Genomic DNA, 452483 nt, shown 5'->3' with positions numbered 1-452483 from the left:
TTGGCGGCGATCGCCAAACCGAGGGATGTCAGCTTGCCGTCGTCGTCGGCCGAAAGCGCGACGATGCCCTCACCCTTGCCGTCCCTGTCGGCAGTGTACGAACCAACCCACATCAGTGCCTCGTGGACGGCCACGGTCAGTGCCCCTGGACGTCTGAGTCGACGCCGGCGTCCGGTCCGGCGTCGAGGGTTTGCAGCCTGGTGAGGTCGTCGTGGTCCAGTTCGAAGTCGAAAATGTCCAGGTTTTCCCTCATCCGTTGCGGATTGGCGGTCTTGGGGATGGCCACCAACCCCTGCTGAACGTGCCAGCGCAGCACCACCTGGCCCGGCGTTTTCCCATACTTCTTGCCGATATCTGCCAACACTGGAGCGTTCAAGAGGTCGCTGCTGGCACCCAGCGGGCTGTAAGACTCGGTAATGATGCCGTTCCGTTCGTTGAAGGCCCGGGCAGCAGGCCGCGGAATGGACGGGCTGACCTGGATCTGGTTGACCGCCGGAACAACGTCAGTCTGCCGGAACAGTTGATCGAGGTGGGCAGGCTTGAAGTTGGACACGCCAATCGACCGCACTTTCCCAGAGGCCTGAAGTTCCTCGAAGGTTTTCCACGTGTCCACGAAATCGCCGCGGCGGGGAAGTGGCCAGTGGATCAGGAGGAGGTCAACGTAATCCAGGCCCAGGCGCTCCAACGAGCCGTCCAGTCCGGCAGCGGCCTTACCGGAACCTTGGAATTCGCCGTCGAGTTTGGTGGTGATGAAGAGCTCCTCGCGATTCACCCCGCACGCCCGGATGCCGTTGCCCACGCCCTTCTCATTGCCGTACTTCACAGCAGTATCAACGTGCCGGTAGCCATGCGACACCGCCTCCACCACAGCATCGGCAACCTGGGCGTCATTCAGCGGCCACGTGCCGAGTCCCAGTTGAGGGATCTTGTGGCCGTCGTTGAGTTCGATGAGCGGGGCAAGTGTCATGGGGCATGATCTCCTTTTGAGTCTGTTGCTGTTCTACGCTGGCCGCTTGCTGCTTGGCAACAGCTACCGGCGCGACCATTCATAGAGCCGATCACTCAACTCCATAAAATCCTCGCTCACTGTCTGCAGCTCGGGATGGGTGTCATGCCATTCGACGATCTCCCTGGCACCGTCCGCGAACGGAATCGTGGCCCGGTAGTCAGGGACCAAGGCTTTGATTTTGGAGTTGTCGAACACCACGGAGTGCGAGCGGTCACCCAACAAGTTCGGGCCGAGCTCATGGCTGTGGGCTGCGATGGTGTCCGAAGAAGCGTGGAACAGCTCGGGTTCTTCCACTCCGGCCGCCCGCGCAAAGAGGCGGTAAATCTGGTTCCACGGCAGGAACTCATCAGACGTAATGGTGTAGCTCTCGCCCACAGCCTGCGGCCGCCCCAGAAGACCAACAAAAGCCTTGGCGAAATCCCGGCTATGAGTCAGCGTCCAGAGCGATGTCCCGTCACCGTGCACCATGATCGGCATCCCGGCCCGCATGCGATGGATGTCAGTCCATCCGCCCACCATGGCGATCTTGGTCCGGTCATAAGTGTGGGAAGGCCGCACCACGGTAAGAGGGAAGTCCTGCTCACGGTAGGCCTCGTACAGCAGCTCCTCGCAGGCAATCTTGTCCCGCGAGTACTGCCAGAACGGGTTCTTCAAGGGCGTCGACTCCCTGATGGGAAGCAACGTGGGCGGCTTCTGGTACGCCGAAGCGGAACTGATGAAGACGTACTGTCCGGTCCGCCCACGGAACAATTCCAAGCCGGCCCGCGCCTGGTCCGGGGTGAAGGAAATAAAGTCCGCAACGGCGTCGAACGCCCTTCCCCGAAGTACCTCCCGCACGGCGGCGGCGTCCCGGACATCCGCGTGAAGCACTTCCGCCCCCTCGGGGACCGGCCGCCCGGCTGACCGTCCCCTGTTGAGGATGGTCAGCCGGTGGCCCAGTGCGACGGCACGTTCAGCCGCCGCCGCACTGATGACCCCGGTCCCGCCGACGAACAGGATGTTCCGTGGCGAGACGGTGTCCGCCGCCGTTCCCAGACTGGCGGGGAGGAGGCTGCTCACCAGGCGTAGTCTTCGGGTGCGGGTTTGTGGCCCGGGAAGATGTCGTCGAGGCGCTTGAGGGCGTCCTCGTTCAGGGAAACGTCCAGTGCACGGATGGCTGCGTCCAGTTGTTCCTGGGTACGCGGCCCAACAATCGGGGCCGTCACCGCAGGCTGGTGGAGAAGCCAAGCCAACGCAACATCCCCGGGAGCATGCCCCAGTTCGTCCGCGAAATCCTCGTACTGGCGGATCTGCTCCTCGTGCTTCTTGAGGGTCTCCAATGCCCGCCCCTCGGTGCGGCGGACACCCTGCTCTTCCTTCTTCAATACGCCACCCAGCAGCCCGCCCTGCAGCGGCGACCACGGGATCAAGCCAAGGCCGTACTGCTGCGCAGCCGGGATGACCTCGAGCTCAACTTCGCGCCGGAACAGGTTGTAGATGGACTGCTCACTGACCAGCCCGGTGTAGTTCCGCCTGCGGGCGGCTTCCTGCGCCTGGGCGATGTGCCAGCCGGCAAAGTTGCTGCTGCCCGAGTAGAGGATCTTGCCCTGCTGGACGCCCACCTCGATTGCCTGCCAGATCTCGTCCCACGGCGTATCGCGATCAATGTGGTGGAACTGGTAGACATCGATGTAGTCCGTCTGCAGCCGCTTGAGGCTCGCATCGAGTGCACGGCGGATATTGAGCGCCGACAACTTGGACTCGTTGGGGCGGTCCGTCATGGTGCCGTACAACTTGGTGGCAAGGACAGTGCGCTCGCGGCGCTCGCCGCCCTTGGCGAACCAGCGACCGATGATTTCCTCGGTCCAGCCGCGGTGGCCGGTGCCGCCATAGACGTTGGCGGTGTCGAAGAAGTTGATGCCGGAGTCCAATGCGGAGTCCATGATCGAGTGGGCTGTTGCCTCGTCCGTCTGCGGACCGAAGTTCATGGTGCCCAGGCAGAGACGTGAAACTTTCAGGCCGGAACGGCCAAGGTGGGTGTACTGCATGTTTGTCCTTTGTTTAGAGCTGACTTAGAGCTGTGTGAAAGCTGCGACGGCGGGATCGGAGCCGATGCGGGCTCCCGCCTCGAGTGCCGTAATGGCTGCCAGTTCGGATTCGGTGAGCGTGAGATCGGCGGCACCGAAGTTCTCCCGCATCCTCTTGGAGTCAGCGGACTTGGGGATCACGATGGTCCCCTGCGCGAGGTGCCAGGCCAGGATCACCTGTGCAGGAGTAGTGCTGTGGGCTGCGGCCACGAGGGCCACCTGCTCGGCGTTCAGGTCCTTCCCCTGCCCCAACGGGCTGTACGCCTCCACGGCAATGCCGAGGTCGCGGCACTTGGTGGCCAGCTCGCCTTGTTGGTACGTGGGGTGGACTTCGATCTGGTTGACCGCCGGAACCACCTCCGCCTCTTTGAGCAGTGTGTCCACGTGCTCGGAGAGGAAGTTGGAAATGCCGATGGCCCGGATCTGCTTGTCCTGGTACAGCTTCTCCATCTCTTTCCACGCCTGCGTGTAGAGGCCCTGCGAAGGAACGGGCCAGTGAATCAGGTATAGATCGATGACTTCCAGGCCCAAGGCATCCCGGCTTCGTTGGAAGGCGTCATACGCCTCGCCCTGCTCGCCGTTGCGAAGCTTGGTGGTGATGAAAAGTTCTTCCCTCGGAATGCCCGAAGCCGCGACGGCAGCGCCGACCCCTGCCTCATTGCGGTACGCAGCCGCGGTGTCGATGTGGCGATAGCCGGCTTCCAAGGCGTCTTCCACTACCTTCTGCGTTTCCTCAGCAGGTACTTGGAAGACACCGAAACCGAGCTGGGGGATAGTGACGCCGTTATTCAATGTCAGCTCTGGCATGACGGTCTCCTTCGACGGGATGGTGATGGCGATGACTCCAGAAAGCGTTTTCGGAGGCTCTGTACTGAGCCTATGCAGTTTTGGCCCCAGAGTCAGCAACCCAGCCTGATCCTGTTTTTCCTAGGTCTGGTAGTCCTACCCAGAATGGTGGTCTTTCACACGCTACGAACGGCAGAATGGACGGATGGGTCAAAGCGCCGAGTTCGGTAAGTTCCTCAAAGTCATGCGTGCCCGTCTCTCACCCGAGGACGCCGGGTGGCAGGAATCCAGCGGTGCCCGCAGGGTGCCCGGACTCCGCCGCGAGGAAGTTGCCCGGCTCTCCGGAGTGAGTACCGACTACTACACGCGCCTTGAACAAGGCCGCAACATCCACCCGTCCAAAGCGGTCCTCGACTCGGTGGCCCGGGCGCTTCGCCTGGACGCGGGGGAGCATGCGCACATGATGGACCTGCTGGAGCACTGCGCCAGTTCCGCGGGTAATCCCGGCCCCGCGCAAAAAGTGAGGCCCGGGCTCCGGCAGCTGCTGGACGCCGTCGGTGATGTTCCGGCCATGGTGCTGGGCAGGCGGGCGGACGTCCTGGCCGGAAACCAGATGGCTCACCTGCTTTTCACCGACTTCCCGTCACTCCCGGCCGCGGAGCGGAACCTGACCCGTTGGATCATCCTGGATCCCTCGGCGGGGCAGCTGTTCAGGGACTGGAAAACCGTGGCCGCTGAAGCTGTGGGTGCTCTGCGAATGGACGTCGGCCGGCACCCCAACGATCCCCGGACCAACCAACTCGTGGGCGAACTTGCCGTGCACAGCGAGCATTTTCGGCAATGGTGGGCCGGGCACAGGGTGGCGTCGCGATCCGCAGGCACCGTGCGGTTGCACCACCCGATCGTTGGTGACCTCGAACTGAACTTTGAGACGCTGAGTCTCCCGGACGACCCCGACCAGATGCTGAGGGTCTATTCCGCGAAGCCCGGCTCGCCGTCGTCGGACGCTTTGACGCTGCTCAGCTTGGGTGACGTGGGCACCAAAGCAAAGGACCGCGAACCCGCCCGCAGAGATGGCAGTTAATGACAATCCGGAGCTCCGGAACTGTCATTAACTGCCATTTCGCGGAGAGGTCATCAGCGCTCCAGACGGAAACCAAGCTTGATGGTGACCTGCCAGTCGGCCACTGCGCCGTCCTCGAGGTGCCCGCGGATCTCCTTGACCTCAAACCAGTCCAGGTTCCGCAGTGTCTGGGAGGCTGTTGCGATGCCGTTCTTGATCGCGTCGTCAACGCCTTCGGTGGAAGTTCCTACAATTTCGGAAACGCTATATGTGTGGCCAGCCATGGTGCTCCTCATCAACGTCTTACGAATCTTTGGAAATTTCGGGCCCGCCAGGCAGGCCGTTCATGCAGACTAGCCCACGGATCTCCGTGCGGCCAGAGGTGTTGCAGCCTTAGCTTTCGCGCCAGTCGTTGCTGGTGATGTGCGAACCTGCCTGCGGCCCCATTTGCAGCATTCCGCCGTCCACAGGCCATGACGCGCCGTTGACGTAGCTGGATTCCGGTGATGCCAGGAAGGCTATGACGGCGGCGATTTCCCGGGCATCTCCGGGACGTCCCAGCGGCACTCCGGGCCGTTCCTTCTGCTTGGGATCCTCGTCTTCCTGGCCCGTCATGGGAGTCGCGATCTCACCCGGCGCCACGTTGTTGGCGGTGATGCCGTGCTCAGCGAGTTCCAGGGCCATGGTCTTGATGAGGCCGCCCAAGCCATGCTTGGAAGCGTCGTATGCCGAGGCTCCTACCCTCGGCTGGAACTCATGGACACTGGTGACGGCGATGATGCGCCCACCCCGGCCGGCTTTCACCATGCGCTTGGCCGCTGTCTGCATCGCCACGAAAGCGCCGTTGAGGTTGGTGTCCAAAGTGGACATCCACGTGTCGTAGTCCAGCTCAAGGAACTTGGTGCCATCGCCGGTTCCGGAGTTGTTGACGAAGACGTCCACGCCGCCAAGTTCCTCAGCGAGCTTGTCAATGGCCGCAGCCGTCCCACGGGCATCAGTGGTGTCCAATGGGTGGACCACGGCCTTCCGGCCCAGGCCGCGGACTTCCTCCGCGGTTTCCTCAGCTCCCTGCTGATCGGAATGCCAGGTGATTCCCACGTTCATGCCTGCCTTGGCCAAGGCCACCGCAGTGGCGCGCCCGATGCCTGAATCTGATCCCGTGACAATGGCGGTCTCCGGGGAAAATGGTGCGTCGCTCATGGTCCTGCCTTTCGGTCGAGTGGTCGTTCCGATGATTAATCCCTACCCCCGAGACCCCGGCTGTAAACACTCCCGGCATGAACGGTCATCCCGGGGGATCATGATGGAGTGTAGATTTCTTGCAGCACCACCCAGCGAATCCCCACAACCAGGAGTACTCATGTCAGAAGTTATTGTCGTCGGCGTTGACAACAGCGAGACGGCCAAGCGCGCAGCAGTGGCAGCAGCGAAGCTCGCCACCGCGCTCGGTGCTGAACTGCACGTCATCAGCGGCTTCTCAGATGACCGCATTGAAGAATTTGGCAGCGGCAGCGACCGCATCACCGTCTCGTCGGCAGACTCTGCGGAGTACGTTGCCCGCAAGGTTTCCGAAGAGCTGGACGTTCCCGCCGGCAACATCAAGTACTTCGCTGCCCGTGGCACTCCCGCCAACGCCCTGATCAACTACGCCGAGACCAATAACGCCTCGCTGATCGTTGTGGGAAACAAGCGCATGAAGGGCCTGGGCCGTGTCCTGGGCAGCATCGCCAACAGCGTGGCGCACGGTGCACCCTGCGATGTGTACATCGTCAACACGGACGTGGAGGCGTAACCAAGCCAAGCAGGGGACAGCGCCTGTTGAAATTACTGCTCATTGGAGCAGGTGCTGTCCCCGAGCTGGCTTACCCGGTTGTGCCGTTGAGAACAGTCACGTTGGAGCGGGTCACGCCCCTCCCGGTGATGAGCAGGACATGGCCGGACTGCGGGATATCGGAAGTGATGGTGAGGTCCCGCAGCGCCGAACCGTCCGCCGCCACCAGTAGCGTGACGCCTTCGCTGTTGGACAGGATCACGTCCTCTGCATTTCCTGTTGCCCCGGCCAAGGTGATGTTCCGACGATCACCCCATATAACCGCTGGCTCGTGATAAATGCCGGGGTGCACCAGCACGGTGACAGCAGCGGGATTATTCGCAGGCACAGCGCCAATGGCCGCGCGGATGCTGGCGAAATCACCGGTTCCGTCGAGTGCCACCGTGATGACCTTCCGGAGCGCAGGCTCGGTCCCGCCCAAAGGCCCGCCGAAAGCACGCACCAGTGAGGGGAGCGCCTTGGTGGGGGTCAGGCTGTAGGAGTACGGCGGATTGAAGGCCCCACCCCGTTCCTGGCCAACATTGCCGGTGCACTCGTCAAAGACGTTGTTTCGGGCTGCCAGCGCACCGCCCGGCCCTTGGTGGTGAAGGGGGTTCCGGACGTCGCGGAAGTAGTTTCCTTCCACGAGCAGCAGCGAGGCATTCCGCCCCAGCATCCCATAGCTGGAGATGTTCTCCAGATAGTTGTTGTAGACGTGGGATGCCGCGGTGTTGTCCAGGCTTGCGTTGCGCTGGTGCGTGTTCCGAATCCAGTTGTGATGCAGTGTCAGCCGGGTGACCACGTTCTGGGTCCAGCCCTCGCCAAGGGCTTTGTTGTGGTCCGAAAAGACGTTCCACGACAAAGTGACGTTGTCGCAGTCCTTTCGGATGTCCACCAGTCCGTCGCCCAACCGGGTGAAATGCATGTGGTCCACCCAAATGTGCGTGCTGGTGTCCACCTGGATGCCATCCCTGTCGTTGTCGGGCCGTTTCCCCGCAAAGTCGCCGGGAATGTAAGAGTCCCGGACAGTGAAGTTGCGAAACACGACGTTGGAGACATTGACGAGCTTGAAGCCGGCATTGACCACCGCGGCTCCTTCGCCTGCACCAAGGAAGGATTTGTTTGAGGTCACGGTCAGTTTTTCGTACTGCGTGAACAGCAATTCGCCGTGGAGGATCACCACCAGCGGTTCGGCGCTTTTGGCGAATTGGCGCAGATCCTCCGGGGTGTTCGCATGGACCAGTCTGCCGCCGGCCCCACCTGTGGTGCCTGCGCGGCCGTGCGCTGAAACGCCGGCGAAGCCTGTGGGTGCCACCGACCAAGCACCGCCGTGTCCGCCGTTTATGGGCAGCCCGGCTTCATTGAATCCGTTGGATTTGACGCCGGTCGGCGCCGCTGCGGAGGCTGCCGGGCCGAACAAGCCCGTGGACACCAAGGTGCCTGCTGCGAGTCCAGCGGAAAGAAGGGTCCGGCGCCGGATATTCAGGCCCTGTGCGTCCGCCATCTTAAGCACCTGCTGCCGGAGTCCAGTCACCGAGGAACGTGTCCTTAGTGAATTTCAGGGCCTCTTCCGGAGTGAGTTGGGGGTGGAACTCGTTGATGTATGCGCCGGGCCCGGTGTTGTTGAACTCAGCGAAGCGCCCTTCAGTCCAAGCATGACCACTCATGTCTGACCAGCCCTGCTCAGCGATGTGACTGCCCAGATTCGAGTCCCGGATGACGGCCATGGGGTGCGCGTTGGGGTCGCTGCTGGCAAACCAAGGGCGTCCCAAACTGACGGTCCCGGGTGCAGCGTCAGAGGTCAGGGTGCTGTCCACGATCAGGAAGCCGTAAGGGTTGGAGTCCTTGGTGCTGGGTGCCACGATGTAGCCATTGTTCGTATCGCTGCCGCGGTCCAGCGAATGGATGGTGCAGCCGTCAAACACCGCTGTGCCGCGGCCGTAGAGGAAGTCCACGTCACCTTCGATGTAGCAGTTTTTCAGATAGGTGCGGGCGGTAGCGTCACGGCCGGTGGTGTCTGCGAGGTAGGTGTCCTGGTTGCCGAGGAACCTGGTGTTGTCGAAGGTGATTTTGTCTGCCACCGTCCGCACCGCGAGGGCCTGGCTACCTCCGTGAACGGCCTCGTCATAAGCGTTTTCCACTGTGAGGTTCCGGACCGTGGTGTTTTCCGCCAGGACGTTGAGCGTGGCACTGCCCGCAGCGCCCCAGGTTCCGCCGAAGAACTTCGCGCCGTTTGCAGGGGTGTCGTAGGAAATGACGACGTCGGCCGGGTTGGCTGTTGCTCCCTGCAACGTCACGTTGGGCCGGTCGGCCCAGACATTCACCGCTTCCCGGTAGAAGCCGGGCTTGATGGTGATGGTCCGGGGTTGTGTGTTGCCCACAGGAATCGAGCCGATGGCCGCCTGTACGCTGCCGAAATCGCCGGTGCCGTCCAGCGCGACCGTGACCTCCGCCGTCGTGCTTGGTGCTTTGTTTTCGCGAGGTCCGGCACTGCCGGTGACCAGTTCGGGAACCCTCGCAGAGTCGTCCTTGGCGTATGAATAGAACTGTGTGGGGTCGAAGGCGCTGCCGACGTTGTCCTTGCGGCCGCGGGTGGACTCGAAAATGTTGTCACGGTTGACGATTTCCGTGGCAGGGTCCTTTGCCACCACGGGATCGGCAACCGCGGTGAAGTAGTTGCCCTCCAGGACCACCTTGGCGGCGTTGCGGCCCATCATTCCGTACTGTCCGATGTCCTGCAGGTAGTTGTTGTAGACGTGCGCAGCCGCTGTGTTGTCCAGGCTGAAGTTCCGCTGGACAGTGTTGCGGATCCAGTTGTGATGGATGGTCATTTTGGTGACTGCGTTGCCGGTCCAGCCAACGCCCAAGGCTTTGTTGTTGTCCGCGAACACGTTCCACGAGTAGGTCAGGTAGTCCGAGTCCTTGCGGGTATCGATCATGCCGTCGCCCATGCGCTCGAACTTCATGTGGTCCACCCAGACATGGTGCGAGGTATCCAGTTGGATCCCGTCACGGTCGTTGTCCGGGCGCTTGCCGTCCCAGTCGCCGGGAATGTAGGAATCACGGACTGTGAAGTTCCGGAAGATCACGTTGGACACGTTGATGAGTTTGAAGCCGGCATTGATCAGCTCCACGCCCGCGCCCGTACCGATGAAGCTCTTGTTCGAGGCGACCGGAATCTTGACGTAGTCCTGGGCTGTGATGCTGCCCTTGAGGAAGATCACCAGCGGCTCCTCGGCCGCGGCATGGGTTTTGAGTTCCTCCAGCGAGGACACGCTCACGTGCCTCCCCGCCTGGCCTCCGGTGGTGCCGTCCAGGCCGTTGCCGGGAAGGGACGCGAAACCGTCGGGACGTTGCTTCCACAGGGCCGCCGGTGCCGCCGGTGATTCTGTGCCGCTGTGGATGGGCTCCGCCCTGGCAGGCACAGCGGTAAGGCTTCCAAGAATGACGACGGCGGTGGCCGCGCCGAGTAGGCGTCGCAGGCGCATGCAAAACTCCTTTGTCTTGTCTGGATTGGTGTTGCAGGGAGTGGAGGTGGCTATTTGAGTCCGGTGGTGGCAATTCCGTTGATCAGGTACTTCTGCCCAGCAATGAAGAAGCCGATGATGGGGGCGATGGACACCACTGACATGGCGAACATGGGGCCCCACATGCTTTGTCCTTCCGAGTCCATGAAGGCGCGAAGGGCCAAGGGAACGGTGTAGAGGTCCTGGTTCTGGATGTAGAGCAGCGGACCAAAGAACTCGTTCCATGTGGAGATGAACGTGAAAATAGCCGTGGTGGCCATGGCCGGCACGCAGAGGGGCAGAATGACCCGGATGAAAGTCCGGAACGGGCCGCAGCCGTCAATCTGGGCGGCGTCGTCCAACTCCTTGGGCAGCGACTTCATGAATTGCACCATCAGGAAGATAAAGAAGGCATTGGTGGCCATGAAGTTGGGGACGATCAGCGGCAGGTAGGTGTCCAGCCAGCCGAGCTGGGAGAAGATGATGTACTGCGGAACCAAGAGAACGTGACCCGGCAGCATGAGTGTTCCCAGCATGAGGGCGAAGAACAGCTTCCGCCCGGTGAATTCCATCCGCGCGAAGGCGTACGCGGCCAGGGCGCAGGAGAAGATGTTGCCGATGATGGAGAAAATCACAACGATCATGGAGTTGATCAGGTAAACGTGGAACGGCTGGTCCAGCGCGGTCCAGCCCTGGGCGTAGTTGGAGAAGTCCCAGTTTTCGGGCCAGAGACCCAGCTGCCTAAAAATATCGTTGCTGGGCTTCATCGAGCTGGAGATCAGCCACATCAACGGGTAGAGCATCACCAGCCCCACCAGGCAGAGAATCAGATGCCGTGAGAAGCGGGAAACCGGGGTTCCCGTCAGGGCGTCTTCGGGTTGATCCTGCTTGGCCAGCTTGCGCTTGAGAGGTAAATCAAGGAGTGCCATGGGGTTGCCTTAATTGTCGTAGAAGACCCAGAACTTGGATGCGATGAAATTGATGGCCGTGAAAATCGCGATGATCATCAACAGCAGCCAGGCCATGGCCGAGGCATACCCCATCTCGAACTCGGTGAAGCCCTTCTGGTACAGGTACAGGTTGTAAAACAGCGTGGAATCCGCCGGGCCCCCGGTACCTCCGCTCATCACATAGCCCTGGGTGAACGTCTGAAACGAGCCGATGAGCTGCATGATGAGGTTGAAGAAAATAATGGGGCTGATGAGGGGCAGCGTGATGCTGCGGAACTGCCGCCACTTGGATGCCCCGTCAATCGAGGCAGCTTCGTAGTACATCCCGGGGACCTGCCGTAGCCCGGCAAGGAAGATCACCATGGGGGAGCCGAACGTCCAGACGTTCAGCACAATGAGGGTGCTGAGGGAGAACTGGGGGTCAGTGACCCACGCGGGGCCATGGATTCCGAAGATGCCCAGGAACCCGTTGACGATTCCGTCGTTGCCGAAGATGTAACGCCACAGCATCACGATTGCCACGCTGCCACCCAGAAGGGAGGGCAGGTAGTAAACAGAGCGGTAGATCGACAGGCCCTGAAGTCCCCGGTTTAGCACCAGCGCAACCAGCAGGGCAACAGCCAGGGAGATAGGCACCGACACGAAGGTGTAAATGAAGGTGACCTTCAGCGACTGAATGAGCCGTGGGTCCTCGAACATGGCCTGGAAGTTGGCCAGCCCCACAAAGTTGGGCTCAGTGAAGAGGTTGTAGTCCGTAAAAGCCAGGTACAGCGAGGCAAAGAACGGAATGACGGTGAACAACATCCCCAGGAACCACGGGAGAAGGAAAAGATATCCAGAGCGCTGCTTCCTGCGCCGGGACGGGCGGAGACGCGGTGTGCCGCCTGCCGCGGCTGGCGCCGGAGCTCCCGGCGGCTGCTTGGTCAGAACTGTCATAGCGGCAAGACCCCCTCGGAAGTAGCTGCAGGCTTACTTGTTGATTGCTGCATTGCTCTTCTCCATGAAGGTCTTAGCCGCATCCGCGGGGCTGATCCGGCCGAACTCCACTTCAGTGGTGAGCTGCTTGAGGGTATCGGCTACAACACTGGCGCCTTTCGGATATACGTAGGCGGGCGGCAAGTCCTCTTCCTGGATGGCGGCCATCAGGTCCACGAACGTCTTGTCATCCGCGCTCAGCTTGGGGGTGATGGAATCGGCCACCTCCGGGTTGATGGGGACACCGCGCTGGGTGAGGACCTCGGCGGCACCTTCAGCGTCGTTCGTCAGGAAGTCCACCAGTTTGGCTGCTTCCTTGGGATGCTTGGACTTGGCAGCGATGGACCACAGCATGGTGGGGTCGGCGGAGTAGCCACGGCGCTCGCCGCTGGTTTCGCCTGGAATGCGCAGCAGGACAACCTCACCCTCTACGGCCTCGTTGTAACCACGGAAGTTGTTGATGGGGATGATCTGCGAAGCGACCGTGCCCTTCGCGAGGTAGGACTGCGCCGGCGAGCCGCCAATTTGCTCGAAGAATCCTGCGGGCGGATAGCCGCCGGCTTTGCGGAGGTCCACGCTGTACTGGAACCAGTCCTCGATGGTCTTTTCGCTGACGCCGAGCTTGTTGTCCTTGGTGTAGAAATCCTCACCGCGTTGGCGCGCGAGCATGATGGGTCCTGTTTCCGTGGCGACGTCGTAGCCAGCTCCGTAGACTTTCCCGCCGGTTTTCTGCGTGACTTCGGTGGCGAACTTGGCGTAGTCCTCCCAGCTCCAGGTCTTGTCATCCGGGATGGTGACGCCGGCCTGGTCCGTGATGGTCTTGTTGACCACCATGCCGATGGTGGTCACGCCGGTAGCGAGGCCGTAGAGCTTGCCGTCAACCTCGCCACGGCTGAGGGTGGTTTCCGGAACCTTGTCCAAGTTCAGCTCCGGGAATGATTTGAGGTCCGCGAGGGTGCCACGCTGTGCGTACTCCAGGAGGCTGCGGTTGGCCATGGCCAGGACGTCCGGCGGGTTGCCGCCGGCAAAGCGGGTAGCGAGCTTATCGGCGTAGGGTGCGCTGTCCTGGTACTCGGTTTTGACGGTGATGCCCGGGTTCTTCTTCTCAAAGATCCGCAGGGCAGCTTCGGTCATCTTGGCCCGGTTGGCGTCGCCCCAGAAGACGAAGTTCAGTTCCACGTTGCCGCCGCTGCCGCTGCCGGAGGACGTCGCGCCCCCTCCACAGGCGCTGATCGTCAGTCCTGCCGCCACCATCGCGGCTCCCAGGACAAGCCTGCGCGAGATGGGAGTGTTTGCTGTCTTCTTCATTGAATGACGCCTTTCTGGTGCCCGATCTAGGGACGTAAATACAGGGTTTCCGAGCATTCCCGGCAGAAACTTTCTTAGGGTGTACGGATTTTTTAGCGATGCGAGGGTCCTCATTGAGACCAAAACGAGGAGCAGAAATACTGAGTAAACGATTTCTAGCAACAATTCACTGTGACTGTCAACACATCATCGCTGTTATGCAGAAACTTTTAAAAGAAACTTTCGTGCAGAGTTGCCGAGTTCTTTCTGTTCTGTTTATGCTGAACCCACGCAACCGCGCTGCCATCACCAGCGCACTCACCGCAAGGAGGTCCAATGGGCAGTTTCCAGCTCCACGGCGCAACCGTGGCGCGGGTGAACAACGGCGTTGACCTGGCAACGGTGCTGGCTCCCAGGCCCTACCTGCACCCCCTCCGCACTTTGGCCGGCGCGCCCCTCACGGAAGCCGGTCCAGACGACCATCCGCACCACCTGGGCCTCTCGCTCGCGTTCTCGGACGTGAACGGAAGCAACTTCTGGGGCGGATCCACCTACACGGGGCACGGCCCTGCCCTTCTGGCCAATCACGGTCGTCAAGTGCCCTCTGGCTGGAGTTACCAACCCGGAAAGGCCGGCGGGACTGTCACGTGGATGGACATGAAGGGGCAGGAACTAGCCACGGAACAGCGGAACTACACCTGCCAGGACCACCCGGACCCCAACTCCTGGAGCCTTCTGTTTGACTCCTTGATCCAGCCAGCAGGTGACGTGGAGCAACTGTGGGTGTCGTCGTCGGCGGTTAAGGGACGCGAAGGCGCCGGTTACGGCGGAATCTTCTGGCGCTTCCCCACGGGGGACGGCCCGGCGGGCGTGCTGTGTTCGCAGGGCACCGGAACGGAAACGGCCCATGGCTCGCTCTCCCCGTGGCTCGTGGTGAAAACCCGGCAGCACGGCCGCGACGTTAGCGTCGTCCTCGCACAAAACCCCGCCGAACTCCGTCCTTGGTTTGTCCGCACAGAAGGATACGTCGGTGCCGGACCCGCGGTTGCGTGGAGCGAGGCTGCCCGGGTGGACCGGAACAGGCCACTCCAACTCAGCCTCCACGCCATCATCCACGACGGCCACATATCCAGCAGCCACCACGTGGAAGAACTCCTTCTCCAGCACTTCAGCAGCAGCTCTCCGGACAGGACACCATGACAAATATGGGAAATCGACACCGCATCCCCGTCTACAACAACCCCATCCTCAACGGCGACTGGCCGGACCCGGATGCAGTCCAGGTTGAGGGCACCTATTACCTCATCGCCTCCAGCTTCAACCGGGTGCCCGGGCTGCCGGTGCTTCGCTCCAAGAACCTGGTGGATTGGGAGCACGCCGGCCACGCACTCTCGGAACTGCCTCAAACGAACCACTATTCGCTGGTGAGGCACGGAAGTGGCGTGTGGGCTCCGGCGCTGCGTCACCACGATGGCAAGTTCTGGATCTTCTATCCGGATCCGGACCACGGCATTTTCGTGCTCAGCGCAGAGAAGACTGAAGGACCGTGGAGCGCACCCCATCTCCTCTATCCCGGACGTGGACTCATCGACCCCTGCCCCCTGTGGGATGACGACGGCACCGCATACTTGGTCCACGGTTGGGCCAAGAGCCGCATCGGCGTCAAGAACCGGCTCACCGTACATCGGATGAGCCCGGACGCCTCCCGGCTTCTGGATCACGGCACCCACGTCATCAACGGCGAGGAGCTTCCTGGGTTCACCACCCTGGAGGGCCCCAAGTTCTATAAGCGCGACGGCTGGTACTGGATCTTTGCTCCGGCAGGCGGTGTTGCCACCGGATGGCAGTCGGTCTTCCGCTCGCGCTCGCCTTTTGGGCCTTACGAGGAACGGCGCGTCCTGGAGCAGGGCGATTCGCCGGTGAACGGCCCGCATCAAGGCGCCTGGGTGACCACTCCCGAGGGCGAAGACTGGTTCCTGCATTTCCAGGACCGGGGGGCGTACGGCCGGGTTGTTCATCTCCAGCCGATGGGTTGGGGCGAAGACGGCTGGCCGTGGATGGGCAAAACAGCGGACGACGGCGGACCGGGAACCCCGGTTTTGAGCCACCCCTACCCGGTGGGTACTTCACCTGAGGACGTTGCCCCGCCGTCCAGCGACAACTTCACGTCCCCTGCCCTGGGCCCGCAGTGGCATTGGCAGGCCAACCCCCGGGACGAATGGCTTTCCACCTGTGGAGGAGGGCACCTGATTCTGCGTCCGCAGGCAAACGATCCCATCAACCTCCGGGAACTTCCCAACGTCCTGGCCCAAATCCTCCCCGGCGAGCCGTCCACCTTCACCACCACCCTGGAACTGGACGATGTGCCTGTGGGTACCCGGGCCGGCGTCGTGGTTTTGGGCCAGCGGTACGCCTGGCTGGGCCTGGTACGCACCGAAAACGGCTACGTCCTGGGTAGCGGCACCGGTAGCGAAGGTCCGTACGAGCAGCAGATGGGACGCGCTGTGGCACTTCCCGGCCCCAGCATTGAGCTCCAGATCCGCGCGGATGAGACCCCAAGGGCCACGTTTGCCTGGCGTGTTGGCCCCACGGATCCGTGGCAGATTCCCATCTGGGATTTCGACGTCGTGGAGGGGCGGTGGATCGGCGCTGAACTGGGGATTTTCGCTGCATCACCCCTGGGATCGCGTGAACACGGCAGTGTTAGGGTTGGACCCGTGCGGGTGGATACTGCGCCGGTCCGCCGGGCAACCACCCAGCGCATTGCCGCTCCCGTATCCCCATGAGTTCAAGGACCGCCCCGTTGACCACTCCGCGCCCCAAGATCGCAGATGTGGCCGCAGCTGCGGGCGTTTCCGTGCCTACCGTTTCCAAGGTGCTGAATGGGCGTTCGCATGTTTCGGAGTCAACACGCGCCCGCGTCCAGCAGGCCTTGGAGGAGCTCGACTACACCAAGCGAAACTCGCCCAGCGAACCTGGGCTGCTTCAACTGGTAGTGAACAACTTTGATTCTCCGTGGGTCCTGGAAACCATGGAAGGCGTGGAAGCTGCGGCCACACGCCTTGGCTACACCGTGGCCTACACGCGAGCCGTGAATGCCACCGCGGAGAACTGGCAGAAACTGCGGGAGCCCTCCGGCAACCGCCTCGACGGTGTGATGTTGTTGGCTCCGCGGCAGGGCTCACCGTTGGTGGAGCTGGCGCGGACGCTGAACATTCCCGCCGTCGCCATCGACCCCGAAGGCTCCCAGGGCCTGCAGATACCCAGCGTCAGCCCGGCGTCGTTCTCGGGAGCACTGCGTGCGGTGTCCCATCTCCTGGAACTGGGCCATGAGCGCATTGGCATCATTACCGGCCGCGTCCACAGCCCGGGTCACGGACGCGCCCGTTACGCCGCCTACGTGGCTGCCCTTCACGAAGCCGGGTTGCCGGTACTTCCCGAGTTCGTGCGCGACGGCGATTTCAGTATCGAGTCCGGGCTTCGCCTGGGCGGGGAGCTCCTGGACCTGCCGGAGCGGCCCACAGCGATTTTCACGGGCAGCGACCTGCAGGCCCTCGGCGTGATGAACGCCGCCGGGCAGCGGTCCCTGAAAATCCCCGGCGACCTCAGCATTGTGGGCTTCGACGACATCGCCCAGGCAGCCCTCACGTCACCGCCGCTCACCACGGTCCGCCAGCCGCTCGCGCAGTTGGCGTCGATGGCCGTGGGAATGCTCACGGAGCAAATCGAACAGCAGGGACTCGCTACTTCAGCAGCCCTGGAAGTCGCCACGGAGCTGGTGGTGCGGGGAAGCACGGCCCCACCCAAGTAGCGCCGTGCTCCCCTCTTGATGGCCAGAAACTTAGTGGCCTGGAACTTAGTGGCCTTGGAACGCTTCGGCCAGCCACCACGAGCCGCCGTCGGAGGCGATCTTCGCGTCGATGACCAGCGGACGGGTTTGGGTACCGGCTTCGTAGGCCGCGATCCAGGGTCGTACGGCGTCCAAATCCGACACGGACCGGACGGTCACTCCTTCAGCGCCGAACCCGCGGGCGATCGCGGCGATGTCCGTCTCCGGGAAGACCACGCTGGCGAGCTCGGCTTCTGTGTGTTCGGAGGCGAAGTGGTGCACCTCTGCTCCGTAGGCTGCGTCGTTGTAGACGATGCACACCAGCGGCAACTTCAGGCGGACGGCGGTCTCCATTTCGCTGATCCCCATGAGGAATCCACCGTCGCCCGCGCCCAGCACCGGCAGCCGGTGTGATTGGGCAAGTGCGGCGCCGATGGCTGTGTACAGTCCGAGCCCGATGGCTTGGAAGGCTTGGGTGAAGCAGAATCCGTACTCGTCCGGCACGGCAAGGTATTGGCTGGGGTAGCCCATGAAGTTGCCCGAATCGACGGCCACGATCCTTTCGGCCGGGAGCAGGGTGTCGAGTTCGCGGGTGAGGACGCGTGGGTCGATGGCTGTGGCGGTGGATAGGTCTTCGGTTTCGACGTCCCGCCACCGCGAACCCTGTTTGATGGCCAGGGCGTTGGTCTCAGTGCGGTACTTTTCTGCCGGTTCGGGCTGGACGCCGGCCAGCGCGGCCAGCACATCGGCCGCGGTCAGCGCTGAGTCTCCCAGCACTCCCAGTGAGATGGGCCGGTTAGCGCCTAGGGCAGAGTCTTCGACGTCGATCTGCACCACTGTGGTCCCGGCGGAAATCAGCCGTCCGTGCCGCATGGTCCACATGTTCAGCGCGCAACCCCACCCCACGATCAGGTCGGCACCGCTGATGAACTCGGCGGTGGCAGGCGAGGAGAATCCGCCGGAGATACCCAGGTTGTGGGAATCGCCGTTGAATAGCCCGCTCGCCACCGCGGACGTTGCCACCAGCGCGCCAGCATGCCGGGCCAGCGCCAGGATTTCGTCCCGGGCACCCCGCCCGCCGCGTCCGGCAACGAACACCGGCCGTTCAGCTTTCGCTATCAGTGCGGCCAGTTGCTCCACGGCGCCAGTGTCCGGGCGTACCTTCAACGGTTGAGGCACGACGACGGCACTCACCTCGTCCGCGGCGGCTCCGCTTTGAACGTCCAGCGGCAAGCTAAGGACCACGGTGCGGCGTTCATTCACCGCGGTCCGGAAGGCCCTGACAGTGTCCGCGACGGCTGTTGCGGGGGAATGGATGCGTTCGGCCACGGCTCCTACGCTGCGGGCCAGGGCGTCTTGGTCGATCTTGAAGTTGGACCGGATGGCCGCGGCCTGGGTGTCGGCGGTCAGCACGATCATCGGCGTCCGGCTCTTCGCTGCCTCACCGATGCCGGTGATGGCGTTGCTCAGCCCGCAGCCTTGATGCGTGGTGACCACCCCGACTTTCCCGGACATCCGGGAGTACGCGTCGGCCATGGTCGCCGCACCGCCCTCATGCCGGGTGGCCGTGAACGGGATGCCCTCGGCCATGAGAGTGCCGGTGACATCGAAGTTGCCGCTGCCCACCACCCCAAAAACGTGCCCGACGCCGAGCTTCGCCAGCGTCCTGCCCACCAACGTGGAGACCCGCACTTGCCCGCTCATGCCTTCTCCACCGCACCCTTTTCCACCAGCGCGTACACGCGGCTCGGGCTGCCCGTCCCGCCGACGATCGGCAACGGAGCAACCACCAACGTCGCACCGGTGACGGGGAGTCGGTCCACGTTCCGGAGCGACGTCACCCCGTACTTGTCCGCGCCGAGCAGGAACGAGTGGACGGGGAACATGGGGTCCAGGCCGCCGGCCTGACCGGCGTCGATGCCCACGGTTTCCACACCGAAGCCACTGATCGAGGCGTTTCCGGCGAGCCACTTGGCACCTGCCGCGGAGACCCCGGGAGTGTGGGGTCCGGCGTCGTCAGCGTTGACGAAAGCCGCAGCGTCAGCGCCTCGGGCCGCCCAACCAGTCCGGAAGATCACCCAGCAGTTCTCCGGGAACGCGCCGTGCTCTTGCTGCCACTGCTCAAAGTGTTCCGGTTCCAGCAGGAAATCCGGGTCCTCCGCCGCCTCGAGCGACTTGTCGATGACCACAACCGGGCCCACCAGTCGGTGTGGTTCGATCTGGTCCACGGATTTGCCGTCCTTGCCCGTGATCCAGTGGACAGGTGCGTCCAGGTGCGTCCCGGCGTGTTCGCCCACGGTGACGTCATTCCACGCCCAGGCGGGACCGGCGTCGTCGAAATTGCTCACCGGCGAGACGGACAAACCCACCGTGTTCGCGAACGGCTGCGGCAGGTTCAGGATGGGGGTCTCGGAACTGAGCGGCGTGGTGAGGTCGATGATCTCCACCGAACCGCTCGAGAGGGCTGCAGTGAGCCCGGCCAGAACAGACATTGTTCTCCTATCGCTTGCTTGGTTTCAGTGCTGATTGAATACGGGAAAATCGTGAGAGTTTCGCGGTCAATTTCTGCGCAACCAGATGTCCGGAACCGCCGGAAAGCCCCGGACCGGGATGGGTTGACGCGCCGATGTGCCAGAGACCTTCGACGGCGGTTTGGTGTCCTGCCGCTGCGGGGAAGGGCCGCCACAGCAGGTTTTGGAAGAGCTCCGCGGAACCGCCGTAGGGATCGCCGTTGACGGCATTGGGGTTGGCCGAGGACAAGTCCGTCGGCGCCAGAATGTCCGAAGCAAGAACAGTTGCGCGCGTGCCCGGAGCGAACTGTTCAATCCGTGCCAGGACCCGTTCCAGATAGCCGTGCTTCAGCTCGTCAGTCCAGCCGCCGGCAACGTCCAGTTGGCCGGCTGCGTCACCTACGGGCGTGAACGGGACTTCCTGGAGCTGCAACCACAACGTGGCTTTGCCCTCCGGAGCCCGCGACGGGTCGAGGACGCACTGTTGGCCCACAACCACGGTAGGTTCGTTGGGCAGCAGACCCGCTTCAGCCTGGGCGCAGGCAATCCCGGTGCTGTCCGAGCCGTTGCTGATGTGAACCAGCGGGACGGTGTTGAGCCTGGGATCGAGCCATTCCACAGGCTTGTCCAAAGCAAGGTGGATCTGCATGGCACCGCGGCCGTTCTGGTAGCGTTCGGCGGCCTGGGCCGTGCCAGCGGGTGGTTGCCGGAGGAGCCGGGTGTAGAGGGCCTGGGGCGAAACGTTGGCGAGCACCGTGCCGGCTGAAACCACGCCTTGCGATGTGCGGACGCCGGTGGCGGAGCGGCCCTTACCGGAAGCATCGGGGCCCACCAGGATCTCGTCGGCCTCCGCACCCAGCATGATCCGGACGCCGTTGTCCCTGAGCAAGGACTCGAAGGCAGCCACAAACTGCGAGGCGCCGCCCTTCACAACAGGAAGCCCGAAGCCGTGCATGCTCATGGCCATGACTGCGAGCATGACGCCGCCGGTGGCTTGGTCCGGGCCGAGCCCTGCGTGCAGAAGCCAGGGCGACCACAGCTGGTCCGCTTCCCAGCCGTCAAAACGGCTGCGGACATAGTTCCGTCCGCTCATCACGGAATCCCGGACAAAGGCCTCCGTCCCGGAGAAACGCCCGCGTCGCACGGCTCCGAAGGCAATCTTCGCCACCTCCCCAAACGACCGAAGCTCCGCCCCGAAAGCCCCGAACACGGTTCCGGCGTTGCGGCCCAGATCATCGAGCATGGCCAGATACGCGGCCCCGTCGCGTGGCTCCTTGAAAGCCGCGGCTGTTTCGGCCGGGTCCCTGTGTGCGATGATCACGCGGTGGGCTCCAGTGACAGGATCCGCAGCGACGCCGGCCGTTACAGGACCGGAGGTGTTGCAGTACTCCAAGCCCCTGGCGTGGAGTTCCTTGCCCAGCGCTCCGTAAGCACCGCCGGACACAAACAAAGGGTGCCAGGAGGAGAAGGTGTCGTGGATGAAACCCGGGAGGGTACGCTCCGCGGAGTGGATGAACCCACCCAACCGATCCGAGCGCTCAATGATGCACACGCGCTTCCCTGCCAAGGCCAGCTCGGCTGCCGCGACCAGCGAATTGATGCCTGATCCTATGATCGCGACGTCAAGGGGATGGTCCATATCCGTTCCTTTCAAAAGGCGTGACTAGAAATCCGGATGGCTGGCAGTGGCGTGGTACTTTCCACCGTGGAACACCAGGGGAGCGCCGTCCTGGTGGTTGTAGCTTTCCACCTCACCCACGTAGATGACATGGTCCCCGGCATCATGTCGCGCAACGGTGCGGCACTGGAATGTTGCAACGGCACCCTCCAGCAGCGGAACACCGGCGATTCCGTCAGCTGTTTCCACGCCGGCGAACTTGTCCGTGGCGGGCGTGGCGAACTGGCGGGACAGGACGTGCTGGTCACTGGCCAGGATGTTGATGGCAAAATGCGTTGCGTCCTCGAAATCGCCCAGGCTGGGGGCACGTTTGCTGGGGCACCAGAGCACCAGCGGCGGATCCATGGACACTGACGTGAAGGAATTCGCGGTCATGCCCACTTTTCGGCCGTCCGCAGACACAGTGGTAACCACCGTGACGCCCGTGGCGAACTGACCCAACGCACCTCTGAAATCCCTCACATCGAAGGCAGCAGCATCGTCCTCTTTCCGGGCCTGCATGAAGTCAGCGGCCGCGGTGGGATCGAACCACCAGGGGTATGACGTCCGAGGATCATCGAAGCCGCTGACGATGCTTGCCGCCAGTGCCGGATGGTCAGCGGCTTCACGGAGGAGCGTCTTCTGGTGATCACGCCGCGGCTTCAGGAGATCGTTGGTCCACTCCACCGCCCATTGCCCCCAGCCGCGCCAAAATTCGTCGAAGGTGCGCTCCATCCAGGCACGGTCAAAAGGCTGCTGGCCTCGGCGAATGATCGAATCAAGGTAGTATTTCGCGGCCAGAGTGGCGTTGTTGGAACCCTGCCCGGTGAGCGGATCGTTCAGGACAACGGCGTCACCCAGCCCGAACACCAGCTTCCCGTTGCCGAGTTCCCCGACGGCGAACCTCACCGTGGGCGTGATGCGCCCCAGGAGCGTCGCGCCACTATCAGTCAGCTCAGCGGTGGCAAAGTTCTCTGCCTCGTGCGGGAAATGGTCTCGCAGGATTTCCAGCGAACGCTCGAGCTGCTCTTCGGGGGTTCCGACGTCGTTCCAGCGGTCCATGGGGCCGCCCACCACGCCCTCGAACACCATCATGCGGCAGGGGCCCGATGCGGTCAGGCCCGGGAACGTGAAGAACTCGCCGACGCCGGGGGCCATGGACATGCGGATGGCGTCGCCCGCGCCGCCGGTACCGGCGGCGGAAGCACCGTCGTCGGACGTGACGTAGTTCAGGGCCAGTACCCGCTGCGGCCGGTCGAAGGGCGACTTGGCCTTGTCCCGCGGGAAGATCTGGCCGATCTCGCCCTTGCCGGTGCTCACAATGACCAGCTCGTAGTCATGGGCGAGTTCTTCGAGCATGCGCGGTGTGACCTTCTCAATGCGGAAGTCACCACCGGCTGCAACAAATGTTTCGATCCAGAGGGCACTTTTGATGCGCTGGTCAATGGACCGGGCGGGACCGTCCAGTGGTGCTTCCCATTCGATGGGTTCATCACTATCCACACGTAGCCGGATGGAGGTGATGCCAGGGACGGCTCCGGATTCGTAGAATTCGGTGAGCGCTGTCCCCATGTGGGCTTCGGCGTCCAGGGCGGTGGAGAACATGCACTGGCTGGACATGACCTTGCCGGTGCGGATCTGGGCAGCGGAACGGTCGGATAGGAGCGTCACCGCGTAGCCGTCACGTTGCAGGCCCAATGCCAGCTGGGCCCCGGATTCGCCGGCCCCCACGATTGCTATCTTTCGCATGGTTGAGTCCTTATTAGCAGGGTCGTGCTACGAAACTTTGGCCGCAGACAAATCCGCGAGGTAGCTCGCGGCTTTATCCGGGTACATGAACCAGTCCTGGAATTCCGGTGGGTGGTTGAAGCCGTTGGCGAAGCGATGCGCGATAGCCGGCTCGCTGTTCGCAGCCCCCAAGAGCTCGAGGACATGGGGCGGAGGCGGAGCCAAGAGGGCATTCGTCCAGTGTGCAACGTGCTGCGCGTAATCCCAATAGCGCTCAAAAGTGGCCTGCATGAAGTTTGCATCGTAGGCGCCACCGCCGTACCGGGTGATGCTGTCCAAGTACGACGCCGCGCATTTGCTCGCGTTGTTGGAACCCTGCCCCGTGATCGGATCGTTCAAAACCACGACGTCGGCCAGGCCAAGTACCTGCCGGCCGCTCGGCAAGGTGGCAATCGGGTGGCGGACGGTGGGCGCAAACCTGCCCTGGAGGACGCCGTTGGGATCGGTGAGTTCTACATCAGTGGCGCGCTCGGCTTCCCACGGCAGGAAGGTCTTAAGGATGTTTTTGGAGTTTTCCAAATGTTCCTCGGGCGAGAGTCCCTTCCACGAGTCCATGGGCCCGCCCGGAACCCCTTCGAAGACCATGATTTCGCAGGGGCCGGTGGTGGTGAGCGCCGGGAAAACGAAGTACTCGCCAACGCCGGGGATCAGGTTGAATGAGACCGCCGAGTAGTCCTCGCGCGGCTTCAAGCCCTTCACGTAGGTTAAGGCCAGGGCACGCTGCGGTGCATCGTAGGTGCTGCGTTCCGCGTCACGGGTGAACAGTTGCGCGATCTCGCCCTTGCCGGCGGCCACAATCACCAGGTCCGAGTTCTGCGTGTACTTCTCCAGCTCGGCAACGCCGGCGTCTTCGAAGACGAGCTCTCCGCCGCGTGCTGTGAACTCCTCCATGAACCGCGGGAACTTCACGCGCTGGTCGATCGACTTGGCGTGGTTATCCAGGCGTGAGGCCCAGCTGATCGCCTTCTCGCCCGGCAGTTCGGGGTGGGGGATGGTGAACGAGATGCCGTCCACGGTGGGAGCATCGGGCCAGAAGTCCAGGCCGAGCGCCCGTTCGTGCTCCAAGGCGTTGTGGAAGATGCACTGGCTGGAGGCAACCTTGCCTTCATGTATCTCTTCGGGTGTGCGGTTGGAAATGGTTGTCACTTGGAATCCGGCATCCAGCAGTCCGATGCCGAGCTGCAGCCCGGACTGGCCGGCACCGACGATGGTGATGTGGCGTTGCGTCATGGCGTTGCCTTTCTCTGTGGTGGAAGGTGTTGTGAAGCCTGGCGTTAGTTTGATGCGAGCAGGGGAATGGTCTCTTCGGCGCGTTCCGGGCCCAAGGCGGAATAGCCGCCGTCGACGGCCCAATCTGCGCCGGTCACAAAACTTGCTTGGTCGCTGGCGAGGAACGCGACGACGTCACCCACCTCGTGGGGGCGGCCGACCCGCTTGAGTGCGTGGAAGGGGGCCGCCACCGAGTCTGTTTTTTCGAGATTCCCGTTGCTGAGTGAGTCCATGATGTTGCTCCAGACCCAGCCTGGGCTGACGGAATTCACGCGGATGCCGTCTTCTGCGAAGTCCACGGCCATGCTCCGGGTGACTTGCACCAGCGCGGCTTTGCTGGCCGGGTATAACCAGCGGCCGGTTTGGGCTACTGAGCTGGAGATCGAGGTGAAGTTGATGACGGCACCGTGCCCGGAGGCCTTGAGGTGGGGGCGGGCTGCGTTGCTGGCCACCACTGCGCTGACGAGGTTGACGTTGAGTGCCTCGAGCCAGTCGGCGCGGCCGGACGCTGCGCCGTCGTCCTTGTAGGTACAGGCGAGGTTTACCAGTATGTCGAGCCCGCCGTAGAGGGCCACGGTTTCTTCCACGAGTTCGCTGACTGCGGCGTCGTCGGTGATGTCCGTGTGGGAATAGTGGATCCCTTCCCCGAGAGCTTTGGTGAGGGTGTCGCCGTCGGGAGCTATATCCGCAACCACCACCGTGGCTCCGGCGTCGCGCAATGAGGTCACCACTCCTTGCCCCACCTTGGTTGCCCCACCGGTGACGATTGCTGTCCTGCCGTCGAGTCCTGACATGGCCTAAACCTTTCCCGTTCTTGTGATGTTGAAGAAATGTGACGTCCGTCATGGTCGATCCATAAGCGACTTTAGGTAGTCGTTGTTGGCTGGACTATCCACTTAGCGCGGAAGTCATCCGAATTACGCAGGGTCTTCCTCTTCTTCATGCCAACCAACCCACGCTGCGGAAGTGAGGTGGGTTTCCCTGGCCTGAAGCTCCGCCGCCCAGAGTTCGAAGTGGCGTTGATCCCACTCGTCCCTGCGGTCGCGTACCACTTTGATGTTCTTCACTGGTCCTCACCTCGCTTTGGCTGTTGGTATCGCTTTGTGAGCTGCGTCATACTTGTCCTAAAAGCGACTCTAGACAGGCGCTGCACTCCGGAATATCCACTTGGCGCGGGGATCATCCGAAAGGCGAAAAGCTCCAGAAAACCGTGTGACGTGCAATTACCCGTGAAGTAGGTGGCGGATGGTCAGGATTCTTGCCCGTGATGTTCTCCGGGGGCAGCCAACAATGGCCACAACTGACGTGGACGAGGCGCATGCCAAGATTGCGGAGTTGTTCTGCAGTCATGAGCTCGCCCCGCGGACGCGCGCGTCCTTGATGGACATGAAGCTGCGCTCATTGCATCGTGGCGATGTTGGAATCGAGTTCCTGGACTACGGAGCCGACGTTCGGATTGAACCCGAGGGCCTCCAGGATTTCCATCTGGTGCAGATCCCTTTGGCCGGTCACGCTTCCATGCAGGTAGGTGCCAGGACTGTGGAATCCAATCCCCGCATGGCTACGGTTCCGCCTATCGACCGCCCATTTTCCATGAGCTGGGACGGCGGAAGTCCGCACCTCATTGTCTACGTGCGTCGTTCAGCGGTTGAGCGGGTGGCCGGTCAGCTTTATGGCAATGACGCTGTGGATCTGGGCTATGGCATGGACCTTTCAGGTGCCGCCGGCCGCGCGTTCTTGAGGGCCGTCGTCGAGCTTCATGACGACATGATCAGCCGGCCCCAGTTCGCAGCTCCCGCTTTTGTGCAGGGGTTGTTGGCGGACAGCATGGTGTCCCGACTGCTGATGGCGATGGAGCCGCCCGCCGGGGAAGCACGAAACGCGGAAGCGGAGGGTCGGCTGGTCCGCGAGTGCAGGGAGCTGCTGGAGCGGCACGCCTTTGAAGAACTCACGGTGCCGGACATCGCGGAGTGCTTGGGTGTTTCAGTCCGTACCCTGCAAACTGCCCTGCGGGCCGAGACCGGCGCGACGCCGTCGGAGTTGCTGCGCAGTATCCGGCTGGACCGTGCCCGGGAGATGCTTCTAGAGGCGAACCCCCGCGAGCAGAGCGTCACGGCGGTGGCTGAGCAATGCGGCTTCACACACCAAGGGCGCTTCTCTGCGCTCTACGTGAAGGCCTTCGGCGAGCTGCCCAGCGAGAGCCTGCGCCGCTAGGTAGGAGGCGGAGACTATTCTGAATCGCGCAGAATGCGGGGCAGGAATCCCAATTGATCCAATTCCCGAACCAGAAGTGGCGTTAGTTCACTCGGGGCCAGCCGAAGCCGGTAGGATCTCTTCCCCTTGGCGACCGGTTCAATGACGCCGCGGTCCAGGAGCCTTCGAATGTCTTGACTTCGTGTCGCAGCTGAACCTGTGAATGCTGAACTAAGGTCTGCGGCCTTCACGTCAACTTTGCGCGAACCCGTTCAGGGTCGATGATGGCTTTCGCCAGTGGAGAGCTAAAGGGGAATTCGGGAAAATCGAGTGGGTTCACGGGGAGAATTTTCCAGAGAGGTTTCCAACATTTAAGAGCATGGCCCGAATATTCCCCAGAAATCAGTGATTTTGCTAGACCCGGCCCCTGCAGGATTTAAATTATCCGGGTCCAACAATTAAGGCGCCTGTGCCAGCTACGCCTCCAGCACGTACGTCTTCAGGTCGTCCAGGGTCTGCTGCATGTGCGCATCCATGGCGAGCCGTGCCTCGTTGGGATTGCGGGATTCCAAGGCGGCCGCGATCTTCCTGTGGTGCCCGATTGCGTGTTCCTGGATTTCAGGAAACGCTGAGGTTTCGGCCCGTCGGGCTTCGAGGACGCGATGCAGCGGTTCGAAGAGCACGGCAACAAAGACGTTGCCGGAGGCGTGAAGAATGACGTCATGAAAGGCAAGGTCTGCTTCCACGAAAGCGGGGAGATCGTTGATTTCGTGGGCGGCCTGCATCTTTTCCACGTGCTCTTTGAGGGCCGTGAGCTCGTCGTCGGAGATGCGTTCGGCAGCCAGTTCGCAGGCGCCCGTTTCCAGCATCCGGCGGAGTTCGATCAGCTGGATCGCTGCGGCTGCATCCTTGGTTCCTTCGGACGCGGCACGCAGCACGGCTTCCAGTGATGCCCACTGATTCAGCGGGTTAACAAACGTTCCACGGCCGCGTTCAACGCTGAGGATCCGCTGCGCTTCAAGGGTTTTCATGGCTTCACGCACGGTCATGCGGCTCACCTCGTGTTTGGCGCTGAGCTCCAGCTCGCCCGGGACCACTGTTCCGGGCGGAAACTCGCCCGCGATGATCCTGTCCAGCAGCTCATCAGCCACCACGCCCACCAGTGACTTGCGTGCCATGTATCCCCGTTTCTGTACTTCAGACCGCCCGGCGCCCCGCGGATTTCCCCCGGGACGGGTGGTTGTCAGACATCTTACGCTGGCGGTGGCCGGCTTGTTTCCCAAAACCCGGTTAGCGCCGCGGCGCATTTTTCGGGCTGCTCCCAGTGGACGTTGTGGCCTGCGCCGGGGATGGCTCTCAGCTGGCGCTGCTGGCTTTCGGCTACGAACACGCGCATTTGCTCAATGGGTCGCACCCGGTCGCCGGTTCCGGCAATCACCAGCAGTGGCGCGTGGACGCGCCCGGGCACTGAAGGTTCGACGCCGGTCATGGCCGCCAGGGCGCTAGCGGACAGAACCGGGAAGGGGACATCGAACCCTGTGCTCAGCCGCTCCATGTCTGCTGCGGAAAGCTCCCCGTACCAGGCGTTCATGAGCTTCGTTTTAGTCGCGGAATCGAAGAATCCTTGGTCCAGTTGCGACGTCAGCACTTTCTTGAATCCTTGATTTTGGGGCACCGGCGCCATGCCTACCAAGGTTATGGTGGCCACCACGTCGGGACGGGCGGCAGCGAGTGTCAGCGACACGCTTCCACCCATGGAGTGCCCCACCACGTGCACCGGACCCCCGGCGCGGGCATCAAGGACTGCGGCTACCGAGGCCGCTGCCGAGTCCAAAGTCCATTCGAAATCCGGCGGCAAATCATCGCCAGTGTGGTAGCCGGGGAGGTCCAGAATCCAAACCGTCCGTCCGGCGTCGAGCAACTTATTCGCGAGCGGTTCCCAGTACACCGAACCGGACGCCCAGCCGTGAATCAGCACTGCCGGGGTGGGCTCACCTGCGGAAACGGCGGGCGTGCGAACGTCCACGAACGGGAGCGGAATCCCTGCGTCAGCCATGCGCCCAGCCTAGTGATTCTCGAGACCTTGCGCGCTGAAGAGCCGTGTGTCACACTAATTCAAATGTTAGATGTCTGACATCTTACATTCACCAAACCGCAACAGAGATTTCCCACGATGGAGTGCACAGTGACCCTTGAAGCCGACGTTCTGGCCGCTTTCCCGGCGGAAGTCCAGATTCCTGCTCAGTTGGTTGCCGACGCCGTTGCGGCGTCCTCGGCAACGTCTCCCCGCGTCCTGGTTGTCCTCGACGACGACCCCACGGGAACGCAGTCCGTTGCGGACCTCGCCGTGCTTACCCGTTGGGATGTCGCAGACTTCACCTGGGCCTTCACCCACATCCGCGAAAACCAGACCAAGCCGGCCGTCTACGTCCTCACCAACACCCGCAGCCTGGACCCGGCAGAAGCTGCGGCCCGGAACGAAGAAGTCGTCCGCAACGCACTGGCTGCAGCTGCCGGCAACAGTGGTGGTCCTCGGCTGCGCCTCGGTTTCGTGAGCCGCAGCGACTCCACCCTCCGCGGCCACTACCCCTTGGAGCCGGACGTCATTGCAGCCACCGTGGCTGCCGAGACCGGCGAAGCCACCGACGGCGTGGTGATCGTCCCTGCATTCCCCGACGCCGGTCGCGTCACCATCGGCGGCGTGCACTACATGCGCGGCGACGCCGGCTCGCTCACCCCCGTGGCCGAGACGGAATTCGCCAAGGATGCAAGCTTCGGCTTCATCAACTCCGAGATGGCCAAGTATGTGGAGGAAAAATCGCAGGGCCGGTTCCCAGCCGGCGACGTGATCGTCCTGGACCTCAACATCATCCGCGCCGGCGCCTCCGCGCAGGACCCCGCTATTTCCGCCAAGGCAATCGCTGATGCCCTGGAATCCGCCAGCAATTCCACGCCGATCGTGGCCGACATCGTCACCGAGAACGATTTCCGCGCTCTGGCCCTGGGCCTCGAAGAAGCCGAGCGCCGCGGTAAGAAGCTCCTCTACCGTGTGGGCCCGCCGTTCGTTCGAGGTCGCATCGGACAAGAAATCCGTACCGCGTTGACCTCAACAGAGGCCTACGCGGGCAACACTCCTTCCACAGCCGGCGGCCTGATCGTGGTCGGCTCGCACGTCGGCGTCACAACACGCCAACTCAATGACCTCACCGCAGAGCACAGCTCGGCCCACATCATCGAGATCGACGTCGAGAAGCTGCTCGACGCGGAAGCCGACGCTTACATCGCAACCGTTGTGTCCGACGTCGTCGACGCACTTCGCAAGGGCGATGTCATCGTCCACACCAGCCGCCTGCTCATCAAGACCGACGACGCCGCAGCGAGCCTTAAGATCGCCCGCACCGTCTCCGCCGCCGTCGTGTCCGTTGTGAACCGGACGCTGAAGACCTTCCCGCCGCGGTTCGTCATCGCCAAGGGCGGCATCACGTCCTCGGACGTCGCCGCGCACGGCCTGGAAATTCGCCACGCCATTGTCCGCGGCCCCATGCTCCCGGGCATCGTCTCGCTGTGGGAACCGGTGGACGGCCCCGCGAAGGGCATCCCGTACATCGTCTTCGCCGGCAACGTGGGCGACGACCAGTCCCTGACCCAGGTCACCCGCAAGCTCAGCGCAACTTTCTAAGCGCCTCTTTCTCATAGCCAAAAATTCAATGGAGAACACCATGACCAGCAGCGACTACACCATCACCGTTCTGGGCCTCGGCGCCATGGGCCTGCCCATGGCCACCCGCCTCGCGTCCGAGCTGACCGTCCACGGCTTCGATATCGCCGAGCCCCGCCTTGAGCTCGCCGCCGCGGCGGGCATCAAGACTTTCGCCTCGGCCCGCGAAGCTTCCCAGGACGCTGACGCACTCCTTCTTGCTGTCCGCAACGGCGAGCAGCTCAACGATGTCCTTTTCGGCGAGAACGGCGTCGCGGCGGTACTGAAGCCGGGCGCCGTCGTCATCCTGGGCAGCACCGTGGGCACCGAAGCCATCCCGTCCACGGTTGCCAAGCTGGCCGAATACGGCGTTTCGCTGGTGGATGCCCCGCTGTCCGGCGGTCCGAAGCGCGCTGGTGAAGGCGACCTGCTGATTGTGGTCGGTGCCGAGCCGGAGGCGCTGGAGAAGGCCCGCCCCGCACTTGAGCTGCTGGCGTCCACCCTGAGCATCGTTGGGGACAAGCCCGGCGACGGCCAAGCGCTCAAGACCGTCAACCAGCTCCTGTGCGGTGTGCACATCGCCGCCGCGGCTGAGGCCATGGCGCTCGCCGATGCCCTCGGGCTCGATCAGGCGAAGACCCTCGCCGCCCTCGAAGCCGGTGCTGCTGGTTCCTTCATGCTGTCCAACCGTGGCCCCCGCATCCTCGAGGCCTACTCCGAAGACGGCGCAGAGGTCCTCAGCCGCTTGGACATCTTCGTGAAGGACATGGGCATCGTGGGTAAGGCAACCAGGGCCGCCGGCCTCGCCGCACCCGTTGCTGCCGCCGCTGAACAGCTCTACCTTCTCGGCCAGGCCCAGGGCCTCGCCGCCGCCGACGATTCTGCCGTCATTAAGGTTGTTGCGCCCTCCAAGCGCACCGCCTAACCACTCCCAACCCTAGCCACTCCCAACAAAGAACCCGCGACGACGGCGGTCCCCCCTTCGCCGTCGTCGCACCTCCCGCCGGTCTTCTTTAGACTGGTATGTCAAAGGAGACACCCCCCCAATGAATCCCCTCATCAACTCGTTGATGGTTCAGGCGGCAGATGCCCCCGCCATCAAGCCCGCAGTGGAGCTGGGAACCCCCCTCCTGCTGACCATCGCCGCAGCGGGCATCGCCCTGCTGCTGGTGCTGATCATCCGCTTCAAGATTCAGGCCTTTGTTGCCCTGTTGGCTGTCAGCATCCTGGTGGCCGTAGCCGCGCAGATTCCGCTCAAGGACATCTTCACAGTGGTGACCACAGGCGTTGGCAGCACCATGGGCAAGGTCGCGTTGCTGATTGCCCTCGGTGCCATCCTTGGGCGCATGATCGAGGTTTCCGGCGGCGTGCAGTCGCTGGCTACCCACTTCACTGAAAAGCTCGGCGCCAAGCGCGTTGCCATTGCGCTGACTGCCGTCGGTTTCCTCGTGGCGATCCCCGTGTTCTTCGAAGTGGGCGTCATCGTCCTGGTCCCGATCGTCTACGCTTTCGCCAAGATCGCCAACGTTCACCCCATCAAGTTCGGCCTGCCCATGGCCGGCATCATGCTGTCCATTCACGTGGCTGTCCCGCCGCACCCGGGCATCGTGGCAGGCGCCGGCGTCTTCGGCGCCGACATCGGACTCATCACCCTGATCTCACTCATCATCTGTATCCCCCTTGGATTCCTGTCCTACTGGGTTGCCAGCATCATGAACCGCAAGGACTACGAGCTTCTCCCCGGCGTGAAGCAGCAGGTTGACGAATTCGGTTCCGACTCCCTGGTTCACGTGGGCCACGACGGCCCCGGCGCCCGCGCCATCGCCCCTCCGCGTCCCGGCCTGATCATGTTCCTGATCGCCGCTCCGATCGTCCAGATCCTCCTCGGCACCGTTGGAACACTGACCCTCGCCAAGGACAACTACTGGTACGGCGTGGCCGCGTTCATCGGCAACCCTTTCTTCGCACTCCTGGTTGCCGTGGCCCTCTCCTTCTTCCTGCTGGCGGTCCGCCGCAACTGGTCGCTTAAGGAAACCGGCGAAATCTTCGAAGGCGCACTGCCTCCCATTGCCTCCATCCTTATGGTGGTTGCAGCTGGTGGGGTGTTCGGTGAAGTCCTCCGCGCATCCGGCATCGGCGCAGCACTGTCCCACACTTTGGACAGCCTCGGCCTGCCGGTGATCGTGCTCGGCTTCATCATCTCCCTGGCTCTGCGCGCAGCCCAGGGCTCCGCAACCGTTGCCATCGTGACCACGACGGGCCTGCTCACCTCGGCCGTCATGGAAGGTGGCTACACGCCGGCCCAGATCGCCGTGATCGTCATTGCCATCGGCTTCGGTTCGCTAGGCCTGTCCCACGTTACGGATGCCGGCTTCTGGACCGTGATCCGTTACTACGGCCTCACGGTTTCCGACGGCCTCAAGACCTGGACTGTCCTGACGACCATCCTGGGCTTGGCCGGCTTCGCACTGACGTACGTCGCCTGGATCCTGGTGGGAGGCCTGGGCCACTAATGCGCACCAAACTCGACCACCTGGTCGACTCTGCCCTGGCCTCCGGCTCGGCCGTTCCCGCCTTCACTTGCTACGACTTCACCACAGCCCTGGCTGTTGTGGGCGCAGCGGAAGAATCCGGGCTTGGCGTGATCATGCTCGTCGCTCCGAAAACCGCGTCCACGCCCAACGGACTGCGCCTCATCGGAGCCCTGCGTGGCCTGGCCGACACCGCGAGCGTCCCGGTTTCCGTCCAGTTGGACCACGCTTCCGATCTGCGGGTCATCCGTGACTCCGTGGCCGCCGGGGCGGATGCGGTCCTGGCCGATGGCTCGTCCTTGCCTTACGAGGACAACATCGCCTTGGTCCGCGAAGTCCGTGCCGCGCTGGACGCCCAAGGTGCGTCCGACGTCGTGCTTGAAGCGGAGCTTGGCGGTCTTGCGGGCGACGAGGACAAGGCGTTTGGTGCCGAAGATTCAGAGCACGACGCCGGCACTTCAGGTGCAGGGCTCACCAACCCCGCGCAGGTGGCTGACTTCGTGGAGCGAACGGGTGCGCAGCTGCTGGCCGTCGCGGTGGGCAACGTGCACGGCAAGTACAAGGGCGAGCCGAACATCCGCTGGGACGTACTGCAGGAAGTGGCTGCAAAGACCGGCGTGCCGTTGGTACTTCACGGCGCTTCCGGAATCCCTGCGGACGAGCTTGCCAAGGCGCCGTCCATGCAGGTTGGCAAGGTGAACTTCAACACGGAGCTGCGCACGGGAATCCTGGCCACACTGGAGACTGAAACTGCCGCCCACCGGGCAGACGGCGAGAACCTCCAAGGGCTGCTGGCTCGTTGGAACGGCTCCGCTGCGACCTTTGCGGGTGCCACGCTGGAGTTGCTCAGCGCCTGACGCGCAGCGCGGTACCCAAGTGCAGCAACACAGGGAGGCTAGGATCAAATCATGATTCTGGCCTCCCTGATTTTCGCGACGATTGCCGCCCTGCTCCACGTCTACATCTTCACCATGGAGTCCATCACCTGGACCAAACCGGCCACATGGAAACGCTTCAGCCTCACCTCGCAGGCCGACGCTGAAACCACCAAACCGCTCGCCTACAACCAGGGTTTCTACAACCTGTTCCTGGCCATCGGCGCACTGATCGGCATCATCGCTGTCTGGGCCGGGGCGCCACAGGTGGGCTGGACCCTCGTCTTCAGCAGTTGTGGTTCCATGCTCCTGGCCGCCTTGGTCCTTGCTGCCAGCGGTAAGAAGTACCTCCGCGCGGCAACCCTCCAAGGCACAACGCCGTTGCTCGCCGTCGTGCTTGGAGTGCTGGCAGTGACGCTGGGCTAGTGCTCCGGAGGACCTGCCTGGGCTGCGGCTTCATCCATCCAGAGGACTTCCCAGTGGTGGCCATCCAAGTCACGGAACGCGCGGCTGTACATGAAGCCAAGATCCTGGGCGTCGTAGGTTTCTGAACCGCCGGCTTCGAGCGCCTTTGCAGCCAGGGCATCCACGTCTTCACGGCTGTCGGCGGAAAGTGCCACAATAGCGGCCGTCGAGTTCTGCGTGTCCGCGATGGGCTGCTTGGTGAACTCGCTGAACTTGGCGTGGGTCAGGAGCATTGCATAGATAGTGTCGCTGAAGACCACGCATGCGGCAGTCTCGTCGGTGAAGTTCGGGTTGATGGTGTAGCCAAGGGCCGTGTAGAAGGCCTTGGATGCCTCGAGGTCGCTGACGGGGAGGTTCACGAAAATCGACGTAGTCATGCGTCTGATCCTGCCGGTGTTTCGACGCCTCGTCCAGAGGTAATTTCACGCCTGTGTATAAGTAGCCAGCGGAACTCCTTGCCAGCAAAGGGCAGGGATGGCGCCGCCGCCTTGGACCCGGCGCAGAGAGACCGCTCCGTGGACCCGCCGCAGAGAGCCTGCTTGCTAAGGAAGGCACCCACTTAGAATGGCCCACCTGCTGGCCCAGCCCCTCGCCCGGGCGGAGAATGGAGTCAGCACGCAGGGGCGTGCCATGTAGGGAGAGCCATGGAGATGGACGAGCATCAGCCCGCCAGCCCGGCAGCGGTTGTGCATAGGGATCCGGCGATCGATCTTGTCCGTTTCATCTGCCTGCTCCTGGTTGTCGCTGCGCACTGCATGATGGTCAGCCCTGTTCTGCAGAAGGACGGGACTGTGGTGACCGTGAACGTCCTCATGGAGCAAAGCTGGTTTACCCCTGTGGCGTGGGGGCTCATGATTGTGCCGCTGTTCTTCGTCCTGGGCGGTGTAACAGGGCTGCAATCGTGGCGGCGTCTGAGGGCCCACGGCGGCACCGGGTTCGACTTCGCCCAGTTGCGACTCCTCCGACTGGTCCGCCCGGCCATGGCCGTTTTGGCTGTCATGTGGGGAGGGCTGTGGGTTGCGCTGCTGCTTGGCGTCCACCCGGCGGTCATCCAGTTAATGACCGCCGGCGCCGCGATGCCCCTGTGGTTCTTGGCGGCCTACCTCACCGCCCAACTCAGCATCCCGGTGATGGCCCGGCTTCACGAGCGTGCGCCATTTCTGACGTTCGCTGCGCTGGTGGCGCTGATCATCACTGTCGATTCCCTTCGCGGCGCCATTCCCGTCCTGGCCTTCGCCAACATGGTCTTCGTGTGGTGCGCCGTCCAGCAATTGGGATTCCTCATGGCGGACGGCTTCTTCGAGAAACGCAGCCGCGGCTGGCTCATCGGTGCCGTTGTTTCCAGCAACCTTCTGCTGGGCCTCGTGACCGGTGTGGCCGTGTACCCGGGGAACATGGTGGTGAACTTGAACCCGCCCAATTTCTGCCTGCTTCTCTTGGGCATTTCCCAGACGGCCACGCTCCAACTCCTGCAAGGTGGCATACGGCGGATCGCTGACGTCCGATGGATCCAGGGGGGCATGGCCGTAGCGGGACGGCGATCCATGACCGTGTACCTGTGGCACCTTCCGCTCCTGGTGGGCATGTCCGGGTTGCTGCTGCTGACTGATGTGCCCAAGCCGTTGGCAGGGACTCCGGAGTGGTGGTGGGCGCGGATCCCTGTCTTCTTCGCGGTGGTCACCCTGATGGTCCCGGTGGTGTGGATTTTTGGTCGCCTGGAGAACCGTCCGACGGCGGCAAGCCACGCACGGGGCCCCACGCGCACCGCTGTGGTGACCGCCGCCGTCGTGGTTTTGATCCCGGTGGCGGACGCTGCGTTCAACGGATTGACGCTTGCCCTGTTGGGTGGGGGAGCGGCGTGCTTTGCCCTTTCGGTCCTCTTGCTGGGCAGGGTTCCGACGCCGCTGCTGCCGCCTCCGGTGCGCGAAGGTGCGGAATCGCCCGAACGTCGACGGCCCACGTTGCCAGAGCCGGATTTACGTGCCAATCTCGAAACATGACCGAGTACAAGGATTCACTGGCAGAGTCGTTCAAAGCTGGCGTCACCACGGTGCGCAACGACAAATTCCACCGCTATGAGCTGCACGTGGACGGAGAGCTGGCCGTGATTTCACAGTTCCTGGACAAGCCCGGTCATATCGATTTCATTCACACTGAAACGAAGCCCCAGTTCAATGGCCAAGGCTTGGCGAAAGTCCTGGCGCACTTTGCGCTGGATGACGTGGTGGCCTCCGGCAAACGCATCATCCCGCATTGCCCGTACATCGCCGCTTACCTGAAGAAGCACGAGGGCTACGAACAGGACGTCGACTGGCCCGCGGAAATGCCGGTGGGTGAACCGGACAACGAGTAAAGGGCTACACGAGCACTGACGCGTTGCTTCTCTTTGGGCTGCGTCGGGGCTGGCCGGCTCTGGTTGTCTTGAAAGGCCAGTCACGCCGCGTTCCGCTGAGGGAGACGATTGCGTCGTGCTCATCCGTAATCATCCCGCGGCGGCACGTTGCGCGGACCTGCATTGCGCTGACGAGGCTCCCGCCGTGGAGGTGATCGGAGTCCGTCACCAAGTAGGTGAAGCTCCGCATCACGGATTGGCCTGGGGCCAGCAGTCTTATCCGCAGGTCCCGCTCCACAGGTTCTGAGGTGTACTGGAGCATTTCCATGCCCTCGTTGGTGAAGGAACGAGGTACGAGATTAATATCACGCACGTGGCTCGTGGAGTCATTGATGATCCATGCGGTGAAGATGACCGTATCGCCCGGGATGGCCAATGGCCTGTCGGCTCCGTAGACGAGAGAGATGTGGCCCGCATTCTTTTTTCGCGCCAAAAGTACCGAGCGCCGTAAGGGCAATCCCCGAACGATCGCGCACGGGACCCTTGGCGTGTGGTTGTGGGTGGCACGCATCAATTTCCTAAAGGGGCGGCTGCGCCGGATACCCATGAGTCCTCATTTCGGGCCGGGGATGGACGGTTGTGCATGTCAAGTGCCGCTCGGAGCGAATTCGTGTCGCGGAAATCGGAGTTATCTACAGGGCCGGGCAACGCGATTCAAGTCATAGGGCAAGAGGTGCCACACTCTTGTTTATGGATCAACTAACCGCGGCAGCGGCCAGTGGAGAGTCTCCTGCCAGCACAATGGCTGCCCGCAGCGATTCCCAGATCATTGAGTTGGTGCGCGAAGGTGCCACCGATGCCTTCGATGTGCTCTACCAACGGCACTTCAAAGTCGCCCATTTTGTCGCCCGCGCGCAGAGCGATAATCCCAGTGACGCCGACGACGTCGTGGCCGAGTCTTTCGCTTCCATCTTCCAGCAGTTGACGGAAGGCAAGGGACCAAAGGAGTTCTTCCGCTCCTATCTCCTGACCGTGGTGCGCCGCACCGCCCACGACCGGAACCGCAAGGCCCGCCGCATGCCAACTGCTGCCGACGACGCCATTCTGGATTCCGCTGTCCTGGACAGCGACCCCGTGCTCGACGACCTTGAGTCGAGCATTATGGCCAGGGCGTTCAAGTCGTTGCCCGAACGCTGGCAGGCCGTGCTCTGGCACCTGGACATCGAAGGCCTGAAACCGGCAGCGGCGGCACCACTCGTGGGCCTCACTCCCAACGGTGTCTCGTCGTTGGCCCTCCGGGCGAGGGAAGGACTGCGTCAGGCCTATCTTCAACAGCACATCAGCCAGACGGTGGGCGACTGTAACGAGTACGCCAGCCAGTTGGGAAAGTACGCGCGAAACGCGCTGAAGCGTACGTCCGAGGAGAAAGTCCGCAGTCACCTGGATGGCTGTGCCCGGTGCACGGCTCTGCTGATGGAACTCAATGACGTCCAGGGCGGCATGAGGGCCATCCTGTTCCCCTTGCTTACGGGCATCGCCTTTACCCCGGGGGCATTTGCCGCACTCGGATCGGCGGCCACGGCCGGAGGGCTGCAGGCGGCTGCCGGAAGCACAGCAGTGTCCGGCCAGGCTGGCGCGGTCGCGGCGCGCACCGCCAGCCAAATGTGGAAGTTGACGGCGGCCATTGTGGTGGGCGTACTGGCTCTGGCTGGAGTGCTGGTGTGGTTCCTTCAGCCCAGCGCAGATACTGAATCCGCTGTTGCCTCCGACGCCGCATCACCGGCATCACCGGCCGCCCAGGAAACGTCGTCGCCGAGTGCAACGCCAAGCTCCACGCCAGAGCCCAATCCAGAGCCCGCTGCCACATCGACGCCGGAACCAACCGCCGTCGTCATTCCGCCGACCCCTCTGCCGCAGCGGAGCGCCGCGGTGGTGGATTCAGGTGCGGTATTCTCGACGCCGGCGCCCGCCTCTGTAGCGCTGGCGGCGCCCGCCGCCCAAACGGTTGATGGGACGTTCTCAGCCATCCCGGGCTCCGACAAGACGGAGCGGGACCTGCACGTAGGGTTCTCGCTGCAGGGCGAAGGAGCGCCGAGCACGGGTGAGGCCGTCTTCACGCTCCCGGACCAGGCAACCTTCGTGGCGGGTAGGACCGTGGCCCCGGCTGGTTGGACGTGCGGAAACGCCGCTTCAAATATTCGGCAGATCCGCTGCACTACCGACTCCATGGACAGGGAAAACCTTGCCTTTACGCTGGGCGTTGCGCTCCCGCCAGCCGCGGAAACGGGAACGGTCAACTATCGGTTTGGCGGGAATGGCATCGTCTCCAAGACGTTCGCCAACTCCTTCCGGTAGTCCCTCGCACCGTCCCTGAACCTGCAGTTCAGGGTCTTGGAAAAATCGTCTCAACATTTTTCCAATTTTTCGCGTCACGATTCGCGGACTTCTCCCACTACGCCTTCGGGTCCCCGTTTATCGGCGCCCTCGTTGAAGCCACCCCAAGCTTCAACGACAGAAAAGGTCGGTTGCGAGAGAGCCCATGATGTACAGAGGTCCACAGAAGCTGCTGGCGGCCATCGTCGCCACGGCGATCACGTTTCTGGGGGTGGGAAGCGCCTTGGCACCGCCGGCCCTGGCCACTCTGCCAGGCTCGCCCGGCGTTGCCCAGCCAGGTACTCCTGTCTACACGGAGACCTTCGCGAATCAGAATGCCACCGCCAGCGCCCTCAGCATCCTGAGCTACATGGGTGGAACCGCAGCTGCGAACCAAACGTATACAGCTGATACGCCCTACACACCGGCCGGCGGACAATGCGACGGCTGGATACTGAACTCCTTCACCCCGTTGGCGACCTCCGATGCGGGTTGCCTCAGGAACCAGCCCGGCGGCTGGGAACAGATCCAGCAGATGTCGGTTGCCCTCGGATTGGCGCAGGGACAAACAGCAGCGCAAGCTGCCAGCAACCAGGCGTTGTCTGAATACACCAACAGTGCATCAGGAAATATCGCCGCTGGCGTCCAATTCCGCACCGAAGCAAACACCATCCCGGCAATCGCCGGCCACTACTATGCGGTGTCAGGTTACTTCGCCCAGGTGAACTGCCACGCTGCACACGCGAGCCAGACCTTCAGCCTGCTCATTAATGGGACACGCCAAGTGCTCAGCGCCGGCCTCGATCCCTGTGGCAGCAGCACCCAGCCAAGCGTCCAGGTCACCAAGCTCCAATCCGCTGCCTACCAGATTCCCGTGGGCACAAACCCTTCACTCGGCTTGGAGCTGAGGAATGAAACAGCCACGGGAATCGGCAACGACGTCGCCTTCGACCTTCCGCAGATTGTGGATGTGACGCCCCAGCTGGATAAATCCTTCACCCCGGCGCTCATCGCACCTGGCGGCACATCCAAGGTCACGCTGACGATCACCAACACCGACGACCTCAAGGCGAAGAACGACTGGTCCATCACGGACACACTTCCTGCTGGACTGACCGTTGCCGGTACTCCCAACATGGGTGGCACCTGCGTGCAGGCCGCGGGAACCAACCCCTTGGAGAAATGGGCCGTTGCCGGCAGCAACACCGTCTCAGTCATTGGCGGTGACCTCGCCCAAGGAATGACGGCGTGCACCATTACGGTAGACGTCACAGCTGCTGCGGAGGGTACGTACGTTAGCGGACCCGCCAACATCGTGACCAACCTGAACCCGCCTGCAAACGCCACGCTCAGCGTTCGGTCTCCGCGGCTGGCATTAAGCAAAGCCCTTAGCGCTCCCCGGCTGTCTGATTCCCATCAGTTCACCACCCACATCCGCACGGGCTCGGCCACTGGACCGGTTGTCAGCTCTACTGCCAACGCGACCACTGCTGGTGCGGGCTCCACGATTGAGCCAAACACGGGTGTCACCGGTGAGTATGTAGCCAATGCCGGAACCCCGTATTATCTGACCGAGTCCGGTACCAACCTGTCCGGCTACAGCAATGCCATAACCTGTGTGGACGCCAATGGTCTTCAGTCCGGCCTGCCTTCCGGGGCGCCTTTCGCTGGCTCCCTGGAAATTGTGCCCCGTGCCGGCGCCGATATCAGCTGTGTGCTGACCAGCACGGCACATCCCGTGCCGACCATGGAGTGCAGCGTGTCCGCTGACGCCTCTGACATTCAGCAATCGCCGGTTGTGGGTGACCGTATCACCTACACTTTCGCTTCGAAGAACACCGGCAACGTGCCGCTGACCAATGTCTCCATCACGGATCCGCTGGCTGGCCTGTCCGCCCTGAGCTACACCTGGCCGGGCATCCCGGGTGAGTTGCTCCCTGGCCAAACCGTGACGGCTACGGCAACCTACGGGATCACGCAGGAAGATATCGACGCCGGTCATCTCGCCAACTCGGCCACGACCACGGGTACCCCGCCCGCAGGTCCGCCGCTAGCGACTCCTCCCGGAACAACGGACACACCTTTGACCCAGGCCGCAGCGATGGAGTTCAGCAAGTCCGCCGACGCCAGCGCCGTTCTCCATCCGTCTGTTGCGGGCGACGTGATGACATACACGTTCACTGCGAAGAACACCGGCAACGTCACGCTGACGGATGTCTCCATCGAGGATCCGCTGGCCGGTTTGTCCGCGTTGAGCTACAGCTGGCCCGGCGCCCCAGGAACCCTTCTGCCCGGTGAAACCGTGACAGGCAAAGCAACATACGGGATCTCCCAGGCTGACATCGACTCCGGGCACGTGGTCAACAGCGCAACTACAAGGGGCACTCCTCCCTCCGGCACCCCGATGACGCCTCCTCCCGGAGAAACGGACACCCAGTTGACGCCGGGCGCCGGCATGCGGTTCACCAAGACGGCGGATGCATCTGCAGTGGGTGACCCCGCCAAGGTGGGCGATCCAATCACCTACATGTTCACGGTGAAGAACACAGAAAATGCGCCGTTGACCCACGTGGTGGTCAACGATCTGATGCCGGGCCTGTCGGCCTTGGTTTACACCTGGCCCGGTGACGCAGGAATTCTGCTTCCCGGTGAGGAAGTGACTGCCAGAGCAACGTACGCGGTCACGCAGGCGGACATCGACGCCGGGCACGTGGTCAACACGGCCACCGCAACGGGTACGCCTCCCACTGGACCGGTGGTCGCTACGCCACCAGCGAGTGTTGTGGTGACCTTCCCGCCAGTTGGGCCCAACCAGTCTGATGCGCCGCGGGACGGGGCCAGTCGGCCCGACGGACCGCGGGACGGTCCCGGCCAGTCTGATGGACCGCGGGAAGGTGACGGATCGCCCCTTGGTCCCAGTCAGTCTGAAGGACCGTTGGCCTCCACAGGCGTTGTCCATAACGTGCTGCCGATCAGCCTCATCGTGGTTGGCGCGGGCCTGGTCCTGTTCCTCTTCGGATACCGTCGCAGTCGTCACTGAGATCTGGTGCTGGGGCGTGGGTGCCCTGGAAAGCGTGCTCTGCTAACTGGCCGGCCGCTTTCTTTGCCACTGCACGGCGTGCCAGAAGAGTAGGGCGGCCGTTAGTAGCAGGCCGCCCAGGAGTACGTACGGGGTGTAGGACATCAGCATGAAGCTGAGCTGCGCCGATGTGTTGAACTGTGTTGGTCCGGCCATCGCAGCTGCTGCTTCGGTCAAGGCCCAGAACCCGAAGCCCAACAGTCCCGCATCCAGCACCCACAGCACAATGATGAAGGGGTTGGGCGAAGCGCGTTTCTGCGCGGGGTCCGCGAGTTCGGGCACATGGGGGCTGACCGCAGGTAACGCGTTGCCGTCCTCGTCGATTTCCCGGAAACCGATGTGCTCGTGAACGTGGTCCTTCATGGCCCCCCAACCTCTGACAGCTGATAGTCCTAGCACTCTACTCCCTGTTCCGAGCAAGCCGCAGGTAGCAGCCGATGGCCCTTATGAACAATCACTTGGCCGAAAAAGCGCCATATTTTGCACCCAACACGGTCTGAATGAAAGTCAATGACGCACCAACCACAGCTACTTACGCGAGAAAACGCCTTCTGAGCGAAATAGGTCACAAAAGTTTGACGGAAAGGCTTACCTAAGTAAGGCTTACCTTGCTAATAAGCGCCCCCAACGCAATGGAAGGAAGCTGACGTGACGTCACCTAGTGTCGAAGAGCGGATCGCTCAGGAGCAGGACTTCGGCTCCAAAGTGGAACTGGCCCTCGCTGCCACAAACCAGCTGTTCAACGCACGAAATTCGCCCAGCTACGTCGCGCAGGTTCTTCAGGGAGTCAACGCTGTCTCCACCAAAGTCCAGCGGACCGCCCAGCCGTTCACCGGCGTCGGGCATGCTGAACTGAAGGCGAAGGTTGGCGCCGTCGATCTTGAACGTCCGCTGCCGGACACGGCTGCAGCACTGGAAGAGCTGGACGAGCTCTACCTCAAGGACGCCATCTACTTCCACGATTCCCGCTACGCCGCCCACCTCAACTGCCCGGTTGTCATACCGGCGCTGGTGGGTGAAGCAGTGCTCTCGGCCGTGAACTCCTCCATGGACACGTGGGATCAGAGCGCCGGTGCCACCATGATCGAACGCCGCCTCATCGATTGGACCGCCGAGCGCATCGGGTTCGACGCCGACGCCGACGGTGTTTTCACCTCGGGCGGCAGCCAGTCCAACTTCCAGGCGCTGCTGATTGCCCGCAACCACGCGGTCGCCAAACTGCGGGCGACGAATGGGGACGCTCGCCTGCCGCACCTCCTGGACCGGCTCCGGATTTTCACGTCCGCGGACAGCCACTTCAGCATCCAGAAGTCCGCGTCCATGTTGGGCCTCGGCTTCGACGCCGTGATTGCCGTGCCTACGACGGAAGACCACCGCATGGACCCCGCAGCGCTCGCGGCTGCTTTGGCAGAAGCGCACGACGCCGGGCTGGTGCCCATGGCGGTTGTGGCCACCGCCGGAACCACGGACTTCGGTTCGGTTGACCCGCTCTCCGAACTGGCCGCGCTGGTCCGTGCCTACGATTCCTGGCTGCACGTGGACGGCGCGTACGGTGGAGGACTCATCGTTTCCGGCAGGCACCGGCACCTCCTCAGCGGGATCCACCTTGCGGACTCCGTTACCGTCGACTTCCACAAGACCTTCTTCCAGCCCGTCAGTTCCAGCGCGGTCCTGGTCCGCAACGGCTCCATGATGGGCCATGTCACGTACTACGCGGACTACCTGAACCCGGAGAGCGCTGCGAAGGCCGAAATCCCCAATCAGGTGGACAAGAGCATTCAGACCACCCGCCGCTTCGATGCCCTGAAGCTGTGGCTGACCCTTCGCATCATGGGGGCCGACGCCATCGGCGCCCTCTTCGACGAAGCGATCGACCTCGCCGCCCGGGTGGGAACCTTGCTGGCTGAGGATGCCGAGTTCGAGCTCGCTGCCGCACCGCAGCTGAGCACCTTGGTGTTCCGCTATCGCCCGATGGTTGACGGCGCAGCCCTTGATGAAGACGCTGCGGACGTTCTCAACCCTGCCATCCGCGCCGCGATCTTCGCCTCGGGTGAAGCTGTTGTTGCCGGCACCAAGGTAGCTGGCCGCCACTACCTCAAATTCACCCTCCTCAACGCCGAGGCGAGCCTGAGGGACATCCAGGAAATCATCGAACTTATCCGCCGGACGGGCGACAGCCTGCTGGCGAACACCACGGAGGCTGCAGCATGAGCACCCAAGACAACGGCAAGATCTACGACGTCGCAGGCATCGGCGTCGGGCCTTTCAACCTGGGACTGGCCGCGCTAAGCGAGCCTGTGGAGAACCTCGACTGTGTGTTCCTGGACCGTCGCGAGTCCTTCGACTGGCACCCCGGCATGATGCTGGAACCGGCGCATTTGCAGGTCCCGTTCATGGCGGACCTCGTGACGCTCGCCGACCCGACGTCGCCGTTCTCGTTCCTGAACTTCCTGAAGCAGACGGGCCGCCTGTACCGCTTCTATATCCGCGAGAACTTTTACCCGCTCCGCGCCGAGTACAACCAGTACTGCCAGTGGGTGGCCGGCCAGCTTGAGTCCGTTCGTTTTAGCACGGATGTGCTGGATGTGACGTACGACGACGGCGTGTACCGGCTTTCTGTGCAGGGGCCGGACGGCGCTGAGGTACTTCTTGCCCGCAAGCTGGTCCTGGGCACCGGTACGTCCCCGTACATTCCGGACTCCTGTGCAGGGATAGTGGACGCCGGCGGACTTGTCCTCCACAACGCCGACTACCTGTCGAGGAAGAGCGAGCTGCAGTCCAAGCGCAGCATCACCATCGTGGGCAGCGGCCAAAGCGCAGCGGAGCTTTACTACGAACTCCTTCAGGAAATTGACGTCTACGGTTACCAGCTCAACTGGGTGACCCGTTCCGGCCGTTTCTTCCCGCTGGAGTACACCAAGCTCACCCTCGAAATGACCTCGCCGGAGTACGTTGACTACTTCCACTCGCTCCCGGGCGAGCAACGCGATTCCCTGATCAAGAGCCAGAAGAACCTGTACAAGGGCATCAACTCGGACCTGATCGACGATATCTATGATCTTCTCTACACCAAGAGCCTCTCCGGCATGGTGGACACGCAGCTGCACACGCACTCGTCGCTCACCGCCGCGGAGTGGGACCCCGCCACGGGCACCCACACACTCCAGTTGCACCACGAGGAACACGGGCAGGGCTACAGCCTGGAGTCCGAGGCCGTGGTCCTGGCCACCGGCTACAGCTACAAGGAGCCCGCCTTCCTGGCAGGCATCCACGATCGGATCCGCCGCGACTCCAAGGGCCGCTTCGACGTCGAGCGCAACTATGGAACCGGCGTTGAACCCGGCGAGATTTTCGTCCAGAACGCGGAGCTCCACACCCACGGCTTCGTCACCCCGGACCTCGGTATGTCCGCCTACCGCAACTCCTGCATCCTGCGCGAAATCACCGGCCGCGAGGTTTACCCGATCGAGCGCAGAATCGCGTTCCAGCAGTTCGGCGCACCCGCACCCGTTTCCGCAGAGCTTCCGGCTGCGGTGGGGGCAACCGCATGAGCTTCACGTTCCGACCAGTCGAGCCCGTAGCGGACGCACCTGTCCTCCACAGCTGGGTGAGCCAGGAGTATGCGCGATTCTGGGGCATGGTTTCGGCCACCGAGCAGGACGTTGTGGAGGAATACTCCAAGATTGCCGAATCGGGCCATCACCAGGCGTTCTTAGGCCTCGACGACGGCGTCCCCGCCTTCCTCATGGAGCGCTACCGCCCGGAGTCATCGCCGTTGGCGGACGTTTATGAGGTCCAGCCCGGCGACATCGGCATGCACCTCTTGGTGTCCCCGCCCGCCGGTGCTCCCCAGCCTGGCTTCACCACCTCGGTCATGCAGTCCGTCATGGCGGAACTGTTCGTTGACCCCGCAACCCGGCGCATCGTCGTCGAGCCTGACGCCCGCAACCACAAGATTCATGTCCTGAACGAGAAAGTGGGCTTCCGGCCCCACGGCGTGGTGACCCTTCCCGCCGTCGACCCCGCCGAAGACCATAAGCAAGGACTGCTGAGCTTCTGCACCCGCGAGGATTTTCTCGCTACCCTGACCCCGATTCTGGCCGCGCCTGCCGCGGCGACCAGAGGAGAATCCCTGTGACCACCACTGCCCACAACGCCACCACCACTGCCGTTGATACCGTGTCGCACCTGACCCCTGGGCGCTGGGCCGCTGCCAACCGGCACCTGGTCCGCAAGGCAATCGCCGAGTTCGCGCACGAGCGCATCCTGGTCCCGGAGCTGATCCGGGAAGAGGGCGCCGGCGTCGGCCTCTATAAGGTGGTGAGCGATGACGCCGCTACGGAATACCGCTTCCGCGCCAGGCCGCTGCAATTGGAGCACTGGTCAGTAACCGCCGAATCCATCGTTCGGTTGCGGGACGGCCAAGAGCTTCCAGTGGATGCCTTGGACTTCATTGCCGAATTCCACGAGGCACTGGCCATCCGCCAGGAAATGCTGCCCGTGTACCTGGAGGAAATCAGCAGCACGCTGGCCAGCCACGCCTACAAGCAGGGCAAGCCCTTCACCTCGGCGCAGTTGGCTGCGGGCATCACCGGTGGTGCTGACCGGGCTGCGGACTTCCAAGCAATTGAGCACAGCATGACCGAGGGGCACCCGTGCTTCGTGGCCAACAATGGCCGGCTTGGATTCGGGATTGCCGACTACCACGCGTTCGCTCCGGAGACCGGTGCCACCGTGAAGCTGCAGTGGATTGCGGTGCACCGCAGCAAGGCTGTGTTCACATCGAGTGCCGGGTTGGATTACCGGACGCACTTCGAAGCTGAGCTCGGCCCGGCCACTCTTGCGTGGTTCAACGCGGAACTGTCCGCATCCGGGCTGGATCCCGAGGACTATCTCCTGATGCCGGTCCACCCGTGGCAGTGGGACAACAAGCTCACGGTGACGTTCGCGGCAGAAATCGCCCAGCGCCACATCGTGAACCTTGGCACCGGTGAAGATTCGTACCAGGCGCAGCAGTCCATCCGTACGTTCTTCAACACCGATTTCCCGGAGAAGGCCTACGTTAAGACGGCCATGTCCGTGCTGAACATGGGCTTCATGCGCGGCCTGTCTCCGCAGTACATGAAGGCAACGCCGGCCATCAATGACTGGCTGCAGGAACTGATCGGCAATGACCAGGAGCTCCAGAACCGGGGCTTGGCCATGATCCGTGAAACCGCGGCCATCGGCTACCACAACCACTACTACGAGGCTGCTTCGGCCAAGGGTTCGCCCTACCGCAAGATGCTCTCGGCCCTATGGAGGGAAAGTCCGCTCCCGTTGCTCAAGGACGGGCAGCAGCTGGCAACGATGGCGTCTTTGTTGCACGTGGATTCATCCGGAAACTCCGTGGTTTCTGCCCTGATTTCCCGGTCCGGCCTGGCGCCCACCGAGTGGCTTCGCCGCTACTTCGAGGCCTACCTTGTGCCGCTGGTCCACTGCCTCTTCGAGTACGAGCTCGCCTTCATGCCCCACGGTGAGAACGTCATCCTGATCCTCGAAGACGGCGTGCCCGTCCGGGCGATCATGAAGGACATCGCCGAGGAAATCGTGGTCATGGGGGATCGGCTGGAACTTCCGGAGGAAGTCTCCCGCGTCAAGGCCGAGATCCCTGCCGAGGAAATGGTCCTGGCCATCTTCACGGACGTGTTCGACTGCATCTTCCGTTTCCTCGGGGCAATCCTTGTGGAGGACGGGACGCTGCGTGAAGACGAGTTCTGGGGAACTGCCGCGGCTGTGCTCCGCGAATACCAGCAGCGGCACCCGGAGCTTGCAGACCAGTTCGCCATGCACGATCTCTTTGCCCCGGACTTCGAGCTCTCCTGCCTCAACCGCCTGCAACTGAGGAACAACCAACAGATGTTGGACATCTCGGATCCCTCCGGTGGGCTCCAAATGGCAGGCCGCCTGGCCAACCCTTTGGCCAAGTTCGCCTAAGTTCCTGCGGTGAGGGGTTGGCTTTCGGCACTTTCGAGCGTTGAAAGGGGCGAAAGCTAACCCCTCGGCGCGTCAACAAGCGCCACAATCTCAGTTTCATACGCCTGCGAGGACGCCATCGATCCCCGGAACCAGCACACTGCGTGGACGGACGGGTCGCCTGGGACCACCATGGGCCGGAGGTTGTCCACGGTGGATCCCTCTGTGATGGCTTCCCACGTCCAGCTCGCGCCGGCATCGGATGTCACTCCGCGGTAGATCTCGTAGTGTTCTGTAGCTTTGCCCGTCCTCGGATCCACAGGTGCAGAGATATAGACCCGGTCCAGATCATTCGGGTCCACAGCACCCAGCCCGGTGTAGTCCTGCTCGTGCGGCAGCAAACCGGGACCGGCGACGGCGAGTGGATGCAGCTTCCAGCGCACCCCGTCAAAGCGGGCGTACAGCAGGCGGTGATCGTCGACGTCGAGCATTTGCTCCCGCTGCAGCGGACCGTTCACGTCGTTGGCCCGGCACGTGACGATCGCCGCGAGTTCCGTGCCCCGCCGGCGAAGGTCAGTAGTCCAACCATGGGTGAGGACATCGCCGTCGAGCGTTGATCCTGCCTCGAAAACGGTGGTCAGGGCCGCCTGGTTGATCCCGGCTGAGCCGATGACGGGCTTGCTGACCACCTTGCCCTCGGCGTCGTGGAGTCCATCGCCCTGGATGTAGCCGTGGTAGATGCTGTTGTTGAAGTCGCGGGGGTGGTGGTCCGTGGTGATCAGGTCGATCCGGTCCGTGCCGTTGCTGACATATCGGGTGTAACCGTTGACGTAGCCGATTTTGGGGCGGGTGAAGAGCTTGCCGCCGTAGCTCCAGGTGCTGCCGTCGTCCTCGGAAATCATCAGTGTGGGGTCGTCGTTGATGGCGCGGACAAAATTGTAGACCCGGCCTTCGGCGCTTAAAGCGTGGAGGTTGGAGTAGGTGGCACCGCGGCCGTCGGCGAGTTCCGTCCAGTCGAACTGCTGCTCGGGCTCCCACTCGGACGCGTCGTGCGGCTTGGTGGACACGCGCCAGCGGGAATAGTTGTCCGTCTTGTGCTTGGCATACATGGCCACGTAACGACCGTCGGGCCGGATGAAGAGAGCCGGGGCGTTGTGGTCATCGGCCTCCAACCTTTCATGGAGTACGTAAACGCGGCTTTGGCCCGTAGCAAGGTTCACCACGGCAACTTCGATGTTGCCGCCACGCTCCGCACCACCCTGTCCTTCCGGGGCAGCAACCGAGCCCACCAGCAACGTGTTAGCGGCGGGGTCGATCAGTGCGCGCTCGTCCTGGAACCAGCACCACGCCCCGTTGTTGTTGAGGACAAGTGGACCTTGCAGGAAAGAGTTGACCATGGGAATCCTTTGCGGCTTTGCATCGTTTCAATTCCAGTGTGGGTACTAGTCTAGGCGCATGACGACTCGAGCCAATGAACTCACCGCCCTGGTTACCGGGGCCACCGCCGGGCTCGGTGCGGAATTCGCCCGCCAACTCGCCGAAGCCGGACACCACCTGGTCCTGGTAGCCCGCGACGAACAGCGCCTGAAAGAAACGGCCGAAGAGCTTGAACGCGACTTCAGTATCTCGGCGGAGGTTCTTTCCGCGGACCTGACCACCGACGTCGGCGTTTCAGCCGTCGCAGACCGTTTGCGGGACGCAACACGGCCCGTGGATGTCCTGGTTAACAATGCCGGCATCGGGCTGTTGAAGTCGTTCGAAAGGAATGAGCTGGACGAGGAACGCCGCCACTTGAGGCTCCACGTCCAGACACCCATGGAGCTGAGCCACGCGGCGCTGGAAGTCATGCTGGCCCGGGGGAAGGGGCGGATCATCAACGTTGCCAGCGTGGCAGCGTTCGCCAACAGGGGCACTTACTCCGCAGCGAAAGCCTGGCAAGTGACGTTCAGCCGGTGGGCCAACATCACCTACGCAAAATCCGGCGTGCAGGTCACTGCGGTGTGCCCCGGGTTCACCCACACCGAATTCCACGATCGCATGGGCATGGACAAATCCGTTGCTCCCCGGTTCTTGTGGCTCACCGCCGAGCGTGTGGTGCGCGAGGGGCTGGAGGACAACGCCCAGGGCAAGGGTGTTTCCATACCGACGCGCCGTTACAAGGTGGTCAGCTTCTTCGCCCGGATCCTGCCGGCCAAGCTCACCTCCGGCCCGCCTCGCCGGCCGCTGGAACCCTAGGCAGGAAGCTGGGACGAGGGACTTGACCACGCCCCACAGGGACCATCGGGTTACTATGACACTTCATTCGAGCCTGAGGGGGCAGTGCTATGAAGAACAAATCCTTGGCATTAGTGGGGGCCATAGTTCTCAGCGGATTACTGCTGAGCGGTTGCTCCGGTGCCGGCTCCACCGGATTCCAGGCTTTGGAACGGGAAGCAACGGCGGCGGACAATCCGCCGGAGGACCTAGATCTCGGCGAGATCCACATGGAAAAGATTCTTCTGGTTGCAGAGGCAAACGGGAAGAAATATTACCTGGGACAAGGCAAGCAAGCCCGCCCATCCTGCCTGATCGTAGAATCCGTGGACCCATACTTTTGGCACAGCGGCTGCACCGACTCCATCCAGGGCGAGATGCTGAGAATCAGTGGCCCGGACCAGAAATCCGCTGTTCTGGTTTCCGATGACTACGACACCAAGCAGCTGGAATCGAGCGGCCTGACGAAAATCCACCCGAACATCCTGGTAGTTACAAACTGACCCGGCTCCGCGGCGCCCGCACCAGCACAGCAACCGCGATGCCAACTACGGCTCCTACGAATGTCTCGATGGCACGTTCCATGACCAGCACACCCGGATCCATGGGTGCGGCCAACTGTGCGATCAGCAGGACCACCGGCGTGAAGAACACCATGGCCCACCCGTAATGCCGTGCCATGAACAGCTCTGTGGGGAACTGGCACAGAACCACCAGCACAGCGAGTACCACCGCGGTTTGACCGGGGAAATACTGCAGCGGCGATAGCGGACCGGGGAAAAGCACGACGGCGACAATCGCCAACCCGAGGAATGTTCCCACAATGCGGTGGATACCTCGGTGGACGCGGCTTGGGAGGTCGGCGCCGGCTAGCGGCACAGCCGCGGCGGCCATGGCCCAATGCGGGTGGCCGCTCCCGCTGAGGACACCGATAGTCCCCGCGGCACTTACCGCCAAGGAATAGCGCGCAGCGTGGACCAGCGCGGCTTGACGCAGCGGGCCGCGGAGGACGGGAACGTCGCGGGCAGCACCGGCCTCCCACGTACGTCGCCGGAGCCAACCGGTAAAACCGACCACAATGGAAAAGGCGGCGGACGCTGCCCCGATGAGTACCGCCGTCGTGAACGGAACATTGGTGGGCGCGGATGCACAGGCGCCCAACGCGAGGATGCCGAAGAACGGGCCGATCGGTTTGAGGCGCACGGCGTCGGCATACAGCGACCCGAACCCGGCAAACAGGGTGGCCACCAGCACCAACCACCAGGAGTGGATGTGGTTCACGGAAAGGAACACGCCGATGGTCAGCCCGCCCACCAGGAACAGGGCAGCCTGGACTTGGTGTTTGAGCCGCAGCTGATGCGTTTCGTTGCGCCCGTACATCCCGGTCAGCGCACCGAAAACGGCGTACATCATGAGGTCCGGACGGCCAATGAGAAGGAGGAACAGTCCGGGAACTGCGACGCTCAGGGCCACCCGCACCGCCGAGAGGCGATCGTTGTTGGCAGGGCCCAGCCGGTGGAGTTCGCGGGCGTGGACCATCAATCCGGGCACAGGGGAACACCACCAATCAGTTAAGGCTTGTCTTTGAAAATTAGCAGTGTCGCCGTCCAAGCCGCCATAAGCCCGGTCACAACCCGTAGTGGGCTTCGGCGCGCGTACGGGTAAAGGTCTGGGAAGATCGAGGTATGCCCGTCGCTTTCGTCTGCCGCACCCGCTCCACCATGTCGCCGCAGGAGCTGTTCGACCTTTCCCGCAACATCGATGCCCACGTGGGGTCCATGACCCAGAGCCGTGAGAAGGCGGTGGGCGGCGTTACCACCGGGCTGATCTCGGAGGGCGAGACTGTCACCTGGCAGGCGTGGCACTTGGGAGTCCGCTTCCGCATGACCAGCCGCATCACGCGGATGGAGGCACCGTCGTCGTTCTCTGATGAACAGGTGAAGGGCCCTTTCAAGTACCTCCGGCACACGCACGAGTTCCGGCCGGACGGCAGCGGGACCCTCATGGTGGATACCGTGGAATTCGCGGCGCCGTTCGGTCCTTTGGGACGGCTGGTGGAGAAGCTGATCCTGGCCCGGTATTTGCAAAACCTGATCGAGAAGCGCAACGGGTTTCTGGTTGCCCAAACCCCGCAAGCCCTAACCCCACAAGCCCAAACCCCGCAAGCCCAGGACCCGCGGCAATGATCAGGCTCGCGCATGCGGACGACCTGCTGATATTGCAGGAGATCGAGCGTGCCGCGGGCCAGGCTTTCCGGGCCTTGGGAATGGACTCCATCGCCGACGACGAGCCCCTCTCCATCGATGAGCTGAACAGTTATGCCACAGCCGGGCGTGCCTGGGTGTCCGTGGACGGGCTCGACTACCCGGTGGCGTATCTCTTGGCGGACATCGTGGACGGGGCCGGTCACGTCGAACAAGTGAGCGTCCACCCCGATCAAGCGCATCAGGGCCTGGGCCGCGAACTGCTGCATGCCGCGCGCGTCTGGACGCGAGGCCACGGAATGCAAAGGCAAACCCTGAGCACGTTCCGGGACGTGCCGTGGAACGCCCCGTACTATCGTCGCCTTGGTTTTGACGTGCTCGACGCCGGCAGCTGGGGTCCGCAGCTGGCCCACCTGATGGAGCACGAGGCTGAGTTGGGCCTGACCCGTTGGCCGCGCGTTGCCATGTGGCGTCCTGCGGTCCCACCGAAGTAACTACTCCGCTACCAGCTCAACCTCGTAGCTGTCCGTGTTGAGCAGGTACGCGGCGTAGTGGTCCGGGCCGCCGGCGTGCGGATACTTGGACTCGAACATCTCGTACCAGCCTGCGTCCGCGCCGAGCGCCCGGATCCTGTCCACGTTCTCCCGGGTGCCAGCATGGAAGGCCACGTGGTTCACCCCCGGATCAGTGCGCCTGTGGCTTGTACCGGTGATGGCATCAGTCTGCTCCACCACCACGTACGTGCCATCGAGCTTCCAACTGCACCCCGTGGGCCACTCCTGGAAGGGCTCATAGCCGAGCTCGCCCAACAGCCACCCCCACTCTTCCCTGGCCCGTTCAAGGAACGGCACCCAGATCTCAAGATGGTGGATCGACCCCACCGGAACCTCACGCATGCGCCGATTCTACGAGGTCCGCGCCCGTTCCACATCGGCCGCGCTCGCCGAGTCGCCCGCTGCGCGGAGCCCTGCGATGACACCGTCAACATCAGCCGGAGTGCGGTTCTGGCTGAGTTTCGTCTTGGCTTCTACCCTGCTGATCAAAAGTTCGACGCCGACAATCGCCCGCAGTTGGCCGGCAATGAACCGCTCGGGTGCTTCGTCTACGGACCATGGTTGGGGCATGCCGGCCTCGTGCTGGTCAGACAGGCGCCGCACGTGCCTGCCCAACCACTGCGCGTCGTCGTGAATGACGAGTTCACCGTAGACGTGGGCGGTGGAGTAGTTCCAGGTGGGGACAACCCTGCCGTGTTGGGCTTTGGAGGCGTACCAGGACGGGGAAATGTAAGCATCCGAGCCCTGCACGATCATCAAGGCCTCTCCGGTAGCCGGCATGGACCACTGCGTGTTGTTGCGGGCCATGTGCGCGTGCAAGGCGCCGTGCTCGCCGACGGTGGGCTCGTAAACGAACGGCAGCAGGGTGGCGAGCAAGCCGTCCTCCGTCATGGTCACCAGGTTGGCTGCCCCGGAGTCATGGAGCAGCGAGGCCACGGCCTCCTCGGAAGCGGCAAAGTGAGCTGGCGTGTACATGGGGTTCCTACTTCCTGAGCCTGACGCGGACAGCTGCACCAGCACAGACGATCACTGCGAGGCCGCCCACAATGGTGGTCCAGGTCATCGACTCGCCTAACAAGAGTCCTGCCCAAGCGATGGTCATGACGGGCTGGACGAGTTGGATCTGGCTGACCTGCGCCATGGGTCCGATGGCCAGGCCTCGGTACCAAGCGAAGAAGCCGAGGAACATGCTCACCACCCCAAGGTAGGCGAAGGACAACCACTGGATTGGGGTGGCAGAAGGAGCGCCGGAACCCAGCGAGACCACCGTCAGCAGGATCATCACGGGTGCCGCCACTACCAAGGCCCAGGAGATGGTCTGCCATGCGCCGAGTTCCCTGGCCAGCAATCCGCCTTCCGCATAGCCAATTGCGGCGGCAACCACGGCACCAAGCAGCAGCAGGTCCGCCCAGTGGAGGGAACCAAATCCACCGGACTGAACCAAGGCGAATACCACCGCGGCAATCACTCCCACCGCGGTCAGGACCCAGAACAACGGGCGAGGACGTTCGCGTCCCCTGATCACCGCTACGGTGGCCGTGGCTGCGGGCAGTAGCGCGATCACCACGGCTCCATGGCTGGCGGACGTGCTGGTGAGGGCGAAGGTAGTGAGCAACGGGAATCCGGCCACGATCCCTCCGGCCACCACAGCCAGCCGCAACCATTGGATGCCCTGTGGAAAACGTTGCCGGGTCAGGCCCAAGGCAAGCGCTGCAAGGATGGCGGCAACCACGGCACGGCCCGCTCCGATAAATAGGGGAGACATGCCCTCCACAGCCACCCGGGTGAGCGGCACCGTGAAGGAGAAAGCAACGACGCCGAGGAGGCCCCACCAGATTCCGGTCGATGTCCGGGTGGATACCACTGGTCGAGAAAGTGTAGTAGCGCTACTATTAGGACTCATGAATCACGATAGCAGTTCTCGGATCGTCTCGCGAGTAAAAGAATGGATCGCAGGGGCGGCGCCGGGAGCCAAACTGCCATCCACGCGACAACTCGTTGCCGAATATCAAGCAAGCCCCGTCACAGTGCAGAAAGCCCTGAGGACACTCACGGCCCAGGGCCTCATCGAGAGCCGTCCCGGCGTGGGAACCTTCGTGCGGGCATACCGCACGGCCAGGCCCTCGGACTACGGCTGGCAAACAGCGGCGTTGCGGGCGGCCCAAACCGCGCGGCCCCTGAACTCTGCCGCCATGCGCAGTGCCACCAACGACGTCATCGCGTTCCACTCGGGGTATCCGGACCGCGAACTCCTCCCTGAAAGACTCGTCCGCGCCGCCCTCACGCGGGCCGCAAGGGGAGACGCCGCCCTGTCCCGGCCGCCCGCGCAGGGGCTTCCCGAACTTCAGACCTGGTTCGCGCATGAACTGAGTACCTCAACGCCGGTTGGCGTCACGCCGCCCCAGCCAAGCGACGTCGTCGTTCTTCCAGGCAGCCAGAGCGGACTCAGCTCGATTTTCCGCGGTCTGGTGGGGCACGGCCAGCCGCTGCTGGTGGAGTCGCCCAGTTACTGGGGCGCGCTGCTGGCAGCGGGCCAGGCCGGGGTAAATGTCATTCCTGTCCCCAGCGGCCCGGAGGGGCCTGACCCGGACGAGCTGGAGAGGGCTTTTGAGGAATCCGGAGCGCGGTTGTTTTACGCGCAACCCAATTTCGCCAATCCCACAGGTGCGCAATGGTCCGCGGAGCGTGGCGAGGAGGTCCTGAGGATCGTCCAGCGGCACGGAGCTTTCCTTGTGGAGGACGACTGGGCACACGATTTCGGCATCACCGCGCCATCAGTGCCACTCGCCGCCAAGGACGACTCCGGCCACGTGGTGTACATCCGATCGCTGACCAAGAGCGTTTCGCCATCCATCCGCATCGCAGCCATCATCGCGCGGGGTCCTGCACGCGAACGCATCATGGGCGCGCAAGCCGCCGAGTCAATGTATGTCAGCGGCTTGCTTCAGGCGGCAGCGCTCGACGTCGTCACGCAGCCCGGGTGGCAGACGCACCTTCGCGGCCTCAGCCACCAACTGCAGTCGCGGCGCGACCTCCTGGTCACCAGCCTCCGCGAACATGTTCCGCAGGCCCACCTCAGCCACCTGCCCAAGGGTGGCTTGAACCTGTGGTTGCGGATGCCGGACGGGTTCGACGTCGATCAGCTCACCAAAGATTGCGAGGCTGCCGGGGTGCTCATTGCCGCCGGAACGGAGTGGTTCCCCGCTGAGCCGGAAGGGCCGTACATCCGCCTCAACTACACCGGACCCAATCCGGGCGCCTTCCCGGAAGGTGCGCGGATCATTGGCGAGGCAGTCCAATCGCAGTTGGGCGCTTAACAAGCCGTAGCCACCAACACCAAGGAGAGCGCCTTGGGGTTGGTGGCTACGGTGGGCGGCAAACTGCCGCGAACTAACTGAATCGCTTGTATTAAGCGTCGCTGTGCAGAAGTTGCAGGCAGTGAGTTCCTAAGCGGGGGTCAAGTCCTTGTCGCTCTTGCCAAACACGGCATCATCGATCGGCCGGCCGTCGAACGGCATTTCGTCCAGGTTGATGAGCGGGTTGGTGTCCTGCGTTGCCACGAGCTCGCGTGCCTCTGCCTGGGTGTCCACACTGGGCATGGAGCCGGGCAGGGGACGCTGGGCGGATTCACGCAGGAAGTAGATGGCCACCGCACCCACGATTGACGTTGCCATCAGGTAGTACGCCGGCATCATGTCGTCGCCGGTGCCTTCGATAAGGCCTTGCACGATGAACGGCGTGGTTCCACCGAAGATCGCTACGGAGAAGTTGTACGCGATGCCCATTCCGCCGTAGCGGCTGGATGTCGGGAACAGGGCCGGCAGGGCCGAAGCCAGGTTGGCGATGTAGAACGTCACCGGGAAGGCAATCAATGCGAGACCGGCAAGTGTGGACCAGATGTCGCCAATGCCGATCAGCAGGAAGGCTGGTATAGCGAAGACGATGGTGCTGCCTGCGCCGATCCACAGCACGGGACGCCGGCCGATACGGTCGGAGAGCTTACCGGTCAGCGGGATACAAACGGCCATGATCACCAGGACCGGGATGGTCAGCAAGGTGCCGTGGACGGGGTCGTAACCCTTGGAATCCGTAAGGTATGTGGGCATGTACGACGTCAGGGCGTAACCAACGGTGTTGGCTGCGGCTGCGAGGATCATGGCCAGCACGATTTGGCGCCAGTAGGCCTTGATGATGCCAATGGGGCCCTTGGCTACCGCAGCATCCTGCGATGCTGCGTCCTTGGCAGAAGCTTCCTGGGCGTCCAGGGTTGCCTGGAACTGGGGGGATTCCTCAATCTTGCTACGGAAATACACGGCGATGAGGCCCAGCGGACCAGCGATCAGGAACGGAATCCTCCAACCCCATTCCTCCATGGCCGTCTGTCCGAGCGTCAGCTGCAGGACCGAAACCAGGGCGGCGCCGAGGGCGAAGCCGATGTAGCTGCCCATATCAAGGAAGCTGGCGAAGTAGCCGCGGCGCTTGTCCGGGGCGTACTCGCTGACGAAGGTTGTGGCACCGGCGTACTCGCCACCGGTGGAGAAGCCCTGGATGAGCTTCAGGATCACCAGCAACGCGGCGGCCCAGATGCCGATCTGCGCGTAGCCGGGAAGGAGGCCGACGGCGAACGTACTTGCCGCCATGAGCATCAGTGTTGCTGCGAGCACCTTTTGGCGGCCCACCTTGTCGCCCAGCCAACCGAATACGACGCCGCCGAGGGGGCGCGCGATGAAGGTTGCGGCGAAGGTGCCCAGCAGGAAGAGTGTCTGTACTGATGGGTCTGCTTCGGGCAGGAAGACAGGACCCATGGTGGTGATGAGGTAGCCGAACACGCCGACGTCGTACCATTCCATGGTGTTGCCGACGATCGTGCCGCCGAGTGCTTTGCGCAGCATCGGCTTGTTCACCACGTTGACGTCGGACTCTTTCAGCCGGCGCTTCGGGCGAAGCTTCGTTTTCTTGGTTGCGTTCTTTACTGCATGTGCTGCGTTCGTGGCGGCCGGGGTGGGGCCTGCCAATACCTGGTTCCCGGTGGCGTTCCTTGCGCCATCCGGAGAGACGGTGTTGCTTTGGTCTGTGGGCATTTGGGCTTCTCCTAGGGAGGTCATTTGCTTGCGACTTCTGCTGCCCCGCTCTGGGCAGGGTTTCAATTTTACGCGTTTTGGGCTGAAATCCCGAGTTGAGATCCGATTTTTGGGCCATATGAGGGTGCAAATTGCCTAGCTGTGTTGCATCTCATTACCCGCTCTTGCCCCGTAAACATGCGGATCCGGACCCGTTTTTGCCCTCCGGAGCACGTTGTTACCAAATTGTTTAGCTGAGCCAACTTAACGTGCCGGATTCGGGCCCAAAAGCTGATGATTTGAGGGGGCTACCGTGATGATCCGATCACCACGGTTGCCTCCAATTCCTCGTCCGAGGCCACCTCCGCGATGAACCCCGCCTCGCCTAGAATCCGAGCGGTCTCCAGCGCCTGTTGTCCCGAGGTTTCCATCACCACGGACCCTCCCGGCCCAAGCCACTGAGCCGCCCCCAGCGCTATCCGACGCTGCACATCCAAACCGTCAGCGCCGCCGTCGAGCGCCACCCGCGGCTCATGGAGCCGCGCCTCCGGCGGCATCATCCCGATTGACTCTGTGGGCACGTACGGCGCGTTCGCCAACAGGATGTCCACCTTCCCGCGCAGTTCCCGGGGGAGGGCTCCGTAGAGATCGCCGTGGTGCACAGAGCCGCCTCGGGGCTCAACGTTGCGGCGCGCGCACTGGACCGCGGCGGGGTCGATGTCCGCCGCGTGCAGCTCGCAGCTCCCCAGGAGATCGTTGAGAGCTGCACCTATAGCGCCGGAACCGCAGCAAAGGTCCACGACGACGGCACGGCGCCTGGCTGTTAGCGGCTTGGCGATCATCGCCGCTTCCCGCACCAGGAACTCCGTGCGACGCCGCGGCACGAACACGCCAGGTCCTACGGACATGCGCTTCCCGCAGAAATCCGCCCACCCGACGATGTGTTCCAAGGGCTGTCCGCTGAGACGTTGGTCCACCATGCGGTTGAGCTGCTCCGGATGGTGGGCGGCGTCGATGAGGAGTTGGGCTTCGTCCTCCGCGAAAACGCAGCCGGCAGCGCGCAATGTGGTGGCGATGGATGCTCTCCGGGTCACGTTTGCCATGCTAGCCGAGGATGAATCCTTGTGCGGTTGGAAGAAGCTGCAGGTGAGGGGTTCACAAATCTGCCGGGTCTTGGTTAGGGTATGAGGCATGGGAACACTGATTTTTGAGTAGACCGGCCTCCGGCCCCTCGCGGCACAGCCGAGTTTCACCTGACAAAAATCCACGCCTGTTGAGGCCCTGCCTCCATGCCGTTCCCGTTCTCGACGCCTTTTTCCCGAACCGCAACGACATGGGATACGTGTCTCTTCAGGACTCACACTTTTAGGAGTCCACGTATGACTGCCAACCCTTCCGAAAACAAGAAGACCCCGGCTTCCGGTGGTATCAAGTCCAAACTGACCGACGCCCAGAAGGCAATGCTGGCCAGCAAATCCGGGGGCGGTGCACCGGCCGGCTGGCAAAGCACCGGCAAGGGGCACAAGCCCACCTCCGCCAGCGGCAAGCAGGCTAAGACCGAGAAGAAGGTCCGCTGGTAAACCTGCGGACAGGCACATGGAAATACAGGCACACTGGAAAGGAAGAACCATGACTGCGAATCACGATTCTGAGCGCATCAATCCTGAGGTAGCGAGCCACTTGGTGGAGTCCATGGACATGGCCCCGATGCCCGAGCCCACAACCATTGCCGTGGCACTGGGCGCTGACCAGAGCAAACAATGGCCTGACGGTAACGGCAAACGACGCCACCCGAAGGAACGCGACCAAGCCCATGGCCGTATGGGCCAAGGCGCAGCCGTGACGGCGGTCCACAGGACCAGCCGCCCGCAGATGCCGCACTCCTCCTAACAGCAACTCCCTACGAACCAGCCCAGCTTCGGGACAAGCCAGCCCTTACTGCACCGTCAGGACGGGCCTCTGGTTTCCAAAGTTGGGCTGGTTCCAAAGTTGGGCTGGTTCATGAGCCGGCCAGCGTTACCTCGCCAGCGGACTTGTCCGGACGCCACCCACGCCACACCGGATGCCTCAGCTTTCCAGGGCCCGTCCATTCCCCAAATGTCACTTCCGCCACGAGCTCAGGACTCACCCATGTAGCGCCCGCAGCGTCTTCCCGGGGAATGTCCGCGAACGGCGACTCAACAATAGCCAGGGGCTCCAGTTTCTCCATGATGTCCCTGAGCTGCCAGTCCTTGAAACCGCTGCCCACCCGGCCCACGTAATGTAGCTTGTCGCCGTCCGGGATGCCCAGCAGCAATGCGCCGAAGGTCCCGGCCCGTGCACCGGCACCGGGCCGCCAACCGCCCACCACCACTTCCTGGCTCTGCTCCAGTTTGAGCTTGATCCAGGACCTGCTGCGGCGGCCAATCACGTAACGGCTGTCGGCTTTCTTAGCCATGACTCCTTCCAAGCCAAGCTCGGCGGCACTCGTCATAAGGTCCTCAACGTCGTGGTCCAGCACCGCGGAAAGGTGAAGGGGACAGCCGCCCCGCAAGCGATCCGCAAATCCGGAAAGCCTCTCCCTGCGCTCGTGGAAAGGCAGCCCGCTAAGGTCCGTGCCGTCGTCGTACAGAAGATCGAACAGCATGAGCTGCACCGGAACCGTTGCCCGGGCACGTTCGATGTCCGCAGCTTTGACCAAGTTCATCCTCAGCTGCAGCCGGCCGAAATCAGGCCGCGATCCTTTGCCGAGCGCCACAATTTCGCCATCAGCCACGAAATCGCCGTCGGGCCAGCATGCGCGGTCCGTCAGTTCGGGATAGGCGGCGGTGAGATCGTTTCCGTTGCGGCTCATGAGTCGGATCCTGCCCTCGGTGCCGGTGATGATTGCGCGGATTCCGTCCCACTTCAGTTCATACAGCCAATCGTCGCCGCGGAGATCGGCGGTGGTCCCGGAAGTGGCCAGCATGGGGGTGTAGTTCGGCATGGGCCGGGGAGCAGGGGCCTGAGTCGGAGCGGACTTGGGTGCCGCGGCTTTGGCCGCAGATTGGGCGCCCCGACGCCCTCCCGGCTGCTCCTTCATGAGATGGATCAGCCAGTTCTGACCCGTATTGATGAGCGCGAACCGTTTGGTGCCACCAAGGCCACCACCCGGCTCGCCTGTGAGCGTCGCGATCACTTCCTTGCCGTCGCGCCACTTCTCGCAGGTGTACTCGCCGCGGTCCCAAATGGTCATGGTCCCGGCCCCGTACTCACCCTTGGGAATGACGCCCGCGAAGTTCGCGTATTCCATGGGGTGGTCCTCGGTATGAACGGCAAGGTTGTTGCGGTCGGGGCTTTCCGGGATGCCACGCGGCAGTGCCCAGGAAGCCAGGACGCCATGGTGCTCCAGGCGCAGGTCCAAGTGGTAGCGGCGGGCGTGGTGCTCCTGGATGACGAAAATGCCGCCGGGCGGTGGAGGATCGCCCGGCTTCGGCTGATCGGAGGCGGAGCCCGCCGATTGCGGGGAGGCAGAAACAGCCGACGACGACGGAAACGGCTCCGGGGTTTTGCCCGGATCGCGCATCCCGACGTACTTGGCGAGACGGTTCTCTACTGTCACCACACGCTCGCGGGAACGGCCGGTGCCTGAACTGCTTCCGGCAGTACCGTCGTCGTCATTCTCATCCTCGCCGTGAGGCGGCAGGTGGCGTTCGGAGATCGGCGCGAAGTGGTCTTTGCCTGTCTTCACGCGCTTCATCACGGCCACATAGTCGAGGTGTTCCAGCGAAGGAGAGGAGAGCTCCCGCCAGGTGCGGGGCGCGGCGACCGTAGGGTGGGCCTTCCCGCGCAGCGAATACGGGACGATGGTGGTCTTGTTCCCGCTGTTCTGGCTCCAGTCAACCAGCACTTTGCCGTGGCGGAGGGACTTCTTCATGTCGCTGACCACCAGCTCGGGGTGGTCCGATTCCAAGGCCCGGGCCAGCTCTTTGGCGAAGGCGGACACTTGCTCGGACTTCAGCGTCCCGTCCAGGCCAGTGTAGAGGTGGATGCCTTTGCTGCCGCTGGTAACAGGGACCGGGTCCATTCCCATGTCCTGCAGGATGGAACGGGCAAGCTTGGCCACTTCAACGCACTCGGGCAGTCCTGCCCCGGGCCCGGGGTCGAGGTCCAGGACGAAACGGTCGGGGCGGAGCGACTTCCCTGAAGGATCCACCTGCCACTGCGGTACGTGAATTTCCAGCGACGCGATTTGGGCCATCCATGTGAGCGTCGCAAGGTTGTTGACCATGGGATAAACATTGGTGTGGTCCGAATGCTGAATGGCGGCACGGGGAATCCATTTGGGTGCCGAGTCCTCAAGGTTCTTTTGGAAGAACACTTGCCCGGGGTTTTCGGCGGTACCCACTCCGTTGACCCAGCGCTTGCGGGTGACGGGCCGGTTGGCAGCGGCAGGGATCAGGAAAGGCGCCACTGCGGCGTAATACTCCAGCACTTCGGCCTTGGTGGTGCCGGTTTCCGGGTAGATGATTTTGTTCAGGTTGGTGAGGGTGAGCTCGTGGCCTTCCACGTTCACCCGCTCCTGTTGCTTGCCTGCCACCTCTTCTCCTCTGCTGTGTTGTGCTGTTGACTGGGTGCATGAGGGCCATATGGAAGGGATCTATCGCGTTCGGTCTGGTCAACGTACCAGTGAAGCTCTACAGTGCCACGGAGGATCACGATATTGGCCTGCACCAAGTCCACAATAAGGACGGCGGGCGCATTCGATACCAGCGGAAATGCGAAATTTGCAGCGAAGTTGTGGCGTACGAGGATATTGACAAGGCCTACGAAGAAGAAGGCCGCACGGTAGTTCTGACGTCCGCCGAATTGAAGTCGTTGCCTGAGGAGAACAGCCGCGAAATTGAGGTGGTGGAGTTTATCCCCGCCGAGCAGCTGGACCCCATCATGTACGAGCGCAGCTATTTCCTGGAGCCTGACTCCAAATCGCCCAAGGCGTACATGTTGCTCCGGCAGACGCTCGAGGACACGGACAGAATCGCCATTGTCCAGTATGCACTGCGGCAGAAGACCCGCTTGGGGGCGCTCAGGGTGCGGGGGGATGTGCTGTTGCTCCAGGCGCTGCTGTGGGGCGATGAGGTCCGCGAGGCCAAGTTCCCGTCGCTGGAGACTGATATCAAGATCTCGGACAAGGAATTGGAAATGTCTTCCGCCCTGGTGGAATCCATGGCGCACGACTTTGATCCCGACGAATACACCGATGACTACCAAGCGCAGCTGAAGACACTTATCGAGGCCAAGCTGGAGAAGGGCGAAGCGCTGGACACCGAGGCAACCTTCGGCGTGGTGGAAGGTGAAGGCGAGGGCGGCGACGTCATCGACCTCATGGAAGCGCTCAAGCGCAGCCTGGACAAGAAACGCGGCAAGGAAAAAGCGGACGACGACGCTGCTGCCGCCAGCAAAACTGCCAGCAAACCAAAGGCGCGGGCCAAGAAAAAGGCGTGAACCGGCGTCGTAATTCCACAAAGCTGCGGCCGTCCGGTGGGCGGCCGCAGCTTTTGTTGGTTAGTGATTCCGCAGCATGGAGATCAGCTCAGATTTCTTCTTGGCCGAGTAGCCTTTGAGGCCGAGCTCTTTTGCACGTGACTTCAATTTGTCCACGGTCCAGTCATCGTAATCACCGGACTTTCCTCCCTTGCTGCCTACTTCTTTGCGGCCTTTGGCTGCGGCAGCGTTGGAGATACGTGCTGCCTTCTCCTTGGAAGCGCCATCATCGCGAAGCTCCTCATAGAGCTTTGGGTCCTTCAAGCTGGAATTCTTCTTTCCCGGCAAGATGTGTTTCCTTTCTCTAATTCCACTAGTCCCTAATTCTCCCTACTTCTACTAGGCACCGGTTTCGTAGTGCGGTTCCGCTACCGGTTTGGACTCGGGCGAACCACGTTCACGGAGGTACACGGAGGCTCCCACCAGGACGGCCACAGCAAGGAACTCACTCTGCCAGTTCTGGAAGGACTCAAACCAGAATTGACTGGAAGCAATGTATTCCCAGGTGGAGACCTCGGGCAGGCCATGGCTGAGCTGTTCCTCGTTGTAAGCGGCCGCGCCACCTACCGCGTGCAATGTGAAGGAGGCCAGGAACAGGAGGCCCAGCAGGCCGGAGAGCGAGTGCTCATAGACCTTCAGCACCCAGCCGCCGCGCCTCACCGGCCACGGGGTCTTGGGTGACTTCTTGGCATCGCGGGGATCTTGGTCCTGTGGTGCTTCCTTGTCCACGGGTTTTGACTCCGAGGATCCCCTTTGGAACAGGAAAACGGTAAGGACCACGTACATGGCCATTTGAAGGAACTCCGATTCCCAGTTTTCAAAGACGGCTTCCCAGAAGCTGCCTGATGTCAAGAAATCCGGGATCCCGGTGGCCGGCTGGCCGTGAGCCTGTTGTTCCTCGCTATAAGTTGCCGCTCCCGAGATGATCATTCCCCCGAGGAAGACGACGAACAGGCCTGCGTTGACCAACAGCAAGCCGTGGTCCTTGACCCAATGGCGCGCGGGCGTCTTGTCCTTGCCGGATGTGTCGGGGTGCTTGACGGGTCTCAGCATCGGGCTCACTCTTCCCTTGCAATGCCGTTGCCGTAGCCGTCGCCGTTTCGGATGGCGCGGCGGTGCAGCCATAGCGGCGTTCCCACCACCAGGAGCAGCAGCACCAGGATGATGAATCCTGCAGCAACAAGCCCAGCCGTCCGGCCGGCGGTGAAGTCAAAAACGAGGGTGGCAGAGCCAACGATCAACAAAGCCACACCAGCCAAAGCCCACTTGGTGACCACATCGGCACTCGAAACCAGGGTGGCCTTGAGCCCCCTGCGGAACAAGCGGCGATGAACGCTGACCGGGAGCACGATGAGGACGGTGGTCAGGGCTGCCACCATCACGTTGACGAGGTAGAGGCTCCGTTGCCAGTCGTCCAGGAGTTCGAAGCGTTCCTGGAAGGGGAGTGTGAGCAGGAAACCGCCGAGGATCTGCACCCCTGTTTGGAGAACCCGTAACTCCTGGATCAATTCCATCCAGTTCCGGTCCATCCGTTCCTCGGTGGACTCGTTCCTGCCGATCCGGGGAGCCTGCTCCGGCTCTACCATCTGTGCACCTCCGTGTGGTTCTGGTGGACGACGACCATACTCCGGACTACGGTCGGAACTATCAGCATTCCTCGATCTTTTGTGTCGGGGCCTCATCGGATTTCCAAGGAGGAAGCAATGAGTCAGGACGAACACCGCGTGGACCCGGAAAGCGAGCCCGGCGGCTACGGCACGCCCACGCCTGAGCAGGAAATGCCCGGTCAGGGTGATGAGCGCGAGACGCCCGAACGGCCGGCCCAGGGAGAGCCCGAGGCTCCGGGTGACGAGTTCCCCACTCCCCAGGACCCCGACGCGGCACCCCCGCCCTCGACCACCGGAGAAAGTCCGGACGGGGCTGAATAAGCTCCGAGGACGGCTGAGGGCCGCCCCCGGGCTGCAGCTGTGCTGCGGCGGGGGGCAGCCCTACGTCGTCTGGAGCAAGCCCCCGTTGCTCTATACCGTGTGTCCCCTACGACCCGACATGAAGCTCAGCAGCCAGCCGATGGCCGCGATGACGAGGAGGATGACGCCTACCCACAGCAGCCAGTTCAGGGCTTGCGAGAAGCCGCCTACGAGAAGGAGAACAATTGCTACTACACCAGCAATGATCAGAAGCGTATTCATGGTCAGCACATTCCTTTCTGGGGGAATCTTTGATGAATCGCCGATTCCCAACTATGCATTCCGATTTACTTCGATTTAGTTATGCCGGTACTTGGAGGCGGTCCGTCGCCTCGAAGTGCCTTTTCAGTTATCACGAAGCGGGCTTCGCTGAGGGGCGAAGTTCGCCAGTCGTGAACAGTAACACTCCTCATTGTACTACTAAGCACCCTTATGAAAGGCTTATTGAAGTCGTCACCTGATGATTGGGCAGTTGCCGCAGATATTCAGCGGCACGTTTTTCGCTCACATGAACGTCCACGAGAGGAACACATGAAAGCGTCACAGCAGCTTGCAGACAACCTTCAGATCGTCCTGACAGACCTGATCGAGCTACAGCTCCAGGGAAAGCAGGCACACTGGAATATCGTGGGTCCGAACTTCCGCGACCTTCACCTCCAGCTGGACGAGTTGGTCTTGGCGACGCGCCAGTTCGCTGACGACACTGCCGAGCGCATGAGGGCCCTTCACGCCTTGCCCGACGGCCGCAGTGCGACCATCGCCAAGGGCACTCGCCTGGAAGAATTCCCGGCTGGCCTGGTCAACACCAAGAACGCCGTCAAGCTTGTCACTGACCGCGTAGAGCGTGCAGTCCAGACCATGCGCGATGTCCATGACGAAGTGGACGAAGAAGATCCCACGACGGCGGACCTTCTGCATGCATTCATCGCCCGCCTTGAGCAGCTGGTATGGATGATCAACGCCGAAATCATGAACGCCGGCGCTGCCGTGACGGATCCGGACGAGGCCTAGACAGAACCCCGGACCAGGCTGATCGCGAACAGGGCGGACAGGCCATGCCCAGGCTGAAGCGCAGTGACCTTTCCAAGCCCGGTATTGTCCGCCGCAAGGTCGGGAAGGGATTCAGTTACCGCCACCCCGATGGCAGCTTGGTCAGCAAAGAGGATCGCCAGCGCATCAATGCGCTGGCGATCCCGCCTGCATGGACCGATGTGTGGATCAGTCCCTACGAACACGGGCACATTCTGGCTACTGGGGTGGACGCCGCAGGGCGCAGCCAGTACATTTACCACCCAGGTTGGCGGGAGCGGAAAGACACCGAAAAGTTTATCCGGGCGGCCAAGCTCGGCCTGATCCTGCCAACGGTTCGACGCAACGTGACAGTCCACCTCCAAGACGCCACTGAACCCCGGCAGCAGACCCTTGCGGCCGCAGTGCGTTTCATGGATCTGGGCGCGCTCCGCGTCGGTTCCGAAATCTACATGAAGCAGAACGGCTCCTACGGTCTCACCACTCTCCGCTGCCGTCACGCGCGGGTGGACGGTCCGGACGTCTTCCTGAAATTCCCCGGCAAGAGTGGCCAGCTGTGGGACACTTCCATTCACGATCCCGCCTTGGCGGCCTTCCTTGAGCCGCTCGTGGGACGGCCAGGCAAGGAGCGACTGCTGGCCTACCAAGCCAACGGCTCATGGGTCTCCGTGGACGCTTCCATGATCAACGAATACCTGCGCGGAATCGCCGGCGAAGCCTACACATCCAAGGATTTCCGGACGTGGAAGGGGACAGCCGCGGCAGCAATGTACCTCATCAAATCAGGCCACAAGGGGACTCCCCGCCAAGCGATTGTGCGGGCCATTAAGGAGACCTCGGAGCTGCTGGGCAACACCCCCTCCGTGGCCCGCTCTTCCTACGTAGACCCGCGCATCATCGAGGCTTTCCTCTCGGAAGAGCTGAAGGAAGTGAAGCCCACGGAAGCCTCGATTGCTGCCTACTTGAACGGCGAGGCGCCGAGGTAGACCATGCGCCTTAAGGCGGTCCCGGGAATTTTATGAGTACACTCGTACTAATAAGGATTGACGGGGCATAGCGTCTGGGGGCCGTAAATGATTCTGTTAGCAATCGTGGTGTGCGAAGTTGCGTTCTGGGTGGCGATTCTTGCCGGGCTTGCGGCGCGGTATTTGTTGCGGCGCTCCCGCCTTGGTGGGGCTCTCCTGATCCTTGCTCCTGTGATCGATGCTGTCCTGCTTGCCTTGGTGGCCGTCGATCTACTCGGCGGGGGAACTGCCTCATGGCAGCACGGACTGGCAGCGATCTACATTGGCGTCTCCATCGCCTATGGCAAACGCATGGTGGCCTGGGCCGATGCTCACTTCCAGCATCGATTCGCCGGCGGACCTGCACCGGAACGGCTCACGGGAGCCCGCTATACGGTCAAGTGCTGGCGGGATGTACTTCTTACAGCCCTGGCGGTGGTCATCGCCTCCGCGACCCTGGGCGCGATCATCCTCCTCGTCAATGACGCTGAGCGAACCTCAGCGCTCTCCGGATTCTTTCGCATTCTGGGAATCATCTTCGCAATCGATTTCCTCTGGGCTGTGAGCTACACGATCTGGCCAAAAAAGGCCGCCCGTCCCGTGCCCGCCACTACTTCCTCGCACTGAAACTCCATGCCCCGAAGAATCGACGCCGAAGCACGCACTGCAGAGATTGCGGAGGCATCTCTACGTGTCCTCGAACGTGATGGGCTTGCGGGCCTGTCCGTGCGCGGGGTTGCCGCGGAAGCCGGCATTGCCGCCGCTTCGTTGCGCCGGGCGTTTGCCACGCAGCATGCTCTTCGGGAGTATTGCCTGCAACTCATTGAGGACCGAGTCACCGCCAGGGTGGCCGCTCTTGAGCTGGCCGGCCGGGCACTCGTTGATGAGTTGCTGCTGCAGTTGCTCCCTCTCGACAAAGAACGGCGCATGGAACTGGTGGCGCAAGTCCAGCTCGGGGTCCTTTCGCTGACCGACAGCGAGCTTCGCCCTGCTGCCATCAGGCTTAGCGACGCGGTAAATCGCGCGTGTCGCGCTGCCATTCAGATCTTGACCGAAGCGGGCCAGTTCTCCAAGGGGCGCGACCCCCAGTATGAAGAGCAGCGGCTGCGTGCACTCTTGGATGGAATCGCGATGCACGGCCTGTGGAGCGGGGAACTGCCGGATACGAGTCCAATGCTCAGCATGCTCGCACGCCACCTCGACGAGTTGGCGGGTCCGTAGGACACGGAAAGAGCCTGGCGCCACCCATATTTGCGTGGCGCCAGGCTCTTTCTGCGTCCCTAAGGAGTTTGCGTGTCCCTGCTACGCGTCGTGGTCCGTTTCGAGGATCTTCACCAGGCTGTCCAGTGCTGCATCGGCGCCTTCACCTTCGGCACGCAGCACCACGACGTCACCGTGGGAAGCGCCGAGGCTCATGAGGGACAGGATGCTGGCGGCGTCCATGGCGTCATCGGCGGGCTCGCCCTGACGTGCGATGGTGACGTCGATGTCCAGGTCTCCGGCTGCCTCCGCGAAGATGGCTGCCGGGCGGGCGTGGAGGCCCACACGGCTTGCAATGGTTGCTGTACGTACTGGCATTGGTGCTCCTTTTTATGAAGGGTGGCGGTGAGGGAGGTGGCTTTGTGGGAAGTCTAGACGTTTGACCTGAGAGGCTAGACGCTGACGGTTGCCGGGGCGGCTTCGGCTTCGACCGGCTTCTTGACTGCAAAGCGCTTCAGGGCGATGACGGCCAGCGCGCTGACCACCATTCCGGCGACGATGGCGATGATGAACATTGGCAGGTTGCCAATGGCGAAGAAGACGAAGAGACCACCGTGGGGGGCCTGGGAGGTGACCCCGGTAGCCATGCAGAGGGCGCCTGTCAGTGCGCCGCCCACCATGCTGGCCGGGATGACGCGCAGCGGGTCGGCTGCGGCGAAGGGGATGGCGCCTTCTGAGATGAAGGAGGCGCCCAGCAACCAGGCGGCCTTGCCGTTTTCGCGCTCTGCGAGGCTGAAGAGCTTCTTGTTCAGGACGGTTGCAAGGGCCATGGCCAGCGGCGGAACCATGCCCGCGGCCATGACGGTGCCCATGATGAGCCACGGTGCCTGGTTGTCAGCGCTGCCGGCGCTCAGGCCAGCCACTGCGAAGGCGTACGCAACCTTGTTGACCGGGCCGCCGAGGTCGAAGCACATCATGAGGCCAAGGATGATGCCGAGGACTACGGCGGAGGCACCGCTCATGCCCGTGAGCCAGTTGTTGAGAGCCACGGTGAGGCCGGCGATGGGACCGCCCAGGACCAGGAACATCAGGCCCGAAGCGACGATGGAGGCCAGCAGCGGGATGATCACAACCGGCATCAAGCCGCGGAGCCAGCGGGGTACCTGCCACGTCCCGATCAGATGCGCGATGTAGCCGGCCAGAAGACCGCCAACAATGCCGCCGAGGAAACCGGCACCCATGAAGCCTGATACTGCGCCGGCAACGAAGCCGGGGGCAATGCCCGGCCGGTCGGCGATGGCGTAGGCGATGTAGCCGGCAAGCGCCGGAACGAGGAAGCCCATGGACAGGGCACCGATCTTGAACAGGACCGCGCCGAGGTAAATGGCGAGCCCGCCTTCAGGCAGGTTGCCGAAGTTGTTCTCCAACACCACCTTGTCCGCAACCTCAGTGATTTCGTAGCCGCCCAGCAGGAATCCAAGGGCAATCAGCAGACCGCCGCCAGCCACGAACGGAATCATGTAGCTGACGCCGGTGAGGAGTGCGCGCTTCAGCTTCTGGCCGATGTGCTCGCCCTTCTCCTCCTCGGCCCGCTCAGCTTGCTCTTCGGCACCAAAGTGCGGAACACGGCGCGCGTGCGGGTCATCCGCGGCTGCCAGTGCTTCCTGGACCATCTTGGTTGGCTCGTCGATGCCGCGCTTGACCGGAGCGTTGATGACCGGCTTGCCGGCGAAGCGCTCCTTGCCGCGAACGTCAACGTCGACGGCGAAGATCACAGCGTCAGCGGCCGCAATCACTGCCGGGTCCAAGGGCTTTGCGCCCGAGGAACCTTGGGTCTCCACCTGGAGGTCCACGCCCATCTCTTGGGCCGCGGCTACCAGCGAGTCGGCAGCCATATACGTGTGTGCAATGCCCGTTGGGCAAGCGGTGACGGCCACGATGCGCTTGGGTGCGGCAGTCGTCGTCGTGCTGGCGGCGGCAGCGGCCGGTGCAGCCTCTGCGGGTGCTGCGGCAGAAGCGGTAGCAGCAGCCGGCTTATCAGCCAGCGCACCATCCACGAGGTCCACAATGTCCTGCTCAGTTGCAGCCGCACGCAGTGCTGCAGTGAAGTCCTTTTTGATCAGCGAGCGGGCCAGCTTGGAGAGCAGCTTCAGGTGCTCCTGGTCTGCGCCGTCCGGGGCTGCGATGAAGAAGATGAGGTCGGCAGGACCGTCCTTGGCGCCGAAGTCCACCTTGTGGGAGAGGCGGGCCATGGCCAAGGCAGGCTCCTGGACAGCACCGGAGCGGCAATGCGGGATTGCGATGCCGCCGGGGACGCCGGTTGCGGTCTTCTGCTCTCGTGCGAAGGCGTCGGCAAAGAGACCTTCAACCTCGGAGGCGCGGCCCGAGGCGGCAACTTTGCCAGCCAGGACGCGGATGACGTCGGCGGGGGAGTCGCCCAGGTTTTGGTCGAGGGTGACCAATTGGGGTGTGATCAGCTGGGTCACTGTGAGTCCTTCTGGAGGGCCGTGATGGTTACGGCATCGGGGGTTGTCTGGTGGACTGCCGGGACAGTGGAGCCCGGCAGCGAAGCAGCAGCGGCACCATGTGCCACGGCTTGACGAAGGCAGTCCTGTGCGGAGCCACCTTGGGTTGCGGCCAGCAAGTAGCCGGCCAATGCAGAGTCCCCGGCGCCTACCGTGCTGACGGCTCTGATGGGCGGATGCGTGGCGAGCCATGCTCCGTCTGCCGTCACCAGGATTGCTCCCTTGGACCCGAGTGTTGCGAGGACGGCGCCTACACCGCTGGCGACGACGGCGGCAGCGGCTTCAGCGGCTTTGGCCGGATCTGCTTCCAGTTCGTCAGCTGTGGAGACGTTGGTGAAACCGGCGGCGGCGGCAAGCTCGGCGAGCTCTTCCGCGTTCGGCTTGAGGAGGTCCGGTTTTCCCGAGGCATCGCCTACCAAAGCGGCCGCGAGCGGCGCCCCGGAGGAGTCGATGGCGATGCTTGGGGTGGCCGTACCGTCCGAGTTCGACCGGAGTCGACGAGCGATGGTGGCGTAGAAGTCCGCGGGTACTCCTGGTGGGAGTGATCCGGCGAGAACCACCCAGCTGGCCCCACGGGAGCGTTCCAGCAGCAGCCCGATCAGGGCGTCCTGCTGGTCATCGCTCAGTTCCGGACCGGGTTCGTTGATCTTGGTGGTGACGCCGTCCGGTTCGGTGAGTGTGACATTGCTGCGCAGCGCCTGACCGATGGGCAGCGCCGCGAACGGCACACCGCCGTCGTGCAGCCCTGAAAGGACCGGGTCCGAATCGGCGCCCGGAAGAACAGCCAGGGTTTCGAGGCCGGAGGCCACGAGCGCGCGTGAAACGTTGACCCCCTTGCCACCAGATTCCTGGTGCACGGCCACGGCGCGCTGCACCTCGCCCCGGGCTAAAGCGCCGGGAAGCTCAACCGTGCGGTCCAGGCTGGGGTTGGCGGTCAAGGTGACGATCATGCGATCACCAAATCCACGCCGGCGTCGGCCAGGGCTGCTGCGAGCTCCGCAGAGGGTTCGATGTCTGTAATCAAGGTGTCAACATCCTTCAGGGTGGCGAACTGGACCAGTGTTTCGGCGTCCAGCTTGGAAGAATCGGCAAGGGCCACCACGCGGCGGGCTGACGTGACGAACGCGGCCTTGACTGCGGCTTCCTCGGGATCGGGTGTGCTGAGCCCGAACGTTGCATGGATGCCGTTGGCGCCGACGAAGGCGATGTCCGGGCGAAGTTTGTGGGCCGCTTCCACTGTGGACTGCCCGACGGCGGCCTGCGTCAGTCCGCGGACGCGGCCTCCGAGGATCTGGAGTGCTATGCCTTGAGTGGAGGAGAGCTTGCCGGCGATGGGGATGGCGTGGGTGATGACCACGAGCTCATCGTTTCCGTTACGCGATGGTGTCTGTTGGGCCAACAGGTCCGCGAGGGTTTCCGTGGTGGAGCCCGCGTCCAGCAGGATGCTGCCTGCGGTGAGCTGGGGGATCAGGGCGAGGGCTGCATGAGCGATGCGGAGTTTTTCAACTTGGCGTTGGACGGCGCGCTCAAGGATGCTCTCTTCGCGTGTGCTGAAGCGATCCGAGGGGACGGCGCCGCCGTGGACGCGCCTCAGGTTCCCGGAGCCCTCAAGGGCTGCGAGGTCGCGGCGAATGGTCTCAGTGGTGATGCTGAAACGGTCGGCGAGGTCAGTGACGCTCACCCGTCCGCGCTCTGCGACGAGTGCGGAGATCAGTTGCTGGCGTTCTTCGGCGAACACTAACCCTCCATTGCGGTCAAGGCGACTTTCAAGGCGGCCACATCAGTGACTGCTGTCACAACGATGTGGAATTGCTTGACTCTATCTTTGTTTATGTTGGTAAGTCAAGAGAAATCAACATAAACAAAGATCCGCAGGCGATGAGGAGGGTTGTCAGGCACGAAAAAGGGCATGCCGCGCTCCCTGTAGCGCGGCATGCCCTCGTGCGGATCCCGACTGGGGGATTTATGGGATCCGGTCTGTGGAGCGAAGTGACCCGGCGATGACTACGTCAGAATCCCGGGTGGTTCCCCTGTCGTTCCAGGCCCTGGCGGGGGCGTGGGAACTGCGGGTCCCGGTCCGGGTTCGGGCCCGGGCGTGGGGTCCGGAACGGGCGGCGGTCCTGGTTCCGGCAACGGAACGGGCTCAGGCGTGGGACCCGGCTCGCGGGTTGGATCAGGGTGTGACGGGTCCGGCGGGAATCCGCTCATGATCGTGCGCTCCGTCGGTGAGCGGAATGTTGCGGCCGGAGGCTTCCGGGAACAGTGGCGGGATATCTGCTGGAATCCCACCCCGAACCCGGGTAGTCGATGGGCAGGTTGTCCGGATCTGGTGGATCCGGAAGGCTGCGCTTGCCGGCCGACCTCAGCTTTCCACCCGTGGTCAAAGGATCTTTTCGTTGCGATTCTGCGTGCATGCTGTCCCTCCCGGTAGCTCCAGAACTGATGGTGTAGCTCCTCATGGCGTCCCCAAACCTCAATCCGGGATTTCCATGCGGAAACCGCAGTGACATCCGAGGATGCGTGTATTGATGAGTACCTCGTACATCCGTAGCTGCGCTCCAGGAGTCAATACCAGCGGTGCCTGGATCCTGCGGAGCTCGCAGCTCTTGGTCTTCATGGGTTCACCGCAGTGAAGGTACTGGCCGCCGAACTGCAGAACTCCTTGAGGGACGCCCGGGCGGTTCAGAACCGCGGCCACTCGCCGCACAGAGGCGACATGCTCATAGGAGTACCTGCAGGCATGGCACTCGTACGCAACGTCCACCATGTTGGGAGCGGGCGGGTAATGCGACTGGATCGAGTTCACCAGAAGGTGCTGGTCGGTGTTGCAGCGCGAGCACCATAGCGGTTCATCAGGGGGCTGATGGGCTTCGTCCGGGACTCTGGAGGCTGGCTGGGCCGGCATGGATCTGTACCTCGGCATCAAAAAATGAGGGACGCCCGTCTGCATGAGCTGAAAAGCCTGGTCCTGTGATGGGGACTGTAGCTAGATTGTGCACATAGGTGCACGGGAGATGCAAGGATTCCGTCGCTCTTTCTGAGACGGTGACAAGCCGCACCCGGACGATCGTAAAATGAGGCATGGACGAAATTAACGTTGAATTAGCGCTGCCTGATGCCGCTTCAGCGCCGGACGTTGTTTCGGTGCCGGAGCAGCTGCAGGATCTTGTTGTTGACAGCGAGGATGTAGCTGGATTTCTGGACGAGCTTGCTAAGTTCTCGGCGGCGGCCGTCTCTGAAGCAGTGGGCTTGGACGTGCTCTGCGGCATCACCCTGAGCCGGCGGCGCCGTACTGCCACGGTGGCTGGAAGCACCCATGAGGCCAGGCTGATCGACGAAGTTCAGCAGGCGTACGGGGATGGTCCTTGCTTGGAGGCCATGCGCAGCCACGGGACGGTGCACGTTCCTGACACTTCCACGGAGGAGAGGTGGTCCGAGTACTGTTCAGTCATTGCGGACCGCGGTCATCTTTCCGCGCTTTGCGTTCCCTTGGAACTGGATGAAGGAGCCACGGCGGCGCTTAACTTCTTCGCGCCGCAGCCCAACGTTTACGACGAAGCGACTATCAGGAACTGCGAGCTCTACGCCAGCCAGGCCGAACGCTCTCTCCGGTTGGCGGTGCGGATTGGCGTGAAGCAGCAGCACGCCGATGACCTGCAAGACGCAATGCAGTCCAGGACGGTCATTGACCTCGCCTGTGGGATCATCATGGGGCAAAACCGGTGCACCCAGGAAGAGGCCTTCCAGATTCTCAAGAAGGCGTCCAGCACCCGCAACCAGAAGCTCCGGGAAGTCGCGGAGTCGCTCGTCACCAGCGTGGCGAAGCAGGCTCCTGTAGCCCATTTTGAGCCCTAGGCCCGCGCTGGCAAGGAATCCACCGCAACTCCCTCACTTGTGACGGCCGCCACTCATGAACTACATTCATACATGGGTTAAGCAGATAGCCCTTGGAGCCTCATGAGTTGGAGCCATCCGAGATGGTCCAAGAACTGCACCTTTCTAGCCGTGGCCCCTTTCGGCCGGCTCATAGCGTGCCGCCATGCAGGCTCCTTGAAGGAACAAAAGGAGAACAGCAATGACGCTTGGATCCCCGATTCCCGCCCCGAAACCTGCAAGCGGGCGGGCGCCTGCAACTGTCGATACCGGAGCGCGCCCTTGGTGCACCGTATGCGACACTGATTCGTACATTTTTGTGGAGACGGTCGTGGAAGCCACGCCGAATCAGTCGGAGATCGTCGAGGTCAGCTACACCTGTAGCGAATGCGATACCTTTTACGCCCACGCAGTCCGCCTGAGTGCCTTGGTGCCTGCGATTCAGAGCGAATTTCTGGCCACCTCTGCCGCCGGGCTCTGGTTCAGCTGCACCCACTGTGGTGATCCCATGACGTTGGGACGCCCCACGGAACGCGTCATTGAGGCGCCCCGGACCACTGACGATCCGGACAGCCCCAGCCTCCTTGAGGTGTACCTGCAAACGCAGGTGCTCCACTGCCGCTGCGGTTTCCAAATGGAGGTTCCGCGCCACGTTGGATAACCGCCGTCTCTAAATAACTCATCGTGGGGAGGGTGGCTGTGCGTACATTCGGCGTCGAAGAGGAACTGCTGATTGCCGATCCAGTAGATGGCATGCCCTTGGCGCTCGCCTCCGGAATTCTGGATGTGGCTGGCTCCTCCGAAACGGACAACAGCTCCGATGCCGGGCCGTCCCTGAAGTCGGAGTTCAAGCAGGAACAGATTGAGGTCAACTCGCTTCCGTGCCGCACCGCCAAAGAACTCCGTGCCGAGATTCGTGCCGGGCGGGCGTTGGCTGACTCTGCGGCCCGGGCCGTAGGGGCGCGGGTTGCTGCTTTGGCCACTCCGCCGGTCTTCCATGCCACGCCCACCGCGGGCAACCAGCGCTATGCCGCGATGGGTACGGAATTTGGCCTGATCTCCCGGGAGCAACTCACGTGCGGCTTCCACGTGCATGTGTCCATCGAGTCACCGGAGGAAGGCGTTGCCGTGCTGGACCGGATGCGACATTGGTTGCCGGTTCTTCTGGCTTTGAGCGCCAACTCCCCGTTCTGGATGGGCGCCGACACAGGGTTTGCCAGTTACAGGACCCAGATCTGGAACAGATGGCCCACAGCAGGTCCCATGGATGTGTTCGGCTCGGCAGACGGCTACAGGCAGGTGCTTTCAGAACTGCTGGGAACCGGAGTTCCACTGGACGAGGGCATGATCTACTTCGACGCGCGCCTGTCCAGGGGGCATCCAACCGTAGAAGTCCGGATCGCCGACGTCTGCCTCTACGCCGAAGACGCCCTCACCATTGCGATCCTCGCACGTGCCCTTGTGGAAACGTCGGCTAGCGAATGGCGCAAGGGGGAACCGCCGTCGGGCGTCATGACGCCTGTGATCCGCATGGCCAACTGGAAAGCCAGCCGTTTCGGCGTCACCAACCAACTGCTGCACCCGCTGGAGCAGGCGCCCTTTGCCGCCGCAGACGTGGCGGGCGCCCTGCTCCGGCACATCCGCCGCGCCCTAACGGAATCAGGGGACCTGGCACTCGCGCGGACCGGAGTGGCGAATATCCTCCGGCGCGGAACCGGCGAGCGGCTGCAGCGGCAGGCTTACGGCCGGCGGTTCCGGTTGTCCGACGTCGTTTCCACCGCCATTGCCTCCACACACAACTACGGCGAACGCTCCGACGCCGGCCTCTTGAGTCGCTGACAACAATCGGCAGGCGTCGGAACATCGCTCAACAGGGAAAACTCAGCCCTGGTTGATGCGGATCATGTTGCCGGAGGGGTCACGGAAGGCGCAGTCGCGTGGGCCCCATGGCTGGTCGATCGGTTCCTGCAGTACTTCGGCGCCGGACGCGCGGAGCTTTTCGAAGGTGGCGTCCAGATCGTCCGTGGTGAACACCAGCATGGGCATGACGCCCTTGGTGAGGAGTTCCTGGATGGCGTCGCCGTCGGCCTGGGAGCGGCCGGCGTGCGGCGGGGAAAGGACCAGCTCAAGATCAGGCTGGGCATCGCTGCCGATAGTGACCCAGCGCTGGCCATCTGAGCCGACGTCGTTCCGGACGTCAAAACCCAAGGCGTCCCGGTAGAAGGCGAGCGACTCATCAACATCGTTGACAGTGACGTGTGCATATTTCAGTGAAATGTTCATGAATCACACGCTATTGCAGCTATGACGCGGGCGCTTCTTCAATCCTGCTCAGGTTTTGCGGGGACTTGCCGTTTCTTTCAGGGCGCGTGTGCTGCTTCGCGATGCAGTTGGGCATGGCCTTCACGGCGTGGTGCTCCCGGGCGCGGTACTCGCTGGGGTTGATTCCCACGATTTCGGTGAAACGCGTGCTGAACGAGCCCAACGAGGTACAGCCGACTTCCATGCAGGCATCGGTGACGCTGGTTCCCGCGCGGAGCAGGGCCATGGCCCGCTCGATGCGCCGTGTCATGAGGTAGTTGTATGGAGATTCTCCGTAGGCGGCCTTGAACTGGCGGGAAAAATGCGCGGGGGACATCAGGGCGCCGGCAGCCATGGTGGGCACATCCAAGGGACGCGCATATTCGCGATCGATGAAGTCGCGGGCGCGCCGCAGATGGGCCAGGTTGGCCAGTTCCTGCGGAGTCATGGGCACAGTCTACTAGGGCCAGCGCAGTCTACTAGGGCCAGCGCAGTCTACTAGGGCCAGCGCAGTCTACTAGGCTCGTGCCCATGGAATCAGTGGTGTGGTCGAAGCCCGAAAACCAGCGCAAGGGCACGCCGTTGCTGGTAATGATGCACGGGTATGGCACCAGCGAGCAGCGCATGGTTGACCTGTTCCCTCACCTTCCCGGCGAGTTCAGCTGTGCGGCGCTTCGCGGCCCCAAAGCCATTGGGGACCACTACGGCTGGTTCCTGCTGGACTACTTCCTGACCAACGACTTCGCGGATGTCATCGCATCCACCAATTCGGTGTTCAGCTGGATCAACTCCGTCAAGGACAACCACAGCAGCGTCAGCCTGCTGGGTTATTCGCAGGGCATGGCCATGGCCAGCACGCTCCTCCGCCTGCGGCCCCACGCCTTCAAAGCAACCGTGGGCCTCTCCGGGTTCGTCCTGGACAACGATCTCTTGGCCCTCAGCGAGTCCTTCGACTCGCCGCCACCCTTCTTTTGGGGGCGGGACAAGGCCGATCCTGTGATCAACGAGGACGCCATAGCTCACACCGAGGAGTGGTTGAACGCCAATGTTGCCCTGACGGCGAGGACCTATCCGGGGATGGGCCACAGGATCGAGGCGCCCGAATTGGTGGATGTCAGCGCGTTCCTGAAGTACTACGTGCTGGGTTAAGTCCCGGGATTAGAAGGCATTTGCCGCCCGGAAGCAATCTCTTGGGGAGATTCGCGTCACAATTTCGCATTCGACTGCACTCTATTGAATGACAAAATTGTAAGCGCTTACACTTTTGGCTGGTGACCCGGTTCGGGTCGCACGCCAAAGCGTCAGGCGAGGATGGAAAGGGTTGAGGCCGTGTTGCATGGTTAGGACTCACAGGGTGACAATCCAGGACGTAGCCGTCCTCTCCGGATTGTCCATTTGCACGGTGTCGCGGGCCCTTAGGAAGCTCCCCAACGTTTCCGAAAAGGCACAGCGACAGGTGGCGGAAGCCGCCAGCAAACTTGGCTATAAAGCCTCAGCCGCGGCGTCCAGGCTGGCGGGCGGCAGCACGGGTCTGGTGGCCATCGTCGCCCCCACAGCCACCGCCTGGTTCTTCGCCCAAGCCGTGGAAGCGGCAGAAGAAGTCTTCGGCGACAGTGGTTACGACACCGTCCTGATCAGCCTGCGTAACAAGGCCAGCGTGAGGCAGCAGTTCTTTGCGGACCTTGGAAACCTTGCGCAAAGAGTGGACGGGCTGCTCCTGCTCAATATTGACCTCGCCCCCAATGAGGTGGAAGCGTTGGAAGCCTGCGGGCTCGCAGTAGCCAGCGTGGGCATGCGAAATGTTCCGTGGGACAATGTAGGTATCGATGACGAACACGCGGCCTGGCAGGCTACCCAACACCTGCTGGGGCTGGGCCATTGGGACTTGGCCGTTCTCTCGAGCAATGAACACTCCGTTGTGACTGAGACTCCACGGTTCCGTGGCTTCAGGCGTGCACTGGATGAACACCACCTCACCGTCCACCCGGACCTTGTGGTGGGAGCCGGGCCAAGCATCGACGACGGCAGGCGGGCAATGACCGAACTCATGACCCGCGGCGGGAGGCCCACAGCAGTGTTCGCCCACTGTGACGAGGCCGCGTTCGGTGCCCTGATGGCGCTGCGCGAGCACGGCCTTTCCGTGCCCAAGAACGTGTCCGTGATCGGTATAGACGATCACCCCATGAGCTGGTTCCTTGGCCTGAGCACCGTGGCGCAACCCGTTGCCGACCAAGGCGCCTTCGCAGCGAACCTGCTGTGTGAACGCCTGCTGAATACTGAATCCCCCCACCAACCCTCCAACCACCTGCTCGATACCAAGCTCATCGAACGCAAGACCACGCGCCACAAGCGCTGAACGGAACAATGCACATGACTGATCTTCGTAATGCCTGGACCGGCGCCTCGGCGCTGTTGTTCGACCTCGACGGCGTGCTGACGCCCACGGCCGTGGTGCATGAGCAGGCCTGGCAGGAACTTTTCGACGGCTACCTGGCCGGCACAGGCCACCCACAGGGATACCAAGAGAGCGACTACTTCGATCACATTGATGGCAAGCCTCGCTTCGACGGCGTCCGCGATTTCCTGACGTCACGCGGCATCACGCTGCCCGAGGGGCCGGTCCATGACCACCCGGACAATGAGACCGTGCAAGGCCTGGGCAACCGCAAGAACGCGATTTTCAACGAGATCGTGAACTCACGCGGCGTTGAGCCTTATGAAGGTTCGGTCAAGTTCATCAACGCCGCAGTGGAGCTGGGTCTCAAGGTGGCTGTCGTGTCCTCTTCACGTAATGCGCCTGCGGTACTGAAGGCCGCCGGGCTCGACCACCACTTCGAGGTGGTGGTGGACGGCCAGGTTGCTGCCGGCGTCGGACTTCCCGGTAAACCGGACCCGGCCACCTACGTCTATGGGGCAGGCCTGTTGGGCGTGCCGGTGGAGGAATGCATCGTGGTTGAGGATGCAGTATCCGGCGTTCAAGCCGGTGCGGGTGCCGCCTTTTATGCCGTGATCGGCGTGGACCGCGGAGCGGGCCGGCAGACCCTGCTCGACGCCGGTGCCACGCTGGTGGTCGACGACCTCAACGATCTTCTCTGACCCTACTTTTTACGAAGGACTTCAACAGCCCATGGCACTCATCAGCTCCGATCGGCTTCGCTTCCCCTGCGAGCCCTGGAAGCTCGTGGAGAATATCCACGTCCCCGGTGACGAGGGAACGCTGGAAACGCTGTTCGCGCTTGGCAACGGCCACCTTGGTATTCGTGGCTCGCATTCAACAGCCGGGGACGGCGAACTTCCCGGCACGTTCATCAATGGTTTCCACGAGATTTGGGACATCAAGCACGCCGAAAATGCCTACGGTTTTGCCCGGACGGGCCAGCGGATCGTTTACGTGCCGGATGCCAACAACTTCACCGTTTCCATTGACGGTGAGGCGCTGAGCCTGGCCGAATCCACGGTGCTGGACTACAACCGCAGCGTGGACTTCTCCACAGGCGTCTACGAGGAAAGCATCACCTGGGCCTGCCGTTCGGGCGCTACCGTCTCCACGGTAGAGCGCCGCGCCGTGGGCTTCGATTCCCGCGGATGTCTTGGCCTGGAACTGTCGCTGACAGCTGACCGCGACGTGTCCGCGGACATCACCTCCGGCGTCGTGAACCGCCAGGACCAGCCTGTGGAGGACCACTCGGTCCACGATCCCCGCCGCTCAGGCCGGCACGCCGGGCGTGTCCTGCTGCCGCTGCACCTCCAAGGCGCCGACGGCTCACTTCGCCTCGCATGGGAGACCTCTGAGTCCCGCCAGCGCGTCGCCATGGCCGTGGACCACTGGATTTCCGCCGAAGGCCAGCCGTTCGAGACTTTGGTGGCGGAGGACGAGTCCTCTGTCCGTTACGTTTTGGCCATTCACGACGGCGACACTTTCCGTTTGGAGAAGTCGGTCAGCTACCTGGTTGCCGGCTCCTCTGACGCCGAAGACCGTGGTGAAAGCCTTGCGGCCGAAGCCGAAGCGAACCTGGTGTCCTTCTCCGACATCCTGGACCAGAGCAAGGCCCACTACGCCGAATACTGGACCACGGCGGACATCTCAATTGGTGGTCAGCCGGAGATGCAGCAGGCGGTGCGCTGGGGGTTGTTCCAGTTGGCACAAGCCACTGCCCGGGCGGGCGTTGCGGGTATCCCGGCCAAGGGTGTGAGTGGTTCCGGTTACGAGGGCCATTACTTTTGGGACCAGGAGGTCTACCTCCTGCCTTACCTGACCTACACCAATCCTTGCGGGGCGCGTAAGGTGCTGGAATCGCGGCACGCGATGCTGCCGGACGCGCGCGTCCGGGCCAAGGAGCTCAGCGTGGACGGTGCGCTGTTCCCGTGGCGGACCATCAACGGCCTCGAAGCGAGTGCCTACTACGCTGCCGGCACTGCCCAGTTCCACATTGCGGCGGCCATCGCCTTCGCAGCCAACCGATACCAGTGGGCCAGCGGCGATGACACCTTCCGCGGCGAACTGGGCGCCGACCTGTTGATAGAAACAGCACGCATGTGGGCGTCGCTGGGCTTCTTCGGCAAGGACGGAATGTTCCACATCCACGGCGTCACCGGCCCGGACGAGTACACGGCCGTGGTCAACGACAACCTCTATACCAACGTCATGGCGCGCTTCAATCTGCGGGCCGCCGCTGCGCTGGAACACGAGGGGGTCGCCGAAACCGAGCGCATGGTGTGGCGGCAAGCGGCCGAGCGGATGTCCCTTCCGTACGATCCGCACCTGCAGGTGTTCAGCCAGGACAACGACTTCATGACCCTGGAGCCTTGGGACTGGAACACGCCCAAGTCCAAGTACCCGTTGCTGCTGAACTTCCACCCCCTGGTGATCTACCGGCACCAGGTCCTCAAGCAGGCTGACACCGTACTGGCCATGTTCCTGCAGTGGCAGGACTTCACTGCGGAGGAGAAGCAGCGCGCCTTCGATTTCTACGATCCCATCACCACCGGCGACTCCACCCTGTCCGCCTGCGTTCAGGGCATCATGGCGGCCGAAGTCGGCTATGGGGACGTCGCGCTGCAGCACTTCACCGAGGCACTCTTCATCGACCTCGACAACTCCCACGGCAACACCATCGACGGCGTCCACATCGCCTCCACGGGCGGTATTTGGAGCTCTTTGGTGTGCGGTTTCGCAGGCATGCGGGACCAAGGTGAGGTGCTGCGCTTCGATCCGCGCCTGCCTGTTGAATGGGAAGGCCTGTCCTTCCGGCTCAAGGTGCAGGGACGCTTGTTGGCTGTGGATCTGGCACAGGGTTCCATTGCCCTGACGCTGGTGCCCGAAGCGGATTACAGCCAGGAGCCGCTTCGAATTGATGTGCGGGGTTACGACGTCACCGTTGGTGCGGAGACTGTCGCCGTGCCGCTGGAGACCGTACCCGTCCCGCCGCCGTCGATCTTCCCCAGCGTCTTCCCGACGGCAGGCCTTCCGATCATCCGGTAGCGCCGGTTGACGCGAGGCCCGGTGCCCCGAGCTTGGAGATCGACGTGGTAGCGGTCATTCCGTAGTCAGTTGCTGCTGGCGGTTTCCTGCCGGGTTTTGGCTACGGCGCGACGGTCCAACTCACCGTTGATGAGGTCCAACAACGCTTGGGCCGGTTCCGACAAGTGATGAGTATCCGGAGAGCCCAGCTGGTCGCAGTGGATGAGCACGTGGCGGATGCGTTCCAGTTCGCGGGAGGGCACCAACGGCCAGCGGTGGAAGAGCTGCCTGACGGCGATGGCTCCCAGGAGAGCATCGGGTTTATTGGCAACGCGATGGTGGCCATGGTTCTCGGCTGCTCTTCGTCGAGCAACGGAGGCCGCGGAGGGTGCGACGCCATGGGCCAGGAGAATCTCGGCCTTGAGTGAATTGGGGGCCATTGGGGACCTGCCAAACGTGGTGCGAGGGAAGCCGGCTGCGTGACTTTGAATTTAGCTTACAGAATGTGAGTTACCTCACGCCAATGGTTACGTAAGCCGTCCGCCGTCGTCGTCCTGAACTCCGGCTCCCAGCGACAGCTAATGCTGCAGCGCAAAGGCGCCGTCACCCTGATCGGGTGGCGGCGCCTTGCTCTGGCTAACCCAGGTGGATGTGCGGAGTGTCGCCCGTCCCGCTGAACGTCTTGCGGTCGATTCGGATCAGGAGGAGCGCGATGGGGGCGATCAATATCGCCACGACTGCGGCCCACAGGAACACCAGTGAGTAGCCCGATGTCAGTGCGGCCAGTGTCCCACCGCCGACGGCGGTAGCTGCTGCCGCGATAGCGCTGAACAGTGCGATGCCCAACGAGCCGCCGATCTGTTGTGAAGCGTTGACCAGCGCGCTGGCGACGCCGGAATCGTCCTTGTCCACGCCGAACAGTGCCAGGTTTTGCATGGGAACGAAGACCATTCCCAGCCCGACGCCCATAAGCACCAGCGCAGGCAGCACGTTGATTGGGTAGCTGCCGTCGGGGGTGACTTGGGTGAGCCACAGCGTGGCTGCCGCCATGAAGACAGGTCCCAGCGCGCTGGGGATTCTGGCGCCCAACCTGGGCAGGTTCTTCGCAACGAGGCCGGCGGTGATGATCAGCACCACCGTCATGGGCAGCGACGCGATTCCGGCGGCGAACGGCGCGAAGCCCAGGACGATTTGCAGATAGAAGTTGATGAACAGGATCCCGCCGATCAACACCGCTCCGGCCAGGAATGATGCCAGGAAGGCTGCTGCACGGTTGCGTTCTGTAGCGACGCGCAACGGCAGCAGCGGGTTCTTTACCTTGCGTTCGACGGCGACGAAAAGTACCAGCAGCAGGGCACCTGTGGCGATGAAGCCCCACGATTCGATCGCGCCCCAGCCGTGCTCGGCGTTTGCGAAGCCGTAAACCAAGGAGCCGAGGCCCAGCGCGGCAAGAACGACGCCGGGCCAGTCGTATTTGGTGGAGCCTCCGGCTTTGCTTTCGCTCACCAAAGTCCAAACGCCGATGAGCGCGATGATGGCGATGGGGACGTTGACGAAGAAGCACCACCGCCACGAGACGAACTCGGTGAGGAAGCCGCCCAGCAAAACTCCTGCCGCCGCACCCACCCCGCTGATGGAGCCGAAGATGGCGAACGCCGTGCCGCGGTCCTTGCCGCCAGGGAAGGCAACCGTGAGGAGCGCGAGCGCCGCCGGTGCGAGCAGCGCTGCGAAGATGCCCTGCAGCGCACGTGCCCCAAGCAGTTCCCATGGCTGCTGCGCCAGTCCACCGATCAGGGAGGCGACAGCGAAGCCCGCGGAGGCCGTGATGAAAGTCCTTTTACGCCCCCAGAAGTCCGAGATTCGGCCACCCAGAAGCAGGAAAGCGCCGAAGACCAAGGCGTAGGCGGTGACCACCCAGGCCCGGGTGGAGTCGCTGATGCCCATCTCGATCTGGAGGCGGGGGAGTGCCAGGTTCACGATGGTGCCGTCCAGGACAACCATGAACTGAGCCAAGGCCAGGAAGGGGAGGGCCCGCCAGCCGATGCCCTTCTTGTTGTGTTGGCTTGGTTGGACTTTGTTGCCCACCGATTCGAGCAGTTGTGATGCCACGCGTCACCCATTCTTGAAAGTAGTAATACTTATAAAAGTATAAGTACTTTGAAAGATGGGCGTAAGCCGTGGGGACGTGATGTGTGTCTTAGTGGTGTTCCGGCTCCGCAAGGAACGAAGCCAACCGCTCCAGGGCGGGCAGGCTGGCCGCGATTTTTTCACGCTCTTCGGGGAGCAGCCGATCGCTGGCCTTCGTCAGCGCGTCAGCCCATGCTCCTTCCAGGAGCGACTTGATGCGCTTGGATTCGTCCGTGGGGTGGAGGGAAACGTATCGCTTGTCTGCAACATCCTTGACCCGCGTGACCAATCCGGCCGCCACGAGCTCGCGCAGCTGGACGCTCACGTTGCTCAGTTGCCGACCCAAACGCGCGGCCACCTCGGCAACAGTGACTCCGGGGTGGCTCTCAACGACGCGGAGAATTTCCAGCACACCGTTCGAAATGGGGCGCAAGCCGGTCTCGTTGAGCGACTTACGCCGAATGTCGGACGAGATATCGATCATGCAGACGGCCAACGCCACATGGTCCACTGGCTTTTCTCCCATCCGTCAAGCATAGGTGGGGTCGCCTCACCGGGCCGCAGGTACCCGGCTGCAATAGTGGAAGGATGATCAACCAGCAACAGCTCTGGGACGACGAAGCCGCCGGCCAGTACGACACTCCTGGTGAGGGGATGTTCTCTCCCGAGGTCCTGGGCCCCACAGTCGAGGTCCTGTCCGGGCTCGCCAAGGGAGGTTCCGCCGTCGAATTCGCGATCGGTACCGGTCGCGTGGCCATCCCCCTTTCGGAAGCCGGGATACCGGTCAGTGGGATCGAGCTGTCCCACGCGATGATCGCGCGTCTTCGTGAAAAGGTGGGCGAGGACCGGATCCCCGTGGTGCAGGGCGACATGACCGGGGCCCGGGCCGGCGAGAATTTCTCTTTGGCTTTCCTCGTGTTCAACACCATCGCCAATCTCCTTACCCAGGAAGAGCAAATCCGGTGCTTCGAGAACGCTGCCCGGCACCTGATACCTGGCGGACGCTTCGTCATTGAGCTCTGGGTGCCGCAACTGCGTTCGCTGCCGCCCGGACACGGCGGAACTGTGGAGGTGGCTCAACCCGGATATCTCCTGGTGGACACCTACGATGTGCTGCGCCAACACGTCATCTCACATCACGTGCACTTCGGCCCGGAGCTTACGGACGGGCGCGAGGCGCGGGTGGGGCGGACGCCGCACCGCTACATCTGGCCTAGCGAGCTCGATCTCATGGCACGGTTGGCCGGATTCGAGCTCGAATCCAGGTGGGGGACTGGGACCGCAGCGAGTTCACCGCCGAGTCCCGGAGCCACGTCTCGGTGTACCGGCTCATTGAACGCTAGGGTCTTCAAGAAAGTTTGTTGGTACTTGCGCTTGCGGTGACGCGTAGCTTTTGGGGGAAGTAATGAAGTTTGCAGTTCGATCCGTCCTGCTCACAGTGGTGGTGTCCGCAGGGCTCGTTGCCTGCACGTCCAATGACGCCTCACCCGACCCGTTACCTCCGGCGACCAGCGCGCCTACGGTTCCTGCCGCCGTCGAAAAAGCGTCCCTCAGCGGTGCCAAGGTCACCGATTCATTCGGAAATGTGGACTTTTACACCACTGTGGACGGCGACACTTTGGCGGAAGTTGCCGACACATTTGAGCTCTCCGCAGCGAAGCTCGCGCAATTCAACGGCCTCCTTGCCGGCGCAACCCTGGAGCCAGGCACCAAACTGCGTCTGATCCCGGCGCCGGGGCCCGCAATCGGTGCCAAGGGGCCAGCGACTGAAGACGCGGCCGGCATCCCTACCAGCTACCAGGTTGTGGACGACGACACTCTGGCCGGAATCACTTACCGGTTTGGAATCACTGAAAATCAGTTGGCGGAAGCGAACAAAGTCCCGTACGTGCACGAGCAAGGGAACACCTACTTCATCCGCTCCGGGCACCTCATCCAGTTGCAGAAAAACCCTGTAGACAGCAGGTCCGGCACCGGCGCAACGGTCAACAACTCCTTCGGGCAGCCGATCTTCTACACAACTGTCGACGGCGATTCCTTCGACAGCCTCGGCTATAAATTCCGCTCCACCACTGAGCAACTGCTGATGTACAACCCATCCCTATCGGCTGGAACGCCCATCCCCGCTGGCACCAAAGTGCGGTTGATCCCCGGCGAGCTGCCCATCGACGGCGCCCGGGGCACCTTTACAGCCGACGCTGACGGCATACCACTGAGCTACACGACGGCGGCAGGAGACACGGAGCGACAGGTCTCGTTCCGCTTCAGCCTGGTTGACATTCGTTCCGCGAACAGACCGCTCACGGGGACCGGCGGGACTTGGTATGAAATCACCGATCCCCCCACGGGGGAGTTGGTACCGGGCCAGACCATCAGCCTCGCCCTGAACCAGCCAATCAACCGGTAGCCCGGGTTGCGAAAACGGTGGGGCCTGGCCGCCTTGATCCTCGCGGTTCTGTGTTTGGGTGAGGCGAGGCCCCAAAATACTGCTCGGCCTGTCCCTTGCTGGTGCGACACTCTGCTGGTTAACCGGAGCTTTCTTGTTGTGCCTATTAGCTTCGGTCTGGAACTATTCCGCATACACAGCTCCTGATGGACAACATGTGCTGGTGGCTACCCAGACCTATGGGGCGGACATCCTAACGCCCTACCGAGGCCCCTTTTACGAGCGGCGACGGCAACTGCAGATAAATGACCCGGACGCGGCGATTGAAGGAGACTGTGCGCTCTCTTCCGACTCTTCAGGCCTGGCTCTACGATGCGAGGCGGATGTTTCACGGATTCCGAGCAACCCGTAATTAGCACGCAATCCTTAGTTACCAAGCACTGCGAAGTTTCCACGTGCCTGTGCCGGAGCCCTGCGCGGGGGTATAGTCGGCCCATGCTCTCCATGCGCCGATTTACTTGCCCCCGACCGGTCTCCGGTCGCGAGGGCTTATTGGCGCGCGCCTAGGTCCTGGCGCGGAGTGAGTCGGGGGAGGAAAACCCACTCATTCCACACTGAAGGACCAGCTATGCCTACGTATTTAAGCCCGGACGAGCTTCACAACGCCCTGAAGGTCAGGGACCTCTCCAATCCTGATCACCGCCCCCACGCCATGCAGTTACTCTTGCGGGACGTGGTGCGTGCCCTGCGCGACAAAGGGGACGTGACGGCTCGGACCATCCGCCACAGTCCCTTGGTCAGCGTTGCGGACAACTACGATCGGCTGGGTTTCAGTCCAGCAGACGTCACGCGCGACCAAAGATACTCCCGCTACATCAGCCCCACCGTCATGCTGCGCAGCCACACCTCAGCGTCCATCCCGTCGCTGTTGCGTGGTCTGGATCCTGAAGAGTCTATCGACGAGCTCTGGGCCATCCCAGGCTTGGTCTACCGCCGTGATTCCATTGACCGCACCCACGTTGGGACACCCCATCAAGTGGACCTGTGGAGGGTCAGTTCCCGCACGGCTCTGAGCCCGCGCCACTTGCAGGATATGGTCGAGGCCCTTGTGACAGCTGTGCTTCCGGGCGCGGACTGGAGGGCAGTTCCGGCTGTCCATCCCTACACTCACCGCGGCCTTCAGATCGATGTCCGTATGGACGGCGAATGGTTGGAACTCGCGGAGTGTGGGCTGATGTCGCCGAAACTTTTCCTGGACGCTGGTTTGGAGCCCGGGAGCTGGTCAGGGCTGGCCCTCGGGATGGGCCTGGACCGCGCGTTGATGCTACGCAAAGGCATCCCCGACATCAGGTTGCTGAGGTCCGCGGACCCACGAATTCAACAACAGATGATGGACCTGAAACCTTGGGAGCCGGTCTCCCCGATGCCTTCCATCAGCCGGGATCTCTCGATTGTGGTTGGGGAAGACTTGGATGCTGAGTTGCTTGGCGACAGGGTCCGGACTGCGCTGGGAGACCGGGCCGAGGACCTTGAAAGCGTGGAACTGCTGGCCCTGACTCCCTGCGGGTCGCTTCCCCCGGCAGCGCAAGAACGGCTCCGCATCCGCGAGGGGCAGTCCAACGCCCTGATCCGGGTGGTGATGCGTCCTCTCACGCGGACCATGACGGACCGGCAGGCCAACCAGATCCGGGATGATGTCTACCTTGCCCTGCACGAAGGCCCGATCAAGGAGCTCATTGCCGGTTAGGTCCTCCCATGCTGTGCCGGTGGTTGCACCGTGCGCTGCCGGCACAACCCTGGGAGCACCGCGGCACCTTTCCAACTAGCGCGTCAGTGGGCCGGCCAGTGATTGCTAGTCTGGGATCATGACTCGTCGACTTGCAGCACTGTCCGCCGTCCCCCTTTTGTTGCTGCTCGTCGGCTGCGGAGCCGTGGAGGAAGCAGCTACCAACGCAGCCAGCGACGCCGCATCGAAGGTGGCCACTGCGGCCGCCGACGAGGTGACCAAGCAGGTCTGCGCTGTGGTCCAGGACGGCTTGGTCAGCGTTCAGGACAAGCAACTACTTGCCGGCCTGGTCTCGGCAGCCGGAGCTGCCGGTGTCCCCGCAGAAATTACGACGCCGTTGAACCAGATCGCCGAAGCAGGAGACGAAGTGCCGGCCGAGTCAGTTCAGGCACTGAAGGACGCCTGCACGCCGTAGGTGCTGCTGAGCTCTTCCTTTCTCCAGTTCGCACCTAGATTCGGGTGAGATCTCGGCTTTCCTGCTGAGGTGATCCCCAGTTGGCGGGCGTTGCTGCGGCCGCCGCCACCGTCGTCTGTGACAAATGATCACCGCGCTCGCGTCCCTGAGCGGTGTGACATCCGGGTAATTGTGGCGCCTTGGATTTATAGGAATGGCCTGTGGGCGTGCGGAGTTCGAATGTGTGGACGTCGTCGTTGAGCGGCTTTGCAGTCCATCCGAGGTTTTCTTTGGTGTGGTTGCAGGCTTCGCAGAGCCCTGCCCCGTTGGTCAAGGTGGTGGTTCCGCCGGAGTGCCAGGTGACGACGTGGTCGATGTGGCGGATGGGCGCGTCGCAGTAGGGGGTGCGGCAGGTGTCGTCCCGAGCTTCGATGAAACGCCGGAGTCGTGTGGGGAAGAGTCGAGCTTTGGAGTCCATGCTCAGGAGCTCACCCGTCCCGGGTGCCGTATAGAAGCGGCGCAGCCACACTTTGAAGTCACAGTCAGGATCTGATGCGCCTTCTTGGCCGGTCGCCAAACCACTTGCTTCGACTGCTTGAAGTTCCACAAGTAGGGTTCTGGCCCACTCAGCCGGGACGATTCCGTAACCCTTAAGCCGGGCTGGTTCACTGTCGCCCTGGAAGAGCGTCCGGTCGGTCATGACGACGTCCAGGTTGATCCCGGAGATCCCGCCGGGGGTTCCGGTAACGCGTTCGACCAAGGCGTCCGCCATGACCTGGCCGCGGGAACGGGAGTCGCCGTTGGATCGGGCCGAGTCAGCGGCCCGGGTCAACGCAGCATATGCAGCCACGCCTTGGGCGACTGGCAGGAGGGCGGTCAGGTAGGTCATGGTGTCCGGCGCGGGTCGCAGACTCACTGTTCGTTCGGTGGCTGCGTGACTGGCCCGTTGGGCTACCGAGCGGGGATCACGACGATACGCGGCAGCCTTGGCAGAGGCGATGATTGCCCGATCGCCTTTCCCTTCAAAGGTCCCGGTGTCGGGTGCGAGTTCCTCATCTACTGCGCACCGGTCCTCCACAGACAAACACGCGGTTTCCTTCACCAGGAGCGTGGCACGCCACTCATTGAGCTGGCCCGACTCCAACGCGGCCAAGGTCCGCGGCATCTCCAACACCAACGCTTTCGCCAACCCCAACAGCCGGGAACCCTTGTTTGGGGACTCACGCCGCGCCAACGCCACCTGCGCCCCGACACCCTGCCCGCGTTCGGACGCGGGAACGCCGGCGGTCTCCTGTTCCCTGCGCTGGGCGAGGTCAAAGGCCACAGCGATCCGGGCCTGGAGGCCGGTGATGGCGGACTTCAGGTCCTCCAATCCGCGGAGCTGGTCAATCAGCTCGGTACTGGAGTCGCCCAGAGAGACAGAGCCAAGGAGCGCAAAGAGGTCAGAAACCCGGGGCGCTGAATAAGCAGATGGAGGCCCTGAAGAAGGGGGCGTGGAGTCGCCGGGTAGAGGTTCCGAGGCGCGATCGAACGCATCACCTGACGGCGTTTGAGTGGCTCGAATCGGCTGCATGTCTCAACTCTTCCAGCCCACAGCCAGCACCATCAGGCCCCAACTTCCCTATGTGGAAAACCAGCCCGCACAAGGCCAGAGAGTCCATCCCCTTGAGCCCACTGGGGCGTCGCAAAGAGCCGAGACGTCGCCCCTCGGCGGTTGCGCTTGTCCCGCCCCGGGTGCGGGGGCGAGGGATTAGTTGACATGTCGCCCCTCGGCGGTTGCGCTTGTCACGCCCCGGGTGCGGGCGTTAGGCAAAGAGCCGAGACGTCGCCCCTCACCGCCGAGGCTACCGCTCGGCCAGCACCGCCCGCGCCCGTACCGTAATCGCCGCGCCAAGGACCAGCGCGGCAGCAACGGCGGCTGCGATCGCCGTCGGAAATGATTCGGGTGCGTCAGTGCTGCGGCCGACGGTGATCCACGCTAGGCCCCACGCGATGGCGGCCGCCAGGGCGAGGCGACCGTGGCCCTTGATCGCCAAGGCAATACCGACGATAGCTACTACCACAAGTACAGCAACGGACCAGATTTCAGGGCGCAACCCGAAGCCCCCAAAACCAGAGGCCTTCAGTGCAGCTGCGATGTTGGCGCACACTGCCACGCTGGTCCAGCCCAGGTACAACCCCAATGTCCCATCAACAACAACGGCCTCAACCCAGGAGCCGGCACGGCTGTGGCTGTAGCGATGGAAGGCCACCACGAGAGTCACCAGCAACGCCAGAATCACCACAACGCTCACCAAAAGCCAGCCGGCCTGTACGGACAGAATCCACGCCGCGTTCAGGAGCATGGACCCGGCAACGATCCAGCCGAGCGACCGCTGTCGCGGATTAGCCCGCTGGGAAGGCAACCATTGCCATACCGTGAACGCAGCAAGCCCGGTGTACACCACAGACCAGATGGAGAACGCCGGTGTCGCGGGCGCCAAAAGGGTTGAATCGGCGGCCAAGGCGCCGCCGGCTGCCTGCGCGATGGGCGTCCCTCCGAACACGCCGACGCCGATCATCGAGCCAACGATGCAGACCACCAAGCTCACGGTAACTGCGATCTGCCGCCTAAGATCTGAGCTTCGAGTTGCCATGTTCTGAGCCTCTTTCCTTGTGGGCGGTGCAATGTCATGCACAAGCGCGTTGCGTGACCTAGTATCAAAATGCTAGTGAATCAAGCTTTACGCTTATCGAAGGAACAACGGATGGACGCGGAAGGCCACGCAAAGGGCTATTGGTACGGCAAAGACCCAGGTCAGAAGGCCATAGCCATTGACGTCCTGAACGCCTTGCGGGATTACCGCGCCTCCGAGCAAGCGATGAGACGCAGGACCCGCTCTTCCATGGGTATGGGCGAGAAGGATCTGCTGGCCCTGCGCTATTTGTTCGAAGCCGAAGCTGCCGGCAAGGTGATGAAGCCGAAGGATCTGGGTGACAAGCTCGGCATAACGTCCGCGTCCATGACAACCCTGATCGATCGTTTGGTGGAGTCCGGCCATATTCGACGCGAACCTCACCCCACTGATCGTCGGGCACTGATCCTGAAGGCCACTCCCGGCTCGGACCAGGAAGTGCGGCATACCCTGGGTGGGATGCACCGTCGGATGCTGGACGCCGCATGTGCCTTGAGCCCTGACGAGTCGCAGGTAGTGGTGAATTTCCTGCAGCACATGCGCGAAGCACTGGACACGATCGACGAAGACCCTGAGGACCCTGAGAAATCCACAGCATCATGACGTGAGGCTCCATTGCAGGATGAAAATGAGCGTCACCAGGAATCCTGAACCGTAGTTGAGCCAGATGAACCGCCGCCAAGCCACATTGGTGCGTGCCGCCGTCGTATCCATCGCCTTCCAGTACGGGGCGCAATTGACGATGTACGGGATGGCGATGATCGCGGCGAGCGGCCCGGGCCACGGCGTGGCCAGCATTGCGAGGCCCGCAACAAGCCAGAGGCCGACGGCGAGCCTCACCGTCCGGCGGGCACCGATGACTGTTGCTATGGAGCCGATGCCGGCCTGCCGGTCGGGTTGGATGTCCTGGACGGCGCCGAAAGCGTGGGCGGCCATTCCCCAGAGGAAGAAGGCGGCCAGCAGGATAACCAGTCCCGGCGTCACGTCGGCGCCTGCCAGCGCCAAGCCGACGACGGCGGGACTGACGAAGTGCGTGCTGGACGTCAGCGAGTCCAAGACCGGGCGTTCCTTGAAGCGGAGTCCGGCGACGGAGTAGGCCACCACTGCGAATGCACTCACGGCCAGGCTGATCCAGGCGGCGGGTCCGCCCGCGAATGCCAGTACCAGTAGGAACGGAATGTTGGTGATGGCTGCGAGCCACAGCATGGGGCGATGGAGCCTCGGCTGGAGGAGCGCGCCTTCGATGCCGCCTTTGCGCGGGTTCTTGAGGTCCGACTCGTAATCGAAGACGTCGTTGATGCCGTACATGGCCAGGTTGTAGGGGATCAGGAAGTAGAAAGTACCCACGATCAGGACCCAGTCGATTTCCCGGGTGGTGAGGAGCATGGCCGCGGCGAACGGGTAGGCGGTGTTGATCCAACTGACTGGTCGGGATGCGAGTAATGCCTGGGGGACGAGGCCTTTGAGGTTGCCCGCACGGTTGGATTCACCGGAACGTTTGCGCGTCAGCCACATCCACAGGCCGGGAAGCGCCACCACTCCGGCGAGCGGGTAGGCGAAATCCTCAATGGGCGCCAGGCCGATTTTGGCGCCGAGGATGTGCGAAGCGTCGTAGTGGAAGAGTTCCATGCCGATCATCACGGAATCGAAAACAGCTGTCAGGACGGCCAGCGCAGCGAACGCGAGGCCTACGGCTTTCCAGTGTTTGCCTGCCTCGCCTGGTCGTGCGCCCTGACGGGCAAAGATCACGCCTGCAACTACGGCTGCGGCGATGAAGGCGAGCGCGAGCCAGAGGTACGTCATACGTGCTCCCGCTGTTGCGCACTGCGGGGGGCCGGTGTCCGGTCAAGCAGCCGACGCGCGCCGGTGTACAGGACCATGGTGCAGAGCACCAGGAAAAGCAGGAACACGGGTTCCTCGATGGGCAGTTCCGGGGCGAGCAGCAGCCCGGTGGCGATGGTGCCCTCGCCGCGGAGGAAGATCCCCAGGCCGATTCCGGCCAGGTCCCAGCCGAGAAGGAACAAGACCCCGACGGCGGTCACGGTTGCGGCCGCTTTTGGGTCCCGCCAGAAGAACAGGCGGAAACGGTGATCGAGCAGGAGCATGCAGGCGATGCCCAGGAGCAACGAGACCAAGTAGAGAACACCCATTAGCCAATCCTGCTAGCTACAGGCCTCACAGTGGTAGGGCCGGTACTGTGATCGCCGCGGATCCGTTTAAGGACCAGTTCGGCACTGATGAGGCACATGGGTACGCCAACGCCCGGAGCAGTTGTGGCGCCGGCGTAGTACAGGCCTCGAACACGCTTGGAGGCATTTTGTGCCCGGAACATCGCGCTTTGCCGGAGTGTGTGTGCGGGTCCCAGCATGCCGCCGCGCCACGAGTTGTAATCGCGGGCGAAGTCGGCCGGCCCAATGGTGTGCCTGGCCACCACTCGTTCGCGGAGATCCGGGATGTTGGCCCACTGAGAGATTTGGTCAATGGCGGCGTCGGCAGTTCGTTCGATCATCACATCGCCGCTGCCATCGGCTCCGCCCCCTCCCAACGAGGGATCGGCGGGGATGGGAACCAGGACAAAGAGATTCTCGTGGTCCTGTGGTGCGACACCGGCATCGGTGGCGCTGGGTTTGCAGACATATATGGACGCAGGATCGGGAATGCTCGGATCGTCACCGAAGATCGAGGCGAAGTTCGCCTCCCAATCACGGGTGAAGAACAAGGAATGGTGAGGCAGGTCCGGCAGCGAACCCTTCACTCCCAACATCACCAGCACGGCGCCGGGACCACTGGTGCGGCTCTGCCAGTACTTTTTGTTGTAGCTCCTGTCCCTGACGCCGAGCAGCTGGGTTTCGGTGTGGTGCAGGTCAGCGCCGGAGACCACTAGGTCGGCAACACTGTAGTGCTCGGCCCCGGAACTGTCACGCCACTTCACACCGGTGACTTCCCGGCTGTCTTTGCCGGTGAGACCGGAGGGAAGGTTAAGGCCGTCGAATCGCCCGAGTTTCTTGGGGTGGGTCGCTTCGCGGGTGGTGATCTTGAGGGCTTCCGCGCCGGTGTGAATCCGCACTCCGGCGTCGACGGCCAGTGCTTCGAGCCGCTCAACCAGAGCCCGGAACCCACCCATCGGGTACTGCACGCCGTCGCCCAGGTCCAAGGCACTCATCAGGTGGTACATCGCCGGAGCAGCGGAAGGGCTGGTGCCCAGGAAAACCGCGGGATAGCCAAGCACTTGCCGGAGCACCGGATGCTGGAACCGCTGGGAAACGTACTTGTCCAGGGGTGTCAGGAGTAGCTGTGCGAGCTTGGGGAGGCTGCGCACAACCTCCGGCTGGAGCAGCGCCTGCATTTTGGTGAACGGGTTGTAAAGGAAGAACCGTTCAGCCATTTCGGTGGTGTGCCGGGCGGAAACCAGGTAGGACGCGAGTTCCTTGGAGCTGCCGAGCTCAACGCTTTCGAAGGTCTCCAAAACCTGGTCGCTGCCGAGGGGGATTGTCAGCGGGTCCGGCCGCACGCCGTCGTGATTTGGTTCGCTGAAGATGCGGTACGCAGGACTGAGGGTGCGCAGATCCAGCTGTTCGGCGGTGCTGGTACCGAGCAAGTTGAAGAAGTGATCAAAGACGCCCGGCATCAGGTACCAGGAGGGGCCGGTGTCCCAGCGGAAGCCGTCCCGTTCGAGGCTGCCTGCACGGCCGCCCACGTGGTCGCGTTGCTCAAGGAGCTGGACCTCATGTCCTTCGTGGGCGAGGAGCGCGGCGGTGGCAAGCCCCGCGATGCCACCGCCGATCACTACTGTCCGGGTCATCGGTGCAACTCCATCCAGGTTGAGGCAACAGCGCGGGCGGCGAGTCCGGCTTTCACGGCATCCGGGACACGAACCCGGTGACGGTAGAGCTCGTCCACGGTGGTCTGTTCAATTCTGTCCGTGAGGGCTTGGAACAACGCCAATGCGCTCCGGACAGCAGCCCTGGCGTCGCGGGGCAACATCGGAATGACGGCGTTGGCATCGGCCAGCTGCGCCCGGATGGTGCTGACCCACTCCATGCGGTCGCGGTCCTCAAGGTGGTCCGAGGTGCCAAGGTAGCTGCGGCCCAAGCGGGTAGTGTCGTCGGCCAGGTCCCTCAGGAAGTTGATGTTCTGGAAAGCAGCACCCAACCTGCTGGCGCCGTACTCCAAAGCCGCGGCGTCGCCGTCGTCGATGTTCTCATCCCGCATGAAGACGCGCAGGCACATCAGTCCGACAACTTCGGCGGAACCGTGGACATAACCGTCGTGGGCGTCGGAATCGAAGCGCAGGGGCGCCGCCGGCGCTTCGCTTCGCTCGCCGAGATCCATGCGCATGGAATCAAAGAACGGATCGATGAGCGAATCATCGATTCCGGCGGTCCGGGCTGTCTGAGCGAACGCGTGGATGATGAGGTCGCTGCTGTAGCCGAGCTTGACGGCCCGGTGCGTCTCAGCGATGAAGTGCGTCAGGGCGTCGCACTGCTCTTGGTAGCTCAGGCCGGCTTCCGCCGTCACGCCGTCCACGAGTTCGTCGGCCACCCGCACCAAGGCGTAGATGTTGCGGACGTGTTGGCGGTGTCGGGATCCCAACAGCCTGCACGCCAAACCGAACGAGGTGGAGTACGCGGAGATGACTTGGTTGGCGGCACGTTCGGCCGTCCGGGTGAAATGCGTAAACGAGGTATCCGCGGCGACGCTCATGATTGCCGTCCTTCCAGCTGTCCCGCGAGGTCAAGCAATACGTTGCGGACGCTTGCCGGGATGGTGCTTGTCAGCTGATTGTTGAATGCCTGCAGTTGTTCCTCGATGAGGCCTTGGACAAATACCTCGGCACCGCAATCGCTGAGATGCCGCCGCACATGCTCACCGTCACCGACGCTGAGCTCGGGCCTGCCGAAGAAGGGCTCGATGTCCGGCCACACGGTGGTGGTCCGCGCGTGGGCGATGATGGCTGTTTCCTTGCCCTCGCGTAGGTCTGAAAAGGGATCCTTGCCATGGCGGCGAGGATCCCCGAAGGTGGACAGGAGGTCGTCCTGGAGTTGGAAAGCGAGCCCAAGATGCCTGCCGGCTGTTGCGAGCGCATTCTCGACGGCGAAGTCGGCACCGGCCAGAGTGGCGGCGGCACGCAGCGGGAGTTCGAAGGTGTACGTCGCGGTCTTGTAGCCGCACATCATCAGGATGGTCTGGAGGTCCGGGGCAATAATGCCATCACCAAGGCCCACATCCAGTTGTTCGCCGGCCACGGTCTCGTTGATGGTGTGTTCCAGGAGATCGAGGAGCCGCAGGCGAAGCTCGTGAGGGAGTTCGGCACGGGCAAAGGCCTGGTGCGTCGCGGCCAGGAGCATGTCGCCCATCAGGATTCCGCCGGTTTGGGCCCAGTGGAGGCCGCTCCCGGCGCGGGCGCCGTCAGCGCCGTCCGTCCGGGCAGTTTCGCCGGCTTCCGCAAGGAGGGAGCCGATCAGGTTAGGGTGCCCGCGGCGGACGAGGTCGCCGTCGATCACGTCATCGTGCAGCAGGAAGGCGTAGTGGAGGAGTTCGATGGCAGCGGCGATGCTGATGGCGGTCTCGCGCTGGTGTGGCTCTGCGGGACCGTGCTTGTGGAGTGCGTCGTACGTTTCCATCAACAGCAAGGGCCGGACGAATTTGCCGCCGAGGACGTTCTGGCCCGCGAGCGCCCACAGCCTGGCGAAGTCCGCACCGTATGCCGTTGCTGCGCTGGCCCTCTTGTCAATGAGTCCGCTCAGTTCGTTCTCTATTGCGGTGCAAAGATCGGTGCGACCCCGGACGGCATTTGAGGTGATGGTCATGCCTCGGCTCCTGCTTGGAGTGGCAAGGCGTTCGCCTCGAGGAGCTGTGGAAATTGCAGCCCAAGCCACGGACTGAAAGCGGAGGGTGTGTGTTCCAAAGCATCCGCCAGCAGTGCCGGTGAGATCCAGGCCCAGTCGGCTACCTCGGCGGGATTCGGGTTCAACACACCGGTGATGCGGGCTACGTACACGGGGCAAACTTCATTCTCGACAATCCCCGTGGGGTCAATGGCCCTGTATCGGAAGTGGGGGAGAATCAGTTCGATCTTGTTGGCGTCCACTCCGAGTTCGAACTGTGCCCGCCTGAGGATGGCGTCCTCGAACTCTTCACCGGGCCCCGGGTGGCCGCAGAAGCTGTTGGTCCACACCCCGGGCCACGTTTTCTTCTCCGGCGAACGGCGGGTCAGCAGAACTTCCCCAACATCGTTGATCAGGTAGCAGGAAAAAGCGAGGTGGAGGGGAGTATCAAGTGTGTGCACCCCTGCCTTGGGAGCCTCGCCAATGGGCGTTCCGGCGTCGTCAAGGAGGACCACCATCTCTGTCGCGTTCATCTTGCCCTTCCTCCACACCCTGTTTCTGCCTGAAACCTGAATATTGCTAGACAAGCTAGAAGAAAGGCTACCATGTAGGAAGTTAGGTGTAACATACCAAACATGTCCAGTCCTGAAGAGATACCCGAAGAAGCCGGGACCCCGGTTTCTGCCGGCATCTATCATCTGGACGCCAACGATCCTCATCAGGAACTAGTGGATCGCTCCGGTCTCTCCGAGGCCGATGTCCAGCAAGTTAGCGACCTCATGGCATCGTTGGCGAGGCTGCGCGAGGCTGAACAACGCCTCTCCGACGCTTCCCTCAGATACATGAAACTCAATCAATCCGATATGCGAGCTCTGCACTATCTGATTGTCTGCGCCAACCATGGCGTGATTGCCACCCCCGGTGCAATAGCCTCCCGGCTCCATATCTCGACGGCGTCAACCACCAAGCTGCTCGACCGGCTGGAACGCGCCGGGCACGTCACGCGACGCGCCCACCCCTCCGACCGCCGCGCGCTCGCCATCGCCATCACTCCCGAAACGCACGAGGCTGCGATGCGGACCGTTGGGCGCCAGCAGGCCAAACGATTCCTGGCGGCAGCACGTCTGACACCCGAAGAACGGGAAACGGTGATGCGGTTCCTCGATGACATGGCGCAGGAGATCGAAGTCGCCGATGAGGCGTGGGCTGGTTCCGGGGCGTAGCCCTGGTACTAGTACAGGAAGATCGGCAGCCAATCCCGGTTGTGTGCGTGGACCAACGCCAGGAACAAGACAAAGTCGAAGAGCAGGTGCACGGACACTACGTAGGTGAATGACTTGGTGAGCTTGAACGTGTAGCCCTGCAGCAGTGCGAAGGGGAACGTCAGCAGCGGGCCCCACGACTGGTAGCCGATCTCCCACAGGAATGACGAGAAGACCACTGCTTGCAGGAGGTTGGCCAGCCAGTCCGGAAAATGTTGGCGCAGCAGGGTGAAGGTGGTGCAGATGAAGAACAGTTCATCCCAGATACCCACGGCGTTGACTCCAAGGAAAAGCCGCCAGAAGATGTCGGGATCCGAAGCGTCAGGCCAGTTTTGGTAAACACCGGTCCTGATCAGGTACACCGGCAGGATGAAGTATCCGAGCGCCACCACGCCTATCAGGTACAGCTTCGCTGCCAACGGCCACTTACGGCCGGTGTTCACGGGAAACTTGATGATGTCCTCGCGGTAGGCGAACCGGGAAACCACCCATGGCACCAGCACCGCCAATGCAAGAGCGCCGCCCATGAGGGCCATGTGCTCTGTGCTGAGGTCAGCGTTGAGGGGCACCAGGCTGAAGATGGTCATACCGGCCGCGATCAACGCGAGGTGTCGCATCAGCCGGTGGTCGATGAAAGCCGCGGTGGCCACGCTCGCCCCCAGCAGGCCATAGCCAAGCAGCTCGTTGCCCATGGCAAAGAGCGGCACGCCGGACAAGGAAAGAAACGCCGCCGGCAACAGCTTCCAACTGAGTGCGGTGCGGGGTGATTCCGTTGAAATGGATGTCACCCCTCCAGCATGTCAGGGCTTGCCGTCCAATAACACGTTTTCCCTCGTCAGGAGTCTCCTCGGTGTCTCAGATGCCCTCATTCATCTGTAAGATTCGTGACAAGGCCCACATATTTATTGGTGGGCCAAGTCATGGCTGGCTTAGCCAGTGGGGGACACACAAAGGAATAATTAATGGCTCAAGACGCGGGCTCTTTTAAACCGGAAAGCGGCAGCTCACCGAAGGATGACGCTGCTGCGGCCGATGACGCTGTTAAGGCGCCGGCAAGCGAAGACATGACCATGCGCGAACAAGTGCTGGACATCATTGAATCCATCCTTGCGGACAGCGACGCCCGGAGCGAAGGAGCGAGGAACAACCTCCGCGCCTTGGTTGAGGCACGTCCCGGGAATCCCGAGCGTGCCTTGTTGGAGCACTTGCTCGAGACCCGCAAGACACCAGCTTCAGCGGCCAAGGTCCCCGTTCAGCGTGAAGTTGCCAGCCTGCACTTGGAGTCCTCGGATACAGCCAGGACAGTATCGGTACCCGTCAGCCACGAAGTCCGTGAAGGCATCCAGTCGATCCTGGCGGACAAACTCTTGCTGACAGCCTTCCAGCCCGTCCATGCACTGCCGGGCGGCGAGGTTGTGGGCGTGGAGGCGCTGACCAGGTTCGTGGGTGAGGACGGGGCCGGAGCCGATGTGTGGTTCAGCGAGGCTGCCGCAGCCGGCCTGGGCACAGAACTCGAAATTGCCGCGCTGCACTGCGCCCTGACGGCAGCGCACGACGTCCCGGACAACATGTCCGTGGCGCTTAACCTCACCCCCGCAACGTCCAGCGACCCCCGCGTGCGGAACCTTCTGGCTGCGGCGGCACTCGCTCCGGACAGGATCATTGTTGAATTGACGGGCAGCTTGGAATCCGTGGAAGGGCAAACCGGCGACCACGGCCTGGGGCCACTGCGAACCCTGGGCCTGCGGCTGGCCATCAGTGCGTCCGGAGCCGCCCTGGTTTCCATGGAGCGGATTGAACAGTTGCGCCCCGACATCATCAAGCTGGACCGCCATCTGATTGAGGGAATAGAAAGCAGCGACGGTCAGAAAATCCGGGCCAGGGCCATTGTGGAGCTTGCCCGGGAGATCGGCGCGGACATCATTGCGGAAGGCATCGAAACAGCTGGCGAACTTGATGAAGTCACCGCGCTGAAGGTCACAGCAGCGCAAGGCTACCTGCTGGGTCGACCCTCCGTTCACCCCCTGGACTGGTCCGCATGGAGCATACGCGCGCAGACCGAAGCCCAGCCCGCAGGCTAATCAACTGCCCGGCTTTTGGGCGACTCGCGTAAAGTAGCATGCGGGGGTTTTTCGGTCCCAAAAAATCGGGGACTGCTGAGGCAAGGACCCACCTAGCCAGGAAGTTCTTCGTTGATGGACAGTTTTTTCAGTATGCTCGCGGACCTTCGCGATAAAACAATCCCAACGAGGTTGGCTTCACGCATGAACTCCCCGCGTGGCCTGTTGTGGGGCTTTGTGGTGATTCACCTGGTGTTCCTGGTCTTTGCCGCCGTGCTCTCATTGCGCGGGGAAGCCTTCAGCGACACCTTCATCTACCGTGATTGGGCGCTGGCAGGGTTCAACGACGCAAACCTCACAGGCGGACCCAGCCCGTGGGTATACCCGATACTGGCGCTGATTCCTATGGGCTTGGCAGCTGTAGCCGGTCCAGGCCCTTTCTTTTTCCTGTGGGTCCTGCTCACCACTCTGCTGAACGGCTGGGCGGTCCTCAAACTCACCGACCGCGGCCGTCGGCAGGAAGCAATCCCGGCTGCCTGGTGGTGGCTGGTATTCGTCTTCCTCATGGGTTGGTTGGGCTTCGCCCGTGTTGACGGACTCACGGCACCCATAGTTCTCGTGGCCCTTGTTTATGGTGTTACCCGGCCCTTCGTTGCGTCGGTCCTCCTGAGCGTCGCCACCTGGGTTAAGGTTTGGCCCGCCGCTGTGATGCTGGCCCTGTTCGCAGTGGTCAGGAAACGCCTGCACGTTGTGGCGGCAGGAATTGCGACGACGGCGGTTGTAGTCGGGCTCGCCGCGGCAGTGGGTGCCGTCCCCAAGTTGCTGAACTTCCTGACACAACAGGGAGACCGCGGCATGCAGCTCGAAGCAACCTTCACCACACCATGGTTGTGGTTGTCGGTGCTCGGGGTGGGGGATTCCCGCATGTACATGAACACAGACATCAACTCCATGCAGGTGGACGGGCCCGGTACCGCATTCATGTCCGTGCTGATGCAGCCGCTGTTGCTCCTTGCCGCAGCCGCCGTCGCCGGTCTGACGTTCTGGGCGTTGCACCAAGGCAAGCTCAACGGAGGAGTGGACCGCACAGAGCTCCTCCTTTCGGGAGCCCTCACCCTGGTGACCGCCTTCATCGTGTTCAACAAAGTGGGTTCACCGCAGTTCATGGTGTGGCTTGCTCCGGCTGTAGCTGTGGGGCTGGCACACAACTGGAAAGAGTGGCGCGTTCCGGCCACCATGCTGATAGTCATCGCCGTTGCCACTTACTTCATTTACCCGCTCTTCTACGATGCACTGAGCCACAACAATCCTTGGATGGCGCTGGTCCTGACCATCCGCAACGTCTTGCTTGTGGTTCTCTTCTTCTGGTCGGCGCGTCGCCTGTATTCACTGGGCCGCAAGCCATCCGTGGTCACCGCCCCAGCTGCCAAGGAGCACTAAGATTTCCGCGACGTTCTTCGACCAGCTGGTCCGTCTCCGCAGCCGTGTCCTGCCTCCAGCAGTCATAGCGTGGTTCGCCCGCCCCGGCAGCGTCTGGTGGGGCTTTGCCGTGGTTCACTTCTACTTCCTGTGCTGGATGGCGTCCTTCTTCCTCAGCGGCAACACGTTCAGTGACACTGAGCAATACCGTCAGTGGGCCATGGACGGTTACAACCCGGAGAACCTCAGCGGGAAGATCAGTCCCTGGGTTTATCCGGTGCTGGCCCAGATTCCCATTTTCCTGGCGGGCATTGCCGGTCCGGACCTCTATTTGCTGATGTGGACCCTGCTCATCACAGCCCTCAACGCGCTGGGCCTGTGGTACCTGACGCGTGGCCCGCGGCGGGTCAGCGGGATCGCGCCCGCATGGTGGTGGCTGTTTTTCACCGTGTTCATGGGGTATCTCAGCTTTGCCCGAGTTGAGGGCATCACCACCTCCATTGTTTTGATTGCCTTGATCTGCGCTGCTCAAAGGCCCGTTGTCGCCTCTGTCCTGTTGAGCATCGCAACGTGGATCAAAGTGTGGCCCGCAGCGGTGCTGGTACCGATCATCATCGCTTCCCGCAACCGTCTGCAGATGATCGCTGCCGGGGTGGGCGTCACCGCCGTCGTAGGGTTTGGAACGTACCTCGCTGGTGGCTTCAGTCACATCCTCGACTTCCTGATCAATCAGGGTGAGCGCGGTATGCAGCTGGAAGCCACCTTCTCCACGCCCTGGGTGTGGCTTAGTGTCTTCAACGTTGCCGGCTCCAAAATGGCCGACAACACAGCCATTAACTCCACGGAGGTGTACGGGCCGGGTGCCGAAGTGGCTGCTTTCCTGATGCAGCCGCTGCTGATTGTTGCCGCGATCGCGGCCGCCATCCTCCTGATCCGTGCACTCAAGCGCGGTGCGGAGCGCGAGGAACTGTTCCTCGAAGGTGCCCTGATGATGACCACGGCGTTCATCGTGTTCAACAAAGTGGGCTCGCCGCAATTCATCATCTGGCTGGCACCCGTAATCATTGCGGGCCTGACGCACGACTGGAACCGTTGGAAGGTACCGGCCGCGTTGCTGATGGCGATTGCCATGACCACGTTCGTGATTTATCCGCTGTTCTACACCCCGCTCATACACGCCCACCCGGTCATGGCAGCCGTGCTGACCACCCGGAATGTCCTGCTGGTGGTTCTGCTGTGGTGGTCCGTGCAGCGGACGGTTGAGCTGGGACGGCGCGTGAACCGCGACGGCGCCCCGGTGGTGCCGAAAGCGCTTTAGCGGATAGTCGGAGGGCGGTGGAGCAGGCGACGGTCAGTCTGCCCCACCCAGCGCGATAGCTTGCCTTGGACCAGCAGCCTGCGGGTATGAATGTCCAGGAACACCAGGTAGAACGCGAAGAGCAATGCGATGGCGAAGGCCAGTGAGGACAGGTCCACCGAGACCTCCACGAAGGACCAGACCGATAGCTGGTCTTGCGCACCGAACACCACAAAGAACGTCACCCCGACATAGAGGCACCGCATCTGCCAGTCGTCCCTGATCCCCGTCACGGCCAGGAAAGGCACGAACCAGAGGATGTACCACGGCTGAATGATGGGGGAGAGCAGCACGATCGCCGCGAAGGCCAGAGCCATCCGCCGCACTACGCGCGAATGATCTCCGCGGAACATCAATACCAGCACCAAAGCCACAGCGCCCCACTTCATGGCGGCTCGCAGGACGTCAGCCATCGCATTGCCAGGCAGCCCCAGGGCGTTGCCGAGGAACTCGATCTGCTGGCCCAGGAATCCCGACGGTGAGTAGCCAGTAAAGCCGGGGGTGGGGTCCGTGATGGCCCACGCCCAACCAAGGCCCAGGCCGTAAGGGATGCCGCTGACCACCAGAATGGCGAAGCTTATGCTCGCAGTAGCTGCCCAAATTCCAAACTTGCGCGGCCAAGACGCACCGGCGCCTGCCCACATGAGGCCGATGAAGGGCAGCAAGAGCACGGTGGCCGGTTTGATTCCAATGGACAGGGTGACCAACAGGATGCCTAAGAGCGGCCGTTTGGTGGCCGCGAAGTAGGTTCCCGCTACGGCAAAGCCCACCATGATGGCGTCGTTGTGGGCGCTGGCCACGAAGCTGATGAGGAAGAGCGGGTTGGCCACCGCGATCCAAAGCGCCCTGGCGCCGTTGATTCCATGGAGCTCAGCGAGTTTGGGCACGTACACAACGCACAACAACACCCCGCCGGCGGCAAGCAGCCGGAACAGCAGGACTGATACGTCCGGCTGGGCTCCCGTGACGGCAACCACGGCGTGGGCCATCCACAAGAAGTAGGGCCCGTACGGAGTACGGGCTTCCGCCCAAGCCGGGTCTGCGCCCAAAGCGAACCAGTTATTCAAAGCCGAGATGCCGACGTCGTAAGGGTCCTGGCCCTCCATCATCAGCCTGCCCTGGCCTATGTACGCATAAACGTCACGCGAATACACGGGAACAGCGAACAACAAAGGAAGGGACCAGGCTCCTATCGCTGCAACGATCGTTTTGAGGGAATTGCCCTCCCAGCTGCCCATCCGTTGGCCCAACCTCAGCCAGGACCGGACCAGCAACATGGCACCCACGGTCAGGAGGACGGCAGAGACCGTCACGCCCCAGCCTTCAGTGCGCAGGGCAATGACTATGGGGTGTCGGATCATCGGGGAACCGTTGGCGATCCACCCGATGCCGATGGACCCTGCAAACATGAACAAGGAGCCGAGGAACCCCTGCAAGATAGCTGGGTACGCTACAGGCTTTGTTGCAGGAGCCGCTGGTTGTGGGGCCTTGGTAGCAGTGCTTGAAGGCTGGTTCGTGGCCGCTGCTGTCCCGGGAAGCGGACGGGGGGTACTGCCTGCCGTCATGACTGGTCGGTTCCCCCACTCACGGTATGGCGCTCCTAAGAAATGAAACGCAGATTGATGCCCAAGAGCTTGTACTTGCGGCAAGTGAAATTTTAGCGTCGATCCAGCCAACACCACCACAGGCGCGGCAAAGGGTGACGGACTGCATACACCGGCAGTTTGCGGTCCGGTCTCTCCCGTCCGGTTCTACAAGGAGTCATCCTTGGCGGTGAGGTTGCGGGGATCGCTGCCAACGAAGCTTCCCGGCGGCATCGCCGCTCCGAAAACGGGGCCCGGCTCCGGGCGCTTGGGGTGCCGCCCGTCGCCGGCGTTTCGCTGTGTCAGGCGACGCACAACCCACGGGAAGAGGTGTTCACGAGCCCATACCATGTCACCTGCGCGTGCCTCACGCCAGTTCCGCTCGGGCAGGGCTTTCGGGGTCAATGGTTCCAGGGAGTGCGGAACATTGAGGGTGTCCAGCACCATGATGGCAATGGTGTGCTGGCCCAGCGGAGAAAAATGCAGCCGGTCCGCATCCCACATGCGCGGATCCGTCAGCTGGCGCAGTGCCCAAAGGTCCGCGATCAGGGCATCATGCCGGGCCGCAATGACCCGGATGTTCTCGTTGTAGATCGCCACCTTTCCGCGGGCCAAGCCCAGCACCGGGGTAGCGCCCCAGTCCGGGCCGGTAAAGAGCACGATTGTGGCGCCGGTCCTGGCGAGACTTTCCACGCCTGCATCCAACTCAAGGGCAAGTTTGTCCGGATCGCTCCTGTGGAAGAGCAGGTCATTGCCGCCGGCGTTGAGGGTGATCAGATCAGGTTGCAGCTCGATGGCCGGCCCCAGCTGCTCTTCCAGGATCTGGTGCAGCAGCCGTCCACTGATGGCCAGGTTGGCATAGGCGAAATCCTGGTGACCCGTGCTCAGCTCTTCGGCAACCCGATCCGCCCAACCGCGGAGGCCACCGGGGCTGCGCGGTTCAGGATCGCCCAAACCTTCGGTGAACGAATCGCCCAAAGCCACATAACGGCTCCACGGGTGCAGGCCAGCCCCGAAGCTACCGGAACCGCCCTGCGCCATTCCGTTGGCACTGTGGGCGTTCATCTCCCCATAGTGCGCTTACTGAACGCGCGGCGCCATGGATGGCCTGGTTGGATCCACTATTCGACGACGACGGCGAGGGGTCCGGTGATGCTCGTCAGGTCTGTGGCGTTGGTGTCGCCCGGGCCGCTTGCGTCCAGCGCACCGCCGGTGGGTGGGCGGCTTTGTGCGCGCTTTGGGTGTCCCTCCCATCGCCTACGATGACAGCACCGGCGAAGGAGAAAACATGGGCGCTATGGATGAGCTGATCGATTCCAGTGTGGTGACCGAACTGCGGTCCATCCTCATGGGCTCCGGGCCTGGCGTTGACCTGCCAACCCTGGAGCGTTCACGCCCGTCCCTTGACGGGGAACGTCTCCGGCAACGCGTGGATATCGTGAGGGACGCGCTGCTCCAAGACCTTCCGGCAGGCTGCTCCTCGGTTGAGCGGATCTTTCTCGATGCTCTCGACGACCCACGGTTTACAGGATGGATGCTCTGGCCGGTTTCCGAAGTGGTGACCGGCAGGGCGCTCCAATCCGGGGCACTCGCCGACTTCGACGCCGCACTCGCGGTGCTTTCCCGCCTGACTGTCCGGCTCACGGGAGAGTTCGCCATCCGCGACCTCATCGCTGCCCGGCCGGAGCGGGCCATCGCGACCATGCAAAGCTGGACGAACCACCATGACCACAACGTCCGCCGACTCGCAACAGAGGGCTCCCGCGCCTACCTGCCATGGGCCAAGAGAGTGCCGTGGCTGGTGGCCAATCCAGCGGCAACGCAGGGGATCCTCGATGCCACCTACCAGGACGATGCCGATTATGTTCGACGATCCGCGGCAAACCATCTCAACGATCTGAGCCGGATTGATCCACTGCTGGTGGTGGCCACGGCGCGCCGCTGGTCAGGGAACCCGGATGCCACCACGGCAAGGGTTATTCGCCACGGACTCAGGACCCTGGTCAAGCAAGGCAATCCCGAGGCACTGGCACTCCTCGGCTACTCGGGTGGCCGACTCGTGGTCATGGAGCCCCGAATCCTCCACCCGGCCATCGCGTGGGACGGAACCGTGGAATTTACAGCGGAGATAGAGAATAAGGGCTCCCAGCCCGCCACGGCAGCCATTGACTATTCCATCGGTTTCCAGCGTTTCAACGGCACGGTAAGCGCCAAAACCTTCAAGCTCACATCCCGCCGGATTGCGCCCGGTGAAACCGTCACTGTCTCAAAAAAGCACTCCTTCCGCCCCATCACCACCCGGACCTACTATCCTGGGCAGCACTACGTGGTAGTCCAGGCAAATGGCATCGCATCGGTGCCTGCGAACTTCGTCGTGAACAAGAAGGAGCCCGGCTGACGTCAGGCACCCATCAGCCGCTGCATCTGCGCGCCCGCATCACTCCCGGGCGCCGGCGTGTAGACCACGATGTGCAGGTCCGGCCGGTCCGATGGCGACACCTGGTGGTGCTCCATCTGCAGTACGCCGACCGCCGGGTGGTGAAACTGACGCTCGCGGGATTCGAAGCCCAGGATGTCGTACCTGTCCCAGCTTTCCTGGAACTCCCTACTGGCTTCCTTGAGCCGCTCTACTTGGTATTCGACGTCGGGATCGCCCAGCCGCTGGCCTGTTTCGGCCCTGAACTCAGCCAGGAACCTCTTGCTGGTGACGTCCCAGTCGGGCAGCAGGTCGCGGATGTACGGATCGGTGAAGACGAGCCACAGGAGGTTCCGGTCCGAGGCATTGAAGGTGCCGATGTTGGGGTACAGGGCCTCGTAGGCGCGATTCCAGCCGGCAATGCCCCAGTCCGGGGACAGCGCATAAGAAGGGTTGGGGTCCAGGGCATCCAGCAGGCGCTGGACATGGGCTGGCGCATCGGCGGCCACCGGTCCTTTAGGCGGAGCAGACGAGTAGCCGCCCAAGGAGAGCACGTAGCTCAGCCCGGTATCGGACAAGTGCAGGGCCCGCGCTATGGACTCAAGGACCTGCCGTGACGGACTGATATCCCGGCCCTGCTCAAGCCACGTGTACCACGTGACGCTGACCCCTGAGAGGAACGCGATCTCTTCCCGGCGGAGGCCGCGCTCGCGGGATCGGCCTACCGGCGGCAGGCCGTAGTCCGAACGCAGGGCCTGGGTGCGGCGGGTCCGGAGGAAAAGCCCCAGTTCCTTACGCCTCTCATCTTTCACGCATCCAACACTATTACTCTGGTACTTTCACTACTAGTAGCCACACCGTCTTCCACCCGCCGTAGAACAACAGCAGGATGGTATTCATGCCTGCACTACGCTCACGAACAGTTACCCACGGCCGCAACATGGCTGGCGCACGCGCACTGCTGCGCGCCTCCGGCGTCGCTAACACGGACATCGGCAAGCCGATCATCGCCGTGGCCAACTCCTTCACCGAATTCGTCCCCGGCCACACCCACCTCGCCCCTGTGGGCCGGATCGTCTCCGACGCGATCCTCGCCGCAGGCGCTGTGCCGCGCGAATTCAACACCATCGCCGTGGACGACGGCATCGCCATGGGCCACTCCGGCATGCTTTACTCGCTGCCGTCCCGTGACCTGATCGCCGACTCCGTTGAGTACATGGTCAACGCACACTGCGCCGATGCCTTGGTGTGCATCTCCAACTGCGACAAGATCACCCCGGGCATGCTCATGGCCGCCCTGCGCCTGAACATCCCCGTGGTGTTCGTTTCCGGCGGCCCCATGGAGGCCGGCCGCGTGACCCTGACCGACGGCTCCGTGCGCTCCCTTGACCTGGTGAACGCGATTGCCGACGCGGTGGACGAATCCATCTCCGATGAAGACATCAACCTCATCGAAGAGAACGCCTGCCCCACCTGTGGTTCCTGCTCGGGTATGTTCACCGCCAACTCCATGAACTGCCTCGCCGAGGCCATCGGCCTCGCCCTGCCGGGCAACGGCTCCGTTCTGGCGACCCACACCGCGCGCAAGGCGCTGTACGAGAAAGCCGGCGCCACCGTCGTCGAGCTCGTCAAGCGCTATTACGACGGCGACGACCACTCCGTGCTGCCGCGCTCCATCGCCACCGCTGAGGCCTTTGACAACGCCATGGCCCTGGACATCTCCATGGGCGGCTCCACCAACACCATCCTCCACCTGCTGGCTGCGGCCCAGGAAGCCGGGGTGGAGTACGGCCTGGCCGAGATGGATGCCAAGTCCCGCCAGGTGCCCTGCCTGGCCAAGGTGGCCCCGAACGTCGCCGGGGACAAGACCTATTACATGGAGGACGTGCACCGCGCCGGCGGCATCCCGGCGCTGCTGGGTGAGTTGAACCGCGGCGGCCTCCTGCACAAGAACGTCCACTCGGTGCACTCCAACGACCTGGACGGTTGGTTGGACGACTGGGACATCCGCGGCGGCAAGGCCACCGAGGAAGCACAGGCGCTGTGGCACGCGGCTCCCGGTGGCGTCCGCTCTTCCACCGCGTTTTCGCAGTCGAACGAGTGGACCTCCCTGGACACCGACGCGGAGGGCGGCTGCATCCGTTCCGTGGAGCACGCCTTCTCCAAGGACGGCGGCCTGGCTGTGCTGCGCGGCAATGTGGCAGTGGACGGCGCCGTGGTGAAGACCGCAGGCGTGGACGAGTCCATCTGGATCTTCGAAGGCCCGGCAGTTGTGTGCGAGTCTCAGGACGAAGCCGTGGAAAAGATCCTCAACAAGACGGTCAAGGAAGGCGACGTGGTGGTCATCCGCTACGAAGGCCCCAGGGGCGGCCCGGGCATGCAGGAAATGCTGTACCCAACGAGCTTCCTCAAGGGCCGCGGCCTGGGCAAGAAGTGCGCCCTCATCACGGACGGCCGCTTCTCCGGCGGAACCTCCGGCCTGTCGATCGGGCACATCTCCCCGGAGGCTGCCTCGGGCGGCGCCATCGCACTGGTGGAAAACGGCGACATCATCAGCATCGACATCACTACACGCTCCCTCAATTTGCAGGTCTCCGACGAGATCCTCGCCGAACGCCGCGAAAAACTGGAAGTCAATGGCGGCTACAAGCCCAAGAATCGTGACCGCCAGGTCTCTCCTGCCCTGCGCGCTTACGCCGCCATGGCACTGTCCGCGGACAAGGGTGCTGTACGTGACGTCTCCCTGGTGGAAAACCTCTAAGGCTGCTGCTTGCCTTGAGAGTCCCGCAGCCGGGACTCGCCCTCCGCATAGATGTCCAGTAGTTGGCGGGCGTGCTCACCTTCGGCGCCTTCTTGGGCGAGCGCGGAGCGCATGCCCTCCAACTTCTCTGCTCCGGCAGGGAAGGGCGGGAGTAGCGGGATGTCGGGATCGGTCAGGACTTCAATGACAGCCGGACGATCCGCGGACAAAGCGTAGTCCCAAGCGTCGCCGAGCTTGGCGGGGTCTTCCACCCGGATTCCCGCCAAGCCCAGCAGCTCCGCATAGGCCGCGTAGGGGAAGTCGGGGATTTCCTGGCTAGCGGTGAACCTGGGCTCGGCTTCGGTCTCGCGCTGTTCCCAGGAAACCTCGGCGAGGTCTCGGTTGTTGAAAACGCAGACGACGAAGCGGGGGTCCGTCCAGTCGCGCCAGCGGTGCGCCACCGTGATGAGTTCCGCGACGCCCAGCATCTGCATGCCGCCATCCCCGGCCAGCGCTACCAACGGCTGGTCAGGATGCGCGAGCTTCGCCGCCAACCCGTAGGGGATGGCACATCCCATGCTGGCGAGCGTGCCGCTCAGGTGAGCCGGGACTCCGCGCGGAAGGATCAACTGGCGGGCGTACCAGTAAACGCAACTGCCGACGTCGATACTCACCTGGGCGTTGTCGGGGAGCCGGCCGTTGAGCTCCCGCACCACCAGTTCCGGATTCACGGGCTCGGCGGGGACGTTGGCGCGCTCCTCTGAAAGGCGACGCCACGCGCGGACTTGGTCTTCGACGTCGGAACGCCACTGGGTGCGTGATGGCTGGTTTCGTGATGCCAGGCGCTGGTTCAGTGCGGTCAGGGTCTCTGCCGCGTCGCCCACCAAGCCCACCTCAACGGGGTATCGGTTGGCGATCTTGCGGCCATCGATGTCGATTTGCACAGCCTTAGCGGTGCCGGGCTTCGGATAGAACTCGGTCCAGGGATCGTTGGACCCGATGATGAGCAGGGTGTCGCAGTTCTCGAGCAGAAACGCACTGGCAGTCGTGCCGAGGTGGCCCATGGTGCCGACAGAAAAAGGGAGGGTCTCGTCGACGTAAGGCTTGCCGAGCAGGCTGGTGGTGATTCCGGCGTCGAGCTTTTCGGCCAGCGCCGCAACTTCTTCTTGAGCTCCACGGGCACCTTGCCCAACGAACAGCGCGATCCGTTCACCTGTGGCGAGGATGTCCGCTGCGGCATCCAGCTCTTCCTCGCGGGGCATGACCCGGGCCGGATGCCAGACGGGAGCGGTAACCACTATTCCGTGTTCCTGCTTGAGCTCGGGGGCTTCGGCGGTCTGGATATCGTGGGGCACAATGACAACGCAAGGGGACCGGGTCTCCAGTGCCGTGCGGAACGCGCGATCGATCAGCATGGGGACCTGCTCGGGTGAGCTCGCCAACTGTGCGAACTGGGCTGCGACATCTTTGAAGAGCGTCAGCAGGTCAATCTCCTGCATGTAAGCCGAGCCCAGGACCGTGGTGCTCTGCTGGCCGATGATGGCCACCAACGGGACGCTGTCCATCTTGGCGTCGTAGAGGCCGTTGAGCAGATGGACGGCGCCGGGGCCTTGGGTGGATGTCACGACGCCGACGCCGTCCGTGTACTTGCCATGCCCCACCGCCATGAAAGCCGCTGCTTCCTCGTGCCTCGCCTGGACAAACTCGATCTTGTCTTCGGCGCGGCTGAGGGCGCCCATGAAACCGTTGATGCCATCACCGCTGTAACCGAAGACGCGCTCAACGCCCCACGCTTGGAGGCGTTCGGCAATGAGGTCCGAAACCGTTCGCTGGGTCATGCCTGGCTCCTCGTCAGTAGTTGTGTACCGCTGGACCATAGTAAGCATGCTTAGTTATGCGGCACGCGGGGGTGTAGGTGCGTTGGGCCGGTTTCCCGGCAATGGGTGACGGAAAGCGGAACACTTCCTACCATTAGGCTCATGGAAACCACCGGAAGTGCCGAACACATCAGAAGCCTGCACGAGCTGGTGGTTGGCAGCTCCGACATCCACGGGATCTTGAACGGTGTGACCGGCTTCGCCTGCGATGCGATGAGCAAGGTGGCCGGCGAGAACATCGACTGCGCCCTGACCTTGCGCCGGCGCAAGCGAACCGCCACCGTCGCCGGCAGCAGCGAGAGGGCAGTTCAACTGGACATGATTGAACAGGGACTTGGGGAAGGTCCCTGCCTGGAAGCCTTGGATGTTGGCCATCCGGTGCTGCTGGCTGATGTTGCCACCGACACCAACTGGCCGCGTTACAGCGCCGCCTTGGCGGCTGAAGGCATCCACAGTGCCTTGGGGGTACCCATGGACTTGGGTGAAACATCCCAAGCGGTCATCAACTTCTTCGCACCCACAGCAGGTACCTTCACGGAGGCCGTGATTGCTGAAGCCGCCGCGTTCGCTGACGTTGCCGGGAGTACATTGCGCCTGGCCATCAGAATCGAAACCGTGGAGCAGCTCAACGCCGACCTGAAAACGGCCATGTCCTCCAGAACAGTCATCGACCTCGCCTGCGGAGTCATCATGGCCCAGAACCGTTGCAGCCAGGACGAGGCGTTCGAGTTTCTCACCAAGGCCTCAAGCCACAGAAACAAGAAACTTCACGCCGTTGCATCGGACATCATCGCCCACCTCACGGGCGGCTCCGACAATCATCTGCGCTTCGAGGACTGAACTCCACAATCTGCCCACGCTCGCGCGGCCCGAGGACGCCGGTCCTCGGGCCAAAGTTCCAGGCTGGTGCTGTGACGCCGGGCCAGCCGCGAGTAACCCACGACGGCGGCAGCTGACCTTAAGCAGCCTCGTCGCCAAGGGTGAGCGGCGGCGGCAGGCGCGTCGCACCGCCGTCGGGCTTCTTTTGCTTCACGTCGGTCTTCCTGCCGGGCTTGTTGCGCCCCAGGAACAGTGTGGCCAGTGGTGCAAGCAGCAGGAGCAAGCTAACGGTGGCCGCCCCTGCGACTCCAGTCAAGAAGACCAAGCCGACCATTATCAGAAGGTGGATGTCCGAAGCCTCCGTGAATGCTGGGACGGCGAGACCTAGGGGTAACTTCACGATTTGCTCCTGCGAGGCGTCAGTTGCTCATTTTCTCTTACTACTCATGAGTGTTCTGAGAGGGGGAAAAGTGTCGGCGATTAAGGAGGCGATTCTGGTGGATGTCTGCGGCTCGAACCCCTCGGACAGGGCCGGGCACTCGCCGTGAAGTATCAGAAAAGCAGTGGCAGAAAATAATTCTCCCAACTCCGCGTCACGTTTCCGCAGGTCAAAGCACCTATCCAGTGCCCATGTCGTTGAACCGCGTACTGCGCCGTTGCCCTTTTCGGCTGCGTTGCGGTTCATCGACGGAGTTAGCAGCGATGGGTGTGGCGGGTTCTGGGGCCCGCCCGGGGCGCCATCGCTGCGTAAACGGGCTAGTGCGGTCGGTCGTCTGAGTCGCGACCGGCCGCACGATCATGTGAACGCCAACAGATGGTGGCAGGCAGAGCTGTCCGAACTCTGGTGAATCTTGGAGAACTAGACCTAAGCTGACCGCATGGCGCAGACTCGCATTTTCCGCACTGTTTCCCTGGCGTTCGTTGCGGCAGCCCTTCTGGCCGGCTGCGCGGGAAGCGGCACCAGTCCTTTCGTCGGTGTGTGGGGTGACACCAGCGACACCAAGCAACCCTCCCTTGACCTAAAGTCAGATGGCAGTGTGTCTGGAACCGACGGCTGCAACAGGCTCATGGGGTCCTGGACAGAGGACGGGAAAACTATCGCGTTCGGAGGTTTCGCGTCCACCCGGATGGCCTGCGAGGGTGTTGACACGTGGCTTTCCAATGCCGCCACAGCAAAGATCCAGGAAGACGGAAAGCTGGCGGTGTTCGGTCAAGGGGGAGCCCAGATCGGCACGCTCGCGGGCAAATAGCGGTCCTCAGTAGAAGTATTTCGGCGGATCCGGGGGGCACCTGTGGTGAATTCAAATGTTGAGGGCGTGGAACAGTCAGTTTCCACGGGAACACTGCCGGGCTGGGAGCAGGTTGATTCGCTGGTAGCCGCCTCTCATGACCGGAATCGTGGGTGCAAGGACGGTGTGGTGGCGGATTACATTCCTGTCTTGGCCCAAGCCGATCCTGAACTCTTCGGCGTCTGTGTGGTGGAAGTGGACGGTGGAGTGCATGTGACCGGCGATGCCGACGTGGAGTTTTCCATTCAATCCATCTCCAAGGCCTTCGTGTATGCCTTGGTCTGCGAGGAATTCGGGCATGCGGCCATGGCTGACCTAGTGGGGGTGAACAACACCGGCCTCGCGTTCAACTCCGTGATTGCCATCGAGCTCAATGACGGGCACCCCATGAACCCCATGGTGAATGCCGGTGCGCTGGCCACCACGGCCCTGATGCCCGGGAGTGCGCCTGACAAGCAGTGGGACGCCATACACTCAGGACTATCCGCTTTCGCAGGCCGGGACTTGGTGCTGGATGAGGAGGTCTACCGGTCCGAGGCTGCCACCAACACCCGCAACCGCGCCATTGCTCGGCTCTTGGAAAGCTACGGCAGGATCGGGCGCGACCCGCTGGAAGTGGTGGACGTCTACACCAAGCAATGCTCACTGCGGGTCAGCGCCCGCGATCTGGCCATCATGGGCGCCACACTTGCCGATGGCGGGGTCAACCCGGTCACTGGCAAGAGGGTGGTTTCAGCCGAAGTATGCCGGGACACCCTCGCGGTTCTTGCGGCCAACGGGCTGTATGAAAGGTCAGGGGAATGGCTGTTTGAGATCGGGCTCCCAGGTAAGTCCGGAGTGTCCGGCGGACTGCTCACGGTCTCGCCCGGCAAAGCCGGAATCGGAGCCTTTTCACCACGGCTCGATCCTGCGGGGAACAGCGTCCGCGGCCAACAGGCCACCGCGTATCTCTCCCGCGTCCTGGGCTTGAATATCTTCGCGTCCCAAGCGTACGCACCGAGTGAAAGCCGCGGCTATTGAGCTACTTGGCGATAGCCCGCATGGTGTTGTTCCGCTTCTCGTGGGTGAGCTCAGCCAGGCCGAGGGCTTCGAGCAGCGGCGGCATGTACATTCCAAACCGGCCCCGGTAGCCCTTGCGGAGTCCGTACCAACCGCCCACGGGGTTGTCCTCGCTCCGGCCCCACGCCTCTACTGTTCCCGGGGCAGCATCCTTGCCTTCATCGGCGGCACCGAGGGGAACCCAATCACCCTGCTCCAGCAGCCATGCGTGCAGGTCCTCAATGGCACGTAGTTGGTACAGAAGTTTGGTGGATCCCACTTGGCAAACAATCGCCGGGGGATCCGCGGCTTCGTCCTTGTACATGGTGTAGTCGGACGATCCTGGGGGAGTTGTGAGCTGCCAAGGATCATCTTTGGTACCAGCGGCCATGGGGGAGTCCTTTCTGCGATATGGCACACGCTACACAGAGTCAGGTTGTGTGTCTGCAGATTCTGAAGCCATGGTGGTGGAGGTCAAGGGGTTCTCGATCTCATCGCTCATCATCCGGGCCGCAAAGAGAGCCACAAAAGCCATGATGGGACACACCAAACCGGCGACGAAGAAGATGACCCAGATGGGAACCACCTCGGCAACAGGTCCGGCGAGTGCCATGGATACCGGCATCAGGGCCAGCGAAACGAAGAAGTCCAGGCTCGATATGCGGCCCAGCAAATGCCGTGGCACTCGCCGTTGCAGCAGCGTCCCCCAGATCACCATGCCCACTCCTTCGGTGGCACCGAAGATCAGCATGGCGGCACCGAGCACCCAAAAGTTGTCCATGAATCCGATCGCAGCTACCGGCAGGCTGCCCAGTCCCCACGTCACCACCATCACCGTCAGGTAGCGCCGGGGGAGGCGGACCGTTGCAGTGGCCAGCGCAGCGGCGGCACTTCCCACCCCCATGACAGCCAGCAGAAAACCGAACGTCCGGGAATCGCCACCCAACTGATCGCGGACAACGAACGGCAGCAGGACCTCGATGGGTCCGATCAGGAACAGCACGGACAGGCACGCCCAAATCAGGGTCCAAAGAAGCCAAGGTGTGCGGATGGTGTAGCTGAATCCCTCCCGGAGATCCTTAAAGAGGGAGGACTTGCGCGAGGCCGGAGCGCCCGTAACAGCATTGTCCGGACCAGTGTCAGCCAAGCCGGGATCATCAGGCCGTTGACGGCTCAGGAGGTTCACGATCCCGAACGCCAGCAAATGACACACAGCCACACCAGCCACGGCATGGGCCGGGGACAGCACCGCCACCAAGATCCCCGCGAGAGCCGGACCGGCCGCCTGCTGCAATACCGGCCGCACGGTTCCTTCCAGGCCATTAGCGGCCAGAAGATCGTCGGCAGGGAGGATGCGCGGAAGCATGGCCGAGTAGGCGGGGAAGAAGAACGCCTGGCCCACACCTAGAACGAACGCGCCGATGGCCAGATGCCACAGTTGAAGGACATTGAACATGGCAAGTGCCGTGATGGTGGCGATGACTGCCAGGTTGGCGCCCTCCACTGCGATGATCAGGAGCCTTTGCGGGAAACGGTCGGCCGCGATGCCGCCCGCCAGCACAAAGCCCACCAGTCCGATGCTGGCCGCGGTGGCAACCAAGGACAGTTCCAGCGGGCCGCCACCAAGGTGGATCACCTCATAGACCATCGCCACTGCCCACATGCCGGATCCAAAGATGGAGATGGACAGCGCAGAAATCAGCACCCGGAATTCGCGGTGTGCAAAGGGCCGCAGCGCTCTCAACGAGGCCATCCCACTAGCCTAAACCGGGGGGTTGACGCTGTGGAAGGTGCGCTGGCGCTCTGCACCTTGCGCTGGCGCTCTGCACCTTGCGCTTGCGCTCTGCCCCTTGCGCTGGCGCTCTGCACCTTGCGCTGGCGCGGTGGCCGGCTGACCGGAACGAAGTCCGGGAGGAATCTAAGTTATGAAGCGCCCGACGGCGGCACGTCGTCGTCGTCGATGTCCGGACCTTCAGCTGCGTCCTGGCTGTGGATGCCGGTATCGTGCGAAACCCAGCCTTCCGTTTCACCCTCCGCCGGAGCGTCTGTGTGGTGTCGGATGACATGCTCGGTTTTGTTTGTCGCCTTCATTACGGATACTCCCTGTCCTTGCATGGACTGCTTCCGTGAGTGCATCCAAGTCTACGCCGAGGCGCGCCCGTTGTGGGCTCCGCTCTGCGCGGAATACTGTCCACATACGCCCATGAACGGCTCTCGCAAGGCGGGGGCGTGGCATAGGCTGAAGCAAGCAGTTCCCCGTGAAACGACTAACTGCCAAGGAGATGTGAAGATGCCCAAGCGCCCCAACCCGGCGGTGAAGATCGCCCAGGAAACAGCCCACAACGCAGTGTTTGACGCCGAAGGCAACGCCAAGCCCGGAGTGCACAATGTGCTTCTGAGGGCTGTCGAAGTCCAGCGACCCCTGGTCCTGGCCAACCTTCGCAGGCTTCAACGCAGGCACCCCCATGATTCACCGGCGCAGCTGGCCGCCAAACTGGAGCGCCACTACCTGCTGGCCATCTCCGGCGGGGGTGCAGCGGTGGGCGCCACCGCCGTCGTGCCTGGTATCGGAACCGCGGCATCGCTGGGACTTTCCGCGCTCGCAACCGTGGGCTTCCTGGAGACCACCGCGCTGTATGCGTCGTCATTGGCGGAGTTGCACGGCATCCGGCTGACTGACCCTGTCCGCGCGCAGACCATGGTCATGGCCATCATGCTGGGCGAGGAAGGCACGTCCATGCTGGGTGCCCTGAGTGGGCAGTCGCTGGGGCGCAGCAAGGGCGTGACCAATGCGTGGGGTCGGACGCTTACCAAGAAAATTCCCGGAAGTGGCTTCGGTGTCATCCGCGATTCCATCCAACGCGCGTTCCTGAAGAACCTCCTCAAGCGGCAAGGGACCGCGTTCCTGGGCCGCGCTCTGCCGTTCGGCGTCGGCGCGGTGGTAGGTGGTGCAGGCAACCTGATGATGGGCCGTGCAGTGGTGTCCACTGCCAAGGAAGCGTTCGGCCCGCTGCCGGACACTGTTCCTGGCGAACTGCTTCCGAACGCTCCAAAGAATGTTTTGAACAACCCAACGCTGGAAGGCGGTAACAGTGGACCTGAACGCTGACCTCGGGGAGTCTTTCGGCTCTTGGACCATGGGAGACGACGCCTCGATGTTCCGCATCGTGAGCAGCGCCAACGTGGCCTGCGGCTTCCACGCCGGTGATCCCCTCACCATGCTGGACAGCTGCCGTGCGGCGTTCGAACTGGATGTCCGTGTCGGTGCCCATGTGGGCTACCGGGACCTCGCAGGCTTCGGCCGGCGCTCACTGGACATGACCTTTGACGAGTTGTTCGGCGACGTTCTCTACCAACTTGGCGCCCTGGACGGCATGGCCCACGCGGTGGGAGCATCGGTGGATTACGTGAAGCCCCACGGTGCGCTCTACAACAGGATCGTCCGGGACGCTGAGCAGGCAGAAGCCGTAGTGGCTGCCGTGCACGCTTACGATCCCGGGCTGCCCGTGCTTGGCCTGCCGGGATCGGCGTGGCTGACGCTCGCCGAGGAATCCGGGCACCCGGTGTTCCGCGAAGCGTTCGTGGACCGGGCCTACCTACCGGACGGAACACTGGTGCCCCGCACCCAGGAAGGCGCCGTCCTGCAGGACCCGGCAGCCGTCGTGGCCCAGGCCGTGCGGCTGGCAACGCGCAAGGAAGTGCTGGCCATCGATGGAACCGTGGTGCCAGTACAGGCTGACTCGTTGTGCATCCACGGCGATACGCCCGGTGCGGTGAACATGGCTGCTGCGGTGAGGGAAGGCCTTGAACAGGCCGGCGTCCAGATCGAAGCGTTCGCTTAACTCTGTGTTCGGGGAGGCCTGATGGGTGCGGTAGTGGTGGAGCCGGGATCGAGCTCCATGGTTCTCGGTCCTGAGCAAGTACTGGACCGCGCGTCCATGCATCTGGCCAATGGCCTGCTGGGTAACCCGGACTCTGCAGCCGGACTTGAGGTGCTGTTGGGCGGGCTGAAGCTGAGATTCGTGTCGGGCTCGGCCGTTGCGGTCACCGGCGCCGAAGGCATGGTGACGCTCAACGGCACCGAACTTCCTCTGAACAAAGCCGTTCGCGTCCCACCGGGAGCAGTGCTCGAGCTTGGCCCTGCCATGTTTGGTATTCGCTATTACCTGGCGGTCCAAGGCGGAATATCTGCGCAAGGAGAGGCCGCGCAAGGAGAGGCAATACGCGCCGGAGCGGCCCTGACCTTCGGGCGGCCCAATAATCATGGTTCCCCGGAGGTGAACCACCCTGCCCGGCGCGCTTTGGACCCCGAACGTCCAGTGGTTGCGAGGGTTTCGCGCGGGCCTCAGGCGCAGAATGACGACGCCGGCACGTGGCTTCGGTTGACCAGCGAACCGTGGATTCTCTCGCCCGAGTCGGACCGCGCAGGCGCGCGGCTGGTGGGCCGGCCGCTTGACGTGACCTCCGCTCCAATACCCCAAGCTCAACCGCTGGTATCAGGCTCTGTCCTGTTGCCGTCGTCGGGCCTGCCGGTCATCGCCTTGGCTGGCCACCCGGTCACTTCGCAGTCGCCGGTGATCGCCGTGGTGCGCGATGAAGACCTTGACGTGCTCGGTCAAGCGAGGCCGGGGCAGATGGTGCATCTGCTGGGCTGAGCCGACAAGGAACGCTGTGATGCGGCGCCAATCATTAACTGAGTCAATACAGTGCGAATCGCAGGGGCCGATTTTCTCAAGAATGGCACTTCATGAGAAAACTCAGCCCCTGCGTTTCTCAGCTAGCCGCTGCAGTTGCCAGGAATGCACATCGGCCATCCAATACAGGGGTGCCGCCGGGCCTACGCGTGGGTCCTGCGGATCACGGCCATCCTGCAGGGCCTGCACATACGCCCGATCCAAGGTGATGCGTTCCAGCAATTGCTCACTTCCGCCCACCGAACCGTGTCCGGGGACCACGGCAAAAACATCGCCGGCCGCGGCTTCGAACTGCTGCAACGCTTCGAGGTAGTCAGAGAGCGGATCAGCCGCCTCCACGTCGAGGAACGGTATCAGGGTGTCCGAAAGCATGTCACCGGCCACGAGGACGCCGCTTTCTTCGACCAAGAGTCCTGCGTGGCCTGGGGCGTGGGCTTGATGCTCCAGAACGCGAACTATGGGTCCATCCCAGGGAATCTCATCCGCCCCGGCGCGTAAGCCGGTGATGAGCCCCAGCAGATCCATCGGAATCTGCTCGGCATACTCCGGCGGCAGTCCCTCAGCCACTTGGTCCGTCCAGTCCGGCTGGGACAGGACACCCCGGATGGACGCCGCGCAGCGCGCTGTGCCATACCGCGGCGGATCACCGAAGTCCGGGTGCCACAGCACGTGATCCCAATCAGGGTGCGTGGAGAATCCTGCCACCACCGGTTGGCCCAACCGCTGAAGGTCCTCAGCGATGCCCGCCATCTCGTTGACCGTGATGCCGGGGTCGATCAGCAACACTCCGTCCCGGCCCTGTACCACCGTGCAGTTGCTCTGGATGAACTCGCTCTCGTGAACCAGAACGCCTTCAGCGACTTGCTTCAGCATGGCTGTGACTCCCGTTAGAGTTTCTGCGCCAGCATGACCAGGATCCCGCTGGGACCGCGAAGATACGTCAACTTGTAAACGTCCTGATAGTTCGCCACACCGCGGAGCGGGTGGCATCCGTGCTTGGCGGCGATCTCAAGGGCGTGGTCGATGTCGTCAACCGAGAACGCGACGCGGTGCATTCCGATCTCGTTGGGAAGGGTTGGGTTCGTCTCGATCGCGTCAGGGTGGATGTACTCGAAGAGCTCAAGCTGGCCATTGCCATCCGGGGTTTGGAGCACCGCGATTTTTGCGTGGTTGCCATCCAGCCCCACAGCGGTGTCGGCCCACTCACCACTGACGGTGTCCCGGCCCACGACCGTGAGGCCGAGATCCGTAAAGAAGGCGATGGTTTCTTCGAGATCCCGGACCGCGATACCGACGTTCTCAAGTTTGATAGGCATGCGTTTGAAGGTACCAAGGGGGACTGAATAGCTCTAGCGTCTAGCCAAACAGCAGATGCGCCACGGTGAAGATCGCCAACCCGGCCAGCGCGCCCACCACGGTTCCGTTGATGCGGATGTACTGGAGATCCTTGCCCACCTGAAGCTCGATCTTCTGGGACGTTTCCTCGGCATCCCAGCGGGCTACGGTATCGGAGATGACGCCGGCGATGTCCGAACGGTACGTGTTCACCAGGTACCCGGCGGCATCGCCAATCCAGGTGTTGATCTTGCCGGCCAATTCGTCGTCGTTGACCAGGCGCGTACCGAAGTCACGGACGGCGCTCTTGAAACGCTGGCTCAGTTCGCTGTCGGGATCGTCGACGGCGTTGAGCAGCGCATTCTTCACCGTTCCCCATGTGCGGGACGCCAGTTCGCGGACCTCGGGGTCGCCGAGGATTTGGGCCTTGATGGATTCGGCGCGCTCGATCATGGCGGGATCGTGTTGCAGGTCCTGGGCAAGATCAGTGAGGTAGGCGTCGATTGACTGCCTCACCTGGTGGTTCTGGTCCGCCTGTACTGCTCGAACAAATTTGGAGAGTTCCACGTACACGCGGTCACCCACCAGGCCATCCACGAACGTCGGCACCCACAGAGGGGAGCGATCCGAGACGAGCCTGTTCACAGTTGCGTGGTTGGCATCTACCCAGTCGGCTGCACGGTCAACCAGGAGGTCAACCAGGGTGTGGTGGTGGCCGTCGGCGAAGATCCGTTCGGCCATCCGGCCTACAGGCGGTCCCCACGGCGGGGTGAGCAGGTGCTTGCGGACCATGCCTTCGATGACAGCCTGCACGTCGTCGTCGTTCAGTACCGTGAAGGCGCCTCGAATCACCGCGCCGCCTTCCTTGGCCACGCGCTCTGCACCGCCTGGGGCCGACAACCACCGGCCTGCCTTGCGGGCAATGTCGATGCTCGCCAACTTGTCCTGCACAACCTCCTGGGACAGGAAGTTGCTCTCCACGAAGTCGCTGAGCGATTCACCGATCTGGTCCTTGCGACGCGGAATGATGGCTGTGTGGGGGATTTTCAGACCCATGGGGTACTTGAACAGTGCGGTGACAGCGAACCAGTCGGCCAGTGCGCCCACCATGCCGCCTTCGGCCGCCGCCCGGACGTATTCCAGCCACGGGTACTGCTTCTGGAACGCGAACGCCACCGTGAAGATCACCGCCATCGCGATCAGCAGCGCCAGGGCCAACCGTTTCATGCGGAGCAACGCTGCCGCTTTTTCCATGTCGCCAGCGGACAGTTCGACGACGGCGGAACGGCCGCGTGCGGGTGCGGAACCTGCCGTGGAATTGGGGTTGGTGACGTCTTCGGTTGGGATTTGTTCAGAGTTCACCTGCATTAGCCCAGCGTAGCCCCCGAGCGTCCAGCAGGGTGGGCTAACGTGTCTGCATGACTAGCGACGACTTCGCCCCGAGCCGGCCCAAGGTCTACGCCCACCGCGGCGCCAGTGCCGCCTTTGCCGAGCACACCCGTGCCGCCTATCTGAAGGCCATTGCCGATGGTGCCGACGGTGTGGAATGCGATGTGCACCTGACCCGGGACCAGCATCTTGTCCTGCTGCACGACGCCGATCTGGACCGCACCTCCACCGGCACGGGTCCGGTTGGTGAGCACACCCTTGAGGAGCTCCGTGCTTTGGACTTTTCTTCATGGAAGGGCGCCCGCATTCCCGAAGCCTACGGGGGAGTGTCTGATCAGTTCCTGACGTTGCCCGACTTGCTGGACATCCTGCGGGGAGCTGGACGCGAGATTGGCCTGGCCATTGAACTCAAGCACCCGAGTCCCTATGGCCTCAAGCTCGAGGAGCGCGTGTTGGCCCTGCTTCATGAGGAAGGGTGGACGCCGGAGGAGTCCCGGCTGGATAACATCCTGGTTTCCTTCATGAGCTTCGACTCGGACTCGGTGCAACGCCTTTTGGAGACCGTTCCCGGAAAGCACATCTGCCAGTTGGTGGACAACTTCACCGCGAAGGAGATCCGCCAGGAGTTCGGTCTGGGCTTCTTCACCGGCGGGGCAGTGGCCAACGTCTTGAGGGCAACTCAACTGGATGCCGAACGCGTCCTGGATGAAGGTCAGGTAGGAATTGCCGGCCCTGGCATTGAATACGTCAGGGAGCATGCACGCAACGTTCAGCGCTGGTTGGAGGCTGGCCGGATCTTCCGGGTGTGGACCGTTGATTCGGAGAAGGACGTGGCCCTGTGCCAAGGCCTGGGCATCCATGAAATCACCACCAACAAGCCGGCGCAGGTGCTGGCGCAGCTGATGGTGTCCAACTAGGTCAACGTGGGCTCGGCTTTGGGGGTCACCTTGCTTGTGATTGAGTGGTCTCATGTCTTTTCGCTGGTCAGCACAAGCAACCCAAGCCACCTCCGCAGTCGCTTTGAGCGCCCTTCTTCTGGCCAGCGCCGCGAAGCACTTCCGTACGCCCACGTTCTATTTCCCGGTGGTTCCGGATTACTTGTGCCGCAAGGATGAGCCTGGCAGCCGTCCGAACGGCCCGCTGGCAGTCATGTCCCGCGAGGAATGGGTTGCGTCGTCGGGACTGCTTGAGGTGACTGCCGCCGTCGGACTTCTGATCCCCGCTACCCGTAGGGTTGCTGCGGACGCTACTACGGCGATGTTCGCTGCATTCCTTGCGGGGCATATAGATGCCTTGCGACGTGCCTATGGTCCCAAGGGCTCAGCCACGGAACGACGCATCCACACCGTCCGCCTGCCCCTTCAGATTCCGCTCATCCTCTGGTCCTGGAGCCTGCGGAAATGAGCGGCAGCCCTGCCGCTACGAGACTCAGGGAATCTCCGGCATTCAAAGTGGCGCTGTCCCTGAGCATTGCCACGGGCCTGTACGGCGTGTCCTTCGGTGCCTTGTCCGTGGCGTCCGGTTTCGATTTTTGGCAAACCATGGTGTTGAGCCTCCTCCTGTTCAGCGGAGGTTCGCAGTTCGCCTTCATCGGCGTAGTGGCCGGAGGCGGCTCCGGGGTGGCGGCGATGACAGCCAGTGCGCTGCTGGGTCTCCGCAACGGCATATATAGCATGCAGATCAATGCCATGCTTCGCCCCGGTGGGTGGAAGCGTTACCTTTCCGCGCATGTAACCATCGATGAATCAACGGCGACGGCGTCCGGCCAGTCGGATCCCGACGAGCAACGTCGCGGCTTCTGGACAGCAGGAATAGGCATATTCATCCTGTGGAATATTTTCACGGCCATTGGTGCTCTGGCCGGCGATGCCATGGGTGATCCCAAGCAATGGGGTTTGGATGGCGCTGCCGTTGCGGCGTTCCTGGCTCTGCTGTGGCCGCGACTGAAGGGCCGCGAACCTTGGGCCATCGCCGCCGCCTGTGCACTGGCCACGATCCTGGCCGTGCCGTTTGTTCCCTCCGGAGTTCCCATCCTGGTGGCCGCCGTAGTGGCAGGCGTCATTGGCTGGTTCAGCCACGCACGCATGGATGAAGGACTGGAACCGGACGTTGATCCCTACGCGGAGAAGCACCAGCGCGGACACGGAGGCAAGAAATGAACCTCTGGCTGTGGATCCTCATTGCGTGTGCGCTGGCGTATCTGACCAAGCTGGTGGGCTATTTCGTGCCGGCCAAGCTGCTGGAAAGCCCGAGGATCATGCACGTCGCCGGCACCATGACCATTGGCCTGCTGGCGTCCTTGACCGTGGTGAACGCCGTCGCGTCAGGGCAAGGCTTGGTCCTCGATGCCCGCATCGGCGCCTTGGTTGCTGCCGCCGTCGCACTGTGGCTGCGCGCCCCGTTCCTCGTGGTGGTGATTTCAGGCGCAGCAGCTGCAGCATTGCTTCGGCTGCTGGGTTGGGGCTAAGAACTACACGGCCTCAGTAAACGTCATCCCCGGGATGCCCGACTGCTCCGGCAGCGGCCGGGAGGGGCGCTCCGTCCGGATGGCATCCTCGATCAGCGCCACAGGACGCTTCCATGCTTCAGATCCCGGCTCCATGGTGTCCACGGAACCGATGAGCATGGCCACCAAACGGACCATGTCCTCGATGGTGATGTCGCGTCGCAGGGAGCCTTGCCCCTGGCCGCGCTCCAGGAGAGTGGCCATGGAGCCGATGAGGCCACCGGTGATGCCCACCAGGAGTCCGCGTCGTCCCGCGACGGCGTCCAGAAGGTTCGCGTCGTCGCTGGCAACCTTCATCACGGCGTCGATGACGTTAGTCAATCCTTCGGCGGCGTCCATGCCGTCGAGGGCAGCCTCAGCCACCGGGTCCACGTGCAACCGGAGCTGACGTGACAGTGCTGCGAGCACCAGTTGCTCTTTGTCCGAGAAGTTGCGGAACAGCGTCGCGGGGCCAACTCCAGCGGTGGCGGCGATGGTCTGAAGGGGTACCTCGGGGCCATGTTCCCGGAAGCACTGCCGTGCGGCGGTGATGATCTTGTCCACATTGCGTGCGGCGTCTGCCCTGAGGGGCTTGCGTTCAGAGGGCTGTTCCATGCTTGTCAGGGTAGCAATGGAGGCGTGCCGGCCCGTTGTTACGCGGGAGTACGTTGTTATATGACAAACCAGTACATGAAACACTGGATTTCATGTTGCTTGCATTTTCAGTCGCCCCTTCGGGCCAGCCCGCTTCCGCCGCCAACGGGGGGCCAACCCCTGACGCCTCCGTGCACGACGCCGTCGCTGCTGCGGTCAAGATTGTCCGCGAGTCCGGTCTGCCCAACCAGACGGACTCCATGTTCACCACCATCGAGGGCGAATGGGACGAGGTGTTCGACGTCGTCAAGCGCGCCACCGAGGCAGTTGGCCGCTACGGCAGCCGCGTCTCCCTGGTCATCAAGGCTGACATCCGTCCCGGGTACAGCGGTGAGCTGACCGGCAAGGTGGAGCGGCTCGAAGACGCCATTTCCGCTACGGAGTAGTTCCTTCCCCCGGGCTGCGGTGAGTGCAAGACTGGGGCCCATGATTGAACACGTGACCGAGCCCGGTTGGGTTGACGTCGAGCGTTACCTGACTGACGTCGTCGTGCGTCCTGATCCTGCCCATAAGCGCGCCCTGACATCCGCCGTCGAGGCCGACATGCCGGCCATCGAAGTGGCCCCCAACGCCGGCAAGCTGCTGCGGATGCTCGTGCAGATGTCTGGTGCGAGGCGGGTGCTGGAGGTGGGAACCTTGGCCGGGTTCAGCAGCATCTGGATGGCGCAAGGACTGCCCGACGACGGCAGGATAGTCACGTGCGAATTCCTCCAGAAGCACGCGGACGTGGCGCGCGCCAACGTGGATGCCGCCGGCGTCGGACACAAGGTGGACATCAGGGTAGGTGCTGCCTTGGACACGCTTCCAACGTTGGTGGGCCAGGAATCGTTCGACTTCGTGTTCATTGACGCTGACAAGGAAAACGACTCCAACTACCTCGACTGGGCCATCAGGCTGGGCCACCCGGGCACCGTGATCGTGGTGGACAACGTTATCTGGGACGGCGCCATCCTGGAGCCCGAGCGGGATGAGGTGAATGCGCCCGGAATCGTGGCCATGCTGGAAAAGATGGGCCAGGACCCGCGCCTCGATGCCACCGCCATCCAGACGGTAGGAAGCAAGGGCTGGGACGGCTTCGCGATTGCCAGGGTGCGGTAGCGGATGGATTTCACGATTCGCCCGGCAACGGTGGACGACGCCGAGGCCATGGCCCTCATGCATGTCCAGTCGTGGAAGGAGAGCTACGGGCACCTCCTGCCTCCGGAGTTCTTCGAGAAACAGGAAGCTGCGCTGCCCGACCGCATCGAACGGTACCGGGCGTTCATCGCTGCGGGGCACACCCGGATGTTGGCACACGATCCCGACGGTCACTTGGTGGGCCTCGGCGCGGCAGGCCCCGGACAGGACGAAGACGGTCCGTGCGAACGGGAGCTTTACATGCTCTACACCTTGGAGCATGTCCATGGCCGGGGTGTAGGTCAGGCGCTGGTAGATGCGCTGATCGGCGACGGGCCGGCATACTTGTGGGTGCTCGATGACAATCCCCGGGCCGAGGCTTTCTATCGTCGAAACGGTTTTGTACCGGACGGCAAACGGCAGCTCTGCGACCCTTCCTGGTACTCGCTGCCCGAACATCGGATGGTGCGTCCCGCCGTCGGGCTTTAGCGGTTTTCAGTGCGCGCAAGCTGTTCCCACGGATGATTCATATCGATATGGTGATCACGGGCGGTCTCGGTGCAGAACGCCCGGGAAGCAGGCGCCGAAATCGGAGCCTGGTTACGCCATTAGATTCTCGGGAGGAAGCATGACTAATCCAGAGCAGGATCCAAGCCAGCAGGAAGGCCCGGCAGACGGCGGCGCGGCCGGCGTCCCGGGCACACACGACGGCGGTGCTGACGGGGGCGCCGACGGTGGCGCAGACGGTGGCGCAGACTCCGGCGCTGAAGGCCCCGCTGACGGTGGCGCAGCCGGCACCCCAGGTGTCCACGACGGCGGTGCAGACGGCGGTGCCGATGGTGGCGCTGATGGTGGTGCCGATGGTGGCGCGGATGGTGGTGCCGACGGCGGCGCTGAGCAAAAAGGCAGCTAAGTTTGAGCTCTACCAGCACTGATTTCCAAGACCTCGGCGCTGTGAAGGACGCCGGGGTCTTGGAAACACGCCTGATTGACATCGGCTATGAGAAGTTCGCCAGCGACGTCTGGGGGCGTACTGCGCTGCTCACCCGTGGAGTGGGCGACTTCTCCGATTTGTTCTCAGCCGACGCCGTCGACGAGTTGATTTCGCGTCGCGGACTGCGGACGCCTTTCCTGCGCGTCGCCAAGGGCGGCTCGACTCTTCCCGAGTCCTCGTTCACGTCGCCGGCAGGCGTTGGCGCCACTATCTCCGACCAGCTGGACGACACCCAGCTCTGGCGCAAGTTCGCCGACGGCGCCACCTTGGTTCTCCAAGCGCTGCATCGCACATGGGAGCCAGTGTCCAGCTTCAGCACGCAGCTGAGCACTGAGCTCGGACATCCCGTGCAGGCCAATGCTTACATCACTCCGCCCCAGAACCGTGGTTTCGACGACCATTACGACGTCCACGACGTCTTCGTCCTGCAGATCGAAGGAACGAAGCGCTGGATCATCCATGAGCCGGTCCACGTGGACCCGCTGCGTAGCCAGCCGTGGACCGATCGCCGCTCCGCCGTCGCCGAGGCAGCTCAAGGCAAGGCTTACATCGATACCGTCCTCGAGCCCGGCGATGTCCTCTACCTGCCGCGTGGCTGGCTGCATGCCGCCGAGGCGCAGGGGAAGGTTTCGATCCACCTCACCTTGGGAGTCCACAGCTGGACCCGCCATGCGCTGGCCGAACACCTGGCACAGGCCGCGCTTGCAGCGCTGTGCGACGATCCCGAGGTGCGCCGGTCCTTGCCGTTGGGCGTGGATGGACCTGATGAGGAGATCGCCGCTGTCCGTGAACGCCTCGCCGCAGCCGTCTTGGAGGCGGACACTACGTCCCTTTTTCATCGCACCCGGAGGGGACAGGGACGCCCGGCCCCGCTTGGTCCGGTGGCCCAACTCGCGGCTCTCGATGGCCTGGGCCCGGAGTCGCTGGTGCGGCTTCGGGAGGCATTGGAAGCGCGGCTTGAAGGATCACGCTTGACTACTCGCGTGGGCTGGCTCGACTTCCCCGAGGCAAATCTGCCCTCCGTAAGGCGCCTGCTGGACGGCGAGGCTCACCTCGCGTCTGATCTTGGCGTTGAACTGGTCGAAAGGTTGTTACGCGCTGGAGTTCTCGTCACCGCTGAACTGTGACCATCAACAGTGACAACCTCATCGCTTCCCACACCAGGCTTCTTTTGCGCGGATAGCGCCCGGATTCGCGGCGACTCGATGGCAGGCACGGCGTCACCCGGCTTGGTCTGGGTCCTCGTAGAGTACCGGGGCGGGTGGCCGCCCAACGGCTTCGACGGCCTTGATCTGGAGGCCGGGACCAAGGCCCTTGTACTCTCCGCAGCTCGGACGGCGGGTGCCCGGGTTCTCTTGGTGCGGCGGCCCGGTCCCCGCCGACGCCACGGTCCGAACAGTTGGGCCGTAGTGCGCCATCACAGCTCGGGCGCCTATCAGCAGCTGTGGGGAACGTGGGACCGGGATGAGGATTTGGCCGACATCGTTACCGCTTTGGCATCCCCCGGAAAGCCCGGATTTCCGCCGGTCATCCTGATCTGCGCTCATGGTCGGCATGACCCTTGCTGCGCGGTGCGGGGCCGGCCCGTGGGACGTGCACTGGGCGAGCGTTGGCCGGAGCTGGTCTGGGAGTGCTCCCACGTTGGCGGGGACAGGTTCGCAGCCAACGCCGTAGTGGTTCCCGACGGCGTGTACTACGGCGGGCTCGATGCCCAGTCCTCAGTCGCCACCATTGAAGAACACCTCGCCGGACGCATCCACGCAGGGTATCTGCGCGGATATACGGATCTGTCCCCACTGCAACAAGCCGCCGTCGCGGCCGTGCTCGAGCGGTTCGGTCCTGCCGGCCGCCATGACTATCTGGTCACGGAGACTTTGCACGAGGGCGACCACTGGCGTATCCACATCACCGGCAACCCGCCACACCCGGCGCATATCGATGTGGAACTGCAGCCCCGCCGCTCACCGCAGTGTCAGCTGACCTGCCTGGCGCCGGCCGAGGGCTCGGTCCTGGTCTACGAACCCACGTCCATCCGCAGGACCTGACTCTTGCGGACTGCCGATACGAGACGCCAGGCTTTAGCGCGATTCAGAGTCTTCGGGCTGGTCCATGTCGAGTGGTGAGTCGATGAGGCTTGGCGGCTTGGGCACTCGGGCCAGCAGGAGGCAGACGACGGTCAGCCATGCCACTGCGACGGTCAATACCTCCGCCCACACCAATTCACCAAGCTCCATGATGTGATCTTATGGCGCAAACAGCAAAACTGTAAGCATCCTTACTACTTGTGTGACCGTTCGGAGTAATGCGGCGCTCCACTAGGCTTGAAGCATGACTCAGGCAGGGCGGAAATAGTGGCAAAACGCGGCAGGATCAGTAAGTCGCAAAGGTCGACGGCGGGAGTCGTCGAGGTGCCCACAGGCACCCGCCCCGACGGTCCGGTGGCGGGGGTCTACTACATCGATACCGGCGACTGCGAGTTACTGCAGGACCAGGACAACTCCAACGGCTGGCTCCTGAAGATCAACGGAGTCATGAGCTCGCACATTGACCTTGCTGACCCGCTGTTCCTCGACTTCGAATACATGCGCTGGATTGCGGCGCTGGTGGAGTCGCGCTGGCCCCGGGAACAGAAACCGAAACTGCGTGCCCTGCACTTGGGCGGGGGAGCATGCTCCATGGCGCGGTACTTCCACGCCGCCTATCCGGAAGCGCGGCAGGTGGTTGTGGAGCTCGACGGGAAACTGGCCGATTATGTTCGCGGCTGGTTCGACTTGCCCAAGGCCCCCTTGCTGCGCATCCGTGTGGGCGAAGCCCGTGAGGTGACCGAGTCGCTAACGCCGGACACCCGGGACCTCATCATTCGCGATGTCTTCGCAGGAGCCTTCACGCCCCGGGCCCTGACCACCAGGGAGTTCACCGCGCATGCGGACTCGGTCCTGGCCCCGGATGGACTGTATGTGGTCAATTCCGGCGATGCACCGGACCTCAAGAACGCCCGGGCCGACGCCGCCACCATCGCAGCCACCTTCGAACACACCATGATCATTGCCGATCCCGCCATGCTCAAGGGGCGACGCTACGGCAACATGATCATGGCCGGCAGCCACGCACCGTTCGGCGACGACCCCACCCTCGCCCGCAAGCTCCTGGGAGGAGGCGTTCCCGCGCACATGTGGGACGACGCCAAAGTGCGGGCCTTCGCCCAAGGAATCCCGGTCCGGCACGATCCCGTTACTGTGGCCGCAGACGAACCTTCAGTTGCGGCTGAGTGAACTGTTCCAGGCTTCCCACAGGTGAGCGTAGCGCCCGCCGACTGCCAGCAGTTCCTGATGGGAACCCGACTCGACAATCCGCCCCTGCTCCATGACCACCACGGTGTCAGCCGAGGCTGCTTGGGACAAGCGGTGCGCGATCACCACTGAGGTCCTTCCGGCCAATGCTGCTTCGGCAGCCTGATCCAGCATGTGGGCCGATCCGGTTCCGGCCTCAGCAGTAGCTTCGTCCAGGACCGCGATGGGTGGGTCTTTCAGCATCAAACGCGCGAGGGCCAATTGCTGCGCCTGCTCCGGAGTGAGCTGGTGGCCGCCGGCGCCTACGGAGGTGTCCAGTCCGTCGTCGAGCGTTTCAACCCAAGTCGCCCCAACTGTCTCCAGCACGTGCGCAAGCTCATCGGCGGCCGCGTCCGGTTTGGCGAGCCTGAGGTCCTCGGCGAGTGTGCCCGAGAAGACGTGCACCTCCTGGCTGACCATGGCAATGCGCTCGTGCAGCTCCGCCGGGGCACCAGCGGCTGAGTCCAGCCCGCCCACCCATGCTGTTCCGCTGTGGGGGTGTTCCAAGCCCATGATGACTTTGGCGAGGGTGGTCTTGCCGGCGCCTGAGGTGCCCACAATGGCCACTCGCTCCCCGGGTTGCACCGTGAGGGAGACGCCGTGGAGCGCGGGCCGCTGGCCGGGGTAGGCGAAGGTGACGTCGTCCAGGACGATGCCGGCATCAGCGGCCGCTGGCGAGGGCCGGGCAGTGGTTCGCCCCGCAGACATGGTGAGCCCGAACATCCTGCCCAATCCGGCTGCGGCTTTTTGAAGCTCATCGAACTGCCCCAGAACCAGCCCGATCGGATCGAAGAGCCGGTAGAAGTACAGTGCTGCTGCCGTCGCCGCGCCGATGGTGACGGCGCCCTCGGCGTGGAGCCAGAACCCCACCACCAGGACCGCGGACAAACCGATGAGTTCGGCCAAGTTGAGGCGGTTGTAGAAGCGGGTCAGGTAACCCACCCCGCGCATCGAATGGCCGATGTTTTCGTGGGAGGCTGCCGCCACAAGATCCGCATGCCGCGACCCGAGGCCCAACGCCACAACGGACGGCGAACCATGCACGGTCTCGATGATCTGCTCGGTCCGGTTGGCCTCGGTGATCCGCACGGTCCGGTAGATGGGCGCGGTTCGCTTGAGGAACCACCGCAGGGTGAAGACCTGCAGCGGCGCCGCAACGAGCACGGCCACTGCGAAGCGCCAGTCGATCACGCCCAGGCCCAGCAGCGTCACGGCGATGGTGAAGGCGGCGCTGGTGAACGCCGGAAGCACGCCCGAGATGGCCTCGCTGACGGCTTCAACGTCGCCGGACACGCGGGCCACGACGTCGCCGATGCCCGCCTTTTCCAGTTGGGCGAGCGGCTTCCGGGCGGCGGCGGCAAACACTTCCTCGCGCAGTCCGGCGAGGGCTTCCTCGCAGATCCGCGCCAGCAGGTTCTGGCCCAGAATGCCCAGCAGGGCGCCGAGTCCACCAGCAACCAGCAGCCCGATTGCCAGCCAGAGCAGGGACAAGACGTCCCCGCCCGAGGCCGCGATGTTGACCATCACGCCCAGAAGTGCCGGGGCCGCCAAGCCGCAACAGGACGCCGCCAGCAACACCACGATGGTCAGGGTGAGCCTGCCCGGGTGTTGCGCCAGCAGGCGCCACATTGCCTTCCGGGTCTCGCGTGGCGTGGCAATGGGCAGGATTTCCGCGCTCATGAGCCCACCACCTCACGGTAGCTGGCGGACGTGGCAAGAAGCTCCCGGTGCGTACCGGTTGCAGGCGGCCCATCAGTTCCGCCCATCACCACCCGATGGCAAATGGCCAGCAGAGTGGGACTCGTTGTCACCAACACCAGGGCCTTGTCCGGGAAGTTCCGCAAGCCATCAGCGATCACCGCTTCGGTGGCGGTATCGACGGCGGTAGTGGGGTCGTGCAGCACCAGAACCGGTTGTTTTTGGTGCAGCGAGCGGCCGAGCACCAGTCGCTGCCGCTGGCCTCCGGAGAGACTCTGGCCGTGCCCTGTGAGAACAGTTTCCGTGCCTTCCGGCAGTTGCGAGACGAAGTCCCCGACGGCGGCGGCCGCCAGGGCGCGTTCCTCCAGTTCGGTGCTGGATACTGCCACGTTTTCGCGGACACTGCCGCGGAACAGGACACCATCGTGGCTGTCGGCAAAGACCCGTGAACGGACGTGGTGGGGATCAAGGTGGGCGGCGTCGCGGCCATCGATGGATATCAGACCCAGGGGAGCCGGTGTGCGGAAGCCGAGAGTGTCAACCAGTTTCCGCGCTTGGTCTCCGTCCGGAAGAACGACGCCAACGATTTCGCCGATTGACGCAGTGAAGGGCGGGAATACGCTGTTGCCTGCCTTGTCGCTGAGTTCGAGCACCGGCGCTGGTTGCCCATATGGAGCTGGTTCCGCCGGGGAGGTGAGTGTTGCTGCTGAGCCAGCTGCCGCCGTCGTACGTTCTTCCGCGTCCGGGGCGGGTACGGCGTCCGGTTCCTCGAGCAGGACAGCGATGCGTGCTGCCGAGGCGCGTTTGCGTGCCAGTTCCACACTGAGGAAGCCCAGCGACGCCATGGGGCCCTGAACGAACTGGGCCACGCCAACAACGGCCACCAGTTCCCCCACCGTGATGGTTCCTTGGACGGCGAACCAAGCTGCGAAGAAGGCTATACCGGCCAGGAACGCTGCGGACAAGGCCGTGCTGGCTCCTGTGTAAGCGGACTTGGCGCGGATGGCTTTCAGGGCCGAAGCGAGGGATTCCCGGCTCGCTGCGCGGTAGCGCTCGATGGCTGCATCCTCGGCGCCAAGGCCCTTGAGGGGGCGTGAGCCGGTGATGAAATCGGTGGCCAAGGCGCCGGCGCGAGCCGCCGTGGACTGCTCCATGTCGCTGCGGTTTTCAAGCGGTTTGGTGAGCCGGTGCATCACCAGCAGCATGACCGGGGTTGCCAAGAGAACGGCAAGGCCCAGGGGCACCGAGATCAGCAGGAGGGTAACGGCCGAGGTGATCACGCCGGCCGCTGCAGCCAGACCGCCGCTGATCAGCCAGGACAGCCCGGCCACCCTGTCGGCGTCGGAAGAAGCAATGGCCACGATTTCGCCGGGTGCCCGTCGGGCCGCCATACCGCGGTGGTGAAGCGTCCGTTCCACCACCAGTTGCCGGAGGTCATGAGAGCCGTAATTGAAGGATCGCTCAGTGGCCAGGGTGCCGAGACGCCACGACAAAGCGAGCACAACGAACACCACAGCCAGGGCGCCCAGCCATCCGAGGAGCGCGCCGGCGTCGTTCGGTTGAATGGCGTTGTCCACCGCGGCGCCGATGGTTGCCGGCACCAAAGCCTCGCTGACCTGGTGCAGGGCGAGTCCCGCGCAGCCCACCAGCAACAGCTTCCAGCGGCGATTAGCGAACAAAGTGAAGGTGAAGAGACGGGAGACCGTCCAGGGTGCTGGCTTGTTACGTCCGGGCGGGCAGGACGGAATGGCGGAACTGGAGGGCATGCTTACCATAGTAAGGCTCACCTAACTTCGAGAAGGCCAGATGACCCGCCAAGCTATATCGCAATCCGGACAGACCGCGCCAGCTTCGGAAATCCAGGTGGACGCTTCTGTGGAGGGCGAGACGATGTCGCAGGACTATGGCGTTTACACGGGATATTTCGAGTGCGCGACGCCGGCGACGTGGACTGAACACGTCCACGATACCCATGAGCTGCTTTGGGGTGCCCGCGGAGTGCTGACGGTGGAGGCCGGCGGAGGCTTCTTTGCTGTCCCGGCCACCCTGGGGTTGTGGATTCCCGCAGGGGTGGTTCATGCGGTGAAATCCACGCAGGGGACCGACTTCTACTGCTCGCACATATCTACGCAGCTCGCCCCGCAGCTCGCCCCGCAGCTGGCCCCGCAGCTGGCAAGCCGGACCGTGGCGGTTACTGTGCCCAGGGCCGCTCAGGAGCTGCTGCGCCACATGAGCAACTTCGACATGGACGATTCCATCAGGAAACGTTCGGAGCAAGTTGTACTGGGACTGTTGGATGTAGTGGATGCCAGGCCGATGCTGTTGCCGATGCCCTCCGACCCTCGCCTGGAGCTCATTGCCCGGGCCCTCCTGGATGATCCTGCCCTGGACCGTTCACTGGAGGAGTGGAGCGTTCAGGTTTCCATCAGTGTCCGCAACTTGTCCCGCCTCTTCCACAAGGAAACGGGGATGACGTTTGCCCAGTGGCGCATCCACGCCCGGGTGCGGGTTGCCCTGGGTTTACTGGCCGCCGGCTACCCGGTTTCCTCGGTCAGCAGGAGGGTGGGTTACAACAACCCGAGCGCCTTCGTGCAGGTGTTCCGAAAGGTGATGGGGCACACTCCCGGCTGGTACGTGTCCTCGCTTAAGGCCGGAAACCGCCATTCTTTGGCCGGTTCCGAGTAGAATCCAGGGGCTCCTCAGCCCCTTGCGTTGTTAGGGTAGGTATACCTAACTTCGGCGGCCCGTCGAGATACCTGCGGCCGCTACCGGGAGCTCTCCGTCTCCCCTGAGAATCAAGAGGACCGCAGTGATTTCACGCTCTAAAACCATGTCTGCCGCCGTTGCGGCCCTGGCCTCCGCGGCCCTGCTCCTGAGTGGCTGCGCCACCACTGACGCCAGCGCCACCACCAAATCCGAAACGCGGACGGTCCAAAGTGAGGTCAAGGAAGTAGTCATGCCGGCCGAGCCGAAGAAGGCCCTGGGCATGTACACCACGGACCTGGACATGTTGATCACGCTCGGCATACCACTCGCAAGCCAGCAGCCCATCCGGGACAGCGGATACACGGGCTTCCCGTACTTCTTCGACCAAGATGCACTCAAGGGCATCACCCCATTCACCAACTACCCGGAGTTCAACTTTGAGGCCATCCTCAAAGCACAGCCGGACGTGATCCTGAACGGCCTGGGCTACGAAAAGGAGCTTGACGCCAAGCTCTCCGACATCGCCCCCACCTACACTTTCAACGGCTTCGACGGCAGCGACTGGCGCACCAAGTTCAAGACCGTAGCCGAGGCTTTCGGCAAGACCGACCAGTACCAAGCCTGGATGGATAAGTACCAGGCAAAGGTTGACGACGTGAAGAAGCGCCTGGCCGATGCCGGCAAGAGCAACCTGGTGATTGGCCCGGTGGACTACTACGAAGACCAAGTTTCGGTCAGTTGCTACGGGACGCCGTGCCTGGTCATCAAGGACCTGGGCCTGAAGGTTTCCCCACTAGCCGACGGCGAAGGTGTCAAGCTCAGTGCCGAGCAGCTCCAACAGCTCAACGGAATCGACGCCATCATCACCACCGAGGTTCCCGAGAAGGACGGCGCAAACCCGGACGCCTTCGCTCCGCTGGCCAACAACAAACTGTGGACCTCGCTGCCGTTCGTGGCCAACAAGCAGATCCACACCTACGACCTCGAAATGATCTACGGCTCCCCGAGCGGCCAGTATGCCCTGCTGGAGAAGTTTGAAAAGGCGCTCCTATCATGATGCGGATCTACCGTGCCGAGGTCATTTCCACACTGCTGCTCACCCCCGGAATGATCCGGATTACCTTTGGCGGTCCGGGGCTGGCCGGCTTCGACACCACTGGAGTCGGGGACGAATACCTTCGCGTGTTCTTGCCGGATCCGGGCTGCCATGAGGCCCGCCTGCCCATCTCCACCGGGGACTCGTGGGACTGGTCGCCTGGCGTCGAACCGTCCGCCATGCGGACGTACACGGTCCGCGCGGTGGACGCCGGCGCAGGCACCGTGGACATTGACTTCGTGGTTCACGACGGCGGATTGGCAGCTTCCTGGGCCGGGCGCGCCCAAGCGGGCGACGTCGTCGGACTTAACTCTCCAACCGGACTGTATGAACCGCCGGCCGGGCTGCAGTGGCAGATCCTGCTCGCCGACGCCACGGGCCTCCCGGCCGTCGCGCGGCTCGTTGAGCAGAGTCCGCCGGGTGTCCGGACGCGGGTCCTGATCGAAGTGGAGGATCCGTCGCACCAGCAGGAACTTACCCTTGGCGCCGGAACCGAGGTTGCCTGGATTTACGGTGGGAACGGCCACAGCCAATCCCGTTTGGACGAGGTTCTGCGCTCCATGGAATTGCCTGGCGGCGTGGGCTACATCTGGGTCGCCGGCGAAACCAAGGTATTGCGCGGGATCCGCAAGTACCTCCGGCATGACAAGAAGCTCAAGCCCGAGTCCTACAAGCTGATTGGCTACTGGACGGACAAGAGCGAAGCCTGGGAAGAGCGCTGGGAAAATCTCGACGCCCAAACGCGCCGCTGGTTTGACGAACTGTGGTCCAACGAGAAGTGGGATCGCGAGGAAATCGTGGACCTTCAGGACGCCAAGTTCGAATTGCTGGGCCTCTAAATGGCGTCCGGGACCATGGCGCCGCGCTCGGCAACTGCGGCGGCGGTCGAGCTGCCAGACGCGGTGCCGGTTGCCGGGGACTCCCCGCCACCCTCGGCGTCGGCAGGGTTGGTGGCCGTGAACCGGTACCGCCTGCTGGGATTGCTCACAGCACTCGCCGCGCTGGCCCTGGTCCTGTGGCTGAGCCTGGTGGTGGGGTCCAAGGACGTTGACTTGGCCGCTCTCTGGCCCGCGATCACCGCCTACGATGGCTCGCCGGAACACGTCATCATCCACGATCTCCGCCTGCCACGGACTGTCACTGGCGTGGTGGTCGCGGTTGCCCTCGGCTTGTCCGGGGCACTCATCCAGGCGTTGACCCGCAACCCGTTGGCGGACCCCGGCATCCTGGGCGTCAACGCGGGCGCGGGGTTCTCCGTGGTCCTTGGAGTGGCGATCTTCGGCGTCACCAGCATCCAGGAGTACATCTGGTTCTCCTTCGCGGGTGCAGTGGTGGCCACCGTGGCTGTGTACTTCATCGGTTCACGGGGGAGGGGCGGCGCAACCCCGCTCCGCCTCACCCTTGCCGGAGTTGCCCTCGGGGCAGTCCTGGGCGGGATATCGTCCGGCATCACGCTGCTTCGCCCGGCCGTTTTTGACAGCATGCGCAGTTGGAGCGCCGGCACCCTCAGCAACCGTACGTGGGAGATCTTCACCACCGTGGCGCCGTTCATCCTTGTTGGAACGCTCATCGCCCTTGCCATGGCCCGGCCCTTGAACGCCGTGGCCATGGGCGACGACACCGCCAAGTCACTCGGGGCCAACATTGTGAGCACCCGCGTCTGGACCATCGTTTCAGTGACCCTGCTCTGCGGCGCCGCGACCGCAGCCGCGGGCCCCATCGGATTCGTGGGGCTCATGGTCCCGCACGTTGCCCGATGGATTGTTGGTCCGGACCAGCGATGGATCCTGGCCTACACGCTGGTGCTGTCTCCCGTGCTGCTGTTGGTGTCCGACATCCTGGGGCGCCTTGTTCTCCGTCCCGGCGAGATGCAGGTTGGAATCATCACCGCATTTGTTGGCGCGCCCGTCCTCATCTGGCTCATCCGACGCCGGAAAGTGAGCACCTTGTGATTTCGGTTGAGTCAGCTACCCCGGTTGAGCAAGCGGCGCCCGTTGACTTTGGCAGGCAGACCCTCTCCGTCCGCCGCTTCGGCGGGCGCGTCTCACTCCGCATCGACGTCCGCACCCTGATTGTCACCGCCGTCCTCGTCACGGCCGCCCTGGCGCTCGCCGTCGTCGCCCTTGGCCTGGGCGAGTTCAGCGTGGCGGTACCGGACGTTGTTTCTGCGCTGCTGGGCCAATCCGGCGGCGCCGTGCACATGGTGGTGGTGGAGTGGAGATTGCCCCGCGTCCTCCTGGCCCTGTTATTGGGGGCGGCCATGGGGGTTAGCGGGGCAATCTTCCAGTCGCTGACCCGAAACGCACTGGGAAGTCCGGACGTGATCGGCTTCAACACCGGTGCATACACCGGCGCGCTGGTGGTCATCCTGCTGATGGGCGGCGGTTACTACGCGGTGTCTGCCGGTGCGTTGGTGGGTGGGCTGGTGACGGCGGCGCTCGTGTACGTATTCGCTTACAAGAAGGGCATCCAGGGTTTCCGGCTCATCATCGCCGGCATCGCTATGAGCGCCATGTTGGCGTCGGTGAACACCTTCATGATCCTCAAAGCCTCCCTGGAACAGGCCATGTCCGCGGCCGTCTGGGGCGCTGGTTCCCTGAACAAAGTTTCGTGGGATCAGGTGTTGCCTGTGGTGGTCATCTTCATGGCGCTGCTGGCTGTGCTGTCTTTCTACGGTAGGCGACTGGGCCTGTTGGAAATGGGCGACGACGCCGCCCGGGCCTTGGGCGTTCGGCTGGAAGGCTCGCGGCTGGTCCTCGCAGTGGTGGGCGTGGCTTTGACGGCAATGGTCACCGCTGCTGCCGGCCCGATCGCGTTTGTTTCCTTGGCCGCCCCTCAACTTGCTCGGCGACTGACCCGGTCCGCTTCTGTGGCAATGGTTCCATCGGCCGCCATGGGTGCGTTCCTGCTGGTGGCCAGCGACATCGTGGCCCAGAACCTTTTCGCGCCCGTCCAATTGCCCGTGGGTGTAGTGACCGTCAGCATCGGTGGGTGCTACCTCGTGTGGCTACTTGCCCGTGAGGTGAAGCGGCAATGAGTGACGACTTGAAGGAGATTGCCATGACTAACGTGTTGGTTGAACCGGGATCGGCAGGCTCGCGGCCTTCCCGGGTCTGCTCTGGCGTGGGTTCGCGCCTCAGGGCCGATAATGTGAGCCTCGGATACGCTGGCCGCACGGTGTCCTCGGCGCTCGATGTCCGCATTCCCGACGGCGAGTTCACAGTGATCGTGGGCCCGAATGCCTGCGGTAAGTCAACACTGTTGCGGGCGTTGTCCCGGTTGCTGGAACCTTCCTCCGGTTCCGTTGTGTTGGACGGCAAGAACATTTCGTCCTACGGAGCCAAGGAAGTCGCCCGGCGTCTCGGTTTGTTGCCGCAGACATCCATTGCGCCCGACGGAATCACCGTGGCCGACCTTGTTGCCCGTGGACGCTACCCGCACCAGAAGCTGTTGCGTCAATGGTCCGAATCCGATGAAGCCGCAGTAGTTGCTGCGTTGGAGGCCACCAACGTAACGTCGCTGTCCGGTCGCTTGGTGGACGAACTCTCCGGTGGGCAGCGGCAACGCGTGTGGGTGGCCATGGTGCTGGCACAGCAAACCCCTTTATTGCTCCTGGACGAGCCCACCACGTTCCTGGATATCGCGCACCAGATCGAGCTCCTTGAGCTGTTCCGGCGGCTTAACGGCGAGGGCAATACCTTGGTGGCCGTGCTGCACGACCTCAACCACGCCTGCCGCTACGCAACGCACCTCATCGCGATGAAGGACGGCGCGGTGGTTGCCGAGGGCCGGCCCGCCGACGTGGTCACGGCCGAGTTGGTGGAGCACGTATTTGGCCTGCCGTGCGTAGTCATCGACGATCCTGTGAGCCACACGCCGCTGGTAATCCCCTTGGGGTCGTGATTTCCCCCTTGCGCTATTCCGCGCCCAGCAACTCCTCCCGACGCTGCTCCGTCTCCTCCCGCAAGGCCTGCACGACGGCGGCAACTGCGGGGCGGCGCATGGAGTCGGGGCGGAGGACCATCCAGTAGGGCAGGAGCTCCGCGAAGTCCGCTGGCAGGAGCCGCACCAAATCACTGTGCCGATCGGCCATGAAGCACGGCAGGAATCCCACGCCCGCCCCGGCACGGGTAGCCTCAACATGCACGAACACATTGGTTGAACTCAGGCCGTCGCGCATGGCTGGGACCAGCCTGCGGGGAGCATCCAAGTCATCCACTTGCAGCATGGAGTCCACAAAGTACACCAGTTGGTGCTGCGTGAGCTCCTCGATGCTGGACGGCGTTCCGTTGTCTTTCAAATAGGCGCGGGACGCGTACATCCCCAGCCGGTACTCACCGAGCCGGATCGCCTCGGCCCGGTGCACCTGCGGCGTCCCCACCACCACCTCGATGTCCAGGCCCGATCGCTGTTGCAACGCCCGCCGTGTCACAGTGACGATCTCGACGCTGAGTCCCGGATGCTCCCTTCTCAAACGGGCCACGGCAGGTGCCGCGATATAGGCGCTGAAGCCATCAGTTGCGGTCATGCGTACGACGCCGGTAATGGGGTCGGGTGCGCGGTCGCTCGGTCCCAGCGCGCCCACCGCCGCTTCGATCCGTTCCGCGACCAGCACCGCTTCCGCTCCCAGCTCCGTTACCTCCCAACCACCAGCCGCGCGCGCGAGGACCCGGCCCCCAAGCGCTTTCTCCAGCGCCGCTATCCTGCGCGAAACGGTGGTGTGGTTGAGTCCCAAGGCTTGGGCCGCCGTCGTAAATCTTCCTGAACGTGAGACGGTAAGCAAGATGAGGAGGTCGTCGGGGTTCGGATTCATATCTGCAATTTTGCACATACTCAGTGCCACTTTGGTCATTGAGTGCGGAAGAATCTGCAGCAATACTCAGTGGAGCATTTCGTGTTGTGGATCACATCACGTTCAAGAGGGTCAAAGAGGACACTGAGGAGATGGATATGAGCGTAGAGCAGCGCTCCGCATCAAGAGCAGGGAAAGGCGCCGGCGAAGGTTCCGGACTCAAGAAGATCGTCGCCGCATCGATGGTGGGCACGGTGGTGGAGTGGTACGAGTTCTTCCTGTACGCCACTGCCGCCACGCTGGTTTTCGGCAAGTACTTCTTCCCGAGCACGGGCAACGAACTGGACGGCATCATCCAGGCCTTCATCACGTACGCCGTTGGTTTCGTGGCCCGTCCGCTGGGTGGCATCGTCTTCGGCCAGATCGGCGACAAGCTGGGACGCAAACCTACCCTGCAGCTGACCATCGTGATTGTGGGCGTCTCGACATTCCTGATGGGCTGCCTCCCCGGCTTCATGGAAATCGGCTACTGGGCACCGGCCATGCTGGTTGCTCTTCGCTTCATCCAAGGCTTCGCGCTCGGTGGCGAATGGGGCGGTGCTGTCCTGCTGGTGGCTGAGCACAGCCCCAACAAGTCCCGCGGTTTCTGGTCATCCTGGCCGCAGGCAGCCGTGCCGGTGGGTAACCTCCTGGCCACGCTGGTCCTGTTCGTCATGTCCACCACACTGAGCAGCGAAGCCTTCCTCGGCTGGGGCTGGCGCGTAGCGTTCTGGCTTTCTGCAGTGATCGTGTTCGTTGGCTACTACATCCGCACCCACGTCACCGAAGCCCCGATCTTCCTCGAAGCCAAGGCACAGGTGCAGGAGTCCAAGGCCATCAGCTACGGTGTTGGCGAGGTCATCCGCAAGTACCCCAAGGGCATCTTGCAGGCCATGGGCCTCCGCTTCGCCGAGAACATCATGTACTACCTCGTGGTGAGCTTCGCGATTGTCTACCTCAAGAGCGTCCACAAGTACGACACTTCCTCGCTCCTTCTGGCGCTCCTGATCGCCCATGTGATCCACTTCCTGGTCATCCCGCAGGTGGGACGCCTGGTGGATTCGTGGGGACGCAAGCCCGTCTACCTGGTGGGCGCAATCACCGGCGCAACCTGGCCGTTCTTCGCATTCCCCATGTTCGACACCAAGAACGCCGTAGTGATTGTGCTGGCCGTGACCATCGGCCTGTGCCTCCACGCTTTCATGTACGCGGGGCAGCCGGCCATCATGTCCGAGCTCTTCCCCACCCGCATGCGCTACTCCGGTGTCTCGCTCGGCTCGCAGGTCACGTCCATCTTCGCCGGCTCACTCGCCCCACTGCTGGCGACCCAGTGGCTCAAGGACACCGGCTCATGGGTTCCCACAGCGATCTACCTTGTAGTCGCCTGCGCCATCACCGTCGTCGCCGTTGTTTCACTCAAGGAAACCAGGGGCATCGCGCTGCAAGAGGTGGACGAGGCGGACGCAATCCGGCATGGACTGACTACGTCTTCAGCAGCGAAGGGCTAATTTGATGGACAACTCCTTGAACGGACGCAAAGCACTGGTGACCGGCGGCGCCAGCGGAATCGGGGCCGCCTGCGCCCGGGCGCTCGCCGCCCGCGGAGCGAAAGTAGTAGTGGCCGACGTCGATGCCTCCGGAGCTGCGGCGCTCGCCGATGAGCTGGGCGGCACAGCCTGGACGGTGGACCTGTTGGACGTGGACGCGCTGGCCGCCCTGAGCCTCGACTGCGGCATCCTGGTCAACAACGCAGGGATCCAGAAAGTTGCGCCGATAGAGGAGTTCGAACCCGCCGAGTTCCGGCGGATCCTGGCCCTGATGCTGGAGGCCCCGTTCCTCCTCATCAGGGCCGCCCTCCCGCACATGTACGCCAACGGGTTCGGCCGGATCATCAACATCTCGTCGGTCCACGGGCTCCGCGCCTCGGCCTACAAGAGCGCGTACGTGTCCGCCAAGCACGGCCTCGAGGGACTCAGCAAGGTCACTGCCTTGGAGGGCGGCGAGCGCGGGGTCACGTCCAACTGCATCAACCCCGGGTACGTTCGGACCCCCTTGGTGGAACGCCAGATTGCCGATCAAGCCCGGCTCCACGGCATCCCCGAGGCCGAGGTTTTGGCCAAGGTGATGCTGACGGAGTCCGCGGTGAAGCGGTTGGTGGAGGTGGAGGAAGTTGCGTCGTTGGCAGCGTGGATAGCCTCCGACGACGCCGGCATGGTTACCGGTGCGAGCTACACCATGGATGGTGGATGGTCGGCTCGGTAGCCCTGCCGCGCCCACCCTTTCGCCGAGATGGCATTAACTGCCATCTCGGCGCGGGTGCGCTTCAAACGTTTGCTGCGACGCGGGCGTTTGTGGGGTTTTCCACATAGACAACTACAGGTCTGATGTTCGGCCGGGGTCCCTGGAAGAGTAGCTTTATGGGCGGAATTCGGGGATCGCAGGAGGCAGCAGTGGCTTCGCCACTGGCTTTACCAGCCCGTGTCCTGCCTTCTGCACCTCCCGGGGCGGTGGCGTCTGGAGTGGCAGTTAGCGGACGGGGCATCCGGGAGCTCATCCTTGAGCTGGGGTCACTTCAGATCACCGCCGATAGCTCGGCGCTGATTGATGAATTGCGCGATCTTGAGGACCTGAAGTCTGCCATTTCAGCCCGGCAAGCCCGGGTTGCGGTGGCGTTTGATCTGGCGCAGAGGGCCGAGCAGGCCCAGGCCGGGGTTCCCGCGGCAGAGCGTGGCATGGGCGTTGCTGCGCAGGTGGCGTTGGCACGGCGGGAATAACCGAATAAAGGATCCAGACTCTTTGGCTTTGCCAAAGCGCTTGTCACGGAGATGCCGCGAACCATGGCAGCACTGGAGTCGGGCCAGTTGAACGAGTGGCGGGCCACGCTGCTCGTGAAGGAAACAGCCTGCCTGTCCGTTGAGGACCGGGCAGCGGTGGACGAGGAACTCGCCCCGAACGCCGGGACCTTCGATGGGACCGGAGACAAGGCCATCATCGCCGCCGCAAAGCCGCCGCATATCGTTGTGACCCGCGGTCTGTGGCACAGCGAGCCAGCCGTGCAGCTACGGAACGTACGGTCAGCCTCCGTCCTGCGCCAGACACCATGACGTACCTCACCGCACTGCTCCCGGTCGCCCAAGGCGTGGCCGTCTATGCAGCGCTGGCCCGGACAGCGGACTCCGTCCGTTCCAGCGGGGACGCGCGGACCCGCGGCCAAGTCATGGCTGACACCCTGACCGAACGCGTTACGGGCACGTCGGGTGGTGTCGCGGGCATCAACCTCAACCTCGTCATGACCGATCGCACGCTCTTTCAAGGGGACCCCGAGCCCGCGCGGCTCGAAGGCTACGGAATCGTACCCGCTGAATGGGCAAGGGCGCTTCTGGTTGAGGAACAATCCGGGTATGAGGATCAGCTTCATTGGAACCTGGAGTCCGCGGACCGCAGCGAATTAAGAGTGCTGCTCCGCCGCCTCTACACAGCTCCCCGCAGCGGCGAGCTCCTGACGATGGACTCAAAAGCACGGTTCTTCCCCCAAAAGTTGAGACGCTTCATCCACATCCGGGACAACACATGCCGTACCCCGTATTGTGACGCGCCCATCCGGCACATCGACCACGTCATTCCCTGGCATTCAGAAGGCAGCACCCACCTCAACAATGGGGCCGGGCTTTGCGAAGCCTGCAACCACACCAAGGAGAATCCGGGCTGGACCGCAAAGAGCATGCCCGGTGACGTGCACACCATCCGTGTCAGCACTCCCACCGGGCATAGCTACAAATCCAAAGCGCCACCGCTGCCGGGGCACAAGTCCACGCGCCTCAGAAACTAGACGCGGCCAGCAAACGACAGCCCGGCCAGCAAACTACAGCCCGGCCAGCAAACTAGGGTGCCTTCACAATGGGCATTTGCGCGGTCTCGTCCACCAGCTCTGCCCTGAGCAATCCGCCACCGCGGACCCACAGCTTGTAGGCCACGAACAGCAGCACCAGCCAGGTTCCGCCAACGTACAAGGCAACACGCGTGTCCTCGAAGACACCCAGGATCACGATCACCATGGCCATGAACGCCATGGTGAGAATGGACGCAACAGGCCACAGAGGCGAACCGAATTCCGACGCCGGCAGGCCCTTGCGCTTGATCTCCCGCTTCATGGCGACGTGCGAAGCGAGGATCATCACCCAAACCCACACGGTGGCGAAGGTAGCGATCGAGGCAATGAGCACGAATACGTCCTCCGGAATGACAGCGTTCAATACGACGCCCACCAGCAGGATCCCGCCCATCATCACCACGGTCATCCACGGAACACCATGCCGGGAGATCTTGCTGAAGCTCTTGGGCGCGTGTCCCTGCTGGGCCAGTCCGAACAGGATGCGGCCAGCACCGAAGATGTCGCTGTTGATCGCCGAGAGCGCGGCGGTAATGACCACGGCGTTGAGGATATGCGGGGCGGCCGGGATGCCCAAACCATCGAAGATCTGCACGAACGGACTGCCGCTGCTGCCGATTTCATTCCACGGGAAGATGCTCATCAGCACGCCCAAAGTCAGTACGTAGAACAACAAAACGCGGACGGGCACAGTATTAACTGCTTGCGGGATGACCTTCTTGGGGTTCGTGGCCTCGCCCGCCGTGATACCGATCGTCTCGATCCCGCCAAAGGCAAACATCACGACGGCGAACGCGGCCAGGAGCCCCTCGAAACCATTGGGGAACAAACCGCCGTGATTCACGAGGTTCCCGAGTCCCGGTGCCACGCCACCGCCGTCGCCCGTTTGGAAGCCGAACACGACGATCGCTGCACCGCCGACGATCATGGCGATAATCGCCACCACCTTGATCAGCGAGAACCAGAACTCGAGCTCGCCGAACACCTTCACGCTGAGCAGGTTCATGGCGCCCAGAAACAGGATGATCGCGAGCACCCAGATCCATCTGTCCACCTGTGGGAACCAAAAGCCCATATAGATACTGAAGGCTGTGACATCGGCGATGGCCACGATCGCCATCTCGAACACATAAGTCCAACCGGTCACAAAGCCCGCGAACGGTCCCAGATACTTGGACGCGTACTGGCCGAAGGAGCCCGACACGGGGTGTCGGACAGCCATTTCGCCCAGTGCTCGCATCACCATGAACACGGCCGCGCCGCCGATGATGTAGGCCAGCAGGACGGCGGGGCCGGCTTTCTGGATGGCGGAGGCGGAGCCGTAGAAAAGGCCGGTGCCGATCGCAGATCCGAGCGCCATGAAGCGAATGTGACGGACGTTGAGGCCTCGGCTGAGCGCCGTACCCGCGGCCTGGAGGACAGAGCTCTCCACAGCCAGCTTGGTTTGTTGCATAGTAAAACCTTCTCGTCTTTGGGAGGGGATCGCTATCCAGCAGATCACTTTTGGGCGCCTTGTGATGGGACTCACGGGGCTTTGGTGTCTTTGATCGCAGACAGTCCAGTGGCGTCGATTTTCACCGTGGTAAAAGTCATAGTCTCCGGTCGGATATGATGACCGCGGACAGCTCGTCACCGGTCAGGCATCCCTCGCATCCGCGTCGCCCCCATTGAACTCCGCGCTGCCATCGCATCCGTTACTTGGGGGACTCTTGAACTCTGCATTCCGCACTGCCCGGCGCCGTGTTACTGCTGCCCTTGTTGCCGTTGTAGCTGGGGCTTCTTTGCTCCTCGCTGTTCCCGCTCAGGCCTACGAAATTCCAGCTTTTGAAGTTCCGCACGCCGCTCAGGCTCCTGTCCCGTTCGTGGAGCGGGCGACTGATACTGCCGGCGTCGTTGAGCTGTGGAAGGCGGGTGGCCCTGCAACCCGTGCCGCCGCTGCTGCGGCTCTTGTGGGCGGGCCGGAGGCGCTGCAGACATTTCTCGACGGCGGACAGGACGTTACGCTGGCCGCGGACCGCAAGCAGCTGGTCACCGAGTTGACGACGCGGGGAAGCGAGAACGTCAGGGAGAGCGCGGTCCGGGTACTGGCCACGAATGACCCCGCTGTGATTGATAGCTTCCTGTCGAGCGGTTGGGCCAAGTCCTGGGAACTTGATTTGCGGATCGCTACGAGCTGGTTCCTCAACTACGAGGGTCCCGTCCGCATGGCTGCTTCCAAGAGCTTGGATCAAGGCGCTGAGGCTATCGAGGGATTCGTTCTCGAGGGCTGGCGTAAGACTGCTCAGGGCCAGGACCGGGAGGCTGTCACACACCTGACGAATTCGCCCATCGCCGGTGTCACTCTCGGAGCCCAAGCGGCTCTGGACACCTATGATCCGGAAGTCCTCGCTACTTTCCTTCGTTACGGCCAGTTTGTTGCTGCCGATCGCGATTCAGAGACGGCAACAGTGACCGGGCTGCTCCAACAAATCAAGTCAGACATCGCAGCCAATCCCAACGGCACCGTTGCGGTCGCTGATCGCGCGAAGGCCGCCGTAGAGCAGGCCAAAAACACAGCATCAGCTGCGAGGGAAGCAGACACGGCCCGATTGATGGCCGACTGGAAATTCCAGACCACACAGGCCGTTCCGCGTGCCATCATCGACGGTGCAAGCATGACCGCTAAGAAGCCGTTTCAAGAAGCTTTTGGAAAAGCAGCCAAAGAGCTTCCCGGGCTTCTCGCAACCCTGACGGCGCCCGGTGCCGACCTCGACGCGCTGATCAATGATGCCCGCCAGGCCACCTTGGATCTCGCATTGGTGGGTACGCCTGAGGTTCGGAAAGCCGCGGAGGCTGCGTTGTTAGGTGGCGACGCCGCTATCAAGACTTTCGTTGTCAATGGCCACGACGCTGCACTCTTGCTGGACGAGGCCGCACTGGTTGCCGACCGCCAGCGTGCTTTCCAATACCAAGCCACGGGTGGCAAGTACGTACAGAAGGCTGCCACCGAGGCCGTGAAGTCTGCCAGCCACGCAGACGTCCGTTACTTCCTGGAGTACGGATTTGCTGGTCCGCAGGACCTCGACAACCGCATCCTCGCTTACCAGAAACTGGACGCCGCAGATCGGGAACTGCGGGTAGCCGCCGATGTTGCCTTGGACGGCAGCCGGGCAGATGCGCACGCATTCGCTACGGTTGGTCAGTTTGCAGCCCTTGATCGGGACATGGCCACAAGGGCCCACGTTGCCTCGATCGACGCCATGATCGCCGAGCTTGCCGGCCTGGCAGATACAGCAGCTGTCGATGCCGGCAAGGCCTCCGACGCTGCCAAAGCCGCCGAAGCCGCACGTCAGGCCGAAGCCGCACGTCAGGCCGAAGCTGCCGCAGAAGCCGCCCGCCAGGCTGAAGCTGCACGCCAAACTGCCGCGGCCAATGCTGGTGGACAGGCCGGGCAGGCTGCAGCCGGCCAGGTTGACGTCTCCCAGCACTCGGGAACCGGAGTAGCCCCGATCGTGGTTCCTTGGCCGCGTGACTACGCTCCCGCCGTCGAGCTTGCCGAAACCGGTACGCCGGCCGAAGCCGTAGAAACCCCCGCAGCCACAGCGTCGGCCGCGCCCAGTATTTCAGTGCCGCCGGCCGCGTCAGCTGCCAAGGATGGCGCCTCGGTTGATTCACAGTCGCAAGAGGCCGCCAGTCCGCTGGCTGCCTCATCCAACGGGATGAGCGGCTGGACCATCGGGCTGATCGTGGCTCTGGTCCTGGCCGCGGCGGGAGCCATTACGTTCCTGCTCAGGCGTAAGGGTGTAGCCCCGACCAAGGGTTAGGGGTCGCAAGCGGGTCCGGTATCCGAGACAGGATCCGTGGTTTCGCATTGTCGAATGCCTCGTCGAGGGTGCACGCTTGAGTACGGGATACCGGACAGCTATGCCCGGTATCCCGTCAGCAGCCCAAGCAGCGAGGAACCATGACAACGACGCCCACCGCACCAGGCAAAGCCACGTCCAAAGTCCCGGCCGCCGAAAATACGCTGCGCATCTTGAAGCTGTTGGCTTCGCGCCGCGGTCCTATGGCGGCGTCGAACATTGCGACGGCGCTCGGCCTGCCGCGATCCAGCGTGTACCACTTGCTCGGCGTGATGGAGGCGAATGGCTTCGTCCTGCACCTGCACGAGGAGCAGCGCTACGGACTGGGCATCAGCGCGTTCGAGCTCAGCTCGGCCTACTCGCGGCAGGAACCCTTGTCCCGGCTGGGGCGTCCCATGCTCGCTTCCCTGGTGGACGTGATTGGTGAGAGCGCGCACTTGGCGGTGCTTCACGGCCGTGACGTGCTCTACATTGTGGAGGAACGAGCAAAGAACCGCCCGAGTCTGGTGACCGACGTCGGGGTCCGCCTTCCCAGCCACCTCACGGCGTCGGGCCGCGCGATCCTGGCAGCCCTGCCCAAATCGCAGGTTCGCGCGTTGTATCCAAACGCCGCCGCCTTCACGTCCCGGCACGAGGTGGAGTTCCCCATCATGAAGTACTCCGCGTTATCGTCCCATCTGGACCAGGTGCGGCAACGTGGCTACGCCACCGAGAACGGCGAAATCACGCCGGGATTCGGATCCATCGCCGCCGCTGTGACAGACCACGTGGGATGGCCGACGGCGGCAGTCGCCGTCACGTTCTTGGAGGACAAAGTGCCGGCTGAGCAATGGCCGGTGCTGGCAGCCCGCATCCGGAAAGCCGCTGACGAATTATCGGTGCGAATCCACGGGCGGCCCGGGCAGTAGCGCGCAAACTCCTGTCAGCCCCGTCTCGGCGCGTCGCGCTCGACGAGTTTACGGAAGGTTTCCAGCTCACCTCGGAAGCTGCCCCGGTAGGATCCCAGGGCGAAAAGCCTGCCAAAAATCCCGGCGATGAATCCCCGGGTGACGAACTCCTGGTGGATGCGCGTGCCCTCGCCCTCGGCAGTAAACCTGACGTCGGACTCGCCCTTCAGAATCGCATTGCCGAACCGTGTGCGGATGTGCCGGGGTCTCTCAACTTCAAGGATCTCGGTGGGGCTTGCCATGCGTCCAAACCACAGGGTGTAGCGGCTGCCGGGAACATCGATCGAACCAACGAGGTCGCTCACGCGGGTGACTCCGCCGATCCACTCGGGGTACCGGTCAAGGTCCGTCCAGGTCGCGAAAACGTGCTCGGGTGATGCTGCGACAAGGGTGGAAATGCGGAACGTTGCCATGGGTCCAGCATGCGCTCATTGTCGCGTAAATGCGAGGGGCTGAGCATGTCTGTAATCCCGGACAGCACCACTCCAAAAGCCGTTCCTGCCGCTCGCTAAAGGGGCTTTAGTAGAAGCAGAAGATCTTTCCACCACACAGTTCCCACAGACGAAGGAGTCACCATGGCACCCGCCGATTTCACTTCTGGTGCCCGTCCGGTTAAGGCCGCGCGGGGCACTGAGCTTACTGCCAAGTCGTGGCAGACCGAGGCGCCGTTGCGCATGTTGATGAATAACTTGGATCCGGAGGTCGCCGAGCGTCCTGATGATCTGGTGGTTTACGGCGGTACGGGCCGCGCAGCGCGTTCCTGGGCTGCGTTTGATGCGATTACCCGGACGTTGGAGACCATGGAGAAGGACGAAACCCTCCTGGTGCAGTCGGGTAAGCCGGTGGGTGTGTTCCGCACGAATGAGTGGGCTCCCCGGGTGTTGCTGGCGAACTCGAACCTGGTGGGGGATTGGGCGACGTGGCCTGAGTTCCGCCGGCTCGAGGCCGAGGGTTTGATGATGTACGGGCAGATGACGGCGGGGTCCTGGATCTATATCGGTACCCAGGGCATTCTGCAGGGCACGTATGAGACCTTTGCTGCGGTGGGGAACAAGCTGGCCGCTGAGGGACGCCACCCGGCACCCGCAGCGTTGGGTTCCACGGAGGGCCCGTTGGCCGGGACCTTGACGTTGACCGGTGGTTGTGGTGGCATGGGCGGCGCGCAGCCGTTGGCCGTGACGTTGAACGACGGTGCGTGCTTGATTGTTGATGTGGACGAGTCCCGCCTGCGTCGGCGTGTGGGGAAGCGGTACTTGGACGAGGTCGAAACCGATCTGGATGCCGCGATCGCGAAGGTTCAGGCCGCGAAGGATGAGCGTCGTGGCTGGTCCGTCGGGTACGTGGGTAACGCCGCTGAGGTGTTCCCCGAGTTGCTGGCCCGGCACCAGGCCGGGGAGGTCACCTTTGATGTGGTCACCGACCAGACCTCCGCGCACGATCCGTTGTCGTATTTGCCGGAGGGCATCACGGTGGCCGAGTGGCATACCGAGGCCGAAGCGGATCCGGAAGGGTTCACGAAGAAGGCCCAGGCGTCCATGGCCCGGCAGGTCCAGGCGATGGTGGAGTTCCAGGACGCCGGGGCCGAGGTTTTTGATTACGGTAACTCGATCCGGGATGAGGCCCGCAAGGGCGGGTATGACCGTGCGTTTGAGTTCCCCGGTTTCGTGCCGGCCTATATTCGTCCGTTGTTCTGCGAGGGCTTGGGTCCGTTCCGTTGGGTCGCGCTTTCCGGGGACCCGGAAGACATTGCTGTGACGGACAAGGCGATCAAGGAGTTGTTCCCGGAGAACACGCACCTGCACAAGTGGTTGGATGCTGCGGCCGAGCGGGTGGAGTTCGAAGGCCTGCCGGCACGTATTTGCTGGCTCGGGTACGGCGAACGCCATAAGGCCGGGCTGTTGTTTAACCAGCTCGTCGCCGAGGGCAAGGTCAAGGCTCCGATCGTGATCGGCCGTGACCACCTGGATTCGGGTTCGGTGGCATCCCCGTACCGGGAGACCGAGTCGATGAAGGACGGCTCGGACGCGGTTGCTGACTGGCCGCTGCTGAACGCGCTGACCGCTGCATCTTCGGGTGCTACCTGGGTGTCCATCCACCACGGCGGTGGTGTTGGTATTGGCCGGTCCATCCACACTGGCCAGGTTTCCGTCGCTGACGGCACCGACCTCGCCGCGGAAAAGCTCGAACGGCTGTTGACCAATGACCCCGGCATGGGCGTCATCCGCCACGCCGACGCCGGCTACGACCGCGCCCTCGAAGTCGCCAACGAACGAGGCGTCCGCATCCCCATGAACGAGAAGTAAGAACATGACCATCACATCGAACGAACAGCTCACCGTGACCCTCGGCTCCAGCGGCGTTACCCCGGAGGACGTCGTCGCCGTCGCCCGCCACGACGCCAGGGTGACCATTTCCCAGGAAGCCCTGGACAACGTCGCCAAGGTCCGCGCCCACATTGACGATCTCGCCACCAGCGATGTCCCTGCGTACGGGATTTCCACGGGCTTCGGCGCGCTGGCCAACCGCCACATCCCCAACGATCTCCGCACCCAGTTGCAGAAGTCCCTGATCCGTAGCCATGCCGCCGGCATGGGCCCGGCTGTTGAACGCGAAGTGGTCCGAGGCATCATGTTCCTCCGCGCCAAGACCTTGGCGTCCGGCCGCACGGGCGTCCGCCCCGTGGTCCTGCAGACCATGGTGGATGTCCTCAACGCCGGCATCACCCCGCTGGTCCGCGAGTTCGGTTCGCTGGGCTGCTCCGGCGACCTCGCGCCGCTGTCCCACTGCGCCTTGGTCCTCATGGGCGAAGGCGAAGCAACCGGCCCCGACGGCGAACTGTACGGAACCGCTGGAAAGCCGGCAGTTGCTGAGCTGCTCGCCCAGCACGGCATCGAGCCTGTCACGCTGGCGGAGAAGGAGGGCCTGGCCCTCGTCAACGGCACCGAGGGCATGCTCGGCATGCTGCTGATGGCCATCGCGGACATCCGCTTGTTGCTTGCGACGGCGGACGTCACCGCCGCGCTCAGCGTCGAGGCGCTGCTCGGCACCGACCAGGTGTTCCTGCCGGAGCTCCACGCAGCCCTGCGTCCGCACCCGGGGCAGGCCGCCAGCGCTGACAACATGCTCCGCGTTCTGTCCAACTCGCCGATCGTTGCGTCCCACCGGATCAACGACACCAAGGTTCAGGACGCCTACTCGCTGCGTTGCGCCCCGCAGGTCGCCGGCGCCGTCCGCGACACCGTGGACCACGCCGCGCTGGTTGCATCCCGTGAACTCGCCGCAGCGATCGACAACCCGGTGGTCCTCCCGGACGGCCGCGTCACGTCCAACGGCAACTTCCATGGCGCTCCCGTAGCCTATGTGCTGGACTTCCTGGCCATCGCCGTCGCGGACCTCAGCTCCATTGCCGAGCGCCGCACGGACCGCATGCTGGATCCCGCCCGTTCGCACGGACTCCCGGCCTTCCTCGCTGGAGACCCGGGTGTGGACTCAGGCCTGATGATCGCCCAGTACACGCAGGCCGGCCTGGTTTCGGACAACAAGCGCCTCGCCGTTCCGGCGTCTGTGGACTCCATCCCGAGCTCCGCGATGCAGGAAGATCACGTGTCCATGGGCTGGCACGCTGCCCGGAAGCTGCGCAAGGCCGTGGAGAACCTTCGCCGGGTGCTCGCCGTCGAGCTTGTCACCAGTGCCCGCGCCATTGACATGCGTACGCAGATGTCCGACGGCGAACTCACCCCGGGTCCTGCCGGTACGGCAGTTCTTGAGGTGCTTCGCGAAGTTGTTCAGGGCCCGGGCGCGGACAGGTTCCTGTCGCCGGAACTGGAAGCGGCTGACCGTCTGGTCGGCTCCGGTGCGGTCCGCGCGGCAGCCGAATCCGCCGTCGGGATTTTGGCCTGACGTCGAATAAAACGCTCATTTGATGGGCATATTTGTCACGCCCCGGTCTTTGTTCGCAACGCAAGCACCGGGGCGTGGCAAATGTAGTAGAACTTATGGTGTACGTCACGTCCACGCCAACGATGTCGTGGGCTTGACGGTCAACCGTTCAAATAACTCAATACACAACAGAGAACATCCACAAAGGGGTAGAAGTTCAATGAAGGCACGCGGAGCAGTCCTGTCCAGGCGAAGCGCTCACACGGCTACGGTTACCGACTGGAAGACGCTGAAAGTTGGCGAGCGGGTGGAAGTGGTCAAATACGCCCACGTGATTGCCGCCGGTCGGATCGAGGAGATTTCCAGCAGCGGAAATGTGGTGTGGCTTGAGCATGCAGGCCCCGGGGTTACCGAAGAGGGCAAGGAACTGTTCATGAAGTCCGACGGCGTCACTCTCCGCCGGGCCTAGCTTAAACAGAAACCGGGGCTCGGTCCCTTCCGCGGGTAGTAGATGCGGAAAGGAACGGGCCCCGGTTTTTTGTTCGCTGCCGAAAGTGCCGTCAGGGGTGGCAGTTAGGCAGCGAGGACTTCGTGGGTCTGACCGAAGGGAACGGATTCGTCCAGCGCCACGGTGTAGGTGCCGGGCTCGTGCCGGGTCACCAGTATGCCGCAGTTAGCGTCTGCTGCTGCGTTTGCAATCAGGGCATCCACGGCGCGGTCGAGTCCGTCGTGGATCTCGTCTGCCTTGGAAAAGGACAGGCGAATCTCGCGTTCTGCAATCATTGCAGGGGTCATTGGGGGCCTCCTATTACGTGCCGCATGCGAGGGCGACCCATCAATCATAGTCGGTGGGAGCTTAGTATTTGTAAGATGACTGGCAGGTAAGTGACCTGGGTCTCATCGGCGGACCATGGCGCGGAGCAGTTTGACGGCAACTGAAAGGGCCGCGATATCCACCGGACCAGGCTTAATGGCCTCCTGAATGGTCTCCTGAACCCGTGCCAGCTGCTCGATGTTGCCCCGTTCCCAGTCCGTGATTCGTTCCACTGGATCAGTCGCGGCAGAGGACCGTGAAGTGTGCTTGACCACGGCCTTGGTCATGTCCGCGAGGACCAGATACATGTCATCCCTCAGGGCGGCCCTCGCCAAGGACTCCCAGTGAGTGTCCCGGGGGAGCATGGTGATGTGTTCCAACAGAGGTATGGCGGAGATACGCTCAAAAACGGCGAAATAGACCTCCGCCACGGCCTCTGCCGGTTCCTGCAATTCCTCCGCAATGGCCGAGATATCCAGGAGTCCGTAACTCACCAGAAGTTCTGACGCGCGAATCCCAAGATGATGGGGGAGTCCCACAGCGTCGGTGTGTGCCAGCCGTTTCTGCGAGTGTGCCAGATTGATGCCGTGCAGGAAACGCGTGAAGTTGGCCCGCATCAAGGACATGGGGTTTTCCAGCCGCGTCAGCGCGTCGGAGACGGGCTTGTCCCGGAAATCGTGGGTGACATACCAGCGGACGGAGCGGTCGAGCAGGCGTCGCATGTCCAAGGCAACAGCGGCTCCATGCTCGCTGGGGGTGCTGGCAGGAAGTTCGGCGATTGCCTCGGCCACTGAGTCGAAGCCCCAGATCTGCCGCATCACCACGAATCCGCGGGCAACCGCTGCCGCCGAGACCGTGGTCTCTTCCATGGCCCTGAAAGCGAAGGCGATGCCACCCATATTGATCATGTCGTTAGCCACCACGGTTGCCACGATTTCCCTGCGCAGCGGATGGGTGGAGAGGAGTTCGCCGAAACGTTCGGATACCTGCCGCGGAAAGTACTCGTGGAGCGTCTTGGAGAACCAGGGATCGTCGGAGAGTCCTCCATCGGTCAACTCACGGGCCAGCTCAATCTTCGCGTAGGCGGCCAAGACGGCGAGCTCCGGTGTGGTGAGTCCCTTTCCGGTGAGGACGCGCGCCCTCAGCTCCTTGTTGCTGGGAAGGAATTCGAGACCCCGGTCCAGATCAGTGACGGATTCCAGCCAGTCCATGGTCCGCTCGAAGCTGGGGCTCCACTCCAGCGCCAATTGCTTGTCGTTGAGCAGCAGGACATTTTGTTGGTGGTTGGTTTGCAGGACAAGCCGTGCCACCTCACCTTGCAGCGAGTGCAGGAAGGGGGCGCGTTCCTTCTCGGACATCCTCCCGGCGGCGATCATCCGGTCGAGGAAGATCTTGATGTTCACTTCATGGTCGGAACAATCCACTCCCGCCGAATTGTCGATCGCGTCAGTGTTCACCAGGATGCCCGCCAGTGCAGCCTCGATCCTGCCGCGCTGTGTGACGCCAAGGTTGCCGCCCTCAGCCACGATGTGGGTGCGGAGCTGGTTGGCGTCCACCCGGATGGCGTCATTGGACTTATCCCCGACGTCGGCATGGGACTCTGTTGATGCCTTGATGTAAGTGCCGATTCCGCCGTTATAGAGGAGATCGACCGGGGCCATGAGGATCGCCCGGAGAAGCTCGGGCGGGCTCATCACCAACTGGCCACCGGGATCGGCGCCTTCTTCCATGCCCAAGGCGAGCCGGACCTCTTCCGTGATCAAGATGGATTTATCCGTGCGCGCGAACACGCCGCCGCCGGGGCTTAGCTTGGTGCGATCGTAGTCAGCCCAGCTGGAGCGGGGGAGTTTGAAGAGGCGTTCCCGCTCGGCGAAAGACTCTCCCGGGTCCGGGGTCGGGTCCAGGAAGATGTGGCGGTGATCGAAGGCGGCCACCAGCTTGATGTGCTGGGACAGGAGCATGCCGTTCCCGAATACGTCGCCGCTCATATCGCCGATCCCCACCACCGTGAAGTCCTCGGCACGGGAGTCGATCATGAGTTCGCTGAAGTGATGCCTTACGGATTCCCACGCGCCGCGGGCCGTGATGCCCATCTGCTTGTGGTCGTAGCCCACGGAGCCGCCGGAGGCGAAGGCATCACCCAGCCAGAAGCCGTATTCCGCCGATAACGCATTGGCTATGTCCGAGAATGCTGCAGTTCCCTTATCCGCCGCGACCACCAGGTAGTAATCGTCCCTGTCGTGCCGCACCACGCGAGGGGGCGCGACCACATGACCGTTGGTGCCGCCGTCGGAATCCGGTACCAGGTTGTCCGTGACATCCAGCAGGCCCCGGATGAATGTCTTGTAGCTTTCTTGTCCCTCCGCCAACCACGCCGCACGATCCTCTGCCGGGTCCGGAAGCCGCTTCGGGAAGAAACCGCCCTTGGCTCCCGTAGGCACAATCACCGCATTCTTGACAGTCTGGGCCTTCACGAGCCCCAGGATCTCCGTGCGGAAGTCCTCCCGCCGATCGGACCAGCGCAGCCCGCCGCGGGCAAGTGGCCCAAAACGGAGGTGAACGCCCTCAACCCTGGGCGAGTAGACCCAGATCTCGAACTTGGGCCGGGGGAGCGGGGCGGCCGGGATGAGGGATGGATTGAGTTTGAAGCTGAGGTACGGCTTGTCCACGTAGAAATTGCTGCGCAACGTAGCTTCCACAAGGCTCGCGAGGGAGCGCAGCAGACGGTCGGCATCGAGGACGGGGACGGCGTCGATCGCTTCGGCCAGCCTTTCCCGCGCCGCATGGATCGCCTGTGTTCTGTGGCTCAGCGCGCTGCTGTCCGCCTCGAAGACGTCCCCTTCTGCTGTGCCAGGGGTGGAGAGTTCGGGGTCAAAGAGGTCTGGAGTGAAGTTGTCTGGATCGAACTTCGCCTCGAACAGCTCCAAAAGCGCATGTGTCGCAGTGGGGTTCCCGCCCAACGTGTCCGCGATGAATCCGTAGGAGTTGGTGCTTCCAAGTTGACGCAGATACTTGGCGTACGCCCGCAGGATGGCCACCCGACGCCAGTCGATGCGCTCCCTGATGACCAAGGCATCGAAGGCGTCCGACTCCGCATCACCGCGCATCGCCGCGCAAAACGAACCCGCCAACAGCTCACCGGTGGCAAGGGGGTCCACACCGCGCGGGTACTTGAGTCCGAGGTCGTAGAGGAAGAACTGCCTGCCATCCGCGCGCTGCACGTCGAACGGACGCTGGTCCAGGACCTTCAAGCCGAGATTATGAAAGAACGGGAGGATCTGGGTGAGGCTCTGGGGCCGGGTCAGGTAGACCCGGATACGGGCATCCTCGGTGAGGACGGCCGTGCCAGGCCGGGTGTAGACACTCAATAGCGGGTCGGTTTCCACGCTGTGGGTCGGTGGGAAGCTCTCAAACTTCGAGATGTCCTCAACAGCGTCCTCAACTTCGTAATCCGCCTTGTAGCTGGCCGGGAATGCGGCGGCCCATTGATGTGACAGCCTGGCCGCTTCCTCCGAGGGATACCGCGCCTGCAGCGCCTCGGCCAGCCCTTGCGCCCAGGACCTCGTGGCAGCGATGATCCGCGGCTCCAGGACTGAGGCATCCACGACGCCGGGAATCCCGTCACGTAGCGACGTCGCGTTGGGCAGCAGCACACGGAAAAACACGCGAGCCATGGCCGATTCGCCCAAGCGAAGTTCGAACTCGATGGAATCCGAACCAAAGGCTTCCCGGAGTTCCCGCTCGATATTGAGCCTGACGGCCGTGCTGTAGCGGCGCCTGGGCAGGAACACGAGCGCGGTCATGAACCGGCCGTACGAGTCCGGGCGGAGGAACAATCGTGTGCTGTGGCGGTCCTGGAGGCGCAAGATCTCACGGGCGTGGGTGACAAGCTGTTCGGCGTCGATGTGGAACAGTTCGTCGCGGGGATAGGCCTCGATGACAGCCAGCAGTTCCTTGCCATGATGGGAACTTGCGGGGTAGCCGAATGCCCTCAACACTTCCTTCACGGTGTCGCGGATGACCGGAATCTGCTGCGCGGAGCGGGTTGTGGAGCTGGGGGAGAAGAGCCCTACGAAGGTGTGCGCGATGGCGCCTGTGTCGCCTTCGGTCACCAGGGTGATTTCGTCGAGGTAGGCCCGGCGAAGGACGGTGGAACGCTGGGTGGACTTGGTCAGCGTGAGAGTGGGAGTGGGAGTGGCTGTTGCTGCTGCGCTTGCGTGAGGACGTGGCGTTGGCTCGGTGTCCCGGAGAAGCCCCAACCCGGAGGTCCCCCGACACCCCAGGAACACAAAGTTCCCATCCTCCAGCCAACGGAGTAGTTCCTGGGCTTCGCGGGCCGTCCGATCTGTCTTTGCCGCCTCATCCAGTGCCCGGATCTCCCGGGCCAGCTCTTCCCGGATGGCTGCCTCATCCTCCGCCGCGGCACGGACATCGTCCAAGACCTTCTGCAGCCGGCCCACCAGCATCTCCGCGCTCGCCTCATCCGGCAGCCGGGGGATTTCGATGGCCGTCCACGCTTCGGTGAGGAGTCCGCCGTCGTGGTTCTGTTGGGTGGCCCGCTCGCCGGGGGAGCCGGCAGCGGAAGGTTCGACGCCGGCGGGGAGCCCCGTGCGCTGCGGTCCCCTGTGGATTCCGGTCAGGCGGTGGGTGGCTGGATCGCGCGTGACGCTGAAGGTGGGGTGGACCAGGAGCCGGAGGGCGGCGGTGTCACGGGCGATCTCGGCAGTCACGGAGGGAAGCAGGTAGGGCATGTCGTCCGAAACGATGGCCAGCAGGCTGGCATCCGGTTCGTGCAGGATCCCGATGACGGCTTGCCCGGGCTCGCGGCGCTCGGCCAGGGACCGGTGGTATCGGGCGCGTTCCAGCAGCGTTTCAGGCGTGTAGTTTCGGACGTCGTCCTCAGCCACATGCTCGTAGTAGTCGGTCAGGAATCCGTCCGTCGGTCCCATACTGGGTGACATGTCGCTGCGCCTCCGCTGCGCAAAGGAGCGGCCGTGCGTTGCGGCCCGGCGAAGTCCCTGCGCCTCATTTCATGATCGCTGGGGACGGGCCGGGGGTAAACCCCTAAAGCGGGGAGTCGGCCCCAAGACGTGGTGGCGGGATTCGAACCCGCGTGCGCTGCTTTGCAGGCAGCTCCCTGGCCTCTCGGGTACACCACGTGCAAACGACACTAGGTGCCGGACCGCGGCCGGATCAAAGTTCATTTCCCCGGCTTTCGCAGGGCTACGCTCGGTGTCCCAGGGCTACGGGTTGGCGTCGCCGCGCTAAGGGAAAGTTGCCCTGCGTTGCCTCCCGTGACGGCGCTCCGTGAGCATGCGGATCCTTGGCTTGCTCGTTGATCGCAAGGTTCAAGGGCGGGAGTCTCGGACAAGCGCGGGATCCGTGCCTGCCCGCCGCCGCGAACGTAGCCCGGCCACTTTGAAAACCCCGGACGCCACCAAGAGTGTCAATATGGCCGCCGCCATGTGCGTGTAGAGCATGAGGTGGACCGAGCCGCCACTTGGGGCCGCACCGTTAGCCGGCGCACCGTTAGCCGGCGCACCCGCGGCAGGAGACGTAGCCTGACCCCCGTGCAAGTGATCCAGGATTCCGCTGCCGGGGAAGTATCCGCCAAAGGCGTCAAAGCCCAGATGCAGCAACTGCTGGGCCACGCCGGACAGGAGCAGCAGTAACAACGGCCCATGCACCCAGCGGGCAAGCAGTTGGGCGGCCAGGCAGCCGAGCGCGGCGAGGCCCAGGAGCACGGGTATGGCTGGTGCGCTGCCTCCGGCGACCATATGCGCAGCCAAGCCCAGGGCCACAGCTGCCAGCCCTGCAACCCAAGCCAACTTCTCCTGCACAAGTGGTGTGCGCATCGCAGTCCCTTCCTCCACACAGGCTATGTGGAGGAAGCCGGGCGGAAAAGGGGCCCGGGAGCTAAGCGAGGAGCGTGTTCACCAACCGTGCCGCAACCTTCGCGGTCCGGGAGTCGATGTCGAACTCCGGATTCAGCTCGGCCACGTCCAGGTGCAGCAACTTTCCGCTGGCAGCCACTTGCCGGCAGATCGCGCTGATCACCGGCAACGGCAAACCGTAAGCGGCCGGCGCGCTCACCCCGGGGGCCACCGACGCCGGCATCACATCCAGGTCGATGGTCAGGTACAGCACGTCCACTCCCGCCAGGAAATCAGCAACGAAGACCTCCGCAGCTTCCGGCGTGCACAGCTCATCAAGCAGGTACTTCACGCCCAGGTCCCGGGCGGTGTTGAAGAGCGTCCGCGTGTTGTTGGGCTCCGAAATTCCGACGACGGCGTACTGCAGTTCGCGTCCCGCGGCAGCTTCCGCGTGGGCCATCTGCAGGAACGGCGTGCCCGAGCTCGGCGTCGGCTCGTCCCGCAAGTCAAAGTGCGCGTCCAGGTTCAGCACACCCAAACGCTTGCCCCGGACCGCTTCAGAACCGGCCACGCCCAGATAGCTGGCGAACGCGGTCTCGTGGCCGCCGCCAAGCACAACGGTGAGGTTGCCGGCGTCGAGCAGTCCCGAAATGGCGAGTCCGGCGCGCTCTTGGCCCGCCTCCAGTGAGTCGTCCTCCACAACCACATCGCCGGCGTCGAACACGTCACGGTCAAGGTGGAAAGCCAGCGGACCCAGCGCCGAACGGATCGCGGCCGGAGCCGCGGCGGCACCCACGCGTCCTTTGTTGCGGAGGACGCCGGCGTCGCTGCAGAAACCCAGCACGACGGCGGGACGCGAGGCTGCTGCGGCGGCGGACACGGTGTGGGGTGCTACGGCTTGCCACCATCTCCGGTGCTCATTGCCCTCGCCGTCAAAACGACCCGTCCACGGAGTGGGGGAGACATCTACGGTGAGGGGCATGGTTTCCATGGTTCAAGCACACCGGACCCGGGCCCCGAAAACCAGCCGTTCCGCCGCGGGAGTGTCTGAAACCCCGGACTCACCCGAGCCCGGAAGCCCGGCGAGGGCTTACTTGACCCCGAGCAACTCTTCCACGGTTCCAATGCCGAAGAACAGCAGGAACGCCGCAGCCACAGCCCACATCAGCGGGTGAACTTCACGGGCACGGCCCTGGAACGTGCGGATCAGGACGTATGAGATAAAGCCTGCGCCGAGGCCGTTCGCGATGGAGTACGTGAACGGCATGAGGGCGATGGTCAGGAACGCGGGAATTCCGACGCCCCAGTCCTGCCAGTCGATCTTGCCCACCTGGGAGACCATCATGAAGCCCACAACTACCAGTGCGGGAGCCACGGCCTCGAACGGGACCAGGTTGATGAGCGGCGTGAAGAACATGGCCACAAGGAAGAGGGCGCCGGTGACGATCGAGGCGAGTCCCGTCCGTGCGCCTTCGCCGATGCCTGCGCCTGACTCGACGAAGATCTGGTTGGAGGAAACCGAGGCTCCGCCGCCCACGATGGCCCCGAGGGCGTCTACCTGAAGGACTCGGTCCACGTTGGGAATGTTGCCGTCTTCGTCCACGGTTCCGGCCTCGTTGGCCAGGCCCACCATGGTGCCCATGGCGTCGAAGAAGATGCTCAGGAGGATCACGAACGCCAGCAATGCTGCAGCGATGAAACCGAGGTGTTCAAACGCGCCCAACGGGTTGGCCTTGCCGATCAGGGATAGATCCGGGGCACCCCATTCGGTGAGCGTGGGAGCAACCAAGGACCAGCCGCGGGGGTTGACGTTGGTGCCGTCAAAGCTCGGGCCGATGTGGAGGGTGAATTCGAGGATGGCGGCCAGCGCAGTGGAGACGACGATGCCAATCAGGATAGCGCCGCGGACCTTGCGGACCACCAGCGCGATGGTCAGGATCAGGCCAACTGCGAACACGAGCGTCGGCCAGCCCATGAGCTTGCCGTCCACGCCCAGGCCCAGCGGGACGGTGGTTCCTGCGGCATCGGGGATGCGGCGGACAAAGCCTGCGTTGACCAGGCCGATGAGTGCAATGAAGAGGCCAATGCCCACAACAATTGCCGTCTTCAGGGCTTCCGGCACGGCCTTGAACACGGCAGTCCGGAAACCGGTGAGCACCAGGATGAGCATGGTGATGCCGGACAGCACCACGAGCCCCATCATGTCCGGCCAGGTCAGTCCGGGGTGGGACGCCACCGTGACCGCGACGAAGGCATTGACGCCCAAGCCCGTGGCCACGGCAAACGGGTGCTTGGCCCACGCGCCCATGAGGATCGTCAGGATGCCCGCCACGAAAGCAGTGGTGGCTGCCACGGCTGTGAAGCCCAGGGACGCGCCGCTGGAGTCAGGTCCGGAGAGGATCAGTGGATTCAGCACCACGATGTAGCTCATGGCGAAGAAGGTCGCGAACCCGCCCCGAATTTCCCGAGAATACGTGGATCCGCGTTCGGAGATCTTGAAGTAGCGGTCTACTGCAGAACCTTGTTTCAGCATGAAGGTCTCCGGGGATCGAGGGGAGTTTGCTCTCAAATCCTATGTTGTCCGGTGCGGGCCCTCCGAACGATTCGCCTACTCTGTAAGGAAGCCAACACTAGGAGAAACCGCCCCATGCGTACCATCCGCCCGCTTCTGGCCGCCGTCGTCGCTGCTCTTGCTTTTGCGTCCGCCTTGCTGTTTTCCGCGGCTCCGGCGTCCGCGCACGACGTCGCGGAATCAACCGCGCCAGCCAACGGTGCCAGCGTGGCGGAAGTCCCGGCGTCGGTCTCCATCACGTTCAACAACCGCCCTCTCGCGATTGGTTCCGGAGTCACTGTGACGGCCGGCGGCGAGAACTGGGCGGACGGCCCGGTGGAAATCATTGACAACCAGGCCGTTCAGAAGCTCCGCGAAGGCGCCCCCGCAGGGGAGTACACGGTGGTTTGGCGTGTGGTCAGCTCCGATTCGCACCCCATCGAGGGCACCTTTACGTTCACGGCCGCCGCAGGAAGCACGACGACGGCGAGCGGCCCGGCTGGGGCCTCACCGTCGGTCTCGGCTCCCTCAGCCGCAGTACCCACGGCGGGCACCGCAGCACCGGGGACGGGCGCCAGCGAGCCGGCCGCTGATGCCTCCCAGCCCTTCCCGTGGAGCATCGTCGGGTTGGCTGTTGTTGCTGTTGGTCTCGTTATTTATCTTGCTGTTACCGCACGGAAGAAGCTGGCAGCTTCAAACGACCCCGAGGGCGATACTCCCGCGGAATAGCGCGGTTTTCTACGTAGCTGCGAATATCTCGAAACGATTACCGCGACACGCCAGAGACCCATTTCCCGTTACTTAAATGTGACTTCGACGGAATCATCGCGTACGGTAGTACCTGTGCCTGTTCCACGTAGCGGGCACTTCCGGCCTGATTGCCTAGCTCTGCCGCAGTCCGGAATCCGTTCGCAGACAAACCTACGGCAGAGACGGGGAACCCAATTTAGGCCGCTTTCGAGCGTGCCTTGGGGTGAAGTCACGAAGCTTCCGCTGAACAGCGGGGGATAGTGGCCGGGTGACTCCCATCCGAATCCGACAGCTAACCTCGCAGGCATCGGGAGAGGCTCTTTCATGTCTTCACGCATTCTTCGCGGCCGTCGTAAGGCGGACAGCGTACGTCCTAATCCGTTCATCTCCATCTCGAAGGCAGTGGCCAGCAACGCTTCCGGCGCTGGCCGTCAGGCAGCTGTTATCGCAGCAGCCTCGGGCCTCGTTTTGACCGGTTCCATTGCTGCTCACGCAGCTGAGGCCCCGGTTCAGCGCGACTCCAGCCCCGCAACGGTCGCTGAGACCGTTTCCGAGGCACCCACCAAGGTTGTTACCGCTCTGGCAACGGCTACCGTCAACTTCGAGCGTCCCGCTGTTGCTTCCGTAGCAGCTCCGGTCATCGAAAAGCCGGCTCCCGTTGTTGAGGCTCCCGTAGTCCAGAAGGCAGCTGTCACCACCGCTGCTGCAACGGCTCCCGTCGCCGCCCAGGCTGCGGTTGCTGCTCCCGTGGCTGCCGCACCGGTTGCCGCTGCTCCCGTAGCTGCTGCCCCCGCCGTTGGCGGCGTCAATGCAGCCATGGTTGCCTCGGCTTACGCACAGATCGGCATCTTCCAGGACTGCACCGCCATGGTCGAGAAGGCCCTTGGTTCCGCAGGCATCCCGGTAGGCGACCTCGGTCCCATGCAGTTCATGAACTACGGCAAGGTCGTCAGCGATCCTCAGCCCGGTGACATGATCGTCCAGTCCGGCCACGTTGCCATCTACATCGGCAACGGCCAGGCAATCAGCGGTGGCATCAACGGCAACCAGACGGGCATCCACCCGATCAGCTGGTTGACCGCAACGGGTCCCCTGACCTACGTACGCGCTGGCGCATAAAGCCTCACGCTTCAGTTCAAAAACCGGCGCCTCCCAAGATTAACGTCTTGGGAGGCGCCGGCTTTTGGCGTTAAGTTCTGTTCATAAAAGTCCAGCGCGGGAAGTACGACGGCGGTTCTGCTGGCCTGCGTTGGTGAGGTGGCTTGTGTTGGTGAGGTGGCCTGTGTTTGCCGGACATGACCAGCCAGGCGATGGCGGTGGCGGGGGCTAGGCGATGGCGATGACGCTAGGCGATGGCGATGCCGGGACCTGCCGGCAGGGCTACCTTGGTGGAGATTGCCTGGCCCACTGCCTTGGCTTGCCGCAGCACCTCCTTGGGAGACGGGGTGATCAGGTCCCCAACGCCCACCAAGTGCATCCCCACCGCCCGCATGGCGGCCGCGAAGTTCTGGCCAACGGCTATTCCAAGTTCGGCGAGCATGCGGCGCAACTGGCTTTGGGCGCAACGCGTCACTACTACGTGGTCCGCCAGGAGGACACCGTTGGCTGTGTGGACTGCCCACTGGCGTGGAGTGGATTCGAGGGGGCCTGATACGTGGAGGCCTGTTCTCAGTCCGGCCGTGGTCATGCTGGCCGCCAGTCCGTACCCGATCTGGCGGGAGGGGTCTGCCCCCAGGAAATCAAGGCGTACGGCGCGGGTGGTGTTGCGAACGTCCAGGTGATGGTTGGCGGCGTAGTTCCGCAGGTGACGGAGGATCTCGTTGCGTTCCTGCATGGCTGCGGGATCAGCGGCATCAGTGCGTTGAAGCATGCCTGTATGAACAGAAGGACCTGTGGTGGACAGTGCACCGAACCCGTCTACGACGATGGAGCCCACGCCGAAGCGGCTGAGCTCGCTGGCAACTGCCAAACCGGACAGGCCGGCTCCGATGACCACGGTGGTGGTGCGTTCCGTGGCGGAATCAGGCGTGAGTGACACTGCTTGGTTCCTCCTTGACGTGTGTGCCTTACGGCATCGCGTGGGATCGCGTCCGAGTTCCCCAAGCGGCCGCAAATAAATGGCCGGAGTGTGTGGTGTGAAACACGTTCGCCGGCCATTCGGTGACTCGAACACTACCGAACTTTTTCGGCCATGGATAGCCTCCGCGACTCCGCGTTTTGTGTGTTCGTCCGGAGCGCAATGTGGAAGGCCGGGAACCGAGCCCTGACCGTTATGCACATAGCCCGATGTCGCCTTGATTCGCCACTGCCGACCGAGAATAGTTGGGATTGGGAGGAGAAATTTCCGGGTTTCTCCTGCCCCGGCCATTGACAATGAAACAGTGAGGCAATCCGACGAGGAGAACCTCTGGCAGAATAGCCGGAACATCAAGCAGTAGGTGGAGAGGCAGGCCCCCATGGACCAGCACGGCAGACACAGTGAAGAGCCACAGGACGGCCAGGATCAGGCTGTGGAACCAGGTGGCATCGTGGTCGGAGTGGACGGTTCAGAGCACGGGCAATGTGCTTTGGTTTGGGCCGCGCGGGAGGCTGAACGTCGGCGCCTTCCTTTACATATCGTCACGGCATATTCCGTGCCCATCTTTGCCGCCTCCGGGCTGGATGGCGGCTACGCAACAGTCGACGATTCCGTGATTCGCGAGGGCGCGGATGCGATCGTTCGGCAGGCCCTGGATAAGGTCTCCGGATATGCCATCGACGTCGATGCTTCTGTCGAGAACGGCGACGCCGCTGGTGTCCTGTTGGATCTTTCCAGCGAGGCCGCACTCCTTGTCTTCGGGAGCAGGGGTCGCGGCGGATTTGTTGGGCGTTTGCTTGGCTCGGTCAGCAGCGCTTTGCCCGCCCACGCCAAATGCCCCACGGTGACAGTCCCGCTCTACTGTGCCGATCGCCTTGGTGAAAGCACTGAGGACAAACACATCAAGGCTGAACATGCCAAGGCTGGCCCACGTACTGTGGAAAATGTGGTTGCCGTAGGCGTGGACGGTTCCGAGCAGGCCCGCGTGGCCGTGCTCGAAGCTGCCGAGCAAGCACAGCGCATGGGCGCGAAACTCCGGGTGATTTGTGCCGTACCTCAGTACAGCGGTTCCCTGGCATGGGTTCCGGCACCCTTGGACCGGGATGCCTTGTTTGCGGATATCAAAGTCCAGCTGGACGCCGGGGCTGATTGGCTCAGAAGCCATTTCCCTTCATTGCCCATGGAAACGGAACTCAGGGATGGTTCCCCCGTTGATGTTCTGGTGGAAACCAGCCGCAGCGTCGAGCTGGTGGTTCTGGGTACACGGGGCCGTGGCGGCTTCGCGGGGATGCTGTTGGGTTCAACATCGGACGGAGTCCTGCATCACTCCAAGGGGCCGGTAATGGTTGTTCCGGACCGTGACGATCCCAGGCTCGCTGACCGCCACAAGTTTGGGCCTATGCTCGGCGCTGCTTAAGCCGGATCCTGTTACGTCCATGGACAAGAAACAGCCCGGGGGACCGTCACAGGATCCGGTACTGGTTCTGGACATCGCCGCAATCCGTGGACCCATGCTGCCGGAGGTTGGCGGCAAGGCAGCCAATCTAGGCGAGTTGGCCAGCGTCGGCCTGCCGGTTCCGCGCGGATTCTGCCTGACAACTGCTGCCTACCGGCAGGCTCTCTCGGGTGTGGGCTTGGAGCCTGTCTTTGCGGCTTTGTCGGAGGCTGATGCGGCCGGGTTGGACCGGCTCAGTGGGCTTGCCGCTCGTGCCCGGTCTTTGGTGATCGATGCCGGGGTGCCCGAGGGGATCGCCGAAGCGGTGCGGTCTGCATACCAAAATTTGGGCGCCAACGTACCCGTCGCCGTGAGGTCCTCGGCCACCGCAGAGGACTTGCCGTTCGCAAGTTTCGCCGGACAACAGGACACCTTCCTGAACGTTGTGGGCGTGGATGCAGTCTTGGATGCCGTGAGCCGCTGCTGGGCGTCGCTCTGGACAGACCGCGCCGTGGCCTACCGGACCACTAACGTGATCGACCACGCAACTGTGGCCTTGGCTGTAGTTGTGCAGGAAATGGTGAATTCCGCTACCGCTGGCGTCATGTTCACCGCCAACCCGGTGACGGGGAATCGCTATGAAACGGTCATTGATGCCAGCCCTGGCTTGGGGGAGGCGGTGGTGTCCGGGGCTGTGAATCCAGACCATTACGTTGTGGACGCCCGGCGCGGTGCCGTCCTGACAAAGGTCTTGGGGGACAGGCAAGTGGAGATCCGCGCCACGCCGGGCGGCGGCACGGAGCGGGTTGAACGGCCCTTGCCTGCTGATTCAGCCGTGGAGCCCTGTCTCAGTGATCGTCAGATCCTCGCGCTTGCCAAGCTGGGCCTTGAGGTACAAGAGCATTACCGTGCTCCGCAAGACACCGAGTGGTCCATCGACGACGACGGAAAGCTCTGGCTCACCCAGGCCAGACCCATCACCACGCTGTACCCGCAAACCACACGCACGCCCCCGGCTCCCGGCGAGCACGCGTTCCTGAACTTCAGCCTCGCTCAGGGCCTCACCAGGCCTCTGACGCCCATGGGGTTGGCCGGAATCCGGCTGATTGCCTCAAGCGTCGCCAAGACGGCGGCTTTCGACGTTCCCGATCCCCGGTCAGGGCCGCCTGCCTACTACGAAGCCGGACAACGAATCTTCTTCGACTTCAGCGCCGTGCTGCGAAGCCGGGTAGGCCGGACAATCGTGCCACGGGTTTTTGACGTCATGGAAGCCCGCTCCGCAGCCATTATGCGTGGGCTCTTCGCCGACCCGCGCTTCGCGGTGACTATCAAGACACCCGTGAAACTGATCCGCCATATCGCCCCGGTGGCGGCTAAGCATCGTGTCCCGGAGTCATTGTTCCGCGGTCTGTTCCGTCCAAGTACAGCAATGCGGCGTGTGGAGCGGCTCAGTACGGAGTTACGCAGCACCTTCTCCGTCCCCAGTGAAGCCACACCCCACCAGCGGCTCGGTCACGTCCAGAGAATCTTGGGAGAGGAAGTGTTCGCCACGGTTCCGCAGGTGTTGCCACTTCCTGCTCTCGGCTTCGCGATGCTGGCGCTGGTGAGGCGGATTCTTGGTGACCAAGCGCCCTACAGCGAGCTGCAAACAGTAATCCGGGGCCTACCTAACAACGTCACCACGGAGATGGACCTGGCTTTGTGGCAAGTCGCCTCTGAGATCCGTGAGGATCCGGCCGCCGTTGCTTCCATGCTTCGGCACACGGCCGCAGAGCTGGTGGAACAGTATCGGGACGCCCGCCTTCCGCCGGTTGCACAGGACGGCTTGGACGAGTTTCTGCAAACGTACGGCCACAGGGCCGTTGCCGAGATCGACCTTGGCATGCCCCGCTGGTCCGATGACCCTACGCACATCCTCGGTGTCATAGCCAACTATTTGAGGCTCTCCGACGGCGCCGAAGCGCCCGACCAACAATTCACGCAAGCAGCCCTCGACGCCGACGAACAGGTAGCGCGTTTCGTGGCCCGCGCCAGGGCGAAGAGTCCGTTGCACGCGGTAATCGTGAGACTTGCTTTGGACCGAACACGGCACTTCGCCGGGTTGCGGGAGTTGCCCAAGTACAACCTGGTTCTGGGGCTGTCAGCTGCGAGGAAGCAGTTGCTCCTGATCGGGGATGAGCTTTCGGCAGCACAGCGGATCGAACGTCCCGAGGACATCTTCTTCCTGGACCTGGACGACGTCGAGATCGCCTTGGCCGGAGACGACGTCCACGAGGTGGTTGCTGAACGACGTGCGGCTTATCTCCAGGAACTCCGCCGCAAGCACATCCCGAGAGTGCTGTTGTCTGATGGTACGGAACCCGAAGCTACGGCCAGCGGGAGCGGCGGCAAGCAGCGCCCCGGCACTTTGTCCGGCAGTCCGGCGTCGGCAGGTCTGGTGTCTGCTCCCGCGCGAGTCATCATGGATCCGGTTGGCGCCCACCTGGAACCGGGAGAAATCCTGGTGGCACCGTCAACGGACCCTGGTTGGACGCCACTGTTCCTCACCGCGGGAGGGTTGGTCATGGAGATGGGAGGAGCCAACTCGCATGGGGCTGTGGTGGCCCGTGAGTACGGCATCCCTGCAGTGGTGGGTGTCCCCGACGCGACATCGCGCATCAGAACAGGCCAGCGCATCACCGTTGACGGCGCTGCCGGGACCGTCAGCATCGAAAACTCCGGGTAGTGAAACAGTGTCAGGCGTGCTGGTGTGATTCGTGCTCGGAGTGGCTCACCGGTTCCAGTTGGAAAGTGCAGTGCTCGGTGTCGAAGTGCCGGCCAAGGCAAGAGCCCAGCTGGTCCAGGATGTTGTCCGCGCCGCTGGCGCTGAGGACCGCATCCTCCACCACCACGTGGGCTGAGAACACGGGAACGCCGGATGTGATGGTCCAAATGTGGATGTCATGGGCATCAACCACACCGTCCACGGCAACGATGTGCTCCCGGATCATGTTCACATCAACGCCCTTGGGTGTGGCTTCCAAAAGCACATCCACAACATCACGCAGCAAATGCCAGGCCCTCGGAATGATCATGAGGGCGATCAGCACGGACGCGAGTGGGTCGGCGGCGCTGAATCCCGTGGTCATGATCACGACGGCCGCCACAATGACGGCAATGGAGCCAAGAAGGTCACCGAGAACTTCAAGGTAGGCACCGCGGACGTTGAGGCTTTCCTTCTGCGCTCCTTGGAGAATCAGCAAGGAAACGAGGTTGGCCACAGCACCCAAAATGGCGGCCCACAACATGACATCCGTCTGGATTTCGGTTGGCTCGCCAAAACGGCGAATGGCTTCGATCATGATCACCACGGCGATGACGATCAGGATCAGTGCGTTGGCCAATGCAGCCAGAACCTCGGCCCTTTGATAGCCGTAGGTTCGCTGGTCGCTCGCCGGTCGGGTGGCAATCCACGCCGCCATCAGGGCAATGAACACGCCCGCCGCGTCAGATAGCATGTGTCCGGCATCGGCCAAAAGGGCCAAAGATCCGGACACGACGGCGCCAATCACCTGGATGCCCACCACCCCTAAGGTGATGGCCAAGACGGCGATTAGCCGCTTCCGGTGCTTGCCGGTTGCTGTGACTCCGTGGGAGTGGTTGTGATCATGCCCCATGCCTATAAGGCTAGCCCCAGCCGAGCTCATGCAAGCGGTCGTCGTCTATCCCGAAGTGGTGCGCGATCTCATGGACCACGGTAATGGCCACCTCGTCGATGACTTCTTCGCGGGTGCTGCAGATGTTCAGGATGGGTTGGCGGAAGATCGTAATTCGGTCAGGCAACGACCCTGCTTCCCACCAGGAATCACGTTCGGTCAGGGGAACTCCCTCGTAGAGTCCCAACAGCACGGTGTCCGGATCTTCCCCTGGCTGTGGCGTGTAGTCGTCCTCGATGAAGATTGCCACGTTGTCCATTGCGCTGGCCGCCTTGGGCGGAATCAACTGCAGGGCATCACTGACAGCTTCCTCAAAATCTTCGGGTGACATCTCGTAAGGCCCCGACACATAGGCCTCATCCGCCGGGGCGTGCTCAACAGGACTGTGCACCGCATTCCGTTCCCGGAGCGGCGATGACGGGCGCTCGCCGTCGGGAACGATGGGCAGGCCGGGAGGGAGATTCGCGGGCATGATTCGACTTTAGTCCGCAAAGGCATTATTGGCGCTGTGCATGATGAGAGATACTGAACTCAATCCTCCTTTCGACAGACACAGGAACCGCATGACCGGCACCGCTTCCCTCGCACCTGAACCCCTCGACGTCGTTGTGGTGGGTGAGGCATTGATCGACATCGTCCAGTCGGCGGACGGGCAAAAGGAGTTCCCCGGCGGATCGCCGGCCAACGTCGCCTACGGCCTGGGCTTGTTGGACGTGAAAACGGGCCTGCTGACGGCGATCGGCCGCGACGAGCGGGGCGATGCCATCGCCGCGCACCTGCAGCGCGCAGGCGTGGTGCTGCTACCCGGATCCATGTCAGCGGGCAAGACCGCGACGGCGACCGCCCGGATAACTGCCGACGGGTCGGCCGACTACACCTTCGACATTGACTGGGCATTGGCTCCACTTGCCCTGCCGTACGCTCCGAGGATCCTGCACACCGGTTCCATTGCCACCTTCCTGGAGCCCGGCGCAAGTGTTGTGCGCAGTTTGCTTGAGCAGGCGCAGGGCGGATGCATGGTCACGTACGACCCCAATATCCGTCCCGATCTCCTGGGAAGCCACCACGAGGCTCTGTCCCTGTTCGAAGAGATTGTGCCGCTGACCGACGTCGTAAAAATGAGCGGCTCGGACGCCCGCTGGCTGTACCCCGGCAAGTCGTTGGAGGAGACCGCGAACCACCTCCTGGCCCTGGGAACCGGGCTTGCTGTGGTGACTCAAGGTGTCAGGGGGGCGCTCATGGCAACCCGGGATATTCACATCAACGTCCCGGCCGTCCCGGCTACCGTAGCCGACACCATCGGCGCGGGTGATTCCTTCACGGCAGCCCTCATCATGGGCCTGCTGTTACGTGGCAGCGACGGCATGGCGCCCACAGTGTTGGAACGGATCGGCACCATCGCATCCATGGCCGCTTCCATTGCTGTCGGCCGCTCGGGCGCCAACCCGCCTACCCACCGCGAACTCCTGGTGGGCATGGCCCGCTAGGGGCTCTGCTAGGGAGCCCGTTAGCGGCTCCGGCGGCGGGTCAACCCGACGCCGACCAGGCAGATGACGCCGCCGATCAGCCCCCAAACGGTTGGTACTTCCTGAAGCACCGCCCAGCTAATCAGAATGGTGGTCCCTGGAACCAGGTATGTGGTGGCCGCCAGTTTTCCGGCCGAGATCAGGGATAGCGCGTAGGCCCACGTAGTGAATGCGATGGCCGTCGGGAAGATCCCCAAGTAGACCAGGCCGAGCGTGGCGGGGAGCGGCGCCGCTTGGACCTCGGAGATGAGCTGACCGGTCCACGGCAGGCAGCAGATCGCGCCCACCATGATGCCGAACCATGTCGCTTGGCCTGCCGTGAATTTCCGGAGCACTGGTTTCTGTAGGATTGCGCTCACCGAGGCGAGTACAGCGGCAAGCAAGCACAACAGCACACCGGCCACGTCCGCCGTCGAACGCTGTCCGGAACCCAAAGCGATCATCGCGACGCCGCAGAACGCGACTCCGCTGCCGATCAGAAGCCAGCGTGGGAAGCCCTCCTTGAGGAAGACACCGGCAAGGATGGCGATGAGGATGGGCGAGACGTTGATGAGCATGGCGCTGGTGCCGGCGTCGAGCATGTGCTCCGCGGCGTTCAGCGCAACGTTGTAGCCGCCGAACCACATCACCCCGTATGCCACGATAGGCAACCACTCGCGGCCGCTCGGCCAGACCTTCAGCGTCGGCAGCACCACGATTCCAAGCACGACGGCGGCAACCGCCAACCGTCCGAGCGTCAAGGAACCGGGGGAGAAGCTGGGGCCGACGGCGCGGATGCCCACGAAGGCTGATGCCCATAGGACCACCGTGATGATGACGGCCGCGATGCCGAGTTTGCTGATGGTTGCTCCCGGCGCGGGGGTGGTGCGCGGGGGCAGGTCCGGGGAAGGCTGACCGGGTTCGGCCGGGGTGGTGGTTGTCATGAGCCAAATCTATCCGCGGGAGGCCGGGAGCGGCTGGCGGTTTTCGGACGCGTCAGGGCAAGATCCTGCCAATGTTCCGCTGGCACCCTCGAGGGGCCCTGATCTGTGGTCCGGGACACTGTTCAAACCTCGATTTGGGAATATCGCTATCTATGCTCTAAAGTTTTAGAGTCCAGTTCGGACGAGCGAGACACGGAAAGAACGCGTAAAGCGTCGCTTTTCCTTGCGAAATCCGAATTGAGTTCAGGCCCCCATCGTCTAGCGGCCTAGGACACCGCCCTTTCACGGCGGCGGCACGGGTTCGAATCCCGTTGGGGGTACGCAAGGAAGTGGTAAATCGGATGAAAAAAGTCTGGTAAGCTAGAAGCCTTGAAAAAAACGCGGTAGAGATACTGCAAACGCAAGGCCCTGTAGCGCAGTTGGTTAGCGCGCCGCCCTGTCACGGCGGAGGTCGCGGGTTCAAGTCCCGTCAGGGTCGCTCTGAGCGCCGAAGAAATTCGGTTCTCAAGGTGACATGTCACCTAGGCTCTGTAGCTCAGTTGGTAGAGCGTTCGACTGAAAATCGAAAGGTCACCGGATCGACGCCGGTCGGAGCCACCACTGGGAAGCATCAGTTCTTCGGAACTGATGCTTTTCTTCTTTAACGCGGCTGGCACGGCAGGTCCCGGGGCTCAGCTGTAGTTGGTGGCCACGCTTACTATGCTCAGGCCAACGGCGATCATGATCGGCGCGATGGAACTGCCGGGTACTACTTTTCGGACGACCACGGTCCGCCCGATGGCGTAGATGGTTGGGAGAAACCCCCAGGCCCAGTGGAAGGGGCGCACGACGCCGAGGCGTTTGAGTCTGCGCCAGTCCAGGTAGGCCATCACGACATTGGCCGCACACGTGGGCCATGCGACACCGCCAACGATGAGATCACCAAGGCTAAGTTCGAGATCGGGATCAGCGAGCTGGGCCCCGTCGGGTCCGATGGCGTAGCCATGAAGGGACTTCACCACGATGTCCAAAATGAGAAACTGGGCAGATAGCCCCAGCAGCGCCCACAGAAAGGGTGTAGATGTGGGCGTTCTTGGCGGCAGGAGGGGCCTACCTTTCGATCCTTCTGCCGGCACGTCGGCGAATTGTCCTGTCCATGCGGCACCGTCCCACCATTGAAGCCTCATCGTTCCTGCTGGGTCCGCGTACCAGCCAGGTGGCGCGGTTACGTGGTTGGGTGGCTGACTAATGGCTCTTCCTCCAAGAATGTTGTGACGGTCTCTCTGGACCATACCCGAGGCATTCGCCGGCAATTCCACGAGACTGTCTACGGACTATTTCATGACGGTGACCAAGGCTTTGCGCGCAGTGCAGTGACATTCGCATGTCTTGGAAAGGTAATACTTCACGAGACAGCCTTCCTCAGCGCTTTCGACATGAGCGCGGCCGTCAGAGTTCCAAAACGGCGGGACCTAACGCGCAGGAGGAGTCTCATCTAGTCGCCTCGCCGTGATGTGTCTCAGCAAAGCGGGGGGAGGGGCTTCCGAGACAGAGCGAGATCTGTGTCCTGCGGATGGATGCCCGTAAGCGGACTGCTTAGCTTGCAGTGTTGCACGCTTTGATTTCGACCGTGTTTATTCGGTTCGGTTGACGACACCACCACTGTGCACAGGACGGATCTCCACCCCACCGCCTGTGAGGATGGAAGGATCTTTGCTAGCCAAGTCCATCGCTTCGTCGATATCCGTCGCCTTCAGGATGTAGAACCCGGCTACCACTTGACCAGCCGCATCGTAAGGGCCGTGAGCAGTGCCGGCCGCTCGGACAGTGCGCGCATGATCACTCGGCGTGAGCGCATACGCGATGTGCATGCGACCGCTGGCGACTAGGGCGTCGAAGTGCTCGTCGCATTCCTTGAGGTCCTCTTTCGTTGCATCAGGTGCATGCCTCGAGTCGTTTGCGTAGATGAGGACTGCGAATTCAGGCATGCGTTCCTTTCAGGCTGATAGCCCGGGGTTGTCACTTCCTGTCTCAGTGAAGGGATGCGACCGGAAGTACGTCTATCCACCCGTCGATAGTGGAGGGACGCCCTCCATTTGGGTTGCTGCGTCGACGCTCGGCTCCGAGGCTATCAAGTCGATAGCCGGCAAACCATACCTTGAAGCGGAGAAATTATGGCGAGTGACTGGTGCATCGCGAACGCAGCTAAACGACTAGTGGAAGCGTGTTCGATGAAGGATCCTCTATCGGGCGCCCCACCGTGTCGTTCCGTGGATGATGCTGGCGATGCCTTTCCACAAAGACCGTGAAATGCCATGATCGACGCGGGAACAACAGGTTTAGGGGGAAGCATTGCGGAAACGGGCTTTGGCGCCGGTCCTCGTCATGCTGTTGGCGGCCTGCGCTGCACCCCCCCAACCAACGGATTACCCGCGTACTGCTTCTGCCGATGACCGATGGGGCGTAGGCGTAAGCTTCCCTGTTTATTCGTCGTTAGCCGGGTGCGAAGATGATCCCAGCGTGGAATCAGCCGTGCAAAGCGCGGACATGCCGTCCTCCAGCCTGGGATTCCGGCTGAAAGCAGGAGCATCTGAGGCGGATGCTATCCGCGTTGCAGACTGCCTGGCCCCGCTCTTGAGCAGCGGGGAGCTCACAATCGTGTCCCCTTGGCTTTGAACAGCTTCCGTGAACGGACGCCTCCGTACGTAAGCCGATCCCTGGGCGGGAAGTGTGAAGGAATCGATCCTCTGGCAGGTGGGTCCCACTGTCCCCTTCGTATACTCGGAGGATGACAATGGAGGCTGACAATCAAGCGAACGAGCAGGCATCCATAGGCGAGCCGGACGAGGAAAAGTCAGACAATCAGACGGTGGAACTCGCCGATTCAGACGACGACTTCGCTCTCGGCTCTCTCGACTTTGATGGACTATCTCCCACGGATTTCGAGAAGTTCAGCTTCGACCTCATGGCCGAGAGCGGTTTCTCTAACGTGGACTGGCGAAAGGGCACCCCCCTAGCGGCTTCACCCTCCGATCGTGGCCGGGACATTGTTGCCCGGAAGCCGCTAAAAGACATCGATGGCCACGAGTACGAGGAAACCTGGTTCGTTGACTGCAAGCACTATAAGCGTGGAGTGCCACCCGACGCTCTCCAGGGCACTCTCGGTTGGGCCATGGCCGAGCGTCCCGCAGTCGTGCTCTTCATCGCTTCCGGATACCTCACCAACGGGGCGAAGGACTGGATTGCGGACTATCAGCGGACCAACCGGCCGCCCTTCCGGATCCGTGTCTGGGAGAAGCCGCAACTCCTCAGGCTCGTTGAGAAGAATCTGGACCTGGCCTTCCGCCACGATGTTGGCACAAGCACGCTGCGGCGGGTGTCCGAAATCCTTATAGCCGAGTCGGAGTTCATGGATCGGCTCTGGTACGGCAGAAAGCCCGCGGATGAGGACGTACATCTCTACGACTGGGCCGACGACATTAAGGCCGGAATGCTCGCAGCTAAGCGCCGGGTGGAGGAGCAATACGGCGTCGAAGAGTTGGCGAAGGACGTGGAGTCGGACTGGGCCTGGGGTTACCTGTCGGGCCGGATTTCTGCGCTGCGTTGGGTTCTCGGTGACGAGTGGCACATGCTCGACAGCTAGGCACTTGGTTCGGAGCGAGTAATCACAGCTGATTATTAGGACGCTTGCGCCAGATCGACGGCGCCCCATGGCAATAGCGACGTCAGTACTCATCAAGAGCCAATTAGCGAAGTGACCCATCGAATCTTCCCTGCAACCAGCGAGATTTCTATCTGGAGTAGCTCTATCAGAGGTGTCAGCGAATTGGAGCTCTGCGTCCAATGCGACATGCATGGAGCTGCCCGGGTGCGCCCGTAAGCCGGTCCCTCATCGTGCATGGATGAGGGGACCGTCTGGGACCCCGCCGAATCTCGGCCCCGGCATGTACGCAACACCGCACGATGAAATGCACGATGACGGGGGGATAACAGCAACTCCTCGACTCCCTGCGCTCATCTCATCAATGGATCCTTTGATGGGAACCCCAGAGCTGGGTCTGGTTGAGGATTCGGGCTGGCGTATTTCCAGCACGTCGCTTGTCCCAACAATGTGTCTCACTAAGGTATTCTCAACATCATTCTGGCCTTTAACAAGACGGAGAAGTGATGGCACGCCTTGGATACGCCCGCGTCAGCCTGGCGGACCAAAACACCGATTTGCAGATCCGGGAACTGGAAGCAGCCGGGTGCGACCGAATCTACAAAGACCAGGGGATTAGCGGGATGCGGGTAAGTCGTCCGGAGCTGGACCGGATGTTGGACCGTCTCGGCGCAGGGGATGAAGTCATCGTGTGGAAGCTGGACCGGTTGGGACGCAACACCCGCCACCTGCTCGAGCTCTTGGATGACTTCAAATCCCGAGGCATCAAATTCCGTTCCCTAAGGGATGGAATCGCCACTGACCCGGCCAGCGAGGTCGGGGGAGCGATGGCCCAGGCGATGGTCACCATCATTTCTGCGTTCGCACAGCTTGAACGAGACCAGCTTTCCGAGCGCACCAAGGCCGGCATGGCGGCTGCAGCTGCTAACGGACGCAAAGCAGGCCGCCGGGAAATCACGACGGAGCACGAGAAGGTCAAGCGGGTACATGAACTGAAAGCTCGCGGTCTCAAGCCGACGGACATCGGAAAAATCATCGGGGCCAGCCGAGCCACCGTCTATCGATACCTCGGCATGGACTCCTGATCCACAGAGGTAACTGTCCCGGAAGTTGTCTTTGTTACTGCTGTCCACGGCAGAGGATTTGGGACAACATCCGGGACGTAAATATGACGCGGAGGTCGGGCTGCGGATGGCACGGCAAATCGCCACCATATGGCGATCAAATCCACAGGGATCTCGGTTCTAAGGAAATAGGACGCCGCGACGGTTGCTGTGGTTAGCTTCAATCGTGACGAGAGCGGCGAGCACCCCAGAGACGCGGCGCAAGCGCCGGCAGGTAACATTCCGGGTCCTGCTTGGACTGGTGTTTTTGGTCGTTGCGGGGCTACCTCTTGCTGTGCCTTCCCTGACGTTCGCTGTGACTGTACCCGTTGCTGCAGGATTGGTTAGCGCTGTGGTGGCTATACAAAAAGCGGACGCCAGCACCGAGGCCGCGGCGCGGGCGGAGGCGGCCCAGGACACGGCGCAGCGGGCATCAAGGGCGGCTCACTTCGGCCTCGCTTTCCAAGGTAAGCCGAAGGTCGCTGTGTGGTGGTTTCGGCCCATGGAAGGTTTTACGCACTGGGATCTGCAAATAACCTCAGACCGACCGGCAAAGGACATCGACGCGGAATGGCATTTCGCTGACGGCCGGCCTCCCGTAAAAGCGAGCTTTCCTGAAATCACCCCGGAAGCAGGGGATCCCTTCAACCGCTCAGCGGTACGGCTGGTGGTGCCGTTGGGTCTTCCAGCCTCTGTGGAGCTTGGAGACATCCATAAACACCTTGTCAGAGGCACTCTTGAATATACAGATGCGGTTGGGATGGCCCGGTGGAGAGCCACCTGGAGGTACCTCCCATTAAGCCCTGAAGAGGAGACGAAGAGGACATTCCTCAACGCACCCAAAGCGGCCTACAAAGCGGAGCTTGTGGACCTCTTGAAGCTCCCCGACGACCTGTGAGCCCAAGAAAAACCTCGGATATCACGCCTCGCGAGGGATGATCCCCTACGTCTCGTACCCCAAGGGTTACGAGACGTGAGCTACCGCCAGGTCTCATTGGCTGGTTAGACTCGGGCGGTGAAAGCTGCCGCAATTTTGGCGTTTCCTCGCCGCTGCTTCAGGGCGCTCCTGTCATTGCGGGGGTTGCATGAGTCGAAACTCATTTCCATCCAACTCTCATTGTCACGGGTTCTCTACCGGAGGAGACTGGGGCGACGGCATCCCATCTCGGACCGCCTGCGAGGCCACCCGGCTGCGGGGCCTCACAGTAGCTTGTAGTGGCCTGGTGGATCAATGAGTTCTATGACACCCATCGAGAAGTCCGCTCAGCGGTCACGGCATCTCTTACCCTTGCTGACTATCGCACTGATTGGATGTCTCGGCGGGTGCGAGTATGAGTCCGACGACGCATCCCTGCCGTCTGCCAGTTCTCCGATGACGGAGGCTCGCACGGTCCCACCGCTGCCTGAGAGCCGCGACCCTCGCACGGTCCCGCCGCTGCCGAAGAGTGGCGATATCGACGCCGGCACATATCTAGTCCCCGTCGACGGCTACAAGGAGCCTTTCGAGATCACCGTTCCAGGCGGCTGGTCTGCTCTCGACGGCAACAGCCTGGGCAAGGATGACCCGGATCACCCGGCCGAATGGGCCGTCCACCTGACCCTTGGGTCCGCGTTCTATGTGTCGATGGACGCATGCAACTGGAGGGGCGCCCTTGCCGATGTCGGTCCTGCGGACTGGGCCTTCACTAGGGCTATGGCGGCGCAATCGTCAACGGCAAGCACTCCTCCTGTCAAGATCATGGTGGGCGATTACACCGGCTTCGAGTTCGACCACTCCGTCGAGGGCGACGTGGACATCCCGGCCTGCGACAGCGGCAAGTTCTGCATCCACTCAGAAATGATGTACCACTGCACACACTGGTACTCGACTCAGAATGAACACGAGACCTACCGGGTGGTCGACTTGGAGGGCCGGCGGGCTGTTGTTGCGGTGGGCTATATCGACGAATCGATCAATCCGGAGCTGATGAGAGAGGCGCGCGCCGTTTTCGACTCGATCGTGTTCAGGTCCTTCAAGTGACCAGCTCCGATAGGCGATCCCGCCCGCGGTCTCCGACTCCTTCTCTGAACTCACCGGGGTGTCTCATAGCCTCTGTGTCTCGAAAAGCTGGGGTTTCGAGGCGAGTTCGAGCGGGCGCCGGAGGAGGTTGCCTGCTGGCCCCGCACTAGCCCTGGGTGAGTGATTCGAGGCGACACGGAGCGGTGCAAGAACAGCGCCATTTATCGCCAACATTCACATTCTCGCGTCTCCTGACTGACGGGGGAGTGTCCCGCTAATGGTGTCCCACTTCTAAGGAAGTGGAACGATCGCGCGCGAACTGCGTCGGCCTGTAGCAGGGCAGGAATGGTTGGGCACGTGTCGGTTAAGACCCCGGGCTGCTAATGCAGTCCCCTCATTCTTACTCCTTTGTCGACTGCTGACTCTCGTCAGGTCCGGAACCCCTCCTCTTTCCCAACCACTCCTCGCGATACTTATCAGTTTCCGTGCGCTCTTATTTCCGGCACGGACCCCGATCCATGTCCCCAAACCTGTTCCTGAAGCAACGATCGTGCCGAGGGCCCATTCCCAACCGGCTACTACACCCACGAGGACTGCGATTAAGACGGCACTCCCGACACCCAAAAGGATCTTTTTACTTCGGTTGGTCAAAATGAAGAGAGCCTCCTAAGCCGTCAAGAATCTTCAGTCCCGCCCACAACCGCTATGCCCTGCGCCGCTACGGCCCGCGCAGGCGGTTGCTTCTCCGCTCTTGCACGGATCCTGGGCGCGTCGACGAGCCCGATGGCAGCCCAAGTTCATGGGCATACTGCGGTTTACAATTCCGACAGCCAGAAAGACAAGTATTGGTAGGAAGACGTCTACTCATCATTTGGGGTGGGGGGCTTTGACCTGTTGCGCGAGAGTAAATCGTTCATCGCTTGCTGGTTGTCCCGTGCCTTCGAACCACCCCATTGGACAGCGAAATTTGCGGCAACCACCACTCCGACGACCACTATCAAGGCAGGCCAAATGTCCGTTGATCCTGACAGAATCCATACTGCGATAGCGATGCATATGAGCAGAAGAACGGTGGAAAGCAACCATTTCATCTTCATCTTTACCCCCTGTAACTTGTCCCTAGATGTACTTCGACCATCCCGCGATCTGCTCCGAGGCCGCCGATGATCAGGAGCAGGGCGGCGACGATGAGGTACCAAACGCCGCTGGTGGTCGCTGCGCTGTAGATGCCAAACACAAGGAAGCCAGTCCCCAAAAGCGCCCGAATCAGCGCGGTTTTCCTCTTGTCCATGGCCCCAGCCTAGAGGACCAAGATCACAACGGGCGTCCGCTCCGCGGTCGACTGCAAAAGCCTCTTTTTGCCTTACATGTGGCTGGGTTGTTCTCCGTGGTCATGGAGAAGATCTGCGCCCGCCTGGGTGTTGGTCTGACCGAACGCAAGGTCAACGGTGACCGTCCGGTCATTGAGATCGCCGGCGTCAATGTTGCAGCCATTGAAGCTGCCTCGTCACGGCGGGAAGGCATCAAGCCCGTGATTGATGAACTGACGAAAGAGTTCATTGAAAAGCACGGCTACGCACCGAATAAGAAGCAGCTGATCGGACCTACCCGAAGATTATGCAGCCGCCCTCACGACCCTCAAAGGCCAGGTGCGGGAGGCACAACTCAGGGCCCAGCAGGTGGTCAACAGCGCGATGATCGAGCTGTATTGGAACATCGGACGGACGATCCTGGAAAGGCAAGCGAACGAATCCTGGGGCAGTAAGGTCCTGGACAGGCTCGCACGTGACTTGAGGGCGGAGTTTCCGCACATGCGGGGATTCTCCCGGACGAACGTCTACAACATGCGCGCGTTCGCGGCCGCGTGGAACGGGCCGGAACCAATTGTCCAGACACCGTCTGGACAATTGAGCTGGAGCCATAACGTAACGCTCCTGAATAAGCTCAAGGACCACGAACTGCGCCGCTGGTACGCAGCCAGGGCGGCCCAGCACGGCTGGTCGGTCGCCGCTCTTGAACACCAGATCCTCACCGGCCTTCACACCCGAACCGGGGCAGCACCGAATAACCTGGAAGCTCGCCTCCCGGGCGAAGGAACCGATCTGGCACAGGCTGTGGCCAAGGACCCCCTCGTGCTGGATTTTCTGGGCCTTACCGAAGAAGCCCAAGAACACGCCATCGAAGAGGCCATGACCCTGCGGATGGCTCAAACCCTGGCCGAGTTTGGCCCAGGCTTCGCTTTCGTCGGCCGGCAGTATCCACTCGACGTTGACGGAGATGACTTCTTCATCGATCTTCTGCTGTATCACGTGCCTTCAGACCGTTACGTTGTGGTTGAACTTAAAGCAGGGAAGTTCAAGCCTGAACACCTGGGGCAGCTGAACTTCTACGTCGCAGCGGTCAACGACATGCTGCGCCTACCGAGACAGGCGCCTACCGATGGCATCCTTGTCTGCGGGTCGCGGAACGAGCGAACCGTCCGATACGCACTCGACGGCTCCGCCCAGCCGCTCACGGTCACGTCGTACACCTACGAAGCCCTGCCGGCCGACGAAAAGGAAACCCTACCTTCCCCGGCCGCAATCACCGCCGCTCTCGAACACGACCCCGCCGACGCAGTCGAAGCCTGATTACTGCACCTCCGGAGTGCGGATGGAACGACTACACAGCGGGAAGAGCCCGGTGGCGAACCACCGTGAGAATCAGCCGTAGGTGCTCTATGCTGCGAAGCATCGCGGGAAGCCGTCGAGTTGCCTCACGCCGATAAGCACCCATATGTCGTGCTTTCCTCTGCGTATCTCATCAGATGAATCAATCGCGCGATTCGTGGCTCGATCAAAGGAGCCTGGTTAATTCCCTCGATTCGCGCCGCATTTCTTGCGCGTTCGGTGCCGTCTGCGGACCTTCCCCGTCCGCACTTGGGGTGAGCCCTTGACCCGACTTGAGCAGTAAAGGGACCTCTGACCTGCACGTTTGTCCTGATGATGCGTTTAATGAATCATTGATTCAGGATTTGAAGTTCACTTGGGAGGTTGTGTGGGTGTCGATGGATCGGGCCGTGTTCACCTTGTGGAGTCCTTACCTCTGCTGCATCCGGAGCAGCAGACGTTCGAGGAAATGCTCAGTGGATGGCGCAATCAGCAGTTGTCGCGGAATCTTCAGTTCGGCACGATCGATCAACGGATCCGCTTTGTTCAGCGGTTCATGGAACACGTCAACGAGTTCCCCTGGCGTTGGTCACCAGCCCATGTTGAGGAGTACTTCGGGGACCTGCGTTCGATCCGGAAGTTGGCTCACTCAACGCTGCGTGGTCAGCAGTCTGCCCTGCGGCAATTCAACTCTTACGTCGCCAATCCTGATTACGGTTGGGACGTTGTTTGCGAGCGACGGTTTGGTACCCACCCGGCCCAGGTCTTCTTCGACTGGAACACGGCCACGCATGCCGAGGAGTTCGAGGGCAGGCCATCGAAACGGCCCTTCACCAAGGACGAGCTGCAAAGACTCTTCGACTACGCGGACGACCAAGTCGAGATCATCCAGGCCTCCGGACGAAAAGGCTGGAAGGCTGCTTACCGTGATTCCGTCATGCTGAAGATCGCCTACTCCTATGGGCTGAGGTTCAACGAGCTTCGTCATTTGCAAACGGTCGATTTCAGCATCAACCCGCATATACGCCGGTTCAGGAAGGTAGGCGTTTGCAAAGTGCGGTTCGGCAAAGCCCGGAAAGGCTCGCCACCGAAGTCCCGTAGCGTGCTCACAGTCTTCGAGTGGACGCCGGACATTCTTGAAGACTGGCTGGCCAATGGCCGCGGGACGCTTCAGACGCTGGACCTCTTTCCCAGCGAACGCGGTGGTTTGATTGTCGAGTCGACTCTCCTGCGAAGGCTCCGCCGGTATTTGGATGAGTTGGGCATAGCTTCGGATGGGCTGGACTTGCATTCATTGCGGCGGTCGTACGCAACCCACTTGGCCGAGGATGGATGGCATTCTAGGTTTGTGCAAGATCAAATGGGTCACGAGTATGCGTCCACCACGGGTATCTATCAGTTCGTCAGCGATGACTTCAGGATCCGGACCCTGCAGGCGGCCCTGGACCGTACTGTTGCCGACGCTTTGGAGGCTGGCCGGTGAAACGCCAGGTTGAGTACACGTGGCGGCTTGCGGAGTTAATGGCCGCCCGGGGACTGCACAACACCACGGGGCTGATCCCCTTGCTGGCAGAACGCGGAATCGAGCTGTCCCGGCCCCAAGTCTATCGCCTGGTCAATCAACGACCGGAGCGGGTCTCACTGCAGGTCATCGCGGCGATCTGCGACATCTTCTCCTGCGGCCCGGAGGACCTGATCACCGTGACGGCCGCAGACGTCCGCGCCCGTAGATCCGGCACGACGAACTCCCCGAAGGTGGTCGACCTCAACCGGACGGTCCGCCCGCGTCGGGCACGCGTCATCAACAATGACGGCTGATAAGCCCGCGGGCCTCACCCCGCGCAACATCGTGCGCGGCCGGCCGCGCACGAAAGGATCCATCACCTGTGCCCGATGCGGCCGAGGCGTCCGCCGAACCAGGGCAAGCTGGCCCGAGGGGCGAATCTGCGGCCCTTGCTTCACGACGGCGACCCGAACTCACGGCACCTGCACAGGCTGCGGTCATCACAGGCTGTTGCCCGGACCACCCGTTTCGGATAGCGGAGACCCTCGGTGCGCCCCATGCGCTGGCATCAATCAGGATTTCCAGTGTTCCCGTTGCCGCCAGGAAGGCGAGTTTTACCGCAAAGGATTCTGCGCGCGTTGCGCCCTCGAAGATGACCTCAACGACCTGCTGACCAGCGATCCGGATCATTCTGGAACCGGGTCACGACTCGTGGAGGTCCTGTGTTTGGCCAGCCGCCCCGAAAGCGTCATGACGTGGAAACGTTCAGCCAGGGTCGCGACGTTGCTGCAATCGATCGCCAGCGGCCAGACCCCACTGACGCATGAGGGTCTGGACAGTCACCGGGACACAGCGGCCCGGGAAGCAGACCACTTACGGGAGATACTTACCCACCACGGCCTCCTCCCGCACCGTGACCTCTATCTGGCGCGTTTCGAGCGCTGGATCCAGGACGAGCTGCCGCAACTGCCAGCGGAAGTCGCCAGACCGGTTGAACAGTTCGCCAAATGGCACCACCTCCGACGCATCCGCCCCATGGAATCGCCGGAGCGGAACCTCCACAGCCAGGTGCACTCGGCCAAACAAGAGATCAAGGAGACGATCAAGTTCCTGAACTGGCTCTGGGCGGTCCACGAACGAACGGCGGCCAACTGCACCCAAGAGGACGTAGACAGCTGGCAGGCCTCAGGTCCCACTACACGGCGTTTGATCCGAACGTTCCTCGCATTCGCTCAGAAGACCGGTACAAACACGCAGGTCCGCGTTGCCCGCCCCACCAGCACGAACCGACCCACCATAACGCCCGAACAACGGCTCCTTTGGATACGCGAATTCCTCGAAGGCAATAGTGATTCCTTGCCCTACAGAGTCGCGGGAATTTTGCTCCTTCTCTACGCCCAACCCCTGACGAAAGTGGCAGCAATCCGAACGAGCGCCGTCACCGTCGACGAGGCCACCGGAAGACTCCGGATCACACTTGGCAAGCACCCCCTCCCGATCCCACCGCCGTTCGCAGAGCTCCTCAAGCAGCACCTTCGAACCCGGCCCAACCTAGGAACAGGAACAAGCGCTCAAAGCCCATGGCTCTTTCCCGGCGGCCGGGCGGGTCACCACTTGGGACCCAATACTCTCGCCGCGCGACTTCTCGACCTCGGCTTGAACTTACGCGGGGCACGCAACACAGCGCTTGACGAGCACGTCATCGCCTCACCACCGCCCATAATCGCCGACGCCCTGGGCTACAGCTACCAAGTCGCTCACCGCCACGCCGAAGCAGCCGGCGACACCTGGTCCCGCTACATCGCCGATCGCTCCTGACTCAAACGCCGTTGCTGTGAGTTCTAACGGATGGCTTCGTCGAGCAACTGCCGGAACTGGGCCTCGGTGTTCAGAGTCAGCTTTTTCCCGTTCAGGAAGAAGGTTGGCGTTCCGGTTACCCCCAGAGCTCGCCCATCAGCGACGTCCCGGTTGATGCGATCCTTCGTTGCTTGGTTAAGGACCGCGTTGTCATACTTTGCCGGGTCCAATCCGAGTTCCTGGGCGTAGTTCCTAAACAGGACCGCTTGGGAGTCCTGCCGTTCCCCCCATTGGGGCTGGGATTCAAACAGCTTGGCGGCCATTTCTTCATATTTACCCTGTCGGGCGGCGGCTTCCACGGCCACTGCTGCCGTGCCGGAATTCCGGTGCCCGGGCAGGGGGTAGTAGCGATGGATGAACGTGATCCGATCCCCGTATTCCTTTTTCAGTTCCGCCAGCAGTGGTTCGGCAGCGCGGCAGGATTCGCATTCGAAGTCCAGGAACTCCACCAGCTGCGCCTTCTCCGTGACCGGGCTCGTGACCCGATGGCTGTCCTCCCTGACGAGCTGGGCGTCGGCGGCCACGACCGGTGCGGCCGGAGCCGGCTTGTTGGCGACCAGCACGGCGTACCAGATCAGCCCGGCACCAACGATTGCAGCCAAGAAGATCCAGATAGCGATGCGGACCCTTCGGCCTGAAATGACGGCGCTCACCGATCCGTCTGCTTTGATCCAAGCTCCACGGCAACCGCCTCGCTCGAGGCGTCTGACCCGCACCCGGCACAGCAGGAACCCGTCGGCTCAGCGCCAGCTGGCCGAGCCAGTTCGATGACTACCGGAGCAGACGTGGTCGGGGGCTTGTCAGTAGGCGCGCAGCACTCATCAAGTTCTTCGTCGGCGTGGCCCTGATCGGCGTGCGGAACGGCGCAGCAGGCCTCACCCTTCCAGGCGTTGATGCCTTCCCTGACTGCGATACCGGCGATAATCAGTGCCGTGACCGCATCGGCCCACCACCAGCCCAGCGTGCTGTTCAGGACCAAGCCGACCAAGAGAACGGCGGACAGATATGTGCACAGCAACGTTTGCTTGGAATCCGCCACGGCCGTCCGGGAGCCGAGCTCCCGCCCTGCACGGCGCTGAGCCCATGACAGCACCGGCATGATCGCCAAACTCAACGCGGCGATAACGATGCCGGGTGTTGAGTGCTGAGCTTCTCCCGCACCGGTCAGGGAGCGGACAGCGTCCACGGCCACGAAAGCAGCCAGCGCGAAGAAGGAAATGGCGATGATCCGCAAGGTCAGATGTTCCCGCGGCTCGGGGTCCCTGGCAGTGAATTGCCAGGACAAGGCAAGAGCCGAGGATACTTCGATGACCGAGTCCAGTCCGAAGCCGATCAGCGCCGACGAATCCGCGGCCCCTCCTGCCCAGAGGGCCACGACGGCCTCGATGACGTTATAAGTAATGGTCGCAGCGGCGAAGAGCCGGATCCTGCGGCCCAGGACCGCACGGCGATCCGAGGTCGGTGCATTTACCAGGGCCGTCATGCGAAGCATTCTCCGTCCGGTGCGCAGCAGGCAGGGTCCACTGCCAGGACAACACCGAGCAGGTCTTTGATGGCGTGACCTAGCCGGGCATCAGCGAGTTCATACCGTGTCCGACGTCCGTCCGGGACCGCGACTACCAGCCCACAGCCGCGCAGGCAGGTCAGGTGGTTGGACATGCTCTGCCGGGACACCTTGATGGAGTCCGCCAGATCGGACGGGTATGCCGGGGCCTCGGCGAGAGCCAGGAGAACCTGGGCCCGCGTTGGATCCGAGACCGCGTAGCCGAACCGGGCCAGCACCGGGGCGTGGGTGAGAATTTCCATAAACCCAAAGTACAGCCATCAATGTATTCACACAATGATGTACCAACAAACCCTGTGACACCGTAGTCCGAAAATTCTCCCATCTAACACCGCATCCATCGCCCACACAACAGCCACGGCATAGGTCTCCACCGGCCTCGAATACGCCCGAACCTGATACACAGGGGTGCCAGTATTTTTGGCCCGCAATCGTATCTACGAGCCGTCCACAGTGCCACCGGCGTCGAGACCAACGATCCCACGTTAGGGACTGCCCCCGGTTTTGTTGACTCCTTGACCTAGCGGGCTTGTGCTCGTGGAAGGATGTTGACCATGCCCACGGCTTATGGGGCGGAGTTCCGCCAGGATGTTATTGATGTGGCCCGCAAGGGCGAGGCGCCGCTGGCGCAGATTGCGAAGGACTTCGGGCTTTCGGTCACCACGTTGAAGCGCTGGGTTGCCATCGCCGAACGCAAGGACTCTGGCGCCGGCCCGGCAACGGGCGAGTCTGCCGAGATGCGCGAGCTGAAGAAGCGCAACCGCCTGCTGGAGCAGGAGAATGAGATCCTGCGCCGCGCTGCTGCCTATCTGGCAAGGGACATCAACCCAAAATGATCTACCCGCTGGTCACGGATCTTGCCGCCGACGGTGTTCCCGTGGCGGTGACCTGCAGAGTGTTGAAGTTCAGCAAGCAAGGCTATAACCGGTGGAGAGCCAGCCCGGTGACGGAACGGGACTGGGTCGATGCGGTCAATGCCGCCCGGGACATCCATACCGACGATCCGGCGTTCGGTTACCGGTTCATCGCCGACGAACTCCCGGAGAAGGGCATCATGGTCGGCGAGAACAGGGTCCAGCCCTTGTGCCGGGACCACGGCATCTGGTCCGTTTTCTCCAAGAAACGGGGCCTGAACCGGAAGCCGGGACCACCGGTCCACGATGATCTGGTGGAGCGGGGCTTCACCGCCGCGGCGCCGAACGAACTGCGGCTGACCGACATCACCGAACACCCCACCGCAGAGGGGAAGCTCTACCTCTGCGGTGAAGGACGTCTATTCCGGGAAGATCGTCGGTTATTCGATGGACTCACGGATGAAGTCCTCGCTTGCCGTCGCCGCGCTGGAGAACGCGGTGCGGGCGCGCCGCCCGGCAGGGACGGTGGTGCATTCGGACCGTGGGTCCCAGTTCAGGTCCCGCCGCTTCGTTGAATCGCTCCGGCACCACGGGCTCACAGGCTCGATGGGCAGGGTCGGCGCGTGCGCGGACAACGCCGCGATGGAATCCTTCTTCTCACTACTACAGACGAACGTCCTCGACCGTCAGCGGTGGACCACCAGACAGGAACTCCGGCTGTCCATCACGACCTGGATCGAACGGACCTACCGCCGGCGACGGCAAAGACGGCTGGGAAAACTCACGCCAATCGAATATGAAACAATCAACCGAACCGCGCTCATAGCGGCCTAAGACCCCGAGTCAACAAAAGCCGGGGCAGTCCCTTACTCGCGTGTGGCGGTGATCGGCTCTCGCCAGGACCCTGCGCCTCTGAACTGCTGAACGCAGTCACTTCCTGCATCCACACCCGGGCCCGAACACACGCTGAGCGACTCGTTTACAGATATGCAGCGCTGCATTTTTCGGTTAGTTAGCGTGGCCAAATAAGGCTCCGGATGCCGTCCTTATTAGGCCGATCTATTTTTGTGCATCTCACCACCCGAATGGTGGTCTGATCAGTGTGGGCCAGCGTTTCCAAATAGAGAGTCGAATGTCGGGGAAAGTGTCCTTCTTGGGTGATGTAACGGAGCGTTGCCTTGGGCACATGCATCTAGTGCAGCGTCTCAAAGTTCGCGAATCTGAGTGGCTGTCTGAGCTTCGGCGTCCCTGTACAACAGGGGCTGCCCGTCTTTCCCGCGGCGGGGCCGTCATTGGGTCAAGGGAGCCTCGGGGGCTTCGATCTCTTCAGCAAAATAGGCAGCACCTAGACGACCTTCAACATCTACTGTATGTTTGTTGACAATTGAACAGTAGCTCAGAAGGAGAACTCAATGCATCCATACGTGCACGTCCCCGCGGACACAGTCCTCGGGGAGCTCGAGCCCAACGGCCATCGTCCCGGTTACGACTCGGGCGACCCCAAAACGTCAATCCTGAAGTTCGACACTGCATTCAAAACAGGCGTCTGGGAGTGCCAGCCTGGCGGCTGGGATGTGACACCTCGCGAAGATACCGAAGTGTGCTACATCGTTAGCGGCCGTGTTAACGTCACCGATCACGCCACCGGGACGCGCTTTGAGGTCACTGGCGGTGACGTGATCGTGCAACCCAAGGGCTGGTCGGGCCGCTGGGAGGTTACCGAGACCATTCGGAAGGTCTTCTGCCACGGTTTCGACTAGATGCCGCCTTGAACGATTGGGCTATGACGGGCTAGCCACTGGAGCGTGGTCGACACGATCACCGCCATCTGCGCCGAAGGACACCATGTGGTTCGGGCCGAATCAACAAGCGCAAATCTTGTGTGAAGATCGATCGATGTGAAATGAGTTTTCGGGTGGAGCCGACTCCAAAGAGCGCTCACCCATGGTCAGTGTATGTCGGGCAGTGCGTGGCCAGCCTCGCCTAGGCCTAGCTCGGCTTCACAATGTGAAGAAGGGCCGCATCCTATAGGATGCGGCCCTTCTTCATATTGTGAAGCCGGAAGCCAGACGTTGACCACCTCTTAGACCGCGAGATCTAGCACTGCCTTTTCGAGATGTCGCCGTATTGCATGGTGGAGATCTTGTTTATTTCCGGCTTCGAGAAAATTCAAGATCGTTTGATGTTCGTGGACTAGATCGGTTGGTCGTGGGTAGGAATTCTCCAGGGCCAGGATGCACATTGTTGACTCCGCGGCCAACGTTTCGTAGATCCTGGACATTCTGCTGTTGCGTGCGCCCGCCACAAAGGTGGTGTGGAATTCCATGTCCAGCTGTGCAAGGTTGTGCCAGTGGGAAACCGTAACTTGCTTGGCCATGCTCCTGAGGATTCGACTCAGTGCACGACAAGTATCTCTAAGATGTCCCGGGTCTGCGTCTAGTAGAGCATCTGCCGCAGTGATTTCCATCGCTTCGCGTACAGCGTAGATTTCCTTGTTGTCCTGAGGCGATAATTCCAGCACAAATACTCCGCGATTTCTCCGGCTGACGAGAATGCCTTCCTGGGACAGACGTTGCACAGCTTCTCTGACCGGACCTCTGGAGGTGTGCAGTTGAGCCGCAAGTACGGATTCCTTGATCTGTTCCCCCGGGAGGAAGACGCCCTGAACGATTTGGTTGCGCAGGTGGTCCGCGATGAGTTGGGCGGTGGGTCTTCCTTCCACGGTGAAGAGTCTTTCCGGTGCCACTGTACTTACCCCCGTTTGAGAGTGGTCAGTTCTAGGTTTGAATGGCCGTGTATTTGATTTCGAGGTATTCATCGATGCCGATCTTGCCGCCTTCGCGGCCGAGACCGGACTGCTTGATTCCACCAAATGGTGCGGCTGGGTTGGATACGAGGCCGGTATTCATACCAACCATGCCGACTTCGAGTTCGGCACTGAAGCGCAGGGCGGTGTTGACGTTCTCGGTGAAAATGTACGCGACGAGGCCCCACTCGGTGTTGTTGGCCAGACGAAGAGCTTCGTCTTCACTGTCGAAGGGGGTGATGGCCGCAACGGGACCAAAAATCTCGGTGTGCATGAGATTTGCGTTCAGGGGCACGTCCGTCAGGACCGTCGGGGTGTAGAAGTAGCCGGGTCCTTCGGGGCTGCTTCCTCCGGTTAGCACGCGTGCGCCTTTCTCGATGGCGTCCGTGACGAGGCTTTGGACTTTGTCGAGGCCCTTTTGTTCGATGAGCGGTCCGACGTCGGTGCCTTCGAGCGCGCCGTTTCCGACGCGGAGCTCGGAGATCTTCTTGGCGAACTTTCCGCTGAATTCATCGATGACGGAGCGGTGCACGTAGAAGCGGTTCGCGGCCGTGCAGGCTTCGCCCATGTTCCGCATTTTTGCTTTCATGGCCCCTTCGACTGCTTTTTCGATGTCAGCATCGGCCATAACGATGAAGGGGGCGTTTCCGCCGAGTTCCATGGACGAACGCATGACGTTGTCCGCGGCTTGGCGGAGCAGGATTTTGCCAACTTCGGTAGAGCCGGTGAAGCTGATTTTGCGCGCGATGCCGCTGCTGGTCCAGTTTTCGACGACGTTTGAGGCTTTGGAGGTGGTTACAACGTTCAGGACTCCGTCGGGCAGTCCTGCTTCCTTGAAGATCTCTACCAGGGCCAGGGATGTCAGGGGAGTGAGTTCAGCGGGCTTGAAGACCATGGTGCACCCTGCTGCGATCGCGGGAGCAATTTTGCGGGCCCCCATAGCCAGCGGGAAGTTCCAGGGGGTGACCAGGACGCAGGGCCCGACAGGTTCCTTGGTGATCATGATGCGGCTGTTGCCGTCTACCGAGGTGGTGTGGTCTCCGCTGATGCGGATGGCTTCTTCGGAGAACCAGCGGAGCATTTCGGCACCGTAGGCCACTTCGCCCCTTGCCTCGGTAAGGGGCTTGCCCATTTCCGCGGTCATGATCGCGGCGAGGCGGTCGGTGCCAGCGATGACAAGTTCGAAGGCACGTCGGAGGATGTCAGCTCGCTCGCGGGGCGTAGATGTCGCCCAAGCTTTTTGGGCTCGTTCGGCGGCTCTTATGGCCCGGTTGGCGTCTTCGGTGCCGCCGTCGGCGACGTGGGCGATAATTTCGTTCGTGGCCGGGTTTTCAACGGGGAACGTAGCTCCGTTGGTGGCTTGCTGCCACATGCCATCGATGAACAGCTCGGTTCGGAGACTGGTGGACTCAAAGGAGGGACTCATGTGCGGCTTTCGATGATCGGAGGGAAAGAGTTGATTGATTGTTTGTGCTAGATGAACCTTTGTGGTCTGAGAAAATCCAGGCCTTCGAAGGAGCGTTTGCCAAGAGCTTCGTTGGCTGCGATTTCGCCGTAACCGGTGGCCATTTTGAAGCCGGCGCCTGAGAATCCTGTGGCGTAGTAGATCCTGCTGGACTCGTCAAGAAAGCCCATCAGCGGTTGCCCATCTGCAGTAAAGAGGTCGGGGTATGCATCTGAGCGGACGATGTTGGGAATCAAGCCTGGGAAAAATTCCGAAACGGTCTCCGTGGTTTCAGAGATTTCCGCGTCGGTGAGGTCGCGGGGTACTGAATCGGCGGCGGGGGTTGGTGCGCCTCGACCGTCGAGCGTGGCTTTGACGGTGGCACCGTCGACGGCGGGGGCGCCGTACATCGAGCGGTCCGAATAGATTCTGATGAAAATTGGGAACCGTTCAGGTGCGAATTCTGCCGGTTCCTTGGCGAGGAACCATGTCAGGAAGACGCGCCGCGTCTGGGTCGCATCCTTGAGATGAGCAGGCATCAGGCGTTGTGACCAGCCGCCCGAGGCAACGATGACTCGTTCGAAGGTCCAGGAGTTTGCACCGGACGTGATAACGACGCCGTCGTCAGTTTCAGTGATGCTGTCAATCGGAGTGTTGGTCTTGACCGATGCACCGTTGGTTTCCGCCGCGGTGATGGCCGCGGCGACGGCGCGATCGGTTCGCAGGGCGCCGGCGTTGGGGTCGTAGACGGCGATATCGTCGGCACGGAGGTTGTGTTGGGGGTAGCGGCCGGCCATTTCCTCACGGCTAAGGATCTGGTGCTCGGCCCCAGTGGATCGTGTGGTTTCGAGCAAGTGGGAGATGTAATGGCCGCCGGTGCTGCCAATGGAGAGTCCCCCACAACGGGTGAGGATGTCTTGTCCGGTCTCCGCTTCGAGTTCTGCCCAGAGCCCGCGGGAGCGTTCCAGGAGTGGGTAGTAAGCAGGGTTGCCTCGGTAGATCATGCGGAAGAGCCGGGTGTCGCCACCCACTGCGCTGCGTGCGTGGGCAGGGGAATAGGCTTCGAATCCAACGACGGAGTCAGTCAGGTGTGAGGCTTGCCAGAGGGCCATGCTGCCTATGCTGCCCAGACCGATGATTGCGAGTTTTCCGTCCATGGTTAGAGGACCTGCTTGAGGAAGGTTTGGGTGCGGGGTTCTTTGGGGTTGGTGAGGATTTCGCGGGCGTCGCCGCGTTCTACGACGTTGCCGTCGTCCATGAAGATGAGGGTGTCGGCTACTTCGCGTGCGAAGCCCATTTCGTGGGTGACGACGACCATGGTCATGCCCTTTTTGGCGAGGTCTTGCATGACGTTGAGGACTTCGCCGACTTTTTCGGGGTCCAGGGCGGAGGTGGGTTCGTCGAAGAGGATGATTTCGGGGTTCATGGCCAGTGAGCGGGCGATGGCGACGCGTTGTTGTTGGCCGCCGGAGAGTTCGGCGGGGTAACAGTCTCCGAAGGCTTCGAGGCCGACGCTGGCGAGGAGTTCCTGGGCGTGTTTGGCTGATTGTTTTTTGTCGGCGTGTTTGACCAGGACGGGTCCTGCCATGACGTTGTCACGGGCGGTCATGTTGGGGAAGAGGTTGAACGATTGGAAGACCATGCCGACGCGGGTGCGTTGTTGGGCCAGTTTCTTGGGGGGGAGGGCGTGGTAGGCGGTGTCGGTTTCGTAGTAGCCGAAGTCTTCGCCGTTGACTTTGAGGATGCCGGAGTCGATGGTTTCGAGGCCGTTGATGCAGCGTAGGAGGGTGGATTTTCCGGAGCCGGAGGGGCCGATGATGCAGCAGATTTCTCCGCTGGCGATGTCGAGGTCGACGTTTTTGAGGACTGTTTTGGGTCCGAAGGATTTGCGGATTTTTTGGGCGTGGATGGTGCCGTCAGCGTTCATCGTGCGATGCCTTCCGGTGCGGTGAGTGTCACTTTGCGGGCTTTGCGGGGGACCCGGGCGGAGGTGTGGGAGTATTTTTGTTCGAGTTTTGATTGGGGGTAGCTCAGGAGCATGGTCATCACGAGGTACCAGAGGCTGGCGACGATGAGCAGAGGGATGGTTTCGTAGGTGCGGGCGTAGATGAGTTGGGCGCTTTGGAGTAGTTCGGCGACTCCGAGGACGGAGACCAGGGAGGTGCCTTTGAACATGCCGATGACTTGGTTGCCGGTGGCGGGGATGATGGAGGGCATGGCTTGGGGGATGATGACTTTGCGCATTTTCGTGGCCCCGGACATGCCCAGGGAATCGGCGGCTTCGATCTGGCCTTTGCCCACTGAGGAGAATCCGCCGCGGATGATTTCGGCCATGTAGGCCGCTTCGTTCAGGGTCAGGCCGATCAGGGCTGCGGTGATGGGTCCCATGAGGGCGTTGGTGTCGATCGCGGTGCCGATGTCGGTAAAGGGGATCCCGATGCTCAGGTTCGGGTAGAGGGCGGAGATGTTGAACCAGAAGATCAGTTGGACCAGGACCGGGGTGCCGCGGAAGATCGTGATGTAGACCCCGGCGAGGGCGGCGATGGGTTTGATGGTCGAAGCCCGCATGATGGCCAGGCCCAGTCCGAGGAGGGTGCCCAGGGCCATGCTTGCTACGGTGAGGAAGATGGTGAGCATGAGTCCGCGGAGGATGGATTCGTGGGTGAAGTATTTCGCTACGACGTCCCATTTGAAGTTCGGGTTCGTCGCGACCGAACTCAGGACGCCGACACCGACCAGGATGCAGACCACCCAGGAGACGTACTCGAACGTGCTGCGCCGCTTCAGGCGCGGCTTCAACGCCGAATCCAACCCGCTCATCACATTGCTTCTTTCCATAGTCACCTGCTTCATCGGGGCACCCACTAGTTCAGCTTGGCGTCGGTGATGGCTCCCGAGTCCAAGCCCCAGTTCTCGAGGGACTCCTTATACTCCGGGGTCTGAAGGACGGACTGGATCGCTGCCTGGAAGGCCGGCGTCAGAGGTGAGCCCTTCTTCAAGCCGATTGCCGTCAGATCGCTGGAGCCGACGTTCACCCTGCCCAGCATGGTGAAGGAGCCCGGCTGCTGCTTCTCAGCCCACCCAAGAGAAGTTGTGTCATACAGGATTCCGTCGATGCGCTTGGAGTGCAGCTGCGTCAGGGCGTCCTGGATGTTGGGCAAAGTGACGGCGTTGATGGCCGGCTGACCTTTCGAGGTGCAGGTCTGCTCGTTCAGGGCCGGGAGACGCTTCAGCTGACCGGTTGATCCTTGCGTCACCGCGATGTTCTTACCGCACAGGGTCTCAACGGTGAGCTTAAGTGGATTGCCGGCGGCCACCGCCACGGAGTTGCCGGCTTTGAAGTAGTCGATCATGTCCAGGACCTTCAGGCGTTCCTCAGTTTTGGACATGGTGGTGGCAGTGAAATCGAAGCGGCCGCCATCGAGGCCGGGAACAATCGTGTCGAACTTCGTGTCCACGAACTTCAACTTCAGGTCAAGCTTCTTTGCAATGAGCCTGGCGATGTCCGGGTTGAGCCCGATCGGGGTTGTATTGTCCTCGGCCAGGAAGGTGGTGGGAGGGTAGTGCAGGTCCATGGCAACCGTGAGCTCGCCCTTGTCCTTGATGGACTGCGGCAACAGGGCAACAGCAGCTGAATCCGGCTGGACGCCCTCGGAAATGTCGGTGGTGTTGGCAGTCTTGCTGGTCTCTGCCGAGTCGCTGGTGGCGGCGCCCCCACAAGCGCTCAGTGCCAGCAGTACGGCAAGTCCGGCAGCTGCGGTTTGCGCCTTGGTTCGAATCTTCATGGTATTTCCCTTCCAGTGGCTTCAGCCGGGTTACTCCGCTGGAGCGGTGGGCTATTCAAAATTAGTTCCAGGAGGTCATTCCTGGTGAAACATGATGGTCGTTGTGTGGTGCCTGTACTACGCAAGGAGACACTTCATGTGACGTGGATCTCATCAACCCATACAACAATGGAACTACCTAGCTGCTCAATTGTCAACAATTGAACACGATTATCTTACTCAGTTCGGTTCAACTGTTCAATTGTTGACAGAGACGAGGGGCGCTCCTACAGTTTTATTCAGATGGTTTCTCCCTAGGGGAGCCTTGGGGGCTAACCACCAGCAGCTGGCCAACCATCGGGCTGGCGCAGAATCTCAATGAACGGACGAATCATGGCAGAGACCAACTCCCGGCCGCAGTACATCTCCTTTGATATCTACGGCACACTGATCAACTGGAATACGGATTCCACCACCCGCCGGCTGCTCGCCGGGCGCTTGCCCGAAGAGCAGTGGCCTGCATTCAAGAAGGTTTTCCGCGGCTACAGGTTCGACGAGGTTCTGGGGGACTACAAGCCGTATGAGCAGATCCTTCAGAATTCCTTCGACCGTGTGTGCAAGTTCTTTGGCATCGGGCCTACCCCCGGCGCTGGGGCAGAGTTCGCCGACGCTGTACGCGACTTTGGTGCCCACGACGACGTCCCGGCCCCGCTGAAGCTCATGGGCGACAACTACAAGCTGGTGGCTCTGTCCAACGCCGACGACAGCTTCCTGGAGATCAGCATTCCAAAGCTCGGGGCTGACTTTCACGCCGTGTTGACCGCCGAGCAGGCCCAGGCCTACAAGCCGCGCTACCAGGCCTTCGAGTACATGCTGGACACCCTGAACGCCAAGCCGGAGGACTTCCTCCACATCGCCTCGCACACCCGCTACGACATGCACCCGATGCACGACATGGGCTTCCGTAACCTCTGGGTATTGGACCGCGGCTATGACCCCATCACCGGGGGTTACGACTACAACACCGTCAAGTCGCTGGACGAAATCAACAAGCACCTCGGTCTCTAAACCGACGTCGAGGCGAAAGGCCAACCCGTGAAACTTAACCCCTACTGGCTCGACACTGCAGAGCCATCCGGCGATTATCGCCGCACTCCGGTCCCGGAGAACGTTGATGTTGCGATTATTGGCGCCGGTTTTACAGGGCTGTCCGCAGCCCTTGAATTCGCCAAGCAAGGCGCCAGCGTCGCCGTTTTCGAACGCCACACCGTTGGTTGGGGCGCGTCGGGCCGCAACGGGGGCATGGCTACTACCGGGTTGGCCATCGGCTTCAGCACCGCGGTCAAACGGTACGGCAGCGTCCGTGCAGTGGAGATGTTCCGCGAATACAACGACGCCATCGACAGTATCGAGAAGCTGGTGCACGACCACGCCATCGACTGCGACTACAAGCGCTTCGGCAAGCTCTCCCTCGCGTTCCACAAGTCCCACTACGACGGCTTCCTGAAGTCGCAGGAATTGCTGGCGAACCTAGTTGATCATCACGTCACTGTCATCCCCAAGTCCGAGATCCACAGTGAAATCGGCACCGACTTCTACCAGGGAGCCATGCTTGATCCCCTGGGTGCGGGTCTGCACGTGGGGAAGTTCGTTCACGGCCTCGCGGGGGCGGCCGCTGATGCCGGGGCGGATATCTGCGAAGAGGCCGGCGCCACCGAGCTGAACAAGGTCTCGGGCACGGTCCATGACGTCCACACCACCCGTGGAATCACCAGGGCCAAGCAGGTTCTGGTCGCCACCAGCGGCTACACCGGCAACGTCACCCCGTGGCTGCAGCGGCGCGTGATTCCGGTGGGCAGCTTCATCATCTGCACCGAACCCCTGCCGGAAGACGTGGTCACCCGCATCCTGCCGAACCGGCGGATGGCCTCGGACAGCAAAATGCTCTGCTACTACTTCCGGATCACTCCGGACAACCGGCTGCTCTTCGGCGGCCGGGCCCGGTTCGCGTTGTCCAGCCCGGACTCGGACGTCAAGAGCGCTGAGATCCTCCGCAAGGCCATGCTTGAACTCTTCCCCTACCTTTCCAGCGCGAAGGTGGACTACATCTGGGGTGGCCTGGTGGACCTCTCCATGGACCAGATGGTCCATGCCGGCCAGCATGACGGCCTGTTCTACTCACTGGCCTACAGCGGGCATGGTGTTCAGATGGCCGCCCACATGGGCAAGAGGATGGCCCACTACATGGCAGGGGACAAGCAGGCTAACGTGTGGGAAGACCTGAAGAACCCGCCCGTCCCGGGCCACTTCGGCCCGCCATGGTTCCTGCCGTTCATTGGCGGAGCCGCGAAGATTATCGACCGCTTCAGCTAGACCATCCCAACATCCAGGCAAGGTAAAGGTCCCCATGAGTTCATCAACAACCGCCGCTGAAGCGCGCCCGGATCCGGGCGCTGAAACCGCCTACAGGCGGGCAAATATCGCCGCCCTGCCGGGCGGCGCGTTCGTGGAAAGCCGTTGGGAGACGGCTGACAGGATCCTCGAAGTCAGGGATCCCGAAGACGGCGTTCTGTTGGGAACTGTGTGTTCCTCCACTCCACAGGATGTGCGCAGGGCCGTTGCCTTCATTTACCGCCACCTGCAAGAAGATGACTGGGCTCTCCGGGAACGGCGGGAGGCCTTGGAACGGGCTGCAGTGCTGCTCGCGGACCAGGGCACCCGGTTTGCCGAGATCATCGCCGCGGAAAGCAGCAAGACCATCACCGAAGCTGAACGTGAAGTGCGCCGGTGCATCGAGACGTTGCGGCTATCCGCTGCCGCGTCAAGCGAACTCGGCGGAGAGACTTTGGCGTTTGAAGACAGTATGGCCGGGGCTGACAAAGTCGGTTGGTACAACCGCAAACCCGTGGGAATTGTCGCGGCCATCACCCCTTTCAACGATCCGCTCAATCTTGTGGCACACAAGTTGGGTCCGGCGCTGATCGGAGGCAACGGCGTCGTCCTTAAACCCTCGGGACGCACGCCACTCACGGGCCTTGCTTTCATCCAACTGTTGTTGGAAGCGGGCGTCCCGGCAGGTCGCCTTGCCGCAATCGTCTCGGGACCGGGTGTTTCGGAGGCGATCGTGACCGACGCCCAAGTGGACCTCATCTCCTTTACGGGTGGACCGAAGACTGCCGACCGTATCGCTGCCGCCGCGGGAGCAAAGAAGATCCTCTCTGAGCTGGGCGGCAACAATGCAACGATCGTCTGCGCGGACGCTGACGCCGACGCCGCGGCCGAGACGATCGTGGCCGGCGCATTCGGAGTGGCAGGCCAAAACTGCCTGTCCGTGCAGCGGGTCTACGTTCACATCTCCCTGTTCGATCAAGTCCTCGAACAGGTGGTAGCTGGAACGCGGGCACTCCGTGTCGGGGCCAAGTTCGATCGCACCACGGACGTCGGACCCCTCATCACTGAAACCGAAGCCCGCCGCGTGGAGGAATGGGTGGACGAGGCCAAAGGGCTTGGCGGCACCGTCCACGTGGGTGGCCAGCGCCACGGGGCCTTCTACCAGCCCACCGTGCTCACGGACGTGCCCGCAGACGCCCGGGTCATCCGCGAGGAAGTGTTCGGCCCGGTGGTCAGCATTATGCCGTTCATCCAGATCAATGACGCCATCCATGCCGCCAACGACTCCGATTACGGTCTCCAGGCCGGCGTGTTCACGGAGTCGATCGAGCTGGCCCTGGCCATAGCCGACAAGCTGCACGTGGGTGCCGTGGTGATTAATGAGACCAGTGACGTCCGGATTGACTCGATGCCCTTCGGCGGTTTCAAAAAGTCCGGGGTGGGACGTGAAGGCGTCAAACACGCGGTTCGCGAGATGACCGAGCCCAAGAGCACCATCATCAAATTGGCAGAGCCCGCCACCCGCTGGCAGCAACTCACTGCCACCTCAGAACGGAATGCATCATGACGACCCACAAAATCGCTGTCATCGCGGGCGACGGAATCGGCAAAGAAGTCGTCCCGGCAGCCATCGAATGCCTTGAACGGATCGCCGAACTGCACTCGCTGGACCTGCAATTCACCCACTTTGACTGGGGTTCGGACTACTACGGCATGCACGGACGGATGATGCCCGAGGACGGACTGAATCAACTCGCGGAGCACGAGGCGATCTTCCTTGGGGCGGTCGGATCCCCGGAGGTTCCCGATACTGAATCGCTGTGGGGTTTGTTGATTCCCATTCGGCGCGAGTTTCAGCAGTACATCAACCTCCGCCCGGTGAAAACGCTCGACGGCGTCAAGTCGCCTCTTGCGAACAAGGAGCCGATCGATATCCTCATCGTGCGTGAAAACAACGAAGGGGAGTATTCGGAGGTCGGGGGTCGGGCCTACCGTGGGCTACCGCACGAGACCGCCGTCCAGGAAACCATCTTCACCCGTCTGGGCGTATCGCGTGCGGCGCACTACGCCGCATCGTTGGCATCTTCCCGCAAGGGTCACTTGACCTCGGCCACCAAGAGCAACGGCATCATCCACACCATGCCGTTCTGGGACGAAGTGGTGGAGGAAACCATCCGTCTGTATCCCGACGTAACGCTCACCAGCGAACTGGTGGATGCCTTGGCTGCGCACTTGGTCCTGAAGCCCTGGACCTTTGACGTCATCGTCGCTTCCAACCTGCTGGGTGACATTCTGTCCGACCTCGGCAGCTCCGTTACCGGTTCCATCGGTGTAGCCCCCAGCGCCAACCTGAATCCCGACGGTGACTTCCCGTCTCTCTTCGAACCGGTGCACGGATCAGCCCCGGACATCGCGGGCAAGGGATTGGCGAACCCGGTGGGTCAGATCTGGTCAGGGGCAATGCTGCTCCAGCACCTGGGCCATCCTGAGGCTGCTGAGCATCTGCAGTTGGCTTTCGAGTCTGTACTGCGCGAGGGGTTGGGTACCCGCGACGTCGGCGGACCCTCGTCGACGTCGGAATTCACGGCGGCGGTCCTGGCTGCCATCGACGTCCAGGATGCTGTCGGCCAGGCAGATGCCACCGCTGCAGCCAAGCCGGCTGTAGCAGCGGCGTCGCCATCATGACGATTTCTGTGGGGAAGCGGCCTGTCGTTGCTGTCCTGTACCGGGAGGCCTTGCCGCCCCGGCTGGACGAGGTCGAGGAACTGGCCGAAGTCCGCCTGACCAAGGCCGGTGGACTCGCTGAAGCAATGAACGGTGCGGATGTTCTCTACCAATGGCATTCCTTCTCGCCCGCACTGCGCGAAAACTGGGCAGCAGCCTCGTCACTGAAATGGGTCCACGTATCAGCGGCCGGCGTCGGCCAGCTCCTGTTCGATGAACTGATCAACAGCGACGTTGCCTACACGAACTCGCGTGGGGTCCTGAGCCGGGCGATCGCGGAATTTGCGCTTGGATTTGTTCTGGACATCGCCAAGGATTCACGGGGTTCGCTGAGGCTACAGCAGGGCAGACGCTGGCAGCACCGGGTCACCCGGAGGATTCAGGGCCAGCGTGCGCTAGTGGTGGGGACAGGTTCCATCGGACGGGAAATCGCGTCCCTGTTCCGTGCCGTGGGGCTGCAGGTCAGCGGTGCAGGACGCAGCAGCCGCCCCGGGGACGAGTTTTTTGACGAGATCCATTCCTCCGCGGAACTCGCGATCACCGTCAATGACTTTGATTATGTGGTCCTGGCCGCACCGCTGACCGACGACACCAAGCACTTGGTGGACGCTCAAGTCCTTTCCGCCATGAAGCCCACGGCCCACCTCATCAACGTAGGCCGCGGAGAACTGGTCCACACCGACGCGCTGGTGCACGCGCTCCGCTCAGGATCCATTGCCGGTGCCGCGTTGGATGTGGTCCATCCAGAACCATTGCCCGAGGAACACCCGCTATGGAGCATGGAGAACGTCATCATCACCTCACACATGAGCGGCGACACCGAACATTACCTCGAGGATCTCGGGAAGCTGTTCGTGGAGAACCTCAAGAGGTTCAACCGAGGTGAACCTCTGCAGAACGTTGTGGACAAAAAACTTGGTTTCGTACCTGTTCCTTGATTCCTCTCTCCCCTTATCCATTCAGCTTCCAAAGGAACTTTGCCATGAGCACGTCAACGTTGACGCTCACCATCAACCACTTCATCAACGGCGCTGAAACCACAGGCGAGGGGAGTAGTACGCGGCCGGTGTTCAACCCGGCGACCGGCCAGGTCACCGCTGAACTGCGGCTGGCCAATGAGGCCGATCTGAACACGGCGGTGGCCGCCGCGAAGAAGGCCGCCAGGTCTTGGGGGGATATTTCCCTGGCCAAGCGCACTGCGGTGTTGTTCAAGTTCCGTGAGCTCGTCGCCGCCCACGTGGACGAACTGGCTGAGTTGATTACCGCCGAGCACGGAAAGGTCCTTTCCGATGCGAAGGGTGAGATCGGCCGTGGCCTGGAGGTCATCGAGTTCGCTTGTGGCATTCCGCAGCTGCTCAAGGGCGACTACTCGGACCAGGTCTCCACCGGCATCGATGTTTTCTCCTTCCGCGAACCCTTGGGCGTTGTTGCGGGCATCACCCCGTTCAACTTCCCGGTCATGGTGCCGTTGTGGATGGCTCCGATGGCCATTGCCACCGGCAACGCGTTTATCCTCAAGCCCTCCGAACGTGACCCCTCCGCCCCGATGCTCCTGGCAAAGCTCTGGAAGCAGGCCGGCCTGCCCGACGGCGTGTTCCAGGTCCTCCACGGCGGCAAGGAAACCGTTGACGGCCTGCTGACCCACCCGGACGTGGACGGCATCTCCTTCGTCGGCTCCACCCCGATCGCCCAGTACGTCCACGAGACCGCCACCAAGCAAGGCAAGCGCGTCCAGGCCCTGGGCGGTGCGAAGAACCACGCCATCGTGATGCCCGACGCCGACCTCGACAACGCCGCCGACCACCTCGCAGCTGCCGCGTTCGGCTCAGCGGGGGAGCGCTGCATGGCCATCTCCGTCGCCGTGGCGGTCGGAGATGCCGCTGACCTGATCGTGAAGAAGGTCGAAGAACGCGCCCTGGCCATCAAGGTCAAGAACGGCACCGAACCCGACGCCGACATGGGTCCGGTCATCACCCCGGCTTCCAAGGAACGCATCGTCAAAATCGTCACCGAGGCCGAAACCGCCGGCGCAGCAATGGTCGTTGACGGCCGCGACCTGGTGGTCCCCGGCCACGAAGACGGTTTCTGGGTCGGCCCAACGGTGATTGACCACGTCAGCACCGAAATGACCGCCTACACCGAGGAAATCTTCGGACCCGTCCTGGTAGTAGTCCGCGTCGAAGACCTCGAAGAAGGCATCACGCTGATCAACTCAAACCCCTACGGCAACGGCACCGCGATCTTCACCTCCTCCGGCGCCGCAGCACGGAAGTTCCAACGCTCCGTGACCGTCGGCATGGTAGGCATCAACGTCCCCCTTCCCGTCCCGGTGGCCTACCACTCCTTCGGTGGCTGGAAGAACTCCCTCTTCGGCGACAAGCACATCTACGGCCCCGAAGGCGTCTCCTTCTACACCCGCAGCAAAGTCATCACCTCCCGCTGGCCAGAACCCACCCACGCCTCCGGCGCCTCCTACAACTTCCCCACCAACTAATCCCCACCCGAGACTGAAAGACGCCGCTGGTATGCCCACGATTGCGAACGCCTATGTAGCTTCTTCTCCGACATCGGGCCTTGAGCCTGGCACAGTGGAACGGCGGGATTCCGGTGACTTTGATGTTCGGATTTCCATCAAGTACACCGGGATCTGCCATTCAGACATCCACGCTGCCCGCGGCGAATGGTCAGGGATTAACTACCCTCTGGTGGTTGGTCACGAGATCGCTGGCGTGGTGGAAGCCATCGGCCGGAAGGTCACCCTACACGCGGTGGGGGACCGGGTTGGAGTGGGTTGCTTTGTTGATTCCTGCAGGGACTGCGTCAACTGCTGTGAGGGGGAGCAGCAGTACTGTCTGCAGGGGGCGACGAGCACCTATAACTCGTTTGGCCGGGATGGCCTCCCCACCGCCGGCGGTTACAGCACGAGCATCGTGGTGGATGAAAACTATGTCCTGAGCATCCCAGACGGCATTTCCCTCCAGGATGCGGCACCCCTGATGTGTGCGGGTATCACGATGTATTCGCCGCTGCGTAACTGGCGGGCAGGGCCAAGGAAGCGCGTGGCCATCATCGGTATGGGCGGTCTTGGCCACATGGGGGTTAAGATCGCCGCCGCGATGGGCGCTGAGGTTACGGTCCTCAGCCAGTCGCTGAAGAAGCAGGAGGACGCCCTCCGGTTCGGTGCCCAGGGCTACTATTCAACGTCCGAACCCGAAACGTTCGAATACCTGAAAGGTCAGCTGGATCTCATCATCAGCACCGTCTCTGCGGACATCGACGTGGATGCATACCTCTCGCTGCTTGCCCTTGGCGGCACCATGGTTCTGGTAGGCCTTCCCTCGAAACCATTGAGTCAACGTGCCTGGTCCCTCATTGCAATGCGACGGAACCTGGCGGGCTCCAAAATGGGCGGTATTCGCCAAACGCAGGAGATGCTGGAATTCTGTGCCGCCAACGGCCTCGGAGCAGAGGTGGAAGTCATTCGCGCCGGTCAGATCAACGAAGCCTTCGAACGGGTGCTGGGCAGCGATGTCCACTACCGCTTCGTCATCGACGCCACCACCTTCTGATCAACCAAAGAGGACCGTCATAAACCCGGTCTTCATGAGTTCTCCGGCCAGGCGTAGCCGGAATAGAGGCCAATAGGCTTCCCACCAGCAAACCAGGTTTGGGGAGCAGACTGGCGAATTGTCACCGGTGCCGCGGACGGTTGGTCGTCAGGTAAACGTAAGTCTCCGACTGTAGGCCAAGCGAAAGCTCGGCCGCGCCCCTGAGGGGCGTGGCAAATGCGTCACACCTTCTCGGCAAACGTCTTCGCCTGAAGAACTGAGGAGTGACAAAATACCGGCGTCCGCCCGCCCACCGCGAAGCTGGCTTTTGTCATGGGTCTGGGGTATCAGCCGCGCAGCCTAACTCAATCCATGATCCTCACGTCACACGTTCTTTTCCCGTCGCTACGGCGGAGGGTTGGTTTGTCAATAGCGTCGAATAACAGAGGATTTCCCTCCCGCCGCGCAGGCGAAGCAGTCGAAGTAACTCCACTGATTTGATCGCAGCAACGCCGATAGCAAGTGCTCTGGTCCTGAAGGTCATCGACCGCAGCAGCAGAGCTGGCCGGACGGCGGCAACGAGATGCTCGAAGTAGCGGTCCGGCTACGGGACACAAACAGCCTCGGGTTGTTGCTTTATGTATACAAAGCTCGAGCATCCGGCGGCCGGTACTACTGGACTCGTTGCCCACGGTCTGGAGTGTTTTTTGAGCCGACGCCATGGGCGGGGCTCTTGGGGGTGAAGAGTCGAATAAATGCAGCCGAAATCGCCGCAACCACGGTCAACAGCACCCAGGGAGCGGCAGCCGTAAGTGATGGCGCGGAGGCGAGTTCATAGAGCGGGGCCAACGCGGCGTTGCCGACGACGACTGCAAGTCCGCCAGCGCTGGCCAGCAAGCCATAATATGCGCCTGTGGGACGGCCCGCGGAGAAGTCAAGAACCAGGCCCATTGCCACGGGCAAAACGCACATGTTTCCGAGGGCGAGGCCAGTTACCAGCAGTATGGCGGGTAGGACCGGGAGAGCGCTTGGCGCGGGAAACACGGCCATTGCCGCTAGCGAGGCGAAACCTAAGGACTGAAGGGAAAACCCAAGGGGGAGTGCTACGTTGTGCCCAGCATGTCGCATCAGTCTGGCAATCGGCCACTGGAGGCTAATGGTCAGGACGGACGCATAGGCGAAGATCACTGCCAGGGCATGCACACCCGCTCCGCTGCGTTCCAGTTCTACTGGAAGGCCGAAATACAGTTGGTTGGCCGCCAGAAGGTTCACGCTGTGGAACGCGGCGAACCCAATAAACTTCCTTTCCTTGAGGCAGGACCAAAGGCCCGACGGCCGGGGACCGTGCGGCATGCTTGCTTGGGCTTTTCGGACACGAGGTTGGGTTTTTGGTAGGAATAGCCAAAAGAGCACCGCCATCAGGGCAAAGACACCGGAGCCGGTTAACAGGGAAGTGTCAAAGCCCGTGTTAAGTAACAAGGAGCCCAGAAGTGGACCGACAACTGTGCCTACCTCCCCGCAAACGACGAGCAACGCAAAGAGCGTGGAACCTTGGCCCTTCTCCGGGGCTCCTGGTGGGGTATCCTCATGAGCTAACTGTTCTGGCTCGTCACGATGTGGTCCTCGACCACGCTCTGCGGCAATCGCAACGAGACTCTGCATTGCCGGAGAAAACAGTGCGCCGCCGATGCCCGTGACGACGGCGCCGAATAGAAACATTGGGAAGTCTGCCGCCCAGGCAAGGAGCAGAAAACCTGAAATTCGCACCAAACATCCCGTGATCATCGACTGGCGTGCCCCCCAATGGTCGGCAAGTGCACCACCGAATAGAAACAGGCCTTGTTGGGCAAATGTGCGCGCGCCAAGAACGACGCCTATCGCCATCGCGCCTAGACCGAAGTCGTTCCGCATGGCAACAGCAAGGAAGGGGACCACTGAATAGAATCCGATGTTAAAAATGAGCTGACTTACCAGGAGCAGTTGGGGAGCAGCTTCGACGCTTTGTTTACGTCGGCTGGTGAACTTGGAGCCGGCTTTGCGCCCCTCCCGGATCATCTGTAACTCGCAAACGTACCGGTCCCCAGCTTGGGGGGAATGGTTTCCAAGAGATTGGCCAGCTCGAAAAGACCGCTGCCACAGGCTCTTGGCACGTCCTGAACTAAGTGCGTCAAATCCTTCATAGCAGGGAACATTGTGGATCCTTGTGGTGAAGTTCTGTTGATGGACTTAATGTTATCAAGAATCATTCGCAATAAAGGTGGATCGTCATATTTCGCCGCATACCGACGGCGGCAGCAGCAGCCGGCCGAAATCGGATCGCTACGACGGCTTGGGGATATTGGAGGCGCCCCGCTCTTTGAGCTCACCTGTTTCGGACGGAGGAAGTAGACCTCGGGGGTGCCTTCGCAGTGGGTGGAAAACACCCCCGTAGCTGTCTACGAAATTGCTCCTTGGGGAACGGGCTGTCCTAATGAAGCGTGCGGAGGGACCCGTCCAGAGCTTCGATCAACCGATCGGCATCATTCATCGAGAATGACATCGGCGGCCGCAGCTTCAAGACGTTTCCTTGGGCCCCGGACGCCGAAATGAGAATTCGTTCTTCACGCAGCTTGTTCACGATGCGCGCCGCAGTATCACCATCAGGGGTCAGAGAGGAGGCGTCCGCGACAATATCGACTCCTACGAACAGGCCGCTCCCACGGATTTCCGCCACCTGTTCCATGTTCTGAGTGAGTTGACGCAATTCCGTTTGGATCTTAGCGCCCACCTTAAGGGAATTTTCCATGAGTGATTCGTCGCGGATCACATCCAGGACCGCCTGTGCTGCTGCTATCGCTACGGAGTTCCCGCCGAAGGTGTTGAAGTACCGAATATTCTTGCCGAACTCAACTAGCAACTCGGGCTTGAAGACGGCAGCGGCAATAGGGATGCCGTTACCCATGGGCTTACCCATCGTCACAATGTCCGGGACAATCCCGTGGCGCTGGAAACCCCACCATTCCTCACCGGTACGCCCAAAGCCTGGCTGGACCTCATCCGCTATGTACAGCCCACCGACGGCGTGAACTTCCTCAATGATTGGGCGAAGGAAGCCTGCCGGGCCCGCAAATATTCCATCCGACGAGAAGATGCTGTCGGCGATAAATGCAGCCAGTCCAATACCGTGTCGCTGCAGGTCCGCGATGGCTGCGCGGACTTGGGCCCGCAGGTGATCCTCCAAGGAACTGTGATCCGACGCGTATCGCAGGGCGTCCGGAGCGTCGATGACCCGCACGTTGGCACCCAGGGGGACCCCTGCGCCCAAGGATGGCGAGAATGAGGCTACCTCGGCGGTCAGTCCGTGGTATGCGCCAGACGTGACGATGATGCCTTGTTGCCCCGTGGCATACTTTGCGACTCGCATCGCGAGGTCATTGGCTTCTGAGCCCGTGCAGGTGAACATCACGTGGCCAAGCTGAGCAGGCAATGTGGAAAGGAGCTGCTCAGAATAGCTAAGGATGGATTCCTGGACGTAGCGGGTGTTGGTGTTCAGCGTCTGCATCTGTTGGTGGACAGCTTCTATAACGCGCGGATGGGCGTGCCCCACAGAAGGAACGTTGTTGTACACGTCGAGATACTCATTTCCTTCCTGATCAAACAGCGTGACACCCTTGCCCCGAACGATTTCCAGAGGTTTGTCGTAAAAGAGCCGGTAGCCGGGTCCGAGGCTCTTGTCCCGCCGGCGGATATTGGCCTGCATTTGCTGCGGAAGCTCATCGATGCGGGCGGGATCAAAGCCGTTAACCATTGGCTTCGACGGCTTGCGGATCATTCGGGAAGAGATGTCCATGGTTTCTCCTGGAGAGTTGATCGGTGTCAGGGTATGAGGCGCTTGATTTGTGCAGGAGCTGTCGCTGCGGAGGCAAGCCGGTCCCAGTCCGATTTAGAGTGGGAGAGGAGGTAATCGCGCCGCTGAGGCAACTGGCTTGCCCGCCACTGCGTTATCAACGCTCGCAATAAGAGACGGGCCGGCGCCGATGCCGACAAGGCCTCCCATTCCTGGATGGGGAGCGGGCGGAGGCTCCGGAATCCGTCCATAGTATTAAGAGCGCGTTCCCATGGTCTATTAGGTTCCGTTCCCAGCTGGTTGGCCATGGCGACACTCAAATCAAAGATGACGGGGGTCCGAACAGCGTCTCCGAAGTCGATAATCCCGGTTACGAAATCTGGGGCGTTCGGGTCGACAAGAACGTTGAACGGGCTGAAATCACCGTGAATCACCTGAGTCGTCAGGCTACCGAGAAGCGGAACCACTTTCTCATCAAACTGGTCGAAGATGCCTTCGGCCAGGGAGCGCTTGTCCTTGTCATCGACAAATCTCAGCAACGGCCGCATTCGGTGAAAGTGTTTAAGGTCCCACATGAGCAAACGGTCGTCATGTGAGTGGTCGAAGTTCTCCAACGCAAGGCCAAGGAGGGCCAAGCTTGATCCGTACGACCGAAGTTGACCACCGGTTGGCGCGTGATTGGCCAACAAGGTTCCAGGCATAAAGTGCATCACTCGAAGTACCTGAGCATATGAACCCCTTAACGGCGGTATGTGGACTTCAGGTTCACCACTGAGGCTTCTTACGAGACGCTGGACTGGAAGTTCCGGGGATGCCCGTTCCAGGTGCTCCATGCAAGCCGTTTGGAAGTGAACAATCTGCGGATCCTCATCGGCAGAGGACAATTTGACCAGGTAGGTAGCGTTTCCCTCTTGTAGGCGGAAGGTTTCGTCCTTCTCGGTGGGAATCCGCGTGAGTTTACCCTTCAGGCCGTAAAACAGTCTCAGGTACTCCAAAATGGCAGAATCTGGACGCGGAGACTGCTCCGCCAGGAGGCCACTCTCCGATGCGACAGCATCGAAAAATTCAGAGTCGGTTCTGACATCCATGTCGTTGGCTCCTGCCGCTAGTGGTGAGTAGAGGTGCCGTCTGCGGGGTACACCCTGTGCGTCCGGACTGTTTTGCGGAAAACAGCCAAGGATGCAGTTGCTCTACTGTTCAACAGTAGAAATTATGCCACGATTTTTTCCCATGACCAACGATCGATATTTGCTGGACGTCGAGAACCGACAGTGCTGCGCTGAACGAGCCGGGCTTAGCAAGTTGGGACTTGGTACCTACGTTGAATGCCGGTTCGCAATGATCTGCCGAATGGCGTCGCGGTATTCGATGATGGTGTCCGAGACGACCTTTTGAGCGAGGGCGGGATCGCGGGTCTCAAGGGCGTCGATAATCCTTTCGTGCTCAGCTTCGAGGGCGTCTGGATCCTCATACTCATGTTTGACGGTTGACAGCACGTACATGAAATACCTTAGTTCGGTCACCAGCTGCTGATAGAAAGCAGTTAGTTTCCTGCTACCCAGAAGACCGACGATGGCACTGTGTATCGCGAGGTCTTTTTCGACGATCCTAAATGGATCCCCGCTGTGCAAGACCGCCCGAAACTCCTCCATTGCCGCATGAACCTCAGTCAAGGATGTGGTTTCGGAAATGCTCCCTGCAGCTGTCGTCTCCAAGTAGTACCGCGCGTTATAGACGTCCATGATCTCGGAATCGGTAGGATCCCATACGATAGCGCCGTGATTTGGGCGGTGGCGAATCAGCCCGCCTGCCTGGACGATGCGGACGGCTTCGCGAACCGTGTTCCTGGAAAGCTGGAGATTGTCAGCGAGGACGCTCTCCCTGAGGCGTTCACCTGGCTTTAGTCTTCCATCCAGGATCATAGCCGTGAGGCCATCAGCCACTTGCTGGACGGTAGAGGAGTGCACTATCTCAATCTCTCGGGCCATGCAGCCAATGCTACAGGATAGTAAACTTTAGGGCAGTTGACCACGATCCGCTACGGCCACGGCGGCGGGGTCCCGGTTTATGCTCCACGCCGAAGGTCCAAAGCGACGGCAAGCAGATGGCGACCCTTGGCCACGCCCACTTCGCCGGAAAGGTTTGTAAGGCTCCTAGGTTTGACGGCAGTGGCTCCGAACCTGATATTGCAGATTGAGCACTCAGGACGAGGCGGGTCAGCGGATCCTGCGCGCAGGACAGAACGTTGCTGCGGATGGCGTCCGTGGCAAGTTGATTAGCCAAGGTCCCTCGACACGAATCCAGCATCTGAAGCCTGACAGGCGCAAACCACGACTTCGGAAGGACCTAGTCTTGCCCCCACGTCTTGCTCGCCATCCAAGCGCTACGCCATGTACGTGCTGAAGAAGGAAGCCGCCACTTGCGCACCGGACAATTGCTTTCTATTGCTAACCCTCGTCAAGGGCTGCCAGTGAGCCGCTAGCAATCGTCAACAATCGACGATATGCTAAGCGCAATTAGCCTTCTCACGCGAGGGCTTTGTGAGTGCCATGGCGCCTTCCGCCCGTGGACTGGAAAGGCAGGCATGAATGCGACAAAGCAGTCGCGCGGGCAAGCGATTGTCGAGATGGACCTCACTCGAACGTGGTGACATCGTCACCCTTTACCGTCGCGGGGTGCGATGCCACACAGGCGCTATTGACGAGCGAACCGAAGATGGCCGAACCATCTGGGTGATTGACGGTATCGGTGATCGTCGTCTGTTCCATTTTGAAGACGACTACGAGTTGATCGACACGGACGATGTCTTTGCCTAGCGGAAAGTCCTGGGACTCGTCGGCAAGGCATGCACACCCAGAAAACTTTAAGGTGGAGGGACGCCGTCCAGAAGAGCCGAGTCGACGCGGCCGCCTCACCGAATGGTGCGGAACTCGTCTTTCTTGACCCGCTTTCGGCACCGCTGCCTGCAATCCGCGTTTCTCGCACCCCGGCCTTGGCTTCAGCTGTCCCTCAAGAACGCAGCCGTTTGAGGGACAGAAGGGCATCCACCCGAGTCGATCGGCTCGATGCAGTATCGACGAATCTGAAGACACTGGCAAAAAGTCGAGGAACATCATTAGGGACAGCTTCGGGCTGCTGCACAGCGCCCGAGGGGAATCTTCTCCCGCTTCCCGAACCATGCCATCCACGAGAAGAAGGAGGTTGACGTCACCTTCCCAGACGTCGCCGAGCCGCTGGGCCCGCCTGCAAGGAACTCTTTACGATCGCACGCGGCCACCGGATCACCTTGGTGGCAGGCATGGTGGAAGAGGCAGTGGCTGGCGCTGAATACTGCGCGAGCAATCGAGAACTGCGTGTAGGTGGCCGGGGTCATTCGAGCACCACCCGTCTCCGTTGAGCTCGGTTTAACATCGATGCTTTCCGACTGGCAAGCCTCCACGGCCGACTGCCGTTAACTTCCGGACTTTCTCTGACCGTTCTCGCAAGCACTTCAGCTCTCGTTATTTTGACGCCGATAACGGATGTTATGTCAACCTGAACTCTGCGTATCTCATCTGATGAATCAATTCGCACCATCGCCATGAAGACGAATCCAAGGGTCATGGTCTGCCAGCAGAGTGACTAGAGTCCATTGTTTCGCGGTCCTGACGCCGGCGGTTCCTCGTCCTTTTCAAGGGGCAGCCCCTGCGCAAGTCGCCTGCGATCCTCCCGCGCGGATTCGCGAAGCCGCTTTAATCGAGTTCCACCACCAACGGCGACCAGTACGCCCGCAGTGACTATGAGAACAGCCACCAGGCCAATTGACCAGTGGGTTGCGGAATCACCAATGTTTGGCCTGAAAATCACCAACGCAAGGATGGCCAGAAGCATGAGGACGTTGGCTAGCTGAAACGGGCCGAACATGGCAAAGAACGCATCCCATGTCGCCTTGCTGGATCTGTCCTTCATCCAAGCTCCCATTCATTTTGTGGAGATCCTACAGGCCCAGGGCAATATGGGAACCCTGTCCCTTCCCCTGACAGCCACTCTGTGAAGTCCTTGGTGACACCGCCAAGCCCTGCAGCGCCGCCGGCGAAATTGATACCTGCGATCAGCATTTTTCGGCTGTGCCGGTCCATTTTTGCAAGCCTATAGGCAGCGTTCACCCCTTGCCCAGCGCCCATTGTGGCAACAGAAAACGTATCCAATGCGATTATGTCGAGCTCGTATCGATTACGGAGAACCATTCGACCGGCGTCTGCACCCAGCGCCACTACGGTTGAGGCCTCGGCGATGAATGCAGCAGTCCCTGCGCAATGACCGCTTCCGGCCAAGAGGCAGCCAAACCCTACAAAGCTCGCAGCAGCACCCACAAGAGAAGACCCAAAGGCGACCGCATCCAAGACGCTAGCCGTATCGTTTTGCCAATCGAGGCCGAGTGGATCACTATTCGCCATGGGATTCGCTCCCCCGTAACCATAGGCATTCAGCGTCGTCGCCCTTAGCGGATCCACGCTAATGAATTGTGCCGTGGTCGGGTCGAAGTATCGGTTACGGAGGTAGTAGAGGCCCGTATCCGAATCCTGACATTGGTCGTTCCACCTCAGAACCGTGTCAGCGGTTCCAGTCTTGGATGTCAGATTGCCAAAGGCATCGAACGTGAAAGTCGCTGTCGAGATGCCTGCCGAATCGGTCAGGAGTCGCGTGGATCCGTACTGGTCGTGTTGGTAGTAGGTCACTGTTCCGCTGGCGTCAATGTGCTCGACCGGGTTGCCGGCGGCGTCATAGATGTAGCTCAAAGCACCATCTGTCAGCATCAGCGGTACGGATTGAGTCGTGTCCCACGTGAACGCCTGGACTGGTCCCGATGTTGGGGTCCGAGATGACCGCAGTCCGGTGGCGTCGTACCCGAAGGTCGTTCCGTTCGCTGCGGCGAGTCGGTTGGGCTTGGTTCCAGCTGTACGTGGATGTACCAGTGGTCGGGGCCGGGCCGATGAGTCGGTTGCCCTGGTTGTCATAGGTGATGGCGGTCGTGGTCCCGCCAAGGGCGTACTGGGTGGCTTGGTTGGCGGCGTCGTAGGTCAACGTTGCCCCGTTGGCAAAGGTCGTGGGGTTTCCTGCCGCATCGTATCCGTAGGCGGTGGTGTTGATGCTGGCGAGTTCGTCTCGGTCTGTGTAGGTGTACGCTTCGGCCGGCTGTGTGATGCCTGTCGTGGAGGCACTGGTCAGGTTGCCGTTGTCGTTGCGGGCGTAGCCGGAGGTGGCTACTGTGCCGGAAGTGCTGGTGACATCGATGCCAGTGACAAGGCCGTTGTCGTTGTACGTTGACGTTGACGTTGATGTGATGCCGTTGGCGAAGGCGGTTGTCGCTGGCCTGCTGTCAGCTGTCGTGGTGAATGAAGTCGTGTTGTTCAGTCAGTCCGTCAACGAGGTGAGGTTGTTTGCCGCGTCGTAGGCTCGGTTGACGGTTTGGCCGTTTGGGTACGTCTGTGCCGTGACGTTCCCTGCGAGGTCGTACGCGTAGGCGATGTTCTTGCCGGCGCCGCTCGTCCTGGACGTCAACCGCCCCAGGGAGTCGTAGACGTTGGTGGTGGTGCCGGTGCCATCGGTCATGGTGGCTAGCTGGTGCAGGGCTGTGTACGTGAATGTTTCGTTCGGTGTGACGCCGTCGGAGTAGCTGGTGCCGGTCTTATCTCCTGCAGAGTTGTAGGCGAAGGTGGTGGTCCGGCTGGACGGGTCTGTTTTCCCGGACGACTGGCCGGCGGCGTCATAGCTGTAAGTAGTGGTCCGATTCAGTGCATCCGTTGATGTTGTGAGCCGGTTCCTCGAGTCGTAGACGTAGCTGGTGACGTGGGAAGCCTGATCTGTTTGGGACGTCATATTGCCGTCGGCGTCATACCCGGTGGCCGTGATCGTGTTGTCGGCGGTAGTGGTTGAGGTTTTCCGGCCAAGGGCATCGTAGGCGTAGGTTGTGGTGCGGCCCATAGGGTCGGTTACGGACGTAGTGTTTCCGCCCGCGTCGTAAGTCGAGCTGGTCAGCTTTCCGAGAGGGTCCGTGACTGTAACGGGGAAGCCTGCAGTGTTGTACTCGACCGTAGTGGTCTTTCCACCGGGCGTGGTCGTGGCTGTAGCCCTGCTGAGAACATCGCAAGTTGTCGTTGCAGTCCGCCCGACGGCGTCCGTGGAGCTATTTAGATTACCGTGGACGTCGTATGCGAAGGCGGTGGTGTTCCCGTTTGCATCGTCGACGGCGGTGACGTCACCAGGATGGCTTGAATTCCCGTAGGTGTAGGTAGTGGCCGCGGTCTGGCTCGTGCCGGTTAGCGGTGTGGAAGCCGTCAACCGGTTCCCTGCGGCATCGTAGGTGTACGTTGTTGTGGTGCCGGCCGGGTTCGTGCTCGTCAGCAGGTTGTCCAACGAGTCGTACGTCGCGGTGCTTGTTGCTCCCCCGCCGTCCGTAGCAGTGAGTTTGTTACCACGAGCGTCATACGTAGCCGAAGTGGTCCGGTTTAGCGGGTCCTTGACTGATGTCCTGGCGAAAGTGGCCGGGTGGTAGGTATACGTCCACGTGGCCTGTTGGGGTGTTCCGAAGCCGACGATCCGCATGATCATCTGCCCGCCCCGGTATGTTTCCTTGGTCACCCGGCCGCCCAGGGAGGTGATCGTGGTGACTGAGTCGGTTCCATCTCCGCCGTATGCAAGAACAAGTTCCCCTGCCGCAGTGGTTTGCTTGGTAACCCGGCTGGCTTGGTCGTAGGTGTTGACGGTGACGGAACCCCTAGGGTCAGTCATGGAAGTAATCAGGTAGGAAGCATCGTAGGTATAGGTCGTTGTCCGGTTTCCTGGGAGGGTGACCGTCTCCAGTCGGCCAGCAGCGTCGTAGCCGTAGGACATCACTCGGTTGGCAGGGTCAGTCGCGGTAGCGACTTTCCCGTTGGAGCCGTAGGTGAAGGTGATTGCCCGTCCCCCGTCATCCGTGACGGTGGCGAGTTTCCCGGATGTGTCCCAGACCAAGGCCACGGCGTCACCGTTCAGGTCCTCAATGCTGGCCAATTTGCCGGTGACCTCAAAGGTAAAGATTTCCTTGCTGCGTCGAAAGTAGGTCCAAGTGCCATCAATGTTCTTCACAAGCTTTGCCAGGACGTGCGAGGGGGCGGTGTAAACGCCCGGGCCGGATGGTGTGAAGACGACCCGTGACCCGCCCGAACGTTTCGCTGCCCCGCGGCAACTTTCCTTCGCCCGAAACCTCCCGCAGAAAAGCTATTGACGCCTCCGATTCCCCATGACACCATGATGACCACATATTGATACCGGTATCAACATGTTTCAACTCTCTCAGCGTCATATTGAAAGGACCATCCGTGCTTGGCTTCAAAGAAGAGGAATTCCTCACGCAGACCCGCAGTGCACTGGCGTTGCAGGGACAGATCGAATCGGTGGTTGACTCCGTCCAGCAGCGGGGACTGACCAACCTGTTCCTCATCGGCGCCGGCGGAACCTACGCCGCGATGCTGCCGTACGAGCACTTCATCCGGTCCCGCTCCACCCTGCCTGTCCGCGCGTCCATCGGCAAAGAGCTCATGCTCACGGATGACCCCACGTTCGGTCCCGGTTCCGTGGCTGTCTTTGCCTCCGTTTCGGGCACTACGGAAGACGTTATCGAGGCCATCGAGTTTGCCAAGGCCAAGGGCGCCTACACCGTTGGGTTTACAGGATTCGGAGATAGCCCCTTCGCCAAAGCCCTCGATGTCGCCCTGGTGACCGAACCCAAAACCTGGCCGTTCGACATTCCCATGATTCTCTTGAGCGCCCGACTCCTCGCGGCGCGGGGCGAATTTGAAGGATACGAAGAGCTGGCAACGGAACTAATGACCGTCCCCGAAAGCTTGGTCGGCGTCGCCCGTCAAGCAGAATCAGTGGCGGAAGCGTTTGCCGAGAAGAACAAGGATGCTGACTACCATTTCCTGGTTGGCACCGGAAACTTGTGGGGTCTCACCTACCTCTATTCAATGTGCATCCTGGAAGAGATGCAGTGGCTCCGGACCACCCGCGTGCACGGCGCAGAGTTCTTCCACGGCTCCTTGGAACTCATTGAGGAAGACACCAGCCTCATGCTGCTCCTGGGAGAGGACGAGACCCGCCCGCTGATGGACCGCGTGGCCAAGTTCGCCGAAAACTACAACAAGAACACCACCTTGCTGGACAGCAAGGACTACGATCTGCCGGGCGTCAGCCCTCGTTTCCGTGCGCTCCTGGCCCCGCTGATTTTGGACACCGTCCTGGACAGGTTCAGCAAGCACCTCGAACGCGTCCGCAACCACTCCCTGGATCTGCGCCGCTACTACCGAGTGGTGGAGTACTGACCGTTCGCCGCACCCCGAACGGGGGAGTAGCGCCACGCTGCGGGCCCGGCTCTGTCCGGGCCCGCAGATTCGAGACAGGAAGAGCATGAAAGTAATCGGATTCGGGGACAACATTGTGGACCGTTTTCTCGACCGCAAAGTGATGTATCCCGGGGGAAACTGCGTTAACGTCGCGGTCTTCGCCCGCCGGCTGGGCGCTGAATCCGCCTATCTCGGCGTCTTTGGCTCGGATCCTCTAGGGGCTTTTGTCCGCGATGCCATAGATGCGGAGGGTGTCGATACCAGTCAGTGCATCATCCGTGACGGCCTCAATGGGGTCACCGAAATCAAGGTAGTGGACGGTGACCGTATCTTCCTGGGATGGAACGACGGAGGTGTCACCACAAGTGATCCCTTCATGCTTGAAGAGGAACACCTCACGTATTTGGCCTCAGCCGATCTGGTGCATTCGAGCGTCTATTCCGCGTCGGAGGACCAGTTGCCTGCCGTGAGAACCACCAAAACGCTGGTCAGTTTTGACTACTCGTCGGAGCCGGAACGTCGAACAGACTCCTATCTAACCCGAACGGCGCCCAACGTGGACCTGGCGCTCTTGTCGTGCGGAAACATGACCGTTGCCGCCGTCGAAAATGACCTCAAGCGAGTACACGCAGCGGGCGTTTCGCTTGCGGTGGGGACGCGCGGGCAGTCAGGCGCAATGATGTACGACGGCGAACGCTTCCTCACTCAGGCAGCGGCACCCACCGACCCGCTGCGGTTCGCGGACACCATGGGGTGCGGGGATGCCTTCCTGGCGGGACTCGTGGTCAGCCTGCTTGGCTCAGGCTGGAGCCGGGCGTACCGGCCGCCGGCCGACGCTTTGCAGAAAGCCCTGGCTCGTGGCGCGGAGTCGGCCGCGGCTCAGTGTTATGTGGAGGGCGCCTTTGGATACGGCAGGGCAGTCGAGGTAGCGGCCGGGCAGTCGCGGTAGCTACTAGGATCTGATGCAGAGACAAATCAACGGACGGAACCGCAAACGCGGATTCCACAACTGAAGGGGGCCGGATGGCGACGGATCATCAGAACCACCCGGCTGCCCCCACCATTACCGAAGTAGCAGCAGCTGCGGGAGTGGGGAGGGCCACGGTCGCCCGAACCCTTGGGAACTATGGTTCGGTCAGTGAAGCCACGCGTGCCAAGGTGATGCGGGCCGCCGAGAAATTGGGCTACCAACCGAACACGCTGGCTCGAAGCATGACCACAGGGGTCACCAAAACCCTTGGAATTGTGCTGGCGGATGTGGCCAACCCGTTCTTCTCGGGCGTGCTCAAAGGCATCTCGGAAACGGCGAAAACGGCCGGCTATGACGCCATCATCCTGAGCACTGACGAGAAGCTTGAGCTCGAGCGCGATGCCATTGCCGTTTTACTGGCAAAGCAAGTGGATGGCCTTGTGGTGGCCTCCGCGGCCGGCCGAAGCGACGATGTCTCGCATCTGTCCAATGCCATTGACCGTGGAACTCCTGTAGTGCTTATCGACCGTTTGGTGGACAAGCTGGAGACGGATTCGGTGGTCATCGACAACCGGGAAGCTGCGCGATCGGCCGTAGCGTCGCTCATTCACAACGGTCATCGGCGCATAGCATTCGCCTGGGGGCCGGTGACCCTGAGCCCGGCGACGGACTTGAAACAAATGCACAGCATCCTGGACGAGGCCCTCTGGAGTGATGGTGAACGGCTGAGGGGTTACCTCGACGCGCTCGAAGAGGCCGGGATCCCTTTCGACACAGCTCTCATCACCCACGTTCTCAAGAATGAGGGCCAGGCGACGCGGGCTGTCAGTGGAATGCTGGCTTTGGCAGACCCGCCAACGGCCATCTTCACCACCGAGACCGAGGCGACGGTTGGGGCCCTTCATTCCTTGCGGGCCAAGAACCTTCGGCTGTTGAAGGACGTCTCCCTGATCGGGTTCGACGACAGCCCTTGGGCTGCCGTCATGGATCCGCCGCTGACCATGATCCAGCAACCCATGCGCCAAATGGGGGCGGTCGCTTCCCAGCAGCTCATTGCAAGGATTGACGGCGATACGTCTGCCCCAAAGAAGCACGTTCTGCCCTCGCTGCTGGTCGCCCGTTCCTCGGACGGCCCTGTGCGCGCTGCCCGCGGCGAATAGAAATTCCCTCCTGTAATTTCCTCTAGCTCTCTTCCCCGCTGCCTCAAATCATGATTCACTGTGGTACCGGTATCACAAGTTCCATCCCCCAGTCCCACTCCAGCAGTTACCCTTTCAGCCCGTCTCCGTGAAGCACATCCCAACGGCGGGCATGACTTCCCACTCCCCTAGAGGACCCCCGGCTGATCGGCCCTTCGACCGAAAGAAGACATGATGCGTAAAAGCACCCAATCACTGATGGCATTGATGGCAGGCGCCGCGCTGGCGCTGACCGGCTGTTCCGACGGCGGTAGCCAGCCGGCCGCTGTTCTGGATCCCAACGCTGAGCCACAGTACGCAGGAACCCTCAGCATCCTCACGAAGTTTGGCGGAGACCCGCTGGAACCGTACTTTGAGGATCTGGCGGCGGAGTACAAGAAGCTGCACCCGGAAGTGTCCTTCGATCTCATCCAGGAGACGGACCAGAGCATCAAGGACAAGACCAAGACGCTGACTGCGTCCCAAGCCATGCCGGACATCTATTTCACCTGGGCTGGCAGCTGGGCCAACAACTTCATTGATGGGGGACTCGCAGCAGATCTGACCCCGGTCATTGCCCCTGGTACCGAGTGGGGCAACAACTTTGGCGAGTCCGCGCTGAAGGCCTTCGCCAAGGACGGCAAGTACTTCGCGGTTCCGCTCTACAACAACGGCAAGTTCATGGGTTACAACCAGCGCATCTTCAAAGAGCTGGGCCTGACACCGCCGTCCACTTTCGATGATCTGATTTCTTCCTGCTCGGTGCTGAAGGGAGCCGGCTACGAGCCGATCTCGTTCGGGAACAAGGATGGCTGGCCGGGGCTCCACTACCTGCAGCAACTCTTCGCCTACGAAGTGCCGGCCGATACGCTGCAAGCCGACTTCAGCCCGGCGACGGCCAAGCTCGAGGACAAGGGCTACCTCAAGGCAATGGACCAGTTCACCCGCTTGGTCAATGAGTGCACCGGCAGCGGCAAAGACTCCAACGGTGTCCTCTACACCACGGCACAGCAGGCCCTGGCTGAGGGCAAGTCAGGTATGTACTACCAGGAGATCCTTGAATTCGACTCCACTGCTTCCGCCGATTCAAAACTCAAGCAGGACGGTCTGGGCATCTTCAAGCTTCCCGCCGCCGCTGACGCCAAGGGCGATACACAAGCGATCGAAGGTTCCCCTGAGGGCTACATCATCAATGCGCGTTCCAAAAACGCCGCGCTTGCAGCTGATTTCATGAAGTTCGTAACCAACACGCAGAACGCAGCCAAACTCTCTGCCCCGCCATACGGCCAGCCCAGTGCTGTCAAGGGCGCGGTTTCCACGGAGAACTCTTCCGGACCTGTCGTCGAGGGCATCAAGCAGGTGAACGAAGCATCCGCGGCGATCACCTGGCTGGACTCCGTCACTGTTCCCGCGGTTGCTGATGCCTGGTTGGCCGGTGGGGAAGCCTTGGTGGCCGGAACGCAAACCCCGGATCAGGTTCTTGCCTCTGTCCGGGCTGCTTCCAGTGCAGCGAAATAGCAGGACACACCATGACTGTTTCCGATACTGCCTGGAAGCCCGCGGCTCCACCACCGGCGCCCGCTTCCACTAAGTCCACGAGAACCAGTACGCGAAAGTTTGCCCGGACGACTCACTGGCGCAACGTCGTGTGGGTGTTGCCTGCGGTCCTGCTGTTAGGGGTCTTTGCGTACCTGCCACTGGTTCAGAACCTGGGGTTCAGTTTCCTCAAGTGGGATATCTACAGCGGCCGCCAAACTTTTGTGGGCGCGGACAACTACGTCCGAATGTTCAACGACCCCATCTTCTGGAAGTCACTCCTTAACAACACCCTGTACGCGATCATCTCCATCGCCTTCCAGGTATTCGGTGCGATGATCCTCGCCGCGATGATCGAGGGACTGCGAAGCCAGCGGTGGAGGGGAATCCTTCGAGCCGTCTACTTTGTACCCTCGGCGATCTCCCTGACGGTCGCTGGCCTCCTGTTCTACTTCATCTACGAACCCGAGATGGGCATCCTTAACGCGGCGCTGGATTTCCTTGGCTTGGGGAATTTCACTCAAGCGTGGCTGGGGCAGGAAAACACGGCCATTTTTGCCATCATTGCCATGAGCCAATGGCAGGGCTTCGGATACTGCACGCTTCTGTTCTCGGTGGCCCTGCAGCGGATCCCGTCTGAACTGTATGAAGCGGCGTCCATTGACGGCGTCGGACCCTTCCAGCGGTTCTTTTCGATTTCCTTGCCACTCGTCAGGGAAATGACCGGTCTCATGATGATTGTCACGGTGTCGGGAGCTTTCCAAGTGTTCAACGAAGTCATGGTGATGACCAGCGGAGGGCCGAACAACTCCAGCCAGGTCCTCGGTACATGGCTCTACAGAAGCGGATTCGTCCGCAATGACTTTGGCTACGCGGCCGCCGTCGCCACTGCTGTCTTCATCATCACGTTGGTCCTGGCCGTCATTCAGCTTCGTATCTCCAAGAAAAGGAGGGTCCAATGGTGACGCGCTCAGCTGTGCTCCTGGTACTTGGACGGGTCCTGGTCAAAGCGTTCCTGATTGCACTCGCCGTCGTCGTCATTTATCCCTTGGTCTGGATGCTGCTCAACGGCGTGAAGTCCAACTCCGAATTGTTCTCCAATCCCTTCGCCCTGCCCGTTGCGTGGAAATGGGACAACTACGTCACCGCGTGGAACCGAGGGGTGGGCGACTATCTCACTACCAGCGTCCTGGTCACGGTGGCTTCCACTCTTGCAACCGTATTTATCAGCGCGTGGGCTGCTTACGGACTGACCCGGGTGAACATCCCGTTCAACAGGGTGGTGCTGATTCTCATCCTCGGGGGCCTGATGCTCGCTCCCACGGTGGCGCTGATCCCGCTGGTCAAGATGTTCCAGAGCCTGGGGCTGTACAACAACCTCTGGGCGTTGCTGATTCTGTACACGGCGTTCCGTGTTCCGTTCACGACGTTCCTTATCCGGGCTTACATGATGGACCTGCCCGCAGAGGTGGATGAGGCAGCCTCAGTTGATGGGGCCTCAAAGGCCCGGGCGTTCTGGCAGGTCATTCTGCCCATGTGCAAGCCAATCCTCGTTTCTACTGTTCTCTTGAACATCCTGTTCACCTGGAACGAGTACCTTTTCGCCATGGTCTTCACCAGCGGGGGAGCGTTGCAGACCCTGCCGGTGGGGCTTACCAACCTGATGTCCAAACACGGCACGGACTACCCTGTGGTGTTCGCAGGCATGGCCATCGCGGCAATTCCAGTGATTGTGCTCTTCTTTGCGGGGCAGCGGTACTTCATCCGTGGTCTAGCCGACGGAGTTGGTAAGTAGCCGTGGGTTCACCCAGCGCAGGCTAGTTTTCCGGGCTGCCGGGGCAGCCCCATGAGTTGGGGTTTTCTTGGCAGGTGTCGGCGACGAGTGCTTTTTCTGTTTCCCAGACGTGGATGGTTTTGGTGGGTGTGGTGATGTCCAGGGTGCCGTTGATGGGTAGTGGTGGGCCGTTGTTGACCGAGTAAGTGCCGGTGAAGCTGGTGGTGACGGCGGCTTGGTAGTTGCCGGTGTCTGTGTAGGTGTGGCTGGTGCGGGTCTGGTTGTTGAGCCATTCGGTTTCGGGGATGGTGTAGCCGGCGGCGGGTGTGGGTCCGAGGGTGGTGCCGTCTCCGTAGGTGTAGGTGTAGCTGGTGGGTGTGGCGGTCAGGTGGACTGCTTGGCCGAGGATGGTGAGGTCGAAGGTTTGGTCTGCGGCGGTGGCGTAGAAGTTGGTGGGTCCGCCTTTGAGGGTGTGGGGGAAGGGCTGGGCTTCGAGGTTTCCGGGGTTGACGGGGAGTTGGCGGAAGTCGTTCAGGATCCGGGCGGCGATGTTGGCCAGGACGTTCTCGGGTTCGGAGTCATAGAGGCAGGTGGGACCACTGACAGGGATCCAGTCTGTCCAGCCAGGGTTGGTGATGGCTTTGGGGGCTTCTTTCCAGATGACCGGAGTGCCTTCCTCGCCTGCGGGTGTGGTTGCCGGGCAGTCGAGGGCGTCGCAGCCCGGGTCTTTGGTGTCGGGGCCGTCGGCGCGGCAGTGGGTGTCGGCCATGTACTGATTTGGGTCCTCGGAGGCGGGTGAAGTTGATGTTGAGCCGAGGCTGGGTGCCAGCTGTCCAGTCGCGGGGTCGATTCGAAACCTGCTCGTGAGATCAAGAGCATCCTGTTGATTGTTGTAGCCCGCCCAACTGTCCGTGTCAGCATGCGCTGGACTAAGTGACGCAAGTATGAGTGCGGCGACGGTTATCCTCACGACCGAAGAAGCGCGCGTGAGCCAAGCGGAACGACTAATTGATGAGGCCAAGATTGGTCACCGTCCATCCCGAGGAACCATATGTAGCAACCAGGCCAAAGGCAGAGTTTGTCGCCTTCTCGGAGGCCCGCCCCGGAGTTCCCTCAGCATTGAAATAGTCGATTTGTTCCTGGATAACTTGGACCTTTGCCTGCTGGACGATGGCTCCGTCAACCCAGATGGACTCAACGGCTGGGACGGAAATCTTTCCGCCAACGGACCACCGGCCGTTGATGTGGCTGTCACTGATGCCCTTCTCGATTCGTTTGCAGGTCTGGCACTCAGGTCCGCTGAGGCTGGACCAAACAGACTGGTCGCCGGATTCTGCCGCATAGTTTTGCTGCGCGTACCAGTACCCAATGAACGCCTCCAGCCCGGCTTTCGAGTTCTCCTTCGCAAGCTCGGGCATCACGGGAACGGGCACGTTCTGTGCTTTCCCCGTCGCGTCGGCGGGCTTGTATACGGGGGCGGCAGACGGAGTAGCCGACGCTGCGGGGACCGAGGCGCTTGGGGTGGGCGCCGCCGTCGTCGGGCCTGTTTAGGAAGCTGCGCTGTTGGGTGTGGAGCCGCTCGCGCAGCCGCTCAGAAGCATCGCAACCGCGAGGGCACAAACCGCTGGCAGAGTGCGGACAAAAGGCGAAGACGTGAACGAATGGCGCGGCATGACAGGCTCCCCAACAGCTGTTTTTGGTGATGTGTCGGCCAGTCTAGGCGGGGCGAACTGCCGCGACCCAGTCACGAATTCCAGCCTGTGGATAACGTGGATGTGGGCGAAGGCCTCATCGCTGGCGCTCTCCCATCCAGGACTGAACCGAGCAGATCTGCGAGCAGCCGCCGCCGCGCGCACCCCACTCTCCGACGCTTCTCCCAAAGCGTCGGAGCTAGACGCTAGGGTGGTACTCAAGAGAAGGGGAGTGCTCCATGGAAGACCAGAACGTGCAGCTTGATCCCGTGCCCGGGGGCGAAATCCTTGGGACCGGACGCACCATCATCTCCGAGGCGGCCGTCGCCAAAGTAGCGGGTATCGCTGCCCGCACCGTGCCCGGCGTCTACTCCTTGGGCTCGGCTCCGTCCCGTGCGCTGGGTGCCATTCGCGACGCCGTCGGCAGCTCCGACCATGCAGCAGGCGTCCGCGCTGAGGTCGGGGAGACCCAGGTGGCGGTGGATATCACGTTGGTTGCTCTCTACGGCCATCCCCTGCACGGCGTTGCCAACCAAGTCAGGGCTGCGGTGTACCGCGCCGTGGAGGAACTGGTTGGCCTTCAAGTGATCGAGGTCAATATCGAGATCACCGATGTCTTCATTGCACCGCCGGCCAAACCCGCCGGAGCCAAGGCAGTGGTAGTGGAAAGGGATGCACTCCAATGAGCATGACCGTGGTGGGAATCGCTATCGGCGCTTTTGTAGCTTTCATGTCCTTCTCGTTCGGGTTATGGGGTTTCCTGATCTCCCTGCTGTTCATGGGCATCGGCGCGCTGTTCGGCCGCGCGGCTGAGGGCAAGCTGGATCTTCGCAGTGTGCTGGACGCCATTACGGGCCGGCGCTCTTCGTCATGAGCGTGGCTGAGGCTGTGGAGTTCACCACCAGCCTGGCCGGCCATAACCGGATCAGTACCCAGGCATTGACATCGTTGGCTCGGGCCGCTGCAGCGGAGGCGCTCGGCGTTGAGGCCAGCGACATCCGCGCTGATTGGGCGGACGACGACGGCCTGCTGGCTTTGTCCATCGTGGCACCTATCAGCGTCCCGGCTTTGACCGAGGTGTTGCGTGATCCGCAGCGTGTCCAAGGATTTGGAGGGTCCATTTGGAACCGTGCCGTGGCGGCCAAGGCTTTCGTTCTTGAAACCGTCACGCGGCTCAGCGGCTCCCAACTCAGCAGGGTGGACATCAGGATCAGCGGAGCACACGTCACTGAGGGAGGCCGCGTCCAGTGACCCAGGATCAGGAAACACAACAAATGAAGGCAACGGGCCCGAACGCGGGAGCCAGCCCGGTGGCCGGGGAAGACCCCGACATGAGCCGTATCCTGCGCCGCGAGACGCATTCGTCCCGTGCTGGAGCGTCCGTTATTGCAGCCGTCCTGGTCATTGTTCTGTGTGTCTACGCACTCCTCGAAGCAGGTGTCCGCGCCATCGGGCAACCCCCATGGCTCATTGATCCCACCACGGCCGCCGAGCGCATCATTGCCCTCCCGGAAGGCATCTCACCCCTGCTGCTCGGTGCGAGTGGTGCGGTCATTGCCATGGTCGGCCTCTTCTTCCTCCTCCACGCTGTTCTGCCGGGCCGACGCGCCCGTCACTTGCTCCGGGACCCGCGGACCGCCGTCGTGGTTGATGACGAAGTCCTGGCCTCTGCGTTGGCACGTCGTGCACGAACTGCCGCGAACGTTACCCAGGAACAAGTCATGGTAGTTGTCTCGCGACAGTTGGTTGTGGTGAACGTGCGGCCAACCTCGGGCAGCCGGGTCAGCGAAGAAGCAGTGCTGACTGCCGTGCAGGCTGAACTTGAAGAAATGTCGCCCCTGCCGATGCCTGCTGTCAGGGTCAACCTGGCGTCGTCGGGGGTGATCGGAGCGTGAACGGAACACCGCGTGCCCTCAACCGCGTACTGCTCTTCATCATCGGTGTGAAACTGCTGGCCATCGGGCTGCTTCTCCTGCTGCTGGCTACTGTGCCGGCAGTGGCTACTTGGTGGCATGGTTGGTCGGCTTCCGTGTGGGCAGGCGCCGAAAATGCTTTCCGGCAGACGCACCTCCCCGGACGCGAAGAAAGCTGGTTGTGGATTGTGGCAGGCCTGATCCTGGTGGCGATCATCATTGCGATGATCGCTTGGCTGTCACAGCAGGGCAAAGGCAGGGCCAACTTGCTGGTGGCCAGCGACGACGACAGCGACGTGGACGGCGAAGTCCGGATCGGTGGTGGCGTAGCTGAACAGGCGCTACGGGCAGCCTTGTCTGAACGGACCGACCTCGCTGGTGCATCCGTGGCGACACTGGAGGTAAAGGGCAAACCGGGCCTGCGCATCCGCATTCAACCGAGGCAAGGAGTGGCGCCCCACCTCCTCGCTGCGGAAGTGTCGCAGCTGGTTGAAGCGCTGGACCTTGTGATCGGACAAAAGACCCCGGTATTGGTGCACATGGTCTCCGGTGCCCGATCCAAGTTCACCAAGGCCGAAAGGGTCCGCTGACAAGGCGCACGCAGAGAAAACATCCACAAAAATACAGCGCATCCGCATCCATAGCCTGCCTTGTGTCGGTAGTAGGGGTATCAGCAAAATCCCCGCACGTCGGGCCGATTGAGGAGAAGGATATGCGCAGCAGAATACTTACGGCAGGAGCAGGAGCCAGCGCCGCAGCACTGGCAGCAGCAATCGTCTTGGCTGTCCCCGCACAGGCGGCGGAGGGTGACGCGCACCTGTCCGTACTGCACGGAGTGCCTGGGTTAACCGTTGACGTCTGGGTCAACGGAGCACGAACCCTGGATGACTTCGCTCCCGGCACTCTGGCCGGGCCCTTGGCACTTCCGCCCGGTGCCTACGATCTGGCCATTACCGCCTCGGACGCTGCCGATGCCTCTGCCCCCGTTATCGGGCCGGTGACGGTGACCTTGGCGGCGAACGGCAACTACACCGCCGTCGCCAACCTCGATGCGGCCGGGAAGCCAACCGCGAACTTCTTCACGAACGACGTCTCGCGCATCGATGCCGGCAAGGGCAAGCTGACGGTCCGGCACACGGCCGCGGCGCCAGCTGTGGATGTGCTTGCCGGCGGCACAGCCGTGGTGACCAACCTGGCCAACCCCAATGAGCAAACGCTCACCCTTGACCCGGGTACGATTTCGGCCGCAGTGGCCGCAGCGGGTACGACAGCACCTGTCATTGGCCCGGCCGATGTGACGGTGGCCGAAGGCACGCACACCATCGTCTATGCGTGGGGAAGCCTGACTGACAAGAGCCTTCAACTAGCGGTGCAGACCATTGACGGGCTGCATTCGGCTCCCGGATCGGTACCAGGCGCCTTGGACGGCTCATCGGGCAGTGTCCCGACAGAACAGATGGTCCCGACAGAACTGATGGTTCTGGGCGGCGGACTCGCGGCGGCAACGTTGCTGCTGATCGTCGTGGGGCTTGGAAAGGTTCGCACTTCCGCCGCAAGGAAGTCCTAAGGCCAAGGCAACGGCATGACATAAGAGCGGAACAGGTCCTGGTCGTCCGGTAACGACGGCCAGGACCCCGCATCAATCACGGCAGCCGGAGCATCCGGCCGTAGACGCCAGGAAACAACCGTTATGACACCAAGTAAGCCAAGCCGAAGCCGCCGGGTGGCGGCGCTCGCCGGGATGGCAGTGCTCGTTCTGACGGCATGCGGAACCGCGACACCGTTGACGGCCGGTAGTTCTTCCAGTGAGGCAAGCGGCCCGGACCCCAGCGAGCAGCAGACTCAACCGTCGCTGCCACCGGCCGAGCCGTCCCGACCACCTGCCGAAGTCTCGCTGAAGGGCACAACTCCCACGCAGCCGGCGGCGGTTCCCCCTCCGGTGTCGCTCAAGGTGGCCGGAACGTCAATTGACATGGCCGTTATCCCCGTGGGGGTCGCGCCCGGTGGGGCTATGGAGATACCGCAGACCTTCTACCAGGCCGGATGGTACCGATTCGGATCCGCCCCCGGAGCCGCGGAAGGCACAGCTGTCCTGGCCGGACACATCGACACCACCTCTGACCAGGCGCCGTTCTCCCAGCTGAAATCCTTGCCGGCCGGAACCTTGATAACCGTAGGGCGGGAGGGTGCTCCCGCACTCAACTATCGGGTTGTCTCCGTCACGCTGATGGCCAAGGACGCCTTTGACGGCGACTCGCTGTTCCGCCGGACCGGACCGCACGAACTCAAAGTGGTCACCTGCGGCGGCAGATGGCTGGACGAACGAATGGACTACAGCGACAATGTGATTGTCACCGCGGTCCTTGAATAAGCACCCCAACCCGGCCGTGGTCCTCGTCGCTGACGCCGGGAAGGAGTCTCCTTTGGTATCCCCAAACGAGGTTTCTTCCGAGTGGGACGATACGTTGACCGCCTCATTCATGGCGGGGGATGAGTCTGCACTTGTGGCTGCTTACAGGCAGTTTGCCCCGCTGGTTCACACGCTCGCTTTGAGGTCCTTGAGGGACCGTGCCGCGGCCGACGACGTCACCCAAGAGGTGTTTATCCGGGTGTGGCGTTCACGGGACACCTTCAACCCCGAGGTCGCGCGCCTGCCGGCATGGATAGTGGGCATTGCACGCCACGTCATTGCGGACGCCCACTCAGCGTCGAACCGGGAAGTTCGTAGAGTCCTTGCCGTCGCCCAGGTCCAAGACACCGGCGGCGGAGGTCCTACGGAGGGAGCTGTGGAGGTGCTGGCCGACAGGCTGCTCCTGGACGGCGAACTCGACCGGCTTGGTGAACCGCAGGGCGCCATCATGAAATTGGCATTCTATGAAGACCTGACGCACGAGCAGATTTCCCGCAGGCTTGAACTACCGCTTGGTACCGTCAAAAGCCACATTCGGCGCAGCTTGATCCACCTAAGAAGCAGACTGGAGGTTGACCATGCCGCACATTGATCCGGAAGAGTTGAGCCTCCTGGCGCTTTACGGTGACTGGCTCGATGAGGAGGGCCGGCAGCACCTTAGCGGCTGCGATGCCTGCTCGGCGGAGTACGCCGCTTTGCGCCGCGCCGTTGACGCCATGAAAACCACGCCGGACAGCAGCACCCTTGAGGTGCCCGGGCCCAGTGTGTGGAGTGGGATTCACCGGGAACTGGGTTTGTCGGACGCAATCCGGGAAGACCCCTTGGGCTCCGCAGCGGGCTCTGCAACAGGAACTGAAACCAGCAAGCCCGGCATTAACGGTCCAACCGAACCAGAGCAACCAGCAGCACCACCCGCGGACATACGTTCCGTCAAGAAACGTCCCCAAGGGTGGCAACGCCGCGGGACCTGGCTGGCGGTCGCCGCAGCAGGTGCCTTGGTCATCGCCGGTGCAACCCTATGGAACATCAACCAGGCGGCAACGCCGTTGGCACGAGCAGAGCTGACGCCACTTGCCCAGCACACTGCTACAGGATCGGCGACAGTCCTTGAGTCCCCTGATGGAACGCGAACCCTGGAAGTGAAACTGAGCAAAGAAGAAGCGCAGGGCTACCAGGAGGTCTGGCTTATTGGCACGGACCTCACACGGCTGATCAGTCTGGGAATCATGAAGTCGGACTCAGGTACCTTCCCGCTTCCGGCGGACCTGAATCTGGCCGATTTCCCCATCGTCGACGTTTCGGATGAACCACTGGACGGAAATCCCGGCCACTCCAGCGTCAGCATCGTCAGGGGCTCGCTCACTTCCTGAGGGCCCTTCACTGGTGTGAATCGCATTGGCGTGGGCTGCCCTCGCGCTCTCAGTTGCGGGTAGCCTGAATCCCATACCGAAGGACAGGAGGCCCCAGTGGCTGGAACAACAGTGGCTTCAACATCTGCGCCTGACAAATCTCTGCTCGAGACCACTGTGGCCGGGCTTATGGCGGAACTGGCCGCGCTGGAAGAACCCCGGGCTCGCGAAGTGAATGAAAAACACGGCGATGACCACGGGGTAAACCTCAGCAAACTGCGTGCCGTCGCGAAGCGGCTGAAGACCCAACAGGATCTCGCGCGGGAGCTCTGGGACACGGGCGACACCGCTGCCAAATTGCTGGCACTTCTGATCTGCCGTCCCAAGGCCTTTGGGCGGGCCGAGCTGGACAGCATGCTGCGTGAAGCGCGGACGCCCAAAGTGCAGGACTGGCTGGTGAACTACGTCGTCAAGAAAAGCCCGCACTCCGAAGATCTGCGATTGGCTTGGTTCTCCGATCCCGATCCTGTGGTGGCGAGTGCCGGATGGGCGCTGACGTCCGAAAGGGTGGTCAGGAAGCCGGAAGGCCTGGACATCGTGCAGCTGCTCGACATCATTGAGGCCGACATGAAGGACGCTCCGGACCGTCTTCAGTGGGCCATGAACCACTGCTTGGCACAGATCGGCATTGAGTTCCCGGAGCACCGTGCCAGGGCCTTGGACATCGGTGAGCGCCTGGAAGTGCTGAAGGACTACCCTACGCCGCCTAACTGCACATCGCCGTTCGCTCCGAGTTGGATCAATGAGATGGTGCGGCGCCAAGCCATCAAATAACTCTTTTAGCCCCTGTTACGGTGCATCATCCGGTAGGTGAGCTCGGCAAGGAGCTCTTCGTCGGAGAGGTGCGAGGCCCGGGCTATGGGAGCGCTGGGAACGGCAACGCGCGGAGGTCCTTGACGTGATTCGTCCCCCGATCGCATGTCGTCGGGGGTGATCATGTCCGGAGCGAAGGTGGACTTGCCTTTCAGGACCTCTGAAACAGACCCTGCCCTCCAGCCCAGGGCATGCTCAAGCTTGCGCTGGTTGATTTCCTGTGTGCGCCGCGTTCCGGACTCCAACGTCCGAACGGTCTTGATGGCGGTTCCCGCCTGTTTGGCCAACTGAACCTGGCTCAGCCCTTGCGCCAGGCGTTCTTCCTTGATCAGGCGGCCAATGGTTTGCAGTGCTTCAAGTTCATCCACGATTCCTACTTTTCCATAGGCAATAGTAGGCAATCAAATCGACAAGTCCAATGGCGGAGCGTGAAGCCCGACCGCAAATGCCCGCTTAGGCCCGGCTACCCAGCTCTCCGCAGCGAAAGTCAGGCTACTTGGTATCGATGCGGTTACGTTACGTGTAAGCGCTTGCATTCCGACGCGGACAATGACTAGTGTGAGCGTCACCACATCAATTGCGCCGCCGAATCTTTGTACTCAGCGAGGAGTCTTTAGCATGAAGAAAACCAAGTACCTGCTACCGGTCGCAGCCGCCGGTGTTCTGGCACTTACCCTTTCCGCCTGTAGCGGAGATGGTGGCGGTGGAGGATCCACCGCCGGCTCGGAGGATTGCTCCGCCTACGAAAGCTATGGCAAGCATGACGGCAAGACCGTCTCCGTCTACTCCACCATCGTGGACATTGAAGCCACCAACCTCGAGGAATCCTGGGCGCAGTTCGAGAACTGCACAGGCATCACCGTTAAGTACGAGGGCAGCAAGGAATTCGAAACGCAGATCGGTGTCCGTGCCCAGTCCGGCACCGCCCCTGATGTGGCGATCTTCCCGCAGCCCGGTCTTCTTGCCACCCAAGCACGGGCAGGCTACCTGAAGCCAGCTCCGAAGACTGTCTCCGATCTTGTAGACAAGAACTGGTCCCCTGACTGGAAGAAGTACGGCACCGTGGACGGCACGTACTACGCCGCTCCGATGCTGGCCAACGTCAAGGGCTTTGTTTGGTACGCGCCCAAGACCTTCAAGGACAAGGGCTGGGAAGTCCCCAAGACGTGGGACGAAATGATCGAGCTGTCCAAGAAGATTGCCGCGGACGACCCGAACATGAAGCCGTGGTGCGCAGGATTCGAGTCCGGTGAGGCTACCGGCTGGCCCGGCACCGACTGGATCGAGGACGTCGTCCTGCGTGCGCATGGCCCCGAGGTTTACGACCAGTGGGTAGCTCACCAGATCCCCTTCAACGACCCCAAGATCGTTGATTCCTTCAACAAGGCCGGCGATATCCTGCTCAACCAGGAAATGGTCAACGGCGGCTTCGGTGACGTCCGCTCGATCCTGAGCACCGGCTTCGCCCAGGCTGGCCAGCCGGTCCTGGATGGTACGTGCGCCATGCACCACCAGGCCAACTTCCAGGCAGCCAACTGGCCTGCAGGAACCAACGTTGCTGAAGATGGCGACGTGTGGGCCTTCATCACCCCGCCGATCGACGAAAGCAAGGGCAAGGCAGTCACCGGTGGCGGCGAAATGGTGGGCGCATACAAGGACACTGCAGAGGTTCAGTCGTTCCTGGCCTACCTGGCAAGCGCCGACTTTGCCAACAACCGCGTCAAGCTTGGCGGCGTCGTCAGTGCTAACAAGGGCCTGGATCCCAACAACGCACAGTCCGACCTCGACAAACTGACCGTCCAGATCCTTCAGGACCCCGAGACTGTGTTCCGCTTTGACGGCTCTGACCTGATGCCGAGTGCGGTTGGTTCCAACTCCTTCTGGAAGGGCATCGTGCAGTGGATCAACGGCACGTCTTCGCAGGATGTTGCCAACAGCATCGAATCCAGCTGGCCTAAGAGCTAACTCCCAAAGTGCTGCCTCCCCTGACTGGAACTCCCAGGCGGGGAGGCAGCGCTTTTCCCGGAACTTAGTGATTCACTCACGCCCCGGAGGTTGGGTATGGAATTTATAGGAGAAAAACTCCTTCAAGTAGTGATAGCCCTGGCGATATTCGCAGCGGTTATCGGCCTCATCATGTTGTTGGTGGACAGGGCTCCGAAATCAGTCAAGGACAAAGTCACCGTGGCCGGCTTCCTTGCCCCTGCCGCGATCCTGATGCTGGTGGGCCTTGTTTATCCGGCCATTCGCACGTCAATGCTGGCGTTCACGGATGCCAGTGGCAACGGCAACGGCTTCGACAACTTTGTCTGGATGTTCACGCAGCCAGAGGCTCTGACCACTCTGCGGAACACCGTCATCTGGACCGTCCTGGTTCCCTTGCTGTCCACAAGCTTTGGACTTGCATATGCAGTGTTCATCGACAAAGCCCGTGGCGAGCGGGTTCTGAAGTCGTTGGTCTTCATGCCGATGGCCATCTCCTTTGTGGGCGCAGGCATCATTTGGAAGCTCGTATATGACTACCGCGGTCCAAACATCGAGCAGACCGGTGTCATCAACTTCTTCCGGGACGCCTTGGGCATGGATCCCAAGCAGTTCCTTCTGGACGCACCGGAAAACACCATCTTCCTCATCATCGTCATGGTCTGGATCCAGACCGGCTTTGCCATGGTGATTCTCTCCGCTGCTATCAAGGGTGTCCCCGTGGAGCTCATCGAAGCAGCCCGTCTGGATGGGGCCAACGCCTGGCAACAGTTCCGCAATGTCACGGTCCCCGGTATCCGCGGAGCCTTGGTGGTGGTGCTCACAACCATTACCATCGCCACGCTGAAGGTCTTCGATATTGTCCGAACCATGACGGCAGGCAACTACGACACGTCCGTGGTTGCCAACGAAATGTACACGCAGGCTTTCCGTGCCGGTGAGCCAGGACGAGGTGCCGCACTGGCCCTGATCCTGTTCCTGATGGTGCTGCCGATCGTCGTGTACAACGCTCGAGTCCTTCGCAAGCAAAGGGAGATCCATTGACAGCCACGCCAGCCCCGAAAGAGGCCTCGAAGGCCACCCGGCAGCGTCCTGGATCCGATCCCACGGAGGACGCCCAGCCGATCATGCGTCGGGTCAAGACGAAGCTCACGTCCAAGTGGGCAACAGCGGCAGCGATCATCATCGCCGTCGTATGGTCCGTGCCGACGTTCGGCCTGTTTGTCACCTCGTTCCGTCCGGCCGCCAAGCAGGTGGGTCCCCGCTCCAACGGCTGGTGGAATGCCTTTGTTGACTGGGACTTCACGTTCAAGAACTACGCGGACGTCCTGACCCCGGCTGGCTCGCAATCTGCCAACCTCTCCCAGTACTTCGTCAACTCCATAGCCATCGTCATCCCGGTCACCATCTTTGTGCTGGTGCTGGCGTCAATGGCCGCATACGTTTTCGCATGGGGGAAGTTCAAGGGCCGTGACGCACTCTTCATCTTCGTCTTTGCCCTGCAGATCATCCCGCTCCAGATGGCCCTGATTCCGCTCCTGCAATTCTTCACGCAGACCCTGCAACTCCCCGCGGGCTCGTACGCGCAGCTGTGGATAGCTCACACCATGTTCGGCCTCCCGCTGGGCATCTTCCTGCTCCACAACTTCATCTCCGAGATTCCCGGTGAAGTCATTGAAGCAGCAAGGGTGGACGGTGCCGGACACAGCACCATCTTCTGGCGGATCATCCTGCCGTTGTCGGTGCCTGCACTTGCTTCCCTGGCAATCTTCCAGTTCCTGTGGGTGTGGAATGACCTACTGGTGGCGCTGGTGTTCTCCGGTGGAACAGCGGACGTGGCCCCGATTACCCAGCGTCTGGCTGAGATCTCCGGTACCCGTGGCGCCAGGGACTACCTCAACCCGGCAGCGGCATTCGTTTCCATCATCGTCCCGCTCCTGGTGTTCTTCGGATTGCAGCGCTACTTCGTGCGCGGCCTGCTCTCCGGTGGCCTCAAGGGGTAGGAACCGCAGCCTCGGTTGCGTTGCGCGTTACGTCGCCGCGTAACCGAGGGCTGCAAACCACAAGTCCACAATTAAGGTGTGAAGGCGGAGCAACGGCGGCCGGAGAGGGGAGCCTGTGTCAAAAACAACGGGTAGATCCCAACGCGGCGGCCATACGGGCGTTAGCATCGAGGACGTCGCAGCGGCTGCCGGAGTCTCCACCGCCACTGTCTCCAGGGCGGTCCGCGGACTGCCCCGGGTGTCTCCAGCAACCCGGGAAAAGATCCTCGAAGTAGCCAGTTCCCTGGGGTACGTGGCGTCGTCGTCGGCCTCGGGTCTGGCGACGGGCCGCACACGCACCATCGGCGTGCTGGCCCCTTTCGTTAGTCGCTGGTTTTTTTCCAAGGCCATCGAAGGCGCAGACCGGGAACTGCATTCCCGCAAGTACAACCTGTCCTTGTTCAATTTGGGCGGCCACGGCAGCAACCGTGAGCGGCTCTTCAGTTCCACCATGGTCTACAAGCAGATTGATGCCCTGCTGGTGCTATGCATGTCCCTGACCGAGGAAGAGCTGGAACACCTCCACAAGATCGACATCCCGCTGGTAGTGGTGGGTGGTCATGTTGAGGATTGCGCGTACATCGGCATCAATGATTACGACGCCGCGTCCACCGCCGTGCGGCATCTGCTGGACCTGGGCCACAAGGACATCGCTTTGCTTCATGGCGACGATGAGACGGACCTGAACTTCGACGTTCCCCGCGTGCGTATCCGCGCCTTCCAGGAAGTGATGACCGACGCCGGCCTGGCAGTCCGTCCTGAATGGGACCAATGGGGGGACTTCACTGTCGCCAGCGGACAGCAGGCGTTCAACCGGCTCTGGAGTCAGCCCGGCCGTAAACCGACAGCCATCTTCTGCTCGTCCGACGAGATGGCGATGGGCGTCATTTTCGAGGCGGGGCGCCACGGCGTCAGGGTGCCGCAGGACCTCTCAGTCATCGGGATCGACGACCATGACTTCTCGTCGTCCATCGGGCTCACAACCGTGGGCCAGCGGCCCGACAATCAGGCGGAGCTGGCCACCAAAATGCTCCTGGATGAGCTTGACGGTAACCCGGGAGCGGTGCATTCAGAGGTGGCACCCCACAAGCTGATTGTCCGCGAGACAACAGCCCCGCCCAACTTTCCTGGACAGCCAAGCTAAGAAGCGCGGGCCAACTGCCGGATGGGAATCCACCGCGAGGCGAGCCGTCGGTACGCAGCTGCCGCGCCGGTCATGTCGCCTTCAGCCAAGCACTCGATGCCGAGCCGGACATCCATGGGGGATTCGTCCGGGTACACCTTGTCAGCTACGGCACCATAATCCAGCTCCACCATGGACTGAACATGGAAAAGTTCCAGCCATTCCGTGAGCTGCGTCAGGTCGTCCAGCATGTCCAAGTCCGGCGCTGCCAAAGCCAAGTGGGCCACGGCGAAGCGTGCCCGGTCCAGGGCCTCAGTGATGGGTGTCCATACCCGGACGGTCAGAATGCGCCCCTCGGATTCCACCACGTCCTTGCGGTCCGACTCGGTGAAGAGAGAGAACCAACTGAACGGGATTCCCCAGGTTGAGGCTCGGGTATGCACGCGTTTGGCGTCTTCCCCGGCGTTGATGCGATCGATCCTGATTTGGTGCTTGTCCCGCTGCGATACCGGAATAAGAAGATCGGCCAGCGGACTGTGCACGCCGTCCATGAGCGCGTTCGCTGCCAAGCCGGCCCGAATCACCAGCTGGCTGGGGCAGTAGAGCAGCCGTCCGGCGTCGTGATCTTCTTTATTCGCCGCCGTCGCCGACCCCGCCGCGTGCCGTCCGCCCGGCACCCGCGTCATGCGCACCAGGTCAGTGCGGCCGGTGGGGAAGGGGTCACCGCCGGAGCGCGTGATGCGTCCCAGGGAGGCTTGGAGCTCCGCATTTTCGATGGCGGCCCGGGAACCCGCCTTGCTGCCCTCCGCCACGAGTTGGCGCTGCTGCTCGGGCGGGAAGGCCTCGAGGGGCTCGTAAATGCGCAGCGACGACGAGAACGGCAGACCTGCCTGGCCCCGATACAGGTTTCCAGTCATGTCAGCCGCCCCTTTCGTCAGTGACCTTGTACTTAGTCTGCAAGCTCTACGATGACGGGAGCGTGGTCCGAAGCGCCCTTGCCCTTGCGTTCCTCGCGGTCGATGGAAGCGCCGGTGACCCGCGATGCCAGAGCCGGTGATGCGAGGCAGAAGTCGATGCGCATGCCTTCCTTCTTGGGGAAGCGCAGCTGCGTGTAATCCCAGTACGTGTAGACGCCCGGGCCCGGAGTGTAGGGACGGACGACGTCGGTGAATCCGGCTGTTTCGAAGGCGTGGAAGGCGGCGCGCTCGGGTTCGCTGACGTGGGTGTAATTGTTGTTGCGGAAGAGCTCGATGTCCCACACGTCGTCGTCGAAGGGAGCGATGTTCCAGTCACCCATGAGTGCGATCTGGGCGGTCGGTTCGGACTTTACCCATTCGGCTGCGTGGCCCTGCAGGACGTCCAGCCATTTGATCTTGTACGGCATGTGTTCGTCGTCCAGTGAACGGCCGTTGGGCACGTAGAGGCTCCAGATGCGGATGCCGCCGCAGGTGGCTGCGATGGCACGGGCTTCCTGTGCGGGATCCTTGCCTGCCTTGCCGAACGCCGGCTGGTCCAGGAAGGTGCGCTGCACATCGTCCAAACCCACACGGGAAGCGATGGCAACGCCGTTCCACTGGTTCACCCCAAAGTGCGCAACCTCGTACCCCATGCGTTCAAAGAGCTCCCACGGGAAGTTCTCGTCCTTGCACTTGGTCTCCTGGATGGCAAGGACATCACAGTCGCTGCGCTCAAGCCAGGCTTCAACGCGGTCGGCACGGGCGCGGAGGGAGTTCACATTCCAGGTTGCTATCTTCACAGCCACTAACTTACCGAACTTGGCGCTGAGCGCATCCCCTGACGGCTTTTTACCCGGGGGACTCTCAGGGTCAGCGGGCGAACAACGGCGGTGAAGTGGCCAGCTTGCGGAGCCCGATGCCGGACGCGAGCAACAGCAAGCCCGTCACAATCGCGAACCCTGCCAACATCCACACCAGGCTCAGCAGACCGAGACCCGGATTCACCAGCACAACAATCCCGAACACGGTGGTCACCAGGCCCGTCAGGAGCCAGATACCCCAGCTCCGGATAAAATTCCTCGCGGCAAGGGACAGGATGATTTGGGAAAGGCCCAGGACCAGGGCCCACAAGCCAATGAGGACACCGATTGCTGCTGCCGTGATTCCCGGCAAGGCAATTGCCACAATGCCGGCCGCAATGGAGATGAACCCACCTACTACGGTCCAGCGGGAACGGCCGGCGGGGTCGTAAAAGTAATGCGCCACGCTGGTAATGCCGTCAATGATTGCGAAAACTCCGAACATGACAACTACCACCAATGCGGTGGCGCTGGGCAAAACAATGATCAATAGGCCGAAAACTATGGAAAGGACTCCCCGGACCAGCAAAGCAGTTCCCGGGTTTTTGAACATTTTGCGATCCGCTACGTCCGACATACGGTCAGCGTATCCAACCAGCCGCCTTTACCGCATCCCCTCTCGCCGGATAGCTGTGGCAATTGCTGCGGCACGCGTTTCGACACCCAATTTGGCGTAGATGTGCGCGAGGTGGGTTTTGACAGTTGCCTCCGAGATAAACAGCCGTTTCCCGAGGTCGCGGTTGCTGAGGCCTTCGGTGAGGAGGCTGAGCAGCTCTGCTTCGCGGGGAGTGAGGATCTCATCAGGATTCCGCAATTGTTGGAACAGGCGCGAAGCCACCGGCGCACTCATCACGCTCTTCCCCTGCACAGCGCCCCGAACGGCCGCGAAGATCTCCTCCGGGGCCGCGTCCTTGAGCAAATAGCCCATGGCTCCGGCGTCCACCGCGCGGACGATGTCGGCGTCCGAATCGTAGGTGGTGAACACGATGACGGCCTGCTTCGGGTTCCGCTGACGGAGTTGCTTGATGGCCTCGATGCCATCCATCCCGGCACCCATGGCCAAATCCATGAGGACTACCGCGGGCATATGCTCTTGGGCGGCTTCCAGGGCTTCCTCACCGGAGGACGCTTCCCCGACGACGGCGATATCGTCTTGGGTGCCCAACAGCGCCTTGAGTCCGCTCCGGACCACCGTATGGTCATCCACGAGGAGCACGGAGATGGTGTTCACAGGGCCTCCTTCAGGGCGTTTTCCGGATCGGTAACCCGGGCCAGCGGGAACTGCGCCGCGATGATGGTTCCTTCACCGGGCGAGCTCTCCACGGACAATTCTCCGCCCAGCTGTTCAACCCGCTGCCGCATGGCGCGGAGGCCGTATCCTCCGTGTGCCGACGCCGGAGGTACCGCTGCGGGGTCAAAGCCGCGGCCGTCGTCGAACACGTCCAAGGTGACCGCGTCCGGAAGGTACCCCACAGTCACACTGGCGTGGTTCGCGTGGGCGTGGAGTTTGATGTTGGCAGCTGCGCTTTGCGTGACGCGGAGCAGGGCATGCCGCACCTCGGAAGGAAGGGGCTGAGGCGCACCGGTGACCTGGACGTTGATGTTATCCACATATTGCCGTGCTGCATGTTCCAAGGCCTCCGGGAGCGGACCCGTCTCGAGGCCGGGGGCGGAGAGTTCGTGCACCAGGCTGCGGGTGTCGGCGAGGTTGCGCCTGAGCAAATCCGTTGCCTTGCGTACGTCGTCATGGGCGGTTTCGGCTGGCCATGACCGTTGGGCCGCCTCAAGGAGGAGCAGGCTGCTGGCCAGGCCTTGGGTCACGGTGTCGTGGATTTCTCGTGAAACACGCTCGCGTTCGGTGGCGATTCCGGCTTCACGTTGCTTGGCGGCGAGTTGCTCCTGGGCCTGGGTGACGTCGTCGAAAAGCCTGCGTTGCAGTGCCGCGTCGCGTTCAATCTTGTCGTAGATCAGCGTGAGCAGGGCGCCCGCCGCGAGGGGCCCGAGCAGCATGGCGATGTCCGTCCAGTCGCTCATCCGGAAGAGGCCGACGGCGGTAGCGGCCGCCGTCGCACCGCCCGCCACGTAGCCCGACCATCCCCGGAAGGCCGTGCGCGTGAGGAAGAAGATGGCGAAGGAACACCAGGCGAAGCTCGGAGCGACCACCACCAGCGCGGCCCATGCTGCCACTAACGCGACCATCCACGGAATCCACAGCTGTTGCCTACCCCGACGTGGTTGCCGATGGGCCAGCACGGCGGTGACCGCATACAGTGCACACACGGCTATGGCCAGGGCGACGGTCCACAGGTTGTCTGCGGGGGAGTGACGCATGACGTACCTGACCGCGGAGGCCACCATCAGCACGGCAAAGCCCGAATGCACTACGGCATCAAGACGTCCATCGATCCGGTTGCTGGGCTGGTTGCCAGGTTCGGGCCGTAAGCGGGTAGTTGGCATGGGCGGTTCCCGGTTTCAGTTGAAGGCGTTCTTTCCATGCTAGGTCCCCGCGGAGTGGTTGGTCTCTCCACCTTTTGGCTGATACCGGTGGAGGAAAGGTTGAGCCCGTGCACGGCGGCCGGCCGATGTGGCGTGGGGACATTCGCGGAAGCATGGAGCTGTACCCGATGCTTACTACGAGGAGAACACAGTGAAGAAGTCCAAGAAGATGATTGCCGCCGCAGCTGCCGGAGCATTGCTGCTCACCGGCGGAGTGACGGCCGTGGCCAACGCAGTGGCACCCGCTGCCGCGCCTGTTGCAGCGCCCGTGAAGGTTGCCGCAGACGTCCTGCCCGCGCCGGAAAATGTCGTCGCCCAGAACCGCATCTCCGTGGGAGCTTCGAGCAAAGCCGTCAACGCGGCGCTGGCCAAGTGCCAGGCCGACAAGCTGCCGTTCGTGACCGTGGCCCTGGTTGACCGCTTCGGCACCGTCCAGGCCCTCCTTCGCGGTGACAATGCCGCCGAGCACACCATCGAAGCCGCCAAGCAGAAGGCCTACACGGCAGCAGCCTTCGGCGCTCCAACCAGCGAGCTCGCCAAGCGCATCAACGGCAACGGCCCGTCCATCGCCGACCTCCCCGGGACCCTCTTCCTGCCGGGTGGCGTTCCGCTGAAGGTCAACGGCGTTTCCGTTGCGGGCATCGGAGTTGGCGGCGCACCCGACGGCGCACTCGACGAAGCCTGCGCCACTGCCGGCGCCGATACCTTGGCCGCAGCAGCGAAGTAGCCATGAACGCCCTCGGTACAAAAGCGCGGGTGGTGGGGGCGGGCGTGCTGGTGCTCGGGCTGCTGTCCGGATGTACGACGGCGGCCCCGTCGCCTTCCAGCCCGACGCCGACTCAAGCAACCCCCACCCAAGCCGCGTCGTCGAACGCCGGTCCCGGGCCGGCGTCGTCGGCTGCTGTGCCGGCCCAACAATCAGCGGAAGCCAAACTCTCACCGGAGGCCCAAATCGAAACCGACCGACTCCTCATCCTCGCCGCGAAAGCCAACGACGCTGCGAAGGTCCGCGAACTGATCGCGGCGGGTGGCAACGTCAACGCGAAGGACGAGATTCAGGACTCCGCGTTCCTCTACGCCGGCGCCGAGGGTTTCAACGAGGTCCTGCAGCTGACGTTGGCTGCAGGAGCGGATGTTCGCAGCACCAATCGGTACGGCGGCACTGCCCTGATCCCTGCGAGCGAGCATGGGCACACGGAAACTGTTCGGATTCTGATCGCAGCAGGCGTGCCCGTGGACCACGTCAACAATTTGGGGTGGACCGCCATGCAGGAAGCGATCCTGCTTAACAATGGTGGGCCCAATCAGCAGGACGTGGTCCGGCAACTCCTGGCAGCGGGAGCCACCCCGGACATCCGCGACCCCCAAGGCCGAACCGCCCTGCAGAATGCAGAGCGGCTCGGGTTTACGGAGATCGCGGCGCTGATCCGCAACCGCTAGCTACAGCGCTTCCAGCACACTCACGTAGTTGGCGATGCCCACGCCGCCCATGTTCTGGACGGCGCCGCGGCGGGCGTTGGGCAGCTGCATGTCTCCTGCGGTGCCGCTGAGTTGCATCGCGGCGATGACGTGCTGCGATACGCCCGTCGCGCCCACCGGATGCCCCTTGGCTTTCAGGCCGCCGGAGACGTTGATGGGCAGCTTGCCGTCTTTGAAGACCCAACCTTCCTTGATGGCACGTGCGCCCTCGCCGCGGGGAGTAAGACCCATGGCCTCGTACATGATGAGTTCGGCGATGGTGAAGCAGTCATGCACCTCGGCGAAGTCCAGGTCCTCAATGTCCACGCCCGCCATGCCCAGCGCGCGTTCCCACGAAGCCCTCGTGGCGGCGAACTCCGTGGGGTCGCGCTTCTCTGCGGGGAAGAAGTCGTTGGCGTGGCCGAACCCAGCAAGCCGCACTGGTGCGGTTGCGCCTCCGGTCGCCGACGTGGACAGCACGACGGCGGCAGCACCGTCGGAGACCGGCGAACAGTCGGTGCGGCGCAAGGGTTCGGCCACCATGGGGTTCTTCTCGGAGATGGTCCGGCAGAACTCAACGCCGAAGTCCCGGTGCATTTGGGCGTAGGGGTTGTCCATGCCGTTGCGATGGTTCTTGGCGGCGATGGAACCGAGGACGTCGCCGAGGCCATTTTCAAAGCCCGGGCCGTTGATTCCTGCCCCGTACCGCTTGTCGTAGTGCTTGGCTACCTCCGCGAACAGGCCGGTGAAACCGGTGGAGGACGCTTTACCGGCCATCTCGTAGGAAGCACCGAGCAGCGCTGCTCCCACAACGTCCGCGCCGGCGTCGGTCATCTTCTCAGCACCGATCACCAGGACGTTGCGGGCAGTTCCAGACAGGACAGCTTTAACACCTTGTTGGAACGCCGCGGAACCGGAAGCGCAGGCGTTCTCGGTGCGTGTTGCGGGGACGTTGGCAAGGTCCGCCGACAACTGGAGTGCCAGTGACGACGTAAATCCGAGAGGCTGCATACCGGAGTTGAACTGGCCAAGGTAAATTTCGTCGATGTCCTTGGGGGCCAGCCCCGAGTTGCTGATCGCTTCGCCGGCAACCTGGACGATCAGCGACTCCAACGTCTCATCGCCCAGTTTGCCGAACTTGCTGTGCCCCCATCCGGTGAGCAGGATGTCTTTGCCGAACTGGTCCTTCAGGCTCATGCGTGTGCTCCTTCTAGCGTGGGTTCTTCAGCCGTCAGCGCTACCGTGAACGCCGCGTCGGTCTTGATGCGGATTTCTTCCACCGTGAGGCCCGGTGCGAGGCGGGTCAGCAGCAGCCGCGTGCCGCCGTCGTGCTTCTCTGGATCCGGAACTATATCGAAAACGGCCAGGTCCGTGATGATCCGGTCAACGCATTTGAGCCCCGTGAGCGGGAGCGTGCAGTCGGTGACGATCTTGGCCGAACCGTCCTTGGCGTTGTGCTCGGTGAGGACAACCACCCGGGGCGTCCCGGCCACCAAGTCCATGGCGCCGCCCATGCCTTTGACCATCTTGCCGGGGATGGTCCAGTTGGCAAGGTCGCCGGACCCGGACACCTGCATGGCGCCCAGGATGGCCACCTTCACGTGCCCGCCGCGGATCATGCCGAACGACGTGGCGGAGTCGAAAATGCTGCCACCGGGGGTAATGGTGACGGTTTGCTTGCCGGCATTAATAAGGTCCGCGTCCTCCTCGCCCTCAAACGGGAACGGGCCCATGCCCAGCAGGCCGTTCTCGCTCTGGAGTACCACCCGCACGCCGTCGGGCAGGTTATTGGCCACCAACGTTGGAATGCCGATGCCGAGATTTACGTAGTCGCCGTCGTTCAGTTCTTCGGCCGCAATCGCGGCCATCTGGTCACGTGTCCATGCCATGATGATGTGCTCCTTTGCCTTAGGCCGTCAGTGCTTCAGCGCGCCGTGCCTCCGGGCGCGGGCGGACAGTGCGCTGTTCGATGTCCTTGACCCGGTTGATTGCTTGGACGAGCCGCTGCACGTAGACGCCCGGGGTGTCGATGTGGTTGGGATCCAGCTCGCCCGGTTGCACGATGACCTCGGCCTCGGCGATGGTCACCTTGCCAGCTGTGGCGACCACAGGATTGAAGTTCCGGGCCGTGTAGCGGTACACCAGATTGCCGTCGGTATCGGCGGTGTGGGCGTGGACCAGCGCGACGTCGGCGGTGATGGCGCGCTCGCGGACGTACGTCACGCCGTCGAACTCTTCCAACGGCTTGCCTTCGGCAACCAACGTGCCCACGCCGGTTCGTGTGTAGAAAGCAGGAATGCCGGCGCCCCCGGCCCGGAGACGTTCGGCGAGTGTGCCCTGCGGGGTGAACTCAACCTCGAGCTGGCCAGCGAGGTATTGCTCGGCGAAGAGCTTGTTCTCACCCACGTAGGACGCGATGACCTTCCGGACCTGGCCCGCTTCAATCAGGACCCCAAGGCCCTTGCCGTCCACGCCCATGTTGTTGGAAACGATGGTGAGGTCCTTGGCGCCCGACTCACGGACGGCGTCGATCAGGTCCGCGGGGATACCGCTGAGGCCAAAGCCGCCGACGGCGATGGTCAAGCCGTCTGCCATGAGGTCATGGAGCGCCTGGGCTGCGCTGGTGTGGATCTTGGCCATGCTTGACTCCTCTTTGAGTTTTATGTGCGTATCCACTTTGTGGACTGAGTTCCTCTGTAGTGGAGCCTAGGGTTCTTGCGGATGCGGGTCAACGGCGGGATGTGTTGGTGACTCACGCTGTGGACGCTACGCTTAAAGGTGTCCATATTGTGGATGAATTATTCGAAAGGGTGCCGTGATGGTTCAGGGAGCACAAGTAGTAGGCCGGGTAGCCCTGCTGCTTCGCCTGGTGGGACGCAAGCCCGAAGGCACCTCATTGGCTGGCTTGGTACGTGAGTCCGGGCTGACCAGGCCAACCGTGCACCGGCTGCTGACGTCGCTGGCTGCTGAAGGGCTGTTGGAGCACGATTCAGACTCTGGAAAATGGGTGCTGGGCCCGGAGATCTTCCTGCTGGGATCCGTAGCTGCTGCACGTTTCCCCATGGAGGACATCGCCCGGCCGTCGCTGCGCCGGTTGGCTGCCGAGACAGGGGAGAGTGCCTTCTTCTCCATACGTCGTGGAAACGAAACCGTGTGCGTGTTGCGGGAGGAGGGCTCGTTCCCCGTGCGTTCCTTCGTGCTGCACGAGGGGGTGCGGTTCCCGCTGGGAGTCGCGTCGGCAGGGACGGCGATCATGGCTTTCCTGCCTCCCGAAGAGCAGGAATCGTTGCTCAACGACTGGCCGGGGCATGCGGGCGACTTTGCCGCGGGACATCCGGCCCGCGTAGTGCGGGACAACCTGGAGCAGACCCGTTTGGCCGGCTACTCCGTAAATCCCGGGCTGATTCTTGAGGGCAGCTGGGGGATGGGCGCTGCAGTGTTTGACCAGCAGGGAAGGCCGGCGTGGGCTCTTTCCTTGACAGGCATTGAGCCAAGATTCCGGCCGGACCGCCAAGAGTTCCTGGGCAAACTGTTGCTCGAGGAAGCGCACCGAATGACCGCGCGGTTACAAGGCGCTAGCTGAGGTCTAGGCGCATGAGCACCCTGGGGAAGCCGTTGAGCACGGACGTCGTTTCCGCGACCTTTGTGAAACCGGCCTTCTCGAACAGTCGGCGGGTGCCCACGTATGCCATGGTCAGATCCACCTTGCCGCCCTTGTTGTCCACGGGGTAACCCTCGATGGCAGGCGCGCCTTGGCTCTTGGCGAAGTCAATCGCCCCACGCAGTAACTCGTGCGAAATGCCCTTGCCGCGATGCCCGGGCCTCACCCGAATACACCAGACCGACCACACGTTGCTCTCATCCACCTGGGGGATCTTGCGGTTCTTCGCAAAAGTGGTGTCCGCGCGCGGGTGAACCGCTGCCCACCCGACTACTTCGTCGCCGTCGTAGGCTAAAACGCCTGGGGGCGGGTCCATAGCTACCAGCTGCTTAACGAACTTCCCGCGCTCCTGCCTCTGGAGCTCCTGGTTCAGTTTCGACGGGATCCGGTAGCTCAGGCACCAGCACACATTCGCATCGGGGCTCTTGGGCCCCACCATGGTTTTCACGTCATCGAACACCGTCGCGGGTCGAACATCGATTGCCATCCGCCCATCCTGTCACCGGGTTACGCCCCGCCGCAGCAATCACGAATAAAAACTTTTTCAATTCGCACCCATCCACCCCGTCCCATCCTCCGAATAGCTGATGAGACACAAACCGCTAGTGAAGCAAAAGCATCACTTTCAGCCCGTGTCCCGCCAACCAATGGATCCAACGCCCTGGTTCCAAAAACAAGGAGAATGACATGTTGTCCACAAAGCGCCCCGCCCTCGCCTTCGTTGGCCTCACTGCAGCCGCCCTTCTCGGACTTACTGCCTGTGGTGGTTCAAGCACCACCAGCACGCCGGCTGCTTCGTCTGCCGCCCCGGAAACCTCCATGGCGGCACCGTCGCCGTCGGCCTCCGCCATGTCCAGCGCTGCCATGGATCCGGCCGCTAACCTTGTGGGCCCCGGCTGCGCCGGTTATGCCGCACAGGTTCCGGACGGTGCCGGTTCGGTAATGGGCATGGCCCAGGACCCGGTAGCCGTAGCAGCATCGAACAACCCGCTGCTCAAGACCCTGACCGCCGCCGTTTCGGGTCAGCTCAACCCCAAGGTTGACTTGGTCTCCACCCTGAACGGCAGCGAATTCACGGTGTTCGCACCGGTTGACGATGCTTTCGCCAAGATCGACCCCGCCACAATCGAGACGCTCAAGACGGACGATGCCCTGCTGAGCAAGATTCTCACCTACCACGTAGTCCCCGGTCAGCTGACCCCGGACCAGATCGTCGGCACCCACAAGACTGTCCAGGGTGGCGAAGTGACGGTTGCCGGCACCAAGGATGCCCTCACGGTTGACGGAGCTTCCAACGTGATCTGCGGCGGTGTTCAGACCGCCAACGCCACGGTTTACCTGATCGATTCAGTGCTGATGCCCAAATAGGCCTTAGCTTCCACCAGCACTAACAGCAAAGCAGGCGCCGGAATCCGGCGCCTGCTTTGTTGTGTAGGGACTAGCTGTTGTGTTGGGCTCTAGCGGCTGAAGTCAGTGTCGACGTAGGAGCCGGCCCGGTTGTGTTCGGACCCGCAGGGGCAGTGGTCAACCTCAATACGCACTGTCATTGGTTTGGATGAGTCCAAGGTAAGAGTCACATCCTTGCCGGCCTGGGCGCTGGACTGAGTGTTGAGGCGAAGGGTGCCCTGGGTAGCGATTTTGGACATGGTAAACCTTCCTGATGTCTTAAGTGAGGGTCCGTTGAAGCCGGGCTATTTGTCGTCTGATTCCAGTTGGGGTTTGCCAACCAACGGAATGGTTCCCGTGGGTGTTCCCCCGACGCAGTCGGACTCCGTGCATTTTTCAGCGCAATCGTGCTTGGTGACGAGGTCGAACTGAACGCCGCCGTGTTGTTCGACGCCCGTCCGGATGGCTCGTTCCACCACTGAAGTGGCCAAGCGCTTGTGCAACTGCAGCGGGTCGCGGCGGAGGTCTTTGACCAGTGCGAAACAGAGCAGCAGCATGACGATCACGAAAGGCAGCGCCGCCACGATGGTTACTCTTTGCAGGCCTGACAACGCTTCCGATGGTTTATCGCCGCCTGCAAGCAGCATGACCGCTGCCACTGCGCCGGTGAGGCTTCCCCAGAAGATCACCACTCCTCGACGCGGGTGCTCGGCACCATTGGAGCTGAGGGATCCCATCACGATGGAGGCTGCGTCGGCGCCGGTGACGAAGAATATCGCCACCAGGACCATGGCCAGGACAATGACGGCTGCGGTCAGCCAACCAGGCATGCCAAGGTTCTTGACCAGATCGAAGAGCGCGCCGTCGAAGTTGATGGAGGGCGCGCCGTCCACCATGGTTACAAGGCCCGGTGTGCCGGCTTTGTCAGCTTCTTGCTGGACGTGGAACGCAGCCCCGCCGAAAATGCCGAACCAGATGACGCTGACAACGCTGGGCACCAGCAGGACGCCGGTGACGAATTGGCGGATGGTGCGGCCACGGCTGATGCGGGCGATGAACATTCCGACGAAGGGCGTCCAGGAGATCCACCAAGCCCAGTAGAAGATGGTCCAGCTGGTCATCCAGCTGCGCAAGGAGTCGTCTCCCACAGCTTCGGTCCGTGAGGACATTTCGGCGAGGTCCCTGGCGTAGTCACCCACGGCGGAAGGGATGAGATTGAGGATGAACAGGGTGGGACCGGCAACGAACACAATAAGGGCCAGGACAACCGCCAACACCATGTTGATGTTGGAGAGCCACTGGATGCCGCGGCTGATGCCTGAAACAGCGGATGCCACGAAGCAGAAGGTCAGAATCGCGACGATGACCACCAGCACGGGAGTGCCGACCTCACCCAGCCATCCATTGGATGTCATGCCGCTGCCGATCTGGAGTGCGCCGAGGCCCAGTGAGGCGGCGGTTCCGAAGAGCGTGGCGAAGATGGCCAGGATGTTGATGAACTTCCCAAGCGGACCTTCCACCATGCGGATGCCGAAAAGCGATGTGAAGGCTGCGGAGACCAGCTGCTTGCGGCCCAGCCGGTAGGTGCCGTAGGCCATGGCGATGCCGACCACTGCGTACATGGCCCAGGGGTGCAAGGTCCAGTGGAAGATGGATGTGGCCATGGCCGTCTGGATGGCTGCTGGTGTGCGGCCGTCCACGGTGCCCGGGGGCGGTGAGATGTAGTGGTACAGCGGTTCAGCCACACCGTAGAACATGAGCCCGATGCCCATGCCTGCGGCGAACATCATGGCTACCCAGGAGATGGTACGGAACTCAGGCTTCTCTCCGTCTTTGCCCAGCGGGATGTTGCCAAACTTGCCGAGGGCAAGCCACAGGACGAAGACGACGAACAATGATGCGAGGACCATGAACAGCCAGCCCGTGTACTCCATGACCCAGTTCAGGGCGCCTTTGGAGGTCGCGGAAAGGCTGTCCCTTCCGACGAAGCCCCAGACCACGAAGGCGACGGCGATGGCGCCTGTGATCCCGAAGGTGACTTTGTCGAGAGTAAGTTTGCGGTTCCGGCGGGCCGAAACGGCCTGCTCGGTCTTGGCGTGGCGCAGCTCTTCCATGATCTGTTCGTACTCTTCAGAATCGGGAAGGATTTCTGCGCCTCCGTCCTCAGCGTCGAGGGCTGCCAAGGTGGTGTCGGGGGAGACGCTGATGACTTCTTCAGGGTTCTCCGCGCGGGCGGGGTTGGTTGGGCTGGCTGCAGCCGGGGTACCTGCCACGTGTCCGTTGGCAGGTATTTCCTCGGGTGTCAGCGGTTTTGTGTCACTGTTTATAGCCATGAGCGGGTCCTTTGCTCGGCGTGTCATGAGCCTGCGTTTCTACGAGGCCTTGGTAAATGGATCGGCGGGAAGGTTGGGGCTTCCTCCGATCCGATGATCATGGCGGGCCGTGGCGCCTCCCCGAGTGCGCGGTCACGGAGCGGGCAGGCGATAGGGATGATTCACCTCTTCTGGTTCGTGGGACGGGGGCGGCTGAGTCGTCGGTCGATGCTCCAGGGCGTGTTCCGCAGGAATCAACAACATCCGCGCTATGCAACAGAGTGCGCTCCGTCACATCCAAAGTCAAGGGCTTCCCGCTCTTTAACAGCAAATTGATATATCAATTGGCTGGAAGAGAAACGTTGCGTATCATGGGTGGGGTTGCGAATAACGCGTCCCTGATGGCATCAGGGGACAGCGAGCGTCACTCCGGCGAGCTTCGTTCCGGAAAGTAGTGAGGGTATGGCTGAGCCGCGGTAGCTAGCGCGGCCTGTAGCCCATACGGGCACTGATGGTCAGTCCCGCCTCCCGGAGGCTCTTGATGAGCCCTGGCTGTTCCTCGGGTGAAAAGCGGAACGCCGGACCGGAAATGCTGACGGCGGCAATGACGCTGCCCGCGTGGTTGAAAATGGGCACAGCAACGGCAGTAAGGCCGATTTCAAATTCTTCGTGGACTGTGGCGTACCCGTTGCGGGCCACGTCGAGCAGCTGCTTTTCCAGCTCCCCGCGGTTTGTCACGGTTCGTGGCGTTCGTGCGGGCAGGCCCACTGCCTTGAAGACCTGGGTTCTTTCGTCGGCGGTCAGTGCAGCAAGGAGAACCTTGCCGCTGGACGTTGCGTGCAGCGGCGTCAAGCTGCCCACCCAGTCGTAAGTGGCCAGTGTGGAGGGCCCCATCGCCTGATCCACGTTGACAGCGTAGTTGGACCTCAGGACGGCCAGGTTGACGGTTTCCTTGTACTCGGCTGCCAGTGCTTCAAGGACTTCCCGCGCCTCATGCACCACGCTTAGCCTGCCCGGAATTGACGATGCGAGGCGGAGGATCCCAAAGCCCAGCTGGTACTTGCCGCGCTCACTGTTCTGCCGGACGATGTCGCGGTTGACCAAGGAGCCCACCAGCCTGGACACGGTGGATTTGTGGATGCCCATTTCTTCGGCGATTTCGCTCACTCCGGCATCGCCTTCGCGGGCCAGGATTTCCAGGATCTGGAGCGCGCGGTCCACAGATTGGACGCCGCCGCCTTGGGCGTCTGCGCCCTTGTCAGTGTCCGCGTGGTTGCGTTCGGCCATGATGCCCCGTGTCGTTGTCCAGGCAGGCCGCCTTGGGCTGATAACCCTGTCCGGCCTGCACCCTCGTCTTTCCTCATCCTAGACGGAGTTTTGCAGGGACCCTTTCACACCATGGGGACTCGTGTCCGGACTCCGGAACTGAAGGATGTCGTCCACGGCAGCGGCAGGACCTGAACAGGCGTGCCAGCTGCTGCACCGGCAGGGGGAACAGCCATGTATCCGTCTGCCCAAGCAAGACCCCGCATCATGCCTGGACCCGTGTGGGAGGCGGGGAACACGAGGTCGTGGACAAGGGTGCAGGGCATGAGCCGGGTCCGTCCCGGGTCCGGATCGATGTCCGCGCCCGACGTCATCAGGACGGCACTTTGGAGAGGCCGGTTTCCCAAGGCCGCCAACAGGGGTTCGCCCAGGGTCATGAGTGCCATCATGGCGGCCAGGGGATTTCCAGGGAGCCCGATGACAAAGCGGCCATCGGGAAGTTCCGCCATCACCGCCGGATGACCTGGCCGCATGGCGATTCCGTCCAGCAGGAGCCGGCCACCGAGTGCCGCAATGGCATCGCGGAAGTGGTCTGTCCCTGATTTCCCCGTTCCGCCGGTAGTGATCGTCACGTCGGGCAGCGGGCCCGACTGACCGCCGGCCAGCGCCGCAAGCCACTCGTCGTACGAGTCGCCTATCCTGATCTGGCCACGGGGCTCCCCGCCCAATTGCGAAATGACAGTATCCAGCTGCGGGCCGAACGCGTCGCGGACCTGTCCCGGCGCGGGCTTACCTGAGGTCACCACTTCCGAGCCGGTTAGTACGACGGCGACACTCGGCTTGCGCTGTACCTGCAGTTCGTCGCTCCCCGCCACCGCAGCCAGGGCAATGTGGGCAGGATTGAGGAGCGTTCCGGCGGGTATGAGGACCTCGCCTGCGGATGCTTCCTCTCCGGCAGGACGTATGTGCCGGCCAGGCAGTGTTTCTCCGAGCTTCGCGTCAGGTTTGAGTGTCAGCTGGCGGGCGCCGCCAGCTCCGTCAACAACCACGCCGCTTTCCTTGCGCAGGACGGCTGAGGCGCCTGCAGGGATCAATCCTCCCGTGGCGATGACGCTTGCTTCTCCCGGTGACAGCGGCAGCCCCGCCGTCGTCATTACCCACGGACCGTTGCCGTTGATGGCCCAGCCGTCCATGGCGGACGACGCGTAGTGCGGGAGATCCTGGGACGCTGTGATGTTGGCGGTGAGCGTGCGTCCGATCGCGTCGGCGGGGCGCAGGTTCAGCGGTGGGAGCGGGCCGGCACAGTGGTATGCCAGCTGCCGGGCCTCGGCCCAGGATGGGGCATGCCTTCGTTCGGCCGAAACCGTGGGGCCGGGAACGTCGATGAAGGTAGCTTGTGCAAGCATGGTTGTCCGCTTCCTGAGGTGGTGCTGCTGGTATGACGCAGATACCGGGGACTGCACGGCCTTCCCGTAATTCTTGCCGCGCAGTCCCCGGTATCCGTGTGGTGCGTACTGAGTCTGGTTCGTACTACGCCTTCACGTAGCCGTTGGGGTTCAGCACGAACTTTGTTGCCGCGCCCGCGTCGAATTCGGCGTAGCCGCGCGGAGCGTCTTCGAGCGGGATGGCTTTGGCGTTGACTGCCTTGGCTATCTGGACCTTGTCATGGAGGATGGCCATCATCAGCTGACGGTTGTACTTCATGACCGGGCATTGGCCGGTGGTAAAGGACAAGGACTTGGCCCAGCCGGTGCCCAGGGACAGCGAAAGGGAACCGTGCTTGGCTGCGTCGTCTATTCCGCCCGGGTCGCCCGTGACGTAGAGGCCCGGGATACCCAAGGATCCGCCGGCGGCCGTGATGTCCATGAGGGAGTTCAATACGGTGGCCGGAGCCTCGTGGGAGGCATCCTTACCGTGCCCGCGGGCTTCGAAACCAACCGCATCCACGCCGCAGTCCACCTCAGGCACGCCGAGGATCTGTGCGATCTGCTCCTTCGGATCGCCGTTGGACACGTTGACGGTTTCGCAGCCGAAGGAGCGCGCCTGTGCCAGGCGGTCCTCGTTCATGTCGCCCACAATCACGACGGCGGCGCCAAGCAGCTGAGCGCCGACGGCAGCAGCAAGGCCCACGGGCCCGGCACCTGCCACGTAAACGGTGGAGCCTACGCCCACGCCGGCGGTGACGGCGCCGTGGAAGCCGGTGGGGAAGATGTCCGAGAGCATGGTCAGGTCCATGATCTTTTCCAGGGCCTGATCGCGGTCCGGGAAGCGCAGCAGGTTCCAGTCGGCGTAGGGAACCAGGACGAACTCTGCTTGTCCGCCCACCCAGCCTCCCATGTCGACGTAGCCGTAGGCGCTGCCGGGGCGGTCGGGGTTGACGTTGAGGCAGATGCCGGTCTTCTGTTCTTTACAGTTCCGGCAGCGGCCGCAGGAGATGTTGAACGGCACGGAGACGATGTCGCCCACCTTGATGAACTCGACGTCGGGCCCTACTTCCACCACTTCGCCGGTGATTTCGTGGCCGAGGACCAGGTCCTGCGGGGCTGTGGTGCGACCCCGGACCATGTGCTGGTCCGAACCGCAAATATTGGTGGTCACTGTTCGCAGGATCGCGCCATGCGGCACTTTCCGCCCGACGTTGGCTGGGTTGACGCCCGGCCCGTCCTTGAGCTCAAACGTTGGGTAGTCAGTGTCAATGATCTCCACGACACCAGGTTCCTTGTAGGCGACTGCTCTGTTTCCTGACATGGTCACTCCCTATTCTTTGGCTGTTGCTGAAATGTGCTGCCCAATGATCCGAAAGCGGTGCTTCGATGAGGAAATACCTCCCCAGGTTTCAGGCCACCGAAGCACCATTCACGGACCATCGGACATGTGGACAACTCTGTTGTGGATCTACGCCTTTTCCATCCTGATGATCACGGACTTTGACGTAGGCGTTCCGCTGGTATCCGCCACGGAATCCAAAGGCACCAGGACGTTGGTCTCCGGGTAGTACGCGGCGGCGCAACCCTTCGGCGTCGAATACGACACGATGCGGAAGTTCTCGGCTCGCCTGTCCGTTCCTTGGAACTCGGAGATGAGGTGCACCATGTCTCCGTCAGCAAAACCCAGGTCGCTGATGTCCTGGGCGTTGACGAGCACTACGCGTCGGCCGCCGTGGATACCTCGGTAGCGATCGTCCTTGCCGTAAATGGTGGTGTTGTACTGGTCGTGTGAGCGCAGGGTTTGGAGGACCAGCCGGCCGGGCGGGATCTTGATGAACTCCAGTTCATTGCCCGTGAAGTGTGCCTTGCCGGACGTGGTGTCAAACTTCCTTGCATCGCGCGGCGGGTGTGGCAGCACAAAGCCGCCGGGATGTTGGATCCGCGCTTCGAAGTCTTCGAAACCATCAAAGACTGCTTCGATGTGCTTCCGGATCAGCGAGTAGTCATCCCGCAGTGAGAGCCACGCGGCCTGGGGTGTGTTGGGCAGGCGATGGTGGCCATCGGTGAACAGCCTGTGTGCCAGATTGCAGACAATTGCCACTTCAGAGTGGAGGTGGTCACTTGCGGGCTTGAGACGTCCCCGTGATGCGTGAACGGCGCTCATGGAGTCTTCCACGGTGACCCGCTGGTCGCCTGTCCGCTGGGTATCCTTCTCGGTGCGCCCGAGTGTGGGCAGGATCAGCGCCCGTCGACCCGTGGACAGGTGCGAGTGGTTCAGTTTTGTGGAGATTTGAACGCTCAACCGGGTCTTGGCCAGTGCCTGCTCGGTGACCTCTGAATCAGGGGCAGCCCGGACGAAGTTGCCACCCATACCCATGAAGAACCGGACTCGGCCGTCCCGCATGGCGCGGATGGCGGCCACGGTGTCATAGCCGTGCTCGCGGGGAGACCGGAACTCGAACTCCTGGTCCAAACGGTCATGGAACGTTTCCGGCATTTTCTCGAAGATGCCCATGGTGCGGTCGCCTTGGACGTTGGAGTGTCCGCGCACCGGACAAACACCCGCACCAGGCTTGCCGATGTTCCCTTGGAGCAGCAGGACGTTGACCACGTCCCGCAGGGTGGGTACGGAATGCTTGTGCTGGGTCAGTCCCATGGCCCAGCACACGATGGTTGCGCTGGAGGCGAGCAGCCGCTCACCCGTCGAACGAATCTGCTCCAACGTGAGGCCCGTTGCCTCCACAATGTCATCCCATTCCACCTTTTCCAGGTAGCGGAGATAGTCATCAATACCCACGGTGTGGTTGTTGATGAACTGGTGGTCCAGGACCGTCTCCAAGCCTGGGGTCTTCCGGCCGTCAGCTTCAGCCTCCAGAAGGTACTTGCCCAGACCTTGGAAGAGGGCCTGATCGCCGCCGGCGCGGATCTGCAGGAAGTCGTCCGTCAGCTGGGTCCCCTGAATCATGCCGGCCACGTGCTGGGGGTTTTCAAAGTGCAGGAGCCCGGCTTCGGGAAGCGGGTTGACGGAAACGATGACCGCGCCGTTTTTCTTCGCCTTTTCCAGAGCACTGAGCATGCGGGGGTGGTTGGTACCGGGGTTCTGGCCTGCCACGAAGATCAGCGATGCCGTCTCCAAGTCCGTCAGGCTGACAGATCCCTTGCCGATGCCGATGGTTTCAACCAGCGCGGAGCCGGAGGATTCATGGCACATGTTGGAGCAGTCCGGGAGGTTGTTGGTGCCCAGGCCGCGAACCAAAAGCTGGTAAACAAATGCTGCTTCGTTGGAGGTCCGGCCGGAGGTGTAGAAGACCGCTTCATCAGGGTGTTCCATGCCCCGCAGTTCCTCGGCCATGAGGTCATAAGCGTCGTCCCAGTCGATGGGTTTGTAGTGGGTTGCGCCTTCGTCGAGGAACATTGGATGCGTGAGCCGGCCTTGCTGCCCCAGCCAGAAGTCATCGCGGGTCTTGAGATCGGCAACGGAGTGCTGGGCAAAGAATTCCGGTGTGACGCGGCGACGGGTGGCTTCCTCTGCCACGGCTTTGGCGCCGTTCTCGCAGAACTCCGCGGCGTTGCGCTTTTCGTGCTCGGGCCAGGCGCAACCCATGCAGTCGAACCCATCGAGCTGGTTCACCGCGAGCAGGGTTTGCACGCTGCGCAGTGGGCCCATCTGTTCGAGTGAGATTTTCAAGGCGTTGGCAACAGCCGGGATGCCCACTGCCTTGGTTTTGGGCTTGGTGACGGTCAGCTTTGACTCGTCAATGTTCTCGCGGGGGGCTTTGGACGCCATGGGAAATCCTTCAGATCCGGGAAGTGGAAGCAGTCAGTAAGCCGCTGCGGGACTGCTGCCGGGCGGCTTCGACGGTGTGCAGCAGCAGGAGCGCAGTGGTGACTGATCCTACGCCTCCCGGGACAGGACTCAACCCGGCTGCAACGCCGGTGACGCTGGCCTCGTCAACGTCACCCACCAGGGAGCCGTCGGGAAGGACGTTCGTGCCGACGTCGATCACTACAGTTTCGGGGGAGAGGTGGCTGCCCTTCAGCAGTCCCGTTCGCCCTGCGGCGACAACCACGACGTCGGCTGGCTGGGTATAGCGTTCCAGCGGTCCCGATTTGGAATGACAGATGGTGACGGTCGCGTCCCTTTCGAGGAGGAGCAGGGACAGCGGCTTGCCCACCACGGCGGAACGTCCGACGACGGCCACGTTCCGTCCCGCTACCGGGATCTGGAAGTGGTCCAGCAACTCCACCACGGCCTGGGCAGTAGCGGGCGCGAAGGCGGGCTGCCCCACAGCCAAGCGGCCCAGGCTGAGCGGGTTGGCGCCGTCGATGTCCTTTTCCGGAGCGATGAGGCCCACCAGCCGGTCAGCGCGGACGGCGGCCGGCAGGGGAGTTTGGAGGATGATGCCGTGAACGGTTGGTTCCGCGCTGAGGTCCGCCAGGACACTGGCCAGAACCTGCTCGGTGGCGTCGTGGCCAAGATCGATGATCCTGCAGCCGATGCCTGCACGCCCGGCTGAACGCTCGATGGAACGGACGTACCAGTGCGTGGACTCGTCGTCCGTTGCCACAACAACAGCCAGGACCGGCCGGACGCCCTCATCATCCAAGAGAGCCGTTTCCTCGTGGGCGCGCTGCTGGAGGATGGCAGCGAGCGGCTTGCCGGAAAGGACTTCGGTGATCATGACAGGATCCTTTCGCGGACACGCTTCACCAGGGCATCGACGGCGAGAACCACTTTGTCCTCAATCCCGTCCGTCTGCTCCGCCAAGCGGGAACGGGCTTCGCCGGGCTTGATGGCCACTACGTTGATGTCGATGTTGACCCGGGCCGTGGTGGCAGCTGCGCGGGCTGCATCGGCAGCAGCGGCGATGTCACTGATGACGTTGGGATTGGCTACGTCGAACAGTTCCGTAGCAAGGTCCACCACTTCGCCGGCAACGTTGATGAGCTGCGCGGGGGTATGGGCAGCCTGGACCAGGGCTTCCTGGATGGCTGCTGTGCGGGCGGCCTTGAGTTCTTCCGTGCCGGACGGGAGCTTGTAGGAGTCGATGACGGATTGGAAGGCGTGCTCGTCCGCGTCCGCGAGACGCAAGGCTTCCACCACCAGGTGGTCGGCGGCGCTGGTGATCCGGGTGACCAGTGCGGCATGTTCCTCATATTTTGCGCCGGTGGTGTATCGGGCCACCATGGCTACCAACGCAGCACCTTGGGCCGCGTGCAGTGCCGCGGCCGCGCCTCCGCCGGGTGTGGGCTGACGTGAAGCAAGCCTGGAGAGGTAATCACTAATGGTTTCTGAACTGATCATGGGTCTTCCTGGCTGACTGAAGAAGAAGGCTGACTGAAGAAGAAGGCTGAGTGAAGAAGAGAGCTAACTAAGAAAAGGGAAAGCTGCGGCCCGGACCCTGTCAGTGAGGGGGGATAGGTCCGGGCCGCATGCTGTCGTTGGCCGTGAGGCTCTTAGCCGCGGAGCCGGCTCATGGTGGGGTCGTACAGCGGATCCTCGGTGACGGTCGCCTGGATGCGGCGTCCGAAGTACTCGATTTCCACGGAGTCTCCCAGGGACACTGCAGCGGGCAGGTAGGCGTAGGCAATCGGCTTGCGGACCGAGTAGCCGTAGGCCGCGCTGGTGACGTAACCCACCGCCTGGTCCTTGTAGAACACCGGTTCCTTACCCAGCACAAGGCTCCTGCCGTCGTCGACAGTCAAGCAGCGCAGGCGGCGGGCCGAGCTTTCCTCGCTGCGCCCTTCCAAGGCGGCCTTGCCGACGAAGTTCTCCTTGGTCATCTTCACCGCGAATCCAAGGCCGGCCTCATACGGGTCATGCTCGGTGGTCATGTCCGAGCCCCAGGAGCGGTAGCCCTTTTCGAGTCGCAGCGAGCTGAAGGCGGCACGGCCGGCGGCGATGACGCCGAACGGCTGGCCGGCCTTCCACAAAGCGTCCCAGAGGCGCTGCCCGTTGTCGGCACTGGTGTAGAGCTCCCAGCCGAGTTCGCCCACGTAGGAGAGCCGCATCGCAGTGACAGTGACGCCTCCGATGGTCACCTTCTTGGCACGGAAGTACTTCAGGCCGTCATTTGAGAAGTCGTCGCTGCTCACCGTGCTGATGAGGTCACGGGCAAGGGGTCCCCACAAACCGATGCAGCAGGTGCCACCCGTTGTGTCCCGAACCTGGACCCAGTCTCCGGCGCCTCCATTTTCGGTCTGGTGCCGGGCCGCGCGCTCGAAGTAGGCGGTGTCCATGTTGCCGTTGGCGCCAAGCTGGAAGGTGTCTTCGCTCAGGCGGGCCACGGTGATGTCGCTTCGCACGCCACCGGCTTCATCCAGAAGCAGGGTGTAGGTGACGGCGCCGGGCTTCTTGGCAAGGTCGCCGGTGGTGAGTTCCTGCAGCAACTTCAAGGCTCCCGGGCCGGAGACCTCAAGGCGCTTCAGCGGGGTCATGTCATACATGGCCACCGCGGTGCGGGTCTTCCAGGCCTCGGCGGCAGCAATGGGAGAGCTGAACATTCCGGACCACGCATCACGGGCCGGGGGCTGCCAGTCGTCCGGCATCTCCTTGAGGAGTTCGGCGTTGGCCTCGAACCAGTACGGACGTTCCCATCCGGCGCCCTCAAGGAAGTAGCCGCCCAACTGCTTGTGACGTGCGTGGAACGGGCTGACGCGAAGGTTGCGGGGAGAGAGCTTGGGCTGAAGCGGGTGCATCACATCGTAGATTTCCACGAAGTTCTGCTGGGACGTCTCACTGACGTATTCGGGCGTCAGCTGGACCTCTTCGAAGCGGTGGATATCGCAGTCTCCAAGATCGATCTGGGACTTGCCGGTGGTCAGCAGTTCGGCAACGGCGCGGGCAATGCCGGCTGAATGGGTGACCCATACGGCCTCGGCCACGAAGAAGCCGTCCACTTCCTTGGATTCGCCCACCAGGGAGCCGCCGTCCGGCGTGAAGGAGAAGATGCCGTTGAAGCCATCTTCGATTTCGCTTTCGCGCAGTGCCGGCAGGATCTGCTTGGTTGCTTCCCACGCGGGCAGGAAATCTTCCAGCGTGAAGTCAAGGCGGGAGGGCATGTTGTGTTCGCTGATGCTGCTGGGTTCGTAGCTGCCCAGTTCGTCCAGGTCCACGGGCATGGGTCGGTGTGCGTAGGAGCCAATGCCGTAACGGTCACCGTGCTCGCGGTAGTAGAGATCCTGGTCTTGGTGACGCAGGATGGGCAGCTGGGCTCCGTTGGGCAGCTCGTTCTTGCCCTTTTGTGCCGGCACGGGAGTGGTCTTGACGTACTGGTGTGCCAGCGGGAGGAGGGGAACGGACATCCCGATCAACTCGCCTACCTTCGCACCCCAGAAACCGGCACAGGAAACCACGATGTCCGCGGGGATCACGCCGTCGGCGGTCTCGACGCCGGTCACGCGGCGGTTTGACTGCTCGATTCCGGTGACCTCGGTGTTGCCGATGTACTTCACGCCCGCGGCTTCGGTGCGCTTGATCAGCAGCTGGACGGCGCGGGCTGCAAGCGCCAGGCCATCGGTGGGGACGTGGAGGCCACCCAGGATGTCTTCCTCATTGATGAGCGGGTACAGCTCCTTGCATTCCTCGCGGGAGAGGATCTTGCCGTCGATGCCCCACGCTTGTGCGTAGCCGAGCTTGCGTTTCAGGTCAGCCAGGCGGGTCTCGGTGGTGGCAACTTCCAGGCCGCCCACCTGGTTGAAGCAGCTTTGGCCGTCCTCCGTAAGGGACAGAAGCTTTTCCACCGTGTACTTGGCGAAGAGTGCCATGGACTTTGAAGGGTTGGTCTGGAAGACCAAGCCGGGTGCGTGGGACGTGGAGCCACCGGGCATGTTCAGGGGTCCCTGATCAAGGACCGTGATGTTGTTCCAACCGCGGGTGACCAGTTCGTCGGCGAGGTTGGTGCCGACGATCCCGGCGCCGATGATGACAATGCGAGGCGTCGATGTCATGAAAGTTTCTCCTGCTGAAAGTTAAAGGGGTGAGTCTGCTGGTGTTCTATTGCGCGGTTTAGCGGAAGACCACGGTGCTGGTCTGGTCCAGCAGTACCCGGTGTTCGCAGTGCCACCTGACAGCCCGGGACAATGCCAGGGCTTCAGCATCCTGGCCCACGGTTGAGAGCGTGGTGGGACCGTAGCTGTGGTCGACGCGGATGACTTCCTGTTCGATGATCGGGCCCTCATCCAGGTCCGCGGTCACGTAATGGGCGGTGGCGCCGACGAGCTTCACGCCTCGGTCATAGGCCTGGTGGTAGGGGCGCGCACCCTTGAAGCCGGGAAGGAACGAGTGGTGGATGTTGATGGCGCGTCCTTCAAGGGCGCGGCACAGGTCGTCGGAGAGAACCTGCATGTACCTTGCGAGCACCACGAGGTCCACGTTGTATTCCTCCACCAGGTCCAGCAGACGCTGCTCAGCTTCTGCCTTGGTGTCCGGGGTAACGGGAATGTAGACGAACGGAAGTCCTGCAGCCTCGGCCATGGCGCGGTGGGTTTCGTGATTGGAAGCAACCACCACGAGGTCGCCGCCCAGGCTACCGCCCCGCCAGCGGAAGATGAGATCGTTAAGGCAGTGCCCAAACTTGGACACCATGACCAACACGCGCTTCTTGGTTTGGTCGTGGAAGCTGAACTTCATCTCGAAGCGGTCAGCAATTGCGCTGAATTCCTCTTCGAGCCGCTCCGGCGAGTAGGACAGCGGCCCGGAGAAAGCGGTCCGCAGGTGAAGCGTCTGGCGGAGGCCGTCGTCGAACTGCTGGTGTTCTTCGATGTTGAAACCGCGTTCGAACAGGAAGGTAGTGACTGCCTGAACGATCCCGGCCCGTTCTACGCACGACAATGTGAGTACGAACTTCTGTGCCTGCTCGTCTTTGAGCGTTTCCGGCTTGGGCAGTGTGCTTACGGGTGAGTCTGTCGCCATGAGGGTCATGTCGCCTCCTTTAGATATATTCCTGGGTCCTGAACTGATATATTAGGATTGAATTCAGCGTATACTGGTGACTGAGGCAGGTCAATAGATTTTTCGGATGTGAAGAAAGGGCTGGCGCCGTGGCTTTTGGAACCCTGGCAATCACTGGCGATGCCACGAAGAAATCCTTGGCAGATGTCGCCTACGAGCGACTCCGCGACCGGCTGCTGATGCTGGAGATCAAGCCCGGCGACCTCCTCAATGATGATCAGCTCGCCAAGGAGCTGGAGATCGGACGCACCCCTGTGCGGGAAGCCCTGAAGAGGCTTGAGTTGGACCGGCTGGTCATCACATATCCGCGGCGGGGCACGTTTGCCACCCGCGTTGAAGTAACCGACCTGGCATTCATTTCAGAGATTCGGGCCCAGCTGGAACCCTTGGCTGCCGCGCGTGCCGCGCGGGTTGCTTCCGCCGCCACCAAAGAACACCTGCGTGAAGTGATGCGCAATGTGGAGGACTTTGATGTCAGCGCCGCGTCAGTGGTTGAAACCTTGCGTCTCGACGCCAGTGTTCACCAGGGAATCTATGCGGCGGCCGCGAACCCGCACCTTGAGGACGTCCTGATTCGCTACGACAATCTGGCGACACGTATCTGGTGCATGGTGCTCGATCGCCTCCCTGATCTTGAGCATCATGTGCGCGAACACCTCGACCTGCTGCGGGCCGTCATTGACGGCGATGAAGAAAAGGCGGCCGAGCTGGCTCGCGTGCACGTCAGCGGCTTTGAGCATGCGGTACGTCAGGCGCTGTTCGCTGCTTAGGCCTTAGTGTCATGCCGGGCTGTTGACTCCATGCCGCAGTGATTGCATACTGAACACTCCAACTAATATATCACCCGGATATCAGATGCGGCTCGCTCTGCACCTCCGCTGTGTCCGGGCGCTTGTGATGCAATCACAGCCTTTATCCCTTGGAGTATCGCGTGACTACAAGACCCCTCCTTTTCGAACACATCCCGCTCACGGGCAGCAGCCGGGTTAAGCGGGGCATGGCGGAGATGCTCAAGGGCGGCGTCATCATGGACGTCGTTAACGTCGAGCAGGCCCGCATCGCCGAGGATGCCGGTGCCGTGGCTGTCATGGCACTCGAGCGTGTCCCGGCCGATATCCGCGCCCAGGGCGGCGTGTCCCGCATGTCCGATCCCGACATGATCGATGCGATCATCGCCGCCGTGTCCATCCCGGTCATGGCCAAGGCCCGCATCGGCCACTTCGTCGAAGCCCAGGTCCTGCAGTCCCTCGGTGTTGACTACATCGACGAGTCCGAGGTCCTGACCCCGGCCGACTACATCAACCACATCGACAAGTGGAACTTCACCGTCCCGTTCGTCTGCGGCGCCACCAACCTGGGTGAGGCGCTGCGCCGCATCAACGAGGGCGCGGCGATGATCCGTTCCAAGGGCGAAGCCGGCACCGGCGATGTTTCCAACGCCACCGGGCACATGCGCAAGATCCGCTCCGAGATCGCCAAGCTCGCTGCCCTGCCCGAGGACGAGCTGTACGTCGCGGCGAAGGAGCTGCAGGCCCCGTACGAGCTGGTCAAGGAAGTTGCCGCCATCGGCAAGCTCCCCGTGGTGCTGTTCACTGCCGGTGGCATCGCTACCCCGGCTGATGCTGCGATGATGATGCAGCTCGGCGCCGACGGCGTATTCGTTGGTTCCGGTATCTTCAAGTCCGGCAACCCCGCAGAGCGCGCCGCCGCCGTCGTGAACGCTACTGCCTACTACGACGACCCTGATGTGATCGCCAAAGTCTCCCGCGGCTTGGGCGAAGCCATGGTGGGCATCAACGTCGACGACATCCCCCAGCCCCACCGCCTCGCAGAGCGCGGCTGGTAAGCGAATGACGGATCTTAGTCTGGTCAAAACCATCCACGGCCGCGGCCTGCGGAACGATTGGGCTCAACTCGTCGGCCACACGGTAGAGGTGTGGCTGTTGGAGCACCACGTTCTCACCGGGGTGGTGGAGCAGGCCTCCGACGATGATTCCGTGCTCTGGATCGCGGCGGAGGGTCTAACAACCAGGAAGCTGTTTGATAAGTCGACGGGCTACCAGATCTGGGCGTGAGCGACGCGGGCTGGTGAGTTGTAACAAATTGACAGGCTGTGATGAGCGACACTAGCTTGCTCATATATCAGTCTTTTGTTTGTAGTATATTTAGCGCCTCTTTGCAGCGTCGCGAGGAGGCAAAGGCCTAGGAGAACCATGGGACTTAGCTCCACTCTCGATTCAGCACGCTTTTCCTCCTTCCATCGCAAACTCGTGATCGGCTGCATGGGTGGCCCACTCCTCGACGGATACATGCTGAGCATCATTGGAATCGCGATGGTTGGGTTGACCGCCCAATTCGGTGCCAACGAGCTTGAAGTCAGCCTCATCGGCGCCTCGGCCTTGGTGGGCATATTCTTCGGCGCGCTGTTCCTTGGGCCGTTGACGGACAAGATCGGCCGGCGCCTCATGTACACCATTGACCTATGGGCCTTGGTGATTGCCTCTGCCCTGCAGTTCGTTGTCCAGGATGCCACCCAGCTGATCATCCTTCGCTTCATTGTTGGCCTCGCAATCGGGGCCGACTATCCCATAGCCAGTGCCCTGCTGGCGGAGTGGCTTCCCCAGAAACGGCGGGGCAAAATGCTGGGAATGCTGATCACGGGCTGGTTTGCCGGCGCAGCATTGGCTTCTTTGGTTGGGTTCATCATGTCCGAGGTCTTCGGCCCGGAAAGCTGGCGATGGATGCTGGGAAGCTCCGCAGTGCTGGGCATAGCCGTGCTGGCAATGCGCCATGGGATTCCCGAGTCACCGCGTTGGCTGTTTAACAACGGACGTCGCAGGGAAGCCGAGGACGCCCTCCGCATTGGACTTGGCGACCAAGTGGACGCCGCGGCCGTGTTCGCGGCGGAAGCACAGGCTCCCGCCCAGGCTCCGGCCAAGGGCAAGGTAGATTTCTCGCTGCTCCTGTGCCGCCCCTACCCCAAGAGGTTGTTCTTCTGCAGTGCCTTCTACATCCTCCAGGTAACTCCGCTCTTCGCGATCTTCACCTTCGGGCCTGTCATCCTTGGTTCTTTCGGCCTGGGTGAAGGCAACCTGGCCAACCTTGGCTCCGTGATCATCAATGCGGTCTTCCTGCTCGGATGCCTTCCCGCCCTGCGCCTGGTTGAGACCGTAGGACGCCGTCCTCTCATCATCTGGAGCTTCGCGCTCATGGCGATCCCGCTGTTTGTCCTGGGATTCGCTCCCGGCGCACCCGTGGCAGTCATCATCGCGTGCTTCTGTATGTACGCGTTCTTCTCCGGTGGTCCGAACATCCTCGAGTGGGCTTACCCCAGCGAGCTCTTTCCCACTGAGGTTCGGGCGAGCGCCATCGGCATCACCACCGGCGCCAGCAGAATCGGTGCTGCAATTGGCACCTTCGTGATTCCCTTCGCCCTGCGAGACTGGGGGATCGGACCCACCATGTTGGCCGCTGCAGGGCTGACCGCCCTCGGCTGGGTGGTCTGCGTCTTCATGGCTGAAGAGACCAAGGGATTGTCGCTCTCGGCGGCAGCCGGCGGCGAGGAGACAATCCCCGCGGCAACTTCACCAAAGCAGTCCGACACCGCCGCCGTCCCGTAAAGATGCCGTGATTGACGCCGTCGGACGTCCTTTTGCCCACCAGTAGGGCCTCTGCGCCCGCCGCCACGCACTAGATGTGGCGGCGGGCGTTTGGCCGTGCCCAACCAGCGCTCAGAGATCGTCTTCGGGTCGGGCGGTGAGGATCCGATTGGCGCGGTCCTGCAGGATGCCGAGCGACTCCTGGATGAGCGGCGAAGCGATGCTGCCCCTGCGCACCGCAGCGACGATGCGGCGCGAGGGCTTGCCTTTGCCTGTGATGCGGAGTCGAACCACGTTCTCTGCGCCATGGAGTGGCGCCAGCCGCGGCAGCAGGCCCACGCCAAGTCCCGCACCCACAAAGGCGATTTGCGTTTCCCATTCAACAGCCTCATGGGCTATCCGGGGTGTCACTCCGACTGCCGTGAACGCCGCGGTGAAGAGGGAATGGTAGGTGGAGCCGGCGGCCTCGGTGATCCACGGTTCCGATGCCAGCTCTTCGAGCGTTACCATCTCCCGCGATGCCAACGGGTGGTCACCGGGAATGATCACATCCAAGGGATCGTCGAGCAGAACCCTCTGCTCGAACCGTGGATCGTCCTCAACATAGGTGTCGGACTGCATGGCGACGATCACCGCGAGGTCGATTCGCTCGGCAACCAACAAGTCGAAGCAGCGGGCCGGGTTGGCCTCGAGGACCTGTACCTCCAGCAGGGGGCGAGTTGAGCGAAGGGTGGCGGCGAGGGGCGCGAGCAACTGGGCGGCCGCCGTCGAGAATCCACCGAGCCCAAAACGGGACTGCACCTGGTCGCCGGCCTCCATGGCTGCGGCGCGCAGGCTCTCCCATTCCGCCACGAGGGCGTCTGAGCCCGCCACGAGGAAGCGGCCGGTGGCGGTCAATCGCACGCCCCTGCCATCCTTCGTCAGCAGCTGCATTCCAAGCAGACGCTGGAGTTCCCGCAGTTGCGCGGAGACGGCGGAGGGGGAGTATCCCGTGAGTTCAGCTGTTGCTCCAACAGTGCCGCAGCGGGCAAATACACGAAGGGTGTTGAGCCTTGCATCGATCATGCACCCATCATGCACCTATTGTGCATGGTTATCTCCAAAATATTGCGCTTTTGTTGCAGTTCATTCGTCCCTAATCTCGTACTACGAAGACTTCGATAACGCCGGTGACGACGACGCACCTGCGATCCCCAAAAAATGCACGCTTACCCAGCCTCCCGGGAGGAAACCCATGACTGCTCCAGTGAACTTGCCCCTCAAATCACGCGGAAAACTCGCTTCATCATTGCCTGCTGAGCAGCTGGCGGAAATCGCCGGGCTGTTTGAATTCCGCCGCACGGGCTACTCACTTGATGCCCCCTTCTACACGGACCCCACGATCTTCAAGATCGACATGGAAGCAATTTTTGGCGAGCACTGGATCTTCGCCGGCAGCGTCGCTGAGCTGCCGGAGCCGGGAGACTACATCACGGTCGATTACGGGCCCTACTCCCTGATCGTGCTGCGCAATGACGATGGCGGCGTGAACGTCCTGCACAACGTATGCCGCCACCGCGGCGCCCGCGTCCTCACCGAAGCCGCAGGATCAACCGGAAACCTGGTCTGCGGCTACCACTCCTGGACCTACTCTCCCGAAGGTAACCTGATCCACGCTTCGGCCCCCGGGGAAACCAAGTTCGATAAGGGCTGCTTCGGTCTCAAGCGCGCCCACAGCCGCGTGGTGGCCGGACTCATCTTCGTTTGCGTCGCCGACGAACCGCCAACCGACTTCGACGAAACCTCAAAGATCTTCGAGCCGTACCTCGCACCCCACGATCTGTCCAAGACGAAGGTCGCCTACCAGCAGAACATCATCGAAGAGGGCAACTGGAAGCTCGTCATGGAGAACAACCGTGAGTGCTACCACTGCGACGGACACCCGGAGCTCGCCTGTTCCCTCTTCCCCACCTGGGGCCTGACGGAGGGCCTGATCCCGGCCCACCTCGAAGAAGTGTGGGACCGCAACAAGGAAGCCCAGTCCTCGCTCGAGGAGCGTTGCCGCCGCTACGGCCTTCCCTACGAGGTGGTGGAAGAGCTCGACACCCGCATCGCCGGAATCCGCATCTCACGTGAATCGCTCGACGGCGAGGGCGAATCGTTCTCGGCTGATGGACGCAGGCTCTCCAAGAAGTTGCTCGGTGACTTGCCGGACTTCCGCCTCGGCCGCTGCTCGATGCACCTGCAGCCCAACAGCTGGTTCCACTTCCAGAGCGACCACGTCATCACGTTCGGCGTCTTCCCCGTCAACGAGCACCAGACCCTGGTGCGCACCACCTGGCTGGTAGCCGACGACGCCGTTGAAGGCGTTGACTACGACCTGGACAAGCTCACCTACACCTGGAAGCAGACAAACCTGCAGGACAAGGCCTTCGTGGAGCTGTGCCAGACGGGCGCCGGCAGCCCCGCCTACGAGCCCGGCCCGTACATGAAGAGCGAGTACCAGGTAGAGGCGTTCATCAACTGGTACGTGCAGCGCGTGCAGGAGCACTTGGCATGATTGAACTCCTCACTGAAACGGCAATCCAGGAGCCACAGCGCATTCGCGGACTTGAGATGCCGTGGAACAGGGTCATGGGCAGCACCGAGGCACCCGCCCGGGCTGCCCGTGCGCTGGGTCCCTGGCATCCACAGGAGTTCATGGCCGAATGTGTGGAGACCGTTCCCGAGGCGGGCGGCCTCATGACTTTCGTGTTCCGCCGCTGCGACGGTGCGCCCCTGGCGTTCCGTGCGGGCCAGTATGTGAACATCGCTTTTCCGGTGAACGGCGAGGACCAGGACCCGGTTGACCGCAGCTATTCGCTGTCCAGTTCTCCAACTGAGCCTTGGACCTTCAACATCAGCGTCAAGCGCGACGCCACAGGACTGGTTTCACCGTGGGTGCACCAGAATGTCAAACCCGGCACTGTGCTGGAGATGCTGGGACCGGTGGGCGCATTCCACTTGCCGGATGCCGACCGGCGGGCGCGGTATCTCCTGTTGGCTGCCGGCGCAGGCATCACCCCCATCATGTCCATGGTGCGCACCATCCACTCCTTGCCCGGACATGCTGATGTTGTGGTGCTGTACCACGGTGCGGAGGCCGGAGGCTTTGCCTTCCATCAGGAGCTGGCCTACATCGCCTCCGTGGACTCGCGCATCAAGGTCTTCTACTCCCTGGGCGACCGCAACAAACCTGAGGGATGGGAAGGGCTCAGCGGAAGGCTGACGGCAGCCATGCTGGATGAGGTGGCTCCCGACGCCAACGGCCGCCAAGTCTATGCCTGTGGCCCCGAGGGCTACTTGAACACCGCCACCGAGCTGCTGGGCAAGGTTGGCGTCGACGACACCTCCATTTACATGGAGTTCTTTTCGGGTGATCGTCAGACACTCCTCGAATACCAGGCGGAGCTCGCGCTCGCAGTGGACATCGCCGAAGAAATCGCAGAGGAAATCGCCGATTCCGCCGAGGACTACTACGAAAGCCAGCCCACAGCGTTCGGGCTCTACGAGCCCGGCTACGACGCCGAGGGCCCCCTCCAGGCCACGGGGTTGCCGCTGGAAACCGTCGACCCTGAGGCGCCCGAAACCTCCGACGGCGGTTCGGCTGCGGAAGCGGAGGCCGAGGCCCCTGATGCTTCGAGCTTCGAAACCGTGGGAACGGGAAGCCTTACCCTGTCCTTCATGCGCACCGGCATCAACGTGCGCATCGACCCCACCGAGCACATCCTCGGTCCCGCCCAGCGTGCGGGCGTCAGGATCGGCGCCAACTGCAAGGAAGGCATGTGCGGCTCCTGCAAGGTCGTTAAGCTTTCCGGTGAGGTGGACATGAATCACCAGGGCGGGATCCGGGCACGGGAAATCGATGCAGGTAAGTTCCTGCCCTGCTGCTCCACCGCACGCACCGATATGGTGATCGACGCCTAACTGCTGACAGCTGCTGCAGCAGATCCAGCAGCGGCTACCGGAGTCCCGCACTGTGGGCCAGCGCAATGGCCTCAGTGCGGGACCGGACGTCCAACTTTCGGAAAAGGTTCCGGAGGTGGAATTTCACGGTGTTTTCGCTGATGCCAAGGTCCGTGGCAATCGTGCGGTTCCGTTGGCCGGCGGCCAGCAACTGAAGGACCTCGAGTTCCCTGGCAGCCAAACCCCACTCCGCTACGTCCCCCGCAGGGGTTGACGGCGGATCCAGCGGCAGGACCACGGAGATATCCGCGCCCCACCCCTGCATAATGTCCACGGTCATGGTCCCGTCCACAGCCTGCACGCGTTGAAGCAACCGTTCAAGGGTGGGCCCTTCAGGCGACAGCTCACCGCCGCCGTCATCCCTTACATTGATCAGAAGGTTCTCGCCATCGCAGTCCCATTGCGTCCGGACCCGATGGACATCAGACTGCTCGGCGATGGCCAGGACCAATCCTCGAACCACAGCCCGGGCGGCATGGGCCACCTCGCCGGGCAAAGCCCTTCCGTTCGCGGGCGGCTCGATGAACTGGATATCGATCTTGCTGAAGTGCATGAGTGGCCGCAGGTCCTCCCGAAGCCTCTCGAAGGCCGTAGCCACAGGCTCTTCCACCAGGTTGCTGGTGCGGTCGTTGAGCGTACGGAGGCCTACCAACGCTTTGACAGTCACATCCGTCACGAACGTGCGCGCCGCGTGATCGTCCAGGGAGTTTGACCGGAGGGCCGCGAGGACGGTCTCCAAAGTTGTTGAATGCTGGTCCACCAGTTCGCCGGTGACGCGGACACGCTCCGCTGATGCCGCCCGGGACTCCAGAAGATACGACGGCGGCGCGTCGCTGACTTTCTCCTGAATGCGCGCCGCTGCCAACTGCCAAAGGTAGGTCACCATCCGGACAGCTGCACTGTCCTCATCCGTGGGCGTTGGAGCCGGATCGCTAAGGACCAACAAAGCATTGCTTGGCGTGTAGCGAAAAGCCAAGACCTCCCGCTGCTGGCCGCCAATGACAGCGGGGCCACGCCACGGTCCTTCCCCTTCCATCGCAGCACGCAGGCGGTCCAGTTCCGGGATGGACACCCGGCTGACGATGTCCTCGGCGCCGGCCTTCTTCTGTGGCCTGCCCGTGCAGTCCTCAGTGAAGATGACCAGCGCACTCGATGCCAGGAAAGGGAGGGTGGCTGCGCGGAGCTCCTCGGCAATCCGGTTCAAGGGTGCCTTCGCAATGGACGCAATCGCGTCCAGGAGAGACCAAGAGAAGTCGGTGGGCTGCGGCATGCCACTAAGCCTAAGCGATTCCACACCACACCGCCTACCCAAAGGGGTGGTCAGAACCGTCCCTTCTTGGCGTTACCCCTACCTGAATCAGCCGGAACAATTGTTGTTAAACCCCATTGAGGGAACAGGGCACCTACCCACGAAGGAGCAAATGTGAACGTCACCGCCGAATCAATAACCTTTACCAGTGACGACGTAGCCAGCAACGTATCCCTGATCCTCGGCGAGGTGGCTGACACTGCCTCCGGCATCGACTACAGCCAAGTGTCGCGCCTTGCCGACAAGATCAATGGTGCTGAACGCGTCTTCCTCACCGGTGCTGGGCGGAGCGGCCTGGCCTTACGGATGGCAGCCATGCGCCTCATGCATCTAGGCAAGACCGTCCATGTTGCCGGCGACACCACAACACCGGCCATCAGTGCCGGGGATTTGCTGGTGGTCGCTTCCGGTTCAGGTACCACATCCGGGGTGGTCAAAGCAGCTCAAACCGCGCTCGCAGCCGGCGCGCAGCTTGCCGCAATCACTACCAATTCCACCTCGCCTTTGGCCGGTCTTGCCGACGCCGTGGTGGTTATCCCGGCTGCGCAGAAAACGGACCACGTATCCAACATTTCGCGGCAGTACTCCGGCAGCCTCTTCGAACAGTCGCTCTTCCTGGTGACCGAGGCCGTTTTCCATACGCTCTGGGGCGCCACCGACGAGCCGGCCGAGCAGCTCTGGTTGCGTCACGCCAACCTCGAGTAAGCCCCCCTCACTACCCCGATACCCAACCAACCCTCCAAGAAGGAAACAACACCATGAAACTGCAAGTTGCACTTGACCTCCTCACCATCGAAGACGCCCTGGAACTCGCCGGCAAAGTAGCCGAACACGTGGACATCATCGAACTGGGTACGCCGTTGATCAAGGCCGAGGGTCTCGCCGCCGTTACGGCAATTAAGAAGGCCCACCCCACCAAGATCGTCTTCGCGGACATGAAGACCATGGACGCCGGTGAACTTGAAGCCGACATCGCTTTCAAGGCAGGTGCCGATCTGGTGTCCGTCCTGGGAACCGCGGACGATTCCACCATTGCCGGTGCAGTCAAGGCAGCACAGTCCCACAACAAAGGCATTGTGGTGGACCTGATCGGCGTCGCCGACAAAGTAACCCGCGCGAAGGAATCCCGCGCCTTGGGGGCAAAGTTCATTGAGTTCCACGCGGGCCTGGATGAGCAAGCCCAGCCCGGCTTCGACCTCCGCGGCCTGCTCAATGCCGGCGAAGAGGCCCGCGTTCCGTTCTCAGTGGCCGGAGGCGTGAACGCTTCCACCATCGCGGCGGTGCAATTGGCGGGTGCCGATGTAGCGGTCGCGGGCAGTGCAATCTACAGCGCAGCCGACCCGGAACTGGCTGCAAAGGAACTCAAGGCAGCCATTCAGTAGTTCCAGCCTATTGTTCAGAGCGCCGCAGCTCCGCCCGTTCCACGAGCTCCGTAATCCAAGGCCGCTGCGCGCGGTGGAGTTCCAGGCCTTCCGGAAGTCCCTGAACCCGGGATGAAGAACCTACAACGTCGATGGTGATGCGCCCGCTCCCCATGGGGGCATTACTGATGTGCAGGTCGCCGTAAGACTCCGGCAGCACGGGATCCAGCCAGACGCCTCCCAAGGAAATGTGGGCGTCGTAGCGCATGAGTCCGGTAATCAGCTGGATAGGAGTGGTGGCAGCCCATGCCTGCGGTGAACAGGCAGTGGGATACGGCACGGGCTCCCTGAACTGTTGGCGGTCAAAACCGCAGAAGAGTTCGGGGAGCCTGCCGCCCGAAAACTCCGCAGCTTCGAGAAGGGCCGTGGCAATCCGCTGCGCTTCCTCCACGAATCCATAGCGGAGCAGGCCGGCCGCTATTAGGGCGTTGTCATGTGGCCAGACCGATCCGTTGTGATAGCTGGCGGGGTTGTAGGCGCCCATGTCGCTGGCCAGTGTCCGGACGCCCCAACCGCTGAACATCTCTGGTGACATCAGCCGCTCCACCACAAGGGGAGCCTTGTCTTCATCTACCAGACCGAACCACAAGCAGTGCCCCATGTTTGAAGCACAGGCGTCCACGGGTCGCTTGTCCTTATCCAAGGCCACCGCGTAGTAGCCCTTGTCCGGGAGCCAGAAGTCCTCGTTGAACTTCCTTTTCAGGCGATCCGCGCGTTCCCTCAGCTCAGCTGCCAAGGTGAGGTCGCCGTCGTCGTAAGCCATCCAGGCGCGCGCCATATAGGCGCCGTGCACGTAGGCCTGGACTTCGCACAGCGCCAACGGCGGCTCGGCGATAGTGCCGTCTGCAAAGTTGATGCCGTCCCAGGAGTCCTTCCAACCCTGGTTGATGAGGCCGTGCTGGTTGGGACGCCCGTATTCCACAAAGCCGTCGCCATCCCTGTCGCCGTAGTCCCTGATCCATTCGAGCGCGCGATCCGCGTTGGGCAGCAGCTCGGAAATCACATCCTTGGCGAAGCCCCAACGGCTGACGGAGCCCAGGACAATGACAAAAAGGGGAGTGGCGTCCACGCTGCCGTAGTAGGCGGACTTGCCGCCCAGAGCCAAGCCACTGGAGACGTCCAGCCGAACTTCATGCAGGATCTTGCCCGGCTCTTCCTCGCTGGTGGTATCCACTACTGTGCCCTGACGGTCCGCCAAGGTGCGGAGGGTTCCCAATGCCAGTGAGGGGTCAACGGCCAGCGCCATTTCAGATGCCCACAAGGAGTCGCGGCCAAACAACGTCATGAACCACGGCGCACCCGCGGCTACGACTACCCTGTCCGGATGGTCCGGATCCTGGATCCTCAACGCCCCCAGGTCCTCGTAGCTGCGCCTCAGGGTGCGTTCGATAGACCGATTGCCCACCTGCAGGCGGGGGATCTTGGCCACCCATTCCTGCCGACGGCGATCACTGGGAGACAATTCACCGCGGGATGGATGGGCGAAGGGCGTTCCCGCGCCGTCAACGGTGGGGACTACGGTCACCCGTGTACTCCAGGTCCCCGAAGCCGGAATCTTCGCCGTGAAGCCCAATGCCCTGGCGCCTGCGCCTGCGCCCTCGGCCCGGATGACTACGCTTTTCCGGATGCCCTCCCACTTTCCGCGTATCTCCAAGGAATCGCCATCCGGGATGCGGGTTTCTGTCCACTCCCGGGTGATTCGTGCTTCCTTCACTTCAAAAAGATCTGCGAAATCCGTTTCGGCAGTCAGCAGGATTCGGCATTCCGCCGGCTGCCTGGAGTAGTTGCGGACGGTGATTTCTTCCAGGATTCCGGTCCCTACTTCCCGCAGCCGTTCCACCAGCAAAGGGCTGTCCGCGTAGCCGTACGAATGAGGTACCCTGCCCGCAAACAAGGCACGGTAAGGTTCCCGGGTTTCTGCTGCCAACGGTTCGATCATCTGCCCGTTGATGGTCAGCTCCCACCGGGAGAGAATCCGGGTGTCCAGATGGAAAACGCCGTGGGGAAGTTCGGGGTGGATGTCCCCGTTGGCGGAGGAAATGCAGAACGATGAACCTTCCACCAGTGTGACCGTTCCAGAGCCCAACGGCCCCGCTGCGGTGTCCGAATTCCATCCAGCCACGTGAGGCTCCTTACCACTGAGCGTGCGGATCGCTTGAGCTTGAGCGGCCGCTGGGTGGGCGGCCTCTGCATGAGTGTTATCGACGCTACGCCGGAGAACTTGCAGGCACCAGAGGCGGGCAGTTGACAGAACCTCTGCGGAGGGCAAGAAGTTCCCGCAACCCAGTGTTAACCTCATTTCCTCGCACGGGAAAGCAGAACAGGTCTATAGTGAGGGAACAGGACATTCGCTGATGCAGCCCGGCGGCCCGCTTTTCCTTCCGACGCCGGAGGCCCGTAATGACCGACACCCAAATAGGCAGCTTTATTCGCGACTGCGTGGTGTTTGAGGACGACACTGAGAACGGCTTGGACTTTGACACTTTCTACGGCCTGTACATCAGCTGGTGCGTCCTCGGACGCAAAATTCCCATTCCCGACTCAGCTTTCAAAACCGCCCTCGAGCTTGAGGGCGTCAAGCCCATCAAGGAAAATGGCCGGCGAATCTACCCCGGCATGAGCATGGTAGGTCCCGCCGCAAGGGACTACGTGGTCAACAGCGTTCCCGTGTGGAGTGAAACCGCCACCGACATCCCCGTTTCCGAGATCCGCCAACAAGCTGTGGCGTCTATCGCCTGATCTCACCAGCAAGCGTTCAGCCCGTGCCCCTAGGATTCTTAGGGGGCATGGGCTGTTCCCGTTTCCGGAGGTTCCCGCTGAAAGGAATTAATGAAACCGTCCATCGTTTGGTTTCGCGACGACCTGAGGGTCGCCGATAACCCGGCCTTACGTGCCGCCGTCGACGACGGTGCGGCCGTTGCCCTCTACGTCCTTGACGAAGAGTCGCCGGGCATCCGCCCCCATGGCGGGGCCGCGCGCTGGTGGCTCCACCACTCGCTGACCGCCCTCCGTGGGGACCTGGACAAGCTTGGTGTTCCCTTGCTGCTCCGCCGGGGGCCGGCCACTGACGTGCTCCGGGAGACCACGACGGCGATCGGTGCCGGCGGCTTGTACTGGAACCGGCGGTACGGTTCCGCTGAGCGAACGGTGGACGCCGACATCAAGGCTTGGGCGGGTGAGGCAGGACTGCATGTCTCGAGTTTTCAGGCTTCCCTCCTCCATGAGCCGTGGGAGGTTACCACCAAAACGGGCGGACAGTACAAGGTTTTCACCCCCTTCTGGCGGACCGTGTCTGCGCAGGATTTCCGCGAGCCGCTGGCCGTACCGGAAGCAGGCCATGGATTCACCGGAAAGCTGGCCGTGTATGACCAGCTGGAATCGTGGCAGCTGCTGCCCACTAAACCGGACTGGTCCGGGGGACTGGCTGAGATGTGGACGCCGGGAGCTGCCGCAGGGCACAAGCGGCTGGCCCGGTTCGTGGCGGACGGTCTGTCCAACTACAGTGAGGGCCGCAACCGTCCGGACACAGATGGAAGCAGTTGCCTCTCGCCTTACCTTCGCTGGGGTGAGCTCAGCCCGTTCGAGGTGTGGCATGCACTGGGATCCAAACGCTCCGAGAGCGCTTCGATTTATGCCTCGGAGCTGGGCTGGCGTGAATTTTGCTGGCACCAGTACTTCCACAATCCACAGCTCGCAACGGCCAACCTTCGCCCGGAATTTGACCGCTTCCCGTGGGCGTGGCCGGGTAACAACGGCAACGGCAACGGTGGCAGGCATCCTGGCCACGAGTCAGCGCCGGAGGAGTTCCGTGCCTGGCAGCAGGGCCGCACAGGTTTCCCCATGGTGGACGCGGGGCAGCGGCAGCTGTGGCATACAGGCTGGATGCATAACCGCGTCCGCATGGTGGCCGCCAGTTTCCTGGTGAAGAACCTGGGCATTCATTGGCAGCTCGGGGAGCAGTGGTTTTGGGACACCCTGGTGGACGCCGATCCTGCGTCGAACCCCGCCAACTGGCAGTGGGTAGCCGGCTCCGGGGCGGATGCTTCACCGTTCTTCAGGATCTTCAATCCGGAGGCTCAACGGGTTAAGTTTGATCCCCAGGGGAGGTACATCGCCCACTGGCTTCCTGATTTCGGAACGCCCGAATACCCGGAGGAAATCGTGGACCTCAAAACCACCCGGGCGGAAGCGCTGGAAGCGTACAAGGAGATGAGGGAGGTCCACTAGGGCTCCCCGAGGTTCCACCGGGGCCGACTATAGGCTGAAGGCATGTCAACCGAGCTCATCCTGAAGATTGTCATCGCCGCGGTCGTCGCAGTGTTTCTTGCAGTAGTTACATGGTGGGCCCGGAAGCACCCCAACAGGTCCAAGGAGTATCCGGAACAGGTCCGCATGCCCAAGGTTGTTCCGATTGTTGGCTGGCTTTTCCTGAGTGTGGGTCTTCTCATGAGCCTGGTCTCGTTCACCTATGACCGTTCCCCTTTGGGCGCCCGAATCACCGCCGTCGCGATTTTCCTGGGCGGCCTGGCCTTCGTGCTGATGTACCGCAACTGGTACGTGGCTCCGCGCTCCCACGAGGTTGCTTTCCGCACAGTGCTTGGCAAGGAACACGTAGTTCCCTATAGCGACATTGCCAACTACCGTGTGCAGGTGATGAAAGGGCAGCCAATCCTGACGGTCAAATCCATTCACGGGGTGAAACTCAGCCTGAACATCCGGACCTACGACGTGACGCCCCTCATGACGGCCATCGATTTCCACAAGGTCACCGGCCACTGGCCTGCCCGCACGGACGTGGTGGGTGAAGGCGCTGGGGCTGAAAAACACCCCTCTGGAAATTAGTAGGAAGTCCGAGTATATTCGGATTCAGAGATGACCTGGATCACAGTTGGTCACGTGTTCCGCAATGGTCCCAGCACCCGGCGGCACGGCAGTCATTCACGATGCAAAGGAGCATTTCACCATGGTGCGCGAGCTTTCCCACTACGTAGACGGCCAGAGAATTGACGGCACGTCCGGCCGGTTCAGTGATGTCTACGATCCTTGCACGGGCGAAGTCCAGGCGCGGCTTCCGCTGGCCAGCGCGGACGAGGTTCGCGACGCCGTCGCAAATGCCGAAAAGGGCCAGCTCGAATGGGCGGCCATGAACCCGCAGCGCCGGGGACGCATCCTGCTCAAGTTCGTGGACCTGGTCAACCAGAACATGGACGAACTCGCCAAGCTCCTGTCCTCCGAACACGGCAAAACCTTCGCGGACGCCAAAGGCGACATCCAGCGCGGCATCGAGGTAGTGGAGTTCTCCGCCGGGGCACCACACCTGCTCAAGGGCGAATTCTCGGACAACGCCGGCCAAGGAATCGATGTCCATTCGCTCCGCCAGCCGCTCGGCGTCGTCGCAGGCATCACTCCCTTCAACTTCCCCGCCATGATTCCGCTGTGGAAGTCCGGCCCGGCGCTCGCAGCCGGCAACGCGTTCATCCTTAAGCCCTCGGAGCGGGACCCCTCCGTGCCGCTGCGCCTTGCCGAGCTGTACAGCGAAGCCGGCGTGCCGAACGGCGTCTTCAACGTGATCAACGGGGACAAGGAAGCAGTGGATGCGCTGCTCGAAGATCCGCGGGTCAAGGCCATTGGATTTGTGGGCTCCACGCCCATCGCCCAGTACATTTACGCCACGGCAGCTGCGCATGGAAAGCGCGCCCAATGCTTCGGCGGTGCGAAGAACCACATGGTGATCATGCCCGACGCCGATCTGGACATGGCTGCCGACGCCCTGATTGGTGCCGGATACGGTTCCGCAGGCGAACGGTGCATGGCGATCTCCGTTGCCGTGCCCGTTGGACAGGAAACCGCCGATGCTTTGGTGGACAAGCTGACCGAGCGCGTCAAGCACCTCAAGGTGGGCCACAGCCTGGACAAGGACTCGGACTTCGGCCCCGTGGTGGCTGCTTCCGCCAAGGAGCGAATCGAAGGCTACATCCAATCGGGCGTCGACGAAGGGGCAACACTGGTCACGGACGGACGCGGCCTCACCGTGGATGGTTACGACGGCGGGTTCTGGGTGGGGCCCACGCTCTTCGACAACGTCACCAAGGACATGAAGATCTACAAGGAGGAGATCTTCGGTCCCGTCCTCAGCGTGCTGCGTGCGGCTGACTACGACGAAGCGCTCAGGCTCTGCAGTGAGCACGAGTTCGGCAACGGCGTCGCCATCTTCACCCGCGACGGCGACTCCGCCCGCGACTTTGCCAGCCGCGTGGAGGTAGGCATGGTGGGCATCAACGTACCCATCCCAGTCCCGATCGCGTACTACACCTTTGGCGGCTGGAAGGCGTCCGGCTTCGGCGACCTCAACCAGCACGGCGCCGATGCTTTCCGCTTCTACACCAAGACCAAAACCGTGACGTCGCGGTGGCCCTCCGGCATTCGCCAGGGCGCCAGCTTCATCATGCCGGCAGGCAGCTGATGGAGTCTGTGGGGTCAGAGGAAGAAGTTCTGTTTGAGCGCCGCGGCAATCTGGGCATCGTGACGCTCAATCGCCCCAAGGCAGTCAACGCACTGAACGCTGGAATGGTGAAAACCATGCTCAGCCAGTTGACGGATTGGGCGGCCGACGACGCCGTTGCCACCGTTTTGGTGCGCGGCGCGGGCGACCGTGGGCTGTGCGCCGGTGGCGACATCGTGGCCATTTACAAGGACATGCTGCACGGCGGCACGGAGACGGCCGAGTTCTGGGCTGACGAATACCGGCTCAACGCGCTCATCTCGCACTATCCCAAGCCATACGTCGCGTTCATGGACGGGCTGGTTTTGGGTGGCGGCGTGGGTATTTCGGCGCACGGTTCCGTTCGCGTGGTCACGGAGAGGACGCGCACCGGCATGCCGGAAACCACCATCGGTTTCGTCCCCGACGTCGGCGGCACCCTTTTGCTGTCACGCTCACCGGGGGAGACCGGAACGCATGCAGGGTTGACCGGAGCGCACTTATCCGGTGCGGACGCACTGTTCCTGGGGCTCGCGGATCACTTCGTGCCGTCCCAAAGCCTCCCCGCGTTGGCGGAAGCGCTGGAAAGCTCGACGGCGACGGCCGCCGTCGAGCGCTTTGCCCAAGCCGCGCCGGACTCGGCTCTCGCGGCACAGCGGGAGTGGATCGACGCCGCGTACGCGCATGACGATGCTGAGGAAATTGTGCGGAGCCTTCGGACTTTAGGCGACGAAGCAGCCGCCGCGGCGGACACGATCGAGGCGAAATCGCCAACTTCCGTGAAGGTGGCGCTTGAGTCCTTGCGGCGGGTCCATGGGATGTCCCTCGAGGAAGCCCTGGACCAGGAATACCGCGTGGGCCTGCGATGCCTTGCCGGGCCCGATTTCCGGGAGGGCATCCGCGCACAGGTGGTGGACAAGGACCGTAACCCGCAATGGAAGCCGGCGACGCTCGCTGAAGTCCAGGCGTCCGACGTCGAGGGCTACTTCGCGCCGCTCGGCGAACGGGAGTTGGGGCTTTCAGTCAGTCCAGTCCAAGCGAATTGAAGGAGACGATCATGACAGAGAATGCAGCCACGACAGATATCCAGGTCCCGGCAACGGGACTCATCGCTTTCCTTGGCCTGGGCCATATGGGTGGCCCCATGGCTGCCAACCTGATCAAAGCCGGGCACGATGTTGTTGGCTATGACCCCGTTCCGGCGGCCGTCGAGGCAGCCCTCGCCCATGGGATTCCCATGGCTTCCACGGCGCATGAGGCGGCAGCGGAGGCGGCTGTGGTGTTGACCATGCTGCCCAGCGGCAAGCATGTGCTGGACGCTTATCGCGGTGTGGATGGGCCGGGGCTACTGTCTGTCGCCAAGCCGAACACCCTGTTCCTGGACTGTTCCACCATCAACGTGGACGAAGCCCGTGAGGCCGCGGTGATCGCGCTGGAAGCCGGTCACCGTTCGGTGGACGCCCCTGTTTCCGGCGGCGTGGTGGGGGCCGAAGCCGGCACCTTGACGTTCATGGTGGGAGCGTTGCCCGACGACTTCGAAACCGTGAAGCCGATCCTGGAGCTCATGGGCAAGAGGATTGTCCACTGCGGTGATCACGGAGCCGGGCAGGCCGCCAAGGTTTGCAACAACATGATCCTGGGTGTGTCCATGATCGCTGTTGCCGAAGCTTTCGTGCTTGGCGAGAAGCTTGGGCTCACGCATCAGGCATTGTTCGATGTTGCATCCAACGCGTCGGGCCAGTGCTGGGCGCTGACCACCAACTGTCCTGTTCCGGGACCGGTTCCCACCAGCCCCGCTAACCGCGACTACCAGCCCGGCTTCGCAGGCGCGCTGATGGCCAAAGACCTGCGCCTGGCCGTGAATGCCTTGGAAAGCACAGGCGTTGCTGCAGAAATGGGTCCCTTGGCCTCACGTATTTACGACGCCTTTGCCGCCGGTGAAGGCGCCGGGAGGGACTTCTCGGGGATCATCACGGAGATCCGGGATAAATCCGTGTGAGAGTTTGGAACTGAACTTATGACCAGCGTTGCGGAGAGGGAGAGCATGGCGGAGCAGTATCAGAACATCGTGGTTGAACATCGGGGACGGGTTGGTTTGGTGACGCTGAACCGGCCCGAGGCGCTGAACGCGCTCAATACTGCTCTCATGAATGAGCTCGTGGACGCTGTTACGGCCATGGACACTGATCCGGACGTTGGGGCCGTGGTGATCACGGGATCGGCTAAAGCGTTTGCTGCCGGAGCTGACATCAAGGAGATGTCTTCCAACAGCTACATGGAGATGTATGCGGCGGACTGGTTCCGGCGTTGGGAGGACCTCACCCGGCTCCGCATCCCTGTTGTTGCTGCAGTGTCCGGCTTTGCCCTGGGCGGAGGCTGCGAACTGGCCATGATGGCCGACTTCATCATCGCCGGGGACAACGCCAAGTTCGGCCAGCCCGAGATCAACCTGGGCGTGATCCCGGGAATGGGTGGGTCCCAGCGGCTCACCCGGGCGGTGGGCAAGGCGAAAGCCATGGACATGGTCCTGACGGGGCGGTTCATGGATGCCGAAGAGGCTGAACGCTCCGGCTTGGTGTCCCGTGTTGTTCCCGCTGCAGAGGTGATCGACGAGGCTCTTAAGGCTGCCGAAGTCATCGCCTCCAAGTCGAAGCCCGCCGCGATGGTGGCCAAGGAAGTCGTCAACGCAGCCTTTGAGATGGGTTTGGCGCAGGGCGTGGTGTTTGAACGCAGGGTGTTCCACTCTCTCTTTGCCACCGAGGACCAGAAGGAAGGCATGGCTGCGTTCAGCGAGAAGCGTCAGCCGGAGTTCAAGCACAGGTAGCTTTCGGTATTGCAGCACTGGTGTCGGTTACGGCAGCGGTCTCAATACTTCATTGTCACGGGCTCCGTGCAGGGAGGAGACTTGAGGCGACGGCATCCCATCTGGGGCCGCCCGCGGGGCCACCCGGCTGCGGAGCCTCACAGCACCCCGTAGCGGCCTGGTGGATCAATGAGTTCTGTGACACCCCTCGAACTGGCCGCTCAACGGTCGCGCCATCTCTTGCCTTTGGTGACTATCGCCCTGATTGGATGCCTCGGCGGGTGCGAATATGAACCCGATAGCATCGCCTTCCCGTCCGTCAGTTCTCCGATCACGGAGGCCCGCACGGTCCCGCCGCTGCCGGAGAGTCGCGACACCCGCACGGTCCCATCGCTGCCGGAGAGTGGCGACATCGACGCCGGCACATACCTGGTCCCCGTCGCCGGCTACAAGGAGCCTTTCGAGATCACGGTGCCAGCCGGCTGGTTCGCTCTCGACGGCCACAGCCTGGGCAAGGACGACCCGAATCACCCGGCTGAATGGGCCGTCTACCTGACTCTTTCGCGCGCGTACTATGTGGCGAAGGACGCATGCATCTGGAGGGGCGCCCTTGCCGATTCCGGTCCGTCGGCCGAGGCCTTCGTTGACGCGATGGCGGCGCAGTCGTCAACGGCAAGCACCCCTCCCGCCAAGGTCATGGTAGGCAATTACTCCGGCTTCGAGTTTCACCACTCCGTCGAGGGCAACGTGGACATCACAGCCTGCAACGGCGGTCAGTTATGCATCCACTCAGAAGATACACAACGCTGCTCACGCTGGTACTTGACTCAGAATGAACACGAAACCTACCGGGTGGTCGACCTGAACGGCCAGCGGGCTGTCGCCGCGGTGGGCCATATCGACGAATCGATCGATCCGGAGCTGATGAGAGAGGCACGCGCCCTCTTCGACTCGATTGTGTTCAGGTCCGCCAAGTGACCAGCTGATGCGATAGGCGATCGTAAGCGGAGAACGGTAAGGGTGTCGCTGCGTGTCAGCTTCGACCAGCCAGGAACGGAAGGTTTTTCGCGTCACGTTTTTCGATCAGCCACCACTTAGCTAATGAACAACCCGCAACGAGGTGCTGGCTCATGCTGTCGCAGCACTGCTCGCGGGGTTGGGTGCCGCGAAGTAGACCCTCGCGGCCCCGATTGTTCACCGTTGGTCAGCTCGATGGGGACTTCGGTCTGACCAACAAAATCCGTTCCATTGCTGCTGCCCCCCGGCTTCGCAATGGTACGAAGAGCCTGCTGCGTGAGACCCGGCGGGTGTGTGGCTGGCTGGACCCCTGTCCGGCCAGCCACATCTTGCGAACCCGCTATTCCGCGTAACTAGAAGGCACTTAACGCGACGATGAGGAAATCAATGGCTGCGCAATTCTGCGATAACGATGACTGTCCGGATAGTTGGCACTGGACGGAGCTGCACTGCACGGATGTAGGCGCTACACCCGAAAGTTGCCGGGATACCTCCGAGGAGGAACACCGGGAAGGGCTTGTGGGCTCATTCTTCGCGGCGTAGGCTCCTTCGGGCCGGAACCGGAGGGGAGGAGTTCGCTCATGGGACAACTGATCGTCCAGGATTTTGTGACCGCCGACGGATACGCCGCCGACAGCAACAACGAGTTCAAGGCGTATGAACTGTTGGAAGGTGGAACGGCTGAGTTTGACCGCGCCCAGCTCGAATGGCTCGGCAGCGTTGAAGCCATGGTCCTGGGCGCCAACACGTACAGGTATTTCGTTGAGTTCTGGCCAACGCCCGCGTCGGAGGGCGAGATCATCGCGCCTGCACTCAATGGCCTGCGACGACATGTCTTCTCACGCCAACTGAAGGCAGCCCCCTGGGGCGACTTCCCGCCGTCGACCGTTGAATCCGGCGACGCCATCCAGGCGATCCGCCGAATCAAGCGGGAGTCCGCAAAGGACATCGTCCTCTGGGGGAGCCTGTCGCTCGGCGAGACGTTCTTCGCCGCCGGAGAAGTGGACGCCGTCCGGCTTGTGGTCATGCCGGTTGGCCAAGGCTCAGGCAGGGGCGTGTTCCCGGCAGGCCACCACCCTGCACTGCTGAAGCTCGAGGACGTGAACAGCTACGACCAAGGCCTGGTGGAGCTGAGCTACACAGTCCGGAAACGGCCCTAAACCGAAGCGTCCGCGGGCACCAGCGCGGCGTCAAAGAACGCCCGCTCCAGCCGCACGGCCTCCGCGAAGGTCGCGGCAACGCCTTGTCGTTCCGCGACGTCAACAGGCTCGACGGCGTCAAACTCGTCGCGTAGCCACGTCACCCACGCGTTGTACTCGGGGTTGTTGTGGAGGCGGATCCACTCGGCATGCTTAGCGTGCGCCGGCCAGCGGGCGGGTTCGCCGGCGCGGGCAGCCCAGTCTCCGTAGAGCCACTCAGCAACCAGCAGCACTGCCAAGACTTTCGGGTAGGAGCGGGTGGCGAGGGTGCTTCGCATCAGTTGGTCGAAGTTGCGGGTTGCTGGTCCCTGCGCGGGTGCGGTTCGATCCGCCTCCGGAACGTCGAGTTCGTTGAAGCAATCCTGGAAATACGTATTCTCGTCAGAAGCGAAAGCCCCCAGAACCGCGGCAAACACCAGACGCGAAGGCAGCGAAGGCGCCGATGCCACCGCCTGGCCCAGGAGAGCCGTGAAGGCATCGCAGAACTGATAATCCTGTACGAGGTAGCAGCGCAGGTGGTCATCGGAAAGAGACCCGTCCAGCAGCTGGTCCACGAACGGATGGTTGACGGCGGCGTCCCAATCCTCGGCGTACTGGTTCTTGAGTTCTTCGGCAAAGCCCACGGTGTTTCCTCCTGAGTTGTCAGCAACGGAGCCTAGCAGCGTACTGCGTCATAACGGCGGGCGTTACGCTCTGGTGCCTCGCCCGGTGCCAGCGTAGGCTCTGGGCCATGACGAACCAGCGCACCATGGTGGTTGGCTATGACGGATCCGAAGAATCAAACCTCGCCGTCCAATGGGCCGCTAAGCACGCGATCCTCCGGGACTGTTCCCTCCACGTTGTGCACTGTTCTCTGTGGGTCCTGCTATCCCACAACAGGGGTCCCGTTCCTGGTGTCGCTGATAGCGGTCTGGAACGGGCGGCCCAAAAAGTACTCGAAGAGGGAATGGCGCTCGCCAAGGAGACTGTCCCCGATCTGGAAGTCCGCACCACCTTGCTGCACGGGATGCCGCGCGATCACCTGGCCCACGTTTCAGTCGGTGCCGAGATGCTGGTGCTCGGAAGCCGGGGCCTCGGTGGGTTCATGGGGTTGCTGGTTGGCTCCGTGAGCTTGGAGATGGCGGCAACTGCAGAGTGCCCCGTGGCAGTGATTCGTGCAGACGACCATCCTGAGGGTCCGGTGCTCCTTGCCGTTGATGACGCGGGATCACCGGCGGCCCTTGAGGATGCCTGCGATTTCGCGGCGGCAACTGGTGCCGATCTCATGATCGTTCACGTATTGCACGAGCCGGTTGGCTATCGCCGGTTGCGTGAGCCGGTGGAGGCGTACCCGGAAGCTGAAGCCTTGCTTGATTCGGTGCTGAGCCAAGCCCGTCACAAAGCTCCTGGCATCGCCGTGACCGGAGAGTTGTTGGTGGACGCCTCCTTCTCCAAAGCCATCGTCAAAGCTTCGCAGGGTGCACGCATCACGGTGCTGGGGACCAAAGGACATGGACTTATTAAGGGCACCATAGGCTCCACTGCCCACGCTGTGCTCCATCACGCCCACAGCCCTGTGTTGGTTTCCCGTCGCAGAGCCACATCCGAGGTCGCGTAGGGCGGGGCTTCCAATCGGCTCTCCTGCAATCGATCGGCCTTATATTGTCGGTGCCTGCTGCAAGAGTTAGGGCATGGAGCGGATTGGGGAGAAGCAAGCGGGCGCAGTAATGGCGCTTGGGCGCGCTCCGGTAGTTACGGATTCCCTTCAAGCCGCCACGGTTCCGGCCAACACCGTCAGCACTGACCTGATCGAACAGCTGCGGGTCTTGGAGGAGATGAAGTCGGCCATAACCGCTTTGCAGGCGCGGGTAGCTGTGGCTTTCGATCTTGCCCAGCGTGCTGAACAGGCTGAGGCAGGTGTCCCTGCCTCGGAGCGTGGCCGGGGTGTGGGGGCTCAGGTGGCGTTGGCCCGGCGGGAATCCCCGAACCGCGGGGGCCGGTTGCTGGGTTTGGCCAAGGCCCTTGTGACGGAGATGCCACGGACGTTGGCCGCCCTGCAGTCCGGGTACTTGAATGAATGGCGTGCCACGCTGCTCGTCAAGGAAACAGCGTGCTTGTCTGCGGAGGACCGGTGTGCCGTGGATGAGGAACTCGCCCCCGATGCCGGAACCTTTGACGGGAAGGGCGACAAGGCGATCATTGCCGCGGCTAAGGCTGCAGCGTACCGTCGTGATCCCCGCTCGGTAGTCGGGCGTGCCAGCCGTGCCGCAGCGGAGCGGACCGTGAGCCTGCGCCCGGCGCCGGACACGATGAGCTATTTGACCGCACTGCTACCGGTGGCCCAAGGCGCGGCGGTCTACAAGGCGCTGACACAGGCGGCTGATTCAGCCCGTTCCAGCGGCAATGCAAGGTCTTTCGAGGATGTGGGGTCCGGCCCGCTTGTCCGGCCCCGCGGCCAGGTCATGGCCGACACCCTGGTGGAACGCATTACGGGCACCCCGGGCGGGATTTCAGGGATCACCATTGACCTCGTCATGACCGACCGCACCCTCTTTCAAGGTGACAGCGAACCGGCCAGGCTTCAGGGGTACGGAGTCGTCCCGGCAGAATGGGCCAGAACCGTCGTTGGTGAGGAGCAGTCAGCCCGGGACCGGGAGTTCTCTGTCTGGCTTCGCCGGCTCTATACCGCGCCGGCTACCGGAGAACTCCTTGCCACCGACTCTAAAGCCCGGCTTTTTAGCGGCCGCCTCCGGCGCTTCATCGAGACCCGTGACGATAGCTGCCGGACGCCATATTGCGATGCGCCCATCCGGCATATAGACCATGTGATTCCGTGGCACTCCGGCGGGCAAACAAACCTCGGCAACGGGGCAGGACTTTGCGAAGCCTGCAACCACACTAAAGAAAACCCCGGCTGGAGCATCCGAGCCGTAGATGCAGACGTGCACACCTTGGAAATCAGCACCCCCACCGGGCACACGTACCAATCAAAGGCCCCACCCCTGCCGGGACACCGCCCCTCCAGGACATAGGAGCTTCTTTGGGGTGAACCCTCTATTCCTCCGTGAAGTCCCCTGCGTCCCTGCGGAAGGTGCCGAGGACGCGGATGAGGTGATCGACGTCGTCGGCCCCGAAACCTGACTTGCCGAAAACCTCCGCGTTCAGTGCCGTTGTCGCCTTCTTGGCGAGGGTGCGGCCCTCTGCGGTGAGCTCTATCAGGGTGGTTCGCCCATCTGTTGGGTGCGGTGAGCGGGCAACCAGGGCGGCTTTTTCCAAGCGGTCGACGGCGTTGGTCACCGAGGTGGGATGGACCTGCAACAGTGCGCTGGCTTTGTTCATGGGCAGCGCCCCGCTGCGGGCGAAACTCAGCAACGCCAGGAGCTCATAGCGCGCGAACGTTAGCCCGAACGGTTTGAGCACTGTTTCGATGCGCGCCAGCAAGATCTGCTGTGTGCGCATGATCGCGGTGATGGCAGCCATGGGCGCTGCAACGTCGCCCCAACCATGCCGTTCCCAGTTGCGCTGGGCGTCGGCGATGGGGTCGCGGGGGAGGGGGGTGCCCATGAGCCTCCTTCTGTTGCTCGGTTGGCCTAGTGTTCCGGGTGGCTAGTCTTTCAGATTCGGGAACTCTTCCTCGGTGTATTCGACTCCCAAACCTGCCGGCAACGGACCGTCACCGTGCCGGGCGACTTCCGACCCGCGAAGTTCTACGCGCCGGATCTTGCCCGAAATCGTCTTTGGCAGTTCGCCGAATTCGAGTCGCCGGATGCGCTTGAACGGCGCCAGATGCTCGCGGCAATACTTAAGAATGTCCTCAGCCACCGCGGGGCCGGGTTCGTAGCCCGCAGCCAACACAACGAACGCCTTGGGCACCGAGAGCTTCACCGCATCAGGCGAAGGAACGACGGCGGCCTCCGCCACTGCGGGGTGTTCGATCAGGACGCTTTCAAGTTCGAAAGGCGACAGGCGGTAGTCGGAGGACTTGAAGACGTCGTCATCCCGGCCGACGTACGTGATGACGCCGTCGGAGTCCCGGCTTGCCATGTCGCCCGTGTGATAGTAGCCATCGCGGAAGGCTTCGGCGGTCTTGGCTTCGTCGCCGAAATAGCTCTTCATGAGCCCCACGGGCCGGGGATCCAGACGCAAGCAGAGCTCGCCGTCGTCGGACTCCTGCCCGGTGAGCGGATCCACCAGGACAACGTCGTACCCGGGAAGCGGCCGTCCCATCGAGCCGATCTTCACCGACTGCGCGGGTGTGTTGGCAATCTGGACTGTGGATTCGGTCTGGCCGAAGCCGTCGCGGATGGTGACTCCCCAGGCTTCCTCCACTTGGCCGATCACCTCGGCGTTGAGCGGTTCACCCGCCGAGACCACCTTGCGGGGCGGGGATGTGAGTTGGGTGAGGTCGGCCTGAATGAGCATGCGCCATACCGTCGGCGGAGCACAGAAACTCGTGACGCCTTCGCGGCCCATTTGGTCCATCAGGGCGGCGGCGTCGAAGCGCTGGTAGTTGTAGATGAAGACCGTGGCCTCCGCGATCCACGGCGTGAAGACGTTGGACCACGCATGCTTGGCCCAGCCGGGGGAGGCAACGTTGAGGTGGACGTCGCCAGGTTCCAGGCCGATCCAATACATCGTGGACAGGTGGCCCACGGGATACGACGTGTGGGTGTGCTCTACGAGTTTGGCCCTGGACGTGGTGCCGGAGGTGAAGTACAGCAGCAAGGTCTCGTCAGCGCGAGTGGGCGCGTCGGGCGTGAAGTCCGTGCCGGCGTCGTACGAGTCTGCGTACTGTTTGGCGTCCGCGTTGGTGCGTTGCGCACCGATCTCAACCAGCGTGTAGTCGCCCTCGACGTCGGCAAACTTGCCGATGTTGGCACTTCCGACCGCCACCCAAGTGGCCCCGCCGCGTTCCACCCGGTCTTGAAGGTCGCGGGCCCCCATGAGGGTGGTGGTGGGGATCATGACAATGCCCAGTTTGATGCCGGCCAGCATGAGTTCCCACAGCTCAACCTGGTTGCCGAGCATGATGATCATATGGTCGCCACGCTTGACGCCTTGGTCCCGCAGCCAGTTGGCGAGCTGGGAGGACCGCTGGGAAAGGTCTTTGAACGTGCGGCGGGTGGAACTGCCGTCCTGTTCCACGATGACCAGCGCGGGCTTGCTGCCTCTGGTCTCGTCTGCGGCGATCTGGTCGAACCAATCGAGGGCGAAATTGAACTCCTCGAAGCGTGGCCACTGGAATTCGGAGTGGGCCTGTTTGTAGTCCTCGCGCAGTTCCAGCAGCCGGTCGCGGGCCGCACGGAAGTCTTCTGTGACTGTCATAGTCCGCCTTTCGCCTCGGTTTGCGTTGGCATCTTTGCCGCAGCATCCCGCCTAGTGATCCACATCACCTTGCAATATACTAGGACATCCAAGGGTTTGGAAGAGCCCATGCGGGACATGACGAAGGGGTCTAATGCTCGACGAAAAAGCTGCCGGCACCGTTACCAGCGGTGCGGCGTCAGAACGCGTCCTGCCTCCTTATCCGGAGGCGGACTTGATGCACGTCATCGACCTGCTCCCAACGGAAGAGCGTGCGCGGTACCTCGAGATCAGGGAGTTCCTGCAAACGCGGATACGGGCCGCCAGCATTGACTACTGGAACCGGGAGGAATTCCCGTTCGGGCTGCTGGCGGACATGGCCAAGTTCGGACTCGGCGGACTGCAGACGGACGGCTCCTCCAAGCTGTTCAAAGGCCTCATGTACACGGAAATCGCCCGCGCCGACGTGTCACTTTCGGCGCTGGTGGGCATCCATAACGAACTCATTGTGGGCATGATCCACGAGCTCGGCTCTGACGAACAAAAGCGCAAGTGGTTGCCCGGGCTGGAAGCTTTCACCCAGCTCGGCGCCTTCGCACTTACTGAACCGGACCACGGTTCCGACATCGCCGGAGGACTCTCGACGACGGCGCGACGCGACGGCGGCGAATGGGTCATCAACGGTGCCAAGCGCTGGATCGGGGCGGGGACCATCGCGGACTTCGCGTTGGTTTGGGCCCGCGATCTTGCCGACGGGCACATCAAGGGCTTCATCGTGGAGACGGACCGCCCAGGCTACTCGGCTACCAAGATCTCCAACAAGATCGGCCTGCGCATCATGCAGAACGCGGACATCGTGTTGGACGAGGTCCGAGTTCCTTTGGAGAACCTGCTGCCCGGAGCCACGGAATTTTCCCGTGCAAATGATCTTTTGCGAGATTCCCGGGCATGGGTTGGCTGGCAGGCCGCGGGCATCCAGTTGGCAGCGTTTGATATCGCCCGTTCTTACGCGTTGGAGCGCAAGCAGTTCGGCAAGGAACTGGCGCGTTTTCAGCTGGTGCAACAGCAGCTCGCGGACATTCTGGGCAATGCCAACGCCTCCCTGTCCATGATGGTTGAGCTCGCCCGGATCCAGCAGGCCGGGAAACTCGAAATGGTGCAGGCGGCAATGTGCAAGGCCACCACCACCCGGCTTGCCCGATCATCCGTGTCGATGGGCAGATCCCTCTTGGGAGGGAACGGGATCACCACGGATTACGAGATGGCCAAGCTCTTTGGCGACGCTGAGATCCTGTACACGTACGAGGGCAGCTACGAGATCAACTCGATGATCGTGGCCCGCGCGGTCACGGGGAAGTCGGCGTTTGTGTGATCACGCAAAAGCACTCCTTCGCCGGCGTGACGCTGGCGAAGGAATGCTTTTGCGTGCGAGCTAAGAGTTTGGGGCTGCCACCAAGGCCGGGTCAGGAGGTGTGGTGACGGCCGCCGCGTGTTCGGCCAGGACCCCCGTCCGATGCCTGATGCGAAGACGGTAGAGCAGCGTTCCGCCGATGATGACCGCGGCAACGAACATGACGCCGCCCCATTGCAGGTACCACTCGAACGGCGGCACCGAGTTGTAGATTTCCGGTCGCGGCCACACAAGGTTCAGCGTCATGGCTCCGCCCCAAAGCACCGCCAGGATGTTCACGGGAAGTCCCCACTTGCCCAGGCTGAATCCCGGTTCTGATCCGTCGTCCTTGAGGGGCCACTTCTTGAGGAACCGCCGCCGCAGCATGGGCACAGTGACCAGCAGGTAGGACAGGTAGATCAGCACGATGCTGATGCTGGACAAAATGGTGAAGATGGCTGGCTGGGAGATGTTGACGATCAGGGGAATCACCGCCACTACACCGATAACGATTGCCGCAACCGTGGGTGTTTTCCGGGTGGGGTGCACTTTGCTGAGCTGACGGCTAAAGGGAAGGTTGTTGTCCCTGGCCATGGCAAACATCATCCGGATAGCTGCTGCATGGACAGCCAGCGTACACACAACTACAGCTACTGCGATGCATGCCAGGAACGCCTTGCCGAACGGACCACCCAGCACTGAAAGTACGATGTACTGCAGTCCGCCATCGGCCGCCCCGAGCTTGGGATCGGAAAGATCGGGGGCCGCCAGGATTCCGCCCAGAAGGAGCAGCCCTCCCAAAAGGAAGGATGCCGTAACGGCACGGAGGATAGCCCTGGGAGCCGTGCGCTTGGGGTCCTTGGTTTCTTCACCCAGGGAACTGGCGGTGTCGAACCCGTACATGACATAGCCGGATGCCATGGCAGCAATGAGGAACACGCCAAAGAAACCCAAGGGGTGTTCTTCGCCGAACCCGGCAGTATCGAGCAGGACTTCGGGTCCTCGCACGGAGTGCCAGATGAGCGCCGCAATGAGCAGGACGGCAGCAACCAGCTCCACGAACACGCCCACACTGTTGATCATGGTCATGAGCTTCACGCCGAACGCGTTGATGAGCGTGGAAATGCCGATCATGATGGTGGCCAGGATGACCCCATTGACGGCGAAGTCGTAGGGACCCGTTCCGTCGCCCACCAACTGGAAGCCACTCCAGATCTGCGGCAACGTGATTTGGAGGGCCAGGGCAACGGACCCCAAGGCCATGATGGAGGAGAGCAGCAGCAACCAGCCCGCCAGCCAGGCCCACGTTCCGGTTGAAAGCCTCTTTGCCCAGTTGTAGACCGACCCGGCCACCGGATAACGCCCCGCCAGTTCGGCAAAGCACAGGGCAACCATGAGTTGGCCGACGAAGACGATAGGCCACGACCAGGCATAGGCGGGTCCCGCCGTCGAAAATCCGAAGTAAAACAATTGAAAAACGCCGGTGAGGATGGAGATGTAACTGACGCCAGCGGCGAAGCTGGCAAACTTACCGATGCTGCGGTCAAGGGTTTGGGCGTAGCCAAACTCGTCCATACCGCTTGCATCGCTCTTGCAGGGTCCTATTTTGCTGGGTTCTGACATTCGAACTCCTAACTCAGACATGCACGAATGGTGATAACCTGCGGCCGCCATTGGACGCAGTGGATATCAAAGTCCGGGCACCACGGTGTGCCTCGGGCTGTTTCCCCCATTGTTTGTAGCGTGGGTCTAAAAGCAGGGCGCCTGATCAGGCGAGGGACAAGCTGAAGTCGGCTTCCGCCGTCGTGGTTTCCTCCGTCCGGCTGGCACTGAGGTCGGCCTTGATAAGGTCGGCGCAACGTTCGCCAATCATCATGACGGTGATGTTGGGGTTCACGGTGACGTGTTCCGGCATGACGGAGGCGTCGGCCACGCGCAGCCCGGTGACGCCCTTGACCCGCAGTTCGGGATCCAGGGGTGACATGTCATCGTCCACAGGCCCCATCCGGACTGTGCCAACCGGGTGGTAGACGGTGTTGTGGGTTTTGCGGATGTAGTCCTGCAGTTCCTCGTCGGTCTGTGCCTCGATGCCGGGAGAAAGTTCGCGGCCGGTCCATTCGGCCATGGCCGGCTGCCCAGCGATTTCCCGGGCCTTGCGGATACCGGCCACCATGACGCGCATATCGTGGCCCTCTGGATCGGTGAAATACCGGGGGTCCACCATGGGCTTGTCGCGGAAGTCCCTGCTCCGCAGACGAACGGTCCCGCGTGAACGCGCGTGGGTGACGTTCGGAGTGAGACTGAAGCCGTTCTCCGTGGTGGGGTAGCCGTAGCGCAAGGTGTTCATGTCGAAGGGCACGGAGCCGTAGTGCATCATCAGGTCCGGGCGGTCCAAGCCCTCCTCGGTGGGAGTAAAGATACCGATCTCCCACCACTGGGTGGAGGCTTGCACCATGGGCTGCATGGCCTCGAACTGCACAACGCCTTCCGGGTGGTCTTGCAAGTGCTCGCCGACGCCCGGGGAATCCACCAGGACCTCGATGCCGTGCTGTTCGAGGTGCGCCGCCGGGCCTATGCCGGAGAGCATGAGGAGCTTGGGGGAGTCGATCGCGCCGGTGGACAGGATGACCTCGCGATGCGCTGAGAGCCGGTGCGTCCGGCCAAACGCTGAATCAACGACGTCGACGCCGGTGCAGCGCTTCTCTGCGTCAAACACCAGTTGGCGTGCCCGCAGGCCCGTCAGCAGTGTGAAGTTTTCGCGATCGACGATGGGGTGAATATAGGAGACCGAGCTGGAGGAACGCGTCCCATCCGAACGGCGATTGATCTGGAAGAAATTGGCGCCGTTGATCACGGTGGTGCCGTCATTGAACTTTGTGCGGGGGATGCCAACCTGCTCGCAGGCATCAAGGAGCGCGACGCCGGCGGGATCGTTTGGCGGAACGTTCATCAAATGCACAGGACCGGAATCGCCATGGTGGGGAGCATCCGGGCCGGCGTCCTCATTGGATTCCAAACGCTGGTACAACGGCCACGCGGCATCAGCGTTCCAGCCGGTGGCACCGTACTTTGACTCCCACTCGTCCAGGTCTTCGCGGGGAGCCCAGAAGGCGATGCAGGAGTTGTGGCTGGAACAGCCACCCATCACCTTTGCGCGGGCGTGGCGCATGAAGGAGTTGCCGTTCTCCTGCGGTTCCACCGGGTAGTCCCAGTCGTAGCCGGATTCCAGCAGCTCCATCCAGCGGTCCAGCTGTAGGATCTCCGGCAGATTACGGTCATCAGGTCCGGCTTCCACCAAGGCCACGGTGACGGCAGGGTCTTCGCTCAGCCGGGCGGCGACGGCAGCTCCTGCAGATCCTCCGCCGATGATGACGTAGTCGAACCCGCGCTCACTGAGGTCTTCAATGTTGTCAGTGTGCATCTATTTCTCCTTGCCGTGGTCTGCGAACCAGCCGGTCACCTGAGGGCTGGTGTTCTGGTAGATGTGCTTGGCTTCCTGATACTCACCCAGCCCGGTGGGGCCGAGCTCGCGGCCGACGCCTGACTGGCCGAAGCCGCCCCACTCGGCCTGGGGAAGGTAGGGGTGGTAGTCGTTGATCCAGACCGTGCCGTGCCGCAAACGGCCCGCTACCCGCTGGGCCTTGCCGGCATCCTGGGTCCACACGGCACCGGCCAGCCCGTAGATGGTGTCGTTGGCGGTGGCTACGGCTTCGTCCTCAGTGCGGAAGGTTTCCACTGTGACTACCGGGCCGAAAGCTTCGTCAACCACTACCGACATTCCCCTTTGAACGCGGTCCAGGACGGTGGGCTGGTAGTAGAAGCCGGCGTCGAACTTCTCACCTTCGGGTGCCGCGCCGCCGCACCGCAGCCGAGCGCCTTCTGCCACACCACGCTGCACGTAGGCATCCACCTTCTCCCGGTGTGCCGCGGAAATCAGTGGTCCGCTTTCAGCAGACTCGTCGAACGGGCCACCGAGGCGGATGTCCTGCGCCCTGCGGACCAACTCATCGACGAAGCGCTCGGCGATGGATTCCTCCACTACCAGCCGCGCCCCGGCGGAGCAGACCTGTCCAGAGTGCACAAAGGCGCCGTTCAGGGCATTGTCGACGGCGGCGTCGAAGTCAGCGTCAGCGAACACCACGTTGGGGTTCTTGCCGCCGAGCTCCAGCGCCACCTTCTTCACGGTGCCGGATGCGGCTGCGGCAATGCGCTTGCCGGTTTCCAGCCCACCGGTGAAGGAGACCAGGTCCACGTCCGGGTGCTCCGAAAGCGGTGCGCCCGCTTGTGCGCCCGGGCCGGTCACCAGATTGGCGACGCCGTCCGGCAAGCCAAGATCCTGTAGCAACTGCATGGTCAGGATGGCTGTGGACGGGGTCAGCTCGGACGGCTTGAGGACAAAGGTGCAGCCGGCCGCCAGAGCGGGTGCGATCTTCCATGCGGCCTGCAACAGCGGGTAGTTCCACGGCGTGATCAAGCCGCAGACGCCCACCGGTTCGTAGACGATCTTGCTGACGACGGCGGGGTCCCCGGCGTCGACTACCCGGCCCGCCGACTGCCCGGCGAGCCTTCCGAAATATTCGAAGCAGGCGGCGATGTCGTCGATGTCGATGCGACTTTCGATAATTCGCTTGCCGGTGTCCAGCGATTCGGCACGGGCGAACTTCTCCCGGCGTTCGCGCAACTCTGCTGCGACTTTGAGCAGGAAGGCGCCCCTCTCAGGGGCGGGGACTGAGGACCAAACGCCGGAGCCGAAGGCCGCGCGAGCAGCAGCAATGGCGCGCTCGGTGTCTTCGCGGCCGGCTTCGGACACCGTGGCGACCAGTTCGCCGTCGGCCGGGTTGTGGATGCGGCTTACCGCACCGGATGCAGCCGGCTCCCACCGGCCGTTGATGAAAAGAGTGGAGGGGGAATCGGAAAATGTGGCTTGGGTCATACGATGGAGGTTAGTGCATCTTGAACATCTGTTCAAGGAAAATTATGAACAGATGTTCAAGTTACCGACGGGGTGCGAGCATCAAAGCGCGTTGATGGTGATGTTTTTGCGCATCTCAGGAAGCGTGGCTTTGAGAGTCTCGAGAGTGGGGCAAAGTGCTTCCACCTTGAGGGTGACCGCCGGCTTATTGAAGGTCCGAACCACGGTGTAGCCAAAGGCATCACCTGATGTATATGACACCGCCAGCATGTCAACATCACGGTTACCGGCTGCACTGTAACCCAGTGTTGCGTCCTTGGCGGAAGCGATGAGTTCAGTCTTGTTGGGGAAGAGGATGGTGAGGACCTTCAAGGTTGATGCCCTGTCGTCGCCAGGTGCGAGTTCGGAGGGCTGGTTTCGCACCTGAACCGTCCGTACCTTGCAGCGCGTGTTCTCGGAGCTGAAGGTCATCATGCCGTCTGCCGCCATGCGACTGTAGTCGCCTACCCAACCGGCGGTCGGGTCCGTCAGGGAGCTGGCGATGTCCGGGGTGTGCCCGCCGTTTTCATCCCCAAGAATCCTGTTGCCGTTGGCCCAGGTGAGATCTTCGGTGGCTGCATCGAGCCTTCCGCCAGGGCTGTCGCCGCCAGCCCCCGCTGCTTCCTTGGATGAGGCTGCTTCCTTGGGTGAGGCTGCTTCCGTGGGTGAGGCTGCGCCTTGGGCGGCGCTCTGCGAGGTGGTGGAGCTAGTCGGGGCAGTGGAGGAAGCCTCGGTGGTGGCCGGTGCGCCGATGCTGCAGCCTCCCAGCGCGGCAAGGACAAATGCGGACGAGAGCAGTGCAAAGAACGGTGTGCGGTATGGGCTTGGGGTCATCATCAGGATCCTAGGATGTTTGTTCTGGGCCGAGGTGGAAGCCAGCCTCGGCGTATATCTATCGACTGGATTAATTTACCAGTCGGCACACCGTGACATCACAGAAGCGAGGACCTTCCGGCTCCTCAACTTTGATTTCCGAGAATGCTTGCACCCATCCCTGCCCGCGGCTGCTACGAACTACTCTCATGAAAAAGCTCGGACTCCGGACCAAAGGCACTGAAACCATGGCGGCGCTGGCAGGCGTGGTCTCGGCCGCCGTCGTGCTGGCTATTGCCGAGCTGATCGGTGCATTCTTTACTGCCAGGGCAACCCCGGTGTTTGCCTTGGGATCCACCTTCATCGACTTCACGCCATCGTGGTTGAAGGACTTTGCGATCGCCACGTTCGGCACCAATGACAAGGCTGCGCTGTTCGTAGGCATGGGCCTGACGATCGCCGTGCTGGCCTGCGTGCTGGGAATAGTGGCTTATCGGAAGTGGGCCTTGGGTGTCCTCGGCGTGCTGTTCATGGGCGCAGTGATCGTGGCCTGCGTCCTGACCCGCGCCGGCGTGGGACCCGCCGACGCCATCCCCTCCGTTGTGGGAACCGTCTCCGGCCTCTTCGTCCTGCGCCGCCTCATGGTGCCGTTGTGGGGGGCGAAAGCGTGGCCGGAAGCCCCCGCTGACATAGCGGCTGACGCCGACAACCAGGCCGGGGGAGCCGGCACCAGCCGCCGTCGCTTCTTTGCTACCGCCGGGATCACTGCGGTGGTGGCGGGGATCGCGGCGACCGGTGGGCGGCTGTTGGGTGCTGCCCGCAACAACATAGCCCAGGCGCGGGATGCCCTCCGGTTGCCCACACCTGTCAGGGCTGCGCCCCCCGTGCCGGCGGGAGTCCAGTCCCCGGTCCCCGGAGTCTTGCCCTGGCTGACACCGAACAGTGAGTTCTACCGCATTGATACGGCCCTGAGCGTCCCGGAAATCAACATCAATGATTGGGAACTGCGAGTGCACGGAATGGTGGAGGAGGAAGTCACCCTCACCTTCCAGGACCTTCTCGACGCTGATCTGATCGAATCGCACGTCACCCTCACCTGCGTGTCAAACCCGGTGGGTGGAAAGCTGGCCGGAAACGCCAAGTGGCTGGGCCTGCCCATCCGCGAAGTCCTGGCCAGAGCCAAACCGAAGGAAGGCGCGGACATGGTGCTCTCCACATCCATCGACGGCTTCAGCGCATCTACTCCGTTGGAGGTCCTCCAGGATGACCGCGATGCCATGCTGGCCATTGGCATGAACGGTGAGCCACTCCCGGTGGAGCACGGATACCCCGTTCGGATGGTGGTTCCGGGACTGTACGGATTCGTCTCCGCCACCAAGTGGGTGGTGGACCTGGAGGTGACCCGCTTCGCGGACAGCAAGGCTTACTGGACACAGCGTGGATGGTCAGAACGTGGCCCCATCAAGACCATGGCACGTGTGGACGTACCCAAGTCCTTCGCGAAGTTCCCGCCAGGCAAGGTCGCAGTGGGCGGCACAGCATGGGCCCAGACGCGGGGAATCACCAAGGTGGAAGTACAGATTGACGACGGCGAGTGGGTGGAGGCAACCCTTTCGACCGAAGCTTCCACCATCACCTGGCGCCAGTGGTCTTACGAATGGGACGCCACACCCGGCATTCACTACGTCAAGGCCCGCGCCACCGATGGCACCGGCGAAGTCCAAACCGACAAGCGCGCCGACCCCGTACCTGACGGAGCCTCGGGCTGGCCGTCGGTGATGGTCACCGTGGAGTAACCGAAAATAAGTGTGAAGGGTGTGGCCGGCCCGGGGGGTTTGGGCCGGCCACACTATCTACTTGGTGTAGTAGACATCACGCTCTGCTGACGCGTCATGGGGGGACAGTCAACAGTGCGCCGTGAAGACCATCCTGGCAGGCACGTCTCCTGGCCGGACTGGTCGTGGCTACCCGATAGCAGCACGCAGGGGGTAGCCTCACACCATTCAAGTGCAGCGGTCATCCAAAACGTGACGCCAATTTTCACCAGAAGTTAAAAGCGGCCGGTCATGGTGAGGCTAAGACGCGAAAGCGATCTGCTCTGTGCGCGCAATACCGCGCTCGATGGCTGCCTTGTCTATGCCCAAAAGAGTGGTGAGCCACATGCCGTTCTGCACCACCACGATGTCGGCTGCCCGGTCACTGCATTCATCAGGGGAAAGCCCCGGAACGGCATTCCCAATCAGGGCCGCAAGCCCTTGGAGATACCTATCAAAGGCTGCGGCATTGATTCGCGCAAAGTCCTCATCCGCTTGGGCGAGAGCCCACAGGTGGAGGCGGAGGGACAGGTATGGTGTGGTCAGGAGCCCAGGGTCGGCAACGCGCCGAAGCGACTCCCGGAGTTGCTCGTCCGGGGTTGAAGTGGGCACCGGCTCCACCAGCAGGAGGTCGTGCTCTTCAATCTGGCGGAGCACCGCGCGGATCAGACTCGATTTGTCTTCGTAGTAGTAGTTCACAAGCCCAAGCGCGACGCCGGCTTCACGCGCCACAGCGCGCATGTTGATACCCGAAATGCCGTGACGGGACAATAGCTCCAGAGCTGCTTCGAGAATGCGTGTCTGCCTGTCAGCCTGTTCCCCGGACTTCACGGTGCTTGTACCCATTCGGCCAGACTATTGCCTAACCGGGATCAGCGCATCCTGGCCGCCTAGAGGTTCGTTTCCGCGTAAACCCGCAGCGCGTCCCGAACAAACGTTGCCCCTGATTCTCCGCCGTAATTGGCCGCGAACCGCGGATCAGCCACGTACATTTCGCCGAGTCCCGTGACGTAACCCTTGACGTCTCCGCCAGGTGCCGCCGTCGGGGTTCCCGGAATGCCGCGGAGCCACTCGACGTGACGCCGCGCCAGGTCCTGCGCCTCAGTGCTTTCCGCCGAAACCCCGGATTCCGCGGCAGAGATCCAGTCCGCGCCCAACTTTTGGGCGCGTTCCTTCCACTGTTGCTTTTCATCTGTGCTCATTCCGCGCCACCAGGAATCACTGGCGGCGTAGGCATCCTTGCCCCACCGCTCTTCCACCTCGTCCTTGTACTGAGTGTGGTCGAAGCCGTCAAACATGTCCTGTGCCATGTACTTTCCATCCCCTTTCATTGTGTCGATGGTCCGCCGAACGGAGGTGATCTGCCGGGTCAGCCTGTCCTGCTCCCGGGCGAGCCATTCCAGATGGCTGCTTAGCGCTTTGACGGTGTCCGTTTCGCGGTCAAGAACTTCGGCGATGGCCGGCAGGCCAAGCCCCAGTTCCCGTAGAAGCAGGATGCGCTGGAGCTGCACCAGAGCCGGACCGTCATAGTAGCGGTAGCCGTTATGGCCGGTCCGGCTTGGCTTGAGCAGCCCGATGTCGTCGTAGTGACGCAGCGTGCGGCTGGTTGTCCCTGCAATCTTGGCGATCTCCTGAATTGACCAGTCCATACGTCCTCCGTCCTGTGCTTGTTCTTCGACAGTAGAGGTTGACGTTACGTCAAGGTCAAGGGGATGGTGGCAAGCACTTAGTCGGCCAGGATCAGGTAGAGCGCCCGGCGCGTTTCGTCGAGCTTTTCGATGGCCGCCTGGCGCTGTTCGTCGGTAGCAGCCGCACGGAACTGATGGATGACACCCATGAGCTTGCCTACGCTTTGGTGGAACGCTGCGCCCGTTCCATCAGCCTCGGTGTTCCAGGCGTTGGCCAGTTCCTCTTCATGCTCGGCGACGTAAGCCTTGCCGTCGTCCGTGAGCGTGAACTCGGTGCGGCGACCCTCGCCAACAGCCACGATGAGTTCCTCATCCACCAGTTGCTGCAGCGTGGGGTATACCGAGCCGGGGCTGGGACGCCAGGCGCCGGACGTCTTCTCGGCGATGGTCTTGATCAGGCCGTAGCCGTTGGACGGAGCCTCAGCCAAGAGCGAGAGAATCGCTGCGCGGACATCGCCGCGATTGGCGCGGCGTGACCCGCCGGGACCGAAGCCCCTGGGCCCAAATCCGGGGCCGAAGCCGGGACCAAAACCGCCCGGGCCGAAGCCTGGACCAAATCCGCCTCCACCATGGCCGCCCGGTCCGCGCCGGCCCTTGCCTCGATTGAAGCGCCCTCGGCCGTGCCCGTGCTCGGGGTGTCCGTGACCATGCTCGGGAAAAGTGTTGTCGTGTTCGTTGATGCCTTTCATAACAGCATCGTCCTTTCGGTTGAATGGTTCGCCAAAGGAGTATCGGCGATAGTTAACGATATATCGGTAACTATCGAGACGTCAAGAGGTTTCTTAAAGCACGACGGCGGGTGGCAGCTTCCGTAGGGAAGCCGGCACCCGCCGTCGTGAATGGTCTAACGCGACGTAGCTATTTCCACCAGGTATCGAAGATGGTGACCGGAACGGTGCGCTTGTGACGCGTGCGCAGGTACTTCTGTTCCAGCAGCTCTGCCGCGTCCTCGGGAACGTCGCGGCCTTCAAGGTAGTCGTCGATGGTGTCGTAGGTGATACCGAGCTCGTCTTCGTCGGTACGGCCGGGCTTGTTGTCCAGGAGGTCGGCGGTGGGAACCTTCTCCCAAACCCGTGAGGGTGCGCCCAGCTCGGCCAGGAGTGCGCGGTTCTGGCGCTTGTTCAGGCCGAACAGCGGCAGGATGTCCGCGCCGCCGTCGCCGAACTTCGTGAAGAAGCCGGTGACGGACTCGGCGCCGTGGTCCGTTCCGATCACCAGGTAATTGTGTTCGCCGGCCAGTGCGTACTGGGCGATCATGCGTGCGCGTGCTTTGGTGTTGCCCTTATGGAAATCGGAGATCGGGGCGCCGGTGGTCTTCTCGAACTCCTCCTCGAAGCCGTCCACGGCTTGGGAGATGTTGTAGGTCCACTCGGTCTTGGCCTTGATGAAGTCGAGGGCTGCTTGGGCATCGTCTTCATCATGCTGGATGCCGTAGGGGAGGCGGACAGCGACAAAGTTTGCGTCCACGCCCTCGGCTTCCAATTCCTCAACGGCCAACTGGGCGAGGCGGCCGGCCAGCGAGGAATCTATGCCGCCGGAGATACCTAGGACGAATCCCTTGGTGTGCGTCGCCTTCAGGTAATCCTTCAGGAAACCGACGCGTTTGCGGACCTCCTCTGCGGGGTTGATCCGGGGCTGGACGCCCATTTCTTCAATGATCTTGGCCTGGAGTTCGCGCATGGTCCAACACTAGTCAGCATGGCTGTGGACGCTCAACCATATTGCCTACTTCCAGCCCACGTGTCAGCTAGTGGGAAGGCGCCGGACCTGTGGAGCCGCGCACGGTGAGGTGGGTGGGCATGACGGCCAGGCGTCTGCTGGATCCGGAGTTCAGCGGATCCAGTTGTGCCAGCAGCATGGACACGGCCACGCGTCCGGCCTGCTCAATCGGCGAGGCCATGGTGGTCAGGGGCGGGTTGCAAAAGTCGGCTCCGAAGATGTCATCGCAACCCACGATGCTCATGTCTTCAGGAACGCGGATGCCGCGCTCGCGGAGTCGCTGCAGCATCCCGATGGCCAGGAGGTCGTTGAAGACGATGCAGGCCGTGGCTCCGGTCCGCACGGCCGCGTCAGCTGCTGCCGCCCCGGAGGTTGTCTTGGGGGTAAAGGGTCCCACTCTTGACGTGGTGATTCCGCGTTCGCGGCTTTCGTCTTCAAAGGTCTTCCACCGTTTGGCGTTGGACCAGGATGACGCCGGCCCGCCGACGTAGCAAATCTTTCCGTGACCCAGGGACGTGAGGTGTTCCAGGGCTTGGACAACTGCGGCGGGGGTATCGATCACCACTGCGGGCGCGTTGGAAGAGGACCGGTTGATGGTCACGATCGCTTGTGATGATGCTGCCTCGAGTATTTGTGCGTCGGTGAGGCGGGATGCGGCGAGGATGAATCCGTCCGCAGTCCGTTGCATCTTTCGGAGGGTGTCTGCTTCCATTTCGGCCGACTCCTCGGTGTCTACGAGCAGCTGCGTGTATCCGGCCGCTTTGAGCTGGTTTTGGGTCCCCCGGATGATGTCGAAGTAGAACGGGTTGGTGACGTCGGGGACCAGGAGTGCGATGGCATTGGTGCGTCCGGAACTCAGTCCGCGGGCCTGTGAGCTGGGGACGTAGTTGAGCTCCGCCGCCACTTTTTCGATCCGTTCGCGGGTCACGCGGTTCACCCGGTCCGGGTTGGACAATGCCCGCGAGACGGTTGATGTGGCCACGCCGGCCCGTTCTGCAACGTCACGGATGGTGGGGGCAGTTGCCCTTGCGCTTGTCTCTCCCATGGAAAGATTGCAACACTCTTGGCAACTTTTGGCAAACGCTTGCCGCTTGGATTGCCAACTCCCTAGACTCGACAACGAAGCCCCTGTGACGCACGCCACCACCACCTGCGGGCTTGGTAATCAAGGAGGAAACAATGAAGTTTGCACCATCAGCAAAGCTGGCCGCCGTTTTGGCAACGGCCGCCCTGGCTTTGACCGCCTGCGGGGGAAGCGGCAGCAGTTCGGACAGCACCGGAGGTGCCGTGGACGGCGCCGGGAAGAAGTTGAGCGTCCTCACCGGGGTCAACAACCAATACCCCGAGCAGCAGAAGGAATGGTTCAAGGACATTGCCGCCAAGTTCAAGGCAAAGACTGGCGCGGACGTTGAATTTGAAACTTTCGCGTCTGCCAACGACGAACTAACCCGAATTCAAACGTCAGTGGTTTCCGGCCAGGGCCCGGACGTTTACAGCCTGGGCACAACCTTTACCCCCACGGCCTACGCCACAAAAGCATTCGTGACTCTCTCCGAAGACGACTGGAAAAAGGTTGGAGGAAAGGACCGCTTCAACCAGGCCGCCTTAGGCATTTCCGGCCCGGACGCCGATCACATGGCCGGCATTCCGTTCGTCAGCCGCCCGTTCGTCATGGCGTACAACAAGGACCTCCTTGCCGCCGCGGGCATCGAGAAGCCGGCAACAACGTGGGACGAACTCGCTGAACAGGCCAAAAAGATGACCAATGCCGGCGCCGGGACTTATGGCCTCGCCACCGGGTACAAGGACAACTTCGACCCGTGGAAGTTCATTTGGGCCATGTCCGTTCAAGCCGGAAACCCGCTGGTGGACGGAGACAAGCTCAAGATGGACGATCCCACCGTCAAGAAAGCTTACGAGACTTACTTCGGTTGGCTCACCAAGGACAAAGTAGTGGATCCCGCCGCCATCGGTTGGAGCAACAGCAACGCCGTAGCGGCGTTCGCTTCGGGCAAAGCCGGCTACTTGATGATGACTACCTCCAGCTCCGTCCCCACGTTGGACAAATCAGCTATAGCCGGCAAGTACGCCTACTCCGTCATGCCCACTACAGCGCCGGGTGAAACGGCTCCGAAGGGCGACGGCGACAAAGCTGCCAGCATCCTCTCCGGTGACAACGTTGTGGTTGCCGACTACTCGCAGCAAAAGGACTTGGCCTTCGCTTACATCGAGCTCATCACATCCAAAGACGAGCAGCTGAACTACCAGAAGATCTTCGGCGAACTCCCTGCCAATGCGGAGGCACTCGCCGCCCTGACCGACCCGAAACTCCAGCCAATCGCCGACGCCGCAGGCAAGTCCAAGGCAACACCGTTCACCGGTGCCTGGGGCGACATCCAGCTCGGCCTCCTGAACGTCACCGTCCAGTCCATCCCGGACCTGGCCAACGGTTCCGTGGATAACTCGGCTCTGGAGTCACGGCTCAAGGAGGCACAGTCCAAGGGGCAAGCCTCCCTCGACCGGGCCGCGAAGTCCTAGGCAGGATCTCCCATGTCCACTGATTCCTTCAGGGAAATGAAGGCCGCAACGGGTCCGGCTGCCGAAGGGCAGCCGGGCCGGATCGGCACAATGTCCGACGCCGGTACGTCACCGGTGGCAGGCGCAGGAACCAGTCAGCCTGCCGGACGCGGCAAGAAACCCGTCCGCCGCAAGGGATTGAGCGAGCGGAACCGTCCACTGTGGATGCTGATCCCCGGCGGACTCCTGATGTTCGTCATCATTGTGATTCCGCTGTTCCTGGGCATCTACATGTCGGCCCTCAACCTGGACCAGTACACCCTGCGCAAGTGGGTGAGCGCACCCTTTATAGGAATCGACAACTTTGTAGAGGCACTGACCGATTCGCCGCTGCTCCATTCGGTGTGGCTGAGTGTCAGCTATTCGCTGATCGCCATGGTGATCACTTTGCCGTTGGGCATCGCTGCCGCCGTGGCCACGCAGAACGCCTTCAAGGGCCGGGCGCTGGTTCGCTCCATCTTCCTGATCCCCTACGTCCTTCCATCCTTCGTGGTGGCCACTGTGTGGCGGACCATGTTCCAGCCGGACGGTGTAGTGGATTCGGCGCTGGGCGTGTTCGGTATGGATGGCGGGCTGTGGCTCAACGGGCCGCAGACCTATTGGACGCTCATCCTGGTCCAGATCTGGGCTTCCTGGCCGTTCATCTACCTGCTGGCTTTGTCCGGTCTGCAGTCCGTAGACCATGAGGTCCACGAAGCCTCGGCCCTGGACGGTGCGCTGTGGTGGAACAAGCTGCGGTATGTCATCTTCCCGTATCTCAAGGGACCGCTCGCGCTGGCTTTCCTGATCGGCATGCTGCATCACATCAATAACTTCACGCTCCCGTTCGTGCTGTTCGGCGTGCCGGCCCCGGCCGACGTCGAAGTGCTTCCGATCCTCACCTACGTCACCAGCTTCCAGAGCTTCCGCTTCGGCCTCAGCGCCGCCATGGCTTTTGTGTCCTTGGTGCTGATCGCCATTCCGCTGTTTATCTACCTGCGCGCCGTCAAACTTGACGACGCCGAGACGCCGGGAGGCAAGAAGTGAGCGCATCAACCACCTCCGTCCGCGGCACCGCCCGCCGGGGTTCGGCCGGGACCACGTTCCGGCCCGGCTCCAAACGGCAGCATGAAGTGACCCGCCTCCTGCCCGGCCCCATGCTGGCGATCATCCTGACGGTCCTGAGCGCCATTGTGCTGATCCCGGTCGCCTACATTTTCCTGGCATCGGTGAATTCTGACATCGGCGTAGCCAACGGCGAATTCTGGCCATCCACGTTCTCGCTGGAGAACTACACCAAGATCTGGTCAAGCGTTGGCTTGGCCAAGGGCTTGGCCAACAGCGTGCTCGTGGCCGGAGCCACCGCCGTGGTGTCAGCGGCCATGTCCGTTTCCATCGCGTATGTCCTGGTCAGGTACCAGTTCCGCGGACGGCTAACCATTCTGCGGAGCCTCCTGGCGTTGCAGTCAGTCCCTGGCACGCTGATGGTCCTGCCCGTGTTCGTTCTCTTCTCATCAGCCGCGAGCTACCTGGGTGTCCAGGTCATCGGAACCCAGTGGGGCCTCTTCATCACCTACCTGACGTTCGCGATGCCGTTCTCAACATGGGTGATGGTCACCTATCTGCGCGGCTTGCCCCGGGAACTGGAAGAGGCTGCAAGGATCGACGGCGCCAGCAACCTCGGCGTCCTGGTCCGCATCATCCTGCCCCTTAGCTGGCCTGGAATCGTGGTCTCGGGAATCTTCGCGTTCCTGCTCGGCTGGAACGATGTCCTCTTTGCCTCCGTGATGACCCGGCCGGACAGCCAAACGGCTGCTGTGGCACTGCAGATCTTCGGGGCTTCGCAGGAAGGCGGCGCCATCCCGCTGTACGGCCAGATGATGGCGGCGTCGCTCGTCTGCGCCGCACCAGTAGTGATTCTCTACCTGATTTTCCAACGTTACCTAGTGGGCGGTCTCACCGCCGGAGGAGTCAAATAGCAATGACCGGTTCAGCAACAGTTGAGTGGACGCTCTCGGGCTTCGGAGACGAAATCGACGACGACCCGGTACTGCAGATCGCAGTGCTCCAAGCCTTGGGCGCGAACCACATCGAGGTCCGCAGCGCGTGGGGAACCAACATCGTGGACCTCGCACCGGAACAATTGGCAGAGCTGAAGAATCTCCTGGACAAGGCGGGCATGGGAGTCTCTGCCATCGCGTCGCCCATCGGCAAGGTTGATGTCACACTTCCCGTGGAACACGAGGTGGAGCGCCTTCGGCGTGCCGCCAACGCGGCCCAGGTCCTGGGGGCCCGCTACATCCGCATCTTCTCCTTCTACTACGGCGAGGGCATCGCGGTGGACAGCATCCGCGATGACGTCATTGAGCGGATGCGTGCCTTGGCAGGAGTGGCCGAAGAGACCGGAGTTGTGCTCCTTCACGAAAATGAAAAGGACATCTTCGGAGACACCCCCGATCGCGTGCTGGACATTATCGAATCCGTGGCTTCACCGGCGCTGAAAGTGGCCTGGGATCCGGCCAACTTCGTTCAGGTGGGTGTCAAGCCGTTCGACGAAGGCTACGCCAAGCTCCGTCCCCACCTCGAGTACCTGCAGGTCAAGGACGCACGGTTCGCGGACGGCGTCGTCGTCCCTGCCGGTGAAGGCGACGGCGATCTCCTTCGCACGGTGGAGGCGTTGAAAGCCGATGGCTTCGTAGGATTCGCGAGCCTGGAGCCCCACTTGGCCGGCGCACACGGCCTGGGCGGCTTCTCAGGCCCAACCGCATTCGGGATGGCAGCCCGTGCCTTTGCCAAAGTCGTGACCGAAGCAGGAGTTGAAACCAAGTGAGCAAGCAAACCCCCACTGCTGTCCTCAACGTTGCCATCACCGGATGCGGAACCATCGGACGCACCCACGCGGCATCCGTCGGGGAGATCGCCGACCTTCGCGTCACCGCGCTGGTAGATGAAATTGCCGAAGCCGCCGAGGGACTGGCCCAGCACATCGAGGACAACGGCGCCGCCCGCCCGGCCACTTTCCGAAGCCTGGCTGAAGCGTTCGCCGGCGCCGACGTCGACCTCGTCATCATCGCTACCCCCAGCGGACTGCACATCCAGCAAGCCCTGGAGGTGCTTGATGCCGGCAAACACGTGGTCATCGAAAAGCCACTGGACGTGAACCTGGACCGCGCGGCTGAGATCCTCGCGGCTGCCAAAACGGCGGAAGCCAAAGGACTCGTTGCGAGCGTCATCAGCCAGCACCGTTTCGATCCCGCGAGCATCGTGGTGGACGAGGCCCGCCGTGCCGGGCGCTTTGGGCGCCTCACGTCCGCCATCGCCTCCGTGAGCTGGTACCGCAGCCAGGGCTACTACGATTCCGGCGCTTGGCGTGGAACGTGGGCAATGGACGGTGGGGGAGCTGTGATGAACCAGGGCGTCCACACCGTGGATCTGTTGCTGTGGTTCCTTGGCCGTCCGCTGGAAATCAGCGCCAAGACCGCTCTTTTGGCGCACACGGATGTTGAGGTGGAAGACACCGCCGTTGCCACCGTCACCTTCGAATCCGGTGCCCTTGCCGTTCTGCACGCAACCACCGCCGCCTACCCGGGCCTCACAGTCCGGCTGCAGGTCATGGGCAGCAAGGGCTCTGCCGTGATCGACAACGACCACCTCGAGTACTTCCATGCAGCCGCCTCGGACGAAGAGACCCAAAGCGGACCCATGGGCCTCCCGGGCGCAAGCAACCAAGCCGAGTCCGAACTCGCCAGGTTCGCTGAACCGGCCACCCGGACCAACCTGGATCCCACCCTCTACCCGGCCGGGCACATTCGCCAGTACCGCGATGTTGTGGAGGCCATCCGGACCGGGCGGCCCGCCGGCGTCACCATCAAGGACGCAGTCACGGCACTCGCCACCGTGCGTGCGCTGTATGTCTCGGCCACGTTGGGCCACCCGGTCCTCATCGCCGACGTCACTGCAGGCAAATACAACGATGTCCAGGTACGGACCGGCAATGGACGGCTTGAGGAGGTCACGGCATGAAGTTTTCTGTTTTCACGGCATCGACGCCGGAATGGACTCCCCAGGAAGCAGTCACGGAACTGTCAGCCCAAGGATGGCACGGCATCGAATGGCGGGTCACGGACCAGGCCGACGCCCCGGAACCGGGCTTCTGGGCAGGGAACAAGGCCACGTGGCCCCTGACCGGACTTGAGGAATCACTCCCGGACATCGCACGGATCACCGCCGACGCCGGCCTGGAGTACTCAGGCCTGGGCGGCTACGCCCGATGCGACAACCACGACGACGTCGATCGCGTCCTCGCGGCAACCGCCGAGTTGGGTGCCAGGCAAGTCCGCGTCAATGTCCTTCCGCTGGGCAACTCCACTATGGGTGGCCAGGAACCGACGGGCCTGTCCTACCCGGAGTTGTTCGCCGCGACGCGGGAGCACTATGAGTGGGTGTCCAGCCGTGCGGCCCACCACGGTGTTAAAGCCCTGGTGGAACTGCACCATGGAACGGTGACCGCATCGGCGTCGTCCGCCAGGCGCCTCCTCGATGGCCTCGATCCGCAGCACGTCGGCGTCATCCACGACCTCGGAAACCTCCTGATCGAAGGCTGGGAGTCGCCGCTGCCCGCGCTGCAACTGCTGGGCCCCTACCTTGCCCACGTCCACGTGAAGAACGCACGATGGGTCCTCACGGACCAGCGCGATCCTGCCGGCGGTGCCGTCTGGGCCAGCGAATGGGCGCCCCTCGAAGCAGGAATTGGAAACGTAGTGACCTACTTCAAGGCGCTCGCCGACGCGGGCTACGACGATTGGGTGACCGTGGAGGACTTCTCCACTGAGGTTCCCCTCGCCGAGCGGACGGCCGGAAACCTGGACTTCCTGCGCCGCGCCGCATCCCTCGCCGGACTTGCCGTTGCCGGTAACGCCGACTCCGTCTCGAAAGGCTGAGCCATGTCCCTCGCCACCCATCCCGACCGCCTGCTGCCGGCCGATCCCGGCACCCGCGGCATCGCCCGCGAACTGCTGCAGCGCGTTCAGGACCTGCCCATCATTTCGCCGCATGGCCACGTGGACGCAGCAGTCATCGAGCAGAACACCCCGTTCCCCGATCCTGCTGCCCTGCTGGTCACTCCGGACCACTACGTCACACGCCTCATCCATGCCTCGGGAATCAGCATGGACAAACTCCAGCCAGGCAACGCCACACCCCGAGAAATCTGGCGGCATTTCTGCGCGGCATGGCCACTGTTCGACGGCACTGCGTCCGGGTACTGGCTGCGAACCCAATTCGAGTCAGTTTTCGGCTGGCGCGGTGAACTGAGCGCGGAGAAGGCCGATGCCAGCTTCGATTCCATCTCGGCCAAACTCGCGGAACCAGGATTCCGTCCACGCGAGCTGTTCAAGGATTTCAACATCGAAGTCCTTGCCACCACTGATGACCCCCTGGACAACCTGGAGAGCCACCGTGCGCTCGCCGAGGATCCCTCGTTCCACAGCCGGGTGCTGCCCACGTTCCGTCCGGACGCTTACATCAACATCGCGCATCCGCAGTGGGCCGCCAACGTAGAGCGGATCATCTCCGAGGCGTCTGACGGCGGCAGCGGCTACCGGGGGTACCTCACCGCGTTGGAGAATCGCCGCCGGTACTTCGTGGACCATGGAGCGGTGTCCGCTGACCACGGAGTCAGGACGCCTGCGACCCTGAAACTGGAGGAGGCCGACGCGGAAGCTTTGTTCGAGAAAGCCCGTTCCGGCCAGGCGACAGCCCATGACCGCGACGTGTTCGAAGCCCACATGATGTACCAGATGGCCAGGATGTCCGTGGAAGACGGCTTGGTCATGACCATCCACCCAGGCTCGTACCGCAACCATCATCAGCCCACGTTCGAGGAATTCGGGGCAGACACCGGCCACGACATCCCCGTCGCCACCAATTACACCGAGTCCATCCGTCCCCTGTTGCAGGATTTCGGTACTGCCAAGAACTTCCATCTGGTCCTTTTCACCCTTGACGAGACTGTTTTCTCACGGGAACTTGCACCGCTGGCAGGCTTCTACCCCGCGGTCTACATCGGTGCGCCGTGGTGGTTCCTGGACGCCCCGGATGCCATGCTCCGGTTCCGTTCGGCGGTGACGGAAACCGCGGGTTTCTCCCGGTCCTCTGGTTTCATCGACGACACTCGAGCCTTCTGCTCCATCCCCGCACGCCATGACGCCTCGCGCAGGATTGAGGCCTCGTTCCTCGCCCGGCTGGTAGCCGAGCACCGCATCAGCGAGGACCGCGCGCACGAGCTGATTGTCGACGTCGTGGACTCCTCACCGCGAAGGGTCTTCAAGCTATGACCGGGGACCAGGGGCTTCCCCGGCTCAACCGCGGGAGCCGGCCCAAGCCGCCCATCCGCATCGTCCATCTCGGCTTGGGTGCCTTTCACCGCTCCCACCAGGCGTGGTACACGCAGCACGCGGGCGACGCAGCGGAATGGGGGATTGCGGCGTTCACCGGCCGCCGTCCGGATGCTGCCGATGTCCTTGCCGAACAGGACGGCGTGTTCACGGTGGTGGAACGCTCGGGCCTCGGCGACTCCTTTGAAGTAGTGGGCAGCATTGTGGAGGCCGTTGATGGCTCCGACGTCGGACGGTTAACCGAGCTTGTGGCCGCACCTACTACGGCTGTCGTTACGTTGACCATCACCGAATCTGCCTATGCGGCGGATATAGCAGGCAGCGCTGAAGGTTCGACGCCGTTGGCTCGCTTGGTGACGGCCCTCGCCGCCCGCAGGGACGCCGAAAGCGGGCCGATCGCCGTCGTAAGTTGTGACAATCTTGCGGAGAACGGCGACGTGGCGAGGCAAGCTGTTGGCGCTTTGGCGCGTGCCAGGGACGGCGGCCTGGCCGCGTGGATCGACGCCAATGTCAGCTTCGTCAGCACCTCGGTGGACCGCATCACGCCGCGGACAACGCAGGCGGACCTCGACGTCGTTGCGGCCTCCTGCGGCTACCGGGACCTGGCAGCAGTGGTCACCGAGCCGTTCCACAACTGGATCCTCAGCGGGGACTTCCCGGCCGGCCGGCCCCGCTGGGAGGACGCCGGGGCGGTGTTCGTGGACCACATTGAACCGTTTGAGAATCGGAAGCTCTGGTTGCTCAATGGCTCGCATTCGATCCTGGCGTACGCCGGATTGCTCCGCGGGCACGCGACCGTAGCCGAGGCGTTGTCCGATGACGTGTGCAGGGGAGCTGTGGAAGCGTTCTGGGACGAGGCATCCCGGCACCTGTCCGGCGACGAATTGCAGATACCAAAGTACCGGAAGGCCTTGTTGGAACGTTTCGGAAACTCCCGGATCGCCCACCACCTGATCCAGATCGCCATGGACGGAACCACCAAGCTGCGGATGCGCGCCGTGCCGGTCCTCGCTGCCGAACGCAGCGCGGGCCGCTCCGGAGATGGCGCGGCCCGGATGATCGCTGCCTGGCTCGCGTACGTGTCCTCCACCACCGAGCTCCAGGACCCGCTGGCCGCCGACATCCAGGACGCAAAAACGCTCGACGGCGAACACCGCACCGCTGCCTTGGTGGCGCTCATCAGCACTGAGCTGGCGAACGACGCTGCCACTGTTTCGCAAATCCACGGGCAGCTGGATTCGTTTGCCGCCACTACTTCGCACGCATAGACCCACCGGAAGGACTCCCTCACCATGAAAATCATTGCCGCTGAAGTCTTTGTGACCAGCCCGTCCCGCAACTTCGTCACCCTGCGCATCACCACCGAGGATGGTGTGACGGGCATTGGTGACGCGACACTCAACGGCCGTGAACTCGCCGTCGCCGCGTACCTCAAAGAGCACGTCGCTCAGCTGCTGATCGGCAAGGATCCGCACCGGATCGAGGACACCTGGCAGTTCCTGTACCGCAGCTCGTACTGGCGCCGCGGCCCCGTGACCATGGCCGCGATCGCCGCCGTCGACATGGCGTTGTGGGACATCAAGGGCAAGGTGGCCGGCATGCCGGTCTACCAGTTGCTGGGCGGCGCTTCCCGCAACGGGCTGCGGGCTTACGGCCACGCGTCCGGAGCGGACATTCCGTCGCTGTTCGACTCAGTGCGTGAGCACCTGGAGCTGGGCTACAAGTCCATCCGCATCCAGACCGCCGTTCCCGGCATTAAGGCCGTCTATGGCGTTGCCGCGCAGGCTCAAGCCTCGGGTGAACGGTATGACTACGAGCCCGCCGGCCGCGGCAACTTCCCCTTGGAAGAGGACTGGGACACCCGCGCCTACCTGCGCCACCTGCCCACCGTCTTCGAAGCAGTTCGCAACGAGTTCGGTCCGGAAATCCCGCTGCTGCACGACGGTCACCACCGCATGACCCCCATTCAGGCCGCCAAGCTTGGCAAGGCGCTTGAACCGTACGACCTCTTCTGGCTTGAGGACTGCACCCCGGCCGAGAACCAGGAAGGCCTGCGCCTGGTCCGCCAGCACACCACCACCCCGTTGGCCATCGGAGAAATCTTCAATACCGTGTGGGACTACCAGACCCTCATCAAGGAACAGCTGATCGACTACGTCCGTGCAGCGTCCACCCACTTCGGCGGCATTTCCCCGTTGAAGAAGGTCATGGACTTCGCAGCCCAGTATCAGATCAAATCCGGCTTCCACGGCCCCACGGACATCTCCCCGGTGGGCTTCGCCGCCCAGCTGCACGTGGGCCTGGCCATCCACAACTACGGCATCCAGGAATACATGCAGCACTCGGACAAGACCAACGAGGTCTTCCAGCAGTCCATGACCTTCAAGGACGGCTACCTGCACCCGGGCGACAACCCGGGCATCGGCGTCGAATTCAACGAAGAAGCCGCCGCGGCCTTCCCGTACCAGCAGGCGTACCTGCCGTACAACCGCCTCGTGGACGGCACTGTTCATGATTGGTAAGGCGCAACCCCTCCACCACATCGTGGTGATGGGCGTGGCCGGCTGCGGCAAAAGCACCGTCGGTGCCGCCCTCGCCGAGCGCCTGGGTGCTGAATTTCTCGACGGCGATTCGCTGCACCCGCAGGCGAACATCGACAAGATGGCCTCCGGTACTCCGCTGAACGACGACGACCGCGCGCCTTGGCTGGCCGAAATCGGAAGGCGATTCCCGGCGTCGAGCACTGCTCTTGTCATCGCGTGCAGCGCGCTCAAGCGCTCCTACCGGGACATCATCCGCAGCGCTGATCCGTCTGTGGTGTTCGTGCACCTGCACGGGACCCGCGAGTTGCTGAACGCGCGCATGACAGCCCGGCCCGGACACTTCATGCCTGCCTCGCTGCTGGATTCGCAACTGGCAACCCTGGAGCCGTTGCAGTCCGACGAAGTCGGGATCGTCGTGGACATCTCCAAGCCAGTGGAGGACATGGTGAACCAAGTAGCTGTGGCCCTCACTGGAGCCCTGCTCTAGGCCCTGGTCCTCGAAGCCCGGTACCGCCCACAAGGCAGTGCCGGGCTTTTCCTTGTCTTCACGCATTAAGGCCGCCAATTGTGAACGCTAACAACGTTTCAAGTCAATAGTCTCGGCTGCTGTTCGAGGCTGCAATCATTTCGTGATCCACGGCACTTGACCGACGGTATTGTTAGCGTTCACAATGGCATTCGCACCACCTTTCGTGGCATGTGGCACCCAGCTGGCCGCAGATCACAAAACGCTTCACCGCCGGACGCGCAGATGCTCCGGCCGCATCAGAGTTCGCGGCAATGCTGCCGCGGAAGGAGAGCATCGTGAGATTGAAGAAACTCCTGGGCGCCGTAGCGGTTGTCCTAACCTTGACTGTCGGAGCCACGGGCTGCGGTAGCCGCGGGGGCACGGCCGAGTCCACCAGCAGTGCAAATCCCAGCGATTCACTGGTTGGCATCTCGATGCCCACCCAGACGTCCGAGCGCTGGATCGCTGACGGAGCCAACGTTGAGAAGTCCCTGAAGGACCTTGGCTACAAAACGGACCTCCAGTTCGCCAACGATGACATTCCCACGCAGGTTTCCCAGATTGAGAACATGCTGACGAAGGGTGCCAAGGCGCTCATCATTGCAGCGATTGATGGCACCACGCTGACCGACGTCCTGGCCAAGGCCAAGGAACAGAACGTCAAGGTCATCGCCTACGACCGCCTCATCAATGGAACGCCGAACGTGGACTACTACACCACGTTCGACAACTACACCGTGGGTGTCCAGCAGGCCACGTCGCTGCTGACGGGTCTGGGACTCGTTGATGCCAGCGGCAAGAAGGTAGAGGGCAAGGGCCCGTTCAACGTCGAATTGTTCGCGGGCAGCCCGGACGACAACAACGCCAACTTCTTCTGGACCGGCGCAATGGATACCCTCAAGCCGTACCTGGATGCAGGCACCTTGAAGGTCCCCAGCGGCCAGACCAAGTTCGAGCAGGCAGCCATCCTCCGCTGGCAGGCACCCGTTGCCCAGAAGCGCATGGAAGACATCCTCACCTCCGCTTACAGCTCCGGCACCAAGCTCGACGGCGTGCTGTCCCCGTATGACGGCCTGTCCATCGGCATCATTTCCGCTCTGACCAGCACTGGCGGCTACTCCACCGGCAAGCTCCCTGTAGTGACCGGCCAGGACGCCGAAAAGGGTTCCGTGAAGTCCATCATCGCCGGCGAGCAGTACTCCACCATCTTCAAGGACACCCGCCAGCTCGGCGCCCAGGCCGTGAAGATGGTAGACGCCGTACTCAAGGGCAGTGAGCCCGAAACCAACGACACCAAGACCTACAACAACAAGGTCAAGGTTGTTCCGGCATACCTTCTGAAGTCCGTCATCATCACCAAGGACAACTACAAGAAGGAACTCATTGACTCGGGCTACTACACCGAGGCCGACGTCAAGTAACCACCTCCCCAATCTGTGGCCCCACCGCCCTGTGTTGCAGCGCGCAGTGTGGCGGGGCCACAGCATCCCCAGAGCCTGTCGAGCCCTCGACCCGGCCCAGTTTCAACCAGTCAGCGGGAATTGACGATGAACGTACCCATTCTTCAAATGCGAGGAATCACCAAGACCTTCCCCGGTGTAAAAGCCCTTCAGGACGTCACCCTGGACGTCAACCGAGGTGAGGTTCACGCCATTTGTGGTGAGAACGGAGCCGGGAAATCCACCCTCATGAAGGTGTTGTCCGGCGTCTACGCGCACAACACCTTCGACGGCGACATTCTGTTCGAGAATGAACCCTGCGAATTTTCCAGCATCACGGACAGCGAGAAGCGCGGCATCGTGATCATCCACCAGGAACTGGCCCTGAGCCCGTACCTGTCGATTGCCGAGAACATCTACCTGGGCAATGAGCTTGCCAGGAACGGCTGGGTGGACTGGCGGAAGACCAACCTGGAAGCCGCCAAACTGCTGGCCCGGGTGGGTCTCAGCGAGAATCCCGTAACGCCCATCCAGCACATCAGTGTGGGCAAGCAGCAGTTGGTGGAGATCGCGAAGGCGCTCTCCAAGGAGGTGAAGCTGCTCATCCTCGATGAGCCCACGGCGGCGCTGAACGACGAAGACTCGGACCACCTGCTGGACCTCATCCTGCACCTCAAGGGCCAGGGCGTCACCAGCATCATCATCAGCCACAAACTCAACGAGATCCGCAAAGTGGCCGACGCCGTCACCATCATCCGCGATGGCAAGTCCATTGAGACCCTGCGTTTGGACCAGGGACAGATCACCCAGGAACGCATCATCCGCGGCATGGTGGGCCGCGATCTTGAAAGCCTGTATCCGGACCGGACGCCCAACATCGGCGAGGAAGTCCTCCGGATCGAGGACTGGACCGTCCAGCACCCGCAGGACCATTCACGGACCGTAGTGAACAACGCCAGCCTGAACGTGTGCAAGGGTGAAGTGGTAGGCCTTGCCGGGCTCATGGGTGCCGGCCGGACCGAGCTGGCCATGAGCGTCTTCGGCCGCACGTACGGACGGGCGGTTTCGGGCAAGGTCTACAAGTACGGCCAGGAAATCAACACGTCCACGGTTTCCGACGCAATCGACCATGGAATTGCCTACGCCACCGAAGACCGCAAGCACTACGGCCTGAACCTGATCGAGGACATCAAGCGGAACGTCTCCATGGCAGCACTGAACAAGCTGGCCAAACGAGGCTGGGTGGACGGCAACAAAGAGACCACTGTTGCCAACCATTACCGGAAGAGCATGAACATCAAGGCTCCCTCCGTTGCCGCCATCACCGGCAAGCTCTCGGGCGGAAACCAGCAAAAGGTGGTGCTGAGCAAATGGATGTTCTCGGACCCCGACGTGCTGATCCTGGACGAGCCAACCCGGGGAATCGACGTCGGCGCCAAGTATGAGATTTACACGATCATTGCGGAGCTCGCAGCGGCGGGGAAAGCCGTCATTGTGATCTCCTCTGAGCTTCCGGAGCTCCTGGGCATTTGCGACAGGATCTACACGCTGTCCGCGGGCCACATCACCGGCGAAGTCCCCATCGCCGAAGCCACCCAGGAAACCCTCATGCACTTCATGACTCAAGAGAAGGAATAGCGAACATGTCCGCCCTACGAGAATCCCTTGGCTTCCTCACAAGCCGCCTTCGCCAGGTTGGCATCTTCGTCGCCCTGATCCTGATCGTCATCCTCTTCCAGGTCCTGACCGACGGCATCCTGCTCCAGCCGCAGAACGTCACCAACCTGGTAGTCCAGAACAGTTACATCCTGATCCTCGCCATCGGCATGGTGATGGTCATCATCGCCGGGCACATCGACCTCTCCGTTGGCTCCATCGCAGGCTTCATCGGCGCCGTGGCGGGCGTGATGATCGTGCACTGGGGCTGGGCTTGGTGGCTCGCCATCCCCGCCTGCCTCCTGGTGGGTGCGCTGGTGGGTGCGTGGCAAGGCTACTGGATTGCCTATGTGGGCATCCCCGCCTTCATCGTCACCCTCGCAGGCATGTTGATCTTCCGCGGCCTGACCCTCATCACCCTGAAGAACCAGCAGATCACCCCGTTCCCGAACGAGTTGCGCGCCCTCGGTGGCGGCTTCCTGCCCGACATCTCCGGCGGCACCTCCGTGCTGGAATGGCTGACGGTCATCCTCGGCGTGGGCGGCACGGCTGCCATTCTGTTCCAAGCCATCAAGGAACGCCGGGTTCGCCGCAAGTTCAACCTGGAGAATGAACCGATGGCCTGGTTTGCCGTCAAGAACGGGTTCATCGCCGTCCTGATGCTCATCATCACGTTCCTCCTGGCCAGCTACCGTGGCACCCCGATTGTCCTGATCGTCCTGGCTGTCCTGGTGATCGTCTACTCGGCACTGATGAACAACAGCATCTTCGGACGCCACACGTACGCGATCGGCGGCAACCTCCACGCAGCCGAACTTTCGGGCATCAAGACCAAAAAGGTCACCTTCCGCCTCTTCGTCAACATGGGTGTCCTCGCCGCCTTGGCCGGGCTGGTCTTTACGGCTCGCTTGAACTCCGCACAGCCCGCAGGCGGTACCGGCTTCGAACTCGACTCCATCGCTGCGGCCTTCATCGGTGGTGCGGCAGTCCAGGGCGGCATCGGCACGGTGGCCGGCGCCATGATCGGCGGCCTGATCATGGGCGTCCTCAACAACGGCATGTCCATCCTTGGCCTGGGCACCGATTACCAGCAGCTCATCAAGGGCCTGGTGCTTCTGCTCGCCGTCGGCTTCGACATCTTCAACAAGAACCGCACCGGATCCGGTGGGGGTTCGTCCGTCGGCCGCCGGTTCAAGTGGAAGACCACGCCGCCGGCAACTGAAACGTCCACCCCAGCGAAGCCAGAGCCCGTCGTCGTTGACGCGAAATAGTCGCTGATGTCCACAGGGGGAGTGTCCCGGCCCCGGGTAACGCCCGGGGCCGGGACGGACACACCGGCACGGCCTCCCGTCATGGGAGACGTGGCAAAGATGGCAGGAGTCTCGCACCAAACCGTTTCCCGCGTCCTGAACAACCATCCGAACGTCAGTCACCAGACCAAGCAGCGCGTGGAATCGGCCATTGAAGTACTGGGCTACCGCCGCAACACCGCGGCCCGCAGCTTGGTCACCCGGCGGTCCCGGACCATCGGCGTGCTTGCCTGCGAGACGGGCCAGTTTGGACCCGCGAACACCCTTCTGGGCGTGGAGCAAGCCGGCCGGGAAGCAGGGTACTTCGTCAGCATTGCCAACCTCCGCGAAGTGACCGACCACAGTGTCAACGATGCCATGGCGCATTTCCGGAACCAGTCCGTTGACGGGATCGTCATCCTGGTTCCACACCCGGATGTTCTTGCCGTCCTGCGCGATGTTTCCTTTCCCGTGCCGATCGTGGCTGTCGGGGCCGGCGCGGGCAACCAGTTGACCGGTGCCTCCCTGAATCAGCGAATGGGCGCCCGCCTGGCTGTGGACCATCTGATCGGCTTGGGGCACCGGCGGATTGCACACATCTCGGGACCACCGCACTGGATCGACGCCGCCGAGCGCATCAAGGGATGGCAGGAATCACTGAAAACAGCCGGGCTGAGCGCCGATGTCCTGTTGCGGGGTGGCTGGGATGCGGCCTCCGGTTACCGCGCCGGGCTTGAGCTCATACAGCGGCACACCGTCACGGCCGTGTTCGTCGCCAACGACCAAATGGCGGTGGGCGTGCTCCGCGCTGTCCAGGAAGCCGGCCTGCACGTGCCGGACGACATCAGCGTGGTGGGCTACGACGACCAGCCCGAGGCTGAATTCTTCATGCCGCCGCTGACCACCATCAAACAGGACTTTGAGGAACTCGGCCGCCGATGCATGGAAGCGGTGCTGCAACAGTTGGGCGGAGACGGAGGAACCGGCGATCAGATCGTCAATCCCCGCTTGGTGATCCGTGCCACCACGGCGGCCCCACTAAACTAGGAGCCATGACTTCCACGCTTGATACTGCTGCTGCCCGCGCCCGCCTTCTTGAACTCATCAAAGAACTGGCGGTGGTTCGCGGCAAGGTGATCCTCTCCAGCGGCAAGGAAGCGGACTACTACATCGACCTCCGCCGCATCACCTTGCACCACGAGGCCTCCAAGCTGGTAGGCCAGGTCATGTTGGAAATGATCGACGACGCCGGCGTTTCAGTTGAGTGCGCCGGCGGACTCACTATGGGTGCCGACCCCGTAGGTACGGCCGTGATGCACGCTGCTGCCGATGCCGGCCGTGCCGTGGACGCCTTCGTTGTCCGCAAGGCCCAGAAGTCCTACGGCATGGGCCGCCAGGTGGAAGGTCCCTCGGTTGAAGGCCGTAACGTGGTGGTCCTCGAGGACACGTCCACCACCGGCGGGTCCGCACTGACCGCCGTCGAAGGTGTCCGTAAGGCGGGCGGCAATGTAGTGGCCGTAGCCGTGATCGTTGACCGCAACACCGGCGCGAAAGAGAAGATCGAAGCAGAAACCGGCGTGCCGTACCTCTTCGCCTTCGGCAAGGACGAACTCGGCCTCGACTAGGAACTACGGGGCTGTAAGGCAGTGCCCGCGAAGCCTATGCTTGCTGCGTGGACGTACAAGTAGGGAAGCTCACGGCGCCGCCGGAGGTGACTGAAAACCTCCCTGCGCCGGTCAGCCAGGAACCGGAGAAGGCAGCGGATCCGGGCTCATGGGCCCGGATCCTTCCTTACGCTGCCCGGCTCAAGAAGACATCCCGCCGTAACTTCCTCATCACCTCCGGAGCTTCCGGTGCGCTCGCCGCGGACATGCTCTTCACCCGTCGTGTGCAGGCCGAGCGGCGAGCCACCAAGATTCTCCGTGTGCCGGATCCGTACTCGGACGTGTACTTCCCCAAGGCAAGCTGGATCCTCTTTCCCGGCTATAAGACGAGTTGGGAAGAAGCTCAGTGGATCCTCAACTCGCTGCGTCCCGCCCTGCATCAGCGGGGCCGCCTAGCCGCCGTCGGATATTCCAATCTGGGCCTGGACGTGGACGAAATCGTCCGCGAAATCATCCTGCACGTCCGCGAGCTGGAACTGGAGAAGCTGTACTTCTACGGCCACAGTTTCGGCGGCATGCTCGCCACCCAGGTGGCCGCCCGGCTTCTGGAGCTGCACGGCGTCGAGACGCAGTTGATTGTCCTGGATTCGAGTCCGTTCAGCCGCGCCGACGTCCTGGACCAGAGCTGGTTCGACGGCGTGGTGTTCCTTTACGAGAATGGCTTCCGCATCCCGTCGGTCCTGCGCGGCGGCTATGAGCTGGGCGAGCGCGTAGCGCACAAGGATGAGCGGACGTGGCGGCAGATCCTCGACCAAAGCCTGGAGCAACTGTCGCCGATCGCCCCTTCCAGCGTGCTGATACAGACGGAGTCGGCGTACATCTACCACTTTGACGGCCTCCGCCTGGCCGGAAAAATCGGTGGCGCCAAGATGGCATTCATCGGCAACGCCAAGGACGCCACCGTGGATTACGAGTCGGCGCGTGCGGGGTGGAGCAAGGTCTTCGGATCAAACATGGTGATGCCCACGCTCAGCACGGAAGGCGCCCGGCCCGCCCACGCCAGCCCGCAGTGGAACGGAGGCATCTACCGGCCACTGCTGGAGCGCGTCCAGGATGAGCTCCAACCGCTCCCGCCCCAGCCCGAGGAGCCGTCGTACCGGGAGCCGAACGGCAGGATCATCCGGCCGGCCTGACGTCTCTCCCGCCATGCCTTCGTGCCGTGCTCCGAAAGTGAACTTTCGTACAAGTGAGCTCTGTACTCGAGTACAGGGTGGATATACCCGATCCTCCGTAGCGTCGTTCTTGACAGGAAATAAGAACGAATTTCGAGGAGCGAAGTATGAACGGCCTACAGCTCACGGGGATCAGCCGCAGCTTCGGTGACCGCAGGGTCCTCCACGATGTGGACCTCACGGTCCATCGCGGGGAGATCGTGGGATTCATCGGCGGCAACGGTGCAGGTAAGACCACCACCATGCGCGTGATCCTTGGTCTGCTGACCCCGGACCACGGCGAAGTCACGTGGGAAGCCTTGCCCATCACGGCCAAGGACCGGAGGCGCATCGGCTATATGCCCGAGGAACGAGGCCTCTACCCGCAGATGCCCGTGAGGGACCAGATCATTCACTTCGCCTTGCTGGAAGGGCACCAACCCGACGCCGCACGTGAGGTCGCAGACGAACTCATAGCCTCCCTTGGCCTACAAGGCCGTGAGCAGGCATTGGTCCAGGACCTCTCCCTGGGAAATCAGCAGCGCGTCCAGTTGGCCGTCGCCTTGGTTGGAGACCCCGCACTGCTGGTTCTGGACGAGCCATTCTCGGGGTTGGATCCCCTCGCCGTCGAAACGATGTCCCGGCTCATCCGGGAGCAAGCCGACCGGGGCGTAGGAGTTCTGTTCTCCTCACACCAACTCGAGCTCGTAGAGCGTCTGTGCGACAAGGTATGCATTCTCGATCGGGGCCGTGTGACAGCGAGCGGCAGCGTGGTGGAGCTGCAGGATGACGGGAAGAGCCGCTGGCGACTCGGCTTCTCCCGCACGGCAGATTCATTCGCCGCCGAAGTGTCGATGGCCCGCGGCGTCAACGTGGAATTTTCCGCGGACGACCGTACAACAGTGCTCGTCTCCGTGGACGGCTCAGGGCGGGACGTGCCCGGTGAAATCCTCGCAGCAGCGCAAAGGCACGGCGGACTGAAGAGCATCGTGTCCGCGCAGAGGTCCTTGGCGGACCTGCTTGCCGGCACATTCATTTCGTCCCATCCAGGTACCACCCCGGGGGCGGAGCGCTCCCTCGACAAAGTTGGAGTATCGCAATGAGCACAACAACATTTGATCGCACAACCCGCAGCGCCGCTCCTTCTTCCGGCAGTGGACTACGCGAGACGCGCCTGATCATACGGCGCGAGGTCCTTACCAGGCTGGGGAACCGGACCATACTCACGGCAACAGGACTTCTGGCCCTTTTCGCCGGCGCCGCCGCCGGGATCGGCGGATGGTTCCTGGTGGACTCGTTGGGCGGGGCTGGTGCAATGAGCTTTGATCCTCGGGCCATTTTTGCCACCGCCATGATCAGCGCGTTGCTGGCCTCCTTGGTCTACTCGGCATCGAGCCTGACCTCCGGGGTGGTGGAGGAGAAATCATCAAGGATCGTGGAGATCCTCCTCACCAAGATCGGCATCGTCCCGTTGCTGGCCGGCAAGATGATCGGCATCGGGCTGGTAACCCTGGTCCAACTGCTGGCGATCGGCGGAACCGCCGTGGTGGGGTTCAGTGTGGTGGGAGGTTGGTCCCTCATCAATGTTGCTGTGGGACCGAGCCTGCTGTGGTTCCTCCTCTGGTTCCTGTTGGGCTACGTGATATTCGCAGCCTTGAACACGACCCTCGCCTCAACGGTGTCCCGACAAGAGGACCTGGGCACTGCGGTGATGCCGTTGTCCGTCCTGCAAATGGTGCTCTTGGTGGTCTCCCTCTACGTCCTGCCAATGAACATGGGGAACCCGTGGCTGGAAGGACTGTCTTTCGTGCCGCTGTTCTCCTCCTACCTCATGCCGATGCGCTTCGCACTGGAAGACGTGTCCACATGGGAGATGGTGCTTGCCGCCGGCATATCGGTGGCAGCTATACCCGCCCTGTTCTGGTTGGCCACCGTGATTTACCGGAACAACGCCCTGCGCACCGGCTCCCGAGTCACCTTGCAACAGTCCCTGACCTCCGACGAGACGGCCTAGCCCCAACTCGTCACTTAGTCCACAGGCCCGGCTCATCGGGTCTCTCCAGATAGGAAAACCATGCCTGACAACAAGCGCAACCAATCATTGGCCACCAAGAAACTGGTCCGCAACATAGCCCTTCTGCTTATCGGCATCCTGGCCGCCTACGCGGTAACCACTCTGCTGCTCTGATGGAGACCCTCATGATGACCGCCTCAGCCCCGCACCCGCAGTCCACCACTCCGGCGGCCCGCCGCGCAGCCGGCTTGGCAACCACTGTTCTTGCAAGCCACAACAGGGAGGCAGTGGAAGAGATCGCCCCTGCCGCCTTTGCGGGCCGCAATGGCACGTGGAACATGAGGCTGAGGAGTGGGGAAAAGGTCTTCGTCAAGCAGATCTCACCGCAAGCTTCCGGCCCGATGGCCTTCGACCGCTCGGTAACCTTCGCCGCATTTGCAGAGCAGTCCCCTGACTTTGCGCCGGCAACGCCACAGCTCATTGGCAGCGACACCGCGAACGGCCTCCTGGTTTTTGAGCACTGCCCCGGCACCAGCCTGGCGCACCTGATGGTGGAGGAGACAATGCCGGACAGCTTCCCGGAGGAAGCGGGCGCGTTGCTTGCCCGGCTCCACGCCGGGCCCGCAATCGGCTTGGAGCGCTCCGCACCTCCAAGCCCACCTGTGGAAATGCTCGCAGTTGGCGTTCCGCACGCCCGCTACCTTGAGTTCACAATGGCGGAGATGGCCCTCTGGTCAGAGCTGCAGAACGACCAGGAGTTGGTGGCCGCTGCGGGCAGGTTGAGGGCATCGGAGCGGATGCACCAAGAACGCCCCATCCACGGCGATCTGCGCCTTGATCAGTTCCACCTCCACAACGGGAAACTGTGTGTCCTTGACTGGGAAGAGTTCGGACTCGGCGACCCTGCCCGGGACCTTGGAATGCTTGCAGGCGAGTGGATCTACCGGGCAGTCCTGGACACGGTCACCACCCGCGGAGGAGCTTCCGCACCCCCTGCCAGGTTCGACGACGAGAGCGCGTCAGCACGCATCGCCGAGCGGATGGCAGCAATTGTTCCGTCAATCCGACGGATGTGGACCTCGTATGCCGATCATGCCAACTACTACGATCCGGACCTGCCGGTTCGGGCTACCGCCCACGTGGGATGGCATCTGGTGGATCGAACCATCACCAGGGCTCCCATGGTGTCCCGGCTACCCGGCATCGAACGGGCTGCTGCGGGCGTTGGGCGCGAGGCACTGCTTTCACCCGGCCACTATGTCAAAGCCCTCGGTTTCGAAAGGACGCCCCGATGACAGTCACGCTCAACGCTCCGACGCCTATGTCATTCGAGCAGGTACTGGCGGCCTTGGAACACCGGGTTTCCGTTGACGCCCGCCGGCTCACCGCCAGGATAGACGCCACCACCCTTAGTGCCACCAGCCACAGCGAGTTGCGTTCGCAATTGGCCGGAGCGATCTACACACACCTCCACGTAGGGCACCCAGGCATCGAGACCGTGCCAGGAACAGGCCACCAGGACCTTGCCGCGGCACTTATTGATGCCATCCCGCACCGTACGGTTGTTCAGGCGGCCACCGTTCAGGCGGCCACCGTTCAGGCGGCGTCGAAGAGGACGCAGCTGGGAACATCCGTCCAAGGAGTTCCGCACCAGGTGGTGGAGCTATCCGGAGTGAAGGTCCTCTTTCCCGCAGAGGCCCTGGTTCGTGACCCCTTGGATGAGATTGTGGGGGTGCGTGTTCCCAGTTGGCGAAGCCGCACCACCCCCGGGTTCCTCCTTGCACTCGGTGCCCACGGATCCGTGAATCCTGCGGCCGCTTCAAGGCTGTATCTGTCCTGTTTCACGGCATCAGAAGCTCTTGAAATGTGGCCGAAGATTCTTGGAGCCCTTGCCGCCAGCGGGCTTGGCCATCAGGTCAAGACCCTGTCTTCATCCCTGGCTTTCCCACGCAGTGACGCGATGGTCATCTACGTGTCAGCCAACGATTCGGACGCTGCGGTTTCCCTTGTTGGTCCTGCCCTGAGGTCCTTGTCCGCGCGGGACACCCCTGTCTCGGTTTTCACCCATAGCGTCGGCGACCGTCTGGCACTTGCCATGGAACCAAAGGATTCGCGGCCGGGGTACCGGGGGCTCAGTTTCGGACAACACCGCTCGCGGGTTCTGGCGGACGCACTTCTCCGTGCGTCTGTGGAGAAGACCGACCTCGAACCCGCTTGGGCTGTCGAAGCTCAAACGGCCTGCATCAACCCTCACCAGCCCGGATACAACGCCGGCCAGTGATGAATCCGGGCAGTGGCCCGCCGCTGCCCGGCACCCAAAGACCTCCCATGAGGAACCCAGAAAGAAAAACCCATTCCCACTTAGTGGGAAGCAAACACAACAGGAGACACCATGTCCAACGCAGTTGTTAACTTCCGCCAGGCCGACCTGACCGATCTTGCACGCGCCCACAGCACCTTCGCGGCCGCTGACGAGCTCGGCGGCGACGCTGCCACCGACGCTCCCGCAACCTCACCGCTGTGCATCGGCATCATTGTTGGCGCCACCCTCGGTGCCGGCTGCTAACTGCCCCTGGGCAGGGAACAACAAAAGCTCCGCAGCACTACAACAAAAAGCTTTTCACCCAGTAGCAACCCCGGACGCACCCACCACGTGGGGCAATCAACAAGGAGACACCATCATGACTCACGCCATCACTAACATCCCGCAGGCCGACCTCGCCGACTTGGCCCGGGCACACAGCACCTTCACGGCGGCTGACGAGCTCGGCGGCGACGCTGCCACCGACGCGCCGGCCACCACGCCGTTCTGTGCAGGGGTGATCATCGGCGCAACCCTGACCATGGGCTGCTAGGCAGACCTGACCACGGGGAAGGCGCCGGCGAGGTGGTGGAAACATCATCACGCCGGCGCCTCCTGACCCATATCTGTCCCACCCACCCTCCTGAATGCTGAGACCTGCCATGACAACCACTGACAGCAGTCCCCGTCCCATCTGGGCGGACCTCACCCTCGAAGCCTTCGGATACTCCAAGGTTGCCCTGATTCTCACAGGCTCGGCAGTCACCCAAGTTATGCCCTTCTGGATTGAATGGGCGGTTTCCGCGGCGCCGGAAACTGAGTTCAAGGTGGTCATGCGGGACTCCGCGCAGCGCTTCATCACCCGGCACAGCATTGAGTCCCGGTTGAAGTCCCGTGTACAGGCCGATACCTGGGGGGAAGAACTCGTTGCTGCACACATCGATTTGGCAGAGTGGGCGGACCTGATCCTGGTCTACCCGGCAACCCTGGACTACTCATCGCGCCTGGCTCACGGCATAGCCGATTCGCCGTCCTTGCTGGCAGCGATGACCACGGAGGCCCAGGTCTGCATCGCTCCGGCATTGCCGCCCCGGGCCCTGGCGAACCCTATCGTCGCCGAGACCCTCAGGAAACTGCGCACGCCGGAAAACTTTCTGGTCATTGACCCCGTCCCCGGCCCCAGCGAGTCCAGCGACGTCGCCCTGGCCTGGGTGCCGCCGTCGTTCCCTTCCGTGCTGCGCCGGCTGGAAGAGGAACGGCTCCTTCGTGCGGGGATGACCGCAGAGGCGGCTACTGTATGAGCGCCGCGATGGATTCCCGGCAGAAATCAGTCATCCGCTCCACCCGGACCGACCTGCTGTCCACGGGTGTTTACCAGGTTGGAGGGACTTATGAATGGGTGCACAGCCTCGGGGTTGGAGCGCCGATTCCTTTCTCTTCCCTACCGATCAGCATCGCTCCCGCGCCCGGCGCTGACCTCTTGGTGGTAGGGGTCGGGGGCGATCGCCACCGTTCATACTCGACGCCGGCAGGGTCAACGGTCTTCGACCTCATCACGGCGGGTGTGCCCGCAAACCTCCGGGCGGCAGGGCGGATATGGGGAACGGCCCTGAGCGTTCTCCATGACAATGCGTCGCTCATCGACTTTCCGGGAAGTACTCCACGAACCGTCCAGCGTTCGGAGGCATGGCTGGGAGGGGCATGGGAGCCGGCCTGCGACGTTTTGGGCGATTCCGGCCTGCGGGAGATCCGTCGATGGATCGAGCGCGTACTTTCCGACCCCCACCAAGTGGTTGTGCACGGATATCCCGGGATGGCCCACTGGGTGGTGACTCCCGATGGTGCAGCCGGCTCGCTCCTCACCGGCGAGGACCTGGGGCTTGCCCATCCTGCTTATGACATCGCTTGGGTGCTCGGAGAGATGGCGGAACTGCATGCCTTCCACCCTGTGCTGCGGCCAGCCATCGAAGAACTGCGCAACGGTTTCCATGAGACCTGCGGAGAAGGTCCCGCACCGTCCGAGATCGGCCCGGCATTGGCCTTCAGGATTGCCCAGCATGCCTACGACTGGCACCACTATGCCGGCGCAGGAGAAGCCCAGGCGAAGGCACTTCTTCGCTTGGCGAGCTCGTACTTGAACACCACCCCGGAGACGCGATGACTACCCCTTCCATTCTTGGCACACTGGATGGCCGAGCTGTGTACGGCATGCAGCTGGACACCGGAACAAGGCTGATCGCCGTCCATGATCCCTCCGCCCGCATCCTGTCCGTGAGTCTCGGTGTGCCGGCGGGAATGCGCCATGAAATGCCGGGGGAGGAGGGCATGCTCCACCTCCTCGAGCACATGGTGTACCAGGACAGCGAGAACATCACGGCGTTGGAACGGCAGGTTTCGGTTCACAAAGCCGGGGGAATCCTGGGCGGGAACACCCACATGGACTACTCCGAGTTCTACGAGTCCGGTCCCACGGGACACCTCGAACAGATCTCGAGCCGCCTGGTTGAGCAGGTCTTCCAGCCCGCACTGACGCAGGGGCAGATCGCTGAGCAAATAGATGCCGTTGCCACAGAACGGGCGCAACGGTTGGCTCCGGCTCCCGGGGGAATCCTGCCCTGGCCACACCTGACAACACGCTATTGGGCGGACCACTCCAACGGTCATGACGGCAGCGGCGATAGTGACCTCGCAACCCGGGTCACCCGTGAAAAACTACAAGCGCTTCATGGCCGTCTTTACCGCCCCTCGGCGGCTGTACTGACGGCGGTGGCATCTGAAGACCCTCATTACACGCTCCGGTTGCTGGCGGCCCCGTTCTCTGGAATTTCAGACCAAGCGCCCGTCGTCCCCGTGCTGCAAGACTCCGTCCGCAGAGGTGGTTCGACGTCCACGATCTATTCCGGCGGGGCAACCTCCACTCGTCTACTTTCCGCCAGGGCTGCAGCGTTTGGTCACTCGGCAGGCCCGGATCTCCTCGGTGATCTTGTGGCAGCTGAGCTGCTGTCCCAGCAGGATGGCCTCGACGCCAGCGCCGGTCTGTTCGGGCCGGGGGACCTGACCCGGGACGATCTGTTCGTCCTGGTGGACGATACCGGGCAAGCCATTGATCCTTCCGAGAGATTCCGGGCGCTGGCGATCGCCGATGATGCAGCAATCGTCCTTGCGGCCCGTCGCGCCCTACTCCGGATGGAAACGTTCACTCACGATGACCAACGGCTCGCCCGGACCGTCACCCGCGACGTGCTTCTGAGGGGGACACCGACGTTCGCCGTTGAACTGGCGGATGCCCTCGCCGAAATATCCGACGACGCCACGCGGCTCAGGCCGTTGGTCACCGCCGCGGCACGGCGGCTCGCCGAGCAGGACTCCGTGTCACTGACCGTCCAGCCCTCCGAGGAGATTCTCCGATGATCACCACTCGCCGTTATCTGGCCCAGGTTGACCGGCGCTCCCGCTTCACCACGGTGTCGATGGGCTGGAGAACAACTTCCGACGGCGTCCCGCGCCTGCGCAGCGCCGTTTCCCGGGCGGTGAAACGATGCGGGCCAGCCAAGCAGCCGGTTGCCGTGACATGGACGCCCGGTGATGGCGCCGTGGTGATGACTGCGACCCTGCCGGAGGTGGCTGTACGGGGCTGGACTGAAGATGTCACCAACACCGAGCACCCGGGAATAGCGGAATTCGGTGAGCCCGTGCTTGCTGTTGTGGGTTCTGCCGGCGTTCTGGAAGATCTGGAAGGCAGCCTGTCGGAAGGCGGGGGAGAAGGACCTCCCGCCCCTCGGTCGGCGTTCCGGAGCACCATGCGTCAGACCACGGCACAGGGATTCGAGCAGACGTTTGTCATCGGACAGGACCCCGCGGGCGACGTAGGGTTCGCAGCAACGTTCATGGCCATCTGCCTGGTGGCCGGAGGGCCGGGAACCCTCCTTCCGGACGCCATTCAACAGTCCGGGCACCAGGCAATCCTTCAAGCCGGCCGCGGGCTGCAGGACTCCACGCCGACAGTGAACTGGCAAGTCGTCGCCTCGCGGCCCAACGGTTCGGCTGTTCTGGAAACGGTGCTTTCCACGGTGGCCGGCTACAGAGTTGCCGAGCACAGGGAAGCAGTGGAGCAGGCTAGGGAATTTGCCCGGACAAATCTGAACCGCGCATGGCAGTCCCCGCTTGAACTGGCCCGCTCCCTCGCCCACTACGAGGTGATGGGATGGGGTGGCGAGCTGGTCCTTAACCCGGATACCGCCCTCGACCTTGTGGATTCCGCCGCTATCGGGAAGGCGGTGGAAGGCTTGGTCAGGCCTATCAAGGAGGTCCTGGGGCGCAGCTAGTGCGTCATGAACTTCAGGAATCCAGCCCTGTCCGAGAACCGGGGCTAAGGTCCACCAGCCCTCCTTCGACCGCGGCCACAAGGATCTGTACGCGGTCCCGCACACCGAGCTTCTCCATGACGTTCACGAAGCGTGCTTTGATGGTGGACTCTGTCACGAAGAGCTCCGCAGCCATCTCACGGTTGCTCATTCCACGTCCGAGTAGCTGGATCACTTCCAGCTCCTTCTTGGTCAGCGCGTCCACGAGCTTGGGGTCCGGAACGACTTCGGCAGGGACGGACTCCGCGAGTCCTGTCACCACATGCCGCGTCACTTTGGAAGACAATACGGATTCGCCGGCCATCACAGTGTGGATGGCGGCGGTGATTTCCTTGGGCAGCGTGTCCTTGACCAGGTATCCCGATGCCCCAGCTCGCAGTAAGTCCACCACGTAGCGATCGGTGGAGAAGGTGCTCAAACCCAGGATGGCGATGTCCGGGAACTCGGCATGGATTTGGGCCGTTGCAGCAACGCCGTCCATCACCGGCATCTGCATATCCATCAGGATCACATCCGGGCGGAGCGAGGCTGCCTGGACCACGGCCACGCGCCCATCCGACGCCTCACCGACCACTTCGATGGACGAATCGGACGAGAGATAATCCCGCAGGATCTCCCGCGCCAACAGCTCATCATCCACCAACAAAACCCGCGTCATACTGATCCCCCAATGTCAGTCCTCGAGCCAATCCTCCCACAAACGCGCTCAGGCATCCGCAGACGCCAGCCCTTCCAGCGGGATGGACACCGCGGTGGTCCACCGCCCCTCGCTGAGGCCGACGTCCATGAATCCTCCGAACACTTCGCAGCGGGCACTCATTGCCTCAAGCCCGGTTTTGGAAGACATGATCGGCTCGGCGGTGGAGACTGTGTTCTCCGAAGCAAGCTGAACGCGATCGGCCCCTACAGTCAAACGCAGATCCACTACCCCGGACGGGTCGGCGTGTTTAAGCACATTGGTTCCCATTTCCCGCACCGTCCGGCGAAGCGCCTGGCGCAGGCTTGCCGGGATGCGGGCTACTTCGCCTTCGACCACGAGGCTCACCTGGAAGCCCGCGCGGTCCAGTGCTTCCACAACTCCGTCGAGATCGTGAACCAATCCAACGGCGGTGGTGGTTTCACCGGACATGGCAGGAGCATCCAGAAAATCAGCGGCCTGTCCTTCACGGTCCAGTAGCTGTGAACCGCCTCCCGGCTCCTCCCTTTCCTCTTCCTTCAGGAGGGTCACCAGGCTGCGCAGATCCTGGAGCGTCTGCTGCGCTGCATTCCCGATGCCCTCCAGGATTTGGGACGTCTTCGCTTGGTCGTTCACAAACTCAGCGCGCCGCGCTTGCATGGCAATGATGGTCACGTCGTGGGCCACGATGTCGTGAAGCTCATGGGCAAGGCGTGTTCGTTCCTCGCTGCGGACTTGCGCCTGTTGCTCCTGCAAATCGCGGATGTGGTGCGTGCTTTGCTCGTAGCGATGCCGGTAAACGTTGACGCTGCGCCATGCCGCGGCGGCAAGGAAGACCACCAGCGCCAGCAGCACTGCCGGCTGGTTGGCCATCTCCGGCGTTGATATGTACAAACCCAGCAAGACACTGGGCACGAACAGCGAGAAATTGATGGCCAGCTTCCACGGAAGAAGGAAGGAACAGAAGGCCACCACCACCATCGTGGGGAAGATCATGGCCACCACAAGGGACGCGTCTCCGCCCAAGACCATGATGAGGACCAAGGACAGACACCAGGCAACAGCGGATTGCATGGCACCGATGAGGAGCGCGAGGAGCGGCAGGTACGGGACTACCAGCTCCAACCATCCCTGAAACGACGAAAGATCGTGCTGTTGCCAGCGAATACCCAACGCCAGGAAAAGCAAGGTTGCCAGGACGATAGCCGAGCGAAGAATCCACCCTCCAGGCAGGGGTTTGACGTCAGCGAGCCAGTTCGTCCTACTCATCCACCCAAGTATTACAGAGCCAGCGATTCAACCTCGACGGCGGTGAGGCCCGCCTCGCGCAGGAAGCTCCGAACGTCCCCGAACTCGCGTGCGAAGCCGGCCAGAAAGTGCCGCATGGCAGCTTCCGGGCTCTGCAGGATCATGAGGTCCGGGCTGAAGTACTCGGCTGGTGTGGAAGGGACGCTCAGGCGCCACGTTTCGGCCATGACCTCCAAGACGTCGGGAAGGTTGGCTGTGGTTGCCGCGTAGTCCGCCACCACGTCGTCTTCGGTTCCGCCGGCGGCGAGGAGCCCAATCGCGGACACCACACCGGTCCGGTCCTTGCCCAGCGAACAATGAACCAGCGTGCGTTTGCCGCGGGCGGCAGGTCGAAGTGCATCTCCCACCCACTCCGGCCGCAGCCGGATCCAGCCCAAATACAGATCGCCGAGGTCCTCGGCCGTTTCCACGGCCTGGAGGGACCCCGCAATGGCGTTCGGGTCCAGCGGATTATGGATGAGTTCGACGGCGGGCTGGACGACGGCGGCAGGCTCGCCGCCGTCGTCGTGAACCAGCCACGGAACCAACGAGCGTTCAAGCTCACTCCGCAGGTCCACAATTGCCTGGATGCCGTGCTCCGCCAAGAAACCGTGCGTTGCAGCGGCGTCCAAACCGAACGGCTGGCTTCCCCTGAGTATTCGACCACCGGCCAAAGGACGCAGATTGAGCACAGCCATTGTTTGTCCCCTTAGATCTGGCTCTTGAGGTCGGCCACGGAGTTCAGGATCTGGTTGGGCCGGAACGGGAAGGACACGATCTCTTCCCGCTGCGTGATGCCGCTGAGCACCAAGACCGTGTGCAGGCCCGCTTCCATGCCGGCCACGATGTCCGTGTCCATGCGGTCGCCGATCATGGCCGTGGTCTCGGAGTGGGCGTCGATCTGGTTCATGGCGGAGCGGAACATCATGGGGTTCGGCTTGCCCACAATGTAGGGCTCGCGGCCCGTGGCCTTGGTGATCATGGCGGCTATGGCACCGGTTGCCGGCATGGGGCCGTCCTTGGAGGGGCCGGTGGCATCCGGGTTGGTGGCGATGAAGCGGGCGCCGGCCAGGATGTGTCGGACGGCCATGGTGATCGCTTCGAAAGAGTAGGTGCGGGTTTCGCCGAGGACCACGAAGTCGGGGTCGGTGTCCGTGAGGATGAACCCGGCCTCGTGCAAAGCGGTAGTGAGCCCGGCTTCGCCGATGGTGTAAGCGCGGTTGCCTGAATCCGAGGACTGGACCTGATCCTTGAGGAATTGGGCGGTGGCCAGTGCTGACGTCCAAATGTTCTCTTCGGGGACTTCCAAGCCGGACGCGCGCAGGCGTGCTGCGAGGTCGCGGGGAGTGAAGATGGAGTTGTTGGTCAAAACCAGGAAGCGCTTGGACGTGTCTACCCAGCGCTGAATGAGCTCAGCCGCTCCGGGGATTGCCTGGTTTTCATGAACCAGGACGCCGTCCATGTCCGTGAGCCAGCATTCGATTTCGTGGCCGTTCCGATAAACCGATGTGGACGTGGTTTCTTCTGCCATATTTGCCTCCGGCTGGGATTGTTCATGCACTGCCACCCAGTCTTTCATCAATCTGCTGCCCCAACATCCTGGAAGCCCCCTTATGTGGGAAGTTCTGCCCATGTGGATAACTCTTGTGACTTGCGTGTGTTGCGTTGGGCTGGACTACGCTGGTTGCGGCGCTGGTGTGCCACCACCATGGGTCGGGGGATCGACATGGTGGATTCATGATGTTGCCGCGCTCCAGCAGGTCCCCACTTACCGCATGTGAAAGGGCCTGTCATGAGCAACAACAACGGAGTGCCGCAGCCTCCCTCGAACCCCGAGGGCGTGCCGCAGCCTCCCTACAACCCGGACGGCGTGCCGCAGCCGCATTACGACACCGGCAAGGACCAGTACAGCCAGTACCAGCCCGGGCAGACTCAGCCCTTGTATCAGCCCGAAGCCCAGACTGAAGCCTTCCCCGCCCAACACGCCCCTACCCAGGCGTTCGCCGCGCAGCAACCCCAGCAACACCCCGACGGCGAATACGCCGAAACCGTGCACCGCTATCCCCAAGCACAGCAGGGACAGCCGGGCTTCCCGCCGCCGGGCAGCGGATACCCCGGCCAGCCGGGCTACCCAGGCCAACCCGGTGGACCCGGCCAGAACCCAGGCGACCACAACAAGAAGTCGCTGTTCCTCATCCTGGGTGGTGTCGCCGTCGTCGTGATCATTGCGCTGGTGGTGACGTTCACGTGGCTGATTCCGTCGATGACCAAACCTGTGGCCGTTGATACTCCGCTGCCGTCGGTGACGTCCTCCGATGAAGCCTCCGAGGCAGCCGCCGAGCCTTCTGCTGAACCCTCCGGCGAGGCCTCGGCATCCTCCGAAATCCCCGCAGACGCCATTCCGCTGCCCGCAGGCTGGGACGAGTTGGCCGGACCCAGCAATGTTCCGGCCGACGGTGATCCCCTGTTCAGCAAGTGGGTCACGGGCGAATCGTCCTTCCAGTACCTGGCCGAGTGGACCCACGATGAGTCGTTCGGCATCACCAAGGACCCCACCACTGGCGAGGAGATCCAGAAGAAGGCCCAAGGCACGGTGGAGGCTGACGGCGACGGGATCGCGCTCGCCTATGCCTTCTTCGCGGAGTCCGAGGAAGGCAAGTTCGGCAAGGATCCGGCGGAGATCAAGAAAGCCATCCAGGACATTGAAGCCCGTTTCAAGGGGATGACCGCTTCCGAACTGCCCCAGAATCTTGTGGGCCACAAGTGCACGGCCGATTTCAAGACCACCATGCCGGAAATCCGTGAGTTCCGACGCGGCGAGGCTGTGGTCATCGGATTCACCTGCACCAACGCCCGCGGCGAACAGATCCAGGCTGTGAACCTGTTCTCCGTGACACCGTGGGGAACCCCGCAGATGCTTGGCGTCAGCGGCCACAAGGAATACTGGGACGCCCACCCCGGACTCTTTGAGCAGTTGGGCAACTCCTACCGCATCAACAAGTGGAAGATGGCCTAAGGACCCTCACAGGGCGCCAAGACGGGCAACCGGGCAGGGCTAAAGTTGAGGGGTGACTGACCTTCCCCCCAATACAGCCCTGCCCACGCCTGCCGAAACCACCGCGGAGGGCGAGGCGGAAGCGAAACCGGAGGTCGGCGTCGGGCCGTGGGAGGGCGAGTGGCCGGTTGGCGAGCACTGGGACCCGGACCTGTTGAGGGATGGTGACCGCCGCAACGTGGTGGACCAGTATCGCTACTGGAAGCACGACGCGATCGTGGCGGACCTTGATTCCAAGCGGCACGACTTCCACATCGCGATTGAGAACTGGCAGCACGACCTCAACATCGGCACCGTTGTGCGGACCGCCAACGCCTTCCTCGCCAAAGAGGTCCACATTATTGGCCGACGCCGGTGGAACCGTCGCGGGGCCATGGTCACCGACCGCTACCAGCACGTCCGCCATCACCCCACTGTTGAGGACTTTGTCCAGTGGGCCGAAGGGGAGGGCCTTGCCGTGATCGGCATCGACATCTTCCCGGATTCCGTGCCGCTGGAGACCTACGACCTGCCCAAGAACTGCGTCCTGGTGTTCGGGCAGGAAGGCCCGGGCCTGACGCCCGAGGTGCACGATGCCGCCGTCGCGACGCTGTCGATTGAGCAGTTCGGCTCCACCCGGTCCATGAACGCGGCCTCCGCCGCAGCCATTGCCATGCACGCCTGGGTTCGCCGGCACGTGTTCCAACAGCCTGTCAGCTAGGCGAGCTGTCACTATCGGCCCGGGCAACTGTCCTTCTAATAATCTTTGAGAGTGGCTTTTCCGTCGACGATGTGGATCTCACCTGAGATACGGGGCTCCATAACCTCACTATGAGGCTCCCATTTCGGGGCGGCCTCGGTGCCGCGGTTCACTTCGTAGCTAACTGTGGCTTTGCCCTTTCCCTCCGGCTGGATATACCAAATATCCCTGGACAGGGAGAGCGTGAAGGTGGGCTCTTCGTCGATGGTCCACTTCACATTTTGGGTGGGGCGGGATTCGTAGAGATTAAACCCGGAACAACCGCTGCTGAAGGACTGCCTCGCAGTGGCCGAAGCGGACGCGATGCATGTATCCCGCTTTTTTTGGAGAAGAGCCTTGGTCTCATCCAGGAGGAGCTGGCTGGGCAGCACCTTCAGGCTTTGGAAAGTGTCGGAAATCCTCCGGTCGATGCTGACCAAGGCTTTCTTCTCTTCAACTGTTGCGTACTTGTCCCCGGATATACCGAGTTTGTACTCACCGGGAAAAGCCGGCAGGAGCAGCTGGGAATCTGGCGATGCGCTCCCTGAGTCAGGGGCCGCTACGTCCACACCGTTAACGGTGAAAGACTTCACAGGACGATTGGAACTGAGCCGGATTTTCTGGAAGTTTTTGGGCCCCACCTTCCATTCGCCGTCCGGTGACTTGGTCATCATCAGGATGTCCTCTTGCTTTCGGCCGTTCTGGGTTACCTCCGCCCTGACGTACTCCCCTTTTGACTCAAGGATCCGGAAGCCGTCAATGTGCTGACCCGCGGCCTTGTAGATGTTGTCCTGGAGGAGAACCGCCTCATTCTCCGGGACGCCCGGATCCGATACGCTCAACGCCTTCTTGGCATCCCCGTCTTTGAGGGCCTGGTAAAAAGTTGTGGCAGCCTGGCCGCCGTCTGCTGCCGGCGAAAACAGGAGGACCAGCCCAACTGTGGCGGCCGCCAGGACTACCGCCGCACCGGCTGCGATGGCAATGATCACCATACGGTTCAGTGTGCGTTTCGGCTGAGGAGGGATTGTGCCCGGCTGCTGATATGGGACGTTGGGCTGCTGATAGGCGCCGTAGGCAGGGGGAGAAGGCGGGGCGGGCGGGTCGGATGGGGCCGACGTTGGGCGGGGGTGGTTGTTTGCGCTCAAGGGGTTCTCCATCCGAAAAGTATATCCATCGTCTGGATGAAACCGTGTAGCCGTGATAAATGCCGACTCGGCGGAAGTGTTAAGGACCCTCAGTGACCCGAAACACGGCGTCCCGGCGGATATCGCTAGGATGGGTGCTAGCCGTAAGCGGTCTACTCCAGGGTTACCAACCCACAGACGAATTCAGCATAGGAGTCACCATGCCCATTGCAACCCCAGAGATTTACTCCGAGATGATCGACCGCGCAAAGGCTGGCGGATTCGCTTTCCCCGCGGTCAACGTGACGTCGTCGCAGACTCTGAACGCTGCGATCCGCGGTTTCGCCGAGGCCGAATCCGACGGCATCATCCAGGTTTCCACCGGTGGCGCAGCCTACTGGTCCGGCGCCTCCATCAAGGACATGGTTGCCGGTTCCCTCGGCTTCGCCGCGTTCGCCCGCGAAGTTGCCAAGAACTACAACGTCAACATCGCCCTCCACACGGACCACTGCCCGCAGGACAAGCTGGCGGACTTCGTCCTCCCGCTGCTGGCCGCTTCCGAGGAAGCCGTCAAGGCCGGCAAGGACCCGATCTTCAACTCGCACATGTGGGACGGCTCGCACGAGGCCCTCCCCGAAAACCTGCGCATCGGCCGTGAACTGCTGGAACGCGCCGCAGCTGCCAAGATCATCCTCGAAGTTGAAATCGGCACCGTCGGTGGCGAAGAGGACGGCGTTGAGAACGAAATCAACGAGAAGCTCTACACCACCACCGAAGACGCCCTCGCCACCATTGAGGCCCTCGGTGCCGGCGAAAACGGCCGCTACCTCACCGCGCTGACCTTCGGAAACGTGCACGGCGTGTACAAGCCGGGCAACGTGAAGCTCCGCCCGGAACTGCTCAAGCAGATCCAGTCCGAGGTTGGCGCCAAGATCGGCAAGGAAAACCCGTTCGACCTCGTGTTCCACGGCGGCTCGGGCTCCACCGAGCAGGAAATCGCTGACGCCGTTTCCTACGGTGTCATTAAGATGAACATCGACACCGATACCCAGTACGCGTTCACCCGCCCGGTTGCCGGACACATGTTCTCCAACTACGACGGCGTCCTCAAGGTCGACGGAGAAATGGGCAACAAGAAGACCTATGACCCCCGCGTCTGGGGCGCTTCGGCAGAGGCCGGCATGGCCGCGCGCATCGTCGAAGCCGCTCAGCAGCTCGGATCGGTTGGCAAGACCTTCTAATGTCCGACGAATTCCGGAAGAACCTGATGGGGCCGGAGCCCACGCTCCTGCCCGCCGAAACCGAGATCTACCAGCACCTGGCTCTCGGCAACGAAGCGCTGGACCTGGTGGCGAAGAACCCCACGTCGTCTCTTCTGTGGGCCATCCTCGCAGAGGAAGCCTGGGCGGAAGGCCGGACCATCGAGTCCTACGCCTACGCCCGTGTCGGCTACCACCGAGGCCTGGATTCCCTGCGCCGCAATGGCTGGCGCGGCGTCGGTCCCATCCCGTGGGAGCACGAGCCCAACCAGGGCTTCCTGCGTGCGCTCTACGCGCTGGGCCGTGCAGCGTCGGCGATCGGCGAAGCTGAAGAGCCGGAGCGGATCGAGAAGTTCCTGAACGACTCGGACCCCAAGGCCAAGGCAGCACTCGAAGCCCGCTAAGGCGTCAAAGCAAAGCAAACGACGGCGACCCTCACCGAAAAGGCGAGGGTCGCCGTCGTCGTGAGGAACGTTAGTCCGTAACGGCTGAGTGCCGCGGCCTGCCCAGCGGGACCACCAGCGGCGTGTGCGTCACGGGGTCGTCAATGATCCGGCAGGCCATGCCGAACACTTCTTCCACCAGCGACTCAGTGATCACGTCCGCGGGAGCGCCCTCGGCGGCCACGGCACCGTCCTTCATGGCGATGATGTGGTCTGCGTAGCGGCTGGCGTGGTTGAGGTCGTGCAGCACGGCAACAAGGGTGTGGCCCTTGTCCAGGTTGAGCTCGCGGAAGAGTTCCAACAGCTCGATCTGGTGGGCGATATCAAGGAACGTGGTTGGCTCGTCCAGGAGCATGAGCGGGGTCTGCTGGGCGAGGACCATGGCCACCCACACTCGCTGCCGCTGGCCTCCGGACAGTTCGTCCACCAGCCGCCCGGATAACGACGATACGCCGGTGGCCTCCATCGCCTCAACCACGGCAATCTCATCGGACTCAGACCATTGCCGGAGCAGCTTCTGGTGCGGGTACCGGCCACGCGCCACCAGGTCCGCCACGGTAATGCCGTCGGGGGCGATGGACGACTGCGGGAGGAGACCCAGACGCCGGGCAAGTTCCTTTGCAGGCAGCGATGTCACAGATTTCCCGTCCAGCAGCACCTGCCCGCTCTTGGGCTTGATCAGCCGTGCGAGGGCGCGCAGCAGCGTGGACTTACCGCAGGCGTTGGGCCCCACGATCACCGTGAACTGCCCCTCGGGGATGCGCACATTGAGGTTCTCGGAGATGATGCGTTGCTCGTAGCCGATGGTCAACGCGTCGGCGTGGAGCTGCGGCGCGGCAGTGGTGAGGCTCATGATTTCCTTGCTTCCTTGGCCAGCAGCCAGACGAGGTAGATACCGCCGATGCACACGGTCACAACACCCACGGGCAGTTGGATCGGAGCAAACAAGCGCTGTGCCGCGAGGTCGCTGGCCACCAGGAGGAACGCGCCCATCACCGCGGAGGGGACCAGGGTGATGCCGGCACTGCGGGTCAGCCGACGGGCAAGCTGCGGTGCGGCCAGGGCAACGAACGCGATGGGTCCGGCCACGGCGGTGACGGCTGCCGTCAACGCGACGCCCAGGATCAGCAACAGCAAACGGGTCGGTTCTGCCCGGACGCCCAAGGCGCGGGCGGCGTCGTCGCCCATTTCCAGAAGCTGCATCCGACGCGCCACTGCCAGCGTGGACAAGCCAACCACAACAACCACGACGGCGGCAGGCGCCGCTTGCTCCCAGGTGATGCCGTTGAGGGTCCCGGCTCCCCAGACAGCTGCCGCCAAAGCAGCCTCCAGTTCCGCTTGCAGGATCAGCCAGTGGTTCAAGGCGGCCAGCATCGCGCTGATGCCGATGCCCACGATGATGAGCCGGAAACCTTGGGAGCCGCGACGGTAGGCGAGCAGGTACACGGCCAGCGCTGTGAGGATTCCGCCAACAAGGGCTCCCACCGCGACGCCAAGGTAGCCGCCGCCAACGGTCAGCATCACGATCAAGGCTCCCGTATACGCCCCGGTGTTGAAGCCGATGATGTCCGGGCTGCCCAGCGGGTTGCGGGTCATGGATTGGAAGATGCCACCGCTCATTCCCAGGGCCGCGCCGAACACAAGTGCCGAAAGAACGCGGGGGAGGCGCCACTCCATGACGATGGTTTGGGCCAGTCCCGGCGCATCGCCTGTAAAGGCCTGCAGGACTTGGGGCACGGAGACGTCGTAGTCGCCCGTTGCGAGCGAAACGACGGCCACGGTTAGCGCTGCCAGAACAAGTGGTATGCAGACGAGGATGCTGCGGACATCGAACCGGACGCTCAGAGTACGGTTGCGCACCAAGGCAGTAGGCCGGCCGAAGTCGACGCGGGCCCCGACTTCCAAACGGCCGGGTTCGAGGCGACTCACAGCCCACTCACTTTCCGACGCCGCGCCAAGGTGATAAGCACCGGCGCGCCGATGAACGCCGTCACCACGCCAACCTGGAGCTCACCTGGTGCGGCAACCCTGCCCACAACATCCGACACCAGGAGCAGGATGGGGGAGAGGATCACTGTGGTGGCCATGATCCAGCGCTGGTCCGGTCCCACGATCCAGCGGGCTACGTGCGGAATCATGAGCCCCACAAAACCAATTGCACCGGCACCGGCTGTTGCGGCTCCGCTGAGGAGGGTGATGGCCACGACGCCCAGGATGCGCGTCCGGTTGACGTTGGCGCCGAGGGACGTGGCGAGGTCGTCGCCCAGTGCCACGGCATTGAGCCCGCGGACGCAGAACAGCGCCACCAGCAAGCCCACGCCCATGAACGGCGCCACGGTCACCACCGACTCCATGCTCCGTGTGTCCAACGAGCCGATGCTCCACGAGCGCAGGTGATCGAAGGCCTTGGGGTTCAGGAGGGTGAGTCCGGAGCCAATACCTGTGAGGACCGCACCCAAGGCAACACCCGCGAGAGTCAGCCGGATAGGGTTCACCACGTTCCTGCCGGAGGTACCAATCAGGTACACGGCAGCAGTGGTCAGGATGGCGCCAATAAAGGCGAACCACATGTAGCCACTGAGAGAGCCGATCCCAAAGACGCCAATGGCGATCACGATGGCAAAGGAAGCGCCCGCGTTGACGCCCAGGATGCCCGGATCTGCCAGGGGATTCCGCGTGATGGCTTGGATGAGCGCGCCGGCGACGCCCAGGGCAACCCCGACGGCGATGCCCATCAGAGTACGCGGCAGCCGATTCTGAAGGATGATGGCGTGATCCGCCGTGTCCTGGGGGTTGGTGAACGCTTCAAGGACTGTTGACGCCGGGATGAATTTGGCTCCCACGCCCAGACTTAGGATCGCGGCGCCCAAGAGGACTGCCGCGGCAAGGACCAGGAAGAGGATCCGCCAGCGGGACTTATTGACGACGCCGGAACGTGGGGCCGCGCTGTTGGCCGGGAGGGCGACGGTGGCTGGCCCGCCGTGGCGCGGCTTGGGCGCGGGGGCGGTCAGTTGGGACATAACGCCGTCAGTGGGGACACAACAGGGGACCATTCCGGAGAGGTGGGGCAGTAATGGGTGGCCAGTCCGTGACTGTCGTCACAACGTCACGAATGTGTGCCTTAATTAGGTTAGCCTTACCCAGTGAAAAATGACGATTTTGAAGTACAGCCGCGCAAGGCCTCCCCTCGTCGCAAATCTGCAGTGCGCAAGCTTGCCATGAAGGTGGCCGGCGCTGCCGTGGCGGTGGGTCTCCTCGCGGGCTGCGGCACCAGTGGTGGCTCCGGCTCCACCGCCGGCAACGCCGATGTTGCCACGGGTGGTTCCAAGTTCACTACCGCGGACCAGGAAACGGCCAAGCTCGGCACGGACGCTGCCCCCGGCGTCTTCCCCCGCACCCTCAAGCACGCCAACGGTGAGACCACCCTGGAGAAGAAGCCCACCCGCGTTGTGGTCCTCGACACCGGTGAGTTGGACGACGTCGTGACCCTTGGCATCACCCCGGTAGGCATGGCTACCACCGAAGGCGCCAACCCTGTCCCCACCTACCTGGCCGACAAGGTCAAAGACGTGGAGTCGGTGGGCACCATCCAGGACCTCAACCTGGAAGCGATCGCTGCGCTGAAGCCGGACCTGATCCTGGGCAGCCAGCTCCGTGCTGACAAGCTGTACAAGCAACTGTCCGCCATCGCTCCCACGGTCTTCAGCATCCGCCCCGGCTTCCCGTGGAAGGAAAACTTCCTCCTGGTGGGCAAGTCCCTGGGCGAGGAAGACAAGGCCGTCAAGGCGCTCAACGACTACCAAACAGCAGCAGACGCCCTCAAGGCAGACGTGAAGGGCGACCCCAAGATCTCCCTGGTGCGCTTCCTGCCGGGCAAGATCCGCCTGTACGCAAACAAATCGCTGATCGGCGTCATCTTGAAGGATGCCGGCCTTGCCCGCCCGGAGAACCAGAACATCGATGAACTTGCCGCCGAGATTTCGGCCGAGAACATTGAACAAGGCGATGCCGACTGGATCTTCTACAGCAGCTACGGTGATCCCGCAGCAACCGGAGAAACCTCCGTGGTTGAAGGTGCCGTATGGCCCAAGCTCGGCGCAGTGGAAGCCGGGCAGGCAAAGTCAGTCAGCGACGACGTCTGGTTCCTCGGCCTCGGCCCCACCGGTGCGCAGCTGATCCTGAAGGACCTCCGCAGCATGCTGGTCGGCTAACGCCGCCAGCTCACACAAGCACCCCCAACACAAGCACCCCAACAACGACGGCGGCCCTCACCGGAAAGGTGAGGGCCGCCGTCGTTATTGCTGGTAATTAGGCCTTGCGGGGGATTCCCGTGCGTGCCATGGCCTCGGCGTAGGCGCCGTGGATGGCATCCAGGTATTCCTGCTGGCGGGCCGGGGTGCCGGCAAAGGAGCGGCCGCCGAGCGAGCGGACCTTGAAGGTCTTGAACCCGCGGCGGGCGATGCTGGCCGGTGCGGCCTTCATGAGCTGGTCGGCCAGGCGGTGTGCCTCGTTGCCGTGTGCCACCAAAGCGGACGTGCGCGGAAGGAGCTGAAGGAGACGCAGGAGCGGCTTGAGTCCCTCGGTGATGTTGGCCGGCGTGAGCTTGCCCGGTTCCTCGGTGGGTTCGATCCACGGGTACGCGTTCCAGGGCATCATGAGCTCGGGGCGGAGGCCCAGCTGCCACTGCATGCCGAGCATGCGGGTAGTGGCTTCCTCGTCACCCGGGGTGATGAAACCTTCGCCGGTATTGGTGCGCTGATTGGAGAAAAGGCTGACGATGCGGCAGTCATCCATGCTGTGGGCGGGGTCGATGTAAAGGACCTCGCTGCCCGGCTTCTGGACCTTGATGGAGTCGCACAGCTCGTTGACCTCGGCGATGTGCGGTTCATAGCGGCGGTTCCAGAGGATTTCTTCGGGTGATTCAGTCGCCAGTTCTTGCATCAGGGGTTAGGTCTCCTAGGTGTTACAGCGCACCGTTCCAAGGTGCCGCGGGCATGCCGCAGCCAAACCTCAAAGGGTGCTGTTGGGGGCTAACTAACCTTACCGGACTATGGACGTGAACGGGGCCCGCTTCGGCGCGCCTTTCGAATGCGACGCGGCGTGTTGCCCGGAAACGTGGCCGGCATCTCCACGGCGGCGGGCAGCTCTCGACGGCAATACATGGCGCGCACCCATCCCTGACTTATCCACAACTCCGCCCCAACACCAGCCAAACACCAGAGAAACCGTTGTCATCGGCTAAACTTGGCTGGTAAGAGCCCCGAAACTCTTGCGTATGCCGTGCCCAGTGCCGGCTGCACCAGCTAACGTCGGGGCATTCTCATGTACGGCGTCGAGTCCTGGTCATCCGGCTGGGTCTGGGCCCGAAAGAATGGGGGAGGATCCCATGCCCGCTATCGTGATCGTCGGAGCCCAGTGGGGCGACGAAGGCAAAGGCAAAGCAACCGATCTGCTCGGTGGCCGCGTTGACTACGTGGTCAAGCCCAACGGCGGTAACAACGCCGGGCACACCGTGGTTGTTGGCGGTGAGAAGTATGAGCTGAAGCTCCTTCCCGCGGGCATCCTGAGCCCTAATGCCATCCCCATTATTGGCAACGGCTGCGTGGTGAACCTTGAGGCCTTGTTCCAGGAAATCGATGGCCTCGAAGCCCGGGGCGCGGACACATCCCGCCTGCGCGTTTCGGCCAACGCCCACCTGGTTGCCCCGTACCACCAGGTCCTGGACAAGGTGACTGAACGGTTCCTTGGCAGCCGGGCAATCGGTACCACTGGTCGCGGCATCGGTCCGGCGTACATGGACAAGGTGGCCCGCTTGGGCATCCGCGTCCAGGACGTCTTTGACGAGTCCATCCTCCGCCAGAAGGTGGAAGGATCGCTTCGTCAGAAGAACGAACTCCTGGTCAAGGTGTACAACCGCCGCGACATCATTGCGGACGAGATCGTGGAGTACTTCCTGTCCTTCGCCGAGCGCCTGCGCCCGCTGGTCATTGACAGCACCCTTGAACTGAACAATGCCCTGGATGAGGGCAAGGTTGTGCTCATGGAAGGTGGCCAGGCAACGTTCCTGGACGTAGACCACGGCACCTACCCGTTCGTCACCTCGTCCAACCCGACGGCCGGCGGCGCGTCCGTTGGCTCGGGCATTGGCCCCACCCGCATTTCGCGGTCCATCGGCATCATTAAGGCCTACACCACGCGTGTTGGCGCCGGCCCGTTCCCCACGGAACTGTTCGACGAGATGGGCGTTTACCTGCAGAAGACCGGTGGCGAGTTCGGTGTGAACACCGGCCGTCCCCGCCGCTGCGGTTGGTACGACGCCGTCCTGGCCCGCCACGCTTCCCGCGTCAACGGCTTCACGGATTACTTCGTCACCAAGCTGGACGTCCTCACGGGCATCGAACAGATCCCGGTTTGTGTTGCCTACGACGTTGACGGCGTGCGCCACGATGAAATGCCCATGACGCAGACCGAGTTCCACCACGCGGTGCCCATCTTCGAGTACTTCGACGGCTGGACCGAGGACATCACCGGCGCCCGCACCCTGGAGGACCTGCCGGAGAACGCGCGCAACTACGTGCTGGCCCTCGAAAAGCTCTCCGGCACACGTTTCTCGGCCATCGGCGTCGGACCGGACCGCGATCAGACAATCGTTGTTCACGATCTGATCAACGACTAAGCACTCTTGAGTTCACGACGACGGCGGGTCGCCCGAGGTTCCTCACGGAACTTACGGGCGGCCCGCCGTCGCTGTATGAAGTACTCGGCCACCACCAGATTGATCACCCAGGCCGCCCCCATGAGCACAGCCCGCACGGTCTGGTCAGTGGGGCCTACGATCAGCATCCATGACAGCAGAACCAGCGCCTGCGTCCCGGCTCCCACGGCGATTGCGTAGGCTCGCGTCATCCATGCACCGTGTGCAGCAAAGTCCCGCCGGCGTATCGCCAGCAGACCCAGCATGATGCTTCCCAGCATTCCGAAGCCGAAGATCAGGCGAAGAACCAGGAGGGACTGGCCGTCGGTTTCCGGGAGGGTGTAGAACACGGACATCCACAGGCCGGACAAGGCAGCTAGCAGCCCTGCCGGAACCAGGACGCGCCCGGCTGCCTGGTGCCAGGACCGTGTGCGCCGCTGAGGTTGGGAGCCGCGTTGACGCGGGTTAACGCGTCGAAGAGCGGGGACGAATTGAATCGCTCCCAGCAGGCTGTACACGGTGACTGTGACGATATGGGTCACCACCGGGATGGGCGAAGCGAAGAACCTGGCGTTCTCAGGCGTCACAGTTGCGCCGCCGGTGAGTTGGGTGAGGCGCGCCGCGCCGGCGATCACCGGGATGAGGCTGAGGATGATCAGCGCTGCGGGCACGCCCCAATTGATGCCGCGGCTCCGCGCCGAGGGGGTGGTTGTGGATGTCATGGCTGCTGCCTGCGTTCTTGGGTTGTTGGATGTTCTTCTATCACCGTGTGGGCTAGGTGTACGGTGTACACCTCTGTGGACCAAACACTAGGTGTACGCTGTATACCTGTCAAGGCCTAAACAGCCGTGGCTGAGTGTGAAGAAGGGAATTCCCATGACCCAGCTAGTGGAGACGCCGCGGCGGCTTCCCCTGAACCGTGACCGTGTGCTGCGCTCGGCCATTGCCCTGGCGGACACTGAGGGGATCGAAGCGCTCAGCATGCGCAGGCTGGCGCAGGAGCTTGGCGTTGTTCCCATGGCTCTCTACAAGCACGTCGCCAATAAGGAAGAACTCCTTGGCGGCATGGTGGACACCATGGTGGGCGAAATCGAAGCTCCCGTTGCGCGTGCTCCGTGGAAGTCTGCAGTCCGGCAGCGGGTCCTTTCGGCTAGGCAAGTACTCCTGCGGCACGCCTGGGCACGTCCCGTGATCGAGTCCCGCACTACCGTGACGCCTGCCGTACTCGGGTACATGGACAGCTTTGCGGGGATGTTCCTGGCCGGAGGTTTCTCTGAGGACCTCACGCACCACGTGATGCACGCCATGGGTAGCCGAATGTGGGGATTCACCCAGGAAGTCTTTGATGACCCGGCGGAACCGGGCCCGGATCAACCGGAAATGCAGGCCGCCATGGCACGGCAGATGGCGGAGAACTACCCTAGTCTCTTCAGGATCGCCGTAACGGCGGCACATGATGATGAGTCCGTGGTGGGCAGCGGCTGCGACGACCAATTCGAGTTCGAGTTTGCCCTGGACCTGCTCCTGGACGGATTCGAACGGCTCCACCGGCAGAAGTGGACATCAGACGGGGGTAATCACCGATGAGCACAGCGATTGACGACGGAGTCGGGTTCCGTTCCCGGCGTGGGCCCATTCTGATTGCGCTGATGTTGGCCACTGGGCTGGTGGCGATTGATGCCACCATTGTTGCCACGGCCGTGCCGTCCATTGTGGAGGACATCGGCGGTTTCGCCTCATTCCCGTGGCTGTTTTCGGCCTACCTGTTGGCGCAGGCAGTGTCCGTACCTGTTTACGCCAAACTCTCTGACGTCGTGGGCCGTAAGCCGATGATCCTGGGTGGAATTGGGCTCTTCCTGCTCGGCTCGATTTTGTGTGGGCTGGCCTGGAGCATGCCGGCTCTCATTGCTTTCCGTGTGCTCCAAGGACTCGGGGCGGGGGCGGTCCAGCCCGTGGCAATCACAATTGCCGGCGACATTTATACCTTGGCGGAGCGGGCAAAAGTCCAGGGATATCTGGCTAGTGTGTGGGCTGTTTCCTCGGTTGTAGGACCCACTCTGGGAGGTGTCTTCGCCTCGCTGGGAATCTGGCGGTGGATCTTCCTGATCAACATCCCGCTGTGCCTGCTGGCGGGATGGATGCTCCTCCGCACTTTCCACGAGAACGTGGAGCGGACCAAGCACCGCATCGATTACTTGGGAGCAGGGCTGCTGACCATTTCGTTGAGCCTGCTGATCCTCGGGGCCCTTCAGGGCGGCCAAGCATGGGCTTGGGACTCGACGATCAGCATCTGCGTTTTTGCCGGCGGAGCCGTGTTGTTGGTTGCTTTTCTCTTGGTGGAAAGGAAGGCGGCGGAGCCGGTCCTGCCACCTTGGGTTGTCTCCCGCAGACTGCTGGCGACGACGGCGATGGTCGCCTTCGGTGTAGGTGCGGTCATGCTTGGCATCACTTCCTACGTCCCCACTTTCCTTGAGGGTGCACTGTCCACGTCACCCCTTCTGGCGGGCCTCGCCTTGGCGGCGTTGACGATCGGCTGGCCCATCAGTGCGTCGCAGGCCGGCCGGTTCTACCTCCGGATCGGTTTTAAGAACACGGCCATCATCGGCATCGTGATCACGGTGATCGGCACGGCCGTCCTTGCCCTCACCGCCCCTACGCCCAACATTTTGCTGGTGGCAATGGCTTGCTTCATTGTTGGGATCGGTCTGGGGCTGGTAGCAACGCCCAGCCTCATTGCCGCGCAAACCAGCGTCGAATGGAATGAACGCGGCGTAGTCACGGGCACCAACCTCTTTGCGCGTTCAATCGGCAGCTCCATCGGCGTGGCCGTTTTCGGTGCCTTTGCCAACGCCATTTATGCCAACGGACCCAGCGGCGGCCCCGATTCACAAACCACCGTCAATGCGTCCTCGGCCGTCTTCCTGGCTGTGCTCGTCAGCGCCGTCCTCACTGTGGTGGCGGTTCTTGTGATGCCCGCCGACCGAAAGCGCAGCAGCGATGCACCGGCACGGAAGCCCAGCTCGGAACCTGCCAACGACTAGTCTCGAACACATGGAAGAACTGATCACCGGCCCCTTGGAAAAATTGTTCGAAGGCACCGTGTGGGCGGAGGGCCCTGTTTGGGTTCCGCAGTCACAGACCGTTCGCTGGAGCGACATCCCCAATAACAGGATCCTCGAGTTCACGCCCGCCACCGGCGCGACCAGCGAGTATGCCACCGGCGTCGAATACACCAACGGGCGCACGCTGGACCGTGACGGTAGCGTGGTGCAGTGCAGCCACGGCCGCAGGCGCGTTGAGCGGGACCACGACGGCGTGGTGACGCCGATCGTTGAAGCGTTCGGTGAGCATCGGCTCAACTCGCCCAACGATGTTGTGGTGGCCGGGGATGGCACGGTCTGGTTTACCGATCCTCCCTACGGAATCCTGCCGGGAACGGTGGAAGGACATGAGGGCGAACAGGAGTACGGCGGCTGCTACGTGTTCCGCTTCGACCCGGAAACGCAGGAACTGACTCCGGTGGTCACGGATTTGGTCCACCCTAATGGCCTTGCGTTTTCACCGGACGAATCCCTTTTGTACGTGGCTGACACGGCGGGCCGGGGCCACGGAGTGCCGTTCCGGATCGCTGCCTATCCGGTTGAGGCTGGAGCATGTGGACAGGGTTGGACGTTCGTTGAACTCGAGGACGACGCGGCTTCGGACGGGTTCCGGGTGGACGTGGAAGGCCGGGTGTGGACGTCCGCGGGATCGTCAGTGCGCGTGTATGCCCCCGACGGTGCGCTGCTGGCCGCCGTCGAGATTCCGGAAAGAGTCTCCAATGTGTGCTTCGGTGGGCCCGATGGGCGCGACCTTTACATGACGGCGACGACGTCGTTGTACCGGCTGCGGACCTCGACGCGGGACACCACCATGAGAGTACCCTGAACACAGCACCCGCCACTGCTATCAAGGGAGTGAACGTGTCAGGCAGCAACCCCGACCCATACGAAGACAAGATCACTGGCCTGGAGCCGGGCGGAGGAGTGCCGCCAGGGGAGACCCCTCCTGGCGAAGCCTCCACCGCCGGTCCCCAAGGCCACGACGAGGGCGGCCCCAGGAAGGGCACTCAGGTTTTCTGGTTGGCTGCCATCGGTGCCGGCGTGCTGCTCACGCTGCTGTTCTTCATCGGCTACATCGTGGGTTTCTTCGACTAGATCTCCCTTTTACTCGACGAGCTTCCCAGCGACGGAGTCGTCCGCGTTGGCCTGGGCCAGGGCTCGGAAGGAATCCGGAGCGGGCGGCAGGCTTTCGAAGCTGACGCCTTCATCTGTTGACCAGACAAAGTTCCCCTGCAGCGAGGGATCTGCCGTCGGGAAGTCAGCACGGTTGTGGGCGCCGCGGGTTTCGCGGCGTTCAAGGGCGCACTCAAGGGTGGCTCGTGCTGCCAGCAGGGAGCCGAGAAGGTCGTAGGCGTGGGCCAGGTCATCGAACCCTGCGATGTCCGGGTGGGCGGTAACGAGCTGGGCGCGTTCCTCCAAAGCGGTCAGCTTAGCGAGTCCTTGTTCCAGTCCCTGTTCGGTGCGCACCACCCCGGCGTGTTCGGTCATGAGGTTGCGTAGTTCGCGCTGCAGTCGCCGTGCCGACTCTGTTCCGCGGTCACTGAGCAGTGACTGCATTTCCCCGCGGGCTATTCCCACAGCGGCGGGATCCCGGACGATATGGGTACGCGAATGGACGTAGTCGGCCACATGCTCGCCGGTAATACGTCCGTAGACGAGGAGCTCAATCAGTGAATTGCCGCCGAGGCGGTTGGCGCCGTGCAGCCCGGAGGATGCCTCGCCGATTGCGTAGAGGCCGTTCACTCCCGTTCCGTGGTCCTCCGGTGCAACCCAGACCCCGCCCATCGAGTAATGAGCGGTGGGCGCAATTTCGATTTTGGTGGTGGTGATGTCCAGCATCTGCAGGTCGATCATGGTGCGGTAGACCCGTGGCAGCTTTTCCATGATGGTTTCCCGTGGCAGATGGGAGACGTCCAGGTAAACGCCGCCCTTCTCGGTCCCGCGACCTTCGGCGACCTCGGTGAATGCGGCCAGCGCAACCCGGTCACGGGTGGAAAGTTCCATGCGTTCGGGGTCGTAGCGTTCCATGAAGCGCTCACCGAGGCCGTTGGTGAGGATGCCTCCTTCTCCGCGCGCTGCCTCGGAGACCAACGTACCGGCCGCGTCGTCGGGCTCCAACAGGCCGGAAGGGTGGAACTGAACCAGCTCGGCGTCGCGGATCCGCGCTCCGGCCAGGGCGGCCAGCCGGAAGGAGTCCCCGGTGTTCTCATCGCGCCGGGACGATGTGTGCCGCCAGATGCGGGTATGTCCGCCTGCGGCCAGGATCACCGCATCGGCGTGGATCTGCACGGGGGTGCCGTCCACGATGTCGAATCCATATGCGCCGAAGACGGTGCCGTCAGCGACGAGCAACCGTGTGATGTAGACGGTGTCGATGATTGGCACGTTCAACTCTGCGGCCCGGCGCATCAGCGTGCGCTGGATCTCCAAGCCGGTGTAGTCCCCTGCGTAGGCGGTGCGGCGATATTTGTGGGCGCCGAAGAAGCGCTGTGAGATGCGGCCATCCTCCTCCCGGGCGAACGGCATGCCCCACTGTTCAAGGTCCTCGATACCGCGGGCCGCGTTGCGGGCTACTGTCTCGACGATGGACGGGCCGGCCAGGAAATAGGACTCCCGCAAGGTGTCGGCGGCGTGCTGTTGCCAGCTGTCCTCGGGATCCATAGTGCCCAAAGCAGCGTTGATGCCACCGGCGGCCAGGCTCGTGTGGGCGTCATGCTTGCGACGCTTACCCACGGCCAGCACCTGCACCCCCTGTTGGGCGAGTTCAATTGACGCGCGCAGGCCGGCGCCGCCAGTGCCGATGACCAGCACGGAGGTAGACATAAGGCGTTCTGGAATGGTGTTGAGGTTCATGCTGTCAACGCTAGAAGGAGCCGCATCATGTATCCAATGAATTGTTCGAGTGAAGTTGATGCATTTATGCTATGACCATGAAGCTAGAGCAGTTACGCTCCTTCGAGGCGATCGCCCGAGTGGGCCATTTCACACGCGCAGCCGAGCAACTGTTTCTCGCGCAACCTTCTCTCAGCAGGCAGATCGCAGCTCTTGAGGCCGATCTTGGAATGGCTCTTTTCCACCGCGGACCGTCCGGGGCGACCCTGACGAACGCGGGGGAGCTCCTCCTGCCCATCGCCCGCCGCATGCTCGGTGACGCGCAGACGGCACGGGAGCAGATGAACGAGCTTGCAGGTTTGCGCCGGGGCCGCATCCGCCTGGGCGCCCCACCTACCCTGTGCGTCTCACTGGTGGCTGACGTACTGGCCTCTTTCCGAAGCGCGCATCCCGGAGTGGAATTGCACATCACTGAAGGCGGCTCCCGTTTCCTGGTGGATGCCCTCAATGAAAGCGCACTGGACCTGGCTCTGGTGGTCACCCGTGGAACGGACCCCGCCGTGCAGGGCACTGAACTGATTCCGTTGCTGACTGAGGAACTGGTGGTTGTCTCCGCCGCCGGATCGGCTTCGCCGGAAGAACTCACCCTGGAAGAGTTGGCGCGCATTCCGCAAGTGGCTTTCAACCGTAGCTATGATCTGCGGATGGCCACCGAGGCTGCGTTCTCCGCCAGCGGCTTGGAACCTGTGATCGCCGTGGAAGGCGCCGAGATGGACGCCGTGCTGCGCTTCGTGGAAAGGGGACTGGGCGTGGCGGTGGTGCCGGCAATGGTCGTCATCGGCCGGCCCGGACTGCGCAGCGCCCGCCTGGTCAATCCCTCGCTGTCACGCACCGTCAACCTGGCCCGGCGCAACGACATTGGACCATCAGCAGCCGCAGCAGCAATGCAGGAGTTCATCTTCAGCACAGTGGATCGACTAGCGGCGCCCGGCACCGACCTTGCACGGCTGGTCACGCCAACAGCACGTCACTGACGGTCATCAGATCAGGCCGAGATTCGCCACGGCGGCGCGCTCGTCGAAAAGCTCAGCGGCTGTAGCGTCCATCTTCCTGCGGCTGAAGTCGTTCACTTCCAGTCCTTCAACAATTTCCCAGTTTCCGCCTGAGGTAGTTACTGGGTATGAATACATGAGACCTTCGGGCACCCCATATGATCCGTCGGATGCAACGGCCATCGAAACCCAATCGCCCTCGGGGGTGCCGAGCAGCCAGTCGCGGGCTGCGTCGATGGTTGCCGACGCTGCCGATGCCGCAGAGGACGCGCCCCGGGCCTCGATGATCGCTGCGCCTCGCCCGGCAACCGTGGGGATGAAGTCGTTCTCTATCCAGTCCTGATCGTTCACCACCTCCGCCGCGTTTCTGCCGGCGACTTCTGCGTGGAAGATGTCCGGATACTGCGTTGCAGAATGATTCCCCCAGACGGTCATCTTGCGGATATCTCCGACCCTGGCGTGGGTTTTGGCAGCGAGCTGTCCTATGGCGCGGTTGTGATCCAGCCGGGTCAGGGCGCTGAATCGCGAGGCCGGGATGTCCGGGGCGTTGCTCATCGCAATCAAGGCGTTGGTGTTGGCCGGATTGCCCGTCACGCCAATACGGACGTCGTCGGCCGCGACCCGGTTCAGGGCCTTGCCTTGTGCAGTGAAAATAGCACCATTGGCGCTGAGAAGGTCGCCGCGCTCCATGCCCTTGGAACGCGGACGGGCGCCAACGAGTAAGGCAAGGTTGACGCCGTCGAAAATATGGTCGGCGTCGTCGCCGATTTCCACCGAGTCGAGCGCGGGAAACGCGCAGTCGTCGAGCTCCATGACAACACCCTCAAGTGCCTTCAACGCGGGCGTGATCTCCAGGAGCCGGAGTTGCACTGGAGTATCGCCACCGAACAGGGCACCGCTGGCGATCCGGAACAGGAGGCTATAGCCGATCTGGCCAGCCGCGCCGGTCACAGCGATCTTGATGGGACTGCTCACGTGAGTTTCTCCTTATCGATGTGAGGTCGATGGGCTTTGCAAGCTGTATGTCATGGTGCCACAGAGCAGTGGGTCCCAGTGCCGGCGGGTACAGCTTCATCATAATTTCCGATGTTGTTGCGCGGTTTTATTCGCTATGCAGATGCACTTTGGGCGCGTGAGAATGAATTAACCGTCACAGAAAAAGGGCCACAGCGCCCCTCATTCCAGCCGATGCTCCCAACGACGGGAGCCATCTATGCGCGCTGTGACCTTTCGCCAAATAGGAGATCACATGTCAATCCAAGAGGTTGAGGTCCTCGTCGTCGGCGCGGGCCAGGCCGGGGTAGCGATGAGCGAGCACCTGAGCGAGCGGGGAATTCCCCACATCGTCCTGGAACGCCACCGTATCGCCGAGCGGTGGCGTTCCATGAGGTGGGATTCCCTGGTTGCCAACGGCCCCGCCTGGCACGACCGTTTCCCGGGCCTGGAATTCACCGACACCGAGCCCGGCTCGTTCCCCTCCAAGGAACAGGTCGCCGACTACTTCGTGGCGTACGCCCAGAAGATCGGGGCGCCCATCCGTTGCGGTGTTGAGGTGACTTCCGTGCGCAGGAACGTCGGTGCGCCGGGCTTCCATGTGCAAACGTCCGATGGCGAGTTCAACGCCCGCTACGTCGTAGCTGCCACCGGGCCGTTCCAGCGGCCGGTGATCCCCGCCGTCGTTCCCGAAACCGCAGGACTGATGCAAATGCACTCGAGCTCCTACCGCAACCCTGGCCAGTTGCCGGAAGGTGCCGTGCTGGTGGTCGGGGCAGGGTCCTCGGGCGTGCAGATCGCCGCGGAAATCCAGCGTTCAGGCCGCCAGGTCTTCCTCTCAGTTGGGCCACATGACCGCCCGCCGCGGAACTACCGCGGCCGGGACTTCTGCTGGTGGCTCGGAGTGCTCGGCAAGTGGGACGCCTCCACTCCCGCTGCGGGCGCCGAACATGTGACTATCGCAGTCAGCGGGGCGGACGGCGGCCACACGGTCGATTTCCGCGCGCTCGCAGAGAACGGGATCAAGCTCGTGGGACGGACCACGGCGTTCGATAACGGAACCATGCGTTTCGCGGATGACCTCCGTACCAACATCGCAAACGGCGACGCACACTACCTGGAGTTGCTCGACGAAGCCGACGCGTACGTTGAACGCAACGGCTTGGACCTCCCCGAAGAACCCGAGGCCCGCTTCCTGCGACCCGATCCGGAGAGCCTTACCAACCCCATCCGCGAGCTCGATCTCGCAAGTGCCGGAATCACGTCCATCGTGTGGGCAACAGGCTTCGCAGTGGACTACAGCTGGCTGCAAGTGGACGCGTTTGATGACAAGGGAAAACCCCTCCAGCAACGCGGTGTGTCCACCGAACCCGGCGTCTATTTCCTGGGCTTGCCGTGGCAGTCACGCCGAGGCTCCAGCTTCATCTGGGGTGTCTGGCACGACGCCAAGTACGTTGCCGACCAGATCACCATCCAGCGGAGCTACCTGGTCCACAACGAACAGGACGCGCTGGTGGCGAGCGGCGCCGTCTGACTGGGGGGACAAGCACAGTAAAGGGACCATGCCACATCGGCATGGTCCCTTTGCCGTGTCCAACGCCGCGCTTTGCTGGCGCACGCCCGGCTTTGCTGACGCACGCCCGGCTTTGCTGACGCACGCCCGGCTTTGCTGACGCACGACAAAGGGCCCGACGTCGGCACTCGCGTGAGTGCCGACGTCGGGCCTTGCGGGGTTGGTGACGTCAGCCGAGCCCTGCCAGCGACGTGGCCGAAAGAGCCGCCTCCATTTTCTGCGAGTCAAGCAGCCCGCGCTCAATCACCAATTCGGCAATGCCCCGATGGGAGGCGAGAGCCTCCTTGGCCAGTTCGGCTGCAGCGGCGTACCCGATCAGTGGTGCCAAGCCGGTGACCACGCTGATCGATTCGACCATCCGTTGCTGCAGCAGCTGCGTATTCGCGGTGATGCCGTCCACGCAGTGCGTCCGGAGTTGGCGGCAGGCCACGGTGAGCCATGCGATCGACTCAAGCAAAGCGTCAGCAATGACCGGCTCGAAAGCATTGAGCTGGAGCTGCCCCGCCTCCACGGCCATGGTCACGGTCGCATCGGCGCCGATCACCCGGAAGGCAACCTGGTTGACCATTTCCGGGATGACCGGATTGACCTTCCCGGGCATGATGGAGGACCCGGCCTGCACTGCGGGCAACGAAATCTCCCCGAAGCCCGTCTGCGGACCCGAAGAGAGCAAGCGGAGGTCGTTGCAGATCTTGGAGAGCTTCACCGCTGCCCTCTTCAAGACACCGGACACGAGCATGAAGACGCCAGTATCACTGGTGGCCTCCACGAGGTTTGTCGCGGAGGTGAGCTGCATGCCGGTAATGGAACTGAGCTCACTGATCACAGCTTCCCGGTAGCCGGGGGAAGCGGTGATGCCGGTGCCGATGGCCGTGGCTCCAAGGTTGGACTCCCGCAAGTGGGGAAGGAGTTCAAGGAGCCGGTGGCCGTCTTCACGAAGGGTGTCGGCGAAGGCCCCGAACTCCTGTCCCATGGACATCGGAACAGCGTCCTGCAGTTGGGTGCGGCCCACTTTGATGATGCCGGCGAACTCCGTTGCTTTGGCATCAAATGCTTGGATGAGCTGTGCGTGCTCCGCACAGAACGCCGAGATTTCCCGCTGCAGGGCAATCTTGATGGCCGTCGGATAGACATCGTTGGTGGATTGGCTGCGATTCACGTCATCAATGGGGTGCAATGCAGAGTAGTCGCCCTTACGTTGACCCATCAGCTCCAGCGCGCGGTTGGCAATGACCTCGTTGGCGTTCATGTTGGTGCTGGTCCCGGCTCCGCCTTGGATGGTGTCCACCACAAACTGGTTATCCAAGAGGCCATCCATGACTTCCAAGGAAGCCTTTTGGATGGCCGAGGATTTTTCCGGATCGAGCAGGCCCAAGCTTTCGTTTGCACGTGCTGCGGAGTATTTCACGGCCCCCAGGCTCCAGATGAGGGAACGCAGGGTGCCGATGGTTCGTCCGCTGACGGGGAAATTGTCCACCGCCCGTAGAGTACTGATGCCCCAGTAGGAAGCCTCGGGAACGTCAGCGTCCCCGAGGCTGTCATGCTCCCGCCGTGTTCCCGGGAGGGGAGAAGATGATTGTTGTGTCATGGTCCTGTTCCTGGAAGTGCAGTCATGGAATACCCGGCTACGTTGCCAGATAGTCCAGCGCCGTGAGTGCCAAGGCGGCTGCGCCGTCGTGAATGGCAAGGTTGGCTGCGTCACCGACGCAATGCGCGGCGAACTCGGGTTGGTGGTTTGCTGCCGGGAAGCAGCCGAGTCCTATATAGGGGTGGATGGCCGGCACCACTTGGGACACATTGCCCATGTCTGTTGAGGCCCGGTTCATGGTGGCTTGCTCCGGCGGTGCGTTGAAGTCACGGCCGAGAGTCTCCGCGTGCCGCACGTACAGCTCAAGTGCCCGCAGGTCCGTACGGAACTCCGAATAGGGCTCCGATTCCGCGGTAACCGACAACTCGCAGCCGGACGCCAAGGCCCCGGCCTCGAAGCACCGGTGAACGCGCTCCTCAAGCTCGCCCAACAGGGCAAGTGACTCGGCACGGACGTACCAGCGGCCTTCCGTTTTCTCAGGGATGGCGTTGGGGGCTTCGCCGCCCCGGGTCTGAATCCCATGGACACGGGTACCCGCCGGCAGTTGTTGGCGGAGGAGGCCCAACGCCACCTGGGCAACAATAAAGGCGTCGTTGGCATTGACTCCCTGATCGGGATAAGCAGCAGCATGAGCGGACTTGCCCCTGTACTCCACGTGGTTGTGGGCCACGGCGTACGGACGGGCTTCAGCGGAGTCCACAGGGCTGGGATGCGCCATCATGGCCAGATCCAAGCCCTGGAAGGCGCCTCTCTTGAGCAACTCGATTTTCCCCCCGCCGCCTTCCTCGGCGGGCGTCCCGTACAGTTCCACCGTCAGATCACGCTCGGCGGCGAACTGCGCCAAGGCCACAGCGGCACCGCACGAGATGGCCGTGATGATGTTGTGGCCACAGGCGTGGCCGAGACCTGGAAGTGCGTCGTACTCAGCCATGAGCCCAACGCGGCGGGAGCCCGTTCCGAAGACCGCACGGATCGCCGTGGGGAAGCCCAAGTACTCCCTTTCCACCTCAAAGCCATGGGCGGTCAGATAGTCGGCGGTCCAGGCGGCGGCGCGATGTTCCTGCCAGCCCAGCTCCGGGTTGGCGTGCAGGGCGTCCGAGAGCCGAACCAGGGAAGGCTGCTGGGCGGTCACGGAACCCAGCACCCGGTCGCGTTGGACAGCCGGAGCCGAGGTGGTTGCCGGTTCAGCGCTCATCGCCGGCCACCCCATAGCTGACGGAAGCGGCGGGGTCCAGGCCGCGGACCACGTAGTCCTGTCGCTGCGGAAGCCACACTTCCAGCAGTTCCCCCAGTTCAGCGATCGGATCCTCATGCCAGTCCACACGGAGGTCAGTGTCGCGCCAGCCGTGTCCGGACACCACCGAGATACCCGCTGAGCGCACAGGTCCGGCCTCGCCGCCTGCTGCCTCAGCGGCTCGCAGGGCAGCCATCAGGCGCACTTCCAGTTCGCCTTTGGCGCCTTCGAACGCGTCGCACAGGGCCTGGGCAACGCCCGGATGCGCCAGCATATTGCCGGCAGCCACGCTGTTCGCACCCCGTCCTTCGCCGAACAAGCCAAGGGTATGCGCGCCGCTGAACACGGCGGATCCACCCTTGGCGTCCAGAACCACCAGTTGCCGATAGTCCACGGCGGGTGATTCCTGTACGACGGCGTCCATCGCCTCTTGCGCGGAATATCCGGCTTGCATTCGGTCCAGCAGCGCTGTTCCCAGTCGAGGATCGGTGATGTTCTGGGAGCTGACGGCGCCGATTCCGTCACGCAGATGCGCGCAGCGGGCTGCAACGGCGGGGGAGGACGAGGAGACCGCTATGCCTAATCTGCCGTGGCTGTCGGTTGCGGCAATACTGAACGTCACTGCTGTGCCTCCGTGGAGAGCACTGCGGTGGCGTCGATTTCCACGAGCCACTCCGGGCGGGCCAAGGCCTGGACAACGATGCCGGTGGACACGGGGAACACTCCCTTGAGCCAGCGCCCCATGGTGCGGTAGACGGTCTCACGGTAGCGAGGATCGATGAGGTAGACGGTCACCTTGACGATGTCCTCCAGGCTGCTTCCGGCTTCCTTGAGCAACATGTCGATGTTGGCCATGGCCTTTTCCGTTTGGGCTTCAACGTCGCCAATGCCCACAGACTCGCGCGTCTCCAGGTCCTGTCCGATCTGGCCCCGAAGGTAAACCACGCCATTGGCCACAACGGCCTGGCAAAGATCGTTATCCAGGTTCTGCTCCGGATAGGTCTCTTTTGTGTTGAACGTACGGATACGCTGGTGCTTCATGTCGCAGCTTGCCTTTCAGTCCTGTTAGCCGGGTGCTCGTATCCTTCAGCTTCCTGCGGCGCGTTAAATCTGTCCAACAGTTCTTTTAGAACGATTGCATCGACTTTTCTGATGCAGGGTGTACTCTCGTGGCATGGATGTGACCCTCACGCAGTTGCGCTATTTCGTGGAAGCGGCAGCCCAGTTGTCCATGACAGGTGCGGCCGTCCGCCTGAATGTTGCCCAATCGGCAGTTTCGGCTGCGATTGCCCAGCTGGAGCGCCACGTAGGCACGCAGTTCTTCATCAGGCAGCGCTCCAAGGGCCTGGTGCTCACGCCGGCAGGGGAGCTCTTCGTCAGGGACGCGCAGGCGATCCTCGCGCAGGTTGAGGAGAGCGTTGACCACGCACGCGGAGAGCACCAGAGTGTCTCCGGTCGGATCCGCATAGCCTGCTTCAGCACGCTTGCGCCTTTCCTGCTTCCCGGTGTCCTGACCAAACTGCGGGAAGATCACCCCGCACTTGTAGCTGAAGTCATCGAGACCGATACTGCGGGCTGCATCGCCGCTTTGCTCAGCGGGCAGGCGGACTTGGCGCTGTGCTACGACCTGGACCTTCCCGAAGCGATAGCCCGTTCCGTGGTGGATACCGTTCGGCCTTATGTGGCACTGCCGCCAAACCACAAACTGGCAGGATCAAAGACCGTTCAACTGTCCGCACTGAGCGGCGAACCCTTTGTGTTGCTGGACTTGCCCCACACCCGTGACCTCATGATGTCCATCGCCAGGCTGGGTGGCCAGGAGCCGGACATCAGGTTCCGATCGGCCAGCTATGAAACGGTGCGCACTTTCGTGGCGCGCGGCCTCGGCTATTCCATCCTTCACCAGCGGCCACAGCACCAGTTGACCTACGACGGCGGCCAGCTGGCCGCCGTCGAAATCAGCGACGACGTGCCGGAATTGAAGACAGTTCTGGCGCACTTGAAGTCCCACCGCCCCACGGCGAGGGTGCGGGCGGTAGCGCAAGCAGTCAGGCATCAGATCGTCGCCGCCCGCTCGGCGCGAAGCTAGGTCCGGTTCCCGCTGCATCTGTTCAGCAGATGCAATTGGTGTTAAAAATCTATTCGACAGATCACAGTTCCGCGCTCGAAAATGGTTATACCAGCAATCGAGCGTGATCCACATCACGTGCCCTGGTGGCGCAGTCTCAGGTCGGTCAACGTCGACCGCCACAGGCTCGCTCTCCCCATCCCAGCATCGGATCTTTTCCTCCAGGAGGAACTGTGAACACCAATAACATCGAGGGGCAGATCAGCAGAAAGGGTTTGCGCACCAGCGTTGCCGCCGGTTCCATCGGCGTCTTTGTCCACTGGTTCGAATGGGCTATTTACGCCTACCTTGCGTCCACCATCGCCGTGGTCTTCTTCCCCCAACAAGACAGCACAGCGGCACTGCTGTCAGTTTTTGCCGTCTTCGCCATCAGCTTCGGCGTCCGTCCCCTGGGCGCACTGATCTTCGGAACCCTCGGCGACAGGATCGGCCGCAAGAAGACGCTGTCAATCGTGATTCTCTCCATGAGCGGTGCCACGCTGGTGGTCGGGCTACTGCCCACTTACGACGCCATCGGCCTGTGGGCGCCTATCCTGCTTGTGGCCGCCCGGGTGGTCCAAGGCCTCGCAGCAGGCGGTGAGTTCGGAAGCGCGGCCGCCTTCCTGGCCGAGTACTCACCCAGGAAGCACCGTGGATTCGGCGTCAGCTGGCTCGAATTCGGAAGCCTCCTCGGTTTCCTGGCGGCCTCGCTGGTGGTCTTCGTGCTCTCCAGCGCCATGGACGCACAAGCCATTGCCGGCGGTGGCTGGCGCATTCCCTTCCTGATCGCAGTTCCCCTGGGTGTCATCGGCTTCTACATCCGGTCCAAGATTGAAGACACTCCGGAATTCCGTTCCCTGGAGGAGCTGGGCAACGTCCCGCAGAGCCCCGTCAAGGAAGTCTTCACCAAACACCGCAAGCAGCTGCTTCAGATGAGCGGCTTGGAGATCATGATGCACGTTACCTTCTACGTGGTGCTGGTCTACCTCCTGACCTATCAGGAGAAAGTGCTGGGTTTCGACGCCGGAACAGCCGCGCTGCTTTCCACGGCGGCTTCCGTGGCGGGCCTGATTCTCGTACCGTTAGTGGGCGCGCTGTCCGACAGGATCGGCAGAAAGCCGCTCCTGATCACTGCCGCCGTTTCACTGGTGGTACTGGCGTACCCCTTGTTCCTGATCATGCAGACCGGCACAGCCTGGGCTGGCATTGTCAGCACCATCGGACTGGGCGTCATCCTGGCCCTCATCCTTGGAGTTCATGCGGCAGCAGCTGCCGAGCTCTTCCCCACCCGAACACGGCAGACCGGGCTCTCTATCGCCTACAGCGTCACCGCGGCCATCTTCGCCGGAACCGTCCCGTACGTCCTGACCTGGCTCATTGCGCAGACAGGAAACGACATGATGCCCGCCTTCTACCTGATCCTGGTGGGCCTTGTAGGACTTGCTGCTGTGCTGAGCATGAAGGAAAGCAAAGGCAAGAACCTGATGGACGAGGAAGAACTGCACTCGCCGGGAACGCCGTCCCGGGCAACGCAGGGCGTGGCGCACACGTAGACACACACCATCCAGTGGACAATTCACCCTCGCGTACGGGGGTGAATTGTCTGTTTGATGGGGTCAAACAGTGACGGCAAGCCGCGCCAGCGCCCGCTCCACCAGGTGCCGTTGCCGGGAACCGGTGACGGCGTCCGGATCCAGCATGGAGGTGACGTGCAGGCCCATCATGATGTTCAGCAGCTCATCGGCAACCGCATCCGGATCCGCCAAAGGTGCGCATTCGTCGTCGTGCTCTGCTTGGGCAAGGAAACCCAACACCAGCCCACGCCAGTGCAGCAAAGCCTCCCGACCCACTGCCCGCAGCGCGTCTTCCGTCTGCGCCCGCTGCCAGAAGGACACCGCCACGCGGGCCTCCACCACGGTGAGGGGATCGGCCGGAATGATCTCCAGGCACAACCTTCTGAGGGCCGAAAGGCCGCGACGGCCTGCCGTGCCAGCCGCGATGCGTTCGTTGGTGCGTTCGCAGATCAACTCGTAGGACGCCAGCAGCAGGGCGTCCTTATTGGGAAAGTAATGGGCCAGCACTCCCGGTGCCGCGTAGCCGCATTCACTGGCGATGTCCCGCATGCTGGCGTTCTCGATGCCCTGCTCCGCGATCAGCCGCCACGTGGTTTCGATGATGGAACGGCGACGTTCCTCGTGATCAACCAAGCGGGGCATGCTGTTCCTTCGTTCGGGCGGGTGGCCATGGCCGGACCGTGAGCACCCTACCACCGCGGGGACGCCGGGGCGCGCCCCCGCGGTGGTAGGTGCAGGTAAAACGCGGGTTACGCCCTCAGTGTCCGCAGGTGCCGGTGTTTTGCTCTGCAGGAGCGCAGTGTTCGGTGGAGGACGATGGCACGTTGAGTGTGGGGTTCTGATCGAAGAAGCCGTGCGGCTTCAGGGTGAATCCGGTGGTATCAACGGGCATGATAGGCCAGTCCTCGGGCCGCGGGAAGTGCGTCAGGCCAAACGAGTGCCACACTACGAGGTCCTGGCCATCGATGTCGCGGTCCTGAGCCACGTAACTGGGAAGCCCTGCACCTCCGGGGTGCTGGTTGACGAAGTCGCCTGCGGCGTAAAGCTCGTCCTCTGCGTGCTGCGTGACCCACAAATGGTGTTTGGCAAAAGCGGCCCGCGAAGCGATAGAGGAATCATCCGCCATGGCCAATGTAGGGTTGCCCTCCGGATAAAGGGTGTAGCCCACCGGGTGGCCCAGGTGATTCAGCGAGTCCGGGTTGCTGATGTGCCACACCCTTCCCTTGGTGCCATCGGCATCGCGGACTGCCTCCGATTCACGGGTCAGCACTGTGCGCTTTTGTGTGAAGGCGTTGCCGTGAGGGTTCCCGGGCCCCTTGGGAAGCCGTACAAGGTCCAGTTCCTCAACCCGGTTGGTGCCGCCGTCGATCATCATGTCCAGGCGCGCGCTGAAGAGGTGCTGGTGGTAAGGGGCACCAAGGCTCGGAGCGATCTCCGACGCGTAGGCGTAGTCCTTGTCCGGGAGTGCTGCCGTGAACACGATGCCCGTAGCCTTCGCCTCAAACTCGATGGTGCCGTCCAAATAGAGGTACCAGTAGAAGCCGTAATCGTAGTTGCCCACGGTGGTGAAGAAGGAGACCACCAGCCTGCGGTTGCGGCGAACCTCGTTGGAACCTGCCCACTCGTCCGTGTGCTTCCACAGGATTCCCGCGTCTTCCTCGTGAATGCAAATGCCGTTCTCGATCACGCGCGGATTGCCGAAATCATCTGCCACCACCGGGGACATGTAGGTGATATCGCCCAAGCAGTCGCAACCAAGCTTGAGTGAGTTGGCATCCCGGCCCACCAGGTATTCGCCGGAATCGAAGTAGTTCTGCCAGCTTCGGTACGGGGACGGGTCTCCATACGGCACCACCATTTCGGAGATGGATGCGCGGTGGACCACCGGGCGGCGCCGTCCCTGGTGCGAGTGGTGGAGCTGGTGGAGCACCAATCCCTCGCGGGCGTCGAAGCCGACGCGGAGGTCCCAGCCTGCCCAAGACAGATGATTGCCTTCCAAGGTGAAGCTGGGACCCTCGGGTTGGGTGATTTCTATTGGCTTCAAATCCGTGCGGAGCTCTCCGTGGATGGTGGGGTCGGTGTAGTTGCCGTTGACCTCTGGTACCGGAACCGGGCCGTCGTCGATCAGGTGGTTGACGCGCCGGTTCTCAATGTCCACGAAAGCCACCAACCCGTCGATCGGGTGGGCCCACGGGTGGTCCGCGGGGTGGTCCTGGCGGAATCCCAAGCCGCGGAGCAGTCGCTTGCCTTCCTCATTCCCGTACTCGAAGACGCCTGCGGAGAGGGGAGCGACGCGGACTTGGGCGGGGGTCAGGCCGCGGCTGGCCAGTGCTGCGTTCCACTGTGGATCTACAGCCAGAATGTCCTCAATGATCCCGAATTCCTCGAGAAGGACCGGCAGTTGGCCATCGATTTCCGGGTTGAGTTCACGCTGATCCAGGACGAGGCCTGTGGCCAGGGACAGCCTGACATCGAGGGAACGCGACTGCGCGGCGTCCCAGAGCATTGCCCGGACCAAGCGAGGGGCATCTGCTGCGTCTGCCTGGAAGACGGCCTTAGGTGGCTCGATCAGGCCCAGGTAAGCGAAGCGTGTGGTTTCTGCGACGAGCCCGGCATCGGCCAGGATCCGGCGCGCCTGGTGGATTTCGTGTGCCGAGAGCTGCTCAAGCGGATGTTGCCCCAGCGGAGCCTGCGTCGTTGCGGCCAAGGGGGTGGTCTGAAGGGTCATGGCACTTCCTGAAGTCGATTTTTGATGGTACAACTGTTCAACCAACGCTTTGATGTTACCCACCTCACAGGCCGGCGTAAAGTCCTTGACCCAAATGTCGCCGGCGGCCAGGAGAACCATGAACCAGCAATCCCGCCTACCCCGGCGGCGCGGCACAACTACGCCCGTTTCCGCGGGCCTCGTGGGCGTTGCTGCTGCTGGCAGCGCTGTAGCCCATGTGGTGGCAGCGGCCAGCGGTCCGGCAGGAGTGATGGCCTGGTGGATGGCCGCGATGGGCGCTGCGTGCTTGAGCTGCGCGGCTCCCATGGCGGGCTTTCCCGCCCGGACGTTCTGCGCCGGACAGGCCGCAACTCGTGCCGCTGGCCACCTCCTGGCCATGAGTGCAGCAATGATCCTCATCCATCTGGTCCTCCTGCTGGGACCTGGCAGCGGCCACCACGGTCACGTCCAGGGCGCATCCACTCCGGACCACCAGCCGGCCATGCTCATCCTCATCGGCGTTGAACTGCTTTGCCTTATGGCTGCTTCGGCGGCCCTCCGCATGACCCGCACCGCAACACCACACCCGAACTGAAACCCCACACCAGGAGTCACCATGAACACAACATCCACCACGCTGTCCTTCGACTGGCACGGCCGAGCCGACGCCCTGGCGATCGATGGCAGGGCATTTATTGATGGCGGGCGGGCAGCGGCAAGCACCGGGCTCGTCCGTCGCACCATCAGCCCGATTGATGGCCGAGTCCTCGCTGAGTTGGCCGCGTGCGGCCTGGCTGACGTCGATCGCGCGGTGGCGGCCGCGAGGCGCGCTTTCCCGTCGTGGTCCCGTTCCGGGGCCGAAAAGCGAAAGGGGCTGTTGCTGGCGTTGGCCAACCTCATGGAGTTGAATGCCGATGAGCTGGCCCTGCTGGAGACGCTGGACAGCGGAAAACCAATCCTGCAGACCACAACCGTGGACGTACCCGGCGCCATCTCCACGCTGCGCTGGTACGCCGAGGCTATAGACAAGCAAAGCGGTGAAATGCCCGCCGTCCCACCCGGCGCCACGGCCCTGGTGACCCGCGAACCCCTGGGCGTAGTGGCCGCCATTGTTCCGTGGAACTTCCCGCTGGAAATCGCGGTGTGGAAACTGGCGCCGGCACTGGCCTCCGGCAACACAGTGGTGCTCAAGCCGGCCGAACAGACCTCGCTGAGCGTGTTGCGCCTCGCCGAGCTGGCCACGGAAGCGGGTCTGCCGGATGGCGTGCTGAACATCATTACCGGTACCGGCCGCGAAGTAGGCGCAGCGTTGGCGCATCACATGGACGTTGATGCGCTGGCCTTCACGGGCTCCACTGCCGTTTCCCGAACACTGTTGGAAGCCTCAGGTCGCAGCAACCTCAAGCGACTAAGCCTGGAAGCCGGCGGTAAGAGTTCCAATATCGTCTTCTCCGATACGGCCGACCTGCCTAAAGCGGCAGCCAAAGCTGCTTTTGGGGCCTTCTACAATCAGGGCCAGGTCTGCTCTGCGAACTCACGGATCCTGGTGCAGCGGGACATCCATGAAGAGTTCGCAACCCTGCTTGCAGACGCTGCGGTTGGTTACCGGGCCGCGGATCCGCTGGCTGGTTTGGCCGGCAATGGCGCCCTCATCAGCAGCGCCCACACGAACGACGTCGAAGGCTGGATTCGGCGGGGACGCACCGAAGGTGAGGTGCTTTTCGGCGGTGAGCGGCTCGAAATCCAAGGCTCCGATGCCTACCTGGAGCCCACGCTCCTGGGCAGCCTCCCGGCGGACCATGACGTTCACCGCGACGAGATCTTTGGACCCGTGGCTGTGCTGCACGCGTTCGACTCGGAGGAGGAAGCGGTGCGGTTGGCCAATGCCACAGACTACGGATTGGCTGCATCCGTGTGGACGTCCAACCTGTCCCGCGGCCATCGGGTGGCAGGGGAGCTCCTTGCCGGAACAGTCTCCGTTAACACCGTTGACGCACTGGGAAACACCACCCCGTTCGGAGGCTTCAAGCAGTCCGGATTCGGCCGGGACCTCTCCCTGCATGCCTTCGACAACTACACGGCGCCAAAGACTACGTGGATCCAGTTCGACTGATCTATCCCATCTGAAAAAACGCTGATATGCATCGTTATTCCATGGTTTACCTGATGCAATTCACGCGCCTACGCTAGGGCTCACAGTGGACCGGACCCGGCACGTCAACGTAGACGAGAGCCCGCCCGCTCCCTCACATCGCACCAGTCGCTAAGACACCTTCCCTTCCCACCCTTCTTGCTCAGTAGCAAACTTAAGCAGTAGCAAAGGATCGATCATGGATCAGCCAGTAGCCTCAACGCGGCTCGCGCAAGAACAAAGCAAGCATCTGCAAAAATCCCTGGGCCGCTTCGACATCTTGTTGTTGGTGGTCGCCGCCGTCATCTCAGTGGAAGTCCTGGGCCAGGTTTCCGGGTTCGGCGGGGAAACCTTCACCTGGACACTCATCCTGGCCATCACATTTATGGTCCCCTACGGACTCATCTTCGCTGAGACAGGCGGTGCCTTCACTGAAGAGGGCGGCGTCTACGTATGGACAAAAATGGCCTTTGGGCGCGTGGTTGCAGCCATCACGTCCCTTTTCACCTGGGTGACGCAGCCCGTTTGGGTGGGTGGCGCCATGGCCTTCGTAGCAGTGGAAACCTGGTCCGAGTACGTGGGCCATGTGGACGCCGGAAGCCCTGCCGATTACATCTTCAAGCTGCTCTTCATCTGGATCACGGTGACCTCAGCGATCATCAGCTTGAAGCACGGCAAATGGCTACCCTCGCTGGGGGCCATCCTCAAGGTGGCGTTCCTGACCTTCTTCATCATTGTCACCATGATTTACGGGCTGCAGCACGGTTTCAACGGGCTCGACCTGGGCTTCTTCTCACCCACGCTTGCTGGCTTCCTGGGCGTCACGCCACTTCTGCTGTTCTCGTTCCTTGGCTTCGAGTCCGGGAACAGCGCCGCGGGGGAAATGAAGAACCCGGCCAAGGACGTTCCCATCTCGGTTGCCAGGTCCTCCATGATTGCCGCCGCGAGCTACCTGCTCCCCATCCTGGCCATCCTGCTGGTAGTGCCGTTGGACCAGATCACCGGCATTGGAGGTCTGTTCGGCGCAATCGCCACGGTCTACACAGTCTTTGGGCCTGCTGCGGAGGTCATGCTGTCCGTTTCCGCGGTGGTTTTCTGCTTCATCCTGGTCTCGCAAGGCGCCGCATGGATGATCATCAGCGACCGCATGCAGGCCATGGCTGCTGCAGACGGCTCCTTCTTCGGAGGTTTCTTCGGACGCTTCCACCCCAAGCTGGGCACCCCCATCCGCGTCAACACGCTCTCCGGTGTGGTGGCGACGCTGTTCATGCTCGCAGCCATGCAGCTCAGCGGCACCAGCAGCGCACTGTTTGGCGTAGTCCTCTCCATCGCGATTTCCACGTTCCTGCTCAGTTACCTGTTGGCCATCCCGGCTGCCGTGAAGCTGCGGAGCAAGTATCCCCACGCTGACCGGCCTTTTAAGGTTCCTGTCTCGGACACGGGCTTCCGCATTCTGGGTTTCATCTGCTTCGCGTGGATCCTGATCGGGTCCTGGGTGGCCATCTTCCCGGGGACACTGGATGTGCTTTTCGGCTTGCCATACGACTTCGAGGCAACGTGGGGCGTCTCGCAGTTCACTTTCGAGGCCTTTGCTCTTGGAACCCTCGGCTGCATTCTGGCCCTGGGGCTTGTTGGATATGCCCGCGGGAAGAAGGTCAGGGACGCGGTGGCGCCCGTGAGCGAGACAGCTGAGCTGGTCAACGACTAGCTGGGCACTAGCGGGCTTCGAGGTCCTCGAGTGTTTTGCCCTTGGTGTCCGAGGACAGGAGGGTTGCCACGGCCGAGACAACGCAGATGCCCAGCGTGGTCAGCCCGATGACCATGGGGATGTTCGCTGATCCCGGGGGAGCGATTGCCGTAAAGAGGCTCGGGAAGAAGGAAGCGATCATGAGCCCGATGTTTTGCGAGACCGCGAAGCCGGTGACCCTCATCCGCATGGGGAATTGCTCCTGGAAGAACGTGGCAAAGGTGGCGTTCCACATCTGGAAGAGGATGCCCTGAACGATCACGACGCAGACGAACACCAACGGGAGGCTGCGCTGTTCGATCGCCCACAGGTATCCCACGGTCAGCAGGCCGCCGGTGATGCCGCCGGCCACCATCAGTGCCCGGCGGCCGATCTTGTCGGACAGGGCGCCGAACAGCGGGATGGTCAGCACTGCGGCAACATTGGCAGCCATGGTCACCCAGAGGAACTCACTGCTGGAAAAACCGATGCCGTAGCCCTTCTGGGTGGCGAAGGAGACACCGAAGATGAGGGTGGCCATACCGATGACGTTGGTGAACGTCATGATGATGCACCGGAGCAAAACCCAGGGGTGGGTGCGCAGGAGGTCCACCAGTGGGAAGCGACGCTTGGCGCCGGCGTCTTCGGACTGGGCCAGGTATGCGGGAGGCTCCTCGACGCGGCGGCGAATGACGTATCCGGCCACGATCACTACGGCGCTGAGCAGGAATGGCAGTCGCCAGCCCCACGAGTGGAACTGCTCGTCGGGGAGGAATGCGGCGAGGGGAATAAGGACGGCCGTGGCCAGGATGGAGCCCACCTGTGTGCCCTGCAGGCTGAAGCTGGCGAAGAAGCCGCGCTTCGCGTCGGGGGAGTGCTCCACGATCATCGCACTGGCGCCACCGAGTTCACCCGCGACGGCGAATCCTTGGACCAGTCGGAGAATCACCAGGAGGACAGGAGCGAGGAGGCCCACCTGTCCGTACGTGGGCAGGAGTCCGACGGCAAAGGTAGCGAAGCCCATGAGCAGCATCGCGAAAACGAGCACCTTCTTGCGCCCGTGCCGGTCACCGTAGGCGCCCAGGATCACGGCGCCGAGCGGGCGGGAAACGTAACCTACGGCGTAGGTGGCCAGCGACGCGATGATGCCGACGGTGGGATTCTCCGTGGGGAAGAAGATGGTGGGAAACAAGAGCGTCGCCGCCAGTGAATACAGGGCGAAGTCGTAGTATTCCAGCGCGCTTCCGATCCAACCGCTCATGGCGGCTTTCTTCGGATCCTTCTGGCCGGTGGCTTCCCCTTGGGTTGAAGGGACGTCCCTCCCGTGCATCACGGTCATTGCGGCTGAACTCCTATGTCGTCGTTGGCAAGGAACAAGAGCTCTTCCCGTCCAGGACTGAACTTTTGGTGCTCATTCAGCGTGAGGAAGGTTACTTCTTGAATCGATTCATAAAGCATAGGACGTGACCTGCGCTACGTCAAGGCACGACGGCGGCGGGCCGCCGCGGGTTCCCTTGGAACCTGGGGTGACCTGCCGCCGTCGTTATTAATTACTTGGCCAGGAAGCGAAGCAGGATCTCGTTGATTTCGGTGCCGTGCGTCCAGAGCATGCCGTGCGGGGCGTCTTCGATCTCGACGTATTCGGCGGAGGGGAGGCGCTTGGTGAATTCGCGGCCCGTGGATTCGATGGGCAGGATGCGGTCGTCGGTGCCGTGGACAATCAATGACGGGACGGTGACCTTCTCGATGTCGGAGCGGAAGTCCGTGAGCCACGAGTCCACAACCGCGAAGGACGCATACCAGGACGAGCCTGCGGCGACGTTCCACGAATTCCGCAGCGCCTCTTCGCTGAGGCGGTTGCCCAGGAAGTTATCGGTGTTGAAGAAGTCGTTGTAAAAGTTGGTGAACCAGGCGTACCGGTCTTCGATGGCGGCGTTGCGGATGCCGTCGAAGACTGACGATGGAACGCCGGTGGGGTTGTCGTCCGTCTGGAGGAGGAAGGGTTCGAGCGAAGCCAGGAAAGCGGCTTTGGCTACGCGGGCTTCTCCGTACGTGCCGATGTAGCGCCCGACTTCGCCGGTGCCCATCGAGAAGCCCACCAGTACGGCGTTCTCCAGGTCCAAGGTTTCAAGCACGGTGTTCAGGTCTGCCGCGAAGGTGTCGTAGTCATAGCCCGTGGTCGGTTTGCTGGACTTGCCAAAGCCACGGCGATCGTAGGTGATGACCCTGTATCCGGCGTTCAGGAGGGCGGCTGTCTGCTTTTCCCAAGAGCCGCCATCCAGGGGGTATCCGTGGATCAGGACCACGGGCTGACCCGTCCCGTGATCCTCGTAGTAGAGCTCAATGTCCGTGGTGTTCTCGGTGCCGACCTTGATGAAGCCCATGATTTTGTTCCCTTTTCCGAAGGTGGAGAACGGTCGTTCTCCGGTTGTGTTTTTATCGTATAGAACGATCGTTCTCATTTCAAGTAGAATGGGCACATGGATATTTCCGAGGTCCGAAACCGCATCGTCGCCACCGCCGATGAGCTCTACAACGCGAAGGGAATCCAAGCCGTTGGCATGGATGAACTCCGTTCGGCGGCCGGGGTCTCGTTGAAAAAGCTGTACGGGGAATTTCCCTCAAAGAGCAGCATCGTCATGGCTGTGCTTAAACACCGGCATCAATCCTGGACCCAAGGGCTCGACGCAACCGTCCAGCAAGCCGGGACACCCCGCGAACGCCTCCTAGCCATCTTCGACTACCTCGCGGGATGGTTCTGCCAGGATTCTTTCCGAGGGTGCGGCTTCATCAACAGCTTCGCCGAACTCGGTGCCATCAGCCCGGACGTCGCCGAATATGCGCGGAAGCACAAGGAATCGTTCCAGGAATACGTTGCCCGGTTGGCTGGCGAGGCCGGCGCGCCAAAATACCTGGCACCGCAACTCGCGATTCTCGCCGAAGGCGCCCAAACCACTGCGGCCATCGCGGGAACATCCGACGCAGCCGGACAGGCGCGTCAAGCAGCCGAAGTCCTGATCGACGCAGCGCTGACTTCCAACTAGGCTTCTGGGATGGGCCGAACGGCTCGTCAGGAAGAAGATTATTCGTGTTCGAAGCCCCCAGCATCTTGTTCCTCTCGGCAGGCTTTGCGGTGTTGGCCGCAGCAGTTCTGCCCAAATTGTTGCGCCACATGCCGCTTTCCATGCCGATGGTCTTTCTGGGCAGCGGAATTCTGGCGTTCACCCTGCTTCCCGAGCTACCGGACCCGGACCCCGTCAAGTACGGGGATTTCACGACTCACCTGACCGAAGTGTGCGTCATCATCTCGCTCATGGGCGCCGGATTGGCCCTGGACAGACCCTTCCGTTGGCGCGGATGGTCCACCACATGGCGCCTGCTCGGCATCGTCATGCCTTTGTGCATCCTGGTGATGACGCTCCTCGGTCTGTGGGTGCTGGGCTTGGGACTGGCGGGCGCCATCCTCGTCGCAGGGGCGATTGCACCCACTGACCCTGTTCTGGCATCCGAGGTCCAGGTGGGAAAACCTGCGGACGCGGAAGATGACCCGGACGAGGATGAGGTCCGCTTCGCTTTGACCTCCGAGGCAGGCTTGAATGACGGGCTCGCCTTCCCCTTTGTGTACCTGGCCATCCTGATCAGCTTGGTAGGGGCCTCCCCGGATGCATGGCTGGGGGAATGGGTCGCTCTGGATGTTCTCTGGCGCACTGTTGCGGGGGTGCTCGTCGGTTTCGGCACCGGCAAGCTCTTGAGCATGTTCTTCTTTGCGGCCAAGGGCAAGACTTTCCGCTTGTCAGAACACTCCGAGGGTTTCGTGGCGCTCGCAGCTACTTTCCTGGCCTACGGCGCTGCGGAAATGGTGGAGGGCTACGGATTCGTCGCGGTCTTCCTTTGCGCTCTGACTATCCGGTCCGCCGAGCACAACCACTCCTATCACCAAGTGCTGCATAGCTATGTAGAGCAGCTCGAACGTCTGATGACCGTGGTGATTCTGGTGCTCCTCGGCGGCGCCATAGCCCGTGGTCTCTTGGAGGGGATCGGTTGGACGGAGGTGTTGGTCGCTTTGGCGTTCCTCTTGCTGGTCCGCCCGTTGGCTGGATGGCTCGGGCTGATGGGTGGCAAGACCGGGCCACGCGAACGCCTGGCCATCTCCTATTTCGGGATTCGTGGGATCGGGTCGCTCTTCTACGTGGCATACGCGCTGACCCATGGAAATTTCGACGCCGAGGCACGCGAACTGTGGGCCCTGATCGGTTTGGTGGTGGCACTGTCCATCGTGGTGCACGGGGCCACCACCGCGCCCCTGATGAACCGCTTGGATCGACTTCGGGTCGCTGAAGCGCGAAAGCAGCATGGCGACGAAGGCCGGGCACCCACCACGGCTGTGTAGCGCCTGCCCGCCCTTGGATTGCGAGGTTTATCAAAATTCTGGAGTAAATTTTTTTCCGGCTTTGACAGTTGCCACTGAGTGCAATAGTCAGCATCCTGATGGTCTGAGCAGGGACGATACATATTTGGGTCCTGGCAGAGCAAGATCTGCCCTCTGGCCACGTTCATTTTTGCCCAGCTCTTGCCCTAGGCGCGCCGTGCTTGCGGGCGTACAGTCCGCTGTATAGCTCCCTCACATCCTGTTAGGCAGTTGCTTTGGGGCGTTTGCCCCGCTGGGGGAAGGAACTGCCATGCACCATAGCTCTGCGCGAAAAGATCCACGCACACCATGGATGGGATCACGTCGGCGCCGAAGGACCGTATCGGTGGGGGCTGCCTCCGGAATTCTTCTCCTTGCAGGCGCCATCATGTTGCAGCAGGCGCCATCATGTTGCAGCAGTCGCCTGCATTTGCGGCCACGCCGGTGAACTTGGGTACGGCAGCGTCCTATTCCGTCCTTGCCGCCACAACGGTGACCAACACAGGACCGACCACCCTTCAGCGAGACCTTGGCCTGAGCCCGGGCACCGCAATTACAGGGTTTCCGCCCGGCATCGCCGCTGGCACTACCCACGCAGCAGACGCAGTGGCGCTGCAGGCACAGTCGGATCTGACCACCGCTTACAACAATGCCGCCGGGCAAGCGTTAACGGCCAGCGTATCCGGAGACCTGGTAGGTCGGACGCTCACGGAGGGTGTCTATAAGTCGACGTCCTCATTGGCGCTCAGCGGACAGCTCACCCTTGATGGCCAAGGCAATCCCGCCTCAGTGTTTATCTTTCAGGTCGCTTCTACGCTCATTACGGCCTCAGCCAGCAGCATCGTGTTCACTAACGGCGCCCAGGCGTGCAACGTGTTCTGGCAGGTTGGCAGCTCGGCAACGCTGGGCACTGCTTCGAGTTTCAAGGGGTCCATCCTCGCGCTGACATCGATAACAGCTCAAACCAACGCAGTTGTGGAGGGGCGGCTGCTTGCCCGTAACGGACAGGTCTCCCTCGACACCAACGTGGTGACCACCCCCGCCTGCGTCACCACGCCCACAACATCGGCGCCCCCGGGCACCGCAACCGCGACGCCGACGGTAACGGTCACTCCAACAGAGACGGCGACGGCGACGGCCACCCCCACGGTGACTGCAACTGAGACGGCGACGGCGACGGCCACCCCCACGGTGACTGCAACTGAGACGGCGACGGCGACGGCCACCCCCACGGTGACTGCAACTGAGACGGCGACGGCGACGGCCACCCCCACGGTGACTGCAACTGAGACGGCGACGGCGACGGCCACTTCGACAGCCACTGCCACTGCAACAGCCTCTGCTACTCAGACGGCGCCCGCCACAAGAACTACTGCAACAGCTTCTGCTACGAATCAGGCAGTTCCCTTGGCCGGCACAGGGAGGAACCAAGGCGCCAATGTGGATACCGCCGTCGCTTTGTCCCGTGCCGGCACCACCCAGCAAACAACGATCATCGGAACACTCTTGGTGGGCCTTGGCGGCGTGGGCGTCGTCTTCCTGGCAAGCCGGCTGCTGATGAGCGGGCGCAGGGGAAGCCACAAGGAGTAGTAGCTTGCGGAGACACCGCGCCGAACGACGCAGGGGAGCGTCGTTCTCCGCCCTCGCCGCTGTCGGGCTGACTCTGCTGCTTCTTGGGTGGTGGTGGTCAGCACAGGCAGGGGTACACCATGCCCCATCCACGGCCACTGCAACGGAATCCGTGCCCGCTACCAGCGGGCCGGGTTCCGTACCCGTGGTCAGTGCACAGACAACAGCGCCCATCTTCACTCCGCAGGCCGCAAGGCCGGGCAGTGCTGTTGAACCGGGGCAAGGGAACCCGCCCCTGCACATCACATACGCGGCTGTGGGGATGGATCAAGCCGTGGTGTCGCTGGCTCCGACGCTGCAGGAACTTGAGCTGAATTCGATCGTTCCGCCGCACACCCCGGACGCCTACTGGCTTAGTCCATACGGAATGCCCGGTGAGGGTTCGATGAACACTACCTACGTTGTGGGGCACAGCTGGGAAGGCGGCGCCTCACCATTCAACAACATCAGCACACTCGCGAAAGCGGGTGATCTGCTGACCGTCACCACTGTTGAGGGGCAACTGGACTTCAAGGTGGACGATGTCACCACGGAGTACAAAGAAACTTTGAGGGACAGCAAAATCTGGGACATAGTGCCAGGTCGGCTCATTCTGATCACCTGCTACGCGGCTGATCTTTGGGGAAAGAACATCATCGTTCAGGCCAGTCCGTTGCCCGCACCATAACCGTTTCAGGGCCGGGTGTCCTGGACTCCGCAGAGTTCTTTCGGACACACTGCGTTCGGGAGCCGAGCCATGGAAGACTGGACGCATGTCTCCCCGTCCCATGAAACCGCGCCCCCAGTCCGACGCCGTTGACAATGAAGGCCCCACGCCGCTGAGTAAAGGACGCCGTCACCTCGCTATGAGGCTCGACGACGCGTGGCTTGGTTTTCAGACGCGTCTCGCGATCCGGCGTGGCCGGGTGGAGACCGTCATCCCTTACACCGGGTACGGCAGCACTTCCTGGGTTCGGGTCCTCGCGCGTATCGTCCGTAGCGACCCTCGGGACGCAGCGGGCCACACAAATCCGTTGCAGGAAAGCATGCGCGGCTGGCGCAACTTCACCAGTGCGCCGGTGGCCCACGCATCGGTGCAGGTCACCATTGATGGCACCGTCCACGACGTCGTCGCTGACCGCGGAGGGGTAGTCGACGCGCGTATTCCGGTGGCCCTCGATGCCGGTTGGCATACCATCACCCTCCGGTCCGGGGAGTCGGAAACCGTGGAGGCTCCCGTGGAGATCGTCGCGGACGACGCCGTGTTCGGCGTCGTGTCCGACATTGACGACACCGTGATGGTGACCGCGCTGCCCCGTCCGTTCCTGGCAGCATGGAACACCTTTGTCCTTAATGAGCACGCGAGGACCCCCACACCGGGTATGGCTGTGCTGTATGAGCGGATCGCCAGGACCGCGCCGTCCGCTCCGGTGCTGTATCTGTCCACCGGGGCATGGAATGTGGCACCAACCCTGTCCCGGTTCCTGTCCCGCAACTTGTACCCCGCCGGTCCCAAGCTCTTGACGGACTGGGGTCCCACTCCGGATCGCTGGTTCCGCAGCGGCCAGGAGCATAAGAGGACCTCTTTGGAACGCCTCGCCGAGGAGTTCCCCAACATCAAGTGGCTGCTGGTGGGCGACGACGGACAACACGATGAGGCCATCTACTCCGAGTTCGCCCAACGCCATCCCGCCAGCGTCCGGGCCATCGCGATCCGACAGCTCTCCGCGGGTGAAGCGGTGCTCGCAGGTGGTCGGTCGAAGTCCGGCGGCCAGCCCACGCCGGGAGTCCCGTGGATCTATGCCCCGGACGGTGCGGGAATGTCGGCCCAGCTCGAAGAACTGGGCATCATCCGCAATGAGGTGCGTTCCGCGGACGATCCCGAGGAAGGCGAAGTCACTACAGGTTCCGACTAACGAATGCGTGGCTCAGGCGAGTTGACCGTGGTGTAGTGGGTCAGTGCGCAAAGCCACCTGCCCCCGCGTCTGACGAAGATATCTGTCGTCCATTCGTCTGCATCTCACCGTAAGCCCCGGTAATGCGCGGTGCCGCGAGCATCCATCATCCTGTGTTCGGGACGCTGCGGGGCCGACCCGGGGCATCCGGGCGCGGCTTGCGGTTGGTGAGTGACTCGGTGCCGTACTTTTTCAGCAGCCAAGCGGCGAGGACCCAAGGAAGGACCCCGTACACCACCTGGGCAGTGAAGTTTCCGGAAGACAGGACCACGTAAGACTGCCATGCATTGGCGTAGCCGTGGAGGACAACAATCCAGAGGAGACTGCCGGTGTTGTTGTAAAGCCAAGTCAGGACAATGGTGTATCCCACCACACCGATGGTTAGGCCCACCACAGAGAACGCGGCCTGGAAGATGTTCGCGGCGCCGGTCATCAAGGGCAGCAGTACCACCGACGGCACATGCCATAAACCCCACGCCAGTCCCAGGATCCAACTGGCCCTCTCCGCCGTCCGCGTACGTTGCAAGTGAGGCAGTGCAAAGCCCCGCCAGCCCAGTTCTTCGGCCAAGCCCGTGCAAACTATCAGGAACAGCAGGAACGGCACGGCTAACGCCAGGGGCACCAGAAATCTGTAATTGATAGCGGGCATTCCTCCGAGCACCCAGCCCAAGGACACCGCAGTCACGCTGAGGGCAGCGGGAAACACTACGACGAAGGCAATCCATTTCCCGGGGATTCGCGCCTTAGCCAGCCGGGAGAACAGCTCCCGGAGCCCAGGCCTTCCGCGTGCCAGTGCGATGACAATGATGCCTGCTATCGATGGCCCGAAAGAAAAGCACAGCAGCAGGACTGCTACTGCGGCGCCAGCGTCCACTCCGCCGCCACCCAGCTGCCCCAGCAAGAGGAAATTCGACTCATTGGTAGGAACGACGTTGCGCGGGACCAAGTAGAGGTATGCAGGAATTTGCACGGCCCAGGTAATTCCATAGGCGAGGACGAGGAAGAGCGGCCAGGCCCAGCGGCCGCCGTCGGCAACCTTCATGACCCCATTGTCCTCTCACCGGGGCCTGCGAAGAAGACCAACGACGGCGGCAGCAGCTACGCGACGTCGATGAACACCGGGTTGGCGTAAAACCAAGTATCGGTCCACGGGTCAGCGTCCCCGAGGTTGTCTCCGTGGCGGATTGGCCCGGCGGGGTCCACGGATGCGCCGTAATAGCCTGCGCCGTGGCGGTTGCCGTCGCTGCCGCGGAGGCGGAAGTAGCAAGATGCCTGCACGTCCTTGATGACGTGCTTGATGGTGAACGTTCCGGCGCGGCCCGACACATCGATCTGATTCCACACAGTGGTTCCCGGAGCCTTCAAGGTGTCGCGATCGGCAGCTGCACCCGTAACTGCACCGCCGATGACGTCCACGTGGGCGAGATTCGGGAGGATCCCCGCGAAGTTGCGGTAGTCCGTCGTCGTAATGGTGATGGAAATTTCGACGTCGGCACCTCGCCTTACCTGGAGTCGGGAACCGAGGGTGACGCCGTTGCGTCCGTTACCGTTACCGCCGTTGCCGCGTACCTCGCGGACCCGGACGTCGAGTCCTTGAAGGAGGTGTCCGTGGTCCACCCACATGCGGCCATTGCGCATTGCGTCCAGGACGCCGGTGTAGGAGTGCTTGGTGACGCCGGTGTGGAGGCGGCTGAACTGACCCGGCCAGTAGTCGCTGCCGCCCTGCTTTTCGCCGGCATCAAAAGGATCGGGACGCTTGCCGGTGACAGACCAGCGATCGAATTCGTTAGGCAGGCTGAGGTAGGGCTCCTCGGCCGGGTAGGGGCCGGTTTTCCAGGTGTCCTTGACCGTGAGGTGGTTGTCTGAGTTGGACGTGATCCAGAACGGCAGGCCTTCGGCGAGCATGGAATCCCATACGCCGCCCACGGTTGCGGTGGCCCAGTCGAAACCGCCGTAGGGCCTGAAGGCGTCCGCCGGGTAGCCGGGGAAGCTGTACTGGGTGGGGTTGTTGGTGTATTCGCCGCGCTGGTCGCCTGCCCTGGAGAACTGGCTGACGCCTGAGCCTTGCGCGCCGGGCGCACCTTCCATGCCGATCATCACCTCACGGGCGGCGTCACGCCATGCCCGGAGTTCGTGCGGGGAATCGATGCCCAGACGCATGGGGTGGTTTGCCAGCGCCACGACGTCGTCGATGTAACCGGAGCGACGCTGGTTGGCCAACCATGCGATGGCTTCAACTGCTTTTCGCTCGAAAGTCTCCACTTGGGCCGTTCCAGGGGCTGGCTTCTCCCATTGGTTCAGCTTTCCGTCCCACACCAGTTCGAAGGTCCGCAGAAGGTTCACTTCGTTGGGACCGGGGGCGACGAGTACCGACGCGTGCTCAGCTCCCGGGATGTACCACTCGAGTCCCTGGAAGATCAGCAGCTCAGGGCGTGCGGAACGCTGCGCCTGGATTTCCTTGTTGGCATTGACCGCCCCGCCGTTGTTGGCGTGACCAAAGTTGCTGTGCTCGGTCAGTGCCAGCCAGTCCACGCCGTAGGACTGTGCGGCGTCGAGCTGCTGCTTGATCAAGTACTTTGCGTCGTGGCTGTACTGGGTGTGAACGTGATGGTCTCCCACAAGCCACTTCAGCTGGGGGTCGTTCCCGCCCGGGTTCGCCATCGCAGGCCGGGCCATCGCTGCCGAGGCGGCTGTGCCGGCGGCCAGGATGCCGGCCGACTGAAGAATGCGCCGGCGGCTCAGCCCCATCGTCTTCAGCTCAGCGTCGGCCAGCTCCACGCTTCGGCTGTGGGTGGTGGTGTTTTCTTCTGCGGTACACATGGCGCTTTCCCTCTATTGATTCCGATCCCCCAAGCGGGATCACAGTAGGGAAGCGGGATGGCGCGGAGGTTAACCGGGCGGGAACGGTCGGGTGTGTGCACCCCTAGCGAGTTCGCGGGAAAACGTCGAAACCACCCGGAAGCTACCAGCGATCCGGCAGGATTCCGGCGATCTCGGCGCCGATAGCGGGGGCCCCGACGGACCCCCGCTGGATCAATGTCGCCGCCAACTCCGGGCCGGGTCCAGCCGCCTTCCTGCCCTCGATCTGCCTGATTAGCGCAGAGGCCGCGGCAATTCCCATGTCGTACACGGGCTGTGCGATGACGGTGAGCGGGGGAGTGGTGAGGCGGGTCCATGCGAAATCGTCGTACATGAGGAACGAGACGTCGCCGGGGATTGAGAGCCCGGCTTCCTGGATGGCTTCCACCACGCTCAAGGCGATCAAGCCGTCGGAGGCGATGATGGCCGTGGCGGCGTCCGGTCCGCTCAGCAGGTCCCGCGTGATCCGAATGATGGAATCGGCGTCGCCTGCATTGAGTCGGATGAGATCCGCGGGATGCGGAAGGCCCGCCTCATCGAAGGCCCGGCGGATTCCGTCCAAGCGGTCTGAGATCTGCGAAGAGTCCAAGGTCATCCCGGGAACATAGGGAGCATCGGTGCGAACTGTGGAAACAAAGGCGATCCGCCGGTGCCCGGCTTTGATCAAGTGCTGGGTGGACTCGTAGGAAATGCTTCCCATGTCCACGGCAAAGGTCTCAACGTCAACTCCTGCGGCAGCGCGATCCAGCAGGACCAAGGGCCGCCCGGACTCACGGACCTGCTGCAGGTGCGAGGTTTCCACGGACGATGCAGGAGCCACGATGAGCCCGTCCACGCGCTTGTCCAGCAGCACGCGGACGGCATCCACTTCGGCTGCCCGTTCCTCGTCCGTGTTGATGAGGATGACGTTGTAGCCGCTTTTCTTGGCGGTGTCCGTGATGCCCCTCATGGCAAGGCCGAAGTGGGGGTTTTCAATATCGCCCACCACCACGCCAATGGTGTTTGATTTGCCGGTGTTCATGCTGCGCGCGAGTTCGTTGGGCCGGTACTCAAGCTCCTCGGCTGCGGCGAGAACGCGCTCACGGACGTCATCGCTCACGGCCCCGTAGTTACCCAATGCCCGCGCCGCCTGCGCTTTGGATACTTTCGCGGCTTTGGCGACGTCTGCAACCGTTACGTCCCGCCGTCGGGATCCTTCAGTGCTCATGTTCACCTTTCAGAAGGGGTGTTGACGCGGCTTTGTGAGTTCCGCTACATTTCTATCAATCGATGTGAGTCCGGTCTCAATCCTAGGGGCTGAGACCGGACTCAACAAGACCCGGCATCGAGTAATACCTTTCAGCGGCTCCTAACAGCACCGCTTTCCCTCCCACGATTGGACAACGCTGTGATCAAACTGAACTTCCGCCCGGCAGCGCTCGCAGCAGCAGCCTTGGCGGCCATCCTCGCCCTCTCGGGTTGCGGCGGATCTACCGCCAGCTCCTCGCCATCCGCCGAAAACCCTTACGGCCTGATCGAGCCCGGCACCATCCGCGTCGCCAGCCTTGGCGACTCCAAGCCCTACACCTTCACGGACAGCTCAGGTAACTTCACCGGCTTTGACGTGGAACTGTTCAAGGACGTGGCCCACCGCGCCGGCGTAGACAATGTTGTCTTCACCGGACAGGACTTCTCCGGGCTCCTGGCAGCCGTGGCCAATGGTCAATTCGACGTCGGCGTTGCAGCCATCGGCATCACGGACAAGCGCAAGGAAACCGTGGACTTCTCCGACGGCTATCTCGCCGGATACCTGACAGTTATCACCACCAAGACCTCAGGCATCAACGACGCCGATGGCCTCAACGGCAAGCGCCTGGGCGTGGTCCAAGGCACCTTGCAGGAAGCCTACGCAGTCAAGAACTTCACGTCAGCGCAGCTGGTCCGCTTCCCGGACAACAACACCGCCATCTCTGCAGTCAACAGCGGTTCCGTGGACGCCCACTTCCTGGACTACGAGGCAGCCAAGGAATACCAGGAGCAGTTCGGACTGGTCAGCGCCGCGGACATCCCGTCCTTCGACGCACCGGCGGGCTTCGCAATAGCCAAGGACAAGCCCGCTTTCAAGGAAGCCCTGAACAAGGGCCTGGCCGAAGCAATGGAAGACGGCACGTGGAAGAAACTCTACGAAAAGTGGTTCCCGGGTTCGCCGATGCCGGAGCAGTACCTCCCCAAGGCCGAGCAGACCTCCAGCCCTTCCCCGACAGCCAGCAAGTAAGCCACCCGAACACCTAACGTCTGAGAGCATTCAATGGATTGGCTCAATACCATCAGCCGCACGTTCTTCGACTTTGACGCCATGGTCGAAGTACTGCCCCAGCTCCTCGGAGTTGGCCTCCTCAACACCCTGATCATCTCCATCGCAGCAACCATCCTCGGCGTAGTGATGGGCATGGTGGTGGCGGTCATGGGGATCTCGCGGTCCAAGTGGCTGCGCATCCCGGCAAGGATCTACACGGACCTCTTCCGTGGCCTGCCCGCTATCCTCACCATCTTGTTGATCGGCCAGGGTTTTGCGCGGTTGAGCCAGTCGGTCTTCGGCCCCTCGCCTTACCCGCTGGGAATCATAGCCCTGAGCCTCATCGCCAGCGCTTACATCGGAGAGATCTTCCGGGCCGGCATCCAGAGCGTGGACAAGGGGCAGGGGGAAGCCTGCCGCGCTTTGGGAATGAGCTACTCCAAGTCCATGGCCCTGGTGGTGGTGCCGCAAGGTATTCGCAGGGTTCTGCCCGCCTTGGTAAATCAGTTCATTGCAATCGTCAAAGACTCATCGCTGGTCTACTTCCTTGGACTCCTGGTCAGCGAGCGTGAACTGTTCCGGGTGGGCCAGGACGCCGCAGTACTGTCCGGCAACCTCTCACCGCTGGTCATGGCTGGCATCTTCTACCTGATCATCACGGTGCCCCTGACCCACCTGGTCAACTACTTCGACAACAAGTTCCGCACCGGACGCCGCCGTCCCACGGCACCCACCAGTGGGTTGAAGGAAGTCAAGGAACTCGATGCGGCTTCGCCGCTCATCACCGGGAGCAACACGTGAACCTCACAAGCAGCAGCAGCGCTACCAGCACCAACCAGCCAAGCAGTGACATTGAAAAGTTCCACGGCTCCAGCTTGGAACTGCAGAACCTGACCATGGCCTACGGGGACGTTGAAGTGCTCCGCAACGTCAGCCTCAATGTGGCCCCGGGGACCACCACCTGCATCATCGGACCCTCCGGCTCAGGCAAGTCCACGCTGCTGCGCGGCGTCAACCGCCTGCACGAACCCAAGAGCGGCGACGTGCTGCTGGCCGGTGAAAGTGCCCTCAAGGTCAAGCCGGACATCCTCCGGGCACGAATCGGCATGGTGTTCCAGCACTTCAACCTCTTCCCGGACCACACCGCCCTGGAAAACGTGGCACTTGCCCTGTGGAGCGTTAAAGGGATGTCCAAGTCCGAGGCCCGGGAACGCGCCCAGCGCCGCCTGGCCGAAGTCGGCCTGGCCGAACGCGCCGACCACCGTCCCCGAGACCTCTCCGGCGGACAGCAGCAACGCGTCGCCATCGCCCGGGCACTCGCCATGGAGCCCGAGGTCATGCTCTTCGACGAAGCCACCAGCGCCCTGGACCCCGAGCTCGTCAAGGGTGTCCTCAACCTCATGGCCGGCCTCGGTCGCCGCGGCATGACCATGCTGGTTGTCACCCATGAGATGGGCTTTGCCCGCAAGGTGGCGGACCAAGTGGTCTTCATGGATGAGGGCGAAGTAGTGGAAATCGGAACTCCCACTGAGCTCTTCGACAACCCACGCAGCGAACGCCTGCAGCGCTTTCTTTCGGAAGTGCTGTGATGGGCGGGACCCCTCTGCCGGGCATGGCAACAGCGGCACCCATCCGGACCGCCGTCGTCGGGTTTGGCGTCTCGGGCAAGGTGTTCCATGCGCCGTTGATCGAAGCGGACCCGGACTATTCCTTGGACGTCATCGTGACCGCAGATCCGCATCGCATGGCCGAAGCCGGGCGGCTCTACCCACAGGCAAGGATTGTCCCCACTCCGGAGGACATGTTCGCCCTGGCCGACGACTTGGACCTCGTGGTGCTTGGGACACCGCCGCTCACGCACCTTGAGCTCGGTGCCACGGCCATCGCCCACGGACTCAACGTTGTGGTGGACAAGCCTTTCGTCACTACCGTCGCCCACGGTGCGGAGCTTGCCGGGCGCGCGTCCGACGCCGGCGTGCAGCTCACGGTCTTCCAAAACCGCCGGTGGGACGCCGACTTCCTGACGCTGCGCAAACTGCTGCAGGACGGCACCTTGGGCGAGGTGCGGACGTTCGAGTCCCGCTTTGAATGGTGGCGGCCGGAAGGCTTCGGCAACTGGCGCGATTCGGCCACGTTGGCCCAGGGTGGCGGCATCCTCCATGATCTCGGCGCCCACCTGATCGACCAAGCCATCCAGCTGTTCGGCCCTGTGGAGGAGAGCTACGGCGAGACCGCCAACCACGGCCCGCACACGGAGGCTGCCGACACCGAAGCTTTCGTGTCGCTGCGTCATGAGTCCGGTGTCCGGACACGGCTGTGGATGAACGGAATGGCCGCCCAAGTGGGCCCGCGCTTCCACGTCCTCGGCTCCAAAGCCGGCTACACCAAGTGGGGACTCGACGGCCAGGAACCGGCCCTCGCAGCCGGCATTACGCCGTCGGACGCCACATATGGCACAGAACCCCAGGAGTCTTGGGGGCTTCTGGGAGTGGACGGATCAGCTACGCCGGTCCCGGCGGAAAAGGGCGACTATCCACAGTTCTACAGAGAGCTCGCAGCCTCGCTCCGTGGGCGCGGCCCGCTTCCCGTGCAGCCGGCGGAGGCGCTGGAAACCCTCAGGATCATCGAAAACATTCACGCGTTCGCCTAAGCACTTATCAGCATTCAGAACACAGACGCGTTTCAGCATTCAGAACCCGAAAGAGAGATCACGCATGTCCTCCACCAAGCACGTTGCCGTCATCGGAGGCGGCATCCTGGGCGTATCCACCGCCGTCCACCTTCTCCGCCAAGGCGCCTCGGTAACCCTGCTGACCGAGCAGGGCCTGGCCAGCGAAGCCACCGGCCGCTCGCTGTCCTGGCTCAACTCGGCGGGCGAACGCTCCACGCCGTATCACCAGCTGCGGGTGGCAGGCGTTGACCGGTACCGGACGCTCTTCGCCGCTGACCCCAGCCGTGAATGGCTGCAGTTCGGGGGTGGCCTCATGTGGAACGCCGCCGGGCAGAGCGAGGTCACAGAAGCCCGGCACGCCTACGAGAAGTCCATTGGCTACGACTCCAAGCTGCTGGCCCCTGAAGAGATCGCCTCGGTGACGCCCGGTATAGACGCCGGCGCGGTCCCCGAAAAGGCCATCTTCAACCCCGGCGAAGGCTGGGTCAGCCTGCCGGACTTGGTGAACTTCCTGATGGAGGAATTCCACGCCTTGGGTGGACAGCTGGTCCTTAACGCCGGCAAGGCCTCCGTGATGGTCGACGGCGGCCGGGCCACCGGCGTCGAAACTACCGGCGGTGAAACGTACCCCGCTGATGCCGTGCTTGTTGCCTGCGGTGCCGCCACACCCGCCGTCGTGAAGCCTTTGGGCGTGGAAATCCCCAACGGTTCTCCGGTTTCCATGCTGGTGGTCACCAAGCCGGTTGAGCACCAGGTCGCCGCGGTGATGAACACGCCCCGGGCTGCTGTTCGCCCGAACCCCGGCAACACTTTCGCCCTGGATCACGACTGGTACGAGGAACACATTACGGAGCACGCCGACGGTTCCTTCACCATCCCGGATGACGTCGTCCAGCAGCTGGCTGACGAGTCCTCCAAACTTATCGCGGGCAATCCCGAGCTCAAGCCGGCGTCCTGGAAGATCGGTTACAAGCCCATCCCCGGCGACGGCGAACCGGTCTTCGGTGAACTCGGTCAAGTGCCGGGTTGCTTCGTGGCCTTCACGCACTCGGGCGCCACGCTGGGCCTCATCGCGGGGGAGTTGCTGTCCGGTGAGATCCTGAGCGGCGAAGAGCACCCCATGCTGGCCACGTTCCGCCCGGGGCGCTTCTCCTAAGCCCTCTTAGACAGGCCAATGGCCCCGATACGCCATCTGCTCAAGCGTGTCGGGGCCATTGGAGTTTGAGGTGACCCGTTCAGCAGGTCATGGTGCCCTTGAGGGGCTTCCCTGTCCAGAAGTTAGTGGAGCCCGGAACCTTGTAGTAACCACGGACTTCGTAGCTCCACGTGCCAATGATCTCGATGCCCGAGCTATACGTTCTACCTGCCGCTTGGCTGAGGTCGCCGGTGAACTCGAGGTTGCCGAGGCGGTCGAAGATCTTAACCTCGTAGTAGTTGGCGTTCGCCACTGGTCCATAGGAATTCACCGTCACCACAGTGTGGAGTCCAAGGGTGCACTTCATGGTCACGCTGGCGGTGGCCGGGGCCGGGATACTTGCGGCTGAGAACTGCGGGGTGGCTTGTTCGATGTCCGTGAAGGCGGCCACCGCGGCTGTTGGTGCGACGATCAGGCCGAAGACGACGACGGCGACGATCACCAAGGCGCGCAGGAAACTGTTCCGCGGTGTCATGGTGATTGTTCTCCTTCTTGGGCGTTGGTGGTTTTCTCGCCGGTGGTGTTCTCGCCGGGCCTGATCGGGCTGGGGGAAAGGAAACCGATCAGGCCCGGCGGGGCTGTTGTTGTTTCTAGGGCAGTGCTTACTTGGTGGTTTCGGTGCGTTGGGTGCCGGTGAAGGCGAAGGCGATGGTGGATGCGGCGCCTTGGAAGTCGTTGTTCGCAGTGGTGGGGAACGCGGTGGTGACTTTGAGGTTGTCGGTTTTGGCCGAGGCCAGGGAGGTCAGGTTGTTCAGGGCCTTGTTCGCTGCGATGACCGGGCCGGAGGCCAGGACGGTGGTTTTGGTTCCGGTGCAGTTGTAGGGTGCAGCGGCGCCGGTCCAGGCTACGGAGCAGTTTTCGATGGTCAGCTGCAGGCCGTTGGTGGCGTCCGTGGTGAGCAGGGATGCGGTGGCGCCGGCGGAGGTGGTGAGGGTGACGTTGTTCAGGTCCGAGTTGCCGGTGTTGGCCAGGGTGACGAGCTTTTCGACTTTGTCGCCGGGCAGCAGGCCCGTGACGGGGACGTTGAGGGTGTTCGCGGGGCCGGGTGCGCCCAGGGCGATGGTGACGGTGCCTGCGGTGACGGCCTGGGAGGCGGAGGTGGAGGAGGTGAACGCGCCGTAGGTGCCCATGCCGGCGACGGCGGCGGCGGTGCCGACCAGTGCGACGGAAGCCAGGATCTTGCCTGAGGTGGTCTTGAGGCTGATGGCCATCTGAGTATGGTCCTTTCGGGAGGCCACCGCGGGTCCGGCCGGCCGTTCTTTTTCAGCCTCTCTGGCTGACAAGAACTACTGTGCCGGGCCCGGATCAAGAACCAATCCTGTGTTCGGTCAACAGTTCCTCAGGAAACCCTCAAGACTCCCGCAGCCCAATTGAGCAGTTTCGGAGAAGCCGCAGATTCATGGGCACCCTACCGTTAGGGGTATCAGCTCTAAGACCAAGGGGAGAGAACGCCATGACGGACACGGAAAAGTCGGCCACGAAGGAAAAGTCCTACGACGGTTTCACTGAAGAAGAGCGCGCAGCAATGAAGGAGCGCGCACAGGAACTCAAGAAGGCGCCGCGCAAGAAATCGTCCAAGGCAGATGGCGAGGCTGACGTGCTGGCCAAGATCGCCGAGATGCCTGAGGCAGATAAGGCTCTTGCCGAGCGAATCCACGCGATCGTCAAGGAGCACGCCCCGGAGCTCACCCCCAAAACCTGGTACGGTATGCCCGCCTACGCCAGGGACGGGAAGAACATCGTCTTCTTCCAGAGCTCCCACAAGTTCAAGGCGAGGTACGCCACGCTCGGCTTCGAAGAGAATGCCCGGCTGGACGACGGCGCCATGTGGCCCACGTCCTTCGCGCTCACCGAGATCACGCCTGAGACTGAGGCAAGAATCGTCGAGCTCATTAAGAAGGCACTGAGCTAAGGGCGCGCCCGCTAGGTCGGTTGGCTGTTGGCTGGCGGGAGTTCCGGATTCATGGGTTCCAGGTCCGGATCTTCTGCCGTCCACACTTGGATGATGGCCCACGTGACCGCCGCGATGGGTACCGCCAGGACGGCGCCGATGATGCCCGCAAGGATGGTGCCTGCCGTCAGGGCCATCAGGATGACCAGTGCGTGGAGCTCCAGGGACTTGCCCATGACCACCGGCTGGAGGAGGTCGCCTTCGAGCTGGTTGACGGCGATCACTACGATGATCACGATCAATGCCACGATGGGACCGTTGGCCACGAGTGCCACCAAAGCAGCCAGGATTCCGGCCACTGTGGCACCCACCAAGGGGATGAATGCGCCGATGAACACGATGATGGCCAAAGGGATGGCGAGCGGAACTTGCATGATGAGCAAGGCAGCGCCGATGGCCACGGTGTCCACCAACGCCACGATCGCCGTTCCCCGGACGTAGCCCCCCAGGACCTCCATGGTCCGCTTGCCGACGCGGCGAAGCTTGGCTTCGCGCCTGCCTTTGAAGGGCCTCAGGAAGAATTCCCAGATTTTGGCGCCGTCCTTGAGGAAGAAGAACAGGATGACTACCACCAGGCTGGCGCCGGCCAGGAATTCGGTGACTACCGACAGTCCGGTCACTGCACCGGAGCGTACCTGGCTGCTCTGCGCGAACTCCACCACGGCTTCCCGTGCCTGGTTCAGTTGCTCCCGGTCAATGGGAAACGGTCCAGTCAGCAGGAAGTTCTCCAGTTCGTCCAAACCGGCTGCTGCCTGACTGATCAGTTCGTCCCATTGGCTTCGGACTGACATCACAATGACAGTGATGACCCCGCCGAGCACTATCAACAAGCCCAGGAAAGCGACGCCGGTGGCCAGCCCTCCACGCCATCCGCGGCGTCGCAGCATATTCACGAAGGGGCCGATGGCCGCGGCCAGAATCAGGGCGATGAGCACCGGGATGACGAGCAAGCGGATTTGGAGCAGCCCAAAAACCGCAACCACTGTCAGGGTCAGAATGAGCAATATCTGGGACGCCCGGGTGGCCGTCCGGCCCAATGAGTCTTTCCAGAGGTCGGGTTTGGATGGCTTGCGCACGGAAACGGGGGCTGTTTCCTCGGGTGCCGTCATGATGAGCTCCTGTTCGTTCGCATCGGTTAACCGACGTGATCAAACATAAGCCTACTGACTATTGCCCTGGAGTGGAGACGTCCTGCGCCGGATTGGCCCGCCTAGTGAGTCGGATCGGGGTGCGGTGGGACGGGCCCGGGATCGGGAACCGGCAATGGACCAGGGGTTGGGTTCGGGTCCGGAATGGGGCTGGGTGGAAAGGGGGTGGTGGGATCCGGCGGTGGCGGCACGGGTCCGGGATCCGGAGGGAATGGCTCGGGCTCGTGGGTGGGAGGAAGTGTCACGATCTCTCCTTTGCGTACTCAGGGTATTGCTCCGGCAGATAAGTGCAGCCTACTCCCGGTTTCCAGTCAGCCACAGGGCTGCCTTTGCTGCAATGCGGACAAATGTGGACCGCGGTGGGCGTATGCCGAGCTCCGACCGCTGCTGGGATGAGTAGTTTGATTTTAGGTCATATGACCTAGAATCAAACTCATGACTGATTTCCTTGAACTCGATACCACCGGTCCCGTGCTGATCGTCGGCGGTTACGGCACCGTCGGCACAGCGCTGACCCGACTCGCCGCAGCCGAATGGCCCTTGCTCCTCACCGGCCGGAACCCGGAGCGCGGCAGTCATTTGATCAGCAGCAACGTTCCCGGTGAGCAACAAAAAGTGACAGTGCAGAAATGGGACCTCAACCAAACCGAGCCATTCGCCGCCAAGATCAGGGCGGTCATCAGCACCGTCAACGATCCCCATGACAGGGTGCTTCGCGCAGCCGTCTCCGCCGGAATTCCGTACGTCGACGTCACCCGTTGGACCAGCCGCGTCACCAGGGCACTCACTCTGGCAACCCTGCTGCAGCCAACCGCTCCTGTCTTGCTGAGCTCAGGCTGGATGGGCGGGTTCACCAACATCGTCGCAGCAGCTTTGGCCCACGATGCAGGCGGCGGGGACCAGATCGACGTCGCCATCCGGTACGACATCAATGACAAGGCCGGAGTCGATTCAGTGGACTTCATGGACCGGCTGGGACTGGACTTCGAAGTACGCAAAGGCGGTCAGGCCGCCGTCGTGCGCCCCCTGACTGACGCGCGCTGGGTGGACATTGCCGGGCACCGCACCAAAGTGGCGCGGCTCGACACACCTGAACAGTTCACATTGCCGCTCACCCTTGGCGCCGGATCGGTGTCCACCCGGATCGGCTTCAGTTCCAACGCGTCCACGACGGCGTTGCTCGCCGCACGTGCGGTGGGACTCTTCCGCTGGGGTAGCGGGGCACGGTGGGCGCCGCTGCGAAGGTCCTTCCTCTACTCGCCCGGCTCAGGTGGCACGGCACATATCCGCATCGATGTGAAAGGTCCGGCCGGAACGCGAACTGCCGTCATTTCCGATCCGCAAGGGCAGGCGCACCTCACCGCTTTGGGCGGTTTGCTGGGGCTGCGCAGTGTTCTCGCGGAGGGCGCCGGGCCCGGTGTTACCTTCCCCGAATCCGCACCGGATCCAGCATCCCGTCTGGCGGAACTTGAATCCCACGGTGTGACAATATTGAGGTCATGACCGAAAGCAAGGGCGCCCTGCGGAAGGCGGCGCTCCTTGACGCTGCTCAACAAGTTCTGGTCACCAAGGGCAACGCCAATGCTGCCATGCGGGACTTCGCCGCCGCGGCCGGAGTGCGCATCGGACACCTGCAGCACTACTTTCCTACGCGGGCGGACCTGATCCGCGCTGTCCTTGAGCGAAGCCTTGAACGCTCACTGCAGAGGCTTTCGGAAGAGGCCGGGCTGGACCTTGGTGCCGATGCGGCCGGAGGTCTGACCCGGGAGGATTCCCATCGACTCTTGACGGCGCTGCTGCACGAACACTCAGCGCTTGAAGACGTGAAGATGCACCTGGAGATCTGGGCCCTGGCCTCAGCAGACCAGCAAGCGGCGGCTGCGCTGAGGAGCTTCTATGGGCAGTATGCAGCGCACGTCAGCAGCGTGGTGCGGCGCGGTAGGCCAGAGTTGTCGGGGCCGGAACTCGCCGGCGTTGCTGCCGCGATCGTGAGCCTCTTCGAGGGGGCGGCTGTCACACGCTCGGATATTGCCGGCCTCCGGACAGAGCACGGAGACGGAGCCATTATCCGCGCGGCCCAGTGGTTGATCCACGGACAGGAACCCACGCAGTGACTCACCTTGTGCCCACCCCGGCCCAAGTCCGCTGGCAGCAGCTCGAATTTGGCGTCTTTATCCACTACGGCATCAACACCTTCGCCGGTAAGGAGTGGAGCGACGGCACCGTTCCGGCGTCGATTTTCAACCCGACAGAACTCGACGCCGGCAGTTGGGTCCGCGCCGCGAAAGAGGCGGGTGCGAGGTACCTCGTCCTGACCGCCAAGCACCATGACGGGTTCTGCCTTTGGCCCACAGTCACCACTGATTATTCCGTTGCGTCCTCGCCGTGGCGCGACGGTCAGGGGGACGTTGTCCGCGAAGTCGCGGACGCCTGCGCAGAACATGGAATAGGGCTGGGGCTCTACCTATCCCCGTGGGACCGGAACGCCGAGTGCTACAACGATCCCGCAGCCTATGACGATTTTTACGTCCAACAGCTGACTGAGCTCTGCACAGGCTACGGTCCGCTCATGGAATTGTGGTTCGATGGCGCGGGCTCGGTGGGTCGCGAGTATGACTGGGGCAGGATCATCGCTGTTGTTAAGGAACACCAGCCTGAGGCGATGATCTTCAACATGGGCCAACCCACCATCCGCTGGGTGGGCAACGAGAATGGACTGGCGTCGGACCCCGTCAACTATGTTGTGGACCGCACCTCTGACACCCAGTACACCGAGACCAGCTCAGGGCTGCTGGCCGAACACTACTTGCCGCCGGAATGCGATGTCTCCATCCGCCGAGGCTGGTTCTGGCATCCGGACGACCAGCCAAAATCCGTGGAGCACCTGCTCGCCATTTACTACCAATCGGTGGGAATGGGCGCGAATCTCCTGCTGAACCTGCCTCCCGATAGTCGCGGACGCCTTCCTGACGAGGATTCCGCGAGGCTCAGGGAGTGGAAGCGGGAATTGGATCGTCGACTCTCCGGGGTGGTGGAAGCGTCGGTTGAAAACCACGACGGCGGAGCGACCCTCAGTTTTCCGGCTTCCGTCACGTTCAATCACCTGGAGCTGGTGGAGGACCTGAGCTCGGGGCAGCGGATCCGCCGGCACGTGGTGGCTGCCGATGGCGTGGACCTTGCAGACGGGATGACTGTTGGCAACCGTCGTATCCACCAGTTGCCGGCCACCACCGCAAGCCGGCTGCACGTGAGGTTCGGTGGTGGCGGCGACGGTGAAGGTGGCGGCGGACGCTTGGTCTCTGCGCGGGTATATACAGGTGCTCTGGATGCTGGAGTACCAGCGATCCCCGAAGGATATGAAGCCCCAACAGACGAGCCGGAGTAGTTCCTTGAGGGGCGTCTAATAATGTCGGTGCCTCCTGCCAGAGTATGGACATGGAGCGGATTCGGGAGAGGCAAGCAGTAGTGGCGGATGCGCTTGTTGCTGCCTCGTCTCGTGGCTTGCCGGCAAGCGCTCTTCAGCTCGGCCCCGTTCCGGCCAGCCCCGTTCCGGCCAGCAAGGTTCCGCCCAGCACCGTCAGCAGTGACTTGATCGAGCAGCTGCGTGTACTGGAGGAGATGAAGTCCGCGATCTCCGGTTTGCAGGCGCGGGTTGCCGTGGCCTTTGACCTTGCCCAACGCGCCGAACAAGCCGAAGCCGGTGTTCCTGCGTCCGAACGCGGCCAAGGCGTGGGCGCCCAGATCGCACTCGCAAGGCTGGAATCACCCAACCGTGGATCCCGGCTACTCGGACTGGCGAAGGCGCTGGTGACGGAGATGCCACGCACCCTGGCCGCACTGCAATCCGGGCAGTTGAACGAATGGCGGGCCACGCTGCTCGTAAGGGAAACAGCCTGCCTGTCGGTTGAGGACCGCTGCGCGGTGGACGAGGAACTCGCCGCGGACACCGGAACCTTTGCCGGCAAGGGCGACAAAGCGATCATTGCCGCTGCGAAGGCTGCCGCTTGCCGGCGGGATCCGCGGTCGGTAGCGAGGCGTGCCAGTCGCGCCGCCGCTGAACGGACGGTCAGCCTGCGTCCGGCGCCGGACACCATGACCTACCTGACCGCGCTGCTTCCCGTTGCCCAGGGAGTGGCCGCCTACGCAGCCCTGACCCGGGCAGCTGATTCGGCCCGCGCCAGCGGTGATACTGGGCCTGGCGGTGATACAGGGTCTCGCGGGGATGTCCGGGGCCGAGGCCAGGTCATGGCCGACACCCTCGTCGAACGCATCACGGGGACCCCTGGCGGGTTTTCTGGGATCAACCTGGATTTGGTGATGACCGACCGCACTCTTTTTCAGGGGGACAGTGAACCGGCCCGGCTGAAGGGTTACGGAATCGTCCCGGCCGAATGGGGAAGGGAGCTCCTCGGATTGGGGCAGGCAGTGAGCCCAGCGCCGGCAGTGAGCCCAGGGCCGGCGGTGCAGGATCAGGAGCTCACTGTTTGGCTTCGTCGGCTTTACACCGCGCCGGCCTCAGGAGAACTCCTCACCATGGACTCCAAAGCACGGCTGTTCCCCACAAGGCTCCGGCGCTTCATCGAAATCCGTGACGATACCTGCCGCACCCCGTACTGCGACGCGCCCATCCGGCATATCGACCATGTGCTTCCGTGGCGCTCCGGCGGGACCACCACTGTGGAGAACGGTGCAGGGCTCTGCGAAGCCTGCAACCACACCAAAGAAAGCCCCGGCTGGAACAACAAAACCGTGAACAGGGACGGACAGGGCAATCACACGCTCGAAGTCAGCACGCCTACCGGGCATACCTACCAGTCGAAAGCCCCACCCCTGCCCGGGCATCGGCCCTCCAGAACGTAGGCAAAGGCTCCGTTGGGGCGCTGAAAAACTTTTTCAAAAAACCTTGTACCCCGCGTAACCCTTTGGCGTGCCGTGACGATTACGTCTTTGAAAGGGCCGAGCTGGAATTTGTCCCCCATCATGTTCCAGCTCGGCTCTTCCTTGTCTCCAGGGTGTTTGTCGGGCAAGCGGGTCCTTCCACGGAAGGGCAGATAGAGCAGTTACCCTTGGTGGGGTCGTCCGTTGGTGACAAGCGGACGTCCAGACCCAAGCAACGGACCTGCCGCCAACCGAAAGCCTCATTTCTGTGACCGACGCATTGACCGATGAAGCGCTTCAGGCGCTCAAGGGCAATAACGCGGAACTGTTCGGCGCCGTCTACCAGGCATATGCCGGTCAGGTTCTGGGCTATCTGACGGCCAAAGGTGTGTCAGATCCGGAAGCAGTCACGCAGGACGTGTTCCTGGCCGTTCTACCCCGACTGGATGGCATCAACGGTGGGGTCCACGGCCTCCGGACTTTCGTTTTCTCGGTGGCACATGCCCGCATGGTGGATGAGCACCGGAAGCAAAGCAGGTCGCCCGAACAGCACGAGTTCGAGGCTGAGCGGGATACACGGGAAGCGAGTTCGGCCGAGGCCGAAGCCATGGGTCGCTTGGCACCGTATGAGGTCATGGCGCTGTTGGACCACCTCGGGGCCGAGCAGCGGGAGGTTCTGACGCTTCGCATTGTGGCAGGCCTGACCGTTGACCAGGTTGCCGAGATCATGGGGAAATCCGCTGGTGCAGTGAAGCAACTGCAGCGGCGGGCACTCATAACGCTCCGTGAGCTTTCGGCAGTGAAGGAATACGTGTCGCCATGACATATAGGGATAGTGAACGCGAAGCGATGGTGGACGAGCTGCTGCTCGACGTTGATCTGGTCGACGCCGCTGACATCCGGCAGGCGCTGCTCTCCATGGGTTCCTTCGCCAACCTTGAAGCCCCAACGCCGGGACCGGAGCTCTCCGCCATGCTGGCTGGTCCGCATGATGAAGTCAGCAAACGCCGCTGGAGGCACAAGCACCGAACGGCAGTAGTAAGCGTAGCCGTGGTGGCAGCAATGGGCCTCGGCGTCAGCGGGGTTGCCGCCGCCAGTTCCGGGTTCACCCGGAACCCCTCCTTCATCGATGAACTCCTGGGCAACTACAGTCCGCAGCCGGCAGCCGCGCCCGTACTGCCGGTTCCCGACGCACCGCGCGTCACCACGGAACCTGCTCCGGTGGTAGATCCTGCAGCGGTTCCGCCCATCCCGGCAGCATCCTCCATTCCCGTACTAGGCAGTGCAGCACCTACGGAAACACAGGCACAGGCACAGGCAGCGGCACCCACCGAGGCCCTGGCTCAACCACAACCACAGGCACCCGCAGCACAGGCACAGCCGCCGGTACCCTCAGTGGTTCAACCTCCCGCCGATGCCCCGCCGAGCAACGTCGCCCCAAACCCTGCCCGCAGCCCGCAGGCAGAGCCGGGCCCGGCCAAAGACGAGAAACATCAAGCCGCCAAGCCTGATGCTTCGCCGCAGGATGCCGGGAAGCCCGCGAAGCCCTTGCCCGGAGTGGAAGGTAATAGGCCCGGACACGTGCCTCCAGGGCTGATCAACCAACGGGCCGAAGAGCAGTTCCAAGGCGGCGTCAACAAGTGGAAGCAGTGGCTTAAGAGCGGCGACCATTAGGCTTGGGTCATGATGCATGTCAACGATCCGGCCGTCGTCGAGCGGTTGATGCGAACCAAAGGCACCTGGGCCGTCGTGGGCCTTAGCACCAACCAATGGCGCTCCGCGTATGACGTCTCGCTCTATGTCAGGGACACCATGGGCATGGAGATCATTCCCGTCAACCTCAAGGGCGAGGATGTGCACGGCGAAAAGGGGTACAAGAGCCTTGCTGACATTCCCGAGGCCAAGCACCCCATCGACGTTGTTGAATGTTTCGTTAATTCCCAGCGCGTAGGAGCGGTAATAGATCAGGCGATTGCGATAGGCGCCAAGGCCGTGTGGCTGCAGTTGGGCGTCTTCGACGACGACGCCGCACAGCGCGCACGCGAAGCCGGACTGGACGTGGTGGTCAACTCGTGCCCGGCACGTGAAGGCTGGCATTACGGCCTGTAATTCGAGGACGGATTCATCTGCTAGATTTCAGCTGAATCATTTCTTGAGTCTTGGGGGACAGCCATGTTCGGCGGCCATTCTGCGGTGCGTATTTCCACTCCCAGCAGACGGGCCGTCTTTGGTGTTTTAGGTGCTTCCGTGGTGGCAGGGTTGACGGCTTGCACTGCCGCTGAAGGCGCTGAAACCACTCAAGGCGCTGGAACCACTCAAGGCGCTGGAACCACTCAACGCCCGACGCCGGCGCTGACGCCGACTACCGCTGCCGAGTCGCCCGGGGTTCCGCCCGCATCCGCGTCCCCGACGCCCACCCCCACGCCCACCAAACGCATCCGGCGCACTTTCATCCCGGATTACCAGCTGCCGCCGATCGTTGGTGGCCTGGCTCCGGTGATCACCAAAATCGAGACCAAGCACCCGGTGGTGTTCCTGACCATCGATGACGGCAACATCAAAACACCGGAGTCGATCAAGCTCATGGCGGAGTACGACTATCCGTCGTCACTGTTCCTCACCAAGGACACCATCGCGGACAACCCGGCGTTCTTCAACGCGTTCAAAGCCCAGGGCAGCTTGATCGAGAACCACACGGTGACCCACAACATCAATATGGTGCGGCAGTGGGGTTACCAGCAGCAGCTGAACGACATGGTGGGCATGCAGGAGTACGCGTTGCAGCACTATGGGCGCCGACCCACACTGTTCCGGCCGCCGGGAGGCGCATATTCCAATGTGATGCGCCAAGCTGTGGCTGACGCCGGCATGAAGGCGATCATTACGTGGGAGGCGAAAGCAAACGCCGGGAAGATGGACTACCAGGTGGGCAACGCACTGCGTCCCGGCGATATTGTCCTCATGCACTTCCGGGCCGAGTTTGCAGCCGACCTCGCTGCTTTCCGCGCTGCCCAATTGGCGGCGGGACTGGAAGTGGTGCTGCTGGAGGACTTCCTCGGCGTGGCATAGGCGTAGCATCAGCGTGGCCCCTCGCTCGGAGCACCAGTAGGCTCTCCCCATGGACGTTCCCACCCTCCGCGCCATTTGCCTGGGCTTTCCCGGCGCGTTCGAAGACTTCCCGTTCGGGCCTGAAACCTCCGTGTTCAAGGTGCGTTCCGCCGTCGCCGGTGGTTCGCGTCAAGAGGCCAAGATGTTCGCGCTGTCCAGTATGGATCCGGAGAACTGGTCCGTAAGCCTCAAGTGCGAGCCCGCGTTGGCCGAGCAACTCCGGGCAGCGAACCCCGAGATCACCGGTGCCTGGCATATGAACAAGACCCATTGGAACGGCGTTCGCTTGGATGGAACACTGCCCGACGACATGATCCGGGACATGGTGGAGGATTCCTATGACTTGGTGGTGGCCACTCTGAGCCGCCGGCAACAGGAGCAACTCGGCTGGGCCAGGCTCGCTAAACCGCAGGGCAACTGACACGCCCGCAAACCCCCTCCCCACGGCGCTGACATGGGACTAGATTGATACTGCATACCTAAAGACCTCAGCCATGCGCTGGTCAGGAGCGGTTTGATGCTGGATCAGAAGACACTGGACCACCTTTGGAACTTTCGCGATCCGGCAGCCTCCGAGGCGACGTTCCGCGCCGCGATGAGCGAGAAAGCTTACGACGCCGACGAACGCGCCGAGTTGGCAACCCAGCTTGGGCGGGCCATCAGTTTGCAGGGCCGCTTCGAAGAAGCCGACGCCCTTCTGGACAACATTGACGACGACGAGCCAACCGAGGGCGTGCGTATCCTCCTTGAGCGCGGGCGGGTTTTGAACGCCGGCGGACGAGGCGCCATGGCTGTGCCTCTCCTGGAACAGGCGGCCGAGTTGGCGGACCATCTTGGTGAGGAATTCCTGGCCGTCGATGCCCTGCACATGCTCTCGATCGCAGATGCCGCGAACGCCGAGGTTTGGATGCGCAGTGCACTGGAATATGCCTCCACGGCCCATGATGAGCGAACCAAGCGATGGATGATTGCTTTGCACGCAAGCCTCGGCGAGTTACTGCAGGGTAAAAAGCGGCTCACCGAAGCCTTGGTGGAGTACCAATTGGCCGAACAATGGGCGGAACGACTGGGAACTGAGCGGCAGAGGGCCATGGCCCGGGATGCGATAACGGAGTGCGGAAAAGCTCTCGCAGAAGGTCCGTAGGAAGATCACGCTTTGACAAATGTTGATCGAAACTGCCGAGAAAGATTGATTTTCGATCATTCGTGGTGAATTATGTCACAGAAGGTTGGTGCTGCCAGAGTGCCAACCCAGACTGTCCGACTGAACGGCTTTCCTGCCGCAACAGTCTGACACTACGAGTCACTGGAGGGTTTAGAAATGAACGTTCAGCACCAGTCCGTCGGTCGCCGTGGATTCCTGCGCGGAGCACTCGCAGCAGCAGTGCTCGTGCCCATGGGAGGAACCATTGCTTCCTGTGCCGCGGGTGGCGGCGGCACTACCACCGGCCCCACGGGCACTGTTTCCGACACCAACCCGTTTGGCATGGCGGAAAAGGCAACCCTCGACGCCGTGATCTTCAAGGGTGGCTACGGCATCGACTACGTCGAGTTCGCCGGCAAGATCTTTGAAAAGACCCACGAGGGTTCCACGGCCAAGATTTCACCGTCCACGGACATCGCGCAGGAGCTTCAGCCGCGCTTCGTCGGTGGCAACCCGCCGGACCTCATCGACAACTCCGGGGCCAAGGCCATTGGCTTCAGCACCATCCTGGCCCAGCTCGAGGACCTGACCCCCCTTGTAGAGGCCAAGAACCTCGAAGGCAAGGTCATCAAGGACACCCTGTACACCGGCGTATTGGCTCCAGGCACCTTCGACGGCAAGCTTGCCGCCCTGAACTACGTGCTGACCGTGTTCGCCATGTGGTACTCGGATTCCCTGCTCAAGGAAAACGGCTGGACACTGCCGAAGACCTGGGATGAGATGTACACCTTGGGCGAGCAGGCCAAGGCCAAGGGCAAGTACCTGTTCGTGTGGGGCAAGGAAGCTGCCACGTACTACCAGGAAATGGCGATTGCCTCCGCAATCAAGGAGGGCGGCGACGAAGTCCGCATCGGCTTGGAAAACCTCACGGCCGACTCGTGGTCCCACCCCGCTATCCAGTCCGTTTTCACGGCACTGGACAAGATCGTCAAGGCCGGCTTCTTCAAGCCGGGCGGCTCCGGCACCCAGTTCACGGCAGCCCAGGCACAGTGGACCAACGCCCAGGAGGCCGTGTTCTACCCGTCGGGTTCCTGGATCGAAAACGAAATGAAGGACCAGACCAAGGCTGGCTTCAACATGATGGGTGCTCCCGTACCCACTGTCAGCGCCAGCCCCAAGCTGCCGTACACGTCCCTCCACAGCGCTGCAGGCGAGCCGTTCATTGTTCCGTCGCAGGGCAAGAACGCAGCCGGTGGCAAGGAATTGCTCCGCATCATGCTGTCCAAGGAAGCTGCAACGAACTTCGCCAAGACCAAGCTTGCTCCCACCATCGTCAAGGACACAGTCCCGGCCGACGGATTCGGTTCCACGGCGCTGGTCTCGCAGACCAAGTTGCTCGCTGACGCTGGTGAGGACATCTTCACGTGGAACTTCATTGACCTCTACGGAACCAACAAGGATCAGCTGGTTGTCTGGAACAGCTTCCTGGACGGCAAGTCGGACGTTGCAACCCTCACCTCCGCGCTGCAGAACATCTCCGACAAGGTCCGCAACGACAGCTCGGTCAAGAAGATCGAAGTGAAGTGACTTCAGTGAAAACTCAGCAGAGCCGGAGCGACGACGGGCTGACCGCCGTCGTTCCGGCCACGGCTCCGCAGCAAGTGGTTAAGCGGCGTCGGAAGCCGTTGACGTGGGACAAGGTCAGCTTCTTCGCGGTGTTCCTCGGACTACCGCTGGCGATCTACCTTTTGTTCGTGATTTGGCCTTTCGTTCAGGCGTTTGGATACTCGTTGACCGACTGGTCAGGTTTTTCGCCTACCCAGAACTTCATCGGTCTGGAGAACTACGCCAAGATCTTTACGGACGACATTTTCATGAAGGCCATGGGGAACAACATCCTCCTGGTCATCTTCCTCCCGATCATCACTATCATCCTCAGCCTGGTGCTGGCGTCCTTGGTGACGGTTGGCGGGAGCAGCAAAGGCCAGATCAAGGGCCTACGGAATTCCAGTTTCTACCGTGTTGTGTCGTTCTTCCCGTACACCATCCCGGCGATCGCCATCGGCATCATGTGGGGACAGATCTACGATCCCTCCGGAGGCCTGCTGAACGGCATCCTCACCGGACTCGGCTTTGACCAGTTCAAGGACTTCGCCTGGCTGGGTGACAAGAACACCGCCATGATCGCTACCATGTTCGTGATCGTCTGGGGCTTTGTTGGCTTCTACATGGTCCTGTTCGTGGCAGGCATCAAGGGCATTCCTGCCGAGCTCTTCGAGGCCGCGAGGATCGATGGCGCCGGTCGCTTCCGCACCGCAGTGTCCATCACCATCCCTTTGATTCGGGACAACATCCAGACTGCCTACATCTACATGGGCATCCTGGCGTTGGATGCCTTCGTTTACATGGCAGCCCTCAACTCGGGCGGTGGCCCGGACAACTCCACGCTGGTCATGGCACAGCAGCTGTTCTTTACCGCATTCAGCAAGGGACAGTTCGGCCTCGCCAGCGCCATGGGCGTCGTGTTGGCCGTTGCCACGCTGATTTTCTCCGGATTGGTCTTCCTGGTCAACCGGCTCACCGGCGGCGATAAGGATGTGAGCCTGTAATGACTACCAAAGTCTCAACTCCGGAAATGAAGTCATTGCACTTCCAACCGCGGACCCCGGCAACAACCACGGGCGACAAAGTGGTGGGAGCGGTGTCGCACACCGCCCTGACCATCTGGACCCTGATCGTCATTCTTCCTTTGCTGTGGACTTTCATGTCCTCCTTCAAGACGTCCAGCGAGATCTTCGCCTCGCCGTTCGCCTTGCCGGCCGAATGGAAACTGGATAACTACGTCAAGGCCTGGAGCGAGGCAGGCATTGGATCTGCCTTCCTTAACTCCGTGCTGGTTGTGGCTGTCGCACTGGTGATCGTCATGGTCCTCGGCGCCATGTGTGCCTACGTCCTGGCCCGCTACACCTTCCGGGGCAGCCGGGCGATCTACTACCTGATGCTCGCTGGACTGACGTTCCCGATCTTCCTCGCCATGGTGCCGTTGTTTTTCGTCCTGAGGAACATGGGGCTCCTGAACACCCTGCCGGGCCTCATCCTGGTGTACGTGGGCTTCGCGCTTCCGTTCACGGTGTTCTTCCTGTTCTCCTTCTTCAAGTCGCTGCCGCACGAAATCACCGAAGCAGCAGCCCTCGATGGAGCAGGGGAGTGGCGGACGTTCTTCCAGGTCATGTTGCCGATGGCAAAGCCGGGCCTCGCCTCGGTTGCCATCTTCAACTTCCTGGGGCTGTGGAACCAGTTCCTCATTCCGGTGTCCATCAACGCCGCCGGTCCTCGCGTCCTGTCCCAAGAGCTCGCGGCCTTCGCTGGACAGATGGGTTACGCAGTAGATTACGGCGCGCTGTTCGCAGCCGTCAGTGTCACCGTCATTCCAGTGCTCATCGTCTACGTGATCTTCCAGCGCCAGCTGCAGGGTTCCGTATCGCAGGGCACGTCGAAGTAGTACAACCGAGCCAAAACAGCGTTCGACGGCGGTCCTCACCTAGCGGTGGGGGCCGCCGTCGGGCGTTAAAGGCAGTGACAGAATGGAACGGATTCTGTAATGCAACGAAAGGAAGCAGCCCGTGATCTTTATAGTGGTCAAGTTCAACGTCAAGCCCGAGTGGTCCGAGCGCTGGATGGACCTGGTGGCCGACTTCACCGAGGCGACCCGCGCAGAGCCCGGCAACTTGTGGTTCGATTGGTCCCGCAGCGTGGACAACACGAACGAGTTCGTCCTGGTGGAAGCTTTCCAGGACGACGCCGCGGAGGCCCACGTCAATAGCGATCACTTCAAGAAGGCCATGGCAGACATGCCGCAGGCACTGGTGGAGACCCCGCACATCATCAGCCGCCAGTTCGAAGGCAGCGGCTGGGACCGCATGGGTGAACTGACCATCGCTTAGCGGCTGTACCGTATCCACCCACTTTGGAAGCAAACCGCCCCCGACGCACCTTCAAAAAGGCGTGTCGGGGGCGGTTGTGATTCAAAGAAGGTCGTGGTGGCACAGGCCCGTGACCGTACTACTCAGAACATCCAGGGGATCTCCGCATGGCCGAAGTCGCTGAACGAGCCGAAGCGGCCCGCCTTGAACGCCAGCACTTCGCCGTCCCTGTCCCGGCACGTGGTGACCTGGCCGAAGAAGACCTGGTGATCGCCGACGTCGTACTGCTGCACAACGGTGCAGTCCGCCTGGGCGAGGGCGCCCTTGATCACGGGAAGGCCGTTGTCGGTGATGTCGAAGTCTCCGTCGCCGAAGCGGTCGCCGCCGCGGACTGCGAACCGCCGTGCCACCGACTCCTGCTTGGCGCCGAGGATGGACACGGCGAACTTGCCGCTCTCCATCAGGGCTTCGCCGGTCCGGGTACCGAAGTTCAGCGAAATCATCAGGATGGGAGGCTCCAAGCTGATGGAGGTCAGCGAGCTGATGGTCATCCCATATTGCTCGTCCTCATGCTGGGTGGTGACCACGGCGACGCCCGTGAGGAAGCGGCCCATAGCGCGGCGCATCCCCATGGCGTCGGGGATGGTGAAGGCTGGTGCCAGGCTCATGTCAGTTGCTCCGCTCCGCTGGTGTCGGCTCCGTGTAATACCGAACTTCGAACATTTTGGCTCCGTTCTCCGAAACCCATGGCCCGTGTTCCATGCCCGGCGGACGGGTGGCCCAGTCGCCGGCTTTGAAGGTCCGGCCTAGGCGCTGGTCCACGAACGAGCCCTCAAAGATGAAGACTTCTTCCCAGAAATCATGTGTGAGGACGCCGTTGGGTGAGGTGTCGGTGCCGGGCTCGAACTTGAGGATGCGCGTGACGCTGTCGTTGTCCGAATCCCTGGCGAGGATGGCCTCGGACAGGCCTTCGATGTGCGGGTTGCAGGGTGCGAAGTCCACCGACGATACGGGGGTGAACTCGAATTCCGGCTTTGCCATGGTCAGATCCCTTCCGATTCGGTGGCGCTCGCGATGCTGTAGGACCCCAGGAAGGTGTCCAGCTCTGCCACCAGGGCGTCGTAGCCGTAGTTGCGGTACGTGTAGGCGCCTCGGACCACGAACGGTGCACCGGCGTAGAACATTTCGTACTGCTGGTGGCGTCCGGCGAACTCGGAACCGATGATGTCCCAGGCAAGCTTGAAGAGCTTCACGCGCTCCTCGCTGGTAACGCCGGGGGACTGGACGTAGCGTTCCATGTCCGGGCGGGTCACGCTGCTGGTCATGTCGGCGATGCTGGACGGCAGCTGCAGGACGCCGCCACCCACCAGGTCGCGGAGGATCGAGATCACGCGGGGGTACGTCTCGGACTGTAAGCCCATTGCCCCGTACAGTGCGCTCTTCCCCGGAACGCGCATGCCGGCGTCGTCCGTTGTTGCCGTGTATTCGGCGGCGAGGACGGCCGACTCAACCGACTGCACAATTGCGGCGAGCTCGCCCAGCTTCTCCTGGACGCCGGGGATCTTGTCCGTGCCGTTCACCTGAGTGACCTTGCGGGCCACCGACGCGATGAACTTCAGCTTGGTGGAGAACCGGATTTGTGCCTGCCAGTTACCCAGGGCATGGGCGCCGGTGTCGAAGAATTGGCGGCGGAGGGTGTCGATGTTCCGGTTGATGAACACGCGGTCCCATGGGATGAGCACGTCGTCGAACACCACCAAGGCGTCTGGCTCGTCGTAGTGGCTGGTGAGCGGGTAGTCGAAGTCGCTGGTTGCGGCGGGCGCGAACGGGCGGCGGCAGTAGAGCTTCAGGCCGTCGGTGGCCACAGGGATGGCGAAGCTGACCGCGAAGTCAACGTCGTCCGGGCCAAGCGGCTTGATGCAGGTGACAAAGACTTCGTCGGCGATCGCGGCACCTGTGGCGAGCATCTGGGAACCGCGGACAATAATGCCCTCCTCGGTTTCCCGCACGACGCCGACCTGAAGGTATTCGCCTTCCCAACCGGACGCTGTGGTTGCGCGCGAGACCTGCGGGGGAATGATCGCGTAGGAAAGGTACAGGTTCTCGGAGAGGATCTTCTTGTAGTACCGCTCCACGTTGCCGGCGAAGTCCCGCTCGTCGTTCTTGAAGACGTCCGGGTGGGAGCCGAAGGCGGCGAAGAAGGTACCAACATGGTCCGGGCTGCGGCCCACCCAGCCGTGCGTGTGCTTGGCCCACTTCTCGATCGCCTGACGGCGCAGGACCAACTCTTCCTGCGTGCGGGGAGCTGCGAACGTGCGGTTGGCAGGCCCGTCGATTTCCTCGGAATGGAACTGCATTCCATTCTCGGGATCAGCTGCGATGTCGAACAGCTCGGCCATGGTCCGGGCAACGTTCGCGAAGGCCGGGTGTTCCAGGACGTTGCCGACAACCTCGCCGTCGAGGATCACCGACCGGCCATCGTTCAGGGACTTCAGGTACTCTTTTCCGGTCCTCATCAGAGTGAGCCTTTCTTGATTTTGTAGTTATGTTCAATGGTGGTCCCATTCGGGAAGGAGAGCTCCAACTTCCAGGAAGTTCCATCCACAAACTTTCCGTTCAGCAGCGGCAGGGTGCCGCCGAGGCACATGAAGTCTGCGTCGCCGATGTCGGTGCGGGCCAAAAGGCGCTCGACGACGTCGGCCGGCTTGCGCAGGCCGCTCAACGAACCTTCCTGGTACAGGGTTCCGTCAACCCACGAGCGCGCGGTGCATGTATCGAGGTCGAGCTCCTCCAAGGATTCGACGGCGATAACCTCGCCTGCGACGGGCTTGGGGCATGCGCGCTTCGAATCGCCAATGTCCCGGGCTTCGATGTCGCGGTCCGTGTGGTCAGAGCCGATGCCGAGGTAGTACTGGCCGTTGTGGCGGATGTAGAGGGGTTCGATCTCACCGGAGGTCAGGTTCTCCGACGTGTCATGCTCCCCGGAAGTTTCGAACAGGTCCGAGTCCATCCGGTAGAACATGGGAACCTCTGGCGGCGGAGCTACGCCTATGGCTGCCAATTCGTCGATGTGGTGCTGGACTGCCTTCGGATCCCGGCCGGTGTAACCAGCCACTACTCCGTGGAAATCCGAGACCACGATTGTCTGGTCCGTGCCTACCACCCTGAAGGTGAGTGGGACTTGCCTTGTTGTTTCCATTCCGTCTCCTTGGAGGGCTTCTGAACGTTCTTGGGGTCTAAACGGTGAGTGTGTTGTAGGCGGGGAGCCGGTCTCCGATGACAGGGAATTCGCTGCGGACGGCGTCCACTTGCAGGGGATCGATGTCCACCATCAAGACGGCCTCGTCGGAGTCCGCTTCGGCGAGGACAGTGCCGGATGGGTCCACCACCCTGCTGTGCCCGCCAAGTTCCACACCTTCCTGGGTTCCTGCGGCGTTGCACGCGATCACGAAGATCTGGTGCTCCAGCGCCCGGGCACTGGTGAGCAGGCGCCAGTGTTCCCGTCGGGCTGCCGGCCAGGCCGCGGGGACTATGACGATCTCCGCACCGCGTGTGCTCAGCTCCATCCACAGGCCAGGGAAGCGGAGGTCGTAGCAAGTGATGCCGGCAACGGATCCGAACGGCAAAGGAACCACGGGAAGCGAGGATCCGGCTGTGAGCAGGCTGGCTTCCTTGGACTTGTAGCCGAACACGTGGATCTTCCGGTAGGTGTGGACCACGCTGCCGTCCGGCCCCAGCAGGATGGAGGTGTTGCTGAGCTGCCCGTCCTGGCCGGCCTCGATGATGCTGCCGAGGTGGAGGTATACGCCCAGATCCGCCGCTACCCGTGAGCACATGGAGACGGTGGGACCGGTAAGCGTTTCGGCCAATGCCTCGTACTCGTCGAAGTGGAAGTAGCCGGCGCTCCAGAGTTCAGGGAGCACGATGAGTTCGGCGCCGTTGATCCCGCGGAGAATCGCTTCGACACGATCAATCCGGTCCTCGCGGGTTTCGGAATCCGGGCTGGCCACCTGGACGAGTGCGATTTTCATGCTTGTTCCTTCTCTTTGCTGGTCGGCTCGTCCAAATCGCTCAGCTTCAGGCCCTTGGTTTCCTTGGCGAACATCACCGAAACCATGGAGATCAAGCCCATGGCGGCGAGGTAGATGCCGATCGCATAGCCGGTTCCGAAAGCGCTGTAGAGTGCCAGGGCGATGATCGGGGACAAGGAACCGGCGATCAGCGACGCCAGGTTGTAGGACACCGAGGTACCGCTGTACCGGACGTCCGTTGGGAAGAGTTCCGAGAAGAAGGCGCCGATCACCGAGCTGTAGGCCGCGAAGATCAACAGGCCTCCGACGGCTGCGGCGATGATGCCCCACACTTGGCCCGTGTTCAGGAGGAAGAAGAACGCGAAGGCCCACACCATGGTGGCAATCGAGGCGCCAATGAGGATGGGTTTCCTGCCTACCTTGTCCGCGTAGATCGCCAGGATGGGAATGGCGACGACGGCCACTCCTTGGCCGATCATGACGGCGGTAAGGCCTGTCTGCCTCTGCAGTCCCATGATTTGGGTGACGTAGGTGATGATGAACAGCGAGTAGATGTAGAAACCCGCGTTCTCGCCCATCCTGCTGCCGGTGGCGATGAGGATTTCGCGCCAGTTGCGGCGGAACAGGATGGTCAGCGGCATCTTCCGTTCCTTGTTGCCTTCGGCCTCGCGCTTCCGCTGTGCTTCCTTGAACAGCGGGGTTTCCTGCACGTAGAGCCGCAGGATGAGGCCAATGACCACCAGCAGGGCAGACAATCCGAACGCGATGCGCCAACCCCACGCCAGGAACTCGCTCTCCGGCATGGTGGCGGCGAGGATGGCCAGGACGCCGGCGGCCATCAGGTTGCCGAGGGGTGGTCCCATATTGGGCCAGGAAGCCCAGAAGGCACGACGGGTGCTCTCGTTGCTGTGCTCCGAGACGAGGAGAACGGCTCCGCCCCACTCGCCGCCAAGCGCAAACCCCTGAATCAGGCGGAGCAGGAGGAGGAGCAAGGGTGCTGCAAGGCCGATGGCAGCGTATGAGGGAATGAAGGCAATGAGGGTGGTGGCTACGCCCATGAGCATCAGGCTGGCCACCAGGGTTGCGCGGCGGCCGTGCTTGTCGCCGAGATGGCCCAGCACTATGGCCCCGATGGGGCGGGCCAGGAAGCCGGCCGCGAACGTTCCGAGTGCCAGCATGGTGCCCACCAAAGGATCGTCGGTGGGGAAGTAGAGCTTGTTGAATACCAATGCGGCGGCGGTGCCGTAGAGAAAGAAGTCATACCATTCCACCGCGGTGCCGGCCAGGCTTGAAGCGGCCACCACGGGCAGGCTTGAGTGCTTCTGTTGCCTCAGTTCTGCTTTCTTCAATTCGGTCATTCTGGAGGTCCTTTGCGATGGGGAGCGGCGGGCTGCCGGTGGAACCGGTGGCCGGGGCTCCCAGGAAATTGGGGTCTTTCCGGTGCGTGAGCGGAGTCACTGAACTTCACTGTAGACGGGTTGTATACAACCTGTCTATAGTTAGGGGAGAAGTTTTTCGGGACGTCCGGAACATCCGGAATGCAACTCGTATACTGTGGGCTTCGCGAGAAAGGCTCTGCATGATCCAGATGACCCCCGCTGCACAGTCGCAGCCAGAAGTGGCCTACCAATGGATGAAAAGCTTCATCTCAGCCCTGCCAAGGGAGGAAGAAACCTTCCTGAACGAGGCGGTCCTGGCCAAGACCACCGGTACGTCACGTACGCCCGTGCGCGAGGCATTGCTGCGCCTCGAAGCTGAAGGGTTCGTCAAACGGATCCCGCACAAAGGCGCTTTCGTGCCCCCCATCTCCGACCCCGACGTCCGGGCTATCCTGCAGGCCAGGTCCGTGGTGGAGAAATGGGCGGTCTCGGCACTGGAGAGCATGCTGGATGCCCAGATCGACGCATTCCAGCGCGTCATTGACCAGCAGCAGGAAGCCAAGGATGATCCCGCCCGGTTCATCGAACTGGATACCGAGTTCCACACCCTCATGGTCCGTGCCGGAGGTAATCCCGTCCTTGCCGATTTCTACGCTTCGCTCCGGCAAAAGCAACTCAGGATCGGCGTCAAGGCAGTAAGCCAGCAAACGGACCGCGCAGGGGATGTCCTCAGGGAGCACCAGCTCATTGTGGATGCGCTGCGCAGCCGCAGCCTGGATGCGGCACACCAAGCGATCGACGCCCACCTGAACTCAACGCGCCTGGCGGTCATCGGCTATTAGTCCTCGCTGTGCAGCTCCCGCTGCCGTGCGCTGAGCAGCTCAAACTCAGGCCGGGCAGCCACGAACCGTTCAACGGCGTCGAGCACTTGCTGAAGATGCGCGTGGTCCGGTGCCACCACAGCGGCGCCAACCAGCGCCCGCCGGTGCTGGTCCTGGAGCCCGGTTTCCGCAGCAGAAACATCGAAGCGCCGCTTCAGTTCGGCCACCAAGGGCCGTACGAGCGAGCGCTTCTCCTTCAGGCTATGGACATCGCCCAAGAGGACGTCGAACTCAATCCAACCGATCCACATGGTTCATTATCGCCGCAAACCAAATCTTGTACCGATAGCGCAAGATCCTTTACTGCGTTCGAGGCAGGTCTCGCGTGGTCTTCAAGGATTCCTGTTTCGGAATCTGACCTCAACCACCCCGTCGCTCTGACGAAGTTCCGCGCGGGACTGGTCGCCTTCTATCCGACACAGATGACCTCATGCTGAGCGTAGCGGGAACTCGGACGCATTCGTCAGTCGGAAAACGTGCTGGACCACCTGCTGCACTTATCCACAGCCTAGATTTGAGTGATTTGTACCTTGCGAATTCAGCCCATATCATGCTCGCTTTGTGAAGGTAAAAGTACAATCTGCCGATCATTGACTAGAAAGTCCGGCGCTGTGGCGCGAGGGCTATATTCTGTTGTTCGGATGTTCTCGAAGATCGACTTGCGTGGGCCCCCACGCCCAATCTGATTTTCCCCATAGGATGACCAATTGGGGACAACATATGGTGACCATTAGGGAATATGTAGATCTTCTACATGCGGCTGGCTGGGCTGACGTTGATGCAGAGGATTGGACTGACGATTTGGTTGCATCGCAGCGTTACGGACTAGCAATTCTAGATGCTGAACGAGGCAGCATTGTCGAGAGGTATGGTGAAGCCGTCCACCGATCATTGGTGGATCGGTGGACGGCTAAGTTGGTAAACTCGACGTCCGGGCAACTCTCGTGGATGGCACTAACTGCTCGGAAGCCTGGGTGAAGATCTCAAACGCCTAGGGGCCGAGAATTAATGAGATACCTCCGAAGGGCTTCCAGGAACTTAGTGGTTTCCTTTTCGGTTCCAGCTGTCACCCGAAGGTAACCCTCAGGTCCAAGTTCGCGAACCAATACACCGTGTTCCAGAAGTGCTGTCCAGCATTCACGCCTATCTTGCAGACCACCGAACAGTACAAAGTTTGCATCTGAGGGCACTGGTGACAGTCCCATACCTGCTAGTTCAGTGACGATTCTGTCACGTTGCTCTTTGATCCTGTTGACGTCTTTGAGCAGAGCGGCGGCGTTGTGGAAAGCGGCTATCGCCGCCGCCTGTGTCAACGCAGAGAGGTGATATGGCAGGCGTACCAAGCGCATGGCATCAGCCACTTGCGGCGCTGCGGCAAAGTAGCCGACTCGTGCACCGGCCAAGGAGAACGCTTTCGACATCGTCCGGGTAACGATCAGCCGCTGACGCCCTTCCAATAGACGCAAAGCTGTCTTCTCAGGGGTGTGGGAAAACTCGGCATATGCTTCATCCACTACGACGATTGTTGACGATGGCTCGCCAGCTTCGTAGATGGCTTGGACTACGCCATCTTCCAGTGAGGTTCCCGTGGGGTTGTTGGGCGACGAGAGCAGTACGATGGCCGGTTGGTGGTGCTCAACGGCTGCTACGGCCCCATCGACATCAATGGAAAAGTCATGGCCCCTGTTCATGGCTATGAATTCAGTGTCCACGCCCCCCGCAAGGATCGGGTACATCGGGTAACTGGGTACGAATGTCAACAATGATCTGCCGGGGCCACCGAATGCCTGAAGGATGTGGTGGAGCACTTCATTAGATCCATTTGCTGCCCAGATATTTTCGTGGGTCAGGTCATGTCCGAGATAGGCGGCCATCGCTTCACGAAGTGAAGTGAACTCGCGGTCTGGATAGCGATTCAAGTCCGAGAGGATTCCAGCGATCTCCGTCGAGATAGACTGCTGGACAACGGGTGGCAATGAATGCGGATTCTCATTCGTGTTCAGCGCCACAGGCACATCAATCTGTGGGGCTCCATAGACCTCCCGCGCTCGAAGAGATTCGCGCGGCGGAAGACTGTTGAGAAGGTCATTTCGTCGCATCATTTTCCAAACCTATCATTTGGTCATTTCAGCGAAGAGACTTAAGTGTCGTCCGGTTGTCCACAACAAAGCGATACGTGTTTAGGGCTAATGGAATTCAAGTGCTGAACTGTCGCATTGGACGGTTAGGCGCAATTGACCAGCTGAATCTTAACTGCATCGTACGGCGGCGGACACGGTGAGGTGGTCGGTACCTAACGATTTCAGAGAATCAGTAATCCAACATCCAGTCTGACAAATATGGGGTACATCCAACGTTGCCCACTTGGACACAGGCCGGCAGTCCATCGGTACCGACCGCTTTAGGCGAGGGTGTCCAGGACATACCCGGCCGGGTTGCTGTTGATCTCGCCGGCTCACCCTCGGCAAGTTGTCTTGATCGACTGGTAGAGGTGGGACCACAAACGATCTTGAGCAAATCCTGAGCAAATGCCGCATCGAGGTTGAGAAAGCCCCGCGACACTGGACTCAAAGGCAGAATGATGACCAGCTGAGGGGGTTGGACATGGTGCTCGATGCGTTCTCGGTAAGGGTTGCGCTTGGCGTAGTCACTGTCACACTCTTGCTGCTGTTCTGCGCCTCATTCCACCGCACACGCTCGCCGTACGCAGGCTGGTGGAGCCTCGCTTTGCTCGAGTTCATGGTGGGAAACGCGGCGTTCCTCCTCAACGGAACTCCCCACCAGCTGTGGGCCAACCCCTTGGGTAACGTCCTTGTGGTGGCTGGAGCCTTCAGCGTCTGGGCCGGAGCGAAGACCCTGAGGAACCGGAAAGCCGCACCATGGCAGTTGGCGCTTGGACCGGCCGTCACTGCGGTCGCGTCGTTCCTGGAAAACCCGGGAAACAATGTTTGGTCGGGCGGCCTGGTCTATCTGGCCATGATGACCCTGGGCATAGCACTTGCAGCGTATGACCTCTGGTTTATCAAGTCCTCGCACTCGCAAGTCCACAAAGCCCTGTCCGTGGCCGCGGGTATGTTGGCCGTCTACTACTTGTGCCGCTGGGTGGTCTACGCATTCGAAGGGCCGGCCAGTTACACGTTCCGCACCTACTTCGGACCCGGACCGTCCGCACTGATATCCATGGTGCTTCTGGTCACCGTGTCCTTCAGCATGACGGCCCTTACCAGTGATCAACTCATCAAAGGCCTCCGTGAACGTGCCACCCGCGACCATCTGACGGGACTCCTCAACCGCGGAGCTTTCCTGGACCTTGCCACCACTGAACTTGAGCGTCTGCAATCCACGGGCTCGGGCGCATCCGTAGTCCTGGCGGACCTGGACCACTTCAAAGCCGTCAATGACGAGCACGGGCACGGGGCCGGGGACGTGGCCTTGCGGGCATTTGCTGAAGCCTGCGCCGGATCGGTCAGGTCCACGGACCTCATCGGACGGTATGGAGGGGAAGAGTTCGTCCTCTTCCTGCCGGGCGCAACGCAGGACCGGGCCGAGAACATCGCAAGCGAAATCAGTCGCCGGATGGCAGCCATGCAGACGCCCGAAGGTGTGGTTTTCCCCACCGTCAGCTATGGAGTAACGTCCAGCATCCCCGCTGTCGCAGACCTCAATTTCATGATCGAGGTAGCGGACGCAGCACTTTACAGCGCAAAGGCGCAAGGCAGAAACAGGATTGTAGGAGCCGACCGCCTCGAGGCGGCCACTATCGCGGATGAGGCACGATCATGACCTTCAACGAACTCACCACCCGGATCCAGATCCAGCACACCCAGGAACTGTCCGCGTTCCGGCAAGACATCACCAGCGCTCCCTACAAAGCAGGGACGCCCACAACGCTGAACGCGGACCGCCGCTCGGTCAGGATGAGCCCTGTTCAGTCGGTGGAGGACAGCAACGCGAATCTGACCATAGTGGCCGACGTCGAAGGCCTCGCCTGGTTCACCGCGGACAAGGGCCTCCTGGGCAGCTGCATCACGGTGTCCATCGCTGGTCATCGCAGGAACACCGGCACACGTGTTCACCTCCCGCTGGCAGAGTGCGATGCCTGGATTGAGGCAATCCTGGGCGGGGCATGGATCACCCACGTTTACCGCGCAGGAAACAAGGTGGAGCCCGACGGAAGGCTGGACATCGCTTCCTATCGGCTCTTCCTGGACGAACGCCGCAACCCCGTCTCCAAGCCCCAAGCTGTGGCCGACTCATCATTGCGACGCCTGGAAGAGTCGTGAGCGCCACCAAGCCCCACAGGCTGGTCCCCGCTGATTCACGGATCGAGAAACTGGAGCGGCACGTCCAGGCTCTCATGCAGGAGCTCCACCAAGCACGCTATGAACAGCGCCGAGATGCCCTCACAGACGCCCTCACCGGGCTCGGCAACCGCCAGGCGCTGGTCAATTCCTTCATCGAAGCCCAGGACGCCGCGGCCAAGGGCGCCGTCCCGCCGGCAATCCTCTTGGTGAACCTGGACGGCTTCAAAGCACTGAAGAACTCCGCCGGCCATGCCGCCTCGGACCAGATTCTGGTCACCGTCGCCATGCGCATCCGGTCGGCAGTCCGGGAGAACGACGTCGTCACCCGCTTGGGCGGCGACGAATTCGCCGTGCTGTTGCCCGCCACCCCGCAAAACCGGGCCACCGCCGTCGGAAACCGCATCCTGGCAGCGCTGGAACCGAACATCGACCTCGGGAACAACAGCATCCGCTGCGGCGCAAGCGTCGGCCTGCGTACCGCGGAACCGCATCACAGCATCGAGGACATTCTCCAAGAGGCCGATCTGGCCATGGAAGATTCCAAAAACGAGGGCAGGAACAAGCTGAAGGTGTTCGATCCCGCAACCCTGCACGCGCAGCTGCTCCAGCGGCAGATAGTGGGGGAACTCCGCGAAGCCATCCGTGCAGACCAGCTGGTCCTCTACTACCAGCCGATCGTGGAGCTCTCCACCGGCAGGATCGAAGGCTGCGAAGCTCTGGTCCGATGGAACCACCCCGTGCACGGCCTGATCATGCCTGACCAGTTCATTCCCATAGCTGAGGCGACCGGCCTCATTGCGGAACTGGGCAGGTGGGTCCTGCGCACGGCCGTGCGTCAGTTGCGGCGTTGGCGGGACCATCCTGTCACTGCACAGCAGGACTTCTCCATGAGGATCAATGCCTCGGCCGCGGACCTTCAAAGCCTGGAGTTCGTGGACGCTGTCAGTGCGGCCTTGGCGGAGGAGCACCTGGCCCCGGATTCACTGGTGCTGGAGCTGACTGAGAGCGCCATCATCCAGAACAACGAGCTGGACCGTTACACACTGGCGAGTCTGCACAGGCTAGGTGTCGGACTTGAGATCGACGACTTCGGCGCCGGCTACTCGTCCATGGGCTACCTGCGGAAACTGCCCGTGGACCGGGTGAAAGTGGATCGGCAATTCGTGAAGGACTTGGGGAAAGATCCTTCCCAGCTGGGCTTCCTGGCCGCCATCCAGCACGTCATCCATTCTTGTGGTTTGGAGGGCGTTTGGGAGGGAATCGAGACCGCCGAACAGGCAGAGGCACTTCGGAGCATCGGCTGCGCGAGCGGCCAAGGGTATTACTTTGGCAGGCCGTTGCCGGAGGCGGAGTTCACTGAACAGTTGTCGCGGCTGCGGACCTGGCCGGGGTAAACCCTGTGAGACAGCAAAAGGCCCCTGCACACGTCCTGGCGGACGCTCGCAGGGGCCTTTTGGCTTAGTTGTTCTTAACCGAAGTACTTGGGCAGGGTGGCTTCGTGTGCTTCGCGGAGAGCGTCCAAGGAGAGCTCGTCCACGCCGTTGATCTCCAGCTTTCCACCGGCAGCGTCAACAACGCCGATCCGGAGGTGGGCGAAGCCGCGGGCCGTGCACATGTCCTTGAAGCGGACTTCCTCGGAGCGCGGCACGGACACGATTGCACGGGCCTGGGACTCGGAGAAGAGGGCGGTGAACAGGTCCACGCCGTCGCGCTCCATGAGTTCCTCAAGGGCGATGCGGGCGCCCACGCCGTAGCGCAGCGAGGACTCAACCAAGGCAGCCGCGAGGCCACCTTCGGAGAGGTCGTGTGCTGCGTCAACCATGCCGTCGCGGGAAGCGTTGATCAGGATCTCGCCCAATGCGCGCTCAGCTGCGAGGTCCACCTTCGGCGGCAAGCCACCAAGGTGTCCGCGGAGGTTGGACCATTCCGAACCGTCCAGCTCTGCTGCGGTGGTGCCCAGCAAATAGATGGCCTGGCCGTCCTCGCGCCAGCCTGACGGCGTGCGGCGGGCGACGTCGTCGAGCTTGCCCAGGACAGCCACCACGGGGGAGGGGTGGATCGGCGTGGTGCCGGTCTGGTTGTAGAGCGATACGTTACCGCCGGTGACCGGGATGCCGAGCTCCATGCAGGCGTCGGACAGGCCACGGATGGCTTCAGCCAACTGCCACATGACATCCGGGTCTTCCGGTGAACCGAAGTTCAGGCAGTCGCTGACGGCCATCGGAACAGCGCCGGAGGTGGCAACGTTGCGGTAGGCCTCGGCCAGCGCGAGCTGTGCACCCTGGTAGGGCTCCAGGTAGGTGTAGCGGCCGTTGGCGTCAGTGGCCAGGGCAACGCCCAGGCCGGTTTCCTCGTCAACGCGGACCACGCCGGCATCGTCCGGGAAGGCCATGGCAGTGTTGCCGCCAACATAGCGGTCGTACTGCTTGGTGATCCAGGCTTTGCTGCACATGTTCGGCGATGCCACGAGCTCGGTGACGGCCGCAGCCAGCTCGGTGGGAGCCGACGGACGGCCTGCGTCTTCAACAGATCCGGTGAAGGAGTTGGCCTGAACCGAGTCCTGCCACTCCGGGCGGGCGAACGGACGGTCGTAGACCGGGCCGTCGTGCGCAACGGTGCGGGGATCGACGTCGACGATTACTTCGCCTTCCCAGGTGATGATGAGGCGACCGGTATCGGTGACCTCACCCAACCAGGAGTACTCCACAGCCCACTTGTCCATTACGGCTTCGAACGCGGCGATGTTCTCCGGGGTGACCACGGCCATCATGCGTTCCTGAGATTCGGACATGAGGATCTCACCCGGGGTCAGCGTGGGATCGCGCAGCAGGACCGAGGTCAGCTCCACCTCCATGCCGCCGTCGCCGTTGGAGGCGAGCTCGGACGTGGCGCAGGAGATGCCTGCAGCGCCGAGGTCCTGGATGCCTTCAACCAGCGAGCCCTTGAAGAGCTCCAGGCAGCACTCGATGAGGACCTTCTCCGCGAAGGGGTCGCCCACCTGGACGGCGGGACGCTTGGACGGCTTGGTGTCGTCGAAGGACTCGGAAGCGAGCACCGAAGCACCGCCGATTCCGTCGCCACCGGTGCGCGCGCCGAACAGGACAACCTTGTTGCCCTTGCCGGAGGCGTTGGCCAGGCGGATGTCCTCGTGGCGCATGACGCCCACTGCCAGTGCGTTCACCAGCGGGTTGCCCTGGTAGACGGAGTCGAAGACCATTTCGCCGCCGATGTTCGGCAGGCCGAGGCAGTTGCCGTAGCCGCCGATGCCGGCAACAGCACCATGCATGACGCGGGCGGTGTCCGGGTGGTCGATCGCACCGAAGCGCAACGGATCCATCACGGCGACCGGGCGGGCACCCATGGAAATGATGTCGCGGACAATACCGCCGATGCCGGTAGCGGCACCCTGGTACGGCTCAACGAACGACGGCGAGTTGTGCGACTCGATCTTGAACGTTACGGCCCAGCCGTCGCCCAGGTTGGTGACGCCGGCGTTCTCGCCGATGCCAACCAGCATGTCCTTCTTCATTTCCTCGGTGACCTTCTCGCCGAACTGGCGAAGGTGGTTCTTGGAGGACTTGTAGGAGCAGTGCTCGCTCCACATGACGGAGTACATGGCCAGCTCGGCACCGGTGGGGCGGCGGCCAAGGACCTTGACGATCTCGTCGAATTCGTTCTGCTTCAAGCCGAGCTCGGCCCACGGGAGTTCCGTGTCCGGGGTCTTGGCAGCGTGCTCAACGGTATCGATGTTGAACTTCTTGGTGGTTTCCGTGGTCACTTGTCGCCTCCCACAATCTTGGTCAAAACGGAGGTGAAGAAGCCCAGGCCGTCGGTATCGCGGGGCGCGCCATCAAGGGACTCCGGGCCGAAGCCGGTCTCCACTGCGTGCTCGGGGTGCGGCATGAGGCCCACTACGTTGCCGGCCGCGTTGGAGATGCCCGCGATGTCGCGGCGGGAGCCGTTCGGGTTGAAGCCCACGTAGCGGAACACCACGCGACCCTCAGCCTCAAGGGCGTCCAACGTCTTCTCGTCAGCGATGTACTGGCCGTCCTGGTTCTTCAGCGGCACAACGATCTCCTGGCCATCCGTGTAGTCCACAGTCCAGGCAGTGTTGGCGTTTTCCACGCGCAGTGTCTGGTCCCGGCAGATGAACTTCAGGTGGTCGTTCTTGATCATGGAACCGGGCAGCAAGTGCGACTCGGTCAGGATCTGGAAGCCATTGCAAATACCCAGCACGGGGAGCTTTGCGTCGGAGTTCGCAGCCTCAATGATCTTGGACATCAGCGGAGCGAACCGCGAGATGGCGCCGGCGCGGAGGTAGTCACCGTAGGAGAAACCGCCGGGGATGATGACTGCGTCAACATCGCCGAGTTCAGTGTCTGCATGCCAGAGCGGCACCGCCGTTGCGCCTGCAAGCCGCACCGCACGGGCGGCGTCGCGGTCGTCAAGGGTGCCGGGGAAGGTGACGACGCCGATCTTGGCGCCGGCCAAGCGGGGTTCTGCGGCGACGGCCACAGCCTCGCCAATCAGGGGAATCGACGTCATATCAGGCCTCGACGACCTCGACGTTGACAACATCCTCGATCACCGGGTTGGACAGAAGAGTCTCAGCAGCTTCACGGGCCTGGGCCAGGATAGCGTCGGTCACCTCGCCGTCGACGGTCAGTTCGAAGCGCTTGCCCTGGCGGACTGCGCTGAAGCTGTTGAAGCCGAGGCGGGGCAGAGCACCCACGATGGCCTTCCCCTGGGGGTCCAGAATCTCGGGCTTGGGCATGACGTCAACGACGATCCGGGGCATCCGGTAACTCCTGTGCGTGAGTTGGGTGAACCTTAAATAAGGCTGCCGCGGAGGTGCCGTCTCACGCCGTTCAGCCGCATTCAAACAGCGTTATGAACACAGGTTAAACACGGTTGTGAACTGCAATGTTTGAACGGCATGGGGGGCGCTCCGCGAGCTTGCACACCCATTCTACCGGGAGCGGCGCGCATACCCTATTCAGCCGGATTGCGCGAGGACACCCCGCCGCGGCGGGGGAAAAAGCCTCAATTGGCGGCTCGACGGCGGCACTTTCCCTGCGTGGCGGGCGTCACTAGGATTGCGGCATGGCTGAGAAACCGAAATCGATGGTGCTGGGCGTTGTGGCCGCAGCCGTTTTTGCAGGTCTGGGCCGAATGGTCATCCAAAAGATCATGGCTGACCGGGCGGCACGGGAGCATCGCGTCACCGCGCCCTTGGATAAGGAAACGCGAGCCAAAATCAGCGACGCCCTGCGCACGCCAAAGTAAGCAGGACCTAACCTCCGAGTGGCTGTTTTCCGGCGGAATGACGCGGATTAGGGCACATACAAATGCGCTATTCAAAGCGGTTAAAAGGCGTGGTTTCGGCGTAGTTTGGAAGTACACCAGGGGTAAAGCCCCGGTACCTTTCAGGACCCACACCAGGAGGAACAATGACCGAACACATTGCCGAAGTATCCGCCTGTAGCGTTGGCACGTGCGGATTCAACCACAACGGATGCACCGCATTCGGAATCACCATCGGTGGCAGCCAGGACCACGCCTCCTGCGCTACGTTCATTGACACGAATGCCATGGGTGGCCTTCCCAAGGTTCTTGCCCACGTTGGCGCTTGCCAGCGCTCCGAATGCGTCCACAACAACAACCTCATGTGCGAAGCACACGACGTCAAGGTTGGCCCCGGCCGTGAGGCCGCTGACTGCCTGACGTACGAGCACGCCTGATATTTCCTGACGACCAAAAGGGTCCCCGCCTCGGTTGAGGCGGGGACCCTTTTGTGTCCGCTATTTCTTCTTGGTTGCCGCAGGCTTGGCTTCCTTGGGGCTATCGGCTTCCTTCATTTCCTGCTCTGCCGTGGCCTGGATCAAGGCCAGCAGCTCCGGGTCCAGGCCGGGAGCAAACTCTTCCTTGCGTTCCGGAGAAATGGTGATCGGGAATCCTTCGGGCATGACGTCCGTGCTCAGCTCGGTGCCGTCATTGGAGGGCGACGCTCCGCGGTAGAGCTTCCCTGCTTCGCTGAGGTTGTCGGCGCTGAAGGTGTACTGGATGCTCTGGAGACCCTTGTCCAGCAGCTTCTTCACCTCGGGGAACTGCTCAGCGTTGGTCTTTGGGATGGGGAGGACCTTGCCCCAGTTCACGCCCAGGCTCTCCAAGGCCTTGGCGTAAGCATTCTCGTGGGCTTGGTCGCGAACGATCAGGTACGCGATGGTGGAGCGCGCCGTCTTGTTTTCCGTCATCTCGTAGATACGGCACTTCTGGAGCCTGCCCGTTGACTCAAGCATCAGGTTGTAGAGCAGGTCCAGCACCAGGTTGCCACTGTTGTAGACGTAGGATCCGCTCCACGGATTGCCCGCGGCGTCCACGGGCAGGGCACCCTGGGCACCCACCAGATAGTGGTGGATGTTGCTGGTGTCCAGCGCGATCTTCAGGGGAGTGGCTCCGCCGGCACCCGGCTGGTCCACAGGATCGGACTTCTTCCCCTGGTAGCGCGGCGAGCCGTCCAAGAGCTGGGAAATGGTGGTTCCAATGAGCTCCACGTGGCTGATCTCCTCAGTGCCGATGCCCTGGAGGAGGTCCTTGTAGGGCTTCGAGGCGGCGTCGCCCCGGAAGTTCATGCTTTGGAAGAGGTACTGCATCATGGTGCGCATCTCGCCGAATTGTCCGCCGAGGCCTTCCTGGAGGGCGTTGGCGGCTGCGGGATCTGGCTCGTCTGCAGCGATTTCATTGATGAGAAGCTGGGTGTGCAGGTACATACGTTTCCTCACGTTGTCTCATGCTATGCGTGGGATGGAAACCCTCTGCTGGCCACCCCGGAATCATTACAATAAGCATGCTTACTATTTCAATGCAAGGAATTCCGTGAGGAATTGGGGATTGCTTAGCCCGCAACTTTGTTGGTTAGTGGCTTGCCGTCCCTCAGTGCGGAGATGTTGGCTGTGACCAGCTTGGCCGACCCCTTGGGGCGGTTGCCTGCCACATGGGGAGTGATAATCAGGTTGGGGGCGCTCCAAAGTTTGGAATCGGCGGGCAGCGGCTCGTCCTTGGTGACGTCCAGGGCGGCCGCCCGCAGCCTGCCCTCTTCCAGTGCGGCAATCAAGGCCTCTTCGTCAACGGTGGCTCCACGGCCAACGTTCACGAAGACTGCGCTGGCCGGGAGGCTGCGGAGGATTTCTTCGTTCAGGGCATCCGCGGTGTCCTGAGTGGCCGGCAGGATGGAGACCAGGACGTCCGTGGTGCGCAGGACATCGGGGAATTCGTCCTCGGCCACCACCGGGAAGCCATGGCGCTCGCCCTTGGAGCTGGCGACGCCGGTGACCTTTGCACCCAGTGCGGCCAGCAGGGGAGCGAGCCGCCCGGCAATTGAACCGAAGCCCCAAATGGTGACCTTGGCGCCGTCGAGCGTGTAAAGGTGCTCAGTGTCAGGCACGGACTGGGCTGCGTTATATGCCTGGTTCCAGGACGAGGCCTTCTGGGACTCCATCAGCTGGTCCAGGCGGCGCACTGTGGCCAGAATCAGGGCAAGTGCGTGTTCGGCGACGGGGCCGTCGTGCAGTGAGCGGCCGGACGTGATGGCCACGTTGTCCGCGAAGCCCGCTGCCAGCACTGAATCCGGGCCCGCTGCGAGCGTCTGCACCAACCTGAGGGCGGACATTTCCTTAGCGGCGTCGGACAAGTTCTCCGAGGTGTTCCGCCACACCACCAGCACCTCAGCGTCACGGTGTTCGCTGGGGACGGGCTTGTCCACCGCGTAAACCACCACATCGTCACCCGCGGCAACCAGATGGGCGAGGTCCAGTTCGATGGTGTCCGGGACGAGGATTTTCACGGGGGCTCCAAGGGTAAATGTGGCGGGTGTTTGCGCTCTCGAGGCTATCGCTTCACCAAGCTCGGAGAGGCTACTGCGATTCATCTCTAGCAATGTGACGACTGACACCCTATGGTTGTAGGACGTTCGACGTGGCACGTAACACAAGTAATCTCCACGTCGTCGTTTCGCATCCTCCCGCTCGAAGCAGTTTCGAAAGGACATCGGATTTGAGATCCTCTTCATCACCTCTCGCCCGCATCGCCGCCGTCGGCACCGTCAGCCTGGGCCTTCTGGCCGGCTTGGGCCTTCCCGCCACCGCTGCACCCATTCCGCCCAGCAACCCCGCGGCAGCTCCCGGTACATTCACCGAGGCCAACATCGGCGCTGACCGTACGGCCGCCAACTTCTTCTACCGGATTCCGGCCCTGACCTATCTGGGCAACAACGTGGTGCTCGCGGCCTGGGACGGGCGTCCGGGCTCGGCCGCGGATGCCCCCAACCCGAACTCGATCGTGCAGCGCCGCAGCACCGACGGCGGCCAGACGTGGGGACCCGTTACCGTCATCGCCGCGGGACATGTTGGCGATGCCAGCGGACCCAAATACGGATACAGCGACCCCTCCTACATTTACGATGCCGAAGCCGGCAAGGTCTTAGCCTTCTTCGTGTACTCCAAGGACCAGGGCTTCGGCGGCAGCCAATTCGGCAACAATGACGCCGACAGGACTGTGATCTCCTCGGCAGTTATCGAGTCCTCGGACGGCGGCGTCACGTGGAGCCAGCCCCGACTCATCACCAACGTCACCAAGCCGGGCACCAGCAAGACCAGCCCTGTTGCCGGCGATGTCAGGTCCAACTTCGCATCCTCCGGCGAAGGCATCCAGCTCAAGTACGGCCAATACAAGGGCCGCCTGATCCAGCAGTTCGCCGGCGATATCCGCCAGACGGACGGCACCAACAAGATCCAGGCATACTCCGTTTACTCCGATGACCATGGCGCCACCTGGCACAAGGGCGCCAACGTCGGGGACCGCATGGATGAGAACAAAACCGTGGAACTTTCCGACGGCCGCGTGCTCCTGAACTCACGGGACAACGCCAACCAGGGCTACCGCAAGGTGGCCATTTCCACGGACGGCGGCGCCACGTATGGCCCGGTCACGCAGGACACCGAACTCCCGGATCCCGCCAACAACGGCGCCATTGCGCGGATGTTCCCCAACGCTGCGCAGGGCTCGGCTGATGCCAAGAAGCTCATCTTCACCAACGCGAACTCCAAGACCGGCCGCGAAAACGTCTCGGCCAGGGTCTCCTGTGACGACGGCGCCACCTGGCCGGGCGTCCGCACCATCCGTTCGGGTTTCTCCGCCTACTCCACGGTCACCCGCCTGGAAAACGATAAGTTCGGTGTGCTCTACGAGGGCAACTACACGGACAACATGCCGTTCGCGAAGTTCGACGACGCCTGGCTGAACTACGTCTGTGCCCCGCTGGCTGTCCCGGCTGTCACCACCGCGCAGGGGGCCACCCAGCAGGTGCCCGTGACTGTCACCAACCAGGAAGCCGCCACACTTTCGGGCGCCAGCGCCACCGTCTACACACCCAGCGGCTGGTCGGCCACCACGGTGCCGGTTCCCGACGTCGCCCCCGGCGCTTCGGTGACCGTCAACGTTGCCCTAACGGCACCGGCCAACGCCAGCGGTCCGCAGAACCTCAATGCAGCCTTCACGACGGCGAACGGCCGGGTTTCGCAGTTCACCTTCACCGCAACGGTGCCGGCAGCTCCGCAGGTAGGCCTCGCCATTACCGGGACGGCACCCGCCCGCGATGTCGTGGCCAGCCCCTACCAGATGGGCGACGTTCTCAGCTACTCGCTCAACGTCAAGAGCACCGCCAACGTCACGGCCAATTCAGTACCGGTTTCCGGGACGTTCGACTCCGGGTTCCTGCCGCCGTCGGCCCCCAACTGCCGGTTCAACAATCTGGCCGCAGGTGCCAGCTACACCTGCACCACCGCCAAGCACGTGATCACGGCAGCCGACATCCAACGCGGCTATTTCGTGCCGGAGGCCAGCTTCAGCATCACGGCAAGCTCGACGCCGTCGCTCACCAAAACGGTACCGTTCACCGGCGCTGCGGTGGCCTTGCGTGACGGCCTGCTGACGGCCGATATCAGCGGGGCGCGCGCCGACGTCGGACGTGATCTGGCAACCCAGCCATACGCGGCCGGCGACCAGGTCCCATATGCCTTCACGGTGAAGAACACGAGTCCGCTGGTGGAGAAGGTGGTCCCCACAGCCGGTAACTTCAGCCCGTTCCTGCCGGAAGGGCCCGGCAACTGCCGCTACAGCGTGCTCCCGGCCGGCCAAAGCTACCAGTGTGCCACCCCGCGCCACACCGTGACCGCTGAAGAAGCCGAGCAGGGTTTCTTCATTCCGAAGACCACCTGGGAGGTCAGCTCGGCCGGTCAAAGCACCAAGACCATTACGGTGGACGGCGGCGAAGTGGACCTCAAGGTTCGCGAGCCCAAGCTGGAGGGAACCGTGTCTGCCGAGTGGAGCGACGCTGACGGCGACCGCTTCGCGAGCGTCGGCGATCCCGTGACGTACACGTACACGGTGGGCAACGCCGGGAACGTCGCAGTGACCGGATTGGAGGCGCCCGACGCCGGCATCTCGGCGGCCACGCTGCCTGCCGGTGACACCGTTACGGCTACACGAGAGCGTGTGCTGACAGCCGCGGACGTTGCTGCGGGGAGTTTGGGTGCTGTCTCGTTTGAAGCGACGGCCTGGAATGGTTCCCGGGCAGTTGCGGCCGCAGCCGGGAGTGACCCGCTGGCGCTCGCCGTTCAGCCAGCGCGTCCAGACTCTGTGCCGACACTGACTGTCCAGGAGTTGGGCACGCCGCCGACGGACCTCGGGACTGCGGATAAGTACCGCACGGGCCAGAAGGTAGTGCTCAAGGGCTTGGAGTACGGGAATTGGTACTACGTGTACTTGAATAAGACGGGCTACCGGCTCGGATGGATTTTCCCCACCACGGATAACGCCGTGGAGTTCATTCTTCCGTCGGACGTGAAGAACGGCCGGGATGACGCGGTGGTCCTGGACAAGGACGGCGGCCAAGTCTCCTTCGACCGCCTGCAGGTGACCCCCAAGGGCTAGCCATGTGGCTCGGAAGCAGGCGGCGGATCGCAGGACTCTCCTGCGGTCCGCCGTTTGTCATTCCATGACGAATCACCCTTGTTGTGACAAGACAAAAATCTTGAAATGTGCTGTATGTCATATTCGGCTATCACTAGGTACTCTGTGACTCGGCTGGTTGCGCGGCTTTGACAAGAACTGTCAAAGGTTCAACCAACTGAAAGTTGACAGGCCTGGGCGATGGAGCCCGGTCCTCCCTCAGTGAAAGGTGCAACCACTCGTGAAATCACAAGGAAAGAGCTTCGTCAGAAGCGGGGGACTCCGGAAGGCGGCGGCGATGGCCGTCGGCCTGCCGTTGCTGCTCTCGTCCATGGCGATGCCGGCCCAGGCCGCTCCCGCCCCGGAGGCGCCCGGGAATGTTGCAGGCGTGGCCAAGAAGAACCTTGACCCCGGCTCCTACAAGGACGGCCGTTACATGGTGGTCCTTGCCGAGAAGCCTGCAGCCACATACGACGGCGGCACGGCGGGCCTTGCGCCCACCAAGCCCGAAGAGGGCAAGAAACTGGACGTCGACAGTGCCGAGGTGAAGCAATACCAGCAGCACCTCCAACAGAAGCAGCAGGAAGTCGCCCAGCAGGAAAACGTCACCATCAAGCGTGACTTCACCACTGCCGTTAACGGCTTCAGTGCCACCCTTACGGCAGACCAAGCAATCAACCTCGCCAAGGATCCCAAGGTCCTCATGGTGGCGCCGGATACGCAGTACGCTCCGGACTACTCCACTACCGACTTCCTCAAGCTCAGCGGCCCCAACGGAACCTGGGCTACGCAGTACGGCGGCCAGGACAACGCCGGCAAGGGCACCGTTGTTGGCGTAATCGACACCGGCTACACCCCGTCCAACCCGTTCTTCGCCGGTGAGCCCGTTGGTCCGCTGGTGGGCAACCCCCAGGTCGGCGTTCCCTACCGCACCGCCGACGGCAAGATCGCCATGCTCAAAGCCGACGGCGATACTTTCGTCGGCGAATGCCAGCCAGGTACCGATACCGGCGCGGATTACGACGGCAGCGCCTGCAACTCCAAGGTCCTCAGCACCCACTACTTCGCGGACGCCTTCCTCGAAACAGTTCCGCCGGAAAACCGTGCCCAGGAAGAAGTCATTTCACCCGTGGACGTGGACAGCCACGGCACCCACACAGCCAGCACGGCAGCGGGCAACGCCAACGTTGACGCCGTCGTAGATGGCCGCAGCTTCGGAACAACCAGCGGCATCGCACCCGCCGCCAAGCTCTCCGTATATAAGGTCTGCTGGGAAGACACCGATCCCGCCACCGGCGGCTGCTACGGCTCCGCTTCCGTGGATGCAATCGAACAAGCCATCCTGGACGGCGTGGATGTCCTGAACTACTCCATCTCCGGTTCAACCACGTCCACCACGGATCCTGTGTCGTTGGCATTCCTGTCAGCCGCTTCCGCAGGCATCTTCGTGGCAACCTCGGCCGGCAACTCCGGACCGACCGCCAGCACCGTGAACCATGGAGCGCCGTGGTTGACTACCGTAGCCGCCACCTCCTTCTCGCAAGAGCTCCAGGGCACTGTTGAGTTCTCCGATGGCAGCAAATTCCGCGGAGCGTCCATCATGAACCGCGAGGTGACCGGGGCCGGCGTCGTGCTTTCCACCAACGCCGCAAGCGGTGAAGGCAACGCGGCACTCTGCGCCCCGGGCTCGCTGGACCCGGCCAAGGTAGCCGGCAAGGTTGTTGTCTGTGACCGCGGCGTTGTTGACCGGACCGCCAAGAGCGCGGAGGTTCTGCGCGGGGGTGGCGTTGGCATGATCCTGGTGAACCTGACTGATTCATCGCTGGACACCGATAAGCACATTATTCCCACGGTCCACGTGAACCCGCCCGCCACGCAGACCATCAAGGACAAGGTCACGGCCAACCCGGCCATCACCGTGTCCCTGCTAAACCGGGACACCACGGGCCTGCCTGCTGAAGCGCAGCCGCAGATCGCCGGATTCTCCTCCCGCGGTCCGCTGCTCGCCACGGACTCGGACCTGTTGAAGCCTGACGTGTCCGCGCCGGGCGTCGCGATCCTCGCAGGCGTTTCGCCGATCGGAACCGGAGGGGACAACTTCGGCTTCCTCTCCGGAACGTCCATGGCTTCCCCGCACGTTGCCGGTTTCGGCGCGCTGATCCTGGCCAAGAACCCCCAGTGGTCCCCGGCCACCGTGAAGTCCGCCATGATGACCACCGCTGGTCCGGTCAAGCTGGCCAACGGCGCCGTCAACAAGGACGTTTTTGCCACCGGTGCCGGGCAGGTGGATCCTGCGAAGGTACTCTCACCGGGCCTCGTGTACGACGCCACCACCGAGGACTACCTGAAGTTCATCCAAGGCACAGGCATGGACCTGGGCATGGAAGGGCTGGGCACCACCCAGGCACGCGACATGAACGTACCTTCCTTCGCCCTGGGCAACCTGGCCGGCAAGATCGAGGTCACTCGTACCCTGACGGCACTGACTCCGGGAACATACCGGGCGTCAGTCAACGTCCCCGGTGTCAACGTCAAAGTCACACCGTCAGTCCTAACCTTCGGGGCTCCCGGCGAGAAGAAGACCTTCAAGGTTCAGTTCGAAAACAACAACGCTGCCCTGGGCAAGTTCGCCATGGGTTCGCTGAACTGGCAGGGTGCCAACAAGACCGTCACCTCGCCCATCGCAGTGCGGCCGCAGTCAGTCATCGCGGATAAGGCGTTGGCCTTCACCGGAACGGGCCCCAACGGCTCCGGAACCATCAACATCACCTCAGGCACCAACCTGCCGGTGGGTGTGACCATTGATGGTCTTTCCAAGGCCGATTCCTCTGCAGTCGAGCTGGTTCCCGGTCCGTTCGCGGGCGAGACCAATGCGTCCAACTATGTGAAGAAGGTCACCGTTGGTGAGGGCAGCGCCCTTGCTAAGTTCTCGGTCATCTCCTCCAACGAGGCCGCGGACTTCGACATGCTGGTGGTCACCCCGTCCGGTCAGCAACTGCCGGCCGCCACCGCCTCAGCAAGCGAAACCCTGTCCGTGCCCAACCCGGCAGCAGGCGACTACTACGTCTACGCCAACCTGTACGCGAGCCCCAACAACCAGGCCACCAAGGCAACTGTTGATGCCGCGGTCCTGGGCGCCAATCAGGGCAACGCCTCCGTGACGCCGAATCCGATCCGCCTCGCCAACGGCAAGACCGGTCAGATTTCGCTGAACTGGAAGAACCTTGAACCCGGTTCCTACATTGGTCGTCTGACCTTCGCAGGAACCAGCGAGCCGAGCTTCGTCACCGTCCTGGTCAACCCGGGCGGAGCCGTGGTGGTTCCTGATGAGGAAGACCCGAAGAAGGACAAGAAGGACAAGAAGCACCGCGGCAAGATCCGCGCTGACGAGCCGACGCAGAGCAACAACGCCGGCTGATCCCCTTTGAGTCGATAAACAGCAGTGGCCGGTGGGTGTTCCCGCCGGCCACTGCTGTTGTGCAGCCGGAAAGGGTGGCGCGAGCCGGGCTTAGCTTGCCCCGGTTGAGCCCCCTGTATTGCCCAACAAGGCAGCTAAGGTCTTCCAACGGGCGATCTCGCAACCATCGGTCCTGCTGAACTGGCTGTGAACTTTGCGTCCCCGGAACCAACCCTCCACCACAGCTACCTGCGGGCCGCCGTACTGCTGCGTGCAGATCCGGTCCGGGCGGGGTTCCGGAAAGAAGATTTCCTCTCCGAACTGCTCGACGGCGGCCAGCGCGGCACGTGCGTCCGGCAAGTTCGAGTCCAGCGAGTCAGGGTCGGGCGAGAGGATGCCGGTGGCGGATCGGAGGAAAAACTCGTGGCTCTCAGCGCCAGGTGCCTCTGTCAGCGTGACTGTGAGGTCGACGTCGTACTCGCTCGTGCTTGTGTCGCTCGTGTTTGCGGAAACCATGGTTACCTTTCGCTGGTGGCGGCGGGTGCTCAGGCAGCCAAACCGCTCAGCTCGTCCAAGAGCGGCCCTACTGCCTGGAGCACACGGGCCCGCAGCTCCTGGGATTCGGCCGCGAAAGCCCGCTGGTATTCAACGTACTCGGCCTTGCCCTGCGGTGTCTCAATCCTGATGGGCGGGTAGCCCCATTCCTCAAGATCGTAGGGAGATGCTTGCATGTCCATCGCGCGGATTCGCCAGGACAGTTCGAAGCAGTCCATCACCAGCTCACTCGGAAGCGCCGGCGTCAGCTTGTAAGCCCACTTATACAGGTCCATGTTGGCGTGCAGGCATCCCGGCTGCTCCATGCTGCGCTGGTTCTCGCGGGTGGGCGTGAGCTCATTCAGTGGGATGGCATCGGGTGTGTAGAAGCGGAAAGCGTCAAAGTGCGAGCAGCGGATGCGGTTCTCTTCAACAACTGCGTCCGTGCCATCGCCGCCGAGCCTTAGTTGCAGGTACTCGTGCCGCAGCTCAAACTTTTCCTGCCGGTACACCATGGCCCACTCGTGCAAGCCAAAGCAGCCAAACTGTGCCGGTCGCTTGGCCGTGCCCCCGAGGATGATTCCCGCAAAGCGGACAGCCTCGGCGCGATCGGTCATGAAGCTGCCCCGATCAAAGGTGACCGCCGGCGTGTCCGGGGCCAGCCCCACTGAGGCGAGCTCGCCGTCGTCGAGCGTTCTGTAGAACTTCCAAGCGACGCGCTCCAAGGCGCGTTCGCCGCTGAGGACCACGCCGTCGCCGGGATGCCAGCGGAGCAGCTGGCCCGGCTTCTGCGTGTAGTAGGTGAAGAGGAAGTCCTCCACGGGGTGCTTCTTGCCGGCCGAACGGCGGGCCAGATAGGGATCGGCGTAGCGAGCGACGCGCGCGTGATGGGCTGCCTCCAGCCCGAGCCACTGCGCTTGGGGGAGGTGCCGCAGCCTAGAGGCCGCCATCTGAACCGAGGACGCTCTTTGCGGCGTCCCATAAGCCGATCTGGCAGCCATCCGTGCGGTTGAAGGAAGCGCTGACCTCCTTGCCATCCACGGAGCCGGTTACCTTGGCCGTTGCCGGGCCGCCGTACTGCATGGTGCAGGCCTGATCCGTCCGGGTGGGGGCCGGGCTCAGGAGGGAGGGGCTGTTCTTGAGTGCAGTGCAGGCCTCGGCCGCCGAGGGGTGGCTGCTCTCAGCTGCCGGCGCGCCGTTTGTGCAGACGAGCGTGAACATCTGGGGTGCCGCTTCCGGAGTATCAAGGAGCGTGATGGAGAGCTCCGCGTTCCCCTGTCCCGGCGCCGCCGAGGTGCTGGTGGGGGAGGCGCTTGGAGTTGCGGTGCTGCTTGGGCTGCTGGAGGTGGCCGACGACGACGGCGCCTGGGTTGCGCTTCCCGTAGTACCCGGGGTGGGGCTGCCTGAGCATGCGGCGAGTCCGGCGACGGCCAGTACTGCCAGTAAGGGCCGAACAAATCGCATGCGCATCTAATCTCCTAAGCTGCATCCATTTTACGTGGCAGTTCCGGTGCTCGTCTCAAGGAGACCACTGAGGCTGTGCGCTTGGCTAGGGGCAACGCTGCCGGGTTTGTCCGGTTCGCCTAGTTGTTCCGCTGGGTGGCGGCGATCAGCCCGGTCATGGCCTGGTGGAGTTCAGCTACTTCTTCGCGGCTGAGTTGCAGGCGCTCGCGGATCTCGCCCGGAACAGCGGTGGCCTGCTCGCGGAGTGCGGCACCTTTATCTGTCAGCTTCACGGCCAACGCCCGCTCGTTGCCGGGTACGCGCTCGCGGGTGATCAGCTCGGCTTCCTCCAAACGCCTCAGCAAAGGGGAGAGAGTGGCAGGCTCGTGGAGGAGGCTGTCGCTGATGTCTTTCAGGGTCCGGGGGCTCCGTTCCCAGAGGGCCAGCATTACCAAGTACTGGGGATGGGTGAGTCCAAGACGCTCCAGCACAGGCTTGTAGACGCCAACAACACTGCGGGAGGCCACGGTCAGGGCGAAGCACAGCTGGCGTTCCAGAAGGAGGTCGTCCGTCTCAGGGGTGGACTCATCAACGGCTGTCATGGCTGCCTCCTGTGCTCGCTGCCTCATCTATTAGCGCACACCCGGCGATTAGTTAGTGCACTAATTATTAGCGTACTATGGACTCATTGAACCGCCTAAAAGAGGAGTCGATCCGCGTGGCCAAGGAATCCTTCACTCGGAAATTCATGCGCGCGACAGGGAAGTTCCGGATAATTTTCGGCCCCGCGCACAGCAGCTCCCTGGACCACGAGATGACCGACGCCAACCGGAAACTGCTCGCCCAGCGCCAGGCTGAGACGCAGCAATGGGAAACCCTCCGCCGGCCCGACGGCAGCACCTATGTGGTGCCACGCAACCCGGAGGACAAGTCGCTGCGGTAAACCCGTCTCAGCGGGGGATTTCGGCGTTGGTTGAAGCGCCAAGAGCTACGGAAAAGTCCCGGGCAACCTTCGCGGCCAGCACCCCCGCTTGATCCAAATGCCGTCCAAACCGCTGCTTGGGCGCGCTGACATTGAAGGCTGCAACGACGCGTTGCTTGAAGTCGTAGACGGGTGCCGAGACGCCCACTACGCCCAGTTCGAATTCTTCGTCCACTACCGCATAACCCTGCCGTCGGATGAGGTTGATCTCGGCGCGAAGGTCCTCGAACGTTTGGATCTTGGACGTGAGGTCCCCTGTTGACGGGCTTTGGCCCGCTTGAAGCGCCAGGGGCGAAAGGTCCTGCCGATCAGGCCGAACCCCGGCCTTGGCTTCGGCGGTATGCGTGTCATACCAATCCTTCAGGGCGGCGTCGTCCCAGTCGCTGACGAGTACCCTGCCGGCTGATGTGCTCCAGGCGTCCACGCTGACACCTTCCCAGCCCAGCGCCCTATAGGTGTGATTGGACATTTCACTCTTGAGGGTCAGGACGGTGCCGCCGCGCAGCACGCAAAGGTGCGTTGTTTCGTGAGTAGCCGCCGACACCCGCTTGAGGTATTGTGCCGATGCGCTGACCATACGAGCCTCGGTGGTCCGGGCAGCCAAGGCGTAGAGGCTGTGACCGAGAGTGTAGAGCAGGCTCTCCGGGTCCCTGCTGACCAAGCCCGCTTCCGCCAGTGTGGCAAGTGTCCGGGACACTTGGGCTTTGTCCCGCCCGGTGATCTCGGCAACCTTGTTTACTCCGAGCCCCCCTCCGGCCACGGCCTCCGGGGAGCCCAGGATCTCCAGCAGTTCCAAATCCCTGCGGAGGCCCGAGGAATTGCGCCTGGGGATGGGTGTTCCGTTCACGGCTGGCTCCTTGGTTGTTCCGATCACGCTCCGATCCTAACCGTTATGGCGTTGACATTTCAACAACATTCATTGCGCAAAAGGGAACGCCCCCTCTACGGTTGTGTCATGGCTCACGGAGATGTGGGCCCCGATCCTTACCCCCAATGAAGTGAAAAGGAGGATCACGTTGAACGACACCCTTCTGTCCGACCTTGGACAGTTCCTCGTCAAGAGATCGGCAGACATTGCCGAATCCGCCGCCCAGCACCTGGTGGTTGTCTTGGTTTCCCTGCTGATAGCAACGGTCATCGGTGTGGGGGTCGGTGTCCTTGTGTGGAACAAGCCCATCAGCCGCTCGATGGCCATCGCCGGGGCCGGTGTTGGCCTGACCATTCCGTCCATGGCGCTCCTGGCACTCCTTATCCCCGTGCTGGGACTCGGCTGGACTCCCACCGTTGTGGGTCTGGCCTTCTACGCGCTGCTCCCCATCATCCGCAACACGGTGGTGGGGCTGCGCGAAGTACCGCCGGCAGTGTCCGAATCCGCATTGGGCATGGGGATGGGCACCGTGAAGACCCTGTTCCGGGTCCAGCTGCCCATGGCTTGGCCGGTAGTGCTCACCGGAGTCCGTGTTTCGGCCCAACTGTCCATGGGTATCGCAGCCATCGCTGCTTATGTGGGTGGTCCCGGTCTGGGCGAAATGATCTTCAAAGGCCTGTCGAGCCTGGGGTCCAAGAACGCCCTGAACTTCGCCGTCGTCGGAACCGTCGGTGTCATTGTCCTTGCCCTGCTGCTGGATGGCGCGTTCGTGCTCATCCGCCGCGTTACTACCTCAAGGGGACTTCGTGTCTGAATCAACAACCCCGGCCGCCGGCGCCCGGATCGTCCTCAAGGACGTCACCAAGACCTACCCCGGTCAGGTGATTCCCGCCGTCGAATCCTTCTCCATGGACATCGCACCAGGCGAACTGATCATGTTCGTTGGTCCGTCCGGCTGCGGCAAGACCACCACCATGAAGATGATCAACCGGATCATCGAACCGAGCTCGGGCTCCATCACCATCGACGGTGAGGACGTCCTGTCCCTGAACCCCAACGAGCTGCGCCGTCGGATCGGCTACGTCATCCAGCAGATCGGCCTGTTCCCGCATATGACCATCGCGGAGAACATCTCGGTGGTGCCCAAGCTCCTGGGCTGGGACAAGAAGCGCACGCGGGACCGCGTCGAAGAGCTGCTGGCCGTCGTCGAGCTTGACCCCAAAACGTTCGCCTCCCGCTACCCGCGCCAACTGTCCGGCGGGCAGCAACAGCGTGTTGGCGTTGCGCGGGCCTTGGCCGCGGATCCGCCCGTGATGCTCATGGACGAACCCTTCGGTGCCACGGATCCCATCACCCGGGAAAAGCTGCAAAGTGAATTCCTGCGCCTGCAGGAGAAACTGAGCAAGACCATCGTGTTCGTCACGCACGACTTCGATGAAGCGGTTCGGCTCGGCGACAGGATCGCGGTGCTGTCCGAACGAAGCCAGATCGAGCAGTTCGACACCCCTGCGAACATCCTAGCCAATCCCGCCAACGATTATGTGTCCCAGTTCGTAGGACACGGTGCCGCCCTAAAGCGGCTGGGACTCATCCCTGTGGGCCACGCGGCGCTGGGTCCGGCCGGGGGACAAACCGCCATGACCATAGGTGTGGACGACTCCCTGCGGGACGCGCTGGATGCCTTGGTGCTGTCCGGTGGCCTTCCCGTATCGGTCCTGGACCGGAACGGCAGTTCTGTGGGAACCATCGACATCGAACGAATCTCCGCTGTCCTCGGCGCCGAAATTCTCCCGCCAGCCCTTGCCGGGGGAGTGCGGCCATGACTGCGCAGGCAACGCGGGATCTGGCCACGTCCTTCGGCACCGCCTCAAACCGCAAAGGCAAGTACTTCTCCTTCAAACGGTTCGGAACACCGCTGATCATCGTGGGCGCATTGCTGGCATTGTTCCTCTGGATCTCCTCGCTGACGCTCGATTCCATTGAGTTGCGCACCCTGAACTGGGACTACCTTGCCGATCGGACCAGAGAACACCTCCTGCTGACCGTCACGGCGTCCGCGATCGTGTCCCTGATTGCCATCCCGGCAGGTATTGCCCTGAGCAGGGTGCATTCCAAGGCTGTCCACGCAGTGGTGTTCGGGATTGCCAACGTGGGGCAGGCAACACCCGCCATCGGCTTGGTGATCCTGCTGGCCATCGTGTGGAAGACAGGCTTCGAAGTGGCACTGGTAGGCCTGGTTGCCTACTCGGTCCTTCCTGTCCTCCGGAACACCCTGGTGGGACTCCAACAGGTTGACTCCAGCCTCACGGAAGCGGCCAAGGGCATGGGCATGCGTCCGCTGGAAGTGCTGGCCCGCATCGAGCTCCCTTTGGCCGTGCCGGTGATCATTGCCGGACTTCGGACCGCGCTGGTGTTCTGCGTCGGCGTCGCCACAGTGGCCACATTCATCAACGCCGGCGGCCTGGGCGACATGATCGTCAACGGCCTGAAACTCCAGCGCTGGCCCGTCCTCATCACCGGAGCCGTGGTGGTCTCCTGCATCGCCCTCACCATCGACTGGCTGGCAGGCCTCGCTGAAGACCTGCTCAAGCCCAAAGGCATCTGACTTTTCCTACTTCCCCAAGGACTTTCATCATGAAAAAATCCGCAATGACCCTTCTCTCCACCGGCGTCGCCGTGGCCCTCAGCCTCACCGCCTGCGGCGGCTCGGCCTCCTCCACGTCAAGCGGAGCCGGAAGCAACGAACTCGAAGGCCTCACCGGCGTGTTCGGTGCCAAGGACTTCTCCGAGCAGTTCATCCTGTCCCACATCACCAGCCAGGTCCTGAACGCCCACGGCGCAGACACCACCACCAACACCAGCGTGGTGGGCTCGGCCAACGTCCGCACGGCTTTCGAGACCGGCCAGTTCGCCGGCTACTGGGAGTACACCGGAACGTCCTGGATCACCTACAACAAGCAGACCACGCCTATCAAGGACAAAACGGAGATGTTCAAGGCCGTGAAGGATGCCGATGCCAAGAAGGGCATTGCCTGGCTGGACCCCGCACCGCTGAACAACACCTACGCATTCGCCGTTCGCGAGGATAAGGCCAAGGAACTCGGCATCAAGAGCCTCTCGGACGTGGCCAAGCTTCCCGCCAGCGAGCAGACCTTCTGCGTGGAGAGTGAGTTTTCAACCCGCGACGACGGCTGGCCGGGACTGCGCAAAGAGTACGGTCTGAGCCCCGACGCCAAGGTCTCCATGCTTGACACCGGCGTCATCTACACCGCCACCCAGAAGGGCCAGGACTGCAACTTCGGCGAAGTCTTCGAAACGGACGGCCGCATTCCCGCGCTGAAGCTTCAGGTCATGGAAGACGACAAGAACTTCTTCCCGATTTACCAAGGTGCCCTCACTGTCAAGGCCGACATCCTCGCCAAGTACCCGGCCATCACGGACATTATGGCCAAGGTCTCCCCGAAGCTCACCACCGAGGTCATGCAGCAGCTGAACGCCAAGGCTGACGTGGATGGCGAAGACCCGGAAGACATTGCCAAGGAATGGCTCGAATCCGAAGGACTGATCTGAAAATGACTGAACAGCTTCAAATCGGCGAGTCCTTCATTGGGGACGGCGTCAACGCAGCGCACGTCAACACCGTACTGGGACACCGGAGCGGCCCCGCTGGAACCGCGTGGGCCACGGCTTTGGCATCACCGAGTGCCGGCCACGTTCCGTTCGTCGCCGTCCTCCGGCCCTCGCTTCCCGTGAAGCCGCTGACGCTCTTCGTCACCAAGGCGGCGCCGTCCAACGACCAGCACGGCAACCTCATTTGGGGTGCAGCGCAGGCCGGCATCGCCGCAGGCGTGGCAGACGCTGTGGCCGACGGCATCCTCACGGACGAACAGGCCGATTCGCACGCGCTGATCGCCGCGGTGTGGGTGAACCCCAACGCCGACGACGACGACGCCGTCTACCGCAATAACCGTGAGTCAGTCCGGACTGCTTTGGAGAACGGGGTCAAGAACCTTCCCTCCACGGCAGAAGTGATCGAGGCACGCAACTCCCCGTCCAACCCCTTCTTCACCCCGCGAGGCTGACAGCAATGAAGATCACCGCAATCCGGCTGACCCGCATGGTCCTGCCCCTGGACCCGCCGTTCAACGCTGCTTGGGATCCTGAACCCCGCACATCATTCCCGGCAACTTTGGTGGAGGTGGAAACTGACGAAGGCATCACCGGCGTAGGCTCCGGCGACACGATGGATGGCTTCGAGGCCTATGAGCACCTGTTCATCGGGACCGACCCTATGGCCATCCTCAACCAGGTCCGCAGGATCGAAACCATCAACTTCCACGGCGGCCGCTACTGGCCACTCGAAGCGGCGCTGTGGGACATCATCGGCAAAGTTGCCGGACTCCCGGTAGCTACTCTCTTCGGCGGAGCCCAGGATCGCCTGGTGGCCTACGCTTCCTCCGGCGAACTGAAGGCGCCCGCAGCGAGGGCCGAGTCTGCACTCGCGGCGAAGGAGCGCGGCTTCAAAGCCATGAAGATCCGTATTTCCCGGGACCACCTGGACCAAGGCGTGGAGTCCGTCCGCGCTGCCAGGGAAGCCGTGGGCAAAGACTTCGACCTGATGGTGGACCTCAACCAGATGTGGCGCATGAGCGGCGACATCGAACCGGCCCTGGAACTTGCCAAAGTCCACCGACTCGCAGCCCAGCTGGCTGAACTGGATGTCCGCTGGCTCGAGGAACCACTTCCGCAGGCCGATATCAAGGGCGCACAGCGCGTGCGTGAGCAGACCGGCATCCAGGTCTCGGGAGGCGAGATGGTCCGCAGCATGCCGGAAATGATGGCCCTCATCGAAGCCGACGCCTACGACATCTACCAGCCCGACGTCGCCCTGGCAGTTGGCATGTACCGCGCCCGCCAAGTGGCCGAAACGGCAAACCTGAAGCACCGCTTCTTCACACCGCACACGTGGAGCAATGGTTTGGGCTTGCTGGCCAACCTGCACGTAGCCGCAGGCGTGGACGCGGGGCCATACTTGGAATTCCCCTATGACCCGCCGGGCTGGACCCCCGAGCGCCGCGACTTCTTCATGGAGCCCCTGGACATCGACGACGACGGTGCACTCCGCGTGCCCGACCTTCCGGGCCTGGGCGCCGTCATCGACTACGACGCCGTCAAGAAGTACTCGGTCTAAGGAGCCCGCCATGGCAACAACGAAGAACGACTGGATCGAGCGGGCGGCAGCCCAGCAGCCAGCCACGGGACTGTATATCGACGGCGGATTCCGCTCCGCGCGCAGCGGTGAAACATTCCCCACTGTCTCGCCGAGAGACGGCTCCATCACGGCTCACGTGGCGGCAGCGGGGGATCAGGACGTGGACGATGCCGTCCGGTCCGCGCACCGTACTTTCGAAAGCGGCGTGTGGTCGAGGACCGATCGCCGCCACCGGCAAACAGTCCTGACCAGGCTCTCGGACCTGATCCTGGAAAACCTCGAGGAACTCGCGCTCCTGGAGTCCACGGATGCCGGGCACCCCATCAGCGACGCACTCGCCGTTGACGTGCCCAGCTGCGCACGGACCTTCCGCTGGTACGCGGAAGCTCTGGACAAGGTCTACGACGACGTCGCACCCACTCCGCGCAACGCCCTCGCGGTCATTTCCCGCGAGGCACTCGGTGTGATCGGCGCAGTGGTTCCGTGGAACTATCCACTGATCATCACTGCCTGGAAAGTAGCTCCCGCCCTCGCCGCCGGAAACTCCGTGGTCCTCAAGCCCTCGGAGCAGACCAGCCTGACTGCGTTGCGCCTGGCCGAACTCGCCACTGAGGCGGGCGTGCCGGATGGCGTATTCAACGTCGTCCCCGGCCTCGGCCACGTTGCGGGTGCTGCCTTGGGGCGGCATGACCTCGTGGACAAGATCACCTTCACGGGCTCACCGGAGGTTGGGCGGTACTTCCAACGCTACGCCTCCGAATCCAATGGCAAGCAGGTGGCGCTGGAGCTCGGTGGCAAGTCGCCGCAGGTGGTTCTTCACGACGTCGGAGACATCGCAGCCTGCGCTTCGGCTGTGGCCTGGGGGATCTTCTACAACGCCGGGCAGACCTGCCACGGAGGTTCCCGACTCCTGGTGGACGAACGCGTCCACGACGAATTGATCGAAGAAGTCATCAAGGTGGGGCGCTCGCTGCAGCTCGGCGACCCGCTGGATCCTGCCACCCAGATCGGGGCGATTATTGATGACCGGCAGCTTGAGAGCATCCTCGGCTACTACGCCGTCGCAGAAGGCGAGGGCATCGCGGTGGCCAGCGGCGGCACCCAAGTCCACCCTGCCGGCGTCGAACATGGCTACTACCTGGAACCCACGGTCCTGGACCGGGTCAACAACGCCGGCCGCATCGGCCAGGAAGAGATCTTCGGGCCGGTACTGGCAGTATCGACGTTCCGTGGCGCTGCGGAGGGCATCCGGATGGCCAACGACACCAAGTACGGGCTGGCTGCCAGCGTGTGGACGCAGGACATCACCAAGGCGCACACAGCCGCGCGTGAACTCCGCGCCGGCACCGTCTGGGTGAACACCTTCGACGTCGCGGACATCATTACGCCCTTTGGCGGTTTTAAGGAATCCGGGTTCGGCAGGGACCGTTCCCTGCACGCCCTGGACGCCTACTCCGCACTGAAAACAACCTGGATCAACCTGGGCGACGCTGCCCTGGACGACTGAACCACCCAGCCTGAATTGAGACTCGATATGACTGCAACAACGCACGTTTCCGCCACGGAAACACAACCCCTCACGCCCGGAACCGCCCGCATCGGCTTCATCGGCCTCGGCAACATGGGCTCGGGCATGACGCGCAACCTCCAAGCCGCGGGCTTTCACCTGGTGGTCAACGATGTCCGCAAGGAATCCGCGGCCGCACTCCTAGCGAACGGAGCAGAGTGGGCGGAGGACGCAGCGGCAGTCGCCGCCGGCTCCGACGTCGTCATCACCATGCTCCCCACGCCCAAGCACGTGGAGACGGTGGCCATGGGGCCCGGCGGCATCCTTGCCGGGATGCCCCACGGCGGCACCTGGGTGGACATGTCCACCTCGGTTCCGGAGGTGGCCAACAGGGTTCGCGAGGCGGGCTCAGTCCGCGGCATCCGCGTCCTTGACGCACCCGTCAGCGGCATGTCCGTCGGCGCTGCGAACGGCATGCTGCAGATCTTCGTCGGTGGCGAGCCTGCCGACGTCGAAAGTCTTCGTCCCGTGTTCGAAGCTATGGGCGATCCTGAACGGATACTGCACGTGGGCGGCCATGGCGCCGGCTACGCGGTGAAGCTCATGATCAACCAGCTGTGGTTCTCGCACCTGGTGGCCACCGCGGAGGTCCTGAGCACAGGCGTCAAGGCGGGTGTGGACCTGGAAGTCCTGAGGCAGGCGCTGATCGCCAGCCCGGCGAACTCCAACTTCGTCCAAAACGATGTCCTGTCCATCCTCAACCACGGCGACTACGACGAAGGCTTCGCGATCGCCTTGGCCTGCAAAGACCTTGGCTTGTCCGTGGACCTGGCCCGTTCCGTTGGAGTTCCCATGGAGTTGTCCGGCTTGGTTGAGCAGCTCTACCGCCGGGCCAAGGCTCTTTACGGCGACAAGGCCGGGGAGATGACCCCGGTAAAACTTTACGAAGACGCTATCGGCATGCAGTTGCGGACGCCCGTGCAGGCCTCCGGCAGCGCCACGGAAGGAGCTTGACCATCATGCAGACACGTATGCAGATCCACGCTGAACTGGCCTCCACGGAGCTGACGCTGGATCCGAAGCCCACCGCCTACTTTGGGCGGGGCCGCGTGGTTGAGATTGGAGGGATTGTCGCTGCCCTCGGCGCGAAATCCGCCCTGATTGTCACGGACCCTTTCCTTGCCACCACAGACGTCGTAGCGGCCGTGCGGGAGTCCCTGGAAGCAGCCGGGCTCTCCGTCAGCGTGTTTGACGGCGTCACGCCCAACCCGACCACCACGTGCGTGGATGCGGGTTCGGACCAGGCCGCGGCATCCGGAGTCGATGTACTGGTGCCTGTTGGCGGGGGATCGTCCATGGACGCAGCAAAGGGCATCTCGCTGGGTGCCGTGAACCCGGCCCGGGGAGCGGGACTGGACTACAGCAACCACTTTGAGAACCCGGCGCTGCCTATTGTTGCCGTGCCCACGACTGCCGGCACCGGTGCCGAGGTCAATGCTTTCGGGGTGGTCACGGATGTGGAAGCGCACCGCAAGTTCTATGTCGGCCACGAATCGGCGCTACCCAAGGCCGCGGTCCTGGATCCTGAGCTGACCCTTGGGCTCCCGCCGAAGGCTACCGCGGCCACCGGTATGGATGCGCTCACGCACGCCATTGAGTCCTACTTGTCTATCCGGCAGAACCCGTACTCGGACGGCATTGCCCTTCAGGTGGTCTCTATGGTGGCCGAGTTCCTGCCCCGCGCAGTGGCCGACGGCAGTGACATCGAGGCGCGTTCGCAGCTGCTCCTGGCCTCACACATTGCGGGCGTTGGCTTCTCCCACACCGGTCTGGGCCTGGTGCACGCCATCGCCCACCCGCTGGGCGGCCGTTTCAACATCCCGCATGGCCTGGCGCTGTGCCTGGTGATCGAGGACGTCCTTCGCCTCAACCTCCGCAACCGGCTTGACCGGACCGCGCGGCTCGCCTTCGCGCTGGGTGTCGGAGACACTGCGGCCACGGTCGAACAGAACGCGGATGCCGCCGTCGAGGCTGTTGCCACGCTGGCGCGGGAGGTGGGCATGACAGCCCGACTTACCGACTTCGGCGTGACTGAAGCCGACCTCGACTCCCTCGTGGAGGACACCTTGGCGGACTCGGTCATCAACAACACCCCGGTGCCGCCCACCGCCGTCGAAATCCGCACGATCCTCGAGAAAGCGCTCTAAGTGGAAAACACCTTGACTTTTGATACGGCCGCCCTGACAGGCGCCGAGCGGGCGTTCGTTGAGTCCCTGCCCACACAGCTTTACATCGACGGCCAGTGGAGAGACGCGTCCGACTGCGGGACGTCCGTTGTTGAGGACCCCTCCACGGGCGGTGTGCTCACCAGGATCGCTGACGCGACTCCCGCTGACGGCCACCGTGCGTTGGAAGCTGCGGCCCGGGTCCAGGACTCCTGGGCGGCAACCCCGCCGCGCGAACGAGGAGAAATCCTCCGCAGGGCGTTCGAGCTGGTCACGGCCCGGGCCGAGGACTTCGCACTGGCGATGACCCTCGAGATGGGTAAGCCATTGGCCGAGTCCCGGGGCGAAGTGGCGTACGGTGCCGAGTTCCTGCGCTGGTTTTCCGAGGAAGCAGTGCGGGTTTCGGGACGCTACTCCACGGCACCGGACGGCAAGTCCCGTCTTCTCGTGACCAAGCGGCCCGTGGGTCCGTGCCTGTTCATCACGCCGTGGAACTTCCCCTTGGCCATGGCCACGCGGAAGATCGCCCCGGCCATTGCCGCCGGCTGCACCATGGTCCTCAAACCGGCCAACCTTACTCCGTTGACGGCCTTGTTGTTCACTCGGGTCCTGGAGGAAGCAGGCCTTCCGGCGGGCGTCCTGAACGTCATTCCCACCACCCGCCCGGGCGACGTCACGGGGCCGCTCATCCGGGACAGTCGCCTCCGGAAGCTCTCGTTCACCGGATCAACCGGCGTGGGGCAGCAGCTCATCGCTGACTCTGCGCATCAAGTGCTCCGGACTTCCATGGAACTGGGCGGCAACGCGCCGTTCCTGGTCTTCGAGGATGCGGACCTGGATGCAGCGATTGATGGCGCCATGGTGGCCAAGCTCCGGAACATGGGGGAGGCCTGCACAGCGGCGAACCGGTTCATTGTCCACGAATCGCTGGCGTCAGAGTTCAGCCATCGGTTGGCGGAACGCATGTCCTCCCTCCGGCTCGGACGCGGGTCCGCGGATGGCACCAACATCGGGCCGCTCATTGATGCCAAGAGTCGCGCGAAGGTGGACGAACTGGTGACTGATGCCGTTGACGGCGGCGCGACAGTTTTGACTGGTGGGGCTCCAGCGGACGGGGAGGGCTACTTCTACCCGCCCACCGTGCTGACGAACGTTCCCGCCTCAGCCCGGATCCTGCATGAGGAGGTGTTCGGTCCTGTGGCACCCGTGGTCAGTTTCTCTACTGAGGATGAAGCGGTCGCTTTGGCGAACGACACCGAGTACGGTCTGGTGGCCTACGCCTACACGCGGGACCTCAACCGCGGTATCCGGCTGTCCGAGAAAGTGGACGTGGGCATGTTCGGACTCAACACAGGCATCGTGTCCAACCCGGCGGCGCCGTTTGGCGGTGTGAAGCAATCCGGCCTTGGCCGCGAAGGTGGCACCGAGGGCATTGAGGAGTTCCTGGAGACCCGCTACATCGGTATCGCGGACCCCTCCTGATGCTTCGTTTACTTGTGACGGGCGGCACCAGCGGGATCGGTGCCGCCCTGGTCAGGGAGTCCTTGCGGGCCGGGCATTCGGTGTTCACCACGGGCCGTGACCCTGTGAAACTCGCAGCGTTCCTTGAGACATGCTCCGGCCTGGGTCATGTTGGTGGTGTGGTGGCAGATGCCGGCGACTGGGAGCAGACCCGGGATGCCGTTTCCGCAGCGCATGAGTTCCTTGGCGGCATCGACGTCGCCGTGGCAAACGCCGGGTTCTCCGCGGCCGGTGATCTCTCCGACGGCGACCCGGACCAATGGCGGCACATGGTCCTCACCAACGTCTACGGCCCCGCAATCCTGGCCAAGGCCGCCCTGCCGCAACTCCTGGAGAACCGTGGACACATGGTACTGATCGGCAGCACGGCAGGGAGGAAGGTATATCCCGGAAATCTGTACACCGCCACCAAATGGGCCGTGACCGGGTATGCGGAGTCACTTCGCCAACAGTTGGTGGGGACAGGAGTGCGGGTGCTCCACATCGCGCCGGGCCATGTAGACACCCCGCTGTGGAAAGAAGCACCGGATGCTCTCATCCCGCCCGAGTCCGTGGCTGGGACCATGCTGTGGGCTCTGACCCAGCCACCCGGCGTCGACGTTTCAGAAGTCATGGTCCGGGCGACCGGCCAGGCGTTCTAGCCCCGCCTCAGGTCGCGCCTTTTTCCCTCAACGGGCGTAAAATTGCCTCACTGATTGGCACTCGCTTTTTCTCTCTCCGGTAAGAAAGGAGGTGGAAAACATGGGACGCAGAATGGAAGGCTTCGTCCATGTGACCGAGCGGCTGCAGTCCGTTTTTGGACCGGCAACCCACGGCGATACGGACGGCCCTGTGGTGCACAAGCACGATGATTTCGAGACCGCTTCCGAGGCGGATCTGAAGAACTTCGACGTCGAGACCGACTCTGAGGGCCATCACTACGCAGTCCGGAACAATGATCCCGGGCCAACCAGCACCGACTACAGCCTTTAAAAAGGCGTGAGATGCCGAAGGGCCGGACCGCGAACTCCGGCCCTTCCTTACGTGAAGACCGGCACGGCGCCTTGACCCTGATTCCCTTACCGTGCCACTGTTGAGCAACTAATCAGCATGCTTATTATGTGAGTAGTACGTTAAATGCTGGTCTACAGAGGGGGCCTTCCATGAGTTTCCAAGATGATGCAGCAAGCGTACCGAACAGCTCCGCCCGTCCGGATCGAGGTAGTTCCGAGCGCCGGAAACCAGTAACCCCTACGCCCTCGTCAGGCCACGACAGGCCAACCCGCACCGCCGCCCTGTGGGTGGCAGTAGCCGTTGGTTTGGTGGTCCTGGTGATGCTCATCGTGTTCTTCGTCCAAAACCAGGACATGATCACGGTCCGGTTCTTTGGGCTGGAGGGGACGCTCGCACTCGGCACCACGCTGTTCATAGCGGCTGTAGGTGGCGGCGTGCTGGTGGCGCTCGCAGGAGGCGCCCGCATCCTTCAGCTGAGGATGAGCAACCACCGCCGCAAAAAGGCCGTTGGTGGGCCGGGCGTGGCCCCTTAGACCTGTTAATTGCGGAAGGACCGGAGCGCTTGCTCCGGTCCTTCCGCAATTTAATCCCGACGGCGGCACTCCCTGACGATGTTAAGTCCGCCGGGGTGTTGTGTCGTCTTAGCCTTCGCAGTCAGTGCAGTAGGCGACGCCATCTTTTTCGCGTGCGATCTGCGAGCGGTGGCGGACCAGGAAGCAGGAGTGACAAGTGAACTCGTCGTTTGCCTGCGGAATGACCTGGATGACCAGTTCTTCGGCGACGATTTCGCCGCCGGGGCCGTTGGCATCGAGGCCATCGGTTTCGTCCAGTTCAAGCACGACACTCTTGGCCGTGGGAGCGCTGGCGGACTGGAGAGCCTGGAGGGACTGCTCCTGGTTCTCTTTTACATCGGTACGGAGTTCGTCGTAATCGGCTGCCACTTTTTAATGCCTCTTCGTGTTAGGGGGTTACCGGGTATGCAACGTACAGCATGCCACGAAAATTCCATACCATACCCCAGTTCTACAGCTTGTGGCGAAAACCACGTGGGTGGCGGCCAAAAAAATCCGCCACCCACGGTCATTTCGCCTCTGTGTTACCGAAGTTCTATGTCCAGAGATTGGAAGTCGTCGGCCGCGTGTCGACCTACAAGCAGGCGGAACGTGCCCTGCTCAAACTGCCACCCGCCGTCGTAATGTGCAAACGCTTTGGCCGGGATGCGTATTTCCACACTCTCGGTGCCAGCGGGGGCGAGGTGCGCTCCCGCATAGCCAGCGAGCCAGCGGACCGGGCGTTCAACCGCGGATTCAGTGCGCTCGACGTAGACCTGCACCACTTCGCGGCCAGTGCGTGTGCCGGTGTTCTTGACCGGCACATGGACCACAAGATCCTTTCCTGCGGTCACCGCCTGGGGTGCGTGGGCTTTGCCGAATTCAAACGTTGTGTAGCCGAGCCCGAAGCCGAACGGCAGGGCAGGGGCTGCACCGCCTTCGGCTTGCTGCTTCAGCCAAGCACGGTAGCCGATGTGGATTCCCTCGGAGTAGACCACTTTGCCGTCCGTGGGCGTGGTGTTGAGGACGGGAACATCTTCCAGTGCGGAAGGCCAGGTGGTTGGAAGTCGTCCACCCGGTTCCTCGACACCCAGCAGGATGTCTGCGACGGCGCTGCCGAACTCCTGGCCGCCGAACCAGCCCAGCAGGACCGCGTCAACCGTGTCCAGCCACGGCATCAGCACAGGCGAGCCCGAGTTCACAACAACCACCGTGCGGGGGTTGGCCGCCGCGACGGCCTTCACCAGCTGGTTCTGGTACCCGGGGAGATCCAGATCCTTGCGGTCGAATCCTTCAGACTCGATGGCCGCGTTGGTGCCCACAACAACGACGGCGACGTCGGAGGCCCGTGCGGCTTCCACAGCCGCGTCAATCTCGGCCTGCGGTTCCGCAACCACCGTTTCCTCGCCCAGCAGGATGGCGGTGAAAGGAATGACCTGTTCCTTGGGCAACTGGTACTCGGCCTCGATCCGAATGCTCTGGCCGGCCGTGGTGTCGATTGCATGGACGGTCTTGGGCGGATCGAACAGGGCAGCGCCCAGGACTTCGGTGTCGTCCTCAAGTTCGCTGTTGAAGACTTCCGTACCATCCAGGACAAAGCGGATCCGGCCCACGGTGCCGACGCCCAGGTGGTGGACGCCTGCTGTTTCGGCAGTCCAGTCCGCTTCCATACGGATGGAGGCCGCGCCGTCGGGAATTCCAATGCCGAACCAAATCAGGTGCGACGCCAAGCGGTCTTCGCCTGAGATCTCGGTGCCGTCTTCCGCCAGGAAAGTCACGCGGATTCCAGGCACATTGGAGACCGGGTTGTGCAGTGACGTTCGGGGGAACGCCTGGATACCCTCGGCAACCTTGGCGCCGCGCGCGTAGGTGACCTTGACGCCCTCGGGCAGTGCCTTCCGCAGCCCTTCCAGCGGTGAGACCGTGTACTTAGGCATCACTGTGGCGCTGCCGCCGCCTTGGGTGCGGGCTTCGTCGGCGTTGTGGCCGATCACAGCCACGCTGCCCAGCGCCTTGGCATCCAGCGGGAGGAGGCCCTTGTTGCGGACCAGCACGGCGCCGCGGACGGCAACTTCACGCGCGACGGCGGCACCGTTCAGTTCGGTGGGGAGGTGGGTCACTGCTGGTTCGAAACCTTCGAGTGAGCCCACTCTGGCAGCGAGCCGCAGGATACGGGTGACCTTCTCAAGGATTGCTTCGCGGCTGACGCGTCCTTCGTTGACGGCCGCGAGGAGCTTGGGTCCCCAGTGGCCTACCGGGCCGGGCATTTCGAGATCCTGATGGGCGTTGGCCGCGTCGATCGAGCGGACGCCGGTCCAGTCGGATACCACGACGCCGTCGAAGCCCCATTCAGTGGTCAGCGGGGTTTCCAGCAGCTTGTTCTCGCTGGCCGTGGTGCCGTTGATGGAGTTGTAAGAGCTCATCACCAGCCAGGCGCGGGCCTCGGTGATGGCGTCCTCGAAGGCTGCCAGGTAGAGCTCCCTCAGGGGGCGTTCGTCCACCACGGAGTCCGCGGTGAAACGCTCGGTTTCGGCTTCGTTGGCCAGGTAGTGCTTGGGCGTTGCACCAACACCCATGGACTGGACGCCGGCCACATATCCTGCGGCCATGGTAGCTGTGAGGCGCGGGTCCTCGCTCATGCACTCGAAGTGGCGGCCGCCCAGCGGGGAGCGGTGGAGATTGATGGTGGGCCCCAGGACGGCGTGGACGCCCTTGCGGCGGGCTTCTTGGCCCAGGACCTGGCCGTAGCGGCGCGCCGTTTCGACGCTCCAGGTCGCGGACAAAGCCGAGGACGACGGTAAGGAGACTGAGTCGTGGCGCTCATCAAAATCTTCACCGCGGACGCCGGCCGGACCATCGGACATGACCACACGGGACAGGCCGATCTCCGGAATGGCGTGCGTGGACCAAACGTCCGCACCCGTCAGCAGTTGAACCTGCTGTTCGAGAGTCAGGCTTTGGGCGAGGTCGCGGATCTCGGCTTCCGCATCCTGAGTTCCTGCTGATGGGGCCGTGACGGCGGCTGAGACTGTGGGATTCATTACTTGACTCCTTTGATACGGGTGACGAGGAGGGCTCCGATGATGCCGACAACGGCACCGCCGAGGAACAACGCGGGGTAGCCACCCAGGGCGATCACAGGGAAGGCGATAGCAGGCACCAGGGACTGAGGGAGGGCCTGGGCGATGTTGAAGACACCGAAGGTCTTGGCATTTTCTGACTGGTCGCTGGGCAGGAGGTCCGTAATGAGGGCTACGTCCACGGCGCTGAAGACTCCGAGGCCTAAGCCCAGGATCCCTTGGCCAACCAGCACCTGACCTGTGTTGGTGCTGGTAGCGATGACGACCAGGCCGCCCATCATGATCAGGGCGGAGATGATGACCATACTCTTGCGCTTACCAAGGCGATCGCTGATCCAGCCACCTGCGAGGCTGGTGATCACGGTGCCGGCTGAGCTCACCAAGGTTGCTTGGAACACCAAACTGGTGACCTGCGTTTCGGCGACGTGGAGGTGGTCCGTGAAGAAGTACGGCAGGTAGAGAAGGCCGGCGCAGTAGCCCACGTAGACCAGGAATTTGGTGACCCAAGCCCACCCCAGGCCCGGGTAATCCTTGGGGTTGAAGTAGAAGGAACCCAGGATCTCCTTGAAGTTCAGCGGTGCCGGTTTCTCGGTGAGGACGCGGTCCTTGAAGGTGAAGGCAAAGGCAATGGCTATCGCCGTGCCCACGATCCCCGGGACTACCGCCATCTGCAAGGCGGTTTCGAACATCTGTGCAAAGAAGGCCGCTGCAACAAGGCCGATGGGCAACGTCATGCCGATCAGCCCGGAAAGGCGTCCGCGCTCCATTGGGCCGGCTTGGTCGGGAAGGGTTGCAACCAGAGCGGCCAAGCCGGCGTTGAAGCCCAGTTGTGCTACAACCCAAGCGATCAGAACCACTCCGACTTCCGTGGCCGAACCCAGCAGGAAGAGCGCTGCAAGGCCCACCAGGGAGCCGCCGACGATCCACGGCTTGCGCATGCCGAATCGTGACGTGGTGCGATCGCTGAGTCGGCCAAAGAACGGGTTGGCGAGCAAGGCAACAGCTGCTCCGACGCCAGCCACGAGGCTGAGTGCTCCAGCGCGCGTGTCCGGTGTGGTGATCTCCGAAATCTTGATGGCAAGGACTACCAATGCGGGGGCAAGGACAGCCATCCAGAGGCCGGCGCTCGCGATGGGCATACCGATGACGTAGGCGCGGGAAGCGGCTTTAGGCGGGGTGCTTCGAAGCCCCGGGCTGACGGTTTCCGCGCCTGCCATCTGCTGATTGAGATTGAGGGCCACATTGCCTCCTGGTGAACGGGTGACCCACCGTTGGGTCTCGAAGAACGACTTTAGCCCTAAAAATCTAGTGTGACTAGGTTTTTGCGTAAAAAGTCGAGTGAAGCTAGGTTTTGGGATGGTGAAATACACTGAACGGATGTCTACGTCGAGTTCGAGGGCCCGGGGCCAGTACGCCAAGGGTGCGGAACGCCGTGAACAGATCATCCAAACGGCAACTGATGTTTTTGCCACTGAAGGCTTTGAAGGAACGGCCCTCAAGCGCGTAGCCGAACTTGTGGGAGTCAAGGAAGCCACGCTCTTCCACTACTTCAAGGGGAAGCAAGAGCTCCTCACTGCCGTGCTGGCGGAACGCGACCGGCGCTCCATTGCAGTCAGCGGCCAGGAGGACGTGGGGCTGAACCTGATGCCGCCTATCGCGGAACGGAACGAGCGCGAGCCCGGCCTCACCACCCTTTACGCAGTGGCATCGGCCACGGCCAACGATCCCGGGCACAACTCCCACAGCTATTTCAAAGAGCGCTACGAGACGGTGGTGCGGGACATTGCCGCTGACATCCAACGGCGCCAGGCCTTAGGGGAGGTGCGCACCGACGTCGACTCCGTGATGCTTGCGCGGCTAACGATTGCCGCGTTCGACGGCCTGCAACTCCAGTGGCTCTACGACAAGTCCGTGGACATGGCGGACGGGCTACGGCAACTCATTGACGTGCTTTTGGCGCCGGCAGCCAAGGAGGCATAGCTACCCCGGGCTCCTCCTCGCTGTGCGAAGGGGCTTGCGACACGTCCTCAACGAATTCGAGTGCCACCAAACTAATGCAGGAAGGACCGGAGCGCTTGCTCCGGTCCTTCCGCTGTTGTGACTTGGTGGCTCTAGCGGCCAGTGCCGCCGTAAACGGTAGCCTCAGCGTCGCCGTCGAGCTCGAACGCATTGTGGATGGCGCGCACGGCATCATCCAAGGCGTCAGCGCTGGTGACCACGGAGATGCGGATTTCCGAGGTGGAGATCATGTCGATGTTGATGCCGGCGTCGGAGAGGGCCTTAAAGAACGTGGCCGAAACGCCCGGGTGCGAACGCATGCCCGCGCCGATGAGGGAGAGCTTGCCAACATGCTCGTTGTATTCGATGCTCTCGAAGCCGATCTGGCCCTCAGCAGCACGCAGGGCGGCAAGGGCGTCGGCACCTTCCACGATGGGAAGGGTGAACGAAATGTCCGTGCGGCCGGTGCCGTGGGTGGACACGTTCTGGACGATCATGTCGATGTTCGAGTGCGCGTCTGCGATCACCTGGAAGATCGCGGCAGCCTTGCCGGGGATGTCCGGAACGCCCACAACGGTGACCTTGGCTTCGGACCGGTCGTGTGCAACGCCGGAGATGATTGGCTGCTCCAAGGCAACTCCCTCTTGAATGTTGAACTTTTCATCGGCGCCGGGGATGACCCAAGTGCCTTCGTGCTGGCTAAATGACGAGCGGACGTGCAGCGGCACGCCGAAGCGGCGGGCGTACTCCACACACCGCAGGTGCAGGATCTTGGCACCGGAAGCGGCCAACTCCAACATTTCCTCGCTGGAGATACGGTCGATCTTCTGGGCGGAGGTCACAACGCGGGGGTCGGCGGTGTAGATGCCGTCCACGTCCGTGTAGATTTCGCAGACATCAGCCTCAAGTGCGGCGGCCAACGCAACAGCGGTGGTGTCCGATCCGCCGCGACCCAAGGTGGTGATCTCGTTGGTGCTGCGGCTCATGCCCTGGAAACCTGCCACGATCGCAATGTGTCCCTTGTCCAGGGCTGTGCGGATGCGGTGGGGGTCGACGTCGATAATCCGGGCCTTGCCGTGGATGCCGTCGGTGATCATGCCGGCCTGGGAGCCGGTGAAGGACTGCGCGGAAGCGCCGAACTTGTTGATGGCCATGGCGAGCAAAGCCATGGAAATTCGCTCGCCGGCGGACAACAGCATGTCCATTTCACGGGCGGGAGCGGAGTCCGTGACCTGACCCGCAAGGTCCAGGAGTTCATCGGTGGTGTCGCCCATCGCGGAGACAACAACCACAACCTCGTTGCCGGCCTTCTGCGCATCCACGACGCGCTGAGCGACCCGTTTGATGCCATCAGCATCTGCAACCGAGGAACCGCCGAACTTCTGAACGATCAGCTGCTTGGTAATCGCAGCCTCGTTGGAGAGCTCTTCGATCTTCACTTCGGTAGTGGGCATAGTCATGCGCGCACCCTCACTGCATCAATAGGGTTCGAACGCGGCATGCCAAATTCCAAATTTGAGCACGCCAGCGTAGCTTATTTTCCCAGTTTATCGCCGTGCGCAGGGCTGGCAGGAATTGTGACCACATAGCGGCCACCAGCTGTAGCGCCGGGAGTATGTAACAACGGGACAGCTCTACGCCACGGGCCCGCCACGCCTCCAGGAGTCAGGAGGCGCGACGGGTGGGGGTTTCGCAGTCTGTGCGATGGGTTAGCGGCCCTCAGTGCCCGTCTGCCACACAGCCCTCCACGGATACTGGGTGTACATGACAAGATTCCCGTCCGACTGCATCCGCAGTAACTTAAACTCGTAGTTTCTTGGGCCAGAGGTATTCGTCTGCCAGAGCACGTTCATGGATTGTCCGTACATGACAATGTTGCCGTCGCCCTGAACTGCCAGCATGCTCGCGTTTCGTCCGTTGGTTCGGGTATGCCAGAGGGGGACCCCGTTCTTATAGACAACGAAGTTTGAATCAGTCTGGAAGACGGCTTTGTACGGTCCGTTTAGCAGACAAAACTGGCCCGGCCGGTACGTGATGTTCGGGGCGTTGTAGTAAGCGAACTGGAGAGTTTGTCCGGTGCTGCCGGGGGTGCACGAAGAATAGCCCCAATAAGCGCTTGCCGGTTGGACGCCGACAGCGCTGAGGAGTCCCAGTGCCAGTACGCCTGAGCCGATCCTTCTGACGAGCTTCTTGCGGTGCGTTAGTTGTTTCTTCATATCCCTGGTCTGTTCTCCATCGATCGTCGGCGGTTGCTGATAGAGGTTTCTTGTCAGCATCACTCGATGCCTGCACCGAGCTGTACCTTCGGCGAGTCATCCCAAGGCGTGGTTCCCGTGCCAGCAAAGCGCCGGGAACGAGGGCCGTGGACGCCGCCACTTAATGAAGTGCGACTCGCCAGGGTTACATGACGCGCTCACCGTGGATGAGCTTGGCCGAGGAGTCGTCCGGAGGGTTAGCCGGCTGCGCGGTTTACGGCAGGTGAATGGCGCAGTAACTTCACGAGTGCGCGCCGGGATGACAGAGGGCGAATCGTCACCAACCTGACGTGGCCGGACCGCCTTTGAACGGGCCTACTATCTGCTGAGTGATCCACCCGCCGTAGAAGCCGCCTTGCTGGAATGTCACCTGCTCGCCGTTGATCTCGCAGGAATCCATATGTTGCGGGTAGAGGGCCACCCGGCTGCTGAGGGGCTCGAAACCCCTGGCCGGGTTCGCGTAAGTCCACCCGCCGCGGGATACGACAACACCGCCGGCAACGACGTCGAAATAGCTTGCTTCTCCCTTGAACTCGCAAAAACTCGTGCCGTCGTGAGGAACCAGCACGCCGGAAGGGAAGGCATCAAAGGGTAGGTAGTAGACGGGCGGGTGGCTTGTCTCCAGAACCCGCACAGCGTCAGTGGTGTCCACGATCACCTGACCCCCAAGCCGGACAACCACCCTTTCCGAGCGTGGTTCGATCCTCGGCGGACGTGGATAGTCCCACACCGACTCCTGTCCCTTCTTGGGTTTGATGGGCCGGGGGCGCCGAAAGACGCCGGAAACACTGCGACTGGAGACCATGTCCCATGGTGGCACGCTTGGCTGGGATCTCCCCGTGAAAGCCGGTGCATCGAAGCCTGGGCCCCGGCGTATCGGTTGGGGCGTGCCCGGCGTACCATCCAACTCATGAGGTTTGTGAGCGGCGATGGCCGGTTTGCCTGACCATACGGGCGGTTCGGGTCCGGGATGGAACGAGCCCGAATATGAAGTCATCGGCGGCGGGATGATCGATGATCAGCCGTCCAAGGTGACCGACCGGAAACCAGGCACGGGGCCGCCGCTCGCCTCTGGAAATTTCTCAGTGACTGCCGGCGAGGCGTGGCGGAACACCCGGGAGTCCTTCACGTCATGGTGGTTCTGGCTGGCCTGCGCACTTGGGATTGCTCTCGCCTGGGGGATAGCCGCCGCCTTGGTGGCCTGGGCAGAATCCAGCGGGGGGTTTGAGGCCGGGGTCGCCAATGCTGTCCATTTATTGATGGCGGCATTTCTGGCACTCTCAGCGGCCGTGCTGGGCGCCGTGTGGGGCTTCCGGCATCCCAACGGAAGCGTCCCTTCACTGCTGCTTGCAGGAGCCATGCGCGGGGTGGCCTTGGCCGTGCCAGCTTGCGCTGTTCTGATGGTGGTGGGCTTCAACGTCGGCGGGCCGATCGCGCTGGCCGGTGCCGCCGTCGTCGTCATTGTCCTTGAAGTAGCCCTCTTCGGGCTGATCGGTGCTGGTTCACGGAGATGCTTCGCCAAGGTCATGCCGGCAGGGGTTTTGGCTGTGGTGCTCATGGCTTTCCTTTGCATAGGAAATGTGGCGGTCACGGTCCTGTTGCTGCCCGCGACCACAGGTACGGGTCAGGCATCCGTGCCGGTGAACGTGGAGCGGGACGACTCCGGAAGGATCACTGCCTATGAATGCGTTGGCAATCTTCGTCCGGTTGAGGTGGCGCACACGGATCGGGTTGCCTGGCTGGCCACCACCAACCCTGCCCTGCTCCTGGGCAGCGTGGGCGGGGAACTGGCGCCCACGGACAACCCGATTGGATGGATGTTGTCCGGACTGCAATGGGCCGCCGACGGTCCGTCACGCGAAGTCCCGTGCCTTAGCGGGGAATCAAGCGACGGCCTTGCTCCATCCATGCCTGTGGCGCTGACGGGCTTGGTACTGCAGGCAGCACTCGCCGCGCTGGCGATTATGTCGGGACGCTGGCTGGCTGACCGCCGGGCGGCGGCTGGTTCGGGTCCTGGCTGAGCTGCCTCCGAGCGTACTCAGAAATGACGACTCCCGAGCCGAACGCCGTCGTCGAAACCTCATTGAAGGCGCTGGGCTGGTAGGTGCCGGGCGCAAACAGCGGGATGCCGTCGCCAAAGAGCACCGGACTGCGTTTGAGCACAAGCCGGTCGATTTCACCCGCGAGCTGCGTTGCCAGTTGCCCGCCGCCACAAAGCCAAATCGACTGGCCGGGCTCGGACTTCAACCGGCGAACAACCTCTACCGGATCTTCATCCGTGACTTTCAGGTTCGGGTGCTCGCCGGGTACGTCCGACTCGGTCCGTGTCCGGGAAAACACCACTTGTTTGAGGTGCTGATACGGGCTTGTCATGCCCACCGGCAGTCCAACAGCGTAGGTGTTCCAGCCCATCACGACGGTGTCGAACATGGTCCCCGTGCGTTTGACGGTTGATGTTGTGATTGCGAGACTACAACAGCGCGTTGCGCCTGCCCTCGAACGCGCGGCCCAAGGTGACCTCGTCCGCGTACTCAAGGTCTCCACCCACGGGGAGGCCCGACGCCAGCCGTGTCACCGTGATCCCGATCGACTTGAGCATGCGGGCAAGGTACGTTGCCGTAGCTTCGCCCTCAAGGTTCGGGTCAGTGGCGATGATGATTTCCTGGATGGCGCCGTCGTTGAGGCGCGTGAGGAGTTCACGGATGCGCAACTGTTCCGGCCCGATGCCGGCGATGGGATTAATGGCCCCGCCCAGCACGTGATAGCGCCCGCGGAAGGACCGTGTGCGCTCGACGGCCAAGACGTCCTTGGACTCCTCAACGACGCAAATGACCGACGGATCACGACGCTGATCCCGGCAGATATTGCACGTTTCCTGCTCGGTCACGTTGAAACAGACAGTGCAGAACTTCACGCGTTCCTTGACCGTGGTGATAGCCGTGACAAGACGCTTCATGTCCTCGGGATCTGCCTCAAGGATATGGAACGCCAGGCGCTGCGCCGATTTAGGGCCCACACCGGGAAGCCGGCCGAGCTCATCAATCAGCTCTTGAACTGCACCTTCGTACACAATGTCCTCATTAGTTTGAAATCAGTGCTGGAGTCAGCGGGGTTGTAGGGGAGAACCGTCCAAGGCGCGCTCTTCAATCAGCTTTCCGCCCAGAATACGCTCCACCGCAGCCCGCCCAAAGACCCGGGATTCCTCGATGGTTTCATCTTCCGGACTGGGAATGTCCTCCGGGACTGACTCCGGCTTCGCCTGAGTCCGCACCGGGGCCTGCACACGGCCGGCCTGGGCTTCGGGGCTGTTCGTCAACCGCTGGTACAAGCTCTGCCGGCCATTTGGACTGCTCGACGGCGCACCCTCCTCAAGCGTCGCAACCGAACCATGCGACTCCTCGGGTTGCGTAGCCAAGGATGGCCAGGTTGCCGGTGCGTTGCTGGCAGCCGGGGCGCCGCTGGTTACCGGGACGCTGCCGGCCGTGTCGCTGCTGCCGGCAGGGTCGGGCATGGATTGCGTTCCCGGCCAGCTCGACGCCGGTGCGACGTCCCAGCTGGAGCTTGGGTTCTGTTCGGCATTGGTTGGGTGGCCGTAAGTTCCGGAGGGTGTTTCCGGGACCTGCGCCGCCGCCGGTTCATAGTCCGGGGCGTCCGTTGCGGGTGCGCTTTCTTCAGGAGAGTCGAGGGGTCGCTTGCCCACGTTGGACTCCGTGCCCACAACCCACGTCCCAGGAGCCTGCTCCACCGCGCGGGACCATGGATCGTCGGACCCGTTGATGCCCGCAGGGTTTG

430 protein-coding genes, 4 tRNA genes, 4 pseudogenes and 1 riboswitch (2 of these 439 running past the window's edge) are annotated in these 452483 nt (G+C 62.4%); of the genes and pseudogenes, 246 read left to right on the top strand and 192 right to left on the bottom strand.

Translation table 11 applies throughout. From position 1 onward, the window contains the following. From J3A64_RS17100 to J3A64_RS17080, 5 genes are all read right to left on the bottom strand, one after another. Positions 1-113, bottom strand: the start of a protein-coding gene (locus tag J3A64_RS17100; protein WP_210066215.1) for a beta-propeller fold lactonase family protein. Its footprint begins 910 nt before the window's first position; the window shows 113 of its 1023 coding nt (coding positions 1-113); the start codon lies at positions 111-113; the stop codon falls past the left edge of the window. Between the two features lie 23 nt (positions 114-136). Then, on the bottom strand, positions 137-967 hold the full coding sequence (locus tag J3A64_RS17095) for an aldo/keto reductase (protein WP_210065055.1): 831 nt from the start codon (positions 965-967) through the stop codon (positions 137-139). Between the two features lie 63 nt (positions 968-1030). Next, positions 1031-2068, bottom strand: coding sequence for an NAD-dependent epimerase/dehydratase family protein (locus tag J3A64_RS17090; RefSeq protein WP_210065054.1), 1038 nt, complete (start codon positions 2066-2068; stop codon positions 1031-1033). Beyond that, positions 2065-3036, bottom strand: a complete 972-nt coding sequence (locus J3A64_RS17085; RefSeq protein WP_011772999.1) for an aldo/keto reductase — start codon at positions 3034-3036, stop codon at positions 2065-2067. The genes J3A64_RS17090 and J3A64_RS17085 overlap by 4 nt, the downstream gene beginning before the upstream one ends. 24 nt (positions 3037-3060) lie before the next feature. Further along, positions 3061-3882, bottom strand: a complete 822-nt coding sequence (locus J3A64_RS17080; RefSeq protein ID WP_011773000.1) for an aldo/keto reductase — start codon at positions 3880-3882, stop codon at positions 3061-3063. Between the two features lie 184 nt (positions 3883-4066). On the opposite strand from J3A64_RS17080, the gene J3A64_RS17075 reads away from it, so the two are divergent. Beyond that, positions 4067-4945 (top strand): helix-turn-helix transcriptional regulator, encoded by an 879-nt coding sequence (locus tag J3A64_RS17075; RefSeq protein WP_210065053.1) that lies wholly within the window; start codon positions 4067-4069, stop codon positions 4943-4945. A gap of 53 nt (positions 4946-4998) precedes the next feature. On the opposite strand, the gene J3A64_RS17070 is transcribed toward J3A64_RS17075, so the two are convergent. Next, positions 4999-5208, bottom strand: coding sequence for a dodecin (locus J3A64_RS17070; RefSeq protein ID WP_011773002.1), 210 nt, complete (start codon positions 5206-5208; stop codon positions 4999-5001). A gap of 109 nt (positions 5209-5317) precedes the next feature. Beyond that, a complete protein-coding gene (locus tag J3A64_RS17065) occupies positions 5318-6124 on the bottom strand; it encodes an SDR family oxidoreductase (protein ID WP_011773003.1) in 807 nt (268 codons plus the stop codon). 160 nt (positions 6125-6284) lie between these two features. Here J3A64_RS17065 and J3A64_RS17060 point away from each other — a divergent pair, with 160 nt between their 5' ends. After that, on the top strand, positions 6285-6716 hold the full coding sequence (locus J3A64_RS17060; RefSeq protein WP_011773004.1) for a universal stress protein: 432 nt from the start codon (positions 6285-6287) through the stop codon (positions 6714-6716). Between the two features lie 70 nt (positions 6717-6786). Here J3A64_RS17060 and J3A64_RS17055 read toward each other — a convergent pair whose 3' ends face one another. From J3A64_RS17055 to J3A64_RS17035, 5 genes are read right to left on the bottom strand one after another with little or no spacing between them, the layout of a single operon-like run. Continuing rightward, positions 6787-8238, bottom strand: a complete 1452-nt coding sequence (locus tag J3A64_RS17055) for a pectinesterase family protein (protein ID WP_210065052.1) — start codon at positions 8236-8238, stop codon at positions 6787-6789. Between the two features lies 1 nt (position 8239). Beyond that, positions 8240-10222: a pectinesterase family protein gene (locus tag J3A64_RS17050; protein ID WP_210065051.1), complete on the bottom strand. Its 1983-nt coding sequence runs from the start codon at positions 10220-10222 to the stop codon at positions 8240-8242. 50 nt (positions 10223-10272) lie between these two features. Beyond that, positions 10273-11169, bottom strand: coding sequence for a carbohydrate ABC transporter permease (locus J3A64_RS17045; protein WP_011773007.1), 897 nt, complete (start codon positions 11167-11169; stop codon positions 10273-10275). Positions 11170-11178: 9 nt separating this feature from the next. Continuing rightward, complete coding sequence (locus J3A64_RS17040) at positions 11179-12126, bottom strand: carbohydrate ABC transporter permease (protein WP_210065050.1); 948 nt, start codon at positions 12124-12126, stop codon at positions 11179-11181. 33 nt (positions 12127-12159) lie between these two features. Continuing rightward, positions 12160-13473 (bottom strand): ABC transporter substrate-binding protein, encoded by a 1314-nt coding sequence (locus J3A64_RS17035; protein ID WP_014920428.1) that lies wholly within the window; start codon positions 13471-13473, stop codon positions 12160-12162. Positions 13474-13788: 315 nt separating this feature from the next. On the opposite strand from J3A64_RS17035, the gene J3A64_RS17030 reads away from it, so the two are divergent. The 3 genes from J3A64_RS17030 to J3A64_RS17020 are packed head-to-tail and all read left to right on the top strand — an operon-like array spanning position 13789 to position 17263. Then, positions 13789-14652 (top strand): PmoA family protein, encoded by an 864-nt coding sequence (locus J3A64_RS17030; protein WP_210065049.1) that lies wholly within the window; start codon positions 13789-13791, stop codon positions 14650-14652. Between the two features lie 5 nt (positions 14653-14657). Further along, positions 14658-16238, top strand: coding sequence for a glycoside hydrolase 43 family protein (locus J3A64_RS17025; RefSeq protein ID WP_210065048.1), 1581 nt, complete (start codon positions 14658-14660; stop codon positions 16236-16238). Continuing rightward, positions 16235-17263: a LacI family DNA-binding transcriptional regulator gene (locus J3A64_RS17020; protein ID WP_210065047.1), complete on the top strand. Its 1029-nt coding sequence runs from the start codon at positions 16235-16237 to the stop codon at positions 17261-17263. The genes J3A64_RS17025 and J3A64_RS17020 overlap by 4 nt, the downstream gene beginning before the upstream one ends. Before the next feature lie 45 nt (positions 17264-17308). Here the strand turns inward: J3A64_RS17020 and J3A64_RS17015 are convergent, their stop codons facing one another. The 7 genes from J3A64_RS17015 to J3A64_RS16985 all read right to left on the bottom strand — a co-directional run bounded on the left by J3A64_RS17015 (position 17309) and on the right by J3A64_RS16985 (position 25572). Beyond that, positions 17309-18985 (bottom strand): thiamine pyrophosphate-binding protein, encoded by a 1677-nt coding sequence (locus J3A64_RS17015; RefSeq protein WP_210065045.1) that lies wholly within the window; start codon positions 18983-18985, stop codon positions 17309-17311. Then, positions 18982-19773: a cyclase family protein gene (locus J3A64_RS17010; RefSeq protein WP_014920433.1), complete on the bottom strand. Its 792-nt coding sequence runs from the start codon at positions 19771-19773 to the stop codon at positions 18982-18984. Before J3A64_RS17010 ends, J3A64_RS17015 begins: the two co-directional genes overlap by 4 nt. A gap of 7 nt (positions 19774-19780) precedes the next feature. Then, positions 19781-21430, bottom strand: coding sequence for an NAD(P)/FAD-dependent oxidoreductase (locus J3A64_RS17005; protein ID WP_210065043.1), 1650 nt, complete (start codon positions 21428-21430; stop codon positions 19781-19783). A gap of 24 nt (positions 21431-21454) precedes the next feature. Next, positions 21455-23197, bottom strand: coding sequence for a flavin reductase (locus J3A64_RS17000; protein ID WP_210065042.1), 1743 nt, complete (start codon positions 23195-23197; stop codon positions 21455-21457). Positions 23198-23224: 27 nt separating this feature from the next. Then, positions 23225-24466 (bottom strand): styrene monooxygenase/indole monooxygenase family protein, encoded by a 1242-nt coding sequence (locus tag J3A64_RS16995; protein ID WP_210065040.1) that lies wholly within the window; start codon positions 24464-24466, stop codon positions 23225-23227. A 44-nt stretch (positions 24467-24510) separates the two neighbouring features. After that, the gene (locus J3A64_RS16990; protein WP_210065038.1) at positions 24511-25299 is read right to left on the bottom strand and encodes an SDR family oxidoreductase; all 789 of its coding nucleotides are present in this window, start codon (positions 25297-25299) and stop codon (positions 24511-24513) included. Positions 25300-25422: 123 nt separating this feature from the next. Next, the gene (locus J3A64_RS16985) at positions 25423-25572 is read right to left on the bottom strand and encodes a hypothetical protein (RefSeq protein ID WP_014920437.1); all 150 of its coding nucleotides are present in this window, start codon (positions 25570-25572) and stop codon (positions 25423-25425) included. 223 nt (positions 25573-25795) lie between these two features. Between J3A64_RS16985 and J3A64_RS16980 the strand changes: the two genes are divergently transcribed. Beyond that, positions 25796-26719: an AraC family transcriptional regulator gene (locus J3A64_RS16980; protein ID WP_286176376.1), complete on the top strand. Its 924-nt coding sequence runs from the start codon at positions 25796-25798 to the stop codon at positions 26717-26719. A gap of 455 nt (positions 26720-27174) precedes the next feature. Here J3A64_RS16980 and J3A64_RS16975 read toward each other — a convergent pair whose 3' ends face one another. Both J3A64_RS16975 and J3A64_RS16970 read right to left on the bottom strand, forming a co-directional pair. Next, positions 27175-27876 (bottom strand): FadR/GntR family transcriptional regulator, encoded by a 702-nt coding sequence (locus J3A64_RS16975; RefSeq protein ID WP_210065032.1) that lies wholly within the window; start codon positions 27874-27876, stop codon positions 27175-27177. A gap of 74 nt (positions 27877-27950) precedes the next feature. Then, on the bottom strand, positions 27951-28754 hold the full coding sequence (locus J3A64_RS16970; RefSeq protein WP_210065030.1) for an alpha/beta fold hydrolase: 804 nt from the start codon (positions 28752-28754) through the stop codon (positions 27951-27953). Positions 28755-28883: 129 nt separating this feature from the next. Between J3A64_RS16970 and J3A64_RS16965 the strand changes: the two genes are divergently transcribed. From J3A64_RS16965 to J3A64_RS16945, 5 genes are all read left to right on the top strand, one after another. Beyond that, positions 28884-30377 carry a four-carbon acid sugar kinase family protein gene (locus tag J3A64_RS16965; protein WP_210065028.1) on the top strand — a complete coding sequence of 498 codons (1494 nt, stop codon included), beginning with the start codon at positions 28884-28886 and terminating at the stop codon, positions 30375-30377. 40 nt (positions 30378-30417) lie between these two features. Continuing rightward, positions 30418-31320, top strand: a complete 903-nt coding sequence (locus J3A64_RS16960; protein WP_210065025.1) for an NAD(P)-dependent oxidoreductase — start codon at positions 30418-30420, stop codon at positions 31318-31320. 121 nt (positions 31321-31441) lie between these two features. Further along, the gene (locus J3A64_RS16955; protein WP_014920442.1) at positions 31442-32908 is read left to right on the top strand and encodes a GntP family transporter; all 1467 of its coding nucleotides are present in this window, start codon (positions 31442-31444) and stop codon (positions 32906-32908) included. Continuing rightward, on the top strand, positions 32908-33783 hold the full coding sequence (locus J3A64_RS16950; RefSeq protein WP_210065023.1) for a class II fructose-bisphosphate aldolase: 876 nt from the start codon (positions 32908-32910) through the stop codon (positions 33781-33783). The genes J3A64_RS16955 and J3A64_RS16950 overlap by 1 nt, the downstream gene beginning before the upstream one ends. Before the next feature lie 51 nt (positions 33784-33834). After that, a complete protein-coding gene (locus tag J3A64_RS16945) occupies positions 33835-34227 on the top strand; it encodes a DUF1304 domain-containing protein (protein ID WP_011773026.1) in 393 nt (130 codons plus the stop codon). On the opposite strand, the gene J3A64_RS16940 is transcribed toward J3A64_RS16945, so the two are convergent. Continuing rightward, a complete protein-coding gene (locus J3A64_RS16940; protein WP_011773027.1) occupies positions 34224-34643 on the bottom strand; it encodes a VOC family protein in 420 nt (139 codons plus the stop codon). The two genes, J3A64_RS16945 and J3A64_RS16940, sit on opposite strands and share 4 nt — an antisense overlap. Positions 34644-34910: 267 nt before the next feature. Here J3A64_RS16940 and J3A64_RS16935 point away from each other — a divergent pair, with 267 nt between their 5' ends. Both J3A64_RS16935 and J3A64_RS16930 read left to right on the top strand, forming a co-directional pair. After that, positions 34911-36266 carry an acyltransferase gene (locus J3A64_RS16935; protein WP_210065022.1) on the top strand — a complete coding sequence of 452 codons (1356 nt, stop codon included), beginning with the start codon at positions 34911-34913 and terminating at the stop codon, positions 36264-36266. Then, positions 36263-36619, top strand: coding sequence for a GNAT family N-acetyltransferase (locus J3A64_RS16930; protein WP_011773029.1), 357 nt, complete (start codon positions 36263-36265; stop codon positions 36617-36619). The genes J3A64_RS16935 and J3A64_RS16930 overlap by 4 nt, the downstream gene beginning before the upstream one ends. A gap of 4 nt (positions 36620-36623) precedes the next feature. Here the strand turns inward: J3A64_RS16930 and J3A64_RS16925 are convergent, their stop codons facing one another. After that, complete coding sequence (locus J3A64_RS16925) at positions 36624-37169, bottom strand: hypothetical protein (RefSeq protein ID WP_286176373.1); 546 nt, start codon at positions 37167-37169, stop codon at positions 36624-36626. A 179-nt stretch (positions 37170-37348) separates the two neighbouring features. Here J3A64_RS16925 and J3A64_RS16920 point away from each other — a divergent pair, with 179 nt between their 5' ends. Beyond that, complete coding sequence (locus tag J3A64_RS16920; RefSeq protein ID WP_210065020.1) at positions 37349-38953, top strand: sigma-70 family RNA polymerase sigma factor; 1605 nt, start codon at positions 37349-37351, stop codon at positions 38951-38953. A gap of 184 nt (positions 38954-39137) precedes the next feature. Then, positions 39138-42011, top strand: coding sequence for a DUF11 domain-containing protein (locus tag J3A64_RS16915; protein ID WP_210065019.1), 2874 nt, complete (start codon positions 39138-39140; stop codon positions 42009-42011). A 42-nt stretch (positions 42012-42053) separates the two neighbouring features. Here the strand turns inward: J3A64_RS16915 and J3A64_RS16910 are convergent, their stop codons facing one another. Continuing rightward, complete coding sequence (locus J3A64_RS16910; RefSeq protein ID WP_011773033.1) at positions 42054-42413, bottom strand: hypothetical protein; 360 nt, start codon at positions 42411-42413, stop codon at positions 42054-42056. 285 nt (positions 42414-42698) lie between these two features. Here J3A64_RS16910 and J3A64_RS16905 point away from each other — a divergent pair, with 285 nt between their 5' ends. Genes J3A64_RS16905 through J3A64_RS16890 form a run of 4 tightly spaced genes read left to right on the top strand, consistent with a single transcriptional unit; the run spans position 42699 to position 48026 of the window. Further along, positions 42699-44261: an aspartate aminotransferase family protein gene (locus J3A64_RS16905; protein ID WP_307807206.1), complete on the top strand. Its 1563-nt coding sequence runs from the start codon at positions 42699-42701 to the stop codon at positions 44259-44261. Continuing rightward, entirely contained in the window at positions 44258-45601 is a 1344-nt protein-coding gene (locus J3A64_RS16900) for a lysine N(6)-hydroxylase/L-ornithine N(5)-oxygenase family protein (protein WP_210065018.1), read from the top strand. Before J3A64_RS16905 ends, J3A64_RS16900 begins: the two co-directional genes overlap by 4 nt. Continuing rightward, on the top strand, positions 45598-46188 hold the full coding sequence (locus tag J3A64_RS16895; protein ID WP_210065017.1) for a GNAT family N-acetyltransferase: 591 nt from the start codon (positions 45598-45600) through the stop codon (positions 46186-46188). The genes J3A64_RS16900 and J3A64_RS16895 overlap by 4 nt, the downstream gene beginning before the upstream one ends. Continuing rightward, entirely contained in the window at positions 46185-48026 is a 1842-nt protein-coding gene (locus J3A64_RS16890) for an IucA/IucC family siderophore biosynthesis protein (protein ID WP_210065016.1), read from the top strand. The genes J3A64_RS16895 and J3A64_RS16890 overlap by 4 nt, the downstream gene beginning before the upstream one ends. Before the next feature lie 56 nt (positions 48027-48082). Here J3A64_RS16890 and J3A64_RS16885 read toward each other — a convergent pair whose 3' ends face one another. Continuing rightward, positions 48083-49402 carry a BNR-4 repeat-containing protein gene (locus J3A64_RS16885; protein WP_210065014.1) on the bottom strand — a complete coding sequence of 440 codons (1320 nt, stop codon included), beginning with the start codon at positions 49400-49402 and terminating at the stop codon, positions 48083-48085. A gap of 58 nt (positions 49403-49460) precedes the next feature. Here J3A64_RS16885 and J3A64_RS16880 point away from each other — a divergent pair, with 58 nt between their 5' ends. Then, complete coding sequence (locus tag J3A64_RS16880) at positions 49461-50240, top strand: SDR family oxidoreductase (protein WP_014920452.1); 780 nt, start codon at positions 49461-49463, stop codon at positions 50238-50240. An 89-nt stretch (positions 50241-50329) separates the two neighbouring features. After that, positions 50330-50761 carry a hypothetical protein gene (locus tag J3A64_RS16875; protein ID WP_210065013.1) on the top strand — a complete coding sequence of 144 codons (432 nt, stop codon included), beginning with the start codon at positions 50330-50332 and terminating at the stop codon, positions 50759-50761. Here the strand turns inward: J3A64_RS16875 and J3A64_RS16870 are convergent. Beyond that, positions 50751-51869 (bottom strand): FUSC family protein, encoded by a 1119-nt coding sequence (locus J3A64_RS16870; protein ID WP_210065011.1) that lies wholly within the window; start codon positions 51867-51869, stop codon positions 50751-50753. The genes J3A64_RS16875 and J3A64_RS16870 overlap by 11 nt on opposite strands. A 74-nt stretch (positions 51870-51943) precedes the next feature. Here J3A64_RS16870 and J3A64_RS16865 point away from each other — a divergent pair, with 74 nt between their 5' ends. Continuing rightward, positions 51944-52444: an SRPBCC family protein gene (locus tag J3A64_RS16865; RefSeq protein ID WP_210065009.1), complete on the top strand. Its 501-nt coding sequence runs from the start codon at positions 51944-51946 to the stop codon at positions 52442-52444. Continuing rightward, entirely contained in the window at positions 52441-52956 is a 516-nt protein-coding gene (locus J3A64_RS16860) for a GNAT family N-acetyltransferase (RefSeq protein WP_011773043.1), read from the top strand. Before J3A64_RS16865 ends, J3A64_RS16860 begins: the two co-directional genes overlap by 4 nt. On the opposite strand, the gene J3A64_RS16855 is transcribed toward J3A64_RS16860, so the two are convergent. Genes J3A64_RS16855 through J3A64_RS16845 form a run of 3 tightly spaced genes read right to left on the bottom strand, consistent with a single transcriptional unit; the run spans position 52957 to position 54919 of the window. Next, positions 52957-53358: a VOC family protein gene (locus J3A64_RS16855; protein WP_210065007.1), complete on the bottom strand. Its 402-nt coding sequence runs from the start codon at positions 53356-53358 to the stop codon at positions 52957-52959. 9 nt (positions 53359-53367) lie between these two features. Then, on the bottom strand, positions 53368-53991 hold the full coding sequence (locus J3A64_RS16850) for an FMN-binding negative transcriptional regulator (protein ID WP_210065005.1): 624 nt from the start codon (positions 53989-53991) through the stop codon (positions 53368-53370). 7 nt (positions 53992-53998) lie between these two features. Then, entirely contained in the window at positions 53999-54919 is a 921-nt protein-coding gene (locus J3A64_RS16845; RefSeq protein ID WP_210065003.1) for a DMT family transporter, read from the bottom strand. On the opposite strand from J3A64_RS16845, the gene J3A64_RS16840 reads away from it, so the two are divergent. Continuing rightward, positions 54918-56333: a PLP-dependent aminotransferase family protein gene (locus J3A64_RS16840; protein ID WP_210065001.1), complete on the top strand. Its 1416-nt coding sequence runs from the start codon at positions 54918-54920 to the stop codon at positions 56331-56333. The genes J3A64_RS16845 and J3A64_RS16840 overlap by 2 nt on opposite strands. A 129-nt stretch (positions 56334-56462) precedes the next feature. On the opposite strand, the gene J3A64_RS16835 is transcribed toward J3A64_RS16840, so the two are convergent. Beyond that, positions 56463-58097, bottom strand: coding sequence for an MFS transporter (locus J3A64_RS16835; RefSeq protein WP_011773048.1), 1635 nt, complete (start codon positions 58095-58097; stop codon positions 56463-56465). 287 nt (positions 58098-58384) lie between these two features. Further along, the gene (locus J3A64_RS16830; RefSeq protein ID WP_210064999.1) at positions 58385-59269 is read right to left on the bottom strand and encodes a putative protein N(5)-glutamine methyltransferase; all 885 of its coding nucleotides are present in this window, start codon (positions 59267-59269) and stop codon (positions 58385-58387) included. Between the two features lie 186 nt (positions 59270-59455). On the opposite strand from J3A64_RS16830, the gene J3A64_RS16825 reads away from it, so the two are divergent. Then, complete coding sequence (locus tag J3A64_RS16825) at positions 59456-59656, top strand: hypothetical protein (RefSeq protein ID WP_043469623.1); 201 nt, start codon at positions 59456-59458, stop codon at positions 59654-59656. A 49-nt stretch (positions 59657-59705) separates the two neighbouring features. Next, complete coding sequence (locus J3A64_RS16820; protein ID WP_210064997.1) at positions 59706-59966, top strand: hypothetical protein; 261 nt, start codon at positions 59706-59708, stop codon at positions 59964-59966. A gap of 109 nt (positions 59967-60075) precedes the next feature. On the opposite strand, the gene J3A64_RS16815 is transcribed toward J3A64_RS16820, so the two are convergent. Continuing rightward, positions 60076-62634 (bottom strand): ATP-dependent DNA ligase, encoded by a 2559-nt coding sequence (locus J3A64_RS16815; RefSeq protein ID WP_210064995.1) that lies wholly within the window; start codon positions 62632-62634, stop codon positions 60076-60078. 38 nt (positions 62635-62672) lie between these two features. On the opposite strand from J3A64_RS16815, the gene J3A64_RS16810 reads away from it, so the two are divergent. After that, complete coding sequence (locus J3A64_RS16810; protein WP_014920463.1) at positions 62673-63539, top strand: Ku protein; 867 nt, start codon at positions 62673-62675, stop codon at positions 63537-63539. A gap of 60 nt (positions 63540-63599) precedes the next feature. Here J3A64_RS16810 and J3A64_RS16805 read toward each other — a convergent pair whose 3' ends face one another. The 3 genes from J3A64_RS16805 to J3A64_RS16795 are packed head-to-tail and all read right to left on the bottom strand — an operon-like array spanning position 63600 to position 65164. Further along, entirely contained in the window at positions 63600-63866 is a 267-nt protein-coding gene (locus J3A64_RS16805; protein ID WP_014920464.1) for a Rho termination factor N-terminal domain-containing protein, read from the bottom strand. A 51-nt stretch (positions 63867-63917) separates the two neighbouring features. Beyond that, complete coding sequence (locus tag J3A64_RS16800; protein WP_143711594.1) at positions 63918-64631, bottom strand: DUF6766 family protein; 714 nt, start codon at positions 64629-64631, stop codon at positions 63918-63920. A gap of 5 nt (positions 64632-64636) precedes the next feature. Continuing rightward, positions 64637-65164, bottom strand: a complete 528-nt coding sequence (locus tag J3A64_RS16795; RefSeq protein ID WP_043805687.1) for a DUF6328 family protein — start codon at positions 65162-65164, stop codon at positions 64637-64639. 117 nt (positions 65165-65281) lie between these two features. Here J3A64_RS16795 and J3A64_RS16790 point away from each other — a divergent pair, with 117 nt between their 5' ends. Beyond that, entirely contained in the window at positions 65282-65506 is a 225-nt protein-coding gene (locus tag J3A64_RS16790; protein WP_014920467.1) for a hypothetical protein, read from the top strand. A gap of 90 nt (positions 65507-65596) precedes the next feature. Here the strand turns inward: J3A64_RS16790 and J3A64_RS16785 are convergent, their stop codons facing one another. Beyond that, the gene (locus J3A64_RS16785) at positions 65597-65767 is read right to left on the bottom strand and encodes a DUF4175 domain-containing protein (RefSeq protein ID WP_143711595.1); all 171 of its coding nucleotides are present in this window, start codon (positions 65765-65767) and stop codon (positions 65597-65599) included. Between the two features lie 309 nt (positions 65768-66076). Here J3A64_RS16785 and J3A64_RS16780 point away from each other — a divergent pair, with 309 nt between their 5' ends. The 4 genes from J3A64_RS16780 to J3A64_RS16765 all read left to right on the top strand — a co-directional run bounded on the left by J3A64_RS16780 (position 66077) and on the right by J3A64_RS16765 (position 68799). After that, the gene (locus J3A64_RS16780; protein WP_014920468.1) at positions 66077-66556 is read left to right on the top strand and encodes a Dps family protein; all 480 of its coding nucleotides are present in this window, start codon (positions 66077-66079) and stop codon (positions 66554-66556) included. Positions 66557-66600: 44 nt separating this feature from the next. Beyond that, positions 66601-67560, top strand: a complete 960-nt coding sequence (locus J3A64_RS16775) for a DNA topoisomerase IB (RefSeq protein ID WP_210064993.1) — start codon at positions 66601-66603, stop codon at positions 67558-67560. 87 nt (positions 67561-67647) lie between these two features. After that, positions 67648-68205 carry a hypothetical protein gene (locus J3A64_RS16770; RefSeq protein ID WP_210064991.1) on the top strand — a complete coding sequence of 186 codons (558 nt, stop codon included), beginning with the start codon at positions 67648-67650 and terminating at the stop codon, positions 68203-68205. Between the two features lie 6 nt (positions 68206-68211). Continuing rightward, positions 68212-68799: a TetR/AcrR family transcriptional regulator gene (locus tag J3A64_RS16765; protein ID WP_011773060.1), complete on the top strand. Its 588-nt coding sequence runs from the start codon at positions 68212-68214 to the stop codon at positions 68797-68799. Between the two features lie 81 nt (positions 68800-68880). Here J3A64_RS16765 and J3A64_RS16760 read toward each other — a convergent pair whose 3' ends face one another. The 4 genes from J3A64_RS16760 to J3A64_RS16745 all read right to left on the bottom strand — a co-directional run bounded on the left by J3A64_RS16760 (position 68881) and on the right by J3A64_RS16745 (position 73041). Next, a complete protein-coding gene (locus J3A64_RS16760) occupies positions 68881-69156 on the bottom strand; it encodes an HPr family phosphocarrier protein (protein WP_210064989.1) in 276 nt (91 codons plus the stop codon). 74 nt (positions 69157-69230) lie between these two features. Continuing rightward, positions 69231-71264 (bottom strand): fructose-specific PTS transporter subunit EIIC, encoded by a 2034-nt coding sequence (locus tag J3A64_RS16755; protein WP_210064988.1) that lies wholly within the window; start codon positions 71262-71264, stop codon positions 69231-69233. Next, positions 71261-72253 carry a 1-phosphofructokinase family hexose kinase gene (locus J3A64_RS16750; protein WP_011773063.1) on the bottom strand — a complete coding sequence of 331 codons (993 nt, stop codon included), beginning with the start codon at positions 72251-72253 and terminating at the stop codon, positions 71261-71263. The genes J3A64_RS16755 and J3A64_RS16750 overlap by 4 nt, the downstream gene beginning before the upstream one ends. Continuing rightward, on the bottom strand, positions 72250-73041 hold the full coding sequence (locus J3A64_RS16745) for a DeoR/GlpR family DNA-binding transcription regulator (RefSeq protein WP_011773064.1): 792 nt from the start codon (positions 73039-73041) through the stop codon (positions 72250-72252). Before J3A64_RS16745 ends, J3A64_RS16750 begins: the two co-directional genes overlap by 4 nt. Positions 73042-73303: 262 nt before the next feature. Here J3A64_RS16745 and J3A64_RS16740 point away from each other — a divergent pair, with 262 nt between their 5' ends. After that, positions 73304-73513 (top strand): hypothetical protein, encoded by a 210-nt coding sequence (locus tag J3A64_RS16740; protein WP_162486102.1) that lies wholly within the window; start codon positions 73304-73306, stop codon positions 73511-73513. 263 nt (positions 73514-73776) lie between these two features. On the opposite strand, the gene J3A64_RS16735 is transcribed toward J3A64_RS16740, so the two are convergent. Continuing rightward, a complete protein-coding gene (locus J3A64_RS16735; RefSeq protein ID WP_043469638.1) occupies positions 73777-74208 on the bottom strand; it encodes a hypothetical protein in 432 nt (143 codons plus the stop codon). Positions 74209-74384: 176 nt separating this feature from the next. Between J3A64_RS16735 and J3A64_RS16730 the strand changes: the two genes are divergently transcribed. The 3 genes from J3A64_RS16730 (at position 74385) to J3A64_RS16720 (ending at position 77015) form a co-directional block, all read left to right on the top strand. After that, complete coding sequence (locus J3A64_RS16730) at positions 74385-75158, top strand: GAF and ANTAR domain-containing protein (protein ID WP_011773067.1); 774 nt, start codon at positions 74385-74387, stop codon at positions 75156-75158. A gap of 220 nt (positions 75159-75378) precedes the next feature. Further along, complete coding sequence (locus tag J3A64_RS16725) at positions 75379-75837, top strand: hypothetical protein (RefSeq protein ID WP_043469641.1); 459 nt, start codon at positions 75379-75381, stop codon at positions 75835-75837. A gap of 32 nt (positions 75838-75869) precedes the next feature. Next, positions 75870-77015, top strand: coding sequence for a glutamate--cysteine ligase (locus tag J3A64_RS16720; protein ID WP_210064987.1), 1146 nt, complete (start codon positions 75870-75872; stop codon positions 77013-77015). Positions 77016-77057: 42 nt separating this feature from the next. On the opposite strand, the gene J3A64_RS16715 is transcribed toward J3A64_RS16720, so the two are convergent. After that, positions 77058-77459 (bottom strand): VOC family protein, encoded by a 402-nt coding sequence (locus tag J3A64_RS16715; RefSeq protein WP_011773069.1) that lies wholly within the window; start codon positions 77457-77459, stop codon positions 77058-77060. 19 nt (positions 77460-77478) lie between these two features. Beyond that, the gene (locus J3A64_RS16710) at positions 77479-77925 is read right to left on the bottom strand and encodes a helix-turn-helix transcriptional regulator (protein ID WP_011773070.1); all 447 of its coding nucleotides are present in this window, start codon (positions 77923-77925) and stop codon (positions 77479-77481) included. A gap of 83 nt (positions 77926-78008) precedes the next feature. Between J3A64_RS16710 and J3A64_RS16705 the strand changes: the two genes are divergently transcribed. The 4 genes from J3A64_RS16705 to J3A64_RS16690 all read left to right on the top strand — a co-directional run bounded on the left by J3A64_RS16705 (position 78009) and on the right by J3A64_RS16690 (position 82959). Then, entirely contained in the window at positions 78009-78626 is a 618-nt protein-coding gene (locus J3A64_RS16705) for an alpha/beta hydrolase (protein WP_210066211.1), read from the top strand. A 205-nt stretch (positions 78627-78831) separates the two neighbouring features. Continuing rightward, positions 78832-79833 (top strand): LacI family DNA-binding transcriptional regulator, encoded by a 1002-nt coding sequence (locus J3A64_RS16700; RefSeq protein WP_238324466.1) that lies wholly within the window; start codon positions 78832-78834, stop codon positions 79831-79833. A gap of 8 nt (positions 79834-79841) precedes the next feature. Continuing rightward, complete coding sequence (locus J3A64_RS16695) at positions 79842-80573, top strand: HAD family phosphatase (protein WP_014920478.1); 732 nt, start codon at positions 79842-79844, stop codon at positions 80571-80573. A gap of 31 nt (positions 80574-80604) precedes the next feature. After that, positions 80605-82959, top strand: coding sequence for a glycoside hydrolase family 65 protein (locus tag J3A64_RS16690; RefSeq protein ID WP_210064986.1), 2355 nt, complete (start codon positions 80605-80607; stop codon positions 82957-82959). Positions 82960-83024: 65 nt separating this feature from the next. On the opposite strand, the gene J3A64_RS16685 is transcribed toward J3A64_RS16690, so the two are convergent. From J3A64_RS16685 to J3A64_RS16675, 3 genes are all read right to left on the bottom strand, one after another. Further along, the gene (locus J3A64_RS16685; RefSeq protein WP_011773074.1) at positions 83025-83378 is read right to left on the bottom strand and encodes a hypothetical protein; all 354 of its coding nucleotides are present in this window, start codon (positions 83376-83378) and stop codon (positions 83025-83027) included. 196 nt (positions 83379-83574) lie between these two features. Beyond that, positions 83575-85047, bottom strand: coding sequence for an MFS transporter (locus J3A64_RS16680; protein ID WP_210064985.1), 1473 nt, complete (start codon positions 85045-85047; stop codon positions 83575-83577). Between the two features lie 88 nt (positions 85048-85135). Further along, on the bottom strand, positions 85136-85591 hold the full coding sequence (locus J3A64_RS16675) for a MarR family winged helix-turn-helix transcriptional regulator (protein WP_011773075.1): 456 nt from the start codon (positions 85589-85591) through the stop codon (positions 85136-85138). Between the two features lie 62 nt (positions 85592-85653). Here J3A64_RS16675 and J3A64_RS16670 point away from each other — a divergent pair. From J3A64_RS16670 to J3A64_RS16655, 4 genes and pseudogenes are all read left to right on the top strand, one after another. Further along, a pseudogene (locus J3A64_RS16670) lies at positions 85654-86408 on the top strand (class I SAM-dependent methyltransferase). A 62-nt stretch (positions 86409-86470) separates the two neighbouring features. Beyond that, a complete protein-coding gene (locus J3A64_RS16665; RefSeq protein ID WP_210064984.1) occupies positions 86471-87472 on the top strand; it encodes a LysM peptidoglycan-binding domain-containing protein in 1002 nt (333 codons plus the stop codon). A 607-nt stretch (positions 87473-88079) separates the two neighbouring features. Continuing rightward, the gene (locus J3A64_RS16660; RefSeq protein ID WP_210064983.1) at positions 88080-89198 is read left to right on the top strand and encodes a hypothetical protein; all 1119 of its coding nucleotides are present in this window, start codon (positions 88080-88082) and stop codon (positions 89196-89198) included. Positions 89199-89316: 118 nt separating this feature from the next. Continuing rightward, positions 89317-89652, top strand: coding sequence for a hypothetical protein (locus tag J3A64_RS16655; RefSeq protein WP_011773078.1), 336 nt, complete (start codon positions 89317-89319; stop codon positions 89650-89652). Positions 89653-89686: 34 nt separating this feature from the next. Here J3A64_RS16655 and J3A64_RS16650 read toward each other — a convergent pair whose 3' ends face one another. Next, positions 89687-91204, bottom strand: a complete 1518-nt coding sequence (locus tag J3A64_RS16650) for an HNH endonuclease signature motif containing protein (RefSeq protein WP_210064981.1) — start codon at positions 91202-91204, stop codon at positions 89687-89689. Between the two features lie 271 nt (positions 91205-91475). Continuing rightward, on the bottom strand, positions 91476-92267 hold the full coding sequence (locus J3A64_RS16645; RefSeq protein ID WP_210064979.1) for a TspO/MBR family protein: 792 nt from the start codon (positions 92265-92267) through the stop codon (positions 91476-91478). A gap of 111 nt (positions 92268-92378) precedes the next feature. Here J3A64_RS16645 and J3A64_RS16640 point away from each other — a divergent pair, with 111 nt between their 5' ends. Further along, the gene (locus tag J3A64_RS16640) at positions 92379-92909 is read left to right on the top strand and encodes a MarR family winged helix-turn-helix transcriptional regulator (protein WP_187329912.1); all 531 of its coding nucleotides are present in this window, start codon (positions 92379-92381) and stop codon (positions 92907-92909) included. Here the strand turns inward: J3A64_RS16640 and J3A64_RS16635 are convergent. From J3A64_RS16635 to idi, 6 genes are read right to left on the bottom strand one after another with little or no spacing between them, the layout of a single operon-like run. Beyond that, positions 92904-94109 carry a prenyltransferase gene (locus J3A64_RS16635; protein ID WP_210064977.1) on the bottom strand — a complete coding sequence of 402 codons (1206 nt, stop codon included), beginning with the start codon at positions 94107-94109 and terminating at the stop codon, positions 92904-92906. The genes J3A64_RS16640 and J3A64_RS16635 overlap by 6 nt on opposite strands. Then, a complete protein-coding gene (locus tag J3A64_RS16630) occupies positions 94106-94456 on the bottom strand; it encodes a lycopene cyclase domain-containing protein (protein ID WP_014920487.1) in 351 nt (116 codons plus the stop codon). The genes J3A64_RS16635 and J3A64_RS16630 overlap by 4 nt, the downstream gene beginning before the upstream one ends. Next, positions 94456-96108 (bottom strand): phytoene desaturase family protein, encoded by a 1653-nt coding sequence (crtI, locus tag J3A64_RS16625; RefSeq protein ID WP_210064975.1) that lies wholly within the window; start codon positions 96106-96108, stop codon positions 94456-94458. Before crtI ends, J3A64_RS16630 begins: the two co-directional genes overlap by 1 nt. Next, complete coding sequence (locus J3A64_RS16620; RefSeq protein ID WP_011773084.1) at positions 96105-97010, bottom strand: squalene/phytoene synthase family protein; 906 nt, start codon at positions 97008-97010, stop codon at positions 96105-96107. Before J3A64_RS16620 ends, crtI begins: the two co-directional genes overlap by 4 nt. Then, positions 97007-98116 carry a polyprenyl synthetase family protein gene (locus J3A64_RS16615; RefSeq protein WP_011773085.1) on the bottom strand — a complete coding sequence of 370 codons (1110 nt, stop codon included), beginning with the start codon at positions 98114-98116 and terminating at the stop codon, positions 97007-97009. The genes J3A64_RS16620 and J3A64_RS16615 overlap by 4 nt, the downstream gene beginning before the upstream one ends. After that, positions 98113-98667 carry an isopentenyl-diphosphate Delta-isomerase gene (gene idi / locus J3A64_RS16610; protein ID WP_210064973.1) on the bottom strand — a complete coding sequence of 185 codons (555 nt, stop codon included), beginning with the start codon at positions 98665-98667 and terminating at the stop codon, positions 98113-98115. The genes J3A64_RS16615 and idi overlap by 4 nt, the downstream gene beginning before the upstream one ends. A gap of 102 nt (positions 98668-98769) precedes the next feature. Here idi and J3A64_RS16605 point away from each other — a divergent pair, with 102 nt between their 5' ends. Further along, positions 98770-99357: a MarR family winged helix-turn-helix transcriptional regulator gene (locus J3A64_RS16605; RefSeq protein ID WP_011773087.1), complete on the top strand. Its 588-nt coding sequence runs from the start codon at positions 98770-98772 to the stop codon at positions 99355-99357. Between the two features lie 8 nt (positions 99358-99365). Here the strand turns inward: J3A64_RS16605 and J3A64_RS16600 are convergent, their stop codons facing one another. Then, on the bottom strand, positions 99366-100184 hold the full coding sequence (locus tag J3A64_RS16600) for a CPBP family intramembrane glutamic endopeptidase (RefSeq protein WP_043469649.1): 819 nt from the start codon (positions 100182-100184) through the stop codon (positions 99366-99368). Positions 100185-100358: 174 nt separating this feature from the next. Between J3A64_RS16600 and J3A64_RS16595 the strand changes: the two genes are divergently transcribed. The 3 genes from J3A64_RS16595 to J3A64_RS16585 all read left to right on the top strand — a co-directional run bounded on the left by J3A64_RS16595 (position 100359) and on the right by J3A64_RS16585 (position 104193). Continuing rightward, a complete protein-coding gene (locus J3A64_RS16595) occupies positions 100359-101477 on the top strand; it encodes an EAL domain-containing protein (protein ID WP_210064971.1) in 1119 nt (372 codons plus the stop codon). Between the two features lie 114 nt (positions 101478-101591). Beyond that, positions 101592-102896 (top strand): glycosyltransferase family 87 protein, encoded by a 1305-nt coding sequence (locus J3A64_RS16590; protein ID WP_210064969.1) that lies wholly within the window; start codon positions 101592-101594, stop codon positions 102894-102896. Further along, a complete protein-coding gene (locus tag J3A64_RS16585) occupies positions 102805-104193 on the top strand; it encodes a glycosyltransferase 87 family protein (RefSeq protein ID WP_011773091.1) in 1389 nt (462 codons plus the stop codon). The genes J3A64_RS16590 and J3A64_RS16585 overlap by 92 nt, the downstream gene beginning before the upstream one ends. Here J3A64_RS16585 and mptB read toward each other — a convergent pair. Together mptB and J3A64_RS16575 are read right to left on the bottom strand one after the other, a co-directional pair. After that, positions 104190-105797, bottom strand: a complete 1608-nt coding sequence (gene mptB / locus J3A64_RS16580) for a polyprenol phosphomannose-dependent alpha 1,6 mannosyltransferase MptB (protein WP_011773092.1) — start codon at positions 105795-105797, stop codon at positions 104190-104192. The two genes, J3A64_RS16585 and mptB, sit on opposite strands and share 4 nt — an antisense overlap. A gap of 186 nt (positions 105798-105983) precedes the next feature. Then, complete coding sequence (locus J3A64_RS16575; protein WP_014920493.1) at positions 105984-106880, bottom strand: SGNH/GDSL hydrolase family protein; 897 nt, start codon at positions 106878-106880, stop codon at positions 105984-105986. Between the two features lie 223 nt (positions 106881-107103). On the opposite strand from J3A64_RS16575, the gene J3A64_RS16570 reads away from it, so the two are divergent. After that, entirely contained in the window at positions 107104-108213 is a 1110-nt protein-coding gene (locus J3A64_RS16570) for a hypothetical protein (RefSeq protein WP_286176372.1), read from the top strand. A gap of 2 nt (positions 108214-108215) precedes the next feature. On the opposite strand, the gene J3A64_RS16565 is transcribed toward J3A64_RS16570, so the two are convergent. Beyond that, entirely contained in the window at positions 108216-109043 is an 828-nt protein-coding gene (locus J3A64_RS16565; protein WP_014920495.1) for a helix-turn-helix transcriptional regulator, read from the bottom strand. Between the two features lie 86 nt (positions 109044-109129). On the opposite strand from J3A64_RS16565, the gene ilvD reads away from it, so the two are divergent. Beyond that, the gene (gene ilvD / locus J3A64_RS16560; protein WP_011773119.1) at positions 109130-110992 is read left to right on the top strand and encodes a dihydroxy-acid dehydratase; all 1863 of its coding nucleotides are present in this window, start codon (positions 109130-109132) and stop codon (positions 110990-110992) included. Here ilvD and J3A64_RS16555 read toward each other — a convergent pair. Beyond that, a complete protein-coding gene (locus J3A64_RS16555; RefSeq protein WP_210064965.1) occupies positions 110989-112809 on the bottom strand; it encodes a thiamine pyrophosphate-requiring protein in 1821 nt (606 codons plus the stop codon). The genes ilvD and J3A64_RS16555 overlap by 4 nt on opposite strands. A 141-nt stretch (positions 112810-112950) precedes the next feature. Between J3A64_RS16555 and J3A64_RS16550 the strand changes: the two genes are divergently transcribed. Then, complete coding sequence (locus J3A64_RS16550; protein ID WP_043469656.1) at positions 112951-113688, top strand: GAF and ANTAR domain-containing protein; 738 nt, start codon at positions 112951-112953, stop codon at positions 113686-113688. Between the two features lie 118 nt (positions 113689-113806). On the opposite strand, the gene J3A64_RS16545 is transcribed toward J3A64_RS16550, so the two are convergent. Beyond that, complete coding sequence (locus J3A64_RS16545; protein ID WP_011773122.1) at positions 113807-114067, bottom strand: hypothetical protein; 261 nt, start codon at positions 114065-114067, stop codon at positions 113807-113809. Positions 114068-114545: 478 nt separating this feature from the next. On the opposite strand from J3A64_RS16545, the gene J3A64_RS16540 reads away from it, so the two are divergent. Together J3A64_RS16540 and glsA are read left to right on the top strand one after the other, a co-directional pair. Then, the gene (locus J3A64_RS16540) at positions 114546-114917 is read left to right on the top strand and encodes an META domain-containing protein (protein ID WP_011773123.1); all 372 of its coding nucleotides are present in this window, start codon (positions 114546-114548) and stop codon (positions 114915-114917) included. Between the two features lie 42 nt (positions 114918-114959). Beyond that, positions 114960-115976 carry a glutaminase A gene (gene glsA, locus J3A64_RS16535; protein WP_210064963.1) on the top strand — a complete coding sequence of 339 codons (1017 nt, stop codon included), beginning with the start codon at positions 114960-114962 and terminating at the stop codon, positions 115974-115976. A 1-nt stretch (position 115977) separates the two neighbouring features. Here the strand turns inward: glsA and J3A64_RS16530 are convergent, their stop codons facing one another. The 3 genes from J3A64_RS16530 to J3A64_RS16520 form a co-directional block, all read right to left on the bottom strand. Further along, positions 115978-116385 carry a DUF6855 family protein gene (locus tag J3A64_RS16530; RefSeq protein WP_011773125.1) on the bottom strand — a complete coding sequence of 136 codons (408 nt, stop codon included), beginning with the start codon at positions 116383-116385 and terminating at the stop codon, positions 115978-115980. Between the two features lie 30 nt (positions 116386-116415). Further along, positions 116416-117747 carry an MFS transporter gene (locus tag J3A64_RS16525; protein WP_210064961.1) on the bottom strand — a complete coding sequence of 444 codons (1332 nt, stop codon included), beginning with the start codon at positions 117745-117747 and terminating at the stop codon, positions 116416-116418. A gap of 170 nt (positions 117748-117917) precedes the next feature. Then, entirely contained in the window at positions 117918-118085 is a 168-nt protein-coding gene (locus J3A64_RS16520) for a hypothetical protein (protein ID WP_167532105.1), read from the bottom strand. Positions 118086-118284: 199 nt separating this feature from the next. Between J3A64_RS16520 and J3A64_RS16515 the strand changes: the two genes are divergently transcribed. The 3 genes from J3A64_RS16515 to J3A64_RS16505 are packed head-to-tail and all read left to right on the top strand — an operon-like array spanning position 118285 to position 120649. Then, positions 118285-119103, top strand: coding sequence for a hypothetical protein (locus tag J3A64_RS16515; protein ID WP_043805707.1), 819 nt, complete (start codon positions 118285-118287; stop codon positions 119101-119103). Continuing rightward, positions 119087-119836, top strand: coding sequence for a LamB/YcsF family protein (locus J3A64_RS16510; RefSeq protein WP_011773128.1), 750 nt, complete (start codon positions 119087-119089; stop codon positions 119834-119836). The genes J3A64_RS16515 and J3A64_RS16510 overlap by 17 nt, the downstream gene beginning before the upstream one ends. Before the next feature lie 21 nt (positions 119837-119857). After that, on the top strand, positions 119858-120649 hold the full coding sequence (locus J3A64_RS16505) for a biotin-dependent carboxyltransferase family protein (protein ID WP_210064959.1): 792 nt from the start codon (positions 119858-119860) through the stop codon (positions 120647-120649). A gap of 102 nt (positions 120650-120751) precedes the next feature. Here J3A64_RS16505 and J3A64_RS16500 read toward each other — a convergent pair whose 3' ends face one another. The 3 genes from J3A64_RS16500 to J3A64_RS16490 are packed head-to-tail and all read right to left on the bottom strand — an operon-like array spanning position 120752 to position 123391. Next, positions 120752-121561, bottom strand: a complete 810-nt coding sequence (locus J3A64_RS16500) for an MBL fold metallo-hydrolase (protein WP_210064957.1) — start codon at positions 121559-121561, stop codon at positions 120752-120754. A 14-nt stretch (positions 121562-121575) separates the two neighbouring features. Further along, complete coding sequence (locus J3A64_RS16495) at positions 121576-122004, bottom strand: VOC family protein (protein ID WP_210064955.1); 429 nt, start codon at positions 122002-122004, stop codon at positions 121576-121578. 40 nt (positions 122005-122044) lie between these two features. Next, positions 122045-123391: a DUF445 domain-containing protein gene (locus J3A64_RS16490; protein ID WP_011773132.1), complete on the bottom strand. Its 1347-nt coding sequence runs from the start codon at positions 123389-123391 to the stop codon at positions 122045-122047. Positions 123392-123441: 50 nt separating this feature from the next. Here J3A64_RS16490 and J3A64_RS16485 point away from each other — a divergent pair, with 50 nt between their 5' ends. Genes J3A64_RS16485 through J3A64_RS16470 form a run of 4 tightly spaced genes read left to right on the top strand, consistent with a single transcriptional unit; the run spans position 123442 to position 125879 of the window. After that, positions 123442-124329, top strand: coding sequence for a glycerophosphodiester phosphodiesterase family protein (locus J3A64_RS16485; protein WP_011773133.1), 888 nt, complete (start codon positions 123442-123444; stop codon positions 124327-124329). A gap of 52 nt (positions 124330-124381) precedes the next feature. After that, positions 124382-124816, top strand: coding sequence for a hypothetical protein (locus tag J3A64_RS16480; protein WP_210064954.1), 435 nt, complete (start codon positions 124382-124384; stop codon positions 124814-124816). Next, entirely contained in the window at positions 124813-125571 is a 759-nt protein-coding gene (locus J3A64_RS16475) for an AzlC family ABC transporter permease (protein WP_210064952.1), read from the top strand. The genes J3A64_RS16480 and J3A64_RS16475 overlap by 4 nt, the downstream gene beginning before the upstream one ends. Further along, positions 125568-125879, top strand: coding sequence for an AzlD domain-containing protein (locus J3A64_RS16470; protein ID WP_011773136.1), 312 nt, complete (start codon positions 125568-125570; stop codon positions 125877-125879). Before J3A64_RS16475 ends, J3A64_RS16470 begins: the two co-directional genes overlap by 4 nt. Positions 125880-125882: 3 nt before the next feature. Here J3A64_RS16470 and J3A64_RS16465 read toward each other — a convergent pair whose 3' ends face one another. Next, entirely contained in the window at positions 125883-126512 is a 630-nt protein-coding gene (locus J3A64_RS16465; RefSeq protein ID WP_014920505.1) for a TetR/AcrR family transcriptional regulator, read from the bottom strand. A gap of 92 nt (positions 126513-126604) precedes the next feature. Between J3A64_RS16465 and J3A64_RS16460 the strand changes: the two genes are divergently transcribed. The 6 genes from J3A64_RS16460 (at position 126605) to J3A64_RS16435 (ending at position 130706) form a co-directional block, all read left to right on the top strand. After that, the gene (locus J3A64_RS16460; protein WP_014920506.1) at positions 126605-126937 is read left to right on the top strand and encodes a thiamine-binding protein; all 333 of its coding nucleotides are present in this window, start codon (positions 126605-126607) and stop codon (positions 126935-126937) included. Positions 126938-126977: 40 nt separating this feature from the next. Then, entirely contained in the window at positions 126978-127649 is a 672-nt protein-coding gene (locus tag J3A64_RS16455) for an O-methyltransferase (protein ID WP_210064949.1), read from the top strand. A 3-nt stretch (positions 127650-127652) separates the two neighbouring features. Then, complete coding sequence (locus J3A64_RS16450) at positions 127653-128156, top strand: GNAT family N-acetyltransferase (RefSeq protein WP_210064948.1); 504 nt, start codon at positions 127653-127655, stop codon at positions 128154-128156. Between the two features lie 139 nt (positions 128157-128295). Continuing rightward, positions 128296-128580: a hypothetical protein gene (locus J3A64_RS16445; RefSeq protein ID WP_210064945.1), complete on the top strand. Its 285-nt coding sequence runs from the start codon at positions 128296-128298 to the stop codon at positions 128578-128580. 2 nt (positions 128581-128582) lie between these two features. After that, positions 128583-129788: a JmjC domain-containing protein gene (locus tag J3A64_RS16440; protein WP_286176371.1), complete on the top strand. Its 1206-nt coding sequence runs from the start codon at positions 128583-128585 to the stop codon at positions 129786-129788. Between the two features lie 78 nt (positions 129789-129866). Next, positions 129867-130706: a sucrase ferredoxin gene (locus J3A64_RS16435; RefSeq protein WP_210066207.1), complete on the top strand. Its 840-nt coding sequence runs from the start codon at positions 129867-129869 to the stop codon at positions 130704-130706. 33 nt (positions 130707-130739) lie between these two features. On the opposite strand, the gene J3A64_RS16430 is transcribed toward J3A64_RS16435, so the two are convergent. Beyond that, positions 130740-130895 carry a hypothetical protein gene (locus J3A64_RS16430; RefSeq protein WP_011773143.1) on the bottom strand — a complete coding sequence of 52 codons (156 nt, stop codon included), beginning with the start codon at positions 130893-130895 and terminating at the stop codon, positions 130740-130742. 117 nt (positions 130896-131012) lie between these two features. On the opposite strand from J3A64_RS16430, the gene J3A64_RS16425 reads away from it, so the two are divergent. Then, a complete protein-coding gene (locus J3A64_RS16425; RefSeq protein WP_014920511.1) occupies positions 131013-131933 on the top strand; it encodes a spermidine synthase in 921 nt (306 codons plus the stop codon). On the opposite strand, the gene J3A64_RS16420 is transcribed toward J3A64_RS16425, so the two are convergent. Together J3A64_RS16420 and J3A64_RS16415 are read right to left on the bottom strand one after the other, a co-directional pair. Beyond that, positions 131916-133670, bottom strand: a complete 1755-nt coding sequence (locus J3A64_RS16420) for an ABC transporter ATP-binding protein (protein ID WP_210064944.1) — start codon at positions 133668-133670, stop codon at positions 131916-131918. The genes J3A64_RS16425 and J3A64_RS16420 overlap by 18 nt on opposite strands. Beyond that, positions 133667-135454, bottom strand: coding sequence for an ABC transporter ATP-binding protein (locus J3A64_RS16415; RefSeq protein ID WP_286176369.1), 1788 nt, complete (start codon positions 135452-135454; stop codon positions 133667-133669). The genes J3A64_RS16420 and J3A64_RS16415 overlap by 4 nt, the downstream gene beginning before the upstream one ends. A gap of 40 nt (positions 135455-135494) precedes the next feature. Here J3A64_RS16415 and J3A64_RS16410 point away from each other — a divergent pair, with 40 nt between their 5' ends. From J3A64_RS16410 to J3A64_RS16385, 6 genes are all read left to right on the top strand, one after another. Further along, positions 135495-136373, top strand: a complete 879-nt coding sequence (locus J3A64_RS16410) for an AraC family transcriptional regulator (RefSeq protein ID WP_286176368.1) — start codon at positions 135495-135497, stop codon at positions 136371-136373. 145 nt (positions 136374-136518) lie between these two features. Further along, positions 136519-137451 carry an ABC transporter substrate-binding protein gene (locus tag J3A64_RS16405; RefSeq protein ID WP_014920515.1) on the top strand — a complete coding sequence of 311 codons (933 nt, stop codon included), beginning with the start codon at positions 136519-136521 and terminating at the stop codon, positions 137449-137451. Next, complete coding sequence (locus tag J3A64_RS16400) at positions 137448-138329, top strand: siderophore-interacting protein (RefSeq protein ID WP_210064940.1); 882 nt, start codon at positions 137448-137450, stop codon at positions 138327-138329. Before J3A64_RS16405 ends, J3A64_RS16400 begins: the two co-directional genes overlap by 4 nt. Further along, positions 138330-139442, top strand: a complete 1113-nt coding sequence (locus tag J3A64_RS16395) for an iron chelate uptake ABC transporter family permease subunit (RefSeq protein WP_011773148.1) — start codon at positions 138330-138332, stop codon at positions 139440-139442. Further along, positions 139439-140527: an iron chelate uptake ABC transporter family permease subunit gene (locus J3A64_RS16390; protein ID WP_210064938.1), complete on the top strand. Its 1089-nt coding sequence runs from the start codon at positions 139439-139441 to the stop codon at positions 140525-140527. The genes J3A64_RS16395 and J3A64_RS16390 overlap by 4 nt, the downstream gene beginning before the upstream one ends. A gap of 23 nt (positions 140528-140550) precedes the next feature. Then, positions 140551-141393: an ABC transporter ATP-binding protein gene (locus tag J3A64_RS16385; RefSeq protein WP_286176367.1), complete on the top strand. Its 843-nt coding sequence runs from the start codon at positions 140551-140553 to the stop codon at positions 141391-141393. A gap of 13 nt (positions 141394-141406) precedes the next feature. On the opposite strand, the gene J3A64_RS16380 is transcribed toward J3A64_RS16385, so the two are convergent. After that, positions 141407-142303, bottom strand: coding sequence for a LysR family transcriptional regulator (locus J3A64_RS16380; protein ID WP_210064934.1), 897 nt, complete (start codon positions 142301-142303; stop codon positions 141407-141409). Between the two features lie 137 nt (positions 142304-142440). Between J3A64_RS16380 and J3A64_RS16375 the strand changes: the two genes are divergently transcribed. The 3 genes and pseudogenes from J3A64_RS16375 (at position 142441) to J3A64_RS16365 (ending at position 146150) form a co-directional block, all read left to right on the top strand. Next, positions 142441-143829 carry an MFS transporter gene (locus J3A64_RS16375; protein WP_210064932.1) on the top strand — a complete coding sequence of 463 codons (1389 nt, stop codon included), beginning with the start codon at positions 142441-142443 and terminating at the stop codon, positions 143827-143829. A 4-nt stretch (positions 143830-143833) separates the two neighbouring features. Next, positions 143834-144583 carry a 3-hydroxybutyrate dehydrogenase gene (locus J3A64_RS16370; protein ID WP_210064930.1) on the top strand — a complete coding sequence of 250 codons (750 nt, stop codon included), beginning with the start codon at positions 143834-143836 and terminating at the stop codon, positions 144581-144583. A gap of 122 nt (positions 144584-144705) precedes the next feature. Further along, positions 144706-146150 (top strand): annotated as a pseudogene (locus J3A64_RS16365) (DUF222 domain-containing protein). 52 nt (positions 146151-146202) lie between these two features. Here J3A64_RS16365 and J3A64_RS16360 read toward each other — a convergent pair. Beyond that, the gene (locus J3A64_RS16360; RefSeq protein ID WP_043805708.1) at positions 146203-147663 is read right to left on the bottom strand and encodes an amino acid permease; all 1461 of its coding nucleotides are present in this window, start codon (positions 147661-147663) and stop codon (positions 146203-146205) included. Between the two features lie 256 nt (positions 147664-147919). Here J3A64_RS16360 and J3A64_RS16355 point away from each other — a divergent pair, with 256 nt between their 5' ends. Further along, positions 147920-150013, top strand: a complete 2094-nt coding sequence (locus tag J3A64_RS16355; protein WP_210064926.1) for an ALF repeat-containing protein — start codon at positions 147920-147922, stop codon at positions 150011-150013. A 140-nt stretch (positions 150014-150153) separates the two neighbouring features. After that, the gene (locus J3A64_RS16350; protein WP_011773157.1) at positions 150154-150960 is read left to right on the top strand and encodes an IclR family transcriptional regulator; all 807 of its coding nucleotides are present in this window, start codon (positions 150154-150156) and stop codon (positions 150958-150960) included. Positions 150961-150974: 14 nt separating this feature from the next. Here J3A64_RS16350 and J3A64_RS16345 read toward each other — a convergent pair whose 3' ends face one another. Then, positions 150975-151412, bottom strand: a complete 438-nt coding sequence (locus tag J3A64_RS16345) for an SRPBCC domain-containing protein (RefSeq protein WP_011773158.1) — start codon at positions 151410-151412, stop codon at positions 150975-150977. A 162-nt stretch (positions 151413-151574) separates the two neighbouring features. On the opposite strand from J3A64_RS16345, the gene J3A64_RS16340 reads away from it, so the two are divergent. From J3A64_RS16340 to J3A64_RS16330, 3 genes are all read left to right on the top strand, one after another. Beyond that, complete coding sequence (locus tag J3A64_RS16340; protein ID WP_210064924.1) at positions 151575-153302, top strand: urocanate hydratase; 1728 nt, start codon at positions 151575-151577, stop codon at positions 153300-153302. A 4-nt stretch (positions 153303-153306) separates the two neighbouring features. Further along, positions 153307-154899, top strand: coding sequence for a histidine ammonia-lyase (gene hutH / locus J3A64_RS16335; RefSeq protein WP_011773160.1), 1593 nt, complete (start codon positions 153307-153309; stop codon positions 154897-154899). Positions 154900-155098: 199 nt separating this feature from the next. After that, a complete protein-coding gene (locus J3A64_RS16330) occupies positions 155099-155347 on the top strand; it encodes a hypothetical protein (protein WP_043469675.1) in 249 nt (82 codons plus the stop codon). Between the two features lie 104 nt (positions 155348-155451). On the opposite strand, the gene J3A64_RS16325 is transcribed toward J3A64_RS16330, so the two are convergent. The 6 genes from J3A64_RS16325 to J3A64_RS16300 all read right to left on the bottom strand — a co-directional run bounded on the left by J3A64_RS16325 (position 155452) and on the right by J3A64_RS16300 (position 164098). Continuing rightward, positions 155452-155673 carry a hypothetical protein gene (locus tag J3A64_RS16325; RefSeq protein WP_043469678.1) on the bottom strand — a complete coding sequence of 74 codons (222 nt, stop codon included), beginning with the start codon at positions 155671-155673 and terminating at the stop codon, positions 155452-155454. Between the two features lie 102 nt (positions 155674-155775). After that, positions 155776-160641 (bottom strand): NAD-glutamate dehydrogenase, encoded by a 4866-nt coding sequence (locus tag J3A64_RS16320; RefSeq protein ID WP_210066203.1) that lies wholly within the window; start codon positions 160639-160641, stop codon positions 155776-155778. Between the two features lie 139 nt (positions 160642-160780). Continuing rightward, a tRNA-Cys gene (locus tag J3A64_RS16315) sits at positions 160781-160851 on the bottom strand. 189 nt (positions 160852-161040) lie between these two features. Continuing rightward, complete coding sequence (locus J3A64_RS16310) at positions 161041-161547, bottom strand: hypothetical protein (protein WP_210064922.1); 507 nt, start codon at positions 161545-161547, stop codon at positions 161041-161043. A 61-nt stretch (positions 161548-161608) separates the two neighbouring features. After that, the gene (gene hutG, locus J3A64_RS16305) at positions 161609-162556 is read right to left on the bottom strand and encodes a formimidoylglutamase (RefSeq protein WP_210064920.1); all 948 of its coding nucleotides are present in this window, start codon (positions 162554-162556) and stop codon (positions 161609-161611) included. A 99-nt stretch (positions 162557-162655) separates the two neighbouring features. Beyond that, positions 162656-164098 carry an NCS2 family permease gene (locus tag J3A64_RS16300; protein ID WP_011773165.1) on the bottom strand — a complete coding sequence of 481 codons (1443 nt, stop codon included), beginning with the start codon at positions 164096-164098 and terminating at the stop codon, positions 162656-162658. 114 nt (positions 164099-164212) lie between these two features. Between J3A64_RS16300 and J3A64_RS16295 the strand changes: the two genes are divergently transcribed. Together J3A64_RS16295 and J3A64_RS16290 are read left to right on the top strand one after the other, a co-directional pair. Next, positions 164213-164845: a copper resistance CopC family protein gene (locus J3A64_RS16295; protein WP_210064919.1), complete on the top strand. Its 633-nt coding sequence runs from the start codon at positions 164213-164215 to the stop codon at positions 164843-164845. 150 nt (positions 164846-164995) lie between these two features. Then, a riboswitch (cyclic di-AMP (ydaO/yuaA leader) is annotated at positions 164996-165187 on the top strand. 3 nt (positions 165188-165190) lie between these two features. Further along, positions 165191-165985 (top strand): NlpC/P60 family protein, encoded by a 795-nt coding sequence (locus J3A64_RS16290; RefSeq protein WP_011773167.1) that lies wholly within the window; start codon positions 165191-165193, stop codon positions 165983-165985. A gap of 226 nt (positions 165986-166211) precedes the next feature. On the opposite strand, the gene J3A64_RS16285 is transcribed toward J3A64_RS16290, so the two are convergent. Next, on the bottom strand, positions 166212-166904 hold the full coding sequence (locus J3A64_RS16285) for an FAD-binding protein (RefSeq protein WP_043805711.1): 693 nt from the start codon (positions 166902-166904) through the stop codon (positions 166212-166214). A gap of 418 nt (positions 166905-167322) precedes the next feature. Between J3A64_RS16285 and J3A64_RS16280 the strand changes: the two genes are divergently transcribed. Both J3A64_RS16280 and J3A64_RS16275 read left to right on the top strand, forming a co-directional pair. After that, a complete protein-coding gene (locus J3A64_RS16280) occupies positions 167323-168360 on the top strand; it encodes a universal stress protein (protein ID WP_014920534.1) in 1038 nt (345 codons plus the stop codon). Positions 168361-168379: 19 nt separating this feature from the next. Then, a complete protein-coding gene (locus J3A64_RS16275) occupies positions 168380-171103 on the top strand; it encodes a PEP/pyruvate-binding domain-containing protein (protein WP_210064917.1) in 2724 nt (907 codons plus the stop codon). Positions 171104-171113: 10 nt separating this feature from the next. Here the strand turns inward: J3A64_RS16275 and J3A64_RS16270 are convergent, their stop codons facing one another. Together J3A64_RS16270 and J3A64_RS16265 are read right to left on the bottom strand one after the other, a co-directional pair. Next, complete coding sequence (locus J3A64_RS16270; protein ID WP_011773171.1) at positions 171114-172034, bottom strand: cation diffusion facilitator family transporter; 921 nt, start codon at positions 172032-172034, stop codon at positions 171114-171116. Between the two features lie 10 nt (positions 172035-172044). Next, positions 172045-172545: a metallopeptidase family protein gene (locus tag J3A64_RS16265; RefSeq protein ID WP_014920536.1), complete on the bottom strand. Its 501-nt coding sequence runs from the start codon at positions 172543-172545 to the stop codon at positions 172045-172047. A 91-nt stretch (positions 172546-172636) separates the two neighbouring features. On the opposite strand from J3A64_RS16265, the gene J3A64_RS16260 reads away from it, so the two are divergent. Further along, positions 172637-173560: a carbohydrate kinase gene (locus J3A64_RS16260; RefSeq protein WP_210064914.1), complete on the top strand. Its 924-nt coding sequence runs from the start codon at positions 172637-172639 to the stop codon at positions 173558-173560. Positions 173561-173580: 20 nt separating this feature from the next. Here the strand turns inward: J3A64_RS16260 and J3A64_RS16255 are convergent, their stop codons facing one another. After that, positions 173581-174522 carry a DMT family transporter gene (locus J3A64_RS16255; RefSeq protein WP_210064913.1) on the bottom strand — a complete coding sequence of 314 codons (942 nt, stop codon included), beginning with the start codon at positions 174520-174522 and terminating at the stop codon, positions 173581-173583. A 247-nt stretch (positions 174523-174769) separates the two neighbouring features. Between J3A64_RS16255 and J3A64_RS16250 the strand changes: the two genes are divergently transcribed. The 3 genes from J3A64_RS16250 to J3A64_RS16240 all read left to right on the top strand — a co-directional run bounded on the left by J3A64_RS16250 (position 174770) and on the right by J3A64_RS16240 (position 175122). Beyond that, a tRNA-Glu gene (locus tag J3A64_RS16250) sits at positions 174770-174842 on the top strand. Between the two features lie 84 nt (positions 174843-174926). Further along, positions 174927-175000, top strand: a tRNA-Asp gene (locus J3A64_RS16245). A gap of 46 nt (positions 175001-175046) precedes the next feature. Beyond that, positions 175047-175122, top strand: a tRNA-Phe gene (locus J3A64_RS16240). A gap of 71 nt (positions 175123-175193) precedes the next feature. Here the strand turns inward: J3A64_RS16240 and J3A64_RS16235 are convergent. Together J3A64_RS16235 and J3A64_RS16230 are read right to left on the bottom strand one after the other, a co-directional pair. Beyond that, positions 175194-175520 (bottom strand): hypothetical protein, encoded by a 327-nt coding sequence (locus J3A64_RS16235; RefSeq protein ID WP_307807232.1) that lies wholly within the window; start codon positions 175518-175520, stop codon positions 175194-175196. Between the two features lie 615 nt (positions 175521-176135). Next, complete coding sequence (locus J3A64_RS16230) at positions 176136-176489, bottom strand: YciI family protein (protein ID WP_210064908.1); 354 nt, start codon at positions 176487-176489, stop codon at positions 176136-176138. An 800-nt stretch (positions 176490-177289) separates the two neighbouring features. Between J3A64_RS16230 and J3A64_RS16225 the strand changes: the two genes are divergently transcribed. From J3A64_RS16225 to J3A64_RS16185, 9 genes are all read left to right on the top strand, one after another. Continuing rightward, positions 177290-178144, top strand: coding sequence for a restriction endonuclease (locus J3A64_RS16225; RefSeq protein WP_210064906.1), 855 nt, complete (start codon positions 177290-177292; stop codon positions 178142-178144). Positions 178145-178668: 524 nt separating this feature from the next. Then, positions 178669-179247, top strand: coding sequence for a recombinase family protein (locus tag J3A64_RS16220; protein ID WP_210064905.1), 579 nt, complete (start codon positions 178669-178671; stop codon positions 179245-179247). A gap of 334 nt (positions 179248-179581) precedes the next feature. Beyond that, positions 179582-180163 carry a hypothetical protein gene (locus J3A64_RS16215; RefSeq protein WP_210064902.1) on the top strand — a complete coding sequence of 194 codons (582 nt, stop codon included), beginning with the start codon at positions 179582-179584 and terminating at the stop codon, positions 180161-180163. Positions 180164-180496: 333 nt separating this feature from the next. Next, positions 180497-181285 carry a hypothetical protein gene (locus tag J3A64_RS16210; RefSeq protein ID WP_210064900.1) on the top strand — a complete coding sequence of 263 codons (789 nt, stop codon included), beginning with the start codon at positions 180497-180499 and terminating at the stop codon, positions 181283-181285. Positions 181286-182387: 1102 nt separating this feature from the next. Further along, entirely contained in the window at positions 182388-183029 is a 642-nt protein-coding gene (locus J3A64_RS16205; RefSeq protein ID WP_210064899.1) for a relaxase domain-containing protein, read from the top strand. Then, complete coding sequence (locus J3A64_RS16200; RefSeq protein WP_286176364.1) at positions 182959-183894, top strand: YhcG family protein; 936 nt, start codon at positions 182959-182961, stop codon at positions 183892-183894. The genes J3A64_RS16205 and J3A64_RS16200 overlap by 71 nt, the downstream gene beginning before the upstream one ends. Positions 183895-184300: 406 nt before the next feature. Beyond that, positions 184301-185395 (top strand): tyrosine-type recombinase/integrase, encoded by a 1095-nt coding sequence (locus tag J3A64_RS16195; RefSeq protein WP_210064045.1) that lies wholly within the window; start codon positions 184301-184303, stop codon positions 185393-185395. Continuing rightward, positions 185392-185730, top strand: coding sequence for a helix-turn-helix transcriptional regulator (locus J3A64_RS16190; RefSeq protein ID WP_210064044.1), 339 nt, complete (start codon positions 185392-185394; stop codon positions 185728-185730). The genes J3A64_RS16195 and J3A64_RS16190 overlap by 4 nt, the downstream gene beginning before the upstream one ends. 436 nt (positions 185731-186166) lie before the next feature. After that, positions 186167-187234 (top strand): recombinase XerD, encoded by a 1068-nt coding sequence (locus J3A64_RS16185; RefSeq protein ID WP_286176232.1) that lies wholly within the window; start codon positions 186167-186169, stop codon positions 187232-187234. A 23-nt stretch (positions 187235-187257) separates the two neighbouring features. Here J3A64_RS16185 and J3A64_RS16180 read toward each other — a convergent pair whose 3' ends face one another. From J3A64_RS16180 to J3A64_RS16170, 3 genes are read right to left on the bottom strand one after another with little or no spacing between them, the layout of a single operon-like run. Next, a complete protein-coding gene (locus J3A64_RS16180; protein WP_210064042.1) occupies positions 187258-187926 on the bottom strand; it encodes a thioredoxin domain-containing protein in 669 nt (222 codons plus the stop codon). Next, the gene (locus J3A64_RS16175) at positions 187923-188756 is read right to left on the bottom strand and encodes a cation diffusion facilitator family transporter (protein WP_210064041.1); all 834 of its coding nucleotides are present in this window, start codon (positions 188754-188756) and stop codon (positions 187923-187925) included. The genes J3A64_RS16180 and J3A64_RS16175 overlap by 4 nt, the downstream gene beginning before the upstream one ends. Next, complete coding sequence (locus J3A64_RS16170) at positions 188753-189079, bottom strand: helix-turn-helix transcriptional regulator (protein WP_210064040.1); 327 nt, start codon at positions 189077-189079, stop codon at positions 188753-188755. Before J3A64_RS16170 ends, J3A64_RS16175 begins: the two co-directional genes overlap by 4 nt. Positions 189080-189391: 312 nt before the next feature. On the opposite strand from J3A64_RS16170, the pseudogene J3A64_RS16165 reads away from it, so the two are divergent. Beyond that, positions 189392-190525 (top strand): annotated as a pseudogene (locus tag J3A64_RS16165) (IS3 family transposase). 578 nt (positions 190526-191103) lie between these two features. Then, positions 191104-191451, top strand: a complete 348-nt coding sequence (locus J3A64_RS16160) for a cupin domain-containing protein (RefSeq protein ID WP_210064895.1) — start codon at positions 191104-191106, stop codon at positions 191449-191451. A 323-nt stretch (positions 191452-191774) separates the two neighbouring features. On the opposite strand, the gene J3A64_RS16155 is transcribed toward J3A64_RS16160, so the two are convergent. The 6 genes from J3A64_RS16155 to J3A64_RS16130 are packed head-to-tail and all read right to left on the bottom strand — an operon-like array spanning position 191775 to position 197726. Continuing rightward, the gene (locus tag J3A64_RS16155; protein WP_307807204.1) at positions 191775-192413 is read right to left on the bottom strand and encodes a GntR family transcriptional regulator; all 639 of its coding nucleotides are present in this window, start codon (positions 192411-192413) and stop codon (positions 191775-191777) included. Between the two features lie 55 nt (positions 192414-192468). Continuing rightward, positions 192469-193923, bottom strand: a complete 1455-nt coding sequence (locus tag J3A64_RS16150) for an NAD-dependent succinate-semialdehyde dehydrogenase (RefSeq protein WP_210064891.1) — start codon at positions 193921-193923, stop codon at positions 192469-192471. Between the two features lie 47 nt (positions 193924-193970). Beyond that, positions 193971-195098, bottom strand: coding sequence for an N-methyl-L-tryptophan oxidase (gene solA / locus J3A64_RS16145; RefSeq protein WP_210064889.1), 1128 nt, complete (start codon positions 195096-195098; stop codon positions 193971-193973). Positions 195099-195100: 2 nt separating this feature from the next. Next, the gene (locus tag J3A64_RS16140) at positions 195101-195868 is read right to left on the bottom strand and encodes an amino acid ABC transporter ATP-binding protein (protein WP_210064887.1); all 768 of its coding nucleotides are present in this window, start codon (positions 195866-195868) and stop codon (positions 195101-195103) included. Continuing rightward, on the bottom strand, positions 195865-196761 hold the full coding sequence (locus tag J3A64_RS16135) for an amino acid ABC transporter permease (RefSeq protein WP_043470208.1): 897 nt from the start codon (positions 196759-196761) through the stop codon (positions 195865-195867). The genes J3A64_RS16140 and J3A64_RS16135 overlap by 4 nt, the downstream gene beginning before the upstream one ends. A gap of 44 nt (positions 196762-196805) precedes the next feature. Beyond that, the gene (locus tag J3A64_RS16130; RefSeq protein ID WP_210064885.1) at positions 196806-197726 is read right to left on the bottom strand and encodes an ABC transporter substrate-binding protein; all 921 of its coding nucleotides are present in this window, start codon (positions 197724-197726) and stop codon (positions 196806-196808) included. Between the two features lie 372 nt (positions 197727-198098). Between J3A64_RS16130 and J3A64_RS16125 the strand changes: the two genes are divergently transcribed. From J3A64_RS16125 to J3A64_RS16095, 7 genes are read left to right on the top strand one after another with little or no spacing between them, the layout of a single operon-like run. Further along, positions 198099-198773 carry a haloacid dehalogenase type II gene (locus J3A64_RS16125; protein ID WP_210064882.1) on the top strand — a complete coding sequence of 225 codons (675 nt, stop codon included), beginning with the start codon at positions 198099-198101 and terminating at the stop codon, positions 198771-198773. A 27-nt stretch (positions 198774-198800) separates the two neighbouring features. Next, positions 198801-200078 carry an FAD-binding oxidoreductase gene (locus J3A64_RS16120; protein ID WP_210064880.1) on the top strand — a complete coding sequence of 426 codons (1278 nt, stop codon included), beginning with the start codon at positions 198801-198803 and terminating at the stop codon, positions 200076-200078. Positions 200079-200112: 34 nt separating this feature from the next. Beyond that, positions 200113-201663, top strand: a complete 1551-nt coding sequence (locus J3A64_RS16115) for an aldehyde dehydrogenase family protein (RefSeq protein WP_210064878.1) — start codon at positions 200113-200115, stop codon at positions 201661-201663. After that, on the top strand, positions 201660-202781 hold the full coding sequence (locus J3A64_RS16110) for a tartrate dehydrogenase (protein WP_210064876.1): 1122 nt from the start codon (positions 201660-201662) through the stop codon (positions 202779-202781). Before J3A64_RS16115 ends, J3A64_RS16110 begins: the two co-directional genes overlap by 4 nt. Next, positions 202778-203758, top strand: a complete 981-nt coding sequence (locus tag J3A64_RS16105; RefSeq protein ID WP_210064874.1) for a D-2-hydroxyacid dehydrogenase — start codon at positions 202778-202780, stop codon at positions 203756-203758. The genes J3A64_RS16110 and J3A64_RS16105 overlap by 4 nt, the downstream gene beginning before the upstream one ends. 44 nt (positions 203759-203802) lie before the next feature. Continuing rightward, on the top strand, positions 203803-205314 hold the full coding sequence (locus tag J3A64_RS16100; protein WP_210064872.1) for a CoA-acylating methylmalonate-semialdehyde dehydrogenase: 1512 nt from the start codon (positions 203803-203805) through the stop codon (positions 205312-205314). Positions 205315-205345: 31 nt separating this feature from the next. Continuing rightward, positions 205346-206389 (top strand): NAD(P)-dependent alcohol dehydrogenase, encoded by a 1044-nt coding sequence (locus tag J3A64_RS16095; RefSeq protein ID WP_210064870.1) that lies wholly within the window; start codon positions 205346-205348, stop codon positions 206387-206389. 651 nt (positions 206390-207040) lie between these two features. On the opposite strand, the gene J3A64_RS16090 is transcribed toward J3A64_RS16095, so the two are convergent. The 4 genes from J3A64_RS16090 to J3A64_RS16075 form a co-directional block, all read right to left on the bottom strand. Then, positions 207041-208423: an MFS transporter gene (locus J3A64_RS16090; protein WP_210064869.1), complete on the bottom strand. Its 1383-nt coding sequence runs from the start codon at positions 208421-208423 to the stop codon at positions 207041-207043. Positions 208424-208835: 412 nt separating this feature from the next. Next, on the bottom strand, positions 208836-210197 hold the full coding sequence (locus tag J3A64_RS16085) for an aspartate aminotransferase family protein (RefSeq protein WP_210064867.1): 1362 nt from the start codon (positions 210195-210197) through the stop codon (positions 208836-208838). A gap of 26 nt (positions 210198-210223) precedes the next feature. Continuing rightward, complete coding sequence (locus tag J3A64_RS16080; protein ID WP_210064865.1) at positions 210224-211282, bottom strand: phosphotransferase; 1059 nt, start codon at positions 211280-211282, stop codon at positions 210224-210226. Between the two features lie 228 nt (positions 211283-211510). Next, on the bottom strand, positions 211511-212182 hold the full coding sequence (locus tag J3A64_RS16075) for a GntR family transcriptional regulator (protein WP_210064863.1): 672 nt from the start codon (positions 212180-212182) through the stop codon (positions 211511-211513). A 600-nt stretch (positions 212183-212782) separates the two neighbouring features. On the opposite strand from J3A64_RS16075, the gene J3A64_RS16070 reads away from it, so the two are divergent. Continuing rightward, positions 212783-213010 carry a hypothetical protein gene (locus J3A64_RS16070; protein ID WP_210064861.1) on the top strand — a complete coding sequence of 76 codons (228 nt, stop codon included), beginning with the start codon at positions 212783-212785 and terminating at the stop codon, positions 213008-213010. A gap of 805 nt (positions 213011-213815) precedes the next feature. Here J3A64_RS16070 and J3A64_RS16065 read toward each other — a convergent pair. The 4 genes from J3A64_RS16065 to J3A64_RS16050 form a co-directional block, all read right to left on the bottom strand. Continuing rightward, positions 213816-214142, bottom strand: coding sequence for a hypothetical protein (locus J3A64_RS16065; protein WP_210064859.1), 327 nt, complete (start codon positions 214140-214142; stop codon positions 213816-213818). Next, on the bottom strand, positions 214139-214972 hold the full coding sequence (locus J3A64_RS16060) for an RHS repeat-associated core domain-containing protein (protein ID WP_210064857.1): 834 nt from the start codon (positions 214970-214972) through the stop codon (positions 214139-214141). Before J3A64_RS16060 ends, J3A64_RS16065 begins: the two co-directional genes overlap by 4 nt. Continuing rightward, positions 214956-215258 carry a hypothetical protein gene (locus J3A64_RS16055; protein ID WP_210064856.1) on the bottom strand — a complete coding sequence of 101 codons (303 nt, stop codon included), beginning with the start codon at positions 215256-215258 and terminating at the stop codon, positions 214956-214958. Before J3A64_RS16055 ends, J3A64_RS16060 begins: the two co-directional genes overlap by 17 nt. Before the next feature lie 330 nt (positions 215259-215588). Next, entirely contained in the window at positions 215589-217301 is a 1713-nt protein-coding gene (locus J3A64_RS16050; protein ID WP_210064854.1) for an RHS repeat protein, read from the bottom strand. A 233-nt stretch (positions 217302-217534) separates the two neighbouring features. Here J3A64_RS16050 and J3A64_RS16045 point away from each other — a divergent pair, with 233 nt between their 5' ends. From J3A64_RS16045 to J3A64_RS16020, 6 genes are all read left to right on the top strand, one after another. Then, a complete protein-coding gene (locus J3A64_RS16045) occupies positions 217535-218536 on the top strand; it encodes an SIS domain-containing protein (RefSeq protein WP_210064852.1) in 1002 nt (333 codons plus the stop codon). An 85-nt stretch (positions 218537-218621) separates the two neighbouring features. Further along, positions 218622-219506: a PfkB family carbohydrate kinase gene (locus tag J3A64_RS16040; protein WP_011773197.1), complete on the top strand. Its 885-nt coding sequence runs from the start codon at positions 218622-218624 to the stop codon at positions 219504-219506. A 74-nt stretch (positions 219507-219580) separates the two neighbouring features. After that, positions 219581-220687: a LacI family DNA-binding transcriptional regulator gene (locus J3A64_RS16035; protein WP_210064850.1), complete on the top strand. Its 1107-nt coding sequence runs from the start codon at positions 219581-219583 to the stop codon at positions 220685-220687. A gap of 213 nt (positions 220688-220900) precedes the next feature. Continuing rightward, positions 220901-222223, top strand: coding sequence for an ABC transporter substrate-binding protein (locus tag J3A64_RS16030; RefSeq protein ID WP_043469694.1), 1323 nt, complete (start codon positions 220901-220903; stop codon positions 222221-222223). An 11-nt stretch (positions 222224-222234) separates the two neighbouring features. After that, complete coding sequence (locus J3A64_RS16025) at positions 222235-223206, top strand: carbohydrate ABC transporter permease (protein WP_210064849.1); 972 nt, start codon at positions 222235-222237, stop codon at positions 223204-223206. Further along, positions 223200-224036 (top strand): carbohydrate ABC transporter permease, encoded by an 837-nt coding sequence (locus J3A64_RS16020; RefSeq protein WP_210064847.1) that lies wholly within the window; start codon positions 223200-223202, stop codon positions 224034-224036. Before J3A64_RS16025 ends, J3A64_RS16020 begins: the two co-directional genes overlap by 7 nt. 22 nt (positions 224037-224058) lie before the next feature. Here the strand turns inward: J3A64_RS16020 and J3A64_RS16015 are convergent, their stop codons facing one another. Both J3A64_RS16015 and J3A64_RS16010 read right to left on the bottom strand, forming a co-directional pair. Continuing rightward, the gene (locus J3A64_RS16015) at positions 224059-224784 is read right to left on the bottom strand and encodes a hypothetical protein (RefSeq protein ID WP_210064845.1); all 726 of its coding nucleotides are present in this window, start codon (positions 224782-224784) and stop codon (positions 224059-224061) included. Positions 224785-225019: 235 nt separating this feature from the next. Continuing rightward, a pseudogene (locus J3A64_RS16010) lies at positions 225020-225475 on the bottom strand (DUF6318 family protein); the annotation flags it as partial. 470 nt (positions 225476-225945) lie between these two features. Here J3A64_RS16010 and J3A64_RS16005 point away from each other — a divergent pair. The 10 genes from J3A64_RS16005 to J3A64_RS15960 all read left to right on the top strand — a co-directional run bounded on the left by J3A64_RS16005 (position 225946) and on the right by J3A64_RS15960 (position 232212). Then, on the top strand, positions 225946-226392 hold the full coding sequence (locus J3A64_RS16005) for an Asp23/Gls24 family envelope stress response protein (RefSeq protein ID WP_011773204.1): 447 nt from the start codon (positions 225946-225948) through the stop codon (positions 226390-226392). Then, entirely contained in the window at positions 226389-226580 is a 192-nt protein-coding gene (locus J3A64_RS16000) for a hypothetical protein (RefSeq protein ID WP_014920563.1), read from the top strand. The genes J3A64_RS16005 and J3A64_RS16000 overlap by 4 nt, the downstream gene beginning before the upstream one ends. Then, complete coding sequence (locus tag J3A64_RS15995) at positions 226577-226957, top strand: hypothetical protein (protein WP_210064843.1); 381 nt, start codon at positions 226577-226579, stop codon at positions 226955-226957. Before J3A64_RS16000 ends, J3A64_RS15995 begins: the two co-directional genes overlap by 4 nt. Beyond that, a complete protein-coding gene (locus J3A64_RS15990; protein ID WP_210064841.1) occupies positions 226954-227601 on the top strand; it encodes a DUF6286 domain-containing protein in 648 nt (215 codons plus the stop codon). Before J3A64_RS15995 ends, J3A64_RS15990 begins: the two co-directional genes overlap by 4 nt. Then, entirely contained in the window at positions 227598-228209 is a 612-nt protein-coding gene (locus J3A64_RS15985; protein ID WP_011773208.1) for a hypothetical protein, read from the top strand. The genes J3A64_RS15990 and J3A64_RS15985 overlap by 4 nt, the downstream gene beginning before the upstream one ends. Positions 228210-228331: 122 nt before the next feature. Then, the gene (locus tag J3A64_RS15980; protein WP_210064839.1) at positions 228332-229186 is read left to right on the top strand and encodes a DUF4397 domain-containing protein; all 855 of its coding nucleotides are present in this window, start codon (positions 228332-228334) and stop codon (positions 229184-229186) included. Between the two features lie 123 nt (positions 229187-229309). After that, complete coding sequence (locus J3A64_RS15975; protein WP_210064837.1) at positions 229310-229990, top strand: class F sortase; 681 nt, start codon at positions 229310-229312, stop codon at positions 229988-229990. Between the two features lie 16 nt (positions 229991-230006). Further along, on the top strand, positions 230007-230621 hold the full coding sequence (locus J3A64_RS15970) for an RNA polymerase sigma factor (protein WP_014920569.1): 615 nt from the start codon (positions 230007-230009) through the stop codon (positions 230619-230621). After that, a complete protein-coding gene (locus J3A64_RS15965; RefSeq protein WP_011773212.1) occupies positions 230608-231399 on the top strand; it encodes an anti-sigma factor domain-containing protein in 792 nt (263 codons plus the stop codon). Before J3A64_RS15970 ends, J3A64_RS15965 begins: the two co-directional genes overlap by 14 nt. Positions 231400-231495: 96 nt before the next feature. Then, positions 231496-232212, top strand: a complete 717-nt coding sequence (locus J3A64_RS15960; protein WP_011773213.1) for a DNA alkylation repair protein — start codon at positions 231496-231498, stop codon at positions 232210-232212. A gap of 5 nt (positions 232213-232217) precedes the next feature. On the opposite strand, the gene J3A64_RS15955 is transcribed toward J3A64_RS15960, so the two are convergent. Then, complete coding sequence (locus J3A64_RS15955; RefSeq protein ID WP_210064836.1) at positions 232218-232619, bottom strand: helix-turn-helix transcriptional regulator; 402 nt, start codon at positions 232617-232619, stop codon at positions 232218-232220. 250 nt (positions 232620-232869) lie between these two features. Between J3A64_RS15955 and J3A64_RS15950 the strand changes: the two genes are divergently transcribed. The 4 genes from J3A64_RS15950 to J3A64_RS15935 all read left to right on the top strand — a co-directional run bounded on the left by J3A64_RS15950 (position 232870) and on the right by J3A64_RS15935 (position 237420). Next, complete coding sequence (locus J3A64_RS15950) at positions 232870-234216, top strand: ABC transporter substrate-binding protein (protein ID WP_011773215.1); 1347 nt, start codon at positions 232870-232872, stop codon at positions 234214-234216. A 96-nt stretch (positions 234217-234312) separates the two neighbouring features. Then, positions 234313-235278, top strand: a complete 966-nt coding sequence (locus J3A64_RS15945) for a carbohydrate ABC transporter permease (RefSeq protein ID WP_011773216.1) — start codon at positions 234313-234315, stop codon at positions 235276-235278. Next, positions 235275-236237: a carbohydrate ABC transporter permease gene (locus J3A64_RS15940; RefSeq protein WP_011773217.1), complete on the top strand. Its 963-nt coding sequence runs from the start codon at positions 235275-235277 to the stop codon at positions 236235-236237. Before J3A64_RS15945 ends, J3A64_RS15940 begins: the two co-directional genes overlap by 4 nt. Before the next feature lie 115 nt (positions 236238-236352). Continuing rightward, on the top strand, positions 236353-237420 hold the full coding sequence (locus J3A64_RS15935) for a LacI family DNA-binding transcriptional regulator (protein WP_011773218.1): 1068 nt from the start codon (positions 236353-236355) through the stop codon (positions 237418-237420). Here the strand turns inward: J3A64_RS15935 and J3A64_RS15930 are convergent. The 5 genes from J3A64_RS15930 to J3A64_RS15910 form a co-directional block, all read right to left on the bottom strand. After that, a complete protein-coding gene (locus J3A64_RS15930; protein ID WP_011773219.1) occupies positions 237417-238316 on the bottom strand; it encodes a hypothetical protein in 900 nt (299 codons plus the stop codon). The genes J3A64_RS15935 and J3A64_RS15930 overlap by 4 nt on opposite strands. A 32-nt stretch (positions 238317-238348) precedes the next feature. Then, positions 238349-239155, bottom strand: coding sequence for an exodeoxyribonuclease III (locus tag J3A64_RS15925; protein WP_011773220.1), 807 nt, complete (start codon positions 239153-239155; stop codon positions 238349-238351). A 70-nt stretch (positions 239156-239225) separates the two neighbouring features. Continuing rightward, positions 239226-239792, bottom strand: coding sequence for an HdeD family acid-resistance protein (locus J3A64_RS15920; RefSeq protein ID WP_011773221.1), 567 nt, complete (start codon positions 239790-239792; stop codon positions 239226-239228). Positions 239793-239819: 27 nt separating this feature from the next. Continuing rightward, positions 239820-240446 (bottom strand): response regulator transcription factor, encoded by a 627-nt coding sequence (locus J3A64_RS15915; protein ID WP_210064834.1) that lies wholly within the window; start codon positions 240444-240446, stop codon positions 239820-239822. After that, a complete protein-coding gene (locus tag J3A64_RS15910) occupies positions 240443-241672 on the bottom strand; it encodes a sensor histidine kinase (RefSeq protein ID WP_210064831.1) in 1230 nt (409 codons plus the stop codon). Before J3A64_RS15910 ends, J3A64_RS15915 begins: the two co-directional genes overlap by 4 nt. Positions 241673-241862: 190 nt before the next feature. On the opposite strand from J3A64_RS15910, the gene J3A64_RS15905 reads away from it, so the two are divergent. Both J3A64_RS15905 and J3A64_RS15900 read left to right on the top strand, forming a co-directional pair. Further along, complete coding sequence (locus J3A64_RS15905; protein ID WP_210064830.1) at positions 241863-242438, top strand: heme-binding protein; 576 nt, start codon at positions 241863-241865, stop codon at positions 242436-242438. Between the two features lie 2 nt (positions 242439-242440). Then, positions 242441-243151 carry an ankyrin repeat domain-containing protein gene (locus tag J3A64_RS15900; protein WP_210064828.1) on the top strand — a complete coding sequence of 237 codons (711 nt, stop codon included), beginning with the start codon at positions 242441-242443 and terminating at the stop codon, positions 243149-243151. Here J3A64_RS15900 and J3A64_RS15895 read toward each other — a convergent pair whose 3' ends face one another. The 3 genes from J3A64_RS15895 to J3A64_RS15885 are packed head-to-tail and all read right to left on the bottom strand — an operon-like array spanning position 243152 to position 245809. After that, complete coding sequence (locus J3A64_RS15895; protein WP_210064826.1) at positions 243152-244366, bottom strand: acetyl-CoA acetyltransferase; 1215 nt, start codon at positions 244364-244366, stop codon at positions 243152-243154. Beyond that, positions 244363-245058, bottom strand: a complete 696-nt coding sequence (locus tag J3A64_RS15890; RefSeq protein WP_014920578.1) for a 3-oxoacid CoA-transferase subunit B — start codon at positions 245056-245058, stop codon at positions 244363-244365. Before J3A64_RS15890 ends, J3A64_RS15895 begins: the two co-directional genes overlap by 4 nt. Before the next feature lie 19 nt (positions 245059-245077). Next, on the bottom strand, positions 245078-245809 hold the full coding sequence (locus J3A64_RS15885; RefSeq protein ID WP_011773228.1) for a CoA transferase subunit A: 732 nt from the start codon (positions 245807-245809) through the stop codon (positions 245078-245080). Positions 245810-245987: 178 nt separating this feature from the next. On the opposite strand from J3A64_RS15885, the gene J3A64_RS15880 reads away from it, so the two are divergent. Next, positions 245988-246752, top strand: coding sequence for an IclR family transcriptional regulator (locus J3A64_RS15880; protein WP_210064824.1), 765 nt, complete (start codon positions 245988-245990; stop codon positions 246750-246752). Here the strand turns inward: J3A64_RS15880 and J3A64_RS15875 are convergent. Next, positions 246745-247317 carry a GNAT family N-acetyltransferase gene (locus J3A64_RS15875; protein WP_210064822.1) on the bottom strand — a complete coding sequence of 191 codons (573 nt, stop codon included), beginning with the start codon at positions 247315-247317 and terminating at the stop codon, positions 246745-246747. The genes J3A64_RS15880 and J3A64_RS15875 overlap by 8 nt on opposite strands. Positions 247318-247517: 200 nt before the next feature. Between J3A64_RS15875 and J3A64_RS15870 the strand changes: the two genes are divergently transcribed. Beyond that, complete coding sequence (locus J3A64_RS15870; protein ID WP_014920580.1) at positions 247518-248198, top strand: fasciclin domain-containing protein; 681 nt, start codon at positions 247518-247520, stop codon at positions 248196-248198. Positions 248199-248287: 89 nt separating this feature from the next. Here the strand turns inward: J3A64_RS15870 and J3A64_RS15865 are convergent, their stop codons facing one another. The 10 genes from J3A64_RS15865 to purU all read right to left on the bottom strand — a co-directional run bounded on the left by J3A64_RS15865 (position 248288) and on the right by purU (position 262144). Beyond that, positions 248288-248476, bottom strand: a complete 189-nt coding sequence (locus J3A64_RS15865; RefSeq protein ID WP_011773232.1) for a hypothetical protein — start codon at positions 248474-248476, stop codon at positions 248288-248290. Between the two features lie 45 nt (positions 248477-248521). Continuing rightward, entirely contained in the window at positions 248522-250549 is a 2028-nt protein-coding gene (locus J3A64_RS15860; protein WP_011773233.1) for a BCCT family transporter, read from the bottom strand. A gap of 459 nt (positions 250550-251008) precedes the next feature. Next, positions 251009-251815 (bottom strand): IclR family transcriptional regulator, encoded by an 807-nt coding sequence (locus J3A64_RS15855; protein ID WP_011773234.1) that lies wholly within the window; start codon positions 251813-251815, stop codon positions 251009-251011. Between the two features lie 104 nt (positions 251816-251919). Then, on the bottom strand, positions 251920-253200 hold the full coding sequence (locus tag J3A64_RS15850; RefSeq protein ID WP_210064820.1) for a molybdopterin molybdotransferase MoeA: 1281 nt from the start codon (positions 253198-253200) through the stop codon (positions 251920-251922). Between the two features lie 124 nt (positions 253201-253324). After that, the gene (gene fdhA, locus J3A64_RS15845; protein ID WP_011773236.1) at positions 253325-254542 is read right to left on the bottom strand and encodes a formaldehyde dehydrogenase, glutathione-independent; all 1218 of its coding nucleotides are present in this window, start codon (positions 254540-254542) and stop codon (positions 253325-253327) included. A gap of 147 nt (positions 254543-254689) precedes the next feature. Beyond that, positions 254690-257008, bottom strand: coding sequence for an FdhF/YdeP family oxidoreductase (locus J3A64_RS15840; protein ID WP_011773237.1), 2319 nt, complete (start codon positions 257006-257008; stop codon positions 254690-254692). Between the two features lie 10 nt (positions 257009-257018). Further along, positions 257019-257903, bottom strand: a complete 885-nt coding sequence (locus J3A64_RS15835; RefSeq protein ID WP_210064818.1) for a bifunctional 5,10-methylenetetrahydrofolate dehydrogenase/5,10-methenyltetrahydrofolate cyclohydrolase — start codon at positions 257901-257903, stop codon at positions 257019-257021. Further along, entirely contained in the window at positions 257900-258526 is a 627-nt protein-coding gene (locus tag J3A64_RS15830; protein ID WP_011773239.1) for a cyclodeaminase/cyclohydrolase family protein, read from the bottom strand. The genes J3A64_RS15835 and J3A64_RS15830 overlap by 4 nt, the downstream gene beginning before the upstream one ends. 152 nt (positions 258527-258678) lie before the next feature. Continuing rightward, positions 258679-261171, bottom strand: a complete 2493-nt coding sequence (locus J3A64_RS15825; RefSeq protein ID WP_011773240.1) for an FAD-dependent oxidoreductase — start codon at positions 261169-261171, stop codon at positions 258679-258681. 58 nt (positions 261172-261229) lie between these two features. Further along, positions 261230-262144: a formyltetrahydrofolate deformylase gene (gene purU / locus J3A64_RS15820; protein WP_011773241.1), complete on the bottom strand. Its 915-nt coding sequence runs from the start codon at positions 262142-262144 to the stop codon at positions 261230-261232. 119 nt (positions 262145-262263) lie between these two features. Here purU and J3A64_RS15815 point away from each other — a divergent pair, with 119 nt between their 5' ends. From J3A64_RS15815 to J3A64_RS15800, 4 genes are all read left to right on the top strand, one after another. Beyond that, a complete protein-coding gene (locus J3A64_RS15815; protein WP_011773242.1) occupies positions 262264-262944 on the top strand; it encodes a GntR family transcriptional regulator in 681 nt (226 codons plus the stop codon). A gap of 161 nt (positions 262945-263105) precedes the next feature. Continuing rightward, positions 263106-264020 carry a pyridoxal 5'-phosphate synthase lyase subunit PdxS gene (gene pdxS / locus J3A64_RS15810; protein ID WP_307807203.1) on the top strand — a complete coding sequence of 305 codons (915 nt, stop codon included), beginning with the start codon at positions 263106-263108 and terminating at the stop codon, positions 264018-264020. Between the two features lie 4 nt (positions 264021-264024). Next, positions 264025-264249: a hypothetical protein gene (locus J3A64_RS15805; protein ID WP_014920586.1), complete on the top strand. Its 225-nt coding sequence runs from the start codon at positions 264025-264027 to the stop codon at positions 264247-264249. A 138-nt stretch (positions 264250-264387) separates the two neighbouring features. Then, complete coding sequence (locus tag J3A64_RS15800) at positions 264388-265794, top strand: MFS transporter (protein WP_210064815.1); 1407 nt, start codon at positions 264388-264390, stop codon at positions 265792-265794. 111 nt (positions 265795-265905) lie between these two features. Here the strand turns inward: J3A64_RS15800 and J3A64_RS15795 are convergent, their stop codons facing one another. Next, positions 265906-266838, bottom strand: a complete 933-nt coding sequence (locus tag J3A64_RS15795; RefSeq protein ID WP_011773245.1) for a LysR family transcriptional regulator — start codon at positions 266836-266838, stop codon at positions 265906-265908. A 169-nt stretch (positions 266839-267007) separates the two neighbouring features. On the opposite strand from J3A64_RS15795, the gene J3A64_RS15790 reads away from it, so the two are divergent. Together J3A64_RS15790 and J3A64_RS15785 are read left to right on the top strand one after the other, a co-directional pair. Then, on the top strand, positions 267008-268312 hold the full coding sequence (locus J3A64_RS15790; protein WP_011773246.1) for an SRPBCC family protein: 1305 nt from the start codon (positions 267008-267010) through the stop codon (positions 268310-268312). Then, positions 268309-269718 (top strand): ferredoxin reductase, encoded by a 1410-nt coding sequence (locus J3A64_RS15785; protein ID WP_014920589.1) that lies wholly within the window; start codon positions 268309-268311, stop codon positions 269716-269718. Before J3A64_RS15790 ends, J3A64_RS15785 begins: the two co-directional genes overlap by 4 nt. Before the next feature lie 34 nt (positions 269719-269752). On the opposite strand, the gene J3A64_RS15780 is transcribed toward J3A64_RS15785, so the two are convergent. Continuing rightward, complete coding sequence (locus J3A64_RS15780) at positions 269753-271027, bottom strand: response regulator transcription factor family protein (protein ID WP_011773248.1); 1275 nt, start codon at positions 271025-271027, stop codon at positions 269753-269755. A 153-nt stretch (positions 271028-271180) separates the two neighbouring features. Here J3A64_RS15780 and hxlB point away from each other — a divergent pair, with 153 nt between their 5' ends. Further along, on the top strand, positions 271181-271771 hold the full coding sequence (gene hxlB / locus J3A64_RS15775; protein WP_014920590.1) for a 6-phospho-3-hexuloisomerase: 591 nt from the start codon (positions 271181-271183) through the stop codon (positions 271769-271771). A 53-nt stretch (positions 271772-271824) separates the two neighbouring features. Beyond that, entirely contained in the window at positions 271825-272448 is a 624-nt protein-coding gene (gene hxlA / locus J3A64_RS15770; protein WP_011773250.1) for a 3-hexulose-6-phosphate synthase, read from the top strand. Between the two features lie 7 nt (positions 272449-272455). On the opposite strand, the gene J3A64_RS15765 is transcribed toward hxlA, so the two are convergent. After that, positions 272456-274609, bottom strand: a complete 2154-nt coding sequence (locus J3A64_RS15765; RefSeq protein ID WP_210064813.1) for an amylo-alpha-1,6-glucosidase — start codon at positions 274607-274609, stop codon at positions 272456-272458. A gap of 278 nt (positions 274610-274887) precedes the next feature. Between J3A64_RS15765 and J3A64_RS15760 the strand changes: the two genes are divergently transcribed. From J3A64_RS15760 to J3A64_RS15720, 9 genes are all read left to right on the top strand, one after another. Next, positions 274888-275226, top strand: a complete 339-nt coding sequence (locus J3A64_RS15760) for a hypothetical protein (RefSeq protein ID WP_011773252.1) — start codon at positions 274888-274890, stop codon at positions 275224-275226. A gap of 90 nt (positions 275227-275316) precedes the next feature. Further along, a complete protein-coding gene (locus J3A64_RS15755) occupies positions 275317-276714 on the top strand; it encodes a deoxyribodipyrimidine photo-lyase (protein ID WP_210064812.1) in 1398 nt (465 codons plus the stop codon). 42 nt (positions 276715-276756) lie between these two features. Further along, positions 276757-277329 carry a hypothetical protein gene (locus J3A64_RS15750; RefSeq protein WP_286176360.1) on the top strand — a complete coding sequence of 191 codons (573 nt, stop codon included), beginning with the start codon at positions 276757-276759 and terminating at the stop codon, positions 277327-277329. A gap of 121 nt (positions 277330-277450) precedes the next feature. Then, positions 277451-278950, top strand: a complete 1500-nt coding sequence (locus J3A64_RS15745; protein ID WP_011773255.1) for a CoA-acylating methylmalonate-semialdehyde dehydrogenase — start codon at positions 277451-277453, stop codon at positions 278948-278950. Next, a complete protein-coding gene (locus J3A64_RS15740; protein WP_210064810.1) occupies positions 278950-280014 on the top strand; it encodes an enoyl-CoA hydratase/isomerase family protein in 1065 nt (354 codons plus the stop codon). The genes J3A64_RS15745 and J3A64_RS15740 overlap by 1 nt, the downstream gene beginning before the upstream one ends. Before the next feature lie 11 nt (positions 280015-280025). Beyond that, positions 280026-280967, top strand: coding sequence for a 3-hydroxyisobutyrate dehydrogenase (gene mmsB / locus J3A64_RS15735; RefSeq protein WP_210064808.1), 942 nt, complete (start codon positions 280026-280028; stop codon positions 280965-280967). A gap of 45 nt (positions 280968-281012) precedes the next feature. Next, positions 281013-281792, top strand: coding sequence for an enoyl-CoA hydratase (locus J3A64_RS15730; RefSeq protein ID WP_210066196.1), 780 nt, complete (start codon positions 281013-281015; stop codon positions 281790-281792). A 168-nt stretch (positions 281793-281960) separates the two neighbouring features. After that, positions 281961-282749 (top strand): hypothetical protein, encoded by a 789-nt coding sequence (locus J3A64_RS15725; RefSeq protein ID WP_210064806.1) that lies wholly within the window; start codon positions 281961-281963, stop codon positions 282747-282749. A gap of 620 nt (positions 282750-283369) precedes the next feature. Then, on the top strand, positions 283370-283948 hold the full coding sequence (locus J3A64_RS15720) for a dihydrofolate reductase family protein (protein WP_210064804.1): 579 nt from the start codon (positions 283370-283372) through the stop codon (positions 283946-283948). Here J3A64_RS15720 and J3A64_RS15715 read toward each other — a convergent pair. Further along, entirely contained in the window at positions 283945-284610 is a 666-nt protein-coding gene (locus J3A64_RS15715) for a TenA family protein (RefSeq protein ID WP_210064802.1), read from the bottom strand. The genes J3A64_RS15720 and J3A64_RS15715 overlap by 4 nt on opposite strands. Positions 284611-284717: 107 nt before the next feature. On the opposite strand from J3A64_RS15715, the gene J3A64_RS15710 reads away from it, so the two are divergent. After that, the gene (locus J3A64_RS15710) at positions 284718-285584 is read left to right on the top strand and encodes a universal stress protein (protein ID WP_014920600.1); all 867 of its coding nucleotides are present in this window, start codon (positions 284718-284720) and stop codon (positions 285582-285584) included. Positions 285585-285657: 73 nt separating this feature from the next. Beyond that, a complete protein-coding gene (locus tag J3A64_RS15705; protein ID WP_210064800.1) occupies positions 285658-286998 on the top strand; it encodes an HNH endonuclease signature motif containing protein in 1341 nt (446 codons plus the stop codon). A gap of 22 nt (positions 286999-287020) precedes the next feature. On the opposite strand, the gene J3A64_RS15700 is transcribed toward J3A64_RS15705, so the two are convergent. Together J3A64_RS15700 and J3A64_RS15695 are read right to left on the bottom strand one after the other, a co-directional pair. After that, positions 287021-287530 carry a MarR family winged helix-turn-helix transcriptional regulator gene (locus tag J3A64_RS15700; RefSeq protein WP_011773264.1) on the bottom strand — a complete coding sequence of 170 codons (510 nt, stop codon included), beginning with the start codon at positions 287528-287530 and terminating at the stop codon, positions 287021-287023. A 42-nt stretch (positions 287531-287572) separates the two neighbouring features. Further along, a complete protein-coding gene (locus tag J3A64_RS15695) occupies positions 287573-289291 on the bottom strand; it encodes an AMP-binding protein (protein WP_011773265.1) in 1719 nt (572 codons plus the stop codon). 133 nt (positions 289292-289424) lie between these two features. Here J3A64_RS15695 and J3A64_RS15690 point away from each other — a divergent pair, with 133 nt between their 5' ends. Beyond that, positions 289425-290642, top strand: coding sequence for an acyl-CoA dehydrogenase family protein (locus J3A64_RS15690; RefSeq protein WP_210064798.1), 1218 nt, complete (start codon positions 289425-289427; stop codon positions 290640-290642). Between the two features lie 60 nt (positions 290643-290702). Here J3A64_RS15690 and J3A64_RS15685 read toward each other — a convergent pair whose 3' ends face one another. From J3A64_RS15685 to J3A64_RS15670, 4 genes are all read right to left on the bottom strand, one after another. Continuing rightward, positions 290703-292283, bottom strand: coding sequence for an APC family permease (locus tag J3A64_RS15685; RefSeq protein WP_210064797.1), 1581 nt, complete (start codon positions 292281-292283; stop codon positions 290703-290705). 145 nt (positions 292284-292428) lie between these two features. Then, positions 292429-294081, bottom strand: a complete 1653-nt coding sequence (locus J3A64_RS15680; RefSeq protein ID WP_210064796.1) for a GMC family oxidoreductase — start codon at positions 294079-294081, stop codon at positions 292429-292431. Continuing rightward, positions 294082-295593, bottom strand: coding sequence for an aldehyde dehydrogenase family protein (locus tag J3A64_RS15675; protein ID WP_210064795.1), 1512 nt, complete (start codon positions 295591-295593; stop codon positions 294082-294084). 81 nt (positions 295594-295674) lie between these two features. Continuing rightward, a complete protein-coding gene (locus J3A64_RS15670) occupies positions 295675-296445 on the bottom strand; it encodes a hypothetical protein (protein ID WP_286176359.1) in 771 nt (256 codons plus the stop codon). A gap of 188 nt (positions 296446-296633) precedes the next feature. Here J3A64_RS15670 and J3A64_RS15665 point away from each other — a divergent pair, with 188 nt between their 5' ends. Then, positions 296634-298220 carry a molybdopterin-dependent oxidoreductase gene (locus J3A64_RS15665; RefSeq protein WP_374100552.1) on the top strand — a complete coding sequence of 529 codons (1587 nt, stop codon included), beginning with the start codon at positions 296634-296636 and terminating at the stop codon, positions 298218-298220. Between the two features lie 279 nt (positions 298221-298499). Here J3A64_RS15665 and J3A64_RS15660 read toward each other — a convergent pair whose 3' ends face one another. The 5 genes from J3A64_RS15660 to J3A64_RS15640 form a co-directional block, all read right to left on the bottom strand. Further along, entirely contained in the window at positions 298500-299084 is a 585-nt protein-coding gene (locus tag J3A64_RS15660; RefSeq protein ID WP_014920609.1) for a TetR/AcrR family transcriptional regulator, read from the bottom strand. Between the two features lie 44 nt (positions 299085-299128). After that, on the bottom strand, positions 299129-299887 hold the full coding sequence (locus tag J3A64_RS15655; RefSeq protein ID WP_210064793.1) for a MerR family transcriptional regulator: 759 nt from the start codon (positions 299885-299887) through the stop codon (positions 299129-299131). Positions 299888-299964: 77 nt separating this feature from the next. Continuing rightward, positions 299965-300615: a PadR family transcriptional regulator gene (locus J3A64_RS15650; RefSeq protein ID WP_011773274.1), complete on the bottom strand. Its 651-nt coding sequence runs from the start codon at positions 300613-300615 to the stop codon at positions 299965-299967. A gap of 169 nt (positions 300616-300784) precedes the next feature. After that, positions 300785-301606, bottom strand: coding sequence for an ammonia-dependent NAD(+) synthetase (nadE, locus tag J3A64_RS15645; protein WP_014920611.1), 822 nt, complete (start codon positions 301604-301606; stop codon positions 300785-300787). Positions 301607-301673: 67 nt separating this feature from the next. Further along, entirely contained in the window at positions 301674-302690 is a 1017-nt protein-coding gene (locus tag J3A64_RS15640) for a LacI family DNA-binding transcriptional regulator (protein WP_011773276.1), read from the bottom strand. A gap of 134 nt (positions 302691-302824) precedes the next feature. On the opposite strand from J3A64_RS15640, the gene J3A64_RS15635 reads away from it, so the two are divergent. The 26 genes from J3A64_RS15635 to J3A64_RS15510 all read left to right on the top strand — a co-directional run bounded on the left by J3A64_RS15635 (position 302825) and on the right by J3A64_RS15510 (position 329487). Then, positions 302825-304183 (top strand): ABC transporter substrate-binding protein, encoded by a 1359-nt coding sequence (locus J3A64_RS15635; protein WP_210064792.1) that lies wholly within the window; start codon positions 302825-302827, stop codon positions 304181-304183. 12 nt (positions 304184-304195) lie between these two features. Next, a complete protein-coding gene (locus tag J3A64_RS15630; protein WP_210064791.1) occupies positions 304196-305248 on the top strand; it encodes a carbohydrate ABC transporter permease in 1053 nt (350 codons plus the stop codon). Continuing rightward, entirely contained in the window at positions 305245-306180 is a 936-nt protein-coding gene (locus tag J3A64_RS15625) for a carbohydrate ABC transporter permease (RefSeq protein WP_142936848.1), read from the top strand. Before J3A64_RS15630 ends, J3A64_RS15625 begins: the two co-directional genes overlap by 4 nt. Before the next feature lie 2 nt (positions 306181-306182). Beyond that, a complete protein-coding gene (locus tag J3A64_RS15620) occupies positions 306183-307031 on the top strand; it encodes a sugar phosphate isomerase/epimerase (protein ID WP_210064790.1) in 849 nt (282 codons plus the stop codon). Further along, positions 307028-308224: a Gfo/Idh/MocA family protein gene (locus tag J3A64_RS15615; RefSeq protein WP_011773281.1), complete on the top strand. Its 1197-nt coding sequence runs from the start codon at positions 307028-307030 to the stop codon at positions 308222-308224. Before J3A64_RS15620 ends, J3A64_RS15615 begins: the two co-directional genes overlap by 4 nt. Then, positions 308221-309141, top strand: a complete 921-nt coding sequence (locus tag J3A64_RS15610) for a sugar phosphate isomerase/epimerase (protein WP_210064789.1) — start codon at positions 308221-308223, stop codon at positions 309139-309141. Before J3A64_RS15615 ends, J3A64_RS15610 begins: the two co-directional genes overlap by 4 nt. Positions 309142-309144: 3 nt before the next feature. Further along, complete coding sequence (uxaC, locus tag J3A64_RS15605; protein WP_210064787.1) at positions 309145-310536, top strand: glucuronate isomerase; 1392 nt, start codon at positions 309145-309147, stop codon at positions 310534-310536. Further along, the gene (locus J3A64_RS15600; protein ID WP_210064786.1) at positions 310533-311864 is read left to right on the top strand and encodes a mannitol dehydrogenase family protein; all 1332 of its coding nucleotides are present in this window, start codon (positions 310533-310535) and stop codon (positions 311862-311864) included. Before uxaC ends, J3A64_RS15600 begins: the two co-directional genes overlap by 4 nt. A gap of 24 nt (positions 311865-311888) precedes the next feature. Then, a complete protein-coding gene (manD, locus tag J3A64_RS15595) occupies positions 311889-313118 on the top strand; it encodes a D-mannonate dehydratase ManD (protein WP_011773285.1) in 1230 nt (409 codons plus the stop codon). Next, positions 313108-313626, top strand: coding sequence for a gluconokinase (locus J3A64_RS15590; RefSeq protein ID WP_286176358.1), 519 nt, complete (start codon positions 313108-313110; stop codon positions 313624-313626). Before manD ends, J3A64_RS15590 begins: the two co-directional genes overlap by 11 nt. A gap of 293 nt (positions 313627-313919) precedes the next feature. Further along, entirely contained in the window at positions 313920-315068 is a 1149-nt protein-coding gene (gene chvE / locus J3A64_RS15585; RefSeq protein ID WP_014920620.1) for a multiple monosaccharide ABC transporter substrate-binding protein, read from the top strand. A 126-nt stretch (positions 315069-315194) separates the two neighbouring features. Then, on the top strand, positions 315195-316724 hold the full coding sequence (gene mmsA, locus J3A64_RS15580; protein ID WP_210064785.1) for a multiple monosaccharide ABC transporter ATP-binding protein: 1530 nt from the start codon (positions 315195-315197) through the stop codon (positions 316722-316724). Between the two features lie 5 nt (positions 316725-316729). Further along, a complete protein-coding gene (gene mmsB, locus J3A64_RS15575; protein ID WP_014920622.1) occupies positions 316730-318013 on the top strand; it encodes a multiple monosaccharide ABC transporter permease in 1284 nt (427 codons plus the stop codon). 81 nt (positions 318014-318094) lie between these two features. Then, complete coding sequence (locus J3A64_RS15570; protein WP_014920623.1) at positions 318095-319078, top strand: LacI family DNA-binding transcriptional regulator; 984 nt, start codon at positions 318095-318097, stop codon at positions 319076-319078. 5 nt (positions 319079-319083) lie between these two features. Continuing rightward, the gene (gene pyrE, locus J3A64_RS15565) at positions 319084-319656 is read left to right on the top strand and encodes an orotate phosphoribosyltransferase (RefSeq protein ID WP_210064783.1); all 573 of its coding nucleotides are present in this window, start codon (positions 319084-319086) and stop codon (positions 319654-319656) included. A 47-nt stretch (positions 319657-319703) separates the two neighbouring features. Then, a complete protein-coding gene (locus J3A64_RS15560; protein ID WP_210064782.1) occupies positions 319704-320828 on the top strand; it encodes a thioesterase domain-containing protein in 1125 nt (374 codons plus the stop codon). Positions 320829-320974: 146 nt separating this feature from the next. Next, positions 320975-321949 (top strand): ABC transporter ATP-binding protein, encoded by a 975-nt coding sequence (locus tag J3A64_RS15555; RefSeq protein WP_011773293.1) that lies wholly within the window; start codon positions 320975-320977, stop codon positions 321947-321949. Continuing rightward, on the top strand, positions 321946-322860 hold the full coding sequence (locus J3A64_RS15550; RefSeq protein ID WP_014920625.1) for an ABC transporter permease: 915 nt from the start codon (positions 321946-321948) through the stop codon (positions 322858-322860). The genes J3A64_RS15555 and J3A64_RS15550 overlap by 4 nt, the downstream gene beginning before the upstream one ends. Before the next feature lie 185 nt (positions 322861-323045). Next, a complete protein-coding gene (gene lxmK / locus J3A64_RS15545; protein WP_286176357.1) occupies positions 323046-324155 on the top strand; it encodes a class V lanthionine synthetase subunit LxmK in 1110 nt (369 codons plus the stop codon). After that, positions 324152-325141 (top strand): T3SS effector HopA1 family protein, encoded by a 990-nt coding sequence (locus J3A64_RS15540; protein ID WP_210064778.1) that lies wholly within the window; start codon positions 324152-324154, stop codon positions 325139-325141. The genes lxmK and J3A64_RS15540 overlap by 4 nt, the downstream gene beginning before the upstream one ends. Positions 325142-325252: 111 nt before the next feature. Continuing rightward, positions 325253-325426, top strand: a complete 174-nt coding sequence (locus J3A64_RS15535) for a hypothetical protein (protein ID WP_014920628.1) — start codon at positions 325253-325255, stop codon at positions 325424-325426. A gap of 115 nt (positions 325427-325541) precedes the next feature. Beyond that, on the top strand, positions 325542-325715 hold the full coding sequence (locus J3A64_RS15530) for a hypothetical protein (protein WP_011773299.1): 174 nt from the start codon (positions 325542-325544) through the stop codon (positions 325713-325715). Positions 325716-325824: 109 nt separating this feature from the next. After that, positions 325825-326463, top strand: coding sequence for a flavoprotein (locus tag J3A64_RS15525; RefSeq protein ID WP_238324476.1), 639 nt, complete (start codon positions 325825-325827; stop codon positions 326461-326463). Then, complete coding sequence (locus J3A64_RS15520) at positions 326460-327323, top strand: hypothetical protein (protein WP_210064777.1); 864 nt, start codon at positions 326460-326462, stop codon at positions 327321-327323. Before J3A64_RS15525 ends, J3A64_RS15520 begins: the two co-directional genes overlap by 4 nt. Continuing rightward, positions 327320-328573, top strand: coding sequence for a pitrilysin family protein (locus J3A64_RS15515; protein ID WP_210064774.1), 1254 nt, complete (start codon positions 327320-327322; stop codon positions 328571-328573). The genes J3A64_RS15520 and J3A64_RS15515 overlap by 4 nt, the downstream gene beginning before the upstream one ends. Beyond that, positions 328570-329487 carry a hypothetical protein gene (locus tag J3A64_RS15510; protein ID WP_043805748.1) on the top strand — a complete coding sequence of 306 codons (918 nt, stop codon included), beginning with the start codon at positions 328570-328572 and terminating at the stop codon, positions 329485-329487. The genes J3A64_RS15515 and J3A64_RS15510 overlap by 4 nt, the downstream gene beginning before the upstream one ends. A gap of 13 nt (positions 329488-329500) precedes the next feature. Here J3A64_RS15510 and J3A64_RS15505 read toward each other — a convergent pair whose 3' ends face one another. The 4 genes from J3A64_RS15505 to J3A64_RS15490 are packed head-to-tail and all read right to left on the bottom strand — an operon-like array spanning position 329501 to position 333020. Then, positions 329501-330184, bottom strand: coding sequence for a response regulator transcription factor (locus J3A64_RS15505; RefSeq protein ID WP_014920632.1), 684 nt, complete (start codon positions 330182-330184; stop codon positions 329501-329503). Between the two features lie 48 nt (positions 330185-330232). Beyond that, positions 330233-331471 carry a sensor histidine kinase gene (locus tag J3A64_RS15500; protein WP_210064773.1) on the bottom strand — a complete coding sequence of 413 codons (1239 nt, stop codon included), beginning with the start codon at positions 331469-331471 and terminating at the stop codon, positions 330233-330235. A gap of 11 nt (positions 331472-331482) precedes the next feature. Beyond that, a complete protein-coding gene (locus J3A64_RS15495; protein ID WP_011773306.1) occupies positions 331483-332187 on the bottom strand; it encodes a tyrosine-protein phosphatase in 705 nt (234 codons plus the stop codon). An 11-nt stretch (positions 332188-332198) separates the two neighbouring features. Next, entirely contained in the window at positions 332199-333020 is an 822-nt protein-coding gene (locus tag J3A64_RS15490; protein ID WP_035761154.1) for an HAD-IIA family hydrolase, read from the bottom strand. A gap of 261 nt (positions 333021-333281) precedes the next feature. On the opposite strand from J3A64_RS15490, the gene J3A64_RS15485 reads away from it, so the two are divergent. Both J3A64_RS15485 and J3A64_RS15480 read left to right on the top strand, forming a co-directional pair. Then, the gene (locus J3A64_RS15485; RefSeq protein ID WP_210064771.1) at positions 333282-334505 is read left to right on the top strand and encodes a hypothetical protein; all 1224 of its coding nucleotides are present in this window, start codon (positions 333282-333284) and stop codon (positions 334503-334505) included. A 52-nt stretch (positions 334506-334557) separates the two neighbouring features. After that, on the top strand, positions 334558-335244 hold the full coding sequence (locus J3A64_RS15480) for a TrmH family RNA methyltransferase (protein WP_011773309.1): 687 nt from the start codon (positions 334558-334560) through the stop codon (positions 335242-335244). A 35-nt stretch (positions 335245-335279) separates the two neighbouring features. On the opposite strand, the gene J3A64_RS15475 is transcribed toward J3A64_RS15480, so the two are convergent. Next, on the bottom strand, positions 335280-336254 hold the full coding sequence (locus tag J3A64_RS15475) for a hypothetical protein (RefSeq protein WP_286176356.1): 975 nt from the start codon (positions 336252-336254) through the stop codon (positions 335280-335282). Positions 336255-336607: 353 nt separating this feature from the next. Here J3A64_RS15475 and fbaA point away from each other — a divergent pair, with 353 nt between their 5' ends. After that, on the top strand, positions 336608-337627 hold the full coding sequence (gene fbaA, locus J3A64_RS15470; protein WP_014920636.1) for a class II fructose-bisphosphate aldolase: 1020 nt from the start codon (positions 336608-336610) through the stop codon (positions 337625-337627). Continuing rightward, entirely contained in the window at positions 337627-338049 is a 423-nt protein-coding gene (locus tag J3A64_RS15465) for a DUF3151 domain-containing protein (RefSeq protein ID WP_011773312.1), read from the top strand. The genes fbaA and J3A64_RS15465 overlap by 1 nt, the downstream gene beginning before the upstream one ends. Positions 338050-338119: 70 nt before the next feature. Here J3A64_RS15465 and J3A64_RS15460 read toward each other — a convergent pair whose 3' ends face one another. Genes J3A64_RS15460 through J3A64_RS15450 form a run of 3 tightly spaced genes read right to left on the bottom strand, consistent with a single transcriptional unit; the run spans position 338120 to position 341108 of the window. Next, complete coding sequence (locus tag J3A64_RS15460) at positions 338120-338941, bottom strand: ABC transporter ATP-binding protein (RefSeq protein ID WP_011773313.1); 822 nt, start codon at positions 338939-338941, stop codon at positions 338120-338122. Beyond that, a complete protein-coding gene (fepG, locus tag J3A64_RS15455) occupies positions 338938-340017 on the bottom strand; it encodes an iron-enterobactin ABC transporter permease (RefSeq protein ID WP_210064767.1) in 1080 nt (359 codons plus the stop codon). Before fepG ends, J3A64_RS15460 begins: the two co-directional genes overlap by 4 nt. Then, positions 340014-341108 carry an iron chelate uptake ABC transporter family permease subunit gene (locus J3A64_RS15450; protein ID WP_374100551.1) on the bottom strand — a complete coding sequence of 365 codons (1095 nt, stop codon included), beginning with the start codon at positions 341106-341108 and terminating at the stop codon, positions 340014-340016. The genes fepG and J3A64_RS15450 overlap by 4 nt, the downstream gene beginning before the upstream one ends. Positions 341109-341306: 198 nt before the next feature. Here J3A64_RS15450 and J3A64_RS15445 point away from each other — a divergent pair, with 198 nt between their 5' ends. After that, entirely contained in the window at positions 341307-342299 is a 993-nt protein-coding gene (locus tag J3A64_RS15445; RefSeq protein ID WP_210066180.1) for an ABC transporter substrate-binding protein, read from the top strand. Between the two features lie 97 nt (positions 342300-342396). On the opposite strand, the gene J3A64_RS15440 is transcribed toward J3A64_RS15445, so the two are convergent. Further along, positions 342397-343029: a hypothetical protein gene (locus tag J3A64_RS15440; RefSeq protein WP_011773317.1), complete on the bottom strand. Its 633-nt coding sequence runs from the start codon at positions 343027-343029 to the stop codon at positions 342397-342399. A gap of 445 nt (positions 343030-343474) precedes the next feature. Here J3A64_RS15440 and J3A64_RS15435 point away from each other — a divergent pair, with 445 nt between their 5' ends. Then, complete coding sequence (locus J3A64_RS15435; protein ID WP_011773318.1) at positions 343475-344764, top strand: adenylosuccinate synthase; 1290 nt, start codon at positions 343475-343477, stop codon at positions 344762-344764. Here the strand turns inward: J3A64_RS15435 and J3A64_RS15430 are convergent. Further along, positions 344761-345504: a DUF2306 domain-containing protein gene (locus J3A64_RS15430; RefSeq protein WP_014920640.1), complete on the bottom strand. Its 744-nt coding sequence runs from the start codon at positions 345502-345504 to the stop codon at positions 344761-344763. The genes J3A64_RS15435 and J3A64_RS15430 overlap by 4 nt on opposite strands. 154 nt (positions 345505-345658) lie before the next feature. On the opposite strand from J3A64_RS15430, the gene J3A64_RS15425 reads away from it, so the two are divergent. Genes J3A64_RS15425 through J3A64_RS15410 form a run of 4 tightly spaced genes read left to right on the top strand, consistent with a single transcriptional unit; the run spans position 345659 to position 348978 of the window. Further along, on the top strand, positions 345659-346369 hold the full coding sequence (locus J3A64_RS15425; RefSeq protein ID WP_210064764.1) for a TetR/AcrR family transcriptional regulator: 711 nt from the start codon (positions 345659-345661) through the stop codon (positions 346367-346369). Then, positions 346366-347823, top strand: a complete 1458-nt coding sequence (locus tag J3A64_RS15420) for an MFS transporter (RefSeq protein ID WP_210064762.1) — start codon at positions 346366-346368, stop codon at positions 347821-347823. Before J3A64_RS15425 ends, J3A64_RS15420 begins: the two co-directional genes overlap by 4 nt. Before the next feature lie 10 nt (positions 347824-347833). Then, entirely contained in the window at positions 347834-348709 is an 876-nt protein-coding gene (locus J3A64_RS15415; RefSeq protein ID WP_210064761.1) for an SMP-30/gluconolactonase/LRE family protein, read from the top strand. 35 nt (positions 348710-348744) lie between these two features. Then, complete coding sequence (locus J3A64_RS15410) at positions 348745-348978, top strand: DUF6480 family protein (RefSeq protein ID WP_011773322.1); 234 nt, start codon at positions 348745-348747, stop codon at positions 348976-348978. A 9-nt stretch (positions 348979-348987) separates the two neighbouring features. Here J3A64_RS15410 and J3A64_RS15405 read toward each other — a convergent pair whose 3' ends face one another. Then, positions 348988-350736 carry an L-aspartate oxidase gene (locus J3A64_RS15405; RefSeq protein ID WP_210064760.1) on the bottom strand — a complete coding sequence of 583 codons (1749 nt, stop codon included), beginning with the start codon at positions 350734-350736 and terminating at the stop codon, positions 348988-348990. 71 nt (positions 350737-350807) lie between these two features. On the opposite strand from J3A64_RS15405, the gene J3A64_RS15400 reads away from it, so the two are divergent. After that, a complete protein-coding gene (locus J3A64_RS15400; protein ID WP_210064759.1) occupies positions 350808-351749 on the top strand; it encodes a LysR family transcriptional regulator in 942 nt (313 codons plus the stop codon). A gap of 6 nt (positions 351750-351755) precedes the next feature. On the opposite strand, the gene J3A64_RS15395 is transcribed toward J3A64_RS15400, so the two are convergent. Continuing rightward, the gene (locus J3A64_RS15395; protein ID WP_210064758.1) at positions 351756-352742 is read right to left on the bottom strand and encodes a malate dehydrogenase; all 987 of its coding nucleotides are present in this window, start codon (positions 352740-352742) and stop codon (positions 351756-351758) included. A gap of 274 nt (positions 352743-353016) precedes the next feature. Here J3A64_RS15395 and J3A64_RS15390 point away from each other — a divergent pair, with 274 nt between their 5' ends. Beyond that, on the top strand, positions 353017-354294 hold the full coding sequence (locus J3A64_RS15390; RefSeq protein WP_014920646.1) for an NAD(P)/FAD-dependent oxidoreductase: 1278 nt from the start codon (positions 353017-353019) through the stop codon (positions 354292-354294). A gap of 208 nt (positions 354295-354502) precedes the next feature. Here J3A64_RS15390 and J3A64_RS15385 read toward each other — a convergent pair whose 3' ends face one another. From J3A64_RS15385 to J3A64_RS15370, 4 genes are read right to left on the bottom strand one after another with little or no spacing between them, the layout of a single operon-like run. Then, entirely contained in the window at positions 354503-355921 is a 1419-nt protein-coding gene (locus J3A64_RS15385; RefSeq protein WP_011773327.1) for an aspartate ammonia-lyase, read from the bottom strand. A 37-nt stretch (positions 355922-355958) separates the two neighbouring features. After that, positions 355959-357116: a M20 family metallopeptidase gene (locus J3A64_RS15380; protein WP_210064757.1), complete on the bottom strand. Its 1158-nt coding sequence runs from the start codon at positions 357114-357116 to the stop codon at positions 355959-355961. After that, a complete protein-coding gene (locus J3A64_RS15375; protein WP_011773329.1) occupies positions 357106-357777 on the bottom strand; it encodes a DUF1028 domain-containing protein in 672 nt (223 codons plus the stop codon). The genes J3A64_RS15380 and J3A64_RS15375 overlap by 11 nt, the downstream gene beginning before the upstream one ends. After that, positions 357774-358196 (bottom strand): RidA family protein, encoded by a 423-nt coding sequence (locus J3A64_RS15370; RefSeq protein ID WP_011773330.1) that lies wholly within the window; start codon positions 358194-358196, stop codon positions 357774-357776. Before J3A64_RS15370 ends, J3A64_RS15375 begins: the two co-directional genes overlap by 4 nt. A 133-nt stretch (positions 358197-358329) precedes the next feature. On the opposite strand from J3A64_RS15370, the gene J3A64_RS15365 reads away from it, so the two are divergent. Both J3A64_RS15365 and J3A64_RS15360 read left to right on the top strand, forming a co-directional pair. After that, positions 358330-359244 (top strand): LysR substrate-binding domain-containing protein, encoded by a 915-nt coding sequence (locus J3A64_RS15365; RefSeq protein WP_210064756.1) that lies wholly within the window; start codon positions 358330-358332, stop codon positions 359242-359244. Positions 359245-359456: 212 nt separating this feature from the next. After that, positions 359457-360815 (top strand): MFS transporter, encoded by a 1359-nt coding sequence (locus J3A64_RS15360; protein WP_011773332.1) that lies wholly within the window; start codon positions 359457-359459, stop codon positions 360813-360815. 63 nt (positions 360816-360878) lie between these two features. On the opposite strand, the gene J3A64_RS15355 is transcribed toward J3A64_RS15360, so the two are convergent. Continuing rightward, complete coding sequence (locus J3A64_RS15355; RefSeq protein WP_014920651.1) at positions 360879-361478, bottom strand: TetR/AcrR family transcriptional regulator; 600 nt, start codon at positions 361476-361478, stop codon at positions 360879-360881. Positions 361479-361593: 115 nt separating this feature from the next. Beyond that, on the bottom strand, positions 361594-363564 hold the full coding sequence (locus J3A64_RS15350; protein WP_210064755.1) for a primary-amine oxidase: 1971 nt from the start codon (positions 363562-363564) through the stop codon (positions 361594-361596). Positions 363565-363682: 118 nt separating this feature from the next. Between J3A64_RS15350 and J3A64_RS15345 the strand changes: the two genes are divergently transcribed. The 3 genes from J3A64_RS15345 (at position 363683) to J3A64_RS15335 (ending at position 367382) form a co-directional block, all read left to right on the top strand. Beyond that, complete coding sequence (locus J3A64_RS15345; protein ID WP_011773334.1) at positions 363683-364138, top strand: hypothetical protein; 456 nt, start codon at positions 363683-363685, stop codon at positions 364136-364138. Positions 364139-364159: 21 nt separating this feature from the next. Continuing rightward, on the top strand, positions 364160-365656 hold the full coding sequence (locus J3A64_RS15340) for an aldehyde dehydrogenase family protein (protein ID WP_210064753.1): 1497 nt from the start codon (positions 364160-364162) through the stop codon (positions 365654-365656). Between the two features lie 217 nt (positions 365657-365873). Then, positions 365874-367382 carry an APC family permease gene (locus J3A64_RS15335; RefSeq protein ID WP_210064752.1) on the top strand — a complete coding sequence of 503 codons (1509 nt, stop codon included), beginning with the start codon at positions 365874-365876 and terminating at the stop codon, positions 367380-367382. Between the two features lie 7 nt (positions 367383-367389). Here the strand turns inward: J3A64_RS15335 and J3A64_RS15330 are convergent, their stop codons facing one another. Both J3A64_RS15330 and J3A64_RS15325 read right to left on the bottom strand, forming a co-directional pair. Next, positions 367390-368739, bottom strand: coding sequence for an MFS transporter (locus J3A64_RS15330; RefSeq protein ID WP_011773337.1), 1350 nt, complete (start codon positions 368737-368739; stop codon positions 367390-367392). Between the two features lie 211 nt (positions 368740-368950). Then, positions 368951-369784: an alpha/beta fold hydrolase gene (locus J3A64_RS15325; RefSeq protein ID WP_210064750.1), complete on the bottom strand. Its 834-nt coding sequence runs from the start codon at positions 369782-369784 to the stop codon at positions 368951-368953. A gap of 96 nt (positions 369785-369880) precedes the next feature. Between J3A64_RS15325 and J3A64_RS15320 the strand changes: the two genes are divergently transcribed. The 5 genes from J3A64_RS15320 to J3A64_RS15300 all read left to right on the top strand — a co-directional run bounded on the left by J3A64_RS15320 (position 369881) and on the right by J3A64_RS15300 (position 375332). After that, on the top strand, positions 369881-370444 hold the full coding sequence (locus tag J3A64_RS15320; RefSeq protein WP_210064748.1) for a TetR/AcrR family transcriptional regulator: 564 nt from the start codon (positions 369881-369883) through the stop codon (positions 370442-370444). Positions 370445-370488: 44 nt separating this feature from the next. Then, complete coding sequence (locus J3A64_RS15315) at positions 370489-371790, top strand: sodium:proton antiporter (protein WP_014920657.1); 1302 nt, start codon at positions 370489-370491, stop codon at positions 371788-371790. A gap of 426 nt (positions 371791-372216) precedes the next feature. After that, the gene (locus J3A64_RS15310) at positions 372217-373398 is read left to right on the top strand and encodes an ice-binding family protein (RefSeq protein ID WP_286176354.1); all 1182 of its coding nucleotides are present in this window, start codon (positions 372217-372219) and stop codon (positions 373396-373398) included. A 4-nt stretch (positions 373399-373402) separates the two neighbouring features. Further along, complete coding sequence (locus J3A64_RS23765; protein WP_286176353.1) at positions 373403-374104, top strand: class F sortase; 702 nt, start codon at positions 373403-373405, stop codon at positions 374102-374104. 85 nt (positions 374105-374189) lie between these two features. Then, positions 374190-375332, top strand: coding sequence for an App1 family protein (locus tag J3A64_RS15300; RefSeq protein WP_014920660.1), 1143 nt, complete (start codon positions 374190-374192; stop codon positions 375330-375332). A 145-nt stretch (positions 375333-375477) separates the two neighbouring features. On the opposite strand, the gene J3A64_RS15295 is transcribed toward J3A64_RS15300, so the two are convergent. The 3 genes from J3A64_RS15295 to J3A64_RS15285 all read right to left on the bottom strand — a co-directional run bounded on the left by J3A64_RS15295 (position 375478) and on the right by J3A64_RS15285 (position 379437). After that, on the bottom strand, positions 375478-376413 hold the full coding sequence (locus tag J3A64_RS15295) for a CPBP family intramembrane glutamic endopeptidase (RefSeq protein WP_210064744.1): 936 nt from the start codon (positions 376411-376413) through the stop codon (positions 375478-375480). Between the two features lie 56 nt (positions 376414-376469). Beyond that, a complete protein-coding gene (locus tag J3A64_RS15290) occupies positions 376470-378191 on the bottom strand; it encodes a PHP domain-containing protein (protein WP_210064742.1) in 1722 nt (573 codons plus the stop codon). A gap of 142 nt (positions 378192-378333) precedes the next feature. After that, a complete protein-coding gene (locus J3A64_RS15285; RefSeq protein WP_210064740.1) occupies positions 378334-379437 on the bottom strand; it encodes a LacI family DNA-binding transcriptional regulator in 1104 nt (367 codons plus the stop codon). A gap of 180 nt (positions 379438-379617) precedes the next feature. On the opposite strand from J3A64_RS15285, the gene J3A64_RS15280 reads away from it, so the two are divergent. The 5 genes from J3A64_RS15280 (at position 379618) to J3A64_RS15260 (ending at position 384332) form a co-directional block, all read left to right on the top strand. After that, complete coding sequence (locus J3A64_RS15280; protein WP_043805760.1) at positions 379618-380484, top strand: ABC transporter substrate-binding protein; 867 nt, start codon at positions 379618-379620, stop codon at positions 380482-380484. Between the two features lie 33 nt (positions 380485-380517). After that, positions 380518-381306, top strand: a complete 789-nt coding sequence (locus J3A64_RS15275) for an amino acid ABC transporter permease (protein WP_011773348.1) — start codon at positions 380518-380520, stop codon at positions 381304-381306. Beyond that, positions 381303-382094 (top strand): amino acid ABC transporter ATP-binding protein, encoded by a 792-nt coding sequence (locus tag J3A64_RS15270; RefSeq protein ID WP_011773349.1) that lies wholly within the window; start codon positions 381303-381305, stop codon positions 382092-382094. The genes J3A64_RS15275 and J3A64_RS15270 overlap by 4 nt, the downstream gene beginning before the upstream one ends. Beyond that, entirely contained in the window at positions 382094-383155 is a 1062-nt protein-coding gene (locus J3A64_RS15265; protein ID WP_011773350.1) for a Gfo/Idh/MocA family oxidoreductase, read from the top strand. Before J3A64_RS15270 ends, J3A64_RS15265 begins: the two co-directional genes overlap by 1 nt. A gap of 64 nt (positions 383156-383219) precedes the next feature. Then, a complete protein-coding gene (locus tag J3A64_RS15260) occupies positions 383220-384332 on the top strand; it encodes an FAD-binding oxidoreductase (protein WP_210064739.1) in 1113 nt (370 codons plus the stop codon). A gap of 79 nt (positions 384333-384411) precedes the next feature. Here J3A64_RS15260 and J3A64_RS15255 read toward each other — a convergent pair whose 3' ends face one another. Then, entirely contained in the window at positions 384412-384846 is a 435-nt protein-coding gene (locus J3A64_RS15255; RefSeq protein ID WP_011773352.1) for a SipW-dependent-type signal peptide-containing protein, read from the bottom strand. 127 nt (positions 384847-384973) lie between these two features. Then, positions 384974-385582, bottom strand: a complete 609-nt coding sequence (locus J3A64_RS15250) for a TasA family protein (RefSeq protein WP_014922338.1) — start codon at positions 385580-385582, stop codon at positions 384974-384976. A 242-nt stretch (positions 385583-385824) separates the two neighbouring features. Between J3A64_RS15250 and J3A64_RS15245 the strand changes: the two genes are divergently transcribed. Beyond that, positions 385825-386283 carry an iron chaperone gene (locus J3A64_RS15245; RefSeq protein WP_210064737.1) on the top strand — a complete coding sequence of 153 codons (459 nt, stop codon included), beginning with the start codon at positions 385825-385827 and terminating at the stop codon, positions 386281-386283. A gap of 11 nt (positions 386284-386294) precedes the next feature. Here the strand turns inward: J3A64_RS15245 and J3A64_RS15240 are convergent, their stop codons facing one another. Next, the gene (locus tag J3A64_RS15240; RefSeq protein ID WP_210064736.1) at positions 386295-387431 is read right to left on the bottom strand and encodes an AI-2E family transporter; all 1137 of its coding nucleotides are present in this window, start codon (positions 387429-387431) and stop codon (positions 386295-386297) included. Positions 387432-387905: 474 nt separating this feature from the next. Between J3A64_RS15240 and J3A64_RS15235 the strand changes: the two genes are divergently transcribed. From J3A64_RS15235 to J3A64_RS15170, 14 genes are all read left to right on the top strand, one after another. After that, entirely contained in the window at positions 387906-388973 is a 1068-nt protein-coding gene (locus J3A64_RS15235; RefSeq protein WP_210064734.1) for a saccharopine dehydrogenase, read from the top strand. Next, on the top strand, positions 388970-389584 hold the full coding sequence (locus J3A64_RS15230; protein ID WP_210064733.1) for a TetR/AcrR family transcriptional regulator: 615 nt from the start codon (positions 388970-388972) through the stop codon (positions 389582-389584). Before J3A64_RS15235 ends, J3A64_RS15230 begins: the two co-directional genes overlap by 4 nt. Then, complete coding sequence (locus J3A64_RS15225; protein WP_307807202.1) at positions 389581-390855, top strand: alpha-L-fucosidase; 1275 nt, start codon at positions 389581-389583, stop codon at positions 390853-390855. The genes J3A64_RS15230 and J3A64_RS15225 overlap by 4 nt, the downstream gene beginning before the upstream one ends. 50 nt (positions 390856-390905) lie before the next feature. Further along, the gene (locus tag J3A64_RS15220) at positions 390906-392330 is read left to right on the top strand and encodes an HNH endonuclease (protein WP_374100550.1); all 1425 of its coding nucleotides are present in this window, start codon (positions 390906-390908) and stop codon (positions 392328-392330) included. A 286-nt stretch (positions 392331-392616) separates the two neighbouring features. Further along, the gene (locus J3A64_RS15215; RefSeq protein WP_011773360.1) at positions 392617-393171 is read left to right on the top strand and encodes an RNA polymerase sigma factor; all 555 of its coding nucleotides are present in this window, start codon (positions 392617-392619) and stop codon (positions 393169-393171) included. Continuing rightward, a complete protein-coding gene (locus J3A64_RS15210; protein ID WP_210064730.1) occupies positions 393168-394022 on the top strand; it encodes a hypothetical protein in 855 nt (284 codons plus the stop codon). The genes J3A64_RS15215 and J3A64_RS15210 overlap by 4 nt, the downstream gene beginning before the upstream one ends. Before the next feature lie 9 nt (positions 394023-394031). Further along, the gene (locus J3A64_RS15205) at positions 394032-394457 is read left to right on the top strand and encodes a CoA-binding protein (RefSeq protein WP_043469730.1); all 426 of its coding nucleotides are present in this window, start codon (positions 394032-394034) and stop codon (positions 394455-394457) included. Positions 394458-394598: 141 nt separating this feature from the next. Then, positions 394599-395417, top strand: coding sequence for a polysaccharide deacetylase family protein (locus J3A64_RS15200; RefSeq protein WP_307807201.1), 819 nt, complete (start codon positions 394599-394601; stop codon positions 395415-395417). Positions 395418-395466: 49 nt separating this feature from the next. Then, positions 395467-395877, top strand: coding sequence for an MmcQ/YjbR family DNA-binding protein (locus J3A64_RS15195; RefSeq protein WP_011773364.1), 411 nt, complete (start codon positions 395467-395469; stop codon positions 395875-395877). A gap of 96 nt (positions 395878-395973) precedes the next feature. Beyond that, entirely contained in the window at positions 395974-396600 is a 627-nt protein-coding gene (locus tag J3A64_RS15190) for a hypothetical protein (RefSeq protein ID WP_210064728.1), read from the top strand. Positions 396601-396777: 177 nt separating this feature from the next. Beyond that, a complete protein-coding gene (gene ngcE, locus J3A64_RS15185) occupies positions 396778-398187 on the top strand; it encodes an N-acetylglucosamine/diacetylchitobiose ABC transporter substrate-binding protein (RefSeq protein WP_014920676.1) in 1410 nt (469 codons plus the stop codon). After that, the gene (locus J3A64_RS15180; protein WP_187329914.1) at positions 398184-399209 is read left to right on the top strand and encodes a carbohydrate ABC transporter permease; all 1026 of its coding nucleotides are present in this window, start codon (positions 398184-398186) and stop codon (positions 399207-399209) included. Before ngcE ends, J3A64_RS15180 begins: the two co-directional genes overlap by 4 nt. Beyond that, complete coding sequence (locus J3A64_RS15175; protein ID WP_014920677.1) at positions 399209-400102, top strand: carbohydrate ABC transporter permease; 894 nt, start codon at positions 399209-399211, stop codon at positions 400100-400102. Before J3A64_RS15180 ends, J3A64_RS15175 begins: the two co-directional genes overlap by 1 nt. Before the next feature lie 121 nt (positions 400103-400223). Further along, on the top strand, positions 400224-400544 hold the full coding sequence (locus tag J3A64_RS15170; RefSeq protein WP_011773369.1) for a putative quinol monooxygenase: 321 nt from the start codon (positions 400224-400226) through the stop codon (positions 400542-400544). 122 nt (positions 400545-400666) lie between these two features. On the opposite strand, the gene J3A64_RS15165 is transcribed toward J3A64_RS15170, so the two are convergent. From J3A64_RS15165 to J3A64_RS15140, 6 genes are read right to left on the bottom strand one after another with little or no spacing between them, the layout of a single operon-like run. Further along, positions 400667-401191 (bottom strand): flavin reductase family protein, encoded by a 525-nt coding sequence (locus tag J3A64_RS15165; protein WP_011773370.1) that lies wholly within the window; start codon positions 401189-401191, stop codon positions 400667-400669. Between the two features lies 1 nt (position 401192). Further along, a complete protein-coding gene (locus J3A64_RS15160) occupies positions 401193-401564 on the bottom strand; it encodes a cupin domain-containing protein (RefSeq protein ID WP_011773371.1) in 372 nt (123 codons plus the stop codon). Between the two features lie 2 nt (positions 401565-401566). Beyond that, positions 401567-403039 carry a 4-hydroxyphenylacetate 3-hydroxylase family protein gene (locus tag J3A64_RS15155; protein ID WP_014920678.1) on the bottom strand — a complete coding sequence of 491 codons (1473 nt, stop codon included), beginning with the start codon at positions 403037-403039 and terminating at the stop codon, positions 401567-401569. Continuing rightward, the gene (locus J3A64_RS15150) at positions 403039-403722 is read right to left on the bottom strand and encodes a DUF2848 family protein (RefSeq protein WP_210064727.1); all 684 of its coding nucleotides are present in this window, start codon (positions 403720-403722) and stop codon (positions 403039-403041) included. Before J3A64_RS15150 ends, J3A64_RS15155 begins: the two co-directional genes overlap by 1 nt. A 37-nt stretch (positions 403723-403759) precedes the next feature. Then, a complete protein-coding gene (locus J3A64_RS15145) occupies positions 403760-404554 on the bottom strand; it encodes a carbon-nitrogen family hydrolase (protein WP_210064725.1) in 795 nt (264 codons plus the stop codon). Then, a complete protein-coding gene (locus tag J3A64_RS15140) occupies positions 404551-405912 on the bottom strand; it encodes an MFS transporter (protein WP_011773375.1) in 1362 nt (453 codons plus the stop codon). Before J3A64_RS15140 ends, J3A64_RS15145 begins: the two co-directional genes overlap by 4 nt. A gap of 221 nt (positions 405913-406133) precedes the next feature. Here J3A64_RS15140 and J3A64_RS15135 point away from each other — a divergent pair, with 221 nt between their 5' ends. After that, positions 406134-406775: a GntR family transcriptional regulator gene (locus J3A64_RS15135; RefSeq protein WP_011773376.1), complete on the top strand. Its 642-nt coding sequence runs from the start codon at positions 406134-406136 to the stop codon at positions 406773-406775. On the opposite strand, the gene J3A64_RS15130 is transcribed toward J3A64_RS15135, so the two are convergent. Both J3A64_RS15130 and J3A64_RS15125 read right to left on the bottom strand, forming a co-directional pair. Further along, positions 406772-407065, bottom strand: coding sequence for a DUF503 domain-containing protein (locus tag J3A64_RS15130; protein ID WP_011773377.1), 294 nt, complete (start codon positions 407063-407065; stop codon positions 406772-406774). The genes J3A64_RS15135 and J3A64_RS15130 overlap by 4 nt on opposite strands. 732 nt (positions 407066-407797) lie before the next feature. Continuing rightward, positions 407798-408916: a histidinol-phosphate transaminase gene (locus J3A64_RS15125; RefSeq protein WP_210064723.1), complete on the bottom strand. Its 1119-nt coding sequence runs from the start codon at positions 408914-408916 to the stop codon at positions 407798-407800. A 502-nt stretch (positions 408917-409418) separates the two neighbouring features. Here J3A64_RS15125 and J3A64_RS15120 point away from each other — a divergent pair. Genes J3A64_RS15120 through J3A64_RS15110 form a run of 3 tightly spaced genes read left to right on the top strand, consistent with a single transcriptional unit; the run spans position 409419 to position 412512 of the window. Continuing rightward, positions 409419-410597 carry a GGDEF domain-containing protein gene (locus J3A64_RS15120; RefSeq protein ID WP_210064722.1) on the top strand — a complete coding sequence of 393 codons (1179 nt, stop codon included), beginning with the start codon at positions 409419-409421 and terminating at the stop codon, positions 410595-410597. Next, positions 410594-411097, top strand: a complete 504-nt coding sequence (locus J3A64_RS15115; RefSeq protein WP_011773381.1) for a hypothetical protein — start codon at positions 410594-410596, stop codon at positions 411095-411097. The genes J3A64_RS15120 and J3A64_RS15115 overlap by 4 nt, the downstream gene beginning before the upstream one ends. After that, a complete protein-coding gene (locus tag J3A64_RS15110; protein WP_210064721.1) occupies positions 411094-412512 on the top strand; it encodes a bifunctional diguanylate cyclase/phosphodiesterase in 1419 nt (472 codons plus the stop codon). Before J3A64_RS15115 ends, J3A64_RS15110 begins: the two co-directional genes overlap by 4 nt. A gap of 74 nt (positions 412513-412586) precedes the next feature. Here J3A64_RS15110 and purL read toward each other — a convergent pair whose 3' ends face one another. The 3 genes from purL to purS are packed head-to-tail and all read right to left on the bottom strand — an operon-like array spanning position 412587 to position 415916. Further along, complete coding sequence (purL, locus tag J3A64_RS15105) at positions 412587-414896, bottom strand: phosphoribosylformylglycinamidine synthase subunit PurL (protein ID WP_011773383.1); 2310 nt, start codon at positions 414894-414896, stop codon at positions 412587-412589. Further along, the gene (gene purQ / locus J3A64_RS15100) at positions 414893-415663 is read right to left on the bottom strand and encodes a phosphoribosylformylglycinamidine synthase subunit PurQ (RefSeq protein ID WP_210064720.1); all 771 of its coding nucleotides are present in this window, start codon (positions 415661-415663) and stop codon (positions 414893-414895) included. The genes purL and purQ overlap by 4 nt, the downstream gene beginning before the upstream one ends. 1 nt (position 415664) lies before the next feature. Then, the gene (gene purS / locus J3A64_RS15095; RefSeq protein ID WP_011773385.1) at positions 415665-415916 is read right to left on the bottom strand and encodes a phosphoribosylformylglycinamidine synthase subunit PurS; all 252 of its coding nucleotides are present in this window, start codon (positions 415914-415916) and stop codon (positions 415665-415667) included. Between the two features lie 305 nt (positions 415917-416221). Between purS and J3A64_RS15090 the strand changes: the two genes are divergently transcribed. Further along, positions 416222-416404, top strand: a complete 183-nt coding sequence (locus J3A64_RS15090; protein ID WP_011773386.1) for a hypothetical protein — start codon at positions 416222-416224, stop codon at positions 416402-416404. Between the two features lie 164 nt (positions 416405-416568). Next, positions 416569-416859, top strand: coding sequence for a DUF1540 domain-containing protein (locus J3A64_RS15085; RefSeq protein WP_017198375.1), 291 nt, complete (start codon positions 416569-416571; stop codon positions 416857-416859). A 60-nt stretch (positions 416860-416919) separates the two neighbouring features. Here the strand turns inward: J3A64_RS15085 and J3A64_RS15080 are convergent, their stop codons facing one another. Together J3A64_RS15080 and J3A64_RS15075 are read right to left on the bottom strand one after the other, a co-directional pair. Next, positions 416920-417888 (bottom strand): manganese catalase family protein, encoded by a 969-nt coding sequence (locus J3A64_RS15080; protein WP_011773388.1) that lies wholly within the window; start codon positions 417886-417888, stop codon positions 416920-416922. A gap of 125 nt (positions 417889-418013) precedes the next feature. After that, complete coding sequence (locus J3A64_RS15075) at positions 418014-418961, bottom strand: phosphoglycerate dehydrogenase (protein ID WP_210064719.1); 948 nt, start codon at positions 418959-418961, stop codon at positions 418014-418016. 209 nt (positions 418962-419170) lie between these two features. On the opposite strand from J3A64_RS15075, the gene J3A64_RS15070 reads away from it, so the two are divergent. Together J3A64_RS15070 and J3A64_RS15065 are read left to right on the top strand one after the other, a co-directional pair. Further along, positions 419171-422107: an exo-alpha-sialidase gene (locus J3A64_RS15070; RefSeq protein ID WP_286176350.1), complete on the top strand. Its 2937-nt coding sequence runs from the start codon at positions 419171-419173 to the stop codon at positions 422105-422107. A gap of 316 nt (positions 422108-422423) precedes the next feature. Continuing rightward, on the top strand, positions 422424-425543 hold the full coding sequence (locus J3A64_RS15065) for a S8 family serine peptidase (RefSeq protein ID WP_210066176.1): 3120 nt from the start codon (positions 422424-422426) through the stop codon (positions 425541-425543). A 90-nt stretch (positions 425544-425633) separates the two neighbouring features. On the opposite strand, the gene J3A64_RS15060 is transcribed toward J3A64_RS15065, so the two are convergent. The 4 genes from J3A64_RS15060 to J3A64_RS15045 form a co-directional block, all read right to left on the bottom strand. Continuing rightward, positions 425634-426038, bottom strand: a complete 405-nt coding sequence (locus J3A64_RS15060) for a serine protease inhibitor (RefSeq protein WP_011773392.1) — start codon at positions 426036-426038, stop codon at positions 425634-425636. 29 nt (positions 426039-426067) lie between these two features. After that, on the bottom strand, positions 426068-427006 hold the full coding sequence (locus J3A64_RS15055) for a 3-methyladenine DNA glycosylase (protein WP_210064717.1): 939 nt from the start codon (positions 427004-427006) through the stop codon (positions 426068-426070). Beyond that, the gene (locus J3A64_RS15050) at positions 426993-427526 is read right to left on the bottom strand and encodes an SSI family serine proteinase inhibitor (RefSeq protein WP_210064716.1); all 534 of its coding nucleotides are present in this window, start codon (positions 427524-427526) and stop codon (positions 426993-426995) included. Before J3A64_RS15050 ends, J3A64_RS15055 begins: the two co-directional genes overlap by 14 nt. 113 nt (positions 427527-427639) lie before the next feature. Beyond that, positions 427640-428101: a MarR family winged helix-turn-helix transcriptional regulator gene (locus tag J3A64_RS15045; protein ID WP_011773395.1), complete on the bottom strand. Its 462-nt coding sequence runs from the start codon at positions 428099-428101 to the stop codon at positions 427640-427642. Between the two features lie 116 nt (positions 428102-428217). Between J3A64_RS15045 and J3A64_RS15040 the strand changes: the two genes are divergently transcribed. Continuing rightward, entirely contained in the window at positions 428218-428442 is a 225-nt protein-coding gene (locus J3A64_RS15040) for a hypothetical protein (protein WP_011773396.1), read from the top strand. A gap of 7 nt (positions 428443-428449) precedes the next feature. Here J3A64_RS15040 and J3A64_RS15035 read toward each other — a convergent pair whose 3' ends face one another. After that, the gene (locus J3A64_RS15035; RefSeq protein WP_014920689.1) at positions 428450-429355 is read right to left on the bottom strand and encodes an IclR family transcriptional regulator; all 906 of its coding nucleotides are present in this window, start codon (positions 429353-429355) and stop codon (positions 428450-428452) included. Between the two features lie 94 nt (positions 429356-429449). Between J3A64_RS15035 and J3A64_RS15030 the strand changes: the two genes are divergently transcribed. The 13 genes from J3A64_RS15030 (at position 429450) to J3A64_RS14970 (ending at position 441340) form a co-directional block, all read left to right on the top strand. Beyond that, positions 429450-430163, top strand: a complete 714-nt coding sequence (locus J3A64_RS15030; RefSeq protein WP_011773397.1) for an ABC transporter permease — start codon at positions 429450-429452, stop codon at positions 430161-430163. After that, positions 430156-431172, top strand: a complete 1017-nt coding sequence (locus tag J3A64_RS15025) for an ABC transporter ATP-binding protein (RefSeq protein WP_011773398.1) — start codon at positions 430156-430158, stop codon at positions 431170-431172. The genes J3A64_RS15030 and J3A64_RS15025 overlap by 8 nt, the downstream gene beginning before the upstream one ends. Further along, positions 431169-431954, top strand: a complete 786-nt coding sequence (locus tag J3A64_RS15020; RefSeq protein WP_011773399.1) for an ABC transporter permease — start codon at positions 431169-431171, stop codon at positions 431952-431954. Before J3A64_RS15025 ends, J3A64_RS15020 begins: the two co-directional genes overlap by 4 nt. A gap of 29 nt (positions 431955-431983) precedes the next feature. Further along, the gene (locus J3A64_RS15015) at positions 431984-432919 is read left to right on the top strand and encodes a glycine betaine ABC transporter substrate-binding protein (protein ID WP_210064714.1); all 936 of its coding nucleotides are present in this window, start codon (positions 431984-431986) and stop codon (positions 432917-432919) included. 2 nt (positions 432920-432921) lie between these two features. Further along, positions 432922-433431 carry a formaldehyde-activating enzyme gene (gene fae / locus J3A64_RS15010; protein ID WP_014920690.1) on the top strand — a complete coding sequence of 170 codons (510 nt, stop codon included), beginning with the start codon at positions 432922-432924 and terminating at the stop codon, positions 433429-433431. Positions 433432-433436: 5 nt separating this feature from the next. Beyond that, a complete protein-coding gene (locus tag J3A64_RS15005) occupies positions 433437-434540 on the top strand; it encodes a mandelate racemase/muconate lactonizing enzyme family protein (RefSeq protein ID WP_011773402.1) in 1104 nt (367 codons plus the stop codon). Between the two features lie 10 nt (positions 434541-434550). Next, complete coding sequence (locus J3A64_RS15000; RefSeq protein WP_011773403.1) at positions 434551-436068, top strand: aldehyde dehydrogenase; 1518 nt, start codon at positions 434551-434553, stop codon at positions 436066-436068. A gap of 27 nt (positions 436069-436095) precedes the next feature. Next, positions 436096-437082, top strand: a complete 987-nt coding sequence (locus tag J3A64_RS14995; RefSeq protein WP_210064713.1) for an NAD(P)-dependent oxidoreductase — start codon at positions 436096-436098, stop codon at positions 437080-437082. Between the two features lie 5 nt (positions 437083-437087). After that, entirely contained in the window at positions 437088-438275 is a 1188-nt protein-coding gene (locus tag J3A64_RS14990; RefSeq protein ID WP_210064711.1) for an iron-containing alcohol dehydrogenase family protein, read from the top strand. A gap of 12 nt (positions 438276-438287) precedes the next feature. After that, positions 438288-439775, top strand: coding sequence for an NAD-dependent succinate-semialdehyde dehydrogenase (locus J3A64_RS14985; protein ID WP_286176349.1), 1488 nt, complete (start codon positions 438288-438290; stop codon positions 439773-439775). Then, positions 439775-440455 (top strand): SDR family oxidoreductase, encoded by a 681-nt coding sequence (locus J3A64_RS14980; protein ID WP_210064707.1) that lies wholly within the window; start codon positions 439775-439777, stop codon positions 440453-440455. The genes J3A64_RS14985 and J3A64_RS14980 overlap by 1 nt, the downstream gene beginning before the upstream one ends. 100 nt (positions 440456-440555) lie before the next feature. Further along, positions 440556-440786: a hypothetical protein gene (locus J3A64_RS14975; RefSeq protein ID WP_011773408.1), complete on the top strand. Its 231-nt coding sequence runs from the start codon at positions 440556-440558 to the stop codon at positions 440784-440786. A gap of 170 nt (positions 440787-440956) precedes the next feature. Beyond that, the gene (locus J3A64_RS14970; protein WP_011773409.1) at positions 440957-441340 is read left to right on the top strand and encodes a lipopolysaccharide assembly LapA domain-containing protein; all 384 of its coding nucleotides are present in this window, start codon (positions 440957-440959) and stop codon (positions 441338-441340) included. A 108-nt stretch (positions 441341-441448) separates the two neighbouring features. Here J3A64_RS14970 and J3A64_RS14965 read toward each other — a convergent pair whose 3' ends face one another. The 3 genes from J3A64_RS14965 to J3A64_RS14955 all read right to left on the bottom strand — a co-directional run bounded on the left by J3A64_RS14965 (position 441449) and on the right by J3A64_RS14955 (position 445679). Beyond that, a complete protein-coding gene (locus J3A64_RS14965) occupies positions 441449-441748 on the bottom strand; it encodes a DUF4193 domain-containing protein (RefSeq protein WP_011773410.1) in 300 nt (99 codons plus the stop codon). Positions 441749-441903: 155 nt separating this feature from the next. Next, positions 441904-444399 (bottom strand): beta-glucosidase, encoded by a 2496-nt coding sequence (locus tag J3A64_RS14960; protein WP_210064706.1) that lies wholly within the window; start codon positions 444397-444399, stop codon positions 441904-441906. After that, positions 444399-445679, bottom strand: coding sequence for an MFS transporter (locus J3A64_RS14955; RefSeq protein WP_286140244.1), 1281 nt, complete (start codon positions 445677-445679; stop codon positions 444399-444401). The genes J3A64_RS14960 and J3A64_RS14955 overlap by 1 nt, the downstream gene beginning before the upstream one ends. 136 nt (positions 445680-445815) lie before the next feature. On the opposite strand from J3A64_RS14955, the gene J3A64_RS14950 reads away from it, so the two are divergent. Further along, complete coding sequence (locus J3A64_RS14950; RefSeq protein WP_143711600.1) at positions 445816-446418, top strand: TetR/AcrR family transcriptional regulator; 603 nt, start codon at positions 445816-445818, stop codon at positions 446416-446418. 131 nt (positions 446419-446549) lie between these two features. On the opposite strand, the gene J3A64_RS14945 is transcribed toward J3A64_RS14950, so the two are convergent. The 3 genes from J3A64_RS14945 to J3A64_RS14935 form a co-directional block, all read right to left on the bottom strand. Next, entirely contained in the window at positions 446550-447896 is a 1347-nt protein-coding gene (locus J3A64_RS14945; protein ID WP_011773413.1) for an aspartate kinase, read from the bottom strand. Between the two features lie 249 nt (positions 447897-448145). Beyond that, a complete protein-coding gene (locus J3A64_RS14940) occupies positions 448146-448652 on the bottom strand; it encodes a mannose-binding protein (RefSeq protein ID WP_210064705.1) in 507 nt (168 codons plus the stop codon). A gap of 316 nt (positions 448653-448968) precedes the next feature. Next, positions 448969-449496, bottom strand: a complete 528-nt coding sequence (locus J3A64_RS14935) for a DUF427 domain-containing protein (protein ID WP_286176348.1) — start codon at positions 449494-449496, stop codon at positions 448969-448971. A gap of 124 nt (positions 449497-449620) precedes the next feature. Between J3A64_RS14935 and J3A64_RS14930 the strand changes: the two genes are divergently transcribed. After that, positions 449621-450712: a hypothetical protein gene (locus J3A64_RS14930; RefSeq protein ID WP_286176347.1), complete on the top strand. Its 1092-nt coding sequence runs from the start codon at positions 449621-449623 to the stop codon at positions 450710-450712. Here the strand turns inward: J3A64_RS14930 and J3A64_RS14925 are convergent. The 3 genes in view from J3A64_RS14925 to J3A64_RS14915 are tightly spaced (at most 40 nt apart) and all read right to left on the bottom strand, a layout consistent with a single transcriptional unit that may run on beyond the window. Next, complete coding sequence (locus tag J3A64_RS14925; protein ID WP_286176346.1) at positions 450654-451121, bottom strand: dihydrofolate reductase family protein; 468 nt, start codon at positions 451119-451121, stop codon at positions 450654-450656. The two genes, J3A64_RS14930 and J3A64_RS14925, sit on opposite strands and share 59 nt — an antisense overlap. 40 nt (positions 451122-451161) lie before the next feature. Beyond that, positions 451162-451761 (bottom strand): recombination mediator RecR, encoded by a 600-nt coding sequence (recR, locus tag J3A64_RS14920; protein WP_011773417.1) that lies wholly within the window; start codon positions 451759-451761, stop codon positions 451162-451164. Positions 451762-451794: 33 nt separating this feature from the next. Then, positions 451795-452483, bottom strand: partial view of a DNA polymerase III subunit gamma and tau gene (locus J3A64_RS14915; RefSeq protein ID WP_083773620.1) — the 3' portion only. The gene runs 2485 nt beyond the window's last position; the window shows 689 of its 3174 coding nt (coding positions 2486-3174); its start codon lies beyond the right edge, outside the window; the stop codon is at positions 451795-451797.

Origin of the sequence: Pseudarthrobacter sp. PvP004, from assembly GCF_017876035.1 — a bacterium.
GTDB classification, from domain to species: Bacteria; Actinomycetota; Actinomycetes; order Actinomycetales; family Micrococcaceae; genus Arthrobacter; species Arthrobacter aurescens_A.
This window is presented reverse-complemented; position numbering and strand designations above follow the sequence as displayed.

What these genes read in the sequence shown, in the direction of transcription:
- J3A64_RS17095 (WP_210065055.1), bottom strand. Translation starts at nt 967, where the DNA reads ATGACACTTGCCCCGCTCATCGAACTCAACGACGGCCACAAGATCCCT.
- J3A64_RS17085 (WP_011772999.1), bottom strand. Translation starts at nt 3,036, where the DNA reads ATGCAGTACACCCACCTTGGCCGTTCCGGCCTGAAAGTTTCACGTCTC.
- J3A64_RS17080 (WP_011773000.1), bottom strand. Translation starts at nt 3,882, where the DNA reads ATGCCAGAGCTGACATTGAATAACGGCGTCACTATCCCCCAGCTCGGT.
- J3A64_RS17075 (WP_210065053.1), top strand. Translation starts at nt 4,067, where the DNA reads ATGGGTCAAAGCGCCGAGTTCGGTAAGTTCCTCAAAGTCATGCGTGCC.
- J3A64_RS17070 (WP_011773002.1), bottom strand. Translation starts at nt 5,208, where the DNA reads ATGGCTGGCCACACATATAGCGTTTCCGAAATTGTAGGAACTTCCACC.
- J3A64_RS17065 (WP_011773003.1), bottom strand. Translation starts at nt 6,124, where the DNA reads ATGAGCGACGCACCATTTTCCCCGGAGACCGCCATTGTCACGGGATCA.
- J3A64_RS17060 (WP_011773004.1), top strand. Translation starts at nt 6,285, where the DNA reads ATGTCAGAAGTTATTGTCGTCGGCGTTGACAACAGCGAGACGGCCAAG.
- J3A64_RS17055 (WP_210065052.1), bottom strand. Translation starts at nt 8,238, where the DNA reads ATGGCGGACGCACAGGGCCTGAATATCCGGCGCCGGACCCTTCTTTCC.
- J3A64_RS17050 (WP_210065051.1), bottom strand. Translation starts at nt 10,222, where the DNA reads ATGCGCCTGCGACGCCTACTCGGCGCGGCCACCGCCGTCGTCATTCTT.
- J3A64_RS17045 (WP_011773007.1), bottom strand. Translation starts at nt 11,169, where the DNA reads ATGGCACTCCTTGATTTACCTCTCAAGCGCAAGCTGGCCAAGCAGGAT.
- J3A64_RS17040 (WP_210065050.1), bottom strand. Translation starts at nt 12,126, where the DNA reads ATGACAGTTCTGACCAAGCAGCCGCCGGGAGCTCCGGCGCCAGCCGCG.
- J3A64_RS17035 (WP_014920428.1), bottom strand. Translation starts at nt 13,473, where the DNA reads ATGAAGAAGACAGCAAACACTCCCATCTCGCGCAGGCTTGTCCTGGGA.
- J3A64_RS17030 (WP_210065049.1), top strand. Translation starts at nt 13,789, where the DNA reads ATGGGCAGTTTCCAGCTCCACGGCGCAACCGTGGCGCGGGTGAACAAC.
- J3A64_RS17025 (WP_210065048.1), top strand. Translation starts at nt 14,658, where the DNA reads ATGGGAAATCGACACCGCATCCCCGTCTACAACAACCCCATCCTCAAC.
- J3A64_RS17020 (WP_210065047.1), top strand. Translation starts at nt 16,235, where the DNA reads ATGAGTTCAAGGACCGCCCCGTTGACCACTCCGCGCCCCAAGATCGCA.
- J3A64_RS17015 (WP_210065045.1), bottom strand. Translation starts at nt 18,985, where the DNA reads ATGAGCGGGCAAGTGCGGGTCTCCACGTTGGTGGGCAGGACGCTGGCG.
- J3A64_RS17010 (WP_014920433.1), bottom strand. Translation starts at nt 19,773, where the DNA reads ATGTCTGTTCTGGCCGGGCTCACTGCAGCCCTCTCGAGCGGTTCGGTG.
- J3A64_RS17005 (WP_210065043.1), bottom strand. Translation starts at nt 21,430, where the DNA reads ATGGACCATCCCCTTGACGTCGCGATCATAGGATCAGGCATCAATTCG.
- J3A64_RS17000 (WP_210065042.1), bottom strand. Translation starts at nt 23,197, where the DNA reads ATGCGAAAGATAGCAATCGTGGGGGCCGGCGAATCCGGGGCCCAGCTG.
- J3A64_RS16995 (WP_210065040.1), bottom strand. Translation starts at nt 24,466, where the DNA reads ATGACGCAACGCCACATCACCATCGTCGGTGCCGGCCAGTCCGGGCTG.
- J3A64_RS16990 (WP_210065038.1), bottom strand. Translation starts at nt 25,299, where the DNA reads ATGTCAGGACTCGACGGCAGGACAGCAATCGTCACCGGTGGGGCAACC.
- J3A64_RS16980 (WP_286176376.1), top strand. Translation starts at nt 25,796, where the DNA reads ATGGCCACAACTGACGTGGACGAGGCGCATGCCAAGATTGCGGAGTTG.
- J3A64_RS16975 (WP_210065032.1), bottom strand. Translation starts at nt 27,876, where the DNA reads ATGGCACGCAAGTCACTGGTGGGCGTGGTGGCTGATGAGCTGCTGGAC.
- J3A64_RS16970 (WP_210065030.1), bottom strand. Translation starts at nt 28,754, where the DNA reads ATGGCTGACGCAGGGATTCCGCTCCCGTTCGTGGACGTTCGCACGCCC.
- J3A64_RS16960 (WP_210065025.1), top strand. Translation starts at nt 30,418, where the DNA reads ATGACCAGCAGCGACTACACCATCACCGTTCTGGGCCTCGGCGCCATG.
- J3A64_RS16955 (WP_014920442.1), top strand. Translation starts at nt 31,442, where the DNA reads ATGAATCCCCTCATCAACTCGTTGATGGTTCAGGCGGCAGATGCCCCC.
- J3A64_RS16950 (WP_210065023.1), top strand. Translation starts at nt 32,908, where the DNA reads ATGCGCACCAAACTCGACCACCTGGTCGACTCTGCCCTGGCCTCCGGC.
- J3A64_RS16945 (WP_011773026.1), top strand. Translation starts at nt 33,835, where the DNA reads ATGATTCTGGCCTCCCTGATTTTCGCGACGATTGCCGCCCTGCTCCAC.
- J3A64_RS16940 (WP_011773027.1), bottom strand. Translation starts at nt 34,643, where the DNA reads ATGACTACGTCGATTTTCGTGAACCTCCCCGTCAGCGACCTCGAGGCA.
- J3A64_RS16935 (WP_210065022.1), top strand. Translation starts at nt 34,911, where the DNA reads ATGGAGATGGACGAGCATCAGCCCGCCAGCCCGGCAGCGGTTGTGCAT.
- J3A64_RS16930 (WP_011773029.1), top strand. Translation starts at nt 36,263, where the DNA reads ATGACCGAGTACAAGGATTCACTGGCAGAGTCGTTCAAAGCTGGCGTC.
- J3A64_RS16925 (WP_286176373.1), bottom strand. Translation starts at nt 37,169, where the DNA reads ATGCGTGCCACCCACAACCACACGCCAAGGGTCCCGTGCGCGATCGTT.
- J3A64_RS16920 (WP_210065020.1), top strand. Translation starts at nt 37,349, where the DNA reads ATGGATCAACTAACCGCGGCAGCGGCCAGTGGAGAGTCTCCTGCCAGC.
- J3A64_RS16915 (WP_210065019.1), top strand. Translation starts at nt 39,138, where the DNA reads ATGATGTACAGAGGTCCACAGAAGCTGCTGGCGGCCATCGTCGCCACG.
- J3A64_RS16910 (WP_011773033.1), bottom strand. Translation starts at nt 42,413, where the DNA reads ATGAAGGACCACGTTCACGAGCACATCGGTTTCCGGGAAATCGACGAG.
- J3A64_RS16900 (WP_210065018.1), top strand. Translation starts at nt 44,258, where the DNA reads ATGAGCACCCAAGACAACGGCAAGATCTACGACGTCGCAGGCATCGGC.
- J3A64_RS16895 (WP_210065017.1), top strand. Translation starts at nt 45,598, where the DNA reads ATGAGCTTCACGTTCCGACCAGTCGAGCCCGTAGCGGACGCACCTGTC.
- J3A64_RS16885 (WP_210065014.1), bottom strand. Translation starts at nt 49,402, where the DNA reads ATGGTCAACTCTTTCCTGCAAGGTCCACTTGTCCTCAACAACAACGGG.
- J3A64_RS16880 (WP_014920452.1), top strand. Translation starts at nt 49,461, where the DNA reads ATGACGACTCGAGCCAATGAACTCACCGCCCTGGTTACCGGGGCCACC.
- J3A64_RS16875 (WP_210065013.1), top strand. Translation starts at nt 50,330, where the DNA reads ATGAAGAACAAATCCTTGGCATTAGTGGGGGCCATAGTTCTCAGCGGA.
- J3A64_RS16865 (WP_210065009.1), top strand. Translation starts at nt 51,944, where the DNA reads ATGCCCGTCGCTTTCGTCTGCCGCACCCGCTCCACCATGTCGCCGCAG.
- J3A64_RS16860 (WP_011773043.1), top strand. Translation starts at nt 52,441, where the DNA reads ATGATCAGGCTCGCGCATGCGGACGACCTGCTGATATTGCAGGAGATC.
- J3A64_RS16855 (WP_210065007.1), bottom strand. Translation starts at nt 53,358, where the DNA reads ATGCGTGAGGTTCCGGTGGGGTCGATCCACCATCTTGAGATCTGGGTG.
- J3A64_RS16850 (WP_210065005.1), bottom strand. Translation starts at nt 53,991, where the DNA reads ATGTACACGCCAGCTCACTTTGCCGCTTCCGAGGAGGCCGTGGCCTCG.
- J3A64_RS16840 (WP_210065001.1), top strand. Translation starts at nt 54,918, where the DNA reads ATGAATCACGATAGCAGTTCTCGGATCGTCTCGCGAGTAAAAGAATGG.
- J3A64_RS16845 (WP_210065003.1), bottom strand. Translation starts at nt 54,919, where the DNA reads ATGAGTCCTAATAGTAGCGCTACTACACTTTCTCGACCAGTGGTATCC.
- J3A64_RS16835 (WP_011773048.1), bottom strand. Translation starts at nt 58,097, where the DNA reads ATGCCCACAGACCAAAGCAACACCGTCTCTCCGGATGGCGCAAGGAAC.
- J3A64_RS16830 (WP_210064999.1), bottom strand. Translation starts at nt 59,269, where the DNA reads ATGCCTCATACCCTAACCAAGACCCGGCAGATTTGTGAACCCCTCACC.
- J3A64_RS16825 (WP_043469623.1), top strand. Translation starts at nt 59,456, where the DNA reads ATGACTGCCAACCCTTCCGAAAACAAGAAGACCCCGGCTTCCGGTGGT.
- J3A64_RS16820 (WP_210064997.1), top strand. Translation starts at nt 59,706, where the DNA reads ATGACTGCGAATCACGATTCTGAGCGCATCAATCCTGAGGTAGCGAGC.
- J3A64_RS16810 (WP_014920463.1), top strand. Translation starts at nt 62,673, where the DNA reads ATGAGGGCCATATGGAAGGGATCTATCGCGTTCGGTCTGGTCAACGTA.
- J3A64_RS16800 (WP_143711594.1), bottom strand. Translation starts at nt 64,631, where the DNA reads ATGCTGAGACCCGTCAAGCACCCCGACACATCCGGCAAGGACAAGACG.
- J3A64_RS16795 (WP_043805687.1), bottom strand. Translation starts at nt 65,164, where the DNA reads ATGGTAGAGCCGGAGCAGGCTCCCCGGATCGGCAGGAACGAGTCCACC.
- J3A64_RS16790 (WP_014920467.1), top strand. Translation starts at nt 65,282, where the DNA reads ATGAGTCAGGACGAACACCGCGTGGACCCGGAAAGCGAGCCCGGCGGC.
- J3A64_RS16785 (WP_143711595.1), bottom strand. Translation starts at nt 65,767, where the DNA reads ATGAATACGCTTCTGATCATTGCTGGTGTAGTAGCAATTGTTCTCCTT.
- J3A64_RS16780 (WP_014920468.1), top strand. Translation starts at nt 66,077, where the DNA reads ATGAAAGCGTCACAGCAGCTTGCAGACAACCTTCAGATCGTCCTGACA.
- J3A64_RS16775 (WP_210064993.1), top strand. Translation starts at nt 66,601, where the DNA reads ATGCCCAGGCTGAAGCGCAGTGACCTTTCCAAGCCCGGTATTGTCCGC.
- J3A64_RS16770 (WP_210064991.1), top strand. Translation starts at nt 67,648, where the DNA reads ATGATTCTGTTAGCAATCGTGGTGTGCGAAGTTGCGTTCTGGGTGGCG.
- J3A64_RS16765 (WP_011773060.1), top strand. Translation starts at nt 68,212, where the DNA reads ATGCCCCGAAGAATCGACGCCGAAGCACGCACTGCAGAGATTGCGGAG.
- J3A64_RS16760 (WP_210064989.1), bottom strand. Translation starts at nt 69,156, where the DNA reads ATGCCAGTACGTACAGCAACCATTGCAAGCCGTGTGGGCCTCCACGCC.
- J3A64_RS16750 (WP_011773063.1), bottom strand. Translation starts at nt 72,253, where the DNA reads ATGATCGTCACCTTGACCGCCAACCCCAGCCTGGACCGCACGGTTGAG.
- J3A64_RS16740 (WP_162486102.1), top strand. Translation starts at nt 73,304, where the DNA reads ATGACTACGTCAGAATCCCGGGTGGTTCCCCTGTCGTTCCAGGCCCTG.
- J3A64_RS16735 (WP_043469638.1), bottom strand. Translation starts at nt 74,208, where the DNA reads ATGCCGGCCCAGCCAGCCTCCAGAGTCCCGGACGAAGCCCATCAGCCC.
- J3A64_RS16730 (WP_011773067.1), top strand. Translation starts at nt 74,385, where the DNA reads ATGGACGAAATTAACGTTGAATTAGCGCTGCCTGATGCCGCTTCAGCG.
- J3A64_RS16725 (WP_043469641.1), top strand. Translation starts at nt 75,379, where the DNA reads ATGACGCTTGGATCCCCGATTCCCGCCCCGAAACCTGCAAGCGGGCGG.
- J3A64_RS16715 (WP_011773069.1), bottom strand. Translation starts at nt 77,459, where the DNA reads ATGAACATTTCACTGAAATATGCACACGTCACTGTCAACGATGTTGAT.
- J3A64_RS16710 (WP_011773070.1), bottom strand. Translation starts at nt 77,925, where the DNA reads ATGACTCCGCAGGAACTGGCCAACCTGGCCCATCTGCGGCGCGCCCGC.
- J3A64_RS16705 (WP_210066211.1), top strand. Translation starts at nt 78,009, where the DNA reads ATGGAATCAGTGGTGTGGTCGAAGCCCGAAAACCAGCGCAAGGGCACG.
- J3A64_RS16695 (WP_014920478.1), top strand. Translation starts at nt 79,842, where the DNA reads ATGCACATGACTGATCTTCGTAATGCCTGGACCGGCGCCTCGGCGCTG.
- J3A64_RS16690 (WP_210064986.1), top strand. Translation starts at nt 80,605, where the DNA reads ATGGCACTCATCAGCTCCGATCGGCTTCGCTTCCCCTGCGAGCCCTGG.
- J3A64_RS16685 (WP_011773074.1), bottom strand. Translation starts at nt 83,378, where the DNA reads ATGGCCCCCAATTCACTCAAGGCCGAGATTCTCCTGGCCCATGGCGTC.
- J3A64_RS16675 (WP_011773075.1), bottom strand. Translation starts at nt 85,591, where the DNA reads ATGGGAGAAAAGCCAGTGGACCATGTGGCGTTGGCCGTCTGCATGATC.
- J3A64_RS16665 (WP_210064984.1), top strand. Translation starts at nt 86,471, where the DNA reads ATGAAGTTTGCAGTTCGATCCGTCCTGCTCACAGTGGTGGTGTCCGCA.
- J3A64_RS16660 (WP_210064983.1), top strand. Translation starts at nt 88,080, where the DNA reads ATGCCTACGTATTTAAGCCCGGACGAGCTTCACAACGCCCTGAAGGTC.
- J3A64_RS16655 (WP_011773078.1), top strand. Translation starts at nt 89,317, where the DNA reads ATGACTCGTCGACTTGCAGCACTGTCCGCCGTCCCCCTTTTGTTGCTG.
- J3A64_RS16650 (WP_210064981.1), bottom strand. Translation starts at nt 91,204, where the DNA reads ATGCAGCCGATTCGAGCCACTCAAACGCCGTCAGGTGATGCGTTCGAT.
- J3A64_RS16645 (WP_210064979.1), bottom strand. Translation starts at nt 92,267, where the DNA reads ATGGCAACTCGAAGCTCAGATCTTAGGCGGCAGATCGCAGTTACCGTG.
- J3A64_RS16640 (WP_187329912.1), top strand. Translation starts at nt 92,379, where the DNA reads ATGGACGCGGAAGGCCACGCAAAGGGCTATTGGTACGGCAAAGACCCA.
- J3A64_RS16635 (WP_210064977.1), bottom strand. Translation starts at nt 94,109, where the DNA reads ATGACGTACCTCTGGCTCGCGCTCGCCTTCATCGCCGCAGCCGTAGTT.
- J3A64_RS16630 (WP_014920487.1), bottom strand. Translation starts at nt 94,456, where the DNA reads ATGGGTGTTCTCTACTTGGTCTCGTTGCTCCTGGGCATCGCCTGCATG.
- crtI (WP_210064975.1), bottom strand. Translation starts at nt 96,108, where the DNA reads ATGACCCGGACAGTAGTGATCGGCGGTGGCATCGCGGGGCTTGCCACC.
- J3A64_RS16620 (WP_011773084.1), bottom strand. Translation starts at nt 97,010, where the DNA reads ATGAGCGTCGCCGCGGATACCTCGTTTACGCATTTCACCCGGACGGCC.
- J3A64_RS16615 (WP_011773085.1), bottom strand. Translation starts at nt 98,116, where the DNA reads ATGACCATCACCTCAAATGCCGTCCGGGGTCGCACCGATCTTTGCACC.
- idi (WP_210064973.1), bottom strand. Translation starts at nt 98,667, where the DNA reads ATGAACGCGACAGAGATGGTGGTCCTCCTTGACGACGCCGGAACGCCC.
- J3A64_RS16605 (WP_011773087.1), top strand. Translation starts at nt 98,770, where the DNA reads ATGTCCAGTCCTGAAGAGATACCCGAAGAAGCCGGGACCCCGGTTTCT.
- J3A64_RS16595 (WP_210064971.1), top strand. Translation starts at nt 100,359, where the DNA reads ATGGCTCAAGACGCGGGCTCTTTTAAACCGGAAAGCGGCAGCTCACCG.
- J3A64_RS16590 (WP_210064969.1), top strand. Translation starts at nt 101,592, where the DNA reads ATGGACAGTTTTTTCAGTATGCTCGCGGACCTTCGCGATAAAACAATC.
- mptB (WP_011773092.1), bottom strand. Translation starts at nt 105,797, where the DNA reads ATGACGGCAGGCAGTACCCCCCGTCCGCTTCCCGGGACAGCAGCGGCC.
- J3A64_RS16575 (WP_014920493.1), bottom strand. Translation starts at nt 106,880, where the DNA reads ATGAACGCCCACAGTGCCAACGGAATGGCGCAGGGCGGTTCCGGTAGC.
- J3A64_RS16570 (WP_286176372.1), top strand. Translation starts at nt 107,104, where the DNA reads ATGGGCGCTATGGATGAGCTGATCGATTCCAGTGTGGTGACCGAACTG.
- ilvD (WP_011773119.1), top strand. Translation starts at nt 109,130, where the DNA reads ATGCCTGCACTACGCTCACGAACAGTTACCCACGGCCGCAACATGGCT.
- J3A64_RS16555 (WP_210064965.1), bottom strand. Translation starts at nt 112,809, where the DNA reads ATGACCCAGCGAACGGTTTCGGACCTCATTGCCGAACGCCTCCAAGCG.
- J3A64_RS16550 (WP_043469656.1), top strand. Translation starts at nt 112,951, where the DNA reads ATGGAAACCACCGGAAGTGCCGAACACATCAGAAGCCTGCACGAGCTG.
- J3A64_RS16540 (WP_011773123.1), top strand. Translation starts at nt 114,546, where the DNA reads ATGGCGCAGACTCGCATTTTCCGCACTGTTTCCCTGGCGTTCGTTGCG.
- J3A64_RS16530 (WP_011773125.1), bottom strand. Translation starts at nt 116,385, where the DNA reads ATGGCCGCTGGTACCAAAGATGATCCTTGGCAGCTCACAACTCCCCCA.
- J3A64_RS16525 (WP_210064961.1), bottom strand. Translation starts at nt 117,747, where the DNA reads ATGGCCTCGTTGAGAGCGCTGCGGCCCTTTGCACACCGCGAATTCCGG.
- J3A64_RS16520 (WP_167532105.1), bottom strand. Translation starts at nt 118,085, where the DNA reads ATGAAGGCGACAAACAAAACCGAGCATGTCATCCGACACCACACAGAC.
- J3A64_RS16515 (WP_043805707.1), top strand. Translation starts at nt 118,285, where the DNA reads ATGCCCAAGCGCCCCAACCCGGCGGTGAAGATCGCCCAGGAAACAGCC.
- J3A64_RS16505 (WP_210064959.1), top strand. Translation starts at nt 119,858, where the DNA reads ATGGGTGCGGTAGTGGTGGAGCCGGGATCGAGCTCCATGGTTCTCGGT.
- J3A64_RS16500 (WP_210064957.1), bottom strand. Translation starts at nt 121,561, where the DNA reads ATGCTGAAGCAAGTCGCTGAAGGCGTTCTGGTTCACGAGAGCGAGTTC.
- J3A64_RS16495 (WP_210064955.1), bottom strand. Translation starts at nt 122,004, where the DNA reads ATGCCTATCAAACTTGAGAACGTCGGTATCGCGGTCCGGGATCTCGAA.
- J3A64_RS16490 (WP_011773132.1), bottom strand. Translation starts at nt 123,391, where the DNA reads ATGCAGGTGAACTCTGAACAAATCCCAACCGAAGACGTCACCAACCCC.
- J3A64_RS16485 (WP_011773133.1), top strand. Translation starts at nt 123,442, where the DNA reads ATGACTAGCGACGACTTCGCCCCGAGCCGGCCCAAGGTCTACGCCCAC.
- J3A64_RS16480 (WP_210064954.1), top strand. Translation starts at nt 124,382, where the DNA reads ATGTCTTTTCGCTGGTCAGCACAAGCAACCCAAGCCACCTCCGCAGTC.
- J3A64_RS16475 (WP_210064952.1), top strand. Translation starts at nt 124,813, where the DNA reads ATGAGCGGCAGCCCTGCCGCTACGAGACTCAGGGAATCTCCGGCATTC.
- J3A64_RS16470 (WP_011773136.1), top strand. Translation starts at nt 125,568, where the DNA reads ATGAACCTCTGGCTGTGGATCCTCATTGCGTGTGCGCTGGCGTATCTG.
- J3A64_RS16465 (WP_014920505.1), bottom strand. Translation starts at nt 126,512, where the DNA reads ATGGAACAGCCCTCTGAACGCAAGCCCCTCAGGGCAGACGCCGCACGC.
- J3A64_RS16460 (WP_014920506.1), top strand. Translation starts at nt 126,605, where the DNA reads ATGTTGCTTGCATTTTCAGTCGCCCCTTCGGGCCAGCCCGCTTCCGCC.
- J3A64_RS16455 (WP_210064949.1), top strand. Translation starts at nt 126,978, where the DNA reads ATGATTGAACACGTGACCGAGCCCGGTTGGGTTGACGTCGAGCGTTAC.
- J3A64_RS16450 (WP_210064948.1), top strand. Translation starts at nt 127,653, where the DNA reads ATGGATTTCACGATTCGCCCGGCAACGGTGGACGACGCCGAGGCCATG.
- J3A64_RS16445 (WP_210064945.1), top strand. Translation starts at nt 128,296, where the DNA reads ATGACTAATCCAGAGCAGGATCCAAGCCAGCAGGAAGGCCCGGCAGAC.
- J3A64_RS16435 (WP_210066207.1), top strand. Translation starts at nt 129,867, where the DNA reads ATGGCAGGCACGGCGTCACCCGGCTTGGTCTGGGTCCTCGTAGAGTAC.
- J3A64_RS16430 (WP_011773143.1), bottom strand. Translation starts at nt 130,895, where the DNA reads ATGGAGCTTGGTGAATTGGTGTGGGCGGAGGTATTGACCGTCGCAGTG.
- J3A64_RS16420 (WP_210064944.1), bottom strand. Translation starts at nt 133,670, where the DNA reads ATGAGCGCGGAAATCCTGCCCATTGCCACGCCACGCGAGACCCGGAAG.
- J3A64_RS16415 (WP_286176369.1), bottom strand. Translation starts at nt 135,454, where the DNA reads ATGCCCTCCAGTTCCGCCATTCCGTCCTGCCCGCCCGGACGTAACAAG.
- J3A64_RS16410 (WP_286176368.1), top strand. Translation starts at nt 135,495, where the DNA reads ATGACCCGCCAAGCTATATCGCAATCCGGACAGACCGCGCCAGCTTCG.
- J3A64_RS16405 (WP_014920515.1), top strand. Translation starts at nt 136,519, where the DNA reads ATGTCTGCCGCCGTTGCGGCCCTGGCCTCCGCGGCCCTGCTCCTGAGT.
- J3A64_RS16400 (WP_210064940.1), top strand. Translation starts at nt 137,448, where the DNA reads ATGATGCGGATCTACCGTGCCGAGGTCATTTCCACACTGCTGCTCACC.
- J3A64_RS16395 (WP_011773148.1), top strand. Translation starts at nt 138,330, where the DNA reads ATGGCGTCCGGGACCATGGCGCCGCGCTCGGCAACTGCGGCGGCGGTC.
- J3A64_RS16385 (WP_286176367.1), top strand. Translation starts at nt 140,551, where the DNA reads ATGACTAACGTGTTGGTTGAACCGGGATCGGCAGGCTCGCGGCCTTCC.
- J3A64_RS16380 (WP_210064934.1), bottom strand. Translation starts at nt 142,303, where the DNA reads ATGAATCCGAACCCCGACGACCTCCTCATCTTGCTTACCGTCTCACGT.
- J3A64_RS16375 (WP_210064932.1), top strand. Translation starts at nt 142,441, where the DNA reads ATGAGCGTAGAGCAGCGCTCCGCATCAAGAGCAGGGAAAGGCGCCGGC.
- J3A64_RS16370 (WP_210064930.1), top strand. Translation starts at nt 143,834, where the DNA reads ATGGACAACTCCTTGAACGGACGCAAAGCACTGGTGACCGGCGGCGCC.
- J3A64_RS16360 (WP_043805708.1), bottom strand. Translation starts at nt 147,663, where the DNA reads ATGCAACAAACCAAGCTGGCTGTGGAGAGCTCTGTCCTCCAGGCCGCG.
- J3A64_RS16350 (WP_011773157.1), top strand. Translation starts at nt 150,154, where the DNA reads ATGACAACGACGCCCACCGCACCAGGCAAAGCCACGTCCAAAGTCCCG.
- J3A64_RS16345 (WP_011773158.1), bottom strand. Translation starts at nt 151,412, where the DNA reads ATGGCAACGTTCCGCATTTCCACCCTTGTCGCAGCATCACCCGAGCAC.
- J3A64_RS16340 (WP_210064924.1), top strand. Translation starts at nt 151,575, where the DNA reads ATGGCACCCGCCGATTTCACTTCTGGTGCCCGTCCGGTTAAGGCCGCG.
- hutH (WP_011773160.1), top strand. Translation starts at nt 153,307, where the DNA reads ATGACCATCACATCGAACGAACAGCTCACCGTGACCCTCGGCTCCAGC.
- J3A64_RS16330 (WP_043469675.1), top strand. Translation starts at nt 155,099, where the DNA reads ATGAAGGCACGCGGAGCAGTCCTGTCCAGGCGAAGCGCTCACACGGCT.
- J3A64_RS16325 (WP_043469678.1), bottom strand. Translation starts at nt 155,673, where the DNA reads ATGACCCCTGCAATGATTGCAGAACGCGAGATTCGCCTGTCCTTTTCC.
- J3A64_RS16320 (WP_210066203.1), bottom strand. Translation starts at nt 160,641, where the DNA reads ATGGGACCGACGGACGGATTCCTGACCGACTACTACGAGCATGTGGCT.
- J3A64_RS16310 (WP_210064922.1), bottom strand. Translation starts at nt 161,547, where the DNA reads ATGCGCACACCACTTGTGCAGGAGAAGTTGGCTTGGGTTGCAGGGCTG.
- hutG (WP_210064920.1), bottom strand. Translation starts at nt 162,556, where the DNA reads ATGGAAACCATGCCCCTCACCGTAGATGTCTCCCCCACTCCGTGGACG.
- J3A64_RS16300 (WP_011773165.1), bottom strand. Translation starts at nt 164,098, where the DNA reads ATGCTGAAACAAGGTTCTGCAGTAGACCGCTACTTCAAGATCTCCGAA.
- J3A64_RS16295 (WP_210064919.1), top strand. Translation starts at nt 164,213, where the DNA reads ATGCGTACCATCCGCCCGCTTCTGGCCGCCGTCGTCGCTGCTCTTGCT.
- J3A64_RS16290 (WP_011773167.1), top strand. Translation starts at nt 165,191, where the DNA reads ATGTCTTCACGCATTCTTCGCGGCCGTCGTAAGGCGGACAGCGTACGT.
- J3A64_RS16280 (WP_014920534.1), top strand. Translation starts at nt 167,323, where the DNA reads ATGGACCAGCACGGCAGACACAGTGAAGAGCCACAGGACGGCCAGGAT.
- J3A64_RS16275 (WP_210064917.1), top strand. Translation starts at nt 168,380, where the DNA reads ATGGACAAGAAACAGCCCGGGGGACCGTCACAGGATCCGGTACTGGTT.
- J3A64_RS16270 (WP_011773171.1), bottom strand. Translation starts at nt 172,034, where the DNA reads ATGGGGCATGATCACAACCACTCCCACGGAGTCACAGCAACCGGCAAG.
- J3A64_RS16265 (WP_014920536.1), bottom strand. Translation starts at nt 172,545, where the DNA reads ATGCCCGCGAATCTCCCTCCCGGCCTGCCCATCGTTCCCGACGGCGAG.
- J3A64_RS16260 (WP_210064914.1), top strand. Translation starts at nt 172,637, where the DNA reads ATGACCGGCACCGCTTCCCTCGCACCTGAACCCCTCGACGTCGTTGTG.
- J3A64_RS16255 (WP_210064913.1), bottom strand. Translation starts at nt 174,522, where the DNA reads ATGACAACCACCACCCCGGCCGAACCCGGTCAGCCTTCCCCGGACCTG.
- J3A64_RS16230 (WP_210064908.1), bottom strand. Translation starts at nt 176,489, where the DNA reads ATGCCTGAATTCGCAGTCCTCATCTACGCAAACGACTCGAGGCATGCA.
- J3A64_RS16225 (WP_210064906.1), top strand. Translation starts at nt 177,290, where the DNA reads ATGACAATGGAGGCTGACAATCAAGCGAACGAGCAGGCATCCATAGGC.
- J3A64_RS16220 (WP_210064905.1), top strand. Translation starts at nt 178,669, where the DNA reads ATGGCACGCCTTGGATACGCCCGCGTCAGCCTGGCGGACCAAAACACC.
- J3A64_RS16210 (WP_210064900.1), top strand. Translation starts at nt 180,497, where the DNA reads ATGAGTTCTATGACACCCATCGAGAAGTCCGCTCAGCGGTCACGGCAT.
- J3A64_RS16205 (WP_210064899.1), top strand. Translation starts at nt 182,388, where the DNA reads ATGTACTTCGACCATCCCGCGATCTGCTCCGAGGCCGCCGATGATCAG.
- J3A64_RS16200 (WP_286176364.1), top strand. Translation starts at nt 182,959, where the DNA reads ATGATCGAGCTGTATTGGAACATCGGACGGACGATCCTGGAAAGGCAA.
- J3A64_RS16185 (WP_286176232.1), top strand. Translation starts at nt 186,167, where the DNA reads ATGACGTGGAAACGTTCAGCCAGGGTCGCGACGTTGCTGCAATCGATC.
- J3A64_RS16175 (WP_210064041.1), bottom strand. Translation starts at nt 188,756, where the DNA reads ATGACGGCCCTGGTAAATGCACCGACCTCGGATCGCCGTGCGGTCCTG.
- J3A64_RS16170 (WP_210064040.1), bottom strand. Translation starts at nt 189,079, where the DNA reads ATGGAAATTCTCACCCACGCCCCGGTGCTGGCCCGGTTCGGCTACGCG.
- J3A64_RS16160 (WP_210064895.1), top strand. Translation starts at nt 191,104, where the DNA reads ATGCATCCATACGTGCACGTCCCCGCGGACACAGTCCTCGGGGAGCTC.
- J3A64_RS16150 (WP_210064891.1), bottom strand. Translation starts at nt 193,923, where the DNA reads ATGAGTCCCTCCTTTGAGTCCACCAGTCTCCGAACCGAGCTGTTCATC.
- solA (WP_210064889.1), bottom strand. Translation starts at nt 195,098, where the DNA reads ATGGACGGAAAACTCGCAATCATCGGTCTGGGCAGCATAGGCAGCATG.
- J3A64_RS16140 (WP_210064887.1), bottom strand. Translation starts at nt 195,868, where the DNA reads ATGAACGCTGACGGCACCATCCACGCCCAAAAAATCCGCAAATCCTTC.
- J3A64_RS16135 (WP_043470208.1), bottom strand. Translation starts at nt 196,761, where the DNA reads ATGAGCGGGTTGGATTCGGCGTTGAAGCCGCGCCTGAAGCGGCGCAGC.
- J3A64_RS16130 (WP_210064885.1), bottom strand. Translation starts at nt 197,726, where the DNA reads ATGAAGATTCGAACCAAGGCGCAAACCGCAGCTGCCGGACTTGCCGTA.
- J3A64_RS16125 (WP_210064882.1), top strand. Translation starts at nt 198,099, where the DNA reads ATGGCAGAGACCAACTCCCGGCCGCAGTACATCTCCTTTGATATCTAC.
- J3A64_RS16115 (WP_210064878.1), top strand. Translation starts at nt 200,113, where the DNA reads ATGAGTTCATCAACAACCGCCGCTGAAGCGCGCCCGGATCCGGGCGCT.
- J3A64_RS16110 (WP_210064876.1), top strand. Translation starts at nt 201,660, where the DNA reads ATGACGACCCACAAAATCGCTGTCATCGCGGGCGACGGAATCGGCAAA.
- J3A64_RS16105 (WP_210064874.1), top strand. Translation starts at nt 202,778, where the DNA reads ATGACGATTTCTGTGGGGAAGCGGCCTGTCGTTGCTGTCCTGTACCGG.
- J3A64_RS16100 (WP_210064872.1), top strand. Translation starts at nt 203,803, where the DNA reads ATGAGCACGTCAACGTTGACGCTCACCATCAACCACTTCATCAACGGC.
- J3A64_RS16095 (WP_210064870.1), top strand. Translation starts at nt 205,346, where the DNA reads ATGCCCACGATTGCGAACGCCTATGTAGCTTCTTCTCCGACATCGGGC.
- J3A64_RS16090 (WP_210064869.1), bottom strand. Translation starts at nt 208,423, where the DNA reads ATGATCCGGGAGGGGCGCAAAGCCGGCTCCAAGTTCACCAGCCGACGT.
- J3A64_RS16085 (WP_210064867.1), bottom strand. Translation starts at nt 210,197, where the DNA reads ATGGACATCTCTTCCCGAATGATCCGCAAGCCGTCGAAGCCAATGGTT.
- J3A64_RS16080 (WP_210064865.1), bottom strand. Translation starts at nt 211,282, where the DNA reads ATGGATGTCAGAACCGACTCTGAATTTTTCGATGCTGTCGCATCGGAG.
- J3A64_RS16075 (WP_210064863.1), bottom strand. Translation starts at nt 212,182, where the DNA reads ATGGCCCGAGAGATTGAGATAGTGCACTCCTCTACCGTCCAGCAAGTG.
- J3A64_RS16070 (WP_210064861.1), top strand. Translation starts at nt 212,783, where the DNA reads ATGCGACAAAGCAGTCGCGCGGGCAAGCGATTGTCGAGATGGACCTCA.
- J3A64_RS16065 (WP_210064859.1), bottom strand. Translation starts at nt 214,142, where the DNA reads ATGAAGGACAGATCCAGCAAGGCGACATGGGATGCGTTCTTTGCCATG.
- J3A64_RS16040 (WP_011773197.1), top strand. Translation starts at nt 218,622, where the DNA reads ATGAAAGTAATCGGATTCGGGGACAACATTGTGGACCGTTTTCTCGAC.
- J3A64_RS16035 (WP_210064850.1), top strand. Translation starts at nt 219,581, where the DNA reads ATGGCGACGGATCATCAGAACCACCCGGCTGCCCCCACCATTACCGAA.
- J3A64_RS16030 (WP_043469694.1), top strand. Translation starts at nt 220,901, where the DNA reads ATGCGTAAAAGCACCCAATCACTGATGGCATTGATGGCAGGCGCCGCG.
- J3A64_RS16025 (WP_210064849.1), top strand. Translation starts at nt 222,235, where the DNA reads ATGACTGTTTCCGATACTGCCTGGAAGCCCGCGGCTCCACCACCGGCG.
- J3A64_RS16020 (WP_210064847.1), top strand. Translation starts at nt 223,200, where the DNA reads ATGGTGACGCGCTCAGCTGTGCTCCTGGTACTTGGACGGGTCCTGGTC.
- J3A64_RS16015 (WP_210064845.1), bottom strand. Translation starts at nt 224,784, where the DNA reads ATGGCCGACACCCACTGCCGCGCCGACGGCCCCGACACCAAAGACCCG.
- J3A64_RS16005 (WP_011773204.1), top strand. Translation starts at nt 225,946, where the DNA reads ATGGAAGACCAGAACGTGCAGCTTGATCCCGTGCCCGGGGGCGAAATC.
- J3A64_RS16000 (WP_014920563.1), top strand. Translation starts at nt 226,389, where the DNA reads ATGAGCATGACCGTGGTGGGAATCGCTATCGGCGCTTTTGTAGCTTTC.
- J3A64_RS15995 (WP_210064843.1), top strand. Translation starts at nt 226,577, where the DNA reads ATGAGCGTGGCTGAGGCTGTGGAGTTCACCACCAGCCTGGCCGGCCAT.
- J3A64_RS15980 (WP_210064839.1), top strand. Translation starts at nt 228,332, where the DNA reads ATGCGCAGCAGAATACTTACGGCAGGAGCAGGAGCCAGCGCCGCAGCA.
- J3A64_RS15975 (WP_210064837.1), top strand. Translation starts at nt 229,310, where the DNA reads ATGACACCAAGTAAGCCAAGCCGAAGCCGCCGGGTGGCGGCGCTCGCC.
- J3A64_RS15965 (WP_011773212.1), top strand. Translation starts at nt 230,608, where the DNA reads ATGCCGCACATTGATCCGGAAGAGTTGAGCCTCCTGGCGCTTTACGGT.
- J3A64_RS15950 (WP_011773215.1), top strand. Translation starts at nt 232,870, where the DNA reads ATGAAGAAAACCAAGTACCTGCTACCGGTCGCAGCCGCCGGTGTTCTG.
- J3A64_RS15945 (WP_011773216.1), top strand. Translation starts at nt 234,313, where the DNA reads ATGGAATTTATAGGAGAAAAACTCCTTCAAGTAGTGATAGCCCTGGCG.
- J3A64_RS15930 (WP_011773219.1), bottom strand. Translation starts at nt 238,316, where the DNA reads ATGACTGGAAACCTGTATCGGGGCCAGGCAGGTCTGCCGTTCTCGTCG.
- J3A64_RS15920 (WP_011773221.1), bottom strand. Translation starts at nt 239,792, where the DNA reads ATGTCGGACGTAGCGGATCGCAAAATGTTCAAAAACCCGGGAACTGCT.
- J3A64_RS15910 (WP_210064831.1), bottom strand. Translation starts at nt 241,672, where the DNA reads ATGCCAACTACCCGCTTACGGCCCGAACCTGGCAACCAGCCCAGCAAC.
- J3A64_RS15900 (WP_210064828.1), top strand. Translation starts at nt 242,441, where the DNA reads ATGAACGCCCTCGGTACAAAAGCGCGGGTGGTGGGGGCGGGCGTGCTG.
- J3A64_RS15895 (WP_210064826.1), bottom strand. Translation starts at nt 244,366, where the DNA reads ATGAGCCTGAAGGACCAGTTCGGCAAAGACATCCTGCTCACCGGATGG.
- J3A64_RS15890 (WP_014920578.1), bottom strand. Translation starts at nt 245,058, where the DNA reads ATGGCATGGACACGTGACCAGATGGCCGCGATTGCGGCCGAAGAACTG.
- J3A64_RS15885 (WP_011773228.1), bottom strand. Translation starts at nt 245,809, where the DNA reads ATGGCCAAGATCCACACCAGCGCAGCCCAGGCGCTCCATGACCTCATG.
- J3A64_RS15880 (WP_210064824.1), top strand. Translation starts at nt 245,988, where the DNA reads ATGGTTCAGGGAGCACAAGTAGTAGGCCGGGTAGCCCTGCTGCTTCGC.
- J3A64_RS15875 (WP_210064822.1), bottom strand. Translation starts at nt 247,317, where the DNA reads ATGGCAATCGATGTTCGACCCGCGACGGTGTTCGATGACGTGAAAACC.
- J3A64_RS15870 (WP_014920580.1), top strand. Translation starts at nt 247,518, where the DNA reads ATGTTGTCCACAAAGCGCCCCGCCCTCGCCTTCGTTGGCCTCACTGCA.
- J3A64_RS15865 (WP_011773232.1), bottom strand. Translation starts at nt 248,476, where the DNA reads ATGTCCAAAATCGCTACCCAGGGCACCCTTCGCCTCAACACTCAGTCC.
- J3A64_RS15860 (WP_011773233.1), bottom strand. Translation starts at nt 250,549, where the DNA reads ATGGCTATAAACAGTGACACAAAACCGCTGACACCCGAGGAAATACCT.
- J3A64_RS15855 (WP_011773234.1), bottom strand. Translation starts at nt 251,815, where the DNA reads ATGGCCGAACGCAACCACGCGGACACTGACAAGGGCGCAGACGCCCAA.
- J3A64_RS15850 (WP_210064820.1), bottom strand. Translation starts at nt 253,200, where the DNA reads ATGCTTGCACAAGCTACCTTCATCGACGTTCCCGGCCCCACGGTTTCG.
- fdhA (WP_011773236.1), bottom strand. Translation starts at nt 254,542, where the DNA reads ATGTCAGGAAACAGAGCAGTCGCCTACAAGGAACCTGGTGTCGTGGAG.
- J3A64_RS15840 (WP_011773237.1), bottom strand. Translation starts at nt 257,008, where the DNA reads ATGGCGTCCAAAGCCCCCCGCGAGAACATTGACGAGTCAAAGCTGACC.
- J3A64_RS15835 (WP_210064818.1), bottom strand. Translation starts at nt 257,903, where the DNA reads ATGATCACCGAAGTCCTTTCCGGCAAGCCGCTCGCTGCCATCCTCCAG.
- J3A64_RS15830 (WP_011773239.1), bottom strand. Translation starts at nt 258,526, where the DNA reads ATGATCAGTTCAGAAACCATTAGTGATTACCTCTCCAGGCTTGCTTCA.
- J3A64_RS15825 (WP_011773240.1), bottom strand. Translation starts at nt 261,171, where the DNA reads ATGACATCGACGCCTCGCATTGTCATCATCGGCGCCGGGATCGTCGGC.
- purU (WP_011773241.1), bottom strand. Translation starts at nt 262,144, where the DNA reads ATGACCCTCATGGCGACAGACTCACCCGTAAGCACACTGCCCAAGCCG.
- J3A64_RS15805 (WP_014920586.1), top strand. Translation starts at nt 264,025, where the DNA reads ATGACGGATCTTAGTCTGGTCAAAACCATCCACGGCCGCGGCCTGCGG.
- J3A64_RS15800 (WP_210064815.1), top strand. Translation starts at nt 264,388, where the DNA reads ATGGGACTTAGCTCCACTCTCGATTCAGCACGCTTTTCCTCCTTCCAT.
- J3A64_RS15795 (WP_011773245.1), bottom strand. Translation starts at nt 266,838, where the DNA reads ATGATCGATGCAAGGCTCAACACCCTTCGTGTATTTGCCCGCTGCGGC.
- J3A64_RS15790 (WP_011773246.1), top strand. Translation starts at nt 267,008, where the DNA reads ATGACTGCTCCAGTGAACTTGCCCCTCAAATCACGCGGAAAACTCGCT.
- J3A64_RS15785 (WP_014920589.1), top strand. Translation starts at nt 268,309, where the DNA reads ATGATTGAACTCCTCACTGAAACGGCAATCCAGGAGCCACAGCGCATT.
- J3A64_RS15780 (WP_011773248.1), bottom strand. Translation starts at nt 271,027, where the DNA reads ATGCCGCAGCCCACCGACTTCTCTTGGTCTCTCCTGGACGCGATTGCG.
- hxlA (WP_011773250.1), top strand. Translation starts at nt 271,825, where the DNA reads ATGAAACTGCAAGTTGCACTTGACCTCCTCACCATCGAAGACGCCCTG.
- J3A64_RS15760 (WP_011773252.1), top strand. Translation starts at nt 274,888, where the DNA reads ATGACCGACACCCAAATAGGCAGCTTTATTCGCGACTGCGTGGTGTTT.
- J3A64_RS15755 (WP_210064812.1), top strand. Translation starts at nt 275,317, where the DNA reads ATGAAACCGTCCATCGTTTGGTTTCGCGACGACCTGAGGGTCGCCGAT.
- J3A64_RS15750 (WP_286176360.1), top strand. Translation starts at nt 276,757, where the DNA reads ATGTCAACCGAGCTCATCCTGAAGATTGTCATCGCCGCGGTCGTCGCA.
- J3A64_RS15745 (WP_011773255.1), top strand. Translation starts at nt 277,451, where the DNA reads ATGGTGCGCGAGCTTTCCCACTACGTAGACGGCCAGAGAATTGACGGC.
- J3A64_RS15740 (WP_210064810.1), top strand. Translation starts at nt 278,950, where the DNA reads ATGGAGTCTGTGGGGTCAGAGGAAGAAGTTCTGTTTGAGCGCCGCGGC.
- mmsB (WP_210064808.1), top strand. Translation starts at nt 280,026, where the DNA reads ATGACAGAGAATGCAGCCACGACAGATATCCAGGTCCCGGCAACGGGA.
- J3A64_RS15730 (WP_210066196.1), top strand. Translation starts at nt 281,013, where the DNA reads ATGGCGGAGCAGTATCAGAACATCGTGGTTGAACATCGGGGACGGGTT.
- J3A64_RS15725 (WP_210064806.1), top strand. Translation starts at nt 281,961, where the DNA reads ATGAGTTCTGTGACACCCCTCGAACTGGCCGCTCAACGGTCGCGCCAT.
- J3A64_RS15720 (WP_210064804.1), top strand. Translation starts at nt 283,370, where the DNA reads ATGGGACAACTGATCGTCCAGGATTTTGTGACCGCCGACGGATACGCC.
- J3A64_RS15710 (WP_014920600.1), top strand. Translation starts at nt 284,718, where the DNA reads ATGACGAACCAGCGCACCATGGTGGTTGGCTATGACGGATCCGAAGAA.
- J3A64_RS15705 (WP_210064800.1), top strand. Translation starts at nt 285,658, where the DNA reads ATGGAGCGGATTGGGGAGAAGCAAGCGGGCGCAGTAATGGCGCTTGGG.
- J3A64_RS15700 (WP_011773264.1), bottom strand. Translation starts at nt 287,530, where the DNA reads ATGGGCACCCCCCTCCCCCGCGACCCCATCGCCGACGCCCAGCGCAAC.
- J3A64_RS15695 (WP_011773265.1), bottom strand. Translation starts at nt 289,291, where the DNA reads ATGACAGTCACAGAAGACTTCCGTGCGGCCCGCGACCGGCTGCTGGAA.
- J3A64_RS15690 (WP_210064798.1), top strand. Translation starts at nt 289,425, where the DNA reads ATGCTCGACGAAAAAGCTGCCGGCACCGTTACCAGCGGTGCGGCGTCA.
- J3A64_RS15685 (WP_210064797.1), bottom strand. Translation starts at nt 292,283, where the DNA reads ATGTCAGAACCCAGCAAAATAGGACCCTGCAAGAGCGATGCAAGCGGT.
- J3A64_RS15680 (WP_210064796.1), bottom strand. Translation starts at nt 294,081, where the DNA reads ATGCACACTGACAACATTGAAGACCTCAGTGAGCGCGGGTTCGACTAC.
- J3A64_RS15675 (WP_210064795.1), bottom strand. Translation starts at nt 295,593, where the DNA reads ATGACCCAAGCCACATTTTCCGATTCCCCCTCCACTCTTTTCATCAAC.
- J3A64_RS15670 (WP_286176359.1), bottom strand. Translation starts at nt 296,445, where the DNA reads ATGACCCCAAGCCCATACCGCACACCGTTCTTTGCACTGCTCTCGTCC.
- J3A64_RS15665 (WP_374100552.1), top strand. Translation starts at nt 296,634, where the DNA reads ATGAAAAAGCTCGGACTCCGGACCAAAGGCACTGAAACCATGGCGGCG.
- J3A64_RS15660 (WP_014920609.1), bottom strand. Translation starts at nt 299,084, where the DNA reads ATGGGTACAAGCACCGTGAAGTCCGGGGAACAGGCTGACAGGCAGACA.
- J3A64_RS15655 (WP_210064793.1), bottom strand. Translation starts at nt 299,887, where the DNA reads ATGGACTGGTCAATTCAGGAGATCGCCAAGATTGCAGGGACAACCAGC.
- J3A64_RS15650 (WP_011773274.1), bottom strand. Translation starts at nt 300,615, where the DNA reads ATGAAAGGCATCAACGAACACGACAACACTTTTCCCGAGCATGGTCAC.
- nadE (WP_014920611.1), bottom strand. Translation starts at nt 301,606, where the DNA reads ATGCGCGAACTCCAGGCCAAGATCATTGAAGAAATGGGCGTCCAGCCC.
- J3A64_RS15640 (WP_011773276.1), bottom strand. Translation starts at nt 302,690, where the DNA reads ATGGGAGAGACAAGCGCAAGGGCAACTGCCCCCACCATCCGTGACGTT.
- J3A64_RS15635 (WP_210064792.1), top strand. Translation starts at nt 302,825, where the DNA reads ATGAAGTTTGCACCATCAGCAAAGCTGGCCGCCGTTTTGGCAACGGCC.
- J3A64_RS15630 (WP_210064791.1), top strand. Translation starts at nt 304,196, where the DNA reads ATGTCCACTGATTCCTTCAGGGAAATGAAGGCCGCAACGGGTCCGGCT.
- J3A64_RS15620 (WP_210064790.1), top strand. Translation starts at nt 306,183, where the DNA reads ATGACCGGTTCAGCAACAGTTGAGTGGACGCTCTCGGGCTTCGGAGAC.
- J3A64_RS15610 (WP_210064789.1), top strand. Translation starts at nt 308,221, where the DNA reads ATGAAGTTTTCTGTTTTCACGGCATCGACGCCGGAATGGACTCCCCAG.
- uxaC (WP_210064787.1), top strand. Translation starts at nt 309,145, where the DNA reads ATGTCCCTCGCCACCCATCCCGACCGCCTGCTGCCGGCCGATCCCGGC.
- J3A64_RS15600 (WP_210064786.1), top strand. Translation starts at nt 310,533, where the DNA reads ATGACCGGGGACCAGGGGCTTCCCCGGCTCAACCGCGGGAGCCGGCCC.
- manD (WP_011773285.1), top strand. Translation starts at nt 311,889, where the DNA reads ATGAAAATCATTGCCGCTGAAGTCTTTGTGACCAGCCCGTCCCGCAAC.
- J3A64_RS15590 (WP_286176358.1), top strand. Translation starts at nt 313,108, where the DNA reads ATGATTGGTAAGGCGCAACCCCTCCACCACATCGTGGTGATGGGCGTG.
- chvE (WP_014920620.1), top strand. Translation starts at nt 313,920, where the DNA reads ATGCTGCCGCGGAAGGAGAGCATCGTGAGATTGAAGAAACTCCTGGGC.
- mmsA (WP_210064785.1), top strand. Translation starts at nt 315,195, where the DNA reads ATGAACGTACCCATTCTTCAAATGCGAGGAATCACCAAGACCTTCCCC.
- mmsB (WP_014920622.1), top strand. Translation starts at nt 316,730, where the DNA reads ATGTCCGCCCTACGAGAATCCCTTGGCTTCCTCACAAGCCGCCTTCGC.
- J3A64_RS15570 (WP_014920623.1), top strand. Translation starts at nt 318,095, where the DNA reads ATGGGAGACGTGGCAAAGATGGCAGGAGTCTCGCACCAAACCGTTTCC.
- pyrE (WP_210064783.1), top strand. Translation starts at nt 319,084, where the DNA reads ATGACTTCCACGCTTGATACTGCTGCTGCCCGCGCCCGCCTTCTTGAA.
- J3A64_RS15555 (WP_011773293.1), top strand. Translation starts at nt 320,975, where the DNA reads ATGAACGGCCTACAGCTCACGGGGATCAGCCGCAGCTTCGGTGACCGC.
- J3A64_RS15550 (WP_014920625.1), top strand. Translation starts at nt 321,946, where the DNA reads ATGAGCACAACAACATTTGATCGCACAACCCGCAGCGCCGCTCCTTCT.
- lxmK (WP_286176357.1), top strand. Translation starts at nt 323,046, where the DNA reads ATGATGACCGCCTCAGCCCCGCACCCGCAGTCCACCACTCCGGCGGCC.
- J3A64_RS15540 (WP_210064778.1), top strand. Translation starts at nt 324,152, where the DNA reads ATGACAGTCACGCTCAACGCTCCGACGCCTATGTCATTCGAGCAGGTA.
- J3A64_RS15535 (WP_014920628.1), top strand. Translation starts at nt 325,253, where the DNA reads ATGTCCAACGCAGTTGTTAACTTCCGCCAGGCCGACCTGACCGATCTT.
- J3A64_RS15530 (WP_011773299.1), top strand. Translation starts at nt 325,542, where the DNA reads ATGACTCACGCCATCACTAACATCCCGCAGGCCGACCTCGCCGACTTG.
- J3A64_RS15525 (WP_238324476.1), top strand. Translation starts at nt 325,825, where the DNA reads ATGACAACCACTGACAGCAGTCCCCGTCCCATCTGGGCGGACCTCACC.
- J3A64_RS15520 (WP_210064777.1), top strand. Translation starts at nt 326,460, where the DNA reads ATGAGCGCCGCGATGGATTCCCGGCAGAAATCAGTCATCCGCTCCACC.
- J3A64_RS15515 (WP_210064774.1), top strand. Translation starts at nt 327,320, where the DNA reads ATGACTACCCCTTCCATTCTTGGCACACTGGATGGCCGAGCTGTGTAC.
- J3A64_RS15510 (WP_043805748.1), top strand. Translation starts at nt 328,570, where the DNA reads ATGATCACCACTCGCCGTTATCTGGCCCAGGTTGACCGGCGCTCCCGC.
- J3A64_RS15505 (WP_014920632.1), bottom strand. Translation starts at nt 330,184, where the DNA reads ATGACGCGGGTTTTGTTGGTGGATGATGAGCTGTTGGCGCGGGAGATC.
- J3A64_RS15500 (WP_210064773.1), bottom strand. Translation starts at nt 331,471, where the DNA reads ATGAGTAGGACGAACTGGCTCGCTGACGTCAAACCCCTGCCTGGAGGG.
- J3A64_RS15495 (WP_011773306.1), bottom strand. Translation starts at nt 332,187, where the DNA reads ATGGCTGTGCTCAATCTGCGTCCTTTGGCCGGTGGTCGAATACTCAGG.
- J3A64_RS15490 (WP_035761154.1), bottom strand. Translation starts at nt 333,020, where the DNA reads ATGGCAGAAGAAACCACGTCCACATCGGTTTATCGGAACGGCCACGAA.
- J3A64_RS15485 (WP_210064771.1), top strand. Translation starts at nt 333,282, where the DNA reads ATGAGCAACAACAACGGAGTGCCGCAGCCTCCCTCGAACCCCGAGGGC.
- J3A64_RS15475 (WP_286176356.1), bottom strand. Translation starts at nt 336,254, where the DNA reads ATGGTGATCATTGCCATCGCAGCCGGTGCGGCGGTAGTCCTGGCGGCC.
- fbaA (WP_014920636.1), top strand. Translation starts at nt 336,608, where the DNA reads ATGCCCATTGCAACCCCAGAGATTTACTCCGAGATGATCGACCGCGCA.
- J3A64_RS15465 (WP_011773312.1), top strand. Translation starts at nt 337,627, where the DNA reads ATGTCCGACGAATTCCGGAAGAACCTGATGGGGCCGGAGCCCACGCTC.
- J3A64_RS15460 (WP_011773313.1), bottom strand. Translation starts at nt 338,941, where the DNA reads ATGAGCCTCACCACTGCCGCGCCGCAGCTCCACGCCGACGCGTTGACC.
- J3A64_RS15450 (WP_374100551.1), bottom strand. Translation starts at nt 341,108, where the DNA reads ATGTCCCAACTGACCGCCCCCGCGCCCAAGCCGCGCCACGGCGGGCCA.
- J3A64_RS15445 (WP_210066180.1), top strand. Translation starts at nt 341,307, where the DNA reads ATGAAGGTGGCCGGCGCTGCCGTGGCGGTGGGTCTCCTCGCGGGCTGC.
- J3A64_RS15440 (WP_011773317.1), bottom strand. Translation starts at nt 343,029, where the DNA reads ATGCAAGAACTGGCGACTGAATCACCCGAAGAAATCCTCTGGAACCGC.
- J3A64_RS15435 (WP_011773318.1), top strand. Translation starts at nt 343,475, where the DNA reads ATGCCCGCTATCGTGATCGTCGGAGCCCAGTGGGGCGACGAAGGCAAA.
- J3A64_RS15430 (WP_014920640.1), bottom strand. Translation starts at nt 345,504, where the DNA reads ATGACATCCACAACCACCCCCTCGGCGCGGAGCCGCGGCATCAATTGG.
- J3A64_RS15425 (WP_210064764.1), top strand. Translation starts at nt 345,659, where the DNA reads ATGACCCAGCTAGTGGAGACGCCGCGGCGGCTTCCCCTGAACCGTGAC.
- J3A64_RS15420 (WP_210064762.1), top strand. Translation starts at nt 346,366, where the DNA reads ATGAGCACAGCGATTGACGACGGAGTCGGGTTCCGTTCCCGGCGTGGG.
- J3A64_RS15415 (WP_210064761.1), top strand. Translation starts at nt 347,834, where the DNA reads ATGGAAGAACTGATCACCGGCCCCTTGGAAAAATTGTTCGAAGGCACC.
- J3A64_RS15405 (WP_210064760.1), bottom strand. Translation starts at nt 350,736, where the DNA reads ATGAACCTCAACACCATTCCAGAACGCCTTATGTCTACCTCCGTGCTG.
- J3A64_RS15400 (WP_210064759.1), top strand. Translation starts at nt 350,808, where the DNA reads ATGACCATGAAGCTAGAGCAGTTACGCTCCTTCGAGGCGATCGCCCGA.
- J3A64_RS15390 (WP_014920646.1), top strand. Translation starts at nt 353,017, where the DNA reads ATGTCAATCCAAGAGGTTGAGGTCCTCGTCGTCGGCGCGGGCCAGGCC.
- J3A64_RS15385 (WP_011773327.1), bottom strand. Translation starts at nt 355,921, where the DNA reads ATGACACAACAATCATCTTCTCCCCTCCCGGGAACACGGCGGGAGCAT.
- J3A64_RS15380 (WP_210064757.1), bottom strand. Translation starts at nt 357,116, where the DNA reads ATGAGCGCTGAACCGGCAACCACCTCGGCTCCGGCTGTCCAACGCGAC.
- J3A64_RS15370 (WP_011773330.1), bottom strand. Translation starts at nt 358,196, where the DNA reads ATGAAGCACCAGCGTATCCGTACGTTCAACACAAAAGAGACCTATCCG.
- J3A64_RS15365 (WP_210064756.1), top strand. Translation starts at nt 358,330, where the DNA reads ATGGATGTGACCCTCACGCAGTTGCGCTATTTCGTGGAAGCGGCAGCC.
- J3A64_RS15355 (WP_014920651.1), bottom strand. Translation starts at nt 361,478, where the DNA reads ATGCCCCGCTTGGTTGATCACGAGGAACGTCGCCGTTCCATCATCGAA.
- J3A64_RS15350 (WP_210064755.1), bottom strand. Translation starts at nt 363,564, where the DNA reads ATGACCCTTCAGACCACCCCCTTGGCCGCAACGACGCAGGCTCCGCTG.
- J3A64_RS15345 (WP_011773334.1), top strand. Translation starts at nt 363,683, where the DNA reads ATGAACCAGCAATCCCGCCTACCCCGGCGGCGCGGCACAACTACGCCC.
- J3A64_RS15340 (WP_210064753.1), top strand. Translation starts at nt 364,160, where the DNA reads ATGAACACAACATCCACCACGCTGTCCTTCGACTGGCACGGCCGAGCC.
- J3A64_RS15335 (WP_210064752.1), top strand. Translation starts at nt 365,874, where the DNA reads ATGGATCAGCCAGTAGCCTCAACGCGGCTCGCGCAAGAACAAAGCAAG.
- J3A64_RS15330 (WP_011773337.1), bottom strand. Translation starts at nt 368,739, where the DNA reads ATGACCGTGATGCACGGGAGGGACGTCCCTTCAACCCAAGGGGAAGCC.
- J3A64_RS15325 (WP_210064750.1), bottom strand. Translation starts at nt 369,784, where the DNA reads ATGGGCTTCATCAAGGTCGGCACCGAGAACACCACGGACATTGAGCTC.
- J3A64_RS15320 (WP_210064748.1), top strand. Translation starts at nt 369,881, where the DNA reads ATGGATATTTCCGAGGTCCGAAACCGCATCGTCGCCACCGCCGATGAG.
- J3A64_RS15310 (WP_286176354.1), top strand. Translation starts at nt 372,217, where the DNA reads ATGTTGCAGCAGTCGCCTGCATTTGCGGCCACGCCGGTGAACTTGGGT.
- J3A64_RS15300 (WP_014920660.1), top strand. Translation starts at nt 374,190, where the DNA reads ATGTCTCCCCGTCCCATGAAACCGCGCCCCCAGTCCGACGCCGTTGAC.
- J3A64_RS15295 (WP_210064744.1), bottom strand. Translation starts at nt 376,413, where the DNA reads ATGAAGGTTGCCGACGGCGGCCGCTGGGCCTGGCCGCTCTTCCTCGTC.
- J3A64_RS15290 (WP_210064742.1), bottom strand. Translation starts at nt 378,191, where the DNA reads ATGTGTACCGCAGAAGAAAACACCACCACCCACAGCCGAAGCGTGGAG.
- J3A64_RS15285 (WP_210064740.1), bottom strand. Translation starts at nt 379,437, where the DNA reads ATGAGCACTGAAGGATCCCGACGGCGGGACGTAACGGTTGCAGACGTC.
- J3A64_RS15275 (WP_011773348.1), top strand. Translation starts at nt 380,518, where the DNA reads ATGGATTGGCTCAATACCATCAGCCGCACGTTCTTCGACTTTGACGCC.
- J3A64_RS15265 (WP_011773350.1), top strand. Translation starts at nt 382,094, where the DNA reads ATGGGCGGGACCCCTCTGCCGGGCATGGCAACAGCGGCACCCATCCGG.
- J3A64_RS15260 (WP_210064739.1), top strand. Translation starts at nt 383,220, where the DNA reads ATGTCCTCCACCAAGCACGTTGCCGTCATCGGAGGCGGCATCCTGGGC.
- J3A64_RS15255 (WP_011773352.1), bottom strand. Translation starts at nt 384,846, where the DNA reads ATGACACCGCGGAACAGTTTCCTGCGCGCCTTGGTGATCGTCGCCGTC.
- J3A64_RS15250 (WP_014922338.1), bottom strand. Translation starts at nt 385,582, where the DNA reads ATGGCCATCAGCCTCAAGACCACCTCAGGCAAGATCCTGGCTTCCGTC.
- J3A64_RS15245 (WP_210064737.1), top strand. Translation starts at nt 385,825, where the DNA reads ATGACGGACACGGAAAAGTCGGCCACGAAGGAAAAGTCCTACGACGGT.
- J3A64_RS15240 (WP_210064736.1), bottom strand. Translation starts at nt 387,431, where the DNA reads ATGACGGCACCCGAGGAAACAGCCCCCGTTTCCGTGCGCAAGCCATCC.
- J3A64_RS15235 (WP_210064734.1), top strand. Translation starts at nt 387,906, where the DNA reads ATGACTGATTTCCTTGAACTCGATACCACCGGTCCCGTGCTGATCGTC.
- J3A64_RS15230 (WP_210064733.1), top strand. Translation starts at nt 388,970, where the DNA reads ATGACCGAAAGCAAGGGCGCCCTGCGGAAGGCGGCGCTCCTTGACGCT.
- J3A64_RS15220 (WP_374100550.1), top strand. Translation starts at nt 390,906, where the DNA reads ATGGAGCGGATTCGGGAGAGGCAAGCAGTAGTGGCGGATGCGCTTGTT.
- J3A64_RS15210 (WP_210064730.1), top strand. Translation starts at nt 393,168, where the DNA reads ATGACATATAGGGATAGTGAACGCGAAGCGATGGTGGACGAGCTGCTG.
- J3A64_RS15205 (WP_043469730.1), top strand. Translation starts at nt 394,032, where the DNA reads ATGATGCATGTCAACGATCCGGCCGTCGTCGAGCGGTTGATGCGAACC.
- J3A64_RS15195 (WP_011773364.1), top strand. Translation starts at nt 395,467, where the DNA reads ATGGACGTTCCCACCCTCCGCGCCATTTGCCTGGGCTTTCCCGGCGCG.
- J3A64_RS15190 (WP_210064728.1), top strand. Translation starts at nt 395,974, where the DNA reads ATGCTGGATCAGAAGACACTGGACCACCTTTGGAACTTTCGCGATCCG.
- ngcE (WP_014920676.1), top strand. Translation starts at nt 396,778, where the DNA reads ATGAACGTTCAGCACCAGTCCGTCGGTCGCCGTGGATTCCTGCGCGGA.
- J3A64_RS15175 (WP_014920677.1), top strand. Translation starts at nt 399,209, where the DNA reads ATGACTACCAAAGTCTCAACTCCGGAAATGAAGTCATTGCACTTCCAA.
- J3A64_RS15165 (WP_011773370.1), bottom strand. Translation starts at nt 401,191, where the DNA reads ATGAGCCTGGCACCAGCCTTCACCATCCCCGACGCCATGGGGATGCGC.
- J3A64_RS15160 (WP_011773371.1), bottom strand. Translation starts at nt 401,564, where the DNA reads ATGGCAAAGCCGGAATTCGAGTTCACCCCCGTATCGTCGGTGGACTTC.
- J3A64_RS15155 (WP_014920678.1), bottom strand. Translation starts at nt 403,039, where the DNA reads ATGAGGACCGGAAAAGAGTACCTGAAGTCCCTGAACGATGGCCGGTCG.
- J3A64_RS15150 (WP_210064727.1), bottom strand. Translation starts at nt 403,722, where the DNA reads ATGGAAACAACAAGGCAAGTCCCACTCACCTTCAGGGTGGTAGGCACG.
- J3A64_RS15145 (WP_210064725.1), bottom strand. Translation starts at nt 404,554, where the DNA reads ATGAAAATCGCACTCGTCCAGGTGGCCAGCCCGGATTCCGAAACCCGC.
- J3A64_RS15140 (WP_011773375.1), bottom strand. Translation starts at nt 405,912, where the DNA reads ATGACCGAATTGAAGAAAGCAGAACTGAGGCAACAGAAGCACTCAAGC.
- J3A64_RS15135 (WP_011773376.1), top strand. Translation starts at nt 406,134, where the DNA reads ATGATCCAGATGACCCCCGCTGCACAGTCGCAGCCAGAAGTGGCCTAC.
- J3A64_RS15130 (WP_011773377.1), bottom strand. Translation starts at nt 407,065, where the DNA reads ATGTGGATCGGTTGGATTGAGTTCGACGTCCTCTTGGGCGATGTCCAT.
- J3A64_RS15125 (WP_210064723.1), bottom strand. Translation starts at nt 408,916, where the DNA reads ATGATGCGACGAAATGACCTTCTCAACAGTCTTCCGCCGCGCGAATCT.
- J3A64_RS15120 (WP_210064722.1), top strand. Translation starts at nt 409,419, where the DNA reads ATGGTGCTCGATGCGTTCTCGGTAAGGGTTGCGCTTGGCGTAGTCACT.
- J3A64_RS15115 (WP_011773381.1), top strand. Translation starts at nt 410,594, where the DNA reads ATGACCTTCAACGAACTCACCACCCGGATCCAGATCCAGCACACCCAG.
- purQ (WP_210064720.1), bottom strand. Translation starts at nt 415,663, where the DNA reads ATGACGTCGATTCCCCTGATTGGCGAGGCTGTGGCCGTCGCCGCAGAA.
- purS (WP_011773385.1), bottom strand. Translation starts at nt 415,916, where the DNA reads ATGCCCCGGATCGTCGTTGACGTCATGCCCAAGCCCGAGATTCTGGAC.
- J3A64_RS15090 (WP_011773386.1), top strand. Translation starts at nt 416,222, where the DNA reads ATGGCTGAGAAACCGAAATCGATGGTGCTGGGCGTTGTGGCCGCAGCC.
- J3A64_RS15085 (WP_017198375.1), top strand. Translation starts at nt 416,569, where the DNA reads ATGACCGAACACATTGCCGAAGTATCCGCCTGTAGCGTTGGCACGTGC.
- J3A64_RS15080 (WP_011773388.1), bottom strand. Translation starts at nt 417,888, where the DNA reads ATGTACCTGCACACCCAGCTTCTCATCAATGAAATCGCTGCAGACGAG.
- J3A64_RS15065 (WP_210066176.1), top strand. Translation starts at nt 422,424, where the DNA reads ATGGCCGTCGGCCTGCCGTTGCTGCTCTCGTCCATGGCGATGCCGGCC.
- J3A64_RS15060 (WP_011773392.1), bottom strand. Translation starts at nt 426,038, where the DNA reads ATGGTTTCCGCAAACACGAGCGACACAAGCACGAGCGAGTACGACGTC.
- J3A64_RS15055 (WP_210064717.1), bottom strand. Translation starts at nt 427,006, where the DNA reads ATGGCGGCCTCTAGGCTGCGGCACCTCCCCCAAGCGCAGTGGCTCGGG.
- J3A64_RS15050 (WP_210064716.1), bottom strand. Translation starts at nt 427,526, where the DNA reads ATGCGCATGCGATTTGTTCGGCCCTTACTGGCAGTACTGGCCGTCGCC.
- J3A64_RS15045 (WP_011773395.1), bottom strand. Translation starts at nt 428,101, where the DNA reads ATGACAGCCGTTGATGAGTCCACCCCTGAGACGGACGACCTCCTTCTG.
- J3A64_RS15030 (WP_011773397.1), top strand. Translation starts at nt 429,450, where the DNA reads ATGTGGGCCCCGATCCTTACCCCCAATGAAGTGAAAAGGAGGATCACG.
- J3A64_RS15020 (WP_011773399.1), top strand. Translation starts at nt 431,169, where the DNA reads ATGACTGCGCAGGCAACGCGGGATCTGGCCACGTCCTTCGGCACCGCC.
- J3A64_RS15015 (WP_210064714.1), top strand. Translation starts at nt 431,984, where the DNA reads ATGAAAAAATCCGCAATGACCCTTCTCTCCACCGGCGTCGCCGTGGCC.
- fae (WP_014920690.1), top strand. Translation starts at nt 432,922, where the DNA reads ATGACTGAACAGCTTCAAATCGGCGAGTCCTTCATTGGGGACGGCGTC.
- J3A64_RS15005 (WP_011773402.1), top strand. Translation starts at nt 433,437, where the DNA reads ATGAAGATCACCGCAATCCGGCTGACCCGCATGGTCCTGCCCCTGGAC.
- J3A64_RS15000 (WP_011773403.1), top strand. Translation starts at nt 434,551, where the DNA reads ATGGCAACAACGAAGAACGACTGGATCGAGCGGGCGGCAGCCCAGCAG.
- J3A64_RS14995 (WP_210064713.1), top strand. Translation starts at nt 436,096, where the DNA reads ATGACTGCAACAACGCACGTTTCCGCCACGGAAACACAACCCCTCACG.
- J3A64_RS14990 (WP_210064711.1), top strand. Translation starts at nt 437,088, where the DNA reads ATGCAGACACGTATGCAGATCCACGCTGAACTGGCCTCCACGGAGCTG.
- J3A64_RS14980 (WP_210064707.1), top strand. Translation starts at nt 439,775, where the DNA reads ATGCTTCGTTTACTTGTGACGGGCGGCACCAGCGGGATCGGTGCCGCC.
- J3A64_RS14975 (WP_011773408.1), top strand. Translation starts at nt 440,556, where the DNA reads ATGGGACGCAGAATGGAAGGCTTCGTCCATGTGACCGAGCGGCTGCAG.
- J3A64_RS14970 (WP_011773409.1), top strand. Translation starts at nt 440,957, where the DNA reads ATGAGTTTCCAAGATGATGCAGCAAGCGTACCGAACAGCTCCGCCCGT.
- J3A64_RS14960 (WP_210064706.1), bottom strand. Translation starts at nt 444,399, where the DNA reads ATGAATCCCACAGTCTCAGCCGCCGTCACGGCCCCATCAGCAGGAACT.
- J3A64_RS14950 (WP_143711600.1), top strand. Translation starts at nt 445,816, where the DNA reads ATGTCTACGTCGAGTTCGAGGGCCCGGGGCCAGTACGCCAAGGGTGCG.
- J3A64_RS14945 (WP_011773413.1), bottom strand. Translation starts at nt 447,896, where the DNA reads ATGACTATGCCCACTACCGAAGTGAAGATCGAAGAGCTCTCCAACGAG.
- J3A64_RS14940 (WP_210064705.1), bottom strand. Translation starts at nt 448,652, where the DNA reads ATGAAGAAACAACTAACGCACCGCAAGAAGCTCGTCAGAAGGATCGGC.
- J3A64_RS14935 (WP_286176348.1), bottom strand. Translation starts at nt 449,496, where the DNA reads ATGGTCTCCAGTCGCAGTGTTTCCGGCGTCTTTCGGCGCCCCCGGCCC.
- J3A64_RS14930 (WP_286176347.1), top strand. Translation starts at nt 449,621, where the DNA reads ATGGCCGGTTTGCCTGACCATACGGGCGGTTCGGGTCCGGGATGGAAC.
- J3A64_RS14925 (WP_286176346.1), bottom strand. Translation starts at nt 451,121, where the DNA reads ATGTTCGACACCGTCGTGATGGGCTGGAACACCTACGCTGTTGGACTG.